The sequence below is a fragment of the Micromonospora sp. CA-248212 genome, assembly GCF_050948405.1.
Taxonomy (GTDB): Bacteria; Actinomycetota; Actinomycetes; order Mycobacteriales; family Micromonosporaceae; genus Micromonospora.
Map to the genome: position 1 here is coordinate 5,619,863 of NZ_CP192023.1, position 450,756 is coordinate 6,070,618.

Here is a 450,756-nt window from a genome sequence, read left to right on the forward strand (position 1 = left end):
TCAGGGATGATCAACGTCATGTCGGAACAGGATCTGGCCGGAGTTTGGCGTCGCATCATCCAAGGGGATGGCAAATCCTGGGTCGTGTTCGCCCACGGCACGTGCGTCGTACTACCCACTCCCGGACCCAGCGCCGACCTCGCCGCTCAGGCCATCGAGATCCTGCGCGAGTACGGCCCTGTTCACGTCGGCTCATCTGCCGGAGACTTCAGCACCATCACTCTCGATCCCGGTCCCGGATGGGTGGTCTACGGCCACCACAACGACGTGCTGACCTACGTGGGGCCCGAGGAAGTCCAGGACAGCAGCGACCTGGCCGTTGGTCTCTATGGACGCCACAAGCGCGACCAGGACGGCCATGAGCTCGACGTCGTACACGTCGAGGACAAGCGGCCCCGATAGCTGGCTGACGTCGCTCGACTAGGCACTACAGGTTGCCCTTCGACGGCTGGAGACGGCATGTTCTTGTCCGCGCCGGCGCCGCACCTAAGACGCCCAGGTGGCATGGCCACACGGTTAGGAATTCTCGGCGCCGCAAGGAGAGCAGCCTCGCTACCTGCCGTCACCGCTGGCCAGGCACTCGTCACCGACCGCGAGATCGGGCACGCAACGGGCACGAATGTCACCCGCGGCCGCCTGGCCGGTACCCCCCGTTCGGATGGGACGCAGGTAATCTTCGCCGGGTGGTTCAGGTGCATTGGCGACCACTCCTCCCGGCAACGGCCGACGATCTTCTGGACGGGGTGGAGTTTGGCGACGGTTGCCTCAGAGAGTTGACCTTCAGGTCAAGCTGTGGGGAAGGCGCTCAGCAGTCTGCGGTCGCACTTCTGGACGTCCGGCGGGTCGGTCAGACTCGATGGGTACAGCTCCACATCGAGTTCTCGCGCCTTGCCCGTTGGAAGGTCGTGGACCTCGGCACCTTCTCCTGGGTGCTCGACGACAAACCCCAGCTCGTTCAGGACGAAGCCGGACTCCTCCACCTCGACTTGGACAACCCCGGCGAGGAGCGCACAGTCGATGAGATGGCAGAGCGCTCCCACCTCTACCTCGCCGCTCGTCAGATCCGGTGGGCAATCACCGACACAGGATGATCCTCGGCTCGCGCGTGGAGCGACTCGTCATCCCGACGCTGCGCTACATCGCCCGCGAGACCTACCCTTGCCTGACGCTGACGACCACAGCGAGATCAGGACTACGGGATGCATGATCACGACGAGCTAGCGCCCGGGGTCTGGTCCTGGCTCCAGGCCTGGTACGCGACTCAGTGCGATGGCGAGTGGGAACACGAGTACGGCATTCGGATCGAGACGCTCGACAACCCCGGGTGGTCGGTCCGCATCGACCTGGGCGATACGGCACTGTCGGGAATGGCCTACGAGCGGCAGGAACTCCGTAGAGGCGAGCACGATTGGGTGCTGACCCGGGTCGAGGAAGACCAGTTCAGGGCAGCGTGTGGGCCACTCAACCTCGGCGAGGCGCTACACCTGTTTCGGCAGTGGGTCGAGACTACGACCCGCGTGGCCCGGCCGCAGGCCTGACAGGAATAGGAGCGTCCACTTCGCCGGTAGCCCGGTGTCGGGGGCTCAGGACGTGCGTGACAGATCGGTATCAGAACCTGCATGACGCTCGTGCTGGTCCGCGGGTAGGCAAATCAGTAGCTGTCGGCGCTGATCTCGTGCACCGCTCCGTCTGGTCCCAAGCGGTACCTCCGAGGCGGTCCCATGGCCTGTAGTACCCCCGCGTATGCGGCCTCACGGGCTGCCTGGTCCTCGTTGGACGGGTCGGTCACGCGAAAGCCGTGCAGATGAACGGCGTCAGCGTCGATGTCGTCGGGGGAAGGATGGCCCTCGATGATGAAACCGAACAGCGCGCGTAACGCTTCCTCGCCGAGGTCGAGGGGATGGAACGGCAGCGGGTAGGGGTCCTGGTTGTGCCAGCCTGGCACGGGCTCGACGGGATGTTCGCCGGCCCAGTACGGCAACTCGAAGTCGTAGGGCTTGCCGATGTCCTCCTGGATGCCACTATCGGGCGACAGGCTCAGCGATCGGATCAGCACGCCGTCCTCCCACACCGCGAAGCCGAGCCAGTCCACGACCGAGTGCATCCCGTGGACGATGATTCGACGGCCTGCTCCAGTTCGGCGCAGGTGCTCCGGTAGCTCAGACGGGCGATCGAGCATGAGCCGCCGGTCGCAGTACAACTCTGCCCCGGCCACAACCGTGGCGTACATGAAGTCATCTGGCGGGTAGGTGCCCTCGAGCAAGGTGTTGTCATCAGCGGGTTCGACCACGTAGCCGGGGTGGACTTGACGTACCAACGCCTCGGTCTCGGCTCGCTCCGACCGCGTCGCGCCGCGCAGCGCCGGACGGATGTCGCCGTCGGCGAACGCCAGAAGGGCTGTCTTCGCGCCCACGTCGCTTCCTCCAGTTCTGTGGCAGGCCACCTTTCGCACGCCACCTGGCGGACATGATCATCTAGCCAAAGGGGTCACCGACGTCCTGGAGACCGATCTGCAACCAAGGTCGCCGGGCCGTGATCCGGGCGGTTTTGGCTGTTGGTGATGGGTGGGCGCGGCAGGTTTCGAACCTGCGACCCCTCGCTTGTAAGGCGAGTGCTCTCCCGCTGAGCTACGCGCCCCGGAACGCCCCGTGTGCGGCGGGCCGGTGGCTGGCAAGCCTACCTGTTCGCCGCCGGCCCGACCGCATCAGGCCGTCAGGTCGGCGATGGCTTTGCGCCAGCCCTGCTGGTCGCGGGCCTCGCCGGGGCCGTTCATCTCGGCGAAGCGGACCACGCCGGCCTTGTCGATGACGAAGGTGCCCCGGTTGGCGATGCCGGCCACGTCGTTGAAGACCCCGTACGCCGCAGCGACGCCACCGTGCGGCCAGAAGTCGGCCAGCAGCGGGAACTGGTAGCCCTCCCGGTCGGCCCAGATCTTGTGGCTGTAGACCGAGTCGACGCTGACCGTCAGCACCTGGACGTCGTCGTTGGCGTACTCGTCGAGGTTGTCCCGCACCTCGGCCAGCTCGCCCTGGCAGGTGCCGGTGAACGCGAGCGGGTAGAAGACCAGCAGCACGGCGCGCTTGCCGCGGAAGTCCGAGAGCCGGACCTGCTGGTTGTTCTGGTCCTTGAGCGCGAAGTCCGGCGCCTCGGCGCCAACCTCGATCAGCATGCGAACTCCTCGGGTCGACTCGGGGGACGAGGTCAGCCCAGCACGCCCGACGGCGGACCGCCGGGGCGCGAGGGGACGAGGGTGGGTTACTTCTTGCCCTTGGCCCCTCGGCGCAGCACCAGGCGGGCGCCGCTCCAGTCCCGGCCGGCGTTGACGGTCGAGGTCTGCTGGAGGCCGGCGGTGGGCGCGGACTCCGCGACCTCGCTCGGCTCGACGTGCCCCTCGCGCCCCGCCTTCGGGGTGAGCAGCCACACGACCCCGTTGTCGGCCAGCGGCCCGAGGGCGTCGACGAGCAGCTCGAAGAGGTCACCGTCGCCGTCGCGGTACCACACGAGCACCGCGTCGACCACCTCGTCGGTGTCCTCGTCGACCAGATCTCCACAGCGGTCGGTCAGGGCGTCGCGGAGATCCTGGTCGACGTCGTCGTCGTACCCCATCTCCATGACGACCATCCCCGGTTCGATGCCGAACCGGTCCGCCAGGCTGCGTACCCCGTCGGCGGCCTGACCAGCGGTCGCGCTCACTGTCGCGTGCCTCCTCATCTCGTCCCTGCTCGCGGCGTCGGACCGACGCCGTCAGGCAAAGTCCACACAGTTGTGCGTCTGCGCGCAAGTGGCGCACCGGGTGGAACGGAATTTACCGTGCCAGCAGCGTACGGGCACCGTCGGTAATGGCTTCCGGGGAGACCAGAACATGACGTGCCGCCGGACCTAATGGTACAAACGAGTCAACTCCGGCCACCCGCCGCGCTGCGCCCACATATCCGCCGTCAACCAGCGCGGCGATGACGCCCTCGCCAACCCCGCCTGACCGGCGTGTCTCGTCCACCACCAGCACCCGGCCGGTCGCCGAGGACTCCCGGATGATGTCGGCCACGGGCAGGGGCGCCAGCCAGCGCAGGTCCACCACGCGGGTGCCGACGCCCTCCTCGGCCAGCACGGCCGCGGCCCGCAGCGACATCCGCACGCCGTTACCGAAGGTGATGATGGTCAGGTCGTCGGCCGAGCCGACCCGGTAGACCCGGGCCCGGCCGATCGGCACGTGCCCGGCCACCCACGAGCCCGGCTCGGGATAGCCGGCGAGCCACTCACCGTCGCCATCGGCGTACAGGTCGCGGGTGTGGTAGAGCGCGATCGGCTCCAGGAACACGCAGACGCTGCCGTCCACCGCCGCGCTCGCCAGACAGGTCCGCAGCATGGGCGCGGCGTCGTCCGGCCGCGCCGGCACCGCCACCACCAGACCGGGAACATCCCGGAGTACGGCCACCGAGTTGTCGTTGTGGAAGTGCCCGCCGAACCCCTCCTGGTACGCCAACCCGGCCACCCGCACCACCATCGGGTTGCGGAACGCGCCCCGCGAGAAGAACTGCATGGTGGCGGCCTCGCCACGGAGCTGGTCCTCGGCGTTGTGCAGGTACGCCAGGTACTGGATCTCCGGCACCGGCAGCATCCCGGCCAGCCCGGCGCCGAGTCCCAGGCCCAGCACCGACGTCTCGTCCAGCAGGGTGTCGAAGACGCGGGCCGCCCCGAACCGGTCGCGCAGGCCCTTCGTCACGCCGTACACCCCGCCCTTGGCGGCCACGTCCTCGCCGAAGACGGCCATCTGGGGATGGTCGAGCAGCCCGTCGGCGAGCGCGGCGTTGATGCTCTGCGCCAGGGTCATCGGGCCGACCAGCTCGGGCGGCTTGCCGCCGAACGCCTCCTCCCGGGCCGCCGCGCCCGGCCCGCTGGCCCGGGCCGCCGCGTCGGCCACGGCCCGCGCGACCCGCACCGGGCGGCGGGGCGCCAACGCCGACACCACGTCGGCCGCGGAGGCCAGCTTGGGCTCGCCCAGCACCTCCTCGGCGAGCCGGCGTACCTGCCAGCCCGTCTCGTCGTACCGGGCCAGCAGCTCGTCGGCGGTCGCCACGCCGGCGTCGACGAGCAGCCGCGCGGTGGCGACCACCGGGTCCCGGTCCAGGTCCTCGGCCAGCTCGGCCGGGCTGCGGTACGCCGACTCCGCGTCGGCCCCGGCGTGCCCCATCAGCCGGACGGTGCTCAGGTGCAGCACGGCGGGCCGCCGGTACCGCCGCACCCAGGCCGCCGCCTCCCGCGCCACCGCGTACGTGCGCACCGGGTCGGCGCCGTCGGCGCTGAAGTAGCGGATGCCCGGCTTCGCGCGCAGCGTCGCCTCCACCCAGCCCTCCGGCGAGCGGACGCTGATCCCCAGCCCGTTGTCCTCGCAGACGAAGAGCACCGGGATGCGCAGGCCGGCGTGGTCGTACCAGCCGGCGGTGTTGAAGGCGGCGGTGGCGCTGGCGTGGTTGACCGACGCGTCGCCGAACGAGCAGACCACGATGGCGTCCGGCGGCCACGGGACGTGCGCCGCACCGGCGCCGCTGCCGACCCGTACCCCTGTCCCGGTGCGCCGCCCGGCGGTGTCCAGCCGGCGCAGCCGCTCCACGGCCAGTCCCATCCCGACCGCGCGGGGCAGGTGCGAGGCGATGGTGGAGGTGGTCGGCACGACGGCCAGGTCGGCCCGGCCGAACACCTTGTGCCGGCCACCGGCGATCGGCTCCTCGCTGGAGGCGACCATGCCCCGCAGCACGTCCCGGGCCGCCTCCGCGTACCCCACGAACCCACCGGTGGGGGTCGCGGACCCGGCCACCTCGGCGTCGGAGGCCGGCTCCGGGGCCTCGGCGGCGGGCTCCGGATCGTCCACGGCGGGCGTCGGGGTGTCGGCGGCGGACGCCGGAGCGGCGGCGGCGACCTGGGCCGCCCGCAGGCAGTAGAACGCCCCGGAGCGGTAGTGCAGCAGCGCCGGATCGGTGGGGCGCAGCGCGGCGGCGACCGCCGCGTTGCCCTCGTGCCCGGACGAGCCGATGGTGTAGAAGCCCTCCCCGAAGCTGCGCAGCCAGCGCCCGGCCAGGTCGAGCTGCCGGCTGGCCACCTGCGCGTCGAACAGGTCGAGCAGTTGGGCACCGGTCAGCGGGGCGTCGTCGGTGACCGGATCGGCGAGGTCACGCCGTTGCGGTGCGGCGGGCAGCGCCGCCAGCGTCTCGCGGAACCGGTCGTCGAGATCTTGCGGGGTGGTCACGTCCGACAGCATTACCGACGCGGGCCACCGTCGCCCAGTGGGACACGGCCAGCACGGCTCGACTCACTGCGGGTCGCACGGCTCCGGACAACCGCCGTCGGACACCTTCCACACCAGGTCACGCAGGGTGGACAGCTCTTCGTCGCGCAGGCCGGCGAGGAGTCGGGAGTCGGACATCACCTCGGCCACCCGGTCCCGTACGACGCGACCGTCCCCGGTCACCACGAGCGTCTTCTGCCGGCGGTCGGCCGGATCGGTCCGACGCTCGACCAGGCCGGCCTGCTCCAGCTTGTCGACCAACGCGGTCACGTTCGACCGGTCACAGCTCAGCCGGTCGGCGAGGTCACGTGCCGGCAGGGGACGGTCCGGGTCCAGCTCGTGCAACGCCCGCGCCGCCGCCGGGGTGAGCCCCAACTCGGCGAAGGCCGTGCCCTGCCGATGCCGCAGGGACGCCGTCAGGTGCGCCATCCGACGCACCACGTCGGCGGCCAACCCGGCGCGGTCCACCTGCCCGTCCGCTGGCGTCACGGTGACATCGTACGCACCGGGTCCGCCCCGGCCGGCTCAGCGTTCGAGGTCGCTGACCGCGGCCGGCGCGGCGACGGACGATGACCCCGGATCGGTCGCGGCGCACGACGGTCCCGTGGGCTGGCGCAGGGCGCGGGCGCACCGCCCGGCAGCCACCGGGGCGGTCGCCAGCAGGACGGCCGTCACCAGGGCGGCGGCAGGTGTGTCGGGCCGTGCCAGGTGCAGGCCACCGATGACGGCCACGCCGAGCACCGCAGCCAGCAGGGTGCCGGTGGAGATCAACGCGGAGAACGCGGTCGCCGCGCCGGTCGGCAGGGCGGTGGCGAGCCGGTCGACCAGCGGGGTGAACCCGGCGGCGTGTGCGGCGCCGCCCACGAGCAGCAACAGGCTTCCGGGCAGCCAGGGCCAACCATGCCGGGTCAGCATCGCGACCAGCAGCACGACGGCCGCCAGCAGCGGCGGGCCGAGCAGCGGCAGCGCGTCGCGCAGTCGCGCGGGCAGGCGGGACACCGCGAGGCCGCAGAGCGCGAACCCGGCGGCGTAGGGCAGGAAGGCCAGCCCGGCGGCGAGGGCGGTGAATCCGAGCCCCTCCTGCAACCGCAGGGTGAGGGTGAACAGGAAGCCGGCGTAGCAGCCCATCACCAGGCAGGCGGCGAGCAGCCCGGCCGGCACGCCGGCACGGGTCAGCACCGCCACGTCCAACAGTGGGGTGCCACCGCCCCGGATCACGCGGTTCTCGTGGCGCAGGAACACGCCGACGCCGATCACGCCCGCCGCCACCCCCGCCGGCGTCGACCAGTCCGGCCAACCGAGGTCCCGACCGAGCACCGCCGGCGTCACCAGGGCCAGCATCGCGGCGGCCAGCAACAGCACCCCCGGCAGGTCGAGCGCCGCCGGCCGGACGGCCGCCGTCGGCACGGCTGCCAGCGTCCGCCGACCGGCCACCAGCAGCACCGCGCCGACCGGCACGTTGACCAGGAACGCGGTACGCCAGGCCAGCCCGCCGGCATCCAGGGTGACGAGCAGGCCGCCGGCCACCTGCCCGGCCGCGACCCCGAGCGCCAGGATCAGCGAGTACGCCCCGATCGCCCGACCTCGGGCAGCGCCCAGGTACGTGGCCTGGATGAGGGCGAGGACCTGCGGCACCATGAGCGCCGCCATGGCGCCCTGCACGACGCGCGCGCCGACCAGCATCACCGGACCCGGCGCGAGGCCGCAGGCCAGCGACGCCACGGTGAACCCGGTGAGGCCGAGCAGGAAGACCCGGGCCGGCCCGTGCCGGGAGCCGAGCCGGGCGCCGGTGACGACCAGCACGGCGAAGGCCAGGGTGTATCCGGCCAACACCAGCTGGGCCAGTGCCGGCGGCCCAGCCAGGTCGAGCCGGATCGTCGGGGCGGCGACCGCCGCGATCGAGGTGTCCATCGAGGCCATCGCCTGCCCGGTGAGCAGGACGACGAGCGGGGCGCGGCGTCCCTGAGTGGTCGTGGTGGAAGACATGCCGGCCACCCTGCCGACCTGGGCGGGCGGCTGTCTTGACGATCCTTGCGGCCGCCGGATCCGACGTACGACGTCGGGTGTCGTGTCGGCGGGTGGGCCTAGCCTGACGGCATGCGCAGCAGCCACCCCCTCGTGCGCCGGCCCGACTTCGTGGTCCACGCGGTGCGCTGCCGGGACGACCACACCGGCTGGTCGCGCCCGGAGCCCGCCACGGCGCACGGCATCGTGTTGGCCCGCCGGGGCGGCTTCCGGCGGCGCGGTCGGGGCGGGGAGGAGTTCGTCGACCCGACCGTGGGCTACCTGACGGTGCCGGGCGAGGAGGAACGGTTCGCCCACCCGGCCGGCGGCGACGACTGCACCTCCGTGCATCTCTCGCCCCGGCTGTGGCGGGAACTGCTCGCCGGCCGGTCCGCCATGTCGGTGCTGCACCTGGACGCCCGCATCGACCTGGCACACCGGCGACTGCTGCGGGCGGCGCGCCTCGGCGACGCGGGCTTCGCCGCCGCCGAGCGCCTGGTTCGACTGGTCGGCGCCGCCACCGGTCCGGCGGTCGACGCGCCGCCCCGGGACCGGGCGATGGTGGAGGCGGCCCGCTCGGCGCTGCACGACGGTGGGCCGCACACCGACGGCCTCGTCCCGCTGGCCCGCTCGCTCGGCGTGTCGCCGTACCGGCTGAGCCGGTCCTTCCAGGCGCTGGTCGGTGTGCCGCTGACCCGCTACCGCAACCGGCTGCGGGTGGGGCGTGCGCTCGACCGGCTGACCGAAGGGGTGCCGAGCCTCGCCGTACTGGCGGTCGAGCTGGGCTTCGCCGACCAGGCACACCTGACCCGGACGCTGCACGCCCACCTGGGCCACCCGCCAGGGCAGCTACGTCGAATGCTGGCTGAGGTCTGATCCCAGCGGGCCGGACGACGACCGGGCGCGATCTCGGGGGCGGGCCGGGCGTCAGGCGGGCAGGAACGAGAAGCGGACCTGGCGGGTGGGGTTGTCGCCGTTGGTGTCGACGAGGCAGATCGACTGCCAGGTGCCCAGGGCCAGCCGGCCGTCGAGTACCGGCAGCGTGGCGTACGGCGGGACGAACGCCGGCAGGACGTGGTCCCGTCCGTGGCCCGCCGAGCCGTGCCGGTGTCGCCAGCGGTTGTCGGTGGGCAGCAGCGCGTCGATCGCGGTGAGCAGGTCGTCGTCGGAGCCCGACCCGGTCTCGATGATCGCCAGGCCGGCGGTGGCGTGCGGCACGAAGACGTGCAGCAGACCGTCCCCCTCGCCGGAGACGAAGCTCTGGGCCTCGGCGGTGATGTCCCGGACGGCCGGCCGGGACCCGGTCTGGACGGTGATCACGTCACTGCGCATACATCGCATTCTGCCGCAGTCGACGATCAGGAACCGCCGCCACCGCCACCGGAGTCACCACCACCGCCGGAGAAGCCACCGCCGGAGTCCCCGCCGCCGAAGAAGCCGCCACCGGAGTCGCCGCCGAAGAAGCCGCCACCGCCGGAGTCGCCGCCCCCGCCGCCGTCGGACCGGTCCCCGCCGCCCGAGTCGCCGTAGTACATCAGGGGCACGCTGGTGTCGGCGTGCCGTCGGCGCGGACCGGGCACCCGACGGGGCCCCCGTCGGGGCGCCGACGCGCGCAGACCGGCGCGGAGCTGGACCGCGCCGAGCGCCATCGCCACGACGCCGAGAATCGTGATCGGCAGCACGGCGGTCTCCCCGGCCCGGAGCGCCGGCACGGAGAACAGCGCCCCGAGCGCGCCGACCAGGACGATCACGCCGCCGCTCATCACCCGCCGCCCGTTCATATTCGGGACCGTAGCGAGCCGGGGCAAGCGGGCGGGCCCGGCCGCCGTAGCGCTAAGTTACCGGCGAGTACCTGTGTTCAGCATCGCGTCCGGGGGACCTAGACGTGACGACGGGTGCCACCAGGGGGCAGGATGGCGCTAGAGACCTATCCCACACACAACCGAGGGAACGCCTGTGGCTACGGAACGCAAGCGCCCGGTGATCAGCGACGGCCTACCGAGCCAGCTTCCGGACATCGACCCTGAAGAGACCAGCGAATGGGTCGAGTCGCTTGACGGTGTCATCGACGAGCGGGGAGCCAAACGCGCCCGCTACGTCATGCTGCGCCTGCTGGAGCGGGCCCGCGAGCGCCAGGTCGGGGTTCCGCCCCTGACCACCACCGACTACATCAACACCATCCCGTCCGAGCGCGAGCCGTGGTTCCCGGGAGACGAGCACGTCGAGCGGCGCATCCGGGCGTACGTGCGGTGGAACGCCGCGATGCTCGTACACCGGGCGCAGCGCCCGGAGATCGGCGTCGGCGGACACATCTCCACCTTCGCCAGCTCGGCGTCGCTCTACGAGGTGGGCTTCAACCACTTCTTCCGGGGCAAGAACCACCCGGGCGGCGGCGACCAGATCTTCTACCAGGGCCACGCCTCGCCCGGCATGTACGCGCGGGCGTTCCTGGAGGGGCGGCTCAACGAGCACGAACTCGACGGGTTCCGCCAGGAGCTGTCGCACCCGGGCGGCGGTCTCCCGTCGTACCCGCACCCGCGGCTCATGCCGGACTTCTGGGAGTTCCCCACCGTCTCGATGGGTCTCGGCGGCCTGAACGCGATCTACCAGGCGCGGTTCAACCGGTACCTCCAGCACCGCGGCATCAAGGACACCTCGCAGCAGCACGTGTGGGCGTTCCTCGGCGACGGCGAGATGGACGAGCCGGAGACGCTGGGCGCGATCGGTGTGGCCGCCCGCGAGGAGCTGGACAACCTCACCTTCGTGATCAACTGCAACCTGCAGCGGCTGGACGGCCCGGTCCGGGGCAACGGCAAGGTCATGCAGGAGCTGGAGGCGTTCTTCCGGGGCGCCGGCTGGAACGTCATCAAGGTGGTCTGGGGCCGCGAGTGGGACCCGCTGCTCGCCGCGGACACCGACGGCGCGCTGGTCAACCTCATGAACACCACGACCGACGGCGACTACCAGACCTACAAGGCGGAGTCCGGCGCGTACGTGCGGGAGCACTTCTTCGGCCGTGACCCGCGTACCCGCAAGATGGTCGATCCGCTGAGCGACGACGAGATCTGGAACCTCAAGCGGGGTGGGCACGACTACCGCAAGCTCTACGCGGCCTACAAGGCGGCCACCGAGCACACCGGTCAGCCGACGGTCATCCTGGCCAAGACGATCAAGGGCTGGACGCTCGGCTCGCACTTCGAGGGCCGCAACGCGACCCACCAGATGAAGAAGCTGACGCTGGAGGACCTGAAGACCTTCCGCGACCGGCTCTACCTGGACATCCCGGACAAGGCGCTGGAGGACAACCCCTACCTGCCGCCGTACTACCACCCGGGCGAGAAGTCCGAGGAGCTGGCGTACCTGCAGGAGCGTCGGGAGCAGCTCGGCGGCTACCTGCCGTCGCGACGGACCAGCACCAAGCGGCTGACCATCCCCGGTCCGGAGCGGTTCGCCGACGTCAAGCGCGGCTCGGGCAAGCAGAAGGTGGCCACCACGATGGCCTTCGTCCGCCTGCTCAAGGACATCATGAAGGACAAGGAGTTCGGCAAGCGCTGGGTGCCGATCATCCCGGACGAGGCACGCACCTTCGGTCTCGACTCGATCTTCCCGACCGCGAAGATCTACTCCCCGCACGGTCAGCGGTACACCTCCGTCGACCGGGAGCTGTTCCTGTCGTACAAGGAGTCGACGACCGGGCAGATCCTGCACGAGGGCATCAACGAGGCCGGCTCGGTCGCCTCGTTCACCGCCGCGGGCTCGGCGTACGCCACCCACGACGAGCCGATGATCCCGATGTACATCTTCTACTCGATGTTCGGGTTCCAGCGGACCGCCGACGGGCTGTGGGCCGCGGCCGACCAGATGGCGCGGGGCTTCCTGCTCGGCGCGACCGCCGGGCGCACCACGCTCAACGGTGAGGGCCTGCAGCACGAGGACGGGCACTCGATGCTGATCGCCGCCACCAACCCGGCGGTGGTCGCGTACGACCCGGCGTTCTCCTTCGAGATCGCGCACATCATGGAAGCCGGCCTGCACCGGATGTACGGGGACGCGCAGGAGAACGTCTTCTACTACCTGACGGTCTACAACGAGCCGATCCTGCAGCCGGCCGAGCCGGAAGGGGTGGACACCGAGGGCCTGCTCAAGGGCATCTACCGCTACTCGCCGGCGCCGCAGGTCGACGGCCCGAAGGCCAACGTCCTCGCCTCCGGCACGGGCATGCAGTGGGCGCTCAAGGCCCAGCAGCTGCTCGCCCAGGACTGGGGCGTGGCCGCCGACGTCTGGTCGGTGACCTCCTGGACCGAGCTGCGCCGCGACGCGGTGGAGACCGAGGAGTACAACCTGCTCAACCCGGGCGCCGAGGCCAAGGTGCCGTACATCGCGCAGAAGCTGGCCGACGCGGACGGGCCGAAGGTCGCGGTCAGCGACTGGATGCGTGCCGTACCGGACCTGATCGCCCGCTGGGTACCCGGCGACTACACCTCGCTCGGCACCGACGGCTTCGGGATGTCGGACACCCGGCACGCGCTGCGCCGGCACTTCCACGTCGACGCCGAGTCGATCGTGGTCGCCACGCTGCGGCAGCTCGCCCGCAGCGGCGCGGTCGAGGCCACCGTGCCGGCCGAGGCCGCCAAGAAGTACGCGATCGACGACGTCAACGCCGCCCCGGTCGGCGAGACCGGCGGCGACAGCTAGAACCGCACGACCAGAGAAGGGCCCGGCGCGTCGCGCCGGGCCCTTCCGCGTTGTCCCCTCCCCCGCCCGGACCCCGCCCGGACCCCGCCCCGCCCCGCCCCGCCCCGCCCCGCCCCACCCCGCCCCGTCGATCATGGAGTTGTGGTGGGGGACGAAGCGGTGAAGTCGCCTCGTTCCGGGCACCACGAGTTCATGATCGACGGGGCGGGAGCGGGGCGGAGCGGGGGCGGCAGGGATGGGGCGGCGGTGGGCCGACGTTCCTGGTGGGGACGCCGGGCCACCGCCGGGGCGGGTGACGCCGGGAGGACGCGGCTGGTCAGCCGACGGCGGCCAGGTCGGTGAGCCGGGCCAACGAGTCCTCCAGGTCGGCGCCGACCCGGCGCAGGCCCAGGCGCAGCAGAGCCGCCTTGACGGGGCCGGCCGGCCAGCGGACCACGATGAGCCGCACGACCGTCCCGCCCTCCTCCTCGTCCTCGGTGAGCTGGACGTAGATTTCGGTGCGCGCCTCCGCACGGGCACCGGCCCCCTTGGCCCGCTCCCGCCAGCCGATCAGTGTCGGCTCCTGATAGGCGATTACCTCGGCCTCATGCGCCGAGCGCCCCGCCTGGACCAGTTGTCGCCGCCCGAAGCCCTCCCCCGAGAGCACTTCGGCCGCGCGAACCCCCGCCAGCCAGGCCGGCAACTGCTCGGCCCGCTGGACGACGTCCCAGACCACTTCCATCGGCGCCGCCACGTGCGCACTACGTTCCACGAGGATCATTTCCGTCTTGCCTCCAGTGAGGACATCCCACGATATCGGCACTCTATGCGTCAAATCGGACTTACCTGGACGGGTTCGGAAAAAGACACGCCGATCAACCATTGCGGATTACGCCAGCCCGACCTATGGCGCATTCATCGACAGCGTCCTAGAGTCCCGAACACGTTTCACGTTCACCGGGAGAGCGCATGTCGACCGCACCGATGCCCGAGTTCCCCGACGGCTTCCGCTGGGGCGTCTCCACCTCGGCCCACCAGATCGAGGGCGCCACCACGGCCGACGGACGCGGAACGTCCATCTGGGACACCTACGCGCGCGAGCCGGGCCGGATCAGCGACGGCAGCAGCGGCGCGGTCGCCTGCGACCACTACCACCGGTACGCCGAGGACGTCGCGCTGATGGCCGGGCTGGGCGTCGGGGCGTACCGGTTCTCGATCGCCTGGCCCCGCGTGCAGCCGGACGGCAGCGGCGCGACCAACGCCGCCGGCCTGGACTTCTACGACCGGCTGGTCGACGACCTGCTCGCCGCCGGCATCGACCCGGTGGCCACCCTGTACCACTGGGACCTGCCGCAACCCCTCGAGGACGCCGGCGGCTGGCTGCACCGGGACACCGCCGCCCACTTCGCCGAGTACGCCGAGCGGACCGCAGCCCGCCTCGGCGACCGCGTCCGGCTCTGGATCACCCTCAACGAGCCGTTCATCCAGATGAGCCTCGGCTACGGCATGGGCGTGCACGCCCCCGGCCAGATGCTCCTCTTCGGCGCCTTCCCGGTCGCCCATCACCAACTGCTCGGCCACGGGCTCGCGGTACAGGCGCTGCGGGCGCACACCGACAGCCCCGTCGCGATCGCCAACAACTACTCGCCGGTGCGGGTGCTCGGCGACAGCGACGCCGACCGGGCCGCCGGGGCCGCGTACGAGACGTTGCACAACCGGCTCTTCACCGACCCGCTGCTCGGACGCGGGTACCCCGACCTGCCCGGCCTCGACCCGACCGTCATCCGCGCCGGCGACCTGGACACCATCGCCGCGCCCATCGACGTGCTCGGGGTCAACTACTACAACCCCACCGGAGTACGGGCAGCCGAGGAGGGCTCGCCGCTGCCGTTCGACCTGGTGCCGCTGGACGGTTACCCGCGTACCGCCTTCGACTGGCCGGTCGCCCCGGACGGGCTGCACGAGCTGCTCCGCTGGCTACGGAACACGTACGGCGAGGCGCTGCCACCCATCGAGATCACCGAGGGCGGCTGCGCGTACGACGACGAGCCGGACGCGCACGGGCAGGTGGCCGACCCGGAACGGATCGCGTACCTCGACGGGCACCTGCGGGCGGTCCGGGCCGCCATCGACGACGGGGTGGACGTCCGCGGGTACTTCGTCTGGTCGCTGCTGGACAACTGGGAGTGGGCCGAGGGATTCACCAAGCGCTTCGGTCTGGTGCACGTCGACTACGCCACGCAGAGGCGTACGCCGAAGTCGTCGTACACCTGGCTGCGGGACGTGATCGCGGGCAGCGCGCCGGGGGCGGCGCGGTGACCACCGTCGACCCGGCGGCGGCGGCGCTGCCGGCGGCGCTCGCCGAGCCGACCGTGCCGGTCCGGCGCGGCTGGATCGGCCTGGTCTTCGCCGCCAACCTGGGCGTGTGGATGGCGTTCTTCACCCCGATCCAGGTGCTGCTGCCGCAGCAGATCGAGCGGATCGCGCCCGGCGACAAGGAGACCATGCTGGCCGTGGTCACCGGCCTGGGCGCGTTGGCGGCGGTGCTGGCCAACCCCCTGGCCGGCGCGTTGTCCGACCGGACCTGCCTGCGGGTCGGCGGTCGGGAGTTCGGTCGGCGGCACGTCTGGACCGCCGGCGGGGCGGTGCTCGGCGCGGCGGCGCTGGTGCTGCTGGCCCAGCAGCGGACCATTCTCGGGGTCGCCGTCGGCTGGGTCGCCGCGCAGGTCTGCTTCAACGCGATGCTGGCCAGCCTCACCGCCGCCATCCCGGACCGGGTGCCGGTGACGCAGCGCGGCAGCGTCTCGGGCTGGGTGGGCATCCCGCAGGCGCTCGGGCTGGTCCTCGGGGCGGTGCTGGTCACCGCCGTGGTCACCGGGAACGCCGCCGGCTACCTGGCGATCGCGGTGGCCATCCTGCTGCTGTCGCTGCCGTTCGCGCTGCTCACCCCCGACGACCCACTGCCCCGCGCGAACCGCCCGGCACTGCGCGTCCGTACGCTGTTCGCCTCGATGTGGATCAGCCCGCGCCGGCACCCGGACTTCGCCTGGGCGTGGATCACCCGGTTCCTGGTCCAGCTCGGCAACGCGCTGGGCACCCTCTACCTGCTGTACTTCCTCACCGACGGGGTTCACTATCCCGACCCCGAGGGCGGCCTGCTGGTGCTGATCCTGCTCTACACGTTGGGCATGATGCTGACCGCCGTGGTCTCCGGCCGGCTGTCCGACCGCTCCGGGCGGCGCAAGATCTACGTGATCGTCTCCGGGCTGATCATGGCCGTGGCCGCGCTGTTGCTCGCGGTCGCACCCACCTGGCCGATGGCGATCGTCGCCGCGCTGCTGCTGGGCGCGGGTTACGGCGTCTACCTCTCGGTGGATGCCGCGTTGATCACGCAGGTGCTGCCACGCGCCACCGATCGGGCCAAGGACCTTGGCGTGATCAACATCGCCAACTCGGCGCCGCAGGTGCTCGGTCCGGCGCTCTCCGCCCCGCTCGTGGTCCACCTGGGCGGCTATCCGACGCTCTACGCGGTCACCGCCGTGGTCACCGTGGTGGGCAGCGCCCTGGTGGTCAAGATCCGCTCAGTCGCCTGAGGTGTAAGGAAGGGCACCTTGTACAACACGAGGCGATAAGAAGGGGCCCTTCCTTACCGGGTCGACGGCCGCCGTAGGCTGGAGGACGTGACGGTACGTGTGCGCTTCGCCCCCTCCCCGACCGGTATGTTCCACGTCGGCGGCGCCCGCTCGGCGCTGCAGAACTGGATCTACGCCAAGCAGCAGGGCGGGGTGTTCGTGCTCCGCATCGAGGACACGGACGCGGCGCGCAACAAGCCCGAATGGACCGAGGGCATCCTCTCCGCGCTGGACTGGATCGGCATCTCCCGGGGCAGCTACGAGGGGCCGTACTTCCAGTCCGAGAACGCTGGCGAGCACCGGGCCGCCGCCACCCGGCTCTACGAGTCGGGCCGCGCCTACTACTGCGACTGCACCCGCGAGGACGTACAGGCCCGCACCGGCTCGCAGTACCAGGGCTACGACGGCTACCACCGCGACCGTGGCCTCGGGCCGGGGCCGGGCCACGCGCTGCGCTTCCGTACGCCCGACGAGGGCACGACCGTGGTCGTCGACCTGATCCGGGGCGAGCCCACCTTCGAAAACAAGCTCATCGAGGACTTCGTCATCGCCCGGGGCGACGGATCGCCGGTGTTCCTGCTGGCCAACGTCGTGGACGACATGACCATGGGCATCACCCACGTGATCCGTGCCGAGGAGCACCTGCCCAACACGCCCAAGCAGCAGCTCCTGTGGGACGCCCTCGGGGTCAAGCCGCCGGTCTGGGCGCACGTGCCGGTGGTCGTCAACGAAAAGCGGCAGAAGCTCTCCAAGCGCCGCGACAAGGTCGCCCTGGAGGCGTACCGCGACGAGGGCTACCTCGCCGGCGCGATGCGCAACTACCTCATGCTGCTCGGCTGGGCGCCCTCGGGCGACCGGGAGATCGTGCCCTGGTCGGTCATCGAGGACGAGTTCCGCCTGGAGGAGGTCAACCCCTCCCCCGCGTTCTTCGACGAGAAGAAGCTGCGCGCGTTCAACGGCGAGTACATCCGCGCGCTGCCGGTGGCCGAGTTCGTCGACGCCTGCCAGCCGTGGCTGACCGGCACCGGGACCATCGCGCCGCCGCCATGGCAGCCCGAGGAGTTTGACGCCGACGCGTTCGCCGCCGTGGCGTCGCTGGCCCAGACCCGGATCGCGGTGCTCAGCGAGATCGTGCCGAACGTCGACTTCCTCTTCCTGGCCTCGCCCACGATCGACGAGGCCGCCTGGACGAAGACGATGAAGGACGGCTCCGCCGAACTGCTGGACGACGCGGTCGCGGCCTTCGAGGCGCTGGAGTCCTGGGACGCCGAGGCGCTGAAGTCGACACTGGAGGCCGTCGGCGCCGAGCGCGGCCTCAAGCTCGGCAAGACGCAGGCGCCCGTACGCGTCGCGGTCACCGGCCGCACCGTGGGCCTGCCGCTGTTCGAGTCCCTCGAGGTACTAGGCCGCGAACGCACCCTGACCAGAATGCGCGCAGCCCGCCTCCGCCTCCCCTAACCCCCTGCGCCCCGCCGCCGCCTCCGCCGCTTCGCGGCCCCGCCCCGCCCCGCCCCGCCCCGTCGATCATGGAGTTGTGGTGCCGGGTTGGGCACCCTTATAACGACTTTGTCCTCCACCACAAGTCCATGATCGACCCAGACTGGGCGGGCGGCGGGGACGGGGCGGCGGGACGGGGGCGGCGAGGGTCCGGCTCGCTTTGGGCGGTGTCGCGTCTGCGCTCTCCGCCGCGCCGATCTTGCAGTTTCGGTTGTCGATATGAGTGGGTTGCACGCTATGTCGCCACAGAAAGCGCAAGATCGGCGCCGAGACGCAGCGGCTGTCGCCGAGCCACGCCCTGCCTTCGCACCCCGCCGCGCCGATCTTGCAGTTTCGGTTGTTGGTATGGGGTTGGATGCCCGTTACGTCGCCACAGGAAGTGCAAGATCGGCGGACGCGGGGACGCGGGGACGCGGGGCGGTTAGCGGGTTCGGCGGCGGAGCAGCAGGGCGGCCGTCAGGGCGGCTAGCAGTAGCGCGCCGCCGAGTGCCCAGGGCCACCAGCGGCTCCCCGAGTCGGATCGTTCCTCGGCGGCCGGTACGGCGGAAACGGTGTCGGCCGACGGCGACACGGGTCCGGCGGGGGATGCCGTGGGCGAGCCGGGCGCTGACGGGCCGGTGCTGGCCACTGACGGACTGCCGGACGGGCCGAGGGCTGAAGAGGGGCTGGCGGACGGGTCCGCAGCCGTGCCGGTGGTGAGGGTGAACCGCACCTCGCCCTTGATCGGGTGGCCGTCGTTCGACGGCAGCTGGTAGGCGACGGCGTAGAGCCCCGCCGCGCCGGGCGTGAACGGCACGCGTACCCGGGTGCCGTCGAACGTGGGCCGCCCGCCGGCGACCACATTGTCCGGTCCGGTTATTGTGATCTTCGTCGTAGCCGGCGGCGGCTTGGCCAGGAAACGTAGCTCGATCCGGGTGGGCGCGGTGGCCACCCGGGCGCCGTCGGGCGGATCGCTGCCGGTCAGCGAGTTGTGCGCGGCGGCCGGCGTCGCCGGGGCCAGTAACGACACACCGAACGCCACGCCGAGTACCACTGGCACGAGCCGTGCCATCCGTGTAACCCTGCCCCCCATGAACCCCTCCGTAAGGGTACGATCCGCCCGCTGATCAAACAGCTCCTCGTTAGTCGAGCAGAGATCGCAGATAGTTCCAAATACTGTTCCACAAGCTGCAATCCATCGACGTTCTGCGGAGTCTGTGAGAGTGGGACCGACCCGGTCGGTGCCGTCACCGGCCGACCGACCCGGACGTCACGGCGAAGCCATCCATCGAACGGGGCGAGGAGGCGGGATGGTCCGACAGATGAGGCGCCGGCTCGCCGTGCTGGCGGGCACGCTGGCTGCGGCGGTGCTGGTGCTTGGCATGGCCGGCCCGGCGAGCGCGGCGCCCAAGCCTGCGCCCGCCGGTGTGGACGTCACCGGCGAAGGGCTCACCGAGCCGCTGCGGCTACGGTCCGAGACCCAGCCCGCGCACGTCCTCGCGGTCATCGACCAGATCAACTTCTTCGGTCGTACCGGAATGCCGACCGGTCCCAAGGCGGCTGACCTCGGTCCGAAGTACACGGTCGTGGTGCTCGCCGGGGAGACCCCGAAGCAGATCTTCGACCTCTACCCCAAGGCGGCCGGCGGCCCGCGCGTCTACCGCCCGGCCAAACAGCCGGACGGTCGCCGGACCAGCGCTGGCTGGTTCCTGGGACGGCTCAGCATGTCCGAGACGCTGCGTACCGCCGGGGTGCCGCTGGAGCGACAGTTCGACACGGTCAGTGGCGGCGTGGGCGGCGGCGAGCGGGTGCTGCCGGAGGACACCATGGATCCGGTGCGGGACATCGACGAAGCACTCGGTGAGTTGCAGCGGCTGCTGCTGCTCAACGTCGGGGTGATGCTGACCATCACGGTCGGCCTCGCCGGGATCGCCCTGCTGATCCGCCGCCGGACCCGCTGACGCGGCCATCCGCCGGACCCGCTGACGGCCGCCGGAAGGCACGGGTACGCCAGAAGGCACGGGTACGCCAGAAGGCACGGGTTCAGCGGGCCACAGCGCTCGGCCCCCACGGGGTCAGCACCAGCGGCGCGGCGGGCGCTCCCGTCGAGTGCCCCGCTGACGTGGCCGGACCGGGCCGTGCCGGTGGGCACCCGCCCATCCAGGAAGTTCACTGAGGCAACCAGCGGGGTCACCCGGCTCCGGCTCGCCCAGGGCCACCGGCTCGGCGGCCCGCTGGCGCGGGATCTCCTCGTCCGGCCGCCCGGTGGACGCCTCGCTCGGGTGCGCAGCCGCCGGGCCGACGGGCCGGCGAGGCTTGCCTGCCACCTGCGGGTCGTGGTGCCCCAGGCGGCAGGGCTCGCCCTGGGCGCAGCCGTGCTCGGCCTCCCCGTGCGCCATCCCCGGTCTCCTCACGCTCGCACTCACGCGCAGGTGCTCCCCCCGTACGTGCCCTGTCACCGTACTGGCCGGGACCGACGGCCTGTGCACGGCGTACCCCGGGGTCAGCGCTTCGGGCGACCGGGGAACAGGGGCGCCCAGACCGGGAAGGCGACCAGCCAGATGAGGATCACGGTGGTCAGGCTGCGGATCCAGTTGCCCAGTTCACGGGTTCTTTCCGCGTCGTTCACCCAGAGGATCGCCGCACCGAGCTGGCCGCACGCGACGGCCCAGCCGAGGAGTGCCCTGGCCCACTCCCGCCACCCGTGGCGGGCGTGGGCCCAGCCGGCGCGAGGAGGCCGCACGGGCGGCCGGCCACCGGCGAACCGGCGGGCGAAGCGCTGGTCCGGCCACCGGACGATCGAGTTCCCGAAGGCCACCGAGAAGCCGAGGTGGGCGGCGGGGCCGTGACCGAGGTCCGCGGTCGCGCCGCGCGCAGGTCGAGCACCGACGCGGCGAGCAGTGCCAGATCGACAAGCGGTACGCGGACCGGCAGCGCCCCGCCGAGCCGTGGCCGGCGCAGCGGATAGCGGGCCACCAAGCCGGCGGCGATCAGCACCCGGAACGCGATCTCACCACCGATGATCACCGCGACCAGCATGGCCGCTCCCCTCGTCGCCACCAGCATCGCCGGACGGCAGCCTACGAGCCGGGTGCGGGCCGCGATCCTGGCCCCAGGGGCTGGGCCTGTCCGCGCCGCCGCGACCCTGAGTCGGCAGCTCCACAGGGGACACCCCGCCGGACTGCCCTGTCGTACGCTGCCCGCCAGCGGTACCGATGATCACTGCCCGACGGAGACGACATGCGACGCCTGTGGGAAACGACGGTCCTGGTGGCGCTGATCGTGGGGGTGAGCGGCTGTGACAGCGGTCCCACCGAGGCGAAGGGCTCGACCTTCGCCCCCGCGTCGGGAGTGTGCCATGCCACCGCCTCCGACGATCGCAGCCCCGAGACGTACGCGCCGATCCCCTGCTCCTCCAAGCACGAGGCGGAGACGTTCCTGGTCGGCGTCATCCGCGGCACGGACGGTGTCGCGTCGGCGCCTCCGGCGGCGGACACCGACGCGATGTGGCGTCTCCACGATGCCTGCGACAGTGCGGCGGCCCGCTTCCTGGGCGGGGAGTGGCGCGAGTCACGACTGGCGATGCGGACGCTGACCCCGTCGACGGCGCGTTGGCAGGCGGGCGAACGGTGGTACCGCTGTGACCTGGTGGAGATGCTCGCGCTGGACCGGTGGGTGCCGAACCCCCGGGCGAACAGCCTGCGGGCCGGCCTGACGGGTGACTCACCGCTGCGGCTGACGTGCTTCACCGCGCCCGAGGAGAACGCCGACGACCTGGTCGACCTGCCACCGGCCTCCTGCACCGGGCCGCACGGCACCGAGTTCGCCGGCATCTGGCCGGCCGGCCCGGAGGTGGAGGAGCTCACCGAGGAGGTCATGCAGGCGGGATGCCGATCGACGGTCGCCCGGTACGTCGGTGCGCCAGAGGCCGCCCTGGAGGGCCGGCTGGAGGTGTTGGCGTACGTCCTGGAAAGTGAGCCGGAATGGCTCGCTGGCCGACTCAGCGCCATCTGCTTCCTGCACAGCCCGAACCGGCAGCTCGACGGGTCCCTCAGGAATACCGGCCTGCCGCCCCGCTGATCGGTGCCGGCGTTCGTGGCCTGCTCACGACGTGTCAGGCTAGAGGGGTGAGCACGGCCGAGGGTGGGGAGCTGGCGGCCACGCTGCGCCGGATCGAGCGTTCGGCGGGAGCGTTGGCCACTGCCAGCGTGGCCCGGATGGACGAGACGCTGCCGTGGTTCCGGGCTCTGCCGGCCGACCAGCGCTCCTGGGTGATGCTGGTGGCCCAGGCCGGCGCCCGCTCGCTGGTGCAGTGGCTGCGCGAGGGCGGCGGCACGGCGGACAGCACGCAGGAGGTCTCCGACGACGTGTTCGACGCGGCGCCCCAGGCGCTGGCCCGGTCGATCACCCTCCAGCAGACCGTGGCGCTGATCAAGGTGACCATCGACGTCGTCGAGGAACAGGTGTCGCAGCTCGCCGCCGAGGGCGAGGAGCAGTTGCTACGCGAGGCGGTGCTGCGCTTCTCCCGGGAGATCGCGTTCGCCGCCGCCCGGGTGTACGCGCGGGCCGCCGAGTCGCGCGGCGCGTGGGACGCCCGGTTGCAGGCGCTGCTGGTCGACGCGCTGCTGCGGGGTGACTCGCCGGACGTCCTGGCGAGCCGGGCCGCCGCGTTGGGCTGGGCGGACGCGCCACCGGTCGCGGTGGCGGTCGGCCACTCCCCGGGCGGGGAGGTCTCCGCCGTGCTGCACGTGGTGTACCGGCTGGCGCGGCGGATCGGTGTCGAGGTGATCGGCGGGGTGCACGGCGATCGGTTGGTGATCGTGCTGGGTGGCGCGGCGGACCCGCTGAGCGCCACCGGCAAGCTGCTGGACGCGTTCGGTGACGGCCCGGTGGTGGTCGGTCCGGCCGTACCCAGTCTGGACGAGGCGACGGAGTCGGCGCGGTCGGCGCTGTCCGGCTTCCGGGCGGCGCCGGCGTGGCCGGCCGCCCCCCGGCCGGTGGCCGCTGCCGACCTGTTGCCGGAGCGGGCCCTCGCCGGCGACGCGGAGGCCCGCCGGCGGCTGCGGCACGACGTGTACGCGACGCTGGTCCGCGCCGGTGGCGAGCTGCTGGAGACCCTGGACGCGTTCCTGGCCGCCGGTGGCACGCTGGAGAGCGCGGCGCGGGCGCTGTTCGTCCACCCGAACACGGTGCGGTACCGGTTGCGCCGGATCGCGGAGGTGACCGGTTTCTCGCCGCTGTCGCCCCGGGACGCGTTCGCCCTCCAGGTGGCGTTGACTGTCGGTCGGCTGGACCCGGTGGTCCCGGTGGCCTCGGCGGTCCCGACCCAGACATTGACCCCGGCCGCCCGGAAATCCGCCCAAACCAGCGATGATCCCCGCCGATCTTTGTAAGAAACCTCCAAAGGTTCTAGTGCGGTTTGGTCGGCCCCGGCACAGCGCTACCCACGCGTATCCGGGAGAGTCATAGGCGTGCTCGCCGTACTTAGTCCCGGCCAGGGTTCCCAGAAACCCGGCTTTCTGACTCCCTGGCTCGACCTGACCGGCACCGAGGCGCGTCTGCGCTGGTGGTCCGCGCTGGCCGGCGTGGACCTGGTGCACCTGGGCACCGCCGCCGACGCGGACGAGATCAAGGACACCGCCCGTACCCAGCCGCTGCTCGTCGCGGCGGCGCTGCTCGCCGCCGAGCACCTGCCGCTGGACGGCGTGGCGCTCACCGCCGGGCACAGCGTCGGCGAGCTGGGGGCCGCGGCGGTGGCCGGGGTGCTGTCGGCCGAGGCCGCGATCACCCTCGCCGGCATCCGTGGCCGCGAGATGGCCGCCGCCTGCGCGCTGGAGCCGACCGGGATGGCGGCCGTGCTCGGCGGCGACCCGGACGAGGTGCTGGCCGCGATCAGCGCCGCCGGGCTGCACCCCGCCAACCGCAACGGCGCCGGCCAGATCGTCGCCGCCGGCTCGCTGGACGGCCTGGACAAGTTCGCCGCCGCGCCGCCGGCGAAGACCCGGGTCATCCGCCTCCAGGTGGCCGGGGCCTTCCACACCCCGTACATGGCCCCGGCCGAGGCCGCGCTGGCCGCCGTCGCCGCCGGGATCGCCCCCGTCGACCCGGCGCGGATCCTGCTGTCGAACCTTGACGGCACCGCCGTCACCGACGGGCACGAGCTGGTGCGACGCCTGGTCCGCCAGGTCACCGCGCCGGTGCGCTGGGACCTGTGCATGCGCGCCCTTGCCGAGCACGGCGTGACCGGCGTGATCGAGCTGCCCCCGGCCGGCACCCTCGCCGGTCTGGTCAAGCGGGAACTCCGGGGCGAGGGCGCCCCGGAGATCGTCACCCTGAACACCCCGGACGACCTGCCGGCCGCACGGGACCTGATCGCCCGCCACGCCACGCCGGGCCAACCGCTCGCCCCCATCGGAGGACACTCATGACTGGCAGTCGCATCGTCTCGATGGGGCACTACCAGCCCTCCCGGGTGGTGACCAACGACGACATCGCCCAACTGGTGGACACCAACGACGAGTGGATCCGCGACCGGGTGGGCATCGCCACCCGGCGGATCGCCGACAGCGAGACGGTGGCCGACATGGCCGCCGCAGCCGCCGGTAAGGCGCTGGCCAACTCCGGGCTCAGCGCCGCCGACATCGACCTGGTCGTGGTCGCCACCTGCTCCTCGATCGACCGGAGCCCCAACGTGGCCTGCCGGGTCGCCGCCAAGCTGGGCATCGCCGCACCGGGCGCGTTCGACGTCAACACCGCCTGCTCGGGCTTCGCGTACGCGCTGGGCACCGTCGACCACGCCATCCGGGCCGGCGCGTCGCGCAACGCGATCGTGATCGGCGCGGAGAAGCTGTCCGACTTCACCGACTGGACCGACCGCTCCACCTGCATCATCTTCGGCGACGGCGCCGGCGCCGCGGTGGTCACCGCCACCGCCGACGACGAGCCCGCCGGCATCGGCCCGGTGGTGTGGGGCTCGGCGCCGGAGAAGAGCGACGCGGTACGCATCGAGGGCTGGCGCCCGTACATCCAGCAGGAGGGCCAGTCGGTGTTCCGCTGGGCCACCACCGCGCTCGCGCCGCTGGCCCTGCAGGCGTGCGAGCGGGCCGGGGTCGACCCGTCGGAGCTGGCCGCGTTCGTGCCGCACCAGGCCAACGCCCGGATCATCGACGGCATCGCCAAGCGGCTCAACATCCCCAACGCGATCATCGCGAAGGACATCGTCGAGTCCGGCAACACCTCGGCGGCGAGCGTCCCGCTGGCCCTGTCGAAGCTCGTCGAGCGGCGGGAGGTGCCCTCGGGCGCCCCGGTCCTGCTGTTCGGCTTCGGCGGTGGCCTGACCTACGCCGGTCAGGTCGTCCGCTGCCCCTGAAGCCCCCTTGAGGCGCGTACGCGCTCCAGGAGCGGCGCCCGGCGACGCCGGCCGCCAGAGAACCCCCTATGAGAGGAACCAACCGCAATGACCCGTGACGAGATCACCACCGGCCTCGCCGAGATCCTCGAAGAGGTTGCCGGGGTGAACCCGGACGACGTGGCCGAGGGGAAGTCCTTCACCGACGACCTCGATGTCGACTCGCTCTCCATGGTGGAGGTCGTGGTGGCCGCCGAGGAGAAGTTCGGCGTCAAGATCCCGGACAACGAGGTGCAGAACCTCAAGACCGTCGGGGACGCCGTCAGCTTCATCGAGGCGCAGTCCTGATCATGAGTCGTCCTGACGTCGTCGTCACCGGGCTCGGCGCGACGACCCCGCTTGGCGGGGACGTCGCGTCGACCTGGGACGCCATGCTCGCCGGCCGCTCCGGGGTGAGTGCCCTCACCCAGGAGTGGGCCGCGCAACTGCCGGTGCGGATCGCCGCCCAGTTGGCCGTGGAGCCGTCCGAGGTGCTGGACCGGGTGAAGCTGCGCCGCCTGGACCGCTCCGAGGCGATCGCGCTCATCGCGGCGCAGCAGGCCTGGGCGGACGCCGGTCTGGCGGACGCCGGTCTGGACGCCGAGCGGCTCGCCGTCAGCGTCGGCTCCGGCATCGGTGGCGCCACCACCCTGCTCGCCCAGGACGACATCCTGGAGGCGTCCGGGCCGCGGCGGGTGTCCCCGCACACGATCCCGATGTTGATGCCCAACGGGCCGGCCGCCTGGGTCGGGTTGGAGTTGGGTGCCAAGGCCGGCGTGCACACGGTGGCCAGCGCCTGCGCGACCGGCGCGGAGGCGATCGCGCTCGGCCTGGACATCATCCGCGCCGGCCGGGCCGACGTGGTGGTGGCCGGCGGCACCGAGGCCGTGATCCACCCGCTGCCGATCGCCGGCTTCAGCTCGATGCGGGCCATGTCGACCCGCAACGACGACCCGGAACGTGCCTCCCGCCCGTGGGACACCGGCCGCGACGGCTTCGTCCTCGGTGAGGGTGCCGGCATCGTGGTGCTGGAGCGGGCCGACCACGCCGCGGCCCGGGGCGCCCGGGTGTACGCGCGCCTGGCGGGCGCCGGCATCACCTCCGACGCGTACGACATCGTGCAACCGCACGCCGAGGGTGAGGGCGCCATCCGGGCCATCGCCAAGGCGATCGCGGACGCGGACATCGCCAAGCAGGACATCGTGCACGTCAACGCGCACGCGACGTCGACCCCGGTCGGCGACATGCTGGAGATCGGCGCGCTGCACAAGGCGCTCGGCGACCACCCGGTGCTGGCCGCGACGAAGTCGATGACCGGTCACCTGCTGGGCGCGGCCGGAGCGTTGGAGTCGATCGCCACGATCCTGGCGATCCGCGACAGCGTCGTGCCTCCGACGATCAACCTGGACGACCCGGAGCCCGGGCTCAGCCTGGAGGTCGCCGCGCACAAGGCACGCCACATGGACATCCCCGCCGCGCTGAACAACGCGTTCGGCTTCGGCGGTCACAACGTGGCGCTGGTCTTCGCGCGGCCGTGAGACAGCGGCCGTGAGACAGCGGCCGTGAGACAGCGGCCGTGAGACAGCGGCCGTGAGCTGGCCGATCTGCGGATCACCGAAAGGGTCCCCTCTCGCGAGGGGGCCCTTTCGCGTGTTCAGCGTCGGTTGCGGGGGTGTTGCCGGGCGGTGCGCTCGTTGCCGTGGCGGTAGTTGCCGGTCCAGCGGGCCATCACCAGTTGCGGGTCGTCGTCGACCTCGGCGAGGAACTCCGCCGCGCGGGCGCCCCGCAGCGTGCCCGCCACCCGGCCGTGGTGGGTGATCACCACCGTGCCGTCGGCCCGCTGGTCGTACCGGAAGCCCTGCGCCTGACCCATGGGCGACACGCTGCCAGGGTGGCCGTGCCGGCGCGACCGGATTCCCGGGCCCGCGGCCTCTTGCATAGACTGTGAATATAAAAGCGCTATGCTTTTGGCGTGCGTCGTCCAGACACTCCTCCTGGCACGTCCGCCGCCATCGGGGCGGCCCTCTACGGCCTGGCCACCAGGGCCGCGAGACGCCTACCCCGGGACATGAGCCTGACCTCTGCCGCCACCCTGGCGACCCTGGACCGGACGGGTCCGCGGCGCATCACCGATCTGGCCGCGGTCGAGGGCGTCACCCAGCCCGCGATGACCACCCTGGTCCGGGTGATGGAGGAATCCGGCCTGGTCGAGCGGCGGGGCGACGCGTCCGACAAGCGGGTCACGCTGGTGTGCCTGACCGAGGCCGGCGCCTCCTATGTCCGGACGCGCCGCCAGGCGGGGATCCACGCGTTCGAGCGGTTGATCGGCCGGCTCACCGGCGACGAGGTCGAGGCGCTGGCGGCGGCCCTGCCGGCGCTGGAGCATCTGGCAGCGCTCGAAGGACAGGACCGCGAAGGGCCGAGGCGGTGACCGGGCAACCGATCGGCGGGGGCGCGCCGAAGGCGTTTCCGGTGACCCGTTCCGAGACGCGGCTGCTGGTCCCCGCCCTGATGTTCATCGCCCTGGTCGTGGCGGCGGTCGCCAGCCTCGGGACGCCGCTCATCACCAGCGTGGCGACGTCGTTCCACGTCTCGCTCGGCAGCGCGCAGTGGACGCTGACCGTCGCGCTGCTCAGCGGCGCCGTCGCCACGCCGGTCCTGGGCCGGCTCGGAGCCGGTCCACACCGACGGGCCACGATCCTCGCCACGTTGGCCGTCGTCGTCGCCGGCAGCGCGCTCACCGTGCTGCCACTGCCATTCGCGTGGCTACTGACCGGCCGGGCGGCCCAGGGCGTCGGGCTCGGGCTCACGGCGCTGATGATGGGCGTGGCCCGGGACCACCTCCCCGAGGAGCGCGGCGCGGCCGTGATCGCTCTGATCTCGGTGGTCTCGATCATCGGCGCGGGCGTCGGCTACCCGCTGGCCGCCCTGCTCGCCGAGCTCGGCGGAGTACGGGCCGCCTACGGCCTCGGCCTGGTCGTCACCGCCGCCGCCCTCCTGACCGCGTGGCGCGCCATGCCCGAAGCTCCCGAAGGCCGGTCCGCCCACGTGGACGTGGCAGGCGCGGTCGTCCTGAGCGCTGCGCTGCTCCTGGTGCTGTTCCTCGCCGGTGAGCGGAATCTGTGGAGCAGGCACCTCGCCGTGGCGGCGGGCCTCGCCGTCGTCGCGGTGGTGCTGCTCTGCGTCTGGGCCGTCATCGAGCTGCGCAGCCCGACGCCCCTGGTCGATGTGCGGGCGGTACGGCACCCGGCGGTCGCCGGGGCGAACCTCGCCATGTTCGTCGCCGGGATCGGCATGTACCTCCTGCTCACGCTCATCACCCGGTACGCGCAGACGCCGCCCGGCGTCGGCTACGGCTTCGGGCTGACGACCTTCGTCGCCGGGCTGGTCCTGATCCCGTTCTCGGTGCTGGGGTTCGTCGCCGGCAAGCTCACGCCGCGGATCCGCACGCGGGTCGCCGACCCCCTGCTCCTGGCCGGCAGCGCTGTCGTGGTCGGCGTCGGGTTCGCCCTGTTCGCGGCGGCCCGGTCGGACCTGGCCGAACTGTTCGCGGCGATGGGCGTGCTCGGCTTCGGCGTCGGCGGCTTCTCGGCCGCGATGCCCGGTGTCATCCTGGCCGCCACTGTCAGGAGCGAGACGTCGAGCGCCATGAGCTTCAACTACGTCGTCCGCAGCGTCGGGTACTCCCTGGGCAGCGCTGTCGGCGGCCTGGTCCTCGCCGCGGGCACCCGCCCCGGCCACCTCTTTCCCGACGACCGCGCCTACCGCACCGCGGCGATGGTCGGGATCGGCGCCATGGCGATCGCGACGCTGACGAGCCTCGCTCTCGCCCGGCGACGCTCGGCCACGACCAACACGTGAGTCGGACGCACTCCCCCACCACAGGAGGTTCCATGCTTAAGGGCTACTGGGTCAGCGCCTACCGCACCGTTTCCGACCCCGAGAAGCTGGCCGCCTACAACGAGCTGGCCGGTCCCGCTGTCCGGGCCGGGGGCGGTCGGGTCCTCGTCCGTGGCGGTCGGATCGCCGCGTACGACGCCGGAATCGCCGAGCGTACGGTCCTGATCGAGTTCGACAGCTTCGAGCAGGCCGTCGCGGCGCACGAGAGTGCGGCCTACCAGGAGGCGCTGGCCGCACTCTCCGACGGCGTCGAGCGCGACTTCCGCATCGTCGAGGGCATCGACTGACCGAGTCGCGGTCGGATCTCCTGCCGGTGCCGTCAGCTCTTGCAGGTGGTGGCCGGCAGTCCGGGCACCACCACCGGTGACCGGCCACCCGGGCGGGCCTTGCCGGCCAGTACGGCGGCGAGCGCGGTCATCGACGCCCGGCTGGAGGAGTACGTGGCCAGCAGCGTCGGCGACTTGGCCTTGGCCAGCACGTACGGCGTGTCCATGGCGACGGTGACCGCCGCACTGGCGCTCAGGTCCTTCTCCCCGTCGCCGTAGCCGACCAGGTGCACCACCGTCCCGCCGCTCGGCTTCACCGTCACGCCGGCCGCGGTCAGCGCGGCGGTGAGCGCCGCCCGGGTGCCGTCCCGGCCGCCGGAGGAGGTGACGGTGACGGGGCCGCGCACCGCGCCGCCGCAGGCACCGCGCAGCACGGTGACCGCTCCGGCGGCCAGCGCGTCCGCCGCCGCCCGGTGCGCCGGGGTGTTGAGCGTGGACATCGGCTCGGCGGGTCCCGCCGCCAGCCGGAACTTCATGGTCAGGATCCGGGTGACCGCGTCGACGAGCCGGGCCCGGGGCAGCGACCCGCCACGCAGGGCGGCGAGCAGCCCGTCGTACGCCTGACCGACGTTCGGGGTCATGAGGATCAGGTCGTTGCCGGCGTTCAGCGCGCGGACGGCGGCCTCGCCGGGCGCCCACCGCTTCGCCGGTGGCATGTTCATCCCGTCGGTGATCACCACGCCCTTGAAGCCGAGCTGACCGCGCAGCACGTCGGTGAGCAGCTTGTGGGAGAAGGTCGCCGGGGTGCCGGGGTCGATGGCCTGCACGTCCAGGTGGCCGGACATCACGGCCATCGCGCCCGCGTCAAACCCGGCGCTGAACGGCGGCCACGCGCCGCTCTGCAGCGCCGCCGCGGACTGGGTGAGCACCGGCAGGTCCTTGTGCGAGTCGTCCGCGCTGTGGCCGTGCCCCGGGAAGTGCTTCAGGGTGGCCGCGACGCCGCTGGCCTGTAGGCCCCGGACCGCGCCGCCGACCTGCGCGGCGGCGATCTTCGGGTCGGCGCCGAACGACCGGGAGCCGATGACCGTGCTGCGGGTGGCCAGCACGTCGGCGACCGGGGCGAAGTCGATGTTGATGCCCATCGCGGCGAGTTCGGCGCCGGCGGCCTGCCAGGCGGCCTCGGTCAGCTTCGGGTCACCGGCGGCACCCGCCGCGAGGGCGCTGGGCAGGATGGTGACGCCGTCGGTGACGCGGGTGACCACGCCGTACTCCTGGTCGGTGCCGATCAGGAAGGGCGCCGGGCCGGCGGCCAGCCGTCCGGCGGCCCCCCGCAGTCCGGTGGTCAGGTCGTGGACCTGCTTCGGGTTGTCGACGTTTGTCGTCTCCTGATTGCCCTTGGTCGGGTCGTCGGCGCTGAAGCCGACCAGGATGAGCCCGCCGAGCCGGTACTTGGCGATCATCTCGGCGGGGGTGTCGACGCCGGCGAGCGCCTGGTTGCCGGCCGCCGAGCCGGTGGAGACCTTGGTGGCCGAGTCGCCGTACGCGTAGGGCATCAGCACCTGCCCGACCAGGTCCTCGTCGGAGAGCGTCGCGACCAGCGCGGCGGCCCGCGCGGCCGGGTCGTCGTTCGGCGGCGAGGCGGGTGCGCTCGGGGCCGCCGACGCGCCGGTCGGGCCGGGCGTCGGGTCGGGACGATCCGGGGTACCCGAGCAGCCGGAGACGATCAGGGCGGTCAGGGCGGCGACGGCGACACCTGCGTGTCGCGGGCGAATCGGCACGCCGACCATCCCACCAGTTCCCCCTTATCGGGGCAACTTGACCTTACCGGTCGCCAGCGTGAGGGTGACGCAACACCCAGGTCCGCAGCGCGTGCGGCCCCGCCGTCAGCCGACCCGGGTGAGCAACGTCACCGGTGCGCCGTCACCGGCGTACCGGTAGGGCTCCAGGTCCGCGTCCCACGCGGTGCCGAGCGCCTTGTCAAGGGCGTGCGACAACGCCTCCGGGGCACGGGCGGAGGCCATCAGGGTCCGCAGCCGGTCCTCGCCGAGCTGGATGTCACCGGCCGCCCCGACGGTGGCCCGGAACAGGCCACGGGCCGGCACGTACATGAAACGCTCACCGTCGACGCCGGGACTCGGCTCCTCGGTGACCTCGAAACGGATCATGGGCCACTGCCGGAGGGCAGCAGCCAGCTCGGCGCCCGTTCCCGGACGGCCGGTCCACCCACACTCGGCCCGGCGGGCGCCGGGGTCGACGGGCTGAGCCGTCCACTGCAGGTTGACCGGCGCGGCTAGGACGCGCGCGATCGCCCACTCGACGTGCGAGCACACGGCGAGCGGGGTCGAGTGGACGTATACGACGCCACGCGTTGGCACGGTGACCTCCCGGAGAGCGAGGTGCGTCTTCCCCTACGACCTCGTCCACCCGAGTGGTTGCTGCAACACATGATGACTCGTGTGACGGATGGTGCGCCAGAGAATCGGAAAAAACGCCACCCGGAATAGCCGGACGGGTGGTCTCCGTTGCCTCTCAGGACACCGCGACGACCAGCCTGATGTCGTGGTCATGTACAGTTCCATCGGCGGCTTCTGCCGCGTTCCACCTCTGCGGGCCGACGCAGTGTCACCCGCACACAGCCCCCGGACGTCCAGTCCTCCCGTACGTCTTGCAAGGAGTACCTCCGTGGCGAGCAACACCTCTAAGACCGCGCGCGCGTCCGTCCGGGCCGGCCAGGCTGGCCAGGGTGGCGCCCTCAGCGTGCTGGGCGAGTTCAAGTACCTCATCCCGCTCAACGGCGGCAAGCACGCCTACGTGCGTAACCTGACCAACGGCAAGACCGCGCACCTGCGTACCGACTCCGACGCGTTCGTCGAGGAGATCCGGGCGCTGGCCGCCGCCGGCCACGCCGCCAAGATCCGGGCGGAGATCAACAACCTGGCCACCGTTCACCCGAACGACGGCTGGGAGGCCACCGAGAAGCGTCTGGTCGCGGCCGGCGTCTTCGAGGGCTGAGCCCTCCCCCACCGCACCACCGACCGCCCGCCGGGAGTTCCCGGCGGGCGGTCGTTCGTTTGTCAGGACGCCTCGAGCAGAGCAACCTCGCCGGTGCTCAGGTCGTAGAGGCCGCCCACCACGGCCACCCGGCCGGTGGCCACCGGCCCGGCCAACAGGTCGTCGACGCGCAGCGCGTCCACGGTGCGCCGGACGTGTCGGCGGACCGTGAGCGCGAGCACCGCCGGATCGTCGAGCCCCACCTCGACGACCGCCGGGGCGATCTCGTCGACCAGGTGGGCCAGCGACCCACCGGGGCGCTCGCCGGTGCGCAGGGCGTCCACGGTCGCGCCGACCGCACCGCAGCGCTCGTGCCCGAGCACCATGACCAACGGCACGCCGAGCTGCCCCACCACGTACTCGATGGAGCCGCACACCGCCCGGTCGAGCACGTGCCCGCCGGTGCGGATCACGCAGATCGCCCCGAAGGTCTGGTCGAAGATCGCCTCCAGCGGCACCCGCGAGTCGATGCAGCCGAGGACCACCGCGTACGGCTGCTGGTCTCCGGAGGCGGCCGCCGCGGCGGCGGTGACGTCGTGCCCGTGGATCGGCTGGCCGCTGACGAACCTCCGGTTGCCGCCGAGCAGGTCGGCCAACGCGGCCCGGGGCGTGCCGCCGGCCTGCCGTCCCCGCCCCCCGGACCCGCCCGTCGGCGGAACCGGCGTCGCCCGCGCCGACTCCATGCCGTTCAGCTTGGCCCGCCGGCGCACGGCCAGGGGCGGGGTCGGGAATGTTCGCCCGACCGCGATTGGCGTGGCGTCCCGACGGGTAGCCGGTGTTACCGCCGGGTATCGGAGGTACGGGTGATGCCGGGGCGAGCCTGGGAGGTGGCGATGCCGGAGCGACTCGAAGTCGGTATGCCCGACGGCGTACGGCTGCACGTCGAGACCACCGGTCCCGTGCACGCCCCGGTGACGGCGGTCCTCCTGCACGGCTGGACGCTGGACGGGCGCAGCTGGCACCGGCAGCTCGACGCGCTCACGTCGTCCTTCGGCGACTCGGTGCGGGTGGTCACCTACGACGCGCGGGGTCACGGCCGGTCGAGCTGCATGGCGCTGCCCACGGCCACCCTGGCCCAGCTCGGCGACGACCTGGCCGCCGTCCTCGACGCGGTCGCGCCGAGCGGTCGGGTGGTTCTGGTCGGGCACTCGATGGGCGGAATGACGATCATGGAGTACGCGCACCGCCACCGGGAGCACTTCGCCGCGCGTACGGCCGGACTGGTCTTCGTCTCGACCACCGCCGAGGGGCACACGCACACCGTGTACGGGCTCTCGCCACGCATCGCCCGGCTGATCCGGCTCGCCGAGACGACCGGCGCCGGCGTGCTGGCCCGCTGCGGCTCGTGGCGAGCGCCCCGGGCGCTGCTCAACGCGCTGCAGCCGAGCATCCGGTGGATGCTCTTCGGCGACCGCTGCGATCCCTCCGACATCCGGTTGGTCACGTCGGCGGTGGCCCGCGCCTCGCTGCGCTCGATCGGCGGTTTCCGCGCCTCGATCGGCGCTCAGCGCCGGCTGGACACCCTCGCCGCCCTGGCGCACCTGCCGGCCGCCGCCCTGGTCGGTGACCGGGACCGGCTGACCCCGCCGCCGTGCGCCGAGTCGATCGCCGCCGTCCTGCCGGCCACCGAGCTGACCGTCTGCCCGGGCGCCGGCCACATGCTGATGATGGAGCGTCCGATTGAGGTGAACGCGGCCCTGACCGGCGTCCTGGGCCGGGTGCTCGCCGCACCCTCGCCGCACGGGCCCGGCCCCAGCGCCGCACCCTCGCCGCACGGGCCCGGCCCGAACGGCGCACCCCCGCCGCACGGGCCGGTCGTGAGCGCCGTCGCGGCGGGTCGCTGAGCACGTTCGCGCACCTCGGGCGCGGCGGGTCGGGTCGGGGGCCGTACCCTTCTGCGGTTGGCCCGCGCGGTTCGCGCCGCTTGCCGGCGACATCGAAGGAGCGTGCGTTGACCGACCAGACCGCCCTGGAGCAGGAGATCGCCGTCGAGCAACGGCACCTCGACCGGGTGTACGCCCGACTGGCCGAGCTACGGCAGTCGGCGGTGCGCGCCGAGCGGGACGGCTACCGGATGGCGCGGGTGGGCACGTTCGGCGCGCTCGTCGAACGCGACGCGATGGTCTTCCACGCGGCTCAGCGGCGGCACACCCTCGACGCCGAACACGAGGGCCTGGTCTTCGGCCGGCTGGACCTGCGCGACCGGCAGGTGCTGCACGTCGGGCGGCTCGGCATCCGTGACGAGGACGCCAGCACCCTCGTCGTCGACTGGCGGGCGCCGGCCGCGTCGGCGTTCTACCAGGCCACCCCCGCGCAGCCGCTGGGCGTGGTGCGTCGCCGCACCATCCAGTCCCAGCGGGAGCGGGTCACCCGCATCGAGGACGACCTGCTCGATCCGGAGGCGGCCCCGGAGGGGATGACGGTCGTCGGTGACGGCGCGCTGCTGGCCACCCTCTCCCGGGCCACCGGTCGCGGCATGCGCGACATCGTCGCGACGATTCAGCGGGAGCAGGACGAGGCGATCCGGTCGCCCGGCTCCGGGGTGACGATCGTCGCGGGCGGCCCGGGGACCGGCAAGACGGCGGTCGCCCTGCACCGGGCGGCCTTCCTGCTCTATTCCGACCGCAGCCGGTACGCCGGTGGCGGCATCCTGGTGGTCGGGCCGTCGACCGTCTTCGTCGAGTACATCGCCTCGGTGCTGCCGTCGCTCGGCGAGGACACCGCGACCCTGCACTCGCTGGGCACCCTGTTCCCGGGGATGACGGCCACCCGAACCGACCCGCCCGAGGTGGCGGCGGTGAAGGGCTCGCTGCGCATGCGCCGGGTGCTGGAACGGGCGGCCCGCGACGCGGTGCCGGGGGCTCCTGGCGAGCTGCGCCTGCTCTACCGGGGCGGGCTGCTGCGGTTGGACCGCCGCGAGCTGGACGCGATCCGGGACCGCGCGCTGCACCGGGGCGCCCGGCGCAACGAGGTTCGCCGCGCCGGCTTCGACGGTGTCTTCGCCGCGCTGTGGGCGCAGGCCCGGCGCGTGAACATCGGCCGGCTGCCCGAGCAGCGGGCCTTCGAGGACGAGATCGCGGAGCGGCCGGAGTTCCGGGAGTTCCTCAAGGCCTGGTGGCCGCGCCTGCACCCCCGGCACGTGCTGGGCTGGCTGGCTCGACCGGATCGGCTGCGCCGGTACGCCGGCGGGATCCTCTCCGGCGCGGAGATCCGGCTGCTCGGCACGGCGTACCAGAGTCTGGACAGTGCGGGCCTGACCATCGCGGACGTGGCGCTGCTCGACGAGCTGGACGCGCTGCTCGGCAAGCCGGTGAAACCGGCGCGGGCCCGGCGCGACCCGTTCCAGCTCGCGGGCGGCGTTCGTGAGCTGAGCACCGCGGCCGACCGGCAGCGGGCCGCCCGCGCGGCGGCCCGGGAGCGGCCGGAGGACTACCGGGAGTACGCGCACGTGGTCGTCGACGAGGCGCAGGACGTCTCGCCGATGCAGTGGCGGATGATCGGTCGGCGTGGGCGGTTGGCCTCGTGGACGGTGGTGGGCGACCCGGCGCAGACCGCCTGGACCGGTGACCCCGAGGAGCTGACCCGCTCCCGCGACCAGGCGCTGGGCCGGCGCAAACGGCACGAGTTCACGCTCACCACCAACTACCGCAACTCGGCGGAGATCTTCGCGGTGGCGGCGGCGGAGATCCGCCGGCTCTATCCGGACCTGCCCCTGCCGAGGGCCGTCCGCTCCACCGGCGTCGACCCGGTCGAGCTGGTGGTGCCGCCCGCCGGGCTCCAGGCCGCGGCCGTACAGGCGGCCACCGGCCTGCTGGGCGAGGTCGACGGCACGGTCGGGGTGATCACGCCGGTCACCCGCCGCGACGAGGTCGCCGGCTGGCTCGACGCGCTCGGCGCGACGCGCCTGCAGGTGGTGACCAGCCTGGAGGCCAAGGGCATGGAGTACGACGGAGTCGTGCTGGTCGCCCCCAGCGAGATCCGGGCCGATCCGGGCTCGGGTGTACGCACGCTCTACGTGGCGCTCTCCCGGGCAACCCAGCGGCTCACCACCGTCGACCCGACCGGCTGACCGTCGGGTTGGCGCGCCCAGGGGCCGGCCCTCGCCCTACACTTGCACACATAGCGATGTGAGCATACATTTGACCGGGTCCCGGGCGACGTCGGAGGGTGGGTCTCGTGGGAGCAGGACATGACCACCACCACGGGTCGGTCGCCAACGCCGCCCACCAGCATCGCGGACGGCTCTGGGCGGCCTTCGGACTGCTCGCTGCCCTGATGGTGGTCGAGGCGGTGACCGCCTTCCACACCGGCTCGCTGGCGCTGCTCTCCGACGCCGGGCACATGTTCACCGACGTACTCGGCATCGGGATGGCGCTCGCCGCGATCACCGCCACGCGGCGGGCCACCGGCGACCCGCAACGCACCTTCGGGCTCTACCGCCTCGAAGTTCTCGCCGCGCTGGCCAACGCCGTCCTGCTCTCCGGCGTGGCGGTCTACGTGGTGATCGAGGCGATCGGCCGGTTCGGCGACCCGCACCGGGTGCTCAGCGGTCCGATGCTCACGGTGGCCATCCTCGGCCTGCTCGCGAACGTGGTCGCCTTCGGGCTGCTGCGCGCCGGCGCCCGGGAGAGCATCAACCTCCAGGGCGCCTACCTGGAGGTGCTGGGCGACCTGCTCGGCTCGCTCGGCGTGATCGGCGCTGCGCTGCTCATCGCCGTCACCGACTGGTGGTGGGCCGATCCGCTGGTCGCGGTCGCGATCGGCGTGTTCATCCTGCCGCGCACCTGGCGGCTGGGGCGGGCCGCCGTACGCATCCTCGTGCAGGCCGCCCCGGAACACCTCCAGGTCACCGCCGTGCACGACCGTCTGGCCGCGGTGCCCGGCGTGGTCGAGGTGCACGACCTGCACGTCTGGACGCTCACCTCGGGCATGGAGGTGGCCTCCGCGCACCTGACCATGGCGCCCGGCGCGGAGGTCGGCGCGGTGCTCACTGCGGCGCGTACCGCCCTGCGGGACGACTTCCGCATCGAGCACGCCACGCTGCAGACCGAACCCGGTGCCGCCCCGGGCGCCTGCGGTTCCGTCGAGTGGTGACCGTCATCCTTCGCGATGGTGCCGGCACCTTCCGTCACATCGGCTGCACAGACCCCACCAGCACCGGTAGGCTCTGTCCCGGCCACCACCCGGCGGCGCCTCCCGGCGCCGGTGGCGGCCGTCGCCTAATCGCCCGACAGGGCGAACCGGGGAACCATGTTCCTGGGGTGCATCCGCGTCAGCGGTAGGGATCTTCCGTCCCGAACCCGTCAGCTAACCCGGTCGGCGGCTGACGGAAGGACATGCGTAGTGGCACCAGCACGACCACCCGCCGCCCGGCTTGCGGCACTGATCGTCATGATGGTCACCCTCGGCGTCGCGCTTCCGGTCGGCGCCGCCACCGCCGCTCCCCCCGCCGGCCTGCGGGCCGCCGCCGCGCCCGACGGCGACGAGGAGGGCGGCACCCCGGCGCTACGGGCCCAGCTCGAGGCGGCCAGCAAGGGCTACCTGGACGCGAAGCGCGCGCTGGACACCTCCATCCAGCGGCAACAGCAGCTCGCGGTCAAGCTGAAGGACACCGAGGCCGAGATGACCGTACGCAACGGCAAGGTCGGCGAGATCGCCGGCGTCGCGTACCGCACCGGCCGACTCAGCACCGTCTCGGCCCTGCTCAACAGCAACACCCCCGAGGGCTTCATGGACCGGGCGGCCGCCCTCGACGTGGTGGCCGCCAACGAGGACCGGGTGCTGCGCGACCTGCACGCCACCCGGGACGAGGCGAACCGCACCCGCGTCGCCCTCGACGGCGAGATCCGGGAGCAGCGTAAGCAGGTCGAGGTGATGGCCAAGCGCAAGGAGCAGGCCGAGCGGGCCCTGACGGTCGCCAACAACAAGGCACGCGCCAGCGCCGCCGCCGACACCGACACCGGCTCCAACCGTGGCACCTCCACCGCCAACGCCCAGCCCGCACCGCGCAACTCCGACGGCTCCTGGCCATCCGAGTCGTGCAGCATCAACGACCCCACCCCGGCCAGCGGCTGCATCACCCCCCGCACCCTGCACGCGCTCAACCAGGCCAAGGCCGCCGGCTTCACCCGGTACGTCTCCTGTCACCGCAACGGCGGCTCGGGCGAGCACCCCAAGGGCCGGGCCTGCGACTTCGCCGCGCAGAAGGGTGGCTTCGGCGGCATCGCCACCGGCGGCGACAAGACGTACGGCAACAACCTGGCCGCGTACTTCATCCGCAACGCCGACCGGCTCGCGGTGCTCTACGTGATCTGGTTCAAGCAGATCTGGCTGCCCAGCAGCGGCTGGAAGTCGTACAGCGGGGGGAACGGCGACCCCTCCAGCGACCACACCAACCACGTGCACCTGTCGGTGTACTGACCACCGACGCCGTCCGGGGTACGTCAGCGGGCGTACCCCGGACGTCGTCGCTGGTCGGACGACCACGCGGGGTCGGGCCGGGAGCATTCGGGTATGCCGCGAATCGCGCCCCGCACGCGCAAGGCCCTGCTCACCCTGCACCTGGTCACCTCCCTCGGCTGGCTCGGGGCCGACCTGGTGCTACTCACCCTCGGCATCGCGGCACAGCGCGGCGCCGACCCGGCCGTGGTCTACCCGGTCGCCGGGCTCGTCGGCACCGTGCTCTTCGCGCCGCTGAGCGTGCTCGTGTGGCTCGTCGGTGTCGCCAGCGCGCTGCTCACCCCCTGGGGCCTGCTGCGCTACCGCTGGGTGGTGATCAAGCTCGTGATCACCACAGTGATGGTCGGGCTGGTGCTGTTCCTGCTCACCCCGAACCTGCGGCACGCCGCCGCGCTGGGCGCCGCGCTACCGGCGCGGGACCGCGCCGACCTGGTGATCGCGCCCGCGGTGTCGACCAGCCTCATGATCATCGCGACGGTCCTGTCGACGTACAAGCCCTGGGGACGCCGACCCGCCGGCGGCACGACGCGGGATCGCCCTGCGCGCCCCGTGGCGCCACGTCACGCACCAATAAGGAAGTAGTGGGCGCGGGACCGAGGGCTCACGGCGCGGGGTCGTCGAGGGCCGCGCCGAGGCGCGCGGCCAGGGCGAGGTGGGCGGCGCGGGCCTGACCGAAGGCGTACCGGAACAGGGGTGTCGGCGCGCGCAGGGTGATGTCGACGTCGATGCGGACCAGACCGTCCGGCTCGGCGCGCAGCCGGGTGTGGTTGCGAACCGTGGTGGCGGGCCACTGGCGGGCCACGGTGACGATCTCGTCGGGCTCGCTGACCAGCACGTCCGCGTGGTACGTGGTGCGAAAGCGCAGCGGGCCGGCGACCAGCCTGTCGTTGATCGTGTAGCTGGCGCGGGCCCCCGGGCGGGGCGGCACCTCGCGGACCCGCACGATCAGGGGATGCAGTTCACCCTGACGGGTCAGGTCGCTCAACAGCGCCGCCGCCTCGGCGACTGAGCAGCGGGCCTGGACGGTGTAGCTGAAGGTATCGCTGCCGAACACACCGTCTCCCGACGTCGCTGGTCGCACGATCGTCCCGTGCGCCGCCCTGGGCTGGCAACGGCCGGACGGACTGGTGCTGTCCCTCGGGGTCGACGTGGTGCTCTGCGCCGCCTCGTTGCAGGAGCCCGGGCAGGCCGCGCAGCCCGGCACCGACGTGGCGTTGCTGGCCGCCGGGTACGCGTCGGTCACGGCGATCCGGGCAGTCACCGAGGTGACCGACGTGGACCTGACCGGTCCGGACGCGCAGGCCTGACGGTGGCCGCCCGCGCCTCAGGCGCCGGGAAGCACCTCGGGGGTGGCGGCCCCGGCGAAGTAGGGCTCCGGTGCGCCGAAGAGACCGAGCAGGCCGGTCACCCAGAGCTGACGGTGCACGAACCGGCTCGGCTCGGTGACGACCAGCTTGACGCCACTGACCTCGGCGGTCTGGAAGCCGGCGACCATGGCGCTGATGCCCACGGAGTCGATGAAGGTGACCAGCCTCATGTTCAGCTCGATGCGCAGCGGACGGCTCTTGGCCAGCACCTCCGCAATCGCCTCTCGCACCTCGTACGCTGTGTCGACGTCGATCTCACCCCGCGGGGCGATCTCGACGACACCACCGGACAGGACCGACTTCACGATCGACAGGCTCACGCGAGCACCTCCACCCGCCCGTCCCCCGGGCGCCTCATCAGTACGCGGGCCGCGACCGAGAGTATTCCTCCAACGGCCTCGGTCGCCACCCCTCGGGATGAGCAATTCACGGATCCGAGCGGACAAAGTCGCCCATATCCCCACTTTTCGGCATCTGATCATTCAATACTTTTCGTTATCTGATCAGTCGACGATCGGTCGGAACCGACGCGTCGCCGGACCAGGGTAGCGGTCGCGGTCCGGCAGGCCCGACATCCGTGCCGTCCCGTACGCCCGCCCCGCGTGGGACCGGCGTGTCGCGCCAGCGGTCCCGGCCCGACCCGCCAGCGTGGTTGCCGACGCTTCCTAGCATCGGCCCGGAACACCCACCGTGACGGAGAGGACCTTCGATGATCAAGCGACTGGCCGGGTTGGCCGGCGTCGGTCTGCTGCTCGCCCTCGTACTGGCCTGCGGTTTCGGCGGCGGAGACGACGACGATGACGATGACGACGATTTCGCACGCGGCGTGGCCGCGGTGGCGGTGCGCTGACCCCCGACGGGTGCGCCACTCGGGGCCGGGTTTGCGCGCCACCGGCCCGGGGCACTGCGCAGTCAGCGAACCGTGTCGCGCTGGACGGACGCCGAGGTCCGAAGTGGCCGGCGGCTTCGGCACCTGAGGAGGTAACCACGATGTTCGGAACCAACCTACTGGACCGGCGAAGTAAGCCGGAGCGGATCGCGGACCAGGCGTGGGAGCAGCTGCTCTCCGCCGTCAGCTCCGCGGGCGACAGCGTCCGGGACACCGCGCGGTCGGCCCGTCGCAGCAGCGGCGACCTCGCCGACGGCGCCGGTGACCTGGTGGGCTCGGCGGCGGAGGAGGCACGGCGTCGCGCGGCGCGCGCCTTCGACGCGCTCGCCGGACGCCAGCCGGCGCTGCCGTGGACGCTGCTGATCGGCGCCGCGCTGGTCGGCGCGGCGGTCGGCTGGGCCGTCGGCTCCGCCGCTCGCGCCGCCGGCAGTCGAGACGACCGCGCGGTGGACGACGTCGAGTTCGTCGACGTCGACCGCCCCAACTCCCCCGTCGGCCTGGACGACTAGCCACCGGTACACCGAGCGGGCCCCGTCGACATCGCGTCGGCGGGGCCCGCTCGCGTACCGGTGGCGGTGCTGGGCGGAATGTGCGCCCGGTCCGCCGGGGTGCCGGACCCCTCAGGCAACCCCGGCGGACCGGTGTTCTCGGGTGGCCCGGACGACGCCGGGCCACCGGGTCAGCGACTCGTGCAGCTCACCGAGGCCGGCGGCGAGTTGGTGCCGGTCCAGGAACCGAGGAAGCCGATCGTGGTGCTGGCCCCGGGGGCGAGCGCGCCGTTCCAGCCGCTGTCCACAACCGAGACGACCGCCCCGGTCTGGGTGTGGGTGCCGCCCCAGAGCTGGCTGACGCGCTGGCCGTTGGGGAACGTCCAGCCGAGCGTCCAGCCCGCGATGGGCCTGGTGCCGGGGTTGCTGACCACGACCTCGGCCTGGAAACCGCCCGTCCACGAGCCGGTCACCCGGTAGGTCGCCGCGCACCCACCAACCGGAGGCGGCGTCGTCGGAGGGGGCGTGGTCGGAGGGGGCGTGGTCGGAGGGGGCGTGGTGGGAGGGGGCGTGGTCGGAGGGGGCGTGGTCGGAGGCGGCGTGGTCGGAGGCGGCGTGGTGGGAGGCGGCGTCGTCGGCGTGCCGCCGGTGCGGTCGGCCACCAGGATGCCGCGACCGTTGGTGCCCAGGTAGACCCGCCCGTAGACCCGGGGATCGCCGGTCAGCGCCTCGGTCGGGTTGCCGTACTGGTGACGGTCGTCGTTGATGCGTACCCACGTCGTGCCGCCGTCGTCGGAGCGGTGTACACCGGGCTGGCCGTCCACCGTGCCGTAGAGGAAGACGGCGGGGTTGGTCCGCCCCGGCGCGGCCTTGCCGAACCCGACGTTGCCGGAGGCGCTGACGCCGCCCAGCTTGGTGAAGCTGGCCCCGGAGTCGGTGGACCGCCAGAGCCCGCCCGGACCGGCCAGCCACAGCTCGCCCGACTTGCCGGGCAACGCCTTGAAGCGCACGTCGGAGGTGGGCAGGCCGGTCGCCGCCGTCGCGGTGAAGCTCGCGCCGCCGTTGGTGCTCAGGTAGAGCCGGCCGCCGCTGAAGCCGTAGAACCGGTTGGGGTCGACCCGGTCGGATTCGATCGTCGCGTTCGCCGGGATGCCCGTGGACGGCGCCCACGAGTTGCCGAAGCCGACCGCGTAGACGACGCGTTGGCCCGCGTCGCCGGGCGACCAGACGAACCGGCTGCCGTCGGCCGCCGCGGCGACCGTGCCGCCGGCGTTGACGCCGGACGGCTCGGTGCCCTGGAACCAGGTGGCCCCGCCGTCGGTGGAGAAGGCGACGTGGCTGTCGTTGGGCCGGTCGGAGTCGGTGAAGTTGCCGGCCCGCACCAGCACGGCGGGCTTGCTCTCGGCGTAGTCCAGGCTCGTGGTGCTGGTGAAGACCGGCTGGGTGAAGAGCATCGACGGAATGGTGTCCAGGTCGGTGTGCCGGAAGCCGCCGACGTCGCCGAGCGCGCTGATCAGGGGTGCGCCGCTGGGTGGGCTGACCAGGTCGAGGACGGCCGTCTCCTCCAGGCCCCGGACCATCGGCCGGATCGTGAACTGACCGCCGGTGTCCCACTTGGTGAGGTCGGTGGTGCCGTAGATGGTGGCCCCGGTGCCGTACATCATGCGGTTGGAGTCGTGCGGGTCGATCTCCACCGACTCGTTCATCCAGCCCAGCTTGGGGGTCTCCTCGGGGGGCGCCGGGTTGGTGCCGAAGGTCAGCCAGGGCACCGAGCTGATGTCCATGGTGTAGCGCTTGGACCGCTGCGGGTAGCTGGTGAAGTCCCAGATGCGGGTCCAGCTCGCCCCGCCGTCAGTGCTGCGGAAGAAGATCGCGTCCGGCCACCAGGAGACCTGGGTGGCCACCATCAGCGTGTTCGGGTGCTGCCGGTCGATGGTCAGCCCGCTGTAGCCGAAGTAGTCGTCGCCGCTGGTGGAGGGGATCGGGCTGATCCGCGTCCAGGCCCCGGTGGACCGGGTGAACTTCCAGACGTCGCCCTTGCCGCCGTCGTACGGGCCGCCGGTGTCGCTGGTGGCGATGTAGAGGTGACCGCCGACCGGGTCGACGACGCCCTTGTGCGCCAGGTAGCCGGTGGGTTGCCCGGGAATCCGCGCCCAGGTGACACCACCGTCGGTGCTGCGGTAGACCGGGTTGTCCTTGTCCGCCACACCCACGTAGATCGTCTGCGTGGTGGTGCCGGCGGCGCCGGTGCTCTTGTCGAAGCTGACCCAGGTGAGGCCCTGGTTCTGCCCGTTGTAGCCGTTCGGGTCGCTGGGGTCGGCCCGGTAGTTGCCGACGTTCGGGAAGGCGGTGACCTTGGCCCAGGTCGCCCCGAAGTCGGTGCTGCGCCACAGCCCGTTCCCGCCCTCGGCGGCGTAGTAGAGGGTGCTGTTCCGGTTGGGGTCCACGGCCAGCCGCTCGCCCATGCCCCGGCCCGGCATGTTGCCGCCGTTCTTGAACGGCAGCTCGGTGACCTGCCAGGTGGCGCCCTTGTCGGCCGAGCGCAGGATCGCGCCGTTGTTCGGGTCCCAGCCGTTGGTGTACATGCCGACCGCCGCGTACACCCGGTTGGTCTGCACCGGGTCGGTGGCGATGCTGACCACGCCGTTGTAGCCCCAGCGGTCCGCGCCGACCCAGTCGAGCAGCGGCGTCCACGACTGGCTGGACTGCTCCCAGCGGTAGGCCCCGCCGATGTCGGTCCGGGCGTAGATCAGGTTCTTCTCGGTCGGGTTGAAGACGATGCCGGGCACGAAGCCACCGCCGCCGACCGGGACGTTGCGCCAGGTGTACGCCTCGGCGGCGGCCGGTGCCGGCGCCGATCCCGCGGCGGTGATCGGGACCGCCACGACGGCCGTGGCGACGGTCAGCGCCGCCACGACCACGCTGGTCAGTGATCTGGGCATCTGCGTTCCTCTCCGGGGGTGGGGGCCCGGGAGTCGGGATCGACCGGGGTGGCGTCGCGGCCCGGGGGACGAGCACGGCGGCGCGGGGACGGGTCGACCAGAAGTGGCGCGTCGGGGCCCGGGGGACGGACGACGACGCGGGGGGACGGATCGGAGCTGCCCTGGCTCCAACCACCCGACGCGAGGCTCCCGCGATCGAGGAACGCACTCACCCTAACCGATCCGACGCCGCTATGGAAGCGCTCCCAACACTGCTGGCGAGCCCGCCACGCACGCAGGTCCGCAGGGTGGCCCCACCCGCATCGGGTGAGGACGGGTAACCCGCCCGGCCGGCAGGATCGGACCTCGGCGGGCCGGTCACGGCCAACACCCGGTCCGCCAGGCACGCGAGCGGATGGGAGGGGCAGATGGCCATCGCGACGATCACGCGCACCGACCAGGACATCCAGTCCGCCGTCCTCGACGAGTTGACCTGGGAACCCCGGGTGCAGCCACACGAGATCGGCGTGACCGTGGCCGAAGGCGTCGTCACGCTGAGCGGACGGGTGGACAGCTACGCGAAGAAGTGGGCCGGCGAACGGGCCGCGCACCGCGTCGCCGGTGTCCGGGCGGTCGCCAACGACCTGACCGTGCAACTGGCCGGCAGCGACGAACGCGCCGACCCGGACCTGGCCGGCGCGGCCAGCGACGCCCTGGAGTGGGACGCGTTCGTACCCATCGAGAAGCTCCAGGTCACCGTCTCAGCCGGGTGGGTGACGCTGCACGGTGAGGTCGAGTGGGAGTACCAGCGCCGGGCCGCCGAACGAGCGGTGTGCCGGCTGACCGGCGTCCGTGGGGTCAGCAACGGCATCACCGTCCAGCCGAACGCGACGCCGGACGGCGTGAACCTGGCCGGGAAGATCGTGGACGCGCTGGCCCGGGCCGGCGCCACCGAGGCCGAGCGGATCACCGTCCGGGTGCACGGCGACACGGCGGTGCTCGCCGGGTTGGTGCACTCCATGCCCGAACGCGCCGAGGTCGAGCAGGTGGCCTGGTCCGCGCCGGGCATCCGGGAGGTCCAGAACCACATCGCGGTCGCGCCGGTGCTGCGCTGAGCGCGGGTACCACCCGGGACGGGTGAGTCCGTCTCACCCGTCCCGGCGGCAGGCTGGTGGCATGAGTGATCCGAACGGGCTGATCCAACCCGGGCACCCCGCCCCCGGCTTCACCCTGGCAAGCACTCCGGACGGGCGTCAGACCGGCCCCGAGCAGTTCCGGGGTCGGCCGGTAGTCCTGGTCTTCTATCCCGCCGACTGGAGCCCCGTCTGCGGTGACCAGATGTCGCTCTACCAGGCGGCGGCGCCGGTGTTCGAGCAGTACCAGGCCATGGTGCTGGGCATCTCGGTGGACAGCATCTGGTCGCACCGGGCGTTCGCCGAGAACCAGGGCATCACCTTCCCGCTGCTGTCCGACTTCGAGCCCAAGGGTGAGGTGTCCCGCCGGTACGGCGCGTACACCCCGCGGGGCGAGTCGGCCCGCGCGCTGGTGGTGCTCGACCAGGCCGGGACGGTGGCGTGGAGCTACCTGTCGGCCCCCGACGTCAACCCGGGCGCGGACGGGATCTTCGACGCGCTGGACAACCTGACCAACGAGCGGAAGGTGATGGCCCGATGACCACGCCACTGCAGGTCACCGCGCGGCTGCGCGAGCCGCTGACCGTCGAGGACCACGTCCGCGGGCCGTCCGACGCCGCGGTGACCATCATCGAGTACGGCGACTTCCAGTGCCGGTTCTGCGGTGCCGCGTACCCGAACCTGCACGAGCTGCTGCGCCAGCGCGCCGACACGGTACGGCTGGTCTACCGCTACTTCCCCATCGCCAATGTCCACCCGTACGCCGAGCGGGCCGCCGAGACGGCGGAGGCCGCCGCGGCGCGCGGCAAGTTCTGGGAGATGCACGACTGGCTGTACGAGCACCAGGACCAGTTGGACCCGGTGCACCTCTCGCTCGGCGTCGAGCAGCTCGGGCTGCCGACGGACGAGGTGAACGGCGAGGTGGACCGCCGGACGTACGCCGACCGGGTACGCCGGGACTTCGTGGGCGGGATCCGCAGCGGGGTCAACGGCACGCCGACCCTGTTCGTCAACGACGTCCGGCACGACGGCGGGTACGACCTGCCCGACCTGCTGGCCGCCGTGGACGCGGCGGCGAACGCCTGACCCGCTCCGCCGCTCAGATCAGCCGCAGCTCGCGCGCCCGCCGGACCGCCTCGCGCCGGCGGGTCGCGCCGAGTTTGCGGTAGATGTTGCGCACGTGCGTCTTGACCGTGTTGACCGACAGCGACAGCTCGCCGGCGATCTCCACGTTGGACAGGATGCTCTGCAGGTACCGCAGGATGGTCAGCTCCCGCTCGGTGAGCGGCTCGTCGAGCAGGCCGCCCGGCTCGACCGCCGGCCGGGCGGCGCCCTCCTCGACGCCCCGGACCAGGTCGCCGACCAGCGGGAAGTGCGCGGTGCCCGCGTCGAGGTGGGCGGCCAGCAGGTCCCGGACCGACGGTTGTGCCCGGGTGAACGCCCGACGGGAGCCCTGCGGGCCGGCCAGGTCGAGCACCTGTTCGAGGACCCGCCTGGCCCGTCGTCCGTCCCCGGCCCGTTCGGCGAGCACCGCCTCCAGCAGCCCGGCGTCCAGGCGTACCGACAGGGGCCAGGCTGCGGCCGGCGGCCCCTGCCAGTCCGGTAGGGCCCGCCCGGCGGCGCCGAGGTCGCCGGCCCGCAGCTCGACCCGGGCCAGGGCCACGTCGAGCGCCGGGGTGGCCGGGTCGCCGGCGACGTCCGCGAGCAGGTCCCGGGCGGCGTCCAGGTCGCCCCGCTCGGCGCGGGCGTCGGCCTCGGCGGCCCGGAGCAGACTCGACAGTTCGGCGGCGGCCGGCTCGTCGGGCAGTGCCTCGCGCGCGCCCACGAGCAGCCGCTGGGCGGCGGCCGGGTCACCGGCGTCCCGGGCCAGACTCGCGCGGCACAGCGCGAGGACCGCCGCCGCCACCGGCTCGTCGCCGGGCTCGTCGGTGGCCGGTGCGGCCAGCGCGAGGTTCGCGGCGACCTCCTCGGGCTGGTCGCGGTGCAGGGCCACCACCGCCAGGGCCAGGTACGCGTAGCCGCAGTCAAGCCGGCAGGACCAGCCCCGGCAGGGCGGCATGCCCAGCGCGTCGTGCGCCGCCTGCTCCGCCGCACGCAGGTCACCGCGCACGGCGAGCAGTAGCGCGGTGCGGCTGGCGGCGACCAGCTCGGTACGCGGCCGGCCGGCCTCCCGGGCCGCCGCCCGGGCCCGGACGAACCGGGCGTCGGGCAGCCCGCCGGCGGACATCCCGACCAGGCCCAGCGCGGTCCCGGTGAACGCCCGCAGGTCGGCGTCCCCGGGCCCCGAGGCGTCGGTCAGCGGCCCGGCGGGCGGGCCGTCGGGTGAGCCGGCGGTCGGGGCGGCCCTCGGGCGGGTGCGCAGCAGTCGGGCTGCGGCCGCACGGGTCTGCGGCAGGTCACCGGCGAGCCGGGCCAGGGTCAGCTCCAGCGCGGTCGCCAACCGCAGGAACCGGTCCCGCCGTGGCGTCGGCAGCGCGTCCGCGTACGACGCGGCGGTGCACAGGTGGCCGGTGGCGGCGCTCAGGTCGCCGGCGTACGCCCGCTCGGCGGCACTGGCGAGGGCCACCTCCGGATCGGCCTGGACCGCCTCCGGGGGCGCAGCGGGCGGCGTCGGGCCACCGACCGGATCGTGGTCGTAGCGGGTCAGCTCCGGCCAGTGCGCGACGAACAGCTCGGCGGCCAGGTCCCAGCGGCCGGCGGCGAGGGCGTGCCGGAGGCCGTCGGCGGGTCGGCCCGCGCCGGCGTACCAGTCGGACGCCCGCGCGTGCAGCTCCCGCACCTCGTCGCCGGGCAGCCGGGCCAGCTCGGCGCGGAGCAGGTCGGCGAGCAGCGGGTCGCAGCGGTACCAGGGTGGTCGGCTGTCCTCCCGGCGTAACAGGCCGCCCGCCCCGGCCAGGTTTGCCAGCGCCTGCTCGGCGTCCGCGCGGCCGGTCAACGCCTCGGCCAGCTCGGCGCAGACGCTCTCGGCGAGGACCGTACGACGCAGCAGGTCCCGATCGGCCGGGTCGATCGCGTTCAGCACCTCCTCCTGCAGGTAGCCGGCGATCTCCGGCTGGTCGCCGCCGAACTGCCCCACCCACCGTTCCGGGTCGGGCTGGCCGCGCAACGCCAGCGCGGCGATCCGCAGCGCGGCCGGCCAGCCTCCGGCGCGCTCGCGAAGCCGGTGTACGGCGGCGGCCGGCAGCGGCGCACCGTGCGCGGTCAGCAGGTCGGCCACCTCGTCGTCGGTGAAGGCCAGCTCGTCCGTGCCGACCTCGGTCAGCTCGCCGGCGAGGCGGAGGCGGTGCAGGGCCAGTGGCAGCCCGGCCCGCGCGCCGACCACCAGGCGCAGCCGCTGCTCGGAGTGCCGCAGCAGGAACTCCAACCCGCTCAGCGCGGCCGGGTCGGTGATCCGGTGCAGATCGTCCAGGACCAGCAGTACGGGTCGTTCGGCCGCGGTCAGCCCGGCCGCCAGCAGTTCCAGCTGGTCGGGGCGCGGCGGGCCGGTCGGCAGGGGGGCGACCAGGTCGTCGTCCACCGCGCCGGTGGCCGTGCGCAGGGCCGCCGCCAGGTACGCCCACAGCCGGTCGCCGTCGTCGCCGACCTCCACCGAGACCCACGCCGGCGATGGCGCGTCCTCGGGTTCGGTCAGCCGTACCCAGGAGGCGAGCAGGGTCGTCTTGCCCCACCCGGCGGGCGCGACAACCAGGGTGACCGGCCCGGCGCTGCCCTCGTCGAGGCGGCGCAGCAGGCGCGGCCGGGCCACCACCGGCTCGGGCGGCACGGTCGGCGTCAGCCGCGACGACAGCAGCGGACGCTGCTCCCCCGGCCGCACCGCCGCCGTGCCGACCCGTGCGGAATCCTGCTGTTCCGGCACCCGGCCCCCACCCCCACCGCCCGCGTTCCGCCCCCCGGTCGGCGAGCGGTTACCCGGCGGGGGCCGGTTCACCCCTTCCGGGCGAGCCCGCTTCACCCGGGCCCGACCGACGATCGGGGGACGTGGACCGGGAGGACCGATGGGACGCAGGAGACGGCTGGCACGGGCGGGATCGGCCCTCGGCGGTGGCGCGTTGGCCGGGGCGGCACGGCTGCTGCGCGTACCCCGGTGGCGTGGCCGGTCCGGCGCGGACCGCGACCTCACCGCGGCCGGGTGGGAGGTCGTGACCGTGGATCGACCCCCGGGGCAGGTGCTTCCCGACGGCCGGTGGCCGGAGCCGTTGCGCCGCCTGGACGGCGTGGTGGAGGTGCGGGTGCGACCGGCGCCGGGGGACCGGGGCACCGAGTTGGCCGCCCGGCCACTGGCCCGTGCCGCCGCGACGGCCGGCCTGGCCGCCCACCTCGTCGGCGACGATCCGCGCCTGCTGGTGCGGCGGACCCTGCGCCAGGTGAAGCAGCGCGCCGAGGCCGGCGAGGTGCTGCGTGCGGACCGTTCGGCGCTGGACCGCCCGAGGGCCCCCGGGTGAGGGCGCTGTGCTGGGTGGCCGCCGACGAGCTGGCGGTACGCGAGGTGCCCGACCCGGAGTTGCGCAACGAGCGGGACGTCATCCTCCGCGTCCGCCGCAGCGCCACCTGCGGGGGTGACCTGCCTCTGCTGGCGGGACGGGACCCGCTGCTGCGCACCGGTGACGTGCTGGGGGCCGAGTTCGTGGGCGAGGTGGTCGAGGCCGGGCCGGCGATCCGGCGGCACCGGATCGGCGACCGGGTGGTGGTCGGCGCGGGCGTGGCGTGCGGCGGCTGCTGGTACTGCCGCCAGGGGCGGCACTCGTGCTGCGACAACGCCGCCGTCGACGTGCCGAGCGTCGATCCGGGCTGGGAACGTCCGGACGCCGGCTGCTTCGGTCGGCCCCGGGCGGCGGGCGGCTTCGCCGGTGGGCACGCCGAGTACGTGCGGGTGCCGTACGCCGACGTCGGCGCGTTCCGGGTGCCGGACGCGGTCGACGACGACCGGGCGCTCTTCGCCGCCGACGCGGCGCCGACCGGTTGGCTCGCGGCCGAACTGGGTGAGGTACGACCCGGCGACGTGGTGGCGGTCTGGGGGCCGGCGCGGTGGGCCAGTTGACCGCCCACGCCGCCGTGCTGCGGGGCGCGGCCCGGGTGCTCGTCGTCGACCGGTACGCGGAGCGCCTGCGGATGGCCGAACGGCACGCCGGGGCGGAGCCGCTGGACTACCGCCGGGCCGATGTGACGGCCGAGCTGCGCGAGCGCAGCGGTGGGCGGGGCCCGGACGTGTGCGTGGTCGCGGTCGGTCCGCCGCCGCCCCGCTCGGTCGTCGACCGGTTGGCCGGCGGCGGCCGCCCGGACCCGGTGCGCGAGGCGGTGCACGCCTGCCGCAAGGACGGCGTGGTGGTGGTGCTCGGCGGCACCGACGGGTCCGTCGACGGGTTCGCCCTGGGCACGGTCACCGACAAGCGGCTCACAGTGCGCGGGGCCCGCCGGCCGGACCTGCGGGACGTACCGATGCTGCTGCACCGGATGGCCCGCGACGAGCTGCGGACCGAGCACCTGGCCACCCACCGGTTGCCGCTCGCGGACGGCCCCTCGGGGTACGCGCTGTTCGCCGACCGCGCCGACGGCTGCGTCCGGGTCGTGTTCACGCCGTGACCCGCCCTCGCCGGATCGGCGCGCGACGATGACCGGTGGCAGACTCGGAGGATGACTGGCGAGCGGGCGTACGACGTGGTGCTGTTCGGCGCGACCGGCTTCACGGGCGGGCTGACGGCCGAGTACCTGGCCCGGCACGCGCCGCCCGGGTTGCGCTGGGCCCTGGCCGGGCGGGACCCCGGTCGCCTGGCCGCCGTGCGGGACCGGCTCGCCGCGATCGAACCCGCGCTGGTCGACCTGCCGCTGCTGCACGCCGACGTGGGCGACGCCGGGTCGCTGCGGGTGGTGGCCGAGAGCGCCCGGGTGGTCGCCAGCACCGTCGGGCCGTACGTCCACCACGGCGAGCCGCTGGTCGCGGCCTGCGCCCGCGCCGGCACCGACTACCTGGACATCACCGGCGAGCCGGAGTTCGTCGACCTGATGTACGTCCGCCACCACGCCGAGGCGACCCGCACGGGCGCCCGCCTGGTGCACGCCTGCGGGTTCGACTCGGTCCCGCACGACCTGGGCGTCTGGTTCACCGTCAAGCACCTGCCGGCCGGCGAACCGATCACCGTGGACGGTTACGTGCGCGCCGGCGCCCGGTTCTCCGGTGGCACGTACCATTCCGCGCTCACCGCCTTCGCCCGGACCGGGCAGGCCAGCCGGGCCGCCCGCGCCCGCCGGGCGGTCGAGCCGCGTCCCACCGACCGCCGGGTCCGCGCGGTGCCCGGCCGGCTGGCCCGCTCGGCGGAGCTGGGCAGCTGGACCGTGCCGCTGCCCACCATCGATCCGCAGGTGGTCCGCCGGTCGGCCGCGGCCCGCCCGGAGTACGGGCCGGACTTCCGCTACCGGCACTTCGCGGCGCTGAAGCGGCTGCCGACGGTGCTCGTCGGCGCGGTGGGGCTCGGCGCGCTGATCGGCCTGGTGAAGGTGCCGCCCACCCGGCGGTGGCTGCTCGGGCGGCTCGCCTCCGGGCAGGGGCCCAGCGCGCAGCAGCGGGCGTCGTCCTGGTTCCGGGTCCGGTTCGTCGGCACCGGGGGCGGGCAGCGCGTGGTCACCGAGGTCGCCGGCGGCGACCCGGGCTACGACGAGACAGCCAAGATGCTCGCCGAGTCGGCGCTCTGTCTGGCGCTCGACGACCTGCCGCCGACCGCCGGCCAGCTCACCCCGGTCACCGCGATGGGCGACGCGCTGCTCGACCGGCTGGTCCGCGCCGGGCTCACCTTCCGGGTGCTGAAACGGGACGAGGTCGCAGCCGGCTCGTCGGCGGCGGGAGCGACGCGCGATGCGGCGGCCGGAGCGACGCGCGACACGGCGGCGCGTGGGACCGGGCCGGCCGCTTGACCCTCGACCAGGTCGAGGGGGCAGGATGCCCGACGTGGTGAGCGACCTGCACAGCATCGGCGAGTTGGCCCGCGCCAGCGGCCTGACCGTCAGCGCGCTGCGCTTCTACGACTCGGCGGGCGTGCTGACGCCGGCCCTGGTCGACCCGGTGACCGGCTACCGCTGGTACACCGACGCGCAGGTCGCCCCGGCCCGGCTGGTCGCCGGGCTGCGCCGGGTCGGTATGCCGGTGCCCGACATCGCCGCCGCCGTCCGCGCCGAGCCGGCCGAGGTGCACCGGCTGCTCGACGCGCACCTGCGCCGGCTGACCGACGGGCTCGCCGACGCACGCCGTGAGATCACGCGGCTGCGTACCCTGGTCGATCCGGGCCCGGCCGTGGTGACCACGCTGCTGCTCTCCCCCGCCGAGCTCACCGCCGCGCTCGACGCGGTGCGCTTCGCCGTCGGCGTCGACCCGGAGCTGCCGGCCCTGTCCGGGGTGCTGCTCGACGTCGAGCCGGACGCGGTGCGGTTGGTCGCCACCGACCGGCACCGCCTCGCGCTGGCCCGGGCCGGGGCCGCCGTCGACGGGCCGCCGGTGCGGGTGCTGCTGCCGGTGGACCTCGTCGACCGGCTGCGCCGGCTGCTGGACACCGACGACGGGCCGGTACGAATGACGGTGGCCGGGCCTGAGCTGCGGGTCATGGCGGCCGGCCGGACGCTCACGGGCGTCGCCCTGCCGTACGACTTCCCGGACTACCGGCGGCTGCTGCGCGAGGCGGTCGGCGCGCGGCCGGCCGCGTACCGCATCCCGGTGGACGTGGTGGCCCTGCGCGCCGCGCTGCGCGACCCGGCCGCACCCACGCTCGCCCGCGAGTACGCGGGCACGCCGCTGGCGGTCTCCGTCCTGGGCCTCGACGAGGCGGGTGGCCTGCGGCTGCTGCACCCCACCGAGCTGACCGGGCTGCCCGCCGATCCGAACGGCGAGCTGCGGTTCGGGGTGAACGGCGCGTACCTGCTCGACGCGCTGGACGCGGCCGGCGGCCCGCAACTGGTGCTGGAGCTGGACGGGCCGATCGCCCCGCTGGCCGTACGCCGCCCGGACGACGAGGACACCTTCTCCGTCCTGATGCCGATCCGGTTGTAGAAACCCCTCGCGCTCCCCGTCCCCGGGTGGAAACGTGCGCGACGGTAACATCTGATGGTTCACCAGTGAACCCCGGACGGAGGCGTACGGAGCAGCATGCTCGACATGGAGTTGATCCGGAAGGATCGCGAGGCGGTGGCGACCGCGCTGGCGAAGCGACTGGATCCCGCCGAGGTCACCCGATCCCTGGACGAGATCCAGCGGCTCGACCAGGAACGCCGCGCCCTGATCACGGAGATCGACGCCGAGCGGCAACGCCGCAAGGCCGAGGCCCGGGCGTACGCGCAGGCCAAGCGCGCCGGCACCGAGCCGCAGGTCTCCGCCCCCGAGGCGGAGCGCAAGCAGCTCGCCGACCTGGAGTCCCAGTTGGACGAGGTGCAGGCCCGGCTGCGCGACGCGATGAGCGAGCTGCCGAACCTGCCCGCCGACGACATCCTCCCCGGCGGCAAGGAGGCCAACCGGGTCGTCAAGACCTTCGGTGAGCCACCGGTGATCGAGAAGGTCCGCGACCACGTGGAGCTGTCCCGGGCGCTCGGTCTGGTCGACTACGAGCGCGGCGTCAAGCTCGGCGGCTCCGGCTTCTGGATCTACACGGGTGTCGGTGCCCGGCTGGAGTGGGCGCTGCTCAACTACTTCGTCGACCAGCACATCAAAGCCGGGTACGAGTTCCTGCTCCCGCCGCACCTGCTGCTCGACTCGGCCGGGTTCGCCGCCGGCCAGTTCCCCAAGTTCTACGACGACGTCTATCACCTGGACGCCGCCTCCGCGCCGCGTGGGCAGTTCCTGCTGCCCACCTCGGAGACGGCGATCCTGGGCGCGTACCAGGACGAGATCCTGGAGACCACGAAGCTGCCGTTGAAGGCGTTCGCGTACACGCCGTGCTACCGCCGCGAGTCGGCCGGGTCGCACTCGGACGAGCGCGGCACGGTGCGCGGGCACCAGTTCAACAAGGTGGAGATCTTCCAGTTCACCCTGCCAGAGCAGGCGGACTCGGCGCTGGAGGAGATGCTCGCCCACGCCGAGAGCCTGGTTGAAGGGCTGGGCCTGCACTACCAGCGCACGCTGCTCTCGGCCGGCGACGCCAGCGCCTCGATGAAGAAGACCCTCGACATCGAGGTGTGGATGCCGAGCACGGGCAAGTACAAGGAGGTCTCGTCGGTCTCCTGGGCCGGCGACTACCAGGCGCGTCGGGCGGCCATCCGCTACCGCGAGCCGGGTGGCAAGCAGACCCGCTTCGTGCACACCCTCAACGGCTCCGCCCTGGCCACGAGCCGCCTCTTCCCGGCCATCCTGGAGCAGTACCAGCAGGCCGACGGCAGCGTCCTGGTCCCCAAGGTCCTCCAGGACCGTCTGGGCACCGACCGGCTGACCCCCCTGCGCTGAGTCAGTCGGCGGCGGGGCTGGTGCGATCCGCACCAGCCCCGCCGTCGTTTGTTCGAACTTTCAGGCGGCGAACACCTCCACGGAGGTCAGCCGGGCGTCACCGGGCTGCCAGTCGGCGACCGCGACCGCCAGGTACCGCGCGGAGGACGTGGTCGTGACGGTGGTCTCGGGCTTCGGCTTCGGCACCGAGGCGACCGTCTTGTAGCCGAGTCCGTCGGCCGAGGTGGCCACGGTGATCGGCCGCCGCCGACCGGGCGTCCAGGTCAGGCGGACCGAGGCCAGTTCCCGCGACGATCCGAGGTCGATCACCATTCGGCCGTTCGGGCCCGGTTGCCAGGCGGTCCCCGGGTCGCCGTCGACGGCGGCCGACGGGTCGGTCATGCCGGCCGGCAGCGGTGACGTCGGGTAGGTCGTCCGAGACCGGGCCAGGTCGCTGGTCGGCGTCACCGTTGCGCCCGCGAACGCGACGTCCTTGCTGTGTCCGGCGGGAACCGTCAGCCGCTGGCGGGCGCCGCCGGCCGCGGACTCCACCTGCACCTTCACGATGTGCCCGGCGGGCGCGGTGACTCGGACCTGGTGCGAGTCGGTGACGTCGAACCGGGTACCGGCGGGAATCGCCTTCTCCGGCTGTGCCGCGGTCACGGTGAAGCGGGGCGGCTCGACGCGTGCGGTCGCGGCGGCAAGGTCGACCTGGTAGGTCGTGGTCCCCGATCCGGTGACCTGGCTTCCGTGGTACAGCCGCAGCGTGGCGGGCTGCGAAAGCGTGACGGCCGCCGCCGTGATGGCGCTGTCGGACAGGTTGAACAGGCTCAGGTATCCGTCCGCGTCACTCACCCGCAATGCCTCCGGACCGCCGCCGGGCAGGGTTCGCGACGCCGCGGCGGCCAGGGCCGGCCGGCTCGCGCCCGCGTACCCCTCGATGATCAGCCGGGTGCTGCCGGTGGCCGGCCCGCTGGACAGGGTGACGGTGGTGGCGGTCACGGTGATCGGGTTCTGCGCGTTGTGGACCACCAGACCCGCTCGTCCGTCGATGTCCAGCCAGGAGCCGGCGATGGTGGGGCTGTCCGGCACCGCCGCCGCGTCGCTCCAGTCGGAGCCGTCGAGAGAGGTCTGGATGACGTAGCGGGTGCCGTACGCGGACTCCCAGTCCAGGCGTACGCCGCTGATGTCGATCGGCTCGCCGAGGTCGACGGCGAGCCAACTGTCCACGCGGGCGCGTTCCTCCCGGGCGACCGCCCAGCGGGTGCCGGGATTGCCGTCGGTCGCCCGCGCCGCGGGGTAGGCGGGGTCGGCGGACGAGGCCGTGGCGGTCCGGCCGGCGGCGCGGTCGACCCCACCGGCGTCGAGCACGGCGAAGGTGAACAGCGAGTAGCCGTACTGGGTGGCGGGGGAACGGCCGAGCATCCGCACGTACCGGGCGGAACGAGACGCGAAGCTGATCTGGTCGGTTCCACCGTCGCCGACGCCCGATTGTCCGGCCAGGGTGACGGATCCCTGTTCGCCGGTGAAGGTACGGGTGCCGGTGAGCCCGGGTACGCCGGGCATGTCCAGGTTGAACAGGGTGAGCGTGCCCTCGTCGGCACTGATGCCGGTGGTGGCGTACACGACCGTACCGGTGGGTAGCGTGACGTATCCGGCGGTGCCGTCGGCGACGCGCAGAACGGTCGCCGTGGCGTCGACACCGTCCCGGGCCACGGTGTACGCGGCGGAGGTACGGCCGAGGACCGGCGCGGACTGCCTCGGCAGCAGCGAGGCGGCCCGGGTGTCGAACAACCAGTTGTCGTGGGCGGGCGCCCACTGGAACGAGACGAATCCGGTCTTGCTGACCGCCGCGGCGAACGCGGCCGGGGTTTGTTGGGCGGTCAGCCCGGCCTGCTCCCCGAAGTCCCGGGTGCCCGCAGCCGCCGCGAAGAACGTGGTGCTGGCGACCGGCTGGACCACGCCGCCGTTGGCTGCCCGCCAGGAGTGGAACAGGTAACTGATCGCGATCTCGGCCCGGGCCTCGGGCTCGTACTTCGGCTCGCCGCTGAACTTGGTGAGCCGATTCTCGGGTGGGTAGTTCAGGTAGGGCATGAGCCGGTCGGCGAGGTCCGCCTCGGCCCGGGCGGCGTGTCGGTCGCCCTGAACCTGCGCGAGGAAGGCCAGCGGTAGGACATCACGGCCGTACAGGTGGTAGCGGTCCGCGACCATCGGCATGAAGGGTTCGCCGGCGTCGCTGGCCAGCAGCCGCATGGTCCGCCACAGTTGGTCGCCGCTGGGCTGCCGGGTGAGTGCCTCGGGAAGCGGTTGGCCGGCGGTCAGGAAGTGCGCCGCGGTACGACCCCCGGTGCGCCACAGTTCTTCCTGGTAGTGCGGGCCGAAGGAGCCGTGGTTCTCGACGAGGAACGTGTCGTGGATGTTGTGGGCGGTGTTCCAGTCCGCGATCGCCCGCCCGTCGACGACGGCGGGGTTGGCGCGGTCGGCTGCCGGTAGTCCGGTCGCGTTGAGCGTCCACATCGAGAACCGCTCGCGCCACGCCGCGGCTGCGGGGTCGTCCGGCGCCCAGGCCAGGCCGGGAGCGATCGCCTGTGCGTAGACCCCCATCTCCTCGAGCTTGGTGTCACCGATCCAGCCACCGGTGCGGCCGTTCGGCGTCCAACTGCCACTCAGTGGGTCGTTACCGGTGCCGAGGGAGTGGGCGTACGCGGCCTGTCCCCGGGCGATGCGGTCGACGTTGGTGCGGGTCACCTCGTCCAGGTCGGACCAGAGCAGTCGGGCGGCCAGGACGAAGTACAGCTCGAAGGTGCTGTCCCAGAAGAGCTGTCGGCCCCACTCGGTGCCGCCGGCGAGCCGGTTGGTGGCCGCGAACCGGCGGATGGTGGCGATGGTACGGGCGTGCAGCGTGTCCCGGTCGACGCCGGCCGCCGCCGGGTCGTACCCGGGCGAGATGAGCAGAACGGCGTTACCGAGGACGACCGCGAACCTGAAGTCCGCGAGGCGGTACGCGTTGATCGCCGGATCCCACTGCTCCTCGGCCCACCGGGTGTGGGCGAGCAGCAGCGAGTGGTAGGTGTGGGCAACCGGGCCGGTGGCCGCGGCCGGTGGCGTGGGGGCGGCCGACGCGGCCTGGGCGGCGGCGGGTCGGGCGATGGCGAGTCCAGCGCCGATGGCGCCGCCGAGGATGAGCAGCCGCCGCCTGCTCAGCTCGAATTCGGAGATACGCATGGTGGCCCTTCGGTGGTGACAACGTTGTCAGCCAGGCTCCGACGATCGCTTCCGGATGTCAAGACCCATACCCCCCCGCGCGCTAGACCAGCTCACCCCGCCGATCTTGCACTTGCTGTCGTCTCGATGCCCCGATCCGCGTCTTTTGGGGCGACAGAAAGTGCAAGATCGCGGGCATGACGGCGGGAGCGCGCGGTGCGGGCTGCCAGGAGGAGCAGCGCTGCCAGGGTGGCCAGGAGCACCGCCGGGCCCAGGGTGTCGACGGTGTTCGACAGGGCGTGCTGCACCTGCGCGGCTGCTTGGATGACCGGGTCTTCGAGGGCTTCTCGCCGGCCGGCGGCCAGCCGTAGCTCGTACCAGCCGTACCAGGCGACGTAGCCGCCCGCCAGCAGCAGAACCAGGCCGCTGAGCCGGGGCACCAGCGCGCCCGCGACGCGCAGCCGGGCCACCAGCGAATCGCGCAGCAGCGCCACCCCGACCGCGGCGACCGCGACCACCAGACCCATCCCGAGGGCGTACGCGCCGAACAGCGCCAGCCCACGCCCGGTCGAGCCGGCCTGGAGGCTCGTCACCACGATGGCCAGAAAGGGCGCGATGGCGCACCCCAGCGAGGCCAGCGCGTACGCCGCCCCGAACAGCGCCATCGACGGCCACGACCTGGTCAGCCGGGGCGCCCGAGCGGTCCAGCCCGGCGCGGGCAGTCGCCGGCCGGCGAGCAGCCAGCAACCGGCCGCCACCAGCAGCAGCCCGAGCACCACCGTCAGCCACGGCAGCCGGGGTCGCAGCCAGCCGGCCAGCGGCGCGAGCGCCAGACCGAAGGCGCCGAAGACCACCACGTACCCCAGGGTGAGCCCGGCCGCCGCGGTGAGCGCGCGGCCGACCGCGCCGCGGGCGTCCGACGCTCCGGCGACCAACAGTGAGAGGTACGCGGGCAGCAACGCGAATCCGCACGGGTTGACCGCGCCGAGCATGCCGGCGGTCAGCGCGAGCAGCAGCGGGCCGGTCACGCCCCGGCCAACGCGCTAACCCGGGCGGTGAGTGACTCACCGTCAAGGAAGCCCTGGTGGACGACCTTGCCGTCGCGGTCGATGATCACGAAGATGCTCTGTTCGGTGACCTTGAACCGCTTCCAGAGCACGCCCTTGCGGTCGTCGATCTGGGGCATGTCGCCGAGGTCGAACTCGGTGACGAAGTTCTTCATGTCGCGCTGCTCGCCCAGCCCGGCGACGCCGACGATCGGCACGGTGTCCCGATACTTCGGGGCGATCTCGGCCACCGTCCAGGCCTGGCTGGCGCAGGTGGCGCACCACGGCGCCCAGAACCAGAGCACCACCGGTCGGCCGGCCAGTCGCGTCGCGTCGAAGGCGCTGCCGGCGAGGGTCGTGCCGGTGAAGCGCAGGGTGTCCGGGACCGGGGCCGCCGGGGCCGACGACGCCCCGGCCGAGGGGGTCGGGGAACTGGTCGGGGCCGGCGCGGTCCCGGCGGCGGCAGCGTCGGGCGGCACCGTGCCGGTACAGGCCGTCGTGGCGAGCAGGGCGGCGACGAGTACTGCTGCCGCCGCCGGCCCGATCCGCTTGCGCATCCGTGCTCCTCCACAGTCGTAAGGAAGGGCCCCTTGCTATACACGAGGCGGTAAAAAGGTGCCGTTCCTTACTCGGCCTTGGCGAGGCGCAGGGCGAGTTCCGGGCAGACCTTGACCGCCTTGAGGGCGCCCTCGCGCAGCCACGTCGGCACGGGCGTGGCGGGGAAGGCGGGGTAGCCGTTGGCGTCGAGCCGGATGAAGTCCGGCACCACGTGCGCGCAGAGGCCGTGCCCGTCGCAGCGGGACCAGTCCAGGGTGAGCTTCTGCGGGTTCGGGTCGGGTGCGCCGGGCAGCCCCATGACGCCCTTGACCCGCCGACCGCAGCCGTCGCCGGTGCTGTGCAGCCGCAGGTCCTCGGCGAAGACCTCGATCGCCGAGAGCGCGAACCGGGCCGTACCGTCGGGGTGGCTGCATGCTCCCCGGCCCTTGACCTCGCCCGCGGCCGCGCGGACGACGTCGGCCGGTTGGCTGCCGGCAACGGCCAGGTCGACCGCGCGGGCCAGGTCCGGCAGGCCCATCTTGCACGGGCCGCACTGGCCGGCGGACTCGCCGGCCAGGTAGCGCACCACCTGCGCGGCCTCCCCGAGCGGGCAGGTGTCCACGCCGATCGGAATGATGATGCCCGCGCCCAGGGTGCCGCCGACCGCGGCCAGGCCCTGGCGGGAGACCTCGGCCTTCTCGGCCGCCTCGGCGGTGATCCACTTGCCGTGGTAGCCGCCCATCAGGATGCCCTGAACGTCCGGGACCTCGCACAGGTCGAGGACGTCGCGCAGCGGCATGCCGGCGGTGCACTCCACCACGGCCGGCCGGGCCGCCGCGCCGGTCACCGTGAGCAGCACGGTGCCCGGCTCGTCGTCGGTGCCGAGGGCCGCGTACTCGTACGGGCCGAGTCGCGCGCCGACCGCGAGCTGGGCGTACGTCTCGGCGTTGGACAGCAGGGTGGGCAGGCCACTGACCCCGGAGTCGCTGGAGCGCTTCTTGGTGCCGGGCGGAATGTGCGGCAGCCCGTTGATCCCGTTGACCAGGGCGCCGCCCTCGCCGGAGATGAACCGGTGCGGCACGGTGACGATGGTGGTCGGCACCGGCATCCGGCGCTCGTCGAGGGCCTCCATCAGCGAGTCCCGGCCGACCCCGTCGTCCGCCACGCCGATGACGATCTCGTCGGCGTCCAGCGCGTACGCGGCCAGCGCCGCGCCGTCGAGGACCAGGTGCGGGGCGCGGGTCAGCAGCACCTTGTCCTTCCAGCTCGCCGGCTCGCCCTCGGTGGCGTTTACCACCACCACCGCGGAGAGGTCCTGCCGCTCGCACGACTCCAGCACGGCGCGCATCTTGCGGGCGAACGGGAAGCCCGCGCCGCCCTTGCCCTTGAGCTGCATGCCCTCGGCGAGCCGGAGCAGTTGCGCCGGCTCCATCGGGCCGATCGGTCCGTGCACCTCCTCGTGCGCGGCCAGGTCGAGGCGTCCGAACTCGGCGAACCCGGCGGTCAGTCGAGGCTCACCGACACAGGCCACCGGAGGCACGGTCGTCCGCATCACTTGGCCTCACCCCGCAGACCCGCCCAGTACGCCCCGTCCACGGCGTCCGCGCTGGCCTTGCGGCGCTTGGCGGACCGGCCCTCGGCCCGCCGCGCGCGACGAGATGCCAGGTCGACCAGGGTCGGGGTGTCGTCGACGGGCGGCGGAACCTCGTCGGGGACGTACCGGGCCGGCGGGCGCCAGTAGTCCGGCTCCTCCGGCAGGTCGTCCTCCGCGCTGTGCCGGCCGCTGCCGCTGCGCGGCGCCGCCGAGATCGGACCGGCCGAGATCGGGCTGCTCGAGATCGGGCCGGCCGAGATCGGCTCGACCGAGACCGGACCGGCCGAGATCGGCTCGGCGGCCTGCCAACGGCGCGGGCTGTCCCACGGCTCTTCCGGCTCGTCGGTGGCCCGCCGGGGCGGGGCGGAGTACCGGGTGCCCTCGTCCTCGGTGCGGGACCGTCGTCCGCTCCGCTCGGCCGCCGGCTCCTCGGCCCGCCGCCGCCGGGTGGGGGCGGTCTCCTCGTCCCGGTCGCGGCTGCGCGACGCGCGCCGCCGGGTCACGGGCTCCATCTCCTCCTCGTCGTTGCGGCGGGCGGAGCGGCGGGTCGCCGTCGTCTCCATCTCTTCGCGGCGGTCCTGCCGGGCGGCGGGCTCCTCGTCGCGGCGACGGCGACTCGGCCGGACCGGCTCGACCAGCGAACCGGGCTCGGGCACCACCGGAACGGTGAACCGCTCGGGGTCCCGCCGCCGCGGACCGGTCGGCGCCGTCCACGTGGCGGTGGTGGCCTCCGCCCAGGCCGGACGCTTGTCCTCGCTCTTCTCGCGGCGGCGACCCAGGCCGGCCAGCAGCGAGCGTCCACGGCCCTCGTCGGTGGCCCGTCCGGCCATCGCCGCGTTGCGCACGGCGGCCTGCTGCTGCTCGCGACTGCGCCGGCCGATGGTGACCGAGAGCCGCACCAGCAGCGCCAACACGACGAGCAGGACGCACGCGAAGTAGCTGAGGACCACCCAGGACGCCGCGGCCCGACCGGCGTTGAGGCCGTGGAAGATCGCGAACGGCCAGGCGAGGTAGGCGGCGGAGTGCAGCGTGCGCCACAGCCACTTCGGACCGACGCCGGCGAAGCGGGCCCGGATGATGCCGGTCCAGATCACGCTGACCATGAGCAGGGCGGCCACGGTGCCGAGGCCGACGTAGAGCCCTCGGCCACCGATGAACGGCACGAGTGAGTCGGTCGCCGCGGCCCGACCGGTGGCGATCTTGGTGAGCACGTGGAAGACCAGTCCGGCCGTACCCAGGACGCCGGTGGCGCGGTGCGCGGACTGCATCAGCACGCGGTGCGAGATGTTCAGCACCAGCCGGTCGGTGGCGAGCAGTCCCAGCATCACGGTGAGACTCAGCGACACCAGGGCGATCACGCCCGCGAAGAACTCGGTGAAGAAGAAGCCGTACGCGTACGCCATCTGACCGGCGCCGGTCAGCATGGTCGCCGCCCAGAAGGCGGCGAGCAACGAGGCGATCAGCATCGTCGTCGCCGAGCGGGACCGCGTCCGCACCCCCCGACTGCTGGTGCTGGTCCGGACCTCGGCGGCCTTCTGGTTCTGCTTTGCCCGGGCCATCTGCTCCTCGATCGTCTCGCGGCGGCGTACCACCGGCCGACCCCTGCTCCCCCATCCAGTACGGACCGGCGGCGCGCGCGGATCACCCGGGGGGAAAAAAATTCTGGGCCGCCATCGAACCAAGTGACGTCCCGGTGCGTTGTGCACGCTCCCCGCACGTGGCAGGCAGTGACGCAGGTCCATGCATTGACAGTCCTTGCAACACGCTTGTAACCTTTCGGCAAATTTTCAGCACGTATTGCAAGATCCGAGCAGCCCTGTGCTCCCCCGGCACCACCACCCCCACCCCCGCTCCCGTCAGGAGTCCCGATGCGCCAACGTCGACGCGGCTCGGCGATCCTCGCCCTCGGCCTGGTCGCCAGCCTGTTGGTTCCCCTCACCGCGACGGCGTCCCCGGCCGCCGCCAGCCCGTCCGGCGCCAAGAAGGTCATCGTCCAGCTCTTCGAGTGGAACTGGCCGTCGGTCGCCAGCGAGTGCCAGAGCACCCTTGGCCCCAAGGGCTACGGCTACGTGCAGGTCTCGCCCCCGCAAGAGCACGTGCGGGGCAACCAGTGGTACATGGCGTACCAGCCGGTCAGCTACCGGATCGAGTCCCGCAAGGGCACCCGGGCGCAGTTCCAGTCGATGGTGAACACCTGCCACGCGGCCGGCGTCAAGGTGATCGTCGACGCCGTCATCAACCACATGTCCGGCCAGGACAACGGCGGCACCGGTTGGGCCGGCTCGTCGTACGCGCACTACGACTACCCGGGCATCTACCAGACCCAGGACTTCCACCACTGCGGACGCAACGGCGGCGACGACATCGCCAACTACAACGACCGGTACGAGGTGCAGAACTGCGAGCTGGTCAACCTGTCCGACCTCAAGACCGAGTCGGACTACGTCCGTACGAAGATCGCGTCGTACCTCAACGACCTGCTGTCCCTCGGTGTGGACGGCTTCCGGATGGACGCCAGCAAGCACATGCCGGCCGCCGACATCGCCGCCATCAGGAGCAAGCTGTCCCGCTCGGCGTACGTCGTGCAGGAGGTCATCTACGGTGCCGGCGAGCCGGTCCAGCCGACCGAGTACACCGGCAACGGCGACGTGCACGAGTTCCGCTACGGCAAGGACCTGGCCCGGGTGTTCCGCTCCGAGCGGCTCGCCTACCTGAAGAACTTCGGCGAGGGCTGGGGGCACCTGCCCTCCGGCTCGGCCTCGGTGTTCGTGGACAACCACGACACCCAGCGCGACTCCAGCGGCGTGCTGACCTACCGCGACCGGGGGATCTACGCCCTCGCGAACGCCTTCATGCTGGCCTGGCCGTACGGGTCGCCGACCGTCATGTCCAGCTACACCTTCAGCGACCGGGACGCCGGCCCGCCCTCGGACGGCAGCAACAAGACTCTCAACACCACCTGCTACTCGGGCTGGGAGTGCGAGCACCGTTGGCCGGTGATCGCCAACATGGTCGGCTTCCGCAACGCCACCGAGGGCGCCGGCGTGGCCAACTGGTACGACAACGGCAACAACCACATCGCGTTCAGCCGCAGCGGTAAGGGCTACGTCACCGTCAACGACGAGGACGCCGCGGTGAACGGCCGCTCGTACTACACCGGACTACCCGCCGGCCGGTACTGCGACGTCATCCACGGCACGTACGCGAACGGATCGTGCAGCGGCCCGGTGATCACCGTGGACGGCAACGGTTGGTTCGCCGCGAACGTGCCGGCGCACGACGCGGTGGCCATCCACATCGGCGCGCGGCTCTGACCGACTCCCGGGGCCTCCAGGCGGCGGGTATCGCCGAACCGGGGGCCCCGGACCGTTCACCGCCCTAGAGTGGTTTAGTGCCGTTTGACCGAATGTCCCCGTACCGTCGTCGCGCCGGCTGGATCGTCGGCGCGGTCGCCGTACCCGTGCTGCTGGTCGCCGCGCTGCTGACCGGCCAGGCTCTCACCCCACGCTCGACGGCCCCCGACGACCAGAACGCGGCGATCGCCGACCCGACGCCGAGCAGCGTCGAGCAGAGCCTCCAGGAGTCGGTCCCGCCGGCCGCGCCCGCTCCGGACGGGCTGCCGGTGCTCGACTACGACCCCGCGCCCAGGGGCTTCCCCGCCGACCCGGCCACGATGGACACCACGCCACTGGCCGAGGGCGTGCACCCGACCCGGCGGATCGCCGCGTACGACGCTCCCGGTGGCCGGCCGCTGGCCTTCGTCGAGCCGACGCTCGCGGGGGCCGAGCTGACCGTGCCGATCGCCCAGCGGCGGGCCGGCTGGACGGCCGTCCTGCTGCCGTCGGCGAACCGGCAGCTCGCCTGGCTGCCGCCGGGCGGGTTCGACACCGTGGCGCTGCGCGACCAGATCGTGGTGGAGCGCAGGGCACACCGGCTGACCTGGTACCGGGCCGGCAAGGCGGTGCGCTCCTGGAAGACGAGCCTCGGCCAATCGGGGCAGGAGACGCCGCTCGGGCGCACCTTCATCCTGGGCCGCACCCCGCCACCCGAGGAGGTCTACGGCGGCGTGGACATCTACGCCCTCGGCTCGGTGCCGGACGACCCGGAGGCGGTGCCGACCGGGCTCAGGGGCGCGCACATCGGCCTGCACACCTGGCAGAACGACGACGAACTGGGCGAGAACACCACCAACGGCTGCATCCGGGTGACCCGCAGCGGTCAGCGGGAACTGCTCGCCGAGGTTCGGCCCGGCAGCAGCCTGGTGGTCGTCGACCAGCTCCCCACCCCGCCGTCGACCGCCTGAGCCGGGCCGCTCAGTCGCCGAGCAGCCACCCGTTCTGCTCGGCGATGTGCACGGCCGCGGCGCGGTTGCGGGCACCGGTCTTGCCGATCGCCGCCGACAGGTGGTTACGCACCGTCCCCTCGGACAGGTGCAGCGTCTTCGCCAGTTCGGCGACCGCGCCGCCGCCCCGCGCCGCGCGCAGCACCTCGGTCTCGCGCTCGGTCAACGGGCTCGTCCCGGTGGCCAGGGTCTCCGCGGCCAGCGTCGGATCCACCACCCGCAGTCCGGCGTGCACCCGGCGGACGGCGTCGGCGAGCTGCCGGGCCGGGGTGTCCTTGACCACGAAGCCGTTCGCGCCGGCCTCCATGGCGCGACGCAGGTAGCCGGGCCGACCGAACGTGGTCACCACCAGCACCCGGCAGGCCGGCAGAGCGGCCCGCAACGCGGCGGTGGCGGCGATCCCGTCCAGGCCGGGCATCTCCACGTCCAGCAGGGCCACGTCGGGCGTGTGCCGCAGGGCCTCGGACACCACCTCGTCGCCCCGGCCCACCTCGGCCACGACGGTCAGGTCCGGCTCCAGCGACAGCAGCGCGGCCAGCGCGCCACGCACGAGCGCCTGGTCGTCGGCGAGCAGCAGCCGGATCGGCGTGGACGGGCCGCTCACCGGGCCTCCGCCGGGGCGTGCACCCGCAGCAGGAAACCGGTGCCGTCCCGCCGCCGACCCACGGTCACCACGGCATCCAACCGGCGGGCCCGCTCCCGCAGGCCCACCAGCCCGTACCCGGCGGCGTCGACGTCCGGCGTGGACGGTCCCCGACCGTCGTCGCTCACCTCGACCCCGTCCGGGCGGACCCGGATCGTGCAACACCGCGCCCCGCTGTGCCGGACCACATTTGTCACCCCTTCGCGTACCGTCCACCCGAACAGCCGGTCCCACTCGGGCGGCAGCTCCGGCATCTCGGCCGGCAACTCCGCCGCGATGCCCGCCGCGGCGAGGGCGGATCGCGCGCCGGCCAACTCCCCGGCGAAGGTGACCTCCCGGTACGCCCCGACGGTCTGCCGCACGTCGGCCAGCGCCGCCCGCGCCAGCTTCTCCACCTCGGCGATCTCGGCGGCCGCCCGGACGGTGTCGACCTCGATCAGCCGCCCGGCCAGCTCGGCCTTGATCGCCACCACGGTCAGCGAGTGCCCGAGGATGTCGTGCAGGTCGCGCGCGGCGCGGGCCCGCTCCTCGGCGACCGCGAGCCGGCCGATCTCCTGCTGCGCGGCCTGCAACTCGCTGTTGCGCTGGGCCAGCCCGGACACGCCGAACATTGCGAACGAGGCGAGCAGCACCGCGAAGACGATGCCGTTCTCCGCCTCCCACCCCGGCACCAGCCGGGACGCCAGCGCGGGGGTCACGGCGCAGAGCGCCACGGTGGCCAGCGCCTCCGACAGCGGCAGCAGGAACACCCCCGCCGCGGCCACGTAGACCAGGGTCGCCAGCCAGTCGCCGCCGGTGCCCGGGATGCTGGCCAGGCCCACCCCGAGCAGCACCAGCAGGCCCAGACGTGCTCGCCCCGCCGGAATCGGCAGCAGCAGCCGACGCAGCCGACGGGCCCACTGGAACAGCAGCACGTAACCCAGTCCGAAGACGACGAGGGCGGTCACTCCGACGAACCGCCGCCACGGCTCCGACTGGTGCAGCGCGGTGGAGATCGGCACGTTGAGGAAGAACAGCCACACGGCGGCCAGCAGCCAGCCGATGTACCGCCAGTGGCGGTTCATCGGCTGGGGCTGCCCCGTCGGGAGGTCCATCGGGTTCACGCTAGCGGTCGGACCGGTCAGACCCGAGCGGTGTCCCGGCGGAACAGCCGGGTCGCGCCGACACCGAAGGCCAGGGTCCAGATGACGATGTTGGCCACCGCCGCCATGCTCACGCCGTCGCCGGTCAGTGGCGAGCGGGCCAGCTCACCCATGCCGTACACCGGGGTGAACTTCGCGACCTGCTGGAGCACGTGCGGCAGCACGTCGACCGGCACGAACAGCCCGCCGAACATGGCCAGCACCGCCAGGATCGGCCCGATGAACTGCATGACGTTCTCGGCCGGCACCAGGTAGCCGATGAACAGGCCGAACGCGGCGAACACCAGTGAGCCGACCCAGGCGGCCAGCCCGGACAGCAGCCAGACGTCCAGCGGGAGGCGGACGCCGGCCGCGGCGCCCACCACGAACTCGATGACGACCGCGATCAGGCCGAGCGTCATCGCGGTGGCCAGCTTCGTCGCCACGTACGCGGTCGGCCGCAGCGGAGTGAGCCGTAGCTGCCGGCTCCACCCCAACGCCCGCTCGGTGGCGACCGCGCCACCCGCGCTGGTCGTCGCCACCATCGCCGCGTACACGGCGAGGCTGATCATGACGTACGCCGTGACGGGCCGGCCGTTGTCGAGCGTCTGCCCCCGCTGCGGCAGACCGAAGATGAGGAAGAAGACGCCCGGCATGATCAGCGTGAAGGCGAGGGTGCGGCGGTTGCGCAGCACCCGGCGCAGCTCGATGCCGAGGACAGCCGGTGCGGGCAGGGTGGTCATGGGTCAGGCTCCGATACGTTCGGTGGTCAGGGCGAGGAAGGCGTCCTCGAGGTTGCGGGAGGTGATCTCCACGTCCCGGGCGGCGGTCCGGGTGAGCAGGTGCCGGGCGATCGCGTCCGAGTCGCCGGTACGCACCAGCACGCTGTCGCCGCGTACCTCCACGGCGTCGACGCCGGGCAGCGCGGCGAGCGCGGCCTGGTCCGCGCCGGGCAGGGTGGCCCGCACCGTACGGCCGGCGGCCAGGTTCTTGATCTCGGCGGTGGTGCCGTCCGCGACGACGCGGCCCTGGCGGACCAGCACGATCCGGTCGGCGTACGCGTCCGCCTCGTCCAGGTAGTGGGTGGCGAAGATGACGGTCCTGCCGTCGCGGGCGTCGCGGCGCAGGGCCTGCCAGAAGTCCCGCCGACCCTCGACGTCCATGCCGGTGGTCGGCTCGTCGAGGACCATCAGGTCCGGGTCCGGCAGCAGCGCCAACGCGAAGCGCAGCCGCTGCTGCTGACCGCCCGAGCACCGCCCGACGAGCCGGTCGGCGATGTCGGCGATACCGGCGCGCGCCAGCACCTCGGCCGCCGGTCGGGTGCGCCGGTAGAAGTGCGCGGTCATCCGTACCGTCTCGCCCACGGTGAGGTCCTTGAGCAGGCCGCCGGTCTGGAGCACGGCGGCGATCCGCCCCCGGGCAACCGCCTCGTCGGCGGTGCCGCCGAGAACGCGCACGGTGCCCGCGTCCGGGCGGGCCAGGCCGAGCAGCATGTCGATCGTGGTGGTCTTACCCGCCCCGTTGGGGCCGAGGAACGCCACCACCTCGCCGGGCTGCACCCGCAGGCTCAGTCCGTCGACCGCGGTGACCGTACCGAAGGTCTTGGTGAGGCCGTTCAGCTCGACGGCCGGATGCGTACTCGTCATGGCATTGATCCTGGGGTGTCGCGGACCTCGACTCCTGAAGCGGCCGTCACGTTCCGACCGTGACATTTGTCAGGGCCGGACGGCACGGCTCAGGGCCCGGCGGGCACGCAGCGTGACGGGCCGGCGGGCGAGGACCCCGACGAGCGTGATGCCACCCAGTCATCAAGATGCCCCTGAGTCATCACGCCCACCGGCACATCCGCCCCCGACACAGGCATTCCGGGTCCGGCAGCGGGTAAGCGCGCCGCCGGACGCCGCGACACCGGGAGGACGCGATGGGTGCCACACCGCAGGGCCAGGTCGACACGATCGTGCTGATCCACGGGCTCTGGATGACCCCACGGAGCTGGGAGGGGTGGGCCCAACGATTCACCGAGCGCGGCATGCACGTCATCGCTCCCGCGTGGCCCGGCATGGACCGCTCCGTCGAGCAGTTGCGCGACGACCCCAGCCCGATCGCCGAGCAGAGCATGGCGACGATCGTCGCCCACTACGACCGGATCATCCGGGCGCTCCCGCGTCCGCCGATCATCATGGGCCACTCGTTCGGTGGGCTGTTCGCCCAGGTCCTCGCCGACCGGGGACTCGGCGCGGCGGTGGTGGGGGTACATCCGGCGGCGATCAAGGGGGTGCTCAAGGTGCCGTTGAGCCAGTTGCGCTCCGGCTTTCCGATCCTGCGCAGCCCCGCCAACCGGAGCAAGGCCGTCCCGTTCACCCCGGACGACTTCGCCTACACCTTCGGCAACACCTTGAGCCGTGAGGAGTCCGACCGGGCCTGGCAGCGGTACGCGGTCCCCGGAGCGGGCCGGGTGTTCTTCGAGGGCGCGTTCGCCAACGTCGACCCGCGCTCGCCCGCCCGCGTCGACACCGGACGCGTCGACCGGGCGCCGCTGCTGCTGATGGCCGGCGGGCAGGACCACGTGGTGCCGGCGTCGGTGGTCCGCGCCAACGCGGGGCTCTACCAGAAGTCCCGCGCGCTCACCGCGTACGAGGAGTTTCCCGGCCGGTCGCACTTCACCGTCGGAGCGCCCGGCTGGGAGGAGATCGCCGACTACGCGCTGGACTGGGCGATGCGGGCGGCGGCGCTGCCCCGCGAGGCGACCATCGCCAGCGAGACCCCCCGCCGCTGACGCCCGGCCAGAGGTAATCCGCTCGCCGGCATCTACGTCCGGGGCTGCGAACGGCGCGTGATGTCGGTTAGTGTTCGTCCCTCCACGGAACGTACGAAGATGGCTCGCGTCGCGCGTGGTCGAGCGGGGAGGACAGCATGGCCAGCATCGAACAGGCATTGGTCCGGCTGCGCGCCGTCGCCGCCGGCACCGGCCACCCGACGCTCGCCGAAGCCATCGCTCGCGCCGAGCAGAGCAAACAGCGGCTGGTCGAAGCGGCAACCACCCTGCAGGGCAGCAGTCAAGCAGCGCGACAGAAAATGAGCGTGCTGGGCTGACCGTGAGCATCGGCGAGATCAAAGCGATCCTCTACGAAGCCGACCGCTCGCTCAGCGAAGCCGCCGCCACAGTCAGGGAAATCGGCACTCAGCTCGACGAGGCGACCGGCCTCGCCCTCGCCACCCTGCATGACAGCCAGCACGCCGAGGCCAACAAGGTCCGTGCTGACCTCATTTCGGCCCAACACGAGGTGGAACTGACCCTCCGCGTGATCACAGTGGTCAAGGACAACGCCGACAGCTATCGGGAGTCACTCGGATGACTGGGCTTCTGGCCCAGGTCGTGGCGCAGCTTAACGCCGCGATCGACAAGTTGGACGCCCTCGCCGTTAAAGCGGGCCACGCCCAGCAGGACGTCGCCGAGGCTCGGCGAAATCTCCACCAACTCGCTAGCGGAAGCGAGAATCCGAAGCTCGGCCTGGCGATCAGCAAGAGCGGCAGCGCTGTCGACAAGGCCGGCCGGCTCGGCCGACTGAGTAGCAACGCCGCACAACATCTCGCCAACTACGTCAACGTGATCGCCCCTGGATCTGCCCCCACCCGCCTCGACGAAGACCGCGGATCACCAACGGGTGAACGGGTGGTCGCAGAGGCAGAAGCCAGGGGCAACCGAGCCGAAGCCTTCCTCCGGCGTCACGTGAAGAAGGCGGACGAGACCGAGGGCAACCTTCAGGACGCCGAGCAGGCCACCACGGCCGGGCTTCGTGAGTTGATGCATCAGATCAAGAGCGGCCCCGGCGGCACCGCGACCTCCACCACCGGTCGGTGACGCCGACAGCCTGATCGACCTTCTGTCACCAAGGCGCATCCGCGCCCGATCTCAGCTGCTGCACCTTCCGCAGCGACGACCTGAGCGCCGCGTGTCGCATGGCTCGGCTGACCGTGGGTATGAGCCCGGGATGAGGGCGAGTTTCCGGATCGGTCGGATCGCGGGAGTGCCGGTCGGCGTCAACTGGAGCGTGCTGGTCATCTTCGCGCTGATCGCGTGGGGGCTGGCCGCCAACCAGTTTCCCCGCTCGTACCCGGATCGCTCCGCCGTGGCGTACACCCTCGCCGGCCTGGCCGCGGCGGTGGTCTTCTTCGTCGGCCTGCTCGCCCACGAGGTGTCGCACGCGGTGGTGGCCAAACGCAACGGGCTGGAGGTCGACGGCATCACGCTGTGGCTGTTCGGCGGCGTGGCCGAGCTGAAGGGCGAGCCGCGTGACCCGGGCGCGGAGTTGCGCATCGCGGGCGTCGGCCCGCTGGTCAGTCTGCTGCTCGGGGCGTTCTTCGGCGTCATCGCGCTGCTGTTCGCGCTGGCCGGGCAGGGCGGGCTGCTCTTCGGGGCGATCGCCTGGCTGGCCGGCATCAACGTGCTGCTGGCGATCTTCAACGTGCTGCCGGCCGCGCCGCTGGACGGCGGTCGGCTGCTACGTGCGGCGGTGTGGAAGGCCACCGGCGACCGCACCCGGGCGTCAGTGGTCGCCGCGCGGGCCGGCTGGGTGCTCGGCGCGCTGCTCATCGGCCTCGGGCTGTGGCAGTTCCTGTCCGGCGTCGGCTTCGGCGGGCTGTGGCTGGCGCTGATCGGCTGGTTCCTGATCGGGGCCGCCGGGGTGGAGGAGCGACAGGCCCGCACCGGAACCGCGCTGCGCGGAATCCGGGTCGGCGACGTGATGACACCGCAGCCGCAGACCGCGTCGGCGGACATGACGGTCGCCGACTTCGTCGACCACTACCTCTTCGCGTACCGGCACTCGGCGCTGCCGCTGACCGACCAGGGGCGGCCGACCGGCCTGGTCACCGTGGACCGGGTGCGGGGCGTACCGGCCGAGCGGCGCGCGTCGACCACGCTGGCCGAGGTGGCCTGCCGGGCCGACGAGCTGGTGCTCGCCCAGCCGGGTGAACAGCTCAACGACCTGCTCCCCCGGCTCACCGAGTGCGCCGACGGCCGAGCCCTGGTGGTAGCCGAGGACGGCCGCCTGACCGGAATAGTCTCCCCCAGCGACATCAGCCGCGCAGTCCAACGCGCCACCCTACGCACCCCCACCCCCACCCCCACCCCTTCCCGCTAACGCCCCTCTCCCGCCCGCCCACGCCGCGTCGATCATGGAGTTGCGGTGGGATCAAAACGTCTTCGAAGCCCCCTGAACGGGCACCACAACTCCATGATCGACGTGGGTAGGGCGGCGCGGGGAGCTAGCGGGGGAAGTAGTGGTTCAGCTGGTCGGTTCCGAACTTGTTTTTGGGGTCCAGCTTCGTCAGCAGGGACGTGAAGTCGGCGTACCTCGGGTAGCGGCCCGACAGGTCCTCCGGGTCGGTGACGAAGACCTTGCCCCAGTGCGGGCGCGGAGCGAACGGGGCCAGTCGCGCCTCCACCTCGGCCAGCACGGGTAGCACCGCGTCGGTGTCGTCGACCCAGGTGAAGTGGACGACGAAGCTGTCCCGCTGGTGGTTGGGGCTCAGCCACAGCTCGTCGGCCGCCACCGTCCGCAGCTCGCACACGTGCAGGACCGGGGCGATCAGGTGCGCCACGTCGGCCAGGGCGGCGAGCGCGTCGGCGACGGCGGTACGTGGCAGGTGGTACTCGGACTGCAACTCGTCACCGCTGCTCGGGGTGAAGCCGAGCTTGAAGTGCGGCAGGCGCTCGTGCCACGGGCCCGGCTCGCCGAGTTGCGGGGTGCAGTTCTCCGGCGGCATGCCGAGCACCGGGTGCCGTGGCTGGTCGGCCGGGGTGGTGCCGAGCCAGTCCGCCTCCGGCGGCGGCTGGTCCGCGAGCTGCTTGCGCCACACCTCCCGCAGTCGCGGCCTACGCCAGTCGGTGAAGACACTCACGCTGTACGCCGAGTCGAGCGCCTCGTCCAGCGCGGCCGGGTCGAGGTCGAGCCGTACGTACTGGCGCAGCTCGAAGGCCGGCACCAGGTCCAGGGTGACCCGGGTGACCAGGCCGAGCGCGCCGAGCCCCACCACCATGCCGGCGAACGTGTCGTCGTCGCGGTCGACCCGCAGCAGGTCGCCGTCGGCGGTGACCAGCTCCAGGCCGGCGACGGCGCTGGCCAGGTTGCCGTGGGTGGGGCCGGAGCCGTGGGTTGCGGTGGCCACCGCGCCGGCGACCGAGATGTGCGGCAGCGAGGCCATGTTGGCCAGCGCGTACCCCTGGGTGTGCAGGTGTCCGGCGAGGTCGCCGTAGCGCATCGCGCCGCTCACGGTGACCTGGCCCCGTTCGCGGTCCACCTCGACGGTCGGCGGCAGACCGGCCAGGCTCACGAGGTCGCCGGCGGTGTCGCCGAAGCGGTTGAAGGAGTGCCCCGTGCCGAGGGCGCGGACGCGCCGACTGCCGGCGACGAGGCGACGCACCTCGTCGAGGGAGGTCGGTCGGTGGAACGCCCGCGCCGCGTACCGGACGTTGCCGGCCCAGTTGCGGCGTGGCACCTCGGAAGCTGCGGTCGACGTGGCGTTCGGTCCCGGGGTGGTCACGTGGCGGTCTCCCGATCGGTGGACTGCTGGTCGCTCAGAGCGGCGATGAGGGCGTCTAGAACCGTATCCACCTGGAACGTGTGGTAACCACGCTGGGCGCGCGGCAGACCGGCCGCGCTGGCGCGTTCGATCTCGACGCGGGCTGCCTCCCGGGCCGCCGCGTCGCGGGAAAGCAGGGCGTCCTGGCCGCGCCGGATCAGCCGATCGACCCGGTCCATGGCGTAGCCGCGCAGGCCCACCGCGATGTCCGGGACGGCGAAGGCGGCGCGCCGCAGAGCGAGCAGGTCGACGAAGCGGTCTCCGGCATGCCGGGTGAGCGCTTCGGACACCTGCTCGGGTTGCTCGCGGACCTGGTCGAGAACGAGTAGCTCGATGGCCGGCCGGCCGTCGAGCGGGTGGCGGGAGGTCACCAGCTCACGCGGCATACCCTGCACAGGCACCAGCAACAGCCTCGGCGGGGTCGGGTAGCCATCCTGTCGAGGCGGCTCGTCGAGGACCACCGTGTCGACCTCGGCCCACCGGAACTCCCGGCGCAGGCCCGGCCGCCGGATGCTCAGCCCGTCCGCGTGGATCCCGAACCGGAACGGCCGCAACGCGCTGACCAGCGCCACCGCGCCGAGCGCGATGACACCCACCGCGATGATCGTCCGTAGCAGGGCGCGGTCGCTGGGATAGGCCAGCAGGATCACCCCACCGAGTACGCAGGCCAGGGCGAGCGCACGGGCCCCCCGATTCCGGCGCAATTCCACCCGTGGACCCCCGTTTCATGACCGTGGCGTCGGTCCCGACATCTTCCGCCAGACCGGGCACCGAGGACACCGGACGATCGGGCACGGTTGTTCTCGCCGTCGGCGGGGAACCCTACGCCCATGAGCAGCTACCGTGATCCGGCCGCGCGAGGCGACGTCTTCCCGTCGGAGGAGGAGCTGGACCCGACCGGCAGCGCGGTCGAGCCGGCCAGTGCGCCGCCAAACGTCCGGTTGCCGAACCACCCGGCGCCCACACCCGGTCCCCGGCCGACGCCCGCTCCCGCTCCCGCGCCGACGCCCGTACCGTCGCCGGGGCCACCGCCCCGCGAGCCCGCCGGCGAGTCGCGGTCGATCGTGACGCGCCATCTGGACGGGTCGGTCGAGATCGTCACCGACCTCAACGGTGACGGCGTGGCCGACGTCGTCCAGATCGACGTGGACGGTGACGGCGTACCGGACATCACCTATGTGGACAGCGACCGTGACGGCCGGTTGGACACGGTGCTGCGCGAGCCGGGCCGGCACGCGCAGCACCGCGCCTGACGGGTCACAGGTTCGCCAGCACCTCGCTCGCGACCAGGTCGAGGTGGTCGAGGTCGGCCAGGTCCAGCACCTGGAGGTAGATCCGCTGGCTGCCGATCTTGGCGTACCGGTCGATGGTGTTCAGGACCTCGTCGGGCGTGCCGGCGATGCCGTTGGCCCGCAGCTCGTCCGGGTCCCGGCCGATGGCGGCGGCCCGGCGGGCCACCTCGGCGTCGTCGCGTCCGCAGCAGAGCACCAGGGCGTTGGACCAGACCAGTTCCGCCGGGTCGCGGCCGATCTCGGCGCACACCGCGCGGACGCGCTCGAACTGCGCCGCCGAGTCCGTCGGCGAGGCGAACGGCAGGTTGAACTCGTCGGCGTAGCGGGCGGCCAGCCGGGGCGTCCGCTTCGGCCCCATCCCGCCGAGCAGGATCGGCGGGCGGGGCTGCTGCACCGGCTTGGGCAGGGCGGGCGAGTCGGTGACCGGGTAGTACCGGCCCGGGTGGCTGAACGTCTCGCCCGCCGGGGTGGACCAGAGGCCGGTGATGACCGCGAGCTGCTCCTCCAGTCGGTCGAACCGCTCGCCCAGGGCCGGGAACGGGATGCCGTACGCGGTGTGCTCGTCGCCGTACCAACCGGTGCCGATGCCCAGCTCCACCCGACCGCCGCTCATCTGGTCGACCTGCGCCACCGTGATCGCCAGCGGGCCGGGCAGCCGGAACGTGGCGGCGGTCATCAGCGTGCCCAGCCGGATGCTGCTGGTGTCGCGGGCCAGACCGGCCAGCGTCGTCCACGCGTCGGTGGGGCCCGGGTCGCCGCTCACCGAGCCCATCTTCAGGTAGTGGTCGGAGCGGAAGAACGCGCCGAAGCCGGCGTCCTCGGCGCGGCGGGCGACCGCGAGCAACTGGTCGTAGGTGGCACCCTGCTGGGGTTCGGTGAAGATCCGCAGTTCCATGCTCCGAGCATAGGTAGCCGTCCCCGATGCCGCTCCGGGACGGCCGCCACCGTCGTATACTTTGACAGACATATGACGGCAGGGGCATATTGAGCGGGTGTCCAGCGACGCCTTCACCGTCCTCGCCGAGCCCACCCGACGCCGGATCCTCGACGCCCTCCGCGACGCCGACCGCAGCGTGAACGAGCTGGTCGACGGGCTCGGTGTCAGCCAGCCGGCCGTCTCCAAACACCTGCGGGTGTTGCGCGAGGCCGGCTTCGTCTCCTGCCGGGTCGCCGCCCGGCGGCGGATCTACCGCCTCGACCCGGGTCCGCTGCGAGCGGTCGACGGCTGGCTCGACCCGTACCGCCAGCTGTGGAGTCGTCACCTGGACGCCCTACAACGGCACCTCGACAGTCAGGAGCAGTGACATGGACCGCGACACGTTCCGCCCGAGCCCACCCGCCGAGGCGCGCGCCGAACACGCCGACGGCGGTGCGACCCTGGTGTTCGTCCGCGACCTGCGGCACCCACCCGGCGCGGTCTGGGCGGCGCTGACCGATCCGGCACAGCTCGCGCAGTGGGCGCCGTTCCTCGCCGACCGGGACCTCGGCAGCCCCGGCGCCGCCGTGCTCACCCTCGTCGACGGCGAGACGTCGGTGCAGCAGACCGCGGCCGTACGCCGAGCCGAGCCGCCTCACCTGCTCGAGTACACCTGGGGCGACGACCTGCTGCGGTGGGAGCTGACGGCCTCGGGTAGCGGCACCCGGCTCACCCTGCGACACACCGTCGCCGAGCCGGGCGCGCTGCCGATGGTCGCCGCGGGCTGGCACCTCTGCCTCGACGTGGCCGACCGGCTGCTCGACGGAGACCCGGTCGGCCCGATCCGCGGCGCCGAGGCCAAGGACTTCGGCTGGCCCGCACTGCGCGACGCGTACGCCGAGCGGCTCGAAGCGGAGTGACCGCGTCGATCAGACGTACGGTCGGGTGGCGTACGCGGTGCGCAGCGCGGCCAGCCCGGCCGCCTTCGGCGACAGGGTGCCCCACCCGGAGTTGAAGTAGTTGGTCCGCGCGATGAGGGGACCCCGCTCGGCGTTGAGCTGGGCGATCGCCGCCGGAACGGTGGCGATCCAGGCGGCCTGGTCGGGGATCTCGGCGGACCGCACCCCGTACTCCGCGATGATCACCGGCCGGGACAGCGCCACCGGGCCGAGGTCCGCCACCGCCCAGTCCTTGGTCCGGCGGAAGCGGGCCAGCGCGGTCTGGCCGGAGGCGGTCGCGTAGGCGTTCCACTGGAGGTAGTCCAGTCGGGACATCAGCGCCTCGGTGTGGGTGCGCTGGAAGCACGCCCGGTCGAAGCCGCCCACCCCCACGGAGAAGGTCGTGCCGGTGGGCAAGGTCCGGGCCTTGAACCAGGTGACGATGTACGACACAGCCTGCACCGCCCGCGCGTCGGACTCGGCCCAGGTGTACGCCTTGCCGGCCTCGGTCGTACCGAACTCGTGGTCGGTGTCCAACTCGGACGCGAGTTGGATGTTCACCCCGAAGCCGAGCGTCCGGTACTGGGACAGGGCCCGCGCGAACAACCCGTCGCACTGGCCGTTGAGCACCTGGGTGTAGCCGTACGCCTTCGGCCAACTGGTGCCCGGACGCTGCTGGATCGTCATCGACGGCGCGGGCACGGTGTAGGTGACGCCGTCCACGGTGAAGGTCTGCGGCCCGGCGTCGCCGGCGCCGTAGTGCTTCAGCTCCAGGACCATGTTCATCTGCACGCCGGCCTTGCCCAGGTTGACCAGCCACGGCCGGTTGTAGCCGGGAAAGATGTACCCGTCGGCGAAGCTGCGGTACTGGGTCAACGAGCGGAAGTTGCCGCCGGCCATGTCGGCGGTGGGGTCGGCCCCGCCGGACAGGTAGTAGCCGCCGAGCACCGGTTGGCGCACGGTGTAGTCGACCCCGGCCGTCGCCGTGTGTCCGGCGGCGTCGCGGACCTGGACGGTGACCCGGGGCATCACGCCACCGCCCGGTACACGGCGACGGAGCCGTTGTCGGAGACCCGGGTCCAGGTACGCCCGGAGTTGTCGGAGACGGTCACGGTGAGCGGGTCGATGACCGCGGTGACCTTGACCGGCGCGCTGCTGTTGCCCTGCGCGTCGGTGACCACGATGGTGACGGTCAGCGGTTTGGTGTCGGCGTCGGAGTACGTGACGGTCAGCAGCATCTGGTCACCCGGCGAGAAGACGGATGCGTTCAGGGCTGCGGTCGCGGTGGGAGCCGCCATGACAGGGCCTCTCTGATTCGGTCGCCCGGCCCGGCGCGCGGGTGAGCGACGCCGAACAGGGCGGGATCCACGATGCGTGTGGTCGACAGGGCACGTGGGCGACGTGCCGGTGGGCGACGTCGCCGGCGGTGGACGGTGACACCGCTGCGGGCGCCTCCAGCGGTGTGGGACGGCCGAGCCGTGCGCCTCGTCGGGGCCGGCGGCGGTGCCGGGCCCGCACCGGCGGGGCCGGGCCGGCGAGGGCGGCACCGGAGCGGACGATGCTGTCCGTACCGGGCCCGCGGGTGGGGATGTGGCCCGACATCCCTCGCCCTCTCGCCTGCCTTAAGGGTCCTCTACCAGGGGCTTTACCGTCTTGTCCGGTTAGCGACATCTGTCCTCGACGGACGGATTGCTCACCTGCGCCGCCGCTGGCCACCGCGGCGCGGCGCACGCCGCGAGCGCTGACACATTCGTAAACTTGGACGGCAACTCGGCGTAAATGTGGTGGTTTCTACTGCGGATACCATGCGGTCGTCTCCGTCAGGTGCGACCGAAAAGGTGCCGAGTGCTCAGGACGGCGAGAAGAGTCAGCACGACGATGAGCATCTGGCGGCAGGGCCTGTGGCGGTACCGCCTGACCGCCGCCGGCGTCGGCCTGGCGATCCTGAGCGCGGCGACCGCCACCCAGAGCCCACCGCTGGCGCTCAGCGTCGCGGCGGCCACGGCGGGTCTCCTGGTCTCGACCCTGGAGATCCTCGCCAACCGTCGACGGACTCGACAGTTCCGCTTCCATCCCCGCGACGGCGACGACTATCGGGACATCGTCGAACAGGTCCGGTACCCGAGGCGGGTCCTCACCAGTGCCCACAGCACCGGCATCATCCCCACCGACGAGAGTTCCCGGCTGCGGGGCCAGCGCATCCGCTGCGCCGTCTCGCCGACGAGCTACGTCCTCGGCCGGGACCTGCGGCGCTGGTCGTTCGACTTCCTGGCCCGGCACGCCCGGACGGCCGCCATGTACAACGGAGCGGTGTTGGGCCTCGCCGACGACCTGCCGACCGGTGCCGACGACCCGGTCGTCACGCTGCGGCCGGCGCACTACTTCGACTTCTTCTGCAGCAACCTGCTCGCGCCGTACGACGTCTACGAGGCAGGTCGGGACACCCGACCGATGCGTGGCCGTGACCTGATCCTCGACCACCGGGACCGGCTGCGACGGTTCGCCGACAGTCGGCTGGCAAACGTGGTGGGCATCTCCACCCTGGCGTTCACCCTCGACGGACGGCTGCTGCTCGTCGCACAGACCCGGGACAACGTGGGCAGCCCCGGGCTCATCGCACCCTCCGGATCCGGTTCGTTGGAGCCCGGGGACGCGGCGGCGACGGTTACCGCGCCCAGCCTTCAGGAGGTCATCGTCGCTGGCGCGCTGCGCGAACTGCGCGAGGAGTGCCACCTCGAACCACACGAGATAGCCGAGAGCGTGGTCCTCGGCTTCGGGCGGTGGATCAGTCGGGGCGGCGTGCCGGAGTTCTGCACGGTCACCCTGCTCAAGGTCACTGCCGACGAGGTGCTGCGGCGGGCCGTCCTCTGGACGGAACGGCCGTACGTGGGTGAGGTGCTCGCCGTACCCGTTCCGACCACCGCACAGTGGGATCCCGACGACCCTCTCGCGCTGCTGCCCGCCGAGAATCGGCACAGCGCCTCGTGGCCGCTTGCCTTCGGTCTCTCCTGCCTCACCGACTGCATGACCGACGAGGCCTGGCCACAACGCGCGGCCCTGACGGCGCTCGTCGACCAGTAGGGACGTGTGTCAGAGGCTCTGGTCGAGGTGGTCGGCGGGGACCGACTGGAGCAGCCACGCCAACGGCATCTTCGCGTGCTCCTCGTACGGCCCGTTTCCACCCAGCCGGTAGAGGGTGACCGTCTGCGCCCCGTCGCGGTCCACGACCCAGTACTGCGAGATGCCGGCCGACGCGTACTCACGGACCTTGGTCACCGAGTCCATCGCCTCCGAACCCGGCGAGACGATCTCCACTACAAGCGCGATTTCGGTCACCGACGCCCAGACACTGCGGCCCGGCGGCTTGCGCCAGACGCTGAGATCGGGAATTCGGCCACCGTCACCACCCGGGCCGGAGATCCGCACACCGACGGCTTGAAGCACCTGCTCGGCGGGCCAACCAGCCATAATCAGCCAGGCAAAGAGCCGACTCGCGATCGTGGCGTGCTCCGAATCGGGCGGCGGCATGACCGACAGGACCCCCTCGGGGCTGGTCTCGTAGCGGTGGCCATTCGGATCGGCGGAGTTCATCGCCGCGACGTCGTCGAGCGTCACGACGGCGGGCATGTACATGCCTACGGCCTCGGCGCTCATGGCCCACATCCTAATGGCCAGTAGTGGGATCTGCGGCCGCTGACGTCCCGGTTTGCGCCTACCGAGCGCGCCGAATCACCGCGCAACCGGCTCGCCGAGCCGCGCGACAGGCGCGGTTACTGTCGAGCCATGCCACTGCGTTCCGACGAGATCGAGGTGTTCGAGCGCTCCCGGCCCCGCCTGGAGGCGATCGCCTATCGACTGCTGGGCTCGGCCAGCGACGCCGAGGACGCGGTCCAGGACACGTTCCTGCGCTGGCAGGCCACCGACCGGGAGCGCGTCGAGACGCCCGAGGCCTGGCTGACGAGGGTACTCACCAACCTGTGCCTCAACCAGCTCACCTCGGCGCGCGCCCGGCGCGAGACCTACGTGGGCACCTGGCTGCCCGAGCCCGTCCTCGCCGGGGACCGGATGCTCGGGCCGGTCGACACCGTCGAGCAGCGCGAATCGGTCTCGATGGCGGTGCTCACCCTCATGGAGCGGCTGTCGCCCAACGAGCGCGCGGTGTACGTGCTGCGCGAGGCCTTCGGCTACCCGCACAGCGAGATCGCCGAGATCCTCGACCTCACCGAGTCGAACTGCCAGCAGATCTACCGGCGTGCCAAGCAGCACGTCGCCGCCGGCCGGGCGCGCGGCGAGGTGGACGACGCCGCCGCCCGGCAGATCGTCAGCGAGTTCCTCACGGCGGCCAACAGCGGCCAGATCCAGCGGCTGGTGGAGTTGTTGACCGGGGACGTGACGAGCGTCGGTGACGGCGGCGGCAAGATCCCGGCCCGCACCACGCCGGTCGTCGGCGCGCTGGCGGTGGCGAAGTTCCTGCGCGGCCTCTTCCGGCCCAGCGACGTGAAACGGAACCTGGTGGGCGGCAGCAGCCCCGCCCTCTACGCCGAGGTCGTCAACGGCGGGCCCGCGGTCGTCGTCGTGACCGGCGAGCAGGTCGTCGGTGTCATGTCCCTGGAGATGACCCCCGAGGGAGTCGCGGCGATCCGCGTCCAGGTCAACCCCGACAAGCTCGAACGCGTCACCCGCCAGTGGTCCGTCACCGCACACTCGGAGCCGCTCCTGCACGTCTGGTGACCCAGGTCATAGCCGCCTCCTGTCAGCAACGGCGTCGCTGCCCGGTTCAGGTAGCGACCATCGCCGAGACAGGAGCGCCGCCATGAAGCACCGCATCGTCGTCCTCGGAGCCGGCTACGCCGGAGCGACCGCCGCCGGCCGCCTCGCCCGCCGGTTGCACCCCGACGACATCGAGATCACCGTTGTCAACGCCGAGGCCGACTTCGTCGAGCGGGTCCGCATGCACCAGCTCGCCGCCGGCCAGGACCTCACGCGCCGCGAGCTGAGCCGGGTGTACGCGGGCACCGGCGTGCGGGTCCGCGTCGCCCGGGTCACCGCCGTCGACGTCGACCGCCGCACCGTCGCGCTCACCGACGCGCACGGCAACGACGAGATCGCGTACGACACGCTCGTCTACGCCCTCGGCAGCGCCTCGGCCGACCACGGCGTTCCCGGCGTCGCCGAGCACGCGTACGACCTCGCGGGCCGACCGTCGGCGCTGCGGCTGCGGGACCGTCTCGCCCACCTCGCCGCCGGGCAGCGGGTGCTCGTGGTCGGCGGGGGTCTCACCGGCCTCGAGGCCGTCACCGAGATCGCCGAGGCCCGGCCCGACCTCGACGTCGCGATCGCCGTCCGCGGCGGTCTCGGTGACTGGCTGAACGGCAGGGCGCGACAGCACCTGCGGGGCGTCACGAACCGGCTCGGCATCTCGGTGCACGAGCACACCGACGTCGTTCGGGTCGAGCCGGCCGGCGTGGTCAACGCCGACGGTGGCACGATCCCGGCCACGGTGACCGTGTGGACGGCCGGCTTCGCCGTCCACCCCATCGCCGCCGCCACCGGTCTGACCGTCGCGGCCACCGGGCAGATCGTCGTCGACGACACCATGCGGTCCGTCTCGCACCCGGACGTGTACGCGGTCGGCGACGCCGGACTCGCCGCCGGGCCGGGCGGCAAGCCGCTACGGATGTCCTGCGCCTCGGGAACTCCGATGGCCTGGCAGGCGGCCGACGCCATCGCCGCGCGCCTGACCGGCCGGACGAAGATGCCGAATGCCCCGCTGCGCTACTTCAACCAGTGCATCAGTCTCGGCCGCCGCGACGGCATCATTCAGTACGTGACCGCCGACGACCGGGCCAAGCCGTCCCAGCTGACCGGGCGGCTGGCGGCCCGCTACAAGGAGGTCGTCTGCAAGGGCGCCGCCTGGGGGATCTCCCACCCGATCCCGTACCCGGTGCGCCGCCGCCGGGTCGTCGCGACCCGGACGCGGGCCACCGCCTCGATGTGACCCCTCAGGAGAATGTGCGGCGTGCCCACGTCCGGAAGTCGGTCGTGGGCAGGCCGAGCGCCCGGGTGATCTCGGGACGGGCGGGACTGCCGTTCTCGTTGATCCGCTCGACCGAATTGACCATGGCGGGAAGCAGTCCGCGTTCGACGGCTTCCCGCGGAGTGAGCACGGGCGCGGAGATCGTCCGGCCGGTGACCTCGCTGAGGATCGCGGCCACCTCGGTCATGGTGAGCAGGTCGCCGGCGAGTTCGACGTCCAGGCCGTCGAGCCGTCCCGGGTCCGTGAACGCGATCGCCGCGGCCTCTCCGATGTCGTCGACGGCGACCCAGGGAAGCTGGGCGTCCGCCGCGAAGCCGGTGATGATCGTGCCGCTGGACCAGTCACCGAAGAGGTACGACCAGCCGACCAGGTTCTCCATGAACGTCGAGGGCGCCAGGACGGTCCAGTGCGCGAAGCCACCGGTGCGGACCATCTCGTCGATCGCCGCCTTGCTCTCCCAGTAGTGCCGGTCCCAGCGGCCCTCGGCCCAGCCGGGCTGGCTGCGGTGGAAGTCGCCCGCGCCGGACACGCTGCTGTGTACGACGTGTGCCACGCCGGCCCGGCGGGCGGCCTCGACGACGTTCCGACCGCGAGTCAGCTCGGCGTCGCCCTGCAGGTTCGCCACGTCGGGAAACGGGATCGAGAAGAGGCCGTCCATCCCCTGGGCCGCGGCGAGCAGGGAACCGTACGCGCGGATGTCGTCATGGCGGACGTGATGACCCTCGCCAACGCCATCTCACTCGCCGCCCAGCCGGCCGACGCCACGAAGGCGGAACGACTCCTGGCCCTCTCCCTGGCGGGAATCCAGCCCCCCGCACGGTGACCGACCTCAATCCACGATGGAGTGTTCGGGGCTGGCGAGCTTGACTCGATCGTCATGCTGGAACCCGATGCCCGCGCCCGTACCGTCGTTGGAGGACCCGTGCGCAAGCCAGCCAGGACCGCAGCCGTCCTCGTCGGGCTCGGCGTCGGCGGCGCGGTCGGTCCGGCCCTCGGGCCGGCCGCCGTCTGGTCCGGTGTCGCGGTCGCCGCGATCGGAGTCGCGCTCTCCCTGATCGGCACCGGCGAGTCCCACCTCGTCGAGGACGGCCTGGCCGACCGGGGGGAGGACGACCAGGCCGCCGCCGCTCCGCGACGGCGCAAGCGGGAGACGCCGACCCTCAGCGGCCTGGGCACCCGGGTGGAGCAGATCCTCGACCTCGCCGAGAAGCAGGCCGAGGACCACCGCGCCGTCGCGCGACTCGAGGCGGAGAGCATCGTGACCGCCGCGCGGCGGGAGGCGGAGTCGATCCTGAACCGCGCGCACGAACAGGCGGCCGGGATTACCGGTACCCGCTGGGAGCCGCCTTCCTACGGCGTCGGCTCGCCGTAGCGGCCGGAAGGTAGCCGCGCAGGTCCGCGTGCGATGTCACCGGGCCGACGATGCTCGGTGGTCGGTGCCGCACAGCGCCGTCTCGACGCTCTCGTTCACCTCGGCGAGCATCTGCTCACCGGTCGGCAGGCCGGTCACGGCGACCACGGCGCCGCGGCCGTCGCGGGTGACCAGGTTGCGGGTCTCGAACCCCTGGATGTCCCCGCCGTGACCCCAGGCTTCGACGCCGCAGGGCAACTCGTGGCTGGCGATGCCGAGCCCGTACGCGTACTCGCCGGTCGGCTCGAAGCCGGGCGCGGGCACGGTGGTCATCATCGCCTTCTGCTGCGCGGGCTTGAGCAGCCGGCCGTCGACGAGCGCCTGGAAGAAGGTCCGCAGCTCGTCCGGGGTGGAGACCAGTTGGCCGGCGGCCCAGCCCAGCGACGGGTCCATGTCGGTGACGTCCACCCACGGTGCGCCGGGGCCCACTGCGACGTAGCCGTGCGGGTGCGTACCCCGAAGAGACTGCTCCCCCACTCCCGGCCAGTAGGTGTCGCGCAGGCCGAGCGGCCTGATGATCCGGTTGGTGATCTCCTCGCCGATGGGACGCTCGGTGACCTGCTCGACGATGAGCCCGGCGAGGACGTAGTTCGTGTTGCTGTACTCCCACCTCGCGCCGGGCGCGAAGTGCGGCGCGTTCGTCAGCGCGGCATCCACCAGCCGCCTCGGCTGGTAGTACGAGTGGCTCTTGTCGATGAGGTCCTGCGCCTTGGTGAAGAGCACGTCGTCGTAGTCCGCCAGGCCGCTCGTCTGCTGCAACAGCTGACGTACGGTGATCGCGTTGCCGTCGTTGCCGTGACCTCGCACGACTCCGGGCAGGTAGTGCTCGACCGTGGCATCCAGGTCGATGCGTCCCTCCCCCACCAACTGCAGGACGACCACCGCGGTGAAGGTCTTGGTGTTGCTGCCGATGCGGACCTGGCCGTCCCGGTGAACCGGGCGACGCGTCTGGAGGTCGCCGACCCCGGCGGTGTAGTCGCGGACCCGGCCGTCGGCCCCCCGTACGGAGGCGAGGACGCCGGGGAAGCCACTCTCGCTGACCAGGCCGTCCAGTTGCCGCTGCACGGCATCGGGTGGCCCGGCCGGGCGACCACTGTCGGTGGCGGCGAACGCGGCGGACCCGGTCAGGATGGTGGCGGCGGCCAGTGTCGCGGCGACCGCCCGCAGGGCTGGGCGGCGCGTGGACGTAACGGCGTGCGGCGGCATGACTGCTCCCTGGAGTCTCGGAAACGCTTGACGCCATCAAGGGTTCAAGAATTCCGATCCGGGGACGATCCCCGCAGCTGCCCTCCTGCTGGTACAGCCTGCGCTACCCGGCCGGCCGGGTCTGCTCGACCAACCACAGCGGCGGTGGTGAGCGGTATACCTCAGTGGAATGTTCATACCTCTGAGGCATACCGCACTTCAGCACACCTAGAACCACCCGCTTCAGGGGCGGGACGAGCACCTCCATGTCGTGCCGTCGTGGTGCGAGACGCAGACCACCAGGATCTTCCCGATGAAGGTCACCCTCGACGGTCGGCGCGGCGGAGCATCTCCTCCATCTCGGGGTCGGCCATGATCTCCCGGACCTCCTGGGCGCAGCGGCAGCCGGCGGCGAACTTGGCAGCCCATCCGAGCGCCTCCTCGCGGGTGGTCACGTCGACGACCACGAACCCGCCGATGACCTCCTTGGTCTCCGGGTAGAGGCCGTCGGTGACCGACCCGTCCGTGGCCACGATGTTGGCCCGCTGCCGTTGAAGGCCGCCGCCGAACACCCAGACGCCCGCGTCGACGGCCTCCTGGAGCACGGCGTGCGCCGCCTTGCCCACCTCGGGCAACTCCTCGGCGGGGATGTGGTCCATCGCGCCGTCGTTGAACGAGATCAGGTACCGCGCCATCTCAGAACTCCTCGTCTCCCGGGCGGCCTTCGCCGACCGCCTCCACCCGTACCACGAACGAGCAGCCCTCGATTCGACGCCAGGCCGGAAAAAGTCCCGCCGCCCGCCGATCTGCTGTTCGTGGCGTGGTGTTCGTGGTGTGGTGTGGTGTGACAGCAACTTCGGGGATGTTGCTGTCTCCGGCGCGGCTGAGGCAGCAACATCGGGGATGTTGTGCAGATCTTGGCGTCGATCCGACCCCGTCAGCCGGTCTCCCGCACGAGGCGGTACAGGTCCTGGCGCACCGCCAGCCACTCCTCGCCGAGCGCGTGCCGCGCGGCGCCCAGCGCGTCGACGCCGGCCATTCCCGCACCCAGCGCCGCGTGCAGGGCATGCACGGCATCGGCGCCGGCCCGGACATCACCGCCCTGCGCCGTGAGGCGGACGATCCTCCACCGGGTCTCCTCGTCCACGGTCAGCCCCCGCTCGACGGCCTCGACCGCCTGCCTCGCCAGCTCGTCGTCGCTGAACCGGAGCCGCATGATCACCGCCCGTACGGCGTGCGCCACCGCCGCCCGCCGTACCTCATCCGGCGCGGACCGCAGCCGAGCGTCCAGGTCGGGCTCGTAGTGACCGAAGTTCGACGGCGGCCTCGGGTCGGCCGGGATGTGCGGCAGCCGCACCGTCACCCACGGCCCGGCCTGCGGGTCGACCCCCTCGTCGCTCATCCACTCGGCCGGCAGCCGCACCCCGGTCCGCCGTTCGACGAACGCCATCGCCGCCGACCGCACGTACCCGGTTCCGCGCGCGGCGCGTACGTCGTCCAGGTCGTCGGCGAACGCGGACGGGTCGTCGCCGTGCCGCCGCTCCGGGTCGTTCAGGTCCATCCAGGCGAGCACCCGGCCGTACACCGCGTACGTGAGGCCGCCGTTGCCGTTCACAGTCCACTCGACGGTGTGCACCCGCGTGCCGTCGCTGAGCCAGCGCAGCACCTCGGGCCGGCTCAACGCGCAGCCATTGTCCTGGAACACCAGCACGTCCGGGCCGATCTGGGCCAGGTCGGCAAGCTCGCCCGACTGGTCGTCACCCGGCTCGACACGCCTGGCCCGCAGCCGCTTGATGATCCCGTCGACGGTGGCCTCGGTACTCGCCGGCTGCACCACAGCCCAGCTCAACCCCTCGGCGAGCCAGTCCCGCCCGGTGAGGAAGTCGTCGTAGTACCGCACCGCGTCCGAGACCATCGGAACACGGTACGACGTTCATCGACGCCTAGGACTGCCTGATCCACTCGGGTTCCTGGAAGTCGGTCCGAAAACGGCGTCCTGATACCCCGATTTCCCGGAGGCCGAGTCGATCAATCGTCCGCCGCGGCGACGGGGCGTGGTGTGTGTCGATCCGGTTGTATCGTCTCGCTGATGGGGCGGCTCATGGACCGGCGCCGCGATCTTGCCGGATGGTTGGTGACGCCACTGTTCACCCTCGTGGCGGCACCGGTGCTGGCTGGCATCGTCGGAGTGTTGGGAAACATCGGAGACAGCAACGGCCCGCCGACGCTGTGCAAAGAGGCAATCGCCGACAACAGTTGCGAGGAAACCAGCCTCAGAGTGATCGGCGTGCATGTGGCGATCGCGGGCACCATGTGGCTGCTGCTATGGATCATCCCGTGGTGGCGAGGTCTTCGCACCGTGCGCGTGCTGCTCGCCGTCGCCGCGACCGTCGTCCTCGTACTCCTGCCGGTACGCATGTTCGACTGGTCCATCCGGTACTTCTGATGTCCACAGTGATGCGAGGCCCTCGCCGTCGCCGGCGCACGCCCCCGGGGGACGGCGGGCGACGGCGTTGTCTTCTAAAATCTCGTGGGCAGCACTGAACGCAGATCCGGGGGGGGCTGAGGTGACATCGACGAACCCCAACGGGATCGACAAAGTGCTCACCGACACGCTGCGTGCGCTGTCCGCACAGCAGTCCGGCGGGGCGGACGGAGCGGACGTGCCCCAGCCTGAGGGTCACGGCGAGGCGGCGGACGGGATGGTGCGGGCCACCGCTGCGCCGCCGGGCCGGCTGACCGCACTGGAGGTCGACCCAGGCCTCCGGCGGCTCGACCTCACGACCCTGACCGAGCACATCCTCACCGCCGTCAACGACGCCATGGCAGACCTGCAGCAGGCGACGACGTCCACCACGGAACAGGTTGACCTGAGTGACCTCGGGCGGCAGTTGACCGAGATTCAGCGGGATGCCGCCCGGCAGTTCACCACGTTCCTCGACGGGCTCGCCGACGCGCAGGACCGGCTGGGCCGCCGAGGCGGGTGACGGCGCCGTGCAGATCGACCCGGAGGGCATCTCGGCTGCCGGCACCACCATGCGGTCGTTGGCGGACGGTTTCGCCGACAAGCTGACCGCCTTCCAGGCCCGACTGGCATCGATCGGTCCCGCGTTCGGCGACGACGAGACCGGGTCACTGCTCGGCGTGGCATACGACGAAGCGGCGGCGTACGTCTTCGAGTCACTGCTCGAGGCGCTCGATGAGGTCGGTTTCGCTGGCGACGACCTGACCGGGATGGCTCGTGCCCACGAAGCCAACGAGGCCGACACCGGCGACCTGTTTCGCGTGCTGCTCAAACGAATGGAAGGCTGACGGGTGGGTCTGCAGATTCCGGGCGAGCTGCGCAGCCTGCTCGACATCCTGGGCTACACCTGGCCAGCTTCTGACGAGCAGAAGCTCTTTGAGCTCGGCCAGGCCTGGTGCGAATTCAGCAGTGACGTGGCCGAGTTCATTCAGCAGGCGGAGACGGCCGCCAAAGCCGCGCTGAGCGGCAACGAGGGTGCCGATATCGAGGCATTCCGTGCCTGGTGGGGCCAACAGGAGAGCCCGGTCGACAGCCTTCAGAGCAACAGCACCGGCGCGCTGGTCGGCGGTGCCGGACTCATGATCGCTGCCGCGATCGTACTGGCCCTGAAGATCGCGGTCATTGTGCAACTGGTCCTGCTGGCGATCCAGATCGCGCAGGCAATCGCCACCGCTGGCCCGACGTTCGGCGCCTCGCTGCTGGAGATTCCGGTGTTCCAGACGCTGACCCGCACCATCGTCGGCAACCTGATGCAGGAAGCCCTCTGGCGGTTGGCCGATGGTTAGGAACCGCACCGGCAAGATCGCCGCCAAGTTCGCCCGGGAATGGGTCAGAGACCTCAAGAAGGTCAAGCGGCGACGCCGCGGAAATCCGGACGCACGGCCGACCAGAAACGCGTCTCCCTCGCGGCAGGCCTCGTACCGTGCCCGTCAGGAGGCCGACCGCCAGCAGCGCAACGGACGGGTCAATGGCACCGCCGAGGCCGTGACCACGGCTGATGGGCGGCACACCGCCGTCTCGGTGAGCGACGGCCCCGACCGGATCTATCCGCACAACCGCGAGGTGGCCGGTGCGCTCGACCGGGTGCCGCAGAACCTTCGCGCGCCGTGGCACGGCAACTGCGCGTTACCGCAGTCGTTGTCAAAGCTGCTGGACCGGGGCATCGACCCGCGCGGTGGCGCGATTGGGGCCGCACGGATTCGCGCTCCGGGTAACCCCGGACACGGCGCGCACAACCCGTGCTGCAACAGTTGTAAGTCGTTGCGCAACGAGTTCGACCTGAGAGAGGTGCTGTGATGCGGGGAGACGACCGCGCACTGCCGGACCGTGCGGCGCAAGCCCTCAGGATGGCGGGTTGGTCACCACGCCGCCGGATGGACGTCGGCGAGTGGGAGTCGGCGCTTGCCCCGGAGGGCTTTGCCATGCACGCTCCCGCGCGAGCCTTCCTCACCGAGTTCGGTGGACTGGTCGTGCCGGTGAGCGGTCCCGGTCGGGACTCGGCCCGCATCGGTGTACGGCTCGACCCACTGTTGTGCCTCGGTCAGAAGGTCTGGTTCGACAGCCTCTCCGGATCCACGGCCGGTCTGCTCTACCCGCTCGGCGAGGAACACGACGGGCACGCCAGCCTGGCCATGGACGAGGACGGCACGATCTATCTGCTCTTCAACGACCAGATCAAGAGGATCGGCCCCGGCCTGACCGGCCTGGGCCGACTGCTCGAGGGCGAAGAGGCCCCGGCCGGGCGGTAACGGGCCGCAGTCAGCGAGGCTGCTTGGCGCTGCTGATGAGCGCCGCCCAGGCGGCCGGCGCGAAGCTCAACATCCCAGCATCCGGTGCCGTGGAATCGCGAACGTCGACCCCGGCAACAGCCGACGTGGCCCGCTTGGCCGCCGCCATCGGACTGACCCGGCGCTGGCGCGCTGTTCGGGTCGGTGTACGGAACATCGACGACCGTAGACTGCCCGCCGTGGGATATTCCGTGTGGCCTTCCGGTCGTCTGCACCTACCGGAGTCGGACGACGCCGCCGCAACGGCCGCCGCCAAGGCAGCCATGGCCGAACAGAGTCGTTGGTACGAGCCCGACATGACTGACGTGAGTGACCGGATCGTCGACATAGCGAGCGAGGCCAGGGCCTCGATCACCCGCGACGGGGACTGGATCGAGTTCGATCACGACGACGCGGGCGACCCCAAGTGGTCGCACCAGGCCATCGCCTTCTACGTCGCGATCGCGCCGTTCGTTCGCTCCGGCGTCGTCCACTTCGACGGTGAGGACGGTGCCCACTGGTCCTACACCTACGCCGACGGACGGATGACCCAGCAGGGTTGGCTCGGCTGGGACGGATCGGTCGAGCCGTTCGGCGAGTACGTGGATCCCCCGTCCCTGGAGTAGGGAGGGGCAGAGCCTTGAGGTCTTGCTGCCCTAGCCTGGCCGCTCGCAGAAACCACCGCCTGCCGCAAGCATGGATCCGAGGCGTTCGCTGCCAAGCCAGCGGCGCACGGAAGATCGAATAAGCTGCCCGCGTGACGCGACACGTCCGTGACGCACCGTCCAACCTGAGTGTCCGGGCTCGCCGCTTCGTGGCGGTCCATGGAGTTTGGCTCGACGTGCCCTCTGTCAGTGACTGGCGCGAGCAGTGGGAGGCCAACGGCATTCCGTCGGAAGTCGTCGACCGGGCGGAGAGCTATCAGGCTCGCTGGGGCGGACTCGCCCTACCTCCGTCGTTCAGCTACGACGGAGGGCCGCGAATGCTGCGTGCCGACACACCGGAGTGGGAGAACGACCTCCCCGAGCCGGACTGGTGGTTCGAGGCAGGACCGCAACGAACGGCGTTGCCGTACTCCTTCCTGATCGGACCTGACGGAAGCTTCGGCATCGCCATGGACAGTTGGGTGCCTCTGCACGTCCGCATCGAAGGCTGGGTCGAGTCACTGGCACTCGCCCAGTCGGCAGAGCAGATCGCACAGACGGTTACCAGGGTTTCTGGCGACGCGGTTGCCGACCTTGACCTCTCCGATATGCGACCCGTGCCAGAGACGGCCGGCATTGTCGACACCTGGTGGCATGGGGCAGGCTCTCTGATCGCGATCTACAACGGCGAAGCGGAGCTGTTCGGACGTCCCGACTATCGGGTTGCGCGCGTCTACTCCGGCAACATCGACATGGAGTGGCTGTAGGAGGCATGGATCCGAGGCGTCTGAGGAGGCTGTCGCCCGTGGCAGAGCGGGATGAGCTCGATGTGGCCCGACGTCGCTTGCCCGTGGGTGAACACGTCACGGGCCAGGTCGTCCGTGTACCGAGGCCCGGAGCGATCGGGCTGCTCGTGGACCTGGGCCAGGAGCTGGAGGGCTTCGTTGACGTCCTCGTCCTGCCTCATGACCCGGCCGAGTGGCCTTCGGTCGGCGCAGTGATGACGTTCGAGGTTCTCCAGCACCGGCCAGGCCAGGTGCGTCTCTTCCCACTCGACGCGTCGCTCCGCTCCCGGACCTACCTCCCCGCCAGCCTGAGCAACAAGGAGTGGCTGATCCTCAAGATGCGCTTCCCGATCGGCTCTGCGGTCACCGCCACCGTCACCCACGTCTTCACCTCGAACAGGGAGTACGTGGTGCGGTTCGAAGACTGCTCATCAGCCCTGGAATGGACCGGCGAGGCCCCGATGGTTGGCGCCACCGGCAGGTACACGATCACGCGCCACCTGGATCACACCCGACGCGTCGTACTCACGCCGGCCGATCCAATCTAGGATTGATCTGGACCGGCATCCTTGCCAACCGCCCGCTCATCATCGGCTCGACGCGATCGGCTCAGGGCCCGTCCGCGACCGCACTGCATTGCACTGCACCGGTGGAGATCTGGAACGGACGCTCGATGTGAGCCTTGCTCGGCGTTGCTAGCGTCGTGGCTAGGTCTGAGGGCGAACAGGCAGGACGGACGCCATGGCCAGCAGCGGAAGTACAGCTAGCTCGGCGAATCGGCGGGCTCGCGCGCCGATGTTCGTGATCGGCAGCGTCGTGGCGTTGGTCGCCCTCATCGCGCTGGGGTACCGGCTGAGCACCGACCCGCGGGTCGGGCACGAAGCGGGCGTCATCCGCGTGGCGCTGGCTCCGGGAGCCTTTCTGGTGCTGACCTGGCTCGTCCGCCTGGTGCAGTGGTGGGGCGCCGCTCGTGCTCCCGCGCGGCGCGTCATGGTGACCGCGCATCTGGCGCAGGGGAAGCAGCCGAGAAGCGCGGGGCTGGCCACAGCTGCGGCGCACACCGTAAGCTCCGCCGGCGGGATCAACACCAGCCCCAAGGGATACTCCGTGTGGCTGACGGTGGGCGGCCGGGGCAGGGGCGTCGTCCTGCACCAACGTGTCGTCTGGGAACCGTGGTTGCGCGAGCTGACCAGGTCGCGTCCGGCTACGATCCGGCACGGGCCCGGCGTCAGCGTGGTCGACGTGGCCGGGTACGGGCGGCTCTGGCCCGCGAGTTTCACGCTGCTCCGTCGTCCCTACGGGGTCAGCCTCATTCCGTTCCGCAAGGCCCATGAGTTGCCGAAGAGCGGGAGCCTCTCGTACGGCCGTCTGGCCTACCTTTTTCTCGTGTTCCTCGCGCTCGGCCTGGCCGACCTCGTCGGCCACGGTATGTGGGCGCTGCTCGGGTGGTGGGCGGCGTACCTCGTCGCCTCGATGGCCGCCATCGGAGCCTGGTTCGGCCTCGTTCCGCCCGGCGTGCGTTGGGAAGCAGCCCCTCGGGGCCACATCGCGACGACCTCCTGACCACGGACGCGATCGAGCGAACAGGCGGCGCCCTCGGCCAGAGCCTCGTCTCCCCATCAGAAACGGTCGCCTGCTCCTGCGGCCACACTGCGGGCCTTGGAGCCATCTCCGCCATGAGTCCGGGGCCGTGCCGGCGCGACCCGCCTTGCGGTGCTCACTCGGGAGTGGTCAGGGGAACTGGCTGCCCTTGCCTCGCTTCGAGGACTACCCGTTGGCGCAGAGGCTGAGCCAAGTTCAGATTGGCAGTTCGTCGGTAGCCGACAAGTGTGCATACCTCGTTGGCGGCGTGAGGCTGGGCGATAACGATGACGACGACGGCGTTGGCAGACTCGACCGCCTCGGCGTGGTAGTCGGCACCGCACGGTCTGGTTGCCGGCTCCCGAGTGCCAGTGAAGGTGACAGTCAACCGGGTGCTGGCCCTGGTACTGGTGGCTGATTCGATGGAGATGCCGGGTGGGGAGTTCCATGGCGGCGGCGTCACGGTGACGGTGGCTGCACCATCAGCGTTGATAACCGCCTGCTCATAGCGGGCCAGGGCCTCACCCGCTTGCTGGCGCATCTCCCCCAAGCTTTCCCCCTTGGGTAGTGCACCCTCATGCGGGTCGTTCACCTCCGAGCTGCAACCAGCCAGCACTACCACGGCCGCACCCCAGAACAGCCAGCGCCGGCGAACCACCGTCAAGCACCTCCGCATCGCCTGAGCACACCGGCCGGATCCGCAGGGTCGACCGGTGTGCGGCCTTCGGCAGCCATCAGGGGGTCGATGGCGACCAAGAGTATCGACGGAGGGCTGGCTGTCCAGACCAACCGTCAAGCATCAGGTGAGACTAGACAAAGCCGTCGATGGCTGCCCTCCGTCGGCTGTCGTGCGACAGTCGTCCGCCAACCGAACCGCGACGTCAGCGCGGATGGCGGCAGGAGACAAACTTCTGGGCCAGCCCGGTAGGCGCCGATCGCGTACCTTGCACCCATGGCAGTGCCATTCCCCGACACGATGCAGGAGGCGGCCGCCCCTACTCCACCACATCGCCGCCTCCCCACGGTTGCGTTCTCTCTGGCGCTGGTCGCCGTAGGGCTGATCGGCGGCTTCGGGGCCGCCAAGCTCGGCGACGAACCGCACACTGCCAAGGCGGAGCTGCTCGTCGGGACGGTCACCTGGTCGAACGACGAGACCAGGTCCATCGCGTTTGCCGAAGACGGGGCGCTCCGGAACCCTCTCGATGGCGACACGATCTACTCCGTGATCGCCGAAAGCTGGCAGGACGCGCGCGGGACACTGCACAACGACGGCACGTATCCCACCTGCCTGGTCGGCGAGGAGAACGAGCCCGCCTCAGCGGACCAGCGCCGTGTCGAACTTGAAGTCCTACACCGAGACACGGGCGGCGCTCAGCCACAGCACATCGCCGTTCACGTCCACTGCCTCGATTGATGGCATCGGACCTCGATGCGGCTCGCCTGGTTCGTCGGAACCATGGCCGACCAGAGGTAAGTGGTGGGGCGGGCGGGACTCGAACCCGCGACCGAGGGATTATGAGTCCCCTGCTCTAACCGGCTGAGCTACCGCCCCGGAACCGCGCGGATCTTATCCCGCCCGGTGGATCACGGGCCAGCGCCGATGCGGCCCCGTCCCATCACCGCCGCCGTCGCCACAGCAGCACGATGGGCAACGCGAGGATAACAGTGAGCAGCCAGCCTGCCACGACGACGCCCCAGAGCCACTCTTCGCCCGGCTCGGTGCCGGCGGCGACCATGACGTACGTCACCAGCAGGCTCACGGCGCCCGCCACGAGAACGGCGACGCCGCTGACCACGATCATCGCGACCTCCCACCAGGGGCGGTCGCCGGGCGCGCGGGCCGGCTTCTCCGGCGCGGAGGGCTGCGGGATCTCGTCCGGCGTACGTGCCGGCATGCTGATGTGCCGGTCGGCCGGCACCTGGGCGTCGATGACCGGGAGCGCCGCCGGGTGCAGGTGGAACATCGTCGGCTCGATGTGCAGCACGATGGCGTCCGCGCCGATCAGTTGCCGTGCTCCGTCGGGCCAGGTGAGCATGGCGGCGCAGTCGGCGTAGCGGACGGTCAGCGGCTTGTCGCTCTGGAGCAGGGTCACCCCGTCGACGCCGATCCGCAGGGCGGCGTTGCCCTCCTTCGCCGAGTAGCCGGTGCCTTCCAGGATCTCCGTCGAGTGGGTGGGCGCGGCGACGAAGCCGGCCCAGTCGGCGGTGAGCCCTCGCGGCACCATGAGCAGCGCGGAGCCCATCACCTCGCCGGCGACCTCGTGCAGGTCGGCGAGGTTGATGGCCTTCAACTCGGCCCGGTGCTCGTCGATGGTGAGGTTGGGTTCCCCGGTGAGCACGTTCAGGGCGTACCCGGGAAGTCGCGCGGCATCGACCTCGGCGGTGCCGAGCAGGTCCTCGCGCTTGGCCACGGTGGCGTCCAGGTCGGCCTGCTCGATCCGGCCTACCCGCAGCTTGGCGAGCACGTCGACGAAGCCGCCGAGAACGGCGTCCTGCTTCTCCGCCAGCGCGTCGGCGAGCGCCCGCAGCGTGGCGTTGCCGTCGCCGCGCGGGTCGTACCCGGTGGTGGCGGTCCGCTCCACTTCGGGCAGAGCTGCTGAAGCAGCGTCGCCTGGGCGGGCGCGTGGTGGGGGTAGTGCTGGGCGAGTCGGTCGTAGCGGCGACGCGCCTCGTTCTGGCCCAGTTGCAGACCTCGGGCGATGGTGATGCGCTGGGTCCAGGCGGCCGCGTCGTCGGGGTGCCGGGCGGTGACGTCGATGAGCACCCGCTCGGCGCGACGCAGATGGTCGTGGAACTGGTCGAACTGCTCCCGGCTGACGTACCGGGCCCGGTAGCCGCTGCGGATCCGCCAGCCGGCGCGGATGAGGTGGTTGCCGAGCAGGGTCCCGGCGAGCGGGTCGGTGGGGTCCGCGTCGTACACCTGGCGTAGGAACGGCTCGGTCCCGGGCTTGTCGCCGGCCGCGGCGACGAGCAGCGTGCGGCCGTCCGGGTCGCGGTCCGCGAACACCGCCCGCACCGCGGGCCAGTCGGCGGCGTCGAGCGCCTTGTGCAGGTCGCTGACCTCGGGGTACGCGTCGGCGACGTCGAAGGTGGGCGCCGGGAGGGTGGCGGGCATGGCGGCGATCATAGGTGATCAACTACGGCTGCGGTGTCCCCTTTCGAGGCGCGAGGTCAGCCGGCGCGCAGGGCCTCGAGGACCGCGCCGGCGGCACGCCAACCGCTGGCGAGAGCGCCCTGGATCGACGGGCTGTCCCGGTGGTCACCGGCCACGAACAGCCCCTGCCCGAGCGCGACCGGCTTGCGCAGCCGTCCCTGCGGGGGTGGGGCGGCGGGCAGCGCGTCCGGTACGGACACGGTGGTGAGGTGCGTCCAGTCGGCGGTGGATCGTCCGTACAGCCGGGTCAACTCGGCCCGGATGGTCGGTTCGGGCGGGGCCGTCGGGCCGACCACCGAGGTGGCCACGAGGTGCCGGCCGGCCGGGGCGTAGGTCGGCACGGCGTTGCTGAGCACCACCGTGTTCGCCACGATCTCCCGACGGTCACCGTCGACAAGCAGGATCGGCTCGCGAAGCGGCGGTTCGGGAGCGCTGTGGTAGTACGTCGTGTAGCTGTGCATCCGTACCCTCGTCAGAGCCGGCAGCAGCGCGGCCGCGGCGGGCGGGTCGACGGCGACCACGACGGCCCGGCAGCTGATGTCGCCGGCCTGCGTGCGGACCAGGCCGGGCGCGACCTGCGCTACCGGCGTGTCCAGGTCGAGCAGGTCGACCGGGAGCGGCTCGGCGATGGCCCGGGGCAGCGCGGCCATCCCCTCGGCGGGCAGGCCGATGCGCCCCCGGGCGAACGAGCGCAGCACCATCGCGAACACGTGGCTGGAGGTCGCCAACTCCCGGTCGATGAACACACCGGACAGGAACGGCCGCAGCAACTCCTCGATGATCGCGTCGGAGAGACCGGCCCGGCGCAGCGCCGTCTCCGTGGTGGTCTCCGACGCGGCGAGCAGGCGGGACGCCGGCAGGGTGGCGGCGCCGGTGGCGAGCGCGGCGAAGCGGATCCGGTCGAGCAACGAACCGACGCCGGCGAGGGCGGTACGCGGGCCGCCGGTCGGCTCGCGCAGCGGGTTGACCAGCCGCAGCAGGTCGTCGCCCCGACGGACCAGCACGCCGGAGGTGAAGTATCCGAGGTTCAGGCGGTCCGTGTCGAGCAGCGTGCCGAGCTTCGGGTAGGCGGTGTTGAGCACCTGGAAACCGCGGTCGATCAGGTACCCGTCGACGACGTCGGTGGCGACCCGACCCCCCAGCCGGCCACCCGCCTCCAGCAGCCGCCAGGGCACGCCCGCGCGGTGCAGCCGGCGGGCGGCGGCGAGACCCGCCAGGCCACCGCCGACGACCACCACGTCGGTCTCAGCCAGCATCGCGCGCCTCCCGCTCGCCGTTCGTCCGGGACAACCGGCCCGGCCACCAGATCTTCGGCCCGATGTCGTACGCGAGCGCGGGCACCAGCAGCGACCGGACGATGATCGTGTCGATCAGTACCCCGATCGCGACCGCCGTACCCAACTCGACGAGCACCACCAGCGGCAGGACGGCGAGGGCGGAGAACGTCGCCGCGAGCACGATGCCGGCGGACGTGATCACCCCGCCGGTGACCGAGAGACCGGCGAGCACACCGGCCCGGGTACCCCGCTTGACCGACTCCTCGCGCACCCGGCTCGTCAGGAAGATGTTGTAGTCGATGCCGAGCGCGACCAGGAAGACGAACGCGAACAGCGGAAACGACGAGTCCACGCCAGGAAAGCCGAAGACGTGGCGGAACAGCAGCGCGCACAGGCCGAGGGTGGCCGCGAAGCTGAGCAGCACCGTGCCGATGAGCAGCAGCGGCGCGAGGAGGGCACGCAGCAGCAGGGCCAGGATCACCGCGATGACCACCAGCACCACCGGGATGATGACGTTCTGGTCGCGCTTCGCGGCGTCCGAGGTGTCCACGTTGATCGCGGTGAAGCCGCCCACCACGGCGTCCGCGTCGGGCACCCGGTGTACGGCCTCCCGCAGGTCACGGATGGTCCGCTCGGCACCGTCACTGTCCGGTGGGTCGGTCAGGGTCGCCTCCAGTTGCACCCGACCGTCGACGACCTTCGGGGCGGCGTTGCCGTCCGGCGGCCCGCCCTGCTGGCCGCCGCTGAACGGGCGGACGGCAGCCACCCCGGGCACACCCTGCGCTACTGCGGCCACCCGCTGCGCGGACTGCTCGGTGGTGAAGATGGCCGCCGGGCTGCCGGTACCGGCCGGGTAGTGCCGGGCGATCACCTCCTGACCGTCCACCGAGTCGGTGCGCTGAGTGAACAGGTCGGACTGACCGAGAATGGTCGCGCCGAGCTGGGTGAGGCCGAGCGTGAGCACCGCCAGCACGACAGCCGTGCTCAACCAGATCGGGCGGGCGTGCCGGGCCACGAAGCCGGCGATCCGGCTCCAGATGCCATGCTCGGCCTGCGGGTCGGCCTGGTCCACCCGGGGACGCCGGGGCCAGAACGCCCACCGACCGCCCAGCACCAGCAGCGCGGGCAGGAAGGTGAGCATCACCAGCAGCGTGGCGGCGATGCCGATGGCGGCGACCGGGCCGAGCGCCCGGTTGGAGTTCAGGCTGGACAGCAGCAGGCACAGCAGGCTGACGATGACCGTGCCGCCGGACGCGATGATGGCCGGCGCGGCACCCCGCCACGCGGCACGCATCGCGCCCCACGGCCGGTCGTGCCGGTGCAACTCCTCCCGATAACGGGCGATCAGCAGCAGCGCGTAGTCGGTGCCCGCGCCGAAGACCAGCACGGTGAGGATGCCCTGCGCCTGCCCGTTGAGCTTGACGATGTCGGCGTCGGCGAGCAGGTAGACGAAGACCGCGGCGAGGGCGTACGACATCCCCGCGGCGAGCAGGGGGAAGACCCACAGGACCGGGCTGCGGTAGACGATCAGCAGGATAACCAGCACCACGACAAGCGTGACGAGCAGCAGCGGCCCGTCGATGGCGGAGAACACCTCGATCAGGTCGGCGAGCAGACCGGCCGGGCCCGCGACGTCCACGGTGAGCCCGTCCCGGTCGCCCCCGGCGATGTCGCGCACCTGTCGGACGACCGCGCCGATCTGCTCACCCTCGGCATCGTCCACCGGCACGACGACCTGTAATGCCTGACCGTCCTCGCTGGGAATCGGCGGCGGCAGCGGAGTGACGACGCCCGGCACCCGGGCGAAGCGGGCCGCGTCGGCGGCGACCCGCTGCCGGTCGGCGTCGGTGATCCCCGACGACCGCTCGTAGACGACCAGCGCCGGAGTGGTCTGCCGGTCGACGAACCCACCGGCGAGATCCTGGGCGCGGGTCGCCTCGGCGTCGGTGGGCAGGAAGGCGGCATTGTCGTTGGTGGAGACCTCACCAAGCCGCCCGGCGTACGGGCCGGCCACCGCGCCGATCACCAACCAGGCCAGCACGACCACCACCGCGACCAGCGTGGCCCGGCCGAAGCCCCGTCGTCCGGACATTCGCGCTCACTCCAAGAATCGACGCATAAATCGACGCAGCGGGAGTCTAAGTCGACATCGCCATCCTGCCGGGCCCACGAGCCCCAAGCGGGCCGAACCTCTCATTCCGTGCTCTCGTGCTCTCGTGCCCCGCGCCCCCGCGCCCCGCGCCGTCGTGCCCCGCGCCGTCGTGCCCCGCGCCGTCGTGCCCCGCGCCCCGCGCCCCGCGCCCCGCGCCCCGCGCCCAAGATCCTCACAACTTCCCCGATGCTGCTGCCTCCGCCACGCGGGAAACAGCAACATCGGTGAAGTTGCTGCCCCGAACGCCGACCTCCTGCCCCACACACCCGCGCGCCTCCGCGCTTGCCGGCATGATCACGTCGATCTTGCGCTTTCGGTTGTCGAAAGGCGCCTACATCCCGATATGCCACCGCACCAAGTGCAAGATCGGCGCGCAGGGGTGGGCCGCGAGGCCGAGGCAGAGGTTGGGCCGGGGCAAGGCGAGGCCGAGGCAGTGCCCAGGGTGGGGTCGGAGCAGGGCCGAGGGTGGGGAGGGGCCCCGGGGCGGGAGCGCCTTCAGGGACCAGGGCCGGGAGAGCCGGGGCCGGGAGAGCCGGGGCCGGGGACGGCCCGGGGGCAGGGACGGCCGAGGGGCTGGGAGGATCTGGATACGGGAACGCCCGTCGGCGTGGGCCGACGGGCGTTTGGGTGGAGAAGCTCCCCCGATTGGACTCGAACCAATAACCTGCCGGTTAACAGCCGGCTGCTCTGCCAATTGAGCTACAGGGGATCGTGCACCGCTTGGTAACCGGATCTCGCCGGCACCGTGCGACGGGGACAAGAGTACAGGACATCCCCGGGTGGTGGTCCAGTGGGTTCCACCCGCAGCACACCCACAGCACACCCGCAGCCCGCCCGTAACCCACCATGATCCAGATTCGCAGGTCAGGGCTGGGAGGGCGTTCACAATCAGGGCAAATCGCCATCCGGGCACAAGCAGGCTTGAGCGGAGAGCAGGATGGGTAGTTAGCTGCGGACAGAGGACGCAGGCGCGAATTGGTCGCGTCCGGCGGGGCGACCCGACGGGGCGACGGCGCGTCAGGTACGGAAGGAGCCGCCATGCGCGGAAAGATCATGTTTCTTGGCGGGCTGGCTGCGGGATTCGTCCTGGGCGCCCGTGCCGGCCGGGAGAAGTACGAAGAGCTCGTGGTCCGGGGCCGCAAGGTGCTCGACCACCCGACCGTCCAGGAGGCGGCCGGGGTCGCGCAGGCCCAGGCCAACCGGCTCTACAGCGAGGGCAAGGACAAGCTCGGCCAGACCAAGCTGGGCGAGAAGCTGGGCAACGGCAGCACCGGCAAGCAGGAGCTGACCGCCGCCGACGACGCGTTCGCTGGCACGCCCGCCACCGTGGGCGCCAAGGCGGGCAGCAGCCCGGTCGGCACGACCTCCGGGTCGCCGTCGGCCACCACCCCCCGCACCAAGCCGTCCGGCTCGGGCACCAACGCAAGCACGCTCTGACCCACCCGTACGTCGACGGGCCGGCCGCCGCGAGGCGACCGGCCCGTGGTCTGTCCAGACCGTGCTCCGGCCGACCAGCCACCGGGCGACTGAGCCATCCGGCCGCCGGACCACCTAGCCACCCGCTAACCGAGCCACCTAGCTGCCCCGCCACCAGACCACCTAGCCGCCGGCACCGGGGCACCGGGGCACCGGGCCACCAGGCCACCAGGCCACCAGGCCACCAGGCCACCAGGCCACCAGGCCACCAGGCCACCAGGCCAGACGAACCCGGCCCGGCCCGGCGGTGGTCGTCGGGCCGGGCGGTGGCTCGTCAGTCCTTGCTGCTGAACGCGGCGTCGAAGGCGGCGCTCGGCGCGTCGAAGGCGAGCCGGCGGACGAACTGCAGCGCCTCGGGGGCACCGACCAGGCGGTCCATGCCGGCGTCCTCCCACTCGACCGAGATCGGGCCGTCGTAGCCGATCGCGTTCAACGCCCGGAAGCAGTCCTCCCAGGGCACGTCGCCGTGGCCGGTGGAGACGAAGTCCCAGCCGCGGCGCAGGTCGGCCCAGGGCAGGTGCGAGGCGAGCCGGCCGCGACGGCCGTCGCCGGTACGCACCTTCGCGTCCTTGCAGTCGACGTGGTAGATGCGGTCGGCGAAGTCGAAGATGAAGTTCACCGGGTCCAGCTCCTGCCAGACGAAGTGCGACGGGTCCCAGTTGAGCCCGAACGCGGGCCGGTTGCCGATCGCCTCAAGCGTCCGCTTCGTCGTCCAGTAGTCGTACGCGATCTCGCTGGGGTGCACCTCGTGCGCGAACCGCACGCCCACCTCGTCGAAGACGTCGAGGATCGGGTTCCACCGGTCGGCGAAGTCCTGGTAGCCGCGCTCGATCATCGCCGGCGGCACCGGCGGGAACATCGCGAGGGTGTGCCAGATGGACGAGCCGGTGAAGCCGACGACGGTGTTCACACCGAGCTTCGCCGCCGCCCGCGCGGTGTCCTTGATCTCCTCGGCGGCCCGCTGGCGTACGCCCTCGGGCTCCCCGTCACCCCAGATGCGGCCGGGCAGGATGTCCTGGTGCCGCTCGTCGATCGGGTGGTCGCAGACCGCCTGACCGACCAGGTGGTTGGAGATCGTGAAGACCTGGAGGTTGTGCTTGGCCAGGGTCTCCTTCTTGCGCTCGATGTACGAGTCGTCGGCGAGCGCCTTGTCGACCTCGAAGTGGTCGCCCCAGCAGGCGATCTCCAGACCGTCGTAGCCCCACTCGGAGGCGAGCCGGCAGACCTCTTCGAACGGCAGGTCGGCCCACTGGCCGGTGAAGAGCGTGATGGGTCGCGCCATTGTCCTTCTCCCCTGATGTGATGGGGATTCCGTTGTGCGGACCGGGGCGAGGGTGACCGGTCAGATCGGTACGTGGCATCGGGGCGGAACGCCGGTGGGTGCCGAGCGCACCTGAACCCGGCGGGTTGCGCCTCCCACCGGGCCACCGGCAACCGTCACGGTCGCCGCCCCCACCCTATTTCCGCCGGGCGCATCGCGAAAGCCCCGGATCGTCACCCGGCCATTTCTTCGGGGGCCGGCAGGACCGCCCGGACGGTGAAGCCACCGCCCGGGTTCGGGCCGGCGCTCAGGGTGCCGCCGACCCGCTCGACCCGGCGGCGTACCGCGACCAGGCCGCCACCGACCCGCGCCGGGCTGCGCACCGCTGGCGCGCCGTCGTCGCGTACCTCGATGGTGATGCCCTCGTCGTCGTAGCGCAGGCGGACCGCGACGGCCGCGCCCGGCGCGTGCCGGCACGCGTTGGTCAGGGCCTCTTCGATGACCCGGTACGCCGCCACGTCCACCGCCTCGGGCAGTGGCCGGGGCGCCCCGGCCAGGCTCCAGCGCACGGGCTGGCCTGCGGCGAAGCCCTCGACCAGGGCATCGAGGCGGTTCAGGCTGGGCGCCGGCCCGGTCAGCGGGTCGGGCTCGTCGGCCGGGCGCAGCGCGTTGTGCAGCCGGCGTCCCTGCGCCTGGACCATCCGGCGCCATCGCGCGTAACGCCCCATGCCGGTCAAGGTACGGCAGCCGACTGGCAGTCGATCCGCGGCATCGGTCCGACGCGCGGGACGCCGTCGGCGCGGCGGCGGTGAGGTACCGCCGCGCCGACGGCGTCATCGGGTGGTACGCCGGGGCCGCCGGTCATGTCCGACGGCCCCAGCGGGCTCGGTGGGTCAGGGCAGGGTCCACTTCTGGTTGGCCGCGCCGTTGCAGGTCCAGAGGTGGACGACGGTGCTGTCGGCGGAGTTGTTGCCGGACACGTCGAGGCACTTGCTCGAGGACGTGTTGCGCAGGCTGCCGTCGGACTGGGCCGCCCAGTTCTGCGCGCCGCTGCCGTTGCAGGTCCAGAGCTGGATCTTGGTGCCGTCGGCGGTGCCGCCGCCGGAGACGTCGAGGCACTTGCCGAGCGCCTTGATGGTCGAGTTCGGCGTCACGGTCCAGGTCTGCGCCGTACTGCCGTTGCAGGTGTAGATCTGGATCTGGGTACCGTCGGCGGTGGCGCCGCTGCGGACGTCCAGGCACTTGCCGGCGAGCCCCTTGACCGGCCCGACGCCGGAACCGCCGCCGGTGCCCTTGACGAGGGTGAAGTCGTCCACGTCGAAGAGGCCGGTGCCGCTGCCGTTGAACGTGAGGTACAGGTTCTGGGCGCCGGACGGGACGTTCGACAGCGTCGTGGTGACGTTGGCGTACGTGCTCCAGCTACCGGTGTTCGGCACCGTGACCGTGCCCAGCAGCGGCCCGGTGGCCGAGCCGGTACGGACTCCGATGGTGCCGCCCGTGCCACCCGAGACGACCCGGGAGGTGAACGAGGTGACGCCGGTCAGGTCCACGCCGTTGTACGCGGCCCAGTCGCCCGGTTCGATGTAGCCGAGCGTCTGCCCGCCGTTGGCGCCGGCCTTGGTGAACGCGCTGACGCCGTTGGCCGAGCTGAACGCCTCCGCCTGGACCGTGGTGTTGCCGGTCGGCGGGTTGCTGCCGCCCAGCTCCTTGATCCGGATGTTGCGGAAGTAGGCGTCGTCGCCCGTACCGTGGTTCTGGATGCCGATGTGGCCGGCCAGCGACCGTACCGGATCGGTGTTGGTGAAGTCGTTGATCTTCACTCCGTTGAGGAAGACCTGCAACCGCTCCCCCTCGACCAGCAGCTCGTAGGTGTTCCACTCCCCCGGCGCGTTCAGCGCCGCGTCCCGGGCGGCGATGTCGGCGGCCTTGTACGTGTAGACCGCGCCGGTGGTGCGGTCGACCGCGTCGGTGGCGTCGATCTGGACCTCGTAGCCGTTGTCGATCGCCGACTGCGGGCTACTCGACGGCGGGAAGCCGATGAAGATGCCGGAGTTGTCGTCGCCGGCCAGCTTCCAGTCCAGCTTCAGCGAGTAGTTGGTGAACTGCTTCGCGCTGTACCAGTACAGGCCCATGCCGCCGACCGAGGTGAGGGTGGCGTCGGAGTTGGTGAAGTTGCCCGGCCCGGCCTGCGACCAGCCGGTGGTGGAGCCGTTGTAGAGCGGGGTGTAGCCGGTCTCGGGCCGGCAGTCGGCCTTGCTCCGGCCGGCCGCGTACCGGATGCCGCCGAGCAGGTGGTTGCGGAACGCCGGCTCGGCGTACGACGCCTGGGTGTGCCCGCTTCCGGTGTAGAAGGAGCGGCCCCCGCTGTAGCTCTTGCACCAGGAGTGCGGGTGATCGGCGCCCATCCCGCCGCCGGAGTACGACGACTCGTCCAGCGTGGCGAGCACGTGCGCGGTGGACCGGGCGTTGGTGCGGTAGTTGTACCACTCGTCGGTGCGGGTCCAGGTCTGCGGCAGGTGCCCGGTCGCGGCGTGCCCCCGGTCCTCCACCTTGACGTTGGCCTGTTGGATGGCCGGGTGCGAGGCGAACCACGCGCCGACCAGGTTGCCGTAGAACGGCCAGTCGTACTCGGTGTCGGCGGCGGCGTGCACACCCACGTACCCGCGGCCCGAGCCGATGTACGACTCGAAGGCGGTCTGCTGGGTGGCGTTGAGCACGTCGCCGGTGGTGTTGAGAAAGACGACCGCCTCGTACTGGGCGAGGTTGCTGGTGGTGAACGCGGCGGCGTCCTCGGTGGCGGTGACCGTGAAGTTGTTGGCCGCGCCCAGGTCACGGATGGTCTGGATGCCGACCGGGATCGCGTCGTGCCGGAAGCCGGCGGTCTTGGAGAAGACCAGCACGTCGTACGGGGCGTCGGCGGCGCTGGCCGGGGTGGCCGGGGTGGTGCAGGCGATGACGGCGAGGACGGCGGCGCTCAGGCCGACCGTGGATCGCAGGAGTCTGCGCATGTCGCTCTCCTAAAACCTGTTAGGAAGGGCCCCTTGTACAACACTAGGCGGTAACAAGGGGCCCTTCCTTTCAACTCAGGGCAGGGTCCACTTTTGGTTCGCGGCGGCGGTGCAGGTCCAGAGGTTCACCACGGTGCTGTCCGCGGAGCTGCTTCCGGAGACGTTCAGGCACTTGCCGGACGCCACGTTGCGCAGCGTGCCGTCGGCCTGCGCGGCCCAGTTCTGCGCCCCGGTGCCGTTGCAGGTGTAGAGCTGGATCTTGGTGCCGTCGGCGGTGCCGGCACCGGAGACGTCGAGACACTTGCCCAACGACTTGATGGTGGAGTTCGGCGTGACCGCCCAGGTCTGGGCCGCGCTGCCGTTGCAGGTGTAGATCTGGATCTGCGTGCCGTCGGCGGTGGCGGCGCTACGGACGTCCAGGCACTTGCCGCCCAGGCCCGTGATGGGGCCGGTCCCACCGGTCGGGGCCGAGCCGGTGACGAAGGTGAACGCGTCCAGGTCGTAGAGCGCGCCGGTGCCCGTACCCGCGAAGGTCAGGTAGAGCGTGGTGGTGCCGGTCGGCGGGTTGGTGATCGCCCCCGTGACGGTGGTGAACGTCTCCCAGCCGCCGGTCACCGGTACGGTCGCGGAGCCGAGGACCGTGCCGGTGGCCGAGCCGGCCCGCACCTGGAGGGTGCCGCCGCTGCCCGCCGAGGAGACCCGGGCGGTGAACGAGGTGACGTTGCCGAGCCGGTACGGCTGGAACGCGATCCAGTCGCCGTTGTTGATGTCGCCGACGGTCTTGCCGCCCTCGGCCGGGGTCTTGCTGAACACGTTGATCCCGGAGGAGCTGCCGAAGAACTCGGCCTGGCGGTGCCGCGGCGGCAGGGTGTGCTGGGTGTGCGTGGTCAGGCCACCGGCGTCGGTGTACTCGGCGTCGAAGATGGCGAAGATGTTCGCCGCGTCGTCGTGCTCGCCGTCGACCGGGATGGTGATCGAGCCGGAGCAGCCGTTCTTCGAGGTGATCTGGTGCCCGTGCTGGTCGTGACCGAGCACGTAGGTCATCTTGACCTTGGTGCAGTCGATCGTGCCGTCCTCGGGGTCGGTCACCGTGATGCTGTACGGCACGGTGTCACCGAAGCTGAAAAGCTGCCCGTTGCCGGGGTTGTTGATGGTCACCGTGGGCGCGGTGTTGCCGACGTTGATCTGCACGCTGGCGCTGCCGGTGGCGCCCTGCGGGTCCCGTACGGTCAGCGTCGCCGTGTACGTGCCGTTGGTGCTGTAGGTCTTCGTCGGGTTCGCCGCCGTGGAGGTGGTGCCGTCGCCGAAGCTCCACGAGTAGGTGAGCGTCCCGCCCTCGGGGTCGGACGAGCCGGCCGAGGAGAACGTCACGGCCAGCGGGGCAGCGCCGGACGTCTTGTTGGCGCTCGCCGCGGCGCTGGGCGCGCGGTTGCCACCGGCGACGTAGTCGAAGCGGTACAGCGCCGAGTTGGCGTCACCGTTGAAGTAGCCGGTGCCGTAGTCGAGCACGTAGTACGAGCCGTCCGGGCCGAAGGCCGAGTCCATCACCTGCTTGCCGACCCACGGGAACGTGTCGATGGTGCCCCGGGAGCCGTCGGAGTTGACGTGGATGGGCTTGATCCAGCCGCGGCCGAACTCGGTGGCGAAGAACTGCCCGTCGAAGGACTGCGGGAACTTCGTGGTGGAGGTCGACGAGGCGTTGTACCGGTAGACCGGGCCGCCCATCGGCGACTCGGAGCCGCCGCCGAACTCGGTCGGGGTGCCGGCGTCACCGGCGTACCGGATCCAGGCCGGCTGGGCCGGCGGCAGGGTGGTCAGGCCGGTGTTGCGGAACGAGTTGTTGGTCGGCCCGCCGGTGCAGTTGTACTTCGCGCCGCTGGCGTTGGTGGCGAAGTCCCACTCGTTGTACGTCTCGGTGCTGGTGTTGGTGCCGGTGCAGTACGGCCAGCCGTAGTTGCCCGGAGCCGCGACCCGGTTGAACTCCACCTGGCCGGACGGGCCACGGGTGGCGCTGGTGGAGCCGGCGTCCGGCCCGTAGTCGCCGACGTAGACGACCCCGGTTCCCTTGTCGACGCTGATCCGGAACGGGTTGCGGAACCCCATCGCGTAGATCTCCGGCCGCGTCTTTGCGGTGCCGGGCGCGAACAGGTTGCCCGACGGGATGGAGTACGTCCCGTTGGTGTTCACCTTGATCCGCAGGATCTTGCCCCGCAGGTCGTTGGTGTTGCCGGCGCTGCGCTGCGCGTCGTACGCCGGGTTGCGGTTGGTCCGCTCGTCCAGCGGCGAGTAGCCGGCGGACTCGAACGGGTTGGTGTCGTCGCCGGTGGACAGGTAGAGGTTGCCGGCGGCGTCGAAGTCGATGTCACCACCGACGTGGCAGCACAGGCCGCGATCGGCCGGTACGTCGAGGACGTCGACCTTGCTGGCCTGGTTGACGGTGAAGTCGCTGTTGAGGGTGAACCGGGAGAGGCGGTTCACTCCCTGCCAGGCCGAGAAGTCGGTGCCGGTCGCCGGGGCGTCGCCGGCGGGGGTGGACAGCGGCGGCGCGTAGTAGAGGAAGATCTGCCGGTTGCTGGCGAAGTTCGGGTCGACGCCGACGCCCTGTAGGCCCTCCTCGTCGTGGTTGTAGACCGACAGGGTGCCGATCACCGAGGTGGTGCCGTTCGCGTCGGTGCGGCGCAGGGTGCCGTTGCGGGCGGTGTGCAGGACCGAACGGTCCGGCAGGACGGCCAGCGACATCGGCTCGCCCATGTCGGTTACGCCGCGGGCGAGTTCGACCTGCTGGAAGTCGCTGGCGTTGATGGTGTGCGCCTGGGCCGGTGTCGCGCTGGCCGTGAGGGTGACCGTGCCGGCCGCGGCCACGAGGAGCAGGGCCGATCCGGCGGAGAACCATCGTCGGGACCGTTGGTTGGGTCTGTCCTTCATGGACATCTGTGCTGTCCCTTCCTGACGAGAGGCCAGGGCGGGGCGCGCGCCGTCGCGCCGGATGCCGTAGCGGGTGGTGGGGTCGATGGGTTACCGCGCCGCCGGTTCACCTCGACGAAACATTGTCGTGTTGGCCCCGACACTAAGTCGCAGGTGTCGATGTGTCCATACCTTCCGGTGAACCGGCATGAACTTTCGTCGATTTGATCGAAAGTCGGAGGTCAGGCGCGGCGGTCGATGGCCTGCGCGGCCAACGCGACAAGCGCGGCCCGGGCCTCCTCGTTCACCGCCGCGCTCCGCAACGCGGTCAGCGCGGCCTCGGTGCGGACGCGGATCATCTGCTCGATCCGGTCCCGCGCGCCGGTGGCCTGGATGATCTCGCGCAGCTCCGCCGCGCCGTCGGCGTCCAGCGTGGGGTTGCCGAACAGCTCCTTCAGCCGCGCGGTCTGCGACCGGTCCGCAGAGCTGCGGGCCAGCGCCATCATCACCGTCGGCTTGCCCTCGCGCAGGTCGTCCAGGATCGACTTGCCGGTGACCGCCGGATCACCGAAGACGCCCAACACGTCGTCGCGGAGCTGGAACGCGTCCCCCAACGGGTCGCCGAACTCGCCGAGAGCGGCGATCAGCTCCGGTCCCCCACCGGCGAGCGCCGCGCCGATCTGCAACGGCCGGGTGACCGTGTACCGGGCCGCCTTCATCCGTATCACGGTGAGCGCGCTGGCGACCGAGCCGTCGCCCACGCCGGACACCAGGTCCAGGTACTCCCCCGCGATCACCTCGGTACGCATCAGCGCGAACACCGCGTACCCCCGGTGCACCTGCTCGGTCCCGAGCCCACACTCGTGGAACATCTGATCCGACCAGGCCGCGCAGAGGTCGCCGCAGAGCAGGGCGGTGTTGCGCCCGTACGCCTCCGGGTCGCCGCGCCACGACGACCGGGCGTGCAGGTCGGCGAAGAGCCGGTGCACCGACGGCTCACCCCGGCGGCGGTCGCTGCCGTCCAGGATGTCGTCGTGGATCAGCGCGAACGCGTGGAACAGCTCCAACGCCGCCGCGGCCACCACGATCGGGGTGGCGTCGGCCGCCCCGGCGCCGCGCCAGCCCCAGTAGCAGAACAGTGGCCGCAGCCGCTTCCCCCCGGCCAGCACGAACCGTTGCAGCGCGGTGAACACCCCCCGGGGCGCGCCGTCGGGCCAGTCCGGCCCCTGCCGGTCGAGGAAGGCGGCCAGCTCCGCGTCGAAGCGCGCCCGCAGACCGCTGGTGTCGGTGGGCGCGACGGTGACGGTCACGTCCGATCTCCCGGACCCTGCGCACCAGCGGCGCTTAACCCGGCCAGCTCCAGTAACAAGCCCTTGACCTCGGTGGCGGCGATCCGGTCCCGGGCCGCGGACGCGTCGGAGCAGAGCAGCACCGGGGCGTCCGCCGGGTCGGTGGGAAGCCGCCCGTGCGAGCCGCGGATCGCCCGCGCGCCGGCGTCCAGGCCGACGGCGCTCATCAGGTAGCGCATGCCGAGCTTCTTGCGGGCCAGCGCCACGCCGGCGCGGGCCTTGGCGGCACCGGGATTGGCCGGGTCGAAGAACAGCTCGGCGGGGTCGTACCCGGGCTTGCGGTGGATCTCGACCAGCCGGGCGAAATCGGGCGCGTTGGCGTCGTCGAGCCAGTAGTAGTAGGTGAACCAGGAGTCCGGCTCGGCCACCAGCACCAGTTCCCCGGCGCGCGGGTGGTCCAGCCCGTGCGCGGCCTTGCCGTCGGCGTCGAGCACCTCGGCCACCCCGGGCAGGCCGGCGCAGAGCTTCGCCACCGCCGGCACGTCGGCCGGGTCCTTGACGTAGACGTGCGCGATCTGGTGGTCGGCGACGGCGAACGCCTTCGACGTCCAGGGGTCGAGGTACTCCATGCCGGCCTGGGTGTGCACCCGCAGCAAACCCTCACTGCGCAGCAGCCGGTTGACGTCGACCGGCCGGGACACGTCGGTGATGCCGTACTCCGACAGCACCACCACGGTGGCGTCCCGGGCGCGGGCGGCGTCCAGCAGCGGCCCGAGAACGGCGTCCAGCTCGGCCGCCGCCGTGGCGGCCTGCGGCGACGAGGGGCCGTACCGTTGCAGGTCGTAGTCGAGGTGGGGCACGTAGACCAGGGTCAGATCGGGTGACACGTCGGCCAGGATCTGCTCGGCCGCCTGGCAGATCCACTTCGACGACGGCAGCGCGGCCGTCGGCCCCCAGTAGGTGAACAGCGGGAAGGTGCCGAGCCGCCCGGTCAGCGCGTCGTGCAGCTCCGGCGGGTCGGTGTAGCAGTCCGGCTCCTTGCGGCCGTCGGCGTAGTAGACCGGGCGGGGCGTGACGGTCCAGTTGACGTCGGCGCCCATGGCGTACCACCAGCAGACGTTGGCGACGGTGTAGCCCGGCTCGGCCCGGCGGGCCGCGTGCCAGAGCTTGTCCCCACCGACCAGCGCGTTGTGCTGCCGCCACAGCAGCACCTCGCCCAGCTCCCGGAAGTACCACCCGTTGCCGACGATGCCGTGCCCGCTGGGCTGCTCGCCGGTGAGGAACGTGGACTGCACCGAGCAGGTCACCGCCGGCAGCACCGTGCCCAGCTCGGCCCGGAAGCCACCGTCGGCGACGCCGCGCAGTCGGGGCATGTGCTTCAGCAGTCGCGGGGTCAACCCCACCACGTCGAGGACCACCAGTCGCCGGCTCATCGCGTCACCTCCATGCTCACGGTTCGGTCTGCGGTCAGCCCGAGGCCGACCAGTTCGTCGCGGGCGAAGGCCAACTCGGCGGCGATGCCGGCGGCCAGCTCCGCGTCGGTGCCGGGCCGCCGTGCGGCCGGCAGGACACCCCAGGTGTACGTCTCGACGTCGAGGTGGTCGCAGCCGGCGACCGGCCCCTCGAAGAGCGCTCTCAGGGCCGCGCGGAGAACCGGCAGGGTCGAGCCGAGCGGTTCCTCGGGCGGGGCGTGCAGGGGCACGTGGTAGTGCACCCGCCACGGGCCGGGAAGCTCCCGGTCCAGGGCCTCGTCGAGATCGTCGGCGGCGTACGCCTCGTCGGCCGGGTCGGCCACGCCCGCGCAGCCGGCGCTGCGGGTCTGGTGCAGGAAGCGCGGCTCCACCCAGCGGCGCAGCGCGTCGGCCCCACCGGCCGGGTCAGCCGCCTCGACGGCGGCGGAGACCTGCACCTTCACCACGGGCAGTCCGGCCGCCCGCAGCCGGTCCAGCGCCGCCGCCGGCTCCTCCCACGCGCAGGCCAGGTGCGCGAGGTCGAGGCAGACCCCCATCCGGTCGGTGTCCATGCCGGACAGCAGCGCGGCGGCCTGCCCGGTGCTCTCCACCACGCAACCGGGCTCCGGCTCGAACGCCACCCGCACCTCACGGCCGGTGTCCCGCTGCACGTCGGCCAGGCCGGCCGCGAGCGCATCGAGCCGCCGCCGGGCGGCGTCGGCCAGGTCGGTGCTCCACGGCCGCCGCCAGGCCAACGGCAGGGTGGAGATCGAGCCCCGGGCCGCGTCGTCGGGCAGCAGGTCGGCGAGCACCCGGGCCAGATCCAGGGTGTACGTCAGTCGTTGCTCGGTGGTCCAGTCCGGGTGGTACACGTCCTGCTTCACGACGGGGGCCTGGAAGGCCGCGTACGGGAAGCCGTTGAGGGTGACCACCTCCAGACCGCGCGCGTCCAGTTCGGCGCGGAGCCGGCGGCGCAGCGCCGGGTCGGCGGCCAGTTCGGCGGCGACCGGGGCGGCCAGCCACAGGCCGAGCCCGAGCAGGTCGCTGCCGAGCGCCTGACGCACCGGCACGGCGTAGGTGTCCAGTTGGGCGAGGATGCCGGCCAGGTCCTCGGCGGGGTGCACGTTGGTGCAGTAGCCGAGGTGGACCGTCTCGCCGCCGGAATGTCGCAGCCGCATCAGCTACCACCGCGCAGGATCGAGTTGCCGGTCTGCGGGTCCACGGCGGCGGGCGCCTCCACGTCGCCAAGGTCGAGCCGACCCGACTGCCCATAGAACTCCACCGGGTTGCGCCACAGCACCTTGTCGACGTCGTCGTCGCTGAAGCCGGCCGCACGCATCGCCTCGCCGGTGGCCCGGGTCAGCAGCGGATCGGAGCGTCCCCAGTCGGCGGCCGAGTTGACCAGCATCCGTTCGGTGCCGTACTCGCGCAGCAGCTCGACCATCCGCGACGGGGTCATCTTGGTGTCCGGGTAGATGGAGAAGCCCAGCCAGCAGCCGCTGTCCTTGACGAGCTTGACGGTCACCTCGTTGAGGTGGTCGACCACCACGCGACCCGCGTCGATGCCGGACTCGGCGACCACGGCGAGGGTGCGTTCGCAGCCCCGGGCCTTGTCCCGGTGCGGGGTGTGCACCAGCGCCGGCAGGTCGTACGCCACGGCGAGGGCGAGTTGCGCGGCGAACGCCTCGTCCTCCTCGGGGGTCATCGAGTCGTACCCGATCTCGCCGACCGCCACGACCGCGTCCTTGTCCAGGTAGCGGGGCAACAGGTCGAGCACCGGGCGGCAGCGCGGGTCGTTGGCCTCCTTCGGGTTGAGCGCGATGGTGGCGAAGTGGCGCACCCCGAACTGCCCGGCCCGGAACGGCTCCCAGCCGATCAGCGAGTCGAAGTAGTCGACGAACGACGCGGCGCTGGTGCGCGGCTGGCCCAGCCAGAACGCCGGCTCGACCACCGCGAGGACGCCGGCGCCGGCCATCCGTTCGTAGTCGTCGGTGGTGCGCGAGGTCATGTGGATGTGCGGGTCGAAGATGCGCATGTCACGCCTCCCGGGGCAGTGCGGCGGTGAGCCGGTGGAGCAGGTCGGTGGCGTCGGCGGGCAGGTCCCGGCCGGCGGCATGCCGTTCGGCGGCGAGCGCGGCGAGCATCGCGGCCAGCTCGCCGTCGGCCCGGCCGTCCAGGTCGGCCACCGCGACGAGGGGCACTCCGCTGAACACGCACTTGAGCACCGCCTGCCGCCAGGCGGCCGCGTCGAAGTGCCGGGCGTACGGGCCGAGCGCGGCGGCGACCAGCCGGGTGTCGTTGGTCCGGATCGCGTCGTGCAGCAGCGGCACCGCCTCGGCGCCGATCGGCAGCAGCGGCAGAGCCCGCAGCACGGCCCGCCGTTCGGCGGCGTCGCCGTGCCGGTAGAGGCTCTCGGCGTACGCGGCGTGCTCGCCGGGCAGGCTGGTGAGCAGCAGCACCCGGGCCGCGTCGTCGGCGGTCCAGCCGGGTGCGTCCGGCAGCGCGGCCCGACCGCAGCGCCGGCCGGCGGCCGGAAACAGCCGGGCGATCGCGGTGGGCTCGGCCGCGACCCGGCGCAGCGCCGTGTCCAGCCAGTCGGGATCGGGTACGCCCCGCAGCGCGGCCCGCAGTGAATCCGGTGTCATTCCGTCTCCTCCCCTTGCTGCTACGCCGGCACCCCAGGTGTGCCGGTGGGCACCTCGTCTCCCGTACGGCCGGCCGGTGCGGCGGCGCGTAGGAACTCGATCGACCGGGCGGCCACGGCGGGTGCGGCGTGCGAGTCGCGGGGTAGCTCCACCGCGACCAGGCCGCGGTAGCCGGCAGCGGCCAGGGCGGCCAGCACCGGCGGGAAGTCGATCTCGCCGGCGCCGAACTCCAGGTGCTCGTGCACGCCCCGGCGCATGTCGTCGATCTGCACGTTGACCAGGTGCTCGGCGACCTCGGCGACGCACTGCGGCACCGGCTGAGGCTCCAGGCAGCGGCAGTGGCCGATGTCGAGGGTGATGCCGAGGCGGGCCGGGGCGCCGAGCGCCGCGTGCAGACGACGCCAGTCGGCGATGTCCTGCACCAGCATCCCCGGTTCCGGTTCGAAGCCGAGGGTCACGCCCGCGCTGTCGGCGGCGTCGACCACGGTGGCGCAGCGGGACACGAGCCGGTCCCAGGCGCACTGCGGCGACACCGCCTCCGGCCGTACGCCGGCCCAGAACGAGACGGCCTCCGCGCCCAGGTCGGCGCCGATCCGTACCGCCCGGCGCAGAAACTCGATCCGCCGGGTGGGGTCGTCGTGCAGCAGCGTCGGGGCGTGCTTGTGCCACGGGTCCAACAGGTAGCGGGCCCCGGTCTCGATCACCACTGCGAGACCCAGCTCGGACAGCCGGCGGCCCACCGCGGCGATCCGGCGGGTGAGGCCGGGCGCGAACGGGTCCAGATGATCGTGGTCCAGGGTGAGCGCCACCCCCTCGTAGCCGAGATCGGCGATGACGGCGAGCGCGTCGTCGAGCCGGTGGTTGGCGAAGCCGTTCGTGCCGTACCCGAGACGCACCGTCGTCGCGTCGGCCCGGACCGCATCGGCCTGCGCGATGTCCGGCTGGGCGGTGTCGCGCCGGGCCCGGCGCGACTGGGGCACGGTCATGTCGGGGAGACCTTCCGGGCCAGCCGGCGGCCCAGTGGCGCGGCCGCCGCGACGGCCAGCCCGAGCAGGCCCGCGCCGCCACGGGCGGTGAGCGCTCCCTGGAGGGCGGGCAGGCCGGTGATCCCGGCGCCCACCGCCGCGCGGACCTTCCCGGCCGACGGATCCCGGACCACCTGCACCTGGGCCGCGCCGTAGCGGGCGGCGTACCACCCGGCCAGCACGGCGGGCAGCGCGGCGGCGATCCCAGCGCGCCGGGGTACGGCGACGGCGGCGCTCGCGGCGACCACGGCGGTGCCGGCCAGGGTACGCATCGGCAGGGCGGTGTCCGCGCCGCTGACCTCGCGACGGGACAGCGCGGTGACCGTCCAGGTGTGCGCCGCCACGGTGGCCGCCGAGGGCAGCGCCCGCGCCAGCCGGCCGCCGGATGCGCCCAGCAGCACGTCCAGCCCTCGGCAGGCGGCCATCACGGCGGGGCCGGCGGCGGTGTTCTTGGCCAGCAGGTCGTACCCCCAGATGCTGGCGGCCAGCGGCACCGCGAGCGCGGCGGCGCGGCGACCGCCCACGGCGGCGGCCAGGCCCACGCCGGCGGCGGTGAGGCCGGCGGCGAGACCCAGCGCGGCGTTCGGGGTGACCCGGCCGCTGGGGATCGGCCGCTCGGGGCGTTCGACGGCGTCGAGCCGCCGGTCGGACCAGTCGTTGGCGGCCATGCCGGCCCAGTAGAGCAGCACCGACGCGCCCGCCAGGGCAGGAGTACGTGGGCTCAGCGCACCGGCCGCCGCCGCGCCGGCCACGACGTCCCCGGGGACCGAGAGCGCGGCCGGCGCGCGGACCAGCTCGGCCAGGTCAGCCAGCGTGGTCATGGCCACCGTCCGGGCCGGCGTGCAGTCGCTGGGCGAAGCCGGTCAGCCGGGCCCACTGCTCGGCCAGCGAGTGGGTCGGCGTGCCGAGCGGGTCCTTGAAGAAGAAGCCGAGGTCGGCCAGCGGCCCGACGTGCCCGGCGGCGTGCGCGGCGGCGGTGAGGCGGGCCAGGTCGAGCACCAGCGGCGCGGCCAGCGCCGAGTCGCAGCCGTGCCAGGTGAACTCCATCCGCATGCCGGTGCCGAGGAAGCCGGCGAACGTGATCAGATCCCAGGCGGTCTTGAAGTCGCCCAGCTCCTCGACGTACTCGATGCGGGTGTTGCCCTGCGGCACGTAGCCGAGCGTCTCGCCGAGCACGCGTTGCTTGCTCTGCACCTTGGCCGCGTTGGCGGCCGGGTCGGCGAGGGTGGCGCCGTCGCCGCCGCCGAGCAGGTTCATCCCCGACCAGGAGCGGACGGCGAGGTTGCGCATCGCGAACATCGGCGCGAGTACCGACTTGACCAGGGTCTCGCCGGTCTTGCCGTCGTGCCCGGCGTACGGCAGCCGGCGCTCCTGCGCCAGCGCGGCCAGCGCCGGCAGCCGCAGGCCGGTGGACGGCGTGAAGTCGACGTAGGGGCAGCCGGCCAGCAGCGCCGCGTACGCGTACAGCGAGCTGGGCGGGAGCACCTCGTCGGGACCGTCGAGGGCGGCGCGCAACGCGGCCGGGTCGGCGTGCCCGGGGTGCGGTCGGGGCACGGCCTCGGTGGCGGAGACGTTGACCACGACCACCCGGTCCAGCTCGTGGCGCTCCCGGAAGCTGGTCAGGTCGCGGACCACGGCCGCGGCCCGGTCGGCCTGGGTGTCGCCGACCGGCGCGGGGCGCAACTCCTGCTCGACCACGCCCAACTCGTCGCGGAGCGCGGCGACCAGCCGCCCGGGAATGACACCGGCGTCGGCGAGCGCTTCGGCGCGCTTGCACAGCGGGGTGGTGGCCACGTCGTGCCCGCCGAAGACCAGGTCCGCGAAGGACGGCAGGGCGGGACCGCGCAGGTCGGGCAGCTCGGTCACACAGCCGGTGGGCCCGGCCAGGCCGGCTCGCAGCGCGAGCCCCCCGACGATGCTGGTGGTCGCGACGGAACCGCGCGCCCCTACCAGCCAGACACCTGTTCGCATGGTGCTCCTTCCCCATTTCCGAGGAACCGTCGGTACCGCTAAATATAGGAATATCAGAATATGTTTCGGAAAGATACGGCCCGGTTTCGGAAAAGTTTCGGGCCGGATGGATGGGCCCCGCCCGCCCGACCCGTACCGGTACGACGCCGGCCCGGCGTCGGCGTCGGCGGCGACGACGACGGACCGGATCTCGGCACGGGTACGGGCAGACGGGGCTGGCAGGCAGGGTCGGTCGGCGTCTCGACCCTGCCTCCCCCGCATCCGCCGGCCGGGGCGTTGGCATGCCCCGACCGGACGTCTCAGGTTGCCGCGCCCACCGGATCCTCGACCGGGGTGCGGTCCGCCGTGCGGTGGCAGGCGGAAGTGGTACGGGTGGGGGCAGCGGCGGGCGATGTCATCGGGTCCTCCGGATCGCCGGGGGTGGTGGTGGCGGTCCTCCGGTGCGGCCGGGGAATCCCGGTCCGGTCGCACCGGACGACCGTCCTATCCGTGCGCCACCGGGCCGTTAGGGCCCGGCTGCACACTCTCCGGAGCCGACCTCGTCCCGGCCGCGGGGCGCAAACCGCGGCCGGTCCCTCGCCGGTCGGCTCCGGAAAGCCGGTCGGGCGACGGCGGCGCGAGCACCGCCGTCGCGGATGGTCAGGGGTCAGACGGCGACCACGGTCAGCGCCGGTTCCACGTCGGTCCACGAGGAACCGGTCTCCGCCGAACGGGTCACCGCGTCCAGCACGAGCTGGACCTGCAACGCGTCGGCGAACGAGGGCGCCGGGTCGGTGCCGGTGGCGATCGCCTCGATGAGATCGCGCATCTGGTGGGTGAAGGAGTGCTCGTAGCCGATGATGTGACCCGGAGGCCACCACGCCGACATGTACGGGTGGTCGCCCTCGGTCACCAGGATCCGGCTGAAGCCCTGCTCCAGCGTCGGCCGGGTGGCGTCGTAGAACTCCAACTCGTTGAGCCGCTCCAGGTCGAAGACCACGCTGCCCAGCGAGCCGTTGATCTCGACACGCAGGGCGTTCTTGCGGCCCGTGGCGAACCGGCTCGCCTCGTACGTGGCCAGGGCGCCGCCGTCGAGCCGGGCCACGAAGACCGCGGCGTCGTCGACGGTGACCGGACCGGTGGCCGGACCGCTGCCGTCGACCGACTCGCCGTCGACGGTGGCCGCCAGCCCGCTCGACTCGGCCGGCAACGGCCGCTCCTTGACGAACGTCTCGGTGATCGCGCTGACGCCGGTGATCTGCTGGCCGACGACGAACTGCGTCAGGTCGATGATGTGCGCACCGATGTCACCGAGCGCGCCGGAGCCCGCCCTGTCCTTCTGCAACCGCCAGACCAGCGGGAACTGCGGATCCACGATCCAGTCCTGCAGGTACGACGCTCGGACGTGACGGATCACCCCGAGTCGTCCCTCGGCGACCATCTGGCGCATCATCGTGACCGCGGGGACCCGGCGGTAGTTGAACCCGCACATCGACCGCACCCCGGCGGCGCGTGCGGTGTCCGCCGCGGCGGTCATCGCCCGTGCCTCGGCCACCGTGTTGGCCAGCGGCTTCTCGCACAGCACGTGCTTGCCGGCGGCCAACGCGGCGAGGGCGATCTCGGCGTGACTGTCGCCCGGGGTGCAGACATCGACAACGTCGATGTCGTCCCGGTTGACGAGGTCACGCCAGTCGGTCGTGTACGCGTCCCAGCCGAGCCGGTCGGCGGCCTCGGACACCGCTGTGGTGTCCCGGCCGCAGACCAGCGCCATCCGGGCCCGCGCCGGCAGGTCGTACACGCGGTTCACGGTGCGCCACGCCTGTGAGTGCGCGGCGCCCATGAACGCGTAACCGACCATGCCGATCCGCAGTTCTCTGTCTGTCGTGGACAAGGTGGGTCTCCCCCCGGTATGTCAGAACCCGAGCTTGTCGTAGCTGCTCGCGTTCTCCTTGGTGATCGTCTCGGAGGCGAGGGTCACTTCCTTGGGCACCTGCAGCTCCGTCAGGTCGCCCAGGCCCCGGCCCTGCGCGATGAGCCGCGCGAGCGAGATCGCCGAGGACGCCATCGACGGGTTGTAGGTGACCGTCGCCTTGAGCACCGAGTTGTCGGCCTTGATCGCGTCGATCGCGAGCTTGGAGCCCGCGCCGCCGACCATGAAGAACTCCGACCGGTTGGCCTGCTTGACGGCCGCGAGCACACCGATGCCCTGGTCGTCGTCGTGGTTCCAGATCGCGTCGATCTTCGGCAGCGCCTGGAGGAGCTGGGCCGCCTCGCGCTGGCCGCTGTCCGAGGTGAACTCGGCCGAACGCCGGTTGCTCACCTTGAACCCGTAGGTCGCCAGGGCGGCCTTGAAGCCCTCGCTGCGCTCGACCGTCAGCGGGATCTCCAGGCCGGCGATCTCACCGATGACCGGGTTGGCGACGCCCTTGTCCTTGAGCATCTTGCCGATGAAGTGGCCGGCGGAGACGCCCATGCCGTAGTTGTCACCCTTGATCACCAGCCGCGAGGCCAGCGCGTCGGGGAACGCCCGGTCGAGGTTGACGATCGGGATGCCGGCCTGCATGGCCTGGAGGGCAACGGCGTTGACCTCCTTGCCGTCGTGCGGCAGCACGACGATGATGTCCGGCTTCTGGGCGATCAGGGTGCCGAGCGTGGAGCGCTGGGCCTCCGAGTTCGACCCGCCGTCGACCTCCTTGAACTCCACGTCCGAGTACGCCGCGGCCTGCGCCTTGGCGTTGGCGTGGATCGCGCCCATCCAGCCGTGGTCGGCGGCCGGGGCCGAGAAGCCGATGACGACCTTCTTGCCCGGAGCGTTGTTGCCCTCGGCGTTGCCGGCGGCCTTGGTCTGCGTGCTGGCGGCCGGGGTCTCGTTACTGGTGCAGGCGGTCAGCAGGGTGGCGGCGCCAACCGCGGCACCACCGAAGAGCAACCGGCGGCGCGACAGGTCGCGACTGTTCTGGGTCATGAACGACCTCCTGGGAGCGGGTTTTCATCTGGGTGAGGGTGTGCGAGGTCCGGCCACCGTCGAAGATCTCGACGTCGCCAGGACAACGGTGCGGTGCGTCAGGTTGTGGTGGTGACCCTGTTCCGCGCGAGGAGCCGGGTGACTGACTTGAACTTGAACTGCTGGATCAGGACGGCGGCGACGATAATGCCGCCCTTGACCATGTTCTGCGCCTCGATGGAGAGGCCGTTGATGGCGAAGAGGTTCGTGATCGTGGCGAAGATGATGACGCCGAGCAGCGAGCCGACGATCGTGCCCCGACCACCGCTGAGCAGCGTCCCGCCGATGATCGCGGCGGCGATCGCGTCCAACTCGTACAGGTTGGCCATCGCCGCCTGCGCCGAGGTGGCCTGCGAGGTGAGCATGATGGCCGCGATGCCGCAGCACAGACCGGAGAGCGCGTAGAGCAGCATCGTGTGCCGGCGGACGTTGATGCCGGCCAGTCGGGCCGCCTCCGGGTTACCGCCGACGGCGATGGTCCGCCGGCCGAAGGTCGTCCGGTTGAGCAGGACCCATCCGGCCAGCACGACCGCGCCGAGGATGTAGACCAGGATCGGGACACCGATGATCTTGCGGGCGGCGATGTCGTTGATGAACGTGCTGCTCGACACCTGCGTCTGCTTGTTGGAGATCGAGGCCGCCAGGCCGCGCGCGGCCACCAGCATCGCCAGGGTCGCGATGAAGGGCACCAATTTGCCGTACGAGATGAGAACGCCGTTGACCAGGCCGACGCAGATGCCCACCACGAGGGCGGTGAAGATCATGCCGCCGGCGCCATAGCTCTGGGTGGCCACCGTGGTGCACCAGACCCCGGCCAGCGCGACGATCGCTCCCACCGACAGGTCGATGCCACCGCCGATGATCACGAAGGTCATGCCGACCGTGACCACGCCGACGACCGAGGCGAGTTGGAGGATCGCCAGGACGTTGTTCCAGACCCAGGTCGGGTCGCCGTACAGGTCCGGCTTGGTGATCGCGCCGACCACGACGAGCGCGGCCAGCACGCCGATCAGGCCGAGGTTGCGCTTCGCACCGTCGCCGCCGTCGCCCCGCCACCAGGAGAGCTTGCCGGTGGAGGCCGTCTTTTCGCTGGCCACCGCCGTCTCCGCCGGGTCCACCGGCGGCGACTGGGCCGGAAGCTGCGGGCGCTCCGGTGTCGCGGTGGGTGTGGGAGTCGCGTCGCTCATGCCGGTGCGCCTTCCATCAAGGACCCCGCCATCACGAGGTCAAGCACAGTGTTCTCGTCAAGTTCGCCGGCCGCGGCCTCGCGGACGACCCGGCCTTCGCGCATCACCAGCACCCGGTCGGCCAGGCCCAGCACCTCGGGTACCTCGCTGGAGACCAGCAGCACGCCGACGCCCTGCGCGGCCAGTGAGCGGATGACCTGGTACAGCTCGGCCCGAGCGCCCACGTCCACACCCCGGGTGGGCTCGTCGAGCAGCAGCAGCTTGGTGCCGCCGAGCAACCACCGGCCGACCACGACCTTCTGCTGGTTGCCGCCGGACAGGGTGCGTACCGGCCGGTCGACGTCCCGGGGACGCAGCTCCAGGGTCTCGGCGATCCGGTCCGCCTCGGCGCGTTCCGCCGCCGCGTTGGTGAAGCCGAGCCGCGCGTACCGGCCGAAGGTGGCCAGCGTGACGTTGCGGTAGATCGGCTCGCCCAACAGCAGCGCCTGACTCTTGCGCTCCTCCGGGGCCATGCCCATGCCGGCCCGTACCGCCGCCCCGACGCCGGGGCGCAGCGCCTTGCCGTCCATCCGCACCGTGCCGGCCTCCGCCAGCCGGGCGCCGTAGATCGTCTCCAGCAGCTCGGAGCGGCCGGAGCCAACCAGACCGGCGATGCCGACGATCTCTCCGGCCCGCACGTTCAGCGACACGTCGGCGAACTCGCCGGTGCGGGTCAACCCCTCGACCTGGAGCAGCTCGTTGCCGGCGGTGTCGTCGGTCGGCCGGTCCGGGAAGACGTACTCGATGGTCCGGCCGGTCATCCGGCTGACCAGGTCGCGGGTCGGGGTGTCGCGCGCCGGCAGGTTCGCCGCCGTGGTCCGGCCGTCCTTGAGTACGGTGACCCGGTCGCCGATCTCGCGGATCTCCTCCATGCGGTGGGAGATATAGATGACGGCGATGCCCTGCGCGGTCAGCTCGCGGATGATCCGGAACAGGTTGCCGACCTCGTCGTGGGCCAGCACCGCGCTCGGCTCGTCCATGATGATCAGTCGCGCCTCGTGCGACAGCGCCCGCGCCATGCTGACGATCTGCTTGCCGGCCGCCGGCAGGGAGCGGACCATCCGACCGGGCGGGATCTCGCCGTGCCCGAGCCGGCTGAGGATCTGCCGGGTGTGCCGGGCCATCCGGCCGCGCCGGACGAAGCCGAAACTGCGGTACTCGTGCCCGAGGAACGCGTTCTCCGCGACCGAGAGGTCTTCGACGAGGTCGAGTTCCTGGTAGATGGTGGCGATGCCGGACTTCATGGCGGCCTGCGGGTTGGCGAAGGTGACCGGTTCGCCGCGCCACTCCACCAGCCCGGAATCCGGCTGGTGCACGCCGGCCAGCACCTTGATGAGCGTGGACTTGCCAGCGCCGTTCTGCCCCAGCAGGCAGTGCACCTCTCCGGCGCGTACCTCGAGCTGGACCCCGTCCAGGGCGCGTACGCCGGGGAAGGTCTTGACCACGTCGGTGAGGCGCAGGACCACCTCGCCCGCGACGGTGTCGGGCGGAGCTTCGACCAGCGGCGCGGCGGCGTCGGCGTCGGCCGACCCGGTGGTGGCGGTCTCGTCGGACAGGGCCACGGTCTCCTCCTCGCTCATGATGCTTCCCCGAAGGCGACGTCGCTGGCGAGCACGGCCGCGCCGGCGACACCGGCCCGGCCACCCAACTCGGACAGCACGACGGGCAGGTTGCCGGTAGCCAGGGGCAGTGACCGGCGGTAGACCACACTGCGGATCTCGGCGAGCAGGATGTGCCCGAGCTGGGCCAACCCGCCGCCGATCACGATCATCGACGGGTTGGTGAAGCTGACCAGGCCGGCGAGCACGCCGCCGACCCGGCGTCCGCCGTCGCGGATCAACTGGATGCAGGTCACGTCGCCCTCGACGGCGCCCTCGGCGACGTCCAGCGCGGTCACCGTGCCCCGCGTGCTCAACCGCTCGGCCAGGGCCGGCGACGCTCCGCTGCGGGCCGCGACGAACGCGTCCTTGGCCAGCGCCGCGCCGCTGAACAGGGCCTCCAGGCAGCCCGCGTTGCCGCAGGAGCACATCGGACCGTGCGCGTCGACCTGGATGTGGCCGATGTCCCCGGCGCAGCCGTCGGTGCCCCGGTAGACCTCGCCGGAGAGGTAGATGCCGCAGCCGACACCGGTGCCGATCTTCACGAAGAGGAAGTCGTCCACCGAGTGGGCGACTCCGCCGTGACGTTCCCCGATGGCCATGATGTTGACGTCGTTGTCGACCACCGCCGGGCAGGCGTGCTCCCGGCTGAGCAGCTCGCGGACGGGGAACCGGTCCCAGCCCGGCATGATCGGCGGCGACACCGGCACGCCGTCGCGGAAGCTGACCGGCCCGGGTACGCCGATGCCCACCGCGTCCAGCCGCTCGTACGCCCCGTCGACCCGGGCCTTGTGCAGCAGCTCGTTGACCCGTTGCAGGGTGACCTTCGGGCCGCTGCGGATGTCGGCCGGCTCGGCGTAGTGGGCCACCGGTTCGAGGCGACCGTTGACCACCTCGACGTCCATCGAGCTGGCGCCCAGGTCGACGGCGGCGAAGCGCAGCTTCGGGTTCAGCTCGACGAGCGTCGAGCGACGCCCGCCCCGGGAGGCGGCGAAACCGGCCTCGGCGACGTACCCGAGCGCGACCAGCCGGTCCAGCTCGGCCAGCAGTCGCGGGCGCGGCATCTGGAGCCGGTCGCCCAGCTCGGCCCGGGACACGGCCCCCTCGTCGCGGAGTAACCGCAACAGCCGGACGTGCAGGGGGTCGACGGTCCGCACGCGCGGTTCACCTCTTCATCGGACTCGTTCACATCGACGCAATGTCGATGTGTTGTGTCCGACACAGTAGGAGCGCTCCGCGCCGCGTGTCCAGAGCTTCAGCCGTTCCGTTCCCAACTTTTGTCCGAAGGAACAAAAGCTAAAAGTGGATCAAGAAAAGGATAACGGCGTGCCCGCAGGCGCTCGCGTGCAGTTTCATCGACCGACACGAACCCGCCCCGCCAGCGGGTCTGTGCTGGCGGGGCGGGTTCGTGTCGGTGCGCGCTCGATCCACTCCAGGTCGGCGATGTGGTGCCATCCGGTGCGGGGGATGCCGCCAGGTCGGCGATGTGGTGCCGATCAGGCGGTGCGGTCCTTCTTGCGGAGCTTGCGGTCGTCGCGCAGCTCGACGTACGGCTCTTCGTCGACGGGATGCCCGGCCGAGATCGCCCGACCGCGCTCCAACTCCGCGTCGAACTCGGCGCCCAGCAGGATCGCGATGTTGCTCAGCCACAGCCAGACCAGGAAGATGATCACACCGGCCAACGCCCCGTACGTCTTGTTGTACGAGCCGAAGTTGCCCACGTAGAAGGCGAACAGACCCGAGATCACCAGCCAGATCACCACGGCCAGCACGCCACCCGGGCTGATCCAGCGGAACCCGCCGTGGCGGGCGTTCGGCGAGGCCCAGTAGAGGATGGCGAACATCAGGCTGACCAGGAGCAGCAGCACCGGCCACTTGGCCACGTTCCACACCGCGACCGCCTCCGAGCCCACGCCGATGGCGTCGCCGACCACCTCCGCGAGGCGGCCCGTGAAGACCACGATCACCGCACTGACCAGCAGGAGTACGCCGATCACCGCCGTCACGCCGACCCGGATCGGCAGGGTCTTCCAGATCGGCCGGCCCTCCGGCACGTCGTAGATGGTGTTCGAGGCGCGCATGAACGCGGCGATGTAGCCCGACGCCGACCAGAAGGCCGCCAGCAGACCGATGATCGCCGCGACGCTGGCCAGCCCACCGTTGCCCTGCGCCTGCTTGATGGCCTCCTCGATGATCTTCTGGATGCTGTCGTTCGGCACCGCCTGGTTGACCGTGTCCTTGACACCCTCGGTGGCGCTGGTGCCCAGCAGGCCGAGGATCGAGATCAGCACCAGCAGCCCGGGGAAGATCGACAGCACGCCGTAGTAGGTCAGCGCCGCCGCCCAGTCGGTCAGGCTGTCGTCCTGAAATTCGCGGACCGTACGACGCAGCGCCGCCTTCCAGCCGCTGCCGGGCAGGTCGGTGGGGCTGTCCGGGCCCGCGTCCGGCCCGACCGCCCCGACCGGCGCGCTGGCCCGGTCCCGCTCGGTGCGGGCGCGCGTGCGGGGGTCATGCTCGCTCCGGCCGTGCTTGCGATCGCGCGCCGTGCGGTCGCCCGGGGTGCTGTCGTGGGCGGGGCTGTCGTGGGCGGGGCTGTCGTGGGCGGTGTCGTCACGGGCGCTGTGCTGGCGCTCGCGCTGGGCGGAAGACTCGTCCGAGGCCATCGCCCCTCCTCGTCGTCGGCGGTGTCACCTGCGGACATGCCCCGTCGACGGCCGCGGATAACCCCCTACTTGTAGAGCATCCTGCCCATCCGGCGCGAGGCCACCAGCAGACCGACCGCCATCATCGCCAGCAGGTAGAGCACGTCGAGCAGCCAGAGCCAGCCACCGGTGCCCACCGTGAGCCCGCGGAGCAGGTGCACCGCCCGGTACAGCGGAGTGACCTCGACCAGCCAGCGCAGCAGGGTCGGGTAGGCCTGCGCCGGCACGAACGTGCCCGAGAAGAAGAACAGGGTGAACTGGACCGACCCCACCAGGTCGAAATCCTGCCAACTGCGCATGACGGTGGCGACCGCCATGCCGAGCCCACCGAACGCGAATCCGACCAGCACCGCCGCCGGCAGCGCGGTGACGGCCCGGGTCACGGTGGTCAGGTCGAGCGCGACCATGACCCCGAGGAACGCCGCCGAGTACGCACTGCCGCGCAGCATCGCCCAGCCCAGCTCACCGAGGGCGATCTCGAACGGGCGGATCGGGGTGGCGATCATCCCGTCGTACAGCTTCATGTACTTCATTTTGCCGAAGAGATTGAATGTGGTCTCCGAGATTGCCCCGGTCATCGCGGAGGAGGCCAGCATCGCCGGGGCCACGAACTCGGGGTACGACACCAGCCGTCCGTCGGGCAACGGCAGGTCCCCGACCAGCGTCCCCACACCCAGGCCGATGGAGAGCAGGTAGAGCAGCGGCTCCACGAAGCCGGAGAGCAACAGCAGCCAGTAGACCGCCTTCAGGGCCGTGACGTTGCGCCCGATCACCGACGCCGACCGGCGGGACGCGCCGGAGACGTCGACCAGCCGGGGCAGGACCAGCGTGACCACGGGTTCCCCCTAGACGACGAGCTTGCGGCGGAAGGTGCGCAGCGCGAGCAGCCACCCGGCGACCGCCCAGGCGGCCAGGTAGAGCAGGTGCCCGACGATCGACCACTGTGGAGCGACACCGAGCGTGGCGGCCCGGCACAGATCGACGGCGTGCCACAGTGGCGTGGCGTACGCCAGCCAGCGCAGCGCCTCGGGCAGCGACTCGACCGGGAAGAACACCCCGGCGAACAGGCTCATCGGGATGACCGCGAACCGGAACAGCATGGCCAACCAGTTGTCGCTGGACACCGCCGCGGCGTACGCGAAGGTGGGCGCGGCCACGGCCAGACCGAGCAACGCCACCACCGGCAGGGTGACCACCGCCCACGGCGACCGCAGCGCCCCGAACAACCCGGTGACCAGCAGGAACACCGCGATCGTGGTGACCACCCGGAACAGCACGAAGGCCAGGTGCCCGGCCAGGATGTCGCCCACGCGCAGCGGCGACGCGCTCTGCGCCTGGTAGCTCTTGACCCACTGGAAGTTGCTGAACACCGGCCACGTCGAGTCACCCACGGTCACCTGGAGCGCGGTCGAGGCGATCAGCCCGGGAACCAGCCACTCCAGGTAGGGCACCCCGCCGACACCCTGGTCGATGTAGCCCCCGACGCCCACGCCGAACCCGAGCACGGTCAGCAGCGGCAGCAGGAACGACGAGAACACCCCGGCCCGCCAGGTGCGCCGCAGCCCGACCAGGTAGTAGCCGAACACCGCGGACGCCGGCGCCCACGGCGGTCCCGGTCTCGCCCGCGTCCGTTCCGCCACGCTCACCGCGCCACCTCCACCCGCGTCGACCACGACCTGTCTACCCAAGGGGTACGACAGACCGCGAGCCGTTACGCCGTGCCCGTCGCCGCGATTGCGTGATCGACTCGACTTCCTGGAAGTCGCGGTGTCGGCGGCCACGGAAAGCCCCGACATCCGGGAAATCGAGGGGATCACCCCCAGCGGGGGCCGCTCGCGTGATGGATCATGCTCGACGGGCAGCGGCGGACGCGATGAAGGCGCGCCACCTGTCGGGCTCGAAGACGAGCACCGGGCCGTCCGGGTCCTTCGAGTCACGCACCTGGGCCAGAGCCCGATGGTCGTTGGCTGCTCAGCAGCACGACACGCCGGCAGGTTTGTTGCTGAGCAGCCACCGATCGCCCCCGGGCCCACCCCGCACCGCCACCGATCGGCCGGCGGCGGCAACCGGCACCAGGGTCAGTCGACGAGGGTGCGGCCGGTCAGGTGCAGGAAGACGTCCTCCAGGCTGCTGCGGCGCACCAGCACATTCGCCGGCTGCAAACCCGACGCGGTCACCTCGGCGACCGCCGCGTCGCCGTCGGGCACATAGAGCAGAACGCGGTCGGGCAGCACCTCGACCCGCTCCCCCACCCCGGCCAGCTTGTCGGCGAACGGCGCCTGCGACTCGGCCGCGAAGCGCAGCTCGACCACCTCGCGGGTGGAGTATCGCTCGATCAGCGCCCGGGGCGAACCCTCGGCGACGATCCGACCGCCGTCCATCACCACCAGCCGGTCGCAGAGCTGCTCGGCCTCGTCCATGTAGTGAGTGGTGAGCACCAGCGTGACGCCCTGCTGCTTCAGCCGGAACAGGCGCTCCCACACCAGGTGCCGCGCCTGCGGGTCGAGCCCGGTGGTCGGCTCGTCGAGCAGCACGATGTCCGGGTCGTTGACCAGAGCACGGGCGATGGTCAGGCGTCGTTTCATCCCGCCGGAGAGCGGATCGACCTTGCTGTCGGCCCGCTCGGTGAGCTGGACGAAGTCGAGCAACTCGGCGGCCCGCGCCCGTGCCGCCCGGCGCGAGATGCCGAAGTAGCGGGCGTAGACGGTCAGGTTCTCCCGGACGGTCAGCTCCGGATCGAGATTGTCGAGCTGCGGGCACACCCCGAGGCGGGCGCGGATCGCCGGCCCGTCGGCCACCGGATCCAGGCCGAGGATGCGCAGCTCACCGGCGCTCGGCGGCGAGGTGCAACCGACCATGCGCATGGTGGAGGACTTGCCCGCGCCGTTCGGTCCCAGAAAGCCGAACGCCTCACCCGACTGCACCTCGACGTCGATGCCGTCCACGGCGGTGAAGTCACCGAACCGCTTCACCAGCCCACGAGCCTGAATCAGTGGTCGCCCGGTAGTCACCGCCCGACCCTAACCGCCGGGTCCGACATCCCTGCAGGCAAATACCCGCGCGCCCTGACCCGCCGGAAGCGAAACGCCGATCAATGCCCCACGCCATCGGCCGATCGACAGGTATCGTCCCCCTGTGTCGCCCGCCAGCTCGCCCGATGGTCCGCCGTCACCCGCCCGACCAGCCAACTCGCCCGCCGACCGGCCCGACACGCGCCCCGCCGACCGGCCCGACACGCGCCCCGCCGACCGGCCCGACACGCGCCCCGCCGACCGGCCCGACACGCGCCCCGCCGACGAGCCCGTCACGACTGCGGCCGACAGGCCGCCTCGACCGCGCCCAGCGGCCGAGGCCGCGGAACCAGCCGACACGGCAGAGCCGACCGCCGAGACCCCAGAACCGACCGACACCGCGAAACCGCCCGAGACCGCGAAACCGACCCGGACCGCGAAACTGACCCAGACCGCAGAGCCGACCCGCACCGCAGAGCCAACCGAGACCGCACAACCGACCGGGCCGGGCGGCGCCGCCGAGCGGGCCACAAGGGACGTGGCGGCCCAGTTCGAGGACGAGAGGCCCGGCCGGGTGTTGGCCGGTCCGGCGGCCCTCCTGCTCGGCACAGTGGCGCTGGCGGTCGGCACGCTCGCTCTCTGGCAGGTGTTCCGCCCGCTCGCACAGGGCAGCAAGTACTACCTGATCATCTTCTTGGCCGGTGTGCTCCCGCTGGTCTTCCTCGCCTACCCGGCCGACCTGCCGCGCTGGACCCGCCCGCGCCGGCGGCGACAAGCCACCGCCAGCACCCGGCCCGCAGACAGCACGGCACGCCCCGACCACACCGACAGCACCCGGCCCACCCTCGTCGACTGGCTGCTGGCCGCGCTGACCGTGGCGGCCTGCCTCTATCCCGTCCTGCCGATCACGATCGGTACGGGTGGCGGCGGCTACAACGCGTTCCTCGACCGGCAGGGCCTGCTCGCGCCGACCGACCTGGTGCTCGGCACCGTGCTGCTGCTCCTGCTGCTGGAGGCGTGCCGGCGTACGACCGGTTGGATCCTGCCGGCGGTCGGCCTGCTGTTCCTCGGGTACGGCTACTACGGCGGGTTGCTGCCGCAGTCGTGGCCGGTCGCGCACGCCGGGCTCGACTTCCGTCAACTCATCGACGCGTTCTACAACTCCGACAGCGGTTTCTACGGCACCCCGTTGGACGTGGCCGCCTCGTACATCGTGTTGTTCACCATCTACGGCGCGGTGTTGGAGCTGTCCGGGGCCGGGCGGTTCTTCGTCGACCTGTCGAGCGCCGCGTTCCGCCGCTCCCGGACCGCCGCCGGTCGGACGGCGGTGGCCTCGGGCTTTCTGCTCGGCACCGTCTCCGGCTCGGGTGCGGCGACGACGGTGAGCATCGGCGCGGTCACCTGGCCGCTGCTGCGTCGCGCCGGCTATCCACCGGAGCGGGCCGGCGGCATGCTGGCGGCGGCCGGGGTGGGCGCGATCCTGTCCCCGCCCACCCTCGGGGCGGCGGCGTTCATCATCGCTGAGTACCTGGGCGTTTCGTACCTTCAGGTGCTGGGTTGGGCGACGGTGCCGACGGTGCTCTACTACCTGGGCATCCTGCTCTCCGTGGAGATCGACGCCCGCCGCTCCGGCGTACGTCCGGTCGTGCTCGACGTCGGCTCACCGTGGCGGCTGCTGGGCCGCTTCGGCTACCACTTCGCCTCGCTGATCGCGATCATCGTGTTCCTCGCGGTCGGCGTCTCCGCGACGAGGGCCGTGGTGTTCGCCATCGTCCTCACCGCCGTGCTGTCGTGGCTGGACCGCGCCCACCGGCTCACCCCGGCCCGGCTGGTGACCGCCCTGGTCACCGGCGTACGCGGGGTGCTCGCCGTCACCGCCGTGTGTGCCGCCGCCGGCATCATCACGGCGACCACCACGAAGACCGGGCTCGGGCCGCAGACGGCGGCGTTGCTGATCGGCGGGGCGAAGGCGGTCACCGCCGACCCGACGCTGGTCCTGGTGCTCACGGCGCTGCTCGCGGCCGTCGCGCTCAGCCTGCTGGGCCTGGCCGTGCCGGTCACCGCCTCGTTCGTGATCGGGTGGGTGATCGTCGGCCCGGCCCTGCTCGACCTGGGCGTGGCCGCGCCCGCCGCGGCGATGTTCGTCTTCTACTTCGCCGTGCTGTCCGAGGTGTCCCCGCCGACCGCGCTCGCCGCCGTGGCCGCGGCCGCCGTCACCGGGGGCCGGCTGGTGCCGACCATGTGGCAGACCCTGCGGTACGCGCTGCCGGCGTACCTCACCCCGATCGCGTTCGTCATCACCCCGACCGGGCTGGGCCTGCTCGGCATCGGCGGCGTGCCGCGGATCGCCGTCGCGGCCGTGGTGACGGCGCTCAGCGTGGCGGTGCTCGCTGTCGCCGCCGGTGGCTGGCTGCCCGGGGTGGGTCCCGCCGGCGCACCGGAACGGGTGCTCGGCGCCGTCGCCGGAGTCACCCTGCTCTGGCTCGAACCCGTGCCGGTCGCGGTGGGCGTGGCGCTGGCCGCCATCGCGGCAGCGGGAGTGCTCGTCCGACGCGGATCCACGGGCCGACCGCGCACCCCAACAGCGGGCCGACCGCGAACACCAACAGAGGAGAGACTGTGAGACGAACCGACGTACGGCTCGCGGCGGGCGTGGGCGCGCTCGCCCTCGTCCTGGCGGGCGTCACCGGCTGCGGAGGCCAGCAGGGCGGCGCGGCCACGGACGACACGGCCAGTGCGGTCACCTGCGAGGTGACCCGGGAGACCCGCGTGGGCATCGCCACCGGCAACTCGACGGGCGTCTACTACTCGGTCGGCAACGCCCTGGCCGGGCAGTTGTCCGGGGCGACCGGCGGCAAGCTCACCGGCACCGCCGCCGAGACCGGCGCGTCGGTGCAGAACGTGGAGCAGTTGGTCGGCGGCCAGTACGACGTGGCGTTCTCGCTGTTCGACACGGCGGTCAACGCGGTCGAGGGCAAGGGCAGCTTCACTGCCCCACAGCCGGTGCGGGCCTTGGCCCGTCTCTACGACAACTACACGCAGGTGGTGGTCCGCAAGGACGCCGGAATCACCTCGGTCGCCGGCATGCGCGGTAAGCGGATCTCCACGGGCTCCCCGAAGTCCGGCACGGAGGTGATCGCGAACCGGCTGCTGGAGGCCGCCGGACTCGACCCGGCCAAGGACGTCCGGGCGCAGCGACTCGACCTCGCCAAGACGGTCGACGGCGTCAAGGACGGCAGCATCGACGGCTTCTTCTGGTCCGGTGGCCTGCCCACCAGTGGCCTGACGGACCTGTTCACCACCGCCGGTGACACGGTGACGTTCGTCGACATCTCGACGCTGCTGCCGAAGCTGACCGCGCTTGGCCCCGGCTATCAGGCCGGCACGATCGGTCGGGACGTGTACCGGACGGCGAGCGACACCCCGACCATCGTCGTGCCGAACGTGCTGCTGGTTCGCGAGGACCTGGACGCCAACGTCGCCTGCGTGATCACCCGGACGGTGTTCGACAAGCGCGACGCCCTGGCCCAGGCCAACCCGGCGGCCAAGGGGATCACGCTGGAGAGGGCCCGCCGGACCCTGCCGGTGCCGCTGCACCGGGGCGCCGAGAAGGCGCTGAACGACCTGGGAGCGAGGTGACCGTCGGTCAGAGGTCGGTCGGCGCGGTGGCGGCGCGGGCCACGCCGACCAGGCGGTCGGTCTCGGCGAGCAGCGCCTCGTCGTCCGCCGGTGTGCCGGGGTCGAGTCGGACCGTCCAGGTCAGACCGTCGGCCCCGGCCGCGCGACGGGCCGCGACGCGCGCCGCGCCGCCGGGCACCGGGTGGTGTTCGGTGTACGCGACGGAGCGGGTCACCCGGGCGCGCACCTGGTGTGGCAGCTCACCGGGGTCGAGCAGCAGGTACGTCTCCGCCGGCCCGTCGGCGACCACGAGGTAGCCGTCACGCTCGACGACGGTCTCGGCGGGCGTGACGGTCAGCTCCCGACCGGACCAGACCGCCTTGATCAGGTCGTGCCAGCCGATGCGGTGCCCCCGACCGGGCAGCCACAGCCCGAGGTTGCTGGCCACGATCACGCCGTCGCCCTCGCCGTTGCCCACCGCCGCCCAGGCGAGTACCCGCTCGTCGGCGGCCAACGGCGGCCGGTCGGCCGGGGGCAGCTTCGGCTTGCGGCTGAACAGTCCCATCTAGAGCCCTCCCGCGGCCTGCTCGCGCAGCGCCCGGGCGTGCTGTTCCAGCGACAGCAGCTCCCCGAAGGCGGCGAAGTACTCGTCCTTGTTGTTGACCGGGTTGATCCGCTGGATCCGCGACTTGAGGTCGCGGATGCGGGCCGTCACCGACCCGAACTGCACCCGGGCCATGGTGATCGACACGTAGCGCGGGTCGGGCTCGCCGTCGATACGGAGCGGCTCCACGGCCAGCTCGCCGACCAGCGCGGCGGCGGCCAGATCCTCGCTGGCGTCGCGGACCTTCTCGATCCAGACCGCGCCGCCGGTCGCCGACGCGGCCCCGCCGGCCGCCGCCACGGCCGCGCGCACGGCCACGTGCAACGGGTGGCGGTACTCGCTGGCCTCGACCGCGTCGAACATGGGCCCGGCCAGCACGGGCTGTTGCAGGGCGAGTTTCAACGCCTCGCGCTCGACCATCGACTGTGGGCTGTCCACCGCCGGCTCGGGGTGGGCCGGGGCGGGCCGTGCAGCGGGCGCGGCGTCCCGGCCGCCGGACGGCGGAGTGTTGGCGGCGGCGAGCACGGCCCGCTGCACCGGCTCGATCTCCATCCCGAGGTCCATGGCGAGCTTGCGGACGTACTCTGGGCGTTTTTCCCGGTCTTTGAGTTGCGCGACCAGCGGCGCGGCCCGGCGCATGGCCTCCACCCGGCCATCGACGGTGTCCAGGTCGAAGCGGCTGATCTCGTGCCGCAGCGCGAAGTCGACGAGCGGTTCACGGCGGGCGACCAGGTCCCGCACGGCCAGGTCACCCTTGGCCAGGCGCAGCTCACACGGGTCCATGTTGTCGGGGCTGACCGCGATGAACGTCCGCCCGACGAAGCGCTGGTCGTCGCCGAACGCGCGCAGCGCCGCCTTCTGACCGGCGGCGTCCCCGTCGAAGGTGAAGATGATCTCGCCGGCCACCGAGTCGGTGTCCAGCAGGAGCCGGCGCAGCACCCCGATGTGGTCCGCGCCGAACGCCGTGCCGCAGGTCGCCACCGCCGTCGGCACGTCGGCCAGGTGACAGGCCATCACGTCGGTGTAGCCCTCGACGACGACCACCCGGCCCTGCTTGGCGATCTCCCGCTTGGCCTGGTCGAGGCCGTAGAGCACGTGCGACTTCTTGTAGATCGGCGTCTCGGGGGTGTTCAGGTACTTCGGGCCGTCGTCGTCGTCGAAGAGCTTGCGCGCCCCGAAGCCGATCACGTCGCCGGCCAGGTCGCGGATCGGCCAGAGCAGCCGACGACGGAACCGGTCGATCAGCGTGCCCGAGCGGGACTCCCGGGACAGCCCGGCGGTGACCAGCTCCTGGTGGGTGAAGCCCTGCTGACGCAGGTGCTTGGTGAGCAGGTCCCAGCCCTCCGGCGCGAACCCGCACCCGTAGCGCTCGGCGGCGGCCCGGTCGAATCCACGTTGGGCCAGGAACTCGCGCGCCGGTCGGGCCCCGGCGGTGCTGAGCTGCGCCCGGTAGAAATCGACGGCGGCGGCGTGCGCGGCGACCAGTCGCTGGCGCTGGCCCTGCTGCGGGCGCGGACGCGGGGCGCCCCGGTCGTCCTCGACGTAGCGGAGCTGGATGCCGGCGCGCCCGGCCAGCCGCTCGACGGACTCGACGAAGCTCAGGTGCTCCGCGTCCATCAGGAACTTGATCGCGTCGCCGCCGGCCCCGCAGCCGAAGCAGTACCAGACGTTGCGGGCCGGCGAGACGTTGAACGACGGGCTCTTCTCGTCGTGGAACGGGCACAGGCCCTTGAGGTTGCCGCCCCCGGCGGACTTCAGGGTGACCGTCTCGGAGATCACATCCCCGATCGAGGTGCGTTCCCGGACCAGCGCGATGTCCTCGTCCCGGATCCGCCCAGCCATGCGCCACCCCCTCGCCGTACATCCTGCCCTGCCGGGCCGACGAGACGCCGTCCGGGGGACGCCGGTGTGGCGGGGGCCGCCATCGGACTCGCCCGTTCCGGCCCGGCCGGCGGGTCCGCGCGGGGACCATGACCAGATGCGCAGGGTACGCGCCAACACGCCCCGGCCGCCGGATTGGGTGGCCGGCCGGCTGCGGATACGGGGGTCCGGCCCGCGCGCGAGTGAGACCGGCGAACGGCACGCCACCTGGCTGGAGCTTTTCCTCGACCTCATCTTCGTGTACGCGCTGGCGGCGGTGACACGCCGGTTGGGCGACGACCCCACACCGTCGCCGAGCGCCGTGCTGGCCGTGCTGGGGCTCTTCGTCGTGGTCCAGTGGGCCTGGTTGGGCCAGGTGTTCTACGACACCCGCTTCGACCCGGACGACGTACCGCACCGGATCCTGGTGCTGGTCGCGCTGGTCGGCGCGGGAACGATCACGCTCGGAGTGGACGAGGTGCCGGAGAGCGTGCTCCTGCCGGTCGGCTACCTGATCGTGCGGGGTGTGCTGCTCCTGCTGTATCTGCGGGCCCGCCCGACCAGCCCGATGGCCCGTACGGTGACCACGATCTACCTGTGCGGCTTCGGGTCGAGCTGGCTGATCTGGCTGGCCTCGCTGGCCGTACCCACCGACACGCGCCCGACGTTGTGGATCGTCGCGATGCTCATCGAGCTGGCCACCCCGTGGGTCGGCAAGCGCTGGCTGAACCGGTTTCCGGTCGACGACCAGCACCTGCCGGAACGGATCGGGCAGTTCACCATCATCGTGCTGGGCAGCGCGCTGGCCAGCCTCCTCTTCGCGGTGCCCGACCATCCGCGGCCACACATGATCGTCACGGCGGGACTGGCCTTCCTGGTGCCGGCGGCCGTCTGGTGGGTCTACACCACCTTCGTCACCACCCGCGAGTCACAGCGCCGGCTGCGCGGCGGCCAGACGTACGCCTACCTGCATATTCCGCTCGGCGGCGCGCTACTGCTGCTCGGCTGGGCACTCGGGCAGATGGTCCGGCTGGCCGACGACGAGGTGGTCCGGCTGCCGATGGAGCTGCGGCTCCTGCTGGCGGCCACGCTCACCGTCTGGGTGCTCTGCGGGCTGGCGTTGCACTGGGTGTGGAACCGGCCGAGCATCGGTCGGCTGGGCATCGCCGGCTACGGCGTGGGCTCGGCCATCCTGATCACCGCGGCGGTGCACGGACCGAAGCTGATGCTGTCCCTGCTCTCGGTGGCGGTCGTCGGGTACGCGGTGCTGCTCACCCGACGACTCACCACGACGGCCGAGGACTGAGCTGGCCGGCGCTCAGGCGGTGGCCGGCTCCTCGGCGGCGACCTGCCGGTTCCACTCCTGCTTCGACGAGCGCCAGCCCTCGTCGTCCATGCCCCGCCGCCAGTAGCCGGAGATGGAGAGCCGGTCCAGCGGCACACCGCGCTCACCGCGCAGCAGCCGGCGCAGCTCCCGGACGAAGGCCGCCTCGCCGTGCACGAAGGCGTGCACCTGGCCGGCCGGGAACTCCAGTGAGCGCACCGCGTCGACCAGCGCCTCGCCCACCGGGCGTTCGCCACGGTGCAGCCAGCTGAGCGTGACCGCTCCGGGGCTGAGCAACTTCTGCTCGTCCGCCGGGTCGGCGATCTCCACGAAGACGTGTGCCGGGGCGCCCACCGGCAGCCGTTCCAGCGCGGCGGCGATCGCCGGCAGGGCGCTCTCGTCGCCGACCAGCAGGTGCCAGTCCGCGTCCGGGTCCGGCGCGTACGCCCCGCCGGGGCCGACGAAGTGCACCGGGTCACCGGGGCGCAGCGCGGCGGCCCACGGCCCGGCCAGGCCCTCGTCGCCGTGGTGCACCACGTCGACGGTCAGCTCGCCGGCGCGCGGGTCCCACCGGCGCACGGTGTACGCGCGCAGCCGGGGCCACTGCTCGCGGGGCATGTCCCGGCGGATCGCGACGAGGTCGAGCGGCTCGGGGTACGCGACACCGGGCTGCGGGAAGACCAGCTTGATGTAGTGGTCGGTGAACTCGCCCACCGGCAGGCCGACCAGTTCGTCCCCACCGAGGACGAGCCGGATCAGGTGCGGGGTGGGTCGTTCGGTGCGCAGCACCCGGACCGAGGTGACGTTCCTGGGGCGTTCCGTCATGCAGTTAGGCTAACCTAAGTAGTCGAGCTGTCCACCAGACGGGTGTGCCAGCTCACCGCCGCCGGATCGGTGAGCGAGGCGACCTGGTCAATCACGACGCGCAGCCGGGCGTCGTCGTCGGGCGCGGCCCGCCACAGCGGGGCGAAGATCGGATCAAGCCCGTCCGGCGCCCGCCGCACCAGCGCGGCCACCAGTTCGGCCAACATCGTCCGCTGCCGCTCGTAGCGACCCCGGAACCCGGTGCGCCGCATCACGTACCGCAGGGCGATGCCCTTGAGCAGCGCACACTGCGCCCGGACCCGCCTCGGCACCACCAGGTCGGCGGCGTACCGGCGGTGCGGGCCGGGGCCGTACCGCTGCTCGGTGGCCTCCACCGCCGCCGACACGAACCGGCCGGTCAGCCCGCTCGTGGTCGCCTTCAGCGCGACCTGGGCACGATGGCTGCCGTCGTACGCGGCGAGGGGGGCGAGCAGCGGGTCGGCCAGCAACGCGACCAGCACCTCGGCCAGATCGGCCGAGGACTCCCCCGAGTACGTGGCGGCCACGTCGGCACAGAGCGCGGCCCGTTCGTCGGCGTCGGCGAGCAGCGGACGCAGCGTGACGTACCCGCCGTGGATGCCGTCCTCGACGTCGTGCACCGAGTACGCGACGTCGTCGGCCCAGTCCATCACCTGCGCCTCCAGGCAGCGCCGGTCTCCCGGCGCACCGGCCCGGAGCCACTCGAACACCGCCGTGTCGTCGGCGTACACCCCGAATTTGCGCTGCCCCGGGCGGCGCGGCCACGGGTACTTGCCGATCGCGTCGAGCGACGCCCGGGTCAGGTTCAGCCCGGCGGACGACCCGTCCGGGGCGAGCACCTTCGCCTCCAACCGGGTCAGCACCCGCAGCGTCTGCGCGTTGCCCTCGAAGCCGCCGCAGGGCGACGCGAGCAGGTCCAGCGCGGCCTCGCCGTTGTGCCCGAACGGCGGGTGCCCCAGGTCGTGGGCGAGCCCGGCGACGTCGACGACGTCCGGGTCACAGCCCAGCCGGGCGCCCATCTCCCGGGCGATCTGGGCCACCTCCAACGAGTGCGTCAGCCGCGTACGCAGGAAGTCGTCGGTGCCGGCGGTGTGCACCTGCGTCTTGGTGGCCAACCGGCGGAACGCGGCCGAGTGCAGCACCCGGGCACGATCACGCTCGTACGGCGACCGGCGGTGGCCGGTGTCCTTGGGCGGCTCCGCCACCAACCGGTCGGCCGGATCAACGCTCACTTTCACTCAGCCGCTGTTGTTCGCGACTGCGGGGCTCGCAAAACCGGCTCACTCCTCGCGCTCAGGCAGCACGCAGAACTCGTTGCCCTCCGGGTCGGCGAGCACCGTCCACTCCACGTCGCCCTGACCGATGTCGACGTGCCGGGCGCCCATGTCGACCAGTCGCTCGACCTCGGCCTCCCGGTCGGCGGGACGCAGGTCGAGGTGGAGCCGGTTCTTTCGTACCTTGCCCTCGGCGACCGGGCCGAAGAAGATCGCGGGGGACCGATCCGGCGACTGGCGGATCTCCACGCCACTCGGCTTGTCGGAAATGATCTGATAGCCGAGCGCCTCGGCCCACCAGCGGGCCAGCCGTGCCGGATCACGGGCATCGACGGTGAGGCTCTCCCAGACGCTTGTCATTCAGTCACCCTTCCCGTTCGACGGCGTAGACAATCGGCCGTTGCGAGCGAGCCAAGGTTACGCCCGTCACGGCTCCTTGACGTGCCCCCGACGCGGCGACGGGTGGTGGGGCGCCGTGGCGGCCCGGTCGCCCGGGTCCGCCACGGCGTCACGCGTCAGCGACTGTCCGAGCCGTCGGTCTGCACTGCCGCGCGGCCAGCCTCCAGGCGTGCGACCGGCACCCGGAACGGCGAGCAGGACACGTAGTCCAGGCCGACCTCGTGGAAGAAGTGCACCGAGTCGGGGTCGCCGCCGTGCTCGCCACAGACGCCGAGCTTCAGCCCGGCGCGGGCGGCCCGCCCCTCCTCGGCGGCGATCCGCACCAGCCGGCCGACGCCGTCACGGTCGATCGACTCGAACGGCGAGATGCCGAAGATGCCCAGCTCCAGGTACCGCCAGAAGAACGCGCCCTCGACGTCGTCCCGGGAGAAGCCCCAGCCCATCTGCGTCAGGTCGTTGGTGCCGAACGAGAAGAACTCGGCGGCCTCGGCGATCTGACCGGCGGTCAGCGCCGCCCGGGGCACCTCGATCATGGTGCCGATCAGCACCTCGACGCCGCTGTCCCCGACCACCTCGGCGATGATCTTCTCGGCCTCGGCGCGTACCGTCTCCAACTCCTGCACGGCCCCGACCAGCGGCACCATGATCTCGGGGCAGGCTTTGCCACCGGCGCGGACGACCGCGACGGCGGCCTCGGCGATGGCCCGGACCTGCATCGCGAACAGGCCGGGGATGACCAGGCCGAGGCGTACGCCCCGCAGCCCGAGCATCGGGTTCTCCTCGTGCATCCGCCGGACGGCCGCGAGCAGCGCCTCCTCCTTGGCCACGTCCTCGCCGCGCTCCTGGGCGACCGCCACGTTGACCGCGAGCTGTTCCAGCGGCGGTAGGAACTCGTGCAGCGGCGGGTCGATCAGCCGGACGGTGACCGGCAGGCCGTCCATCTCGCGGAAGATCTCCTCGAAGTCGGCCCGCTGCATCGGCAGCAGCGCGGCCAGCGCCTCGCCGCGCTCACCCTCGGCGCGGGCCAGGATCAGCCGCTCCACCAGCTCGCGCCGGTCACCGAGGAACATGTGCTCGGTGCGGCACAGCCCGATGCCCTCGGCGCCGAAGCGCCGGGCGCGGGCCGCGTCCGCGCCGGTGTCGGCGTTCGTGCGGACCGCCAGCCGCCGCTTCCCGTCGGCGTGCGTCATGATCCGGTGTACGGCCCGGACGAGCGGGTTGTCGACGTGTTCGTCGTCGAGGCTGCCCTCGAAGTACTGCACCACCTCCGACGGCATGACCGGCACCTCGCCCAGGTACACCTTGCCGGTGGTGCCGTCGATGGAGACGACGTCGCCCTCGTCGACGGTCTGCCCGGCCACGGTGAACCGCTTCGCGGGCACGTTGACGTCGATCTCGTCCGCGCCGGAGACGCAGGTCTTGCCCATGCCCCGGGCCACCACCGCGGCGTGGCTGGTCTTGCCGCCGCGCGAGGTGAGGATGCCCTTCGCGGCGATCATGCCGTTCAGGTCGTCCGGGTTGGTCTCCCGGCGGACCAGGATCACCGACTCACCCTCGGCGGCCAGCTCGACGGCCCGCGCGGAGGTGAAGACCACCTTGCCGGACGCCGCGCCGGGTGACGCGCCGATGCCCGTGGCGACCGCCTCGAACTCGTGGTCGAGCTGGAAGCGGGGGAACATGAGCTGGGCGAGCTGCGCGCCGTTGACCCGGTGCAGGGCCTCGTCCTCGTCGATCAGGCCCTCGTCGACGAGCTGCCCGGCGATGACGAACGCGGCGGCGGCCGTCCGCTTGCCGACCCTCGTCTGCAACATCCACAGCTTGCCGCGCTCGATGGTGAACTCGATGTCGCACAGGTCCCGGTAGTGCTCCTCCAACCGGGCCATGATCGACAACAGCTCGTCGTAGGAGGACTTGTCCAGCCGCTCCAACTCCTGCAACGGCACCGTGTTGCGGATGCCGGCCACCACGTCCTCGCCCTGGGCGTTGGCCAGGTAGTCGCCGTAGATGCCCTGCGCGCCGCTGCCCGGGTCCCGGGTGAACGCGACCCCGGTGCCCGAGTCCGGGCCGAGGTTGCCGAAGACCATGGTCACCACGTTGACGGCGGTGCCGAGGTCGGCCGGGATGCGCTCCTGGCGGCGGTAGAGCACCGCGCGCTCGGCGTTCCACGACTCGAAGACGGCGCGGATGGCCAGGTCGAGCTGCTCACGCGGCTGCTGTGGGAACTCCCGGCCGGTGTGCTTGGCGAAGATCTTCTTGTACGCGTCGACGAGCCCTCGCAGATCGTCCGCGTCCAGGTCCAGGTCGTTGTGCGTACCCTTGGCGCTCTTGATCTCGTCGAGGGCGTGCTCGAACTCCTCGCCCGGCACCTCGCAGACGGTCTTGCCGAACATCTGGATGAGTCGGCGGTACGAGTCCCAGGCGAAGCGGTCGTTCTGGCCCGCCTGCGCGGCGAGCCCCACCACGCTCTGGTCGTTGAGGCCGACGTTGAGGACGGTCTCCATCATGCCGGGCATGGAGAACTTCGCGCCGGAACGGACGGACACCAGCAGCGGGTCGCCCGGGTCGCCGAGACGCTTGCCCATCTCGCGCTCCAGCGCCTGCAGGTGCGCCTCGATCTGACCGGCGAGGCCGTCGGGCTCCCGGCCGGTCGCGAGGTACGCCTGGCACGCCTCGGTGGTGATGGTGAAGCCGGGCGGCACGGGCAGGCCGAGGTTGGTCATCTCGGCGAGGTTGGCGCCCTTGCCTCCGAGCAGGTCCTTCAGGTCCTTGTTGCCCTCGGAGAAGTCGTAGACGTACTTGTGTTCGTCGGTCTCTTGCGCTGCCACCAGAGCCTCCCACGCGCGCCGGATTGACACTTAACGAAGGTTCAGGGCGAAGGTTAAGCGAAGATCGGGTGGCCTGGGACCGTTCGGTGACAATAGGCACAGCTATCACGACTATCCGCGTTCGTACCGGTTTTTGGGAACGCTTCCACGCGCACAATCACGCAATATCCCCGGTCCTCGTATTGTTGACGCCACTGGATCTGCCGAAGCTCGCTTTTGCCATATCCGACGCGAAATAACCCCTTCCGGAGCCGTCGTCGTGTCCTCCCTCCCGATCTCCTCCCCCACCCCGGACCCGAGCACCGCCGCTCACCCCGCCGCCGCCGACGGGATCGCGCTGCCCGCGCACCAGCCGGAGGCCGGTGACCTGGCGGCGCTCGCCGCTCGGGCGGCCGGTGACGACCTGCTCGCCCCGCCGGTCGGCCTCGACAACGTCGTGCCGGCACCGGAACTCCTCGACGCGGACCCGGGGGTGACGTTCGTGCTCGACGGGGACACCGCCATCCGGGTCACCGCCCACCCGGGCGCCCGGGAGGTGGCCGACCACCTGGCCCAGCTGCTGCGCCCGGCGACCGGTTTCCCGCTGCCCGTCGCCGACACCCTCGCGGCGGACCCGGCCGGCACGCTGACGCTCACCCTGGCCGGCACGACCCCGACGACGCCCCCCACCCCCGGCGAGAGCGCCGACCTCGGGGCGGAGGGCTACCGGCTCGACGTGACCACCACCGGGGTACGCGTCATCGCCGCGACCGCCACCGGTCTCTTCTACGGCGTCCAGACGCTCCGGCAGCTCCTCCCGGCCGCCGTGGAGAGCCCGACGCCGGTGGCTGCCCGCTGGGCGTTGCCCGGCGGCACGATCCTGGACCGCCCCCGCTTCCCGTACCGGGGCGCGATGCTCGACGTAGCCCGACACTTCTTCGCCGTCGAGGACGTCCTGCGGGTGATCGACCACCTGGCCCGCTACAAGCTCAACCACCTGCACCTGCACCTCACCGACGATCAGGGCTGGCGCATCGCCGTCGACTCCTGGCCGAGGCTCGCCACCGTCGGCGGGGCGAGCGAGGTCGGCGGCGGCCCCGGCGGGCACTACACCAAGGACGACTACCGGCGGATCGTCTCGTACGCGTCCGCCCGGCACGTCACCGTCGTCCCGGAGATCGACCTTCCGGGCCACACCAACGCGGCGCTCGTCGCGTACCCGCGCCTCGCGCCGGACAAGGTCGCGCCCGCGCCGTACACCGGCACCGAGGTCGGCTTCAGCTACGTCGACCCGGCCGACGAGCAGACGTACGACTTCATCGCCGACGTACTCGGCGAGGTCGCCGCCCTCACCCCGGGGCCGTGGCTGCACATCGGCGGCGACGAGGCGTTCAAGGTCAAGGGCGCGGTCTACACCGGTTTCGTGCAGAGGGCGCAGCGACTCGTCGCCGACACCGGCAAGACCGTGGTGGGCTGGCATCAGCTCGCCCCGGCCGCCCACGTCGACGGGCGGGTCCTGCAGTGGTGGGGTACGGACACCGACGACCCCACCACCGCCGACGCCGTCCGCCGGGGCGCCCGACTGATCGTCTCCCCCGGCAACCACGCGTACCTGGACATGAAGTACGCCGACGAGACCCCGATCGGGCACGACTGGGCCGGCCTCATCGACGTACGCCGCGCGTACGACTGGGATCCGGGCACACACGTCGACGGCGTGCCCAGCACGGCCGTCCTCGGCGTGGAGGCCCCGCTGTGGACCGAATCGGTCACCTCGCTGGCCGACATCGAGTTCCTGCTGCTCCCCCGGCTCCCCGCCATCGCCGAGCTGGGCTGGTCGCCCCGGGCGACGCACGACTGGGCCGGCTTCCGGGACCGGCTGGCCGGACACGGCCCGCGCTGGTCCACCGCAGGGATCACCTTCCACCGCAGCCCCGAGATCCCCTGGCCGGCCATTCCGACCATCCCGGGCCAGCGCCCCGCCGCCAAGGCAGACACCGCCGAACGCTGACGACACGGCACCCCCGAGGTTGTCAACCGACCATGATCGACTCGGGTTGACCGATATCGGGGTGTCCCGCGCGCCCGGATACCCCGACATCGCTGACGTCGAGTCGATCACCCCGATTGGCGGGTGAGGTCCGGTCCGGGTGGGTGATTTGGGCGGCCGTGGTGTGATCGTCCCGTGGCGGACGGCCCCGGGCGGCGGAATCGCGGGTCGGGCGGGGTCGTTATACGGACCGAGCCGCCGCGACCTACAGGCCGCAGCGCCCGTCCGGCCCCCGGGGAACACCCACCGGGTCGGCGTCGTTACATCCCCCGCACCACCGAGCAGCACCGGCCCAGGCCGGCAGCCGCCGCCGGGAACACCCGCCGGGTCGGCGTCGTTACACCCCCCGCACCACCGAGCACCACCACGCCGGCTCGCGGCAACCGCCGCCGGGAACACCCGCCAGGTCGGCGTCGTTACATCCCCGCACGGCCGAGCACCACCGGCCGTACCCGGTTCCCCGGCGGGAATGATCCGCTGGCCCGGACCGTTGCACCACCCTCCGGGACACCCCCGAGCAGGCCCCGCCGGGTCGCCGGGCCGATCCCCAAGAACTTCCGTCCGGCACACCCCCGTGTGCCGAGTGCGTATCCCCCGATGAAGCAGAGGAGCACGCCATCATGCGTACCGATCTGATTCGCAAGACCGCCCTGACCGCCGCTGGCCTCGCCTTCACCGGTGGAGCGATCGCCGGTCCGGTGACCGCCGCTTACGCCATGTCCGACGCCAAGCCCAGCACCCAGACCCAGTCGGACCGCAAGGGTCACGGTGAGCGGGAGCTCGGCGTGCGCTACGAGGCGCAGCCGAACTTCTACTACTGCGGCCCCGCCGCTACCCGTAACGCGCTGAGCGTGCAGGGTAAGAACATCGACGTGGACGCCATGGCCAAGGAGATGGGCACCACCGAGGCCGGCACCAACAGCATCAACGACATCACCCCGGTGCTGAACAAGGAGACCGGCAAGGCCGACGCCTACCGGTCGGTGGAGATCAGCAGCCCCGACGCCGACGCCAAGCAGACCGACACGCTGCGCGCCGACGTGGTCAAGACCGTGGACGACGGTCGGGCCGTGGTCGCCAACATCGCCGGCACCAGCACCGACACCGACGGCAACACCCACTCCTACGAGGGCGGGCACTACATCAGCGTGACCGGCTACCGCGACAACGGCAACGTCGTCACGATCGCCGACTCCGCCAACCCGGACACCGCCTCGTACCAGATCACCATCGAGCACCTCGCCGACTGGATCGCCACCCGCGGCTACGCCACCAGCTGACCCGCGACCCGCACCACCGACAAGGGCCGGACCCCGCACCCGGGGTCCGGCCCTTGTTCGCATGTCGTCAGGTCTGGTCGCGGAGCGCGCCTCCGCCGCCGGCCGTCAGCCGCCGGAGTCGTCCATCTCGGCGCCCTCGGGGACGGTGTCGTCGTCCCGGCTGGCCAGCCAGCCGTCCGGCAGGGCGACCTTGCCCGGCGAGTTGGTACGCCCGCGCGGCTGACCCAGCGCGGTCAGCGGGAAGGGCTCTGCCGGGTCGAGCTTGCCGAGCAGGTCGTCGAGCTGGGCCAGGCTCTCGATCATCGCCAGCGAGCGGCGCAGGTCGCCGCCGACCGGGAAACCCTTCAGGTACCAGGCGACGTGCTTGCGGAAGTCGGTGCAGCCGTCCCGCTCACCCCGGGCCGGGTTGCGAGCGCCCGCCACGAACTGGTCGACCAGCAGCTCGGCGTGCCGGCGCATGGTCACCGCCACCTCGCCGAGGGTGGGCAGCCGCCGCTCCGGCCGACCGGTGAAGGCGGCCTCCAGGTCGGCGAAGAGCCACGGCCGTCCCAGGCAGCCGCGACCCACGACCACGCCGTCGACGCCGGTGTGGGCGACCATCCGCAGCGCGTCGTCGGCCTCCCAGATGTCGCCGTTGCCGAGCACCGGCACGTCCAGGGCCTGCTTGAGGGTGGCAATCGCGTCCCAGTCGGCGGTGCCCGAGTAGCGCTGCGAGGCCGTACGCCCGTGCAGGGCCACCGCGGCGACGCCGGCCTCCTGCGCGGCGAGCCCGGCCTCGACGTACGTCAGGTGGTCGTCGTCGATGCCCTTGCGCATCTTGACCGTGACCGGCACGCCGGAGGGTGCGGCGGCGTCCACCGCGGCCTTCACCAGGCGGGCGAAGAGCCGGCGCCGCCACGGCAGCGCCGCGCCACCGCCCCGCCGGGTGACCTTGGGTACGGGGCAGCCGAAGTTGAGGTCGATGTGGTCGGCCAGGTTCCGCTCGACGACGATCCGCACGGCGGCGGCGGTGATCTCCGGGTCGGTGCCGTAGAGCTGGAGGCTGCGTGGCTGCTCGTCGTCGCCGAAGGCGATCATGCGCAGCGTCTTCGGGTTCCGCTCGACCAGCGCCCGGGTCGTGATCATCTCGCAGACGTAGATGCCGCCGCCCTGCTCACGGCAGAGCCGGCGGAAGCCGATGTTGGTGATCCCGGCCATCGGCGCGAGCACCACCGGCGGTGACACCTGGTACGGCCCGAGGGTCAGCGGGCGCAGCGCGGGCACGGTCACCGCACAAGTGTAAGGAACGGCCCCTCCTTACCGCCTAGCGCATAGGAAGGGCCCCTTCCTCACACGACGCATATCACACCGCCGCATGATCAACGGAGTTATCCACACCCCGCCGGAGTTTCCACAGGCCGTACGGCAGGGCATGACGCGGGCTGCTTCCCGCAGTCAGGCTGCCCCTCATGCGTGAACATCCACCCGAGCTGGCGGCAGTGGTCGAGCGGCAGCAGCAGATCGCCACCCGGGCTCAGTTGCTCGCCGCCGGCTACAACGACATGTACCTCTACCGCCAGGCCCGGCGCGGCCAGTGGCAACGCGTCCTGCCAGCGACGTACGCCCTGTTCACGGGCATGCTGACCGATGAACAACGGCGGATCTCCGCCGCGCTCTACGCCGGGCCGCAGGCGCAGCTGACCAGCTTGGCCGCGCTCACCTGGTATGGGTTCCGGCAGATTCCGCGTAACACCGACGTACACCTGGTCGTGCCGCACTACGCGCGGCGTCGGTCGGCGGGCTACGCCGTTGTTCGGCGAGCCTTGGCACTGGACAGCCGGCCGCGTTCGAGCGCGCCCTACCCCGTTTGTTCGCCAGCGCGGGCGGTGGTGGACGCGGCCCGTGACCTTGGGCAGCTTCGCCCTGTGCGGGCCGTCGTCGCCGAGTCCATCCAGCGCGGGTTCACCGACCTACGCAGGTTGGACGAGGAGATCCGCCGGGCGCGGCGCAGTCGCACCGCGCTGGTCAGGATGGCGTACGCGGAGGTCGTGGCCGGCACCCGGTCAGCTCCGGAGGCGGAGCTGCGTGAGTGCCTGGCAGACAGCCCGATCCTGCCGCGGATTCGCTGGAATCCTCGCCTTCGCACACTCGACGGGGCGGTATTGCCGACGCCGGACGGGTACCTGCCCGATTCGGCGGTGGCGCTGGAGGTCGATTCACAGGAGTACCACTTCAGCCCGAGTGACTGGGCTCGGACGCTGGAGCGGCACAACGAGCTGAGCCGGCACGGTGTCCTAGTTCTGCACGTGACGCCAGCGCAGCTCCGACGTCATCCGGACCGCATTCGACGAACTGTCGAGGACGCGTACGAGTCCCGGCAGGGCGTCGGAGCCACGCTCCGGGTCCGGGTCGATCCGGCCGACCCGGAAAATGCCAGGACCTGATCGAGTACGACGGCCGACACGACTCCGCTCGGTTCAGCTCGCAGCAGCAGAGTTAGGAAGGGGCCCCTCCTATACCTGAGGCGTTAAGAAGGGGCCCTTCCTTACACGTCAGCAGCCGGGGAGGCGCTCGATGAGGTACCGCTCGACCTGGTCCAGGGAGACGCGCTCCTGACCCATGGTGTCCCGGTTCCGGACCGTCACGGCGTTGTCGTCCAGGGTGTCGAAGTCGACGGTCACGCAGAACGGGGTGCCGATCTCGTCCTGCCGGCGGTAGCGGCGGCCGATGGCCTGCGAGTCGTCGAACTCCACCACCCAACGCTTGCGCAGCAGCGCGGCGAGGTCCTTCGCCTTGGGCGACAGCGCCTCGTTACGCGACAGCGGCAGCACCGCCACCTTGACCGGGGCCAGGCGCGGGTCGAACCGCATCACCGTGCGCTTGTCCACGCCACCCTTGGTGTTCGGGGCCTCGTCCTCGTCGTACGCCTCGAGCAGGAAGGCGAGCACCGCCCGGGTCAGACCGGCGGCCGGCTCGATGACGTACGGCATCCAGCGCTCGCTCTTGGTCTGGTCGAAGTACGACAGGTCGACGCCGGAGTGCTTGCTGTGCGTGGAGAGGTCGAAGTCGGTGCGGTTGGCGACACCCTCCAGCTCGGCGAACTCGGTCCCGCCGAACTGGAACCGGTACTCGATGTCGACGGTGCGCTTCGAGTAGTGCGACAGCTTCTCGGCGGGGTGCTCGTACAGGCGCAGATTGTCCGCCGACAGGCCGAGGTCGAGGTACCAGTTCCAGCGCTCCTGGAGCCAGTACTCGTGCCACTGCTCGTCGGTGCCCGGCTCGACGAAGAACTCCATCTCCATCTGCTCGAACTCGCGGGTCCGGAAGATGAAGTTGCCCGGGGTGATCTCGTTGCGGAACGACTTGCCGGTCTGCGCGATGCCGAACGGGGGCTTCTTGCGGGCGACCGTCTCGACGTTCTTGTAGTTGACGAAGATGCCCTGCGCGGTCTCCGGGCGCAGGTAGTGCATCCCCTCGTCGCTCTCCACCGGGCCCAGGTACGTCTTCATGAGGCCGTTGAACATCTTCGGCTCGGTGAAGGTGCCCTTGTTGCCGCAGTTGGGGCAGTTGACCTCGGCGAGCGAGGTGGGCGCGTGGCCGTGCTTGGCCTCGTACGCCTCCTCGATGTGGTCCGCCCGGAACCGCTTGTGGCAGAACTGGCACTCGGTGAGCGGGTCGACGAACTCGGCGATGTGGCCGGACGCCTCCCATACCTTGCGGGCCAGGATCACCGCGGAGTCGAGGCCGACGACGTCGTCGCGCTGCTGGACCATGGTCTTCCACCACTGCCGGCGGACGTTCTCCTTCAGCTCCACGCCGAGCGGACCGTAGTCCCACGCCGACCGGGTGCCTCCGTAGATCTCGCTGGAGGGGAAGACGAAGCCTCGGCGCTTGGCGAGGCTGACGACGGCGTCGATACGGTCGGCTGGCATGTTTCCTCCTACGCCGGCTGGCGGTCGGCGGGGGCGAGATGTGGATGGAACGGTCGGTTCGGAACAACGGTACGACCACCGTCGCCCCGAGCCCAGCAGAATACCGGGGGCGGGTCAGCTCACCCCGCAGACCTCCATGCCACCGGTCTGACCGTCCTGACCCAGGCTGACCTGCTGACGCTCCCGGTCGCCGCCGTCCAGGGTCACGTCCACCGGCACGGTGAGGTTGGTGGTGTCCACCTCACCCACCCGGAACGCGGTGACCTGCGGCTCGGCGGCCGCCCGCCGCTCGAACTCGGGGCGGGACTCGCGCCGCTGCGCGTCGTCGCAGAGCTGGTCGTACGCCCGGCCGTAGTTGCGCTCGACGAGCGCCTGGTAGTAGTCGCCGGTCACCGTGCGGCCCTGCTCGCGTACCGCCTGCACGCCGCTCACGGCCAGGCCCACGATGGCCGTGCCACCCCCGCCGCAGCAGAGCAGCACGGCGAGGGCGCCGACGCCGAGTCCGATCCAGAGCCGGGTACGACGCCCCTCGGTGGGAGGCGCGGCGAAGGGCGGAGCCACACCGGGACCGGGCGGCGGGGCGGGTGCGGTCATAGGAGCAGGGTAGTGCCCGAGTCTCAGCGGTAAGGACCTGCGGCCCGATCACTCTCGGCGACCACCACGGCTCCGCCCGGCGCGGCGCTGGCCAGCGCCTCGTACGCGGACGGCTCGTCGACCGACTCGGCGAGCAACGGCACCGCGCTCACCTTGACCTCGAAGGCGCCCAGCGCCCGCCGGTAGGTGCCGACCGACTCCCACTCGGTGACCAGGGACCAGTAGCGGGGGTCGTCCAGGGCCCGGACCAGTTGGCCGCGCAGGTAGCCGGGGCAGGCGGCCAGCGCGGTGAGGGCGGCGTGCGCCCGTTCGGTGAAGCCGTCGGCGACATCGACGTCGACCACGAACCGGTTGGTCACCAGCACCGGGGGTTCCTCCTCGTAGAGTCTGTGGGATGCAGCGTACGCAGCGCCCTCTGCTGGCCCGGTTGGCCGGGGCGAACCCGACGTCGGTGTTCCTGCTCACCCTGGTGGTGGTGCTGGTGGCGTTCTTCACGCCGGGGGTGGTCGGCGGCCTGCTGACGCTGGCCCTCGCCGCCGCCCTGATCGTCCTGTTGGCGACCACGTGGTCGGTTCAGGCGCCGCAGACGAGGGTGGTCCGACTGCTGATGCTGACTCTGCTGGTGACGGTGGGCCTGGCGAAGCTGCTCTGACATGCAAGCATGCGTTTTTGACAATCATTGTCGTTACCACGGACAGTTGGCGGCATGAGCAACCGCACCACGTCCCGTGTCCTGGCCGCCGCCGCGACCGCCCTGATCGCCCTGGGCGCCGCCGCCGGCTGCTCCACCGCCGGCCCGGCCGGCGCCGATCCCCAACGGGTCGACGTGGTGGCCGCGTTCTACCCACTCCAGTTCGTCGCCGAGCGCGTCGGCGGCGACGCCGTCCGCGTCACCAACCTGGCCAAGCCCGGCGCCGAGCCGCACGACCTGGAGCTGAGCCCACGCCAGGTCGGTGATATCACCGAGGCCGAGCTGATCGTCTACCTCAAGGGCTTCCAGCCCGCGGTGGACGAGGCGATCGCGCAGGACGACGACGCACCCGTGTTCGACGTGGCCAGCGTGCAGCCGCTGATGGACGCGAGCGCCGGCGGCCACAACCACGAGGGCGACGAGGAGGGGGAGGAGGGGCACGGGCACGCCAAGGACCCGCACGTCTGGCTCGACCCGATCCGGCTCGCCACCATCGGCGACAAGCTCGCCCAACAGCTCGGCACGGTCGATGAGAAGCACGCCGCCGACTACACCGCCCGCGCCGCGGCCCTGCGCGCCGACCTGACCACCCTCGACGGCGAGTTCACCAAGGGCCTGGCGACCTGCCAGCGACGCGAGATCGTGACCAGCCACACCGCGTTCGGCTACCTCGCCGACCGCTACCGCCTCGACCAGGTCGGCATCACCGGGCTCAGCCCCGACGTCGAGCCCTCGCCACAGCGGCTCGCCCAGGTCATCGAGGAGGCGAAGGAGCACCACGCCACCACGATCTTCTTCGAGGCGCTGGTCAGCCCGAAGGTCGCCGAGACCATCGCCGGTCAGGTCGGCGCGAAGACCGCGGTGCTCGATCCGATCGAAGGACTCGCAGCGGGCAGCGACGCCGACTACTTTTCGGTGATGCGTACCAACCTGCGGACCCTGCGGACGGCGTTGAGCTGCTCATGAGCACCCCTGTCATCACCGTCGAACACGGCGCGGTCGGCTACGACGGCCGCACCGTGCTCCGGGACGTCTCGTTCACCGTGACCGCCGGGGAGGTGGTCGCGGTGCTCGGCGCCAACGGCTCCGGCAAGTCCACGCTGATCCGCACGATCCTCGGCCTGGTGCCGCTCAGCTCCGGCTCGATCACCCTCTTCGACCGGCCGTTGCGCCAGTTCCGCCAGTGGCAGCGCATCGGGTACGTCCCGCAGCGCCTCGGCGCCGGGTCGGGCGTGCCCGCCACCGTCCGTGAGGTGGTGGCCTCCGGCCGGCTGGCCCGCCGGGGCATCCTGCGCCCGCCCGGCGCCGCCGACCGGGCCGCCGTCGACGCGGCGCTGCGGGCGGTCGGGCTCGCCGACCGGGCCACCGATCCGGTGTCCACCCTCTCCGGCGGTCAACAGCAGCGCACCCTGATCGCCCGCGCGCTGGCCGGTAAGCCGGAGTTGCTGATCCTCGACGAGCCCACCGCCGGGGTGGACGCGGCCAGCCAGGAGGCGTTCGCGGGCGCGTTGCGCGACTTCGTCTCCGACGGCGGGACGGTGCTGCTGGTGGCCCACGAGCTGGGCCCGTTGCGACCGGTGATCAGCCGGGCGGTCGTCGTCCACCAGGGCGGCATCTGTCACGACGGCCCGGTCCCGGACCCGGCCGGCCACCACGCCGAGCCCGACCACGACCACGTGCACCCGCACGGTCCCGACGAGCCCGCCGGGCTGTGGAGCAACTAACGATGGAACTCTTCCAGTACCCCTACATGCAGCGTGCCCTGATCGGCGCGCTGGTGATCGGCCTGGCCGCTCCGGCGCTCGGCATCTACCTGGTGCAGCGCCGACTGACGCTGATCGGCGACGGCATCGGCCACGTGGCGTTGACGGGTGTCGGCGCAGGCCTGCTCCTGAACCGCTCACCGGTGCTGGTGGCGGTGATCGTCGCCACCGTCGGCGCGATCACCATCGAGCTGGTCCGCGCCCGCGGGCGTACCTCCGGCGATCTGGCCCTGGCCCTGCTCTTCTACGGCGGCATCGCCGGTGGCGTCCTGCTGGTCGGCCTCTCGGACGCGACGAGCGCCAACCTCAACGCCTACCTGTTCGGATCGTTGCTCTCCACCTCGACCAACGACCTGATCACCGTCGGAGTGCTCGGTGCGGCGATCCTGATCACCATGATCGCCCTGCGACCGGCGCTCTTCGCGATCAGCCACGACGAGGAGTACGCCCGCGTCTCCGGCCTCCCGGTGCGCACGCTCAACCTGCTGATCGCGGTCACCACCGCGGTCACGGTCACCATCGCGATGCGGGCCGTCGGCGTGTTGCTGATCAGCGCGCTGATGGTGGTTCCGGTGGCCGCCGCCCAGCAGGTCACCCGGGGCTTCCGCAGCACGATGACCGCCGCCATGGCGCTCGGGTTCCTCGCCGCCGGCTCGGGTGTCTGGGTGGCCGCCAGCGCCGACACCCCGCCCGGGGCCTCGGTGGTACTGCTGGCGATCGCCTCCTTCCTGGTGATGGCCGTCGCCGGGACGATCTGGCGTAGGCGGCACCGCCGCACCGCGCCGGCGCTCGTACCAGCCCTGGAGCCGCACGAGGTCGTGCTGGACTAGCCGTGCCGGATCGGCGGATGTCGGTGGTATTGGTTACCGTTGCAAGATGACCAGCGCAACGGGCTACGAGGGTTTCGACGGAGCCAGCGAACTGCTCCGAGCCTTGTCCGCGCCCATCCGGCTGGCCATCGTCAGCGAACTCGCCGACGGCGAGCGGTGCGTGCACGAGCTGGTGGAGAAGCTGGGCGCCGCGCAGCCGCTGGTCTCCCAGCACCTGCGGGTGCTGCGCGGGGCGGGCGTGGTGCGGGGCTCGCGGCGCGGTCGGGAGATCGCCTACAGCCTGGTCGACGAGCACGTCGCGCACATCGTGGCGGACGCGGTCAGTCACGCGGGGGAGGGATCATGAGCGAGAGCAACGCCGCCGTACGCAACACCCGGCAGCGCTCGGCGGTGAGCGCGCTGCTGGGCGAGATGGAGGGCTTCCACAGCGCCCAGGATCTGCACGCGATGCTCCGGCAGCGCGGCGAGCGGGTCGGCCTGACCACCGTCTACCGCACCCTCCAGGGGCTGGCCGACGCGGGCGAGATCGACGTGATGCGCCCGCCCGGTGGCGAGCACCTCTACCGCCGGTGCAGCGAGGGCCACCACCACCACCTGGTCTGCCGGGCCTGCGGGCGGACGGTCGAGGTCGCCGGCCCGGCGGTGGAGAGCTGGGCGGACCGAGTCGCCGCCGAGCACGGGTACGCCGACGTCAGCCACACCCTGGAGATCTTCGGCACCTGCCCGACCTGTGTCCGATGACGGGCCTTCGGTTCACGCCGGTCCAGTCCGCGGGCGCTGAGACGGCGCTGCGCGACTGGCAGCACATCCACAACTCGATCATCCCGACGGCGCCCCTGTCGGCCGACGAGATCGCCGCTCGCGCCCAGCGCCACATCCTTGAGGTCGCGTACGCCGACGGGGTCGCCGTGGGCTGCTCGACCGTACGTCCCCCGGCACCCGACGCCGCGACCGTGATCGCCCGGGTGCTACCCGAGAGCCGCCGGCACGGCTACGGGGAGCAGATCTACCAGCGCGGGCTGGCCCGGGCCCGTGAGCTGGGCGCGCAGACCATCGAAACCGTCGTGCTGGCGTCCAACGACGAGGGCCTGCGGTTCGCCCGCCACCACGGCTTCGTCGAGACCGAACGGTACGTCCTACCGGGCGACACCATCGCGTTCGTGGACCTGCGGCTCGCCTGATCGACGCCTGGTTCCCGCCCTCCGGTCCGGCCACCGAATCGACGGGTGCCGGGCCGTCGTCGTTCGTGGCACGCTGTCCGACGTGAAGATCTACGCCGATCGGTTTCCGACCGCCGTCCGTCAGTTGCTCACCGACCTGCTCGTCGTCATCTGGGTGTACGCCGCGATCCGCGCCGCCCTCTGGCTGCACGACCTGGTGCAGAAGCTCGCCGTACCCGGGCAGAAGCTGGAGGGCGCGGGCAGTGGCCTCGCCGACAACCTCGCCGACGCCGGCGGCAAGGTACGCCGGGTACCGCTGGTCGGTGACGAGCTGACCGCGCCCTTCCAGCGCGCCGCCGACGCCGCCCGAGGGCTCGCCGACGCCGGCCGGGAGCAGCAGCACCTCGTCGACCAACTCGCCCTCGCCCTCGCCGTCGCGGTGCTGATCTTCCCGCTCGGTCTGGTGCTCTTCGGTTGGCTGCCGCTGCGGCTGCGCTGGATGCGCCGCGCCGGCTCGGCCGCCAAGCTCGCCGCCGTACCCGCCGGACGGGACCTGCTCGCGCTGCGCGCGCTGGCCACCCAACCGCTGGGCCGCCTCACCCGGATCGCGCCCGACGTCGCCGAGGCGTGGCGACGCGGCGACGACGACACCGTCGACGCCCTGGCCGCCCTGGAACTACGCCACCTAGGCCTCCGCCACAAATCCCGCTAACCCCAGCCCTCACCTCACGCCCGCACGCCCACCTTCGCGCTCGCCACGCGCCCTCGACGCACCCTCGACGCGCCCACCCGGGCCCACCCGGGCCCACGCCCTCGCCCCCGCCACGCGCCCACGCCCCCGCCACGCGCCCACCCGCGCCCACGCTCTCACCCTCCCCACGCACCCTCCCCCCGCGCCCTCCCCCCGCGCCCTCCCCACGCGCCCACGCCCTCGCCCCCGCCACGTGCCCTCACGCCGAGACCGTCACCCTCACCCCCGCCACACGCCCTCACGCCGACCGTCACCCTCACCCAGCCGCGCCCAAGCCCCCGCCCACGGGCGCGCCCTCACCCCCACCCCCACGTCCGCCCCACCCCGCCCGCACCCTCGCCCGTCGATCATGGAGTTCTGGTGGGCGACAAAGCACCCGTCAACCCCCATAACAGGCACCACAACTCCATGATCGACGAGGTCGGGCGGTGACCACCTCGCGATCTTGCACTTTCTGTGGTGACTAAAGGGGCATACCGTGCCGAGTTGACGACCGAAAGTGCAAGATCGGCGCGGACACCGGACCCGGGCCGCGGGGGCGGGGGGCGCGGGGGCGGGGGGCGCGGGGGCGGGGGTGTGGCGGCGGCTCGGAGGGGCGGGTGCAGGCCGTTAAGGTCGTCGGGTGTTCTACTTCCTGATCGTCATCGCCGTCCTGCTGCTCGGCTACGCCGCCGTGCTGGTCTCCTTCGTCCGCCGGGGCAAGAAGATCCCGCCCGCCGCGTACCTCGCGCTGGCCGTGCTCAACGGTCTGATCCTGGCCGGGGTGTTGGCCTGGGCGGTCGCCCGCTGACGTGCCCCGCCCCGACCCGACCCGCGCCCCGCGCCGCCCCGACCCGCGCCGCCCCGACCCGCGCCGCGCCGCGCCGCGCCGCGCCGAGCCGAGCCGAGCCGAGCCGCGCCGAGCCGAGCCGCGCCGAGCCGAGCCGCGATCGTGCTCGAACCAGGAAGTAGTGGCCTCGGGGTCGGAGGGATGCCACTGGATCCAGGATCGAGCACGATCTCCCTGCCAACGCCGCGATCGTCCCCGCCGATGGGGCGGGGGACCTGTCGCGAGCGTTACGGTTTCGGGGGGATACGGCGGCGGACGTCCTCGGCGGTGGACGGGCCGGGCTCCCAGCGGGCCACCCAGGGCAGTTCGGCGGACGGGGTGACGACGCCCTCCTCCACGCTCGCGTAGCGGCCTGCGAGGATCCGCTTGGCGGCGGCGGTGTCGACCGAGTCGGTGTTGTCCCAGAGGGCGGCGAACAGCGCGTCCACCCGGACGCGGGCCTGCCGGCAGAACAGGTCGGCCAGCTCGACGTTCTCCGGGTGGGAGTCACGTTCGGCGGACGCGCGGACGCAGACGGCGGACATCGCGAACAGCTCCGCGCCGATGTCCACGATGCGCCCGAGGAACGCCTGCTTGCGCTCCATCTTTCCCTGCCAACGGGACATCGCGTAGAACGTCGAACGGGCCAGCTTGCGCGAGGAGCGTTCCACTTGACGCAGGTGGCCGGCGAGGGGGCCGAACTCGGCGTACGCCGATGGGCTCTGGCCCTTGCCGACCGTGAGGGTCGGCAGCCACCGCGCGTAGAACGCTCCCGCTCGGGCGCCGGCGCGGGCCTTGCGGCCGAGCCCCGCCTCCGGGTCGATGATGTCGCCGGCCACCGACAGGTGGGCGTCGACGGCCTCCCGGGCGATCAGCAGGTGCATGATCTCGGTGGAGCCCTCGAAGATCCGGTTGATGCGCAGGTCGCGGAGCACCTGTTCAACGTTGGCCGGGCGTTCGCCGCGGGCGGCCAGCGAGTCGGCGGTCTCGTAGCCGCGCCCGCCCCGGATCTGGACCAGCTCGTCGGCGATCTTCCAGGCCATCTCACTGGCGTAGAGCTTGACCAGCGCCGCCTCGATCCGGATGTCGTTGCGGTCGTCGTCGGCGAGCAGGCAGCACAGGTCGAGCATGGTCTCCATGCCGTACGTGGTCGCGGCGATGAAGGAGAGCTTCTGGGCGACGGCCTCGTGCTCGCCCACCGGTCGTCCCCACTGGACGCGGTCGGCGGCCCATCCCCGGGCCACGTGCAGCGCCCACTTGCCGGCGCCCACGCACATGGCCGGTAGGGAGAGCCGGCCGGTGTTCAGCGTGGTCAGGGCGATCTTGAGGCCCTTGCCCTCGCCGCCGATGACGTTCTCGGCGGGCACGAAGACGTCGTGGAAACGGGTCAGGCTGTTTTCCAGGCCGCGCAGGCCGACGAACTCGTTGCGCCGTTCCACGGTGATGCCGGCGCTGTCGCCGTCCACCACGAACGCGGTGATGCCGCCGCGTCGACCTTCGGTGGCGGGCACCCGGGCCATCACCACCAGCAGGGTGGCCACGGTGCCGTTGGTGGCCCAGAGTTTCACGCCGTTGAGCCGGTAACCGGTGCCGTCGTCGGTCGGTTCGGCGGTGGTGGCGAGGCGCGCCGGGTCGGAGCCGACGTCCGGCTCGGTGAGCAGGAACGCGGAGACCTCCCCTGCGGCGAGTCGGGGCAGGAAACGCTGCTTCTGCTCGGCGGTGCCGAACATCTTCAGCGGTTGCGGCACGCCGATCGACTGGTGGGCCGAGAGCAGCGCGCCGATCGCCGGGCTGGCCGAGCCGGCCAGCATCAGGGCCCGGCAGTAGTGCAGGTTGCTGAGCCCAAGGCCGCCGTACTTCCGGTCGATCTTCATGCCGAACGCGCCGAGGTCGGCGAGGCCGTGGAAGACGGAGTCGGGGATGGAGGCGTCCCGCTCGATGGCCGCGCCGTCCACCTCGGAGGTGACGAAGGAGCGCAGCTGGCCGAGGAACTCCTCAGCGCGGGCCACGTCGTCCGGGTCGGAGCGCGGCCACGGGTCGATGAGGTCGAGCCGGAACCGGCCGAGGAACAGTTCCTTGCCGAAGCTGGGACGGTCCCAGGTGGACTCGCGGGCGGCCTCGGCGACTCGGCGGGCCTCCTTCTCCGAGACCTGGCCCGCCTCGGCGGGCAGCGGCGCGGCGGTGCCGGCCGAGGCACCGGGTTCGGGGGCAGGACCGGATTCGGGGCCGTCCGGTGCCGGTCGGCCGTCCTGTGTCGTGGTCACGGCTGCCCCCTCGAAGCTCGGTGCGGCTGCTCGACGTGTGCGACTAACGCCACGCTACCCCCGGTTGTTACCCAGGGGTAGCGTGGCGGGAACATCGACGAAGATCAGCCCACGCTGAGCGTGTCCGGGTCGTCGTCCTCGTCGTCGATGTCGTCGTCACCCCAGTTGCGGCGGGCGAACGGCAGGATCACCCAGAAGACGAGGAACCAGAGCCCGGCCAGCGCGCTCAACACGAAGGCGATCGGCCGGTCCAGCACGAAGTCGGTGATCAGCAGCACCGCGCTGACCATGGCGATCAGCATGAAGGCGAGGCCGCCGGTCGCCATGAGGTGCGCGAACCGCACCAGTTCCGGCTTGCGCCCCTGGCGGAACAGCGCCCGGTGGAACGCCACCGGCGAAATGATCATCGCGGTGGCGGCGGCCGCGGCGAGCAGGGCGACGATGTAGACGTCGCGCTGGAACTCGCTGGTCCGGGTGAACCCGTTGCTGAACGGCAGGGTGAGCAGGAAGGCGAAGAGGATCTGCACGCCGGTCTGGGCGACCCGCAACTCCTGGAGCAGGTCGGCGAAGTTGCGCTGCCAGCGTTGCTTCTCGGTCTCCTTGGACACGCGCTACCTCCGGTGAGACGGTACTGCCGGCGGTCCCGGCCGCCGGCAGCAACGCCAATGCCCCACACGACCGAGCGTGAAACAGGCTCACGACACCTGCCGTTCATCGTGCGGCAATGTCAGGACCCGCGACGGATCCGACCCACGTACCGGGCCTCCAGCGCATTGTTGTGCGCGTCCCCGTCCGGGATGTTCGCCGACAGGTAGACCGGAGGCCGCTCACCCGCCGCGAGCAGCCGGGCCACCACCTCCACGGTGACCTGCTGGGCCAGCAGCGCGGCCGTGATCGAGGAGACCGCGCCGACCGCGCCCCCGTCGGGCAGCGGCAGCGTCGCGTCGCCGTACGGGGCGCCGTTGTCGAGCACCACGTCGGCGAGGTCGGCCAGCTTGCGCCCGGACGGGTGGCGGGAGGTCATCCGGCCGGAATGCTGTGCGGAGGTGATCGCCACCAGCTGGTGACCCCGCTCCTTGAGCAGCGTGGCGAACTCGACCATCGCGCCGTTGACCCCGGAGTTCGAGGCGAGCACGAAGATGTCGGCGGGCCGTACGGGAGCCAACGCCCAGAGCCGGTGCGCCACCGCCGGGTCCCGTTCCAGCAGCGGCCCGAGCACGTCGGCCGGCTCGCCGCCGAGCAGCACCAGGTCCCGCAGGGCGATCCGGTTGGTGGGTACCAGCCCGCCGGCCCGGCCGGCGATCTCCATGGCGAGGGCCTCCGAGTGCCCGGTGCCGAAGGCGTGCACCACCCCGTCGGCGCGTACCGCCTCGGCGATCAGGTCGGCGGCCCGGCCCACGGCCTCGGCCTGGCTGGCGGCCACCCGGGACATCGTCTCGGTCACCACCCTCAGGTAGTCCCCGGCGCTCACCGTCATATGTCCTCCGTCCGTCTGTTGCGGGCGAACCACCGCACCGCGAAGTCGACCGTCGCCCGCTGGCGTACCAGCCTCGCCGTCCCGGCGCCCACCGGGCCGACGCGGACCACCGTCGTGGCGTCGAGGTCCCGGCCCAGCGCGCCGAAGTCGCTTCCGTCGAGCCGGACGTCCTGCCACCACACCCATTCCCGGCCGCCGTCGGCAGTCCGCACCGCCGCGCCCAGTCGCTCGCGGACCAGGGCGGGACGGCGGTACTCGGCCAGGTGCAGCGAGGTGTTGACGCTGTGGTCGACTCCGAGCAGCAGCACGTCGGCGTCCAGGTCGTAGAGCCGGGCCAGCGGCGAGCCCTCGCCGAGCATGTCGGCCAGTTCGTGCCCCGCCACCACCTGCTCGGCCGTCGGCCCGAGCGCGGTGAACGACACGTGGGGATGCGTGCTACGCATCGCCGAGGGCCAGCAGCGGACCGTCTCGGCGAACACGCCCATGTGCCGGCTCGGCGTGACCGCCGGGTCGAAGCCGGGCATCTCGGCGCGGATCAGCGGCCACCAGTCCACCGGCACCGGCGGGTTGCGCCACTGCGCGGGGTCGCTGTTGTCGGGGGTGTGGGTGGGTACCACGATCGTGCCGTCCGGGCCGAGCGCGTCACGCAGCGCCAGCGCCAGCGCCTGCGGTCCGCCGCAGACGTAGCCCAGCGGGCGCATCCCGGCGTGCACCAGCACCGTCGATCCGGGGCGTACGCCCAGCAGGCGGAGCTGCGCGGCGATCGACCGACGGGTGCCCGGCCCGCCGACGGGCACGGTCACAGCTCTCCCCCGCCCGGCACGGCTCAGGCCGTCCCGGCGACCCGCGCCAGGACCGCCTCGGCCAGCGCGGCGGGCGCGGCGTCCGGGATCCAGTGGGTCACCCCGGCCAGGGGTACGAAGCGATAGTCGCCGGTGACGTTGGCGGCGCACGCCTCGGCGGCGGTCCGGCCGATCGCGACGTCCCGGTCGCTCCACACGTAGGTGGTCGGTACGGCGACCGGGGCCACGGCGGCCAGGTCGGCGCGGGACATCGCCCGGTACCAGTTCAGGGCGGCGGTGAGCGCGCCCGGCTCGCGCATCGGGTCGGCGTAGCGGTTCACCCGGGTGGCGTCGCCCACCCCGCCCAGCAGCTTGCGCAGCGCCGTCGCGTGCCACGCGAGCAGCACCTTCTCGGCCTTGCCCGGCTTGCGGAACAGCGCGATGTACGACGACCGGGCCTTCTGCTGGCCGTCCGTGGCGAGTGCGTGTGCCATGGCCGCCGGGTGCGGCACCGACACCGCCGTCAACGTACGGACCCGCTGCGGGTGCGCGGCGGCCACCGCCCAGGCCACGACCGCGCCCCAGTCGTGGCCGACGAGGTGCACGGCGTCCAGGCCGAGCGCGTCGAGCACCGCGACCGCGTCGGCGACCAGTTCGGGAATCCGGTACCCCGCCACCTCGGCGGGGCGCGCGCCCGGCGAGTAGCCCCGCTGGTCGAGGGCGTACGTGCGCAGTCCGGCGGCGTGCAACGGCGGCACGACCTCGTCCCACTCGCCGCTGTGCTGCGGAAACCCGTGCAGCAGCAGGACGGGGACGCCGTCGGACGGGCCGCCGGTGCGTACCTCGAATGTCAGACCCCGCGCGTCGACCTGCATGATCGTCAGCCTACCCAGCCGTCGTCGCGCCGACCCGGATGCGCCGGCCGCGGGAACGCCCTGCTGGGCTGTTACCCCTGGTCGGTGCTAGCGTCAGCGAGACAACTTCACATCCGACAGGGGAGCGCACAGCGCTGAGAGTGCGGGCACGCCCGCAGACCCTCGAACCTGATCTGGGTAATGCCAGCGCAGGGAGTTCGGTCGACCTCCAGCCGCGCCGTGGGTCCGGTGCCACCGGACGCGCGGCGTGCGTCTTCTCCTGGTTCGTTTCACTGAACTGGGAGCACAGCATGGACAACACCACCAACCGTTGGCGCACGATCGACATCGTGGTCGCCTCGGTGATCGCGGTCGCCTTCGGCGTCATCTTCTGGGCCTGGGGCCTGGTCTGGAGCGCCACCGAGGGCGCGTTCGCCTTCTTCCCGCCGGCGCAGACGCTGATCTACGGCGTCTGGCTGATGCCGGCCGTGGTCGGCGGGCTGGTCATCCGCAAGCCCGGCGCGGCGCTCTACTGCGAGACGGTGGCCGCCGTCGTCTCCGCGCTGCTGGGCAGCCAGTGGGCCGGCACGGTCATCCCGCAGGGCATCGTGCAGGGCATCGGGGCCGAACTGGCGTTCGCCGCCTTCCGCTACCGCTCGTACCGGCTGCCGACCGCGGTGCTGGCCGGCGCGCTGACCGGCCTCAGCGCGGCCCTGTTCGACTTCTTCGTCTGGAACGCCGAGTACGCGCTGGGCGACTACCGCATCCCGTACGCGCTGCTCACCATCGTCAGCGCCACGATCATCGCAGGTGTCGGCGGCTGGGCGCTCACCCGCGCCCTGGCCAACACCGGCGCCCTGGACCGCCTCCCATCAGGCCGAACCCGCGCGCTGGTCTGACGCTGTCCCGTCCGACCCTGTCCCGTCCGACCCGGCCTCGTCCGACCCGGCCTCGTCCGACCCGGCCTCGTTGATCAAGAGGTTCGCGTCACCACGAGGCGGAATTCTGACGCGAACCTCTTGATCAACAGCGTGTGGGGAACCGGGAGGAGGGGTTGTGGGGGTATTGCTGCGGGGTTTTGGGTGGCGGCACGCCGGGCGGCGGGCCTGGGCGCTGCGCGGGGTGGATCTCCGGGTGGAGGACGGCGAGCGGGTGCTGCTGCTCGGGCCCTCGGGAGCCGGCAAGAGCACCCTGCTCAGCGCACTGGCCGGGCTGCTGCCGGACGATTCCGGTGAGCAGGAGGGTACCGTCGAGATCGACGGGCTCGACCCGCGCAAGGGCCGGGAGCGGGTCGGCATCGTCTTTCAGGACCCGCAGTCCCAGTTGGTCATGGCACGCAGCGGCGACGACGTCGCGTTCGGGTTGGAGAACCGGGGCGTACCCGCGGACGAGATCTGGCCGCGCGTCGACGAGGCGCTGCGGCGCGTCGGCTTCCCGTACCCCCGCGACCGCAACACGGCCGCCCTCTCCGGCGGCGAACAGCAGCGCCTCGCCCTGGCCGGCGCGTTGGCGCTGCGGCCCAGCCTGCTGCTGCTCGACGAGCCGACCGCCAACCTCGATCCGGACGGCGCCACCCTGGTCCGGGGCGCCGTGTCGGGCGCGCTGGACGCCGACACCACCCTGATCCTCGTCGAACACCGGGTGGCTGAGGCGTTGCCCCTGGTCGACCGGGTGGTCGTCCTGGAGCCCGGCGGCGGCATCCGCGCGGACGGGCCACCCGACGCGGTCTTCGCCACGCACGGCGACGCCCTCGCCGCCGAGGGCGTCTGGGTGCCCGGCCACCCCATCGCGCCGCGCCGGGCCACCACCGCCGCCGGCGACGCGCTGCTCACCGCCGACCGGCTCGGCCTGCCGTCGCGGCTGGGCCCCACCGATCTGACGGTACGCGCCGGAGAGGCCCTCGCCGTACGAGGACCGAACGGCGCCGGCAAGTCCACCCTGGCGCTGCTGCTCGGCGGGCTGCTCAAACCGGGTACCGGCCGGGTCACCGCCTCGGCCGAGCTGGCCGACGCCGACCATCGCACTCCCCCGCACCGCTGGCGCGCCCCCACGCTGGCGCGGCGCATCGGGTCGGTCTTTCAGGACCCGGAGCACCAGTTCGTCACCGGCACCGTCTTCGACGAGCTGGCGCTCGGCCCACGCCGGACGGGTCAACCCGAGGCAGCGGTCAAGGCGACGGTGGCCGGGCTACTCGAGCGGTTACGACTGACCCGGCTCGCGGCGGCCAACCCGTACACCCTCTCCGGTGGGGAGGCGCGACGCCTCAGCGTGGCGACGGCCCTGGCCACCGCGCCACGCCTGCTGATCTGCGACGAACCCACCTTCGGCCAGGACCGGCGGACCTGGGGCGAGCTGGTCGACCTCTTCGCCGACCTGCGCGACGCCGGGCACGGCGTCGTCAGCGTCACCCACGACCCGGACTTCGTCGCCGCGCTCGCCGACCGCACCGTCACCCTGGAGCGGTCGTGAGCGCGGCGGCGCGCAACCGTCACCTCGGAGCGATCGTGAACGCGGCGACGCGCCGCTACCGACGCCGCAGCGCCGAACAGGAGCCACGCCGATGATCAGCATCGAGCCGGTCGCCCGGCCCGGAGCGCCGTTGGCCCGCCGCAATCCGGTGGCGAAGCTCGCCGCCGCGTTGGTCTTCTCGTTCACCCTGCTGGCCACGCTCGACCCGGTGGCACCCGCGGTCGCCATCGCCGTCGAACTCGCCGTGCTGCCGCTGTTCGGCCTGCGCTACCGGGTCCTGGCCCGGCGGGCCCTGCCGCTGCTGCTCAGCGCCGTCGGCATCCTGGTCACCCTGGTGCTCTTCGCCGCCGACCAGTCCGGTCGCGTCCTGCTGGACGCCGGGCCGGTGCTGGTGAGCACCGGGGTGCTGCTCACCGCGCTCGGCCTGGTGCTGCGGATCTTCGCGGTGGCCCTGCCCGGGGTGATCGTCTTCGCCACCACCGACCCGACCGACCTGGCGGACGCGTTGATCCAGAACGCGAAGGCGCCGGCGCGGTTCGCCATCGGGGCGCTGGCCGCGTTCCGGCTCGTGCCGCTGCTCGGACAGGAGTGGCAGATGATCAGCATGGCCCGCCGGGCCCGCGGCGTCGACGCGGGGCGCAACCCGGTAGCCAAGCTACGACTCTTCGCGTCCACGGCGTTCGCGCTGCTGGTCGGGGCGATCCGCCGAGGTACCCGGCTGGCCGTCGCGATGGACGCGCGCGGGTTCGACGCCGGCACACCCCGTACCGTGGCCCGCCGGCAGCGCTTCCGGCTCGCCGACACGCTGCTGGTCGTCGGTGCGGCGGCGCTGGCCGGCGCGGCCCTGACGACGAGCATCCTGGCCGGAACCTTCCGCCCCCTACTCGGCTGACACCGGCCCACGCCGGCCGGCCGCGCGCCAGGCCGGTCGCACGCCAGGCCGGTCGCACGCCAAGCCCTCGCGCGCTGCGCCCCCGCGCGCCGGGCCCCGCGCCGGCGTGCCGGGCCGGTGTGCCGGGCCGGCGGCAAGATCCGCGCAACTTCAGGGATGTAGTGGCCTCCCACACCGACGAGGCCACTACATCCCTGAAGTTGCTATCACCGAATCGTGGGCCCGCGCGGGCGGAACGGCTCGGTCAGCTACGCCGGAAGGCGTAGCGGCGGGTCTGCCCGGCCGGCTGGCTTCGGCCGCCGGCCGAGCGGTTGCCCCCGCCCGTGGGCGGCCCGGCGGTCGGCGCCGAGGGTCGGCTGGCCGGCGTGCGCAGATCCTCCACCGCTGGCGCGTCGACAGCCGCCGGCACATCGACGGGCAGCGCCGCGTCGGCCGGGACAGCTCCGGGCCGGAGCGGCTCGCCGGTAGCCGCCGGGTCGACCAGCGCCGCCAGCGGCAGCGGCTCGCCGGTAGCCGCCGGGCCGACCAGCGCCGCCAGCGGCAGCGGCTCGCCGGTAGCCGCCGCGTCGGCCAGCGCCGCCAGCGGCAGCGGCTCGCCGGTAGCCGCCGGGCCGACCAGCGCCGCCAGCCGCACGGGCTCGACCAGGGCCGCCGGCAGCGTCGGGTCGACCGCGACATCGGGGCGGGTCGACAGGATCGGGCCGCGACCAGCCGCCGGGCCATGGTCCGCCAACAGGCCGCGACCAGCCGCCGGGCCATCCCCGGCCGCTGGACCGTGGTCGGCCGCCGGGCCGTGGTCGGCCGCCGGGATCTTTCCGGGCGGGGTCGTCTTCGGGGTACGGGACTTTCTCGGGTTACGCCTGGCGGGCATCCGGGCCTCCTTCGGTGCCGACCGTCCCGGCCGTTCCCGCGCTGGCGGTCGGTCGGATCGGCTGGTGACCGCCGCGGCGCGACGGTTCAGTGGGAAGGGACTGCTCACCGGGGGTCAGGCAGGCTCGAGGCCGCCGAACGGCGGGAATGGAGACGCGCGACGCCCGGGAGCGCACGGGCCGCGACGCGGGGCGGCGGTCCGGCTCGGAAGTGGGGCGTCAGTTACGCATGCCGGAACCCTAACCACCGACTGGGGAGACGCGCATCCGAATTTACTGGCACGATCGGCAGATGCTGATCGCGTTCTCGATCACCCCGCTGGGCGGCGGCGACTCCGTGGGCGACCTCGTGGCAGAGGCGGTACGGGTGGTCCGCGAGTCCGGGCTGCCGAACCGGACCGACGCCATGTTCACCACCGTCGAGGGCGAGTGGGACGAGGTGATGGCGGTGGTCAAGCGAGCCGTCGACGTGGTGGCCGCGCAGGCGCCCCGGGTGAGCGTCGTCCTCAAGGCCGACGTCCGGCCCGGAGTCACCGACGCGCTCACCGCGAAGGTGGCGCGTGTGGAGGAACGACTGGCCCAGGGGTGAGCGGGTACCTCGGTCGGCCGGTGGACGCGGTGGACGGACGGGCCGCGACCAGGTAGTGACCCGCCGTGGGACGACCTGCCCGTGAGGCCGGATGCCGCGATACCGTCGCAGGGACAGTTCGACGGCGAGAGGTGGCGGCACGAATGGCTCAGCAGGCGACAGCGCAGATCGGCGTGACCGGGCTGGCGGTGATGGGCCGGAACCTGGCCCGCAACCTGGCCCGTAACGGCTTCACCGTGGCGGTGCACAACCGGTCCCCGGAACGCACCCGCAGCCTCGTCGCGGAGCACGGCGACGAGGGCACCTTCGTGCCCGGTGAGTCGATGGCCGACTTCGTGGCGTCGCTGGAACGACCCCGCGCGGTGATCGTGATGGTCAAGGCCGGTGCGCCCACCGACGCGGTCATCGACGAGTTGGTGCCGCTGCTGGATGAGGGCGACATCATCGTCGACTGTGGCAACGCCCACTTCGCCGACACCCGCCGGCGCGAGGAGTCGCTGCGCGCGCAGGGGCTGCACTTCAGCGGCACCGGCGTCTCCGGCGGCGAGGAGGGCGCGCTGCTCGGCCCGAGCATCATGCCGGGTGGCTCGACCGAGTCGTACGCGAAGCTCGGGCCGATGTTCGAGAAGATCGCCGCCCAGGTGGACGGTGTGCCGTGCTGCACGCACGTCGGGCCGGACGGCGCCGGGCACTTCGTCAAGATGGTGCACAACGGCATCGAGTACGCCGACATGCAGCTCATCGCCGAGGCGTACGACCTGCTGCGGGCCGGGCTGGACGTGACCCCGGCGGAGATCGCCGAGATCTTCCGCGAGTGGAACAACGGCGAGCTGGAGTCGTTCCTCATCGAGATCACCGCCGACGTGTTGGCGCACACCGACGCGGCGACCGGCCGGGCGTTCGTCGACATCGTGCAGGACCGGGCCGAGCAGAAGGGCACCGGCCGGTGGACCGTGCAGAGCGCCCTGGACCTGGGCATTCCGATCACCGGGATCGCCGAGGCGACGTTCGCGCGCTCGCTGTCCGGGCACGTCGACCAGCGCGAGGCGGCCCGCCGGGCCTTCCCGGACGCCGGTGAGAAGTGGCAGGTCGCCGACCGGGACGCGTTCGTCGAGGACGTCCGCCGGGCGCTGCTCGCTTCCAAGATCGTCGCGTACGCCCAGGGTTTCGACCACATCCGGGCCGGCAGCAGCGAGTTCAACTGGGACATCGACCTGGGCGGTACGGCGACCATCTGGCGGGGTGGCTGCATCATCCGGGCCCGCTTCCTGAACCGGATCCGCGAGGCGTACGACGAGCAGCCCGACCTGCCGACGCTGCTGGTGGCGCCGTACTTCGCCGAGGCGGTCAGCGCGGGCGTGCCGAGCTGGCGGCGGGTGGTGGCCGACGCGGCGCAGGCGGGTGTGCCGACGCCTGCGTTCTCGTCGTCGCTCGCGTACTTCGACGCGCTGCGGGCCGAGCGGCTGCCCGCCGCGCTGATCCAGGGCCTGCGGGACAACTTCGGCGCGCACACCTACCAGCGTGTGGACCGCGACGGCTCGTTCCACACCACCTGGGCCGGCGACAAGACGGAGTCCCCGGCCTGACGACGCGGGCATGATCGCGCTCCATCCATGATGTAGTGGCCTCCCGCCGCCGGGAGGCCACTACATCCATGTTCAGGCGTGATCATGCGAGGCATCGCGAGCGCTCAGGCGACGGTGGCGTGCATCTCCCACACGAGGATCTCCGCCGGCTCGTCGGCGGTGACCCGTCGACCGCCGGTCATGGTGAGCCTCGCCGCGTCGCCGGTGCCGAGTGGACCGCTGTCCTCCAGGGTGACCGTGCCGTCGGGCACGTACACGTGCACGAAGGGCGCGTCCGGAATGGTGACCTCGTCGCCGGGGCGGAGGCGGGCGGCGTGCAGGGTCGCGTACCGGTTGCGGATCCGGATGGACGCGCCGTCGTAGCGGTCCATTCCGGAGGCGATCGGCACCAGGCCGCCGCGCAGCAACTCGTCCTCGATCTCCAACTGCTCGTAGCCGGGGTCGACACCCTGCTCGTCGGGGAGCACCCACATCTGCACGAAGTGCACGGGGTCGCTGTGCGGCTCCTGGTCGTTGAGCCGCCAGGCGTCGTTCTTCTCCGAGTGCAGGATGCCGGTGCCGGCGCTCATCCGCTGCGCCAGGCCCGGATAGATCACCCCGGAGTGGCCGGTGGAGTCCTGGTGCACGAGTGAGCCCCGCAGCACCCAGGTGACGATCTCCATGTCCTGGTGCGGGTGGGTCTCGAAGCCGGCGCCCGGCCGGACCACGTCGTCGTTGTTGACCAGCAGCAGACCATGGTGGGTGTTGGCCGGGTCGTAGTGCCGGGAGAACGAGAAGGAGTGCTTCGAGTCCAGCCAGGAGATCCGGGTGGCGAAGCGGTCCTCGGCGCGGCGTACGTCGACCGCCGGGGCGGCTGCGGTCACCAGGCACGCTGCCCGGCGTCAGGGATCGACGGCGCCCAGGTCAGGGCCGGCTCTCCGGTGGCCAGTTCGGCGATCTCACCGGTGCGCAGCGCGGGCGTGTGACCGAACTCGGCGCAGTGCTGCTCGGCGATCTCGGCGCAGATCTCGGCGACCTGCTCGCAGATCGGATCGCCCAGGTCGGCCGCGTTCAATGCCATGATCATCTTGTACCGCAGATCCCGCACACCCACCCCCACCCGTAGTTCCGCTCCCCCTCCCGAACCCTACCGACCCCCACCCCGCCAAGCCCCAAAACCCACAACCCACCAAACCCCCGCCCGACCCACCCCCGCCCCGCGCTCACCCCGCCCCGCCCCGATCCACCCCGACCCGACCCACCCCGACCCGACCCGACCCGACCCGACCCGACCCGACCCGACCCGACCCCGTCGATCATGGAGTCGTGGTGCTGAACGAAAGTCGTGAATACGATCAAACCGGACACCACAACTCCATGATCGACGGGGCGAGGCGAGCGACGGGGTGACGCGATCGGCGGGGCGAGGCGAGCGGCGGGGCGAGGCGAGCGGCGGGGCGAGGCGAGCGGCGGGGTGACGCGAGCGGCGGGGTGAGGCGAGCGACAGAGCTAGACGCACGCGCCGCCCCGCACGTTGTGCGGGGCGGCGCGTCAGGACTGTGTTGCGTTACCAGAACCGGCGACGCTTGGCTTTCTGCGGGCGGATCAGGTCCGCGCCCCTCGTCAGCAGCCGGGTCGCCCCGGAGGGGCCACGACGGGCCTCCAGGGTGTGGCTGAGTCGACGCGCGCCGGCCGCGGCCAGTGGCGCCGCGACGGCCATCACCGCCCACTGGGCAATGCGCTTCTGGATCATGTGGGTTCACCTCCGTCAGTGGCTCCTGACGTTCCTGATACCCAGCGTGACGTATGGGTAAGCCTCGCTCAGGCCGTCGGAGCCACCGGATTGGGCAGCGCGCCCCCGAAGCGCCGGTCCCGCTGGGCGTACAGCTCGCACGCGTACCAGAGGTGGCGGCGGTCGAAGTCCGGCCACAGCGTGTCGAGGAAGACCAACTCGGCGTACGCGGTCTGCCAGAGCAGGAAGTTGGAGATCCGTTCCTCGCCGGAGGGCCGCAGGAACAGGTCAACCTCTGGGATCTCCGGGTGGTAGAGGTACTTCGCGACGGTCTTCTCGGTGACCTTCGCCGGGTCCAGTCGACCGGCCGCGACGTCCCGGGCGATCGCGGCGGCGGCGTCACCGATCTCGGCGTGCCCGCCGTAGTTGACGCAGAACTGCAGGGTGAGCGTCGAGTTGTCACGGGACATCTCCTCGGCGGTCTGCAGCTCGGAGATGACGCTCTTCCACAACCGCCCCGGACGCCCCGACCAGACCACCCGGACGCCCAGGTCGACCAACTGGTCGCGGCGTCGACGGATAACGTCCCGGTTGAACCCCATGAGGAAGCGGACCTCGTCGGGCGAGCGCCGCCAGTTCTCGGTGGAGAAGGCGTACGCCGAGAGGTAGGGGATGCCCATCTCGATGGCCCCCTCGATCGTGTCGAAGAGGCTGTGCTCGCCGGCCTCGTGCCCCTTGGTGCGGGGCAGCCCGCGGTCCTTGGCCCACCGGCCGTTGCCGTCCATCACGATGGCCACGTGCTTCGGCACCGCCCCCGCGGGCAGCGCCGGCGGCCGGGCGCCGGACGGGTGGGGCGTCGGTGGCGTCGGCTCGCGCCGACCGGACCTCGTCGATCGGATCACTCGGCTCTCTCCTTGCTCGTGCCGTCCGCTCCGGAACCGACGTCACCGCCCGGCCGGAGCATCCCGGCCCCGGACCCGACGTCACCGCCCGGCCGGAGCATCCCAGCCCCACCGCCACCCGGCGGCGGGACCGTACCGGCGACCGGGGTGGTGCTCCGGTCGACCAGCGGCAGCGAGCGTAACGCGCGTTCCAGGTGCCACTGGAGGTGCGCCGCCACCAGGCCGCTGCACTCCCGTCGTACCCCGGTGTCGGTGGCATCGGCGACCACCCAGTCGCCGGTGGTCAGCGCGGACATCAGGTCGATGGTGGCCGGCGCGGGGTGAGCCGCGCCCGGCGGCCGGCAGTCCGGGCAGACCGCGCCGCCGGCCGGCACGGAGAACGCGCGGTGCCGCCCGGGGGTGCCGCAGACGGCACAGGCGGTCAGCGCCGGCGCCCAGCCGGCGAGGGCCATCCCCCGCAGCAGGTACGCGTCGAGCACGAGGGTGGTGTCGTGCTCGCCCCGGGACAGCGCCTTCAACGCCCCCACGGTGAGCTGGAACAGCCGCAGCGATGGTTCCCGCTCGACGGGTGTCAGCCGCTCGGCGGTCTCGGCGATCGCGCTGGCCGCCGTGTAGCGGGGGTAGTCGCCCAGGAACCGCTTGCCGTACAGGTCGATGCCCTCGACCTGGCTGACCGTGTGCAGCGAGCTGCCGTGGTTGCCCTTGGGGTCACCGGCGAGTTGCAGGTCGACGTGACCGAACGGTTCCAGGCGGGCGCCGAACTTGCTCATGGTGCGCCGGACTCCACGGGCGACCGCCCGCAGTCGGCCGTGCCGGCGGGTCAGCAGGGTGATGATCCGGTCGGACTCGCCGAGCTTCTGCACGCGCAGCACCACCGCGTCGTCGCGGTAGAGCTGTCGGCGGTACCCGGCCATCGGACCATTCTCCCTCGGGGTGTGAAATCAGGGTCGCTTCGGGGTGGACGCGAGGATGAACCCCGATGCGCCGGGCCGACGACCGCCGTTAGCGTGCTGCCATGGCACCGCACCAGAGCACCGCCGTCCGCCGTCGCCGCGCCGCCGCGCCCGTCGCGTTGGGGTTGTCCACCGCCCTCATCCTGCTGGCCGGGTGCGACAACCTGTCGTTTCGTCGGCTCGACTACGACGACACCGAGCCGGTGAAAATCACCACCATCCGGGTGGACGGGGGCTCCGGGGACGTGATCATCCGAGGCACCGGCGCGGCGGGCGAGGCGCGGATCAAGCGGGTGGTGCGCTACCAGGGCGGCGAACCCAAGGCGCGGTACGAGATCAAGGACAGCGAGTTGGTGTTGAACACCGACTGCGGTGACCGGTGCAGCGTCTCGTACGAGGTGACCGTGCCGGCGGGCGTGAGCGTGCAGGGCGACAACGGCTCGGGCGACGTCGAGCTGACCAAGGTGGGCGCGGTGAAGCTGCGGCTGGGCTCGGGTGACGTACGGATCACCGAGGTCACGGGCTCGCTCGACGTGGAGACCGGCTCGGGCAACATCGACCTGAGCGAGGCCGGTTCGACGGTACGGCTGCGGGCCGGCTCCGGCGACGTCAGCGCCCGCCGGGTGGCCGGCGCGACGGACGCCGAGGCCGGCTCGGGCAACGTGACCATCGAGTTGGAGACGCCGACCTCGGCGCGGGCGCACGCCTCCAGCGGAGACGTCAGCCTGCTCGTACCGGCGGGCAGCTACCGGGTCCGCTCCAGCACCGGCTCCGGCGACGCGCGGATCACCGTGGCGGACGACCCGGTGGCGTCCCTGGTGCTCGACGGCTCGGCGGGCAGCGGCGACGTCACCATCAGCGAGCGTTGATCTCGACCGTCGCCGCCTCGGCGGGCAGCCGCTGCGCCGGCACGGTGGCCCGCCCCACGGTCTCGCCGATCGCAGGCCGATCTGTCCGGCCGTTGCCGGGGACGGCCGGCGAGCCGACGGGGACCAGTTCCGGGCGGCGGCGGGCGGCGACGTCCTCGACCCAGCCGACGGCCAGCGTGACCAGACCGACCAGCGCGAAGACCAGCAGCACCCGTACCGCCAGTCCCACCGGGTCCTGGTGGGACCAGCCGACCACGTCGACGAGCGGGGTGAGCGCCACCACGAACGGCAGGTGCCAGAGGTAGATGGTGAGCGCCCGCCGGTTGACCACGGTCACCGCCCGGTCGGCGAGCCGGCTGCGCGACAGCCAGGCCACCCCGGCCGGCGCCCGGCCCAGGACGACCAGGATGAACGCGGCCGACCAGAGGGCGTTGCCCAGGTGGTTGTCGTTGAGGTCGTACCCCCGGGGGCCGGGATGCGTGACGATCCAGGCCCCGCCGACGACGGCGAGGGCCAGCGCGAGCGGGTACAGCACCCGGCCGGTGAGGCGGCGCAGCATCCCGGCGTGGTGGGCGAAGCCCAGCACCCACGCGCCGAAGTACAGCCCGAACTCGCGCACCACCGGCGGCGCCGGGTAGATGCCCACCTCGATGGTCACCAGCAGCAGGTACGGGGCGAGCAGGGTGGCAAGCGGGGCCCGCCGGAACAGCCAGAACGCGACCGGTGAGGCGAACACGAACCAGAGGTAGTCGCGCAGGTACCAGATGACGCTCAGCGCCAGGGCGCCCCAGTTGTTGGCCGGCGGGTCGGCGATCGGGAACAGCCACAGCAGCACCCGTGGGGACAGCGGCAACCCGGTGAACAACATGGCCGGCACGAAGACCACCGCCACCACCCACAGCGACGGCAGCAGACGGCGCAGCCGACGGCCGACCGCCGCCGGGCCGGACCGGGCGAGCGAGGCGGCCATCAGCGAGCCGGCCAGCGCGAACATCACCGACATGGCGGGGAACACCAGAGTGAGGGTCGCCCACCCGGTGACGTGGTAGACGACGACTCGAACGATGGCCAGGAAACGGAGCAGATCGAGATATCTGTTGCGCATCAGCCTGCATCTGGATCGGGGGCGCGGGGGTTGCCCTCTCCCCTACCCGGCCCGACCCACGAGCCAAACGACGCCTCAGAAACCCAGCTTGCGCAACTGCCGTGGGTCGCGCTGCCAGTCCTTCGCGACCCGGACGTGCAGGTCGAGGTAGACCCGCGAGCCGAGCAGCTCCTCGATCTGCCGACGGGCGGTGGTGCCGACCTCCTTGAGCCGGCTGGCCCGGTGGCCGAGCACGATCGCCTTCTGGCTGGGACGCTCCACGTACACGTCGGCGTAGATCTTCATGAGCTGGCCCTCGGGGATCATCTCCTCCACCACCACGGCGATGGAGTGCGGCAGCTCGTCGCGGACCCCCTCCAGGGCCGCCTCCCGGATCAGCTCCGCGACCAGCACCTGCTCCGGGTCGTCGGTCAGCATGTCGTCGGGGTAGAGCTGCGGCGACGGCGGCAGGTACTTCGTCATCACGTCGACGAGGGTGCCCACCTGGTGCCCGGAGACCGCGCTCACCGGCACGATCTCGGCGAACTCCCCCAGCTCGCTGACCGCGAGCAACTGCTCGGCCAACCGACGCTTGTCCACCAGGTCGGTCTTGGTGACAACCGCCAGCACGGTCGCCTTCAGCTCGGCCAGCTCGCCCGTGATGAACCGGTCACCGCGCCCGACCGGCTCGTCCGCCGGGATGCACAGGCCGATGACGTCCACCTCGGTCCAGGTGGAGCGGACCAGGTCGTTGAGGCGCTCGCCGAGCAGCGTACGAGGTCGGTGCAGGCCGGGCGTGTCCACCAGGACCAGCTGCGACTCCGGGCGGTGCAGCACCGCCCGGATGACGTGCCGGGTGGTCTGCGGCTTGTTCGACGTGATCGCGATCTTGGTGCCGACGATCGCGTTGGTCAGGGTGGACTTCCCCGCGTTGGGACGGCCGACGAAACAGCCGAACCCGGCCCGGTACGGGCGGGCCTCCGGGTCGCGCACCGGGCTCACTCGGTCACCGTGCCGAGGACCGTGCCGTCCGGGGCGGCGACGTGGATCGGCGCGTCCGGGGCGAGGTCACGCACCACCGCGTGCCCCGCGCCGTCCAGCGTCGACGCCTCGGTCACCACCGCCGCCGCCTCCAGCCGACTCGCCCCGGCGGCGACCGCCGAGGCGACCGCCAACTGCAGCGCGGTGAGGGTCAGCGAGGGCAGCGCCACGCTCGCCGCCGCGTACGTCCGACCGTCCTGATCCCGGACCGCGGCGCCCTCCACGGCACCGACCCGCGCACGGGCGCCCCGGGCCAGGACGACGAGCTTGCCGTCCTCGGCGCTCAGCGGCGCCGGTGCGCCAGGGGTGGGCCGGGCGGTGGGCGCGGCGGGTGTCTCAGGCATCGGCGGCTTGCCTCTCGTCGTCTCGGTAGTGGTTCGGGTCGCTGCCGGGGCCGGCGTGCTCGCCGCGCCCGGTGGCGTCCTGCGTGTCGCCCGACTCCACCCTGCTCACCAGGACGGTGTCGATCCGGTTGCGCCGACCGGTGGTGCCCTCGGCGACCAGCCGGAGACCGGCCACCTCGACCTCCGCTCCGGGGATCGGCACCCGCCCCAGCGACTGGGCGAGCAGGCCACCGACCGTCTCCACCTCGTCGGTGGGCAGGTCGGTGTCGAACAGCTCGCCCAGGTTCTCCACCGGCAGGCGGGCCGTGACCCGCACCGAGGAGTCCGCGAGGCGCTCGACCGGCGGGCGTTCGACATCGTACTCGTCGGTGATCTCACCGACGATTTCCTCCAGGATGTCCTCGATGGTGACGAGGCCACCGGTGCCGCCGTACTCGTCGACCACGATGACCAGGTGGTTGCGTGCCGCCTGCATCTCCGACAGCAGGTCGTCGACCGGCTTGGACTCCGGCACGAAGGTCGCCGGGCGCATCAGCTCGGCCACCGGCACCTGCTCGGCGCCCGGGTCGCCGCCGCGCGACCGGCGGATCAGGTCCTTGAGGTAGAGCACCCCGAGTACGTCGTCGACGCTCTCGCCGATGACCGGGATGCGGGAGAAACCCGAGCGCAGAAAGAGCACCAGCGCCTGGGCCAGGGTCTTGCCCTCCTCGATCCACACCATCTCGGTGCGCGGCACCATCACCTCGCGGGCGATGGTGTCGCCGAGCGCGAAGACCGAGTGGATCATCTGGCGCTCGCCGTGCTCCACGACGCCACGCTGCTCGGCCAGGTCGACCAGCTCACGCAGCTCCACCTGGCTGGCGAACGGCCCCTCCCGGAAGCCGCGGCCCGGGGTGACCGCGTTGCCGATCAGGATGAGCAGCGACGCGAGCGGGTTGAGCGCGCGACCCAGCCAGCGGACCAGCGGCGCGACCGCCCGGCCCACGGCGTACGCGTGCTGCCGGCCGATGGTGCGCGGGGCGACACCGACCACCACGAAGCTGACCACTGTCATCGCGCCCGCGGTGACCAGCGCTGCCCGCCAACCCGCGCCGAAGCTGTCCACCGCGACCAGCGCCACCAGCGTGGTGGCGGTCAGCTCGGCGAGCAGCCGCAACAGCAGCAGCAGGTTGAGGTGCCGGACGACGTCCCCGGCCACGACCTGGAGGGTACGGGCACCGCGCACGCCGTCCCGGGCCAGTTCGGCGGCCCGGGCCGGCGAGACCGCGGCGAGCGCCGCCTCGGTCATCGCGATCACGCCGGCCAGCACCACCAGGCCGGCCGCGAAGACGATCAGTTGCAGGTCGGGAAGGCCGGCCGTGGGGCCGACCGCGAGTAACACAGGAGTGGACATCACGGGGTGCGGGTCGACCGCCAGCTCGCCAGCAGTCGGGCCTGGAGGCCGAACATCTCCCGTTCCTCCTCCGGCTCCGCGTGGTCGTACCCGAGCAGGTGCAGCACGCCGTGCACGGTGAGCAGGTGCAGCTCGTCGGCCGGGGCGTGCCCGGCGGCCGCGGCCTGCTTGGCCGCCACCTCGGGGCAGAGCACAATGTCGCCGAGCAGGGCCGGTTCGCCGCCGGCCGGTGCGGTCTCGCCCGGACCGTGGTCGACGCTTCCCTCGTCCATCGGGAAGGCGAGCACGTCGGTGGGGCCGTCCCCGCCCATCCAGCGGTGGTTCAGCTCGGTCATGTAGTCGATGTCGACCAGCAGCACGGACAGCTCGGCGAGGGGGTTTACCCCCATCTCGTCGAGGGCGTGCCGGGCGACGGCGAGCACGGCGTCGGTGTCGACGTCGACACCGGACTCGTTGGCGATCTCGATGGACAACTGCTTTCCTCTGCTTTAGCGGCGGCGGCCGGCCCGGCCGCCCTGGGCGGGTCGCCCGGGTACGGCATGGACGCCCTGCGCCTGCTGGTTCTCCCGCTCGGCGTCCCAGCGGGCGTACGCGTCGACGATCTCCCCGACCAGCCGGTGACGCACCACGTCGGAGCTGGACAACTGGGCGAAGTGCACGTCGTCGACGTTTCCCAGGATCTCCCGGACGACGCGCAGCCCGCTGCTCGTCCCGCCGGGAAGGTCCACCTGGGTGATGTCACCCGTCACGACAATCTTGGAGTTGAAGCCGAGCCGGGTGAGGAACATCTTCATCTGCTCGGGCGTGGTGTTCTGCGCCTCGTCCAGGATGATGAACGCGTCATTGAGGGTCCTACCGCGCATGTACGCCAGCGGGGCGACCTCGATCGTGCCGGCGGCCATCAGCTTCGGGATCGACTCCGGGTCGATCATGTCGTGCAGCGCGTCGTAGAGCGGGCGCAGGTACGGGTCGATCTTCTCGTTGAGCGTGCCAGGCAGGAAGCCCAGCCGCTCGCCGGCCTCGACCGCCGGCCGGGTCAGGATGATCCGGTTGACCTGCTTCGCCTGCAACGCCTGGACGGCCTTCGCCATGGCCAGGTACGTCTTGCCGGTACCGGCCGGGCCGATGCCGAAGACGATGGTGTGCGAGTCGATCGCGTCGACGTACCGCTTCTGCCCGAGCGTCTTCGGGCGGATGGTGCGCCCGCGGCGGGAGAGAATGTCGAGGGTCAGGACCTCGGCGGGCCGCTCGGCGCTGCCCTGCTCGAGCATGCCGACGGTACGCCGGACGGCGTCAGTGGTCAGGGTCTCGCCTTTCTCGATGAGTTCGAGCAGCTCACTGAAGACCCGCTCGGCGAGGGCGTTGTCGGCGGGAGCGCCGGTGATGGTGATCTCGTTGCCGCGGACGTGCACGTCACTGGCGACCGAGCGTTCGACGAGGCGCAGGATCTCGTCACCCGCGCCCAGCAGATTGACCATGATCTTGGGGTCGGGCACGGTGATCCTGGTCTGCACCCGGGGCGGGCCGGGAGGTGGGGTGCCAGTCATAGGTTGGGCCGAGGGGCCCTGCGCACCTGCTCTCAATCTCGGCGCCGGCCCAGCTGGCACGGCGTGCGGACGTTACACCCATCGTATCGGTTCAACGCGGGCCGCATCGCGCCCATTTCCGCTGGCCGCGATCAACTCGCGACCTGCGGTGGAGAAGCGTCAGGGGCGGTGATTCAGGGGTTCATCTTCCGCGTCCTCGCCCCGGGCCGAGGCCCACGCGTGGGACCAGCGCACGAGCGGGCGCAATGCCTGGTAGGCGCCGCGCCCCAGCTCCGTGAGCGTGTAGGCGGTGTCCGGCTGCTGGGCGACGAGGTGGGCGTCAAGTAGTTCGGTGAGCCGTTGCCGCAGGACGCTGGAGGACATGTTGTCGCAGCGCTGCTGCAGCGCGCGGAAACCGAGCGGCCCGTGCTGCAACTCCCAGACGATGCGCAGGTTCCAGCGGCGGCCAAACAGGTCGAGGGCGGCCATGAGGGGTCGTCCGGTACTCGATCCGCGTACCGGCTGGCCTGGCCTGGGTACCGTCATCGCCGTTGCGCCCCTCTTGATGCTCGATGTCCGATACAGCAGTGTCCAGTGCGTTGATTCGTCGCCTCAGTCTCCGTCGCGGACGACCGCCAACCCGCCGACCCGGGTCGTGATGCCCGCCGGCCCACGTCGGGCCGAAGCGAGCACGCTGGCGGGTCGACCGAGGGTGTCACCCTGCTCCACCTCGATCGCGACGGTCTGCGCCCCGGTCGAGTCGAGCAGGTGGGCGGCGAGGCAGCCGGTGCTGTTGGCGTTGGCGACGTCCTCGTCGACGCCGATGGCCGGCGCGAACATCCGCGCCGCACCCGGTCGGTCGCCCAGCGGCGGCACGTACACGAAACAGCCGAGGAGCCCGTACCGCCGACACGCCGCAGCCAGCCTGCCGGGGTGTGGGCAGACTCGGACCAGCGCCGACCGGTCGCGGACCGGTACCAGCATGCGCGGTGCGCCGGGCGCAGCGATCCGTGGCCCGTCCTGAGGATGCGGATCGTCCGCCCTGAGCCCGAGCGCGTCGACGATCGCGGCCCACTCGTTCGGCGCCGGGTGACGCAGTGCGACGAGTCCCTGGTCGAACCACACCTCGATGCCGCCGGGGCGGCGGATCGCGACGGTGTCGAAGGTGCGCCCGCCGGTGTGTTGGCGATCCTTGAGCTCAGCGCGCCCGGTACGCATCAACCGGACGGCCTGCGCGGCAACGGTGCCGTGGCCGCAGCCGGACAGCTCGCCGGTGGCGGTGAAGAAGCGGACCGGCCAGCCGCCGTCCCGCGTCCGACCCGGGCCGACGAACGCCGCGTGCGAGGTGCCGGCCGCGGCAGCCACCGCACACCGGTCGGGGTCCGTCGCCGCCGGGTCGTCGTCGGTGACGGCAGTGGGGCTGCCACCCCGACCGTCGCGCCGCACGCACGCACGCACGCATCGACAACCGTAATCTCCGGCCAGACTACGTCGTTCACCGGTGCGCCCTGTCCAGCCAGTCGGTGATGAGGGGGATGGTGTCGCCGAGGGTGTCGACGCGGTGGTGTGCGCCGACGAGTTCGTCGTCGGGATGGGTGGTGCGTACGGCGATCACTGTCATGCCTGCGGCTCGGGCTGCTTCGATGCCTGCGGGGGCGTCCTCGATCACCAAGCAGTCGGACGCCGGGAGGTCGAGTAACTGCGCGGCTTGCAGGTAGCCCTCGGGATCGGGTTTGCCCAGCCGGACGTGGCCGCTGTCGACCAGCACGGGAGGATCGGGTAAACCGCCTGCGAGCAGACGGTGCAGCACCGTCGGAGCTCGGCCGGAGGTGACGACGCCCCACCGCCGGCCGGTCAGCAGACGCAACACCTCGGCGGCATCGGGATACACGGGAAAAGCGTCACCCTCATCGGCCATGAGCTCGCGGACCAGCAGGTATTCGGCTTCCGCATCGAGCTGTGGCGCTACGACCGCGATGGTGTCGACGGGCCGGCGACCATGGGTGTGTGACCAGACCAGGTCAGGGTCGAGGTTGCGTTGCGTCGCCCATTGGCTCCAGATCCGGCGGTAGGCAGGGTACGAATCGATGAGCACACCGTCGACGTCGAACAACACTGCCTTGTCAGCAGCGCCCGCGCCGATGTCGTGCAGGCGATGTGACCCTTGATCCATCACGCAGCCAGGTCGTGCAGGGCGCCGACCGTGGTGGCCGCCTGTACGGCCATGTCGTGGATCAGCCGGGCGGCGGGGAGGACCTCGTGCACAAGGTGCACCGACTGACCCGCGTACAGCGCCATGTCTTCCAGGTCCCCGGTCATGTCGGGCAGCGGTATCAGATCCCCGTACCGATAGTGGTCCTCGTCGGCCGCGTCCACCGCCACGACATCGCCCTCGCCGGGCCGATGCGGTGCCTGCGGCGAGCCGGCGGCCTCCCACCGTCGGAGGGTCCCGTTGCGCAACGCCCGGTGCGGCGCGTGCGGCCAGCCGCCGTCGAAGCACCGGGTGTACACGGCGTCCACGCCGGCGGCGGTGATCAGATGCCGCCGATACACCTCATGCGTGGCAGCCTCGGCGGCAGCCAGGAAACGGGTGCCCAGCATGACGCCCTGGGCGCCGAGCGCCAGCGCCGCCGCGACCCCCCGGCCGTCCGCGATCCCACCCGCGGCAACCACGGGTACGGGGCCGACCGCGTCGACGACGGCGGGCACCAGGGCCATCGTGGACGTGCTGCCGCGGACATGACCGCCGGCCTCCCAGCCCTGTGCCACGACGACGTCCACGCCGTCGGCGACCGCGTGGACCGCTTCGGCGACCTCGCCGACCGTGTGCAGATGCAGCGCGGCCGCCTTGCGGATGCGGGCATTCGCCGGCGACGGGTCTCCCCAGAAGGTGGAGATGGTCGGCACTCCCTCTTCCAGGCACACCGTCAGTAGGTCGTCCACCGGAAAATCGAGAACCAGGTTCGCGCCGAACGGCCTCGTGGTGAGTTGGCGAGTTCGCCGGATGGTGCGCCGTGCCTCTTCGGGACTCTGCCAGGTCAAGGCCAACATGCCGAGGCCACCGGCCTCGGATACGGCTGCGGCCAGGTCCGGTCCCGCAGCCGAACCCACCGGCGCCTGGATGATCGGCAGCCCGATGCCCAGCCGTTCGCACAGGGCGGTGCGCAATCCCCTCACGAGCCCCCCCGAGTGCTTCGAAAATCGAATCGGTCGGCTCGGACGTTACTGCTTCGGATACCGAAGCGTCAACAGGGCGTGACGGGCCGTCAGCGGTAGTACTGGACCAGGCAGAATTCGTGGTCCTCCGGGTCGGCCATAACGACAACCACGCCCTCGTCGTAGTCGTGCCGCTCGCCGGTGTACCGACCACCGAGATCGATGACCAGGGCCATGGCCTCGTCGATCCGGTCAACGGAGATGTCGAGGTGAATCCGTACCTTGCCGGTCCTGGCTTCCGACACCGGCTGGAACACCAACCGTGGCTGAGGTTCACCACGTTCACCGAGGTAGACCCAACCCTGCTGCGACGGACCGGGCTCGCGACCGAGCAGACCGCTCCAGAATCGGGCTACCCGCTCGGGGTCGAGGCAATCAATCGTCACACCGGACCAGACGTTGGCCATGCGCCGATCCTGGCAGAGCGTCGGGCCGGCCGTCAGGTCAGGTCTCGGGCGAGCATCGGGCCCAGTGGCGCGCCGCCGAGCAGGTGGGCGTGCACGTGGAACACCTCCTGCCCGCCGTACGCCCCGGTGTTGAACATCAGCCGGAACCCGTCGCCGAGCAGCCCCTCGTCCTCGGCGACCGCGGCAGCCGTGGCCAGCACCGCCCCGGCCAGCGCCGGGTCACCCTCGGCGAGGGTGGCGACGTCGGCGTAGTGCTCCTTCGGAATGACCAGGACGTGCACGGGGGCCTTCGGGCCAATGTCGCGGAAGGCGAGCGTGGTGTCGGTCTCGCGGACGACGGTGGCCGGGATCTCCCCGGCGACGATGCGGCAGAACAGGCAGTCGGATCCCATCGGGGCAGTGTAAGGAAGGGCACCTTGCTAACGCCTGAGGTATAGGAAGGGGCCCTTCCTTACAACTGGGGGTGCTCAGGCAGGATGGCCGGCATGACGGATCGGGCGGTTCTGGTGACGGGGTCCTCGCGCGGCATCGGCCGGGCGGTGGTGGAGGCGTTCGCCGCCAGTGGGGACCGGGTGGCCATCCACCACCGCGACTCCGCCGAGGCGGCCGAGGAACTTCGCGCCGGGCTGCCCGGGTCGGGGCACGTGGTGGTCCGCGCCGACCTCACCGACCCGGCCGCGGTCCGCACCATGGTCGACCGGGCCGCCGATCAGCTCGGTGGCCTGGACGTGCTGGTCAACAACGCCGGCACGTACGGCGACCGGGACGTCCCGCACCCGGTCTTCGGCACCTCGTACGAGGAGTGGCAGGCGCGCTGGCGGCAGGTGCTGGAGACCAACCTGACCGGTGCGGGGAACGTGATCTGGTGCGCCGCCCAGCACCTGCGCCAGCGGGGTGGCCGGATCGTCAACGTGTCCTCCCGGGGCGCGTTCCGGGGCGAGCCGGAGCAGCCGGCGTACGGCGCCAGCAAGGCGGGGCTGAACGCGCTCGGTCAGTCCCTCGCCGTGGCGCTCGCGCCGTACGGCATCACGGTCGCCACGGTGGCGCCGGGTTTCGTGGCGACCGACATGACGACCGAGCACCTGCGCGGCGAGCGGGGCGCGGCGATCCGGGCGCAGAGCCCGTTCGACCGGGTGGCCCGGCCGGAGGAGATCGCGGCAGCGGTGCACTGGCTGGCCTCGCCCGAGGCCGAGTGGGCCTCCGGCACGATCGTCGACCTCAACGGCGCTTCGTACCTACGCAGCTGACCTCGCGATTCACGCTCGGCGCGGCGTTCACCGACCGACCGGCGGTGCGCTGCGCCTCCTGCGGGCGGACGGCGGACAACACTGTGAGCGTGATGCCTGTCAGTCATCTTGATGACTGACAGGCATCACGCTCAATGGAGTGCGCGGCTCCGATCCGCCCGCATCACCGGCCCGCGAGCCGCAGGCACCAGCGGCCGAAGCGAACGCGGGCCCAGGCTGGCGGCCGAAGCCAGCGGCGGCAGGGTGGCGGCCGAAGCCAGCGGCGGCAGGGTGGCGGCCGAAGCCAGCGGCGGCAGGGTGGCGGCCGAAGCCAGCGGCGGCAGGGTGGCGGCCGAAGCCAGCGGCGGCAGGGTGGCGGCCGAAGCCAGCGGCGGCAGGGTGGCGGCGAGTCGGGGGTGGGCGACTACCAGCGGCCGAGGCGGGTGGCGAGCACGCTGAGCGCGGCCACGCCGGCCGTGGAGGTACGCAGCACCTCCGGCCCGAGGCGTACCGGCCGGCCACCGGCCTCACGGAAGGCCGTCAGTTCGGCCCGGTCGATGCCGCCCTCGGGGCCGACCACCAGGACGATCTCCCCGGCCGACGGCAGGTCGACGCCGGTCAGCGGCTCGTCGGCCTCCTCGTGCAGGACGAACCCGGCGGCGGCGCCGGCGATCCGGCGGGCGACCGTGGCGGTGGACTCGTCCGGCGCGCCGGCCACGACGGGCAGCCAGGGCCGGCGGGCCTGTTTCGCCGCCTCGCGGGCGGTGGCCACCCATTTCTCGCGTGCGCGTACGCCCCGGTCGCCGCGCCACTGGGCCACCGAGCGCGACGCCGCCCAGGGCACGATCTCGTCCACCCCGACCTCGGTCATCGCCTGCACGGCCAGCTCGCCCCGGTCACCCTTGGCGATGCCCTGCACGGTGACGATCCGGGGTACGGGCGCGTCCGCGTACCCCCGGGAGGTGACCGCGACCTCCAGGCTGCCCCGGCCGACGGTGGTGACCACGGCGGCGGCCGTGCCGCCCCGACCGTCGGCGAGCAGCAGCTCCTCGCCGACGCGCAGCCGCTGCACGGTTGCGGCGTGGTGCCCCTCCGGGCCGTCCAGGGTCAGCGCGTCACCGGTGGGCAGCGCCTCCACCAGGAACAGCGGCGCCGACACCTCAGGCGTGCCCGTTGAACGCGTCGCGCATCCGGGAGAAGAAGCCGCCCTGCTTGGTCAGCTCGGCGACCTCCTCGCCCCGGGTCTTGGCGAAGTCGCGCAGCATCTTCTCCTGGTCGGGGTCGAGCTTGGTGGGCGTCCGGACGTCCAGGTGCACGTAGAGGTCGCCCCGGCCGGTGCCGCGCAGGTGCGGTACGCCCCGGGCGCGCAGTCGCAGCGTGCTGGCCGGCTGGGTGCCGGCCTTGACGTCGACGGTCTCCTCGCTGTCCAGCGTCTTGATGGTGAGCCGGGTGCCCAGCGCGGCGGCGGTCATCGGCACGGTGACGCGGCAGTGCAGGTCGTCACCCTTGCGGGAGTAGACGTCGTGCGGACGCTCGTGGATCTCCACGTAGAGGTCGCCGGCGGTGCCACCGCCCGGGCCCACCTCACCCTGCTGGGCCAGCCGGATCCGCATGCCGTCCTCGACGCCGGCCGGGATCTTGACGGTGAGCGATCGGCGGGTGCGTACCCGGCCGTCGCCGGCGCAGGTCGGGCAGGGGTGCGGGATGGTGGTGCCGTAGCCCTGGCAGACGGTGCACGGCCGGGCCGAGACCACCTGGCCGAGGAAGGTGCGCTGCACGGACTGCACCTCGCCCCGGCCGGCGCACGCCTCGCAGGTGGCCAGGTGGGTACCGGCCGCGGTGCCGGCGCCCGAGCAGGTGGTGCAGAGCACGGCGGTGTCCACGGTGATCGGGGCCTCCACGCCGAACGCCGTCTCGTGCAGGTCCAGTTCGAGGCGCAGGATCGCGTCCGCGCCCGGACGGGTCCGTGGACGCGGCCCGCGGCCGGCGCCGCCCGCGGCGCCACCGAAGAACGCGTCCATGATGTCCTGGAAACCGACGAACGGGCCGGCTCCCCCCGGACCACCCGGGCCGCCCGCGCCCCCGCCGCCGGGGGCGAGCGGGTCGCCACCCAGGTCGACGATCTGCCGCTTCCGGTCGTCCGAGAGGACCTCGTACGCGGCGTTGATGTCCTTGAACTTCTCCTGGGCCTCCGGGTCCGGATTGACGTCCGGGTGGAACTGGCGTGCCAGCTTGCGGTAGGCACGCTTGATCTCGTCATCGGAGGCTTCCCGGCTGACACCGAGGATGCCGTAGTAGTCCCTGGCCACTGCGTTCCGTGTCCTCATGTTCGTCTCGCGTTGCGCCGACCGGCGGCCGCAGCCGGCCGTCGGCCCTGACTGGTCAGTTCTGGGCCAGCAGCTCGCCCACGTAGCGTGCCACGGCGCGCACCATGGCGATATTGCCGGGGTAGTCCATCCGGGTGGGCCCCAGCACCCCCAGGCCGCCCACGATGGTGGCCCCCGGGCCGTACCCGGTGCTGACCACCGAGGCGGCACGCAGGTTGTCGAACTCGTTCTCGTCGCCGATCAGCACCCGGGTCGTGCTGGGCTCGGTCTCGCCGATGAGCTTGAGGAGCACGACCTCCTCCTCCAACGCCTCCAGGATGGGCCGCAGCGAACCCTGGAAGTCGAGCAGACCACCCCGGGTCAGGTTGGCGGTGCCGGCCAGGGCGATGCGTTCCTCGTGCCGCTCGACGAGCGTCTCCAGCAGGACGGTGGAGAGCGTGGTCATGGCCGGGCGCAGCTGCACCGGCGCCTCTTCCACCAGCGCCTGCACCAGCGGTGGGGTGTCCGACATGCGCTCACCGGCGAGTTTCTCGTTGACCAGGCGACGCAGGTCGGTGACGTCGTCGGCGGGCACCGGTCCGGGCAGCTCCACCAGCCGCTGCTCCACCCGGCCGGTGTCCGCGATCATCACGAGCATCAGCCGGGTGGTGGAGATCGGCACCAGCTCCAGGTGGCGGACCGAGGAGCGGGCGAGGCTCGGGTACTGCACCACGGCCACCTGCCGGGTCAACTGGGCGAGCAGCCGTACGGTGCGGTGGACCACGTCGTCGAGGTCGACGGCCCCGACGAGGAAGCGCTCGATGGCCCGGCGTTCGGCCGGACTGAGCGGCTTGACCCGGGACAGCCGGTCGACGAAGAGCCGGTAGCCACGGTCGGTGGGCACCCGGCCGGCGCTGGTGTGCGGCTGCCGGATGTAGCCCTCCTCCTCCAGCACGGCCATGTCGTTGCGGACCGTCGCCGGGGAGACCCCGAGCTGGTGCCGCTCGACCAGCGCCTTGCTGCCGACCGGCTCCTGGGTCGAGACGTAGTCCTCGACGATGGCGCGGAGCACGGCGAGCTTCCGGTCGTCCAGACCCATCCTCCGCACCTCCTGTCGCACGTCGGCCGCCGGCCCACCCGGGCCGACGGACCGTCCTGGCACTCGACTGTAACGAGTGCCAGTCTACGTCGGCGTGCCCGCCGACGCGATGATCAACGACGGCCCGTGACATCCCGCGGGCCGATCGGCCCGGACGACAGGGCGATGTCGCTCTGGTGCGGCGTTGCTCACGGCACCTACCGTGACAACCATGACTGAACCACCTCGCCCTCCCGGCGCGGGAGACCCCGGCAACTACCCGCCGGAGCCGAATCTCCCCGGCTCGTCCTCGTCGGCCGAGCCGCCCACCGCACCACTGTCCGGGGCGCCCGGCCCGGGCGGCTATCCCCCAGCCGGTGGCTATCCGTCGCCCACCGGTGACCAACCGCCGTCGGGCGGCTACCCTCCGCCGGGCGGCTACCCCCCACCAGGGGGTTACCCCCCGCCGGGTGGCACGACTGGCGGGTATCCGACCGGCGGCGCGTACGGCGGCCCCGGCGGCGGTTACGCCAACAACGAGGACAAGACCTGGGCGCTCGTCGCCCACTTCGGCGGCGCGGCCGGGATGATCATCAGCGCGGGCGTGCTCGGCTGGATCGCCCCGCTGGTGGCGTTGCTGGCCCGGGGCAGCCAGTCCCCGACCGTCCGGGCGCACGCCGTGTCGGCGCTCAACTTCCAGCTCGTCTGGTCGATCGTCGGCCTGGTCGGCTGGGTGCTGTCCTGCATCTTCATCGGCTTCATCGGCGTCGTGGCGGCCGTCGTGCTCGGAGCCGTGTGCGGCATCCTCGCCGGCATCAAGGCCAACGAGGGGCAGCTCTACCGCTACCCGCTCTCCGCCAACCTCATCAAGTGATCCGGGCCGGCCGCTCCCCCGGCCGGTCCGGCACACCGCCGCCGGCCGGGCGGGCGTCCGGCTCAGGGCAGCAGGTCCCGCACGACCGCGTCGGCGAGCAGCCGGCCGCGCAGGGTGAGGACCGCCCGTCCGGCGGCGTACCTCTCGGCGTCCAGCAGACCGTCGGCGAGGGCCCGCGCGGCACCGGCCCGGCCGGCGTCGTCGAGCACCCCCAGCGGCAGTCCGCTGGCGAGCCGCAGCCGGAGCATCACGTCCTCCATGTGCGCCTCGTCCGTGGTCAGCACCTCGCGGGCCAGGCCGGGTGACGCGCCGGCCGCCAGCCGCTGGGCGTACGTGGTGGGGTGCTTCACGTTCCACCAGCGCACCCCGCCGACGTGGCTGTGCGCGCCCGGGCCCAGGCCCCACCAGTCGGCGCCGGTCCAGTAGAGCAGGTTGTGCCGGCACCGGGCCTCGTCGGCGCGCGCCCAGTTGGACACCTCGTACCAGGAGAGGCCGGCCGCGTCGAGGGCGGCCTCCGCGGCCAGGTAGCGGTCCGCCGCCACGTCGTCACTGGGGTACGGCACCTCGCCGCGCTTCATCCGCGCGGCGAGCCGGGTGCCGTCCTCCACGATGAGGGCGTACGCGCTGACGTGGTCGACCCCGGCGTCGACGACCTGCTCCAGCGTGCCGGCGAAGTCCTCGGCCCGTTCCCCCGGCGTGCCGTAGATCAGGTCCAGGTTGACGTGGTCGAACCCGGCCTCGCGCGCCTCGCGGGCGGCGGCGGTGGCCCGGCCGGCGCTGTGTTTACGGTCCAGGATCGCCAGCACACCGGGCGACGCGGACTGCATGCCCAGCGAGATCCGGGTGTAGCCGGCCGTGCGCAGGAGCTTCAGCGACTCCGGTGTGACCGACTCCGGATTCGCCTCGGTGGTCACCTCGGCGTCGGCGGCGAGCCCCCAGGTGCGGTCGATGCCCTCGAGGATGCGGGCCAGGTCGTCGGCGGGGAGCAGGGTGGGCGTGCCGCCACCGACGAAGACGGTGTCGACGCGGGGTGGCGGGTTGTCGCCGAGCACCCGGGCGGCGAGCGCCAGCTCGGCCAGCACGGTGTCGGCGTACGCCTCGCGGCTCGCGCCCCCACCCAGCTCGGCGGCCGTGTACGTGTTGAAGTCGCAGTAGCCGCAGCGACTGGCGCAGAACGGGACGTGGACGTACACGCCGAAGCCGCGCGCGCCGACCGCCGTGGTGGCGGTGGCGGGCAACGATCCGTCGCCGGGGACGGTCTCACCATCTGGAAGGACGCCGGGCATGGCCACTAGTGTGCCCGGCATGACCTCTCCCGACGTGCTCGTGCGGGTCGCCACGGCCCGTGGGGTGACCACCCTCACCCTGGACAGCCCGCACAACCGCAACGCGCTCTCCACCGCCCTGATGACCCAGTTGCTGGCGGGGCTGACGGACGCGGTGGCCGACGACGCAGTCCGGGTGATCGTGCTCGACCACACCGGGCCGGTCTTCTGCTCCGGCGCGGACCTGAAGGAGACCGCCGCGGCGTACGCCAGCGGAACCGTGCCCGCCGGCATGCTGGGCGACGTGCTGGCGGCGCTCTGGGAGTGCCCGAAGCCGATCCTGGCCCGGGTCGCCGGGCCCGCGCGGGCCGGCGGACTCGGCCTCATCGCCGCCGCCGATCTCGCGGTCTGCGCCGACGAGGCGACGTTCGCGTTCACCGAGGTCCGCATCGGGGTGATCCCGGCGGTGATCTCGGCGACCGTGCTGCCCCGGCTGCACCCCCGCGCCGCCGCCGAGCTGTACCTGACCGGGAACACCTTCGACGGGCGGCGTGCCGTCGAGGTCGGCCTGGTGACGGCCTCGGTGCCGGCCCAGGAGCTGGACGACGTGGTGCGGGGCTACTGCGACTCCCTGGTCCGCGGCGCGCCCGGCGCGCTGGCCGGCGCGAAGGATCTGCTGCGCCGGCCGGGCACCGCCGAGCTGCGCGGTGACCTGGCCCGTCTCGCCGCGCTCTCGACCGGCTACTTCCTCTCCGACGAGGGCCGCGAGGGGGTCACGGCGTTCCGGGAGAAGAGGTCGCCGCGATGGGTGGCCGCTCTGGACGCCGAACGCGGTGACCAGGCCGGGTAGGACCGCGGACGTCGGCCGGCTGCGGCGGCGCCCCGAAGGGTCACCACGCCGTCGCGCCACCGTCGACCGCGTAGTTGGCGCCGGTGATGTACGACGCCCGGTCCGAGGCGAGGAAGACCACCAGCTCGGCGACCTCCTCGGGGCGGGCGAAGCGCTTGAGCAGCGTCTTCGCCGTGATCGCGTCCCGGGCCTCCTGGTCGTCCCCCAGGTCGCGTTCACTGGCCGGGGTGAGGATGGGTCCGGGGCTGACCGCCACCGCCCGGATGCCGTGCGGTGCCCCTTCGAGCGCGAGCTGGCGGGTCATGCCGATGATGCCGGCGTTCGCCGCCGTGTGGCCGACCATCGGCGGGACGTGACCTGCGATCATCCCGGCCATCGAGGCCGCGTTGATGATGACGCCGCCCCCGCGCCGGACGAGGTACGGCCAGGCGAACTTCGACACCAGGTACGGAATGTCGAGTTCACCGGCGATCGTGTACCGCCAGTCGTCGACCGAGAAGTCCGGCAGGGGGCCGAAGCGCAGCGCGGCCGCGTTGTTGTAGACGACGTCGAGCCCCCCGTACGCGGCCACGGCGTCCTCGACGAGCTGACGGACCTGTTCCGGGTCGGTCAGGTCGACGGGCGCGACGCTCGTCATCTCCCCACCGGCGGCCCGGACGAGGTCGACCGTCTCGTTGTTGCCGTCCACCTGGATGTCGGCCCCGACGACCTTCGCGCCCTCGCGGGCGAAGGTCAGCGCCGCGACGCGCCCCAGACCACCGCCCGTGCCGGTCACGAGTACCACCTTGCCGTCCAGCGTTCCCATCGAATTCCTCCTCGGCGCTGGCACGTCCGATTGACGTGTCAACCGGGAAAGGTCCTGGCCAGGCATTCTCTTCCGGCTGTTGACGACGGGTGACGCGGCAGACACGATCTCCCTCCGCAGGTGAGTTCCGCGCGTCAGGGGGAACGTCCCGATCGGCGCGCGACGGCTGAGCGAAGCCCGAACCGGTCGAACGGCCCGGATGACGCCGGCGGGGACGTACGCTTGTCGAACTGTCGATCAGGAGGTGTGGGTGCGAACTCGGGCTGCCGTGGCGGGCGGAGTGGTGCTCATCCTCGTCGCCGTGATCGCGATCTGGCTCGTCCTGAAGCGGGTTGGGGACGAACTGCGGCTGCCACTGGCGGGACGCACCTGCACGGTCCAGGCCGACGGCAGGGTGGTCCTGGACGTGGAGCAGATGGCGAACGCGGCCACCATCGCGGCGATCGGCGTCCAGCGCGGCATGCCCGAGCGCGCCGTGGTGGTCGCGCTGGCCACCGCGTACCAGGAGTCGGGGCTGCGCAACCTCGACCACGGTGACCGCGACTCGCTCGGGCTGTTCCAGCAGCGCCCGAGCAAGGGGTGGGGCACGCCGGAGCAGATCCGTGACCCCCGGTACGCGGCGAACAGGTTCTACAAGGCGCTCAAGAAGGTGCGCGGCTGGGAGAAGATGCGGGTCACCGATGCCGCCCAGCGGGTGCAGCGCTCGGCGTTCCCCGAGGCGTACCAGAAGTGGGCCGACGATTCCGAGGTGCTCACCAAGGCCCTGCTCGGCGACGCGACCGAGGCGGTGGCCTGCACGGTGGGGCGTACCCCGGTGATGCACGGCGCGGCGGCGGCCGCGCAGCTGACCCGCAACCTGGCGCTGGACTGGGGTGTGTCGAGCGCCGAAGAGGCCAGCCAGACAGGGCTGGCGGTGACCGCGCAGGGCCAGCGCGACGGCTGGCGGTACGCGCACTGGCTGGTCTCGCACGCCCAGGACCACGGGGTGAAGCGGGTCCGTTTCGGCAACCTGGAGTGGACCGCTCGCAACGGCACCTGGGGCCAGGTGACCGGCGAACAGGGCCCCGCCGGCCAGGTGGTGGCCGAGGTATTCGCCGAGGGCTGACCGAGCCCGGATCTCTTAACCGGCAGTGACCGCACAATCGGACAAACAGCCGCAGAATCACCCGATGATCACGTAAATGTGACTCGCCGCACCGGTCCCGCTGCACGCGGTCCGACCCCGGGCCGTACCGTCGCCGCTCGCCCTCCCACCGCCCCGGCACTCGCGTTACGATCGGCGGCCTGTGCCAGAAATGGTTTCACCTCATGGGGAGGGGTACGACGCGGTGTTCGATTACGGCGACCGGACCGGCTACGAACCGATCAGCGACACTGACCGCAAGGAGTTCCACGAGCAGGGCTTCCTCCTGCTGCGCAACGTCCTGACGGAGGACCACCGGGCGGCGCTGGAGGCGGCTGTCGACCGCGTCTACGCGGAGGAGCAGGCCAAGGGCACCACCAAGAAGGACGGCACCCTGCACCTGCTGGGCTTCCTGGAGCGCGACGAGCTCTTCGGTGAGCTGCTGACCCACCCGATCGCCTTCCCGTACATGTGGGGGCTGGCCGGCTGGAACATCTACACCCACCACAACCACCTGGACGTCACCCCGCCGGCCGCCGAGCCGGAGAAGCCGTACTGGGGTTGGCACCAGGACGGGTACCGGCAGAACTCCGACCCGGAGACGATGGACCCGAATCTGCCCCGCCCGATGTTCTCGCTGAAGGTCGCGTACGTGCTGTCCGACCTGTCGGAGACCGGCCGCGGCGCCACCAAGGTCATCCCGGGCAGCCACCTGAAGAACTCGCTGTCCCGGCCGGCGGACCTCACGGTGCAGAACCCCGACCCGGAGGGCACGGTGGAGATCACCGCCAACCCGGGCGACGCGTTCATCTTCGACCGCCGGCAGTGGCACTCGCGCTCGACGAACCTGTCGACCATCACCCGCAAGATGCTCTTCGTCGGCTACACCTACCGGTGGATCCGTCCGCTGGACGAGCTGCACCCCGACGTGAACGGCGAGTGGTACCGCAACCGCACGCCCGTGCAGCGCCAGCTGATCGGTGAGGGCACCCACACCGCCAACTACTGGGGCATCAACTGGGACGGGTACGTCGACGACGAGATCCCGCTGCGCAAGGAGCTCAAGGAGCGCGGTCTGCTCGACCGCAACATCCCCTGGCTGCGCTGATCGCCCGCTGCTGAGAACGGCCCCCCGCCACTGTCGGCGGGGGGCCGTCGCCGTATCCGCTTCCGGGCCACCAGGTGCCGCGCTGTCGGTAGCGTGAGGGGTAGGCAGAGCCGGGGCGCGGCGCTCGGGCGGGCGCGGGGTGGCACAGGAGGCAGCCGCGATGACGTCCGCTCCCCTCCCCCGGATCCTTCGCCGTCGGGGCGAGCCGGAATATCCGACCTTCCTGGAACTCTTCTTCGACCTGGTCTACATCTTCCTGCTCTCCCGACTCTCCGCCAGCCTGGGTGATGACCTCAGCATCCGGAACGCGGCGCAGACCGCCGTCCTGCTGCTGGCCGCCTGGTGGGTCTGGGTGCTCACGGCCTGGCTCACCGACCTGTTCAACCCCCGGCTGCCGATCATCCAGGCGACCGTCCTGCTGGTCATGCTCGGCGCCCTGCTGATGGCCATCGCGACACCACACGCCTTCGGCCGGTACGGGTGGCTCTTCGTCGCCGCGTACTTCGGCATCCACCTGGTCCGTGACGCCGTCCTGATCCCCGGCACCCGGATCAACCGCCCGATCCAGGCCCGGAGCATCCGGGTCTTCTTCTGGTTCGGCGTCACCGTGACCCCGTGGGTGGCCGGGGTGTTCGTGGACGGGACGGCCCGGCTGGCGCTGTGGTCGCTCGCGGTGGCGGTCGACCTCGGCTCGGCCCGGTTCGGCTGGCCGACGCCGGGGCTGGGGCGTACCGAACTCGCCAGCCAGATCTTCACCGGGGTGCACCTCTCCGAGCGGCACCGGGCGATCTTCATCGTCGCGCTCGGCGAGTTGATCCTGAGCATCGGCACGGGGCTGGCCGGCAGCGGGTTCACCGCCGGTCAGGTGACCGCCAGCGCGGTCGCGTTCGTCAGCGCGGTGCTGGTGTTCCAGCTCTACTTCCAGCGCGTCCGGCGAATCCTGGCCCCACCAAGCGTCACGACGGTGGAGCGGGTCCGCTCCGGCACCTCCACCTCGTACACCCACCTGGTGATGGTGGCCGGGGTGGTGCTGGTCTCGACCGGCACCTCGATGGTCATCGCCCGGCCGGCCGGTCACGCCCCGGCGGACGTGATGGCCGCCATTCTCGGCGGACCGGCGTTGTTCCTGCTCGGCAGCGTGCTGTTCGACGCCGTGGTGACGGCGCGGATCCTCTGGTCCCGGGTGCTGGCGATCGTGCTGCTGGCGGTCGTGCTGCTGTGCGCGCTTGTCGCGCCCGGCACGTTCCGGCTGCCGCCGTTGGCCGTCCTGGTGGTGGCGAACCTGGTCCTGCTGCTCACCCTGGCCGGGGAGGGGCTGGCCGCCCGTCGCAGACGGGCCGAGGTCACCGCGCCGGCCCGGTGAGGGATCGCCCCACCCACCGCGCGGAGTCTCACCCCAGCATCGGCGGCGCCGGCGCACGCGTGTGTCGTCGGGTGCTGGCCAGGTTCGCCACGGCGATCAGGGCCAGCACGATCATGGCGAGCAGCGCGACCAGGATCGGCGGAAGCACGGGCGTGGCCGGCGCCAGGCACCCCAGCAGCAGCACGCCGGCCAGCCGGGACCGCGAGATGCGTCCGAACACGGTGAAGTCGAGCAGGCCCCGGCCGATCAGGTACAACGCGGGGCTGCCGAGGATGACCGCGGCCCACGACGGCGGGGTCTCGCCCAACGGTCGATTCACCACAAGGTCGCTGGTTACCGCCGCCCCGGCGATGCCGGCCACCATGATCAGATGGGTGATCGCGGCGGACTGGGTGAGCAACGCCGGGTCGGTCGACCTGACGATCGCCTCGGTCAGCAGCTCACCGGCGCGGTAGATGTAGATCCGCCACATCAGCACCACAGTGCTGAACACCACGAGCAGCGCCCAGGCCCTCGCCAGCGTGTAATCGCTCCGGCTGAAGGTCGTCCCGGTCACGAAGATCGACACCCCGAGCGCGATGATGACGAACTGCCGGTAGCGCTCGGCCACCCGCGCGTGGACCAGCCGCCAGTCCCCCGGTCGTGAGCGACCGATCCGGGGCAGCGGCCAGCCGCACACCGCCCCGACGTATTCGACGACGATCGCGAGCGCCCAGATCGACAGCTGGCCCGAGCCGCCGACGAGCGCTCCGGCGATCCAGCCGACGCCGGTGACGCACTTCCAGGTCTGGATCCGGATGCTCGACCGCCGCAGGGGCCGGCCCCTCGAGACGACAACTGCGTAGTAGGCGGTCGTGCTGAGGGGGATGAACACGAAGGTGATCGCGAAGAGCAGCGCGCGATCGCCGTACGCCTCGGCTGCGGCCGCCGCCAACAGCAGGCTGGCCGCCGCCACCGAGGTGAGATGCCCCTGCCCGGATGGACTGGTCAGGTCGATGGTGTCCGCGGTCCACACGCTCAGCGCCCAGACCATCGCGAACGCGAGCAGCAGCACCAACACCTTGGCGACGCCGGTCCAGGTCAGGTCGTTGGCCAGGATCGTCGCCAAGGTGACCAGCGCGAAGACGTAGACGAGGTCGAAGAAGAGCTCCAGGAACGCCGGACGCTCCAGCGCCGGATCGGGCGCCGCTGCCATGGCGCCGCCGTCCGTAGCCATCGACATCGCGCTTCACCCGGCCTCCACCGCATGCCCTCAAGGGGGACGATACGGGCAACGGCAGGCCCTCAGCCCCGTCATCCGGTTCTTGGCGACCGCGGGCCACCCCAACGCTGGCCCGTCGCCCCGGCAACACGGTCAGCCCCGTCGCCTTCAGCCGGTCACGTGACGTCTCGACGCAGGGGCAGCAACAGGGCGATCGCCGAGGCGGCCACCGCGTACGCGGTGAGCAGGAGAGCGCCGGCCGCCGGTGGGAGCAGGTTGACGGTGCCGCTGCCGACTTCCGTGGAGATGGCGTCGGCGACGTAGGTGAAATCGGTCAGCGCGGCGGTGGCTCCGCCGGGCAGGATCGGGTAGAGCGTGTTGACGCCCGGGATCATCATCAGCACCGGCTCCCCCACGTACAGATAGCCGATCACGACGCACAGCGCCGCGATCTGGTGGTGGATGAGGGCGCCCATCCCGGCCCCGAGGAGCAGGTAGACCACCATCGCGACGGCGATACGGCCGAGCAGCGCCAGCACCGTGGAGGCTGGCAGACCGAGTGGGACGTCGCGGGCGGCGGCGACAGCGAACAGCGCCACCGCGGCGGTGCCCGCGAGAACGAGCCCGTACGCGAGGCCGACGACCGCGTACGTGGCGAGTTTGGCGGCGAGCACCCGCCCACGGCGCGGAGCGAAGAGAAAGGTGACCGCGGCGGTGCGGTGTCGGTACTCGGAGGTGACCGCCAGGGCCCCGGCGGCGGCCGGCACGAACGCGGTGTAGCCGAGAATGCCGAGGATCGCGCGGAGGCCGGCCTCGGTGTCCAGACCGGGCTGCCCGTGGAGAATCCTCGGGTGCGACGGTGCGCGGCCTCGGCGAGGCCGAGAAGGTCGAGCAGGGTGGTGACCCGGCTGTCCGGATATCCGCCCATCGCGGCGTAGACGCGCAGGTGGTCGCGGGCGGTGTGTCCAGGGTGGAACGCGTTGGCGTCGAACACGGCGCCGACAGTGCGCGAGGGCCGGGCCAGTTGGCCGTACGGCAGCCCGCCGATCGTGGCGGTGCCACTGGTCGGCGACACCAGCCCGGTCATCATGCGCATCGTGGTGGTCTTGCCGGCGCCGTTCGGGCCGAGGAATCCGGTGACCACACCGGGCTGCACGGTGAAGCTCAGATCCTGCACGGCGGTCACGTCACCGTAGCGCTTTGTCAGGCACGACACCTCGATCGCGAGGTGGTCGCCGGTCACGCGCGGGCCGCCATGGCACGCGTGATCGTCTCCACGAGGCCTGGCGCGGCCGGGCTGGAGAGCACCACCTGGTCGAACTCGCCGCCTGCCGACGCCCGGTCCAGAACGAGGTGCAGTCCCGGTTCCGCCCGGCGGGCTGCCACGAGCTGCCGAGGACCGCCGTACAGGCCCCATACTCCGATCTTGGCGAAGCCGGACACCACGTATCCGCGGCGGGCACCACGGGCCAGACGGAGCGGGTTGTCCACCAGGGCGACGTGCCGCACCGCGGTGAGGGGCAGTGCGAACTGCTCCCGCCCGACCCAGACCCGCTCCCATCCGGTGAACCGAATGTCGATCACATCGTTGGTCACCATGACCGATGCCATCAGTCATCCCCTTTCGTCGTGTCGGAGTCGTCCGTCGGCGCAGGCGTACGCCTGTCGGTCGTCGGCAGATCGGTGGGCAGCAGAACGGTCGCCAACAGTCGCGGGATCCGTTCACCGCCGGGCTGGTTGCCGAGCAACGGGCCAACCAGTGCGTTGAGACCGGCGGCGAACTCGCCCAGTTCGGCGTCGGTCAGGTGCAGCACGAGTTGCTGGTAGCCCACACCGTCGGCGGCGAAGTCGATCCGCTCCCGGGCGAGATAGCGGGAGAACTCCGACAGCAGGCTCGACATGAACGCCGTGAAGTAACGCGCGTGGTCCTCCCGCGTAGCCGTGGCGAGGGCCGCCGGGTCGAGCGTCGCGCCGTGCGCGGGCAACGCGTACACCCGCTCGACGGTGCCGCGAACCCTGCGTTCGTCAACCACCTCGACCAGCCCTGCCCTGACCAGGATCGCCAGGTGCCGGTACATCGTGGCCTGCGGGACATCGGGCAGCAGCTCAAGCAGCCCTTGGGTGGTCAGGCGCGTGCCCGCGACCGCACGCAGGATCCGGATCCGCACCGGATGCAGCGCCAGGTCCGCCCAGCGCTCTCTCGACATCTCCACGACCGAACGGTATCACTATCGATAATGAGAATGGAAGACCGCGTTCAGAACGACGGATGGGCGCTCGCGCCCTCGACGTCGGCTAACGGGCGGCGAGGCGGCGGCGGACGTTGTCCCGGATCGGCTCCGGCAGGTCGTCCGCGTCGAGCAGGCGGGGCAGCAGCTCCGGCTCCAGGCTGGTCGCCCGGAACACCTCGCCGATGGTCACCCCGTGCGCGGGCCGTTCCACCACCTCGACCGGATCGCCGGCGCCCACCTCGCCCTCGCGCAGCACCCGCAGGTACGCCCCCGGGGTGGCCCGGACCGTGAACCGCTTGATCAGATCCGGTACGCCCCAGAAGCCGGCGAACGTGGTGCACGGGGTGCGCGGCATGGTCACCTGGAGCACCGCCGTGCCCACCGCCCACTGTTCACCGATGACCGCGCCGGTCACGTCGACGGCGTAGGTGGTCAGGTTCTCCCCGAAGCCGCCCGGACGGATCGACCGGCCCATCTCGGCCGACCACCACGCGGCGTCCTCCTCGGCGTACGCGTAGACGGCCTTGTCCGGCCCGCCGTGGTGGGCCCGCTCGCCGATGAAGTCACCGGCCAGGCCGCCGGTCAGCAGCGACACCGGCCCGTCGACAGGCCGCTTGTCGATGCCGCTGCGACCGCTCGCGTCGCCGGCCCACTCCGCCTCGGTCACGATGCCGAGGTTCACCGCTGCCACCCTGCCTGCCATGACGGCCAGCCTAGGGTCTGCCTCGCAGGGGGGTCGAGCCGATTCACCGGGCGGTCGAGCCGATTCACCGGGCGGTCGAGCCGAGGCGGGGTCCGGACGACGACCGGCGGCGGCGCGGCCCTCGACCGGCCCTGCGCTCAGCCCTTGACCGCTCCGGCCACCAGGCCGGAGACCATCTTCCGCTGCACCAGCAGGAAGAAGATGATGACCGGCAGGGTGAACAGCGTGGAGGCGGCCATCACCGGCCCCCAGTTGGTGTCGTCACGGCCGAAGAAGAAGGTCATCGCCACCGGCAGGGTGTAGCGCCCCTGGTCGTTGATGAACGTCAACGCGAAGATCAGCTCATTCCACGCCGTGATGAACGAGAAGATGCTGGTCGCGACCAGGCCGGGCGCGACGAGCGGGAACAGCACCCGCCGGAACGTCTGGGCCCGGCTCGCGCCGTCGATGGCCGCCGCCTCCTCCAGTTCCTTGGGCACGGCCGCGACGAAACCGCGCAGCATCCACACCGCGAACGGCAGCGAGAAGCCGAGGTACGTGAGGATCAGGCTGGGCAGGGTGTTGTAGAGCCCGAGCCGCTGGATCATCAGGAACAGCGGGATGACCAGCGCCTCCAACGGGATCATCTGCACGATCAGCAGCATGATCAGGAAGCTGGTCCGGAGCTTGAAGCGGAACCGGGCCACCGCCGTCGCCGCGAGCAGGGCGACGAGCCCACTGAGCACCACCGTGGACACCGCGACGATCGCGCTGTTCACGAAGAAGTCGAGGAAGGTCACCCCGGGGATCAGGTTGCCGGTGAGGATCTCCCGGTAGTGCGCCAGCGTCGGATGGGTCGGCACCGGCTGCGGGGTGGCCGAGAAGATCTCGTTGCTGGGCTTCAGCGACGTCGAGATCATCCAGTAGACCGGGAAGGCCGCGAAGAGCGCGACCAGCAGCCCGGCGGCGTTGAGGGCGACCTTCTTCACGACTCGTCCTCCTGCTTGAGCACCATCCGTACGTAGAAGCCGGTGACCACGAGCAGGATCAGCGTGAGGATCACCGCGATGGCCGCGCCGAGCCCGTACTTCGGCGGCGGCGAGAAGGCCTCGGCGTACGAGTAGATCGAGAGCATGAACGTCGGCCGGTCCTGGGTGCCACCGGCCAGCACGAACTGCTGGGTGAAGACCTTGAAGTCCCAGATGGTGGAGAGCACGATCAGGATCCCGAAGACCGGGCGCAGCAGCGGGAAGGTGATCTTCCAGAAGACCCGCCACGGGCTCGCGCCGTCCACCCGGGCCGCCTCGTGCAACTCACTCGGCACACTCTTGAGGCCGGCGAGCACGCTCACCGCGATGAACGGGAACGAGTGCCACACGACCACCAGCGTGAGGATCGCGAAGAACAGCAGCGGCGAGTTGAACCAGCCGTAACCGGTCCAGTCGCTACGACCGAACAGGGCGTTCGAGAGTCCGTCCGGCAGAGCGTTGAACAGCCAGGTGACCAGGCCACTCGTGTCGTCGAAGATCCACTTCCAGACGATCGTGCCGGTCAGCGCGGGGGTGGCCCAGGCGAGCATCACGCAACTGGCCACGAAGGTCGCCATCTTGCGACCGAGCCGGTTGAGCAGCAGTCCGACCAGGGTGCCCAGCACCATTGTGAGCAACACGTTCGCCGCGGCGAACAGCACGGTGTTGCGCAGGACGGTCAGGAAGAACGGATCCGTGAGAATGTCGGTGTAGTTACCGAGCCCCACCCACGGCCACTCCCGGTCGCCCCGCAACTGCCGGACGCTGTTGAGCCGGTAGAAGGACATCGCCACCACCTGGCCGAGCGGCCAGAGCAGCAGCACCCCGATGATGACGAGGGCGGGCAGGAGCAGCAGGTAGGGCAGGCGGTCGACCCGGCGACGCCGCCGCGCAGGGTTCTCCCGCGCGGCGGACGTCTCCGGCACCTCGGTCAGCGTGGTCACTTGGAGTTGAGGATGCTTTCCATCTCACCGGCCGCGTCGGCGGTAGCCTTCTCGACCGTCTTCTGACCCTTCATGACCGAGCTGTTCATCGCCTGGGTCACCGTCTTCGTCCGGCTGACCTCCACCCACTTCGGGGTGAGCGGCGTGAGCTTGGTGTTCTGCATGGTGGTGGCGAACGCCGCCATCACCTTGTCGTTGGCGTACGTGTCGCTGGCGACCAGGTCCTTGTAGACGGGGAAGAACCCGAGGCTGCTCGCGAAGCTCTGCGCGTTCTTCTTGTTCAGCAGCACGGTCAGGTAGTCCCAGGCGAGGTCCTGCCGCTCGCTGTCCTTCCAGATCGCCACGTCGGAGCCACCGGCGAAACCGGGCGCGGCCTTGCCGTCCGGGCCGGGGATCGGGAACGTACCCCAGACCTTCTCGATCTCGGGGTTGTCCTTCTTGATGGCGGCCTGCTGCCAGCTACCGGCGAACGCCATCGCGGCCTTGCCGGTGGCGAACTGCGTCCGCGCGTCGATCTCGTTCCAGCCGGCGGCGGCCGGTGGGGCGACCTTGTGGACCGTGACCAGGTCGGTCCAGTACTTGACGGCCCGCTGCGCCTCCGGCGTCGAGTAGCCGGACTTCCACGCACCGCCCTGGTTGGTGGCGATCTCCGCGCCCGCGCCCCAGAGGAACGAGTAGAAGGGCAGCTCGGAGTTGCCCGGCAGCGCGATGCCGTAGGTGCCCTTCTTCTTGGCCTGCACCGCCTTGGCGACGGTCACCAACTCGTCCCACGTCTTCGGCGGCTGCACGCCCGCCTCGGCGAACCAGTCGGTGCGGTAGTAGATGGCCCGCACGCCCGCGTACCAGGGGACGCCGTACTGCTTGCCGTCGAGCTGCGCGTTGCGTACCAGGTCGGGCAGCAGGTCCTTGCCGTCCGCCCAGCCACCCATCCGACCGCTGACGTCGGCGAGCGCCTCCTGCGCGGCCCAGCCCTGGGTCTCGGTGTTGCCCAGTTCGGTGATGTCCGGGCCCTCACCGCCGGCCAGCGCGGCCTGGAACTTCTTCGGCGCCTCCAGCCAGGGGATGTACTGCACCACCACATCGGTGTCGGGGTGCTTCTGCCGGAACTCGGTCTCCACGCCGTCGAGGAAGGCGTTCTGGGCGTCGCCACCCTCGCCCATCATCCAGACCGTGAGCTTGCTGTCGTCGGTCGCTTCCTCGCCGGAGCCCCCACAGCCGCCCAACACCATGGCGACCGAGGCCACCACGGCAGTGACCGGGGCCAACCGCTTCCACCTGTTCACGCCACTTCTCCCCTCGCGTCGCCTGGCACTAACCTTCTCCGCCGCACCTTAGTACGAAGAAATCCTTTACGACAGTGGGCGGGCAGGCCGAAGCGTGGCGACCGTACCGCAGGTGGACGGTGCCGCTGCTCGTGGAACCGGGCCGAACCCGGGCATTGACGTCACGAAAGAGCGCCCAGCCGTTTGGCCGGGCGCTCTTTCGAGTGGTGCGGTGATGCCAGGTTGTTACCGGGTGACGCGGCGGCGGCCACCCACACCAGCCACCAGCGCGACCGCGATAGCGGCCACCACGACCTGCACCAGCAGCTCGGTCCAGTCGATACCAGCGGTCTCGGTCGCGATACCCATCGCCCGCGCCAGCACCGTGCCCAGCAGAGCCGCGCCGACACCGATCAGCAGGTGCAGCCAGATCGGCATGTTCTGGCGGCCCGGAACAACCAGGCGGCCGAGCGCCCCGACGATGAGACCAACAACGATGGCAGTGATGATGCCCCACACGGTGAGCTCCACGGTCGCCCTCCTTCTAAGAATGTCTGACACACAATGTGTGCTTCCTGTCGTGACCGTTAAGTTCCCGACCCACCAAAAATCCAAACCGACTTGATCGCCCAGACGGTCACGACTTGGTGAACACAGGCACGGACCACCAGGACCTCCCGCGCCCCGCCCCGCGATCTTGCACTTTCGGTCGTCGATAGGGGGTGGGATGCCCGGGATGTCGCAGCAGAAAGTGCAAGATCGGCGCGGGCGCCGTGGCCGGCGTGACTCCGCGGTACTGCTCGAACGGCGTCTTGCCCCCCACGCTCCAGTGGGCCCGTCCTGTAGCGCACCCAAGATCGTGCTCCATCCATGAAGTAGTGGCATCCGGGCTGACGAAGACCACTACATCCAGGATCGAGCACGATGTTGGCGCGGGACGCGGTCGGCACTCGCCCTCGGGCGCGGGCGACACTGCGGCCGCCTCGGACATGGCGCTTCCGGAGCGGGCGACCTGTCCGGGCACGACAGCGAGGGGCGCTCGGCCTGATGGCCGAGCGCCCCTCGAAAGTGTTGCGGTACTACGGGTGTGCGGTGTTACCGGGTGACGCGGCGGCGGCCACCCACACCGGCCACCAGCGCGACCGCGATCGCCGCCACCACGACCTGCACCAGCAGCTCGGTCCAGTCGATACCAGCGGTCTCGGTCGCGATACCCATCGCCCGCGCCAGCACCGTGCCCAGCAGAGCCGCACCGACACCGATCAGCAGGTGCAGCCAGATCGGCATGTTCTGGCGGCCCGGAACAACCAGGCGGCCGAGCGCCCCGACGATGAGACCAACAACGATGGCAGTGATGATGCCCCACACGGTGAGCTCCACGGTCGCCCTCCTTCTAAGAATGTCTGACACACAATGTGTGCTTCCTGTCGTGACCGCTAAGTTCCCGACCCACCAAAAATCCAAACCGACTCACCCGCACAAGAAGTTGCCGGCGTCGATGTCGGTCGGCTGCGTCGGTTGGCACCGAAACACGTCCACACAGCTCAGGCAACATGTTGCCCAGGGCGACCACCCCAGACCTCAACCCCAAAAAAAATCCGCCCCACCCCCCGACCGCCCCCGGTGATCAAGAGGTTCGCGTCAGGATCCGGGCTTCGGATGACGCGAACCTCTTGATCACCGCGAGGAAGGGGTGGGGGGTGGGAGGGGGTGGGGGGTGGGGGGTGGGGGGCTACTTCTTGCCGGTGGGTTTGGCGTCGCCGGAGTCGGAGGAGAGGGCGGCGATGAAGGCCTCCTGGGGCACCTCGACGCGGCCGACCATCTTCATCCGCTTCTTGCCTTCCTTCTGCTTCTCCAGCAGCTTGCGCTTACGGCTGATGTCACCGCCGTAGCACTTGGCGAGCACGTCCTTGCGGATGGCGCGGATGGTCTCCCGGGCGATCACCCGGCTGCCGATGGCCGCCTGGATGGGCACCTCGAACTGCTGGCGCGGGATGAGCGTACGGAGCTTCGCGGCGATGGTGACGCCGTAGTTGTACGCCTTGTCCTTGTGCACGATGGCGCTGAACGCGTCCACCGGCTCGCCGTGCAGCAGGATGTCCACCTTCACCAGGTCGGACGCCTGCTCGCCGGAGGGCTCGTAGTCCAGCGAGGCGTACCCCTTGGTACGACTCTTCAACTGGTCGAAGAAGTCGTAGATGATCTCGGCGAGGGGCAGCGTGTAGCGCAGCTCCACCCGGTCGGCGGAGAGGTAGTCCATGCCGAGCAGGCTGCCGCGCCGGCCCTGGCACAGCTCCATGACCGCGCCCACGTAGTCGTTGGGCGTCAGCACGGTGGCCCGCACCACCGGCTCGTACACCTCGGCGATCTTGCCGGTCGGGTACTCGCTCGGGTTGGTGACGACGATCTCCTCGCCGTCGTCCGTGATCGCCCGGTAGACGACGTTGGGCGCGGTGGAGATGAGGTCGAGGTTGTACTCGCGCTCCAACCGCTCCCGGATGATCTCCAGGTGGAGCAGGCCGAGGAAGCCGCAGCGGAAGCCGAAGCCGAGCGCGCCGGAGGTCTCCGGCTCGTAGTCCAGGGCGGCGTCGTTGAGCTTGAGCTTGTCCAGGGCCTCGCGCAGGTTCGGGTAGTCGGACCCGTCGATCGGGTAGAGGCCGGAGTAGACCATCGGCTTCGGGTCCTTGTAGCCACCCAGCGGCTCGGCCGCCGGCCGGGCGTTGATGGTGACCGTGTCACCGACCCGGGACTGCCGGACGTCCTTCACACCGGTGATCAGGTAGCCGACCTCGCCGACCCCGAGCGCCTCGGCCTTGACCATCTCGGGTGAGATGACGCCGATCTCGAGCAGCTCGTGCACGGCGCCGGTGGACATCATCTTGATCCGGTCGCGGGCGCTGATCCGGCCGTCGATGACCCGGACGTACGTGACGACGCCGCGGTACACGTCGTACACCGAATCGAAGATCATCGCCCGGGCGGGCGATTCGGCCTCGCCGACCGGCGGGACGAACTGCCGGACGATCTCGTCGAGCAGGTGCGGTACGCCCTCGCCGGTCTTGCCGGAGACTCGGATGCAGTCGGCGGGGTCACCGCCGATGAGGTGGGCCAGCTCCTCGGCGTACTTCTCCGGCTGGGCGGCCGGCAGGTCGATCTTGTTGAGCACCGGGATGATGCGCAGGTCGTTCTCGAGGGCCAGGTAGAGGTTGGCCAGGGTCTGCGCCTCGATGCCCTGGGCGGCGTCGACCAGCAGCACGGCGCCCTCGCAGGCGGCCAGCGACCGGGACACCTCGTACGTGAAGTCGACGTGCCCCGGGGTGTCGATCATGTTGAGCACGGCCTGCTCGCCGGTCCGCTCGCCCTCGCGGATGGTCCACGGCATGCGCACGGCCTGGCTCTTGATGGTGATGCCGCGTTCGCGCTCGATGTCCATCCGGTCCAGGTACTGCGCGCGCATCTGCCGGGGGTCGACCACGCCGGTGAGCTGCAACATCCGGTCGGCCAGGGTCGACTTCCCGTGGTCGATGTGGGCGATGATGCCGAAGTTCCGGATGCGACCGGGGTCGGTGGCACCAGGGGCGTTCGCGCCGGGATCGAGCTTCGGTGGCACAGCGGTCCGTTCTAGTCGGCTGACGTGAACAGGCCGGCGCGCCGCCGACCCCCTCCATGTTCCCACGCCGCCGGGGTACGCCCACTGCGCGGGCGACGGATCGGCCCCCGGGACGCCTCACTCCATCGGCGGCTCCACGAAGAGCGCGGCCAGCCGGGGCAGCCGGCGGCGGGCCTCGGACTCGTCGTCGAAGTCCCAGAAGTCGTTGAGGTTCGGCGTCCGGACCGGCTCGCGGTCCGTCGGCAGCTCCGACGCGGTGGCCCTGCGGTACGCGTCCCACGGCACCGCCAGCATCTGCTCGGCGGAGAACTCCTCCCCGCTGAGCGACGCGGCCCGCACCTGGGGCAGCTCGGCCAGCGAGTCGGGGTCGCCGACCGCGCGGGCGAACACCGCCCGACCCTGGGTCATCAGCCAGCCCCGGAAGTGCTCGAAACCCTCCGCCGACGCCCCACCGTTGATCAGGTACGCCGCGCCCCACAGGTCCGCCTTGTGCGAGGCGGCCAGCACTCTGGCCTGGTGCTGGGCGTACCCGACGATGTCCTGCGGATCGCGCTCGGCGAGCAGCGCCACGGCCCGCGCGGCGACCGGCCCGGGCTCACCCCCGCCCCCGGCGCGGGCCTGGTCGATCAGCTGCCAGAAGTCCTCGGTCCTCATGGGTTGGCAGTCTGGCAGTGTCGCCGCGCGCCGCGCATGTACCCCGGGGGAGCATGGTGGGGTGTCCTCCCCGCCACCGCCAGTGCCGTACCACGCGAGCGCGTCGCGCCCGTCGTGGCCGGAGCTGCCGGCGGCGCTGCGGGCCGCGATCGCCGACCGGCTCGGCGCGCCGGTGGTCACCGCCCAGGTTGCCACCGCCGGCTTCACCCGGGGCTTCGCCGCCGTGCTGCACACCGCCGACGGCGGTCGGGCTTTCGTCAAGGCGGCACCCGCCGCCGTGCAGCCGGGCCTGGTTCAGGGGTACGCCCGGGAGGCGGCGATCCTCGACCGGCTGCCGACCGACCTGCCCGCGCCCCGCCTGCGGTGGACGCTGGACGAGGCCGGCTGGTTCGTGCTCTGCGCCGAAGCGGTCGACGGCCACCTCCCACGCCTGCCCTGGGCGCGGGCCGAGCTGGACGCCACCCTCGCCGCGTACGCCGAGGTCGCCGCCGTGCTCGCCGATCCACCGACCGGCCTGACCGCGCTCGGCCTCCCCCGCCTGGCCGACCTGGCCCGCTCGGACATCCTCTGGTGGGAGGAGGTCGCCGCGGGCCGGGAGCCGCTCCCCGCGCTGCCCGCCGCCGCCCGGGGCAGACTCCCCGAGCTGGTGGCGCTGGAGTCCCGCCTCCCCGCGTACGCGGACGGGGCGACCGGCGTGATCCACGGCGACCTGCGGGTGGACAACGTGCTCATCGGCCGGGACGGCCGGGCCTGGATCTGCGACTGGACCTGGGCCTGCACCGGACCGGCCTGGTTCGACCTGGTCACGCTGCTGCTCACCGCATCCGACGGCGGCCTGGACGTCGATCGGATCTTCGCCGCGCACCCGGCGAGCGCGGGCGCTCCCCCGGACGCGCTGGACGCCACCCTCGCCGCGTTGGCCGGCTACTACCTCACCGGGGCGGACGCGACATCGGTGACGGCCTCACCGCACCGGTCCACGCACCAGCGGTCCAGCGGAAGACAGGCCCTCGACTGGCTCGCCCGCCGGCAGGGCTGGCGGTGACCGCGCCGGCGTCCTCGCGCGGGCCGTCCCGTGGTCCACCCCGGCTTTCCGGAAATCGGGCGGTCAGCGGCCGGCGGATACCCTGGTTCGCAGGAAGCCGGGTGGATCACGGCTCCCGCACCCACTGGGCGCGGGAGTCGAGCAGGCGCGGTCGGGTGGAGCCGTTTTGGCTTGTCCCCGGGCGACCTGGTAACCTGGCTTTTCGCGCGGCGATGACTCATGTCGTCATGCCGTGCGCAAGCTGACCAACCCGAGCTATCAAGACGAGGCTGTCGCGTGGCGAACATCAAGTCCCAGATCAAGCGCAACCGGCAGAACGAGAAGGCCCGGCTGCGCAACAAGTCGGTCAAGTCGTCGCTGAAGACCGCCGTCCGGAAGTTCCACGAGGCCGCCGAGGCCGGTGACGTCGAGAAGGCCACCGCTCTCATGCAGGATGCCTCGCGCAAGCTGGACAAGGCCGTCAGCAAGGGCGTGATCCACGCCAACCAGGCCGCGAACCGCAAGTCGGCGATCGCGAAGCGCGTGGTGACGCTCTCCGCCTGACGCTTCGTCGTCAGACTGATTCGGAAAGCCCCGGACCGAGGTCCGGGGCTTCCGTGTGTCCACGAACCGGCGCGCGCCTGCGCTTCGGCGGCCGTCAGTCCAGCGGGTCCCTGCGGCGTCTGGGCCGCACCGGGTCGGGTCGGACCACCACCGGAGTCACGGCGCTCCACTCGACCCGGGCCCGGCCGACCACCGGCTCCATCTGCCGGCGGAAGCGGTCCCGCTCCTGTTCGGGTACGAGCGCGGCGGAACGGACCACCACCGCGGCCACCATGTCGTTGAGCTTGACCATCGCCGCCACCACCACGGGTAGCACCAGCACCGCCCACCAGGTGACCAGCTCCGCGAGGGCGAGCAGCACGGCCAGGGCGATGGCGCCCTCGAAGAACAGGAAGCAGAGCACCCCACCGGGGTTGACGAACCGCAGGCCGAGGAGCCGGGCGTAGAGCGGCCGGTACCGCTCCTCGTCGGCGGACACGGTGGCCCACGCCGTACGGTTCGGCCCCGTCACCGACTGCTGCCCTGCCGGGCCGCCGCCACCGAGAAGACCGCCCGTTCCAGGGCGTACGCCCGGTCGTCCGAGCCGCCCTTGACGGCCGCGTTGCACTCCGCGGCGACCTGCATGGCGCGGACCAGTCCTTCCGGGGTCCAGCCGCGCCCCTGTCGCTGCGCCCGTTCGATCTTCCACGCCGGCATGCCGAGGCTGCTGGCGAGCTGGTACGCGTTGCCCCGTCCGGCCGACGCCACCCGGGCCACCGTCCGCACCCCGTCGGCCAGGGCGTCGGCGATGGGCACCGGGTCGACACCGACGTGCAGGGCCCAGCGCAGCGCTTCCAGGGCGGCCGGCACGTCGCCGACCATGGTGGCGTCCGCCACGGTGAAGCCGGTCACCTCGACCCGTCCCCGGTAGTAACGGGACACCGTCTCGGCGCTGATCCGCCCGTCGGTGTCGGCCATGAGCTGGGAACAGGCGGCGGCCAGTTCGCGCAGGTCGTTGCCGACCGCCGCGATCAGCGCCTCGGCGGCGTCGTCGGGGCACCGGCCGCCGGCCCGGCGGATCTCGTCGCGGACGAAGGCGACCCGGTCGCGGTGGCCCTTGAGCTTGGCCGCCGGAACCACCGTCGCGCCGGCCGACCGCAGCCCGTCGGCGAACGCCTTGCCCTTGGCGCCGCCCAGGTGCAGCACCAGGAGCTGCACCTCCGGGTCGGGATTCTTCGCGTACGCCAGCAGCGCGGCGACCAGGTCCTTGCGGGCGTCCTGGCCGGAGCGCAGGACGAGCAGCCGCCGGCCGCCGAACAGCGACGGGCTGAGCATCTCGGCTATCTCGCCGACGGTGAGCGCACCCGCCTGGTACTCGCGGACGTCCACCTCGGGGTCGGTGGCGCGGGCCCGTTCGACAGCTTCGGAGACCGCGCGCGTGGCGAGCAGCTCCTCGTCGCCGAGGACGAGCACAATGGGGGCGAGGCTGGCGGGGGTCACGTCGCCCATATTCGCACGGCCCACGGCGGGTACGGGCCTGCTCAATCGCCACCCGGTCGGCGCAGCCCGCACTTAGCGCAAATCCAGACATTTATCTCGGTTCACCACCTAATCCGCAAATGGCCCGGATTCTGGGTCGAGTGCGCGCAATTTCCACGCGACCGGCGGTCCCCCTCACGGTGGCCGTCCCGGCGGTACCCCTCGACGGGCCACCGCCAGGCCGTCGGCAGTCCGGATCGCCGCCACGTCGCCGTCGGTGTCGGTCCGCAGGACCCGGGCGCCGTGCCGGCTCAACCGGGACAGGAGCGCCGGGTTCGGATGCCCGTACGTGTTGCCCGTGCCGACCGGCACCAGCGCCACGGCCGGCCGCACGGCGGCGAGGAAGCTCTCGTCCTGGTACGCCGAGCCGTGGTGCGCGACCTTCAGCACGTCCGCCCGTAGCTGGCCGGGCGGCGTCCGGACCAGGACGGCGTGCTGCTCCTCGGTCTCGGCGTCGCCGGGCAGCAGGACCGAGACGCCGGCGACCGTGGCGCGCAGCACCAGCGAGTTGTTGTTCGGGTCCGAGCGGGTGCCGGCCAGCGGATACGGCGGTCCGAGCACCAGCAGCTCGACACCGCCGACCCGGTGACGTGCCCCGGCGGTGGTGTCCCGCATCGTGGCCCGGCCGCCGGTCGCCGCCGCGCGGACGGCCGCCCGACCGCTCGCCGGGTCCGTCGACGGCGGGGTCAGCACGGCGGCCACCCGTCGCCCCCGGAACACCCCGGCCACCCCGCCCACGTGGTCGAGATGGAAGTGGCTGACTACCAGCAGCGACACCTCCCGGATGCCGAGCCGTCGCAGACACGCGTCCACCGCGCCCGGCTCCGGCCCGGTGTCGACCAGCACCGCCCGGCCGGGCGCGACGCGCAGCACGAGGGCGTCCCCCTGCCCCACGGCGCAGGCCACCACCACCCAGCCGGGCGGCGGCCAGCCGCTGGCGAGCAACCGGACCCCGAGAGCGCCCACCAGGACGGCGACCGCGACCACCGCCACCAACCGGCGCACCAGCGGGCGGCGCGCGGCCACCAGAAACGCGACGGTCAGCCCGGCCAGCAGCAGGGCACCGGCCGCCCCACCCGGCCACGCCAGGGTGCCGGCCGGCAGGCGGGCGCCGTGGCGGGCGATGACGACCAGCCACCAGGCCGGCCAGCTCGCCAGCCACGCGACGAACCCGGCCCCGGCCGGCCAGACCGGCGACAGCAGCGCGGCCGTCACCCCCAGCACCGTCGCCGGCGCGATGGCCGGCACCGCCAGCAGGTTGGCCGGCACCGCCACCAGGCTGACCGTGCCGGAGATTCCGGCGACGACCGGCCCGCAGGCCACCTGGGCGGCCGCCGGTACCGCCAACGCCTCGGCCAACCCGGCCGGTACGCCCCGACGGCGCAGCCCGTCGCGCCAACGCGGCGCGAGCAGCAGCAGACCCGCGGTGGCCAGGACGGACAGCGCGAACCCGGCGTCGCCCGCCAACTCGGGGTCGACGAGCACCAGCACGGTGACGGCGGCGGCCAGCGCGGGCAGCGCGGCCCGGGGTCGACCGGCGGCCAGCGCGACGAGCCCGATCGCCCCCATCGTGGCGGCCCGTACGACGCTCGGTGACGGACGCACCAGGATGACGAAGCCCACCAGCGCCACCCCACAGAGCACCCCGGCGAGCCACGGACCGGCGCGTGCCCAGCGCGCCACCAGCAGCACCGCACCCACCACGATCGCGACGTTGCTGCCCGAGACGGCATTGAGGTGCGTCATGCCGGTCGCCCGGAAGTCCTCCTCGACGGCGGGCGGCAGGCGGCTGGTGTCCCCCACCACCAGTCCCGGCAGCAGACCACCCGGGTCGTCGGGCAGCGGCGCGCAGGCCCGTTGCAGACCCGCGCGCAGGGTGCCGGCGGCGCGCTGCGCCCACGACGGCGTACCGCGCCGCTGGGGTGGACCGGTGGTCGCGAGGACCGCCGCGGTGAGGTCACCGCCGCGCGGCAGGCCGAGCCGCCCGTCGGCGGTCAGCCGCTGCCCCGGCAACAGCCCTCGCCAGCCGGGGTCGGTGGCGAGGACCAGCACCCGTACCGACGCTCGGAGCGGCTGGCCGTCGGGACCGGTCAGCCGGATCAGCTCGCCCGACACCAGCAGCATGCCGGGACGCCCGGCGGAGCGGATGGGGCGCGGATCGTCCCGCACGACGAGGTCGGCGGTGACCGGGGCGCGCTTCTCGGCAAGGGCGCGGACCGGCGGCGCGTCCCGCACGACCAGCCGGGCCGAGGTCGCCGCCGCGCCGCAGAGGACGCCGAGACCGACCGCGACGACGATCCAGCCGAAACGGCGGGCGAGAGCCCCTGGGCGACCGAGCCGACCGAGCAGGTGCAGGGTGCTCAGCGCGGTCGACACGGCTGCTCCGCCGGCCACCAGCAGCAGCGGTCGGGGGCCGAGGTGCAGTCCGGCGAGCGCGGTGAGCCAGGCGGCCACGGCCAGCCCGGCGAGCCGGAGGTCCGGTGGCGGCGGGTCGCCGACGACGGGTGCGACGTTCACACTGTCACCAGGTCCTTGAGCTGCTCATAGCGCGCGTCGCCGATGCCCTCGACCTGGCGCAGGTCACCGACGGCCGTGAACCCGCCGTGCTGGTCCCGGTAGGCGAGGATGCGCTGGGCCAGCACCGGCCCCACCCCGGGCAGCGCGTCGAGCTGGGCAGGTGTCGCGGTGTTCAGGTTCAGCGCCGCGCCGGGGGCCGGCGCACCGGCGGGGGCCGGACCGGCGGCGGGTCCGGGTGCCGGCGGGGGCGTCACCCCGACGACGATCAACTCACCGTCGGCCAGCTTGCGAGCGGGATTGAGCAGCGCCACGTCGACGCCGGGCAGCGGGCCACCGGCCTCGGAGAGGGCGTCGGCGAGTCGGGCCCCGGCCGGAACCCGCACCAGCCCGGGTTTGCGCACCTTGCCCGCGACCGTCACCACCAGCTCGCCGGACGCCGAGGCGCTGGCCTGCCCGGCCACGACGGCCGAGGGGGCCTCGCCCACCGGTGGGGTGACCGGTTCCGCGTGTGGTCGGGACCGCCAGGCCCAACCGGCCGCGGCCAGCACCACCACGAGGGCCACGGCGGCCAGCGCCCGTACTCCGCGCCTGCCCGGGTCGAACGCTCCGGGGCCGGGCAGCCGCGCCATACCGCCGGGCTGATCGCCATCTGGAAGACATCCCCGCTGTGGGTCGGCGGGCACGTCCGTTGCCGACGCGTCGGCCCCCGACGGAAGCGGCGCCGCGTCGCCCGTCGCGGCGGTCAACCGGCGCAGACGCTGACGTACCGCTGTCTCCTCGTCCTCTGCCACGCCGCGACGCTAGGACGCCGGACGCCCCGACGGCCGCCTCGCTGGCCCGACCTGTGGACAACCGGGGCCTCTGTGGACAACGCCCTGATCATGCTCGCGTCTGCTACGGGAGCACGGGCCACCGACCCGCCCGGAGGTAGCGCGCGTTCATGGATGAGGATTAATGTTAACGCTATCATCACCCCCCACCACCACCGCCACCTGAGGGGAACCATGGACGTGAAGAGAAGGCTGCACCGCCTGCTGGCCGCAGCGGGGACCCTGCTGGTCCTCGTCGCCGGGGCCGGCGTCTACCTGGTCACGGAGACGCCCGGCGTCGCCCGGGCGGCCGGCACCGGCCCGTGCGACATCTACGCCTCCGGCGGGACGCCGTGCGTCGCCGCGCACAGCACCACCCGGGCCCTGTACGGCGCGTACAACGGAGCGCTCTACCAGGTGCGCAGATCATCGGACAACACCACCCGCGACGTCGGCGTGCTCAGCGCCGGTGGCGTCGCCAACGCCGCCACCCAGGACACGTTCTGCGCCAACACGAGCTGCGTGATCACGATCATCTACGACCAGTCCGGCCGCAACAACCGGCTCACGCAGGCGCCTCCCGGCGGCTTCACCGGCCCGGCCCCCGGCGGGTACGACAACCTCGCCGACGCCAAGGCGGCACCGGTCACCATCGGCGGCCAGAACGCGTACGGCGTCTACATCGCCCCCGGCACCGGCTACCGCAACAACAACACCAACGGCGTCGCGACCGGCGACCAGCCCGAGGGCATCTACGCCGTCGTCGACGGCACGCACTACAACCAGTGGTGCTGCTTCGACTACGGCAACGCGCAGACCAACGTCCAGGCCGACGAGCGCGCGATCATGGAGACGGTCTACTTCGGCGCGAACAAGCAGTGGGGCTACGGAGCGGGCGCGGGTCCCTGGATCATGGCCGACCTGGAGTGGGGCCTGTTCTCCGGGGTTAACGCGGGCTACAACAACATCGCGTCCATCAACCACCGCTTCGTCACGGCCATGGTCAAGGGCGAGCCGAACCACTGGGCGATCCGCGGCGGGAACTCGCAGTCGGGTGGCCTGACCACCTACTTCGACGGTCGGCGGCCCAACGGCTACAACCCGATGAAGAAGGAGGGGGCCATCCTCCTGGGCATCGGTGGTGACAACAGCATCACCGGTCGCGGCACCTTCTTCGAGGGCGTGCTGACCTCCGGCTACCCGACGGCCGCCACCGAGGACGCCGTGCAGGCGAACATCGCCGCTGCCGCCTACACCCCCGCGAGCGGCGGCAACCCGCAGCAGAACGCCCAGATCGTGGGCGCGCAGTCCGGTCGCTGCGTCGACGTGCCGAACGGCGCCACCACCAACGGCACCCAGCTGCAACTGTGGGACTGCATCAGCAACAGCGCCGCGCAACGCTGGACCTACACGGCCGGCAAGCAGATCCAGGTGTACGGCAACAAGTGCCTCGACGCCAACGGCCAGGGCACCGCGAACGGCACCCAGGTGATCATCTGGGACTGCCACGGCGGCGCGAACCAGCAGTGGAACGTCAACGCCAACGGCACCCTCACCGGCGTCCAGTCCGGGCTCTGCCTGGACGCCAACGGCGCCGCCACCGCCAACGGCACCAAACTGATCCTCTGGGCCTGCAACGGTGGACAGAACCAGCAGTGGTCCCTGCGAAGCTGAGCGGACAGCAGTCGGGCCGTCTCCGGAGGGAGGCGGCCCGAGTGCACCGGATCAGCGGGCCTCCGGGTCGAGGCCGAGCGCCGCCCGTCCCCCGTCCACCGGCAGGGTCACCCCGTTGACGAAGCTGGCCGCCGGCGACAGCAGGAACGCGACCGCCTCGGCCACCTCGTCGGCACGCCCGATCCGGCCCACCGGGTGCAGCCGGGTCAACTCGGCGTCGATCCACTCGGCCCGGGTGGGCTCCTGCGCGGCGAGGTACTCGGCGTGCCGCTCGGTGGCGATCGAGCCGAGCGCGACGGCGTTGGCGCGGATGCCGTGCCGTCCGTACTCGACGGCCAGCGCCCGGGTCAGCCCCTCCACGGCGGCCTTCGCCGTGGCGTACGGCAGAGCGCCCGGCACCGGCCGGCGGGCCTGGTGCGACGAGACATTCACGATCGCGCCGCCCGTGCCGGCGGCCAGGAAGCGGCGCACCGCCACGGCGGCGCCCACCACGGCCGGACGCAGGTTCAGCCCGATCAGGTCCAGCACGATGTCGGCCGACGCCGTGTGCAGGGCGGCGTCCCGGGAGATCGCCGCGTTGTTCACCCAGCCGGTCAGCGGGGCGACGCGTTCGGCCACCTCGGCGGCGTGTTCGGCCACCCGCTCGTCACCGGCGTCGCCGACCACCGCGAGCAGGCGATCGGCGGCCGGGTGCCCGGCGAGCCAGTCCACCGCCTCGGCGTCGCGCTCCACGACGACGACGGTCACGCCGGCAGTCACCAGCCGTCGCGTCACGGCCCGACCGACGCCACGGCCACCACCGGTCACCACGCACGTGCCGGCCACGATCTCAGCTCCCGGGCCGACGGTGCACGACGACACAGGCCAGACCCGGCCCGGCGTGTGCGGCGACCACCGCGCCCGCCTCGGAGACGTACGTGTCGTGCACCCGTTCGCCCAGGCGCGCGGTGAGCGCGGCGAGCAGCGCCTCGGCGCGCTGCGGCGCGGCCAGGTGGTGTACGCCCAGGTCGACGTCGTCGTCGCCGGCCGCCTCGACGGCCAGGTCGACGAGCCGGGCGACTCCCCGACTGGCGGTACGCACCTTCTCCCGCAGCACGATCGCGCCGTCCGGCATGTGCATGATCGGCTTGACCGACAGGGCGGTGCCGAGCAGCGCCTCGGCGGCGTTGATCCGGCCGCCCCGGCGGAGGAACTCCAACGTGTCGACGTAGAACCAGACGGTGGTCCGGGCCACCGCGGCGAGCGCCGCGTCGCGTACGCCGGCCAGGTCCGCTCCGGCTTCGGCGGCGATGGCGGCGGCGATGGCCGGGAAGCCGAGGCCCATGCCGGCGGAGCGGCTGTCGACGACCTCGACCCGACCGCCGAGGTCGACGGCGGCCAGGCGGGCGGCCTCGACGGTGCCGGACAGGCCGGCGGAGATGTGCACCGAGACGACGCCGTCGGCGCCGTCGTCGAGGAGACGGCGGTACGTCCGGGCGAACTGTTCGGGCGCCGGCCGGGACGTGCTGGCCGACACCCGCCGCTCACCCAGCGCGCGGGTGGCGTCGGCGGGTTGGGTCTCCACCCCCTCCAATCCCTCCGCGCCGTTGAGCACGACGGTCAGCGGGACGACGGTCAGCCGGTGCCGCAGCACCAGCTCGGGTGGGAGGTAGGCGGTGGAGTCGATGACGACCGCGACGGGCATGCCCGGCACGCTAGCCGATCACGACCCGCCGCGCCGAGGTGCGAGCGCCGACCCGGGCCGGATCGGCGCTCAGACCGCGTCGACGACGGCCGGGGCGGTGACGAGGCCGACGTTGTGGCCACGGAGCTGCCAGCCCCGGACGTCGTCGTGTCGCAGCTCGGTCCAGTGGCAGTTGGCCAGGGAGCCGATGGTGCGCAGCACCTCGGGAGGCCAGCCGAGCAGGTGGCCAACGCCCTGGCGGGAGGCGCCGCCGTGGGTGGCGAGGACCACCGTCCCGCCGGGCGTCGCGTCGGCCGCCGTCAGGAACGCGGCGGCGACCCGCTCACCGAGTTCGTGCAGCGGCTCCAGATCCGCGCCCGGCGCCGGGTCGCCGGCCCGCCAGCGCGCGTACTCGCCGGGGAAGCGCTCGGCGACCTCGGTGAGGTGCAGGCCCTGCCACCGGCCGAAGTGCCGCTCGCGCAGCCGGGCGTCGGTGCGTACCCCGAGGCCGGTGAGCGCGGCCAGCGCCGCGGCGGTCTCCGCGGCGCGGCCCAGGTCGCTGGAGACGATGGCGTCCGGACGCAGCGACGCGAGCAGCGGCGCGGCGGCGCGGGCCTGGTCGCGGCCCAGCTCGTTGAGGGGTACGTCGGTCTGCCCCTGGACGCGGTTGGCGGCGTTCCAGTCGGTGTTGCCGTGCCGCCAGACGATCAGCCGGGTCATTCGGCCGCGGCGGACCCGCTGGCGTCGGCCTCGACCAGGTCGCGGTCGACGAACGGGATGGTGGGGCAGTCCTTCCAGAGGCGGTCGAGCCCGTAGAACTCGCGCTCCTCGGTGTGCTGGACGTGTACCACGATGTCGACGTAGTCGAGCAGCACCCAGCGGCCACCCCGCTCGCCTTCGCGCCGGATCGGCTTGGCCTTCTCCGGAAGCTCCAGCAGGCGCTCCTCGATGGCGTCGACGATGGCGAGCACCTGGCGCTCGTTGGGGGCGGCGGCGAGCAGGAACGCGTCCGTGATGGCGAGCTGGTCGCCGACGTCGATGATCGCGATGTCCTGCGCCTTCTTGTCGGCGGCTGCCTGGGCGGCGGCGATCGCCAGCTCGTGCGCGCGTTCGGAAACTGTCACCGTTCTCCTTCGATCAGGCGTGCGATCCTCCAAGCGTCTCACACCCGGCGAGGTCCCGACCCGTCAGTTCTGGTCGGTTAGACGCACCAACCAGCACATACCGGACGCGATCAGGACTGATAGAGGCGTCGCTTGGCGATGTACTGCACCACACCGTCAGGCACCAGGTACCAGACCGGCTCACCCCGGGCGACCCGGGCACGACAGTCGGTCGACGAGATGGACATCGCGGGCACCTGGATCAGGCTGACCGTGTCCGCCGGGAGGTGCTTGTCGGTCAGCGCGAAACCGGGCCGGGTCACACCGACGAAGTGGGCCAGCTCGAAGATCTCGTCCAGGTCCTTCCAGGACAGGATGCGTTGCAGCGCGTCCGCTCCGGTGATGAAGAAGAGCTGGACCTTGGCGCCGTACTCGGCCTGGAGGTCGCGCAACGTGTCGACCGTGTAGGTCGGGCCGCTGCGGTCGATGTCGACGCGACTGACCTGGAAGCGGGGGTTGGAGGCGGTGGCGATGACCGTCATGAGGTACCGGTCCTCGGCGGGGCTGACCGGCTCGTCGGCCTTCTGCCACGGCTGCCCGGTGGGGACGAAGACCACCTCGTCCAGGCCGAACCGGTCCGCCACCTCGCTGGCCGCGACGAGGTGCCCGTGGTGGATCGGGTCGAAGGTGCCACCCATGATCCCGATCCGCCGGATATCTTCCTCCACCCGTTGATCGTAGGCCGGGCGTCGGAACCGCCCGTATCGGCCCGAGGGACTGGCGACACGGATACTCGCGTGCGTATACTCGTCCACGAGTATTTGGGAGGTGCGTCATGCCGAAGCGGCGCAAGGTCGGCAACCTGCTGGCGCTGGCCGTGCTCTCCGCCCTCGTCCAGCGGCCCATGCACCCCTACGAGATGGCCAGCACGCTGCGCGCCTGGGGCAAGGACCAGGACATGGAGTTCAAGTGGGGCTCCTTCTACACGGTGATCCGCAACCTGGACAAACACCAGTTGATCGCCGCCGTGGAGAGCGTGCGCGAGGGCCGACGCCCGGAACGCACCGTCTACCGGATCACCGACGCGGGCCGGGCCGAGCTGGTCGACTGGGCGCGGGAGCTGGTCGGCATGCCCATGGCGGAGCATCCCCGCTTCCGGGCCGGCCTCTCCGTGCTCGCCGCCCTGCACCCCGACGAGGCGATCGACCTGCTCCGGCAGCGACTCGACCGACTGGACGACGCGCTCCGCCGGGACCGCGAGACGCTCGACGCCCACCTGCGGGACGTCCCGCGACTGTTCCTGGTCGAGAACGAGTACGACCTCGCCATCCGGGACGCCGAGGCCACCTGGCTGCGGGCCCTGCTGGCGGAGTTGACCTCGGGAAGCTACCCGGGGCTGGACACCTGGCGGGCCTTCCACGAGACCGGCGAGATGCCGGCCGAGCTGGCCGAGCTGGCCGCAAGGACCAGCAGCGACCCCGACACCGCCGACTGACAAGACAGCTCCGGCGGGGTGCGCCAACACCCCGCCGGAGCCCTACCCCGAACCGACACCTGAGCAGGCACCCGGCCCGAAGCGGCAACCACGAGGATAACCGGGTCCCCTCCCAGGACGGTTCGTCCGCACCCACGCGACGACACCAGGGAGAAAGAGCATGACAACGGTACGAACCGCACTCGTCATCGGCGGCGGCATCGCGGGGCCCGTGGCGGCCCTCGCCCTCCACCGCGCCGGCATCACCGCCACCGTCGCCGAGGCGTACCCGGCGACCGCCAGCGGAGCCGGTGGCATCGGTGGCACCCTCGCGCTCGCGCCCAACGGCGTGGCAGCCCTGCGGGCCGTCGGCGCGGACGAGGCGGTGACGGCGATCGCCACCGGGATCCACCGCAGCGTCATGGCCGTTGGCGCCCGACGGATCGACCTGCCGATGCTGGCCGGAGTGCCGCCGCTGCGCGTGGTACACCGGGCCGAGCTGCATCGGGTGCTGCACGACCGGGCCGTCGCCGAGGGCATCACCTTCGCGTACGGCAGGCGACTGGTCGACGTCACGCAGACCGACGACGGCGTGACCGCGCGTTTCGAGGACGGCACCACGGCGACCGCCGACGTCCTGGTCGGCGCGGACGGCATCCGTTCCACGGTCCGTGACCTCATCGACCCGGCCGCGCCCGGCCCCCGATTCACCGGACTGCTCGGCTTAGAGGCGGTCGCCCGGCACGAGGTGGACGCCGAGGCGGGCACGATGACGTTCGCCTTCGGACGGCGCGGCTACTACCTGTACTGGCCCGAGCCGGGTGGCGGCACCCGCTGGGGGGCCAACCTGCCGGGGCAGCGGCCGATGAGCCTCGTCGAGGCCCGTACGGTGCCCGCGCGGCAGTGGCTGGACACGTTGCGCGCCACCTACGGCGACGACGACCCGGGCCGGGAGCTGATGGCCACCAGCTCCGCCGACGACCTCCAGGTGGCCGGCGCGTTGCAGATCATGCCGCCCGTGCCGCACTGGCACCGGGGTCGCCTGGTGCTGGTCGGCGACGCCGCGCACGCGCCGTCGAACAGCTCCGGGCAGGGCGCCTCGCTCGCCATCGAGAGCGCGGTGCAGCTCGCCCGCTGCCTGCGGGACCTACCCGACGTGACGTCGGCCTTCGAGGCGTACGTGCGGCTGCGTCGCACCCGGGTCGAGAAGGTCGCCGCCCGCGCCGCGCGGATCAACCACACGAAGGCGCCCGGCCCGGTCGCCCGGACGCTGATGCCGCTGCTCATACCGCTGCTGGTGCGCACGGCGATGGACCCGGAACGCACCATCGCCCACGAGCAGCGCTACGTCATCGACTTCGACGCCCCGGTCACGGCCGAACCCGCCCTGCGGTGAGCACGGGCGCGGGGTGGCCGCTCGGCCACCCCGCGCTCCGACCATCGCAACCCGGGCCGCCCACCACGGCGGCCGGCCGACCTCAGGCCGAGGCGGCGGCCACCGCCGTGCGCGCCACGAGCGCCCGCCGCAGGTCGTCGTCGGCGTCGGTGACGACCCGCCGCAGGCCCGCCGTCAGGTCGTCGCGGGCCAGCAACGCCGCGGCCGCCTCCCGGGTCGGCTGCGCGACGGCGTAGCGGGGAAACGCCAGCTTCGCCACCCGGTCGGCCGTCCAGGGGGTACGACGACGAGCGGCGGCCGGCATCTCGGCGAAGTACCACCCGACGTACGCGGCGGTCAGCTCGGGCTGCTCGGGCTGCCAGAACCCCTCCGCGGTGGCCTCGAGCAGCCGGTTGGACAGCTCGGTGTCCCGCATGAGGATCTCCCATGCCGCCTGCTTCGCCGCCGGGTCGGGCCGGGCGGCCCGGCAGTACGCGGCCTGTTCCGCGCCGGCGGAGCTGACGTCGGCCCGCGCCTCCTCGGCGATCTCCGCCTCGCCCGCCGCGCCCAGCACCACGAGCCGGCGCAGCACCGCCCACCGCAGCTCCGCGTCGACGGCCAGCCCGGCCGGTACGTCCCGGCCGGCGAGCCAGCCGACGAGCAGGTCGCTGTCGGTGGTCGCGGCGATCCAGCCCCGGGCGGCGGCGAGCTGCAACGACTCCCCCGCCGGCGCGCCATCGAGCAGACGCCGGCACGCCTCGGCGACCCGGGCCAGCGCCGCCGAACGGGCCAGCGGGTCGAGGTAACGGTCCACCAGCGACCGGCTGATGACGAGCACGTCCTCCGCGATGATCACCTCGGTCTCGACGGGCAGCGCCGCGACCATCAGGTCGACCAGGCCGGCGACGGGCCGTTCGCCGTCGGTCGCCGCGTCCAGCGCCTCGCCCCAGAGCACCGCCCGGGCGAGCGGATCGGTCAGAGAAGGCAGCACCACCGCGACCGCGTCCGCCGACGCCTCGTCGAGGCGTACCTTGGCGAAGGTCAGGTCACCGTCGTTGAGCAGCAGCACCTGGGCCGCCGGCTCGCCCGTCAACGCGCCGAGCACGGTACGACCGCCGTCGACGGCCGGATCGAGATCCACCTCCGCGCGCTGGACGACGCCGTCCGCCGCGTACCGACCCACCCCGATGCGGTGCGGACGCAGCACGGGGTGCGACGCGGGGGCGGTCTGCACCACGGCGACCTCGGTGTAACGCCCGTCGGCGTCGACGTGGACCTCGGCGCGCAACGTGTTGACCTGCGGCCGGCGCAACCACAGCTCGGCCCAACCGGACAGGTCCCGGCCGCTGGCGGCGGAGAGGCTGGTGAGCAGGTCGGCGAGGGTGGCGTTGCCGAAGCGGTGCGCGGCGAAGTGCGCGTTCAGGCCGGCGAGGAAGGCCTCGTCGCCGAGCCACGCGACCAGTTGCCGCAGCACGGCGGCGCCCTTGGCGTACGAGATGCCGTCGAAGTTGAGCAGACCCTCGTCGGCGTCGGCCACCTCCGGCGGCGCGACCGGGTGGGTGGAGGGACGTTGGTCGGCCGCGTATCCCCAGGCCTTGCGGCGCATGGCGAACGTCGTCCACGCCTGGTCGAAGCGGGTGGCCTCGGCGGTGACCCGGGTGCCCAGGTACTCGGCGAAGGACTCGTTGAGCCACAGGTCGTCCCACCAGCGCATGGTGACCAGGTCACCGAACCACATGTGCGCCATCTCGTGGGCGATGGTGGTGGCCCGAACCTCGCGCTGGGTGTCGGTGACCGCCGAACGGAACACGTAGTCGTCGCGGAAGGTGACGATGCCCGGATTCTCCATCGCGCCGGCGTTGAACTCGGGCACGAACGCCTGGTCGTACTTGCCGAACGGGTAGCGCTCGGCGAAGAGCTGGTGGAACCGGTCCAGGCACCGCCCGGTGATGTCGAAGATCTCCTCGGCGTCGGCGTCCAGGTGCTCGGCGAGCGAGCGTCGACAGTAGATCGCCAGCGGTATGCCGTCGTGCTCGGCACGGCGGACGTGGTACGGCCCCGCGATCAGCGAGAAGAAGTACGTCGCCAGCGGCGCGGTCGGGGCGAACTCCCAGCGCCCCGGGGCCGGGGTGGCGACCACCTCGGCGTTGCCGGAGACCGTCCACCGCGGCGGCGCGGTGACCGAGAGGGTGAACGGGGCCTTGAGGTCGGGCTGGTCGAACGCGGCGAAGATGCGCTGGGCATTGTCGAGGAACGACATCGCGTAGAGGTAGGTCTCGCCGTCCGCCGGATCGACGAAGCGGTGCAGCCCCTCCCCGGCGTTGGAGTACGTCATCTCCGCCTCGACGACGAGGGTGTTCGTCGTGTCGAGATCGACCAGCGGCAGCCGGTTGTCGGTCAGCGTGGCGGGGTCGACGGCCCGGTCGTTGAGGCGTACCGCGAGGAGGTTCGCCGGCCTGACCTCGGCGAAGGTCGCGGCCCCGGCGGTCGCCCGGAACCGGATCTCGACGCGGGACCGGAACAGATCGCCGTCGCCGGTCAGGTCGAGGTCCACCTGATAGGACTCGACAGTAATCGCCGCGCCACGCGCGGTCGCCTCTACACGGGTCAGGCTCGGCATCCGCTTATCCTGCCCGATGGGGATCGGCAGGCGGTCCCCACCTGGCCCCCTGCAGTGGAGGAAAGAACCATGGCGCAGCACCCCAAGGGCGATTTCGACCTCTCCCGCGCGGTCTGGCAACGGGCCGAGGGGGACACCTCCGAGAGCGCTGTCGAGGTCGCCTTCGTCGACGACCTGATCGGGATGCGCAACTCCGCCGAGCCGCAGGGCCCGGTGCTGGTCTTCACCCAGGCCGAGTGGGACGCGTTCGTGGCCGGCGCGCAGGACGGCGAGTTCGACCTCGACTGATCCGCAGTGGCACGTGCCGGTGTCCTCTTCGAGGGGGACACCGGCACCGGTCGCGCGGTGGGGGTTTCTCAGCAGGGTTAGGGCGGGTGTCAAAGCCCGTGGCTAGTCGCCGTCGCCCCAGCCCAGACCGCCCGGGCCCGGCGCGTGGTGGAAGCCGGGATGGTCGGCGACGTCGACGCAGCGCTCCCCGTCCGGGCCGACCGCGCCGCAGAACAGCCGTTCGGCCCGGTGCCAGGCATCGGCCGGCGACAGGGCCGCCGCACCGAGCGCCAACTCCGGGCGGAGCAGGCTCAGCGCCTCCGCGTACGCCACCGCCTGTTCGAGCGCGTCGGCCGCGCCCGGCGCGGTGAAGCCCAGGTGCACGGTGAAGAACCGGCGCGGTCGGGCCGGCCGGCCCGGCGGGCCGATCAGCGGCCGCCCGGCCCGGCCCGCACCCAGCGTCTCGACCGCCCGCCGCTGCCGCCAGCGCGGCGGCCTGTTGTCGTTCATACGTCCTCCCCGTGGTCGTGGACACCTCGGCCCGACGGGGTCGTCACCGTCGTCCGACGATGCCGGCCGACGACGGCCCCACCGGCAAGCCAACCAGGTTCCGCCGCCCGTGGGAGGGGCCAGCGGACGCGCTGTCGACGCGGGGATTGCGCGGCGGCCACGAGGGTAGACGTGCCCCGGCGGCGACGCGGGCCGCCGCCGGAACCTCGAGGAGGCCCGATGGCGACCATGCCGGCCGACCGCGGCCCGGACAGCACCCTCGCCCTGCTGCGCGCCGGCTACCGGTTCATCGGAGAACGCTGCGACCGCCTGGGCAGCGACGTCTTCTCAACCCGGATCCTGCTCACGCCGACCATCTGCCTGCGGGGTCGACCAGCCGCCACCCTGTTCTACGACAACGAGCGCTTCCAGCGCGAGAGCGCCATGCCGCTGCGGATTCAGCGGACCCTCACCGGTCGGGGCGGCGTGCAGGGGCTGGACGGCGCCGCGCACACCGACCGCAAGGCCATGTTCATGTCGATCATGACGCCGACGGCGATCGCGCGACTCGGGCACCTCTTCGACGCCGAGTGGCGGGCCCGGATTCCCGCCTGGGAGGCGGCCGGCGCGGTGCCGCTCTACGACGAGCTGGGCCGGCTGCTGACCCGGGTGGTCTGCGCCTGGGCCGGCGTGCCGCTGGCCACGTCGCAGGTCGACCGCCGCGCCGTCGACCTGCACGCCATGATCGAGGGCCCGGCGGTCGTCGGCCCACGGCACTGGCGGGGCCTGCTCGCCCGCCGCCGCGCCGAACGCTGGATCGGCGACCTCGTCGAACGGACCCGGGTCGGCATCCACCCGGCCCCGGCCGACAGCCCGCTACGGGTCGTCGCCGAGCACCGCGACACGCGCGGGGCGCTGCTCCCCCGCCGGATCGCCGCCGTCGAACTGCTCAACCTGCTGCGTCCGACGGTCGCCGTGGACCGGTACATCGTCTTCGCCGCGCTCGCCCTGCGCGACCACCCCGCGTGGCGACAGCGGGTCCACGGCGACGACGGGGCCACCGAGCAGTTCGTCCAGGAGGTACGCCGTTACTACCCGTTCTTCCCGATGGCCGCGGCCCGGGTCCGGCGCTCCTTCGACTGGCAGGGCCACCACTTCCCACAGGGGCGGCGGGTGCTGCTCGACCTCTACGGCACGAACCACCACCCGGCGCTCTGGCCCGAACCGGAACTGTTCCGCCCCGAGCGGTTCGCCGACCGGCGCGTGGACCCGTTCGCGCTGATCGCGCAGGGCGGCGGCGACCACAGCACCGGACACCGCTGCGCCGGCGAGTGGATCACCATCGACCTCATGAAGCGGGCGGTCACCCACCTGACCGGCGGCATGCGCTACGACGTGCCGCCGCAGGATCTGCGCCTGGACCTGCACCGGATGCCCGTCCTGCCACCCGGCCGCATGACCGTCACCAACGTCCGCCGCGCCTGAGGTCGTCGTTGTCCCGGGGGTCGGTGCTTCGCACCGGTTTGGGCGGCCGCCGTGCGGGCAGGCGCAGCGGGCGGCACACCCGCCGCGCAGCACCGCCCAGGAGGCGCGATGCCCTCTCCGGCCACCGGTGACGCCCGGCGCGCCGCGCGTCACGACACCGGCGGAACGGCCCTGCCGATGGCGTACGTCCTGCCGCTGCGCTGGCACACCGACGCCGGCCTGGACGAGCTGACCGGCTACCTGCGCCGGCTGAGCGGTCTCGTCGACGTGATCGTGGTCGACGGGTCGCCTCCGGAGCTGTTCGCCCGGCACGCGGCGGCCTGGCGGGCGCTGGTGCGGCACCTGCCACCCGACCGCGCCCGGCGCGGGCTCAACGGCAAGGTGGCTGGGGTGCACACCGGCGTCGGCGCGGCACGCCACGAGCACGTGGTGATCGCCGACGACGACGTCCGGTACGACGAGGCCGGGCTCCACGCGGTGCACCGACTGCTGGACCGGGTCGACCTGGTCCGGCCGCAGAACTACTTCGACCCCCTGCCCTGGCACGCCTGGTGGGACACCGGGCGGACGCTGCTCAACCGCGCTCTCGGAAACGACTACCCCGGCACCCTCGCGGTACGCCGCAGCACGTTCCTCGCCATGGGCGGGTACGACCCCGACGTGCTCTTCGAGAACCTGGAGCTGATCCGTACGGTGCGGGCTTACGGCGGCGTCGAGGTCGCGCCGCCCTGGCTGTACGTACGGCGGCTGCCGCCGGACGCGGCGCACTTCCGGGGCCAGCGGGTCCGCCAGGCGTACGACGACCTGGCCCAGCCGGTCCGCCTGCTGACCGCGCTCGCGGTCGTGCCCGCGCTGGCCGCGGCGGTCGCGTCCCGCCGGCCCCGGCTGCTGCTCGGCATGACGGCCAGCGTCGTCGCCCTGGCCGAGGCGGGTCGCCGCCGCGCCGCCGGTGCCACCGTCTTCCCACCGACCACCACGCTGGCCGCCCCGCTCTGGCTGCTCGAACGCGGCATCTGCAGCTGGCTTGCGATAACCCAGCGCCTGCTGAAAGGCGGCGTCAGCTACGGCGACACCAGAATCCGCACCCCAGCCCACCGCCACGAAGTCCCCGCGATCTTGCACTTTCTGCTGGGACAAAAGCCGCGTTAGTCGACAGGTCAGCAACAGGAAGTGCAAGATCGCGGGGAGATACGGCGACGGCTCGCAGCCACCGGGGTGGCCGCGAGCCGTCGTCGACGTCGGTGGCTTCAGGAACTGACCTGCTGGCGGGCCTGCTGTGCCTGGTCCTTGACGTCCTGGGCGGCCGAGCGGCCGTCGTCCTTGACCGCATGCACCGCGTCCTGGGCGGTGGACCTCACCGACTCGGCGGCGTGCTGGGCCGGCTCACGCAGCTCGTCCTTGAGTTCGCTGGCAACCTCGCCCAGCTTCTCCTTGACGACTCCGCTGTGCTCGCCGACCTTCTCCTTGACCTGCGCGGCCGCCTGCTGCTCCCGGCGGGACGCCGGAATCAGCGAGGAGGCCAGCCAGCCCACGCCGAAGGCGATCAGACCGGCGGCGAGCGGGTTGCCCTGCGACTTCTCCCGGATCACGCGGGGCGCGCTGTGGGCCGCGTCGCTCACCGAGGAGGCCGCCGACTGCGCGGCGTCGCTGACGCTGGACGCCGCCGACGACGCGCGGTCACCCACCGAGTGGGCGGCGTGGCCGGTGCCCTGGCCGAGGTCGGAAGCGGTTCCCATGACCTTGTCCCTCACATTCTGCAGCGCGGAGCGGGCCCGCTGCTTACGGTCGTCGACGATGCGGCTGGGGCTGACCTTGTACGCCAACGCGTCCACGTCGGAGCTGAGGCTGTTGCGGGTGGCTTCGATCTCCCGGCGGATCTGGTCGGGGTCGGTGCTCATCGGGTGACTCCCTCCGGGTGGGGCTTGAGCGCGTCGGGGATCCGCTGCACGCTGTCGTTGGTCTGCTTGAGCCCGCGTACGTGCTGGGCGTTTTTCTTCGCCGCCGAGTAGAGGACGGCGGCGACCACGGCCCAGAGCACGGCCACGATCAGCGCGGCGAGCCCGGAGTCCATGACGTTGTCCAAGAACTGCCAGATGGCGATCGAAACGAAGAGGGCCACCATGTAGCCGCCGAAGCCGGCACCGCCGAATAGGCCCGCAGCCTTGCCGGCCTTCTTGCCCTCCTGGCGGATCTCGGCCTTGGCCAGCTCGACCTCCTGGCGCATCAGCGTCGACAGGTCGGTGGTGACCTGACGCATCAGATCACCGAGCGAACTGCCCTTCACCTCGGCCGCGGTGTGCGGGGCACCCGCGTCGGGGTGGTAACCGGAGTCCAGTCCGGACCCCTGCGTCGGCATGCTCATGCCGCCGCCTCCCTTCGGATGACTCGACACCTCACGGGCGGGGGCTGCCGCTGGACGGCACGCCCGGCAGCGGGTCGGTCTGGGTCACCGGCGGCAGCGGCTGACCGGTGCTCGCCGGCTCGGTGTAGCCGCCCTCGCGGGCCGGATCGCGGTAGCCGCCCGGCGTCGGGTCGGCGTAACCGCCGGAGGTCGGCTCGGTGTAGGTGCCCGGGGTCGGGTCGAGGTAACCGCCGGCCGGGGTGGCGTCCGCGGCCGTGCGGGGCGTCGGCGGCGGGGTGGGGATCACGGCGGTGCGCTCCGGGTCGTACGCGCCCGCGCCGCGGTAACCCGCGGAACCGTTGCCGGAGTCGTCACCGGAGGCCGAGATGCCCTTGGTCAGGCGGCCGGCCAGCACACCGAGCACCGCCGCGCCGACCAGGAAGGTGCCCGGATTACGCCGCGCGTAGTCGCGTACCTCATTGATCAGGTCGCCGGGCTGGCGCTCCTCGAGCCAGCCGGCCACGCCGTGCACCCGGTCGGCGGCCTGGCGGGCCAGCTCGCTCACCGGACCGGCCTGGCCACCCTGCTCGGCCATCGAGCGCATCTCGTCGGCGATCGACCGCAGTCCGCCGGCCGCGCGGCGCTGCTGCTCACCGGTCTGGCTGGCGAGCTGGCTGCGGGCCTCGCCGTAGAGGTTGCGGGCCTGCCGGACGGCCTCACGGCCGACCTCGGTGCCCTGCTCCTTGGCGGTCTGGGCGACCGCGCCACCGGCGTGCGCCGCCTCGGACCCGACGTGCCGGGCCTGCTCGCGGACGCCGCCGCCGTTGGTGGACTCCTGGCCGTACGTGGTGGAGGTGGGTGACAGATCGTAAGTCATGATTTCCCTTCCGCTCGGAAGTGTCGTCGCGGTTGTTCTGGGGGAGGCGGCCGTGTCGCCGTGGCCGCTGACAACTCACCTACCCGGCGTTTTGGCTTCCATACCTGTTCGTGCATTTCTCTGCGCGAGCGTCGGGAGGGACTTCAAAATGGAGGATCGCGGGGCTGCGTCACGTCGCCGCTGCGGACAGCGACGTTCGCGGGACCGGGAGATCCACGAAAGGGGCACCGATGGCACGAGACGCGCGGGGTGGCCGACCTGCCGCGCCCCGACCGCGGGTGCAGGTCGCCGCGCTGGCCGTGGCCGGGGTCTTCCTGCTGATCGGTGTCCTCGGCTACATCCCCGGCATTACCACCGACTACGGCGATCTGGCCTTCGCCGGGCACCACTCGGACGCCAAACTGCTCGGCGTGTTCCAGGTCTCGATCCTGCACAACGCCGTACACCTGCTGTTCGGGCTGGTGGGTCTGGTGTTGGCCCGCAGCGTCGCCGGCGCGCGGGTCTTCCTGGCCGGGGGCGGCGCGATCTACCTCGCCCTGTGGCTGTACGGCCTGGCGATCGAGGCGATCGACGAGGAGGGTGGCGCGAACATCCTGCCGGTCAACGGCGCTGACAACTGGCTGCACCTCGCCCTCGGCTTCGGCATGCTGGCCCTCGGCCTGCTGCTGTCGAACGAAGCCGGGACCGGCGGACGCCTCGACACCCCGATCGACCGCCCCTGAGCTGCTACTTCGCGCGGATGCTCACCGGTACCTGGTGCAGCGCGGCTCGACCGGAGTCCAAGCCGGTCACCGTCGCGCACGCCGAGGCCGGGGCCTGACGCCGCCCGCGCGCCCATTAGCCGTTAGGAAGGGCCCCTTTCTATACACCAGGCGTTAGAAAGGTGCCCTTCCTTACGTCAGGCAGCGACCGGGAGCCGTTTGGCGAAGCAGACGCTGTACGGGTTGCCCACGTACTCGCCGTACACCGGGATCGGTTCGTAGCCGCACGAGGTGTACAGCCCGACGGCCGCCGGCAGGTACGTGCCGGTCTCCAGGCAGACCACGGTGTGCCCCTGCTGGAACGCGCACTCCTCCAGGGCGGCGAGCAGTTGCCGAGCGATGCCCCTGCCCCGGTACGCCGGCCGCACGTACATCCGCTTGACCTCGCCGGTGACGGCGTCGAGCGACTGGAGTCCGCCACAGGCGACCGCCCGACCGCGCATCACCACGGCCAGGTAGCGGATGTCGTCGTGGGTGACGGTGACCTGCCCGTCCAAACCGCCGTCAGCGACGCGCAGCTCACGCTGCTGGGCGACGACCAGGGCGGCGATTTCGGGATCGATGGCGGGCCGCGACTCGATCAGCATCACCCGACGCTAAGCGGGATTGATTTCGCGGAGGTTTCCGGCAATCAACCCGATCACGGAGCGCAACCGGCTACTCGGCGTCATCCTCGATGTCGTCGTCGCCCATGTCGGCGCCGATCTCGTCCGCGTCGATCTCGTCCTCCGGGCGCACCCGGCGGGCCTTGCGCGCGGCGAGCCGCTCCGCCGCCGACGCCCGGTTCGACTTCTCCTCCAGGCGGACGTCGGTGCCCCGGTTACCGGGCACGAACTCCACGCCCGCGTAGAGCGTCGGCTGCCAGTCGAACTCGCGCTCACCGATCCGGACCAGGTCACCGGGTTCGGCGCCGGCCTTGGCCAGCTTGTCCTCGACACCGAGGCGGGCCAGCCGGTCGGCGAGGTAGCCGACCGCCTCGTCGTTGTCGAAGTTGGTCTGCTTGACCCACCGCTCAGGGCGTACGCCCCGGACGGTGAACGAGCCGTCGGCCTCGGCCGTGATGGTGAACCCGGCGTCGTCCACCGCCATCGGCCGGATCACGATCCGGGTCGGCTCGGCCGGCGGGGCCGCCTTGCGCTCCGCCTCGACCAGCTCGGCCATCGCGTACGTCAGCTCCTTGAGCCCCTCGCGGGTGGCCGCGGAGACCTCGAACACGCGGTAGCCGCGCTCCTCCAGGTCCGGGCGGACGATCTCGGCGAGGTCCCGGCCGTCCGGCACGTCGACCTTGTTCACGGCCACCAGCCGGGGGCGGTCGGTCAGGCCGCCGTACTGGCTCAGCTCGGCCTCGATGGCGTCGATGTCGGCGACCGGGTCGCGGCCGGGCTCCAGGGTCGCCGAGTCGATGACGTGCACCAGCACCGCGCAGCGCTCGATGTGCCGCAGGAACTCCAGACCCAGGCCCTTGCCGGTGGCCGCGCCCGGGATCAGGCCCGGCACGTCGGCGACGGTGAAGGTGTGGTTGTCCATCCGGACCACACCGAGGTTGGGCACGAGGGTGGTGAACGGGTAGTCGGCGATCTTCGGCTTCGCGGCGGAGATCACCGAGATCAGCGACGACTTACCGGCCGACGGGAAGCCCACCAGGCCCACGTCGGCAACGCTCTTCAGCTCCAGCACGATGTCCAGCTGGTCACCGGGCTCGCCCAGCTCGGCGAAGCCGGGCGCCTTGCGCTTGGCGTTGGCCAGCGACGCGTTGCCGCGCCCGCCGCGCCCGCCCCGGGCCACCTCGAAGGTGGTGCCGGCGCCGACCATGTCGGCCAGCACGGTGCCGTCGGTGGTCTGCACGACCGTTCCGTTGGGCACCTTGAGCACCAGGTTGTGGCCGTTGGCCCCGTCCCGGTTCGACCCGGCGCCGCCCTTGCCGTTGTCGGCCTTGACGTGCGGGTGGAAGTGGAAGTCGAGCAGCGTGGTCACCTGCGGGTCGACCACCAGCGACACGCTGCCGCCGTGGCCGCCGTTGCCGCCGTCCGGCCCCCCGAAGGGCTTGAACTTCTCGCGGTGGATCGAGACACAACCGTGCCCACCATCGCCGGCCTGCAGATGCAGGACGACCCGGTCAACGAACGTCGCCACGGCGTCAATCCTTCCAGCGAGGGTCGACCCCGCACGTCGAAAAAGCCGAGCGGGCCGGGACCCGGAGGTCCGCGGCCCGCTCAGCGAAGAGAACTACTGCTGCGGAACGATGCTGACGGTCTTGCGACCGCGCTTGGTGCCGAACAGGACCGAGCCGGCGGCCAGGGCGAACAGCGTGTCGTCGCCGCCACGGCCGACCAGGTCACCGGGGTGGAACTTGGTGCCACGCTGCCGGATGAGGATCTCACCGGCGCTGACGACCTGACCACCGAAGCGCTTCACGCCAAGTCGCTGGGCCGCGGAGTCACGACCGTTACGCGAGCTGGACGCACCCTTTTTGTGAGCCATTGGAGGACGACCTACTTCCCGCTGGAGATGCCGGTCACCTTGACCTGGGTCAACGGCTGGCGGTGACCCTGGCGCTTGTGGTAGCCGGTCTTGTTCTTGAACTTGTGGATCCGGATCTTCGGGCCCTTGGTGTGCGCGGCGATCTCGCCGGACACCGCGACCTCGGCAAGCTTCGCCGCGTCGGTCACCAGGTCGTCACCGTCGACGAGGAGCACCGCGGTGAGCTTCACCGCGTCACCGGGGGCACCGGTGAGCTTCTCGACCTCGATCACGTCGCCCTCGGCGACCTTGTACTGCTTGCCGCCGGTCTTGACGATCGCGTACATCGGAGGCGGACTCCCTGTCGTTGAGGCTGCTGACTGGTCGTCCCCGCGGCGGCTCGCCGGGTAGCAGTGCACGGCGGCGCGGGCACGCGGGAACTCGGCACACCAAAGGTGGGCCGTAGGCAAGAGTACGCCATCGCTGGCATGGACCCCAAACCGGCCCGCCCTGGTTACCGGGCGCAGAGCTGATCGAGACGCTGCTGGAGCCGGTCCAGCTCGGTCTCGTCGATCGACTCGACGTCGACGCCGAGGGCGGCGACCTCCGTGCCGAGGTCACTGAGCAACGTCCTGAGCTGCGCGTCGGTGGCCTGAGCCCTCTGCTCCCGCAGCGCGGTCCGCCAGCCGGCCAGGGCCGCCTGCGCCCGGGTCCGGGCCGCGTCGGCCGTCACGGTGTCACCCGCGCCCACCGCGGCGACCATCTGGCCCAGCTCCTCGACGTATTCCCGGACGGCGGTGGTCCCGGCCCGCCGCGCCTCGGCACAGACCCGGGCGTCACCGCCCGTCGCGCCACCGCCCAGCGGCGTAGCAGCCGGACCCGTCGGCGCGGAACCCCCGGTCGGGCCCGCACCACCCGAGCGGTCGTCGGAGCAGCCCGCCGAAGCCAGGAGTACGGCTACCAGCAGGGTACGAGCGAGCAGGCGACGCATCTTCTTCTCCTGACCGGGGCCGAGCGTTCCCGCGTCGGGGTGACCCGAGCGGCGAGGTCCCTCCCCGTCACATTGCCGGGAAAGGGACCTCGTCAAACACCGGGCCGGTCAGCCGTCAGAGACGGGCGGGCCGGTCAGCCGTTCAGGGACGGCGGGCCGGTCAGCCGTTCAGGGACGGCGGGCCGGTCAGCCGTCAGAGACAGGCGGGCCGGTCAGCCGTTCAGGGGCGGGTCCGTCGGCGGGCGCCACCCCGACGGGAACGACGACGTCCGGTGCCACCCTCGGCGGCCTCCTCGTCGCCGTCGGCGTCGGCGAGAGCGTCCGGGTCGTCCGCCGCGGCCAGCCGGGCCGACTCACCCCGCTGGCTGTCGGACACCGCCGGAGCGGCCTCCGTCTCCGTCTCGTACCGGGACAGGTCGTACCCCATGGTGTCCTGGTAGTCGGCGTGCGGTTCGGCGTGGTTGTCGGTGTCGACGACCTCGATGACGGCGCGCTCGGCCGGGGCGCTCTTGCGCGCCCGGCGGCGGGAGGACGGCGTGCCGTTCTCCGCGGCCGGGGCGGCCGCGGCGGCCGGCGCCGACGACGCGACGGCCTTGACCTTCTCCGCGGCCCCGCCGGTGCGCGGCTTCTCCGGCACCGGCTCGGTGTGGATGATGACGCCCCGGCCCTTGCAGCAGTCGCACGTCTCGCTGAACGCCTCGAGGAGGCCCGCGCCGATCCGCTTGCGGGTCATCTGCACCAGACCGAGCGAGGTGATCTCGGTGACCTGGTGCTTGGTGCGGTCCCGACCCAGGCACTCGGTGAGCCGGCGCAGCACCAGCTCCCGGTTCGACTCGAGCACCATGTCGATGAAGTCGATCACCACGATGCCGCCGATGTCCCGCAGCCGGAGCTGGCGGACGATCTCCTCCGCCGCCTCCAGGTTGTTGCGGGTGACCGTCTCCTCCAGGTTGCCGCCGGAGCCGGTGTACTTGCCGGTGTTCACGTCGACGACCGTCATGGCCTCGGTCTTGTCGATCACCAGCGAACCGCCGGACGGCAGGAACACCTTGCGGTCCAGACCCTTGATGATCTGCTCGTCGATCCGGTACTCGGCGAACACGTCGTTGGTGCCGACGTGTCGGCGGACCCGGTCGACCAGGTCCGGGGAGACGTGCGACAGGTACGACTCGACCATGCCGTACGACTGCTCGCCCTCGATGACCAGCTCGCGGAAGTCCTCGTTGAACAGGTCCCGGACCACCCGGATGACCAGGTCGGGCTCCTCGTAGAGCAGCACCGGGGCGCCACCCTCGGCGGCCTTGGCCTGGATGTCCTCCCACTGCGCCTGCAACCGCTTGACGTCGCGGGCCAGCTCGTCCTCGCTGGCGCCCTCCGCGGCGGTACGGACGATCACGCCGGCGCCGTCCGGGACCAGCTTCTTGAGCACGTCGCGCAGCCGCTTGCGCTCGGTGTCCGGCAGCTTGCGGCTGATCCCGGACGCGTTGCCGTTGGGCACGTAGACCAGGTGCCGACCGGAGAGCGCGATGTGGCTGGTCAGCCGCGCGCCCTTGTGCCCGATCGGGTCCTTGGTGACCTGGACCAGCACCGAGTCGCCGGAGCGTAGCGCCTGCTCGATCGAGCGGGCCCGCCCCTCCAGCCCGGAGGTGTCCCAGTTGACCTCGCCCGCGTAGAGCACCGCGTTGCGGCCCCGGCCGACGTCGACGAACGCCGCCTCCATGCTGGGCAGCACGTTCTGGACCTTGCCCAGGTAGACGTTGCCGGCCATGGTGCCGGAGGAGTTGCGGGTGACGTAGTGCTCGACCAGCACCCCGTCCTCCAGGACGGCGATCTGGGTACGGTCGCCGCGCTGCCGGACCGCCATCACCCGGTCCACCGCCTCCCGGCGGGCCAGGAACTCCGACTCGCTGAGGATCGGCGGCCGCGTACGGCGCTGCTCCCGGCCGTCCCGGCGACGCTGGCGCTTGGCCTCCAGCCGGGTCGAGCCGGACACGCCCTGGACCTCGTCGACCGTACGACGGGGTTCGCGGATCTTGACCACGGTCGGCACGCCGTCGTCGGCGGCCGCCCCCTCGGTGTCACCCGCGCCCCGGCGACGACGGCGACGGCGACGGCGGGTCATCCCGTCCCCGCCCTCGGACTCCTCGTCCTCGTCGCCCTCGCCCTCGGCCTCGACCTCGGCGGTCTCCTCCTCGGCCTGCGCCGCCTCGTCGGACTCTTCGTCCTCGGCGTCGTCGGCGCCACCCTTGCCCCGGCCCCGACCACGGCGACCACGGCGGCGGCGACGGCGCGCGGCGGCGCTGTCCTCGTCGTCCTCGTCCGCCTCGGTGGCCTCGTCGGCCTCCTCGGTCGGCTCCTCCTCGGCCTCGACGGCCTCGATCGGCTCCACCGGCTCCGCGTCGCGGCGGCCGCGCCGCCGACGACGGGAGGGCTCGGCCTCGACGGCCGGCTCCTCGGCGACCGGCTCGGGCTCGGCCGGGCGGGTCACCGGCACGGCGTCCGGCTGAGGCGCCATGAACAGCACGGTGGGCGCGGAGAGCGCTGCGCGACGACGGCGGGTCTTCGGCGGCTCGGCCTCGATGGCCTCGGCCGGCTCGATCGGCTCGTCCGTCACGTTGGCCACGGCGACACCGGGCGGGACATCCCCGAACGCCTGCTCGGCCGCGCCCGGCGGGGTCTGCGCCTCGTCCAGCTCGGCTTCGGCCTCCCGCAGGTCGGACTCGGCCGGCGTCTCGTCGGCCGGGACGGGCTCGGGCTCGGTGACGGCGGCCGGCTCCGACTCGACGGCCGGCTCCGACTCGACGGCAGCGGCGGGCTCCGGCTCGGTGACGGCGGGCGTCGCCTTCTTCCGCCGGGTGCGGGTCACCTTGACCGGGGGAACGACCTCGGGGGACGACAGCTCCGCGCTGGCCGCGACCAGCGGCTCCTCGGCGGTCGTCTCGACCGGAGCGGCCTTGCGACGGCGGCGGGGGGTTTTCGGAGGGACGTCCAGGTCACCGGAGATCGGGGCGAAGACCTCCGCCTGCGGCGACTCGACGGCGCCGATCCCACCGGTGGACGCCTCGACGGGCGCCTCGGCCTGCTCCGGCTGGTTGAGCGGGGCGGCCCGACGCCGGGTGACCCGGGCCCGTCGCGGCTTCGCGGCGGGCTCGGCGCTCTCGGCCCCGGTCTGCTGCGCGCCGGTGGCTTGCTCGGTGCCGGCGGTGCTGTCGGTGTTGCTCTGGTCAGCGGTATCCCCGGCCGGCTGTGAACCGGTCCGTTCGCCGCCCTCGGGCTCGTTCTCGAGCATGGACGTTCTCCAGTTCTGGCTGCCCCGGGCGCGGGTGAGCGCTGCCACGCAGGGTCGCCGCAAAAGTGTTTCCGCCGGGCGCGCGTGGTGCGCGACCGCCGAAGTCTGCCTGCAAGAGCGCTGACCGTCGGTCAGTGCCCAACGATGGCTGCCCCGCCGCGGTCCGCATCCAACGGATCCACGATCGCACCCTGCGCGGTCAGCGTGCCCTGAGCCAGCCGGGTCACCCTCGGCGAGACCGGCGGCTCCAGGTCGGCCACCACGCGGAGGCCGGAAAGGACGTCATCGGGCCGTACGGACGGAGTGACCTGCCGTACGACCAGTTCGAGTATCGCACACGGTACGGCCGGCGCCCCGGAAGGCGTCTGCGTCGGGGGTAGGACATCGATTGATATGACTGCCGCGCGGGCGTCGAAGGTGCGTCGCCCCTGCTTGGTCATCCGCTCGACCAGAACCTCGTCGGCGGCGGTGAACGCGTCCACGGCGGTGCGCAGGGTCGCCGTGTCGACCTCGGGCAGCTCGATGTGCCAGTGCGACGCCTCGATACGGTCGGCCAGGCTGCCACCCTCGGCGATCACCACCTCCAACACGTCCAGCCCGGGCGAGAGCGCGGCGTCGAGCGCGGCGCGCAGCGCCTCCGGGTCGACCGGGGCCTGAAGGCCGATCTCCAGGTACTCCGCCTCGCTGGCGACCCCGGTCGGAGCGGCGCTGGCGTAGGAGATCTTCGGGTGCGGGGTGAAGCCCTGGGAGAACGCGATCGGTACGGCGGCGCGACGCAGCGCGCGCTCGAAGGCCCGGGCGAAGTCCCGGTGCGAGGTGAACCGCAGCGGCCCGCGCTTGGCGTACCGGATGCGGGCGCGCTGGACGACCGGCGCCTGCCCACCCTCCGGCTGGTTTCTCTTACTGATCGTCTCGCTCCTCGAAACTCAGCACCTCGTTGATCATGAAGTTATTGTCGACGACACGCCGTGGTGCGGGCAACAACTTCATGATCGACGCGAGCGACCCACTGGGGTCGGTCAGGGGGCGGGGGTCTTCAGGGGGGTGATCGGCGTCAGGGGGAGGAGTTTCTTGCCCGTCGGGCCGATCTGGATCTCGGTGTCCATGGAGGGGCAGACGCCGCAGTCGAAGCACGGGGTCCACCGACAGTCGTCCTGCTCGAACCCGCTGACCGAGTCCTGCCAGTCCTGCCAGAGCCAGTCCTTGTCCAGGCCCGAGTCAAGGTGGTCCCAGGGCAGGACCTCCAGCTCGTCGCGCTGGCGGGTGGTGTACCAGTCGAGGTCCACCCCGAACGCGGGCAGCGTCTCGGCCGCCGCGTCCACCCAGCGCTGGTACGAGAAGTGCTCGCTCCACCCGTCGAACCGGCCGCCGTTCTCCCAGACCCGGCGGATCACCGCGCCGACGCGGCGGTCACCCCGGGAGAGCAGGCCCTCGATCAGCGACGGCTCGCCGTCGTGGTAGCGGTAGCCGATCGCCCGGCCCAGCGAACGGTCGGCGTTGATGGCCTGCTTGAGGATCTTGAGCCGGTGGTCGATGACCTCCGGACGGTCCATCGAGGCCCACTGGAACGGGGTGTGCGGCTTCGGCACGAACCCGCCGATCGAGACCGTGCAGCGGATGTCCTTGGAGCCGGTCGCGGCCCGCCCGGCCCTGATCACCTCGTGGGCCATCTCGGCGATCTCGAGGACGTCCTCGTCGGTCTCGGTGGGCAGGCCGCACATGAAGTAGAGCTTCACCTGCCGCCAACCGTTGCTGTACGCGGTGACGACCGTGCGGATCAGGTCTTCCTTCGACACCATCTTGTTGATGACCTTGCGGATCCGCTCCGACCCGCCCTCTGGGGCGAAGGTCAGACCGGTACGCCGCCCGTTGCGGGACAGCTCCTGCGCGAGGTCGATGTTGAAGGCGTCCACCCGGGTCGACGGCAGCGACAGCGACACGTTCGTGCCCTCGTACTGCTGGGCCAGGCCCGAGCACATGTCGCCGATCTCGGAGTGGTCGGCCGAGGAGAGCGACAGCAGGCCCACCTCGTTGAAGCCGGAGAACTCCAGGCCCTCACGCACCATCTGCCCCACGGTGGTGATCGACCGCTCCCGCACCGGGCGGGTGATCATGCCGGCCTGGCAGAAGCGGCAGCCCCGGGTGCAGCCCCGGAAGATCTCCACGGCGTACCGCTCGTGCACCGTCTCGGCGAGCGGCACGAGGGGCTTCTTCGGGTACGGCCACGCGTCCAGGTCCATCGTCGTGCGCTTGTGCACCCGGAACGGCACGTCCGCCCGGTTCGGCACGACCCGCTGGATCCGCCCGTCCGGCAGGTAGTCGACGTCGTAGAAGCGCGGCACGTAGACGCTCTCGGTGCGGGCCAGCCGCAGCAGCAGTTCGTCGCGGCCACCCGGGGAGCCCTCGGCCTTCCACTCCCGGACGATCGCGGTGATCTCCAGGACGGCCTCCTCGCCGTCGCCGAGCACCGCGGCGTCGATGAAGTCGGCGATCGGCTCCGGGTTGAACGCGGCGTGCCCACCAGCCACGATCACCGGGTCGGCGTCGGTACGGTCGGCGGCCAGCAGCGGAATGCCGGCCAGGTCGATCGCCGTCAGCATGTTGGTGTAGCCCAGCTCGGTGGAGAAGGAGATGCCGAACACGTCGAACTTGCGCACCGGCCGGTGCGCGTCGACGGTGAACTGCGGCACGCCGTGCGTGCGCATCAGGCTCTCCAGGTCGGGCCAGACCGCGTACGTCCGCTCGGCGAGGGTGTCGGGCAGCTCGTTGAGCACCTCGTAGAGGATCTGCACACCCTGGTTGGGCAGGCCCACCTCGTACGCGTCGGGATACATCAGCGCCCAGCGCACCGTCGCGGCGTCCCAGTCCTTGACGACCGCGCCCAGCTCACCGCCGACGTACTGGATCGGCTTGGAGATCTGCGGGAGCAACGGCTCGAGCCGGGGCCAGATCGACGGCTCCGAGCTGGAGTCGTCGCCCGAATTGGTCGCGGCCGCGCGCGGCGTCGTGGACGGGGCACTCATGATGCCCAAGGGTACGCGCCCGCTCGACGGTGACCGCGCGCACGCCACGATGCCGGCCGACCGGCCGACCCGAGCCCCGCGCCGGCCGACCCGAGCCCCGCGCCCGGTGCCCGGGCGGCGGTGGTGGCGGCACGGTACTAACCTCGGACCGGCGCGAGAGGAGATTGCCGCGATGCCGGAGCCCCAGCCGGGAGCACGGCCGGCCGACGGGCGCACCCCTGGCCCGAGGCCGGACGACGCTCCGGCGGTCGCCGACGAGTCGACCTCCCCACCCGTACCCCCGAATCAGCCGGCCGCCCCCGACGGCCCGGAACCCCTGGTCGAACCGACCGCCGCCGCCCCGGCGGAGGCGGCGACGCCCGAGCCCGCGGCGAAGCCGGACCCGACGCTGTCCGAGCCCGCGGCGAAGCCGGACCCGACGCTGTCCGAGCCGGCGGCCGAGCCGGACCCGACGGCACAGCAGCCGGCGGCCGAGCCGGACCCGACGGCGCAGAAGCCGGCAGCCGGGCCGGACCCGACGGCGAAGGAGCCGGCGGCCGAGCCCGAGCCGGCCGACAAGCCCGAGCCGCACCCGACTTCCCCGGAGCCCGCGGCCGAGGCCAGGCCGGCTGCCGGGCCCGAACCCACGGCCCGCGAGCGCGTGGGTGAGGGCCCCGACTCCCCCGCCGCGCCGCCCGCGCCCCGGTGGAGCGGATCCGCGCCGGTTCCGCCTGCGCTGCCGCGTCGGCGCGCCTGGGGGAGTCGGCCGAGCCGACCCCGCCGCCGCCGTTGCCGGAGCAGCCGCTCGAGCACCGCACCCCGGTCGACCCGTGGGCCGGGGTGGACACCGGCGGCTGGGACCTGCCGTCCGCCGAACTGCCTCCGCTGCCGCCGACGCTGGGCTACCCGGTCCCGCCGGCCACCCGGCAGTGGTCCGGGCCGCCGGTCGGCGCGCATCCCGTCTCACCGCCGCCGGTCGGGACGCACCCCGTCTCGCCGCCGCTCCACCACCAACCCGCCGCCCACCCACCGCCGGCCTACCTGCCGCCGGTCGCCTACCCGCCACCGCACGCCCGACCTGCCCCGCCGCATCCACCCACCGCCGCCGGGCCCGCCGCGCCGGTCCGCCCGGCGCCGCCGGCCCGGGTGCCGAAGCAGCGCCGGGGGCGGGGTCCGACCGCGCCGCCGCCGCTCGGGGAGGCCGCCAAGGGGTACCCGCCCCCTCGACCACGGCGCCGCCGGCGTCGCTGGCCGTGGCTGCTGCTGCTCAGCCTGGCCTGCTGCTGTGGCTGCCCCGCCTACTACGGCCTGCCGATCTCGTCCCAGTACCCGGCCAGCGCCGCGCTGCCCGAGCAGGTCGCCGACCTGAGCCTGCGGCAGGACGACGGCAGCTCCGAGACGGCCAAGCAGTTGGAGAAAGAGGTACGCCAGGAGCACCTGCTGGCCGAGGACACCTTCGCGGGCGTCTACCGGACGGCGGACGGCAAGCAGGTGACGGTATTCGGCGGCACCGGCTTCCGGCTGACCCCCGAGGCGGACGCGGACGAGGAGATCACGCGGCTCGGTGAGCGCTACGCGCTGGAGGCCCCCGAGACGGTGCGGACCGGCGTACGGGGTCGGTACGAGCGCTGCGCGATCGGTCGACCAGCCGGGGGCGACGTGGTGGTGTGCACCTCGGTCGACCACGGCAGCATCGCCACCGGGGTGTTCACCCGGCTCTCCGTCTCGGACAGCGCGACGTTGCTCGACACCCTGCGCACGCAGATCGTCCAGCCCAAGCAGGGCTGAGTCGCATCCGGGCCGCCGCTCGCGGGCATCCGGACGGCCTGGGCGGGGTCAGACCTCGCTGGCCGGGTCGGTGTCGGCGCGCTTCGGCGCGTACCGGGGGATGTACTCCTGGCCGGTGAGCTTCTGGATCTCGCTCATCACCTCGTCGGTCATCTGCCGCAGCGAGGTGCGATCGTCCGGGCGGCCGGTGAAGTCCAGCGGCTTGCCGAACTTCACGGTGATCTTGGCAGTGCCGGGGCGGGGTACCCGCGCCCCGATCGGCTGCGCCTTGTCGGTGCCGACCGTGCCCACCGGGATGATCGGCACACCGGCGGCGACCGCCAGCCGGGCCGCCCCGGTCCGACCCCGGTAGAGCTTGCCGTCCGGGGAACGGGTGCCCTCCGGGTAGACCACCACCAGGTCACCGCCCCGCAACGCCGGGATGGCGGCGTCGAAGGCGGACAGCGCGGCGCGCCCACCGGCCCGTTCGACCGGGATGGCGCCCAGACCGGTGAGGACGAACTTCGAGAACGCGCCCTTCGCGCCGGTGCCGGTGAAGTACTCGGACTTGGCCCAGAACGCCAGGTGCCGGGGCACCACCGTGCCGAGGAACAGCTCGTCCGCCACCGAGAGGTGGTTGCCGGCGAAGATCGCGCCGCCGGTCTCCGGCACGTGTTCCAGACCCTCCACGGTCGGGCGGAACGCCAACCGCAGCGCGGGCGCCACGGTGAGCTTGCCGATGGTGTAGAGCAGGGGCACTGGTCCTCCGGCAGATGAGGTGCGAGCAGGCGGTGTCACGGTAGCGGACGCCCCCACACCCCACCGACGGAGGTGGGAGGCGTCCGCGTCCCGACAGTGCTGGGTGTAAGGAAGGGGCCCTTCCTATACACCAGGCGTTAGAAAGGGGCCCTTCCTTACACCCGACGGACAGTGACCGTCACCCGCTCGCCCTCGCCGACCTCACCGGCGAAACCGTCGAGGCCCTCGGCGAAGTCGACCGAGTCGGCCAGCACCTCACCCGACACGAACTCCAGGTACGCCCCGACCGCGGCGCGCACCTCGTCGGACGCCGACACCGCCACCACGATCCGGTCCGAGACGTCCAGGTCGGCGTCGCGGCGGGCCTGCTGCACCACCCGCACCACGTCGCGGGCCAGGCCCTCGGCGGCCAGCTCGGGGGTGACCTCGGTGTCGAGCACCACCACGCCCTCGCCACCGGGCAGCGGCGCGGAGTGCTCGGCGTCGGCGGCCACGAGACGCAGCTCGTACTCGCCCTCGGCCAGGGTGATGCCGGCCGCCACCGGCGCGCCCTCGACCAGCTCCCAGTCACCCGCCTTGACCGCCTTGATCACCTGCTGGACCTGCTTGCCGACGCGCGGGCCGAGCGCCCGGGGCACCACGGTCAACACCTGCTCGCAGTACGCGGACAGCTCGGCGCTGAACTCCACCGCCTTCACGTTGACCTCGTCGGCGATCAGGTCGGCGAACGGGCGCAGTTGCTCGGCCACCGGGGACGCCACGGTCAACGTCGACAGCGGCAGCCGTACGCGCAGCCCCTTGGCCTTGCGCAGCGACAGCGCCGCCGAGGCGACCGCCCGCACGTTGTCCATGGCCGCCACCAGGTCGTGGTCGGCCGGGAACTCCTCGGCGGACGGCCAGTCGGTCAGGTGCACCGACCGCTCGCCCGTCAGGCCACGCCAGATCTCCTCCGCGGTCAGCGGCGCGAGCGGCGCCACCACCCGGCAGAGCGTCTCCAGCACGGTCGACAGCGTGTCGAAGGCGTTGGCGTCACCCGACCAGAACCGGTCCCGGGACCGGCGCACGTACCAGTTGGTCAGCGCGTCCAGGTAGGACCGGACGGTGGCGCACGCGCCGGAGATGTCGTACGCGTCCATCTGCGCGCCGACCGTCGACACCAGCTCGTTGGTCTTGGCCAGGATGTACCGGTCGAGCAGGTGCGTCGAGTCGGTGCGCCGCCGCGCCTGGTACCCGTCCGCGTTGGCGTAGAGCGAGAAAAAGTACCAGACGTTCCACAGCGGCAGCAGCACCTGGCGTACCGCGTCGCGGATCAGCGTCTCGGTGACCGCCATGTCCCCGCCGCGCAGCACCGGCGAGGACATCAGCATCCAGCGCATCGCGTCCGACCCGTACGAGTCGAAGACGTGGTAGACGTCCGGGTAGTTGCGCAGGCTCTTGGACATCTTGCGCCCGTCCGAGCCGAGCAGGATGCCGTGGCTCAGGCAGTTGCGGAACGCCGGCCGGTCGAACAGCGCGGTGGCCAGCACGTGCATGGTGTAGAACCAGCCGCGGGTCTGCCCGATGTACTCGACGATGAAGTCACCCGGGTAGTGGTGCTCGAACCAGTCCGCGTTCTCGAACGGGTAGTGCACCTGGGCGAACGGCATCGACCCGGACTCGAACCAGCAGTCCAGCACCTCCGGCACCCGGCGCATCATCGACTGACCGGTCGGGTCGTCCGGGTTGGGGCGGACCAGGTCGTCCACCGCCGGCCGGTGCAGGTCGGTCAGGCGTACGCCGAAGTCCCGCTCGATGTCGGCGAGCGATCCGTAGACGTCCAGGCGCGGGTAGTTCGGGTCGTCGGACTTCCACGCCGGGATGGGCGAGCCCCAGAACCGGTTCCGGCTGATCGACCAGTCCCGGGCGTTGGCCAGCCACTTGCCGAACGAGCCGTCCTTGATGTGGCCGGGCGTCCAGTTGATCTCCTGGTTCAGCTCGACCATCCGGTCCCGGAACTGGGTCACCGCCACGAACCACGACGACACCGCCTTGTAGACCAGCGGGGTGTCGCACCGCCAGCAGTGCGGGTACGAGTGGGTGTAGGTGTCCTGCCGCAGCACCACCCCCCGCTCCTTCAGCTCCCGGATCACCGGCTTGTTGACGTCGAAGACCTGCTCACCCTGGTACGGCGGGACCAGCGCGGTGAACCGCGTGTGGTCGTCCACGGTGACGATGGTGGGGATGCCGGCGGCGTTGCAGACGTTCTGGTCGTCCTCGCCGAACGCCGGGGCGAGGTGCACGATCCCGGTGCCGTCCTCGGTGGTGACGAACTCCGCCCCGAGCACCTGGTACGCGTTGTCGCCCGCCTGCTCGACGAGGAAGTCGAACAGCGGTGTGTAACGGCGTCCGACCAGGTCCCGGCCGTACACCGTGCCGACCTGCTCGTACCCGTCCAGCTCCTTGGCGTACGCGCCGAGCCGTGCCGCCCCCACGACGAACCGCTCCCCGTCGCGTTCGAGCACGGCGTACTCGATGTCCGGGCCGACGGCGAGTGCCAGGTTCGACGGCAGGGTCCACGGCGTGGTGGTCCAGACACCCAGCTTGACCGGCCCGCGCAGCAGCTCCGGGGCGGAGTCGTTGGCGGTCAGCCCGAACCACACGGTCAGCGTCGGGTCGTGCCGGTCCCGGTAGACGTCGTCCATCCGGGTCTCGGTGTTCGACAGCGGCGTCTCACAGCGCCAGCAGTACGCCAGCACCCGGAAACCCTCGTAGATCAGACCCTTGTCGTGCAGGGTCTTGAAGGCCCACATGACGCTTTCCATGTAGTCCAGGTCGAGGGTCTTGTAGTCGTTGGTGAAGTCGACCCAGCGGGCCTGCCGGTTGATGTACCGCTCCCAGTCCTGGGTGAACTCCAGCACCGACGTACGGCAGGCCTCGTTGAACCGGGCCACGCCCAGGTCGATGATCTCGGCCTTGCTGGTGATGCCGAGCTGCTTCTCGGCCACCACCTCGGCGGGCAGGCCGTGGCAGTCCCAGCCGAAGCGCCGCTCCACGTGCCGCCCGCGCATGGTCTGGTAGCGCGGCACCACGTCCTTGACGTACCCGGTGAACAGGTGGCCGTAGTGCGGCAGGCCGTTGGCGAACGGCGGGCCGTCGTAGAAGACGTACTCGTTCTTGCCGTCGGTACCGGCGGGGCGGGCCTCGATGCTGGCCTCGAAGGTCTTGTCGGCCGTCCAGTGCTCCAGCACCCGGCGCTCGACCGCGGGCAGGTCCGGGCTCGCCGGGACACCGGCGGCGGGGTCGTGCAGTGGATAGGCCATCGCCTGTCGCTCTCCTCGCAGCTCACTCAACGTGGGTCTGCGAGGACGAACCGTCCGGGGTACGCCGACAACGACGCTCCCCGGGTGGCCCGCGGTACCACCCCGCTTGGCGGTCAGGATCGACCGCCCGCTCATTGGCCGGCTGTGACGGGCCGGACCCGTCCGGTTCTACTGGGCCGGTCACCCGGCTGTTCTTCCGGAGGCTCACCGGTGATGGCCGGGTCATCGCCTTACGGCCTCCAACGATACAAGACCCACCCAGCCCCCCGCCCCCGACTAATCCCCCACCCCACCCCACCCCACCCCACCCCCACCCCACCCCACCCCACCCCACCCCCACCCCACCCCACCCCCACCCCCGCCCACCCCCGGTGATCAAGAGGTTTGCGTCAAATTCGCGCCGGATCCTGACGCGAATCTCTTGATCACCAGGGCGAGGCTCCCGGGGGTGGGGGTGGGGGGTGGGTGGGGTCAGGGGGTTGGGAGGGTGGTGGTCCAGAGGGAGGCGCCGTCGCGGTCGCGTAGGTGCACCGTCAGGGCCCCGGATTCGCCGTCGATCTGGACCTCGCCGAAGTGCTGGAAGCCCTCGGCCGGGGAGGTGTTCGCGCGCGGCGGGGCGTGCACGAAGACCGCCTGCGGTCCGAACGTGCCGTCGAGGGCGTTCGGGCCGAACGCGCCGGCGTGCGCCGGGCCGGAGACGAACTCCCAGAACGGCGTGAAGTCACCGACCGCCGAACGGGACGGGTCGTAGTGGTGCGCGGCGGAGTAGTGCACGTCGGCGGTGAGGAAGACCATGCCGGTCACCCCGGCCCGGTGGGTCGCCCGCAGCACCTCGGCGAACTCCAGCTCACGCCCGACCGGCGCGCCCGGATCGCCCTGCGCGACACCCTCCTGCGCGCCCGGACCGTCTGGCACCACGACCCCGATCGGCAGGTCGTTGGCGATCACCTTCCAGGTCGCCGTGGAGCGCTTCAGCTCCCGGATCAGCCACTCCCGCTGCTCGCGGCCGAGCAGACCGCGCTTCGGGTCGGCGTACGTGTTGCCGTCGTTGGGGTCCTTGTGCGTCCGCATGTCCAGCACGAAGACGTCCAGCAGCGGCCCGTACGAGATCCGCCGGTACAGCGGCCCGTTGTCCGGCACCGGCAGCCACTCGTGGAACGCCTGGCTGGCCCGCGCTGCGAGCACGTCGACCCGCTGCTCGGTGTAGCGCGGGTCGTCCAGGATCTCCCCGGGATACCAGTTGTTGAGCACCTCGTGGTCGTCCCACTGGTTGATCTGCGGCACCGCCGCCGCGAACTCCCGCAGGTGCTCGTCGAGCAGGTTGTAGGCGAACTGCCCCCGGTACTCGGTCAGCGTCTCGGCGACCTTGCTCTTCTCCGGGGTGATGAGGTTGCGCCAGATCCGCCCGTCGGGCAGCGTCACCGACTCCACGAGCGGGCCGTCCGCGTAGACCGTGTCGCCGCTGCACAGGTAGAAGTCCGGACGGACCGCGCGCATCGCCCGGAAGATCGACAGCCCGCCGAAGTTCGGATCGATCCCCCAGCCCTGCCCGACGATGTCCCCGGTCCAGACGAACCGCACGTCCCGGCGGCGGTGCCGGCCCGGCGCGGTGGTGAACGAACCGGTCAACGGCTCGCTGACCACCCCGTGCCGGTCCAGGCTCTCCACCCGCACCCGGTAGTGCAGCCGCTCGGCGTCCGGCAGGCCCCGCAGCCGGACCTTGCCGGTGAAGTCCGCGTTCGGGCCCAGCACCGGGCCACGGAGCTGCCGCGCGCCACGGAAGTCGGGGCGGCGGCTCAGTTCGACAAGCATCCGGCCCGGACGGTCGGCCCGCGTCCAGACCAGCGCCGAATCCGCGGTCACGTCGCCGCTCTGCACCCCGTGGGTGAGCACGGGGCGTCCGGCCGGACGCCAGGCCGGAGCGGCGTTCGCGCCGGCACCGCCCAACAGGGCGCCGCCGGCGACTCCGGCCCCGGCCACCAGGCCAGCCCGCAGCAGGGTACGTCGATCAAGCTCGGTCATGCTTCCTCCCGGTGATGGGTTGACCCCGTGGGTGTACCGGGCGCAGATGACCGCGGCCGGCGGTCCGGGTGACCGGCGACCGAACGCCTGTTGTCCGAAGGGCACGACCCGGCGGCCAGCGCGGCTTGACCCCGGCGAGAGGCTCGCGCAGACTTCGCCGGTGCGTCCGCTCAGCCATGACGAATTTCAGGCCATGCGTCGATTCCCCGCGCTCGACGGCCTGCGGGCCGTGGCGGCCGTGATGGTCTTCGCCTTCCACTTCGGCGGTCCGTCCTGGGCCTGGTTGACCGGCTGGATCGGCGTACACCTCTTCTTCGTGCTCTCCGGCTTCCTGATCACGACGCTGCTGTTGCGGGAGGAACACCGCTACGGTCGGGTCTCGCTGCGCGCCTTCTACCTGCGGCGGTTCTTCCGGATCATGCCGATGTACCTGCTCGTGCTGTTCCTGACCTGGGGGCTGGCCCGGCTCAACGGCACCGCCGACGCGGTCGAACGCTCGATGCGCTACTACCTGCTGCTGCTCAACGAACTCCTGCCGGCGAACACCCCTTACCTGCACTCCTGGACGATCGGGATCGAGCAGAAGTTCTACCTGCTCTGGCCGGCGATCGCCTTCGTGCTGGTGACCGGCGCCTTCCGGCGCCGGCTCGCGGTGACCCTCGCGCTCCTCGTGCTCCTCGTCGCGCTGATCCCGCCGCAGATCGGCTGGCTGAGCTGGCCCATCCACTACGTGGCGATCCTGCTCGGCTGCCTCACGGCCGTGCTCATGCACCACCCACGCGGCTTCGCCCTGTTCCGGCCGCTGACCCACCCGGTCACCGCCAGCGTGGTGATCGTGGCCTTCGCCGCGGTGCAGGTGGCCGTGCGGTACTGGCCGGCCCGCTTCGGCCAGGAGGCGCTGATCGGCTGCTACGCGGCGGCGGCCGCGCTGCTGCTGCCGGCGCTGCTGTCGCGCAGCGTCCTGGCCCGTGTGCTGGGGCTGCGGCCGCTGGTGTTCGTGGGCGAACGGTCGTACTCGATGTACCTGGTCCAGTCCATCGCGGCGTGGGCGGCGGTCGGGCTGCTGCCCGCGGTGGGTCGGCACAACACCACCATCTTCGTGGCCGCCGTGGTGGTGGCGTTGGTCCTCGCGGACGTGCTCTACCGCTGGGTGGAGCTACCGATGATCAAGGTGGGCCGCGACCTGGCCGCCCGGGTGTCGCGACCCGTACCCCGCGACCAGGACCGCCCGTCCGGTGACGTCGACGGCGTCGTCCGGATCCCCCGCCCCCGCGAGGTGCTCCCGGACACCGTCCCCGCGACCCGCGGCTGACCCCCTCGACGTGACCGGGCTCATAGCCCCGGTTGTCACAGCGCGACCGGTCGGACCGTCGTAGCGGTGTCGAACCGATCAAGGAGGTTGCCGTGCAACGGATGAAGCTTTTCGAGGTCGCGCCGCAGGGATACCAGGCCGTGTCAGGTCTGGAGAAGTACGTCCAGGCGAACGTCGACCACACCGTGCTGGAGCTGGTCAAGCTGCGGGCGTCGATACTGAACGGCTGCGCGTACTGCGTGGACATGCACAGCCGCGACGCCCTCGCCGCCGGCGAGTCGAGCCGGCGGCTGTTCGCGGTGGCCGCCTGGCGGGAGGCGCTGTCGTTCTTCGACGAGCGGGAGCAGACCGCGCTGGCGCTCACCGACGCGGTGACCCGGCTCGGCGAGCACGGGGTGTCGGACGAGGTGTGGGACGCCGCCGCGAAAATCTGGTCGGAGAAGGAGTTGGCCGATCTGGTCCTCGCGATCGCCACAATCAACGTGTGGAATCGCATCGCCGTGACGACGCACACGGAGCCCCCGGCACAGGTGTGACGACCGAGGCGGCAGAGGCGGCCGGTGCGCTCCAGGCGCACCGGCCGATGCTGCTCGGGCTCGCCTACCGGCTGCTCGGCAGCCGGCACGACGCGGAGGACGTGCTCCAGGAGGCGTACCTGCGCTGGCTGGGCGTGGACCGGTCGACGGTGGCCGAGCCCCGCCGCTACCTGTCCCGGGTGGTGACCCGGCTCGCGCTGGACCGGCTGCGGTCCCGGCAGGCGGCCCGCGAGACGTACGTCGGACCGTGGCTGCCCGAGCCGGTGCCGACCGAGCCCTCGCCGTTCGGCCCGCTGGACCGCGCGGAGCTGCGGGACTCGCTGTCCACCGCGCTGCTGCACGTGCTGGAACGGCTCACGCCGCCGGAGCGTGCCGTGTACGTCCTGCGCACCGCGTTCGACCTGCCGTACGCCGAGATCGCGGAGATCCTGGACCGGACCCCGCAGGACTGCCGGCAGTTGCACCACCGGGCAACCACGCACGTACGCCAGGAGGACCGCCGCTTCACCGCCAGCCGGTCCGAGCGTGAGCGGTTGCTGGAGGCGTTCCTCGCCGCCGCCCGGAACGGGGACCTGGCGACGCTCACCCGTCTGATGGCCGCGGACGTCACGGCGTGGAACGACGGTGGCGGTCGCGTCCGCTCCGCGCGCAACCCGGTGCGGGGTGCGGACCGGGTCGCCCGGTACTACGCCGGGATCTACGGCCCACGCCGCGAGTGGACGGCGCGGCGGGTCGAGTTGAACGGCGAACCCGCCATCCTGCTCACCCGCGGCGACGGCGGCCGCTACACGATGACCGTCACCGCCGCCGCCGGTCGGATCACCGGGATCTACGTGGTGGGCAATCCGGAGAAGCTACCCCCGGCCGCCTGAAATCGTGAGGTCGTCAGCCCAGCTCGGGGAACCAGAGCGCGATCTCGCGCTTGGCGCTGTCCGGCGAGTCGGAGGCGTGCACCAGGTTCTCCCGGTTGGAGAGCGACAGGTCGCCCCGGATGGTGCCGGCGGCGGCCTTGCGGCCGTCGGTCGCGCCGACCAGCCCCCGGACCACGTCGATGACCTGGTCGCCGGAGAGGACCAGGGCGACCAGCGGACCGCCGGTCATGAAGTCCTTCAGCGGCGGGTAGAACGCCTTGTCGACGTGCTCGGCGTAGTGCGCGTCCGCGAGCGCGGCGTCCATGGTCCGGTGCACCATCGCGTCGATCCGCAGCCCTTTGCGCTCGAAGCGGGAGAGGAGCTCGCCGACCAGGCCGCGGCGGACCGCGTCGGGCTTGATCAGCACGAGGCTGCGCTCTTCCGGGCTGTCGTTGGACACGCTGGGTTCCTCCTGTACGCGCAGAACGCTTGGGCTCGGTACGGTCAGCGTAGCGACCCGGTCCCGGCGCCGGCGCGGCGGCCGGTCTTTCCACCGGTGGCCGATCCGGCCTAGCCTGGCCCTGACCCCCGGGAGGTCCACTGTGGCGAATGGCGGGAACCGGCCCATCGCGCCGGTACGCAAGCTGGTCGGCACGGTGCTCGGCACCGTGGCCACCTTCGTCGTCCTCTTCGGGCTGGGCATGACCAGCTGGGCCATCGTCGCGCTCGGCGTCGCCCTGCTGGTGCTGGCGATCGCGCTGGCCACCGTGAAGGGCGGCGGGCGCACCTGGGTGGTCGGCGTGGCGCACGTGCACAGCGCCTCCGAACCACCCACCCAGTACGCGTTCGGCCGGTGCGAGCTGCAACTGGTCATCGACGCGCCCGGCCTGCCGCCCCGATCCAAGAAGATCATCGAGCCGCGGGTGCCGGTCTCCAAGTGGCCGTCGTTGGGCCAGACCCTGCCCATCCGGGTCGCGCTCGACGACCAGCGGCACGTCAAGGTCCTCTGGGACGAGGTGCCCACCCACGCCGAGACCGCCGCGGCCGTCGCGGACCTGCCGCCCGAGTTCGGCGACCTCGACCCCGGCGACGAGGTGCTGATCGAGCAGGACGCCCCGCCCTGGGCGGACCGCGCGCCCGACGACGACTTCCGGGACGCGCGCGGCGGCGACCCGTTCGGCCCCGACCCGTTCGGCGACCCGCGCGGCCCCGATCCGTTCCGCGACCCGCGCGGCGGCGACCCGTTCCGCGACCAGCGCGGTCCCGACCCCCTGCGCGACGACCGGTCCGTCGTATCCGACGAGCGCGAGCCGGTGGTGGTGAGCCAGGCCCCGGGCGGCCCGGTGGTCCTCGAAGGCGTCGTCGTCGAGCAACAGCCCGGCGCGGGACTGCCCCGCCGGGCCACGCCCGCACCCCGGCCCCCGGCCGAGGAGCACTTCGACCAGCCCGGCGTCGACCCGGACGACCCGGACGACGTCCGTGCCGCCGAGTCCGACGACGACCCCGTGGACGCGGAAGCGCAGGCCCGGTCCGCACCGAGCGCGGACCGGCCGACCGACGCCCCGCCGACGCAGCGGACCGGCCCGCTCGCTACCGACCCGCTGGACCCGCTGGACCTGCCGCTGGACGACCCGACCCCGGCGGGAGCGGCCCGCGAGACCGTCACCGCCGAGGCCCTGGACGAGGCGATCTTCGGGTACGACGGAGCGTCGGCGGCGGACCCGGCCGGTCCCATCAGCGGCGTCGGACTGACCCTGCTGGTCACCGACCTGGCCCGATCGCTCGGTTTCTACCGGGACATGCTCGGCTTCTCCGAGGTCGACCAGGGCACCGGCAACGCGGTGCTCGCCTTCGGCTCGACCCGGCTGGTGCTGCGCGAGGTGACCGGGGCGGCGCCCATCAGTCGCCGGCTCGTGCACGTCAACCTCGAGGTGGACGACATCGAGGCGGCGTACGGACGGCTGCGCGGATCCGGTGTCCGCTTCACGTACGCCCCACGCGTGGTCAACCGGGGCAGCAGGCTGGAGGTGTGGGCGGCGGCCTTCCGGGACCCGGACGGCCACGGCATCGCCCTGACCCAGTGGCGCGAACGCGCCGACGCCTGACCCGACCCTCGGGGGTCAGCCGAGGATGACCCGGCGGACGTGCAACGCGTACGCCCAGACCAGCGCGAAGATGATGCCCAGCACGAGCAGCGACCAGTGCAGCAGCCCGGCCAGCATCAGCAGGCCCTGCAACACGGTGCCGGCGTGCCAGGCCCAGGGACGCCGCATCATGCCGGCCAGCAGGATGGCGGCCACCGCCAGGGCCACCACCACGGCGATCGCCGCGCCGCCCAGGTCACCGCCGACCACCCGGATCGGTTGGATGGCCAGCAGCAGCACCAGCGCCTCCAGGCCGAGCGTTCCCGCGCCGAGACCCCGTACGGCCGCCTGCGGGTTCCGCAGGCCGGAGCGCCGTACCTGCCCGGCCTCCGGCTCCCCCGCCGTCGATGCGGCCGTGTCCTGGTCCGGAGCGCTCCGACCGCGGTCCGGACCGGTCGCGTCGTCGGTGGCGCGCGGGTCGCGGTCCAGGTCGGTGGCGCGCGGGTCGCGGTCCAGGTCGGTCGCGTCGGTGGCGCGGGGGTCGCGCTCGGGGCCGGTCATCGCTTCAGCAGCCGGCGGGCGTCGGCGACCGTGACCACCGAACCCGTCACCAGGACACCGACGCCGCTGAGCTCACCGGGTACGTCCTCCTCGGCCAGCGCGACCGCCAGTTCGATCGCGTCCGGCACCTCCTCGGCCACCTCGACGCGCTCCTCGCCGAAGATCTCGACGGCAAGCGCGGCGAGCTCCTTCGTCGGCATCGCCCGTGGCGAGCTGTTGCGGGTGACCACCACGACGTCGGCCACCGGCTCCAGCAGCTCCAGCAGGCTGCTCGCGTCCTTGTCGGCGAGGACGCCCACCAGCGCCACCAGCTTGCTGAACGCGAACTCCTCCTGCAGCGCGGTCACCGTCGCGGCCATACCGTGCGGGTTGTGCGCGCCGTCCAGCAGGACGGTCGGAGCGCTGCGGACCCGCTCCAGCCGGCCCGGGGAGCTGGCCGTCGCGAACCCCTCCCGGACGGCCTCGACGTCCAACTGACGGCGGGCCCCGGCACCGAGGAACGCCTCCACGGCGGCGAGCGCCACCGCCGCGTTCTGCGCCTGGTGCGCGCCGTGCAGGGGGATGAACACGTCGTCGTAGACGCCACCGAGGCCCTGCAGCTTGAGCACCTGCCCGCCGACGGCGACCGCCCGGCTCAGCACGCCGAACTCGGCGCCCTCACGGGCGATGGTGGCGCCCACCTCGGAGCAGCGTTCGAGCAGGGGACGCGCGGCCTCCTCCTCCTGCGCCGCCGAGATCACGGTGGCGCCCGGGTGGATGATGCCGGCCTTGGCCAGCGCGATGTCCTGGAGCGTGTCGCCGAGCCACTCGGTGTGGTCCAGGCCGATCGGCGTGATCACGCAGACGCCGGCCTGGATGACGTTGGTGGCGTCCTCGGCGCCGCCGAGACCCACCTCGACCACGGCGATGTCGACGGGCGCGTCGGCGAACGTGGCGAACGCCAACGCGGTCGTCATGTCGAAGTACGTCAGCGGCTCGTCCGAGCGCGCGTCGACCAGCTCGGCCAGCGGCTTGATCTCCCCGTACACCGCGGCGAAGCGCTCCTCGCTCACCGGCTCCCCGTCCAGGCTGATCCGCTCCCGGACGGTCTCCAGGTGCGGACTCGTGTACCGGCCGGTGTGCAGCCCGAACGCCCGCAGCAGCGAGTCGATCATCCGTGCGGTGGACGTCTTGCCGTTGGTGCCGGTGAGGTGGATCGACGGGTACGCCCGCTGCGGACTCCCGAGCAGGTCGAGCAGCGACTCGATGCGGTCCAGCTCGAACACCATGCGGGTGAAACCGCGGGCGTTCAGCTCGGCTTCGGCGGCGGCGAAATCGGTACGGTCGGTCACGAGGTAAGCGTCTCCAGAGCGGCGTCGATCCGGACCAGGTCGGCCTCGGCGGTGGCGAGCCGGTCGCGGATCTTCGCGACGACCGGCTCGGGGGCCTTGCCGATGAAGGCCGGGTTGTCGAGCTTCGCCCGGGCCTGCGCGACCTCCTTCTGGGCGGCCGCGCGGTCCTTGGTCAGCCGGGCCCGCTCGGCGGCCACGTCGATCGACCCCCGGGTGTCCAACGCGACACCTACCGCGCCGGGCATGGCCAACGTCGCGCTGGCCTGGAAGTCGTCACCGGCGGGGTCCAGCCGAACCAGCGACCGGATCAGCGGCTCGTGGGCCGCGATGCCGGCCCCGGCCAGCCCGTCCAGGCGGGCCGCGACCCGCTGCGTCGGGCGTAGCCCCTGGTCGGAACGGAACCGGCGGATCTCGGTGACCACCCGCTGCACGGCGGCCAGCTCGACCTCGGCGGCGTCGTCGATGAGCGACCGGTCGGCCACCGGCCAGGCGACGGCCTGCACCGTCTCGCCGCCGGTCAGCGCGAGCCACAACTCCTCGGTGACGAACGGGATGACCGGGTGCAGCAGCCGCAGCAGCTGGTCCAGGACGTGGCCGAGAACCCGGCGGGTCACGTCGGCCCGCTCACCGCCCTCGGCGAGCACCGGCTTGCTCAGCTCGACGTACCAGTCGCAGACGTCGTCCCAGGCGAAGTGGTAGAGCAGGTCACACACCTTGGCGAACTCGTACGCCTCGAACTGCTCGTCGACCTCGGCGGTGACGTGCGCCAGCCGGGACAGGACCCACCGGTCGACGGTGGAGAGCTGCTCGACGGGCGGCAGGTCGCCGGTCGTGTGCGCGCCGTTCATCAACGCGAACCGGGTGGCGTTCCAGAGCTTGTTGCAGAAGTTACGCGAGCCCTGGCACCACTCCTCGCTGACCGGCACGTCCTGGCCGGGGTTCGCGCCCCGGGCCAGGGTGAACCGGGTCGCGTCGGCGCCGTACCTGTCGATCCAGTCCAGCGGGTCGACCACGTTGCCGAACGACTTCGACATCTTCTTGCCGAACTGGTCGCGCACCATGCCGTGCAACGCGACCACGTCGAAGGGCGGCCGGCCGTCCATCGCGTAGAGGCCGAACATCATCATCCGGGCGACCCAGAAGAACAGGATGTCGTACCCGGTGACCAGCACGCTGGTCGGATAGAACTTCGCCAGGTCCGGGGTCTCTTCCGGCCAACCCAGGGTGGAGAACGGCCACAGGCCGCTGGAGAACCAGGTGTCGAGGACGTCCTCGTCCTGGTGCCAACCCTCGCCGGTCGGCGGCGTCTCGTCGGGGCCGACGCAGACGATCTCGCCGGCCGGGCCGTACCAGACCGGGATGCGGTGCCCCCACCAGAGCTGGCGGGAGATGCACCAGTCGTGCATGTTGTCGACCCAGGCGAAGTAGCGCTTCGCCAGCTCGGCCGGCTCGATACGGACCCGACCGTCGCGCACCGCGTCACCGGCGGCCTGCGCGAGCGGGGCGGTGTTGACGAACCACTGCAGCGACAGCCGCGGCTCGACCGTCGTCTTGCAACGCGAACAGTGACCGACGGCGTGCACGTACGGGCGCTTCTCGGCGACGATCCGGCGCTGTTCGCGCAGCGCCGCGACGATCGCCGGCCGCGCCTCGAACCGGTCCAGCCCTTCGAACGGGCCGGGCACGGTGATCACGCCGCGCTCGTCCATGACGGTCAGCGCGGGCAGGTCGTGTCGCTGGCCGATCTCGAAGTCGTTCGGGTCGTGGGCGGGGGTCACCTTGACCATGCCGGTGCCGAAGGACGGGTCGACGTGCGCGTCGGCGACGATCGGGATCCGTCGGCCGGTGAGCGGCAGCTCGACCTCGGTGCCGATCAGGTGCTGGTAGCGCTCGTCGTCGGGGTGCACCGCCACGGCGGTGTCGCCGAGCATCGTCTCGGCCCGCGTGGTGGCCACCACGACCTCGTCGCTGTAGCGGATCGAGATCAGCTCACCGTCGTCGTCGGTGTGCTCGACCTCGATGTCCGACAGTGCGGTCAGGCAGCGCGGACACCAGTTGATGATCCGGTTGGCCCGGTAGATGAGGCCGTCGTCGAAGAGCTTCTTGAAGATCGTCTGGACCGCGCGACTCAGGCCGGCGTCCATGGTGAAGCGCTCCCGCTCCCAGTCGACGGAGTCGCCGAGGCGGCGCATCTGGCCGAGGATCTTGCCACCGGACTCGGCCTTCCACTGCCAGACCCGCTCGACGAACTTCTCCCGACCGAGGTCGTGCCGCGACAGCCCTTCGGCGGCGAGCTGACGCTCGACCAGGTTCTGGGTGGCGATGCCGGCGTGGTCCATGCCGGGCAGCCACAGCGCCTCGAAGCCCTGCATCCGCTTGCGCCGGGTCAGGGCGTCCATGAGCGTGTGCTCGAACGCGTGGCCCATGTGCAGGGAGCCGGTGACGTTCGGCGGCGGAATGACGATGGTGAAGGGGGGCTTGTCGCTGTCGGCGGAGGCCCGGAAGTGCCCAGCGGCTACCCACTGCTCGTACCGCCGCTGCTCTACCTCGCCAGGCTGGTACTGGCCGGCAAGGGTCGGGGCGTCGGGGCGTCGGGCATCCAGTCTCTCGGTCACCCGACAAGTCTACGAAGGGCTTCTGCGGACCTGACGTGCGCCACCTGTCGTTCGCGTACGGTGTCGGCTATGTCCGACGCACATCTCACCGAGCGGTCACTCGACCACGGCCGCGAGCCGGTCGAACTGACCGAGGAGCCGATCCAGCTGAGCACTCGGGACACCGGCGGCGATCCCGACGAGCGGTCCGGTGGCTGGTCCCGCCGCCGCCGGATCGGCTGGACGGTCGCCCTGGTTGTCGGCCTCGCGGGCGCGGGTGTGCTGGGGGTCGGCGGGTGGCGTGTGGCGCAGCAGAAGGACACCCGGCTGACCTCGCCCGAGCGGGTGGCGGGGTTGACGCGGGACGACAGCGAGCGCGCCAAGAGCACGGCGGACTACCTGCGCAGCGGCCTGGCCGCCGACATCGACCTGGACCGGAGCTTTGGCACCGTCTACCGCGACCCCGCCGACGACAAGCGCGCGGTCCTGGTCTTCGGCGGCACGACGCTGCTCTGGCAACCCGAGCGCGACCTGGACAGCCTCTTCGGCCTGATGTCCGACGAGACCGGGGCGGTGACGGGGCTGCGTAAGGTGCCTGCGGGCAAGCTGGGTGGAGTGATGAAGTGCGGCAGCACGAGCGGTGAGGGCGGCGACTTCGCGGTGTGCGGTTGGGCCGACCACGGCAGCGTCGTGATGGCGATGTTCCCCGGCAGGTCGGTGACCGACGCGGGCGCCCTCCTGGGCGACCTCCGCAACGAAATGCAATCCCGAACCTAACCCCTCCGCACCCTCCCGCCAGCCCTCTCCAGACCCCCCTTCGCGGCGTGTTGATCATGAAGTTGTTGCCACTGTCATCGGCGTGTCATCGCAAAAACTTCATGATCACCAGTGCCGAATGGGGGCCGGGGGCGCGGGACAAGGGGTGGGGTTCTTCTTGGGGGAATGCAGGAATGGCCACCCCGATAGGGGTGGCCATTCCTGAAAGATTGTCCGGCGGTGTCCTACTCTCCCACACCCTCACGAGTGCAGTACCATCGGCGCTGGAGGGCTTAGCTTCCGGGTTCGGAATGTGACCGGGCGTTTCCCCTCCGCCATGACCGCCGTAACTCTATGAACATATCAACCATCACCAACACGGGTGGGTGTTTGTTCAGAGTTGCACAGTGGACGCGTAGCAGCTTAGTAGTCAAGTCCTCGGCCTATTAGTACCGGTCAACTGAACCCGTTACCGGGCTTACATTTCCGGCCTATCAACCCAGTCGTCTAGCTGGGGGCCTTACCCCACCAAAGGTGGGTGGGATACCTCATCTTGAAGCAGGCTTCCCGCTTAGATGCTTTCAGCGGTTATCCCTTCCGAACGTAGCTAACCAGCCGTGCCCTTGGCAGGACAACTGGCACACCAGAGGTTCGTCCGTCCCGGTCCTCTCGTACTAGGGACAGCCCTTCTCAAGTATCCTACGCGCACGGCGGATAGGGACCGAACTGTCTCACGACGTTCTAAACCCAGCTCGCGTACCGCTTTAATGGGCGAACAGCCCAACCCTTGGGACCTGCTACAGCCCCAGGATGCGACGAGCCGACATCGAGGTGCCAAACCATCCCGTCGATATGGACTCTTGGGGAAGATCAGCCTGTTATCCCCGGGGTACCTTTTATCCGTTGAGCGACACCGCTTCCACTCGCAAGTGCCGGATCACTAGTCCCGACTTTCGTCCCTGCTCGACCTGTCAGTCTCACAGTCAAGCTCCCTTGTGTACTTGCACTCAACACCTGATTGCCAACCAGGCTGAGGGAACCTTTGGGCGCCTCCGTTACCTTTTAGGAGGCAACCGCCCCAGTTAAACTACCCACCAGACACTGTCCCTGAACCGGATAACGGTCCGAAGTTAGATACCCAAATCAACCAGAGTGGTATTTCAAGATTGCCTCCACCCATACTGGCGTATGGACTTCACCGGCTCCCACCTATCCTACACAAGCTAACTCAAGTACCAATGTCAAGCTATAGTAAAGGTCCCGGGGTCTTTCCGTCCTGCCGCGCGTAACGAGCATCTTTACTCGTACTGCAATTTCGCCGGGCCTGTGGTTGAGACAGTGGGGAAGTCGTTACGCCATTCGTGCAGGTCGGAACTTACCCGACAAGGAATTTCGCTACCTTAGGATGGTTATAGTTACCACCGCCGTTTACTGGCGCTTAAGTTCTCCGCTTCGCCCCGAAGAGCTAACAGGTCCCCTTAACGTTCCAGCACCGGGCAGGCGTCAGTCCATATACATCGAATTACTTCTTCGCATGGACCTGTGTTTTTAGTAAACAGTCGCTTCCCCCTGCTCTCTGCGGCCATACAACGCTCCACCCGCGCGGGGCTTCACGTCTCCGGCCCCCCTTCTCCCTAAGTTACGGGGGCAATTTGCCGAGTTCCTTAACCACAGTTCGCCCGATCGCCTCGGTATTCTCTACCTGACCACCTGTGTCGGTTTGGGGTACGGGCCGCTAAGAACTCGCTAGAGGCTTTTCTCGGCAGCATAGGATCACTGACTTCACCTGAATCGGCTCGGCATCACGTCTCAGCCTTCATGCGTCGCGGATTTGCCTACGACACGGCCTACACGCTTACCCCGGCACAACCACCGGCCGGGCTCAGCTACCTTCCTGCGTCACCCCATCGCTTGACTACTACCCGCCAGGTTCCCACGCTCCCTCAGATCAGTCCGAAGACCTCACCAAGTTCGGGTGGTTAGCACAACGAGGTTCATCAGGGACGCTCTTTCGCGGGTACGGGAATATCAACCCGTTGTCCATCGACTACGCCTCTCGGCCTCGCCTTAGGTCCCGACTCACCCAGGGCGGATTAGCCTGGCCCTGGAACCCTTGGTCATCCGGCGGAAGGGTTTCTCACCCTTCTTTCGCTACTCATGCCTGCATTCTCACTCGTGCCGCGTCCACAACTGGGTCACCCCGCTGCTTCACTCGCGGCACGACGCTCCCCTACCCATCCACACACCTGCACAAGGAATCAAGTCCAAGCGAGGTTAAAATGTGAATGCCACAGCTTCGGCGGTGTGCTTGAGCCCCGCTACATTGTCGGCGCGGAACCACTTGACCAGTGAGCTATTACGCACTCTTTAAAGGGTGGCTGCTTCTAAGCCAACCTCCTGGTTGTCTATGCGACCCCACATCCTTTTCCACTTAGCACACGCTTAGGGGCCTTAGCTGGTGATCTGGGCTGTTTCCCTCTCGACTACGAAGCTTATCCCCCGCAGTCTCACTGCCGCGCTCTCACTTACCGGCATTCGGAGTTTGGCTGATTTCGGTAAGCTTGTGGGCCCCCTAGACCATCCAGTGCTCTACCTCCGGCAAGAAACACGCGACGCTGCACCTAAATGCATTTCGGGGAGAACCAGCTATCACGGAGTTTGATTGGCCTTTCACCCCTAACCACAGGTCATCCCCCAACTTTTCAACGTTGGTGGGTTCGGCCCTCCACGCGGTCTTACCCGCGCTTCAGCCTGCCCATGGCTAGATCACTCCGCTTCGGGTCTAGAGCATGCGACTAAAGCGCCCTATTCAGACTCGCTTTCGCTACGGCTCCCCCACACGGGTTAACCTCGCCACATGCCACTAACTCGCAGGCTCATTCTTCAAAAGGCACGCCGTCACCCCGCAAGGCTCCGACGGATTGTAGGCGAACGGTTTCAGGTACTATTTCACTCCCCTCCCGGGGTACTTTTCACCATTCCCTCACGGTACTCGTCCGCTATCGGTCACCAGGAAGTATTTAGGCTTACCAGGTGGTCCTGGCAGATTCACGGCAGATTTCAGGGGTCCGCCGCTACTCGGGAACACCCACAGAAGGTCAACAGCTTTCACCTACCGGACTCTCACCGTCTACGGTCAGCCATTCCAGACTGTTCGACTAGCCATCAACTTTGTAACTTCTCCAACAGATGTCAGTCTGTTGAGCAGGGTCCCACAACCCCGACCACGCAACCCCTGACAGGTATCACACGCAGCCGGTTTAGCCTCAATCCGCTTTCGCTCGCCACTACTCACGGAATCACTAAATTGTTTTCTCTTCCTACGGGTACTGAGATGTTTCACTTCCCCGCGTTCCCTCCACACACCCTATGTGTTCAGGTGTGGGTGACACCACATGACTGGTGCCAGGTTTCCCCATTCGGACACCCTGGGATCACAGCTTGGTTGACAGCTCCCCCAGGCCTATCGCGGCCTCCCACGTCCTTCATCGGCTCCTGGTGCCAAGGCATTCACCGTTCGCCCTTGACAACTTGACCACAAAGATGCTCGCGTCCACTGTGCAATTCTCAACAAACAACCAACCCACAACCCAACAGCCCCACACCAGCAACCACACCCCACAGGGCGCCATCCGGTATGCGAGGCCAGGCCATGCCTGGCAGACCCCCAGCCCCCACCAAGGAGGGCTGGCCAAGTCTCCGAAAGAAACAACCAGAGGTTGTTCTTTCAGGACCCAACAGGGTGCTTACATTCTTTCTCAGCCGCACCAGAACATTCCCGTTCCCACCACCGAAGTGGCTGTACTAGGTGTCCCGGCCGTTGCCAAGCAAAAACTTGCCAGTGTCTCCGCCATCTGAGCACCCCGGTCCAACATTCGTGGACCGCGGGCTCCTTGCCACCTTTCGGTGGAAGGTGCTCCTTAGAAAGGAGGTGATCCAGCCGCACCTTCCGGTACGGCTACCTTGTTACGACTTCGTCCCAATCGCCAGCCCCACCTTCGACGGCTCCCTCCACAAGGGTTGGGCCACCGGCTTCGGGTGTTGCCGACTTTCGTGACGTGACGGGCGGTGTGTACAAGGCCCGGGAACGTATTCACCGCAGCGTTGCTGATCTGCGATTACTAGCGACTCCGACTTCACGGGGTCGAGTTGCAGACCCCGATCCGAACTGAGACCGGCTTTTTGGGATTCGCTCCACCTCACGGTATCGCAGCCCATTGTACCGGCCATTGTAGCATGCGTGAAGCCCTGGACATAAGGGGCATGATGACTTGACGTCATCCCCACCTTCCTCCGAGTTGACCCCGGCAGTCTTCGATGAGTCCCCGCCATAACGCGCTGGCAACATCGAACGAGGGTTGCGCTCGTTGCGGGACTTAACCCAACATCTCACGACACGAGCTGACGACAGCCATGCACCACCTGTGACCGCCCCCGAAGGACCCCCCATCTCTGGAGGTTTTGCGGCCATGTCAAACCCAGGTAAGGTTCTTCGCGTTGCATCGAATTAATCCGCATGCTCCGCCGCTTGTGCGGGCCCCCGTCAATTCCTTTGAGTTTTAGCCTTGCGGCCGTACTCCCCAGGCGGGGCGCTTAATGCGTTAGCTGCGGCACAGGGAACCGGAGAGGCCCCCCACACCTAGCGCCCAACGTTTACAGCGTGGACTACCAGGGTATCTAATCCTGTTCGCTCCCCACGCTTTCGCTCCTCAGCGTCAGTATCGGCCCAGAGACCCGCCTTCGCCACCGGTGTTCCTCCTGATATCTGCGCATTTCACCGCTACACCAGGAATTCCAGTCTCCCCTACCGAACTCTAGCCTGCCCGTATCGACCGCAGGCTTGGGGTTGAGCCCCAAGTTTTCACGGTCGACGCGACAAGCCGCCTACGAGCTCTTTACGCCCAATAAATCCGGACAACGCTCGCGCCCTACGTCTTACCGCGGCTGCTGGCACGTAGTTGGCCGGCGCTTCTTCTGCAGGTACCGTCACTTTCGCTTCGTCCCTGCTGAAAGAGGTTTACAACCCGAAGGCCGTCATCCCTCACGCGGCGTCGCTGCATCAGGCTTCCGCCCATTGTGCAATATTCCCCACTGCTGCCTCCCGTAGGAGTCTGGGCCGTGTCTCAGTCCCAGTGTGGCCGGTCGCCCTCTCAGGCCGGCTACCCGTCGTCGCCTTGGTAGGCCATCACCCCACCAACAAGCTGATAGGCCGCGAGCCCATCCCAAGCCGAAAAACTTTCCACCACCAGCCATGCGGCCAGAAGTAATATTCGGTATTAGCCCCCGTTTCCGAGGGTTATCCCAAAGCTTGGGGCAGGTTGCTCACGTGTTACTCACCCGTTCGCCGCTCGAGTACCCCGAAGGGCCTTTCCGCTCGACTTGCATGTGTTAAGCACGCCGCCAGCGTTCGTCCTGAGCCAGGATCAAACTCTCCAACAAAAAATTAGTTGAACAGCTATCCCGGCAACAAACAAATGTTGCCAAAGGAATCCCAACCAACAACCCACCAAAAGCAGGCTGCCAGTCCGGGGTATAAATCATAATTGGCACTGGCTTTACAAGCACCCTGTTGAGTTCTCAAAGAACAACCACACACCGATCAGCAGCTCCACATCCGTGGAACCCCGTTTCGGGGCAACCGCTCAAACCTACTTGGTCGAACTTTCATTGTCAACCTCGTATTTGAGGCGATCAATCTGGTTCGTCCGGACCCACGTTGACGCACGCCGTATCCGGCGGTCGTTACTCTCGTGGGAAGCCGCAGACCGGCCGATCGCCGCTGCGCGGCTCTCCGCCCGGCTCCTGCCGGCTTCAGAACTCTACCCGGTCGGCTTCGCGTCCGCAACCCCGTCTCCGAGGTGTTTCGCACCGCCCGATCTCAGTCTCGCTCGGCGTCTCCGCCACGAGCCTGGCGCCCGTTCTCGGCCGGTTTGTCCGGCCTCCCTCGTGCAGAGAGAAAGTTACGCGGCCGGCCGGGAGAAGGCAAATCAGGGTTCATCACTGGTTCGGGTCACGTCGACCGGCGCGCTCTCCACCGTGGTCGGCGACGCGGCACGTGTCGGCGTGCCAGAGTGTCAGTCATGGATGAGTCCGGGCTGAAAACCGCGGTGTTCGCCGAGGAAGCACTGCTCGGCATCCTCCTGCCGTTCTGGCAACTGGTGATCGGCGCGGTCGTACTGGTGGTCCTGGTCTTCTCGGTCGGACGACTGGCCCGCCGCGGCAGGTCCCGGATGACCACGGCCCTGCTGGTCACCGCCGCGGTGATCGCCGGGCTTGCGACGATCGGCGTCCTGCTCGAGGGCTGAGTCTCAGAGCCGGCGGTTGGCGAGGCTCGGCAGCTCGGCCCGGATCATCGAGAGCCGGTCAAGGTCCAGATCGGCGACGGCGACCCCCGGCCCGTCGGGCAGCTGGGTCAGGACCGTCCCCCACGGGTCGACCACCATGCTGCGCCCGAAGCAGGTGCGGCCCGGCTCGTGGTCACCGGTCTGACCCGCCGCCGCCACGAAGCACTGGTTCTCGATCGCCCTGGCCCGGAGCAGGATCTCCCAGTGGTCCCGCCCGGTGTGCATCATGAACGCCGCCGGCACCACCAGGAGCTGGGCGCCGCCCTCGGTGGCGAGCCGTCGGTACAGCTCCGGGAAGCGCAGGTCGTAGCAGATCGAGAGCCCGACCCGGAGGCCTTCCACGTCCACCACGACAGGTTGGGCACCGGGCGCGACGGTCTCCGACTCCCGGTAGGAGACCCGACCGGGGATCTCCACGTCGTACAGGTGGATTTTGCGGTAGCTCGCGGCCAGGCTGCCGGCGCGGTCGAAGACCAGCGAGGTGTTCCAGGTGTGCGCGGGGTCCGGGCCGGCTTCGTGGAACGACCCGGCCAGCACCCACATCCCCAGCCGCCGTGCCACCCCGGCGAAGAAGCTGCCCACCTCGCCGTCGACCGGCTCCGGCTCCGGCAGACCGGCCTCCGGGCCGAGATAGTCGACGTACTCGGGAAGGATGGCGAGGTCCGCGCCGCCGTCGGCGGCGCGTTCCAGCAGCAGCTCCGCGGCGGCCAGGTTGGCCTTGCGGTCGTCCCGGGCGTTGAGCTGGCAGACGGCGACGCGCATGAGAGAAGAGTACGACCGGACCGGCCGGTGTGGACAGCCTCAGATGCTGGCCAGCACGAGAGCCCCCGCCGCGAACCCGAGGCCGGCGATCTGAACCGGCCGCAGCCGTTCGCGGTCGACGGCGAGCGCCAGCAGTACCGTGCTGGCGGGGTAGAGCGCGGCGATCGCCGCCACGATGCTGAGGTGCCCTCGCGCGGCAGCGGCCAGGAAGAGCGCGTTGGCGGCGCTGTCGAGCAGACCGGCGACGGCCGCCCAGCCCAGCGACCGCCGTCCGACTCGCAGTCGCACACCCGTGCCGGCGGCGAGGAGCAGGCCGAACGCGATCGAACTGGCCCGTACCGCCGCCACCGGCCACATGCCCGCGCTCTCGCTGGCCTGACCGAGCAGGGTGAAGAAGACGCCGAAGAGCGCGCCGGCCGCGAGGGCGAGCCCCACCAGTCGGGCCGGGACCGTCGGGCGGCCACCGCCCTCGCCGAGGCTGACCAGGGCGATCGCCACCACCGCGAGGCCGGCGCCGGTGAGCGCCGGGGCGCCGGGGAAGGTGGTGGTGAACAGGCCGGCGACGATCGGCACCACGGCGGCGGTGATCGCGGTGACCGGTGCCACCACGGCCATCATCCCGCCGGCGAGCGCTCGGTAGAGCAGCACGACGCCGCCCGCGCCCGCCGTCCCCGCGAGCAGTCCCCAGGCGATGTCGGCGACCGTCGGTGACCCCGGCACCAGGAGCACCAGAGCGACCAGCAGCGGGACGCTCAGCAGCTGGGAGACCACGGTCACCGCGATGGGGTCGGCGCGGCGGGACGCCTTGCCGCCGGAGAAGTCGGCGGTGCCGAACGCGACTGCGGACACCGCTGCCAGGAGAATGGGGAACATGCCACTGTCGTACCACAATAGTAACCGTGAAGGATAGTTTGATGACCGACGCAGGTGGCCGTGTCAGTGCGGTGACGGCCGCGGTGGCCCGGCAGGTACGGGAGCTGCGCGCCGCACGGGGCTGGTCGTTCGAGGAGTTGGCCGGCCGGTCCGGCGTGAGCAAGGCGATGCTCGTACAGATCGAGAGCGCACGCACCAACCCCAGCGTCGGCACGCTGTGCCGGGTCGCCGACGCGTTCGGCGTCAACATCGCGCGGCTGCTCGAGCCCGACGAGGAGCAGACCGTGCGGATCAGCTCCACGGTCGAGGCGCCAGTACTCTGGCGGGGCGAGCACGGCGGCACCGCCCACCTGCTCAGCGGGCTCGGCGAACCCGACCTCGTCGAGCTGTGGGACTGGCGGCTCGAACCCGGAGAACGACACCGCTCCGCCGACCATCCCCGGGGCACCCGGGAGGTCCTGCACGTGCTCGCCGGGGCGGTGGTCGTCCGGGTGGACGGGCAGGATCACGCCGTACGGGCCGGGGACACGATCGAGTTCCACGCCGACCGGGAGCACGGCTACCGCAACGACGCCGACGAACCGGCTCGGCTGATGATGGTGACGGTCACCCCGTCGGGTGAGTGGGACCGCCGGACACGGTCACGCCGACCGCGTCAGTGACGGACGGCCGGCGTGACGCGGGGAGGATCAGGCCGACTTCTCCTCGCGGTCCCGCCGGGCCCGACGCCCGGTGAACTCACGCGGAACGATCGTCGGGTTGACGTTCTCCAGGACGACCTCGCGGGTGATCAACACCCGGGCGGCGTCCGGGTTGCTCGGCACCTCGTACATCGCGGAGAGCAGGACCTCCTCGATGATGGCCCGCAGACCGCGGGCGCCGGTGCCCCGCAGCATCGCCTGGTCGGCGATGGCCTCCAGCGCCGGCTCGTCGAACTCCAGCTCGACGCCGTCCAGCTCGAACAGGCGCTGGTACTGCCGGACGAGAGCGTTGCGCGGCTCGGTGAGGATGCGCACCAGGGCGCTGCGGTCCAGGCTGCGCACGTTGGTGATCACGGGAAGCCGCCCGACGAACTCGGGGATGAGCCCGAACTTGAGCATGTCCTCCGGCATGACCTGGCTGAAGATGTCGTCGGTCGACCGCTCGGACACCGACCGCAGCCGGGCGCCGAAGCCGGTGCCACCCTGCCCGGTGCGGGACTCGATGATCTGGTCGAGGCCGGCGAACGCGCCACCGCAGATGAACAGCACGTTCGTGGTGTCGATCTGGATGAACTCCTGGTGCGGGTGCTTGCGACCGCCCTGCGGCGGGACGTTGGCGACCGTGCCCTCCAACATCTTGAGCAGGGCCTGCTGCACACCCTCGCCGGAGACGTCGCGGGTGATCGACGGGTTCTCCGACTTACGGGCGATCTTGTCGACCTCGTCGATGTAGATGATGCCGGTCTCGGCGCGCTTGATGTCGTAGTCGGCGGCCTGGATCAGCTTGAGGAGGATGTTCTCCACGTCCTCGCCCACGTAGCCCGCCTCGGTCAGCGCCGTGGCGTCGGCGATGGCGAACGGGACGTTCAGCATCCGGGCGAGGGTCTGCGCCAGGTGGGTCTTGCCGCACCCCGTCGGGCCGAGCAGCAGGATGTTGGACTTGGCCAGCTCGACGGCGTCACTGCCGGAGCCCGGCGCGTTGGCCGCCTCTGCCTGGATGCGCTTGTAGTGGTTGTAGACCGCGACGGCGAGCGCCTTCTTGGCCTGGTCCTGCCCCACGACGTAGTTGTCGAGGAACTGGCAGATCTCCATCGGCTTGGGAAGCTCTTCCCACTTCACCTCGCCGGACTCGGCCAGCTCCTCTTCGATGATCTCGTTACAGAGATCGATGCACTCGTCGCAGATGTAGACCCCTGGGCCCGCGATGAGCTTCTTGACCTGCTTCTGCGACTTACCGCAGAAGGAGCATTTCAGTAGGTCGCCGCCGTCACCGATCCGTGCCACCTACGTTCTCCCTGCACTCATCGGCCGGAGACCCGGCCCTGACCTGCGGACGCTGCGCGCCGCCCGGCTTGGTTCGCTTCGCTGGCCCGACCGGCGAAGCGGTACGGACCCGACGTTACCCGCTGGCGGGGCATTCTCCGACCCCCAAAACGGGTGTGTCAGAGGCCGGCCGGGAACTTCACGCCCCGGCCAACCTCTGACCCGGTACAGCTCAGCTGGCGGAGTGGGTCGCCAGCAGACCCTTCTTGCGGCTGGTCAGAATCGTGTCCACCAGCCCGTACTCCTTGGACTCCTCGGCCGTCATGATCTTGTCACGGTCGATGTCCTTGCGGACCTGCTCGATCGGGCGGTTGCAGTGGCGGGACAACATGTCCTCCAACTGCGTCCGCATCCGCAGGATCTCCCGGGCCTGGATCTCGATGTCCGAGCCCTGCCCGTAGCCGCCCTCGGTGGCCGGCTGGTGGATGATGATCCGCGAGTTCGGCAGCGCCATCCGCTTACCCGGGGTGCCCGCCGACAGCAGCACGGCCGCGGCGCTGGCCGCCTGCCCGAGGCAGACCGTCTGGATGTCGGGGCGGACGTACTGCATGGTGTCGTAGATCGCCGTCATCGCGGTGAAGGAGCCACCCGGCGAGTTGATGTACATGATGATGTCGCGGTCCGGGTCGGTGCCCTCCAGCGTGAGCAGCTGGGCCATCACGTCGTTGGCCGACGCGTCGTCCACCTGGACACCGAGGAAGATGATCCGGTCCTCGAAGAGCTTGTTGTACGGGTTCGACTCCTTGACCCCGTACGACGTGCGCTCGACGAACGACGGCAGCACGTAACGGTTGTGCACGGCCGCGAACTGGGGCGGCAGGCTCAGGTCGGTCATCGTCAGCTCCTCAGCTCAGGGTCCCGGCGCCATCCGGAACCTGAGCGGCCCCGATGATCACCTTGTCGATGAAGCCGTAGTCCATGGCCTCCTGGGCGGTGAACCAACGGTCCCGGTCCGAGTCCGCCTCGATCTGCGACTGGTCTTGGCCGGTGTGGTGCGCGACCCGCTCCTGGAACATCCGCTTCGTGTAGAGCATCTGCTCCGCCTGGATGGCGATGTCGGACGCCGTGCCGCCCAGGCCACCGGACGGCTGGTGCATCATGATCCGGGCGTGCGGCAGGGCGTAACGCTTGCCCTTGGTGCCCGCGCAGAGCAGCAGCTGACCCATCGAGGCAGCCATGCCCATCGCCACGGTCGACACGTCGTTGTCGATGAACTGCATGGTGTCGTAGATCGCCATGCCCGAGTAGACCGAGCCACCCGGCGAGTTGATCCACAGGTTGATGTCGCGGTCCGGGTCCTCCGCGGCGAGCAGCAGCAGCTGCGCGCAGATGCGGTTGGCGACCTGGTCGGTCACCTCACTGCCCAGGAAGATGATGCGTTCCTTGAGCAACCGGTTGTAGACCGAGTCGTCGAGGTTGCCAATGGAGTCGCCACCGCGCGCGTCAATCGCCCGGAGCGACTTCTTGGGGATGTGCATGTCGGTCATGGCAGCCCTTCGCTCTCCGTACCGTCTTTCCCGACACTAACCGCTGTGCGGGGCGGCAGAGTCCCGGTCGGGGCACTGTTCGCTCTCAGCGCAGCTGTGTCGGGCACCCGCGGCGCGGGCCTTCCGGGCGTACCCCGGCAGCGCTCAACTCCGGGCGTACCCGGCAGCGCTCAACTCCGGGTGTCCCCGGAAAGGGTTTGGCCGCCGTGCACCGCGCAGCGGCGGACGGCGGCCGCACCCGACGATCAGTGCTCGTGGTTGTGCTCGGCCTCGTTGGCGGCGCGCAGCGCGTCCAGGGTGACCGGGTTGCCGGCCGAGTCCTTGATCGTGATGCGCTCCATGACGGCCGCGAGCGCCTTGCCGCGCCGGACGTCACCGAAGACCGCGGCGGCGGCGCCGGAGCGCACCAACTGGTCGTAGTACTGCTGCGGGGCCATCCCGGCGCGCTGCGCCCGGTGCACGATCTCGTGCCCGAACTCGTCGTCGGAGACCTGCACGTCCTCCGCGTCGGCCAGCGTGTCGAGCAGGAGCTGCACCTTGACGCCCTCGGTGGCCGCCTCGGTCAGCTCGGCGTCGATCTGCTCCTCGGTCTTCTCCTCGGCCGCCAGGTATTCCTCCAGGGAGGCGCCGATCCGCTCGAGCTGGTCGACCATCGCCTGCTTGCGGCTGGCGACCTCCTCGCGCACGACGCCCTCCGGCGCCGGCACCTCGGCGGTCTCGACCAGCTGCGCCAGCGCCTTGTCGCGGGCGGCGTAGATCTGCTCGACCTGCTTGCCCTGGGTGACCCGGGACCGCAGGTCGCCGCGCAGCTCCTCGATCGTGTCGAACTCGCTGGCCATCTGCGCGAACTCGTCGTTCAGCTCCGGCAGCTCCTTCTCCTTGACCGTGCGCACGGTCACCGCCACGTCGGCGTCGCGGCCGGCGAAGTCGCCGCCCACGAGCTGGGTGGTGAAGGTGGTGCTGTCGCCGGCGGCGAGGCCGACGACGGCCTCGTCCAGGCCCGGCAGGAGCTGCTTGCTGCCCACCTCGTGGGAGATGTTGCTGGCCTGACCGCCCGGCACGTCCTCGCCGTCGACGGTCGCGTTCAGGTCGATCTGCACGTAGTCGCCCTCGGCGGCGGCCCGCTCGACCGTCTTGAGGGTGGCGAACCGCTCCCGCAGGTTCTTGACCTGCTCGTCGATCTCGCTGTCGTCGATCTGCAGCTCGTCGACGGTCACCTCGATGGTGGACGCGTCCGGGATGGTGATCTCCGGACGGACGTCGACCTCGGCGGTGAAGTTCAGCGAGTCACCGTCGTTGAACTCGGTGATCTCGACCTCGGGACGCCCCAGCGTCTTCAGGTCGTGCTCGCGTACCGCCGCCATGATGTTCTCCGGGATGGCCTCCTGGACCGCCTCGTTGAGGACGGTGCCCCGGCCCACCCGCTGGTCGATCACCGCGGTCGGCACCTTGCCCCGGCGGAAGCCCGGGACCTGGACCTGCGAACCGATCTCCCGGTACGCCTTCTTGAGGCTCGGCTCGAGCTCGACGAACGGCACCTCGATGGCGAGCCGCACGCGCGTCGGGCTCAGAGTCTCGACGGTGCTCTTCACAGGCGTACTCCTTGACGGATCTGGGTTTGATTCTGGGCCTTCGATTGGCCCATCGAGTGTAGGCGAGCCGGCGGGGCCGGCTCGCAGCGCCCGGGGAGACCGGACGCGGACGACAGTCGGGGTGGCGGGATTTGAACCCACGGCCCCTCGCTCCCAAAGCGAGTGCGCTACCAAGCTGCGCCACACCCCGTGGCGACGTGCAGTCTATGCCGTCGCCGCGCCTCCGGCAGTGCCGGGGCGTCCGCCACCCGGACAGATCTGCCCATCTCACCCCTTAGACCCTTCAAGATCCGCGCGACTTTGGGGCCCGCCGCCCGCCGCGCCCGCCGCAGGATCCGCGCAACATCGGGGAAACTGCGGCTTCCCGGGGTGCGGATGCCACGACTTCGGTGATGTTGTGCGGATCTTGGAAGGCGCCACGCGGCGTCGCGACGACCCGACGCCACGGGGGCGGTGGCGCGGTCGCGCGCCCAGGACCGGCATTGGGTACGCTGTCGGCGCGCCCCGTTGCGGCGGGGCCGAGCGCGGGCGTAGCTCAATGGCAGAGCTTCAGTCTTCCAAACTGACGGTGCGGGTTCGATTCCCGTCGCCCGCTCCACCCACGAAGCCCAGGCTCAGCGGCACCTTCGCTGAGCCTGGGCTTTTCCCCGTTCAGTCTTCGACGCGTTCCAGGACGACCACGGGAATCTCGCGGGTGATCCCCTGCTGGTAGGTGGCGTACTCCGACCTGGCCGACACCATCAGACGCCACAGGCGCGGACGCTCCCGCGTGGTGGCGGTGCGCGCCCGGGCGGTGAAGGTCTCCGTACCGACCTGCACGGTGACGTACGGGTCGGCGAGCAGGTTGAAATACCACGCCGGGTGGTGCTCCGCGCCACGGTTCGAGGCGGCCAGCACGTAGCCGTCGCCATCGCGTTCGTACACGAGCGCGGTGCGGCGCAGCTCGCCGGTTCTTCGGCCACGGGTCGTCAGGAGCAGGTCGCGCACGCCTGGCCGTGGTCTGCCTCCGGTCTCCTCGAAACGGCGGATGTGCTCGGCGACCCAGGTGTTCGGGCTGTCGTGGACCTCGGGCATCACACCTCCCGGACACTCAGGGCGGACCGGTGGTGGCGGGGCGCCTCGATTTCGTCGACCAGCGCTATCGCGAAGTCCGGGTAGCTGATCCGGCTGGCCGGGTCACCGTGCTCGGCGACCCGATAGCCGCCGGTACGGGTGCCGTCGTGGTCAAAGTCGCCGGCCGGGGCCACGTACGCCCAGTCGAGATCGCAGGTCCGCAGCTCGTCGAGGCCCGCCGCGTGGCCCAGGTAGAAGGAGCGGTACCCGTCGGGGTAGCCGGGCTCGTCCATCAGGGCGACGCCGGACGCCCCGGGCATGATCGACGCGAGGCCCACCACCACCAGGCGACGTACGCCCGCCTCGGCCAGGCCGGCGGCCAGGGCGCGGGACGACGTCGTGAAGAAGTCGCGCGGTGGCCGGGACAGGTCCACGGCGGCACTGATCGCGGCGTCCTGCCCGGCGGCGGCGCGCGCGATGCTCGCGGCGTCCGTGACGTCGCCCGCCACCACGTGCGCCTCGCCCAGGTCGCCGTGGGCCGCCGGGTCACGCACCACGGCGGTGACCCGATGGCCGCGTCGACGTGCCTCGGCGACGGCCCGCCGCCCGGCCCGGCCACCCGCGCCGAAGATCACGATGTTCATGGCGGACGCCTCTCACCAGGGCCGGAGCCCGTACGCCCGGCCGGTTCGCCGACGCTATCGCCGGGCCTGGTTACCGCCGGGATACCAGCTATCGTCAGGCCATGAGGCAACCCCTGCCCGCCGACATGTTCGACGAGCTGTGCCCCTCCTCGCTCAATCCGATCCGGTTCGGTGACAAGTGGGCGGCGCTCATCATCCGCTGCCTGGAAGACGGGCCTCGCCGGTTCTCCGAGCTGCGCGTGCCGCTGCGCCGCGTCACACCCAAGGTCCTCACCCAGTCGCTGCGCTCCCTCGAACGGGACGGGCTGGTCAGCCGCACCGTCCACGCCGGAGCGGCCGCGCACGTCGAGTACGAGCTGACGCCGGTGGGCCGCAGCATGCTCGAACCGATCGCGGTCGCCTGCGCCTGGGTGGCGCAGCACTGGGACGAGCTGCTCGACGCCCGCGAGTCGTACGACAACGGCACAGCGGCGCGGTGACCGGCGCCCGTCCCGCGCGGGCAGGACAGGCGCCGGTCGCCCCGGTCGCGGGTCAGCTCGTCGGCACCAGGAGGTAGGCCCGGCGCGCGCGATCACCGCCCTCGGCGCAGTCGACGGGGCAGGCGAGACCCACGATGACGCCGTCGTCGTTGATGTCCTCGGCGGAGCGCAGCGTCACCGTCGGAGGAAGGTTCCGCACCCGGGTGTTCAGGTCGACCATCCGGCCGCCCTGCCACAGGAACGCCCGCTCGTTGTAGAAGTCGGGGCTGCTGGTCCGGGCGATGCCCACCACCTGGCCGGTCTCGTTCACGGCCCGCGCCTCGGAGTAGTTGCCACCGAGGGAACCGAGGTCGCGGATGGTGCCGTTACGCCAGAGCGTCGCCCGCAGCTCGCCGGTGGTGTTTTGCGAGATACCGACGACCTGACCCCGGTCGTTGATGTCCCGGGCGTACGTGGACTCCGTGACACCGCCCAGGGTGCCGAGGTCCGTCAGCGCCCCACCGGAGTAGAGGAAGGCGTGCAGGCCGCCGCTCGGGACAGCGGCGCCGCCGACGACATGCCCGGACGAGTTCACGCCGTAGGCGATGCTGTCCGTCCCCCACGGGCCGGCCTGGCCGCCGAGCGTGCCCAGGTCGATGACCGTGCCGTTGCGCCAGACGACCGCCCGGGTGGGCGCTCCCTGCTTCTCGAACCGGCTGCCCACCACCAGGCCGTCGTCGTTGACGTCGTTCGCCGAGCTTCCGCTGCCCGCGCCGTGACCGGTGCCGAGGTCGGTCATCACCCCGTCGGCGTACCGGAAGGCGTGCGGAGGCTCCGTCGCGTTGACGTGGGTGGCCCCGACGACGACGCCCCGCTCGTTGATGCCCGTCGCGGAACTCGCGCCGTACGGTCCGGTGTACAGGGCGCCCAGGTCGCTCATCACCCCGCCGGCCGAGGCGAACGCGTGGAAGTTGTAGACACCGTCGATCGTGGAGACGCCCACCACGGTACGGGCGTCGTTGAGGGCGTAGCCGTCGCTGGTGGGCGGCTCCCCCGTGCTCGGCACACCGAGCGTTCCCAGGTCCACGAACGTGTACGTGGGCAGCGCCGTGGCTGCCGACGCGACGCCCGGCGCGGTCGTCAGACCGGTGGTCAGCACGATCAGGAAGGCCAGACTTCTCCGTAGTCGACTCATCGACGGTCCCCTCGTTGGCAACGGATCAGGGAATGATGTCCGTCGACGTGGCCGGATGACCTTACGTCGCCCTTACCGATCAGAGACCTTGACATGTGTCGATCGTTGCACTGGTGTAAGGACCACACGCATCGACGTCCGTCACAGGAGGGCACATGATCGTCCGACGACGGTGGACGGCTGCCGCCACCACAGCGATCCTGATCAGCGCGGCGCTGTCCCATCCCGGCACCGCGACGGCGGCACCCGTCGCCGACACCGCCCCGATCACCCTGGCCGCCACCGAGACCGCTCTGGTCCGGGTGCAGTTGCGCGATCAGGCCCAGCTCGACAGGTTGGTCGCCAGCGGCGTCGACCTCGCCAACCGGCCCCGGGCACGGGACGGCCGGATCATCGCCGACCTGGTGTTGACCGGCGCGCAGCTCGCCGACCTCACCGCGCGGGGCGCCACCGCCACCCAGGTCGTGCAGCGGGCCGGCGACGGCAGCCGGCACTTCGCCGACAGTGTCCGCGCGGCGCGGGCGCGTACCGCCGCCGGGCTCGGCGCACCGGCCGCCGGCCAGCGGACGACCGCCGCCGTCGGGGTCGACACCCTCGCGGTCCAGCAGGCGTACTGGTGGACCACCGGCGGGCAGACGTTCCTGCAGGCGCAGGTGGCCACCACCGCCACCGACGACCCGGACGTGGAGATCACCGTCAGCTGGCGGACCGCGGACGGCGTCACCGGTTCGTTCCCGCTCTACCGGTTCGAGGACTCGGGGGAATACCAGTACCACTACAACGTCCCCCAGTCGGTGCCGAGCCGACCGGTCCAGCTGACCGCCACGTCCAGCCTCGGCGGCGTCAGTCGGGCCGTCACCCCGACGCTGTGGCCGAACGCCACCCCGCCGCCGCTGCCGGCCGGCTACCAGAAGGACTTCATCGACGCGTACCTGACGCCGGTGGACATCCAGGCGCGGATCAAGCGACTGGCCCGCCAGTACCGGGACCTGGTCGACGTCATCGACCTGCCGAACAAGACCCAGGGGTACCGCCGGAACGCCGTCGCGTACCTGGGCGACCCGGCGGTCGCCGCCGTGGTCGTGGAGTCGGTCCGCTTCGGCGACCAGGGCCTGAACGGCGTGCAGGTGCGCACCGTCGACCCGGGCCGACCCAACCGACCGCTGACCGTCGGCTACCGCGACCGTGTCCTCACGGTCACGCTCGCCACCGACGCCGCGGGCAAGACGGTGAGCACCACCGACGACGTCGCGGCGGCCGTGAACGCCCGCCAGGCGAACCGGTTCCGGGCCACCGTCGAGGACGGCTCGACCGGGCTGCCGATGCCCGTCGCCGGTCCGGCCCGCCTCGACGACGGGCTCCAGGGCACCGAGGTGCCGGCGAAGCCCTGGACGGTGCAGGCCCTGCGTCTCGGCGTACACCGGGACGGGTCCCGGATCGGCGTGCTGGCGTACTCCCAGGAACACGCCCGGGAGTGGGCCACGCCGCTGGTGACGCTGGAGTTCGCCGAGCGCATGCTGGCGAACGCGCGTACCGACCCGGCGACCCGTGAGCTGCTGGAGCAGGTCGACGTGTTCGTCATCCCGACGGTCAACCCGGACGGCGCGAACTACTCGTTCAACGACTACAACTTCCAGCGCAAGAACCTGGTCAACCACTGCGAGGGACCGGCACGGGACCCGAAGTACCGCACCTCCTGGGGCGTCGACGTGAACCGGAACTACACCGTCGGGTCGTACTTCGACGGGTACGTGGGCGCAAGCGCGAACTGCCTCTCCGGCAACTACGCCGGTACGGCGGAGCTGTCCGAGGCGGAGAGCGGCAACGTCATCGCGCTGGCCAAGGCCCATCCCAACATCAGGTTCGCGATGAACGTGCACTCCTACGGCGGGTACTTCATGTGGCCGCCGGGCGCGTACCGGGCCGACGGGCGGATCACCCTGCCCCGGCCGTCGATCGACGAGTCGACGCTGTTCCTCGACAGCGCCCGGCGGATCGTCGGCGCGATCGCGCAGGAGCGTGGCACGGTCACCTGGCCGTCGCAGACCGGCCCGGTCGCCGACGTGCTCTACTCCGCCGCCGGCAACTCGGCCGACCAGCTCTACTACGAGCTGGGCATCTTCGCCTGGGACTTCGAGGTCGGCAACGACCGCTGGAACCCGGCCACCGGCGAGTGGGAGGGCGTCGGTTTCCAGCCGCCGTTCGACGAGGCGCACGGCGAGTCCCAGGAGTATGCGGGCGGCCTGGTCGAACTGGTCCGGGTGGCCCGCGACCACGCCGCCGCCGAGGCCGCCACCGGCTGACCCGCTCCCGGTTGACCCGAACGACGGACGCTCCGGCCGGCCACGGATGAACCGTGGCCGGCCGGGTAAGCAGCAACACTGCCTGGTGGGGAGACGACCGGGTGCACGGGCGGGCGGCGCATTGCCGGCCCGTCCGTGCACGCCTCGTCACACGTTCGAGGTGACCCAGTTCCAGGCCGAGACGACCCACTCGGTCTGCTGGAGCCAGGCCACGCCCAGGCCGACGAGGAAGACCGCAGTGGCCAGGTGAGCGCCCCGCGCGCTGCGCCGGACCCGTCCGAGCTGCCGCTCCAGCACCAACCGCCCGACCGCGCGGGCCAGGGCGAACAGGCCGACCGCCACCAGCAGGCTCAACACGAGCACCAGCAGCGGGCCGGACAGGTCGCCACCGCCGGAGAGCGCCCAGATCCCCCAGCACACGAAGGCGAACAGGCCACCCGCCGCGCTCCACTCGCCGCCGCGACGCAACTGCGCCAGCCGCCAGCTCAACGGCCGGCGCGGGACGGGTTCGCCCGGCCAACCCGTACCGGTCGGCTCCTCGACCACGGGGAACGGTTCGGTGCGCGGGGTACGCGGTTGACCCACCGGCGCGACACCTCGGCGGAAGCCGTCCCGCTGCGCCGGCACATCGACGCCTGCCTGCGGTGGGACCTCCACGGTGCGTTCCGCCCACGGCTGCGTCTGGTCTGCCATCTCGTTCCTCCCCCTGACGGACGGCCTCAGCACCGCCCGAACCCGAGGGTAGCCAGCCGGCAAATCGGTCGCAGACCGCCGTCCGGCGCGACCAAGATCCGCACAACATCAGGGATGTTGCTGCCTCCGACGCTCGGGAAGCAGCAACATCCCTGATGTTGTGGGGATCTTGATGGCGTGGGGAGGTACGGTCGGCTGATGGGTGACCCGGACCGACGCCGGCGACGGCTGCGCCACCATCCCGACTCCGACGCGGCCCCTCGCAGCGCCGACGGCTCGACGGCCAGCACGGCCGGCGTCCACGACGGTGGAGATCCGCCACCGCGACGTCGAGGGGCCGGCGGCGACGACCGCGACGGCGAGCGGGGGCTACGCGGGCTGGTCGGCTCCGGCTCGTCCCAGGTGGGGCTGAGCGCGGCGCTGCGGGCCCGCGACGCCGCCCGGCCGAGCGACGACGACCTCGCCGCCGCGGAGGCCCGGGTGGTGGTCGTGCGCCGCAACTGGGTACCCCGCGAGGACCTGCCCCGCCCGCCGCGCTGACGGCGGGCGACGCGGGTCGGCAGGGTCAGGGCAGGTCGGGCAGTTCCCGGGTCTGCTCGTACTCGGCGACCTGGGTGATCCGGCGGGCGTGCCGCTCATTTCCGGAGAACGGCGTGTTCAGGAACGCCTCGACGATGCCCGTGGCCTCGTCCAGCGTGTGCTGACGGGCGCCCACCGCGACGACGTTCGCGTCGTTGTGCTGCCGGGCGAGCTGAGCCGTCTCGACACTCCAGGCCAGGGCGGCACGAACCCCGGCGACCTTGTTCGCGGCGATCTGCTCACCGTTGCCGGACCCGCCGATGACGACCCCGAGGGAGGTCTCATCGGCGACCACCCGGTCACCGGTGTGCAGGCAGAACGTCGGGTAGTCGTCGTCCGGGTCGTAGCTGTGCGGGCCGACGTCGACCACGTCGTACCCCTGCTTGGCCAGGTGGTTGGCCAGGTGCACCTTCAACTCGAAACCGGCGTGGTCGGATCCCAGGTAGACGCGCATACCGGGCAGTCTGTCAGGCCGCGCTCCAGAGCGACGCAGGGGCGGCGCTCTGGAGGCGGGTACGTCACACGGTCGGGCGGTACGCGCTCAGCGGGGCAGCTCGGCGACCACCAGGCCACCGCGCGCCTTCGGGGTGAACCAGGTGCTCTTGCGGGGCATCTTCTCCCGGGCCAGATTCACCGCGACGAAGTCCGCCACGGTCACCGGCGCGATGAGGACGGCCAGCTCGGCACGCCCGGCGTCGACCTCTCCGGTGAGCCAGCTCGCCGGGTAGTCCCCGCCCACGTAGGTGATCCGCTTGTCGCCCGGGTCCAGACCCAGGGCGTCGCGCAGCAGCAGCCGCTCGACCAGGGCGTGATCCAGGTTTTCCAGGCGGGCGTCGGCGGTGGCGGGCAGGCGCACCGCGTACCCCTGGTCGGCCAGCCGGAGGTGGACGGTGCCGCCGGCCGTCGGGACCTCGACCGGGCCGTCGATCGGCTCGACCTCGGCCCCCGCCGCGCGCAACCGGTCGAGCAGCTCGGCCGGCGTGGTGGTCAGCTCGCTGACCAGCCGGTTGTACGGCTGGATGGCCACCGACGCCGGGGTGGTCACCACGGCCAGGAAGCGCGACAGCCCACCGCTCTGGGCGGCCAAGCTGCGGTGGTTGCCGTCGGCGACGACCAGCTCACCGCCGCCCGCCAGGGCGGTCAGCGCGTCCTGCTCCGGGCCGGGGCCGAGCAGCCAGATGGCGTGGGTGCGGCCCGCCTGGTCGGTGTCGGTCGCGGCCGGCGCCCCGGCCGCGTCGGTCGCCGCCGCGAGCGCGGCGTGCAGCTCGTCGCCACTTCCGGTCTGCAGCAGGAGTACGGGTGAGAGCAGGTGACCCAACGCCTCGGCCAGCGCCACGCGCTCGCGCACCTTGGCGATGAACACGTCCTCGTTGCGGATGACCAGGCCCGGCTCGTCGGCGCTGGTGGAGATCTGGTCGGTGTCCACCATCGCGAACAGCCCGTACGCCGGTTCCTCGCCCGGGGCGCTGATCCGGTACAGCACGACCACCTGCTCGGCGGGTGTGTAGCTGCCGTCGGCCTTGGCCTCGGCGAGTCGGGCCACCGAGGCCGGCAGCGCGTCGAGGAACGACGTCCCCAGGCTGTCCGGAGCGCGGTGCGGCATCTCGATGCCGAGGGCACTGTGCGGGTTCGCCTCGATGATCGCGGTGATCTCCGCGTCGTCGGCGAACTCGTCGTAGTTCTGCGCGCCGGTGCCGCCAGTGGTGATCCAGGCCCGGGTGATCGGATGCACGACCGTCATGCCCACTGACGCTACCGGCGTCGCCGGACCGGACGACGGGGACCCGCGCGGCGTCCACCAGATGAAAGCGCCCATCCGCCGGCGTGCGGTCAGCCGGCGCGGCCGGACGCGCCGTTGTGCCGGCGGTGTCGCCCCGCGACGACCGGTCCGGCGTTGCCGCGCCGACCGCCCCCGACCGGACCGGTGACCGCGTTGCGGCGAGGCGAGGCGGGCGGCCCCGGCACGGGACGCTCGGGCGGCGGCGCCGGAACGGGCCGCGGGTTCAGCGGCGGAGTGGGCACGGGGCGCGGCGCGGTGGGCGCCGGCGGGGGCGGAGCCGGTTCGGCCGGCGCGGCCGCCACCACAGCGACCGGTTCCAACGCCGCCACGACCGGTTCCAACGACGCGACGACCGGTTCCAACGTCGAGGGCGCCGGGTCCACCGGTGCGGGCGTCGCCAGCGCGGCCCGCGCGGGTGTCAGGCGCGAGGTGACCGGCACCCGGGCCACGCCGACCACGATGGGCGGCGCGAGCAGGTCCGCCACGTCGGCGGGAAGGTCGGGGCGGACCGTCGGCCAGCGGGAACCGTCGACCGACCAGTACGCCGCGCCGGGAGTCTCGATCACCCCCTGCCGGGTCAGCTGATCGTCACCGGACGCACGGTGCTTGGCCATCGGGACTGCCTCCACGAGCTGCGGTGTGCGGCCCTGCGGGGCCACTGCGCGGACACCGAGGGAAACGACGTCCCCCGCCCAGCGGTGACGCTGTGAGCGTTTCCGGCCCCCGCAGCCGCACCGGGCCTCCGGCGCGACGAACCCCCGCCCGGACAACCGAAGGAGTCCGGACGGGGGCAGGTGACGGTCGTGGTCAGTCGAAGATCGGGGACTGCTCGCGGGTGCGCTTGAGCTCGTAGAAGCCCGGGGTGCCGGCGACCAGGAGGACGCCGTCCCAGAGCCGACCGGCGGCCTCGCCCTTGGGACGCGGCGTGATCACCGGGCCGAAGAACGCGACCGGACTGCCGTCCGGGCCGGGCGCGTGGACGACCGGGGTGCCGACGTCCTGCCCGACGGGGCGCATGCCAGCCTCGTGGCTGGCCCGCAGCGCCTCGTCGTACTCGGTGCTGTCGGCGGCGGCGGCCAGCGCCGGGTCCAGGCCGGCCTCGGTCAGCGCGGCGACGAACAACTCCGGCCCGAGCTGCTCCTTACCGAGGTGGATGCGGGTGCCCAGCGCGGTGTAGAGCTTGCGCAGCACGTCCGAGCCGTAGCGCTGCTCGGCGGCGATGCACACCCGCACGGGGCCCCAGCCGTTGTCCATCAGTTCCCGGTACTGCTCGGACAGGTCCCGGCCCTCGTTCAGCACCGAAAGGCTCATCACGTGGTAGCGGATGTCCACTTCGCGGACCTGCTCGACCTCCAGCAGCCAGCGGGAGGTGATCCACGCCCACGGACAGATTGGGTCGAACCACATGTCGGCGGTGACACGATCGGTCACGGTGAGGTCCCTTCGCGACGGGTGGCGCCGGCAGTCCGGCGTCTCGCCTCGATACTCACCCCGCGAAGCATGGACCGGCACCCGAATGAGAGCGTGACCTCGACCACCGATGGCAGGCCGTACGTGGAAGACTCGGACCGGGCCGAACGTCACGAGCGGTCGGCAGACGGGCGCCGCCGGGCGTACGGCGAGACGTGGGATGGAGACGAACAGTGCCGGGAGTGCGTAACCTGACGCAGGTCGAGGCGACCGAGCGGGCCCGCCTGCTTGAGGTGACCGGGTACGACATCAGGCTGGACCTGGCGACCGCCGTGCTGGCCGCCGACGGCCGCACCTTCCGGTCGACGACCGAGGTCAGGTTCCGTTGCGCCGAGCCGGGGGCGAGCACGTTCATCGAGTTGGCCGCCGAGTCGGTGCGGTCCGCCACGCTGAACGGCGACCCGGTGGACCTGTCCGACTGGTCGGCCGAGAAGGGCCTGACCCTGACCGGGCTGGCCGGCGACAACACCCTGGTCGTCGACGCGGACTTCGCCTACTCCAACAGCGGGCAGGGGCTGCACCGCACGGTCGACCCGGTCGACGGCGAGACGTACCTCTACAGCCAGTTCGAGACGGCCGACGCGCAGCGGGTGTTCGCCTGCTTCGACCAGCCCGACCTCAAGAGCGTCTACACCTGGCACGCGACGGTCCCGGCGCACTGGCGGGTCGTGTCCAACATGCCGGTGCAGAGCGAGGAGCCGGCCGGCGAGGACCTCAAGACCCTCCACTTCACCGAGTCGCCCCGGATGAGCACGTACATCACCGCGCTGTGCGCCGGCCCGTACCACGAGGTGCGCGACAGCCACGACGGCATCGACCTGGGCGTGTTCTGCCGGGCGTCCATGTCGCGCTACCTGGACTCCGACGACCTGTTCCTCATCACCAAGCAGGGCTTCGACTTCTTCCACGAGAAGTTCGGCGTGCGCTACCCGCTGCCGAAGTACGACCAGCTGTGGGTGCCCGACTTCAACGCCGGCGCGATGGAGAACTTCGGCTGCGTCACGCACGCCGAGTCGCACTACCTGTACCGCTCGCAGGTCACCGACTACGAGTACGAGCAGCGGGCCAACACGATCCTGCACGAGCTGGCGCACATGTGGTTCGGTGACCTGGTCACCATGCGCTGGTGGAACGACCTGTGGCTGAACGAGTCGTTCGCCGAGTGGGCCAGCCACTGGTGCAACACCAACGCCACCCGGTTCACCGAGGCGTGGACGACGTTCCTGTCGATCCGCAAGAACTGGGGTTACCGACAGGACCAGCTCTCCTCCACCCACCCGGTCTACACCGAGATGCCCGACATGGAGGCCGTCGAGGTCAACTTCGACGGCATCACCTACGCCAAGGGCGCGAGCGTGCTCAAGCAGCTCGTCGCGTACGTGGGCGAGGAGCCGTTCGTGGCCGGGCTGCGGGCGTACTTCGGCAAGCACGCGTGGGGCAACGCCACCTTCGACGACCTGCTCACCGAGTTGGAGGCGGCCTCGGGCCGGGAGCTGCGCAAGTTCGCGGCACAGTGGCTGGAGACCGCGCAGGTGAACACGCTGCGCCCGGAGGTGACCATCGGCGCCGACGGCACGTACGAGCAGGTAATCGTCCGGCAGGAGGCGCCGACGGCGTACCCGACGCTGCGCACCCACCGGATCGGCGTGGGCCTGTACGACCTGGCCGACGGCCGGTTGGTCCGCCGCGAACGGTACGAGGTGGACGTGACCGGTGAGCGGACCGACCTCGCCGAGCTGCGTGGCCTCCGGGCGGCCGACGTGCTGCTGCTCAACGACGATGACCTGAGCTACACCAAGCTGCGCCTGGACGACCGGTCGATGGCCACGGTGGTGCAGCACATCGGCGGCTTCGACTCGTCGCTGGCCCGCGCGCTGTGCTGGACGGCCGCGTGGGACATGACCCGCGACGCCGAGCTGGCGACCCGCGACTACGTGGCGCTGGTGCTGGCCGGGCTACCCGCCGAGACCGACATCAACCTGGTCACCGCCACCCTGCGCCAGGCCACCACCGCGCTGACCCTCTACGCCGACCCCGCGTGGGCGGCCACCGGCTGGGCGGGACTGGCCCGCACGGCGAAGGACGCGCTCGCCGCCGCCGAGCCGGGCAGCGGCTTCCAGCTCGCCTGGGCCCGGGCGTTCACCTCGGCCGCCCGCTCCGACGAGGACCTGGCCACGTTGCGCGGCTGGCTGGACGGCACCGGAGCGCCGGAAGGTCTGACCGTGGACACCGAGCTGCGCTGGACGGTGCTCGGCGCGCTGGTGGCCAACGGCGCGGCCGGCGCGGCGGAGGTCGAGGCGGAGCTGGCCGGCGACCGTACGGCCAGCGGCGAGCGGGAGGCCGCGTACGCGCACGCGCTGGTGCCGACGGCGGAGAACAAGGCGGCCGTGTGGGCGCTGCTGACCGGCCCGGACGCGCTGCCGAACTGGCGGAACCGGGCGCTGTTGCAGGGCCTGGCCCACCCGGCGCAGGTGGAGCTGGTCACCCCGTACCGGGAGCGGTACTTCGCCGCGGTCGGGCAGGTGTGGGCCAGCCGGGACAGCGAGCCGGCGCAGGAGTTCGCCCAGCTCGCGTACCCGACGTACCTGGTGGACGACGACACGGTGGCGGCCACCGACGCGTGGCTGGCCGGGGACGGCAACCCGGGCCCGCTGCGTCGCCTGGTCGCCGAGGGTCGTGACGGCGTGCTGCGGGCGCTCAAGGCCCGCGCGAAGGACGCCCAGCAGAGCTGACCCAGCGAGTACGCGGCCCGGGCCGGCGTGGGTGCGAACCCGCGCCGGCCCGGACCCGTCCTCCTGGCCGCGCTGAGACAACCCGCGACACGTCGAAGCCCGACCCACCGTGCGGCGGGTCGGGCTTCGTCGTACGAGGGAGGGATCAGCCCTTGCCGGCGTGGCTGGCGAGCTGGTCGAGCCCGTTGATGATGCCGCCGGCCAGGTCGCCGCCGCTGAACGCGCCGACCATCGAGAGCGCGGCCAGCTTGGCGTACGTGTCGGGGATGCGCTTACGCGCGTGCCGCCCGGTGACGATCTCCAGCTGCCGCTGGTTGGGCGACAGGGCGATCAGCACCGACTTGTCCGGGTCGGCGAGCTGGCGGTGCAGCCGCTGGGCGTGCTCGCGGATCGGCTCGTCGAGGCCGCCGACGAACACCGAGAAGACCAGGCCGGTGCCCTTGTCGGCCAGGCGCAGGGCCTCGTCGATGCGCAGCAGCTGACGGGTCGAGAAGGGCCCGTCGAGCACCTCGGGCGGATTTTCCGTCCCGGTCTGCTTCTCACCAACGGTCACTTGCGCCTCCGGTTCCACCGGCCGGCGCCTCGACGCTGGCCTGCTCTAGCTTGTGGCTGGTCAGCGCGGGCGCCTGCGCGCCCGCCGTCAGCGCGGTGCCGGCCGAGTCGGCCAGCTGCTCCGGGCGGCCCAGGAACCAGACCGGAGTGAAGTCGAAGGGCCGGCCCGGCCGGTAGCGCTTGGCGCCACCACCACCGCCGGTGGCACCCCCACGGCTACCGGCGTACGACAGGCCGGCGATCACCAGCACTGCCGCCAACGGGATGCCGGCGAAGATCAGCACCGTCTCGGTAACAGACAATCCCAACGCCCCCAGGCGGAAGAAGGACCTCGAACAAGCGGGTCGGATGGACGATCATGATGGCAACCGGCCAACTCCGTCGCCATTCACGTTAGCGGAGTCGACGGCCCGCCAGATTGCGGGGTGCCGATCCCACCCGTCACTGGCGTGCTCCAGTTGCGCAGCGGTAGCGATGAGCCGCGCGTCGTCGCCGTACCGGCCGGTGAGCAGCACCCCGACGGGCAGCCCGTCGGTGGTCGTGGTGCCCAGGGGCAGGGAGACCGAGGGGGTGCCGGTGACGTTGAAGATGGCGCAGTAGGGCGAGAAGCGGCGCTGCCGGTCGAAATCGGCCGCCGGATCGCCGTCGGCGGTGAACCAGCCGACGGGCGCCTGCGGGGCGGCCAGGGTGGGGCAGAGCAGGAGGTCGCAGTCGGCGGTTCGGGCCGCGCCGAGGCGTACCTGCGCCTGTAGTTCGCCGAGGGTCGCGGACAGTGTCCCCGCGGACACCTCGGCGCCCCGGGCGCGGAGCAGCCGGGTCAGCGGCAGCAGCTCCGACTCGCGGTGCGCCGGGACTGGGGCGAGCGCCAGGACGTACCAGATGATCTCGAACAGCGGCCACACCGCCGGCGTGAGCGGCGGCGGCACCTCGACCACCTCGTGGCCGGCGGCGGCGAGCAGCGCGGCGGCGGAGTCGACGGCCGCGACGCAGTCGGGGTGCACCGGCTCGTCGGCGAGCATCGGCGTGGTGAACCGGCCGATCCGCAGGCGGCCGGGCTCGGCCCGACGGGCGGCGGCCAGGTATCCGCCGGGCGGCGCGGGCGGCGACAGGTACGGCTCGCCGGGCACCGGGACGGCCATGACGTCGAGCAGCGCGGCGATGTCGGCCACCGTCCGCCCGATCGGCCCGCTGGTGGGCAGACCGAACGCGCCGGAGCCGAGCGGCCCGCCGGAGACCAGGCCACGGCTGGGCTTGTAGCCGACCAGGCCGCAGAGCGACGCCGGGATGCGCAGCGAGCCGCCGCCGTCGGAACCCTGGGCCACCGGCACGAGGCCGGCCGCGACCGCCGCCGCCGCGCCGCCACTGGAACCACCGGCGGTGTACGCCAACTGCCACGGATTGCGGGCCGGTGGCGCGACGCGGCCCTCCGAGTAGAGCGAGCAGCCCAGCTCCGAGGTGGTCGTCTTACCGAGACTGACGAGGCCGGCGGCCTTGATGAACCGGACCACGTCGGCGTCGACCGGCGGGACGAAGTCGGCGAAGGCGGCCGAGCCGAAGGTGGTGCGTACCCCGGCGGTGAGGGTGAGGTCCTTGATGGCGGTCGGTACGCCGTGCAGCGGGCCGCGCGCCTCGATGGGCACCGCGTCGGCGGCGCGCGCGGCCTGCCGGGCGAGGTCCGGCGTGACGGTGACGAACGCGCCCACGGTGTCGCCGAGCGCAGCCACCCGGCGCAGGGAGTGCTCGACCAGCTCGACGCTGGACAACTCGCCGCGGGCGATGGCGGCGGCCTGTTCCAGCGCGGTCAGGTCGTGCGGCTCGGCCATTACGCCATCCTGCCGCCCGTCAGCACTTCGCGCAGCCGACACGCGCGGGCGACCATCGGACGCCCCACCGACGAATGGCGTGTCGAGCCGGCGGCGTGAGCCGTGCTCAGCCGTGCAGGAAGCGCAGGGCGTTGGTGGACCGGAGCTTGTAGCGCTGGGCATCGGTGAGGAAGTCGGCCGCGTCGACCACCGCGCCGACGGGCCGCTCCCCCAGCGGGTACGGGTAGTCGCTGCCGACCAGCACCCGGTCCTCCCCCAGCGTGTCGACCAGCAGCCGCAGCGCCGGCGGCGCGAAGACCACCGAGTCGACGCTGAACCGATCGACGTAGCTGCTCGGCGGGGCTGCGGACGCGCCCCGGACCAGGTCGCCACGGCGGTGCCAGGCGTTGTCGGCGCGGCCGAGCCAGAACGGGAAGCTGCCCCCGCCGTGCGCGAAGCAGATCCGCAGCGCCTCCGGCACCCGGTCGAAGACGCCGCCCAGGATCATCGCGAGCACCGACAGGTGCGTCTCGGCGGGCATCCCGGTGAGCCAGCGGGCCATCCAGCGGTCCAGCCGGGGGCTGCCCGGCATGTCCCAGGGGTGGACGAAGACCGGGGCGCCCACCTCGGCGCAGTGCTGCAGGAAGGTGACCACCCCGGCGTCGTCCAGGTCCCGGTCGCCCACGTGGTTGCCGATCTCCACGCCCACGTGCCCGGCGGCCAGGCTGCGGTCCAGCTCGGCGCAGGCGGCGTCCGGGTCCTGAAGGGGCACCTGACAGAACGGCACCAGCCGGTCGCCGCCGGCCGCGGTGACCTCCAGGGTCAGGTCGTTGAAGATCCGGGCGACCTTCACCGCCTGGTCGGCCGGGCGGTCGTAGCTGAAGAAGACCGGCGTCGGCGACACCACCTGCACGGCGACGCCATCGGCGTCCATGTCGGCGAGTCGGCGCGACGCGTCCCAGCACTCGGCGCCGATCGGGCGGAACTCCGTCTCCCCCACCATGATCATGGCGGCGCGCTCGGAGTCCACCCGCAACCAGGGCCAGCCGGACCCGCCGCACGCCGCGCCGAGGTCCGGCCACCCCTTCGGTACGACGTGCGTGTGCACGTCGACCACACCAGCGGGCATCAGCCCTTGCCCGGGTGCAGGGTGCCGCAGTTCGCGCAGGTACGCGCCGACTCGTCCGCGTAGAACGCCTGGAACACCGGCGGCAGGTCGGCCGCGATGTCGCGCACCTGCAACTCCACCTCGTGCACCTTGTGCCCGCACTCCGGGCAGTACCACTGGAACGTCTCCAGCGTGCCCTCCTCGCGGACCCGCTCCACGACCACACCGATCGAGCCGGCCTCCGGCCGCTGCGGCGAGTGCGGGGTGTTGCGCGGCAGCATCCACATCTGACCTTCGCGCACGTGCACCGTACGCGGCCCCTGCGGGGTCATCAGGTTGATGTGCATGTTGCCCTTGACCTGGTAGAAGAACTCCTCGTACGGGTCCACGTGAAAGTCGGTGCGCTGATTGGGCCCGCCCACCACCATCACGATGAAGTCGTCCCCGCCGGGGAACATCTCCTTGTTGCCCACCGGCGGCTTCAACAGGTGCTGGTTGTCGGCGATCCAGCCCGGAAAGCTGAACGGCTCGGCGATCTCACTCACGACTGACCTCCCGAGGGAAGAAGGGCCACGGCCTGGATCTCGATGAGCAGGTGCGGGTGCGGCAACTGGTGCACCGCAACAGTGGTGCGGGTCGGGCCGGACGCGTCGAAGAACTCCGCCCACACCTCGTTGTAGCCACCGAAGTCGTTCATGTTGACCAGGTACGACGTCACCTGGACGAGGTCGGTGAGGTCCGCGCCGACCGATCGCAGCAGGTCGCCGATGTTCTCGATGACCGCCCGGGTCTGCACCCGGATGTCGAGGCTCGTGGTGCCGAACTCGTCCACCTCGACACCGGCGAAGCTGTTGTCCGGCCGTCGGGACGACGTACCGGAGACGAAGACGAACCCACGGGCGACCTTGACGTGCGGAAAGGCCCCCCGCGGAACGGCCTTGCCGGCGACGACGACCCCGCTCACGACGACGCCCGCAGAGACGCGGTGCCGAGCTTCTCGACGACCGCGCGGACGTGCGCGCCCGGGCGCAGCGGGACGGCGGCGGTGGCCGCGCCGGCCAGGAACACCCAGCCCGACTCCAGTCGCACCCCGTGCCGGCCCGCCAGTCGGATGCCCTCGTCGAGCGCGCGGCGCGGATCGCCGAGGATCGCCGCCGTCGAGCCGACCTGGGCCACCCGGCCGTCGACCTCCAGCAGCACGCCCAGGTTGTCCAGGCCGGCCGGCACCGGGGACCACGGGCCGATCACGAACGCGGCGGCCGAGGTGTTGTCCGCGATGACGTCCGGCAGCGAGAAGCGGAAGTCCGCGTACCGGGAGTCGATCAGCTCGATGGCCGGAGCGACCGCGCGCACCGCCGTGGCGAAGTCGCCGACCGGCTCCCCCGGCTCGGGCAGCCGGTCCAGCAGGAACGCCACCTCCGGTTCGACCCGGGGATGGATGTACGCGGTCGGGTCGACCGCGCCGCCGTCGGGCACCCGCATCGCGTCGGTGAGCCGTCCCCAGATCACCTCGTCCACGCCGACCTGGGCCATCTTCGCCTTGCTGGTGAGCCCCATCTTCAGCCCGACCAGCCGCTCGCCGGCGTCGATCCGGCGCTGCGCGAGCGCGGCCTGCACGGCGTACGCGGCGTCCACGTCGAGGCCGGTCTCGGCGGCGAGCTGCGGGATCGGGGTGGCGGTGGTCGCTGCCGCGCCCAACTTCTCGGCGATCCCGGCGATGTCCGGTCCGATCATGATTGCTGCTCCTTGCCGGCCAGGTCGAGTGCCACGTCGACGATCATGTCCTCCTGGCCGCCGACCATCCGACGCCGGCCCAACTCGACCAGGATCGAGCGCACGTCCACGCCGTACTTCGCCGAGGCCCGCTCGGCGTGCCGCAGGAAGCTGGAGTAGACCCCGGCGTACCCGAGGGAGAGCGTCTCCCGGTCCACCTGCACGGGCCGGTCCTGCAACGGGCGGACGATGTCGTCGGCGGCGTCCATCAACGCGAACACGTCACAGCCGTGCTTCCAGCCGTGCAGTTCGGCGACCGCGACGAAGACCTCCAGCGGCGCGTTGCCGGCGCCCGCGCCCATCCCGGCCAGGGAGGCGTCGACGCGGACGGTCCGACCCGACGGCGACCCGAGTGGACCGTCACCGAGGATCCGGCCGTGCTCCACGGCGAGCACGCTGTTCGCCACCCCGAGGGACAGGTTGTGGTGCGCGTGGATGCCGATCTGCGTCTCCGGGTCGAGGACCTGCCGGTACGCGTCGACCCGCTGCGCCACGTCGGACATCAGCAGCCGACCGCCGGAGTCGGTGACGTAGACGCAGTGCGCCCCGTACGACTCCATGAGTTTGGCCTGCCCGGCCAGCCCGGCCGGATCGTTCATGTGCGACATCATCAGGAACCCGGCCACGTCCATGCCGTTCTCCCGGGCCCAGGAGATGTGCTGGGCGGAGATGTCCGCCTCGGTGCAGTGGGTGGCGATCCGGACGCTCGTCACCCCGAGCGCCTGGGCGGCCTTCAGGTCGGCGATGGTGCCGATGCCGGGCAGCAGCAGGGTGGTCAGCTTCGCGGTGGTCAGCACCTCGGCGGCCGCGGAGATCCACTCGGCGTCGCTGGCCGCGCCGTGGCCGTAGTTGACGCTGGACCCGGCGAGCCCGTCGCCGTGCGCGACCTCGATGGCGGCCACCCCGGCGGCGTCCAGCGCGGCGGCGATCGTGCGCACCTGCTCGACGGTGTAGCGGTGGGCGATGGCGTGCATGCCGTCGCGCAGGGTCACGTCCTGGATGTACAGGTCGGTCATGCCACCGCTCCCGTCGCGCGCAGGGCCACCAGCCGCTCGGCGGTCCGCAGCGCGGCCGACGTCATGATGTCCAGGTTCCCGGCGTACCCCGGGAGGTAGTGGCCCGCGCCGGAAACCTCCAGGAAGACCGACACCTGCAGGGCGGTGAGCTGTCGTCCGAGCGACGGCAGGTACGCCCGCACCCGGTCGAACTGCACGTCCTGCTTGAGCCGGTAGCCGGGGACGTACTCCTGCACCGTCGCCACCATGTCGCTGATCGAGGCGGCGATGGCGGCGCGGTCGGCGTCCGCGTCCGGGCAGAGGCAGTAGACGGTGTCCCGCATCAGCAGCGGCGGGTCCGCCGGGTTCAGCACGATGATGGCCTTGCCCCGCTCGGCGCCGCCGACCACCTCGATGGCTCGCGCCGTGGTCTCGGTGAACTCGTCGATGTTGGCGCGGGTGCCCGGCCCCGCGGACTTCGAGGCGATCGACGCGACGATCTCGCCGTACGCCACCGGGGTGACCCGACCGACGGCGGCGACGATCGGCACGGTCGCCTGGCCGCCGCAGGTCACCATGTTGACGTTCGGCTCGTGCAGGTGCTCGTCGAGGTTGACCGGCGGCACCACGTACGGGCCGATCGCGGCCGGGGTCAGGTCGACCACCGTGCGGCCGTGCGACCGCAGCACCTCGTCGTGGCGGCGGTGCGCGCCGGCCGAGGTGGCGTCGAAGACCAGTTCGACGTCGGCGAACTCGGGCATCGCGACGAGGCCGTCCACGCCGTCGGCGGTGGTGGCGACGCCGAGGCGGCGGGCCCGCGCCAGGCCGTCGGAGGCCGGGTCGATGCCCGCCATCGCCACCATCCGCAGCTCGCTACTGAGCCGAAGAACCTTGATCATCAGGTCGGTGCCGATGTTTCCCGATCCCAGCACCGCCACTCCGGTGGTCATGCGGCAGCCTCCTTGCTGAAGCAGGTGCGTACCGAGCCGAGCCCGGAGATCCGGGCCTCGTACGCGGCCCCGGGGGTGACCGGGACCATCGGGCCGAGCGCCCCGGAGAGCACCACGTCCCCGGCCCGCAGCGGGTCACCGGCCCGAGCGAGGGTGGTGGCCAGCCAGTGCAGGGCGTGCAGCGGGTTCCCCAGGCAGGCCGCGCCCGCGCCCACCGAGACCGGCTCACCGGCGTGCTCCAGCACCATCCCGCACAGTCGCAGGTCGACGTCGGCGAGCCGCCGGGGCGTGGTGCCCAGCACGAACAGCCCGCTGGAGGCGTTGTCGGCGATCGTGTCCACGATGGAGATGTCCCAGCCGGCGACCCGTGAGTCGACAATCTCGATGGCGGGCAGCAGGTGATCGACCGCGCGGATCAGGTCGACCGTGGTGATCCGCTCGTCGGTGAGGTCCCCGCCGAGCACGAACGCGACCTCCGCCTCGACCCGCGGCTGGAGCAGCCGGTCGATGGGCACCTCGACCCCGTCGCCGACGGCCATCTCGTCGGTCAGCATCCCGAAGTCCGGCTGGAACACCCCGAAGGTCTCCTGCACCGCCCGGGACGTCAGCCCGATCTTCGCGCCCACGCGGCGCTCGCCCCGGCCCTGCCAGGCCCGCGTCTGGAGCTGCTGCACGCGGTACGCGGACTCCACGTCCCCCTCCGGCAGCAACCGGCCGCGCAGCGGCGGGCACGGCTTGCCGCTGCTACGGGCCTCGGCCAGTTCCCGGTTGGCGGCCTCAATGTCGGCTTCCACGTTCACTCCCCCGGTCACGACAGGTCCACGCAGACGTTTGTGAGTTCGGAGTAGAAGTCCAGCGAGTGCACGCCGCCCTCCCGACCGATGCCGGACGCCTTCACCCCGCCGAACGGGGTTCGCAGATCCCGCAGGAACCAGGTGTTGACCCAGACGATGCCGGCGTCCAGCCGCGCCCCGGCCCGGTGCGCGACACCGACGTCCCGGGTCCACACCGTCGCCGCCAGGCCATAGTCGGTGCCGTTGGCCAGGGCGTACGCCTCGTCCTCGGTGTCGAACGGCGCGACGTGCACCACCGGGCCGAAGATCTCCTCCCGGTTGGTGCGGGCGTCCGCGCCCAGCCCGGCGAGCACCGTCGGCTGCACGTACGAGCCGCCGTCGCGGGCGTCGCCGAAGGTGGGCGTACCGCCGCCGGTCAGCACCTCGGCGCCCTCGGACCGGGCCAGTTCGTACGCGCCGAGCACCTTGGCCCGGTGCTGCGGGGAGATGAGCGGCATGGTGGCGGTGGCCTCGTCGGTCGGCCAGCCGTACGCCAGCTCGCCGGCCCGCTTCGCCAGCCGGGCGGTGAACTCCTCGAAGACCGGCCGCTGCACGTAGAGGCGCTCGGTGCAGAGGCACACCTGACCGCCGTTGGTGAAGCTGGACCGCACCGACCCGGCGACCGCCGCGTCCAGGTCGGCGTCGGCGAAGACCAGGCCGGCGTTCTTGCCGCCCAACTCGAAGCTGACGGCCTTCACCCCGTCGGCGGCGGCCCGCATGATCGCGCCGCCGGTGGCCGACTCGCCCGTGAAGGTGATCGCGTCCACGCCCGGGTGGCGGGTCAGGAACTCCCCCGCCGAGTCCGGACCGAAGCCGTGCACGAGGTTGAACACGCCCTCGGGCACACCGGCGGCGGCCATCACCTCGGCCAGCACCGTCGCCGAGGCGGGTGTCTCCTCGCTGGGCTTGACCACCACGGCGTTGCCGCAGGCCAGCGCCGGGGCGACCTTCCAGGTGAGCAGCAGCAGCGGCAGGTTCCACGGCACGATGACCGCGACCACGCCGACCGGCTTGCGGACCGCGTAGTTGAGGGCCCGGCCACCGGTCGGGGTGACCGTGGTGAACGACTCGGTGGGTGCGGTCGCCACGATCTCGGCGAACGCCCGGAAGTTCGCCGCGCCGCGCGGAATGTCCAGCGTACGGGCCTGGGCGATGGACTTTCCGGTGTCGGCGACCTCGGCGGTGACCAGGTCGTCGAAGCGGCGTTCCAGCTCGTCGGCGACCCGCCGGAGCACCTCGGCGCGCTCGCGCTCGCCCATCCGGCCCCACGGCCCGCGCAGCGCCGCACGGGCGGCGGCCACCGCGTCGTCCACGGTGGACCGCGACGCCTCCGCCACCTCGAAGACCGGCTCCCCGGTCACCGGGCTGACCTTGGTGAACGTCGACCCCGCGTCGACGAACTCACCGCCCACGAAGTTGCGCAGGCGCGGCGGCCCGGCCGGCGCGTGGCCGGTCATCAACGTCAGGTCCCAGAGGTTCGTCACGCGCGCCTCCCTCGGTTGAGCACCGCCGTGATCGTCCCGGCCAGCAGCAGCGCCGCCCCACCGGCGACCGCGCCGAGCACCCGGTGCTGCCGGCGCACCCGGCGGCGCACCTCGGCGTACGGGGTGGTGGAGAAGGACACCAGCTCGTACTGCGAAACGTACCGGCCGGGCAGGGCCCGTTCCAGCGCGTGCTCCACCCGCCTGCGGGTCTGGAACACCGGTGACGCCACCTTGTCGCGCATCTCCACGAAGTTGGTCAACGCCATCTGCGCGATGGCCTCCGCGTTCTCCTGCCGGCGACGTTGGAACAGCGGCAGCGCCGCCGACCACTCGTCGGCGCACTCGTCGAGGCAGCGGTCCAGCTCGACGACGTCCTCGAAGGCGCAGTTCGCGCCCTGGCCGTAGAACGGCACGATGGCGTGCGCGGCGTCGCCGATCAGACCGACGGTGCCGTTGACCTGCCAGGGCGTGCTGCGGACCGTGCCCAGCACCCCCACCGGATTGTGCTGGTAGTCGTCCACCAGGGCCGGGGCCAGGGGAACCACGTCCGGGTACCGCTCGGCGAAGTGCGCCCGGATGGCGGCCGGGTTGTCCAGGGCCGCGAAGCTGCCGACGCCCTCGTTGGGCCAGAACAGCGTGCAGGTGAAGGAGCGGTCCGGGTTCGGCAACGCGATCATCATCGACGTGCCGCGCGGCCAGATGTGCAGGGCGTCCGGGTCGAGGGCGAAGTCCCCGCCCAGCGGCGGGATCGTCAGCTCCTTGTAGCCGTAGTCGAGGAAGTCCACGCTTTCGCTCAGCAGCCCGTGCGCCAGGAGCTGCCCGCGTACGGCGGAGCCCGCGCCGTCCGCGCCCAGCACCACGGAAGCCTTGGCCGCGACCGGGCCCTGCGGGGTCTCGAAGCTCAACGAGCCGTCGGTCGGGTCGAGTCCGACGAGACGGTGGTCGAAGACGACCCGTACCCCGGGCAGCGCGGTCGCGGCGTCCAGCAGGGCGTTGTTCAGCGCGCCCCGGCTGATCGAGTTGATCGCCCGGTCGCCGGCCGCGCTGTACGACTGGAACTGCGGCTCCCCCTCGACCGGGTGGATCATCCGGCCGCGCATCGGCAGCGCGTCGGCCATCACCTGCTCGGCCAGGCCGATCCGGCGCAGCGCGTCCAGCCCGCGCTCGGAGAGCGCCAGGTTGATCGAGCGTCCCCGCTCGGCCGTTCCGGTGCGCGGGTCCGGCCGCCGCTCGTACAGGGCCACCGGGTAGCCCCGCCGGGCCAGGAAGCAGGCGGCCAGGCACCCGGCCAGGCCGGCGCCGATGATCGCGACCTCGTCCCGCCGGGCGGTCATGGGTTCACCCGTCCCACCGTGGCCTCCAGTGCGGCGGCGGCTCGCCAACAGTCGAGGTACGTCGAGTAGAGCGGCACCGGGGCGAAGCGGACCACATCCGGCTCCCGGGCATCGGCGATGACGCCGTGTTCGTACCGTAGGCGTTTGGTCAGCTCGGCGGCGTTGCCGGCGCCGACGCGGACCGAGAGCTGGCAGCCCCGGCGGGCCTCCTCGCGCGGGGTGACCACCCGCAGCGGCCGGTCGGCGGTGACCTCGTCGAGCAGCGACTCCAGCCAGCCGGTGAGGCGCAGGCTGCGGGCGCGCAGCGCCGGCATGCCGACCGCGTCGAACAGCTCCAGCGAGGTACGCACCGGACCCATCGCGAAGATCGGCGGGTTGGAGATCTGCCACGCCTCCACGGTGGACGGTGGGCGGGACACCGGCGTCATCTCGAACCGGGTGGCCGCCGCGGTGCTCCACCAGCCCTCGAAGCGCGGCAGGTCCGCATCGCCGAGGTGCCGCTCGTGCACGAAGACGCCGGCCAACGCCCCGGGACCGGAGTTCAGGTACTTGTACGAGCACCAGGCCGCGAAGTCGACATCCCAGTCGTGCAGCGCGAGGGGCACGTTACCGACCGCGTGGGCGAGATCCCAGCCGACCACCGCGCCGGCCGCGCGGCCAGCGGCCGTGATCGCCGGGATGTCCAGCAGCTCACCGGTCAGGTAGTTGACGCCGCCGAGCAGCACCAACGCCACCCGGTCGCCCTCGGCGGCCAGGTAGTCGGCGATGTCCTCGGTGCGCAGCGCGTCCTCGCCGGGGCGGGGGCGCAGCCGGACCACCGTGTCGTCCGGGTCCAGGCCGTGGAACCGGGCCTGGCTGCGCACCGCGTAGCTGTCCGAGGGGAAGGCGCTGTCCTCGATGACGATGCGGGTACGCGCGCCGGCCGGGCGGTAGAAGCTGACCATCAGCAGGTGCAGGTTGACGGTGAGCGAGTTCATCACCACGGCCTCCGCGGGCCGGGCGCCGACCAGTCGCGCGGCCGGGCCGGTCAACAGCTCGTGGTACGGCAACCAGGCGCGCTCGGCCTCCAGGTGCCCCTCGACGCCGAGCCGCCCCCAGGCGTCCAGGTCGGCGAGGAGCTCGTCGCGGGTGGCCCGGGGCTGCAGACCGAGCGAGTTGCCGGCCAGGTACGCCGATTCGGGGTGGAGACCGCCGTCGGCGGGCGGCACGTGGAAGAGGCGCCGGTGACCCGGGTCGGCCTCGTCGAGGCGGTGCGCCTCGTCAACAGGAATGTGCATGTCTCGCTCTCCGGTCACATCGCGGTGCGGGCCGACCACAGCTCCGGGAAGACCACCCGGGCCATGCTCCGTTGCAGCCACGCCAGGCCGGCGGAACCGCCGCTGCCGACCTTCGCGCCCATCGTCCGCTGCACCGCCTTGACGTGGTTCCAGCGCCAGTCGCCGAACTCCTCGGCGACACCGCTGAGCGCCTCGCCGAGCAGCCGCAGGTGATTGTCGGGGCCGTTGTCGGCGTAGATCCGCACCCAGGCGGCCTCGACCTGCGGCTGCGGGTCGTGTTCGACCGCCACGTCGCGGTCCAACAACTCGGTTGGGATGTCGAATCCACGCCGGGCCAACAGCGCGACGACATCGTCCCAGAGGCTCGGGGCGGCCATCGCCGCGCTGAGCGCGGCGTGCACCTCGGCCTGCCGACGGAACGGGCGGATCAGCGCCGGGTCGCGCAGCCCGAGCAGGAACTCGAGGTGCCGGTACATCGCGGACTGGAAGCCGCTGCCCTCGCCGAGCAGGTTGCGGAACCGGTTGAAGTCGGCCGGGGTCATCCAGCGCAGGCCCTGCCAGGCGGCGTTCAACCCCTCCAGGTGCAGGGTGGCCCGGCGCAGCGGGGCCAGCGCGTCCCAGATCTGGTCGGCGCGCACCAGGCGCTGGGTCTCGCGCAGTTCGTGGCAGGTCAGTCCGAAGTACAGCTCCATGATCTGGCTGACCATGAGGAACGACATCTCGCCGGGGTCGTCGCTGAGAGGTTGCTGCAACTGGTGCAGCGCGCTGGCCCGCACGTAGGCGTCGTACGGCACCAGGTCGGCGAACTCGAGAGTCGGCTCACCGCCGTTGCGTGCGGCGCGGGCCGCCCGTTGTCGCGGGGTCACCGGTCGCACCGTGGCGACGCGGTTCGAGGCCCGCCGCTCCGTCGATTCCACCAGTCGTCTCCCTTCCCCGAACTGCCGACGTCATGATCTCGCGGTGGGATCGGCGTACGGAATGCCGGATCAACGGGACTTGCCGTCCTGACCTGACGAACGGAAGGCAGCTAGGCGAATCTGGTTCACGAAAGTAAGGTTCGAGCGTGGACGACATGGACTGGGCGCTGCTGCGCGAGTTGCAGGCCGACTCCCGACTCTCCTTCAGCGAGTTGTCCCGCCGGGTGCACCTGTCCCCACCGGCGGTCGCCGAGCGGGTCCGCCGGCTCGAGGAGACCGGCGTGATCACCGGCTACCACGCCCACGTCGACCTGACCCGGGCCGGTCGTACGGTGGTCGCCCTGATCCGGATGTCCTGCTACGGGGCGCGCTGCATCCTGCACGACCCCGAGGTGTCCAACTGGCCGGAGATCCTGGAGATCCACCGGATCACCGGTGACGCGTGCAGCATGCTCAAGGTGGCCGCCGGCTCGATCGGGGACTTCGAGGCCGTCATCGACCGCCTGGCCCCGTACGGCCAACCATCGAGCACCATGGTCCTGTCCTCCCCCCTACCCTGGCACCCCATAACCCCCCACCCCTAACCCCCCGCCCCCTCCCCACCCCCGCCCCCTCGTTCGCGATCTTGCACTTTCTGTCGTCGAAATACGAGGAATGCCCGGGTATGCGGCGACAGAAGGTGCAAGATCGCGGGACTCTCGGCGCATTCCCGGGTCGATCATGGAGTTGCGGTGGGTAGATGGTGATCAGATGCACCTTTTGCGGGGCACCACAACTCCATGATCGACGCGCGGGAGGGGGCGGGGCGGGGCGGGCGCGTGGGGGGGTGGGGGGCGGGGTGGGGGTGGGGTGGGTTTGCCTTTGGGGTGGGGGGAAAGCAGCGCGCGTGCCCAGGGGAGGGTTCCGGCGGTCGTCGCCGGTTGGGGGGAAATCATGCAGGGTCTTCGCACGATCAACCGCGCGCTCTCGTCCGCTCTGACACTGGTCGGACTCATCGGGGCGTTCGTCCTGCTGTCGGTCGCGCCGGCCCACGCGGGCGAGAACACCTTCGTCGAAGTGACACCGAACAGCGTCCCGGCGGGCAGCCGGGTCACGATCCGCGCGAGCTGCGACAACAACAACGATCGGCAGGCGAACGTACGCTCCGACGCGTTCGGGCACGTCATGCTCAGGCCGGACAACGGCTTCCTCAAGGGGGAGGTCACCGTTCCGGGCAACAAGGAGCCCGGTGACTACCAGGTCGACCTGCGCTGCCAGAACAACCAGACCGCGCAGACGATGCTGACCGTGCTCAACATGGCCTCGCCCAGCAAGGGGCCGGCGACCGGGGGCGGCGGGACCGCCGGCGGCCGGGGAACCGGCTCGGTCCTGGTCCTCGGCGGCGTGGCACTGGTGGCCGCCGCGGTCGCGCTCGGCATGATGGGCGGCCGGCGTCGGCCCGGAGCCGGCTCCTGACCCGGAGCTGCCATGACCCGCAGATCCGCGCGTACGCGGCCGGATGGCCCTGCCCGCTCCGCGCGTACGCGGCCGGATGGCCCTGCCCGCTCCGCGCGGTCGGACCGCACGGCCCGCGTCCGGGCCGCGAGGACGCTGCGCGCCGCCGGCCGGCTGGTGGCCCGGGCCTCGGGCCGGCTGCGGCGGGTCGCCGGGCAGGCGGTCTCCGCCAGTGTCGCCACCACCGACCCGGACGCGCGGCCGCTGCCGCCGCGCCGTCCCGGCGGGTCACCGTTGGCCCGGCGTCGGCTGGGCGGTACCGGTCCGGGGGTGCCGGTCCTGGTCATCGCCACGCTGATGGTGCTGATCGTGGCGATGCTCGGCGTCGAACGGGTGACCGGGGTGAGTCTGCTGCCGGACCGGATCAGCGCGGGCCTGCGGCCTCCGCCGAAGAAGTTCCCGGTGCTGCCGGCCAGCCCACCGACCGCCCTCGCCATCGACACGATCGACCTGCGGGCGCCGCTGCACGACGTGGGCATCGCCCCGGACGGCACCATCGCCGTGCCCGACGTGGCCCGCGCGCAGGAGGCCGGCTGGTACGACCAGGGCCCCACCCCGGGGCAGTACGGGCCGGCGGTGATCGTCGGGCACGTGGACACGACCACCGGGCCGGCCGTCTTCCACCGGCTACGGGAACTGCGCTCCGGCGACCGGGTCGACATCACCCGCGCCGACGGGCGGGTGGCGGTCTTCGAGGTGGATTCGGTGGAGCGGTTCAGCAAGGAACGGCTACCGGTGGACGAGGTGTACGGCGACTTCAGCCGTCCCAGCCTGCGACTGATCACCTGCGGCGGCCGGTGGGTGGGCGGTGAGACCGGCTACTCGGACAACCTGGTGGTCTTCGCCTCGCTGGTCGAGGCACGTGGCGGGTGACCTCCCGCGCCGTCGTCGAGGTACGCGGCGAGCCGGGCGGCCCCGGTGAGCATGGCCCGGCCGCGCTCGGTGAGTCGTCCGCGCCACTGGGTCAGTGACGCGGCCAGTGGTTCGGCGCCGCCGGCGTCCCGTACGCGACGCAGCACGTCGGCGATGTGGCTCAGCCGGTACCCGCCCCGGCGCAGCAGGTGCGCGAGTTCGGCGTCCCGGACGTCGTCGGGCGAGTAGACGCGGTGGCGGGTGGCCCGGTCGCGCTCCGGTCGCAGGATTCCGGCCGACTCCCACTTGCGCAGCGTCGCCGGTCGTACGCCGAGCCGGTGCGCGAGCACGCTGATCGGTACGGCCCGCCGGGTCTGCGGCGCGGGCTTCGTGGCGGTGAGCGTGCCGACCGCCACCTCGACCGCGTCCAGGGTCTCCCGGTCGCGTCGCAGCAGGCCGTGGCCGTCATCGATCGCCCGCAACGCGGTGTCGAGCTCGCCCCGGTTGACGGCGCGCATGATGTCACCGCCGGCCGCGTGACCGTGGCCCGCGACGAGGGCGAGGTAGGCGTCAAGTGCCCGGGCGTGCGTCTCGGTGAACCGACGGTACCCGCTGACGGTGCGCTCGGCCGGCGGCAGCACACCGTCGCGTTCGTAGTTGCGGACGGCCTGCGCCGACAGCCCGTGCCGCCGGGCGAGGTCGACCGGCCGGCGTACCCCTGGGTTTGAGGGTTTTGGGGTGACCACCGTGCTCTCCTGCTCTGAAGTCTCAACCGCTGGTTCAACGATACGGTCGATGCAATGACCACTGTTCTCGACCTGCTCGCCGGCTCACCGACCCTGCTCGCGATCGGCGAGCCGACGCACGGTGAATCCGCCTTCCTCCAGATCCGCAACGACACCTTCCTGACGCTGGCCGAGCACGGTTACCGCTCCATCGCCCTGGAGAGCGACCGGGCCGCCGGGCTGCTCGCCGACGAGTTCGTGGACGGCGGGCCCGTGCCGCTCGACCGCGCGCTCGCCGAGGGGTTCAGTCACGGCTTCGGCGCCGCCCCGGCCAACCGTGACCTGCTGCTGCGGATGCGGGAGTGGAACGCCGGACGACCCGCCGCGCAGCGCCTGCGGTTCCACGGTTTCGACGCGCCGCTGGAGATCGAGGGCGCCCCGAGCCCGCGCCGGCACCTGACGTTCGTCTGCGACTTTCTCGGCCTGGACCGGTCGGCGGAGATCGACGACCTGGTCGGGGACGAGGCCCGGTGGAGCGACACGGCCGCGGTGTGGGAGCCGGGCCGGTCCGTCGGACGCTCGACGGACGCCCACCGGCTGCGGGTCCTCGCCGACGACCTGCTGACCGAGCTGTTTCTCCAGGCGCACCGCCGGCCCGCGGGCTGGCGGGAGGCCCACGTGCACGCCATGTCCGCGGTCGCGTTGCTGCGGTACCACGCCGCCGCGGCGACCGACCTCGCGCCGGAGGAACGGTTCGCGCGCCTGGCCGGGGTCCGGGACGCGCTGATGGCCGAGAACCTGCTCGCGATCCGGGCGGTCGAGGCCGACCGGGGACCGACGCTGGTCTTCGCGCACAACACGCACCTGCGACGCCATCCGGCCACCATGACGATCGGTGGCGCGACGGTGTCGTGGGCCGGCGCTGGCGCGATCGTCGGAGCGCTGCTGGGCGAGCGGTACGCGGTGGTGGTCGGCGCCCTCGGCGCGAGCCCCGCGCTCGGCATCGACGCGCCCGCCGCGTCGACCTACGAGGGTCGGCTCCAGCGTCTGGGCGACCTCCCCGGGTACGTCCCGACGGCCGACATCGAGCCGGCCGAGCGCAGGACGCACGACTACCGCTACTTCCCGCTGGACCAGGCGACCATCGACAACGCCGAGGCGGTGCTGCATATCCCGACCGGCGTCGACGCGGCCGTGCTCGCCGAGCGGATCGGCGCGCTGCCCGGCGTCGAACAGGTGGTGGCGGGCGCGGAGAACGGATCACCGGAGGCCGCGTGGGGCGATCGCTTCTTCCACGTCGGGCCGGACCGCCGCCAACCGTTCGCCACCATCGTCGAGCACGACGTGCCCGGCTTCGACGAGGCCGGGCAGCTCGACCGCCCCGGCGTCTTCCGCCTCAACCTGGAGCTGGGCCGGGCCGAGTTCGAAAAGGCGTTCGGCTTCGCGCCGGCTGCCTTCGAGGAGCACCGGGAGGACTTCGACTACGCCCGGCTGGACACTCTCACGCCGCACCCGGGCTACGCGCTGTACGGCTTCGCCAGCATCGTGATGCCGGGTCCGCAGATGCTGCCCGAGGTCGACCGGCTTCTCGCCATCGCGCACCGGCGGGCGGTCGACCGGCACGAGCGCGCGACGCGCCGGGCCGCCGGCCAGCGGGACTGAGCCCGACGCCGGCCTGCCGTCCTGCACGGCGGGGCCCGCGGGTGCAGCCGGGCCCGCACGGGTACGGGTCAGGCCGCTGCTTCGGGCTCGCGCAGGTCGAGCCAGTCGGCCCAGCGCGGGTCCGGAGCGCGGTGCCCGAGGACCCGCCACGCGGTGCCCTTCGGCGCGGCCGGCAGGGCGTGCAGCCGCCAACCCAGCTCGGCCGGAGTCTTGTCGCCCTTGGTGTGGTTGCACCGCGCGCACGCGGCGACCACGTTCTCCCATGCGTGCCGGCCGCCCCGGCTGCGCGGGAAGACGTGGTCGATGGTCTCGGCCGGGCCCCGGCAGTAGGCGCACCGCCAACCGTCCCGGGCGAAGATCGCCCGGCGGGACAGCCCGACGTGGGTGCGGTAGGGCACCCGGACGAAGCGGGTCAGCCGCACGACCGATGGCACCGGCAGCGCGTCCCGGGCGCTGTGCAGGATGCCGTCGCCGTCGGCGACGCAGACGGCCTTGGAGGAGAGGACGAGGATCGCGGCGCGACGCACCGACACGACACACAGCGGCTCGTAGGTGGCGTTGAGAACCAGCGCGCCGGAGCCCACCGCGGGTCGTATGTCAGGCATCGCGATCACCCTCCCGGTTCAGCGGCTGCTGCGAACCTGCCGCCGACCGGAGTTGGGCACGAGGGCCCGCACCGTCGACGCCCGTTCGATCACCGACGTCCGTTGCGCCAATAGTCCCTGATCGGACCCCGGATTGCACGTACTAATCCGGGGTCGGATGTGAAGCTCTTTTCCGCACCTGTCACGATGGCCGGTTCGCCCCGGTCCGACCCGGCGCTCCGGCGCATCTCACCCGGCTGGTGGGTCGGCGGCGACCGGTCCGAGGTGTTGCGGTACGAAGACAGGGTGAGTGCCGCCAGCGTGACGCCCCTTGCCCTGCCCGACGTCGTGTCGGTGAACTGTCAGGGCAGCACCTCCTGCGAATGGATCTACGGGATCACCCGCTCGGCGTGGTTCGCCGAGGGCAGCTACTGGATCCTGCTCAAGCCACTGCGGGTCCTGCTGATCCTGGCGCTGGCGATGGTGGCGCGCTGGGCGCTGCACCGGACGATCAACCGGCTGGTCCGGACGACCACCGACGGCGCGGTGCCGACGATGCTGCGGCCGCTGCGCGAGCGGGTGCCGACCGCGGCGGTCGACCCGACCGAGTTCGTGCCGGAGCGGCGGCGGCAGCGGGCCGAGGCGATCGGCTCGGTGCTGCGCAGCCTGACCACGGCGTTCGTCTTCGGCATCGCGCTGTTGATGATCCTGCGCGAGTTCAGCTTCGACCTGGCGCCGCTGCTGGCCAGCGCCGGCATCGCCGGCGTCGCACTGGGCTTCGGCGCGCAGAGCCTGGTCAAGGACCTGATCGCCGGTCTCTTCATGCTCATCGAGGACCAGTACGGCGTGGGCGACAACGTCGACCTCGGCGAGGCGTCGGGCGTCGTGGAGTCGGTCGGGCTGCGCGTCACCACGGTCCGGGACGGACGTGGCGTGCTGTGGTACATCCGCAACGGCGAGATCATCCGGGTCGGCAACAAGAGCCAGGGCTGGGCGCTGGTGGTGGTGGACCTGCCGATCGGCTTCAGCGGCACGGAGGAGGCCAACGCGGTGCTGCGGACGGCCGCCGCGTCGGTGGCGGTGGACCCGGACCTGTCGCCGGAGATCGTGGAGGCGCCGGAGGTGCTGGGCGTCGAGCAGATGACGGTGGAGGGCGCCGTGATCCGAACGGTGGTCAAGACGACTGCCGACGGCCAGTTCGCGGTGGGCCGGGAACTGCGGCGCAGGTTGGCGGAGGCGCTGGAGAACTCGGGCATCACCGCGCAGATCGCCGCTGCCCGCAGCTATCCCGGCGTGCCGAGCCGGCCCTTGCCGGACGGTGAGACCGGTCAGGGCGGCGCCACCTGACCCGGTGAGAATGGCCGGCAATCCAGGGGTCGCGGTCCAGCCGGCCCCTGGAGTATCGTCCGTTCGTTCAGTCGGGGATGCGACGAACGATCCGTTCACCCTAGCTAGTCGTCGGACGATCGGGCAGAATCCCGAAGCACGCGTTCCCGCTGGAGCGCGGTCACATCCTCGCTGATCCGACAGATCTGACGAGTGTTCCCGGCCCGGCGGCCACAAGCAGCCGTGCCCGGGGGCCGATGGAGGCGACGGTGCCCGACGAGCGACCTTCCGCGGAAGGTCCGGCCACTTTTCGCGAAGTGTTTGCCCAACGTGAGTTCCGGGCTGTCTTCACCGCCGGGTCGCTGTCCTGGGTCGGTGACTACGTCGCCAGGGCCGCCGTGACCCTCCTCGTCTACCAGCAGACCAGGTCCGTCGCGCTCTCCGCCGCCGCGTTCGCGGTGAGCTACCTGCCGTGGCTGCTCGGTGGTCCGCTGCTCGCCGCGCTGGCCGAGCGGCACCCGTACCGGCGGGTGATGGTGGCGTGTGACGTCATCCGGATGGTGCTGATGGTGCTCATCGCCCTCCCTGGTCTGCCGGTCCCGGTGGTGCTGGTGCTCCTCTTCACCACCACGCTGGCCAACCCGCCCAGCCAGGCGGCGAAGTCGGCGCTGATGCCGCAGATCCTCACCGGAGACCGCCTGGTGGTCGGACTGTCGCTGAACGGCAGTATCGGGCAGGCCGCACAGGTCGTCGGGTACCTGTTCGGCGCCGCCGTCGCCTCGATCGACCCGACCGTCGCGCTGCTGTTCAACGCCGCGACCTTCGGCGTCTCGGCGCTGCTGCTGCGCTTCGGCGTCCGGAATCACGCCGCCGCGATAGCCACCGCCCACCGGGGCCACCTGCTGCGGGAGACCGCCGAGGGCTTCGGGATCGTCTTCCGTACGCCGGTGTTGCGGGCCATCGCGGTGCTGGTGTTCAGCGCGATGCTCTTCTCGATCGTCCCGGAAGGGCTGGCCGCCGCCTGGGCCAACGACGATGCCAGGAGCGGCATGGCCGCCGGTACCGCGCAGGCCGTCATCATGGTCGCCAGTCCGGTGGGCTTCATCCTCGGCGGGCTGCTGGTGAGCCGGTTGTGCGGCCCGGCCCGCCGGTTGGCCATGATGCGCCCGCTCGCGGTGCTCGCCCCGCTGGCGCTGGTGCCCGCGCTCTTCGATCCGCCACCGCTGGTGGTGGCGCTGCTGGCCGCCCTGTGTGGATTCGCGGTCGCCGGCATGCTCCCGATGGCCAACGGGCTGTTCGTCCGGGCCCTGCCGGCCGGGTTCCGGGCTCGCGCGTTCGGCGTGATGGCCACCGGTGTGCAGGTCATCCAGGGGATCGCCGTGCTGGTTACCGGGTTGCTCGCCGAACGGTTCCCCATCCCGGTGGTGGTCGGCCTCTGGAGCGCCGCCGGAGTGCTGCTGATGACTGTCGCCACCCTGCGCTGGCCGAGCCGGCAGACGATGGAGGAGGCGGTGGCGGCAGCCACGGCCGCCAACGTCGCGCAGGCCCGCGCGGCGGGCGACGTCGCCGTCAGCGGGACGACGGGGCTCACCGACCCCCGGGCAGCCGGAGGCCACCGTCGGCACGCGGTCACGTGATCCACGGGGTGAGCCGACGCACGGCCTCCGGGTCGGGTCCACGGCCGACGCACCTGGCAGGATGGAATGGTGAACCCCGCAGGTGAATCCGACCGTCCCGACGCGTCGATGACGCTCTTCGAAGCGGTCGGCGGCGAACCCACCTTCCGCCGGCTGGTGGACGAGTTCTACGTCGGCGTCGCCAGCGATCCGCTGCTGCGACCGATGTACCCGGAGGAGGACCTGGGCCCGGCGGCCGACCGGTTGACCCTGTTCCTGATGCAGTACTGGGGTGGGCCGAACACGTACTCCGCGCAGCGCGGTCACCCACGGCTGCGGATGCGGCACGCCCCGTTCCGGATCGGGGTGGCCGAGCGGGACGCCTGGCTGCGGCACATGCGCCAGGCGGTGGACCGGCTCGACCTGGAACCGCAGCTCGCCGTCGCCCTCTGGGACTACCTGGAGCGGGCCGCGTACTTCATGGTCAACGCCATGGAGGACCCGGCCGAGCGCGCCTGACGGCGCGCGCACCGGGCACCCGGGCCGCGGCCCGTCTCAGAGCAGCGCGCCCTCGTCGTGCAGCCAGTCCACGAAGCTGGTGGCCACGGCCGCGCCGCAGTCGAGCATCTCGACCAGCAGCGCGTCGTGCGTACCGGCGCCGAGGGGGACCTGCAGCTCGGCGTAGATCGGTAGCTGGCCGCGCTCGGTCGGATCACCGATGTACGCCTTGCAGAAGCGGCGGGTGTGGTTCCACTCGTTGACCACCCGGTAGGCCCGGTCGGCCCAGTCGGGCGGGACCGTGGCGTGCGGGCGGGCCCGCATCACCAGGATCTCGTCCTCCGGACCCTCAAGGGTCACCAGCACGGCGTGGCGCTCCCACATGGCCAGCAGGTTGCCGTCACCGTCGGCCAGGTAACGCACGTCGAGCAGGTCGAGTGCGTCACAGACCCGGCGCAGGCTCACCGGCTCGATGCTGGCCGCCATTTCGGCCAGTACGGGTCGGTCGCTGCCCGGGCAGTCGTCCCCCGGCTGGCGAGGACTCGGCGGCCCGACCCGGACCGCGCTCTCCACTGTGATCCCGCTTCGGGTTTCCGGATCACCGCCGTCGGCGGGACCGGGGCGCCATGACCACCACGGCATCGCTCGTCGCACCTCACTCCCCAGCGGATCCAGCCGCCTACGGTGCGTTGGATCCGAGGATGGACGGTACCCGGACAGCCGGGTTGAAGCACCCCCCCAACGACCCCACCGGCCCAGAAGAATGAAGGGGGGTCATCCGTTCGGACGAGTAGTGAGCGGAGTCACGGCGAGATCGGTGGCCTTCTGCAACCAGGCCGCTCCGTACGGTCCCACCAGGCCCACCCAACGGCCGGCGACCCTTACCCGCACCGCGGCGCGCGCCGCAGGGACGGCCGGCTCGTCGACCGCGCCGAGGAAGCCCATCCGGACCAGTCCCTGCACCAGTCGCTGCGGCACCTCGACCGGCGGGCCCGGCGGATCGTCCGGCGTGACCACCACCGCCACGTGGTCGAGCAGCGCGTCGCGCAGGACCCGCTGACCCACCGCGCGGCCCGCCACCCCTCGGCGCTCGCCGTACGCAGGGTGCCCGCCGCCGCGGCCGCGATCCGGCGCACCTCGACGCCGGGCAGCACCTCGACCGGCTCGCTGCGCGCCGGCGGCAGGGGCCAGCGCCACTGCGCGTCCCGGCGCTCCGGCAACGCGGTACCGCCGCGTCCCAGCTCGGCCAGCAGGTCGGCCGCGCCCACGGTGACGTCCCCGGCGGCGTCGCCGGCCACCGTGGAGGCGACCAGCACCTGCCACGGCAGCCGGGCCCACAGGACGACCCGCCCGGAAGCGCCGGCCGGCCGCAGCCGCACCGGCGCCGCCGGGTCCAGCCGGACCAGCCGGGCCAGGAAGGCGCCCGCGTCGGCCACGCCGGCCAGGCCGTGGCTGGACGCCGACGACGCCACCCGTTCCGGCCGCGTCACGATCCGCCGCCCTGCGGGGCGTACGTCAGCAGGAAGTCCCGCTCCTCGACGGTGATCCGCCGGGGCACCTGACGCGTCAGGTCGAACGGCACCAGCACCGAGCGGGCGCGACTGGCCAGCACCTCACCGTCGTACAGCTCGTAGGCGACGGTGAACCGGGACGCCCTGATCTCCTCCACCCACAGCTCGATGCGGACCGTGGGCGCGGACTCCGCGGTGGCCCGTCCGAGCGCGTAGTCGACCGGGCGCAGGTAGTCGACCTCGTGCCGGCGGATCACCACCCCGTCGGCGAACGAGCCCACTCCCCAGGCCCGGCCGCCGGCGAACATCAACGCCACCCGCGCCTCCTCGTACAGCGTGAGGAAGCGCGAGTTGTTGACGTGTCCGTACGCGTCCAGGTCGGACCAGCGCAGCGTGCAGTGGTAGACGAACCGGTCAGTCACGGGTCAGCTTGCGGTAGGTCACCCGGTGCGGTCGGGCGGCCTCCGCGCCGAGGCGGTCGATCTTGTTCTTCTCGTACGCCTCGAAGTTGCCCTCGAACCAGAACCACCTGGACGGGTCCTGGTCGTCGCCCTCCCAGGCCAGGATGTGCGTGGCGACCCGGTCCAGGAACATCCGGTCGTGAGAGATGACCACGGCGCAGCCGGGGAACTCCAGCAGGGCGTTCTCCAGGCTGGACAGCGTCTCCACGTCCAGGTCGTTCGTCGGCTCGTCGAGCAGGATGACGTTGCCGCCGATCTTGAGGGTCAGCGCCAGGTTGAGCCGGTTGCGCTCACCGCCGGAGAGCACCTTCGTCGGCTTCTGCTGATCCGGCCCCTTGAAGCCGAACGCCGCGATGTACGCCCGCGACGGCATCTCGACCTTGCCCACCATCAGGTAGTCCAGCCCGTCGGAGACGACCTCCCAGACGGTCTTGTCGCCGTTGAGGCCCTCGCGGTTCTGGTCGACGTACGACAGCGAGACCGTCTCGCCGACGCGCACCGAGCCGGCGGTCGGCTCCTCCAGCCCGACGATGGTCTTGAACAGCGTGGTCTTGCCGACGCCGTTGGGGCCGATGATGCCGACGATGCCGTTGCGCGGCAGCGAGAACGACAGGTTGTCGATCAGCAGCCGGTCACCGAAGCCCTTGCTGAGGTTCTGCGCCTCGATCACGGTGCTGCCCAGGCGCGGGCCCGGCGGGATCTGGATCTCTTCGAAGTCCAGCTTGCGGGTCTTCTCCGCCTCGGTGGCCATCTCGTCGTACCGGTCCAGGCGGGCCTTGGACTTGGTCTGCCGGGCCTTGGCGTTGGAGCGGACCCACTCCAACTCCTCGGTGAGGCGCTTCTTCATCTTGGCGTCGCGGCGGCCCTCGACGGCCAGCCGGGCGGCCTTCTTCTCCAGGTAGGTGGAGTAGTTGCCCTCGTACGGGTACGTCCGGCCACGGTCCAGCTCAAGGATCCAGTTGGCCACGTTGTCCAGGAAGTACCGGTCGTGCGTGATCGCCATGACGGTGCCGGCGTACTTCGCCAGGTGCTGCTCCAGCCAGGAGACGCTCTCCGCGTCCAGGTGGTTGGTGGGCTCGTCCAGCAGCAGCAGGTCGGGCGCCTCCAGCAGCAGCTTGCAGAGCGCGACCCGGCGGCGCTCACCACCGGAGAGCTGGGTCACGTCGGCGTCCGGCGGCGGGCAGCGCAGCGCGTCCATGGCCAGTTCGAGCTTGGAGTCGACGTCCCAGGCGTCGAGGTGATCAAGCTCTTCCTGGAGCTTGCCCATCTCCTCCATCAGCTCGTCGGAGTAGTCGGTCGCCATCTGCTCGGCGATCTTGTTGAACCGCTCCAGCTTGGCCTTGGTCTCGGCGACCGCCTCCTCGACGTTGCCGAGCACGGTCTTGGCCTCGTTGAGCGGGGGCTCCTGGGCGAGCATGCCGACGGTGTAGCCGGGCATGAGCCGGGCCTCGCCGTTGCTCGGCTTGTCCAGCCCTGCCATGATCTTGAGGAGGCTGGACTTACCGGCGCCGTTGGGGCCGAGCACACCGATCTTGGCCCCCGGCAGGAAGCTCAACGTGACGTTGTCGAGCACGACCTTGTCGCCGTGCGCCTTGCGCGCCTTTTCCAGGACGTAGATGTACTGGGCCACGGTGCGGGCTACCTCCGTCGGTTTGCTGTCGCCTGAGTGGGCGGCGCGGCGCGAGCTGAGACCTCCGCCCGCCGCCGCCGGCCGGGAGCCGGCCGCGCGCACGCCATCGTCAATCCTGACAGGTACGACGCGCTTCGCCCACATCACCCCGCCCCAGGAGTACGCCGGCGAGCGCGTCGACCTCTGACCGTCGGGCTGTCGACAAGATCACCTTCAGGATTCACCGCACACTGGGCGGGTAGGAGACTCCGGCACGGGGGCCCAGACACCGCAGCTACGCTCAGTACGCTCATCGCGGTGGACCCGTCAGTACCCGGAGGTGGCCGATCGTGACCGTCCGTAGCTCCTTTGTCGTAGTGGCGAACCGTCTGCCGGTCGACGAGGTGAGCACACCCGAGGGCCGGCAGTGGCGACGCAGCCCCGGCGGGCTCGTCACCGCGTTGCATCCCGTACTCGCCGAGCACCAGGGCACCTGGGTGGGCTGGGCCGGCGGCACCGGTGCCGCTCCCGAGCCGTTCGACCTGGAGGGCATCCGGCTGCACCCGGTCCCGTTGAGCGCAGAGGAGTTGGAGCGCTACTACGAGGGCCAGTCCAACGCGACGATCTGGCCGCTCTATCACGACGCGGTGGAGACACCGGCGTACAAGCGTCGCTGGCGTGAGGCGTACCGGCTGGTCAACGCCCGGTTCGCGGAGGCCGCAGCCGACGTCGCGGCCGAGGGCGCGACGGTCTGGGTGCAGGACTACCAGCTCCAACTGGTGCCGGCCATGCTCCGCGAGCTGCGCCCCGACCTGCGGATCGGCTTCTTCCTGCACATCCCGTTCCCGCCGATCGAGCTGTTCATGCAGATGCCGTTCCGTACCGAGCTGCTGCGCGGTCTGCTCGGCGCGGACCTGGTGGGCTTCCAGCAGCGGTTGGCCGCGCAGAACTTCGTCCGGCTGGCCCGGCACCTGCTCGGGCTCCGGTACGAGGGTCAGATGATCCAGGTCGACGGTCGGCAGGTGAAGGCGGGCGCCTTCCCCATCTCCATCGACACGCAGGAGATGGAGCGGATGGCGGCCGACCCGGCGATCCAGGCGCGGGCCAAGCAGATCCGCGCCGAACTGGGCGACCCGAAGACGATAATCCTGGGCGTGGACCGGCTCGACTACACCAAGGGCATCGAGTTGCGCCTGAAGGCGTTCCGCGAGTTGCTTGCTGACGGAAAGTTGACAGTTCCGGACGCCGTTATGGTGCAGGTGGCCACGCCGAGTCGCGAGCGCGTCGAGCACTACCAGGCACTTCGGGTCAAGGTGGAGCGCGAAGTTGGTCGGATTAATGGCGAATTCGGCCGAGTCGGCGTGCCGGCCGTGCATTACCTCCATCAGTCGTACAGTCGCAGTGAACTGGCCGCGATGTACGTTGCTGCGGACGTGATGATGGTGACCCCGCTGCGAGACGGCATGAATCTCGTGGCCAAGGAGTACGTCGCATCCCGTGCCGACCAGGGCGGTGCGCTCGTGCTCAGCGAGTTCGCTGGCGCCGCAACGGAGCTGCGCCAGGCATTCCTATGTAACCCGCACGACCCGGACGCGGTGAAGGACGCCCTGCTCCGGGCCGTGCACGTGGAGAAAACCGAGGCACGCCGCCGGATGCGGACAATGCAACGTCACCTGCGTACCCACGACGTGGGGCACTGGGCCAAGTCTTTCCTCTCCGAACTGGGAGTTTCCGAGGCGGAGGCCGCGTGAACACGGCCGTCAACGACGGAACGGCGATCGCCACCGGGGTGATGGACCCCGAACTGCGATCCGCCATCGGCCGGATCGCCCGGGTTCCGCAGCTCCTGATCGCCTGTGACTACGACGGCACACTCGCGCCGATCGTCGAGGATCCCAGCACCGCCGTACCGCTGCCCGAGTCGGTGGCCGCGATCCGCGCGCTCGCGGCGCTGCCGCAGACGAGCGTGGCCGTGGTCTCCGGTCGCGCCCTGCGCGACCTGGCCGCGCTCTCCCGGCTGCCCAGCGAGGTACACCTCGTCGGCAGTCACGGCTCCGAATTCGACATCGGCTTCGTCGAGCGCCTCTCCCCCGAGCTGGTCGCGGTCCGCACCCAGGTGCGCAACGCGCTGCGCGAGATCGCCGCCGAACACCCGGGCATCCGGCTCGAACGCAAGCCGGCCAGCGTCGCGGTGCACACCCGGGGCGTCGACCCGCAGGTCGCCGCCGCCGCCATCGAGGCCGTCCGCAACGGCCCGGCCGCCTTCGACGGCGTCACCGTGACGCAGGGCAAGGAGGTCATCGAGCTGTCCGTGGTGGCCACCCACAAGGGCACGGCCGTCGACCAGCTACGGACCCAGCTCTCGGCGAGCGCGGTGCTCTTCATCGGCGACGACGTCACCGATGAGAACGCCTTCGGCAACCTGCATGGGCCGGACCTCGGTATCAAGATCGGCCCAGGCGACACCAAGGCCAACTTCCGGGTGGCCGAGCCCATCGAGGCCGCCCGCGCGCTCGGGCTGCTGCTGGAGACCCGCCGGCACTGGCTGTTCGGCGAGCGGGCGGTGCCCATCGAGCGGCACTCGATGCTGGCCAACGGTCGTACCGTCGCCCTGCTCACCCCCGAGGCGAAGGTGAGCTGGCTCTGCCACCCCAAGCCGGACTCGGCGGCGATCTTCGCCGACCTGGTCGGCGGCAGCCCGGCCGGTCACTTCAGCATCGCCCCGGAGCGCGGCGGCATCCCGCTGGGCCAGCGCTACCGCTCCGGCACGATGACCGTCGAGACCCGGTGGTCCGGGCTCACCGTCACCGACTGGCTGGACAAGCCGGCCCGCGAGACGACGCCCGACGGTCCCGCCGTGGTCACCGGCGACTCGACCCTCGTCCGGGTCCTCAGCGGCAACGGGCGGGTCCGGGTGGAGTTCGCGCCGCGCCCCGAGTTCGGCCAGGTGGCCGTGCAGTTGCAGCCCGTCGGCGACGGCCTGCTGGTGCTCGGCTCGAACGAACCGGTCGCCCTCTACTCCCCCGGGGTCGAGTGGCAGGTCAACAACGACGGTGGGTACGAGACCGCCAAGGCGGTCGTCGACCTCTCCGCCGCTGGTGGGCAGGTCGTGCTGGAGCTGCGCTTCGGCACGCACAGCCTGGAGCACCACCGGGTGCCGATCCACGAGCGGCAGGCCGCTGCCGAGCAGCCGTGGAAGGACTGGGTGGCCTCGCTGCGGCTGCCGTCCACCTCCCGTGACCTGGTCGCGCGCAGCGCCCTCACCCTGCGCGGGCTCTGCCACGAGACGACCGGCTCGATCCTCGCCGCGGCCACCACCTCCCTGCCGGAGGAGCTGGGCGGCGTCCGCAACTGGGACTACCGCTACTGCTGGCTGCGCGACGCCGCGCTGACCGCCCGCGCGCTCGTCGACCTCGGCTCCATCGACGAGGCCGAGGCGTTCCTGCGCTGGGTGGACGGCTGCATCGAGCGCACCGGCGGCCACCCGGAGCGGCTGCACCCGCTCTACACCATCGACGGGTACGAGCTGGGCGCCGAGGCGGTCATCGACACGCTGCCCGGGTACGCCGGCTCCCGGCCGGTCCGGGTCGGCAACCTCGCCAACCACCAGCTCCAGCTCGACGTGTTCGGCCCCATCGCCGACCTGATCGCGGCCGTCGCCGACGCGCGCGGCTCGGTCCGCGACGACGAGTGGCGGGTCCTGGAGAACATGGTCGAGGCGGTCCGCCGCCGCTGGCACGAGCCCGACCACGGCATCTGGGAGGCGCGGCTGCCACCCCGGCACCACGTCTTCTCGAAGGTGATGTGCTGGATGACCGTCGACCGGGCGCTGCACGTGATGCGTCAGCACGGCGGCGAAGACCGGCCCGAGTGGACGGACCTGCGCGACCGGATCGGCGCGAACGTGCTGGAGCACGGCTGGCACGACGACGTCGAGGCGTACAGCGTCGCGTACGGGGACGAGGACATGGACGCCTCGTCGCTCTGGATCGGCCTCTCCGGCCTGCTCCCGGGTGACGACCCGCGCTTCCTGTCCACGGTCCTGAAGATCGAGGCGGACCTGCGCAGCGGCCCGGTCGTCTACCGGTACCACTGGGACGACGGCCTGCCCGGCCGCGAGGGCGGCTTCCACATCTGCACGGCGTGGCTGATCGAGGCGTACCTGCGCACCGGCCGCCGCACCGACGCGGAGGAGCTGTTCGCGCAGATGGTGCTGACCGCCGGCCCGACCGGCCTGCTCCCCGAGCAGTACGACCCGCTCGCCGAGCGCGGCCTGGGCAACCACCCGCAGGCGTACAGCCACCTCGGGCTGATCCGCTGTGCCCTGCTGCTGGACAACATGCTCAAGCAGTAACGACAGCACGTACGACGGGGCCGGGAGCGCTGACGCTCCCGGCCCCGTCGTCACGTGGCACCACCTCGCCGATCATGGCGCCGTGGTGGGCAACAAAACGCCGGTAAGGCACCAACCCGGGCACCACAACTCCATGATCGCCGCATCCGGACTACCCTGCTCGCCGATCTTGCACTTCCTGTCCCGACACAAGGGACATATCACGCATGTTGCCCGCCGAAACCGCAAGATCGGTGGGCACCCGTTGCTCAGGCGTCGAGGGCACCCACCACGTCGCCCACGACGACCACGGCGGGTGGGCGCACCTCGGCTGTGTGCACGTCGGCGGCGACCGCTTCGAGCGTGGACCGCAGCACCCGCTGAGTGCCCGTGGTGGCTTCCTGGACCACGGCGGCCGGTGTCTGCGGCGACCGGCCATGCGCGATCAACGTCTCGGCGATAGCGGCGAGGTTCTTCAGCCCCATCAGGATCACCAGGGTGCCGCGCAGGCCGGCCAGGGCGTCCCAGCGCACCAGCGACGCCGGCGAGTCGGGCGCCACGTGCCCGGAGACCACGGTGAACTCGTGCGCCACCCCCCGGTGGGTGACCGGGATGCCGGCCGCAGCCGGCGCGGCGATCGAGCTGGTCACCCCCGGCACGACGGTCACCGGCACACCGGCCGCCGCGCAGGCCAGCAACTCCTCGCCGCCCCGGCCGAAGACGTACGGGTCGCCGCCCTTGAGCCGCACCACGGCAGCACCGGCCAGCGCCCGGTCGACCAGGATCTGGTTGATCTCCTCCTGGGCGCGCGACGGGCCATAGGGGATCTTCGAGGCGTCGACCAGCTCGACGTCGGGGCGCAGCTCGTCCAGGAGCAGGCCGGGTACCAGCCGGTCGGCGACCACCACATCCGCCTCGGTGAGCAGCCGCCAGCCCTTCACGGTGATCAGCTCCGGGTCACCCGGCCCGGACCCGACGAGAGCCACCCGCCCGCCGGTCGAGTTAGGAAGGGCCCCTTCCTCTACCCCAGGCGTTAAGAGGGGGCCCTTCCTTGCAGCGAGCAGGTCGCGGATGGCGTCGCGGACGCTCATCGCCCGTCGGGGGTCACCACCGCCGAGCACCGCCACGGTGACCGGTCCCTGCCGGGTCACCGCCGGAGTCCAGGCGGTGGCGGCCGCCCGGTCGTCGGCGCGTACGCAGAAGATCCGCCGCTCGTCCGCGACGGCACTGACCGCGGCAGCCGCGGTCGGATCGTCGATCGCCACCTGGACCAGCCAGGCCCCGTCCAGGTCCTCGGGCACGAAGCGGCGCGGCACCCAGCGCAACCGCCCCGCGTCGACCCGGGCCTGCAACGCCGGGGTCAGCTCCGGCGCCACCAGCAGGACATCCGCGCCGGCGTCCAGCAGCGCCGGCACGCGCCGGGTGGCGACCGCGCCGCCACCCACCACGACCACCCGCCGTCCGTCGAGCCGCAGACCAAGGGGGTACGGGTTCGCGCTCATCCGGCACCACCGGACCGCTCGCTGGACGTGGTCACTTCTCGGCCACGCCGGCCGAGTCGAACGTGGCGACCTCGTGCAGCACCCGGACCGCGCCGGTGACCACCGGCAGCGCCAGCAGCGCGCCGGTGCCCTCGCCGAGGCGCAGCCCCAGATCGATGAGCGGGTCGAGGCCGAGGTGTCGCAACGCCACCGTCGCGCCGGGCTCCGCCGAGCGGTGTCCGGCGATCATGGCGGCGACCGCGTCCGGCGCGAACGCGGCGGCGGCGAGCGCGGCGGACACCGCGATCACCCCGTCCAGCAGGACCGGCGTACGACGGGCGGCGGCACCGAGGATCAGCCCGGCCAGGGCGGCGTGCTCCAAACCGCCGACGGCGGCGAGGACACCCAGCGGGTCGGCCGGGTCGGGTGTGTGCCGGGCCAGCGCGGCCCGCACCACGGCCACCTTGTGGGCGTACGTCGCATCGTCCACTCCGGTGCCCCGACCCGTGGAGTCGAGCGGGTCGACGCCGGTGAACGCGGCGATCAGCGCGGCGGCCGGGGTGGTGTTGCCGATGCCCATGTCCCCGGTGAGCAGGATGCCGGCGCCGGCGTCGATCAGCTCGTCGGCGACCCGGACGCCGGTCAGGACCGCCGCCAGCGCCTCGTCCCGGGTGAGCGCTGCGGTCACCGACAGGTCGCGGGTACCGCGGCGTACGGACGCGTCGATCAGCCGCGGCGCGGCCAGGTCCGACACGGGCGCGGAGCCCGTGGGCGCGGCCAGGTCCGACACGGGCGCGGCCGAGCCCGTGGGCGCGGCCAGGTCCGACGCGGGCGCGGCCGACCCGGTGGGCGCGGGCAGCGGGTGGGCCACCCCGACGTCGATCACGGTGACCGACGCGCCGGCCTGCCGGGCGAACGCGTTGACGACCGCGCCACCGGCCAGGAAGTTGCCGATCATCTGCGCGGTGACCTCCTGCGGCCACGGGGTGACTCCCTGGGCGTGCACCCCGTGGTCGCCCGCGAAGATCGCCACGGCGGCGGGCTCGGGCACCGGCGGCGGGCAGATCCCGGCCAGTCCGGCGAGGCGTACCGACAGGTTCTCCAGCAGGCCCAGCGAGCCCGCCGGCTTGGTCAGCCGGCCGTGCAGCTCGCGGGCGGCGGCCATCGCCGCCTCGTCCGGGGGCCGGATCGCCGACGTCGTGGTCTCCAGCATCATGCCTCCATGATCTCGCGCAGCACCGCGATGAACGCGTCGGTGGTGTCTCGGTCGCGTACCGCCACGCGCAGCCAGTCCGGGCCGAGCCCGGGGAAGGTGTCGCCCCGGCGGACCGCCCAGCCCCGGTCGCGCAGGGCGGCCCGTACCCGGGTCGCGTCGGGCAGGCGCAGCAGGACGAACGCGCTGGCGGGGCGGCCGGCGACGCGTACGCCCGGCAGGTCGGACAGGCAGGCGACCAGGTGGTCGCGGTCGGCGGCGAGTTCGGCGGCGATCGCGCGTTCGGCCTGGACCGCGACGGGCGTGGCGCAGGCCTCGGCGGCGGCCAGCGCGGGCGTGGAGACGGCCCAGAGCGGCTGGACGGCGGCCAGCCGGGACAGCAGGGCCGCGTCGCCGAGCAGGTAGCCGATCCGCAGGCCGGCCAGGCCCCAGGTCTTGGTGAGGCTACGCAGGACGAGCAACCCGGGCAGGTCGCGCCGCTCGGCGAGCGACTCGGGTTCGCCGGTGTCCGCGCCGCCCGTGGTGTCGGCGAACGCCTCGTCGACGACCAGCACCCGGCCGGGACGGGCGAGCGCGGCGATGGTCCGGGCGGGGTGCAGCACCGAGGTGGGGTTCGTCGGGTTGCCGATCATGACCAGGTCCGCGTCGGCGGGCACGAGGGATTCGTCGAGGCGGAAGCCGTCGGCCGGGTCCAGCAGGACCCGCTCGACCGTGTGCCCGGCGGCCCGCAGCGCCGCCTCCGGCTCGGTGAACTGCGGGTGCACCACCACGGGCCGGCGCACGCCGCGCAGCGCCTGGGCGATGAGCACGAAGCCCTCGGCGGCCCCGGCGGTGAGCAGTACCTCGTCCGGGTGACGCCGGTGCCGGGCGGCGACGGCGGCGCGGGCCGGGGCCGGGTCCGGATAGCGGGCCAGGTCGGTGAGGGTGGCGGCGATCGGATCGGCCAGCCAGGCCGGTAGCGGCGCCCGGCGGACGTTGACGGCGAGGTCGACCAGACCGGCGCTGGCCTCGGCGTCGCCGTGGTGCGCCAGGTCGGGCTCGGCGTCGACGAACGGCGACACCCCGCACGGCTGATCACGCATGTCCGCGATCCTGCCGGGAAGGTGGCCGGCGGGACAGTCGATGTCGACGTAAGCCATGTCACCACCTCGCGGGTTTATGAGTTCTTCTCATGTACGAATCGGAAATGTCATAACTTTGCGACGTGAGCAACCGACCCCTTGCTGCCGCTGGTCGTCTCGTTCCTCTCCTGCGCGCCGGGCTCATCGCCGGCATCGTGATCGCCGCCGCCGCCTACCCGCTGGTCGCCCTCACCGGGCTCGGCGCGAAGGCCACCGCGCACGCCACGGAGCAGAAGACCCGGCTGCTGACCAAAGCCCTGCCCGCCGAAACCTCCTACCTGTACGCCCCGGACGGCAAGACCGTGCTGACCATGTTCTACGAGGAGTACCGCCAGTACACGAAGCTGTCGGACATGTCGCCGAACATCCAGCAGGCGATCGTCGCCGCCGAGGACTCCCGCTTCTACCAGCACCACGGCGTCGACCCGAAGGGCGTGGCCCGCGCCTTCGTGGCCAACGCCCACTCCAGCGGGGTGTCCCAGGGCGCGTCGACGCTGACCATGCAGTACGTCCGGATGGCCCTGCGGGACAGCGCCACCACCCCCAAGGAGGTCCAGGAGGCCACCCAGCAGACCAGCCTGCGCAAGGTCAAGGAGATGCGCATGGCGCTGGACCTGGAGAAGGAGATGAGCAAGGAAGACATCATGGAGCGCTACCTGAACTCGGCGTACTTCGGTCACCGGGCGTACGGCATCTACGCGGCCAGCGAGATCTTCTTCTCCAAGACCCCGAAGGACCTCACCCCGGTCGAGGCGGCCACCCTCGCCGGGCTCGTCAAGTCCCCCTCCGAGTACGACCCGGCCGACTCCGACCAGAAGGAGGCCACCGGGCGGCGCAACTACGTCCTGGACCGGATGAGCCAGCTCGGCTACCTGTCCCCCGACTCGGCCGCCGCCGCGAAGTCCGAGCCGATCCGGCTGAAGCTCACCACCCCACCGAGCGACTGCGCCTCGATCATCGAGAAGTACCAGAGCTGGGGCTTCGCCTGCGACTACGTGAAGAACTGGTGGAGCGCGCAACCGGCGTTCGGCAGCAACCGCCTCGAACGGATGGACAAGCTGCGCCGGGGCGGCTACCGGATCGTGCTCAGCCTCGACCAGAAGGTCCAGGAGGCGGCTGAGAAGAACGTCGGCGCGAAGGAGGGCACCGGCAGCCCGTTCGCCAACGGCATCGTGGTCTCCGAACCGGGCACCGGGCGGGTCAAGGCGATGGCGGTCAACCGGAACTACTCCCTGGATCTGGCCGACAATCCACCCAGCTCCAATCCCGAGGCCGGGCCGAAGGTGAAGGCCAACTACCCCAACACGGTGGCGCCGCTGCTCGGCGGCGGAGACCTGCCCGGCTACCAGGCCGGATCGACGTTCAAGATGTTCCCGATGCTGGCCGCGCTGGACTCCGGGATGACGTTGTCCACCTCGTTCAACGCCCCGTACCGCTACAAGTCGTCCGTCTACGACGGCTGGGCGCCGTCGAACGCCAGCGGCGCGATGACCGGCCAGCAGACCATGTGGTCGGGCTTCGGCAAATCCGTCAACACGTACTTCGTGTGGCTGGAGGAGAAGGTGGGCGCGGAGAAGGCGGTCCGACTCGCCGAACAGCTCGGCCTGCGCTGGCGTACCGACGTCGACCGGGAGCAGGCGTCACCGGGCAAGGCCAACAAGTGGGGCGCGTTCACCCTCGGCGTCTCCGACGCCACCCCGCTGGAGATGGCGAACGCCTACGCGGCCATCGCGGCCGACGGCCGCTACTGCGAGGCGATACCCGTGCAGGCGATCATGAACCGGGACGGCACACCGGCCACGTACACCACGCCGGGCGGCATCCAGCGCGAGGTGGCGAAGCCCCGCTGCCGCCAGGTGGTCAGCGCCGACGCCGCCCGCGCGGCCACCGACGCCGCCCGCTGCCCGACCGGGGACACCCCGGCACGCGGGGGCTGCGGCGGCTGGTCGACGGCCGACAGCGTCCGGGGTACGGTCGGCCGCCCGGTCGCCGGCAAGACGGGTACCACCGACAGCACCCGGTCCGCCTGGTTCGTCGGGTTCACACCGGAACTGGCTGCGGCGAGCTTCATCTCCGACCCGGACAATCCGTTCAACGCGGTCGGTGACGGACAGTCCCAGATCCCGATCGCGGCGGTGGCACAGACCCTGCGCGACGGCCTCAAGGGCACACCGACCCGCCAGTTCACGCCGCCCTCGGACGCCATCGTCGGGTGACGGCGGGGGTCGGCGAAAGGTCCGCCGGGCGGCGGGGCTCAGCGCAGGTCCGCCGCCACGAACGACCAGACTTCGAGGTCGACCCGGCCACCGCCGACGAAGCCGGCGTTGCGCAACAGGCCCTCGTAGCTGAAGCCGGCCTTCTCGGCGACCCGGCGGGACGCCAGGTTGCCGGGCGCGACCCGCAGCTCGACCCGCTGGAAACCGTGCTCCAGGATCAACGCGATGGCCACCGCGTCCACCGCCTCGGCGGCCAGGCCGAAGCCCCGGGCGTGCGGGGCCATCGCGTAGGAGACCTCGGTGAGGCGGGCACCCCAGTCGGTACGCCGGGTCCAGAGGGAGCCGACCACCTGGTCGTCCTCCCGGCGGATCACTCCGTAGTGGTCGCCCTCGCCGCTGTCGCGTCGCTGCCGGGCCAGGTCGGTGCACCAGGCGTGCCCGTCGATCGGACCGGAGTCGCCGGGCAGCGGCAGCCAACGCCGGGTCAGCTTGTCGGCGAAGATCTCGCCGGCCGCCGCCGCGTCGGCCGCGGTGAGCCGGCGCACCTCCGTACGCGGGGTGGAGACGGTCAACACCGGAAACCGGCGGACCGCCACCTGACCGATCACGCCGGCACCACCGGCTGTGACACCGCCTCGGCTGCTGGCTCGCCCACCGCCGCGGCCACCACCCGGGCGGCGGTCGCCGGATGACCGGCCCAGTGCAGGGTGAGCTGCGAGGCGTGCACGTTGCGCCAGACGAACCCCTCCGGCGTGCCACCTTCCCACCGCCACGCCGGCCGCTGACCGGCGCGCGGGGTGAGCACCGCCCGGTGCTCCTTGTGCCCGACAACCACCGTGCCGCTCGCGGCGACCACGCTGTCGGTCTCGGCGGTCGCCTCCCGGTAGCCCACCACCAGACCGTCGCGGCTCGCGCCCACCGCGTCCAGCACACCGCACATCGGCAGCCCGTCCAGCTCCCGGGCCAGCCAGAGCAGACCGGCGCCCTCGGCGACCACCGGCCGGCCGGTACGCGCCAACTCGGCCACCGCGATGCAGAGCCGACGGTTGGCCGACAGTTGCTCGGCGTACGCCTCGGGCAGCGCTCCCCCGACGACCAGCGCCCGCGTGCCGACGGGCAACGCCTCGTCGCGCAGCGGGTCGACCGTGACCACCTCGGCGCCGGCCGCCGTCAGCAGCTCCGCGGCCTCCGGGTGGCTGAAGCTGCCACCCGGACCACCGGCCACCGCGACCAGCGGACGCTGCGCGGGCACGACCAGCTCACCGAGCGCGTCCCCCGGCGACCAGGCCACCGCCGGCAGGGGCGGAGCGGAACGGGCCAGCCCGAGCAGACGTTCCAGGTCGACAGTGGCGGCGACGGCCTCACCCAGGCGACGCACCGCGCGGACGGCGTCGGCCGAGGAGTCGACGACCGGCGCGACCCCGTGCCGGCGGGACGGCAGCACGGCCGGCAGATCCTGGCGGCGCAGCGCGCCGTAGACGGGCACACCCACGTCGTCCAACGCCTCGCGCAGCATGCTCTCGTGCCGCGACGACGCCACCCGGTTGAGGATCACCCCGCCCAACCACAACTGCTCGTCGTACGAGCGGAACCCGTGCACCAGCGCGGCCACCGACTGACCCATCGCGGCCACGTCGACCACCAGCACCACCGGGCTGCGCAGCGCCGCCGCGGCGGCGGCCGTGGACTCCTGCTCGGGCCGGCCGCCCACCGAGTCGTACAGGCCCATGCTGCCCTGCACGACCGCGAGACCGGCACCGGCGGCGCCGTGCGCGACCAGCGGGGCGAGCCGGTCGACGCCGACCAGCCGGGGATCGATCACCCGGCCCGGTCGGCCGGCGGCGAGACCGAGGTACGCGGCGTCGACGTGGTCCGGGCCGAGCTTGAACCCGGCGACGTCGACACCCCGCTCGGCCAGGGCGGCGAGCAGCCCGATCGCCAACGCGTTCTTTCCGTGCCCGGAGGACGGCGCGCTGAGCACCAGGCGCGGCACGACGGTCATCATCGACTCCTCGCGGGCGGCGGCGGGTACGCGACGGACAACCGAGGGGGTCGATCCGTCGGCGTGACGATACTCGCCCGCACCGACGGGCGAGCACCGCCAACCGGGGGTCGGCGGACCGTCCCGGCCCGGTCGCGGTGAGTGGCCCCGGTCATACGGGTAGCCTCGGTGCCGTGTACCGGTTCCTGCTGAGCCCACGCTGGTTGGGCGCCCTCGCGCTGACGCTGGTCGCCGCCGCCGTCATGGTGTGGCTCGGCAACTGGCAGCTGGACCGCTACCGGGGTCGTACCGAGATCAACGAGCGGATCGACGCGGGCGAGCGGATGGCCCCGGCGCCCCTGGCCGACGCGTTCCGCCCGCCGGCCGGCGGGCCCGGCACCGCCGGTCCGGCTCCCGCGAAGGACCGGGTCTGGACCCGCGTCACCGCCACCGGCCGGTACGACACGTCGAACACCGTCCTGGTCCGGGGCCGGACGGTCGACAGCCGGGTCGGCTTCGAGGTGCTCACCCCACTCGTGCTCGCCGACGGCACCGCGCTGCTGGTGGACCGGGGCTGGATCCCGCCGGCTCCGGGCGGCGCGACCGCCCAACCGTCGGTGCCCACCCCGCCGGGCGGCGACGTCACGGTCAGCGGCCGGGTGCACGAGACCGAGAGCGGCGCCGGCGTGGTGGACCGCCGCGACGGACGGCTGGAGACCCGGCGGATCGCCGTGCCGCGGCTGGCCCGCGAGCTGCCCTACCCGGTCTACGGCGGCTACCTGCTGCTGGACGAGCAGACCCCGGCCGCCGACCCGCTCTTCAAGGCCGTCCCGGTCGGGCACACCAACAACTGGCAGAACTTCGGCTACGTCGTGCAGTGGTGGCTCTTCGCCGCGATGGCGATCTTCGGCTACGGCTGGGTGGCCCGCCGCGAGGCACGCCGGGCCGCCGGCCTCGGTGGCGCGCCGGCACCGCTGGACCGGGCGGCCGAGCCGACGCCCAGCGCCTCCGCCTGACCCCGCCCTGACAGCCTGAACCGGCGTCAGCCGGTGGGCTGGCCCCGACCGCCGTCAGCCGGTGACCCGGCCCGCGTGGATGGCGCGGACGGCGTCGATGGTGTCGGCCTCGGCGGCGGACTTGTCGTCCCGGTAGCGCACCACGCGGGCGAACCGCAGCGCCATTCCACCGGGATAGCGGGTGCTCGTCTGCACCCCGTCGAACGCGATCTCCACGACCTGCTCGGGACGCACCCGGACCACCCCGTCGCCGCGCTCGACGGCGAGGCCGAGGAACCGCTCGGTCTGCCACCGCAGCAGCTCGTCGGTGAGCCCCTTGAACGTCTTGCCGAGCATCACGAAGTCGCCGGTGCGCGGGTCACGGGCGCCGAGGTGCAGGTTGGAGAGCCAGCCCTTGCGCCGGCCGCTGCCCCACTCCACGGCGAGCACCACCAGGTCGAGGGTGTGTCGGGGTTTGACCTTGACCCAGGCCGCCCCACGACGGCCGGCGTCGTAGGGGGCGTCCGGCGCCTTGACCACCACGCCCTCCTGGCCCGCGTCGAGGGCGGCGGCGAACGCCGCCCCGGCCTGCTCCGGACCGTCGACCTCCATCCGACCGACCAGCAGTGACGCGTCCACCGCGCCGGCGAGCGCGGCCCACCGCTGGTGGCCGGGCAGGTCGATCAGATCCTCACCGTCGAGGTGCAGCAGGTCGAAGAAGTACGGGGTGAGCACCGTCGTGCCGGTGCTGGCGGCGGCCGCGAGCACCGCCGGGGCGACCGGCGTACGGCCGGTGGTGCTCGGGGTGGTGCGCCGGGCGGCCCGGCTGGAGGTCTGCTGGAACGGCAGCGGGCGGCCCGTCTCGTCCAGGCCGATCGCCTCGCCGTCGAGCACCAGCTCGCGGCCGGGCAGGGCGCGCACCGCCGCGACGACCTCGGGCACCCGGCTGGTGATCTCGTCGAGGCTGCGGGTGAACACGGCGATGTCGGCGCCGGAGCGGTGCACCTGGATGCGGATGCCGTCGAGTTTCACGTCGACCACGGCCGGCGTGCCGGTCGCGGCCAGCGCCTCGTCAACCGAGGGGGCGCTCTGGGCGAGCATCGGCGCGAGCGGCCGGCCGACCCGCAGGCCGAAACCAGCCAACTCGGCGGCCCCTCCGCGCAGCGCGGCCACCGCCACGGCCCGCAGGTCACCGGCGAGCAGCAGGGCACGGCGGACGGTGGCGGCCGGCACCTCGGCGGCCCGGGCCACGGCATCGGCGAGCAGCCCGGCCTGCGCGCCCTGGCGCAGTTCACCACCGAACAGGCCGGTCAGCAGCCGTTGCTCGTCGGCGGTGGCCGCCGCGTAGAGGGCGCCGAGCAGAGCGCGGCGGCGGGCCTGCGCCCCGAGCCGTGCACAGCGGCGATCTGGGCGATGGCCGCGTCGACGGCGGCCACGGTCAGCGTCGGCTCGACGGCCGGCGCGGGCAGGTCACGCAGACTGGCGTAGCCCACGCCGGTCTGGCGTTGCCGCAACTCACCGGCGAGATAGCCGGCGCCGGGCTCCACCTCGGCCGGGTCGAGCCGGCGCAGCGCGTCGGCGAGCAGCTCCACCTTGGCCCGCCGGCCGCTGGTGGCGCCCACGGCGGCGGAGGTGGCCGCCAGGTCGATGAACCGCACGACGCTCATCCTGCCAGTCACCTCCGACACCGCCCGGGCATTGCCGTGCCCGGGCGGTGTCGGCGCGGTGCCGCAGCCCGCTGGCCCTGGTTCTCAAGGCACTCAAGGGGCGGCGGGAATCAGGCGGAGACGGGCTCCTCGATGCGCAACCCTCGGGCGCGGACCTCACCGGCCACCCGGGAGAGCACCGAGTCGAGGGCGACCAGGGCGGCGGAGAGCTCACCGAGCTGTTCGTTGAGCGTGTCCTCGGACCACGCGGAGACGTCGACGTCCCCCAGTGCGCTGACGGCGGCCCCCAACCGGGCCATCACCTCGTTCGTACTCATGTTCGAAAGCCTATAACAACCCCATCGACGACACGCCGTAAACACGCAGTTCAGGCGCAAACTTGCCGTTATCACTCCGCCGCAGCGGCCACCTTGCCCAACAGCAGCGCCTCGGCGAGGCAGACCTTGGCGAACTCGCCGAGGTGCAGGCTCTCGTTCGGACCGTGCGCGCGGGCGTGCGGGTCCTCCACGCCGGTCACCAGGATCGCCGCCTGCGGGAACATCTCCTGGAAGGTGGCGATGAACGGGATCGAGCCGCCGACGCCGATGTCCACCGGCTCGGTGCCGTCCCAGGCGGCCTGGAACGCCGAGCGGGCGGCGTCGAACATCGGCCCGGACGCGTCGATCACGCACGGGTTGCCGTCGTGCTCGAAGGTGACCGTGACCTGAGCGCCCCACGGCGCGTGCTTCTCCAGGTGGGCGCGCACCGCCGCGTACGCCCGCTTGGGGTCGTCGCCTGGGGCGAGACGGACGCTGAGCTTCGCCTTCGCGGCGGGCACCAGGGCGTTCGGGGCCTCACCGGTGGCCGGGGCGTCGATGCCGAGCACCGCCAGCGCCGGCTTGGTCCAGAGCCGGTCGGTGAGCCGGCCGGTACCGATGAACTGCACACCCTCGACCAGCCCGGCCTCGGCGCGTACCCGGTCCTCCGGGTAGTCGACAGCGGCGCCCACCCGGCCGACCAGCCCGTCCACCGCCACGTCACCGGCGTCGTCGTGCAGGGTCGCCAGCAGCCGGACCAGCGCGGTCAACGCGTCCGGGATGGCGCCGCCGAACATGCCGCTGTGCACGGCGTGGTCCAGCGTGCGCACCTCGACGAAGCAGTTGACGATGCCGCGCAGCGAGGTGGTCAGCGCCGGTACGCCGATGTCCCAGTTGCCCGAGTCAGCGATCACGATGACGTCCGAGGCGATCTCGTCGCGGTGCTCGACGAGCAGCCGCTCCAACGAGTCGGAGCCGAACTCCTCCTCGCCCTCGATGAACAGCACCACACCGACCGGCAGCGCGTCCCCGTACGCCCGCAGGGCCGCGACGTGCGCCATGATGCCGGCCTTGTCGTCGGCCGCGCCCCGGCCGTACAGGCGGCCGTCGCGCTCCACCGGCTCGAACGGGTCGGACTCCCACAGCGACCGGTCGCCGACCGGCTGCACGTCGTGGTGGGCGTAGAGCAGCACGGTGGGCGCGCCGGGCGGTGCCGCGCGACGGCCGATCACGGCCGGCTGCCCGCCGGAACGCACGATGTCGACGTCCAGGCCGCAGCCGCGCAGCAACTCGGCGACCGCCTCGGCGGAACGCTCGACGTGCGAGTGGTCGAAGCCGTCGAAGGCGATGCCGGGGATACGGACGAGGCGTTCGAGGTCGGCCCGGACGCCGGGCATCTCCCGCTCGACGGCGGCCCGCACCTCGGACTCGGACATGATCGGTGAGGTCATGACCGGCATCGTATGCCGGCCTTACCCAGGCCGGCCGGCCGAGCCCGCACCCGCAGCGGGGACCCGCACGAAGTAGCGCGACGCGTCGAGCGGCAGCGTCGACGCTCCGTCGACCACCAGGTCGGCGTGCGCGGCGGTGTCGTCGGCGCTGAAGTGCGCCCGCTCACCGACATGCCAGCGGCGCAGCTCCGGCAGGATCTCCGCCCCGTCCCGTTCGACCGCGCGGGCCAGCCGCAGCGGCGCGGGCGCGGTCACGAAGACGGCGAGAGTCAGCTCCGGCCGGACGACGGCACGCGCGGCGCTGACCCCCTCCACGATCAGCACCGGCGTCACCGGCACCGGCACCGGGCGGGGCAGGAAGGACCGCCGTACCCAGTTGTACCGCCGGTACGCGCCCGGCTTCCCCTGGCGCAGCCGGGCCAGCACCTCGCCGTCGAGCCGGGGCCAGAAGGTCAACTGGTCGCCCCAGCCGTCGAGCAGGTCGTCGGTGTGCACCACGGGCGGCCGCCCGCCGGGCAGCGCCGCCAGGGCGTCCGCGAGGTGCGCCGCGAACCGGCTCTTGCCCGCGCCGCTCGGCCCGTCGACGGCGACCAGCCGGGTCCGTCCCAACCGCGCCGGGCCCGCGAGCACCCGGCGCGCCACCTCGGCGTACGCCTCGACGACTGCCACCGGTGCCACCTGCGCGGCGGAACCCTCGGTCGGCCCATCGGCGTCGTTTCGGTGTCGAAGGGTGCCGGGCTCACGCAGCGGCGGCCCCGTGCGTCCGAGCGGTCCCCTGGCGAAGAGTCGGTGCACGAGCGCAGTATGCCCCTCCCCTGGTCCGCGCTCGCCAGGCTCGGCGGTCTGGCCGTGATCGACTCGGTTTCACGGATGTCGCTCTCTCCCGCCCGCCACGACACCCCGACCTCACGGAAATCGAGTCGATCATGCCGATCCCGGCCGGGTGACACGTCTGGCTGAGCCTGTTGGGGCGGCCATTCTCACGTCCGGGGGAATTGGGGTGGCGAGGGGTGACGGGCGATCGGTTCGCCGCGCGGGCCGGTAGCCGAGTCGGCATGATTCGGTGGTGCTCCGAGACGTGATGAGCCCCGGCATCGACGCCCTGCTCGAACAGGCCCGCGCCGGGCTGCACCGACTGACTCCACAGCAGACCGTCGAGGCGGTCCGCGGTGGCGCTCTGCTTGTCGACACCCGTACCGACACGCAGCGCCGCGAACAGGGTGACCTCCCGGGGGCGGTCGTCATCGACCGCACGGTGCTGGAGTGGCGGCTCGACCCGGCCAGCGCCTGGCGCATCCCGGAGGCCACCGCGTACGACCGGGAGATCATCGTGGTGTGCCGCCAGGGCTACAGCTCCAGCCTGGCCGCCGCGAGCCTCCAGACCCTCGGGCTGCGCCGGGCCACCGACATGATCGGCGGCGTCGACGCGTGGCTGGCCGCCGGTCTGCCCACCACCGACCGCCCCGCCGACATCCGCCTCTGACCAGCCCGCTATCCCACCTCGCCGATCATGACGTTGTGGTGGCGGACGCAGAGGGCCATCAGCGACATATCAGGCACCACGACTCCATGATCGACGCCGGAGGCGGTGGTCCGGCGCGGGGTGGCGCTGTCGGCGCTGGAGGCGACGGTCCGTGGCGGGGGTAGCGCTGTCAGCGCTGGAGGCGGTGGTCCGTCGTGGGGGTGGCGCTCAGGTGGGCGGGGCGCCGGGCGGGATGAAGGGAAGAGCCTCGGGTGCGCCGGTCTCGATGAGACGCCAGAGGGCGTCGGTGTCGAGGTGCTCCTCGACGAGGTCGCCGAGCAGGTCGAGCGAGCGTTCCCGGGCGGCGGCGAAGCTGGTGGCCGGCGCGACCCGGAAGCCGGTACGCCCGGCCAGCCGCGCCGCCTCGGTGAGGAACCAGCGGCGGAACCCGTCGGACTCGAACGCGCCGTGCCAGTGCGTGCCGTGCACCGCGCCGAGCACCGCTCCCTCGCCCGCGCCGTCGGCCCCGGTCAGCAGCGGGGGCAGGTCCGGGTCGGACTGCGAGACGTACCCGTGGTGGATCTCGTAGCCGCGGACCGTCACGTCGCCGGGGCCGGCGCCCACCGACTGCCGGACGGTCTTGCGGGGATCGAAGGTGATCTCGATGGGCAGCAGACCGAGCCCGGCTACGCTGCCCTGCCGACTCTCGACCGGGTCGTGGATGGCTCGGCCGAGCATCTGGAACCCGCCGCAGAGGCCGAGCAGCGGCTTGCCGGCTGCCGCGTGGGCGGCGACCGCGTCGGCGAGGCCGGTCTCGCGTAGCCAGGCCAGGTCCGCGACGGTCGACTTCGAGCCGGGCAGGACGATCACATCGGCGGAGGCCAGTTCGGCCGGCTCGACGGTGAGACGCACGCGGACACCCGGCTCGGTGGCGAGCGCCTCCACGTCGGTGGCGTTGCTGATGCGAGGCAGCCGGACGACGGCCACGTCCAGCCATTCGGTGCCGTGTGGGGCGGCGGGACGGCCGAGTATCCGGCCGTAGGCGAGGGAGTCCTCCGCGTCCAGCCACAGGTCGAGCGACCACGGCAGCACCCCGTACGTGGGACGGCCGGTCACGCGACGCAGCATGTCCAGCCCCGGCTGGAGCAGGCCGAGGTCCCCCCGGAACTTGTTGATCACGAAGCCGGCGACGAGAGCCTGGTCGGCCGGGTCGAGCAGGGCCACCGTGCCGAACATCGACGCGAAGACGCCGCCCCGGTCGATGTCGCCGACCACGATGGCGGGCAGGTTGGCGTGCCGGGCGAGCCCCATGTTGACGTAGTCCCCGGCCCGCAGGTTGATCTCCGCCGGACTGCCCGCGCCCTCGCAGATCACCACGTCGTACGCGGCGCGCAGCTCGGCCAACGCCGCGTACGCGGTCTCGGCGAGGCGGGGTCGCAGCTGCCGGAAGGTGCCGGCGGTGATCGTGTCGACCGCTTCGCCGAGGAGCACCACCTGACTGGCGAGGTCACTGCCCGGCTTGAGCAGCACCGGGTTGAAGCGCAGGTCCGGTGCGAGCCCGCACGCCGCGGCCTGCATGGCCTGGGCGCGGCCGATCTCCCCACCCCGCCCGTCCGGCCCGACCACGACGGCCGAGTTGTTCGACATGTTCTGCGCCTTGAACGGCGCCACTTTCACGCCCCGCCGGTGCAGCCAGCGGCAGATGCCGGCGGTGAGCACGCTCTTGCCGGCGTCCGAGGTGGTGCCGGCGACCAGCAGCCCGCCGCTCATCGCCCGCTCCCCCACCCCGGGACGCCGCCGACCCGACTCGGCTCCGACCGGACGGCCGGCGGGCCGCCTGCCCACCGGCCCCGCGAAAACGCCTCCCGGCCCAGCACCGGGCCGGTGCCCCGACCCGTCGCGACGCGCAGGCCCCGCCGCGCGACCGCGCCGGCGAGGCGACCGACGGTCAGCGGGTAGGCGGCGGCCAGCCCGAGGGCTGCCAGGCCGACAGCGCCGGAGATGCGCGCGGCCCGCTTGAGGTGCCGCGCCTCGGGACGGGGGCCGTCGCCCAGGAACGGGCGGACCTCGGAGCGTCCGAAGTACCTGTTGCGGCCACCGAGGCGGACGCCGAGCGCGCCGGCCATCGCCGCCTCGCACTGGCCGGCGTTGGGGCTCGGGTGGTCGTTGCGGTCCCGCCGCCACACCCGCCAGGCGCGCTCCCGGTCGCCGTGCGCCACCGGAGCGACGGCGATGGTGAGGAGCCCGGTCAGCCGGGATGGCACGAGGTTGAGCAGGTCGTCCAGCCGGGCGGAGGGGGTGCCGAACCGCGCGTAGCGCTCGGACCGGTGCCCGACCATCGCGTCCAGGGTGTTCGCGGCGCGGTAACCCAGCAAACCGGGCAGGCCGGCGACCGCGCCCCAGAGCAGCGGGGCGACCACCGCGTCGGAGGTGTTCTCCGCGACCGACTCGACGGTGGCGCGGGCCAACTCCGACTCGTCCAGGGTCGACGGGTCCCGCCCGCAGAGGTTGCCGAGGCGTTCCCGCGCGGCGGGCAGGTCGCCGTCGCGCAGCGTCCGACCCATGATCGCGGCCTCGCGCCGCAGGGTACGGCCGCCCAGCACGGTCCAGGTGCCGGCGGCGACGAGGACCGCGCGGCTCACCGGCCGGTGCCGGGTGGCCAGCGCGGCGGCCACCCCGAGCGCCACGGGCCCGCCGACCGCCAATGCCGTGAACACCGCCCCGGCGGTCCGGTCCGGGCGGTGCAGGCGACGCTCCAGAGCGCCGGCCACCTGGCCGAACCCGGCGACCGGGTGCCACCGGCGGGGGTCGCCGAGCAACCGGTCCAGGGCGTAACCGGCCACCAGGCCCACCGCGTTCGCCACCGGTGCTGTCCGTCGCACGCTCACCACCCCCGGCCGGCCAGCCTAGACGAGCACCGCATCAGCCAGCCGCGCCTGCCGTACTCCACCGAAGTCTCCTCCACCCGCTCTGCTCACGCGGGGTGACGACGCGAGCCGCGCCGCCACCCCGCCCCCGTCGTGCCCCCGGCGCGTACGGCGTCGGGACCTCACACGGCCGCGCTGCCGCCCCGGGACCCGACACTCATGCCGGCTGCGGCACCCGGCCTCGGCCCCGCCGGCCCCGACCGGACGACGGGACATCCGGCTGACCCTCGTCGGGTACCGGCCCCAACTCGTCGTCGGGGTCGTCCTCCGGGTCGGCGTCGTCCGCCGCCGCCGCGAGGGTGCGGCCGTCGTCGTCCAGGGCGACGTCGAGCGGGCCGTGGCCCAGGGGGCTGGTACGCGGTGCGGCGTACTCGGGCAGCTCGAAGTCGTCGTCGAGCGGACCGTCGTCGGGCAGCGCCGGGGCCTCCTCGGCGGGTACCGGCTCGGTGGGCTCGCCGTGCACGCGGCTCTCGGTGGCGGCGTCCTCGACGATGCTGGTGGTCATGGTCGGCCGGTTACGCAGGAAGCGGGCGCGTCCCCGGGAGAGGTCGTGGCCGACGGCGACCGCCTCCAGCTCGTAGAGGGTGCGGTGGGTGCCGGCCTCGTCGATCCAGTCGCGGGTGTAGAGCCGACCGCAGACCACCACCGGGTCGCCGACCATCACCGACGCGGCGACGCCCTCGGCGAGCTTGCGCCAGCAGTTGACGCGGACACGCAGCGAATTCCCGTCGACCCAACGGCCGCTGTCGCGGTCGAGGCGGCGTGCTGTGGAGGCGACCTTGAAATTGGCCACCAGCGTGTTGCTCTCCTTGGTCCGGCGCCACTCGGGCGCCGTCAGAATATTGCCGACAATCGTGACGTACGTGTCGAACATCGTCCCTCCAGGGGATCGGGGGTGTGCCAGCGCGAGTCGACTCGGCATCGAGCCTGTGCGATGTCGACGGCCACCGCCAGCGCCGCCACCCGGACCTGTGGACAACGGGCCACCTGTGGACAACGCCCTGATCAAGCCCCTGCTGTAGTACGGCCGACCCACCCGAACGGCCAAGGGCGGTTCCGGAGCCGACCGAACTGGGTATGGATTTGATCAACGCACCACCGACAAGCTCCACGTCGACGAGAGGTCAGCACCATGACGATCACTACTTTCGGCTCCGCGACCGTTTCCGAGGTGCGGCGATGAGCGCCGTAACGAACCCGGCGACCGTGGGCGAGTGCCTGCGGGTCGGCGCGGGGTTCTCGCAGGGCGACCGCAACTGGATCGCCGAGCAGTTCGCCACCCTCGACGCCCGGCTGGCCGGTTTCCACGCCGACGCCACCGAGCTGGAGGTGTCGGTGAAGGACCGGGAGGCGCGGGGTCAGAAGGTCACGCTGGAGTGCTGGATCGCCGGCCGGCAGAAGATCGTCACCACCTCCACCGAGGAGGACCTGCACGCCGCCCTCAACGACGTCCGCGACGACCTGCGTCGCAAGCTCAACGACGCCAAGACCAAGCAGGAGCCGCGCAACAACAAGCACCTGCGCGACATCCCGCAGCCCCAGGGCGAGATCGACCCGATCGACGAGGACCCGGCCCGCGCCGACGCGGAAACGGTCTGACCCACGACCCGCCCGCCGCGCCCGCCCCCGCCCCGCGATCTTGCACTTTCGGACGCCGATATGCGGCTTTCCAGTGGTTATGCCGCAACAGAAAGTGCAAGATCGCGGGCAGGGGCGGGGCGGGCGAGGGCGGAGGCCGGGCAGGGGCGAGGGCGAGGGCCGGGCGGGGGCCGGGCAGGGCGAGAGCGCCAGGCGGGGCGGGGCTACCGTTGGGTAGGGCTGCGGGCGTAGCGTCGCGGTTGTGGAACCGGACGTGTTGGGGCTGCCCTACGAGCGGCGGACGATCGACCTGGGCGCCGACGACGAAGGTCCCGTTGTCGCGACCCTGGTCCGGCGGCGGGCCGAGCGGCCCACCGGGCGGGCGGTGCTCTACGTGCACGGGTTCGTCGACTACTTCTTCCAGACCCACCTGGCCGACTTCTTCGCCGAGCGTGGTTGGGACTTCTACGCGCTCGACCTGCGCAAGTACGGTCGTAGTCTGCTCGCGCACCAGACGCCGAACTTCTGCCGCGACATCAGCGACTACTTTCCCGAGCTGGACGCCGCCGCCGACATCATCCGCGGCGAGGACGAGCACGACACCCTGCTGGTGATGGGCCACTCCACCGGCGGCCTGATCATCTCGCTCTGGGCCGACGCCCGCCGCGACGCCGGCATCGTCGACGGCCTGGTCCTGAACAGCCCTTTCTTCGACCTCAACGCTCCCTGGGTGGTCCGTCGACCCCTCGCGGCCGCCGTCGCCCGGCTGGGCCGCAGGGCGCCGCACCGCGTGCTGCCGCTGGGCCTGGGCACGGTGTACGGCGAGAGCCTGCACGCCGACCACCGCGGCGAGTGGACCTATGACCTGGCCTGGAAGCCGCTGGCCGGGTTCCCGGTGCGGGCCGGCTGGCTGAACGCGATCCGCACCGGCCAGCGTCGGCTGCGCGCCGGCCTGGACATCCCGGTGCCGGTGCTGCTGGCCTGCTCGACCCGCTCCTTCCGGGGCAAGAAGTGGCACGACAACGCCACCCTGGCCGACGCGGTGCTGGACGTCGGGCACATGGTGAAGTACGCGCCCCGCCTCGGCCAGCACGTGACCCTGGCCCGCTTCGACGGCGGGTTGCACGACCTCACGCTCTCCGGCCCGGTCGTACGGGCGAAGGTCTTCGACGAGGTCGGTCGCTGGGCCGAGGCGTTCCTGGCCGCCGGCCCCACCGCCCCGGCCGACGACGATGCCGACACCGACGCGCCCACGCTGCCGCAGAGCCGCCGCCCGTCGACCGACACCGCCGAGGCAACAGCGGTCGGCGACTGATCCGACCCAGCTCGGACGACCGCCCGCGCCCAAGCTGTGGTCAGCGACCTGTCCGCCGGCCCGAACGAGCTGACCGCCCCGGGGCGACGGCGCTCAGCGACCGAGCAGCCTCGGAAACGTCGGCGCGCTCGTGCGACTGACCGGTCCCGCTCGGCGGGCCAGCAGCGTCGAAGGAAGGTGGGCGGTGACTGAGCGGTCGAGCCGGGTTCAGGCGTCGCCGCGCGCGGCCGAGAGGACCGCGCCGATCCGGTCGAAGGTCGCCACCGGGTGCCCGCCGACGCCGGGCAGCACCAGGCCGAGGCAGTACAGCGACACGTCGCCCGTGGCGTCGGCCTGCACGACGAAGACGGGCGCACCCACGTACCCCGGTGGCAGTTCGGTGGTGATCCGCACGTCGTCCCCGTCGCGGACCACGCGCTCGATCGCCACCTCCAGGGGGCGGGAGCCGTCTTCGCGTACCCCATGGGCCAGCACGAAAGCGGAACTGGCGTCGGCGCCGAGGTCGGCGACGGCCTCGGGCCCGGCGGCGATCTCCGCCGGTACCGGCTGCACGCGCCACCGCCAGCCGCCGTCGCCGGCGTAGCGGTGCAGGCCAGCGGTCGGCAGTACCGCGACCCCGTCACCCGGAAAGCTGGACCAACCGGGCACGATCTCGCCCTGGGCGACAGCGTCCGGCGCGACGCCCGCCGGCTCGGTGACGCTCGTCCGCAGGCCCAGCTCACCGCCGGCCGCGCCGACGAGGTCGGCCGCCGTCAGCAGCGCCTCCCCCACCGGGTCGTCGCCGCCCTGGAAGAAGAAGGCGGTGCCGTAGGCGTCGGCTGCCCGGTAGGGCAGGATCGCCCGACCGACGACCTGGCACAGCTCATAGGCGACGCTGCTCTCGGCGTCGGGGTCCAGCAACACCAGCCGAGGGTACGGGGAGACGACCGGCCTCCTCGCGGGAACCCGGATGCCGACCGGAGCCGCCTCGTGAGACTCTGCACGGCAACGTGGAGGCGGCACCCATCGACCCGACACGCGGTGGGTCGGCGGTACCCTTCTGGCGCGACTTCCACGCCGCGCGCCCGTAGCTCAGCGGATAGAGCAGGGGACTTCTAATCCCAAGGCCGCAGGTTCGAATCCTGCCGGGCGCACAGGTAGTTCCGGCCATGCCGGACGCTGGCGCGGCGGTCACGTCATCCGCGTTGGCCCCAACGACCGAGGCGACCGCTCCGTCTTCTGGGTAGCACACCACGACGCGTGACACCCGAGAAATGCATCTACACATCTCCGCGCGACGGGCAACTAGCAGGGAAACAGGTTGCGGAGGCCAGGCCATCAGGAGCCACCGTTCTCCTCATCTTCGGAAGTCTTCACCAAGCTCACTGCCTGCCTGTGGAGATACCGAGATGGTTCAGCCCCTGCCCGATGGTTGGGTGCGTCGTCAACCGTTCGACCAATCCGAAGGGTGTTGCTCAGTAGCGCCAGGCCGACTATCGTTACTCGGCAATATTTGCCAGAGCGCCCAACGCATTCCTGAGGATACTGATGGAAGTTTTTATTAGCTGGTCGGGATCGAGAAGCAATCAGTTGGCCCGGTCTCTTCGTGATTGGCTGCCGGAAGTTATCCAGCAGGTGACCCCGTGGATGTCCACTGAAGACATAGCCAAAGGCCAACGCTGGCTAGCCGAAGTTGGCGCGAGGTTGCAAAAGGGAAGCCAGGGAATAATCTGCGTTACCGCCGAGAACGTCAGCTCTCCATGGCTCAACTTCGAGGCGGGCGCTCTGGCCAAATCTCTCACCGAAGCTCGGGTCCGCCCAGTGCTTCTCAACGTCAAACCAGCCGATGTCACTGGGCCTATCGCCCAGTTTCAGGCCACCATGGCCACCGATAGCGAAGATATGCTCAGGCTTGTCTCGTCCATAAACGAGACATGCTCCGCACCGCTCAGCACCACTCGGCTTCAGAAGGCGTTCGATCGCAGCTGGGCCGATTTCTCGAATGCTGTAGGCGCAATATCCAAGAGCCCGGAGTCGCAGGTCGCCCCGGAGGTGCGCGACACTGGTGACGTGCTGCGAGAAGTTCTTGAAGGAGTGCGGGAACTACTGAGAGTTCGCCCGCAGGACGGCTATTCGGTCGTTCTGATGAGCTACGGAAAGAACGGGATCATTCAGGCAATCAAAGCAGTTCGCCAGACGACCGGAATCGGCCTCAAAGAGGCCAAAGACTTGGTTGAGTCAGCTCCGGCGACTGTTCTACAGAACATCAGCCGCGAAGAGGCAGGACGTGTGGCGGCCATTCTAGAAGCCGAAGGCTGCACAGTTGACATCCGGTGATTCATCCGTCGTCCAGGCGCGCCCGCCCCCACCGGAAGAGGTGTTTCCCGGCCGCCAGGCGGGACGATCGATGTCGGGGTTGCTCCAGGGGCCCGGATCCGCGCCTACGTCGATGCCGTCGCGGAACGCTGCACGATCCCCTTCAACCGGGCCGACGAGGTATCAGCGGCAGCAGCGCAACTAGCGGCCGATCATGGGCTTGTCTGCTACGACCCGCAACGGGAACACCTGCGCCCCACTGCCGCTCACCAAACCTGACCCTGCGCCTGGGTCCGCTGATAGCGTCGCCGCGTGTCGATGTTCCGAACTCCTCAGGTGATTCTCTTCAGCGAGGACGTCCCTCGCGCCGCCGAGTTCTACGGCGGTCTCGGCTTCACCGAGACCTTCCGGGTGCCGACCGAGGGCGAGCCGATCCACATCGACCTGACGCTCGACGGCTACAAGATCGGTATCGCCTCGGTCGCCTCCACGCGCGAGGACCACGGACTCGATCCCGTGCCGCAGGGTCAGCGGGCGGCGGTGATCCTCTGGACCGACGACACCGCCGGCGCGTACGCGGCCCTCACGGCGAACGGCGCCCCCGCCCTGGCCGCACCGCACCGCTGGCTCGACCGCCTGCTGATCGCGTGGACAGCCGACCCGGACGGCAATCCGATCCAGATCGTCCAGCAGCTCTGACGACTCCATTCGTCTACGGCGCAGGCCGTAGCGGCTACTCGTAGAAGCAGCCGGCGCGCAGGGCGTCCGCGAGGAGTTGCCAGGTCGGTTGCGCCGGGAGAGGTTGGCCGGCACGCCTCTGCAGGCGGCTTCGGTCCTGTAGGAACGCCGCGCACGCCTCCAGGTAGCGGTCTGTGGTCATGTTCTCGACCGCGTCTGGATCGCGAGCGACATCATCAGCTAGCCACCGCAGCCAGGTGACCAGGTCGTCCAGGCTGTCGACCCGCTTCAGCGGACGGTTGTCGTCCTCGGTCATTGCCGCCTCATCAGATGCATCGGACGGCCTTACGTGATCGTGAAGAGCTGCTTGAGCCGGGCCTGGATCAGCGGTAGACCGGCGGTGGAGACGTCGTAGTGGCCCGCCCCTTCCAGGACGGCGAGGTTGACGTCGTTGTCGTTGATCAGCATCTTGTTGACGACGTTCCAGGTGACCGTGGCGGGGCTGGTGATGTCGTCGGTCCCGTACAGCCAGAGGATCGAGCCCGGCAGCGTCGCGTTCTCCAACCTGCCCTGGTTCTCCGCGTAGAACCGCCTGTTCTCGGGCAACGAGTTCGGTGTGTCGCCACGGATGCCGGGATAGGTGGTCAGCCGGTTCGCCGGGGACGCGGCCAGGTAGTTCTGGATGTCCTGCTTGACCAGGCGGTTGAGGTCGTCCAGGCAGGTGCGCCAGTTCTCGCGGTAGAACTTCAGCATGTTCGGGCCGTAGATGACGGTCGGGTCGATGTCGTAGCCGGCGTAGCGTTCGGTCCTGGTGAAGTAGATCGTTTCCGCGTTGGCGAAGACGAGCTGTTCGATCTGGTGTTCCGTCGGCGGGAGACCGGAGCGCGCGGCCCGCTCGATGTCGTTCCACAGGACCCGGTTCATGGCGGGCACGTCCGGTACCGGGGCGAGGGTGATGGTGCCGCGGTACTCCAGGTCGGGATCCGCCATGGCGGCCCGGCCGGAGTAGTACGCCGCGGCCAGGGCGGCGAAGCCGCCTTCCGACCATCCGGCCGGCACCCACTGACCCGACAGCCGGTCGCCGAGGAGTCGCTGCGCGGCCACCGCCGCGTAGACCATCGAATTTCCCTCGCTGGCCAGGTTGTAGTAGCCGTGCCCCTCCGGAACACCGTCGGCCACCGGGCCGAGTCCTTCGTAGTCCGGGGCGACCACGGCGATGTTCATTTTCAGGATGGCCGCCAACAGGGCGGCGTTCGGTCCGTCGGCCCACTTGCCGTGCTCCTGGAGTTGCACGCTGGGTGCGCACTCCGGGGCCCACCCGACGGTGCCGTGCCCCCAGACCACGAGTGGCCACCCGCCGGCCGGGGGTGCCTGCGTGGGCAGGAACAGCATCGCGGTGGCGTTGATCTGGTCTCCCTGAATGCCGGGCATGCGGTAGACGATGAGTTCGCCGTCGGCCACCTCGGCGATCACCGAGGGGACGTTGCGCAGGGGTGTGGGGGCACCGACCACGTCCCCGTCGGAGGCCACCTCGACGGTGCTGGTCGGACCGCCGTCGGCACCCCACGCCGGCGTGGCGGCGTTCAGCAGCCCGGCCAGCAGAAGCACCACCGCGACCCCGGGCCGGAAGCGGCCCCGGCGGGCGCGTTGTGCGATGGGGTAGCTGATCATCGTGCCCCCGTCGTGGTGAGAGAGCGGTGCCGTCGGGCGTGACGGGGACCCGGATCGGAGCGCCAGGTCGGCGTGGCAGACCGCGCGATCTCGCCAGCACGCCTTCGTACCTTTTCAGGTGTCTTTCCCACCCGTGGCAGGAAGCGAGGATCCTCCGGATCCGGTGCCTACCGAATGAGAATAAGCAGGTGCGGGCGGTGGGGCGGGGGTTTTCCTGGGCTGGCCCCGAGCGTCATGACGAATCGACCCCCGGCGTGGCCGCACCGACGAATCTCGCGCGATGTGCTGGTCTGTAGGCGATAGCGGCTTACGGAAGACTGGCACGATGCGGAAACTGACCTTCGGTATGAGCGTGAGCCTGGACGGCTACGTCGCCGCGCCCGGTGACGACCTCGGGTGGGGTGTGCCGAGCGACGAGCTGTTCCAGTTCTGGTCCGACCGGGTGGCGGCGACCGGCACGGCGCTGTACGGGCGCAGACTGTGGGAGGCGATGAGTTCCCACTGGCCGACCGCCGACCAGCAGCCGGGTGCCACACCGGCATCGATCGAGTTCTCCGGCCGCTGGCGGGACATGCCGAAAGTGGTCTTCTCCTCGACGATCGACACGGTCGACTGGAACGCCCGCCTGCACACCGGCGACGCGGTCGCTGAGATCACCCGACTCAAGGACGGGGACGGCGGTCCGCTGGACATCGCCGGCGCCACTCTCGCGGCGACGGCGATGCGAGAGGGGCTGATCGACGAGTACGTGCTGGTCACCCACCCGGTCCTGATCGGCGGCGGCAAACCGTTCTTCACCGCCCTCGACAAGTGGGTGAACCTGAGCCTGGTGGAGACCCGGACGTTCCCTGGCGGCGTGCTCCTGACCAGGTACGAGGTCAAACGCTGAACACAGCTCCCGGCCCAGATTGGCGGCCGACGTCCAGGATCTACTCGTCGCGCCCTGTTGAGGACGTGTGATCCTCCTGGAATGGAGGTCTGGGATCACGATGGCAAGCTGTACGAGGTCAACTCCTACTACAGCCTGCCCGACCACGCGTGGCAGTACGAGCTGGTTGGACTGACCGGAGCACCCCGGGACCGGCCCGTACATCACCGTCACGATTCCCGACGCGACGCCGGACGGCAGGCCGTTCACACCACGTCCGGCGAGCGACGTGACGTTCATTGCCGATGGCGGCGACGTCCCCTGGCCCATCCTGCGCCGCTTCGTCGAACTGGTGGAGTCGTCTGGCGACATCGTCCGAGGCCCGGCAGACAGTCCATCGCCGATCACCGAGCCTTCGCAAGATCGCGTTCACCCACCAACCGGTCAGGAAAGTGACGCAGGCCGTGTGTACGTTTTGCCGGTCGCCCAGCAGTGGTGACATGACAGCCGATCGGGAGGTCTCTGTGGGTGTTCTGTACGACTACTTCCGCGCTCGTGACGACGAAGCTGTCGTGAAGCTGATGGCCTCCACCGACGGCGGCCCGGTGGTGCGCGACGAAGGTTCTGCCGTCGAGGATGCCGTGGACGGCAAAGGGATCGATCCGGCCGTCGTCCTCGGCCAGGTCGTCTCGTTCGCCCTCGACGTGCCCTGGAAGGCCGACCTTGTCGGAGAACGACTTGTCTGGCCGGAGGGCGCCGGTGAGGACCGTGAGTACGAAGGGCCGTGGGTCGTCGTACTGAGCGATCGCACCCGCGACGTGCTTGCTGAGATCCCCGACGACCGCCTGCCGGGCCTGGCCGAGCAGTGGTCACACATCGAGGAGTTGTCCCGCTACAGCGACGTGCGGCCGGAGGTCATGCTGTCTCGCTTGCGAGAGTTCGTTGGACTGGCCCGCCGAGCGCGCACGAACGAGGAAAGCATCTACTGCTGGATCTGCCTCTAGTCGCCTGCACCCAGGGCGGCCGGTATCCGGAGATCCGCTTCGTGGTCCGTCGCTACCACACGAGCACGAGTCGGACGATCAGCTGTTAGCCCGCTTTAGCCAGCGGAGACCGCAGCCGACTCACCTCGTCGGACACCACCGCGCCAGGTGCGGGTCAGCCTTGCTCGGCGACGAAGGTGCCTCGCGCGTGCACCGTGACGACCAGGCCGCGTTCGCGCAACTCGCGCATCGCCATCCGGACGGTTCCGCGCGCCACGCCGTACGTCTGCTGCAAGTGAAGTTCGCTCGGCAAGGGCTGTCCAGGTCGGAGCTTGCCCTCCTCGATCTGCTTGGCGAGCAGGTCAGCCAACTGCCGGTAGAGCGGCATGTTGCTGAGCGGGCTCGTCATGGGCGGCAGCCTAGACCCGCCCAGTCGGAAAAGATGGACCCATGCGATTGCTGGTGCTCGGCGGGACCTGGTTCGTGGGGCATGCCGTCGTTACGGCTGCCATCGGTGCCGGCTGGGAGGTGACGACTTTCAATCGCGGCACGTCAGATCCCTTTCTGGAAGCCGTAAGGAACATCCGAGGCGACCGGACCCGGACTGAGGACGTCGCCGCTCTGGCGTCGGCCGGGCCATGGGATGCCGTTGTCGACACCTCGGGCTACGTGCCGAGGAATGTTCTCGACGTCGCTCGCGCGCTCGCGCCTGTCGCCGATCGCTACGTCTTCGTGTCGACACTCAGCGTCTACCGGGACTGGCCGGTCAAGCCGCTGGGCGAGCGAGCCGAGCTGCTCAGCTGCCCGCCGGACGCCGGCCCGGAGTACGGCACCGACACCGAGGACGGACCGAGTCGCTACGGCTACCAGAAGGCCGGCTGTGAGGCAGCGGCACTCGTCGCGTTCGGAGCGGACCGAACCACAATCTTGCGCGCCGGTGTCGTACTCGGCCCGCGCGAGTACATCGGTCGCCTGCCGTGGTGGCTACGCCGTGTGGCCGCTGGTGGCCAGGTATTGGCACCAGGCGCACCCGACCGGGCGATCCAGCCGATCGACGTACGAGACCTGGCGGCCTTCGCACTACGCGCCATCACCGACGACGTGGCCGGCTCGTTCAACGTCTGCGCTCCGGTGGCCAGCGCGACCTTCGGGGACCTACTCGCGCACTGCGCCCACTCGACGCGGGCCGATGTCTCCTTTACCTGGCTGCCCGACGAATTTCTGCTCGCCCAGGGTGTCCGGCAGTGGTCCGAGCTGCCGCTCTGGCGCACCTTCGACGGCGTGTGGAACGTCGACACCGCTGCCGCACAGACCGCCGGCCTCCGCACCCGACCTCTCGAATTGACCGTGCGGGACACCTGGCGGTGGTTGGTCGACAGCGAGGACACCGGCAACCACGAGCGGGCCGCCGAAATCGGGATCAGCCGAGAGAAGGAAGCACAGGTGTTGGCCGCCTGGCACCGCTCACACGACCGGTCGAGCTGACGGCCGAGCGCTCGCACCGCGCTGAAGATGACGACGGGATACAAGCCGTGATGCCGACGCTGCGCACGTAGACCTCCCGCTTGTCGGTGGCCGTGCCCTTCGCGTCGAGGACGTAGCCGGTCAACCACACCCACCCGTGGTATGCGTCGACCGCGCCGATCGACACGAGCCGTACGCGGAGCACGCGGTCTCCGCTGAACTGCACCGAACACGCCGCACCGATCAGCACGACATCACCCGCCTTGAACGCGGTCACGGCACCCACCCGAGGAAGCGGAGCCGAAGGGCCTCCGGTGGCGCGCAGCTCATGTCCTGGCGGGCAGAGGCGAAGCACATGCCCAGGTAGAGCTTCAGCGCGCACGAAGCTTCCGCGTACTCGCCCCGCAGTTCCTCTCGTCGCGCGACGCACGGCCAGGGCCGGTCGCACGTCTCGCAGAGCCAGAGCGGCAGGGTCGGCCCGTGCCGCGTCATTGGTCCTCGCCCGGCCAGAGGCCCCGATTGATGGGGATGCGGTGGCGAGAGTGGCAGGGCAGCTCCACACCACAGCGGCACACGTAACGCCAACGTTCCCAACTCCAGGCCGGACGGTGACGGCGGGCGAGGGTCAGTGCCGTCGACAGCAGATAGTCATCGAAATTGACCCTTCGCATCCGGCCTCCTACCGACTGTCAACCTCTCTGCCGTCACCGCAGCGCTGTACGTATGTGTACGTCCATAGACGTACTGGAGGTCTAGACGTCCATGGACGTGCCCTAAGTTGCGTTCATGATCGATCCGCTGTCTCCGACGCCGATGTACGTGCAGCTCGCAGACGTGATCGCCAAACGGATCGAGACCGGCGAGCTGCCACCGAAGCGACCGATCCCCAGCGAGTCCACGCTTCAGCAGGAGTACGGCGTCGCCCGCGGCACGGTCCGGGCGGCAGTGCGCCTGCTGCGCGAGCGCGGACTGGTCATGACCGTGCCGCAGCGCGGGACCTACGTGAGCGACAAGTAGTCGGAACGGGTGTCTACGGGCGACCCGGCCCGCGGCGTTAATAGGGCGTGACGTTCGAGGAATACGCGTTCGCCCGCACCTCGGCGCTGGTGCGGCTCGCGCGGCTGCTGACCGGCGACGAGCATCGGGCCGAGGACCTGGTTCAGGATGTCCTGGCCCGGGCGTACGCCCGCTGGGGGCGTATCTCGCGGACGGATCAGCCGGATGCCTACGTCCGGCGCATGCTCGTCAACGCCCACCACTCGTGGTGGCGTCGTCGTAGCAGCCGGGAGGTCACCGTCGCCGCCGTACTCGATCGGGCGGGTGACGTGGACGAGGCCGCCGGCGTCGCCGAGCGCGACGCGCTGTGGCGGCTCGTGTCCGACCTGCCGGCGCGTCAGCGCACCGTGATCGTCCTGCGCTACTACGAGGATCTCGACGACATGACGATCGCCGGGATCCTCGCCTGCTCGACCGGCACGGTACGCACCCACGCGAAGCGCGCCCTGACGACGCTGCGCAGACGGCAGGAAGCACCAACCCCCGCACGGGCAGGAGACCTCTGATGGTCAGCGACCTCGATCGGCGGCTCGCCGCCACGCTCGCGCATCGCGCCGGTGGCGACATCGATCCGACGCCCATCGTCGAGCACGCCCGCCAGAACGGCCGTCGTCTGCGGCGACGTCGCCGTGGGCTGCTCGCCGCGAGCGCGGCGGCGGCGTGTGTGGCCCTCGCCGCGGTGGGCCTGACCATCCCCAGCGCCGACGACCCGATACCGCCAGCCACAACGCTCCTGCTGCCGGAGGCAACCGTGCAGAACGGGCTGGCCGTCGGCGCCGACCCCACCACCGTGCACTTCTCGGCGGACGCGCTGGTCGGTGGTGCCGAATACGCGACGTGGCGGGCGGGGCGCGGCTCCGAGAGCGTCGAGTTCCGGGGCCCGGACGGCGCGGCGCGTTTCGCGCTGGCGCGCAGCGTCGCGGCGCTGGACGCGTTGCCGCAGACCCTGTCCTCGTCCGGCCGGCCGCAGCCCCGGACCGACGTACGGGTCGGCGACCGGCCAGGGGTCGCCTGGTTCGATCCGTCCGGCGACCAGAAGCTGTGGTTCGTCCGCTGGCAGCCCGCCGACGGGCTCTGGGCGCAGTTGGACACGTACGCGCCCACCAGCGACGAGGCCATCGCCACGGCGGGCCGGGTGCGGTTCGACGGTGCCCGCCGCTGTGTGGTGCCGTTCCGCCTGGAGTCGCTGCCGGCCGGCGCACGGCTGCTCGAATGCTCGGTCACCCTCGGCCGGTCGGAGAAGGCCGCCTTCGTCGAGGGTTCGCTCGTCGTCGGCGACGACGCCGGCCGCTGGCTGACGGTCCGGGCGCAGCCCGCTCCGGGCCAGCAGGTCAGGTCCGCCGACCTCGTCGCGGGCCCGTACCGGGCCCGTCGCCAGGGCAGCGACGTCCTGGAGATGACCGTCGAACCCTGCTTCGTCGAGGCGTTCCGCAAGGGCTGGGGAAACGGTTACACCGAGGCGGACGGCCTGGCGATCCTCGGCGGGTACCGGCCGACTGGCGACCTGGCCCGCCCCGACACCTGGCGGTAAGGCCAACCAGGCCGCACCGGAAGACGGTGCCGGTCCGTCGTGGCGGTGCCATATGCTGCGCGCGTTCGACACGGGGGCACGGGGAGAAACACATGCGACGGTACGGCTGGGCGGCGCTCACGGCTGCGTTCCTCACGTTGGTGCTAACGGGCTGCGGCACGCCGGCCGGCACGGATGGTGACCTGGCCGACGACTGGCGGCCGATGGCGGCGGCGCAGCAGTTCGTCCCGAAGGCCGACGAGTGTCACCCCACCGCCGAAACCACGTCGTACCTGAGCAGCTACTCCCCCGTCGACTGCGCGACGACCCACAAGGTGGAAACCTTCCACGTCGGCACCTTCACCGGCGCTCTGGCCACCCGCACCGCGCCACCCAAGACGGAGTCGGCGACGTTGCGGTCGACCTTCGCCGACTGCGACAAGCGCGCGAAGCAGTTCGTGGGCGGCGACTGGCGCGACGCCCGACTCTCGGTGCAGGTCACGGTGGCGTCGCCGGCCGCCTGGTCGGGTGGCGCGCGCTGGTACCGGTGCGACATCTTCGAGCTGGACGAGGTCAACGGCCCGAACGGCGAGAGCGACGCGGCGATCCAGCGGGGCGGATCGCTGCGCAACGCCCTGGCCAGCCGCTCCCCGCTGCACTACGGGTGCATGAACGAGGACAAGTGGCACATGCTGCGGCCGGTCGCCTGCACCGCCGGACATCAGTTCGAGTACGCCGGCACCTGGATGGCGCCGGATCGCTCCTGGTTTGACTCGACCCGGGACGAGGACTCCATCCACGCCGCCTGCCGCAAGGTCATCGCCCGGTACGCGAAATTGCCGGTGGACGGCGACCTGATCTACCGCACCGGCACCTCGTACCGCTTTCCGAACCGCTCGCTGTGGGAGCGCGGTGATCGCGGCGTGCGCTGCTACTACTGGTCCGGCGGCACCAACGTCAAGCGTTCGATCGCCGGCGGCGGCAAGAAGGCGCTGCCGATCCAGTACCAGTAAGGCGGCTCAGCTCGGCCCCAGCAGCGCCGCCAGCGCGGCGTCGCCCTGCCCGAGCTGCGACCCGCCGGGCGGTGCCACCACCAGGAAGCGCCGGCAGGCGTCGAGTTCGACGTACCACTCCGGCCCGTTGTCGTCGACGGCCCGGAGCACCGCGAAGCGGGACGCCGGGGTCGCGCAGTCGGCCGCCGGTCGCGTGCCGGCCAACGCCCGCAGCACGGCCGCCTGCCGCTCGGGCGGCAGCGGCCGGCCGTACACGAAGTCACCGGCCGGTTTGCCGCCACCGCGCTCGGACGGGGGCACCTGGTAGACGCAGAGCCGCAGCGGCCCGGTCTTCGGCGCGGTGCCGGGCGCGACGCGGGCGGGACCACCGATGGTGGCCTCTACCCACACCATGTCCGCCCACCGCTGCGCGCATCCGGCGGCCTCGGCCGCCGCAGATTCGACAACTCCGAGGGTACGGCTGTCGACGGTGGTCAACCGCAGCCCGTCCAGCGCCGCGCGGACCTCCGGGCGCGGCTTGCCGCAGACATCCATCGGCAGGTACGGGCGCAACCCGCGGCCCCGGTCGTCGAGCAGCGCCAGCCAGGGCGGGACGAGCATGTCGGCGGTGCAGGCGACCTCCCCGCGGCCGCGTGCCTCGTCGGCCAGGCCCAGGGCGGCGACCACTTCACCGATGTCGTCGGCGCGGCGCTCGGTGGCCACCTGCTCCCGGCCGCCAGCGGCCCCCCGCACGATGTCCCGACCGCACAGCACGGCGGCGACCGGCGTGAACGCCGGGTCGATCCGTCCGACGCGCGGCTCGACCCCGGCCGGCGGCGACGTCGCCGATCCTGGGGGTACGGGCAGCATGACGCCCGCCTGCGGGGCGATCTCGGCGCAGGAGGTCCACTTCTCGGCGATCTCGGCCGGGCCGGGGCCCTTCGGCGTGTCGACCCCTCTGGCGCAGCCGGTCAGTACCAGGCCGCACAACCCCAGGCCGAGCAGCGTCCCCACCAGTTTCGTTCCACCCGGGCGCATCCCGCTCACCACCTCTCCACCGCCGGATGAGACGGCCGGGCGGCCGGCGGGGTTCCCGCGTGACGCCGCCAACCACGGGTGACACCGCCCGCCGCCGTCGGAGCTTCCCTCGGCAGAATGGGCGGATGGCACATCTGGGACTGGTCGCGCTGCTCGTGAACGAGTACGACGAGGCGATCGACTTCTACGTCGGCGGGCTCGGCTTCGAGTTGGTGGAGGACACGCCTCGCCCGGACGGCTCACGCTGGGTGGTCGTCCGGCCTCCCGGGGCTCGGGAGACGGCCCTGCTGCTGGCTCGGGCGGGCAACGCCGAACAACGGGCACGGGTGGGCGACCAGACCGGCGGCCGGGTCGGCCTGTTCCTGCACACCGAGGACTTCGTCGCAGCTCACGCCCGGATGGTCGGGGCCGGCGTGCGGTTCCTCGAGGAGCCGCGGCACGAGGCGTACGGGTCGGTGGCGGTCTTCGTCGACCTCTACGGCAACCGCTGGGACCTGATCCAACCCCGCAGCGCAGAGTGACGACAAGGCGACACCACGCGCACGGTGGGTGAACGCTCACCGTCCGCCATGCTATTCTCCGATGTCGATCTCCGCCGCGCGGACCCGGGACCGGGTCGTTGTCGGAAGGACACCTCCCGATGCCGGCGACTGCCGCCCCGACCGTGCCACCGCCCACCCTGGACAATCCTGCCGGCGGGGCGTTCAGTTTCATCTTCACCACCCTGCCGGCCCTGCTGCGGCTGACGTGCGGGCTGGTCGGCGCCGCCGTGGCGCTGTCGGTGCGTACCCCGCCGGTGGACGCGGCCCTGCTGCTGCCCGGCGTGGCCGCGCTGACCGGGTGGTCGCTCTGGTACGCGGTCCGCGCGCTGCGCCACGGGATCACGCCAGCGCTGGTCGCCGGTGACGTCGCGATCACCGCAGTGGCCTGCCTGCTCATCCCCCGCCTGGTGGCGCCCGAGGTGTTGCCCGGCGAGGGCAGTTGGATCGCGGTGCTCGCCAGCACCACGGTTATCAACGCGCAGGCCACCGCCAAGGTCCGCTGGTCGATCCCGGCCGGACTGCTGGTGACCGCGGCCTACGTGACGGGCGCGCAGGCGGCCGGCGACGTCACCGAGGCCCGCGCACACGCCGCCACCCTGCTCGTGCAGACGGCCTGCACCGCGATGATGACGGGGGTGATGCGCCGCCGGATCGGCCGGGCCGACGACGCGTTCGCCGAGCACCAGCGGCTGACCCGGGAGGCGCTGGTCGCCCGGACCGCCCGGGAGGCGGAGCGCCAGCAGAACCGGGACCTGCACGACACGGTGCTCGGCACCCTGACCATGGTGGGGCTGGGCGCGGTACCCGGCCCGTCGGCCACGTTCCGTGAGCGGTGCGCCGCCGACCTGCGTACCCTCGTCGCGTTGACCGACCGCGGCCCGACGCCCGGCGACGGCCCGGTGCCGCTCGACGAGCGGCTGCGCACGGTGCCCGACCGGCTGCCCGAGCTGCCGGTGAGCCTGCAGCTGACCGCCTGCGCGGTGCCCGCCGGGGTGGCCGACGCGATCACCGAGAGTGCCTACGCGGCGCTGTCCAACGTGGTCCGGCACGCCCCGGGCGCGCGGACCACACTGCGGCTGAGCCGCGACGCGGTCGCCATCGTGGCCGAGGTGGTCGACGACGGCCCCGGCTTCGACCCGGCCACCGTCCCCGCGCACCGGTACGGTCTGCGCGAGTCGATCCAGGGGCGGATGGCGGCGGTCGGCGGGCGGGCCGAGGTGTGTTCCGCGCCCGGCGCCGGCACCCGGATTCGACTGGAGTGGCCCGGTGGCGGCTGACCTCGGCGCGACGGCGGACCGCGCCGGCATTCGTGCCCTACCGGTGCCTCGACCCGGCCCGGTCGACGGGCCCGAGCAGTCGGTGCTCGCCGCGCCCGCCGCCGTGGCCCAGGCCTCCGACCGGGGTGCCCGGATCGTCGCCGTCGCCATCGCGCTGGCCTGGCACGTCGCGATCGGACTGCCGGCGGTGCTGGCGACCCGCGCGCAGTTCTCCGCACCGACGGTCGTGCTCGGCGGCTGGGTGCTGGTCGCCGTGACCGGGGCGGTGGCCGGCGTCCGGCTGCTGCGCGGCACGCCACTGCCGCCGTGGCCGCTCGCCGGGGTGCTGGTCGCCGTCGACGCGGCGGTCTTCGCGGCGGTCGGCGAGCCACACCTGTTCACCGCCGCCAACTGGGTGTGGGGCACGCTCGGCTGGTTCTTCGTGCTCGCCGTGTGGGGGCGGCGGGTCGGCGGTCTCGTCGCGCTGCTGACCACGCACGCGATGATCGCGCTCACCGCCGTCCTCGCGTACGCGCCGAGCGCGGCCGATCTGGCCCGCTACACGATGTACGTCTACGGCACGTTCACGCTGCCGGTGGCGGTCTTCGCCGGCAGCGCGGTGATCGTCGGTCTGGCCCGGGACCGGGCCGCCGCAGCCGCGGCGATGCACACGATCGCCGCCGAACGGGCCGCCGCCGAGCAGGGCCGGCAGGAACGTCGTGACCGGCTCGCCCTGGTGGGCGCGGCGGCCGGGCGGGTGCTCGGCGAGCTGGCCGCCGGGGAGGCGGACCCGGCCGACCCGGAGGTGCAGAGCCGGTGCGTACTGGCCGCGGCCCGGCTGCGTCGCCTGATCGCCGAATCCGACGACGTGCCCGACCCGCTCCTGCACGAGCTACGGGCCGCCGTGGACCTGGCCGAACGCAACGGGTTGCCGATCGACCTGGTCGCCATCGGCAACCCGCCGCCACTGCCGGTGGAGATCCGTCGCCGGCTGGCCGACCCGCTCACCAGCCTGCTCGCCGACGCCCGGGAGTGGGCCCGCCTGACCGTGGTGTCCGGCCCGGACGAGGTGGTGGTCAGCCTCGTCACGCCGGACCGGGAGGGGCCGGACGCGACCGGCCCGCCCACCGAACACCAGGACGGGCCGGTGCAGCACCTTTACGAACGGGACGGGGACATCAGATGGGCGCAGACCCGGTGGTCGGGATGACCGGTGACCGGCCGGTCGGGGTGGCGATCGTCGACGACCATCCGGTGGTCGTCGACGGGGTACGCGCCTGGCTCGCCAGCGAACCGCGACTGACCGTGCTGGCCACCGGGGACGACCCGGACGAGGTACTGCGCGCCGCGCCGGACGCCGACGTCGTCCTGCTCGATCTGCGGCTGCACGGCCGGATGGCGCTGGACAAGCTGGCCGAGTTGAGCGCCACCGGGCGGCGGGTGGTGGTCTACTCGGAGCACACCGACCCGGAGACCATGCTCGCCGCGTTGGACGCCGGGGCGGTGGCGTTCCTGGCCAAGCACGAGGGCCGCGAACACTGCGTGGCGACCGTGCTGGCCGCGGCGAGTGACCGCCCGTACGTGCCTCCGGCGCTGGCCGGCGCGATGGTCGGCGACCCGAGACCGGACCGACCGGCACTGTCCGACAAGGAGCGGGAGGCCCTGCTGCTCTGGTTCCAGTCGATGTCCAAGGCGTCGGTGGCGCGTCGGATGCAGATCAGCGAGCACACCGTGAAGCAGTACGTTGACCGCGCGCGGATCAAGTACACCCGGGCGGGGCGACCGGCAGCCACAAAGGCGGCGCTGCTCGCCCGTGCGATCGAGGACGGCCTCGTCCGCCCGGAGGAGATCGGCATCTACCGGTCACAGGCGACGCACGACCGGCCGACCCCCTAACGGGCGTCATGACAGTGGCCGACGGATCGGCGAAGCTCAACGCACAGCCAGTTCACCGGGAGGTCGTGACGATGCAGGCCGACGCGTCCCCCTTCTTCATCGGCCCGCACCGGTTCGACGCGCCGGACGACGACGCCGGCCCCACCCTCGACCGGCGGTACGACATGCGCCCGCTGCCCGGCGAGAAGGTGCTCGGGCGGCACCGGCTGCTCGTGGCGGGCTACCTGCTCGGGCCGACGGAGACACGATGTGCCTGGCAGCTCCCCGGGCCCGTCTCGGTGACCGTCACCGACCAGCGGATCTGCTGGGTGGGCACCGGCTCGCAGCTCTCGCTGGTCGCCGACGACGCTCCCCGGCCCCGGCCGACCGGCCGCGTGACCGGCCTGATGACCGGCCAGATCCGCTGGCAGTGGCCGTCCCGGCTGGAGCTGCCCGCCGAGCCGCCACAACTGATGATCGTCTGCGACGCGTTGCGGACGATCCAGCAGCCGGCGCTGGCCCTGGGTGGGTCACCGGGTGAGGTCGTCGCGCTGGCCCAGCAGGTCCGCCGGGCGGTGGCCATGTTCCGCCTGACCCGCCCGCAACTGGTGGACCTCTCCGCCCAGGAGCGCGACGTCCTGCTGCTGCGGGCCGGCCCCGCGCTGCTCGCCGGGGACACCCGGATCACCCTGCCCGGCTCGCTGCCGGTGGAGTTCCGCTCCCGCGACGACTACTACCGCTCGGGGCCGGAACCCAGCTCCTGGGACGGCTTCGCCGACGGCACGTCCGGGCGTAACTGACGCGAACGCCGGCCGTCCTCAGAGGCTGGGGGCGCGCTCCTCCCCTTCGGCGTCCAGCGCGGCAGCCTCCTGTGGCGTCGGCGCGCTCCCACCGAGGTGCGCCGGCAGCCACCAGGTGTCCTCCGGGCCGGCCGGCGCGTCCGGGTACTCGCGCTGGGCCCGCTCCACGAGCGCGCTCAGCCGGGTGGTCAACTCGGCGGCCAGCACGTTCGGGTCCGGAAAGTCCGCCGGCAGGATCGGCTCGCCGATGAGGATCGTGATGGGCGTGTGCCGGCGGGTGAGGGTGCGGGGACGGCCCTTGGTCCAGAGTCGCTGGGTGCCCCACAGCGCGACCGGCAGCACCGGCACCTTCGCCGAACGGGCCATCCGGACGGTGCCGCTCTTGAGTTCCTTGACGGTGAACGACCGGCTGATCGTGGCCTCGGGGAAGACGCCCACCACCTCCCCGCGCTTGAGCGCGTCGACGGCCGTACGGAACGAGGCCGCGCCCGCCTGCCGGTCCACCGGGATGTGGCGCATGCCGCGCATCAGCGGACCGGAGATCCGGTGCGCGAACACCGACTGCTTGGCCATGAACCGGACGAGCCGACCGGAGGCGTTCGCGCCCAACCCGGCGAAGATGAAGTCGAGGTAGCTGACGTGGTTGCTGGCCAGCACCGCCCCGCCCGTGCGGGGTACGTGGTGGGCGCCCTCGATGGTGATCTTCAGGTCGAGGACCCGGAACAACGTCTTGGCAGCGGCGATAACGGGCGGGTACACGAGCTCCGGCATCCGCAGAATCTACCGTGCCCGGCTGGGGATCGCCTGGGTGGCGGCCCGGCGGCGACGCGGGTGGCGCGCCTGGGTGGCGGCCCGGCGGCGACGCGGGTGGCGCGCCGCCGCCGGTGTGCCGGGCGCGGCTCAGTCGGAGAGACTGTGCAGATCGAGCCGACCTCGGGCGAAGGCGTCCACCCGCCCCCAACGGCCCGGAATGTCCAGGACTTCGATCCGGCCCATCCCGACCGGGAGACGCGGCTCGACCGCCAGGTGCCCGTCGTGCGGTTCGAGACCGAGCATGGTGCGCAACAGCAGCAGCGGCGTACCCGTCGACCAGGCCTGCGGACTGCATGCCGTGGGGTACTCGACCGGGAACTTGGTCAGCTCCCGCGGGTAGCCGCCGAACGCCTCCGGTAGCCGCCCGTCGAAGTAGGTGGCCGCGTCGAGGATGCCGTTGGCGATGGTGGCGGCCTCCTCGGCGAACCCGTAGCGACGCAGGCCCCAGGCGATGAACGAGTTGTCGAACGGCCAGATCGTGCCGTTGTGGTAGCCGATCGGGTTGTACCGGGCCTCCCCCTCGGCGAGCGTGCGCACCCCCCAGCCGGAGAACAGTCGCGGCCCGACCAGGTGCGCCGCCAGCTTTTCGGCCCGCGCCGGATCGACGATCCCGCTCCACAGCAGGTGACCGATGTTGGAGCTGAGGATGTCGCACTGGCGACCGTCCGGGTCCAGGGCCAGCGCGTAGTACTCGCCGTCGGCCACCCACCAGTCCCGGTTGAACCGCTCCTTCAGCTCCGCCGCCTCCCGCTCCAACTGGTCGGCGAACTCCGGGTCGTCCCAGAACTGACGGGCCATCCGCGCCGCGCGGACCTTCGCGTCGTACGCGTACCCCTGCACCTCGCAGGTGGCCCGGGGAAACGGCGGCAGGGTGCCGTCGGAGTAGGAGATCGAATCCCAGGAATCCTTCCAGCACTGGTTCTCCAGGCCGGTCTCGGTGTTGCGGCGCTCGTACCAGATGTAGCCGTTGCCGACCAGGTCGGCGTAACTGTCGATCCACTTGAGCGCGGCCCGGGACTCCTGCTCCAACTCCTTGACCAGCGCCACGTCCCCGCTCCACCGCTCGTACTCGTCGAGCAGCACGAGGAACAGCGGAGTCGCGTCCACCGAGCCGTAGTACGGCGAGTGTGGCTGCTCCTCGAAGGCGGCGGTCTCGCCGTACCGCATCTCGTGCAGGATCCGTCCCGGGTCCTCGTCCCGGAAGTCGTCGAACCGGCTGCCCTGGAGGGACGCGAGGATGCGCAGCGTCGTCTTCGACAACTGCGGCGTGAACGGCAGCGTCTGGAGGCAGGTGAGGATGCTGTCCCGGCCGAACATGGTCATGAACCAGGGCAGACCGGCCGCGGGCAGGGTCGCGCCCCCGAGCGACAGCGGCGAGAAGCGCAGCGCGGCGAGGTCGATCAGGCTGCGCCGGTACGTGCTGGCAACCCGTCCGTACTGACTGTTGACCTTCGGCGCGTCCGCGATCCACTGCTCCAGGTCGTGTTGCAGGGCCAGCCGCTCGCCGCCGTGCACGCGCAGACCCATCCGCAGGTCCCGGTCCCCTGGGCCGACCGCGCGCGTCTGCACGTCGATCTGCGCCTCCCACTGCTCATTCGGTTCCAGGCGGACGGTGTACGCGAAACCCCGGTTGTCGTAGCGCGGCGACATCGACGAGGAGATGATCGTTTCGCGCCGGAAGTTGCCCCGGCGGTAGCCCAGGCGCAGCTTGTCGGCCTCGACCTCGGTATAGATCTCGCCCTTCTTGTTCAGGATCTCGTCCTTGACCTGGAACAGGTCGGCGAAGTCGGCCGCGGCGTCCATCCGGATCTCCAGATCGACCGCCTTCTCGTCGTGGTTGAGGATGGTGAGCCGCTCGCAGAAGCTGCCGCCGACCGCGCGCTCGCGGATGATCGACAACTTCGCGTCCACGTAGTGGGTGGCCATCCCCGGCACGAGGAAGAACCGGGACTCGAAGTACTGCAGGTCGTCGTACGAGAGCGAGTTGAGGCGTTCACCGTTGACGCTCAACACCCACGTCGACAGGAATCGGGTGTCGAGGGAGAAGAGCCCGGTCGGTTCGCTCGGCGTCGCCTCGATGTCGCCGGTGTCCTCGCAGACGACGAATGTGCTGCCGTCCAGGATCCGGATCGTGTTGCTCTGCCCCATCACCGCACCTCCCCCGCGAATCGGCGACGCGGCCCACGGGCGTCCGGCGACCCGGGGAAGATCCGCTCCACCTGCACCACCAGCCGGGCGTCCCCCGACACCGTCATGTCCCCACGCAACAGCGCCGCCAGGCCGTGCTCACGGCCGGCCGCTATCTCGTCGAACAGCATCGGGCTGGCGCCGATCACCGTGTCGGCCTCGCTGTCCTCCTGGCTCACGTTGAGCCGCCCACGGTCGATTTTCAGCAGCCAGTGCCGGGTCTGTGCCCCCTCGTGCAGGTCGATCCGCAGTGTCCCGGAGGTCTTCGCCAGCAGAGGCTCGTACCCCCGCCGGTCCAGCTCCTCGAAGAACCTCGTGGTCGCGTCCACCATCGGGTCCACTCCTCCCAGTCGGCCGGGCCCCGGCGATCACACCCCGCGCGCCACGCGTCGCGCGATGCACGTCCCCGCACGGGTCCCCCGACCCCAGCAACCCAACCTCGCCCAAATAGGGTGACCGCCCCCACTCCCCCTCCCCTCCTCCCCTCCCCACCCCTCTGCCCTTCCGCCCCGGTGATCAAGAGGTTCGCGTCACCGTTCTCGGCGTGTCGTGACGCGAACCTCTTGATCACCGGGGCGAGGCGGACCGAGGGCGGGCTGGGGGCCGGCCGGGGGCGGGCTGAGGGCGGGGAGGGGGCGGGTGGGGGTGGGGGGTAGGGGGCGCCGGCCCTTCCGGGATGGGAGGGCCGGCGCTCTTGTGCTGCGTGCGTCAGTTGTTCGGCTCGTCGGCGCTGATGTCGGCCAGCACCGACTGCGGCTCACGCTCGACCGCGAGGTCGCCCATCGAGACCAGGCCGATCAGGCGGCCCTCGTCGACCACCGGCAGCCGGCGTACGGCGTAGGTACGCATCAGGTCGGCGGCGGACACCGCGTCGTCGTACTGGCTCACCGTGATCACATCGCGGCTGGTGATCTGGTTCAGCCGGGTCGAGCCCGGGTCCATGTTCTCCGCGACACCCCGGACCGTGATGTCCCGGTCCGTGACGATACCGACGACACTGTCGCCATCGGTCACCACCACGTCACCAATGGCGCTGTCGCGCATCTCCTGCGCGGCGGCGATCAGCGTGTCGTTGCCGTCCATCGTCACCAACCGGGTCGTCATGAACTCTCCGACCGTTGTCATGGTGCTCCCCTCTCGGTGTCGGCACGGCCCGTCTACCCGCCGCTCCGCAGGGGGTAACACCATCGGTCGACCGGCTATCCGGGTGGCCGACGCAGGCGGCACAGTTAGCAGAGACCACTGCTGGTCAGGGTGTAGAACATCGGCAGCAGCGGGAAGGTGCCGCGGGGCAGCGAGCCTCGGCGCCGCCGCCTACCGTGGACGAGGTGCTGACGGGTGAGCGTGAGCTGCGGGAGCTGATCGGCGGCAACGCCTGGCTGACCCGGGCACTGACCGTGGTCCGCGACTCCGGCCTACCCGACGCCTGGATCGGCGCGGGCGCCCTGCGCGACCTGGTCTGGGGCGAGCGGTACGGCGACGGGTTCGACCCGACGACCGTCCGTGACGTGGACGTGGTCTTCTTCGACCCGGCGAGGTTGTCCCGCGAGGACGACCAACGGGCCACCGACCGTCTGGTCGCCGCCTGGTCGGCTGCACCGTGGCAGGCGCGCAACCAGGCGGCGGTACACACCTGGTACGCCTCGAAGTTCGGCGGTGACCCGATCGCGCCGTACCGGAGCGTCGCCGAGGCGGTGGCCACCTGGCCGGAGTACGCCACAGCCGTGGCCGTGCGCCTGGCAGCGGGTGGTGAGCTGGAGGTCTGCGCCCCGTACGGCCTCGCGGACCTGCTCGGCGGGGTGTGGCGGCACAACCCGGCCCGGGTGGACGTCGCGCGGTCCCGACAGCGGCTGGCCCGTCACCGGCCCGCGCATCGCTGGCCCGGGGTGACCGTGGTCGAGCCGGGCTGAGCCGGCAGCCGCCGGCGATCCCTCAGGAGCGGGGCGGTATCCCGTACATCCGCTCCACGTGCAGGCGCAGCACCAGCCGCTGCTCGGCAACCATGGCGCTGCGGTATTCGGCCCAGTCCGGGTGCTCGCCGCGCAACGACCGGTAGAGCCCGACCAGTTCCTCGACCGTGGCGTCCTCGACGTCGGCCGCCGTGGCGGTCAGCTCGGCACGCCCCTCGACGACCGTGTACGCCCAGCCGTCCTCGCTGCTGACGTGGAAGCTGGCGCGCGGGTCCCGACGGAGGTTGGCGGTCTTGGCCCGGCCGTCGGTGACGGATACCCGGATCAGGCCGGCAGCGGGATCGAACGAGTAGACCACCGTGGACAGCTGCGGTCGCCCGTCACGTTTGATGGTGGCGAGGACGCCCATCGAACGACCGGCGACCAGGTCGGTCAACGCCTGCTGGTTGGGATTCTCCGGCACAACTTCCTCCAGGTGGCGCGGTCGGCTTCGTCCATCCAAACACGACCGGCGCGGTCCCGCTCCCGATGTGCCGGCGCTCATCACCGACTGCGGGCCCGGACCGTGACCGGCCGGGCCCGCAGGGGACGGTGATCCTCAGCGCCGTTCGGCGGCGACCAACTCGGCGAGCTGTACGGCGTTGAGCGCCGCGCCCTTGCGCAGGTTGTCGTTGGAGCAGAACAGCGCCAGCCCGTACTCGACGGTCTCGTCGGCGCGGATGCGACCCACGTAGGTCGGGTCCTGCCCGGCGGCCTGCAACGGCGTCGGCACGGCGGTGAGCGCGACGCCGGGCGCGTCGGCCAGCAGCTCGTGGGCCCGCTGCGGCGTGATCGGCCGCGCGAAGCGGGCGTTGATCTGCAGCGAGTGGCCGGTGAAGACCGGCACCCGGACGCAGGTGCCGGACACCTTGAGGTCGGGGATCTCCAGGATCTTGCGACTCTCGTTGCGGAGCTTCTGCTCCTCGTCGGTCTCGAACGAGCCGTCGTCGACGATCGAGCCGGCCAGCGGCAGCACGTTGAAGGCGATCGGCTCGGCGAACGAGCGCGGCGCGGGGAACTCCACGGCCGACCCGTCGAAGGCCAGAGCCGAGGCGTGCTCGGCGACCTTGCGGACCTGCTCGTCCAGTTCGGCGACGCCGGCCAGCCCGGCGCCGGAGACCGCCTGGTACGTCGAGATGACCAGGCCGATCAGACCGGCCTCGGCGTGCAGCGGGCGCAGCACCGGCATCGCGGCCATCGTCGTGCAGTTGGGGTTAGCGATGATGCCCTTCGGGCGGTCGGCCGCGGCGTGTGGGTTGACCTCGGCTACCACCAGTGGCACCAGCGGGTCCATCCGGAACGCCGACGAGTTGTCGATCACCACGGCGCCGGCCTCGGCGACCCGGGGAGCCAACTCCCTGGCCGTGCCCTTACCGGCCGAGAAGAGCACGATGTCCAGCCCGGAGTAGTCCGCCGTCGCGGCGTCCTCGACGGTCACCTCCTCGTCGCGCCACGGCAACGTACGCCCCGCGGACCGCGCCGAGGCGAACAATCGCACCTGCTCCGCGGGGAACTCCCGCTCCGCCAGCACCTGCCGCATCACGCCACCGACCTGGCCGGTGGCCCCCACAATGCCGATCCTCATGCCCCGGAGGCTACCCACCCCACCCCCGAAACCGGGACCCCTTTCCCACCTCCCGGGTCCCACCTCACACCGGACCGCGCCCGGCATGTTGATCAAGAGGTTTGCGTCAGGAAGCGCGTGCAATCCGACGCAAACCTCTTGATCAACGCGTCTACAGCAGGTGTAGGTCTCCTAGGGCTGCGGACTCCAGGTCTTCTCGGATCACTGCCGCGTCGCCCTCGACCACCAGGGTCAGCGCGTCGGTGTGCAGGTGAGTGGCCGCTGCCGCCGACACCTGGTCCACGTCGGCGTTGAGCAGTTCCTCGCGCAGCCGGGCGTGGTAGTCGTCCGGCAGGTCGTGCACCACGAGCGTGGTCAGCGCCGACGCGATCGCCCGAGGGCTCTGCAACTCGACCGAGAGCTGCCCGGCCCGCCAGGAACGGGCCACCGCCAGCTCGTCCTCGGTCACGCCGTCCGCCTGCGTACGGGCGATCTCGCCCACCGCCTCGACCAGGGCCGGCGTGGTGACCGCGGTCTGCACGCCCGAGCTGACCGCGAACCGGCCGAACCGGCGGGACGAGGCGAACTCGCCCCGGATGCCGTACGTGTATCCGCGCACCTCGCGGATGAGGTGGTTGAGCCGGGAGGTGAACGCCCCGCCGAGGACCGTGCCGGCGAGGGTCATCGGTACGTGGTCGGGGTGCGCCCGGTGCGGCGACGGGTGACCGAGCCGCAGCGTGGACTGCACCGAGCCCGGCCGGTCCACCAGGATGATCCGCCGGCCGGCGCGCAGCGGCACCTCGACCGGACCGCCGCGCTCGGCCGGACCGCCTCCGGTGCCGGCGAACGCCGCGGCCGCCAGCGCGTCCAGGTCGATCCGGTCCAGGTCACCGGCGACGACCAGGGTGCCGGGCCGCAGGAACCACTCGGAGTGGAAGACGGTGATGTCCTCCACGTCCAGGGCGGCCACCGCGTCCGGGTCGCCGTACATCGGTCGTCCCCACCGCGTGTCGGCGCCGAACAGGTCGGCGCGCAGCGCGGCGTCGGCGCGCGGACCGGGGTTGGCCCAGTCCATGCGCAGCGCGTTCGCCTCGTCGTCGCGGACCCGCCGCACGTCGGCCGGGTCGAGCCGGGGCGTCCGGACGGCCTCGGCGAGCAGTTCCACGGCGGCGGTCAACCGGTCCACCGGGACCTGCACGCTGACCTGGAACGAGTCCCAGTCCAGCCCGGTCACCAGTTCGGTGCCCAACGCCTCGATGGCCAGCGCGTACGCGGTGGCGTCCCGCTGCGCGGTGCCCTCCTCCATGGCCTTGGCGAGGACGCCGCCCAGGCCCTCCTTACCGGCCAGCTCGCGGCCGGCGCCCGCGTCGAGCAACAGCAGCGCGACGGCGAGGTTCTGCCCGGGCAGGTGCGCGGCGACCACCTGCCCGCCGCCTACCGCGCGGCGGACCACCGGCGGGAACCGGTACGGGCGAGCGGCACCCGGGCCGGGACGGTCGGTGATCAGCGTCATGCGGTCTCCTCGGGCACGTAGGTCAGGGTCACCCGGTCGGCGGCGCCGAGCACCTCGGCGGCCGTCTCGGCGATCTGCTCGGCGGTCACGGCGAGCCAGGCGGGCAGCCGGTCGGCGGCCCGGGCAGGGTCGCCGAACTGGGTGGCGTACCGGCCGAGCGTGTCCGCGCGGCCGTCCACCGTCGACATCTGCCGCCACCACGCGGTGCTCAGCAGCGCCTTGGCCCGGTCCAGTTCGGCGGCGGTGACCGGCACGGTGGCCAGCTCGTCGACGACCTCGGCGAGCCCTTCGGTCAGCCGTTCGGCGCTCACCCCGGGCCGGGCCGTGGCGGTGGCGATCAGCGGCGCGGGCGCGTGCGCGAGGTCCACCCCGTACGCGCCGACCAGGTCAGGTTGGGCGATCCGCTCGCCGTCGGCGAGCCGCTGGTAGAGCCGACTGCCCCGACCACTGCCGAGGACCGTGGCGAGGACGGTGAGCACGTCGTACCCGGGGGTGCCAAACGGGTGGCCGCGGTGCGCGACGTAGACGCGCGGCGCGGGCACGTCGGCGCTCACCGTCTCCACGGCGGGCTGCCCGGTCGCCGGGACGCTGCGGCCGTCCGGGGCGGCGGGGATGTCGTAGCGGGCGGGCAACGCGCCGAAGTACTTGTCGGCCAGCGCGAACACCTCGGCGGCCGTGGCGTCGCCGACGACGGTGAGCACCGCGTTGTTCGGCGCGTAGTACATCTCGTGGAACGCCTGGAAGGTCGCGAGGTCGGCGGCGTTCAGGTCGGCCATGGAACCGATCGTCGAGTGGTGGTACGGGTGCCCCGGCGGGTAGAGCAGCGGCAGCAGCCGCAGCCAGGCGTCCCCGTACGGGACGTTCTCGTAGCGCTGCCGGCGCTCGTTCTTGACCACCTCGCGCTGGTTGTCCAGCGTCTCCTGGGTGAGCGCCGGGACGAGCCCGCCCATCCGGTCGGCCTCCAGCCAGAGCGCCAACTCCAGGTGTTCGGCCGGGACCGTCTCGAAGTAGTTCGTCCGGTCCGGGTTGGTGGTGGCGTTCAGCGAGCCGCCGGAGCCCTGGATCAGCTTCATGTGTTCGGTCTTCGCCACGTTCACCGAGCCCTCGAACATGAGGTGTTCGAAGAGATGGGCGAAGCCGGTCTGCCCGGCCGGCTCGTGCCGGGATCCGACGTCGTACCAGAGGTTGACGGCCACCGCGGGCGCGGTGCGATCCTCGCTCACCACCACACGCAGGCCGTTGTCCAGTCGGGACGTCTCGATGGGCCAGGGGTAACCACTGTCGGGCATGGCACGACGCTATCCGATCTCGCGGACGGAAAGGTGACGTGCGGTGCGTCGGCGAGCCGACCCACCCGCCCGCATCGAGTCCGCCGCTCGGGGTACCGCAGGGGGTATGACCCGACCGACCCCACGCCGCGCCGCCCGCGCCGTCGAACGCGCGAGCGCCGCGCTCGGCCGCCTGCGCCGCGGCCGGTTGCTGCATCCGGCGGGCGCGTCGTTCTCCGCCCTGGTGACGATCTGGGGTACGCCCGGACCGCCCGTCGGGGTCGGCCTCCTGGACGACCCCGGTGAGTACGCGGGCACGGTCCGCCTGTCCCGGGGGACGCCGACGCCGGGCGGGTGGCCGGACGTGCTGGGTTTGGCCCTGCGCGTGCACTCCGGCCAGGGGCGTCCGTTCGACCTGCTGGTCAGCTCCAGCGGGGCGGCTCCGGTGCTGCGGAACCTGCCACTGCCCCGCCGGGGGTTCTCCGGGACGTACAGCACGATCATGGGCTATCGCGCGGGTCGTCGCCGACTCTGGTTGGCCGCGTTGGCCGACCCGGAGGCGGTCGACCTCGGTCGTACCCTGTCCGCCGTCACGGCCGCGGCCCGGACGGACGCGCCGCGCCTGGTGCTCGCGGTCGCGTCCGCCGTGGGGCCGTGGCGGCCGGTCGGCCAGGTCGGCATCGGCGTCCCGCTGGACGCCCGCCAGGACGCCGCGCTCGCGTTCGACCCGGTGCGCAACCTGCCGGCCGGCCTGCGGGCGGCCGGTCCGCTCGGCTGGCTGCGCGAGCAGACCTACCGGGGGTCACGCCGGGCCCGCGGCGCGACGGTTCAGTCCGGCGGCTCGACGGCCACCACGGTCTGACCCGAGGTACGCCGTTCCAGCACCGTGTCGGGGGCCGCGTTCTGGTCCGCCTCGCGCAGGTCCGATTCGGCGAGGATGGCCTCCGCCTGCGCCTGCGGATCGTCACTGCCCGCGGCGACCTCCTCGGGAAGGAGGTGGTGGGCGCGGGACTCCGCCCGCTCCTGATCGCTCTGCTCGTCAGTCATGGCACCCCTGTTACCCCGGGCCCGACCTTCGCACGCGGTGTTCACGCCGCATCCTGGGACGAGGGACGGGCGAGCCCGGCCCGGTCGGGTAGGCTGGCCCGGTGATGAGGACGTATCCATGGTTTAGGCAGCCGGCTGGCACGCCGGTGACTTCACCATGATCTGACGTCACCACGGACCGAGCCGGCCGGGCAGGAGCTGTCGTTCCCGCCCCTCTGCGTACGAGCAGCCGGCTCGTCCCGGGCACCGGCCCCGGGCACGGTCGGCGAAAGGATGCCCACCGTGACGACCCCGGAGACCGATCGGGTCAGCGACCAGCGGATCGACCGCGTCGTGCCGCTGACCACACCCGCCCTGCTGCACCACGAGTTGCCCCTGGACGCCCCGCTCGCCGCGGCCGTGTTGAACGACCGCCGCGCGGTGAGCCGCGTTCTCGACCGCGAGGACGACCGCCTGCTGGTGGTGGTCGGCCCGTGCTCGGTGCACGACCCGGCCGCCGCGCTGGAGTACGCCGAGCGCCTGCGCGCCGCCGCCGACCGGCTCGCCGACGACCTGCTCATCGTCATGCGGGTCTACTTCGAGAAACCCCGCTCGACGGTCGGCTGGAAGGGCCTGATCAACGACCCCGGGCTGGACGGCAGCGGCGACGTCAACACCGGCCTGCGTCGGGCCCGTGCGCTGCTGCTCGACGTCCTGCGCCTCGGCCTGCCGGTGGGCTGCGAGTTCCTCGACCCGATCACACCGCAGTACATCGCCGACACGGTGGGCTGGGGCGCGATCGGCGCCCGCACCGTGGAGAGCCAGGTGCACCGGCAGCTCGCCTCCGGCCTGTCCATGCCGATCGGCATGAAGAACCGCCCCGACGGCAGCATCGGCACGGCCGTGGACGCGATCCGCGCCGCGGGAGTGCCGCACGTGTTCCCGGGCATCGACTTCTCGGGCACCCCCGCGATCATGCACACGCGGGGGAACACCGACGGTCACCTGGTGCTCCGTGGCGGCGGCGGTCGACCCAACTACGACGCGGCGTCGGTGGCGGGGGCGCTCGACCTGCTCCGGGCCGCCGGGCTGCCCGAGCGTCTGGTGATCGACGCCAGCCACGCCAACAGCGGCAAGGACCACCGCAACCAACCACTGGTCGCCGCCGACGTGGCCGCCCAACTGGCCGCCGGCCAGCGCGGAATCACCGGCGTGATGCTGGAGTCGTTCCTCCTGCCCGGCCGGCAGGACCTCGATCCCACCCGCGAGCTGGTGTACGGCCGTTCGGTGACGGACGCCTGCCTCGGCTGGGACGACACCGCCGAGGTGCTCGCCGCACTGGCCACCGCCGTGCGCGCGCGCCGGGCCACCCTGCCCACCGCCGCCTGAGGGTGTGACGGCCGGCACTGCGGTGCGCGGAACACGAGTGGGTGCGGCCTGGTTAACTGAGGTGTCGGTGTGCTCAGTGTCCCCGGGCCTCACCTAAATAGCCCTCGCGGAATACCGTTCGGCTGGAGCCGCGTCGCGCCACTCGCCGAGAGGCGACCTACACACCGACACCAGCGCCGCCCCCGGCTCACGAGGCCGGGGGCGGCGCTGTCGGTAGGCACGGGGCAGGCGCAGGGCGTGACGTTTGACCGATTCCGGCCCGGGTAGCTGACCAACGTGACCGACGACGCATCCGTGGCCGACGAGCCGGACACCCGGGCCCTCGACGACCTGCTGGACGACATCTTCCGGGGCCAGGAGCGCATCCAGCAGGCGGAGATCTACCGCCAGGCGGTCGCCGCCGAACTCCCGCCGGACCTGCTCGCCCGCATCGACGCGTTGCCCGAGGGCGAGTACGCGGTGGACGAGGCCAGCGACCTGCTGGGTGGCAGCGTCGCCTGAGCGGAACGAGCGCAGCCAGCGAGCCCAGCGACGCGAAGGGACGACACCATGACGCACCACGAGGACCACGAGGAGAAGGTCCCGGCGCTGGGCCAGCCGCCGGAGGGCACGGACACCACGCCCGAGCCGGACTTCGCCAACGAGCACGACCGCACGGCGGTGGACCGCGACATCATCACGGGCGCGGACGAGGACGAGCGCGAGCCGGAGTCGCCGCACGGCTGGTCCGGCATGCAGCGGTGACGCGTACGACAGGATGGGGCCGGCAGATGCCGGCCCCCTCCTCGCGTCTGCTCGTCAGTCGTCGTGTCCGCCCTCGGCGGCCTGCTGGGCCGAGGCGTACGCCATCTGGAGGAAGTCGGAGGCTGCCACGGCGGTGAGCGCGGTCGCCACCAGACGCGTCAGCCGGGGGGCGAGCACCAGTCCCCCGGTGAGCCCCGTCGCCACCCAGACCGCCAGGCAGAACGGGCAGCTCAGCAACTCGCCGATGGCGTGCCGGGTGGAGCTGCCCGAGTCGCGGACCTGCTCCATCACCTCGCCGCTGCCGATCGGCCGGTCGTATCGGGTGAACGGGGCCCGCAGCGGGCTGGTCACCGCGTCCTTGGACAGCAGCCGGCTGAGCTTGTGCGTGGCGATGGAGAGGAGCACCACATCGGCGACGGCGGGACGCTCGGGTACCGGCCGCCCGGTCACCTTGACCAGGCCGGCGAGCGCTCCGGTGACGCCCGCGTAGGTGCCCATCGCCGCCAGGTAGCCGCCGAGCGGTCGATGCTCGTGCGGCGCGTACGCCCGGCGCAGCCGCGCCACCCTCTGTCGCAGGCCAGTGTCAGTCACCGGTCTCCTTCCATGTCGTCGTGGTACGAAAGTTCCGAACGGTCGGCGTGTCTCAACCGGCCTGCAGGTTGTCGGCGACCTCGCGGGCGAGGTTGGCCAGCGCCTCGTCGGCCAACTGGTCCGGGTCGGCACCGGAGCCGTCGGTCAGGTCGAGCTGGATCCGCGCGCCGCCGGAGTCGGCCGGATCCACCCGGATCTCGGCTGCCCAGTCGGCGTCACCCCAGCGGGCCCGCAGCTCCTCCCCGCTGACCTCGGCCGGAGGGCTCCCGTCGGATCGCAGTGGCGCGGGCAACCAGGCCGAGGCTCGGGCCGGGTCGGTGGCCGTGTTGAAGACCACCTCGGGCGGCGCGGACATGCCACGCACGGCTCGGGCCGCCATCAGGCGTCCCGCAGACGGCTCGGGTCGACCTCCCGGCCCGGGTGGCGCGCCAGGTACTCGGTCTCCAGATCCGCCGTGCGCCGCAGATGGTTCGCGAGCGCGGAATCCGCCGCGTGCCGCAGCGTGTCCAGCCGGGTGCGGTGCAGGCTGTGCATCTCGCGGATCAGATCGTCGTCGGTCAGCTCCGTCGGGTCGACGCCGACCGCGTCGCCGTCGAGTTCGGCGCCCCCGGGGTCGGCGAAGTGGTCGCCGTCCCACTCGGGCACCCGCTGCTCCGGGCTCATCTCCGTACCGCCGCTGGACGCAAACCCGTCCTCGCGTACCGATCCGGTCATCATCGCCCCCCTGGTCTCGTTTGGGCTGGCGCCTAGACGGATGCCCACCCCGGGTGACACCAAACCATCCCGTCCGCGCGCCAGCTACGACACCGTGTCGGAGAGCGCCGCCGTCCCCGGTACCCTCGACGCCATGAGGTGGCTCTGGACCCCGGCGTGGATCGCACGTCACGTGGCCATGGTCGTGCTGGTCGGGAGCTTCCTCGGGCTGGGCTGGTGGCAGATCAGCCGGGCCACCGCCGGCAACAACCTCAGCTGGGGGTACGCCGTCGAGTGGCCGATCTTCGCCGGCTTCGTGGTGTACGTCTGGTGGCGCGAGGTGCGGCTGGCCCGGCGCGGCGCGCAGGGCGGCACGGTGTCTCCCGGCGCTCCGGCCGACGAGCCGGCCCCGGCCGCGAGCGCCGACTCCCGACCGGCGGTACGCCGACCGGTGCGGGTGACCAGGGCACCGGTCGACGCGACGCTCGGTGACGACGCGGCGCTGGCCGCGTACAACGACTACCTGTCATGGTTGAACGCCAATCCGGGCGCCCGGCCCGGTGACTATCCCGGCTGAGCCGGGCCTGAAGAAGGACGGACGAAGTGGGCGCAGCCCTTACTCGGTACCGCGTGATCGCCTGGATCGTGGGCGTGGTGCTGATCCTGCTGGTCGTGATCGGGATGCCGCTGAAGTACGCGTTCGACAACCCGACGGTGGTGGAGACCGTCGGCCCGGCGCACGGCTTCCTCTACATGATCTATCTGGTGGCCGCGTTCGACCTGAGTCGGCGGGCCGACTGGCCGCTGAAGCGGATGCTCCTGGTGATGCTGGCCGGCACCGTGCCGTTCGTCTCGTTCTACGCCGAGCGTCGCGTCACCGCCTGGCTCGACCGGCCGGCCACCCGTACGCCGGAGCCGGTCGCCGGCTGACCGGGGGCCCTGAGGGCTGTCCGGTCAGCGGTTCGGCCGCCAGGGGTCGGCCGAGGCGACCGGGTCGACCCAACCGCCGTACCGGTTGACCTCCCGGGCGCGCAGCAGCGCCCGGGTGACCTGACCGAACTGCCGCTCGTCGTCGGCGCTGAAGAGCAGCACCTCCGCGCCCCGGTGCCATCCCCACAGCTCGTACGGCGGTGGCCGCCAGCGGTCACCGACGAGGGCGAGGGTGGCCGGCAGCAGAAGGACCGCTCCGAGGATGAGGTACGCCCCGGCGGTCAACCGCTGTAGGCCGCCACTGAAGCCGAGGAGCAGGCCGACCACGCCGATCATGGAGGCGGTGGTCACGACGGCCCGGACGGCGATCCGGTCGTGCGGCCCTCGGGTGGTACGCAGGTTGGTCAGGTCGGGGATGCGGTAGCTGGTGCGTCCGACGGTGAACCGGTCGACGGTGACGATGATGCCGGGTCGCGCGTAGAGCAGCGTGGACCTGGCACTGGGCACCGTTCGTTGCGGTCGCGTCGTTGCGCCTTCACGATTCACGGATCCTCCCGCGGGTGCGGTCTGTCGGGTCGGATCCCGTGACCACCGGCGTGAGCCGCCGATGACGGGATTCCCGGCCCCGGGCTCCATTGTGTTGGGGCACCGCCACTGCACCTGGGCATTTACGGCAGCGGACGGCTCACCCGTCCGGGCGACATCGTCGCGAAACAGCATCCATTTCACCTTTTATCGGGTATGGCGCGCTGTTAACCGACGGCATGCGCCGGGAACGACGAAAGTCGCATATCGGTCAAAATCGCAAGCAAAAGCGCCGCAGAAGCCTTCACCCCCGTGCCGGCGGCCCCGTTGACGCTGTGGTTCCGCAGTGGCACTTCCTGCCACTTGGTCAACATTCGCCCCTGCTTCAACTGCGCAGCACAACCGTCCCGGGTTAGGTTGGGCGAGCCGGTCCGGCCCAGTGTCGTCCACCCGGACGACCCCGGCCGGTGTCGCCGAGGGCGTCAGCAGCCCCGTCGGCGGCCGTGGGAGAGGAGCCTCTCGCTCTTGTCATCCCTGAGAACCCTGCTGCGTACCGTGGCGCTGGTCGGCCTGTCGGCCGCCCTGATCGCCCCGACGGCGGCGGCGCACGCCGAGCCGTCCCCCGCCGACCTGACCCGCCGGATCGAGACGTCCTCGGCCGAGCTGGAGCGGGTCGTGGAGTCGTACAACAAGCTCACCGAGGACATCAAGGTCAACAAAGCCGCGGTGGCCCGATTACAGGCCCGCATCGGCCCGCTCGAACAGCAGGCCGAGCAGAGCCGGGCGGACGTCGCCGCACTCGCCAACACCGCGTACCGAAGCGGCGGTCTGCGTACCGCCGACGCGCTGCTCCGGCCCGGCGGCGCCGCCGCCATGCTGGACCGGCTCGGCACCCTCGACCAGCTGACCCGACAGCGTCAGGAGCGCATCTCCGGCTTCACCGACAACCAGCGGCGACTGCTCGACGAGAAGAATCGGCTGGACGCCACCCTGGCCCGGCAGGCCGCCCAGGCCCACGAGTTGGCGGCGGGCAAGACGCGCATCGAGAAGGACCTGGCCGAGTTGTACGAGCTGCGCCGACAGGCGTACGGGGCGGCCACCGAGCGGCCCGCGCCCAAGGCGACCGAGGCCGAGGCCCGAAACGTACCGGCGGTCGCCGGAGATGCCGGCGCGGCGGTGCGCTACGCCTTCGGCGCGATCGGCAAGCCGTACGTCTGGGCAGGTGAGGGGCCGGGCGGCTACGACTGCTCCGGGCTCACCCTGGCCGCCTGGCGGGCGGCCGGACGATCGCTGCCACACAGCGCGCGGATGCAGTGGGGGGCGGTCGCACACATCGGCCGAGGCGATCTGCGACCCGGAGACCTCATCTTCTACAGCGGTCTGGGGCACGTCGCGCTCTACGTGGGCGACGGGCAGGTGATCGACGCGCCGAGCGCCGGTCGCAACGTGCTCAAGCGCGGCATGAACATGATGTCGATCCACGGGTACGGCAGGGTCCGCTAGACGGTGAACGGCCGGCGTCCCCCTATCGGACGCCGGCCGTTCGCCGTCATTACTACCAGGTCAGGCTGCCTGCAGCCCCTCGGCCCGAGCCAGCTCGCGGAGCCGGCCGAGGGCCTGGATCTCGAGCTGCCGGATCCGCTCGCGGGACAGCGAGAAGCGGGACGCGACCTCGGTCAGCGAGTGCTCGCGGCCGTCCTCCAGGCCGTAGCGGGCCCGCATGATGCCGGCGGACCGGTCGTCGAGGTGGTTGAGCAGCCCCTCGATGCGCTGCCGCTCGAGGCCGCTCAGGACGATGTCCTCCGGGGACGGCGCGTCGCTGTCGGCGACCAGGTCACCGAGGTTGGTGTCGCCGTCGTCGCCGACCGGGGTGTCCAGCGAGACCGTGTCCTGCGACCAGCGGCGCAGCTCGTTGACCCGCTCGACGGTGACCCCGAGCGATGCCGCGATCTGCTCCGGCTCCGGGTCGCTGCCCAGCTCACGGGTGAGTTGCCGGGTCACGTTGCGCATCCGGTTGACGTCCTCCACCAGGTGCACCGGCAGCCGGACGGTGCGCTCCTGCTGGGCGATCGCCCGGCTGATGGCCTGGCGGATCCACCACGTGGCGTAGGTGGAGAACTTGTAGCCACGCTCGTAGTCGAACTTCTCGACCGCTCGGACGAGGCCGGTGTTGCCCTCCTGGATCAGGTCCAGCATGGGCATCCCCGAGCGTACGTAACGACGCGCGATCGACACGACCAGTCGCAGGTTGGCGCGGATGAAGAGGTCCTTCGCGCGCTCACCCTCGGCGACCAGCCGATCCAGGTCGGCCCGGTCGACACCGTCGGGAACGGCATCCTCGCCGAGCAGGTGCTCGGCGTAGAGGCCCGCCTCGATCGCCTTGGAGAGATCGACCTCCTTGGCGGCGTCCAGCAGTGGCGTCCGGGAGATCTCGTGCAGGTAGACGCCGACCAGGTCACGCTCCTCGGCGACCTCGTCGGTTCGCATGCCAATGTTCTTGTCCACGTTGCCCACGGTCCCCTCGCTCGCGCCGGTTGCCCGGTTCCTTGCCATTCCCCACGTCCGGTCAGCCCTGGTAACTTCTGCTGTGCCCACCGGTGCTGACACCTACACAACAGATGAGACGTGTCGGGTGTTCCATTTCGTGAGTCGAAAGTGTCACGAATGCCTGAGTAGTTGCTGAGAGCACGGTCCATGTTTGCTGTCAGCACCCGCCGGGTGGCGCGCCGCTGGGCACCTCGGACGGGTTGGCGGATCGACGAATCGCCGATTGCCCGCACCATAGGCAACACCGCCCGCCGCGCTGACACAGCGACCCGGGTCACCACCGCGCTGCGATCCTGGTCACTGCCAGATACGCAGCGGTGGACCGGTCGGTTCATCCACGAGGTGTTATTACCCTCCGCCCCGATGAACAATCCGGAGCCCCGTTCGCTTCCCGGGTGGGGCGCGCTCAGGAGGCGAGCAGCGCGAGGGCCCCGCGTACCTGGTCGGCGGAGCGGGCGAGGGCGGCCCGCGCGGCGGTCACCTCGGCCCCGGAGACCAGGGTGACGAGCGCCGTCTTCAGGTCGCCGTCGGCCTCGCCGAGGGCCCGCCGGGAGACCTCCTCGGAACACCCGGTCGCCTCGACCAGGATCGAGATCATTCGGCCCCGGAGCTTGGCGTTGGTGGCAACCATATCGATCATGAGGTTCGAGTAGACCCGCCCCAGGCGCACCATGACGGCGGTCGAGAACGCGTTCAGCACCAACTTCTGCGCCGTGCCCGCCTTCATCCGGGTCGACCCGGTGACCACCTCGGGTCCGGTGTCCACCCCGATGAACACGTCGACCGACCGGGCGGCCTCCGCCTCCGGATTGGCGCAGAGCAGCACCGTCGAGGCGCCCGTGGAGCGGGATGCGGCGAGCGCCCCCAGGACGTACGGGGTGCGTCCGCTGGCCGCCAGACCGACCACGAGGTCACCGGCTCGCACACAGCCGGCCGCCTCGATCGCGCCGCCCCGGTCGTCGTCCTCGGCGTCCTCGACGGCGCGCAGCATGGCGTCCGGGCCGCCGGCGAGGTGGGCGCAGAACCAGTCCCGGGGCGAGTTGAAGGTGGGCGCAAGTTCGGCCGCGTCGAGCACGCCCAGCCGGCCGGAGGTGCCGGCCCCGAAGTAGTGCACCCGGTGGCCGCCGCGCAGCGCCGCGACGGCCAGGTCGACCGTGGCGGCGATCTCGTCGAGCACCGCGGCGACCGCCGCCGGCACCCGTCGGTCGGCGTCGTTGATCACGGTGAGGACGTCCCGGGTCGACATCAGGTCGAGGTCGACGCTGAGCGGGTTACGCCGCTCGGTGGGCGCGGCCACCCGGACCGTGGGGCGGGTGGGTGGTGCTGCCTTGTCCTTGTCCGGCTCGACCGAGCCGGGCGTCATCCCCGCCTCCGGCTCGCGCCCACCCGGTGCGACTGGACCGCCTCGGCGGTCGCCTCGAGGGCCTTGCGGGCCCGGGACCGGTTGCGGGCGGCCACCCCGACGAAGAGGCAGTCGACGACGGTGAGCTGCGCCAGACGGCTGGCCGTGGCACCCGAGCGGTAGGTCGTCTCGCGGGCCGCGGTGGTCAGGACGAAGTCGGCGACCTCGGTGATCGGCGAGCGCGGGAAGTTGGTCAGCGCCACGGTGCTCGCGCCACGCGTCCGGGCCTGTTCCAGCACCTCGATCACGTCCGAGGTGGTGCCGGTGTGCGAGATGCCGATTGCCACGTCGCCGCGACCGAGCAGGGCGGCCGAGGTCAGCGCGGTGTGCACGTCCGGGAAGTAGAAGGCGATCCGGCCGATGCGGTGCAGCTTCTGCTGGAAGTCCGAGGCGACGAACCCACTGGCCCCGGCGCCGTAGATGTCGATCCGGCCAGCGCCGGCGATCGCCTCGACGACCTGCTCGCAGACGGCCGGGTCGAGCTGTTCGGCGGTCTCCTCGACAGCTCGTGCGTCGTTGAACGCGATGGTGGCGATGATCTGGGCGAGATCCGCGCCGGGCGGGATGTCACCACCGACGACCCGGGCGTCCGGAGGTTCGACGCGACGGGCGGCCTCGGCGGCGAGCCGGATGCGCAGTTGCGGGTAGCCGTCCATCCCGACCGACCGGCAGAACCGGATGACGGTCGCCTCCGATGTCTCCGCTGCGGTGGCGAGGTCGGTGATGGTCCTCCGCGCGGCGGCGGCCGGGTCGGACACGACAAGTCGGGCGACCCGCTGCTCGGCGGGCGACAACGACGGCAGAAGCCCGCTGATGTGGACGATCAGTCCACCAGGCTCGTGACTCGCAGAAATCTTCGGACTCTTCGCCACGGGTGAAACTTACTTTCACCAAGCGTGAGCGTCAACCATCACCGTACGTGGTGGGAAAGTGTCGACGATCCGGATCACGCCATTCGCACAGCGTGCCACGCACCCAGGACCGCCGCCTCATCCGCCGGGTCGAGTCCACCCTGCGGTACGTCACCCGGGTCGGCCCTCATCCAGGCGGCCGTCACCCGAACGGTGTCGGCGAGCGGACGGACGACCAACCCGGCGGCCAGCGCCGCGGAGACGTCCCGGTCCATCAGGCCGGCGAACTCCGGCAGCCGTACCCACAGGGGCAGTGCCCGCTCCCCCCACCACTCGCGTACGTCGTGCTCGCGCAGGAAGTCCTGATCCACCCAGGTGAGACGGGGATCCTCCACGCCCAGCCCGGCGGCCACCCCGGCCAGCAGTTCCGCCCGGGACATCGTCGGCCCGTTCCCGTCGTACGTGCCGCTGAGCCGGGTGTCGCCGGCGTGCAGCAGCCAGCCGGCGAGGTCCTCGACGTCCACGAACTGCACCCGGTCGGTCGGCTCCCCCGGCGCGAGAATTTCGCCGCCACGGGCCAGCCGTCGCACCCAGTACGGGAAGCGGTTACTCGAATCCTCGGCTCCGACGATCAGCCCGGCCCGGCAGATGAACGACCTGTCCACGCCCATCCGCTCGCGGACGAGCTGCTCGATGGCGACCTTGCACTCGCCGTACCAGCGGAAGTCCGGGCCCGGTCCGTCCACGTCCGACGGCGGAGGCGGCAACACCGGCGCGTTCGCCGCGGAGAGACCCGGGGTCGTGTTGTCCGCGTACACCGACATCGTCGACACGAACGACCAGTGGCCGACGTGGTCGGCCAGCGCGGCGAGCGCGTACCGGGCGTGGCTGATCTGGCGCGTCACGTCCACCACGGCGTCGAAACCCTGACCGGCGAGCGGCGTCAGCGCCGCCGGGTCGTCGCGGTCCACCGACACGAACCGCGCCCCCTCCGGTACGGCGCCGGACACGCCCCGCGCCGCGCAGGTCACCTCATGCCCCCGCGCGACGGCGAGCCGAGCCACCGCCCGACCTAGAAACCGGGTACCCCCAAGAACCAGAATTCGCGCCATGCCCCGATCCTGCGCCGCCCCACCCCGAAAAACCCACCCCCTCTGCTCTCAGCAGACACCCCACCCGGGGTGGGGTGGGGGTTAGCGTTTGGGGATGGTGGGGCGGAGTGTGGTGGTGACCGGTGGGGGCGGCGGGTTGGGCGGCGCGGTCGTTGCCTCCTTTGTCGAGGCGGGCTGGCGGGTGGTCGTACCACGAAGGGGTGGGCCCGCCGGGTCGGAGCCGGCGGCGGACGGGCTGGTCTCGCTCGGCGCGGACCTGACCGAGCCGGCGGACGTGGCGCGGGTGGTCGAGGCCGCCGCGGCCGATCCGGCGGCGCCGCTGCGGGCGGTGGTGAACCTGGTCGGCGGGTACGCGAGCGGCGGCCTGGTGCACGAGACACCGGTCGAGCAGTTCGAGCGGATGCTCACCGTCAACCTGCGCCCCACGTACCTGGTCACGCAGGCCGCGCTGCCGCACCTGGTGGCGGCCGGAGGCGGCGCGGTGGTGTGCGTCTCCGCCCGCGCGGCGGTCAGCCCGTTCGCCGGGGCGGCCGGTTACGTCACGGCCAAGGCCGCGGTGCTGGCCTTCGCCAACGCCGTCGCGGTGGAGTACCGCTCGCGCGGGGTCCGCTGCAACACCGTGCTGCCCAGCGTCATCGACACCCCGACGAACCGGGCCGCGCAGCCCGACGCCGACCACGCGCGGTGGGTCAGCCCGGCCGAGATCGCGCCGGTGATCCGTTTCCTCGCCTCGGCGGACTCGGCGCCGACCAGCGGGGCCACCGTTCCGGTCTACGGACGCGCCTGAACCAGCAGCGGCACGTCGCCGGGCCCGGCCTGATCCGGTGTCGGTGGCGTCCCGGTCGACGGCCGCGCCGGGTCGGGTCGGATGTCCGACGGCAGCCAGGACGACAGGTGGGCCTGGATCTGCTCGGTCACCTCCTCGGCGGGCCGGCCCGCGTCGACGAGTACGAAGCTCGGGTACTCGGGCAGGGTTCGGTAGGCGGTGTCCGCCGCGGTCAACCAGCCCATCGACTCGTGGTCGGTGCCGCGCTCCTCGATGCGCCGGTAGGCCTCCGCTGGGTCGACGGCGAGCAGGAAGGTCACCTGCGGCGTCGGGAACAGCCGGTAGCCGGCCCGCGCCAGTCGTTCCCAGCGGTGCCCGCCGTGGGCGCGGATGCTGGCGTACTGGCAGGCCGAGTAGCGGTCCATGACGGCCGTCCGACCGGTGAACAGGCAACCGAGCAGGGCTGCGGCGATGGCCAGCCAGCGCAGTACGGACTCCACCGCGAGGACGCCGTCGCGCCCGACGAGGCGTTGCGCGTCCGGTAGGCCGAGACGGTGGGCGAGCCGCCCGAGCCAGCGACGCCCGCTGGCGTTGCGGCGGTACGTCGCGGGGCGGCCGGCCGCGTTGAGCGCGTCCGCCAGTCGGTGTGCCTGAGTGGTCTTGCCCGAGCCGTCGATGCCGATCAGAGCGACGGTGCGCAACCGGGCCTTGCGGCGTCGCGTCCCCGATGGTCTGGCCACCCTCGACAGGTTATCCGACCGATGCCCGCCTCCTGCGATCTTTGTTCCCGTTTGCTCCGGTTGGCACCCGCCCGCGACCAGAGCAGGTGTGGGCGACCGGAATGCCGGGTACGGGAGTTCGAATCCAACCGCCTGTCCACCACGACACGACCGACGGGAGATCCAGATGGCTGAGCGCGGGGACGAGAGTCTGGTGCACACCCTGAAGAAGGTCGCCGCCGTGCTCAAGCAGTCCGAGATCCCGTTCGCCCTGGGCGGCAGCTTCGCCGTCTATGCCCACGGCGGCCACTCCAGCGACCACGACGTCGACTTCCTCATTCGCGAGGCCGACGTCGAACGGTCGCTGGAGGCGCTGGTCGCCGCCGGCTTCCGCGCCGAGCGACCGCCGGAGGACTGGCTCGTCAAGGTCTTCGACGAGGAGCGGATGGTGGACCTGATCCACCGGCCCATCGAGACGCCGGTGACCGAGGAGACGTTCGCCGACACCGTCGTACGGCCGGTGGACGCCATCCACATGCCGGTCCTGTCCGCCACCCAGCTCATGGTGCACAAGCTGCTCAGCTTCTCGCAGCACTACTGCGACTTCGCCCGCGGCCTGCCGCTGGCCCGGTCGCTACGGGAGCAGATCGACTGGGAACGGGTACGCAAGGAGACGCAGCACTCGCCGTACGCCGAGGCGTTCCTGGTGTTGCTGGACCGGCTGGAGGTGGTGCCGGAGCCCGGCACCCCGGCAGGAGAGGAGACACCGTGACGAACGATCAGGCCGGTGGCGCGGCGCCACCCGACGAGTACGTCGAAGCGGAGATCCAACGGTCGCTCACCGAGGATCCGGCCGTCGCCGAACAGGGGATCACCGTCATCCGACGCGATGACGTCCTGGTGCTTTACGGCGAGGTGGAGAGCCCGCACCGGCGGGAGGAGATCCTGCGTCTCGTGGCGGAGCGTTTCCCGGACGTGCCGATCACCAGCGACATCGGGGTGATCCGCGTCCAGGCGCCCACGGAGATCGAGCAACTGCCCTGAGGGAGGTTTCATGGTGATCCGGATCGCCGCCGTGGGCGACGTGCATCTGGACGAGGACGTGGTCGGCCGGTTCCGCCCGGCGCTGGAGGAGCTGCCGGAGTGCGCCGACGTGCTGCTGCTGGCCGGCGACCTGACCCGGCACGGCACCGAGGCCGAGGCGCGCTGCGTCGCGCAGGAGTTCGGTGGGCTCGCCGTACCGGTGGTCACCGTGCTGGGCAACCACGACCACCAGTGTGATCAGGTGCCGCAGGTGGTGAAGGTGCTCGAGGACGCGGGCATCACCGTACTGGAGGGCAACGGCGTCGTCCTGGACTGTGCGGGCGGTCGGCTCGGCATCGCGGGGGTCAAGGGCTTCGGCGGGGGTTTCGCCGGCCGGTGCGCGAGCGACTTCGGCGAGCCGGAGATGAAGGCGTTCGTCCGGACCACCAACGAGAGCGCGGACCGCCTGGGAGAGGCCCTGCGCTCGCTGGAGTGCGACATGCTGGTCGCGCTCACGCACTACGCCCCGGTCCCGGACACGCTGGTCGGCGAGCCGCTGGAGATCTACCCGTTCCTGGGGTCGTACCAGTTGGGGCAGGCGATCGACTCGGCGCCGACCGCCCTGGCCCTGCACGGGCACGCGCACGCCGGAACCGAGCGCGGCATGACCCCGGGCGGGGTACGCGTCCGCAACGTGGCGCACCCGGTGATCAAGCAGGCGTACAGCGTCTTTCATGTTGGGGATCAACTCGACACGGAGCAGGTTTCCCCGATCGGAGGGTCGGGTATTCAGAGGTCATGGAGCTGATTCTCTGGATTCTCGCAGTCGTACTCGTGGTCGCCGGCATCCTCGCGCTGTTCCGCCGGCAGATCCTGTGGGGCATCGTCCTCATCGTCGTCGGGCTGCTCGTCGGCCCGGGTGGTGTCAGCATCTTCAATTGACGCTCGTACCCCATAACCACATCCTCACGAACACCGGGACCCGTCGGGGTCGCCGCGACCGGAGCTTCGTCCTCCCGACAGAAGCACCGGCCGCAGCGGCCCCGGCGCTTTTTTTTGGGTTTGACCGGACGCCGGGGGGAAACATCTCGACGATGGAGATATCTCGCGAGGCAGGGCCGGCCTCCGGTCGGCGGTCGCGCTGGGCGCTCGCCGCCTTCGCGGCGGCGGTCTTCGTCGCGGCCGCGATCGGCGGGCTCGGTGTGCGGGGCACCACCGACGAGTACGCGAGCCTGCGCCAGCCGGACTGGGCGCCGCCGTCGTGGCTCTTCGGCCCGGTCTGGACGGTCCTCTACGCGCTGATCGCGGTCGCCGGTTGGCTGGTCTGGCGTCGGGTCGGCTTCTCCCCCGCCCTGTGGGCCTGGTCCGCCCAACTCGTGCTCAACGCCATCTGGACGCCGCTGTTCTTCGGCGCGGGTCGGTACGGGCTGGCGTTCGCCGAGATCGTGGTGATGTGGCTGGCGATCGGCCTCACCGTGGTGCTCTTCGCCCGGGTGTCCCGGGTCGCGGCCGCGCTGCTGCTGCCGTACTGGGCGTGGGTCACCTTCGCCGCCGCGCTGAATCTGTCGATCTGGCGGCTCAACGCCTGACCGCCCGACCGGTCTCCGGCGGGTCACCCCGCCGGAGACCACCAGAGGTCAGCAGCGGGGCACGTTCGGGATGTATCCGTCGTAACCGGTGTAGACGTACGCGTCGGCGATGTAGCGGCCGCTACCGATGCGGTCCCAGATCGAGCTGGTGCCGTAGGTACCGGTGACGGTGGTGCCGCTGGTCTGGCAGGAGATGGTCACCCGGGTGCCGTCGGCGACGGTGCCCACCGAGGCGTACCCGGTGCCGGGGCCGGAGCGGACGGTCAGCGGCGTGCCACTGGTGTCGACCGTGCCGTTACCGCTGCCCGACGAGCAACCGTTGTCGCTGGTGTAGGTCTTGGTCCCCCAGTACAGGCCGAGGGCGCCGTTGAACCGGACCTGCACGTCGTTGCCGTTGAGGCGCTGCTCGTAGTGCAGGTGCGGGCCGGTGGACCCGCCGGTGCTGCCGACCCAGCCGATCACCTTGCCGTACCCGACAGTCTGCCCGACCGAGACGTTGAAGCCGTTGAGGTGGGCGTAGTAGGTCGTGTAACCGCCACCGTGGTCGATCCGGACGTACTTGCCGTAACTGGTGCCGCCGAGGTCGGTGACCCGGTCGACCGTGCCGGGCGCGCTCGCCACCACCGGGTCGCCCAGGTCGTCGGTGCGATTGAAGTCCACGGCGTACGCCGGGCTGTGGTCCGACCGGGTCTGTCCCGACCAGGCTTGACCGCACGGGAACGGCACCTTGAAGCTCGGCGCGGCCAGGGCCGGGCTCGCCGGCGCGACGGCTCCTCCGACGAGCAGGCCGGTCACCAGCAGGCTGATCCACCGCTTACGCATCCAGCTCCTCCTATGTGCAAAACCTTCGATGAGGTGCCTCCAGCCTGACAGAAATCGCCAGTCTCCGGAAGAGGCCGGATCTGCGCCCGGGAACGCGCCCAGCCGGCGGACACGAGGTTTCGGGATTGTTACTCGCTCGTGTCTGACAGGGGGTGGACCAGACCTGATGCAAGCGCTTACATGTGTGCACGCCCAATCGGACCGGCGCGGGTCACCAGCGGAGACCACGCCGGCTAGGAAGGAGGACGGCATGGCGGTCTTTACCAGACCACGCCAGGCCTTCGTGATCGCCGGTGTACTCGGGCTGGCGTTCAGCGCCACCGCTTGCGGTACCGGCAATGACAAGAAGAGCGACAAGGCGGGTTCCGCCGAATGTGCCCCGTACGAGAAGTATCAGGGCAACGACGGCAAGAAGGTCTCGATCTACGCGTCCATCCGTGACGCCGAGGCCGACCTGCTCGAGCGTTCCTGGTCGCAGTTCACCGACTGCACCGGCATCGAGATCGCCTACGAGGGCAGCGGCGAGTTCGAGGCGCAGCTCCCCGTCCGGGTCGACGGCGGTAACGCCCCCGACATCGCGTTCGTGCCCCAGCCGGGCCTCGTGAAGCGGTTCGCGGACGCCGGCAAGCTGAAGTCCCTCGGCGCCGACACCAAGACCATGGCCGAGCAGAACATGCCGGCCGACTGGCTGAAGTACGGCACCGTCAACGGAACGCTCTACGGCGTGCCGCTCGGCGCGAACGTCAAGTCCTTCGTCTGGTACTCCCCCAAGACCTTCAAGGAGAAGGGCTGGGAGGTTCCGACCACCTGGGACCAGCTCATCGCGCTGAGCGACAAGATCGCCGCCAGCGGCATGAAGCCGTGGTGCGTGGGCGTCGAGTCCGGTGACGCCACCGGCTGGCCGGCCACCGACTGGATCGAGGACGTGATCCTGCGGACGCAGGGCCCCGAGGTCTACGACCAGTGGACCACCCACGCCATCCCGTTCAACGACCCGAGGATCGTCGACGCGGTCGACCGCGCCGGCAGCATCCTCAAGAACGAGAAGTACGTCAACGGCGGCTTCGGCGGCGTCAAGAGCATCACCACCACCGCCTTCCAGGAGGCGGGTCTGCCGGTGACCACCGGCAAGTGCGCGATGCACCGGCAGGCGTCGTTCTACGCCAACCAGTTCCCCGAGGGCACCAAGGTGGACGAGAACGGGGACGCGTTCGCGTTCTACTTCCCGACCATCGACCCGGCCAAGGGCAAGCCGGTCCTGGGCGCTGGCGAGTTCGTCGTCGCGTACGCCGACCGTCCCGAGGTGCAGGCGGTGCAGACCTACCTCGCCTCCGGCGAGTACGTGAACAGCCGCGCGAAGCTCGGCAACTGGGTCACGGCGAACAACAAGCTGGACATCGCCAACGTGGCCAGCCCGATCGACAAGCTGTCCGTCCAGATCCTGCAGGACAAGACGGGCACCTTCCGCTTCGACGGATCCGACCTGATGCCGGCCGCCGTCGGCGCGGGGACGTTCTGGAAGGGCATGATCGACTGGCTGAACGGCAAGCCGACCGCCCCGGTGCTCCAGGGCATCGAGAGCAGCTGGCCGAAGTGATCACGGCGGTGGCCCGGCTCGCGTACGCGAGCCGGGCCACCGGCCGATCCGGACCCGAGAGGGAGGGTTGATGGAGTTCGACTTCGCCGACGAGCAGCCGAAGCTCCTCATGCTGATGTACGGGCTGGTCGCCTTCGTGGTGGTGGTGGGCGGTCTGCTCCTGCTGCTCGACGTGGTGCCTGCCTGGTTCGCCCGACGGCGGGAGGCCCAGCTCGTCGCCGCCTCCATCAGCGGCACGCCGCTGACCCGGCGACCCAAGCAGCGGGAAGGGCTCTTCGCCCTGTTCTTCCTGCTGCCGACGCTGCTGCTGCTCACCATCGGTCTTGTCGTACCGGCCATCCGCACCGTACTGCTCTCGCTGATGAACGGGGGCAGCACCGAATGGGTGGGGCTGCGCAACTACAGCTGGATGTTCTCCGACAACTCCATGTTCCGGGTCCTGATCAACACCCTGGTCTGGGTGCTCCTGGTCCCGCTGGTGGCCACCGCGTTCGGCCTCATCTACGCCGTACTCGTGGACAAGGCCCGCTTCGAGGCGATCGCCAAGTCACTGATCTTCCTGCCGATGGCCATCTCGTTCGTCGGCGCGAGCATCATCTGGAAGTTCGTCTACGCGTACCGCGGCGACGGCGACCAGATCGGTCTGCTCAACCAGATCGTCGTCAGCCTCGGCGGTGAGCCGAAGCAGTGGCTGCTCGAGTCACCGCTGAACACGCTGCTGCTGATCGTCATCATGGTCTGGATCCAGGCCGGCTTCGCCATGGTGGTGCTCTCCGCCGCGATCAAGGCCATCCCCGGCGACATCGTCGAAGCCGCCCGGCTCGACGGCGTCAGCCCGTGGCAGATGTTCTGGCAGATCACCATGCCGAGCATCCGGCCGGCGCTGATCGTCGTGGCGGTGACGCTCACGATCGCCACGCTCAAGGTCTTCGACATCGTCCGGACCTCGACCAACGGCAACTACGACACCAGCGTGATCGCCAGCGAGATGTACAACCAGGCCTTCCGGTACGGCCAGAACGGGCAGGGCTCCGCGCTCGCGGTCTTCCTCTTCATCCTGGTCATCCCGGTCGTGATCTACCAGATCCGCAACCTCCGTCGTCAGCGGGAGGGCTGAGATGACCACCGCAACGCCCACCGTCGCCGCCGGCGCCCAGAAGACCGCCGACGGGACGTCCAGCACCGCCGGCCGGGTCCGCAGGCGGCTGAACAGCCGTACCGCGACGCTGGTCTCGATCGTCATCGCGGTGGTCTGGACCATCCCGACCTTCGGCCTGCTCGTCTCCTCCCTCCGGCCGGAGGACGAGATCAAGACGACCGGCTGGTGGACGGCGTTCACCAACCCGCAGTTCACCTTCGAGAACTACCAACAGGTCCTCTTCGGGCGGTCCGCGTCGTCGGGGCAGCTCGCCAGCTACTTCATCAACTCGCTGGCGATCACCATCCCGTCGGTGCTCTTCCCGCTGGCCTTCGCCTCCCTGGCCGCGTACGCGCTGGCGTGGATCAACTTCCGTGGGCGGGACTGGCTCTACATCGCGATCTTCGCGTTGCAGATCGTCCCGCTGCAGATGGCCCTGGTGCCGCTGCTGAAGTTCTTCTCCACCGGCGTCACCCTCGGCGGCGTCACCCTGATGCCGGCGTGGAACCTGGTGGACGAACAGAAGTTCGCCCAGGTGTGGTTCGCGCACACCTGTTTCGCGCTTCCGTTCGCGGTCTTCCTGCTGCACAACTTCATCTCGCAGCTCCCCGGAGACCTGATGGAGGCGGCCCGGGTCGACGGGGCCACGCACCCGAAGATCTTCCGCACCATCGTGCTGCCGCTGATCACCCCGGCGCTGGCCGCGTTCGGCATCTTCCAGTTCCTCTGGGTCTGGAACGACCTGCTGGTCGCGCTGATCTTCGCCGGTGGCGGCAACGAGACCGCGCCGCTCACGGTCCGGTTGGCGGAGATGGCCGGCACCCGGGGCAACGAGTGGCAACGGCTCACCGCTGGCGCGTTCGTCTCGATCGTTGTACCGCTCGTTGTATTCCTGTCCCTACAGCGCTTCTTCGTGCGAGGTCTGCTCGCCGGCAGCGTCAAGGGCTGACCCGCTTGCCCGCCGTCGCCCGGCCTCTGAGGGCGGCGGCGGGCGACGGGTACCGAGCGGGGGAACCGTGACGAAGATAGATGATGTCGCCCGGCTGGCCGGGGTCTCCACGGCCACCGTCTCGCGGGCCCTGCGCGGGCTGCCGACGGTCTCGGCCGCCACCCGACGCCGCGTGCTGGCCGCCGCCGAGCAGCTCGACTACGCGGTGTCGCCGAGCGCATCCCGGCTCGCCGGTGGTCGCACCGGCACGGTCGCGGTGGTCGTGCCCCGGATCACCCGCTGGTTCTTCAGCACCGTCGTCGAGGCCGTCGAGGAGCACCTCCACCATTCCGGCTACGACCTGCTGCTCTACAACCTCGGCGGTCGGGAGCAGATCCGCCAGCGGGTGCTGCGTACCGCCAACCTGCACAAGCGGGTGGATGCCATCATGCTGGTCGCCACGCCGCTGCGCCCGGCCGACCTGACCGCCCTGGCCGCCCTGGACCTGCCCGGAGTGACCATCAGCTCGGGGAGCCGGGTCCCCAACTGGCCCTGCGTACGCATCGACGACGTGGCCGCCTCCCGGATGGCCACCCGGCACCTGCTCGACCTCGGCCACCGCCGGATCGCGCACATCTCGGGCGACCCCGACGACGAACTGGCCTACACCACCCACCTCGACCGACGGCGGGGCTACCAGGCCGAACTGCGGTCCGCCGGCCTGCGACCCGATCCGAGCCTCGACGTCGAGTCGTCGTTCACCATCGACGGTGGCAACCGGGCCGCCGCCGAACTACTGGCCCGCGGTGAGCCGCCGACGGCGATCGTCGCGGCCTGCGACGAGATGGCGATGGGCGCGATGACCGCGCTGCGCGACGCCGGTCTGCGGGTACCGCAGGACGTCAGCGTGGTCGGCATCGACGACCACGACCTCGCCGGCGTGCTGGGCCTCAGCACCGTGGCCCAGCCGGCCGCGGAACAGGGCCGGCTGGCCGCCCGGATACTGCTCGATCCGCTCGGGGCCCGCACTCTGGGCCCGATCGTCGGTCAACGGACCGCCGAGGGCGACTCGCCGGTGATCCTGCCCACTCGGCTGGTCGTCCGGGAGTCCACCGCACCGCCCCGGGCACACTGAACCATCAACCACGGCACGACACGGGAGACGACCCTGAACACCGACCCGACGCAGCAGACCGCCACCGGCTGGTGGACCGAGGCCGCCATCTACCAGATCTACCCGCGCTCGTTCGCCGACTCCAACGGCGACGGGATCGGTGACCTGCCGGGCATCACCGCCCGCCTCGACCACCTGGTCGAGCTGGGGGTGGACGCGGTGTGGCTGTCCCCGTTCTACCCGTCGCCGCAGGCCGACGCGGGCTACGACGTGGCCGACTACCGGGACGTCGACCCGCTGTTCGGCACTCTCGCCGACGCGGACAAGTTGATCGCCGAGGCCCGCTCGCGCGGCCTTCGGGTGATCGTCGACCTGGTGCCCAACCACACCTCCTCGGCGCACCGCTGGTTCCAAGAGGCCCTGGCCGCCGCCCCGGGCAGCGCTCAGCGGTCCCGGTACATCTTCCGGGACGGCCTCGGCCCGGCCGGGGAGCAGCCGCCGAACGACTGGCAGAGCGTCTTCGGCGGTCCGGCGTGGACCCGCACGGTCGACCCGGACGGCCAGCCCGGCCAGTGGTACCTGCACCTGTTCGACACCGGCCAGCCGGACCTCAACTGGGACAACCCGGAGGTGCACGAGGAGTTCCTGGGCGTCCTGCGGTTCTGGCTGGACCGGGGGGTGGACGGTTTCCGGGTCGACGTGGCGCACGGCCTCATCAAGCAGGCGAACCTGCCCGACTGGCAGGAGCCCCAGGAGATCCTCTCCGGCAACGAGATCGACAAGCCACGGCCGCCGATGTGGGACCAGGAGGGCGTGCACGAGGTCTACCGGCAGTGGCGGCAGGTCCTGGACAGCTACCCCGGCGAACGGGTGCTGGTCGCCGAGGCGTGGGTCGAGCCGGCCGAGCGGCTGGCCCGCTACGTTCGCCCGGACGAGATGCACCAGGCGTTCAACTTCGAGTACCTGCTCGCCGCGTGGACCGCGCCGGCCCAGTACGCGGTGATCACCCGGTCCCTGGAAGCGACCGATTCGGTGGGCGCGCCGACGACCTGGGTGCTGTCCAACCACGACGTGGTGCGGCACGCTTCCCGGCTCGGCCTGGCGATCGGTGGCGGCCGGCCCAACGGCATCGGCATCGGTGACCCGCAGCCGGACGCCGCGCTCGGCCTGCGTCGGGCTCGGGCGGCCACCCTGCTGATGCTCGCCCTGCCCGGCTCCGCGTACCTCTTCCAGGGCGAGGAGCTGGGCCTGCCCGAGCACACCACCATGCCGGACGAGGCCCGCCAGGACCCGACCTGGGCGCGCAGCGGCCACACCCAGCGGGGCCGGGACGGCTGCCGGGTGCCGATCCCGTGGGAGGCCGACGCCCCGTCGTACGGCTTCGGGCCCACCGACGCCAGTTGGCTGCCGCAGCCGCCGTCCTGGGCGGAGTACGCGCTGGACCGGCAGCGCGACGTGCCCGGCTCGACGTACGAGCTGTACCGCGCGGCGCTGCGGCTACGCCGCGCCCACGGTCTGGGCCGGGGCACGCTCGAGTGGCTGTCCTCCGGTGACGAGACGCTGGTGTTCCGCAACGGCGACCTGACCGTGCTGACCAACTTCGGTGACGCCCCCGTGCCTCTCCCGCCCAACGCCGAGGTCCTAGCCACCAGCGCCGCCCCCCTGAACGACGACACCATCCCCACCGACGTAACAGTCTGGCTCCGCTAACCCACCCGCCCCACCCGCGCCCACCCCCGCCCACCGAACCCACGCACCGAACCCGCGCACCGGGCCCGCGCCGATCTTGCACTTTTGGTTGTCGACTTGAGGGGCTATGCCCCTTCTGTCGCCACCGAAAGTGCAAGATCGCGTGGGCGGGGGGGGCGTGGGGGTGGGGGTGGGGGTTAGAGGCGGTTGGCGCGGGTTTGTAGGAGACCGTGGACGTTTTTGATGTCCTCGGGGGCTGTGCGGGAGGCTCGCCAGTACATGACGCCGGTGGGGATGAAGAAGAGTTGGAACGCGGCCAGGCCGACGGCGAAGTTCAGTGGCGGCGGGAACGCCGTTCGCAGCCCCTGGAAGGCTCCCCAGACCAGCCCGTTGCCCGCCGCCCGACCGACACCGTTGACCAGGTTGCCGAGGCTGTAGACGGTCCCCCGGTGCTCCGGCGGGTTCACGTCGGCGATCAGCGCGAACCAGTTCGGTGAGTTGGCCGACGTCAACGCGAGCGCCACCACGGCGGTGAGCAGACTCAGCCCCACCGACGGCTCGGTGAACACGCTGGCCAGCACCGCGCCGACGACCGCGCCGCCGCTCCCGCCGTCCGGCACGTCGATGGTCACCGGCACGAAGAACAACACCAGGTAGAACGGGAGCGCGGCGAGGATGCCGACCGCCGCGACCACTGCCCGACCCCGGGGGGTACGCCGCTGCGCCGCGTCGCCGACGAGGCCGCCCACGATGGAGAGGACCCCGCCGAGTTGGAACAGGGTGGCGAAGACGCTGCCGACCACCACGGCGGTCGACTCCGAGTAGCCCTGCGCCTCGGCCCGCTCGGCGAAGAGCCTCGGCAGCCACACCAGTGACCCGAAGGCGGCCTGCGCGGTCAGCCCCTGCAGGATCAGCCACCGGTTGGTCCGCCGGTCGAGGATGCGCGGCAGGTCGGCGCGGCTGATCCGGTAGTCGTACTCGGCACCGGAGTCCAGGGCGTCCACCAGTTCCGGTTGGCTCTGGCCGCGACGGATGTCGTACGTGAAGAGGTACGCCACGGTGGCGGTGAGCCCCACCCCGGTCAGCAGCAGGAACGGCCGCCGCCAGTCGGTCGCGCCGAGCAGCCCACCGACAAGCGTGCCGGCGAGCGTGCCGACGCCCTGGGAGAGCCCCCAGAAGCTCATCACCAACCCACGGCGGGCCGGTGAGATCAGGTCGGTGACCACCGAGAAGCCCACCGAGCCGACCGCGCCGAGGCCGACCGCCGCGACGAACTGGGCGGCCAGGAACGCGAGGTACCCGCCGGCGAGCGCGCTGCCGCCGGTGCCCGCCGCCCAGAGCAGCGTGCCCACCATGAGCAGCGGCTTACGGTTGCCGTGGTCCCCGACGTACGCCCAGCCGACCGCGGCCACCGCGCTGACCAGGAAGCTGACGGCGGTCACCACGCCCAGCAGCCCGGTCGACACGTCGAACGTCCGGGCGATCGGCCCGTACAGCGGTGGGACCAGTCCGATCGCCACGTTGTCCAACGAGGCGAGCACCACGAACACCACGACGCTGTACAGCCGGTGCGCCGGGCCACCGCCCCGGCCGCGCGCGCGTTGCTCCCGCCCGCCACTGGTCACCGTCATGACCCGCAGCCAATCAGACCCGGCCGAGCAGGTTGGCACGCGGGTGGGCGTCGATCACCGTTGACCGACGCCCACCCGGTCGACCCGACGCTCAGCGCCGGTCGAGCACCAGTGACCGAGCCGCCGCGTACTGGTCACGGACGGCGGGGACGGGCTCCGCCGCGTACTCCTCGGTGCCCTTGACGTCCCACTGCGGTGGCGTCGGACCGCCCAGGGCGACCCAGGCGGCCTGGCGGGCGGCCCCGTCGGCGACGTACTCCCCGGCGGGTGGCACGACGACCGGGCAGCCGAAGACCTGCGGCGCGATCCGGCGGACCGCGGCCGACCGTGCCCCGCCGCCGACCAGGATGACCCGGCGGACGGTGGCCCCCTGCGCGGTCAGCGCGTCCAGGCCGTCGGCGAGGGCGCAGAGCATGCCCTCCACGGCGGCCCGAGCCAGGTGCGCGGGGGTCGAGGTGCGCAGGGTCAGGCCGTGTACGGCACCGGTGGCCAGCGGACGGTTGGGCGTCCGCTCGCCCTCCAGGTAGGGCACCATGACCAGCCCGTCCGCACCGGCCGGGGCGGAGAGGGCCAGCTCGGCGAGCTCGTCCAGGCTGACGCCGAGCATCGTGGCGGCGGCGTCCAGCACGCGCGCGGCGTTGAGCGTGCACACCAGCGGCAGGAAGCGACCGGACGCGTCGGCGAAGCCGGCCACGGCACCGCTGTCGTCGGCGGCCGGAACGTCGGCGACGCTGAAGACGGTGCCGGAGGTGCCGATCGAGACGACCACGTCGCCAGGGCCGGCGCCGACGCCGAACGCGGCGGCGGCGTTGTCGCCCGTGCCCGCCCCCAGCAGGGCGTCACCCCACTCCCCGGTCAGCCGACCGGCCGACTCGGCCGGGCCGAGCACCTCGGGCACCACGAGCTGCCGGCCGAACGCCCGTTCCAGCAGGTCCGGACGGTAGGTGCCGGTGGCTGGGGACCAGTAGCCGGTGCCGCTGGCATCCCCCCGGTCGGTCCGCAGCGCCGACAGGCCGGGCGCGCCGGCCAGCCGCCAGGTCAGCCAGTCGTGCGGCAGGCACACGGCGGCCACCCGGGCGGCCTGCTCCGGCTCGTGCCGGGCCAGCCACCGCAGCTTGGTGATGGTGAAGCTCGCCACCGGCACGCTGCCGGTGGCGTCGGCCCAGAAGCGACGCCCCGCCGCGCCGCCGCCGGCCTCCTCGACGAGGTCGGCGGCGGCGTCGGCGGAGCGGGTGTCGTTCCACAGCAGGGCCGGACGGACCACCTGGCCGCCCTCGTCGAGGCAGACCATGCCGTGCTGCTGGCCGGCGACCGAGACCGCCGCGACGTCGGCCAGCCCACCGGCCTCGTCGACGGCGCCGCGCAGCGCCTGCCACCAGGCTTCCGGGTCGACCTCGGTGCCGTCCGGGTGCGGCGCCCGGCCCTGCCGGAGCAGGGCGCCGGTCTCCGCGTCCCGGATGACCACCTTGCAGGACTGTGTGGACGAGTCAACGCCCGCGACCAGCGGCATGGCGGGGCCTCAGCGGGCGCCGAGCAGGTGCTCGACGGCGAGCTGGTTGAGCCGGACGAAGCCGAAGCCCCGGGCGGCCACCGCGTCCACGTCGACGTCCTCGAACGCGGAGCGGTCGGCCAGGAACTCCTCGTAGCCCTCGCCGTCGCCCAGCGTCGGCGTGCTCAGCTCGCCAACCTTGCTGGCGGCCAGCGCCTCGACGACCTCCGGGTCGGCGCGGAACGCCGCGGCACGCTCCTTGAGCAGCAGGTACGTGCTCATGTTCGCCGCCGCCGACGCCCACACACCGTCCATGTCCTCGGTACGCGACGGCTTGTAGTCGAAGTGCCGGGGACCGTCGTAGGTCGGACCGCCGTTGGGGCCGCCGTTCTCCAGGAGGTCCACCAGGGCGAACGCGTTCATCAGGTCACCGTGACCGAAGACCAGGTCCTGGTCGTACTTGATGCCACGCTGGCCGTTGAGGTCCAGGTGGAACAGCTTGCCCTGCCAGAGCGCCTGGGCGATGCCGTGGGCGTAGTTCAGCCCGGCCATCTGCTCGTGCCCGACCTCCGGGTTGAGGCCGACCAGCTCCGGGTGCTCCAGCTGGGAGATGAAGCCGAGCGCGTGCCCGATGGTCGGCAGCAGGATGTCACCGCGCGGCTCGTTCGGCTTGGGCTCCAGCGCGAAGCGCAGGTTGTAGCCCTTGTCGATGGAGTACTGGGTGAGCAGGTTGACGGCCTCGCGGTAGCGGTCCAGGGCGGCCTGGACGTCCTTGGCGAGGTCGTACTCGGAGCCCTCGCGGCCACCCCACATGACGAAGGTGCTCGCGCCCAGCTCGGCGGCCAGGTCGACCTGGCGCAGCACCTTGCGCAGCGCGAAGCGGCGGACGTCGCGGTCGTTGCTGGTGAAGCCGCCGTCCTTGAAGATCGGGTGGGTGAAGAGGTTGGTGGTGACCATGGGCACCACCAGGCCGGTCTCGTCGAGGGCCTTGCGGAACCGCGCGATGTGCTGGTCGCGGGTCGCGGCGTCCGCGCCGAACGGGATCAGGTCGTCGTCGTGGAAGGTGATGCCGTACGCGCCCAGCTCGGCGAGCCGGTGCACCGCCTCGACGGCGTCCAGCTCGGGGCGGGTCGCGTCGCCGAACGGGTCGCGGGCCTGCCAGCCCACGGTCCAGAGCCCGAAGGAGAACTTGTCGGCGGGGGTGGGACGAGGTGCCATGGTTGACCTCCGGGATGGTGGTGTCAGGTATTTGTTCAGCGATTGAATTATTTGCCCGCCCTATGGCAGTGTCAAGGGGTGAGCCCCACCCACGCCCCGGTCGGCGCGGCCCGTCAGGGCAGCCTGCGCGAACTCAACCTCGCCCTGGTCCTCGGCCGGATCGCCGCCGCCGACCGACCCCCGTCCCGCGCCGACCTGGCCACCGCCACCGGGCTGACCCGGGCCACCGTCTCCGCGGTCGTCGAGGACCTGCTCGCGGGCCAACTGGTCAGCGAGGCCGAGCCGGCGCCCCGGGCCGGCGCCGGCCGCCCGGCACGCGGACTGGTCCTGGCCGACACGGGTCCGGCCGGGCTCGGGCTCGAGGTCAACGTCGACTATCTGACGGTATGCGTCGTCGACCTCGCCGGCCAGGTCCGCCACCGCACCGTGCACCGCGCCGATCTGCGCCCCGTCGCGCCCGAGGACGCCCTGGCCCGCCTCGTCGACCTGGCCCGGCAGGCCCGCGCCGACGCGGCCCGGCAGGGCCTCACGCTCGCCGGGGCCGCGCTCGCCGTACCCGGCCTGATCGACGACTCCGGACAGGTCCGGCTCGCGCCGAACCTCGGCTGGCGGGACGTCCCGGTGCCCGAGCTGCTGAGCGCGCACCCACCCCTCACCGATCGGGTACCGGACGTACCGGCCCTGGTGGTGGACAACGAGGCCAACCTCGCCGCGCTCGGCGAGCTGCACTCCCGACCGCCCGGCCCGGCCAGCTTCCTGCACATCTCCGGCGAGGTCGGCATCGGCGCGGGGATCGTCCTGGACGGCGCGCTGTTCCGGGGCGTACGCGGCTGGAGCGGTGAGATCGGGCACCTGCCGGTGCACCCGCAGGGGCGGCCCTGCCGCTGCGGTGGGCGCGGCTGCCTGGAGCAGTACGCCGGTCAGGAGGCGATCGTGGCCGCTGCCGGACTGGTGCGGGCGGAGCTACCCGCCGACACCGCGACGGCCCGCCTGGCCGAGTTGGCCGAGGCCGGCGAGCCGGCCGCGCTGCGCGCCCTGAACGACGCCGGCACCGCCCTCGGGGTGGCGGTCGCCGGTGTGGTGAACCTGCTGGACCTGGACACCGTGGTCCTCGGCGGCGGGTACGCCCCGCTCGCCCCCTGGCTCTGCCCACCGGTGCTCGCCGAGATCAAGGCCCGGGTGCTCACCGCCGCCTGGTCACCGGTCACCGTCCGACCGTCGACCCTCGGGCCGGAGGCCGCCGCCGTGGGCGCGGCCGGATCGGTGGTACGGCGGATCGTCGCCCGCCCCGCCGGCTGGCTGAACCGCGCCGGCTGACCACCGACGACGCGGTCTGGGCGTGCGTCGGTGCCGCTCGGTATCCTTGCCGTCGAGCAACGATCGGCGGACGAGGAGCCCGGGAGCAGTATGCGTACAGGTCGTCGGACGCAGGTCGGCGTCGGGCGGTGACCACGACCAAACGGGGCGGCTCGGCCGGTCCGGTCGGCGGAGACGGGCAGACGTCGCGCCGTCCGACCCGGCACGGCGGCAGGGGGCTGCCCGCCGACCCACCGCTGGCCCGCGAGCTGCTCGACGGGCTCGCCGAGGCGGTGCTGACGACCGACGCGGCCGGCCGGGTGACCCTGGTCAACGCCCGGACGGTCGAGCTGCTCCCGGAGATCGTCGCGGGCGTCGAGCTGTCCGGCTGCGCGGTGGCGGCGCTGGCCCGAGCCGTCCGCGACGGCACGGCCGTGTTCGAGGCCCAGCACCACGGCCGCCACCTGCGGGGCGCCCGGCGGCAGCTCGCCGGCAACCGGTACGCCTGGTACGTCCGCGACGTCACCGAGGAGCACGCCCGCACCGACGCCCTGCTGGCCGAACGCTCCCGCACCGCCTTCCTCGCCCAGGCCGGCAGCCGGCTCGGACTCTCGCTGCACCGGGACCAGACACTCCGTACCACCGTGACCCTCGCCGTGCCGTACCTGGCCGACGCCGCCGTGGCGCTGCTCCGCCCGCCCGCGCCGGCCGAGCCGCACCCCCGCTTCACGCGGTACGCCGACGACGAGCCGGCCCCGGTGACCGGGGTGGCCGATGAGGAGCTGACCGATTTCGTCCCCGATCTCGGCGCGGCGTTCGACGGCGACCTCGGCGAGCCGACCCCCTGGCCGGACGCCGACGTCGCCGGGCTGACCGCCCTGCTTCCGCCCAGCTTCGGCCGGCCCGGCGCGGCGCTGGTCAGCACGATGCGCGGCCCCGGCGGCCCGGCCGGCGCCCTGCTGCTCGTCCGCCGTGCCGGGCGGGCCGACTTCGACTCCCGCGACCGGGAGCTGGCCCGTGAATTCGCCACGCGGGCCGGCGCGGCGCTGGCCGCCGCCGAGCTGTACGGCGAGCAGGCCCACCTGGCCCGGGTGTTGCAGACCAGCCTGCTCCCGCCGGAGCTGCCGGTGGTGCCCGGCGTACGCATGGCCGGCGGCTACCGGTCCGCGGGCGACACACTGCGCATCGGTGGGGACTTCTACGAGGTGTTCCCGCACCCGCGCGGCGCGCTGTTCGCGCTGGGCGACGTGTCCGGCAAGGGCGTCGGCGCGGCCGTGCTGACCGGGCGGGTCCGTCAGTCGCTACAGACGCTACGGCTCGTCGAGCAGCGCCCTTTGGAGCTGATCCACCTGCTCAACCGCACCCTGTTCGACGCGCCCGACGCGGCACGGCGCAGCCAGCTCACCACCCTGTTGCTCGGGTGGATGGAGCACGGACCAACGGGGGTGGATCTCCGCATCGCCGGCGGCGGCCACCCCGCGCCGCTGCTGGTCACCGCCGCCGGTTCCGTCACGGACGTCCCGGTCGGCGGTATGCCGGTCGGCGCGCTGACCGACGCCCGGTTCACCGAGGTACGGGTGCACCTCGATCCGGGCGATCTGCTCCTCGCGTACACCGACGGGGTGACCGAGGCGAGCGGCGGCCCGGCCCACGCGGAGAAGTTCGGCGAACGCCGGCTGCGCGGCGCACTCGCCGCGGCGGCCGGTCTGCCTCCGGCGGCCCTGGTCGACAGGCTGCTCCAGGTGGTCGACGAGTGGGTGGGCGGGCAGGCCCCTGACGACATCGCCATGCTGGCGGTGTGCGCGTCGACACCGGCCTGAACCCTGCGTTCGACCGTCAGGCGGTCCGCGCCACCGGTGGCTCGCCGGCGGACCAGTCGCGGGGCGGGCCCACCGTCCGCTCCGGTCCTGCCGCCCCGCCCTGCCACACCCCTCGGCTGGGCCGGTCCGGGTGCTCCGACGACTTGCGCGCCGGGCCGTCGGGCCGGTCCGGGTCCTGCGGCCATTCGTCTCGCCCACCCGGCGAGTCCCCGTCGTCCGGCCCGCTCCGCGCCCGCTGCCGGCGGGCGACCTCGTCGAACTCCCGCACCCCGCTCACCAGCGCGGCGCGACCCGCCGGGCTCATCGCGGCCAACACGGCGGCCAGCCGCTCCTGACGGTCGTTACGCAGCTCCGCGAGGAGCCGATGGGCCTCCGGGGTGAGGTGCAGGGAGATTTCCCGTCGGTCGAAGCGCCCCGGCTCACGCTCGAGCATGCCCGCCGCGACCAACCTGTCGCACAGGCGGCTGGCGGAACTCAGCAACATGTCCAGATGGGTGGCGAGCCGGCGTAGGTTGATCCCGTCGTACTGCTCGACCACCATCACCGCCCGTAGTTGGGCGCCGGACACCCGGCTGGCGGTCGCCTCGCGGGCGGAATCCCAGACGCCCAGCAGGGCACCCGCCGCCGCGTCCAATGCGGCAGCCATACTCGTCGCAGGGTCCGGTGGACCGTTGTGTTCGGCCATGGTGGCCCGAGACTACTCCGAACCCAGAGGTGGTCGAGCTCGGATGAAAGAGGCCTGATGAGCGAACCGGTCAATCGGGCACGGCGTACCCTGAACGAGACACCCGCCGACCGTCTCGTGGGTGGGATCCGCACGGTTCTCGACGAGGCGTACGGGATTTCCGAGGCGGAGCTGTACCAGGTCGACTACCGCCTCGCGGAGCTGCTGCCCCTCACCGAAGGTGACTCTCTCCGGGGCGCCGGCCACCCCGCCTGGCGTGCCTTCGACCACCAGTCGCCCGTCCTGGTCGACGGCGTCGCCTGGTTTCCGGTCACCATGCGCGGCGAACGCCGGGGCGTCCTGCGCCTGGCGCCGGTGGTCGACGACCCGGCGGTGCTCGCCGCGCTGGCCGACATCGCCACCTCGCTCGCGCACGAGGTGGCCGCCGTCTCCCCCGGAACCGACGTCTACAGCGTGGCCCGACGCAGCCAGCGGCTCACCCTGGCCGCCGAGATGCAGTGGGACCTGCTGCCCGGCCGGAGCCGGGTCCGCCCCTCGTTCAGCCTGGCCGGGCAGCTCGAACCGGCGTACGCCGTGCGGGGTGACAGCTTCGACTGGTCCGACGACGGGGAACGGCTCTGGCTCTCCACGGTCAACGGCAGCGGTGAGGGTGTCGCGGCATCGCTGCTCACGTCGCTGGCCACCCACGCGCTGCGCAACGCCCGCCGGGCCGGCCTCGGCCTGGGCGATCAGGCCGCCCTCGCCGACCAGGCCATCTACGACGAGTACCGGGGCAAGCGGCACCTCTCCGCGCTGCTGATGGAGCTGGACCTGCGCTCCGGGACGATGACCGTGGTGGACGCCGGCTCGCCACGGCTCGTCCTCCTGCGTCGGGGTGAGGTCACCGAACAGCCGCTGGAGGCGCAGTTCCCGCTCGGCATGTTCGAGGCGACCGACTACCACGAGCAGACGTTCACGCTGGAACGCGGTGACCGGCTGTTCGTCGTCAGCGACGGCGTCGTGGACGCCACCGGGCAGAGCATCCGCTACGGCGAGTCGGCGCTGGACCGGTTCCTGCGGCGGACGGGCCCGATGGAGCCGCTGGACGCCGTCCGGTCGCTCCTCGGCGACCTGCGCGCCTTCGTGGCCGGCGACCTCGTCGACGACGCCGTGGTGGTCTGCCTGGACTGGACCGGCCCGCAGCCGTGAGCGTGACGGTCAGTACGCGCCGCGACTGTTCAGCACCGCCCCGGCGGTCTTCCAGAGGATGGTGAGGTCGGCGGCGAGCGACCAGTTCTCCACGTAGTAGAGATCGAGCCGGATGCCGTCCTCCCAACTGAGGTCGGACCGGCCACTGACCTGCCACAGCCCGGTCATGCCGGGCTTGACCAGCAGTCGCCGGGCCACATCGCCGTCGTAGCGGGCCACCTCGGACGGGAGCGGCGGACGCGGCCCGACGAGGCTCATCTGGCCCAGCAGGACGTTGACCAGCTGTGGCAGCTCGTCCAGCGACCACTTGCGCAGCAGCCGGCCGACCCGGGTCACCCGAGGGTCGTCGCGCATCTTGAACATCAGGCCGTCGGTCTCGTTCCGGGCCACCAACTCGGCGAGCAGCGCGTCGGCGTTGATCACCATCGTCCGGAACTTGAACACCCCGAACTCCTGCCCGCCCCGCCCCACCCGGACCTGCCGGAACAACACCGGCCCCCGGCTGTCCAGCTTGATGGCCAACGCGATGACCGCGATCAGCGGCAGGAGCAGCGCCAGGGCGACCGACGACATCGACCGGTCGACGAAACCCTTGACCAGCTTGCGCGCGCCACGGAACTCCGGCGCCTCGACGTGGATCAGGGGCAGCCCGGCGACCGGGCGGGTGTGGATCCGCGGACCCGCCACGTCGGTGAGCGCGGGGGCCACGACGAGGTCGACGCCGGTCCCCTCCAACTGCCAGCCGAGTCGACGCAGTCGGGCCGCGGTCAGCTCACCGGAGGCGGTCACCGCCACGGTGTCCGCGCCGATCGCGGTCGCGGCCTCCGGGATGCCCCGGAACGACCCCACCACCGGTACGTCACCGAGCCGCTGCGCCACCGGCGCCAGCAGCGCGTCGGGGATGCACGCGCCGACCACCTGGTAGCCCGCGTACGGCTCGCGGCGCAGGGTGTGCACCAGTTCCAGGACGTGTGCGGTGTCGCCGACGACGAGCACCCGGCGGGACCAGCCGGCGCCCTTCGAGCGGGCCCGGTGCAGCCGTTTGCGCGCCGCGAACCGGGTCACCTCCAAACCGACCGTACCGACCGCGAAGGAGATGCCGAGGAAACCCCGGGAGACGCCGACGTCGGCGATGTAGCCGGCGATGGCGATCGCGCCGGCCAGTCGCAGGCTCGCCGAGCTGACCCGTCGGTACTCGTCCGCCCCGTAGCCGACGACGCGGTCGTCGTAGCAGCCGAGCGCCTTGAGGGAGATCAGCCAGGCCAGGACCAGGCCGGGAGCCACCAGCACGTACGGGATCTTGGAGCCGACCGGCTCCTCGTCACCGAACCTGCCGACGTACCCCACGAGCAGCGCGATGATGAGGACGGTGGTGTCCAGCACCACCAGGACCCGGATGTAGGAACGTTCGTCGGCACGGGCCACCAATCCGCTCGGACGGTCCCTCGGCGGCGCCGAGGTGTCCGCGGGGGTCAACAGTGTCGCGGTCGTCACCGGCCCTCCCACTCTGCTCAGGACGGCCCCGGCCGACGGGTCGGGCCGAAGGCGGACCGATATTGCCGGAACACGTCGACATCCTGCCCTGACAACTATGACTGCCGATTGCTTCCGACGTATTGCCGTCACTTTTCTTCAATCCCCTGGCCACAAAAGGAACCCGCCGTACCGGTGAGCCGGTACGGCGGGTTCCATTTGCTCAGTGGCGGCTCAGCGCGGGGCTGGCGGACGCCGCGCGATGGCGGTGAGGAAGATGCTGCCGATCTCGCTCGGGTCCTTGGTGACGAAGACGTCCCCGCCGGTCACCTTCGTGATCGACTCCAGTTCGGCCTTGCTGACGCCCTCTCCGATACCGATCATGATGACCTGCACCGGCCGCTCCGGATCGGCGATCTGCTTGAGCTTGGCGAGCAGCTGCTGCTGGTTGATGCCGTTGTCGTCCTCGTTCTTGCCGTCGGTGAACAGCACGATCGAGTTGACCCGGCCGGGCTGCCAGTCCTCCTGCACCGCCTGGTACGCGGCCAGCATCGTGTCGTACAGGCCGGTGTCACCGTTGGACGGCTTGACGGTGGCGAGCGCCCCCTCCAACTGGGCCCGCTGGCCGGAGAGCGGTCCGATCGGCACCAGTTCCCGGTAGTCGCGGTTGCCGACCAGCTTCGTGGAGAAGGTCCACAGACCGATGGACCAGGAGTCGTCGAAGAGCCCGAGGCCGCGCCGGGCCGCGTCGACGGTGACCTCCTCCCGGCTGCGGTTGTTGGCGCTGGGCACCTCGTCCTTCATCGAGCCGGAGACGTCGATGACGGCGAGCATCCGGCCGGACTGGGTGGCGATCGACCAACTGGACACAACGCGCTGTATCGCGGCCGGGTCCAACCCGCCCGCCGCGGTGCCGCCGGCCGCCGGGGCGGTCGACGCGCCACCGGCCGGGCTCGGCGCGCCCTGCGGGGCGTTGAAGCCGGCACCCCAGTTGCCGTCCGGCCCGCGCAGCGACTGCGCCGCCAGGCGGTCCCGGAACTTCGGCGCGGTGAGCAGCTCGTACAGCACCTTCGCCGCCGCCGCCTTGGTCGGCTCGATGCCGGGCAGCACCGCGTACGGGTAGTCCAGCGGCATCGGCGCCGGCTCCATGTAGAGCGCGGCGAGCGGCACCGGAGGCTTCTTGCTGTTGTACGCGATCACGTCTTCCTCGGACAGCGCCGCCGCACCGAGAGCGCTCGCGATGGAGGTCGGGTCCGTGGCGGTCGGGAAGCGGGCGAGGAGGTCGTTGCGGAGCGAGGAGCGACCGGTGGCCAGCGCCCGCAGCGCGCCCACGGTGTTGCGCTGGGCGTCGCCGCCCGCGCCACTGGCGGCCGTGGTCAGCGAGAGCAGGCCGGACAGCCCGGCCGCGTCCCGGGTCGGCTCGACGATCCCGGTCCGCAACGGCTTGCTGCTGTTGACCTGCTTGAGCAGATCGGCCCAGGTGAACTTGGCGTTGGGCCAGCCGAGCCGCGTCGCCACCGGCTCGGGCATCGCCACGACGACGGGGCTGCGCGCGATGGAGGCGCCGTTGGTCGGCGCGAACGCCGTGGCGTCCTTCTTGAGACGCAGCAGCCAGGTCGAGGAGTCCGGCACCCAGACGTCCGGGGTGACGGCCGTGCCGCTGGCCTGGCCGACGCCGGCGAGTACGGCACCGTGCTTGGCGGCCACCACGGCGGCCACGTCAACCGGGTCGGATGCCGAGACATCGACGCGGATGCAGGTGGGGCCGACCGCGGCGCCGTCCTTCACCCACTGCGAGGCGGCGGCGTCCACCGCGGGCGCGAGCTCGGTGGCGACCGCCACGGCGAGTCGGATCTCCCCTGAACAGCTTGGCTGGATCAGCTCCTTGTAACCGAACCAGACGCCGGTGGTGACGACGAGAACCGTCGCCGTCGCGGCGGCGGCTGCTAGATGGAGTTTCGAACGCATTCGATGGCGACCTGCAGACACGCTGACCATCTTGCGTATTAGGTGCCGTCTCTGCCACATCCGTTCGGACTAAAGTTACGCAGGAGAAACAGTTGATCACCATTTAGCAACAGAGAGTGATGAATCGGCCCCACGGCGTTGCCAAACCTGTCGCGCTCTCGCATTCGCTTCCGTCATTCCGTCCGCTCACGGCAGGACGCACGTCGGGCTCGCCAGCGGTACGGGCTCACCCACCGGAGCCGGTACGCCCGTGCTCGGGTCACGTCGCAACACCCGCACCAGGTCCGCCCGCTCGTCGGCGACGTAGAGATGCTCGCCGATCAGCGCGAAGTGTCGCGGCCACTCCCCGCCGGTGTCCACCTCGGACACCAGCGCGGGCAGCTCACCGGTCAGGTCGAAGACGGCGATGGTGCCGATACCGCGGTTCGCGACGTAGAGCAGACGCCCGTCCGGGTCGACAGCGACCTCCGAGGGCTGCACGTGACCGGTCCGCCCGCTGGCGTCGACCCGGCCACGCTGGTGCAGTGACCCGTCCTCGGACAGCTCGTACGCGGTGACCGTGGCATCCAACTCGCCGACCAGGTAGCAGCGCCGGCCGTCGGGGTGACGGGCCAGGTGCCGGGGCCCGACGCCCGGCGCCGTACGCATCCGCGGTCCGCGCGGCACCAGCCGCCCGCTCGCGTTGTCCAGGTCGTACCGGTAGACCGAGTCGGTGCCGAGGTCCACCGCCAGCAGGGGCTCCCGGTCACGGCCCGGAGAGACCATGTGGGCGTGCGCCCGCTCCTGGCGTTCCGGGTCGGCGCCGTGGCCCTCGTGCACCACGAGATCGGTGCGCTCGCTGGGCACGCCCTGCTCGTCGAGCGGGAAGACCGCGACGCTTCCGCTGCCGTAGTTGGCCGCCACCAGGTGCCCACCGTCGGGCAGCACCGCCAGGTGGCAGGGCTCGGCGCCGCCGGTCGAGAAGCTGCCGAGCGCGTCCAACGCGCCGTCCGAGGAGACCTGCCAGGCGCTGACCAGACCGTCGGTCAACTCGTTGACCGCGTAGAGCACCGGCCGCGTGGGGTGCCGCGCGAGGAACGACGGCGACGGCGTGACCGCCACCGTGCCGAGCGGGGTCAGTGCTCCGGTGGCCGGGTCACGGCGTGCGGCGACGATGCCGTCCGCCCGCCCGCCGCTCTGCGCGGTGTAACCCCCGATGTGGACGATCTCGCCCGGACCAGTCACGCTGCACCCCTTTGCCGACATCCTGGAGTAGATCCAACCAGAGCTGCCCAGGAAGCCGACCGGCTAACCGGCTTTTCGACGCCGGCGCGGTCCGCCGGACCCGCGGTGACGGTTCAGGAGGCCGCCACCGGCTCGCCGCGCTGCCGGGCCACGTGCTCGACCAAGGAGATCAACACCAGCTTGCCGGACTGCCGGTCCCGGGCGTCGCAGAGCACCATCGGCACGTCCGGGTCCAGGTCGAGCGCTCGGCGTACGGTCTCCAGGTCGAAGCGACGGGTGTCCTCGAAACAGTTCACCCCCACCACGAACGGGATGCCACGCTGCTCGAAGTAGTCGATCGACGGGAAGCAGTCGGCCAGCCGCCGGGTGTCGGCGAGCACCACCGCGCCGAGCGCGCCGAAGGCCAGCTCGTCCCAGAGGAACCAGAACCGGTCCTGGCCGGGGGTGCCGAACAGGTACACCTGGAGGTCGTCGTTGATGGTGATCCGGCCGAAGTCCATGGCCACGGTGGTGGTCGTCTTGCCCTCCACCCCCGAGAGGTCGTCGGTGCCGATGCCGGCGTCGGTCAGCACCTCCTCGGTCTGCAACGGCCGGACCTCGCTCAACGCGCTCACCAGCGTCGTCTTGCCGGCGCCGAAGCCCCCCGCGATGAGGATCTTCAGTGCCAGCGGAACGGTGAGGGCTGAGCCCGCCTGGTCATAGCGCACGGAGTCCACTGACCACCGCCTTGAGGATGTCGTCGTTGGGAAGATCGCGGCTGGCCGGCGGCTCGTGCACCGCGACCAGGCCCTGCGCGAGGAGGTCGCCCAGCAGCACCCGGATCACGCCGACCGCGAGGTCCAGCTCGGCCGCCAGCTCGGCCACCGACACCGGGTGACCGGCCAACGCGACCAACCGCCGGTGCTCCGGCGGCAACTGCGGCTGGGCCGCCGGGTCGACGTCCGCGGCGGCCAACACGAACGCGACCAGGTCGAAGCCACCGGCGGCGGAGCGCACCCGGCCGCCGGTGAGCGTGTAAGGGCGGACCACCGGGCCCGCGTCGCCGTCCAGCCACTCGTGCTGGGGGCCGGGCGGCTCAGCCCGCATCACCGGCGTCCGCGGGCGGTCGGGCCGACGCGGTCAGGTTCTCCCCCACCCGAATGACCAGCATCGCCATCTCGTACGCGACCAGGCCGATGTCCGCGTCCGCGTCGCTCACCACGGCCAGGCAGGCGCCCTGGCCGGCGGTGGTGACGAAGAGGTACGCCGATTCCATCTCCACCACGGTCTGCCGGACCGGGCCACCGTCCACGTGGTGGCTCGCGCCCCGAGCCAGGCTGGAGAAGCCGGCGGCGAGCGCGCAGAGGTGCTCGGCGTCGGCGCGTTCCAACTCGGCCGAGGAGCCGAGCAGTAGTCCGTCGGCGGAGAGCACGACCGCCTCCCGGGCGGCCGGCACCCGCTGCACCAGCTCGTCGAGCAACCAGTCGAGGCTGGCGCTCTGCTTCGTCGTTTCCCGCACTAGGCGTCCCTCTCAGTCACTGTCGGTTCGATGGCCTTCGGGGGCGCGGAGGATCCCGAATCGGCGGCGGACCCGGTCTCCGGGGTCGCCACGGATCGCTGAGCCGGGACCGCCGTCGGCGCAGCGGCCGGGATCGCCGGCGCTGCGGAGGGCGGAGGCGCGGGGGCGTGGGTCGGGCCCGCCGGGGCGACCACCGTCGCCCGACCCCGGGCGGTGCCGGCCTGCAGGGACGCCATCACCCGGCGTACCTCCTCCGGCGAGCGGGGCGACGGCGTGTCGGCGGCGGTGGGCCGGGGCAGGGCGTTGGGGGTACGTCGCCGTACCCGCCGGGGCAGCCCCTCCAGGTCGTCCGCCGCCCCGTCGGAGGGCGGCTCGTCCGTGGCGGCCGGCAGATCGGACGCCGGGCCCGTGGGCAGAACGAGGGTGGGCGGGTCACTGGTGACGAGCGGGGCCGAGGTGGTACGACCGGCGCGCGACCGGGGCGCCGTCGTCCGGCGTACGGGTCGGGTCAGTCGCCGGTCACCGGGCGCGGCGTCGAGCGACGCCGGATCGGGGCCGGCCGGTGGCTCGGCGGTGACCAGGTCGGTGGGGATCAGCACCACGGCGGTGACGCCGCCGTCCTCGGGGGACCGCAGTCGCACGCGTACGGAGTGCCGCGCCGCCAGCCGGGCCACCACGAACAGACCGAGGCGGGCGCTCTGCGCCGGATCGAACTCGGGCGAGCTGGTCAGCCGGGTGTTGGCGTTCTCGAGCGCGGTGGCAGACATGCCCAGCCCCTGATCGGTGACCGACAGGACGTACCCGTCGGCGACCTGCTCCCCGGTGATGGTCACCCGCGTGTCCGGCGGGGAGAAGGCGGTGGCGTTCTCGACCAGCTCGGCGAGCAGGTGGATGATGTCGCCCACCGCCCGGCCCAGCACACCGGCCGGCTGTACGACGGTGATGTCCACCCGGTCGTACGCCTCGACCTCGCTGATCGCCCCGCGGACCAGGTCGACCATCGCGACCGGGTTGCGCCACCCCCGGCCCGGCGCGGAGCCGGCCAGGATGACCAGGTCCTCGGCGTGCCGGCGGAGCCGGGTGGCCAGGTGGTCCACCTGGAACAGCTCGGCCAGCTCGTCCGGGTCCTCGGCGCGTCGCTCCATCCGGTCCAGCAGGTGCAACTGCCGGTGCACCAGGCCCTGGCTGCGGCGGGCGATGTTGAGGAACACCTCGTTGAGCCCCCGGCGCAGGGTGACCTCGTCCACGGCCGCCTGGACGGCGGTGCGCTGCACCTCGGTGAAGGCCCGCCCGACCTCGCCGATCTCGTCGTGGCCGTACTCCAGGGGTGGCGCCTCCCGGGCGACGTCGACGTGCTCGCCGCGACGCAGCCGGGCCACCACGTCGGGCAACCGGTGCTCGGCCAGTTCGAGGGCCGCGGTACGGACTCCGCTGAGCCGCCGGACCAGGGTGCGGCCGACCCGCAGCGCCACCAGCACCGAGACCACCACGGCGACGAGACCGAGCACCCCGGCGGCGGCGAGTCGGACCAGGATCCCGACCGCCATCGGCACCGAGCGGTCGGTGAGGTTGTCGGCCTCGGCCAGCTCGAAGTCGCGCAACTCCTGCTGTACGGCGTCGTGGCTGGCCTGCCACGCCGCGGCGTCCACCGGTGGCCGACCGGACCGGTTGGCGCCGATCAGCGCGTCCTGCATGGCCCGCAGGCTGGTGAAGTCGGGACTCTCGGTGAGCCGCTGGTACGCGGCGCGCGCGGTTTCGGGCAGGTCGGCCACCGCGCTCTCGGTGAGCCATCGCTGGTTGCCGATGGTCTGCACGAGCAGCGCGTGCTCCCCGTTGCCGAACTTCCCGGCGGTCAGCACACCGGCCAGCATCGCGTCCGTCTGGCCCAGCAGCTCGCGGGACCGGCCCAGCGTGGTGAGGGCCAGCGCCTGCCGGTTGATGCCGGGGTCACTCAGGCTCGCCAGGGCGGAGAACGCCTGGAAGGCCGCCGAGACCATGCCGCTGTAGAGGCCGATCGCGCCCGCGCGGTCCATCATCCCGTCGTCGATGAAGTCCCGCCCGGTCGGCAGCGCCGCCAGGGCGGTGACCAGCCGGTCGACGCGGTCCTCCAGCAGGTCGTCGGCGGCGGAGCGCAGCGCCTCCCCGTCGACCCGGCGACGCAGCTCGGCGACCGCCCGGTCGGTACGCAGGCGCTGCTCGGCCAACGCGGGCAGTTCGGTGTCGCCGGCGAGCTGCACCACCGAGAGACGACGCTCGCGTTGCAGCTCGGTCACCACCACCTCGCCGGGGCGGCCCAGGTCGTAGAGGAGGGTCCGCGCGGAGAGCAGGTTCAGGGCGGGCCCGAAGGTCAACGTCGTCGCGAAGATCCACAGCGCGAGGAGCGCGGACACCGGCGCGACGACCAATGCGGTCAGCTTCGAGCGGATAGGCCAGTCGCGGGTTCTCATCAGACCTCGCCCGTCAAGGGTGGCAGGAGGGGCGCCGGCACCGCCGGGCAGCGCGCTCGCCGGTCGCGTACCCGGTCGTCGGGCCGGGCACCGGCGCGCGCGCCTTGGGCAGGATACGTAATCACGCCCGGTTGCACTACCGCCGTCGGACGGCATCCGGGCTGCGGAGCGCGCCCTCGCGAGTACGGGAAGCGCCCCGCTGTCGCGCTCCCCCGGGCGCTGGTGCTGGGCCGGAAAGGATCAGACGTCGGGGGCGATGCCGTACGACGGGGGCCAGTCCACCCACTCGGACTATCTGGAATGAGTCAGGTTTCTGTCAGCTACCGCCACGGTCGGACCGCGATCGGCGAGGAAAGTCCCCCGGATCGGGATTGGCGATCAGTACGCGGAGGGAATACCAGATGACGAAGGAGGAGCCCATGTCGCCCACGCAGATAGTCGTCATCGTGCTCGTCGTGCTGGTGATCATCGCGGCGATCGCCGTGGCCGTCCGGACGATCGGTCGCCGCCGCGCGCTGCAGAGCCGGTTCGGACCGGAGTACGACCGGGTGGTGCAGGAGCAGGAGAGCCGGTCCGCCGCGGAGCGTGAGCTACGCGACCGGGAGCGCCGGCACGCCGATCTCACGCTCACCCCGCTCAGCCCGGAGTCGCGGGCGCGGTACGCCGCCGCCTGGGAGGAGCTCCAGATCCGCTTCATCGACTCGCCGGGTGAGACCGTGGGCGACGCGGACGAACTGGTCACCCGACTCATCGAGGAGCAGGGCTACCCGACCGGAGACTTCTCCGACCAGATCGCCCACCTCTCCGTCGAGCACGCCCGCACCCTGACCAACTACCGGGACGCGCACGAGATCCACCTGCGCAACTCGCGGGGTGAGGCGACCACCGAGGAACTGCGTCAGGCGGTCGTGCACTACCGGGCCCTCTTCGCCGACCTGCTCGGCGAAGAGCCCGTCGGTCAGCGCACGCCCGAACAGCGTTCCCACCCGGACACTCCGCACGACGCCACGAGCCGCTGAGGAGGCCACCGATGCGCCACGAAGAGCAGCAGGTGAGCAACGACCATCCGGAGGCCGTCCGGTCCGCGCCGGTGCCGGTCCCGCCGACCGGTGACCGGGCCGCCCACTCGGACGTACCCGAGGACTCCCTGGACGACCGGGGCACCTTCGACGATCCGACCATCGGCGACGAGCGGAGCGCCGACGACGTCCCGACCACCGACCACGAGCGGGCCAATGGCACCGATCCGAGCGTTCGCCATGACCGGGCCGACGACGAGGGTGACTTCCACGAGCCGGGTCCGCTGCCGACCGCGTTCGGCGCCACCACGGTCGCCGACGCGGTGGCCGCGTCCGCCCTGGCCAGCCCACGCCCACAGGACCAGCCCGACCCGCGGGCCGAGCGGACCGCCGCGCCGGGCGACGGCGCCGAGGACGGCGAGCGGGAGGGCCTGCGCGCCGACCCCACCGCCGAACTGCACCGCCGCGACGGCTTCGCGGAGACCGACGTTGACCCGACACCGGACGCCGACGAGGCGGCCGACGTGGACATCGACGACCGACGGGACGGGACCGACAGCGCGCGAACCGTCGTCGTGCCGGGGAGCACGGAGGGCGCGCCGGAGCGTCGAAGCGACCTGACCGACTGGGCTGGCGATCCGGACGCGGCCACGGCGGGCGCGGCCGGCTACGGCAGCGCGTCGCCGGAGCTGGTGGACCCGGACGCGGACGGCGACCCGGTCGCGACCGAGGGCACCTCGACCTCACTGGAGTCGGCCGGCACCTCGCGACCCGCCGGTTCGACCGTCGCCACCGACGCGGCCACGCTCCTGGACGGGGACACCGCACAGGGTTTCCGGGACCGCTGGCGGGACGTGCAACTACGGTTCGTCGACGATCCTTCCGCCGCGGCGGGCGAGGCGCAGGCCCTGGTCGAGGAGGCCATTCAGGCACTCGCCTCGGCGCTCGCGGCGCAGAAGAACACGCTGGGCGGCTGGCAGGACGCCGGCTCGGCGGACACCGAGCAACTGCGCATGGCGGTCCGTAACTACCGGGACTTCCTGGACCGCGTTCTGGGTCGCTGAAACAACACGATCGCAAGGGGCGCTCCGGCCTACGGGTGGGGGCGCCCCTTCGCGCGCGCCGACATCGCACGAGTGGGGGCGAACACACCGCTGGCGACGCAGAGGCGTGAAACCTCGCGGAGCGGGTAATAGGGCGCGCGCATCGAATGCGGTGCCCACGTCGGACGAGGGGTGACGAGATGGACGGCGGCGGCCTCCGGCTCAACATGAACGGGCTGGACTATCTGATCCTCGCGCTGTACTTCGTCACCGTCCTCGGAGTCGGCTTCGCCGCCCGCCGGGCGATCCGGACCAGCGTCGACTTCTTCCTCTCCGGCCGTTCCCTGCCGGCCTGGGTGACCGGCCTCGCCTTCGTCTCGGCGAACCTCGGGGCACTGGAGATCATCGGTATGGCGGCCAACGGCGCCCAGTACGGCGTCATGACGGTCCACTACTACTGGATCGGCGCGGTGCCGGCGATGGTCTTCCTGGGCATCGTGATGATGCCCTTCTACTACGGCTCCAAGGTCCGCAGCGTCCCCGAGTACCTGCGGTTGCGCTTCAACCGGCCGACCCACCTGCTGAACGCGCTCAGCTTCGCCGTCGCCCAGGTGCTGATCGCCGGTGTGAACCTCTACGCGCTGGCCCTGGTCATGCAGGCGCTGCTCGGCTGGCCGCTCTGGACGGCGATCGTGGTCGGCGCGGCGATCGTGCTGGCGTACATCACCATCGGTGGCCTGTCCGGGGCCATCTACAACGAGGTGCTCCAGTTCTTCGTCATCCTGGCCGGCCTCATCCCGGTCACCGTGATCGGTCTGGTCAAGGTCGGCGGCGTGAGTGGGCTGATGGACGCGGTCCGCGACTCGAAACTCGGCGAGGCGGGTCTACACGCCTGGCAGGACACCGCCAGCACCGACAACCCCCTCGGCGCGCAGTGGATCGGCATCGTCTTCGGCCTCGGTTTCGTGCTCTCGTTCGGCTACTGGACGACGAACTTCGCCGAGGTGCAGCGGGCCCTGTCGGCCAAGAACATGAGCGCCGCCCGACGTACGCCGATCATCGCCGCGTACCCGAAGCTGTTCATCCCGCTGGTCACGATCATCCCGGGCCTGGTCGCCCTGGTGACGGTCAAGGGCCTCGGCGCGGAGAGCGGCGACCTGCAGTACAACAACGCCATCCCGCTGCTGATGCGGGACCTGCTGCCCAACGGCGTGCTCGGGGTGGCGGTCACCGGCCTGCTCGCGTCGTTCATGGCCGGCATGGCGGCCAACGTGAGCGGCTTCAACACCGTCTTCACCTACGACATCTGGCAGTCGTACGTCCGGCGCGGCCGGTCCGACGACTACTACCTGCGGATCGGCCGGTGGGCGACCGTCGCGGCCGTGGTGATCGGCATCGGGACGGCGTTCATCGCCTCCGGGTTCAGCAACATCATGAACTACATCCAGGCGCTCTTCTCCCTGTTCAACGCGCCGCTGTTCGCCACCTTCATCATCGGCATGTTCTGGAAGCGGATGAGCGCCCTCGCGGGCTTCTGGTCGCTGCTGCTCGGCACCCTGGCGTCGCTGGTGACGTACCTGCTCTACAAGGGCGGCGTGATCGGCTTCAACTCCGACCTGGAGGAGAGCTTCTGGGGCGCCGGCATCGCGTTCGTCACCGTGGCGGTGGTTGCCGCCATCCTCACCCCGCTCACCGCGCCCAAGCGCGACGAGGATCTGCGCGGGCTGGTCTACGGGATGGGCGGCGTCGACCTGAAGGGCGACGTGCTCGCCGGGGACGCCGTCTGGTACCGCTCCCCCGTGCTGCTCGGCCTGGTCGCGGTCGCGCTGGCCGCACTCTTCTACATCCCGGTCTTCTAGGAAAGGAGTCGGCAGATGAGCAACGACGGCCAGCCGGCGCAGGACCCGCTGATCGACGAGACGCAGTCGGAGGAGCGCCGCTCCGCCGCCGCCCGTCTGTTCGACATCCGTCGCGTGATCGGTGGGCTCTTCGTGGCGTACGGGATCATCGTGACGCTGATCGGCATCTTCGACAGTCGAGCCGAGATCGACAAGGCCGAGGGTGTCCGCATCAACCTGTGGGCCGGCCTGGTGATGCTCGCCTTCGGGCTGGTCATGCTGCTCTGGCAGTGGCTGCGGCCGGCGGAGGCGCCGTCCGCGAACGAGCCCCGAGCCGACCACTGAACTCCGGTCCGCCGCCGACGCCGTCCACCGGGACGGCGCCGGTGCCGCGCATGGGCACCCGCGCACGGGGTACGCGGCGGGGATCAGGCACCGTGTCGGACACAGGAGGCAGCACCATGACCGATCGCGACCGCCGACCGCTGGAGGAGAGCCCGCAAACGGCCGCTGCGGTGGACGACGACAGCACCGTCCCGGAGCTGCGGACCGGGGGTGGCCCCGACCGCGACACGCCGACCTTCACCGAACCCCGCGAGCGGCAGCCGGACCTTGCCCCGGACACCGACGACCTGATCGGCGACCCGTACGCCGCCGGGACCGGCGCGACCGGGACGGGCACCGGCGCGGGCGGCGACAACATCCGTACCGGCGGCGAGCAGCCCTGGGAACCGGAGGACCTGGTGATGGCCCGTGGGCAGGACCTCACCCCGGAGAACCTGGACAAGGCCCGCCGCGACCTGGCCGAACACGGCCGCGCGGCGATCGAACGCACCGTGCCCTGACCCGGGACAGACGCGGAAAAGGGGGGTCCCCGGCCCGACCGTGATGGTCGGACCGGGGACCCCGGGGAAACCTGCCCCCGGCAGTGCCTCACCTACTGCCGGAGGCGGGTTGGCACGTGAGCTACCCGATCAGAGCGCCGGGTAGGCGTTCTGCATCAGCTCCCGGAACTGGGCCGAGAACCACGCCCCGGAGATCGGCGCGTTCCCCAGCGCCCCGCTCGGGTTGTTGCCGTTGCGGGCGTTACCGCCGTACGTCGGGTCGCACATCCGGTCGAAGCCCTTGCCCTCGTTGTTCGGGATCTCCGAGCTGGAGCCGTCCGACTCGCCCGGAGGCTTCACCCAGACGTAGGCGTCGATGCCCGTAGCCGGGTTCGCCCGCGGCCGCTCGCCGAGACCCGCGCCGGCCTGGTTGCACCAGTTACCGGCGTGCGCCCGACGGTCGATCCGGCCACCGTTGACGTACGTGTCGACGCTGGTCGTCGCGCCCGGGCCGGTGGGCCGGTTGGCGCCGCCCCAGCCGTTGCGGGACGTGTCGATCAGCATGCCGATGTTGGAGTTGAAGCCCAACGACACCAGCTTGGTCCGGAACGCCTGGGCGAAGGACAGCTCGTCGACGTAGTAGTTCCAGTCGATCCACTTGGACTGCCGCACCGTCTGGCCGTTCACGTTGTCGGTGACCTTGAAGTACGGCTCGGTGAGCGCCGAGTAGTTGGCGGTGTTGGTGATGAAGCCGTGCACGTTGTTGACCGTGCTGCCGGAGGCGACAGCGGCGGTCTTCAGGATCTCGGCGGTCGGGCCGAAGTTGGAGTCCCAGCCGAGCCAGCCGTGGTGGCCGGCGTCGATGTAGTTGTAGACGTTACCGATCGCGCCCAGCTTGGCGAGGGCGTAGCCGACACCGTTGACGTACGCGCCGTTGGCCTTGACCGTGTCGCACATGACCGTGCCGCCGGGCTGACCCGAGGTGTTGGTCACGATGTTCGGCAGCGAGTCGATCTCGATGATGTTGATGATCCGGATGTTCCGGTACTTCGAGTCGGACTGGATCGCGGCGATCGGGTCGATGTACTCGGACTTGTACCGGGGCAGCTCGTCCGGGCCCAGCTCACCGTTGGAGGAGAGCGCCGAGCAGTCGCGGCCGGGCAGGTTGTAGATCACGAACTGGATGTAACCGGCGCCCTGGCGCAGCGCCTCGTCCAGGTGGTCCTTCACCCCGAAGGCCCCGTTTGAGCTGCTGTTCGGCGTGCCGTTGATCGCGGCGATCCGGTCCAGCCACACGGCGGTGGGGTTGTTCGAGACGCGGCTACCGCCGGGCTCGGCGTCCGCCTTGGCCTTCCACTCCGGGTTCACGTACCCGGGCACACCGGCGTACGGGTTGTCGACCTTCACACCGGGGGGCGGGGTGGTCGGCGGCGGCCCCGTCGTGGGCGGCGGGGTCGTGGGGGGAGGCGTGGTGGGCGGAGGCGTGGTCGGCGGAGGCGTGGTGGGCGGCGGGGTGGTCGGGTTGCCGGTGCCACCGTTGCAGACCACACCGTTCAGGGTGAACGAGGTCGGCTTCGGGTTGCTGCCGCTCCACGCTCCGTTGAACCCGAGGGTCGTCGACGCGCCGGTCGCGAGGGTGCCGTTGTAGGACATGCTGCGGGCCGTGACCTGGCTGCCGGACTGGGTGTACGTGGCCGACCAGCCCTGCTGCACGCGCTGGCTGGAGTTGGGGAAGGTCCAGCCCAGCGTCCAACCGTTGACCGGGTCGCCGAGGTTCTTGATGGTGATGTTGGCGGTGAAGCCACCCTGCCAGTCATTGGTCGTGTACGCGATGTCGCACTGCGTCGCGGCCTGCGCCGCGGTGACCGGGATCGTCACCAGCCCGCCGGCGACCAGAACGCCCGCGCCGGCGAGCGCGAGGGTCCGGCGGGGGCCGGACAGCCTTCTCCACACATTCATGCCACTGATCTCCTTGGGCGAGACCGGGCCCGCGTTCGGCCCGGCGAGACGGCCCGGCGGGCGTCCTGCACGGACGGCCTCCGGCGCCACGGGATTCTTTGGGGTGCCCGACCCGGACGGGCGGTGGTGGTGGTTGGTGGTGATTGGCCGGCGCGTGGCCGACCGATCGGCGGCCGGTTGTCGTCCGGTGAACCGGATGCCCTCGACGCCCCGCCTGCGCGGTGTGGCTCCCCCGAAACCGCGTGCGCCGATTCTTGCATGGGAGCGCTTCCATGGCAATGGCTCGATGCGCCGCCGCCCTCGACTCGGACGATACCCCCGAGGTGACGCGGGCGGCGCCAGCCGTCCGTTACCGGTCGAGCCTCACTGGTAGCGCGCGGCGGGTCGGGAATGCCGCGACCAACCCGGCCGGGCGGTGAGCGCCCGCCGCGGCACGGCGGGCAAAGAAAGCCGCGTATCACTCCTTCGCCTCTTACCACCAGCAAAGGTCAAAACGCGAATCTTTCACTTCATAAGTCATGAAACGGTCTAACGTCGGTCTTAGCTCGGTTGTCGCCGGGCTCAGGACAACAGGGATGGAGTGACGCAGGTCATGGCTAAGAAGATGCTCGGGAAGGTCGTTGCGGGCGCCGCCCTCGGTGGCGCGTCCCTCCTGGTGTTCGCGCCAGGGATCGCGTTCGCTGACGGTCACCACGACGAGGACGGCAAGGTCTACGCCAAGCCGCACATCGTGAAGGCCGGCGACGAGGTCAAGCTCCTCGAGATCTGCCCGGATCGCCAGGAGCACGCCTACGTGTGGTCCAAGGTCACCGGCAAGGTCAAGCTCAAGCCGGCGCGCGACGACCGGGGCGAGGACCGCGGCGAGTGGAGCGAGGAGGACGACTCCTACGACCACGACGACAAGGGCAAGGACGAGCACGGCAAGGACGACGACAAGGGCAAGGACGAGCACGGCAAGGACGACAAGGGCAAGGACCACGAAGGCAAGGGCGACGAAGGCAAGGACGACAAGGGCAAGGACGACAAGGGCAAGGACGACAAGGGCAAGGGTGAGCACGGCGACGCCCAGCCCGGCGGCCAGGGCGGTGGCGCTGCCGCCGACGCCTATGAGGACGAGGACAGCAAGGACTGGAAGGGCGAGGAGCACGGCCAGGACGCCCAGGACGACGAAGGCAAGAAGGACTGGGACTCCAAGGACGAGGACAAGAAGGACTGGGAGTCCAAGGACGAAGACAAGAAGGACTGGGACTCCAAGGACGAGGACAAGAAGGACTGGGAGTCCAAGGACGAAGACAAGAAGGACTGGGACTCCAAGGACGAAGACAAGAAGGACTGGGACTCCAAGGACGAAGACAAGAAGGACTGGGACTCCAAGGACGAAGACAAGAAGGACTGGGACTCCAAGGACGAAGACAAGAAGGACTGGGAGTCCAAGGACGAAGACAAGAAGGACTGGGAGTCCAAGGACGAAGACAAGAAGGACTGGGAGTCCAAGGACGAAGACAAGAAGGACTGGGAGTCCAAGGGCCACGAGTCCGAGGGCCACGACTACGGCTCCGACGACGAGTACGGCTCCGACAAGAGCTGGGAGTCCAAGGGCCACGAGTCCGAGGGCCACGACTACGGCTCGGACGACGAGTACGGCTCCGACAAGAGCTGGGAGTCCAAGGACGACGAGTCCAAGGGCCACGACTACGGCTCCGACGACGAGTACGGCTCCGACAAGAGCTGGGAGTCCAAGGGCCACGAATCCGAGGGCCACGACTACGGCTCCGACGACGAGTACGGCTCCGACAAGAGCTGGGAGTCCAAGGGCCACGAATCCGAGGACCGCGACTACGGCTCCGACGACGAGTACGGCTCCGACAAGAGCTGGGACAAGGGCGGCCGAGACGACGAGCGCGAGTTCGTCTACTACGGCGAGGCCAAGGTCGACAAGGACGCCAAGCCGGGTCGCTACGAGCTCAAGGGCTCGTGCGGCGAGGGCGAACTGGTCGTCCTGCCGCACGGCGGGGTCGACGGTGGTGACGGCGGCGTCAGCACCGGCACCGACCGTGGCCTGGCCACCGGCGGTGCGAGCCTGCTCGGCGCTGCCGCGCTCGGCGGGATCGTGCTGATGCGTCGTCGGCGGACCGATGGTTCGCTCGCCTGACGTGACGGCGACACCGGCCGGCGGCCGTCACGGGAGACCGTGGCGTGCCGCCGGTGCGGCCGTCGTCGTCACCCTCGCCATGATCGGCGCCGGCATGATCGGCGCCTCGATGCAGACCACGCCCGCTCCCCGACCCCCACAGCCGTTGGCCCAGGCCGGCCCCGAGGTCAGCGGGTCGGCGGTCCCCGACAGCGACATCCCACCCGTCGACGGCGAAGCGGCGCCGACCGCGCTGACCCGGTCCGCTCCGACCACCATCGAGATTCCCCGGATCGGCGTCGACGCGACGATCATGTCGCTGGGCACCAACCCGGACGGCACCGTCCAGGTCCCCCCGCTGGAGCAGGCCGACCGGGCTGGTTGGTACGAGCCGGGGGCCAGCCCCGGCGAGACCGGTAACGCGGTCATCGTCGGGCACGTGGACTCGGCGAAGCTCGGCCCGGCCGTCTTCTTCGATCTCGGCGCGCTCGTGCCCGGTGACACGATCACCGTGCGGCGGGCGGATGGCCGGCCGGCGACGTTCCGGGTCGACTCGGTGAAGTCGTACCCGAAGACGTCCTTCCCCACCGAGTTGGTCTACGGGCCGAACGACCGGCCCGGCCTGCGGGTGGTGACGTGCGGCGGCCAGTTCGACGAGACCGTGCGCAGCTACCCCGACAACGTGGTCGTCTTCGCCACCCTGGCGGCGTGACCAACCCGTACACGAAGCGGTCCGGCCGGTCGGGTCACCCCGACCGGCCGGACCGCGTCCGGCGTAGTGACTCAGGCGGCGGCGGAGGTCCGCACCAGGGTGCGGATCTGGCGCAGCAGCACGGACAGGGCAGCGAGATCCGCCCGCGACTCGTCGAACTCCCCCATCGCCTGGCGGGCCCGGTGGATCGACGTGGCGTTCGACTGCTCCCACTGCTGCACCCGCTCGTGCGGCGGCAACTCGTCCCCGGTCGAGTCGAGCACCTCGGCGGTGAGCGCGGCCAACGCCGCGTACAGGTCGTACCGCAGCGCCATCCGCGCGAGGGTCTGCCAGCGGTCCTCCCGCGGCAGCAGGGAGATCTTCGACAGCAGCGAGTCCACCCGGAACAGGTCGGAGAGCACGAAGTAGACCGAGGCCACCTCGCTGACGTCCCGCCCGCTGGCGTTCGCGGTCTCCACCACGTCCATCAGACCGAAGCTGTACATCAGCCGGGTCGCCCGCTCGGCCAGCTCGCGGGGCAGCCCGCGCTCGGTCATCGAGTCGATGTGCGCCGCGATGGCCTGCCGCTCGCCGCCGTAGAACAGCTCCTCCAGACCCGGCAGCAGCCGGGTGACCCCGTCGCGCAGTCGGGCGATCTCGGCCGGCACGTCGATGGGCGAGCGCCGGTTGGAGACCAGCCAACGCACCGCCCGGTCGAGCAACCGGCGGGTGTCCAGGTAGACGCTGGTCTGCAACTCCGGCGCAACCTTGTTGTCCAGCGCCTCGACCGCGTCCCACAGGTCGCGCAGGCCGAACACCTCACTGACCACCACGTACGCACGGATCACGTCCGCGGCGCTGGCCGCCGTCTCCTCGACCACCCGGAAGATGAACGAGATGCCACCCCGGTTGATCGCCTCGTTGACCAGCACGGTGGTGACGATGTCCCGGCGCAGCCGGTGCCGGCCCATCCGGTCGGCGAACCGCTCACGCATGGGCGTCGGGAAGTAGTTGACCAGAACGTCGGTCGTCCACTCCTCGTCGGCCAGCCCCTCGGTGAGGATCTCCCGCTCAAGGACGATTTTCACGTACGCGAGCAGCACCGCGAACTCCGGCGCGGTCAGGCCGGATTCGCTCCGGACCGCCAACTCCTCGTCCGGCGGCAGCGCCTCCAACGCGCGGTCCAACCCGCCCGAACGTTCCAACTCGTTGATCATCCGGCGGTGCACCGGGAGCAGCGAGGCGGCCTGGGCCTGGGCGTTGTTGATCGCCCGAGCCTGGTCGTAGTTGTCGCGCAGCACCAGCTCGGCGACCTCGTCGGTCATCCCGGCCAACAGCTCGTCCCGCTCGGCGGTGGTCAGCTCGCCGTCGGCCACCGCGGTGTTCAGCAGGATCTTGATGTTCACCTCGTGGTCGGAGGTGTCCACACCGGCCGCGTTGTCGATGAAGTCGGTGTAGATCCGGCCACCGGTCAACGCGTACTCGATCCGGCCGAGCTGGGTCCAGCCCAGGTTGCCGCCCTCGCCCGCCACCCGGCAGCGCAGGCTGCGCCCGTCCACCCGGATCGCGTCGTTGGACTTGTCGCCCACCTCCGCGTTGGTCTGGGTGGAGGCCTTGACGTACGTGCCGATGCCGCCGTTCCAGAACAGGTCCACCGGAGCGGTGACGATCGCCTTCATCAGCTCCTGTGGCGAGATCTGCGTGACGTCGTCGTCGAGGCCGATCGCCGCCCGGACCTGCGGCGTGATCGGAATCGACTTCGCGGTACGCGAGAAGATGCCGCCCCCGGCCGAGATCAGCTCCTCGTTGTAGTCCTCCCAGGAGGAGCGGGGCAGGTCGAACAGCCGCCGACGCTCCGCGTACGAGGTGGCGGCGTCCGGGTCCGGGTCCAGGAAGATGTGCCGGTGGTCGAACGCGGCCACCAGCCGGATGTGCTCGGAGAGCAGCATCCCGTTGCCGAACACGTCGCCGGACATGTCGCCGACGCCGACCACCGTGAAGTCCTGGGTCTGGGTGTCCAGGCCCAGCTCCCGGAAGTGCCGCTTCACGGACTCCCAGGCGCCACGGGCGGTGATGCCCATCTTCTTGTGGTCGTACCCGGCCGAACCGCCGGAGGCGAACGCGTCGCCCATCCAGAAGTTGTGCGCCAGCGAGATCTCGTTGGCGATGTCCGAGAACGTGGCCGTGCCCTTGTCCGCGGCGACCACCAGGTAGGGGTCGTCGCCGTCGTGCCGGACCACGTCGTCCGGCGGCACGATCTGCCCGCTGACGATGTTGTCGGTGACGTCGAGCATCGCGCCGACGAACTCCTGGTAGCAGGCGACCGCCTCGTCCCGGTCCCCCGGCTTCTGCTTCAGCACGAAGCCGCCCTTGGCGCCCACCGGCACGATCACCGTGTTCTTCACCATCTGCGCCTTGACCAGGCCCAGCACCTCGGTGCGGAAGTCCTCCCGACGGTCGGACCAGCGCAACCCGCCCCGGGCCACCGGCCCAAACCGCAGGTGCACACCCTCGAACCGGGGCGAGTACACGAAGATCTCGAACTTCGGCCGGGGCGCCGGCAGGTCCGGAATGGCCTGCGGGTCCAGCTTGAACGCCACGTACGCCTTCGGCCGCCCGCCGACCGGCTTCTGGTAGAAGCTGGTCCGCAGGGTCGCCTCGATCAGCGTCAGGTACGAGCGCAGGATCCGGTCCTGGTCGAGGCTGGCCACGTCGTCCAGCGCGCCCCGGATCGTCTCCACCAGCTCGCCGCTGCGCTGCCGCCGCTGCTCGGCGCTCAGGTCACCCGGCGCGAACCGGGTCTCGAACAGCTCCACCAGCAGGCTGGCGAGCTTCGGGTACGCGATGAAGGTCTGCTCCATGTAGTCCTGCGAGAAGACCGTGCCGGCCTGCCGCAGATACTTCGCGTACGCCCGCAGCACCACCACCTGCCGCCAGGTCAGTCCGGCGCGCAGCACCAGCTCGTTGAACCGGTCCACCTCGGCCTCGCCGCGCCAGGCCGCCGCGAACGCGTTCTCCACGTGCGGACGGACCTCGGCCAGCTCGTGGTGCCCCTCGGGCAGCATCAGGCCGAAGTCGTACAGGTAGACCCGACCGTCGATCCGGTCCACCTCGTACGGGTGCTCGTCGACCACCCGTACGCCGAGCGAGTGCAGCACGGGCAGCACGGCGGAGAGCATCATCGGCTCCCCGTACCGGTAGACCTTGAACCGCACGTTCATGTCGTCGGGCACGTCGGCGCCCGGCACGCGGGTGCCCGGCCGGGGCGCGAGCTGCTTGCGGAACAGGTGCATCTCGAGCTGGCCGGGCTCCTCCAGCAGCTCCAGCTTGGCCAGGTCCTTCATCGCCTCGTACGGCGTGTGCCCGTCCTTGTAGCCCTCCGGGAACGCGTCGGCGTACCGGGCGAACAGGTGCTTGGCCTGCTCGTCGCCGAGCTTGCGCTCCAGCACCAGCCGGTAGTCGTCGTCCCAGAGCCGGGTCGCGTCGGCCAGCTCCTCGGCCAACAGGTCGGCGTCGATCTCGCCGGGCGGCCGGGTCGGATCGGTACGGACGATGAAGTGGATCCGGGCGAGCATCGACTCGGTGACCCGGGTCGTGTAGTCCACCCCGACACCGTTCAGCTCGCGCAGCAGGATGTCCTGCATGCGCAGCCTGTTCTGCGTCGTGAACCGGTCGCGGGGCAGGTAGATCAGACAGGAGATGAACCGCCCGTACGCGTCACGGCGCAGGAACACCCGCAGCTGCCGGCGACCCGCCATCCGCAGCACGCCGATCACCGCGTGGTACAGGTCGTCGGTCTTGATCTGGAACAGCTCGTCGCGCGGGTAGGTCTCCAGGATCTGGAGCAGGTCCTTGCCGGAGTGGCTGCGCCGGCTCAGGCCGGAACGGTCGAGCACCTCGGCGACCTTGCGTCGCACCACCGGCAGCTCCCGGACGCTGGTCCGGTACGCGGCGGTGGAGAACAGCCCCAGGAAACGCCGCTCGCCGATGACCTCGCCGGCCTCGTTGAAGATCTTGAAGCCGATGTAGTCCAGGTACGCCGAGCGGTGCACGGTGGCCCGCGAGTTGGCCTTGGTGATGATGAGGAGGCGCTTCTCCAGCACCTTCTCGTGCGCCTCGGGCGTCATCGAGGCCAGCGACCGGGCGTCCGGGGAGTCCGAGCGCAGGATGCCCAGCCCGGTGCCGAGCACCGCTTCGAGGGCCTTGCCGTCCACCGGGTCCGCGGGGTTTCCGTCGGGGGCGTCGACCAGGCGGTACTCGCGGTAGCCGAGGAACGTGAAGTGGTCGTGCGCGAGCCAGCGCAGCAGCTCCACCGAGTCGGTGATGTCCTTCTCCGGCACCGGCGGGCGGTTGTCCGAGGTACGGGCCGAGGCCAGCTCGTCGGCGAGCGCGAGGGCCCGCTGACGCATCTTCGGCCAGTCCTCCACGGCCTCCCGTACGTCGGTGAGCACCCGTTGCAGCTCGTGCCGCAACCGGTCCCGCTCGGCCGCGTCCCGGACCGGGTCGATCTCGATCCGCATCCAGCTCTCGACGATGTCACCGGCGATCGCGTCGTCCGGCTCCACGTCCGCCGAAACCTCGGTGAGCTGGCCCAGCGGCTCGCGCCGGACCACCACCAGCGGGTGCACCAGCAGGTGTACGTCGAGGTGGTACGAGTTGAGCAGCGCGGTCACCGAGTCGACCAGGAACGGCATGTCGTCGGTGACGATCTCGACGACGGTGTGGTGCTGGTCGGCGTGCGGCTCGTGGATGCGCAGCTTCAACTCGCCGGGCACCCGCTGCTGCGCGAGGTCCCGGTGCGCCCGGGCCGCGTCGAGCATCTCCTCCGCCGTGAAGCCGACCAGCTCCTCGTCCGGGGCGAACCGCCAGAAACGGCCGACCAGGGTCGCCGCGTCATGGTCGTCCCCGGCGAGCGCGACGGCCTGGGCCACCAGCCGCTCCGCGTTGGGTACGGGTTCGTCGAGCTCGGCGTCCTCCACGTCGTCGGCCAACGCCTCGCTCGGCAGACCCAGATCGTAGATGGTGTCGATGCTCGACCCGGTCAGCCCGGTGACGCCGGTGTCGAGCCGGCCGTAGCCGTCCCCGTCGGTCGCCGAATCGAAGCTGTCCTCGTCCCGCCCGGAGTTATCCGGTCGGAGGTCGGGTTCCGGTTTGATCGCCGGACGCCGGTCCATCGGTGCCACTCCCCTCGACCCACCGCGTTGTGGGTCACTCTGCCGCCCAGCCTAGGCCTGCCGTTTGCCGCCTTCGTCGGCGGACCACTGGCAGGGCGTCCGGATCGGGACTTCGTCCTTTCACCCGTTGCGGGTCCGAGGTTGGCCGGTTGCGGGATACCCCGCCGCGCGATGTTCATCACACCGGCTCGGTCCGTCTTTCCGCACGTCGAGGACTTCCCGGGGCGTTGGGGACAGCGTTCGCGTACTACCGTGCAGAGCAGCACGAGATCGGAAGGACCGCTTCATGACCTTGTCCTACCCCCGCCCAAACCGGTCGAACCGCGCGCGCCGGGTGGCCGCGCTCACCGCGTCCCTGCTCACCGCCGGTGTGCTGGCGGCGTGCTCCGGAGACGACGGGCCGGAGCGCAGCGCCGACGCCTTCCTCGCCGGTTGGCGCAGCGGCGACCTGCAGGCAGTCGCCATGGTCGACTCGACCGGCGCGAAGACGCCGGCGGCCGAGGTGAGCAAGGAGATCAAGGAGCTGTCCGGCGAGCTGGCCAGCACCCCGCCCACGCTGACCCGACAGGGCGAGCCGAAGATCACCAAGAACATCGCGACCACCACCATCCGGGTGGACTGGTCGCTGCCGGGCCAGACCCACTGGACGTACGACCGGGAGCTGCGGCTCATCCAGGGCGACGACGACCAGTGGCGGGTGATGTGGGAGCCGCGGGTCCTCCACGAGCAGCTCACCAGGGGCGACCGGCTGGCGCTGCGCCGCGACGCCGGCCCGCGTGCCGGCGTGCTGGACGCGGCGGGCACGCCGATCGTGTCACCGCGCCCGATCGTGCGGGTGGGCGTGCAGCCCAACCAGGTCACCGACATCAAGAAGCTGGTCAAGGATCTCGACGCCGCCTTCAAGGCGATCCGTCCGGCTCTGGTCCCCGGCGTCGACCTGGCCGACCTTCCCAAGCGGGTCGCCGAGGCCGATCCGGGTGCGTTCGTCGAGGTGGTGACCCTGCGCGAGGACGCGTACAAGCAGATCAAACCTCGCATCTACGACCTGCCCGGCACCAAGTTCATCTCCGACAAGCTCGACCTCGCACCCACCCGCGAGTTCGCCCGCGCGCTACTCGGCAGTGTCGACCAGGCGCAGGCCGACGACCTCACTGCCCACCCCGACAGGTACGTCGCCGGCGACCTCGTCGGACACGGTGGCCTGCAGGGCCGCTACGACGAGCGGTTGCGCGGCGCCCCCGGGCTGACCGTCCTGGTCGAACGGCCCACCGAGGACGGCAAGCTCGCGCCCACCGGCACCGAGCTGTTCCGCCGCGATCCCCAGCCGGGCCAGGCGCTGAAGACCACCCTGGACGTGGCCACCCAGAACGCGGCCGACGGGGCACTGCGCGCGGAGCCGCGCCGCTCCGCCCTGGTCGCGGTACGGGTCAGCGACGGCGCGGTACTCGCCGCCGCCAACGGTCCCGGCCCGGCCGGCGAGAACCTGGCGTTCAGCGCACAGGTACCGCCGGGCTCCACCTTCAAGATGGTGAGCGCGCTGGGCCTGCTGGACCGGGGCGCGGTCACTCTGGACGGCCCGGTGGAGTGCAAGAAGACCTTCACCGTCGACGGCCGGTCCTTCAAGAACTCGGACAACTTCGAGTTGGGCTCGGTGCCGTTCCGCACCGACTTCGCGAAGTCCTGCAACACGGCCTTCGCTTCGCTGGCGCCGAAGCTCGGCGGCGACGGGCTGGCCGCCGCCGGCCGGTCCCTGGGGCTGGAGGGGCAGTGGGACCTCGGCGTGGATGTCTTCACCGGCAAGGTCTCCACCGGCGGCAGCCCCGCCGAGCAGGCCGCCGCGTCGTTCGGCCAGGGCACCACGCTGGTCAGCCCCCTGGCCATGGCGGGTGCCACGGCGGCCGTCGCCCGGGGCCGCTTCGAGCAGCCGAAACTGCTGGTCGACCCGGCGCCGGCCAAGCCGGCCCCGCCCGGTGGGCAGCTCAAGCCGGAGTCCGTCACGGCGCTGCGCACGATGATGCGCGAGGTGGTCACCGCCGGCACCGCCAGCGCGCTCAAGGACGTCCCGGGCGGCGAGGTGTACGGCAAGACCGGCACCGCCGAGTTCGACGACAACCCGGCCCACACGCACGCCTGGTTCGTGGGCTGGCGGGGTGACGTCGCATTCGCCGTGTTCGTGGAGAAGGGCGGCGCCAGCACCGCCTCGGCCGTCCCGATCGCCGAACGCTTCCTCCGCGCCCTGCCTACCCCCTGACCCACCCGACCCTTGATCCACTCGGTTTCACTGAAACCGGGGCGTCCAAGCCGTCCGGACACCCCGGTTTCGCTGATACCGAGTGGATCACGAGTCGGGTGGCCGCGAGCGGGTCAGGCGGTGTCGGTCTGGGGCCGTTCGGGTGCGTTCTGGGCCGGCGGGGAGGGCCGCCGCAGCAGACCCGGGCCGGCCGACGCGGGCGGACCGACCGGTTCGCGCTCGACCGTGGCCGCGATCTGCGCCGCGAGCCCCGACGGCTCGACCGTCGCCGCGAGGCCCGACGGCTCGACCGTGGCCGCGATCTGCGCCGCGAGCCCCGACGGCTCGACCGTGGCCGCGATCTGCGCCGCGAGGCCGGAAGGCTCGGACGGGGACCGGTCGCGGATCACGGATGGCTCGGCCTCCGCCGCGACCTCGTCGGCCGCCTCACTCCTCGACACCGGGAGGCGGGAGGAGCCGAGGCCGGGAGAGGCTGCGCCGGACGTGTCGTCCTCGTCGAGGCCCTCGCCGTCGAACTCATCGAACCGGGCAGCGTCGGCGACGGTGCCCGCACCGCGATCAGGGCTGGCAGAGCCCGGCACCCCCGCGGCACGAGCAAGCCCGGCGGGCCCGCCGTGGCGCTCGGCGCGGTCGGACCGGCCGGCGGCCGTCGTCCGTTCGGTGGCACGTCTCGCGGCGGTCGTGGGCCGGGGCGACAGCAGCCGCGGCGGCATCGCCTCCGGGGCACTGACGGGAGCCAGACCGGCGACCACGGTGTTGACGATCTCGGCGGCGTACGAGCCGTCCGGGTCGTAGTCGGGGTCGAAGACGGTCAGTTCAACGCCGAGGCAGTGTGGCGTGTCGACCAGGCCGGCGAGCAGGATCTCCAGCTCGGCGAAGGCGATGCCGCCCGGGTCGGGGGCGTCGACGGCCGGCATCACCGCCGGGTCGAGGACGTCGACGTCGATGTGCACCCAGTAGCCCGCGCAGTCGGCGAGCTGCTCGTGTGCCCACTGGGCGGTCCGGGCGGCGCCCTCGGCGCGCAGCGCGGGGACCGGGCGGGTGGTGATGCCGGCGGCCTGGAGGTCGAGGCGGTACTCGTCCTGCGCACGGATGCCGAGCACCACCACGTCGATGTCGCGGAAGTAGGGCCGGCGACCCTCCAGGGCGGCCAGGTCGGCCTGCCCGCGCCCGGTGACCAGGGCCAGGTCCTCCCCGGCGGCCGCGCCGACGTAGGAGGCGTTGCCGGGGTGCCGGAAGTCGGAGTGCCCGTCGACGAAGACCAGTCCGATCCGCCCGCCGACCGCCTCACCGAGGCGGTGCATGGCGAGCGCGGAACCGAGCAGCACGGAACAGTCGCCACCCAGCACCACCGGGAACTCACCCCGGTCGATGATCGAGCCGATCCGCTCGGCGAGCGCGAGCGAGTAGTCGGCGATCTCCCGGGCGTGGCACACGCCGTCCCCGGGCCGCCAGTCACCGGGGTCGTACCGGGGTGGGGTGAGGCACCCGGCGTCGCGGGCCCGCAGCCGGGCCAGCAGGTCGTGGTCGCGCAGCGCGCCGGGCGCCTTGGCGCAGCCCGGCACGGAGGTGGACGTCGGCGGTCGCAGGCCGAGGTTTGTCGGCGCGTCGAGGACGGCGATCCGGCGCATCATGAGCTCCCGTCCCCGGTGGTCGGGCGGGCCGGCGAACGCCGGCCCGCGCTGGCGTACTACGCACTCACAGTCGTGCTGCGGACTCAGAACAGGGCGCTGGCCAGTGCCCTACGGGCCGAGGCGACCGCCGGATCGTCCGGGCCGGCGATGGAGAAGAGCGACACCAGGTGCTGGCGGACCGTCTCGCGGTCCTCACCGGCGGTGCGCCGGACCAGGCCGACGAGGCGGGCGTACGCCTGCTCGGCCAGCCCGCTGAGCACCTCGATGTCGGCGGCCAGCAGTTGGGCCGCGACGTCGTCGGGGGCGCTCTCGGCGGCGGCCAGCGCGGTGGCCGGGTCGGCGCCCGCCACCCGGCGTGCCACGCCGACCTGGGCGAGGCCCGCCGTGGCCGCGGCGTCCGCGGGGGCGTCGGCGAGAATCTTGCGGTACGCCTGCTCGGCGGCGTCCAGGTCGCCGCTCATGAGCGCGTCGTCCGCCTCGTCGAGGCGCGGGTCCTCCGGCTCGGCGACGGTCACGCCGCCGGCCTTGAGAACGGCCTGGATCCACTGGCGGAGCTGGGCCTCGGGCACCACACCGGAGAAGGCGTCGATCGGCTGGCCGCCGACGACCGCGTAGACCGTCGGGACGCCCTGGACCCGGAACATCTGGGCGATCCGCGGGTTTTCCTGCACGTCGACCCGGGCCAGCAACCAGGCGCCGCCGCCCTCGGCCGCCAGCCGCTCGAGCACCGGGGCGAACTCGTCGCTCTCGGGGAAGCCAGCCGCGCCGAAGAAGACGATGACGGGCATGGCCATCGACTGCTCGAGCACCGCGGACTGGATGGTCGCTTCGGTGACGTCGACGATGGGGGCGTTGTCGGCGGTCGGTGCGCCCGGTGTGCCGGCGGACGGGCCGCCCTGCGGGGGTGCGCCGGGGCGGGTACCGGCTGGTGCGGGGCCACGCAGCGTGCTGAGGTCGACCGCGCCGCGGGTAAAGATCGACGAGGTGATCCGTGGGTCGCTCATGGTTACCTAGTCTCGCACGTGGGCCCGCATTCCCGGCTCACCCACAACTCCAACGTCGCAACTCTCACGCCTATCGGACAACGCGAAACGGCCCCCCGTTCCCAGCCCCGTCGATCTTGCGCTTTCGGTTGCCGCTACGTCACTTTTGCGGCTTATGCCGCCACAGAAACCGCAAGATCGACGGGGCTGAGGGGCCGGGGGGTCAGAAGCGGGCGGGTTCGCGGTAGGTGCCCCACTCGGCTCGCAGGGCGTCGCAGATCTCGCCGAGCGTGGCCTCGGCGCGGACGGCGTCGAGCATGGCGGGGATCATGTTCCCGTCGGTGCGGCTGACCTCGACCATCCGGGTCACCGCCGCGCGCACCGCGGCCTCGTCCCGCGCGCTCTTGCGCTCGGCGAGCACCCGGCGCTGCTCCAGCTCCACCTCGTGCGAGATGCGCAGGATCTCCAGTTCCTTGGCGACCGTGCCGGTGTGGCGGTTGACGCCGACGATCTTCTTGTCGCCCTTCTCCAGGGCCTGCTGGTAGACGAACGCCGACTCGGCGATGTGCCCGGTGAACCAGCCGTCCTCGATGCCACGCAGGATGCCCGAGGTCATCGGACCGATCTGGTGCGGCCCCTCCCCGCCGAGCTGGCGGATGCGGGCGAAGATCTCCTCCGCCTCGGCCTCGATCTTGTCGGTCAGCGCCTCGACGTACCAGGAGCCGCCGAGCGGGTCGGCCACGTTGACCACGCCGGTCTCCTCCATCAGCACCTGCTGCGTCCGCAGGGCGATCTCGGCGGACTCGTCGGTGGGCAGCGCGAGGGTCTCGTCGAGCGCGTTGGTGTGCAGCGAGTTGGTGCCGCCGAGCACCGCGGCGAGCGCCTCGACGGCCGTCCGCACGACGTTGTTGACCGGTTGCTGCGCGGTCAGCGACACGCCGGCGGTCTGGGTGTGAAAGCGCAGCCAGAGCGCCTTCTCGCTGGTCGCGCCGTAGACGTCGCGCAGCCAGCGGGCCCAGATCCGGCGGGCGGCGCGGAACTTGGCGATCTCTTCGAAGAAGTCGAGGTGCGAGTCGAAGAAGAAGCTCAGTCCGGGCGCGAACACGTTCACGTCGAGTCCGCGCGAGAGACCCAGCTCGACGTAGCCGAAGCCGTCGGCGAGGGTGTACGCCAGCTCCTGCGCGGCGGTCGAGCCGGCCTCGCGGATGTGGTAGCCGGAGACCGACAGCGGCTTGTAGCGCGGGATCTCGGCCGCGCAGTACTCCATCAGGTCGCCGATCAGGCGCAGGTGCGGCTCGGGGTCGAACAGCCACTCCTTCTGCGCGATGTACTCCTTGAAGATGTCGGTCTGCAACGTGCCGTCCAGCGTGGACAGGTCGGCGCCCTGCCGCTCGGCGGCGACCAGGTACATGCAGAACACCGGCACGGCCGGGCCGGAGATCGTCATGGAGGTGGTGACGCCGGCCAGGTCGATGCCGTCGAAGAGCGCCTCCATGTCGGTGGCGGTGTCGATGGCGACGCCGCAGTGCCCGACCTCGCCGAGCGACTGCGGGTCGTCCGAGTCGCGGCCCATCAGCGTCGGCATGTCGAACGCGACCGAGAGGCCGCCGCCGCCAGCGCCGAGGATCATCTTGTAACGCTCGTTGGTCTGCCGCGCGTTGCCGAAGCCGGCGAACTGCCGGATCGTCCAGGTCCGACCGCGATAGCCGGTGGGATACAGACCCCGGGTGTACGGGTACTCGCCCGGCCAGCCGATGCGCTCGAAGCCCGGGTAGGGGGTGCCCTCGGGCGGCCCGTAGACCGGGTCGACGGTCATCCCGGAAAGCGTGGTGAAGTCGGCGTCCCGCTTGCGCGCGGAGTCGTACCGGGCCTGCCAGCGTGCCCGTCCGGCGGCGATCTCGTCGGCGTCCATGCGCGGGGCTCCTCCTCGGTTGCTCGACCAGCACACCGAGTGTAGAGCCCTTGCCTGAACGATCGCTAAGTCAGGCCATACCGGCGGGTAACCAGACGAGCCACGATCAACCGGCGGCGCCCGGCTGGTTCAGCTCGATGTCGTCCACCGTGACGTTGACCTGCGTGACCGACAGGCCGTACTTCTCCACCGCCTCGATGACCGCGGCCCGCACCGCCTCGGTCACGTCGGCCACGACGGAACCGGCGTCGATCACCAGAACCACGTTGACGACGGCCGAGGTGCCCTTCACGTCGGCCGAGACGCCCCGGCGGGCGTCGCCCACCTCGTCCAGGCCAACCTTGTCGAGCACGCTGTTGAAGAACCGGGCCACGTCACCGCCGAGGTCGGCGACACCGGGAACCGCGCGAGCGGCCGCACCGGCGATCTTCTCCACCACCTCGTCGGACACCGACGTCACACCCCGGGCCGCGCCCGTCGTCGGCTGCGTCGTGCCGGCGTTCTCCACCGCGTCCGTCATGCTCACGTCTCCCCTGGTCCCGGTGCACTGTGGACCGACCTGATCGTCGGTCCGCCGCGTGGCAGGTCGCTGCCGGCCGCGAGCCTACTAAAACCGGAGGGGGCTTCGCGTCCAGGCGCGCGCATCGCGCGGCCGTTGACGCCGGGTCAGTTCGCGAGTTGGGCGAGCAGCTCGTCCGCAGCCGCGTACGGGTCGAGGTCACCGGCAGCGACGGAGGCGGCGAGCGTGCTCAACTCCGTACCGTCGCGCAGTGAGCCGATCCTGGCGCGGAGGGCGCCGAGCGCGATGGCCTCGATCTCGGCGGCGGCCCGCGCCTCCTGCCGGCGACGCAGCTCGCCGTGCTCGACCAGCCAACCGCGGTGCTTGTCGAGGGCGGCGGCGATGTCGTCGATGCCCTCGCCCCGGGCCGCGACCGAGCGGACCACCTGCGGCCGCCACTGCCCCGGCCCGCGCTCGCCGAGCGCGATCATGCCCTGGATGTCGCGGACCGTGGCGTCGACGCCGTCCCGGTCGGCCTTGTTGACCACGAACACGTCGGCGATCTCCAGGATGCCGGCCTTGACGGCCTGGATCGCGTCGCCCATGCCCGGGGCGAGCAGCACCAGCGTGGTGTCGGCCAGCGAGGCCACCTCCACCTCGGCCTGCCCGACGCCGACGGTCTCCACCAGCACCACGTCGCAGCCGGCGCCCTCCAGCACCCGGACCGCCTGCGGCGTCGCCGCCGCCAGCCCGCCGAGATGCCCCCGACTGGACATCGACCGGATGTAGACACCCGGGTCGGTGGCGTGGTCCTGCATCCGCACCCGGTCGCCGAGGATCGCCCCGCCGGTGAACGGGCTGGACGGATCGACCGCCAACACGCCGACCCGATGGCCCCGCGCCCGCAGCGCGCGGACCAGCTCGTTGGTGGTGGTCGACTTGCCCACCCCGGGCGAGCCGGTCAGCCCGACCACCTGGGCTTGACCGGCGTACGGCGCCAGCGCGGCGGCGATCGCCGGCAGCAGCGCGTCGCCGTTCTCCACGAGGGTGATCAGGCGGGCCACCGCCCGGGGGTCACCGGCGCGGGCCCGCTCGACCAGCAGCGGTACGTCCCGGCTACGGCGCACCGACGTGGCACCCGCCGCCGGAGCGTGCCCGGTCTTCTCGCTCACTGTGCCGGGACGTGGATGATCAGCGCGTCACCCTGGCCACCGCCGCCACACAGCGCCGCCGCGCCGGTGCCACCGCCGCGACGCTTCAGCTCCAGGGCGAGAGTGAGTACGAGACGCGCGCCGGACATGCCGATCGGGTGGCCCAGGGCGATCGCGCCGCCGTTGACGTTGACCTTGTCGGGGCTGATGCCGAGGTCACGCGTGGACTGGATGCCGACCTGCGCGAAGGCCTCGTTGATCTCGATGAGGTCCAGGTCCTCGACGCTCAGGCCGCCCTTCTTGAGGGCGTGGTTGATCGCGTTGGACGGCTGCGAGTGCAGGGAGTTGTCCGGGCCGGCCACGTTGCCGTGCGCGCCGACCTCCGCCAGCCAGGTCAGGCCCAGCTCGGTGGCCTTGGCCTTGCTCATCACGACCACCGCGGCGGCGCCGTCGGAGATCGGCGAGGAACTGCCGGCGGTGATGGTGCCGTCCTTGGCGAAGGCGGGCCGCAGCTTGGCCAGCGACTCCGCGGTGGTGTCCGGCCGGATGCCCTCGTCGTCGCTGATCACCAACGGGTCACCCTTGCGCTGCGGGATCAGCACCGGGGTGATCTCCTCGGCGAAGTGGCCGTTCTTCTGCGCGGCGGCGGCCCGCTGGTGGCTGGTCGCGGCGAACGCGTCCTGCTCCTCGCGGGTGATGCCGTGCCGCGCGCCGAGCCGCTCGGTCGACTCGCCCATCGAACAGCAGTCCCAGGCGTCGCTGAGCCCGTCGTGCGCCATGTGGTCCTTGACCACCACGTCGCCGTACTTGTAGCCGGTGCGCTGACCCATCAGCAGGTGCGGCGCGTTGGTCATCGACTCCATCCCGCCGGCCACCACGATGTCGAACTCGCCGGCCCGGATGAGCTGGTCGGCGAGGGCGATCGCGTCCAGGCCGGACAGGCAGACCTTGTTGATGGTCAACGCCGGCACCGACATCGGCACGCCGGCCTCGACCGCCGCCTGCCGGGCCGGGATCTGACCGGCGCCGGCCTGGAGAACCTGGCCCATGATCACGTACTGGACCTGGTCGGGGCTGACACCCGCCCGCTCCAGGGCCGCCTTGATGGCGATCCCGCCGAGCTTGGTGGCCGGGAGATCCTTGAGGTTGCCCAGCAGCCGGCCCATGGGGGTCCGCGCGCCGCTGACGATCACCGAAGCCATGCCTGCCTCCGAGGGGGGTGCCGAGCTGTACGCCTGAACGATGGTTCGGCCAGACTAGCGCCATGACAGAGAACTCCCCCGTCGAGCCCGGTGCGGACTACGTCACAGACATCGGACTTCGCAAGATCGACCACGTCGGCATCGCCGTCGCCGACCTGGACGCCGCGATCGACTTCTACCAGCGGACCTTCGGGATGCGCTGCGTACACGTCGAGACCAACGCCGAACAGGGCGTACGGGAAGCGATGCTGGCCGTCGGGCCGACCGCCGAGGGCGGCTGCGTGCAGTTGCTCGCCCCGCTCACCGCGGAGTCGACGATCGCGAAGTTCCTGGATCGCAACGGGCCGGGCGTGCAGCAGGTCGCGTACACCGTGGCGGACATCGACGTGGCCTGCGCGGCGCTGCGTGAGCGGGGGATGCGGCTGCTCTACGACGAGCCGCGACGCGGCACCGCGGACAGCCGGATCAACTTCGTCCACCCCAAGGACGCCGGCGGCGTCCTGATCGAACTGGTCCAACCCGCCGCCACGCATTGACGGCTTGAAGGAAGGGCCCTTTGTTAACGCCTCGCGTATAGCAGGGGGCCCTTCCTAACGCCTGGCGAGGGCGCGCTCACACGCACGTCCGTGCGCGCTTCTCGCGCTGGTCGGGCAGCTTCACGCATCGGCGGATGCAGTTTTTCACAGAGGACTTCCGGCTTTAGCTACCGTTCAGTAACGTCCCGCCCCACAGGAGCGCGGCCGGTGCCGGATGTGTCGAATGCCGACATGGCGGTCGCGTCCCACCGGCGCCGACGATGGCAGCACCCGGGCCCGCGCGGGTGTGGGACGAACCGGAGGTCACCGTGCAGGACATCCTCGAAGCGATCATGGCGGCGGAGGAATCGAACGACCCGGACCGGGAACTGGCCGGCGTCGCCGGACTTCCCGTACCGGAGAGTTACCGGGGCGTGGTCGTCCGCGCCGAGGAGTCCCGGATGTTCGACGGCATGTCCACCCGGGACAAGGACCCCCGCAAGGCGCTGCACGTGCAGGAGGTGCCGACGCCGGAACTCGGACCGGGCGAGGCGCTGATCGCCGTGATGGCCAGCGCGATCAACTACAACACGGTGTGGACCAGCATCTTCGAACCCGTATCCACTTTCCGGTTCCTCGAGCGCTACGGCCGGGTCTCCGAGCTGACCCGTCGGCACGACCTGCCGTACCACGTGGTCGGTTCGGACGCGGCCGGCGTGGTGCTGCGTACCGGTCCCGGGGTGACCCGGTGGGTGGCCGGCGACGAGGTCGTCGCGCACTGCCTCTCGGTCGAACTGGAGGACGCCGCCGGGCACGACGACACGATGCTCGACCCGCAGCAGCGGATCTGGGGCTTCGAGACCAACTTCGGCGGGCTGGCCGAACTCGCCGTGGTCAAGGCCAACCAGCTCATGCCCAAGCCGCGCCACCTCAGCTGGGAGGAGGCCGCCAGCCCGGGGCTGGTCAACTCGACCGCGTACCGGCAGTTGGTCTCCCACCACGGCGCCAACATGAAGCAGGGCGACGTGGTGCTGATCTGGGGCGCGTCCGGTGGCCTCGGCGGGTACGCCACCCAGATGGCCCTCAACGGCGGCGCGATCCCGGTCTGCGTCGTCTCCTCGCCCGAGAAGGCCGAGCTGTGCCGCAGCATGGGCGCGGAGCTGGTCATCGACCGGGCCGCCGAGGACTTCCGGTTCTGGAGGGACGACCAGACCCAGGACCCGGACGAGTGGCGGCGGTTCGGTGAGCGGATCCGCGAACTCACCGGTGGAGAGGACCCGGACATCGTCTTTGAGCACCCCGGCCGGGAGACGTTCGGCGCGAGCGTCTACGTGGCCCGGCGCGGCGGCACCATCGTCACCTGCGCGTCCACGAGCGGCTTCCAGCACCAGTACGACAACCGCTACCTCTGGATGCATCTCAAGCGGATCGTGGGCAGCCACTTCGCCAACTACCACGAGGCGTGGCAGGCCAACCGGCTGGTCGCGCTCGGCAAGGTGCACCCGACGGTGTCCCGCACCTACTCCCTCGAACAGACCGGTCAGGCCGCGTACGAGGTGCACCGCAACGCGCACCAGGGCAAGGTCGGCGTGCGCTGCCTCGCGCCGTCGGACGGGCTGGGTGTCCGGGACGGGGAGCTGCGGGCCCGGCACGAAGCGGCGATCAACCGGTTCCGGGGGCACTGAGCGGGACACTTCCGGGGGCACTGAGCGGGACACCGGCCGGACGGATGAGCACCCGATGGCCAATGCGGTGATCGGCCATTGTTCTTCCACCCCCATTAGCCCGAACCCATGCGGGTCGAACAAAGGGTCACGGGAGACACCCCGTGGCCCTTTTTCGCGTCACGCTGCGTGGCGTCCGCCCGGCCCGGGACCTGCCAAGATCGCCGATTGGTCCGGCCCCGGGGGCCAGGGCAGTTGACCATGTAAAGAGGAGACGAAAGCTGCGTACCGCTCTTGCGAAGCACCCTGGGGCGTCTGCCAGTATGTCCCAATGCCCCAGCAGCAGTCCTCCCCTCTCGCGTTCTTCGATAACGCGAACTCGCAGCCAGATTTCACCGTTGGCCTGCGCGGATACAACACTCACCAGGTCGATGACTTCATCGGCCGGATGACCGCCGCGCTGACCCAGTCCGAGCAGGCCCGTGCCGAGGCCGAGCAGCGGATGAACGACGCCCAGCGTCGCCTCCGCCAGGCCGAGCAGCGCATGAGTGCGCTGGAGCAGAAGCTCACCGACACCAACAAGCAGCTCGAAGAGAACAGCCGGCCCACCCTCTCCGGGCTCGGCACCCGCGTCGAGCAGATCCTCCGGCTCGCCGAGGAGCAGGCCAACGACCACCGCAACGAGGCCAAGCGCGAGTCGGAGGGCATCCTCTCCGCCGCCCGCCTCGAGGCGCGGGAGATCACGGACAAGGCCCGCGCCGAGGCCGCCGCGATGAAGGCCACTGCGGAACGCGAGGCGGGCAACCTGCGTACCGCCGCCGAGCGGGAGGCCGCCGAGGTCCGGGTGCAGGCCCGCCGCGAGGCCGACACGCTGCGCGCCGACGCTGACCGCGAGACCAAGCAGCTCCGGACGGTCACGGCACACGAGGTGGCCGAGCTGAAGTCGACCGTGGAGCGGGAGGTGGCCACCCTGCGCGCCACCGCCGAGCGGGAGATCACCCAGCAGCGGGCCAAGGCCGCCCGCGAGGCCGAGGAGAAGCGCGCCGAGGCCACCAAGCTGCTGACCGACGCGCGGGACAAGCGCGACAAGGACCTCCAGGCCCTGGAGCTGCAACTCGCCGAGCGGCGCGAGAAGGCCGAGCGCGAGGAGTCCGAGCGGCACGCCGCCCAGGTGGCGCAGACCCAGAAGATGGTCAGCGAGGCCGAGCAGCGCGCCCGCGCCGCCCAGGAGCGCGCCAAGGAGATCGAGCAGCGCGCCGAGGCCCGTCGCGTCGAGTCGGAGCGCAACGCCGCCGAGACGGTCGACAAGGCCAAGGCCCAGTCCGACAAGATGCTCAACGAGGCCAAGGCCGAGTCGCAGCGTCTACTCACCGAGGCCCGCACCGAGGCCGAGCTGACCACGCAGGCCGCCCGCCGCGAGGTCGAGGACCTCACCCGGCAGAAGGACGCGGTCACCTCGCAGCTCGGGCAGATGCTCTCCGGGCTCGCCGGCATCGTGCCCGGCGTTCCCTCGTCGCCGCCCGCCGCGGCGGCGAAGCCCGAGACGAAGAAGACCGACGGCGCTCAGGAGCGGGTCACCGCGGAGACCGCCGGCTGACGCGAGGCGTCAGGTTGGGGCATCGACGGCGCGAGGTGACACCGGGTAACCGGTGTGACCTCGCGCCGTGTGCGTTTCCCAACCCTTGGTGTGGTGCCCTCGCCACGGAGTGAAGTAGGTCCCACAAGCGGCGTCCGTATCGCCCCAGCCGCGGGCGATGCGTGTGAGGATGGGGGCATGTCGCACGGCGAGGAACTGTTCGCTCTCGGCGGGGACGTGACCACGGAGCCCAGCTTCGAGTCCGCTCTCCGGGGGTACGAGAAGAAACAGGTTGACCGGTACGTCGCACGTGCCGAGCACGAGATCGCGACCCTCGCCGCCGAACGGGAACAGGCCTATACACAGATCCACAAGCTCGCCGGCCAGGTCGAGGTGCTGCAGCGGGATCTGACCCAGGTCCGCAAGCAGATGAACGTGGTCGACCGGGCTTCCTTCCGGCATCTGGGTCCCCGGGTCGAGTCGATCCTCACCCTCGCCGAGGAGCAGGCCGAGCAGATCCTGTCCGCGGCCAACGAGGAGATCGACGCCCGTCGGGCCGCCGCCGAGCACATCATCGAGGAAGCCCGCGAGCAGGCCGCCCGGGCCTTGAAGGACTTCGAGATCGCTCTCGCCGCCCGGCGCCAGGAGGAGGAGCGGCACAGCGCCTCCCGCCGCGCGGAGGCGGACGCGACCCTGCGCTCGGCCAAGGACGAGTCGGCAAAGCTGCGCAAGGCAGCGCAGGACGAGCTGGCCAAGGCCCAGCAGGAGGCCACCCAGCTGCGGGACGCCGCCAAGGAGATTCACACCCGGGCCCAGCAGGAGGCCACCAAGCTGCGCGAGGAGGCCCGCGAGGCGCTGGCCACCGCCCGCCAGGAGGCGGCGGAGCTGCGCGAGGCGGCCAAGGAAGTGCACGTCAAGGCCCAGCAGGAGGCCAAGCGGCTCACCGACACCGCGACCGAGGCGGGCCGGGCGACCCACGCCAAGGCCCAGCAGGAGGCCAAGCAGATCATCGACGACGCGTCGATGGCCGGCCGGGCCACCCGGGCCAAGGCCCAGCAGGAGGCGGAGCGGCTCACCACGCAGGCGTCCGAGGCGTCCAAGCGCAGCCGGGCCGAGACCGAGGCGTACGTGCAGCGCATGCGCGGCGAGACCGAGGCGTACGTGCAGCAGTCCCGGGCGCAGACGCAGCAGGAACTCGGCGCCTGGCGGGCGGGCGTGGAGCAGGAGGTCAACTCGCGGCGCGAGGCGGCCGATCGGGAGCTGGCCCAGCGCCGGTCCACCGCCGAGCAGGAGTTCGCCAAGCGCCGCGACGAGCTGGACAAGCAGCACGAGTCCCGCCAGCAGGAGTTGGAGTCGGGCTGGACCGCGCGCCGCGACGAGCTGGAGACCGAGTACACCAGCCGCAAGAACGAGATCGAGCAGGGCGCGGACGCCATCCGGCAGGCGGCCGAGGCGGACGCGGCGACCCTGCGCCAGCGCGCCGAAACCGAGGCCGCCGAGATGCTGAGCCGCGCCGAGACCGAGGCAGGCGACAAGCGGCGCAAGGCCGACGAGCACGTCGCGGCCTCACGCCGCCAGTTCGAGGAGTACGCGGCCACCACCCAGCAGCATCTCGCGACCACGCAGCAGCACCTGGCGGCGACGCAGCAGGAGGCGGCGGCGGGTCGGCAGCAGCTCGCTCAGGTGATGTTGGAGATCGCGCAGGCCCAGCAGCAGCTCGCCGACCTGCGGCAGGAGACCTGGAAGGCCCGGCAGGAGTCCGACGAGATCGAGCGCCAGATGGCCGAGCTGCGGCTGCGCACCATCACCGGCCCGGTCGACGGTCCGACGTCGCCGGCGACCGGCGACCGCCCCGACGCGCCGGCCAGTGCCGCGACCGTGGCGGCCAACGGCAGTGCCGCGACCGTGACGGCGGGCAGCGGGACCGGTCCGGGCGACGGCGACGCTTCCGCCGTGCCGGCCGAGGCCGCGACCGTGTCGGCCAGCGGGGGCAGCGGCCCGGGCGACAGTGACGACGCCACTGCCGGTGACGGTACGGCCGGTAGCGGAGCGGCGGGTGACGGTGCTGGCGGTAGCGATGCGGCGGGTGGCCTCAAGGCCGCGCCCGCCGACGTCCGGCAGCCGGCGAACGCCAGCGCCGATGAGGCCGGGCAGGCCGGCACTCGACCGGTGGCCGAGCCGATGACGACTGTCGACGGCGGCACGGCCAGCGCCGGGGTGGACGGCGAGCCGACGGTGGCCGCCGTTCCGGGCGAGGGTGGCCGGGGCGCCAAACCAACCAAGATCACCAGTACGGGTGAGAACGGCAAGCGGCCCACCAAGCCGACCACCGACGAGCGCAGCGCCAAGCCCAGCAAGGTCACCATCGAGAAGGACTGACGGGACGCCTCCGACAGATTCGTGATCGACTCGACATCGCTGATGTCGGGCTGTCCCGCTGCCCAAGACACCCCGACATCAGGGATCTGGAGTGGACCATTGCCGTTCACCGGAAAGAGGGTGGGTCGCTGAGCGGCCGACGACACGAGTGGAGCACCATTGACGGTGTTGTGGTCGACAGTGACCACCGCACCGCCACTGCCGTCGCCCGTTCCCACCGCCCGACCGGGAGGTCCTGGTGCCGCAGCACGATCCGTCGGCCGAGGATCCGGACCTGAGCGCATACCGCCCGCCGGCCGAGAGCCCGTCCGGCGACGACCCGGCCATGCCCCCTGGTCCCCCGTCCGCGAAACCGCCACCGCCGGCGGAGACGCCACCAGCGGAGACGCCACCACCAGCGGGGACACCTCCACCGGCGAGAACGCCACCGCCGGCGGAGACGCCACCAGCGGAGACGCCACCAGCGGAGACGCCACCACCAGCGGAGACGCCACCGCCGGTCCCGGTGCCAGCCCCGGGATTCGACCCGGACGAGCCTCCAGCGGTCCCGTCGGGGAAGTTCGGCACGCCGGGGCGTCCGCTACGGCGCAGCAGTTTCCTGATCGGCTTCACCGGCGCGCTGGGCGTGCTGCTGGCGTACACCCTCTATCTGGGGATCCGGAATGCCGGCGGCATTCTGGTGCTGGTGGTGATCGCGCTCTTCCTGGCGGTGGGCCTCAACCCGGCGGTGGTGCGCCTGCGCACCTGGGGTGTGCCCCACGGCTTGGCGGTGGCGGTGGTGGCGCTGACCGTGGTGCTGCTGCTCTGCGGCGGCATCGTGGCGCTGGTCCCGCCGATCGTGACGCAGTCCGGGCAGTTCATCGACCAGATCCCGAGCCTGCTCGACGAGTTGCGTCGCAATCCCACGGTCAACGACCTGGTGGAGCGGTACGACGTGGTGGAGCGGGTGCAGGGCGCGGCCAACGCCGACACCATCGGCCGGGCCCTCGGCGGGGTCCTCGGCGGCGCCCAATTGATCTTCGGCACGGTGTTCCGGACGCTGACCGTGCTGGTGCTGACCATCTACTTCCTGGCCTACTTCAACCGGCTGCGTTCCCTGGGCTACGCGCTGCTGCCCCGGTCCCGCCGCGAACGGGCGGAGTTGATCGGTGACGAGATCCTGGCCAAGGTGGGCGCGTACATGGTCGGCGCGTTGAGCATCGCGGTCCTGGCCGGCGCGACCACGTTCGTCTTCGCGCTGATCGTCGGCCTGCCGTACCCGTTCGCGCTGGCCGTGGTCGTCGCCGTCACCGATCTGATCCCGCAGATCGGCGCGACCCTGGGCGCGGTGATCGTGAGCCTGGTCGGCTTCGCCGCCGACCTACCCACCGGCATCGCCTGCGCGGTGTTCTTCCTTATCTACCAGCAGATCGAGAACTACCTGATCTACCCGAAGGTGATGCGGCGCTCGGTCGAGGTCAACGAGGTCGCCGCCCTGCTGGCGGCACTGCTCGGCGTGGCGCTGCTGGGCGTGGTGGGCGCGCTGATCGCCATTCCCACGGTGGCCGCGCTGCAACTGATCCTGCGTGAGGTGGTGCTCCCCCGCCAGGAGCGCAACTGACGCCGCCGGAACGCAACTGACGCCGCCCGGAGCGGAACGCAACTGACGCCGCCCGAAGCGGGACCGACGCCGCCCGAAGCGGGACCGACGCCGCCCGAAAGCGGAACTGCGCGGAATCAGTCGGCCGGGCGGGGTACGGGCGTGTCGGCGAAGGCGGCCACCGTCCGGTCGGCGTACGCGCTGACGTCGCCGGTCTCCATCGGCCCGTCCCAGGTCGTCGGCAGGGGCACGTCGACCCCGGGGTTGACCCGCTTGACGATCTCGTCGAGCACCGTCTCCGCGTCGCCCACCCAGAGGTGCTTCGCACCGGGCACCCCGACCACCTCGGCCTGCGGCACCGCCGCGAACCGCTCCCGCGCCTCGACCGGACGCAGGTAGTCGTCGAACTCGGGCACCAGCGCCACCAGCGGCCGACCGGACGTGCTCCAGGTCGCCAGGTCGTCCGGCGTCGAGAAGCGCAGCGGCGGGGAGAGCAGGATCGCTCCGGCCACGGCCGGGTCGCAGCCGTACTTGAGGGCCAGGTCGGTGCCGAACGACCACCCGACCAGCCAGATGTTGGGCAGTTCGGCGAACTCCGCGTACTCGATGGCGGCGGCCACGTCGTACCGCTCGCCCACCGCGCCGTCGAAGGCGCCCTCGCTGGTGCCGCGCACGCTGCTGGTGCCCCGGGTGTTGAACCGCAGCACGGCCAGGTCGGCCAGCGCCGGCAGCCGCCAGGCCGCCTTGCGGAACACGTGGCTGTCCATCATCCCGCCGTGCGTGGGCAGCGGGTGCAGGCAGACCAGGGTGCCCACCGGGGGCCGGTCGGCCGGCAGAGCCAGCTCGCCGACCAGCCGCAGCCCGTCGGCGGTGTGTAGCTCGATGTCCTCCCGGCGGCCGGGCAGGATCGACGACGCGCGGATCGCTGTGCTCACCGCCCAAGTCTGTCGCGAAGTCGCCGCCGCCGCCCACCGAGGCACGAACAGGGTGATCCAGATCGCTCAGTAGCGCGGCGTGCCCCGGCCGCGCTGCACCGCCGGCCCGCGCCGTTCCCGGGCACGCCAGCAGCCGCTGTGCCAGTGCCGACGGTCGGTCAGGTCACCCAGGCCGTCGGCCGGCCAGGCCACCAGGTGCGCCACCCCGGGGCGGATCTCCTGGTCACAACCGGGGCAGCGGTACGTCTTGACCGACGCGCCCGCCCCGATCCCGCGTACCTGCCAGGCGCCGTCGGTCCACTGCTGCACCGAGGCGACACCCTGGCGAGCCCGGTCGGCGTCCAGGTTGGCGTTCTCGTCCCGGCGAGGGCGATTGCGACGGGGGCTCACGCACCCAAGGTTACGGTCACTCCCAGCTGGCCGGCTCGCCAAGGTCCTCGGCCACCCGGAGCCCACCGATCACCGTGCTGACCTCCGCGTCCGTGGGGGACCGCTCCCAGCGGTTCTCGTACCCCATCGACAGCAGCGTGTTGGGGATGCCGAGGACGTGCCAGAAGTCGCCCATGTCGAACACCGGCCTGCCGGCGATCTCGCGGTTGGCTTTCCCTCGGTCGCCGGAGGGCGGACGGGGTGAGTAGTACAGCCGTACGGGCAGGGTGGCCTTGCCGTCGAGCTTGACGATCAACGCCACCTCGGTCTGGTCCGAAACGCCTCCCGGCATCTGCGTAGGAGTTGTGGTTCCGGTCACGTTCGCAGTGCGTGGCCAGGCCAGCCGCCGTACCGACACGTCGCACTCGCTGATCCGGGCGCCCTGCGGCAGAGCGGTCAACCGGATGGGCGCGACACAGCGACGGGCCTCGTCGAACCGAAGCGCCGCCGCCGTCCGGCGGATCTCGGCGTCGGTGTCCCCGAGTGCCGAGACCCGGGCGTACAGGCCCGGGGCGGGCTGCCAGCGCAGGACCCAACCCCGCGCGGGCTGGTCCAGCCGACGTATCACCCCGTTGTACCTCGAACCGGGGTCGGACCGGCCGGTCCGGTCAGGATCCGTGTCACTGGTGGAGTCGCCCGTCCGGTCGGGGCCGATGTCATGAAGCTGGCTCGGGTCGCCGATCTCGGCCGACTGCGGGTCGGCGGCCACGATCGCCATGGCCTGCACGCCACCCCCCAGGTCCAGTCGCATGCTCTCGGCCTGGCCCGCCGAGCGCCAGGCAACCGGCTTCGCGATCGTCGGGTCGATGCCGAAGTGCAGCAGCCCCGGGTCCGTGCCAACCAGGTCAGGACGCGTCGCTGCCCCGGGGACCCCCGGCGCCAGCGGTGGCGTCACCACGACGGGACTGGGCGTGACGGTCGGCTGTGGCGGTGCGGCCGAGGGCATGCGTAGTGCCACGCCGGTCCCGAGTACCACCGCGACGCCAAGCCCGGCCCCGATGACGGCACGTCGCCGCCGTCGACGGGCCCGTCCCCCGTTCACCGCCGCCGTCATCAGGCGATCGGTGTCCACGGGCCCGTCGGCGTGCTCCCGCAGTGCCCGTGCGATCCACTCGTCGAGGTCGGTCACGGCCGGCTCCCGTTCGTCGTGGAAACGCCGTGGCGCTCCCGCAGCTGACTGAGCGCCCGCATCGCATGAGTGCGGACGGTGACCGGTGAACAGCCGAGGATCTGGGCGATGGTGAGGTCGTCGAGGTCCTCGTAGTACCGCAGCACGAGCACCGCACGCTGCCGGTCCGGCAGACCGAGGATCAGTCTCCACATCTCGTCCCGGTCGGCCGAGTCGCTGCTGAAGTCGCCGCGCCCCGGCCGGTCGGCGAACTCCGCCGTGGCCATCTCGTGGCTGGATCGGCGACGCCACCAGGAGGTGTTGGCGTTGACCATCATCCGGCGCACGTAGACGTCCGGGCGGTCAGCACGGGAGATCCTCCGCCAGTGCACGTACGCCCGGGACAGCACCTCCTGGGTAAGGTCGTCGGCCCGGTGCTCGTCACCGGTCAGCAGTCGAGCCAGCCGGACGAGCGCTGGCCCGCGACTGCTGACGTACTCCTCGAAGGTCACATCACTCAGACGCCGTCGCCGGTGCCCGGCGTTGACGCGGTCAGCGGTGCGAGTGGTCGCGGAAGCCGCGACGGGTCTTGCGACCCAGGTAGCCGGCGGTGACCAGGTGCTCCAGCAAGGGCGCGGGCGCGAAGCCCGGCTCGCGCAGCTCCAGGTACAGCTCCCGCTGGATCGCCAGCGAGACGTCCAACCCCACCACGTCGAGCAGCTCGAACGGGCCCATCGGGTAGCCGCAGCCCAGCTTCATGGCGTGGTCGATGTCGTCGGCCGTGGAGTAGCTGGCCTCCAGCATCTTGACCGCGTCGTTCAGGTACGGGAAGAGCAGCGCGTTGACGATGAAGCCGGACCGGTCGCCGCAGACCACGCCGGTCTTGCCGAGCGCCGCGCAGACGGCCCGCGCGGTCGCGGTGGTCTCCGGTGAGGTACGGATGGTCCGGACCACCTCGACCAGCGGCATGACCGGCGCCGGGTTGAAGAAGTGCAGGCCCACCACGTCGGCCGGGCGCTGGGTGGCCATCGCCACGTCGATCACGGGCAGGGACGAGGTGGTGGTGGCCAGCACCACGCCCGGCTTGCAGATCTCGTCGAGGCTGGCGAAGAGCGCCTTCTTGACGCTCAGCTCCTCGACGACCGCCTCGACGACCAGGTCGACGTCGGCAAGATGGTCGAGGGTCGCCGTCCAGGTGATGCGGCCCAGCGCCGCGTCCCGGTCGGCCTCGGCGAGCTTGCCCCGGACCACGCCCTTGTTCAGCGACGTCTTCACGGCCTCGCAGACCGACGCGGACTTCTCCGCGCCCCGGGTCACCGAGACGACCTCGTACCCGGCCCTGGCGAACACCTCGACGATCCCGGTGGCCATCGTCCCGGAACCCACGACGCCCACCTTGGTGATGGCGCGCGCGCCGTCGGCGAGCGCGGCGTCCGCCGCCGGCGGCGTCGTTTCATCGGGTACGACCTTCGGCGAACCGGGCCGCTCGTAGGTGTAGAAACCCCGTCCGGACTTGCGGCCCAGCAGCCCCGCCGTGACCATCTGCTTGAGCAGCGGCACCGGGGCGTGTCGGCGGTCCCGGCCGCCCCGCCGGTACATGGTGTCCAGGATTTCGTACGCGGTGTCCAGGCCGATCAGGTCCATCAGCGCCAGTGGGCCCATCGGCAGCCCGCAGCCGAGCTTCATCGCGGCGTCGATGTCCTCCCGGGTCGCGTAGTGCGACTCGAACATCCCGACCGCGTGGTTGAGGTAGCCGAAGAGCAGCGCGTTGGCGATAAAGCCGGCCCGGTCGTTGATGGTGACGTCGACCTTGCCGAGCCGGGCGCACAGCGCCTCGACGTCGGCCACGACCTCGGGGGCGGTGACGACCGTGCGGACCACCTCGACCAGCTTCATCACCGGGGCGGGGTTGAAGAAGTGGATGCCGATCACCTGGTTGGGCCGGCTGGTGGCCACCGAGATCTCGGTGACGCTCAGCGACGAGGTGTTGGTGGCGAGGATGGCCTCCGGCTTGCAGACCCGGTCCAACTCAGCGAAGATCCGCTGCTTGAGGTCCAGGTGCTCGGGCACCGCCTCGATGACCAGGTCCACCGAGTGCAGCGCGTCCAGTCCGACCGCGAAGCGCACCCGCTCGTGTAGGGCGTCGCGGTCCGCCTCGGCGAGCTTGCCCTTGGCGACCGCCCGGTCGGTGGAGCCCTTCAGGGTGGCCCGACCGCGCTCCAACGCCGGCTCGGCGATCTCGACCGCGAGGACGTCGATGCCGTTGCGGGCGAAGACCTCGACGATGCCGGCACCCATGGTGCCCAGCCCCACGACACCGACGGTGCTGAACTCCCGCGCCACGACCGGCCTCCCCAGACACTCCGCACGGCCACTGAACGGCCGCTAAGGTATGCGCGCGAGTCTGCCACGTGCCGCAGGGTTGTCGAGACGCCGTGGGATATTTCACCCACGACGCGGCCCTACCCGGCCTGCCCGTCGGTCAGCGCCAGCAGCTCCGCCACGAACTCCCCCGGGCGCTCCAGGTGCGGGCTGTGCCCGCAGCCGGGCAACACCACCTCACGGTACGCGCCGCCGGCCGCCGCGTACCGCTCCAGCACCGCCCGGGTCTGGCCGACCATCGGTTGCGGCGGGCAGTCCTGCGCCCCCGGCCATCCGGCCACGACACCCAGCGAACCGAGGTACGCCAGGTCCAACAGCGACGTGTCCGAGACGATCACGTCGGCGTCGCCGCGTACCCAGGTGACCGGAGGTTTCTCGGCGACGGCCACCAGCTCGTCGGCGACCCGGAACCAGGTCGGCGCGAGCGCGTTCAGCACGCCCCGCTTCCCGGGCACGGTGCCGGGCCAGTTCTCCGACTCCGCCGACGTGCCCGGGTAGTTGTCCTCGCCGATCGCCGTGGAGAGCACACTGTCGAGCAGCAGCTCCTCGTCGACGCCGAGCGAGGCCGAATCGGCCACGTACGTCGCCCGCAGCACCTCACGCGGACTGGCCGGGCCCTCGGTGCCCCGATCGCCTGCGGCGAGCCGGGCCACGAAGTCCCGGTTGGCGGTGCCGGCACCGGTACCGGCGAAGTCGGGCGTGGTCGGCGTACCGCTCAGGTCGCGCGTGCCACCGAAGCCGTACGGCGACACGGGCGCGGCCAGCAGTAGCGCCCCCACCCGGTGCGGATGGTCGACCAGCAGCCGCATGGCAACTCCCCCACCGAGGGAGTGCCCGACCACGACCGGCCGGACCCCACCGCCGGTGTCAGCGCCGCTGCCGTCGACGCCGCTGCCGTCGACGCCGCTGCCGTCGACGTCGCTGCCGTCAGCGCCGCGGCTGTCAGCGCCGCGGCGGTCAGCGCCGCTGCCGTCGACGTCGGGGAAGAGCGTCGGGTCGTCCAGCAGGGCGGCGACGTCGTCGGCGAAGTCCCGCAGGCCGCGGGTGGCGTCCACCGGGGCGGTCGCCGAGTCGCCGAACCCGCGCAGGTCGGGAGCGACGACCCGCAGCGTCGGTGGCAGCCGTCGGATCAACGGCTCCCAGAACAGCGATGAGGAGCAGTTGCCGTGGACCAGCAGCAACGGAGTTCCGTCCGGCGGACCGGCCACCCGTACCGCCTGGCGTATACCGTTCGCCGTCACGACCCGCTGCTCGGTCTCCATCCGCGGCATGCTGCCACGTCGGTCCACGGGGGTCCAGGTGTCGGACAGCCACCCGGCGGCACCGCCGGAGTGTGGCCGACGGCCAGTGGCCGCCCCGGCGGGGTCAGCGGCGGGCGCCCGGTGGCGAAGCCAGCGGCAGTGGCAGCGTCGGTCGGATATCGCGTCGGGACACCCCGAAGCTGAGCCCAACCGGATCCGTGTGGGCGACCCCCGGATCGAACAGGCGCAGCTCGGTGCGGCCGAGCCGGATCACGTCGCCGTCGCTGAGGCGCTCCACCTCGGTGATCCGGCGGTCGTTGAGCCAGGTGCCGTTGGTCGAGCCCAGGTCGCGCAGCGACGCGCCCTCGGGAGCCAGCCACACCTCGGCGTGCCGGCGACTCAGATGCGGGTCGCTGATGACCACGTCGCCGGTCGGCGCCCGACCGATCACCTGCGGCTCACCCCGCAGGCGAAAGCTTGCTCCGCGCATCGGCCCACCTGCGACCGTCAACAACGGCATCAGTTCCGGATGTTCCTCCATGGACAGTCAGCCCTCCACCCCACACCGTTACTCCGCGCGTCAGCCTGCCATCAGACGGTAATCGTCAATACCGACCGGCCGGTCAGCTCCTCGTCACCTCCCGGTCACCCGCTGTTCGACGATTCGGATGGTCACCCTTCGGCAACCGGGTCCTGACCTGCACTGATCAACGAGCGGGTGGGTGGACGCGACTCCCGCCCCGGCACCCCGAGATCGCGGCCTACCGGTGAGTAATCTTCGGGTCTAGACTTCCGCCATGACGGCTGTGCATGTCCCCGGCACCCCCCTCATCGAGGCGCACCAGCTGGTCTCCACCAGTCCGGCCACCGGCGTCGAGGCCGGCCGCCTCCCCGTCGCCAGCGACGCGGACGTACGGCAGGCCGTCGAGCGCGCGCGTTCCGCCGCCGAGTGGTGGGCCGGTCTGGGCTTCGCCGGCCGTCGCCAGCGGATGCTGCGCTGGCGGGCGCTGCTCGCCAAGCGGGTCGAGCAGCTCGCCGAGTTGATGCACGTCGAGGGCGGCAAACCGGCCGCCGACGCCATCGTCGAGATCGCCAGCGCGATCGAACACGTCGACTGGGCCGCCCGCAACGCGCGCCGGGTGCTCGGCCCACGCCGGGTACGGTCCCGGCTCGTCCTCGCCGAGTTCTCCGCGCACCTGGAATACCAGCCGCACGGCGTGGTGGGTGTGATCGGGCCGTGGAACTATCCGGTCCTCACCCCGCTCGGCTCCGCCGCGTACGCCCTGGCCGCCGGCAACGCCGTCGTGCTCAAGCCCAGCGAGTACACGCCCGTCGTCGGCCAGTGGCTGGTGGACACGTTCGCGGAGGTGGTCCCCGAGCAGCCGGTGTTCACCGCCGTACACGGGCTCGGCGACGTCGGTGCCGCGCTGTGCCGTTCCGGGGTCGACAAGGTGGCCTTCACCGGCTCGACCGCGACCGCCCGCAAGGTGATGTCCGCCTGCGCCGAGACGCTGACGCCGGTGCTGATCGAGGGCGGCGGCAAGGACGCCATGATCGTCGACAGCGACGCCGACCTGGACGCCGCCGCCGAGGCGTGCGTCTGGGGCGCCATGACCAACGCCGGCCAGACCTGCATCGGCATCGAGCGCGTCTACGCCGTCGACACGGTCTTCGACGCCTTCGTCGACAAGGTCGTCGCCCGCGCCGGCCGGCTGACCGTCGGCCCCGACGGCGCGGACATCGGCCCGATCACCATGCCCGGCCAGATCGACGTGATCCGCCGCCACATCGAGGCCGCGGTCAGCTCCGGCGGTCGCGCCCTGGTCGGCGGCCCGGACGCGGTGCAGCCACCGTACGTGCATCCGACCGTGCTGGTGGACGTACCGGAGGAGTCGGCCGCCGTCCGCGAGGAGACCTTCGGTCCGACGGTGACCATCAGCCGGGTCCGCGACGCCGACGAGGCCGTCGCCCGCGCCAACGCGGTGTCGTACGGCCTGGGGGGTTCGGTCTTCGGCCGGCAGCGTGCCGTGAGCATCGCGCGACGCCTGCGCTCGGGGATGACCTCGGTCAACTCCGCGCTGACCTTCGCCGGGATGTCCACGCTGCCGTTCGGCGGCGTCGGCGACTCCGGCTTCGGGCGGATCCACGGCGAGGACGGCCTCCGCGAGTTCGCCCGCGCCAAGGCCATCACCCGGCGTCGAGCGCGCTCACTGCTGCCGTCGATGACGTTCGACCGCACCCCGACCGACGTGGCACGTCTCGTCAAAGCCATCAAGGTGATGTACGGCAGGTGAGTGTCGGATAGCCGATCTGCGCCGTGATCGGCGTATCCACATGTTTATACGTCGTAGGCACGGCGGTACATTGCGTTAAATGGGCCACAATCGATTGCGACACAGCCTTGTCGACAGTGACCAGTCGTGGAGCGCTCGGCAGCGGCGTCGTCGTTCGGAGTGGCTGGCGCGCACCTTCCCCGACATCGGCGACATGCACGTCGTCGACCTCGGCGGCCGGCTCGGCACCTGGCACCGCGCCACCGTCCGGCCGGCCCGCGTCACCGTGGTCAACCTGGAACAGCCGCCCGCAGCCGTACCCGAGTGGGCCCACGTCGAGCAGGCCGACGCCTGCGACCTGCCACCCCGTGTCACCAAGGGCGCCTACGACCTGGTCTTCTCCAACTCCGTGCTGGAACACGTCGGTGGGCACGAGCGCCGACTTCGGTTCGCCGCCGCGGCCCGTTCGCTGGCCGATCGGCACTGGGTGCAGACGCCCTACCGCTACTTTCCCATCGAGCCGCACTGGATCGCGCCCGGCATGCAGTTCCTACCGATCCGGATGCGCACGGCGCTCGCTCGCCGTTGGCCCCTCGGCCACAAACCGACCCGCAGCCACGAAGCCGCCATCCACCAGGTGCTCTGGACCGAACTGCTGGACCGTTCGCAGATGCGCCACTACTTTCCCGACTCGACAATGCTCGTCGAGCGGGTCTTCGGCCTGCCGAAGTCGTTGATCGCCGTACGGACCGGGCGGTGAGCCGGGTCAGAAGAGGGTCAGTTCGTCCTTCTCGATGCCCCGCAGCCGGTCGTAGTTGACGACGACGCACCGGATGCCCCGGTCGGCGGCGAGCACCCGGGCCTGCGGCTTGATCTCCTGCGCGGCGAACACGCCGGTGACCGGGCTGAGCAGCGGGTCACGGTTCATGAGTTCGAGGTAGCGGGTCAACTGCTCCACGCCGTCGATCTCGCCACGCCGCTTGATCTCGACGGCCACGGCGCCGGAGTTCGCGTCCCGGCAGAGCAGGTCCACCGGGCCGATCGCCGTCATGTACTCGCGGCGCACCAACGTGAACCCCTCGCCCAGCACGGTCGGGTTGGCCGCCAGCAACTCCTGCAGGTGTGCCTCCACCCCGTCCTTACGCAGGCCGGGATCGACACCCAGCTCGTACGAGGTGTCCTGGAAGACCTCCTCCAGGGTGATCCGCAACTCCTCGCCGGCCTTGTTGACCACCCGCCACACGCCGGGGGCCTCCTCCAGCCGGCACGGCGGGCTCATCCAGTTCAGCGGCTTGTACGCACGGTCGTCGGCGTGAATCGACACCGACCCGTCCGCCTTCACCATCAACAGCCGAGTCGCCGGCGGCAGGTGAGCCGAGAGCCGTCCGACGTAGTCCACCGAGCACTTCGCAATGACCAACCGCACCCGACGAGGGTAGCCGAGCAGTCCGCCACCGCCACCGAGCGGCACTGGCGCGTCGGTGCGATGCTGAGACCGTGTTCGAAGTTCTCACCGGCACCGGCCTCGCCGCCTCGGCAGGGCTGAACGCCTACATACCCCTGCTCGTCCTCGGCCTGCTCGGCCGCTACACCAACCTGATCGACCTGCCCAGCGGCTGGACGTGGCTCGGCAACGGCTGGGTCATCGTCATCCTTGCCGTCCTGCTCGCCGTCGAGATGGTGGCGGACAAGGTGCCGGTCGTCGACCACGTCAACGACGTGGTGCAGACCGTCGTCCGGCCCACCGCCGGTGGCCTCGCCTTCGGGGCCGGCTCGTCGTCGGAGACCGTGACCGTCAGCGACCCGGGGAGCTTCTTCTCCAGCCACCAGTGGGTGCCGGTCGCCACCGGCGTACTCCTCGCCTTCGGTGTACACCTGCTCAAGTCCGCCGCACGCCCGGTGATCAACGCGACCACCGCCGGGTTCGGCGCCCCGGTGGCCAGCACCGCCGAGGACGCGACGAGCGTGGTCATGTCCCTGGTCGCGGTCATCCTGCCGGTGCTCGTACTCGCCTTCCTGGTGGGGTTGGTCGGCTTCGTCTACTGGTTCCTGCGTCGACGCTCCGAACGCCGCCGAGAACGTCAGGCGGCCCGCGCCGCTGGCTTCCGCGTCTGACCGGCAATCCGAAGGTACGGCGATGGCCGGCACCCGTTGTCGGGGTGCCGGCCATCTGCGTGTTCTTAGCTGTTCCAGTTGTGGGCGACCAGGTCGGTGGCCTGCTGCTCCCACTGGGCGTAGGCGTCGGGGTAGGCGGAGACCTGTACGGTCTGGGCGGCGTCGGTCAGGGGCATGTCCTGCCAGCCGTCAACCTGACGCAGGCCCTTGAGGAACGCGGTGGTGGAGTACTCGGGGTTGGTGATCTGCTCCGGGGTGCCCCAACCGCTGGTCGGGCGCTGCTGGAACAGGCCGAGGGAGTCGTGGTCGTTGGCGTCGCCGAGGTGGCCCAGGTTTTCCAGCTTGGACTCCTGCAGGCTGGTGGCGATGGAGATGACCGCGGCCCGTTCGGGCAGGCCGGCCTTCTTGGTGGCGGCGATGATGGCCTTGGCGTTGGCGGTCTGCTCGCCGTTGAGGTCGATGTGGGACTGGTCGCCCTGCGGCTTGGGTGCGGTGGTCTGCACCGCGGCGGCGGCGGGCTTGGCGTCGACCGGGTTGGCGTGGGCGGCGATGGGGCCGGCGAAGACGCCACCGGCGAACGCGAGACCAGCGATGGACAGCATGCTCTTGCGGAAGATCGTGTTCATGGGGGTTGCTCCTTCGGGGGTAGGAAACATCCACCTGTCACCGTTCGGGGGATCAGGTGACGGGGGTGTCAGCACCTCGTCCGGGCGCTCAAAGTCTGGGGGGCGGCCTGCGAGCGGGGGGGGCTCGTGGCGGCCGGTCCGTGTGTAACGACCCGGGGGGCGGGGCCATTCCCGGGGGCCGACGATCCGCGAGGGCTCGTCGTGCCGGGACCGGGTGTAACGACCCGCGGTCCGGGGCCATTCCCGGGGGCTGACGATCCGCGGGGAGCGGGGCTCGCCGTGCCGGGACCGGGTGTAACGACCTGCGGCCCGGGGCCATTCCCGCAGACCGGCAGGCCCGCGAACGGGCGGGGCCCGTCGCGCCGAGTCCGGGTCCAACGACCTGCGGCCCGGGGTCATTCCCGGGGGGCGATGATCCGGGTCTTGCGCACGAGGCCACCTCGCGCAGAGTCCAAAACGGGACATAACCCCGGCCGGCAGCGCGATCGGCGGGGCGCAGGGGCCAGCGCGATCGGCGCGGCCAGCGATCGCCGCGGCCAGCGGGGGCGGCGGGGCCGACGGGGACCGGCGGGGGCGCATCCGAGCGATGATCGACTCGACATCGCCGAAGTCGGGGTATCCGGGGCCGATTGACACCGCGATATCGGTGATCTCGTGTCGATCATGCCGGCATCGCCGATCACGCCGACCTCGCCGATCACGCCCGCATCGCCGATCACGCCGGGCATCGCCGATCACGCCTGGCATCGCCGATCACACCCGCATCGCCGATCACGCGCCGGGGTGGCCAGACGGGCGTATCGGGGTGAGCGCAGGCCGGCAAATGCCTAATATCGGGGCAGGAGCCTAGAGGAGGTTGGCATGACCACTGCAATGGAGATGCCCCGAGTCCAGGAATGCGTCGTCGCGGCATGCGCGTACAACCAGGGCGGTGACTGCCACGCCTTCGCCATCACCATCGGCAGCATGGACCACGCGCACTGCCACACCTTCGTCGAGTCGCCCGTGCGGGGCGGGGTGGACGGCCTCACCGCGCAGGTGGGCGCCTGCCAGCGTTCCGACTGCCGGCACAACGAGCAGTTGGAGTGCCACGCCTCGTCGATCAAGGTGGGGCCGGACAACGACCTGGCCGACTGCATGACGTACGCCGGTCGCTGACTCCGACGGGACCGGGTCAGGGCAGGTCGTTGGCCCGCCGGATGACCGTCACCAGGTCGTCGATGATCCCGGTGAGGGCGAAGTCCTTCGGGGTGAAGACCCGGGCCACCCCGGCGGCGAGCAGGGTGTCGGCGTCACTGACGGGGATGATGCCGCCCACCACCACGGGCAGGTCCGCCCGGCCGGCGGCCCGCAGCCCGTCGAGCACCGCGGGCACGGCCGCCAGGTGTGAGCCGGACAGCACGGACAGCCCGACCAGGTCGACGTCCTCCTCGACGGCGGCGGCGACGATCTGGCCGGCGGTCAGCCGGATGCCCTGGTAGACGACCTCGAAGCCGGCGTCGCGGGCGCGTACCGCGATCTGCTCGGCGCCGTTCGAGTGCCCGTCCAGGCCGGGCTTGCCGACCAGCAACCGCAGCCGTCCGGTGCCCAGCTCGCGCGCGGTGGCGGCAACCCGCTCGCGGACCGCCGCGAGACCCGCGTCGCCGCCGCTGCCGGTGGCGCCGGACAGGCCGGTCGGCGCCCGGTACTCACCGAAGACGTCGCGCAGCGCGCCGGCCCACTCCCCGGTGGTCACCCCGACCCGTACACACTCCAGGGTCGCCGGCATCAGGTTGGCGGTGGTCGCGGCGTCCGCGCGGAGCCGGGCCAGTGCCGCGTCGACCGCCGCGCCGTCCCGCCCGGCACGCCACTCGCGTACGGAGGCGACGGCGACCGCCTCGACCATGGGATCGACCTGTTCGACGGCCTCGGCGCCCGCCGCCGTCAACGGGGATGGTTCGGTCTCGGCGAAGCGGTTGACGCCGACCACCACGTCGAGTCCGGACTCCATCCGGCGACGGCGCTCGGCCAGCGAGGCGACCAGCGCGCTCTTGAGATAGCCCGTCTCCACGGCGGCCACCACACCGCCCATCTCCAACACGGCGTCCAGCTCCACGCGCGCCCCGCTGACGATCTCGTCGACGAGTGCGGTCATCACGTGCGAACCGGCGAAGAGGTCGGGGTATTCGAGCAGGTCCGACTCGTACGCCAGAACCTGCTGCATCCGGAGCGACCACTGCTGGTCCCAGGGCCGGGGCAGGCCAAGCGCCTCGTTCCAGGCCGGCAGTTGCACGGCACGGGCTCGGGCGTCGCGGGACATCGTCACGCCGAGCATCTCCAGCACGATGCGCTGGATGTTGTTCTCCGGCTGTGCCTCGGTGAGGCCGAGCGAGTTGACCTGTACGCCGTAGCGGAACCGCCGCTGCCGGGCCTCGGTGACGCCGTACCGCTCCCGGGTGATCCCGTCCCACAGCACGCCGAACGCGCGCATCTTGGCGATCTCCTCGACGAAACGCACCCCGGCGTTGACGAAGAACGAGACCCGCTGCACCACGTCACCCATCCGCTCGGCGGGCACCTGACCGGAGTCGCGGACCGCGTCGAGGACGGCGACGGCGGTGGCCAGCGCGAAGCCGACCTCCTGCACGGGTGTCGCGCCAGCTTCCTGAAGGTGGTACGAGCAGATGTTGACCGGGTTCCACCTCGGCATCGTCGTCAGGGTGTGCGCGATGACGTCCGCCGTCAGCCGCAGCGAGGCCGCCGGCGGGAAGATGTACGTCCCCCGGGACAGGTACTCCTTGATGATGTCGTTCTGGGTGGTGCCGGCGAGCAGGTCGGCGCTCGACCCCTGCTCGGTGGCCACGGCCGCGTAGAGGGCGAGCAGCCACATCGCCGGCGCGTTGATGGTCATCGAGGTGTTCGTCCCGGCGAGCGGGATGCCGTCGAAGAGCGCCCGCATGTCGCCGAGGTGGGCCACCGGCACGCCGACCCGGCCCACCTCACCGGCGGCCAGCTCGTGGTCGGGGTCGTAGCCGGTCTGGGTGGGCAGGTCGAAGGCGACCGACAGGCCGGTCTGCCCCTTGGCGAGGTTGCGGCGGAAGAGCGCGTTGGTCGCGGCGGCCGACGAGTGGCCGGCGTACGTGCGCATGACCCACGGGCGGTCCCGCTCGGGCAGCCGGGTCGGCGTCTCATCCATGGCCGGAGTCTAAGTTACCGTTCAGTAGAAGACGTTGTGGAAAACCACACAGGTCCATGTCGAGGACGGCCGGGTGCGAAGCGCCCGCCGTGGCCGGCACCGCCACACCCCGGGCGTCGACCGGTGGCCACCAGGACGCACACTGGACGCATGGATGACGAGCTGGCCATCTCCGTCCGAGGGCTGCGCAAGGCGTACGGCGACAACGTGGCGGTGGCGGGCGTGGACCTCGACGTCCACCGGGGCGAGGTGTTCGCGTTGCTCGGCCCGAACGGCGCGGGCAAGACCACGACCGTGGAGATCCTGGAGGGCTACCGGCACCGGGACGCCGGTGAGGTGTCCGTGCTCGGCGTTGACCCGGCCCGACCGGACGCCGACTGGCGCTCCCGGGTCGGCATCGTGCTCCAGGGCACCGGCGAGTTCGACGAGCTGACCGTGGCCGAGGTGGTCCGGCACTTCTCCGGGTTCTATCCGGACGCGGACGACCCCGCCAAGGTGATCGAACGGGTCGGGCTGGCGGCGAAGGCGAAGGCTCGTACGCACACCCTCTCCGGCGGGCAGAAGCGCCGCCTCGACGTGGCGCTGGGCATCATCGGCCGCCCCGAGCTGCTCTTCCTCGACGAGCCGACCACCGGCTTCGACCCGGAGGCCCGCCGCGAGTTCTGGGAGCTGATCCGCGACCTCGCCGCAGCCGGCACCACGATCGTGCTCACCACCCACTACCTGGACGAGGCGGAGGCGCTCGCCGACCGGGTCGGCGTGATCGCCGGCGGCCGGCTGGTCGAGGTAGCCGCGCCCAACCGGCTGGGCAACCGCCAGGATGCGCTCGCGACGGTCTCCTGGCGTACCCCGGAAGGGACGTGGGAGAGAGCGCAGAGCGCGACGCCGACGGCCCTCGTGGCCGACCTGGCCGCGCGCTACGGCGGCGAGGTCCCCGGGCTCACGGTGACCCGGCCGACCCTGGAGGACGTCTACCTCACGATGATCGGACATTCGCGATGACGACCACGACGAAGCCGGCGACGCCGGTCGCCGCGACCCCGGGCCGACGGCCGGGCGTCGGCACGCTCGCCCTGCGCCAGGGCCGACTGGAGATCACCCAGTTCCTGCGCAGCCGGGAGTCCGTGGTCTTCACGATGGGCTTCCCCATCATCATGATCCTGATCTTCGCGTCGATCTTCCACGGGACGATCGGCGGCGGGGTCCGGTTCACCCAGTACTTCATCACCGGCATGATCGCCACCGGCCTGATGACGGTGAGCTTCCAGAACCTGGGCATCTGGATCCCGATCGAGCGGGACCGGGGGGTGCTCAAGCGCTACCGGGGCACGCCGATGCCGAAGTGGGTCTGGTTCGCCGGCAAGGTGATCATGGTGGTGGCGATCGGGATCGCCGAGACCGCGCTGCTGCTGGCCGTCGCGGTGGCGCTGTTCGACCTGAACCTGCCGGGCACCGCCGGGAAGTGGTTCACCTTCGGCTGGGTCTCCGTGCTCGGGGTGACCGCCTGCACCCTGTGCGGCATCGCCATCTCGTCGCTGGCCCGCACCGCCCGCAGCGGTTCGGCGGTGGTGACTCCGGTCGCGCTGGTGCTCCAGTTCATCTCCGGGGTGTTCTTCGTCTTCACCGACCTGCCCACCTGGATGCAGCAGGTCGCCGCGTTCTTCCCGCTCAAGTGGATGTGCCAGGGCCTGCGGTCGGTGTTCCTGCCGGAGAGCTTCGGGGCGCAGGAGCCGGGCGGCTCGTTCGAGCTGGGGCGGGTCGCGCTGGTCCTGGCCCTGTGGTGTGTGATCGGGCTCGTGCTCTGCCTGACCACCTTCCGCTGGACCACCAAGCGCGACGGCTGAGCGGGCCGACCGGGGCGGGCAGCCCCGCCCCGGTCGTCACCCGCTCAGTACGTGTAGAAGCCCTTGCCGGTCTTGCGGCCCAGGTCACCGGCGGTGACCATGCGCTGGAGCAGCTCCGGCGGGAAGAACTTCTCGTCGGCCGTGTCGGTGTAGATGTTCTTCGAGGCATGCAGCAGCACGTCCACGCCGGTCAGGTCGGTGGTGGCCAGCGGACCCATGGCGTGCCCGAAGCCGAGCCGGCAGGCGGTGTCCAGGTCCTCGGCGGACACCACGCCCGACTCGACCAGCTTGACCGCCTCCATGACCAGGGCGGAGATCAGCCGCGTGGTGACGAAGCCGGCGATGTCGCGGTTGACCACGACGACGGTCTTGCCGATCTCCTCGGCGAAGGCGCGCGCCGTGTCGAGCGTGGCGTCGCTGGTCTTGTAGCCGCGCACCAGCTCGCAGAGCTGCATCATCGGCACCGGGGAGAAGAAGTGGGTGCCGACGACGGCCTCCGGCCGCTCGGTGACCGCCGCGATCTGGGTGACCGGAATGGCCGACGTGTTGGTGGCGAGCACCGCGTCGGACTTGCAGATCTTGTCCAGCGCCCGGAACACCTCGTGCTTGATCTCCAGCCGCTCGAAGACCGCCTCGACCACGATGTCCGCGTCCGCCGCCGCCTCCAGGTCGGTGGTCGGGGTGATCCGCGCGAGGGTCGCCTCGACGTCGGACGCCTCGATCTTGCCCTTCTCGGCGAACTTCTCCAGCGACTTCCGGATGCCGCCGAGCCCCCGGGTGGTGGCCGCGTCGTCCAGGTCGCGCAGCGTCACCTGCCAGCCCGCCTGCGCCGCCACCTGGGCGATGCCGGAGCCCATCAGCCCGGCCCCGACGACCGCGAGTCGACCCGCCATCTGCTTCTCCCTCACTGCGATTGAGTGCCTGCCTGCACCCTAGTCGGCGAGCCTGAACGATGACTAAGGGCAGGTGACGAATTCGCGACTCGCCGGAGCGAACAAACTCCCGAGTGGGTGCATCGAACCCTACGACAACCAACAAGTGGCAACAGCCTGGAGCTCATGATGCGCGCAACGTCCATGGTCGGAACCCTCACCTGCCTCCTGCTCGTCGCGGCGTGCTCGTCGCCCGCACACCAGGACGGCAACGCCGCGCCGGCCGGCTCGCCCGAACCGACGACCAGCGCGGTCACCACCGGCAGCCCCATCCCGCCGCCTATCTCTCCCTCCTCGACCTCTCCCTCCTCGACGCCGTCCGCCCGGCCGTCCAGCACCGCGACCCGCCCCACGTCGCTCGTCCTGGGTCCGAACGGCATCGGTTCACTCAAGCTCGGCATGACCCGCCAGGAGGCCACCGGGACGGGACTGCTGCGGGCGTTCGCCAGCAACACGGGCGGCTGCACGCCGTCGTACCTGCGCGCCGCCCGCAGCGAGGAGGGGGCCGTCCTTCTCTCGTCGACGCTGGGTATCGCGACCATCGACGCGTACGAGGGGATCAAGACGCCCGAGGGAGCACGCATCGGCATGTCGAGCGCCGAGATGCTGCGGATCTACCCGGCCTGGACGGCGGCCGACGGAGACGCGACGAACGGTCGTGGCTTCGCGAAGACCCCCGGCAACAGCAAGGCCGTCTACCGCATCGAGACGATCAAGGGCAAGGTCGTCCAGTTGACCCTCCAGTACGCGAACCAGGACTGCTACGAGTAGACCGACTCGAAACGGCCGGCCTGTGGCGCCAGCGCGCTGGACAACCGCAGGCCGGCCAGGATCTCGTCGGTCAGGTCCGCGTCGTCGACCTGCTTGATCTGCAGGTAGACGCCATAGCGGCGCTGCGGCACCGGGATCACGATTTCGCTGAACGACACCGAGGCGCCGCACGAGGTCCACCGCCGTACCAGCGCCCGGTCCCCGCCCACATCCACGGTCCGGTCGGGCTGCTGGACACAGGAGGCGTGGCTGGGTAACGCCGGCGCCGGGTCGCCGCCGAGCAGTGCCCGGCTCACCCCGACGAACACACCGGGCATCCCACTCGCCGGGTCCGACCAGGCGGCGAGATCCGGGGCGACCACGAGACCCGGCGCCTGGCCGGCCGCGAGGCGCAGCACCGAAGGATCCCAGCCGGCGTCCTTCAGCTGGCCGGCCCAGCTCGCCGGCACCGCGACCGAGAGAGCGCCGGAGGCATCGCGTACCCGAACCCACCCTGGCCGTTCCGACAGTGTGGAGCTGGAACCGGTCGTCGCCAGCAGGGCGCTCAGGGCGACCGCGACGCCGACGACCCTCGCCATCTGCCGCACGAGGCGACCACGGCCCGCCTCCCGCTCCGTCGACGCGATGACCCGCTGGAGTTCCCCGAGCATCACCGCGGCGGACGCCCAGCGTTGCCGCGGGTCGGGATGCAGCGCACGCCGCACCAGGTCGTCCACTTCGGTGGGAACTCCGGGCCGGAGCTGGGACGGACGGGGGAGAGAACGTCCGGCCCGGCCCGATCGGCTGCCAGCGGACCATGCCGGGTCGGGCGGGCGGCCGGTCACCATGTGGTAGGTCGTCGCGCCGATCGCGTACACGTCCGCGCGGATGTCCAGACCGCCACCGGCGGTGGCCTGCTCGGGCGGCATGTAGCCGGGTGTGCCGGCCGCGATCGTGAAGCCGGACGCGTTGGCGAGCGCCTTGGCCAGGCCAAGATCGGCGACGAGCACCCGATCCCGGCCCGCCGCCGGCTGAAACAACACATTGGACGGCTTGAGATCCCGGTGCAGCACGCCGGCCTCGTGCAGCACCATGACGGCGCGGGTGATGTCGGCCGCGACGAGCAGCGCCTCCCGGACCGGCATCGGTCCCGAGGCGAGTCGATCCGCGAGAGTGCCACCGGCCGCGTACGGCATCACCAGGTACGGGCGTCCGTCCGGCAGCTCGCCGACGTCGAGCACACGCACGAGCAGGCTCGAATCCGTCCGTCGCATGATCCGCGCCTCCTGCTCGAACCGCTCCCGCAGATCGGAGTGGTACGACCAGTTGTCGGCCAACACCTTGATCGCGACGGAGGCGTCCAGAGCGTCGTCGGCGCCGAGCCACACGGTGGCGAAAGCTCCGGATCCGATACGCCCCACAACGCGGTATCGGCCGATCTTGCCGGGTACTGACACGCCCGTATTATGGCCGACTAAACGCTGAGGAACGGGGCCCGATCATGCCAGACGATCTTGATGTCGAAGAGCTGGCTGATCGTGCCGCCAAGGGGGACGCCGCCGCCCTCGACGCGTTGCTGATCAGGATCGGTCCGCAGGTCATGCGGCAGTGTCTACGCCTCCTCCCCTGCCGGCAGGACGCCGAGGAGGCGTGCCAGGATGCGCTTCTGCAGGTCGCCCGCAAGATTGACAGCTTCGCTGGCCGGTCGAAGTTCTCCACCTGGCTGCACATCGTCACCGCCAACTGCGCCCGGCAGACGTATCGGAGCCTCAAGCGTCGGGCCGAGGAGCAGTCCACGCCACTGCTCCCGCTCGACACCGCCGACCCCCGCACCACGAGCGTGATCGCCGGTTCCCGGCTCGACCTGCTCGACGCGCTGGAACGGTTGGAGGCGCACCGACCCGAACTGGTCGCCCCGCTCGTACTGCGCGACCTGTGCCAGTTGACCTACGACCAGATCGCCGACCACCTCTCCATCCCGGTCGGCACCCTGAAGTCACGCATCCACGACGCCCGACGGCACGTGCGCGCCTCGCTGCAGGCCACCTGAGACCGCGAGAGGCGCAGCGGGGTCTCAGATCTCCAGCGACGGCTCCTCGGGCGCGGTGCCCCGCTCCACCGCCACGCCGAGCGCGCGCAGGTCGGCCACGAAGTCCGGGTAACCCCGGTCGACGTGGTGCACGTGCGAGACCTCGGTGGGTCCGTCCGCGCAGAGTCCGGCGATGATCAGCCCGGCGCCGGCGCGGATGTCGGTGGCGCGTACCGGCGCCCCGGACAGCCGCTCGCGACCGCGGACCACGGCGTGGTGCCCGTCGGTCTTGATGTCCGCGCCGAGCCGCATCATCTCGTTGGCGAACATGAACCGGCCGTCGAAGATGTTCTCCGTGATCAGGGATGCGCCGTCGCTGACCGAGGCCAGCCCGATCGCCATCGGCAGCAGATCGGTGGCGAAGCCGGGGTACGGCAGGGTCACCACGTCCACCGCGCGGGGCCGGTCGTCCATGCGTACCCGGAAGCCGTCGCCCCGCGTCTCGACCAGGCCGCCGGCCGCGACGACCTTGTCCAGCGCGACCTCCAGGTAGGCCGGGTCCAGGCCGGTGACCGTCACGTCGCCACGCGTCATCGCGGCGCCGAACGCCCAGGTGCCGGCGACGATCCGGTCCCCCACGGTGGCGTGCCGCACCGGCTGCAGGCCGGGCACGCCGGTGATCCGCAGGGTGGACGTGCCGGCGCCGGAGATCCGCGCGCCCATCTGGTTGAGCATCGTGCAGATGTCGACGATCTCCGGCTCCCGGGCCGCGTTGTCGATCGTCGTGGCGCCCTGGGCCAGCACCGCTGCCATGACCAGGTTCTCGGTCGCCCCCACGCTCGGGAAGTCCAGCACGATGTCGGCGCCGCGCAGCCCGTGCGGGGCCTCGGCGATGACGAACCCGTGCTCACCGGAGATCTCCGCGCCCATCCGGGTCAGCCCGGAGATGTGCATGTCCAGGCCACGTGAGCCGATCGCGTCGCCGCCCGGGTGGGCCACCCGCACGTAGCCACGACGGGCCAGCAGGGGGCCGAGCACGCAGATCGACGCGCGCAGCCGCCGGACCAGGTCGTAGTCGGCCTCCGCGCCCGGCTGCTCGGGTACGTCGATGGTGACCGAGCGGGACCGGGCGACGCCGCCCCGCGCCACCATCGGATCGACGGGGTGGTCCGTGTCGAACCGGACGTCACAGCCCAGCCGCCGCAGGACCTCCCCCATGATCGCGATATCGGTGATCCGCGGAACGTTGGTGATCACGCTGCGGCCGGGAGCGAGCAGCGCGGCGGCCATCAACTTCAGTGCCGAGTTCTTGGCGCCGACGACGTGCACGGTGCCCGCCAGCCGGGCCGCACCGCAGACCCGGAT

Annotated in this window: 421 protein-coding genes, 6 tRNA genes, 3 rRNA genes, 13 pseudogenes and 2 riboswitches (1 of these 445 running past the window's edge); of the genes and pseudogenes, 184 read left to right on the top strand and 259 right to left on the bottom strand. The window is 71.7% G+C overall.

Annotated features, from left to right (window positions below; all coding sequences use genetic code 11):
- The first annotated feature begins 6 nt into the window (after positions 1 to 6).
- The 3 genes from ACQP03_RS26285 to ACQP03_RS26295 all read left to right on the top strand — a co-directional run bounded on the left by ACQP03_RS26285 (position 7) and on the right by ACQP03_RS26295 (position 1,538).
- A complete protein-coding gene (locus ACQP03_RS26285) occupies positions 7 to 402 on the top strand; it encodes a hypothetical protein (protein WP_433458856.1) in 396 nt (131 codons plus the stop codon).
- A gap of 281 nt (positions 403 to 683) precedes the next feature.
- Positions 684 to 1,091 carry a hypothetical protein gene (locus ACQP03_RS26290; protein ID WP_357173668.1) on the top strand — a complete coding sequence of 136 codons (408 nt, stop codon included), beginning with the start codon at positions 684 to 686 and terminating at the stop codon, positions 1,089 to 1,091.
- A gap of 108 nt (positions 1,092 to 1,199) precedes the next feature.
- Positions 1,200 to 1,538 (top strand): immunity 53 family protein, encoded by a 339-nt coding sequence (locus ACQP03_RS26295; protein ID WP_357132547.1) that lies wholly within the window; start codon positions 1,200 to 1,202, stop codon positions 1,536 to 1,538.
- A gap of 113 nt (positions 1,539 to 1,651) precedes the next feature.
- Here the strand turns inward: ACQP03_RS26295 and ACQP03_RS26300 are convergent, their stop codons facing one another.
- The 8 genes and pseudogenes from ACQP03_RS26300 to ACQP03_RS26335 all read right to left on the bottom strand — a co-directional run bounded on the left by ACQP03_RS26300 (position 1,652) and on the right by ACQP03_RS26335 (position 8,269).
- Positions 1,652 to 2,413 (bottom strand): DUF6928 family protein, encoded by a 762-nt coding sequence (locus ACQP03_RS26300; protein WP_433458858.1) that lies wholly within the window; start codon positions 2,411 to 2,413, stop codon positions 1,652 to 1,654.
- 152 nt (positions 2,414 to 2,565) lie between these two features.
- Positions 2,566 to 2,637: transfer RNA gene (locus tag ACQP03_RS26305), tRNA-Val, on the bottom strand.
- A gap of 67 nt (positions 2,638 to 2,704) precedes the next feature.
- Complete coding sequence (locus ACQP03_RS26310; protein WP_357132541.1) at positions 2,705 to 3,169, bottom strand: peroxiredoxin; 465 nt, start codon at positions 3,167 to 3,169, stop codon at positions 2,705 to 2,707.
- Positions 3,170 to 3,255: 86 nt separating this feature from the next.
- Positions 3,256 to 3,693 carry a DUF3052 domain-containing protein gene (locus tag ACQP03_RS26315; RefSeq protein WP_132237238.1) on the bottom strand — a complete coding sequence of 146 codons (438 nt, stop codon included), beginning with the start codon at positions 3,691 to 3,693 and terminating at the stop codon, positions 3,256 to 3,258.
- A 112-nt stretch (positions 3,694 to 3,805) separates the two neighbouring features.
- Positions 3,806 to 5,779, bottom strand: a pseudogene (locus ACQP03_RS26320) (thiamine pyrophosphate-dependent enzyme); the annotation flags it as partial.
- A gap of 128 nt (positions 5,780 to 5,907) precedes the next feature.
- Positions 5,908 to 6,256: pseudogene (locus ACQP03_RS26325) on the bottom strand (transketolase); the annotation flags it as partial.
- A gap of 51 nt (positions 6,257 to 6,307) precedes the next feature.
- The gene (locus ACQP03_RS26330) at positions 6,308 to 6,712 is read right to left on the bottom strand and encodes a MarR family winged helix-turn-helix transcriptional regulator (RefSeq protein ID WP_357132744.1); all 405 of its coding nucleotides are present in this window, start codon (positions 6,710 to 6,712) and stop codon (positions 6,308 to 6,310) included.
- Positions 6,713 to 6,808: 96 nt separating this feature from the next.
- The gene (locus tag ACQP03_RS26335) at positions 6,809 to 8,269 is read right to left on the bottom strand and encodes an MFS transporter (protein WP_433458861.1); all 1,461 of its coding nucleotides are present in this window, start codon (positions 8,267 to 8,269) and stop codon (positions 6,809 to 6,811) included.
- A gap of 111 nt (positions 8,270 to 8,380) precedes the next feature.
- Between ACQP03_RS26335 and ACQP03_RS26340 the strand changes: the two genes are divergently transcribed.
- Positions 8,381 to 9,163, top strand: coding sequence for a helix-turn-helix domain-containing protein (locus ACQP03_RS26340; protein WP_433458863.1), 783 nt, complete (start codon positions 8,381 to 8,383; stop codon positions 9,161 to 9,163).
- A gap of 51 nt (positions 9,164 to 9,214) precedes the next feature.
- Here ACQP03_RS26340 and ACQP03_RS26345 read toward each other — a convergent pair whose 3' ends face one another.
- The gene (locus ACQP03_RS26345) at positions 9,215 to 9,619 is read right to left on the bottom strand and encodes a secondary thiamine-phosphate synthase enzyme YjbQ (protein ID WP_355051416.1); all 405 of its coding nucleotides are present in this window, start codon (positions 9,617 to 9,619) and stop codon (positions 9,215 to 9,217) included.
- A 26-nt stretch (positions 9,620 to 9,645) separates the two neighbouring features.
- A complete protein-coding gene (locus ACQP03_RS26350; protein WP_357132527.1) occupies positions 9,646 to 10,068 on the bottom strand; it encodes a hypothetical protein in 423 nt (140 codons plus the stop codon).
- 175 nt (positions 10,069 to 10,243) lie between these two features.
- Between ACQP03_RS26350 and aceE the strand changes: the two genes are divergently transcribed.
- The gene (gene aceE / locus ACQP03_RS26355) at positions 10,244 to 12,982 is read left to right on the top strand and encodes a pyruvate dehydrogenase (acetyl-transferring), homodimeric type (protein ID WP_357173654.1); all 2,739 of its coding nucleotides are present in this window, start codon (positions 10,244 to 10,246) and stop codon (positions 12,980 to 12,982) included.
- Between the two features lie 316 nt (positions 12,983 to 13,298).
- Here aceE and ACQP03_RS26360 read toward each other — a convergent pair whose 3' ends face one another.
- Positions 13,299 to 13,742 carry an SRPBCC family protein gene (locus ACQP03_RS26360; protein WP_355051413.1) on the bottom strand — a complete coding sequence of 148 codons (444 nt, stop codon included), beginning with the start codon at positions 13,740 to 13,742 and terminating at the stop codon, positions 13,299 to 13,301.
- A 188-nt stretch (positions 13,743 to 13,930) separates the two neighbouring features.
- On the opposite strand from ACQP03_RS26360, the gene ACQP03_RS26365 reads away from it, so the two are divergent.
- The 3 genes from ACQP03_RS26365 to gltX all read left to right on the top strand — a co-directional run bounded on the left by ACQP03_RS26365 (position 13,931) and on the right by gltX (position 18,051).
- Positions 13,931 to 15,280, top strand: coding sequence for a GH1 family beta-glucosidase (locus ACQP03_RS26365; RefSeq protein ID WP_357132520.1), 1,350 nt, complete (start codon positions 13,931 to 13,933; stop codon positions 15,278 to 15,280).
- Positions 15,277 to 16,554 carry an MFS transporter gene (locus ACQP03_RS26370; protein ID WP_357132517.1) on the top strand — a complete coding sequence of 426 codons (1,278 nt, stop codon included), beginning with the start codon at positions 15,277 to 15,279 and terminating at the stop codon, positions 16,552 to 16,554. The genes ACQP03_RS26365 and ACQP03_RS26370 overlap by 4 nt, the downstream gene beginning before the upstream one ends.
- A gap of 126 nt (positions 16,555 to 16,680) precedes the next feature.
- Positions 16,681 to 18,051 carry a glutamate--tRNA ligase gene (gltX, locus tag ACQP03_RS26375; RefSeq protein ID WP_433461217.1) on the top strand — a complete coding sequence of 457 codons (1,371 nt, stop codon included), beginning with the start codon at positions 16,681 to 16,683 and terminating at the stop codon, positions 18,049 to 18,051.
- Positions 18,052 to 18,511: 460 nt separating this feature from the next.
- Here gltX and ACQP03_RS26380 read toward each other — a convergent pair whose 3' ends face one another.
- Positions 18,512 to 19,141 (bottom strand): copper resistance CopC family protein, encoded by a 630-nt coding sequence (locus ACQP03_RS26380; protein ID WP_357132511.1) that lies wholly within the window; start codon positions 19,139 to 19,141, stop codon positions 18,512 to 18,514.
- A 238-nt stretch (positions 19,142 to 19,379) separates the two neighbouring features.
- Here ACQP03_RS26380 and ACQP03_RS26385 point away from each other — a divergent pair, with 238 nt between their 5' ends.
- On the top strand, positions 19,380 to 20,030 hold the full coding sequence (locus tag ACQP03_RS26385; RefSeq protein ID WP_357173648.1) for a hypothetical protein: 651 nt from the start codon (positions 19,380 to 19,382) through the stop codon (positions 20,028 to 20,030).
- A gap of 114 nt (positions 20,031 to 20,144) precedes the next feature.
- Here ACQP03_RS26385 and ACQP03_RS26390 read toward each other — a convergent pair whose 3' ends face one another.
- Together ACQP03_RS26390 and ACQP03_RS26395 are read right to left on the bottom strand one after the other, a co-directional pair.
- A complete protein-coding gene (locus ACQP03_RS26390) occupies positions 20,145 to 20,468 on the bottom strand; it encodes a hypothetical protein (protein WP_357173645.1) in 324 nt (107 codons plus the stop codon).
- A gap of 104 nt (positions 20,469 to 20,572) precedes the next feature.
- Positions 20,573 to 21,108 (bottom strand): annotated as a pseudogene (locus tag ACQP03_RS26395) (hypothetical protein).
- Positions 21,109 to 21,309: 201 nt separating this feature from the next.
- Here ACQP03_RS26395 and ACQP03_RS26400 point away from each other — a divergent pair.
- The 6 genes from ACQP03_RS26400 to fabF all read left to right on the top strand — a co-directional run bounded on the left by ACQP03_RS26400 (position 21,310) and on the right by fabF (position 26,994).
- Complete coding sequence (locus ACQP03_RS26400; protein WP_363660273.1) at positions 21,310 to 22,149, top strand: septum formation family protein; 840 nt, start codon at positions 21,310 to 21,312, stop codon at positions 22,147 to 22,149.
- The gene (locus ACQP03_RS26405; protein WP_396833263.1) at positions 22,149 to 23,462 is read left to right on the top strand and encodes a PucR family transcriptional regulator; all 1,314 of its coding nucleotides are present in this window, start codon (positions 22,149 to 22,151) and stop codon (positions 23,460 to 23,462) included. The genes ACQP03_RS26400 and ACQP03_RS26405 overlap by 1 nt, the downstream gene beginning before the upstream one ends.
- A 78-nt stretch (positions 23,463 to 23,540) precedes the next feature.
- Entirely contained in the window at positions 23,541 to 24,497 is a 957-nt protein-coding gene (locus tag ACQP03_RS26410; RefSeq protein ID WP_396833232.1) for an ACP S-malonyltransferase, read from the top strand.
- On the top strand, positions 24,494 to 25,438 hold the full coding sequence (locus tag ACQP03_RS26415) for a beta-ketoacyl-ACP synthase III (RefSeq protein WP_357132499.1): 945 nt from the start codon (positions 24,494 to 24,496) through the stop codon (positions 25,436 to 25,438). The genes ACQP03_RS26410 and ACQP03_RS26415 overlap by 4 nt, the downstream gene beginning before the upstream one ends.
- An 87-nt stretch (positions 25,439 to 25,525) precedes the next feature.
- The gene (locus ACQP03_RS26420; RefSeq protein ID WP_007463517.1) at positions 25,526 to 25,765 is read left to right on the top strand and encodes an acyl carrier protein; all 240 of its coding nucleotides are present in this window, start codon (positions 25,526 to 25,528) and stop codon (positions 25,763 to 25,765) included.
- A 2-nt stretch (positions 25,766 to 25,767) separates the two neighbouring features.
- On the top strand, positions 25,768 to 26,994 hold the full coding sequence (gene fabF, locus ACQP03_RS26425; RefSeq protein ID WP_357132496.1) for a beta-ketoacyl-ACP synthase II: 1,227 nt from the start codon (positions 25,768 to 25,770) through the stop codon (positions 26,992 to 26,994).
- Between the two features lie 116 nt (positions 26,995 to 27,110).
- On the opposite strand, the gene ACQP03_RS26430 is transcribed toward fabF, so the two are convergent.
- A complete protein-coding gene (locus ACQP03_RS26430) occupies positions 27,111 to 27,329 on the bottom strand; it encodes a hypothetical protein (protein ID WP_355051399.1) in 219 nt (72 codons plus the stop codon).
- Positions 27,330 to 27,428: 99 nt separating this feature from the next.
- Between ACQP03_RS26430 and ACQP03_RS26435 the strand changes: the two genes are divergently transcribed.
- From ACQP03_RS26435 to ACQP03_RS26445, 3 genes are read left to right on the top strand one after another with little or no spacing between them, the layout of a single operon-like run.
- Positions 27,429 to 27,887, top strand: coding sequence for a MarR family winged helix-turn-helix transcriptional regulator (locus ACQP03_RS26435; protein ID WP_357393331.1), 459 nt, complete (start codon positions 27,429 to 27,431; stop codon positions 27,885 to 27,887).
- A 41-nt stretch (positions 27,888 to 27,928) separates the two neighbouring features.
- Complete coding sequence (locus ACQP03_RS26440; RefSeq protein WP_357393329.1) at positions 27,929 to 29,317, top strand: MFS transporter; 1,389 nt, start codon at positions 27,929 to 27,931, stop codon at positions 29,315 to 29,317.
- Between the two features lie 32 nt (positions 29,318 to 29,349).
- Positions 29,350 to 29,643 carry a DUF1330 domain-containing protein gene (locus tag ACQP03_RS26445; protein ID WP_357132488.1) on the top strand — a complete coding sequence of 98 codons (294 nt, stop codon included), beginning with the start codon at positions 29,350 to 29,352 and terminating at the stop codon, positions 29,641 to 29,643.
- 32 nt (positions 29,644 to 29,675) lie between these two features.
- Here the strand turns inward: ACQP03_RS26445 and ACQP03_RS26450 are convergent, their stop codons facing one another.
- Together ACQP03_RS26450 and ACQP03_RS26455 are read right to left on the bottom strand one after the other, a co-directional pair.
- On the bottom strand, positions 29,676 to 31,409 hold the full coding sequence (locus ACQP03_RS26450; RefSeq protein ID WP_363660272.1) for a glycoside hydrolase family 3 protein: 1,734 nt from the start codon (positions 31,407 to 31,409) through the stop codon (positions 29,676 to 29,678).
- A 96-nt stretch (positions 31,410 to 31,505) separates the two neighbouring features.
- Positions 31,506 to 31,997 carry a DUF3145 domain-containing protein gene (locus tag ACQP03_RS26455; RefSeq protein ID WP_357132482.1) on the bottom strand — a complete coding sequence of 164 codons (492 nt, stop codon included), beginning with the start codon at positions 31,995 to 31,997 and terminating at the stop codon, positions 31,506 to 31,508.
- 307 nt (positions 31,998 to 32,304) lie between these two features.
- On the opposite strand from ACQP03_RS26455, the gene ACQP03_RS26460 reads away from it, so the two are divergent.
- Positions 32,305 to 32,634, top strand: coding sequence for a hypothetical protein (locus tag ACQP03_RS26460; RefSeq protein ID WP_355051393.1), 330 nt, complete (start codon positions 32,305 to 32,307; stop codon positions 32,632 to 32,634).
- 62 nt (positions 32,635 to 32,696) lie between these two features.
- Here ACQP03_RS26460 and ACQP03_RS26465 read toward each other — a convergent pair whose 3' ends face one another.
- Positions 32,697 to 33,356: a carbonic anhydrase gene (locus tag ACQP03_RS26465; protein ID WP_357132478.1), complete on the bottom strand. Its 660-nt coding sequence runs from the start codon at positions 33,354 to 33,356 to the stop codon at positions 32,697 to 32,699.
- Positions 33,357 to 33,506: 150 nt separating this feature from the next.
- On the opposite strand from ACQP03_RS26465, the pseudogene ACQP03_RS26470 reads away from it, so the two are divergent.
- The 5 genes and pseudogenes from ACQP03_RS26470 to ACQP03_RS26490 form a co-directional block, all read left to right on the top strand.
- Positions 33,507 to 34,412, top strand: a pseudogene (locus tag ACQP03_RS26470) (alpha/beta fold hydrolase); the annotation flags it as partial.
- Between the two features lie 212 nt (positions 34,413 to 34,624).
- Positions 34,625 to 36,742, top strand: a complete 2,118-nt coding sequence (locus ACQP03_RS26475) for a HelD family protein (protein WP_357173628.1) — start codon at positions 34,625 to 34,627, stop codon at positions 36,740 to 36,742.
- 107 nt (positions 36,743 to 36,849) lie between these two features.
- Entirely contained in the window at positions 36,850 to 37,767 is a 918-nt protein-coding gene (locus ACQP03_RS26480; RefSeq protein ID WP_357132469.1) for a cation diffusion facilitator family transporter, read from the top strand.
- A 112-nt stretch (positions 37,768 to 37,879) separates the two neighbouring features.
- Positions 37,880 to 38,011, top strand: a riboswitch (cyclic di-AMP (ydaO/yuaA leader).
- A 5-nt stretch (positions 38,012 to 38,016) separates the two neighbouring features.
- Positions 38,017 to 39,093, top strand: coding sequence for a coiled-coil domain-containing protein (locus tag ACQP03_RS26485; protein WP_433458873.1), 1,077 nt, complete (start codon positions 38,017 to 38,019; stop codon positions 39,091 to 39,093).
- A gap of 93 nt (positions 39,094 to 39,186) precedes the next feature.
- A complete protein-coding gene (locus tag ACQP03_RS26490; protein WP_363660271.1) occupies positions 39,187 to 39,714 on the top strand; it encodes a hypothetical protein in 528 nt (175 codons plus the stop codon).
- Positions 39,715 to 39,733: 19 nt separating this feature from the next.
- Here ACQP03_RS26490 and ACQP03_RS26495 read toward each other — a convergent pair whose 3' ends face one another.
- On the bottom strand, positions 39,734 to 40,186 hold the full coding sequence (locus tag ACQP03_RS26495) for an SRPBCC family protein (protein ID WP_357132463.1): 453 nt from the start codon (positions 40,184 to 40,186) through the stop codon (positions 39,734 to 39,736).
- Positions 40,187 to 40,259: 73 nt separating this feature from the next.
- On the opposite strand from ACQP03_RS26495, the gene ACQP03_RS26500 reads away from it, so the two are divergent.
- Entirely contained in the window at positions 40,260 to 40,439 is a 180-nt protein-coding gene (locus ACQP03_RS26500) for a hypothetical protein (protein WP_357132460.1), read from the top strand.
- A 17-nt stretch (positions 40,440 to 40,456) separates the two neighbouring features.
- Here ACQP03_RS26500 and ACQP03_RS26505 read toward each other — a convergent pair whose 3' ends face one another.
- A complete protein-coding gene (locus ACQP03_RS26505; protein WP_007463546.1) occupies positions 40,457 to 40,819 on the bottom strand; it encodes an STAS domain-containing protein in 363 nt (120 codons plus the stop codon).
- A gap of 389 nt (positions 40,820 to 41,208) precedes the next feature.
- On the opposite strand from ACQP03_RS26505, the gene ACQP03_RS26510 reads away from it, so the two are divergent.
- Positions 41,209 to 41,349, top strand: coding sequence for a hypothetical protein (locus tag ACQP03_RS26510; protein ID WP_355051383.1), 141 nt, complete (start codon positions 41,209 to 41,211; stop codon positions 41,347 to 41,349).
- A 140-nt stretch (positions 41,350 to 41,489) separates the two neighbouring features.
- Positions 41,490 to 41,897: a hypothetical protein gene (locus tag ACQP03_RS26515; RefSeq protein WP_357132455.1), complete on the top strand. Its 408-nt coding sequence runs from the start codon at positions 41,490 to 41,492 to the stop codon at positions 41,895 to 41,897.
- A 170-nt stretch (positions 41,898 to 42,067) separates the two neighbouring features.
- On the opposite strand, the gene ACQP03_RS26520 is transcribed toward ACQP03_RS26515, so the two are convergent.
- Positions 42,068 to 44,818: a cellulose binding domain-containing protein gene (locus tag ACQP03_RS26520; RefSeq protein ID WP_433458877.1), complete on the bottom strand. Its 2,751-nt coding sequence runs from the start codon at positions 44,816 to 44,818 to the stop codon at positions 42,068 to 42,070.
- Between the two features lie 407 nt (positions 44,819 to 45,225).
- On the opposite strand from ACQP03_RS26520, the gene ACQP03_RS26525 reads away from it, so the two are divergent.
- From ACQP03_RS26525 to ACQP03_RS26535, 3 genes are all read left to right on the top strand, one after another.
- Entirely contained in the window at positions 45,226 to 45,912 is a 687-nt protein-coding gene (locus tag ACQP03_RS26525) for a BON domain-containing protein (RefSeq protein ID WP_357132449.1), read from the top strand.
- Positions 45,913 to 45,973: 61 nt separating this feature from the next.
- Positions 45,974 to 46,471: a redoxin domain-containing protein gene (locus tag ACQP03_RS26530; RefSeq protein WP_433458879.1), complete on the top strand. Its 498-nt coding sequence runs from the start codon at positions 45,974 to 45,976 to the stop codon at positions 46,469 to 46,471.
- A complete protein-coding gene (locus tag ACQP03_RS26535) occupies positions 46,468 to 47,016 on the top strand; it encodes a DsbA family protein (protein ID WP_355051378.1) in 549 nt (182 codons plus the stop codon). The genes ACQP03_RS26530 and ACQP03_RS26535 overlap by 4 nt, the downstream gene beginning before the upstream one ends.
- Before the next feature lie 13 nt (positions 47,017 to 47,029).
- Here the strand turns inward: ACQP03_RS26535 and ACQP03_RS26540 are convergent, their stop codons facing one another.
- Positions 47,030 to 49,858, bottom strand: a complete 2,829-nt coding sequence (locus ACQP03_RS26540) for a LuxR C-terminal-related transcriptional regulator (protein WP_433458882.1) — start codon at positions 49,856 to 49,858, stop codon at positions 47,030 to 47,032.
- Positions 49,859 to 49,925: 67 nt separating this feature from the next.
- On the opposite strand from ACQP03_RS26540, the gene ACQP03_RS26545 reads away from it, so the two are divergent.
- The 5 genes and pseudogenes from ACQP03_RS26545 to serS all read left to right on the top strand — a co-directional run bounded on the left by ACQP03_RS26545 (position 49,926) and on the right by serS (position 55,345).
- Complete coding sequence (locus ACQP03_RS26545) at positions 49,926 to 50,372, top strand: hypothetical protein (protein ID WP_433458884.1); 447 nt, start codon at positions 49,926 to 49,928, stop codon at positions 50,370 to 50,372.
- A pseudogene (locus tag ACQP03_RS26550) lies at positions 50,369 to 51,510 on the top strand (alcohol dehydrogenase catalytic domain-containing protein). Before ACQP03_RS26545 ends, ACQP03_RS26550 begins: the two are co-directional and overlap by 4 nt.
- Positions 51,511 to 51,561: 51 nt before the next feature.
- Positions 51,562 to 52,836 (top strand): saccharopine dehydrogenase family protein, encoded by a 1,275-nt coding sequence (locus tag ACQP03_RS26555; RefSeq protein WP_357393302.1) that lies wholly within the window; start codon positions 51,562 to 51,564, stop codon positions 52,834 to 52,836.
- Positions 52,837 to 52,861: 25 nt separating this feature from the next.
- Positions 52,862 to 53,962: a MerR family transcriptional regulator gene (locus ACQP03_RS26560; RefSeq protein ID WP_357393300.1), complete on the top strand. Its 1,101-nt coding sequence runs from the start codon at positions 52,862 to 52,864 to the stop codon at positions 53,960 to 53,962.
- Between the two features lie 96 nt (positions 53,963 to 54,058).
- A complete protein-coding gene (serS, locus tag ACQP03_RS26565; protein WP_357132430.1) occupies positions 54,059 to 55,345 on the top strand; it encodes a serine--tRNA ligase in 1,287 nt (428 codons plus the stop codon).
- A gap of 60 nt (positions 55,346 to 55,405) precedes the next feature.
- Here serS and ACQP03_RS26570 read toward each other — a convergent pair whose 3' ends face one another.
- The 5 genes from ACQP03_RS26570 to ACQP03_RS26590 all read right to left on the bottom strand — a co-directional run bounded on the left by ACQP03_RS26570 (position 55,406) and on the right by ACQP03_RS26590 (position 63,297).
- Complete coding sequence (locus ACQP03_RS26570) at positions 55,406 to 58,549, bottom strand: discoidin domain-containing protein (RefSeq protein WP_433458887.1); 3,144 nt, start codon at positions 58,547 to 58,549, stop codon at positions 55,406 to 55,408.
- A 92-nt stretch (positions 58,550 to 58,641) separates the two neighbouring features.
- Positions 58,642 to 59,556 (bottom strand): cytochrome c biogenesis CcdA family protein, encoded by a 915-nt coding sequence (locus tag ACQP03_RS26575; RefSeq protein WP_357132424.1) that lies wholly within the window; start codon positions 59,554 to 59,556, stop codon positions 58,642 to 58,644.
- Positions 59,553 to 60,131: a thioredoxin-like domain-containing protein gene (locus tag ACQP03_RS26580; RefSeq protein ID WP_357132421.1), complete on the bottom strand. Its 579-nt coding sequence runs from the start codon at positions 60,129 to 60,131 to the stop codon at positions 59,553 to 59,555. The genes ACQP03_RS26575 and ACQP03_RS26580 overlap by 4 nt, the downstream gene beginning before the upstream one ends.
- Before the next feature lie 68 nt (positions 60,132 to 60,199).
- Positions 60,200 to 61,666, bottom strand: a complete 1,467-nt coding sequence (locus tag ACQP03_RS26585; protein WP_433458889.1) for an NADH-ubiquinone oxidoreductase-F iron-sulfur binding region domain-containing protein — start codon at positions 61,664 to 61,666, stop codon at positions 60,200 to 60,202.
- Entirely contained in the window at positions 61,663 to 63,297 is a 1,635-nt protein-coding gene (locus tag ACQP03_RS26590; protein ID WP_357132414.1) for a hypothetical protein, read from the bottom strand. The genes ACQP03_RS26585 and ACQP03_RS26590 overlap by 4 nt, the downstream gene beginning before the upstream one ends.
- Positions 63,298 to 63,573: 276 nt before the next feature.
- On the opposite strand from ACQP03_RS26590, the gene ACQP03_RS26595 reads away from it, so the two are divergent.
- Positions 63,574 to 65,019 carry an alpha-amylase gene (locus ACQP03_RS26595; RefSeq protein WP_357393292.1) on the top strand — a complete coding sequence of 482 codons (1,446 nt, stop codon included), beginning with the start codon at positions 63,574 to 63,576 and terminating at the stop codon, positions 65,017 to 65,019.
- A 77-nt stretch (positions 65,020 to 65,096) separates the two neighbouring features.
- Positions 65,097 to 66,008, top strand: coding sequence for a L,D-transpeptidase (locus ACQP03_RS26600; RefSeq protein WP_357132408.1), 912 nt, complete (start codon positions 65,097 to 65,099; stop codon positions 66,006 to 66,008).
- Between the two features lie 10 nt (positions 66,009 to 66,018).
- Here the strand turns inward: ACQP03_RS26600 and ACQP03_RS26605 are convergent, their stop codons facing one another.
- Genes ACQP03_RS26605 through ACQP03_RS26620 form a run of 4 tightly spaced genes read right to left on the bottom strand, consistent with a single transcriptional unit; the run spans position 66,019 to position 69,457 of the window.
- On the bottom strand, positions 66,019 to 66,651 hold the full coding sequence (locus ACQP03_RS26605; protein WP_357132405.1) for a response regulator transcription factor: 633 nt from the start codon (positions 66,649 to 66,651) through the stop codon (positions 66,019 to 66,021).
- Entirely contained in the window at positions 66,648 to 67,784 is a 1,137-nt protein-coding gene (locus tag ACQP03_RS26610; RefSeq protein WP_357132402.1) for a sensor histidine kinase, read from the bottom strand. The genes ACQP03_RS26605 and ACQP03_RS26610 overlap by 4 nt, the downstream gene beginning before the upstream one ends.
- Positions 67,785 to 67,810: 26 nt before the next feature.
- On the bottom strand, positions 67,811 to 68,554 hold the full coding sequence (locus tag ACQP03_RS26615; RefSeq protein ID WP_357393290.1) for an ABC transporter permease: 744 nt from the start codon (positions 68,552 to 68,554) through the stop codon (positions 67,811 to 67,813).
- A 3-nt stretch (positions 68,555 to 68,557) separates the two neighbouring features.
- Positions 68,558 to 69,457 carry an ABC transporter ATP-binding protein gene (locus tag ACQP03_RS26620; RefSeq protein WP_357173598.1) on the bottom strand — a complete coding sequence of 300 codons (900 nt, stop codon included), beginning with the start codon at positions 69,455 to 69,457 and terminating at the stop codon, positions 68,558 to 68,560.
- A gap of 275 nt (positions 69,458 to 69,732) precedes the next feature.
- On the opposite strand from ACQP03_RS26620, the gene ACQP03_RS26625 reads away from it, so the two are divergent.
- The 5 genes and pseudogenes from ACQP03_RS26625 (at position 69,733) to ACQP03_RS26645 (ending at position 72,955) form a co-directional block, all read left to right on the top strand.
- Positions 69,733 to 70,587 carry an alpha/beta hydrolase gene (locus ACQP03_RS26625; RefSeq protein WP_357132393.1) on the top strand — a complete coding sequence of 285 codons (855 nt, stop codon included), beginning with the start codon at positions 69,733 to 69,735 and terminating at the stop codon, positions 70,585 to 70,587.
- A 137-nt stretch (positions 70,588 to 70,724) separates the two neighbouring features.
- Positions 70,725 to 70,904, top strand: a complete 180-nt coding sequence (locus ACQP03_RS26630; protein WP_433458894.1) for a hypothetical protein — start codon at positions 70,725 to 70,727, stop codon at positions 70,902 to 70,904.
- Positions 70,905 to 70,906: 2 nt separating this feature from the next.
- Positions 70,907 to 71,167, top strand: a complete 261-nt coding sequence (locus tag ACQP03_RS26635) for a hypothetical protein (protein WP_357173589.1) — start codon at positions 70,907 to 70,909, stop codon at positions 71,165 to 71,167.
- A pseudogene (locus ACQP03_RS26640) lies at positions 71,164 to 71,446 on the top strand (hypothetical protein); the annotation flags it as partial. The gene ACQP03_RS26635 and the pseudogene ACQP03_RS26640, both read left to right, overlap by 4 nt.
- Positions 71,447 to 71,803: 357 nt before the next feature.
- Complete coding sequence (locus ACQP03_RS26645) at positions 71,804 to 72,955, top strand: site-2 protease family protein (protein WP_433458896.1); 1,152 nt, start codon at positions 71,804 to 71,806, stop codon at positions 72,953 to 72,955.
- 124 nt (positions 72,956 to 73,079) lie between these two features.
- Here the strand turns inward: ACQP03_RS26645 and ACQP03_RS26650 are convergent, their stop codons facing one another.
- Positions 73,080 to 74,312, bottom strand: coding sequence for an FAD-binding protein (locus ACQP03_RS26650; protein ID WP_433461218.1), 1,233 nt, complete (start codon positions 74,310 to 74,312; stop codon positions 73,080 to 73,082).
- Positions 74,313 to 74,353: 41 nt separating this feature from the next.
- Positions 74,354 to 75,106: a hypothetical protein gene (locus ACQP03_RS26655; protein WP_433458898.1), complete on the bottom strand. Its 753-nt coding sequence runs from the start codon at positions 75,104 to 75,106 to the stop codon at positions 74,354 to 74,356.
- Positions 75,107 to 75,226: 120 nt separating this feature from the next.
- On the opposite strand from ACQP03_RS26655, the gene ACQP03_RS26660 reads away from it, so the two are divergent.
- Positions 75,227 to 75,649: a hypothetical protein gene (locus ACQP03_RS26660; protein WP_357132374.1), complete on the top strand. Its 423-nt coding sequence runs from the start codon at positions 75,227 to 75,229 to the stop codon at positions 75,647 to 75,649.
- A 4-nt stretch (positions 75,650 to 75,653) separates the two neighbouring features.
- Here ACQP03_RS26660 and ACQP03_RS26665 read toward each other — a convergent pair whose 3' ends face one another.
- The gene (locus tag ACQP03_RS26665) at positions 75,654 to 76,583 is read right to left on the bottom strand and encodes an LLM class F420-dependent oxidoreductase (RefSeq protein ID WP_363660260.1); all 930 of its coding nucleotides are present in this window, start codon (positions 76,581 to 76,583) and stop codon (positions 75,654 to 75,656) included.
- Positions 76,584 to 76,680: 97 nt separating this feature from the next.
- Between ACQP03_RS26665 and ACQP03_RS26670 the strand changes: the two genes are divergently transcribed.
- Together ACQP03_RS26670 and ACQP03_RS26675 are read left to right on the top strand one after the other, a co-directional pair.
- Entirely contained in the window at positions 76,681 to 76,992 is a 312-nt protein-coding gene (locus tag ACQP03_RS26670; protein ID WP_357132369.1) for an ArsR/SmtB family transcription factor, read from the top strand.
- A gap of 1 nt (position 76,993) precedes the next feature.
- Positions 76,994 to 77,524 (top strand): SRPBCC family protein, encoded by a 531-nt coding sequence (locus tag ACQP03_RS26675; protein ID WP_357132366.1) that lies wholly within the window; start codon positions 76,994 to 76,996, stop codon positions 77,522 to 77,524.
- Positions 77,525 to 77,533: 9 nt separating this feature from the next.
- Here the strand turns inward: ACQP03_RS26675 and ACQP03_RS26680 are convergent, their stop codons facing one another.
- Together ACQP03_RS26680 and ACQP03_RS26685 are read right to left on the bottom strand one after the other, a co-directional pair.
- Complete coding sequence (locus tag ACQP03_RS26680) at positions 77,534 to 78,571, bottom strand: hypothetical protein (RefSeq protein ID WP_357132362.1); 1,038 nt, start codon at positions 78,569 to 78,571, stop codon at positions 77,534 to 77,536.
- Positions 78,571 to 78,840 carry a hypothetical protein gene (locus tag ACQP03_RS26685; protein WP_355051350.1) on the bottom strand — a complete coding sequence of 90 codons (270 nt, stop codon included), beginning with the start codon at positions 78,838 to 78,840 and terminating at the stop codon, positions 78,571 to 78,573. The genes ACQP03_RS26680 and ACQP03_RS26685 overlap by 1 nt, the downstream gene beginning before the upstream one ends.
- Positions 78,841 to 79,420: 580 nt before the next feature.
- Between ACQP03_RS26685 and ACQP03_RS26690 the strand changes: the two genes are divergently transcribed.
- The gene (locus tag ACQP03_RS26690; RefSeq protein ID WP_357132359.1) at positions 79,421 to 80,623 is read left to right on the top strand and encodes a hypothetical protein; all 1,203 of its coding nucleotides are present in this window, start codon (positions 79,421 to 79,423) and stop codon (positions 80,621 to 80,623) included.
- Between the two features lie 9 nt (positions 80,624 to 80,632).
- Here the strand turns inward: ACQP03_RS26690 and ACQP03_RS26695 are convergent, their stop codons facing one another.
- Positions 80,633 to 81,196 carry a Uma2 family endonuclease gene (locus ACQP03_RS26695; protein ID WP_357393282.1) on the bottom strand — a complete coding sequence of 188 codons (564 nt, stop codon included), beginning with the start codon at positions 81,194 to 81,196 and terminating at the stop codon, positions 80,633 to 80,635.
- A 129-nt stretch (positions 81,197 to 81,325) separates the two neighbouring features.
- Here ACQP03_RS26695 and ACQP03_RS26700 point away from each other — a divergent pair, with 129 nt between their 5' ends.
- Together ACQP03_RS26700 and ACQP03_RS26705 are read left to right on the top strand one after the other, a co-directional pair.
- Complete coding sequence (locus ACQP03_RS26700) at positions 81,326 to 82,273, top strand: RNA polymerase sigma-70 factor (protein ID WP_357132353.1); 948 nt, start codon at positions 81,326 to 81,328, stop codon at positions 82,271 to 82,273.
- Between the two features lie 82 nt (positions 82,274 to 82,355).
- Positions 82,356 to 83,540 carry an NAD(P)/FAD-dependent oxidoreductase gene (locus ACQP03_RS26705; protein ID WP_363660259.1) on the top strand — a complete coding sequence of 395 codons (1,185 nt, stop codon included), beginning with the start codon at positions 82,356 to 82,358 and terminating at the stop codon, positions 83,538 to 83,540.
- A gap of 4 nt (positions 83,541 to 83,544) precedes the next feature.
- Here ACQP03_RS26705 and ACQP03_RS26710 read toward each other — a convergent pair whose 3' ends face one another.
- Positions 83,545 to 84,237 carry an NmrA family NAD(P)-binding protein gene (locus ACQP03_RS26710; RefSeq protein WP_433458903.1) on the bottom strand — a complete coding sequence of 231 codons (693 nt, stop codon included), beginning with the start codon at positions 84,235 to 84,237 and terminating at the stop codon, positions 83,545 to 83,547.
- 45 nt (positions 84,238 to 84,282) lie between these two features.
- Here ACQP03_RS26710 and ACQP03_RS26715 point away from each other — a divergent pair, with 45 nt between their 5' ends.
- Both ACQP03_RS26715 and ACQP03_RS26720 read left to right on the top strand, forming a co-directional pair.
- Positions 84,283 to 84,402: a hypothetical protein gene (locus ACQP03_RS26715; protein WP_433458905.1), complete on the top strand. Its 120-nt coding sequence runs from the start codon at positions 84,283 to 84,285 to the stop codon at positions 84,400 to 84,402.
- Between the two features lie 99 nt (positions 84,403 to 84,501).
- Complete coding sequence (locus ACQP03_RS26720; protein WP_357173569.1) at positions 84,502 to 84,951, top strand: DivIVA domain-containing protein; 450 nt, start codon at positions 84,502 to 84,504, stop codon at positions 84,949 to 84,951.
- Between the two features lie 36 nt (positions 84,952 to 84,987).
- On the opposite strand, the gene ACQP03_RS26725 is transcribed toward ACQP03_RS26720, so the two are convergent.
- From ACQP03_RS26725 to ACQP03_RS26735, 3 genes are all read right to left on the bottom strand, one after another.
- Positions 84,988 to 86,196, bottom strand: a complete 1,209-nt coding sequence (locus ACQP03_RS26725) for a serine hydrolase domain-containing protein (protein WP_357393275.1) — start codon at positions 86,194 to 86,196, stop codon at positions 84,988 to 84,990.
- A gap of 299 nt (positions 86,197 to 86,495) precedes the next feature.
- Positions 86,496 to 86,870, bottom strand: a complete 375-nt coding sequence (locus ACQP03_RS26730) for a YciI family protein (RefSeq protein ID WP_357132338.1) — start codon at positions 86,868 to 86,870, stop codon at positions 86,496 to 86,498.
- A gap of 242 nt (positions 86,871 to 87,112) precedes the next feature.
- Positions 87,113 to 88,090: a DUF6461 domain-containing protein gene (locus ACQP03_RS26735; RefSeq protein ID WP_357393273.1), complete on the bottom strand. Its 978-nt coding sequence runs from the start codon at positions 88,088 to 88,090 to the stop codon at positions 87,113 to 87,115.
- 174 nt (positions 88,091 to 88,264) lie between these two features.
- Between ACQP03_RS26735 and ACQP03_RS26740 the strand changes: the two genes are divergently transcribed.
- The 6 genes from ACQP03_RS26740 (at position 88,265) to ACQP03_RS26765 (ending at position 90,948) form a co-directional block, all read left to right on the top strand.
- Positions 88,265 to 88,621: a hypothetical protein gene (locus ACQP03_RS26740; protein WP_357173561.1), complete on the top strand. Its 357-nt coding sequence runs from the start codon at positions 88,265 to 88,267 to the stop codon at positions 88,619 to 88,621.
- Positions 88,622 to 88,742: 121 nt separating this feature from the next.
- Entirely contained in the window at positions 88,743 to 89,162 is a 420-nt protein-coding gene (locus ACQP03_RS26745; RefSeq protein ID WP_357132329.1) for a YbaB/EbfC family nucleoid-associated protein, read from the top strand.
- Positions 89,163 to 89,220: 58 nt separating this feature from the next.
- On the top strand, positions 89,221 to 89,487 hold the full coding sequence (locus ACQP03_RS26750) for a hypothetical protein (RefSeq protein WP_357173555.1): 267 nt from the start codon (positions 89,221 to 89,223) through the stop codon (positions 89,485 to 89,487).
- Positions 89,488 to 89,490: 3 nt separating this feature from the next.
- Positions 89,491 to 89,985, top strand: a complete 495-nt coding sequence (locus tag ACQP03_RS26755) for a hypothetical protein (protein ID WP_357173552.1) — start codon at positions 89,491 to 89,493, stop codon at positions 89,983 to 89,985.
- Positions 89,978 to 90,496, top strand: a complete 519-nt coding sequence (locus ACQP03_RS26760) for a hypothetical protein (RefSeq protein WP_357132323.1) — start codon at positions 89,978 to 89,980, stop codon at positions 90,494 to 90,496. Before ACQP03_RS26755 ends, ACQP03_RS26760 begins: the two co-directional genes overlap by 8 nt.
- Complete coding sequence (locus ACQP03_RS26765) at positions 90,496 to 90,948, top strand: SUKH-3 domain-containing protein (protein ID WP_357173546.1); 453 nt, start codon at positions 90,496 to 90,498, stop codon at positions 90,946 to 90,948. Before ACQP03_RS26760 ends, ACQP03_RS26765 begins: the two co-directional genes overlap by 1 nt.
- A 10-nt stretch (positions 90,949 to 90,958) precedes the next feature.
- Here the strand turns inward: ACQP03_RS26765 and ACQP03_RS26770 are convergent, their stop codons facing one another.
- Positions 90,959 to 91,285, bottom strand: a complete 327-nt coding sequence (locus tag ACQP03_RS26770) for a DUF397 domain-containing protein (RefSeq protein WP_433458910.1) — start codon at positions 91,283 to 91,285, stop codon at positions 90,959 to 90,961.
- Between ACQP03_RS26770 and ACQP03_RS26775 the strand changes: the two genes are divergently transcribed.
- The 4 genes from ACQP03_RS26775 to ACQP03_RS26790 all read left to right on the top strand — a co-directional run bounded on the left by ACQP03_RS26775 (position 91,167) and on the right by ACQP03_RS26790 (position 93,958).
- On the top strand, positions 91,167 to 91,592 hold the full coding sequence (locus ACQP03_RS26775) for a hypothetical protein (protein ID WP_357132314.1): 426 nt from the start codon (positions 91,167 to 91,169) through the stop codon (positions 91,590 to 91,592). The two genes, ACQP03_RS26770 and ACQP03_RS26775, sit on opposite strands and share 119 nt — an antisense overlap.
- A gap of 131 nt (positions 91,593 to 91,723) precedes the next feature.
- Positions 91,724 to 92,377, top strand: a complete 654-nt coding sequence (locus ACQP03_RS26780; RefSeq protein WP_433458912.1) for a hypothetical protein — start codon at positions 91,724 to 91,726, stop codon at positions 92,375 to 92,377.
- A gap of 5 nt (positions 92,378 to 92,382) precedes the next feature.
- Positions 92,383 to 92,943: a hypothetical protein gene (locus ACQP03_RS26785; protein ID WP_433458914.1), complete on the top strand. Its 561-nt coding sequence runs from the start codon at positions 92,383 to 92,385 to the stop codon at positions 92,941 to 92,943.
- A gap of 193 nt (positions 92,944 to 93,136) precedes the next feature.
- Entirely contained in the window at positions 93,137 to 93,958 is an 822-nt protein-coding gene (locus tag ACQP03_RS26790) for a hypothetical protein (protein WP_433458915.1), read from the top strand.
- 154 nt (positions 93,959 to 94,112) lie between these two features.
- Here the strand turns inward: ACQP03_RS26790 and ACQP03_RS26795 are convergent, their stop codons facing one another.
- Positions 94,113 to 94,598 carry a hypothetical protein gene (locus ACQP03_RS26795; protein ID WP_433458917.1) on the bottom strand — a complete coding sequence of 162 codons (486 nt, stop codon included), beginning with the start codon at positions 94,596 to 94,598 and terminating at the stop codon, positions 94,113 to 94,115.
- Positions 94,599 to 94,928: 330 nt separating this feature from the next.
- On the opposite strand from ACQP03_RS26795, the gene ACQP03_RS26800 reads away from it, so the two are divergent.
- On the top strand, positions 94,929 to 95,390 hold the full coding sequence (locus tag ACQP03_RS26800; RefSeq protein WP_357132299.1) for a hypothetical protein: 462 nt from the start codon (positions 94,929 to 94,931) through the stop codon (positions 95,388 to 95,390).
- Positions 95,391 to 95,451: 61 nt separating this feature from the next.
- Here the strand turns inward: ACQP03_RS26800 and ACQP03_RS26805 are convergent.
- From ACQP03_RS26805 to ACQP03_RS26825, 5 genes are all read right to left on the bottom strand, one after another.
- Positions 95,452 to 95,528: transfer RNA gene (locus tag ACQP03_RS26805), tRNA-Ile, on the bottom strand.
- A 64-nt stretch (positions 95,529 to 95,592) separates the two neighbouring features.
- Entirely contained in the window at positions 95,593 to 96,558 is a 966-nt protein-coding gene (locus ACQP03_RS26810; protein ID WP_433458919.1) for a hypothetical protein, read from the bottom strand.
- A 589-nt stretch (positions 96,559 to 97,147) separates the two neighbouring features.
- A complete protein-coding gene (locus ACQP03_RS26815) occupies positions 97,148 to 98,386 on the bottom strand; it encodes an FAD-dependent oxidoreductase (RefSeq protein WP_357132289.1) in 1,239 nt (412 codons plus the stop codon).
- A complete protein-coding gene (locus tag ACQP03_RS26820) occupies positions 98,376 to 100,499 on the bottom strand; it encodes an MMPL family transporter (RefSeq protein WP_357132286.1) in 2,124 nt (707 codons plus the stop codon). The genes ACQP03_RS26815 and ACQP03_RS26820 overlap by 11 nt, the downstream gene beginning before the upstream one ends.
- A gap of 696 nt (positions 100,500 to 101,195) precedes the next feature.
- Positions 101,196 to 101,268 (bottom strand) — tRNA-Asn (locus tag ACQP03_RS26825).
- Between the two features lie 329 nt (positions 101,269 to 101,597).
- Between ACQP03_RS26825 and ACQP03_RS26830 the strand changes: the two genes are divergently transcribed.
- Positions 101,598 to 101,996: a hypothetical protein gene (locus tag ACQP03_RS26830; RefSeq protein WP_355051320.1), complete on the top strand. Its 399-nt coding sequence runs from the start codon at positions 101,598 to 101,600 to the stop codon at positions 101,994 to 101,996.
- A 313-nt stretch (positions 101,997 to 102,309) separates the two neighbouring features.
- On the opposite strand, the gene ACQP03_RS26835 is transcribed toward ACQP03_RS26830, so the two are convergent.
- The 22 genes from ACQP03_RS26835 to ACQP03_RS26940 all read right to left on the bottom strand — a co-directional run bounded on the left by ACQP03_RS26835 (position 102,310) and on the right by ACQP03_RS26940 (position 129,109).
- Complete coding sequence (locus ACQP03_RS26835; RefSeq protein ID WP_355051319.1) at positions 102,310 to 103,317, bottom strand: sugar phosphate isomerase/epimerase family protein; 1,008 nt, start codon at positions 103,315 to 103,317, stop codon at positions 102,310 to 102,312.
- Positions 103,318 to 103,529: 212 nt separating this feature from the next.
- Complete coding sequence (locus tag ACQP03_RS26840) at positions 103,530 to 104,024, bottom strand: sensor histidine kinase (RefSeq protein ID WP_357398852.1); 495 nt, start codon at positions 104,022 to 104,024, stop codon at positions 103,530 to 103,532.
- Positions 104,025 to 104,189: 165 nt separating this feature from the next.
- Positions 104,190 to 106,304, bottom strand: coding sequence for a ThuA domain-containing protein (locus ACQP03_RS26845; protein WP_357398854.1), 2,115 nt, complete (start codon positions 106,302 to 106,304; stop codon positions 104,190 to 104,192).
- Between the two features lie 75 nt (positions 106,305 to 106,379).
- Positions 106,380 to 109,235, bottom strand: a complete 2,856-nt coding sequence (locus ACQP03_RS26850) for a PQQ-dependent sugar dehydrogenase (protein ID WP_357398858.1) — start codon at positions 109,233 to 109,235, stop codon at positions 106,380 to 106,382.
- A gap of 215 nt (positions 109,236 to 109,450) precedes the next feature.
- The gene (locus tag ACQP03_RS26855) at positions 109,451 to 110,518 is read right to left on the bottom strand and encodes a polyprenyl synthetase family protein (RefSeq protein WP_357133357.1); all 1,068 of its coding nucleotides are present in this window, start codon (positions 110,516 to 110,518) and stop codon (positions 109,451 to 109,453) included.
- The gene (locus ACQP03_RS26860) at positions 110,515 to 111,930 is read right to left on the bottom strand and encodes an alkaline phosphatase family protein (RefSeq protein ID WP_357133355.1); all 1,416 of its coding nucleotides are present in this window, start codon (positions 111,928 to 111,930) and stop codon (positions 110,515 to 110,517) included. The genes ACQP03_RS26855 and ACQP03_RS26860 overlap by 4 nt, the downstream gene beginning before the upstream one ends.
- Complete coding sequence (gene eboE, locus ACQP03_RS26865) at positions 111,927 to 113,126, bottom strand: metabolite traffic protein EboE (protein WP_433458924.1); 1,200 nt, start codon at positions 113,124 to 113,126, stop codon at positions 111,927 to 111,929. The genes ACQP03_RS26860 and eboE overlap by 4 nt, the downstream gene beginning before the upstream one ends.
- On the bottom strand, positions 113,126 to 113,983 hold the full coding sequence (locus ACQP03_RS26870; protein ID WP_357133351.1) for a TatD family hydrolase: 858 nt from the start codon (positions 113,981 to 113,983) through the stop codon (positions 113,126 to 113,128). The genes eboE and ACQP03_RS26870 overlap by 1 nt, the downstream gene beginning before the upstream one ends.
- A 1-nt stretch (position 113,984) precedes the next feature.
- Positions 113,985 to 114,593, bottom strand: coding sequence for an EboA domain-containing protein (locus ACQP03_RS26875; protein ID WP_433458926.1), 609 nt, complete (start codon positions 114,591 to 114,593; stop codon positions 113,985 to 113,987).
- Positions 114,594 to 114,613: 20 nt separating this feature from the next.
- The gene (locus tag ACQP03_RS26880; protein WP_357398864.1) at positions 114,614 to 115,579 is read right to left on the bottom strand and encodes a sugar phosphate isomerase/epimerase family protein; all 966 of its coding nucleotides are present in this window, start codon (positions 115,577 to 115,579) and stop codon (positions 114,614 to 114,616) included.
- Positions 115,576 to 116,439 (bottom strand): SCO3242 family prenyltransferase, encoded by an 864-nt coding sequence (locus ACQP03_RS26885; protein ID WP_357133345.1) that lies wholly within the window; start codon positions 116,437 to 116,439, stop codon positions 115,576 to 115,578. Before ACQP03_RS26885 ends, ACQP03_RS26880 begins: the two co-directional genes overlap by 4 nt.
- A complete protein-coding gene (locus ACQP03_RS26890) occupies positions 116,423 to 117,589 on the bottom strand; it encodes an inositol-3-phosphate synthase (RefSeq protein WP_357133343.1) in 1,167 nt (388 codons plus the stop codon). The genes ACQP03_RS26885 and ACQP03_RS26890 overlap by 17 nt, the downstream gene beginning before the upstream one ends.
- A gap of 646 nt (positions 117,590 to 118,235) precedes the next feature.
- Entirely contained in the window at positions 118,236 to 119,426 is a 1,191-nt protein-coding gene (locus ACQP03_RS26895; RefSeq protein WP_357175794.1) for a Gfo/Idh/MocA family protein, read from the bottom strand.
- Between the two features lie 54 nt (positions 119,427 to 119,480).
- On the bottom strand, positions 119,481 to 120,533 hold the full coding sequence (locus tag ACQP03_RS26900) for a substrate-binding domain-containing protein (RefSeq protein ID WP_357175797.1): 1,053 nt from the start codon (positions 120,531 to 120,533) through the stop codon (positions 119,481 to 119,483).
- 98 nt (positions 120,534 to 120,631) lie between these two features.
- A complete protein-coding gene (locus ACQP03_RS26905; protein ID WP_357397184.1) occupies positions 120,632 to 121,759 on the bottom strand; it encodes an ABC transporter permease in 1,128 nt (375 codons plus the stop codon).
- Positions 121,756 to 123,378 (bottom strand): sugar ABC transporter ATP-binding protein, encoded by a 1,623-nt coding sequence (locus tag ACQP03_RS26910; RefSeq protein WP_357133335.1) that lies wholly within the window; start codon positions 123,376 to 123,378, stop codon positions 121,756 to 121,758. The genes ACQP03_RS26905 and ACQP03_RS26910 overlap by 4 nt, the downstream gene beginning before the upstream one ends.
- Entirely contained in the window at positions 123,375 to 124,553 is a 1,179-nt protein-coding gene (locus ACQP03_RS26915) for an ROK family protein (protein ID WP_355051303.1), read from the bottom strand. Before ACQP03_RS26915 ends, ACQP03_RS26910 begins: the two co-directional genes overlap by 4 nt.
- Positions 124,554 to 124,892: 339 nt before the next feature.
- Positions 124,893 to 126,059 (bottom strand): YhjD/YihY/BrkB family envelope integrity protein, encoded by a 1,167-nt coding sequence (locus ACQP03_RS26920; protein WP_357397179.1) that lies wholly within the window; start codon positions 126,057 to 126,059, stop codon positions 124,893 to 124,895.
- A gap of 65 nt (positions 126,060 to 126,124) precedes the next feature.
- Positions 126,125 to 126,934 carry an ABC transporter permease gene (locus tag ACQP03_RS26925; RefSeq protein WP_357397176.1) on the bottom strand — a complete coding sequence of 270 codons (810 nt, stop codon included), beginning with the start codon at positions 126,932 to 126,934 and terminating at the stop codon, positions 126,125 to 126,127.
- A gap of 9 nt (positions 126,935 to 126,943) precedes the next feature.
- Positions 126,944 to 127,744: an ABC transporter permease gene (locus ACQP03_RS26930; RefSeq protein ID WP_357397174.1), complete on the bottom strand. Its 801-nt coding sequence runs from the start codon at positions 127,742 to 127,744 to the stop codon at positions 126,944 to 126,946.
- A gap of 199 nt (positions 127,745 to 127,943) precedes the next feature.
- Positions 127,944 to 128,039: a DUF397 domain-containing protein gene (locus ACQP03_RS26935; RefSeq protein WP_433458932.1), complete on the bottom strand. Its 96-nt coding sequence runs from the start codon at positions 128,037 to 128,039 to the stop codon at positions 127,944 to 127,946.
- A 137-nt stretch (positions 128,040 to 128,176) separates the two neighbouring features.
- The gene (locus ACQP03_RS26940; RefSeq protein WP_357133326.1) at positions 128,177 to 129,109 is read right to left on the bottom strand and encodes an ABC transporter ATP-binding protein; all 933 of its coding nucleotides are present in this window, start codon (positions 129,107 to 129,109) and stop codon (positions 128,177 to 128,179) included.
- Positions 129,110 to 129,647: 538 nt separating this feature from the next.
- Between ACQP03_RS26940 and ACQP03_RS26945 the strand changes: the two genes are divergently transcribed.
- Both ACQP03_RS26945 and ACQP03_RS26950 read left to right on the top strand, forming a co-directional pair.
- Positions 129,648 to 131,732: a TRAP transporter permease gene (locus ACQP03_RS26945; protein ID WP_357397171.1), complete on the top strand. Its 2,085-nt coding sequence runs from the start codon at positions 129,648 to 129,650 to the stop codon at positions 131,730 to 131,732.
- Complete coding sequence (locus ACQP03_RS26950; protein ID WP_357175815.1) at positions 131,729 to 132,748, top strand: TAXI family TRAP transporter solute-binding subunit; 1,020 nt, start codon at positions 131,729 to 131,731, stop codon at positions 132,746 to 132,748. Before ACQP03_RS26945 ends, ACQP03_RS26950 begins: the two co-directional genes overlap by 4 nt.
- A gap of 7 nt (positions 132,749 to 132,755) precedes the next feature.
- Here ACQP03_RS26950 and ACQP03_RS26955 read toward each other — a convergent pair whose 3' ends face one another.
- Together ACQP03_RS26955 and dnaG are read right to left on the bottom strand one after the other, a co-directional pair.
- Positions 132,756 to 133,292, bottom strand: coding sequence for a hypothetical protein (locus ACQP03_RS26955; protein ID WP_357397168.1), 537 nt, complete (start codon positions 133,290 to 133,292; stop codon positions 132,756 to 132,758).
- Positions 133,293 to 135,195: pseudogene (gene dnaG / locus ACQP03_RS26960) on the bottom strand (DNA primase).
- Positions 135,196 to 135,309: 114 nt separating this feature from the next.
- Here dnaG and ACQP03_RS26965 point away from each other — a divergent pair.
- Positions 135,310 to 136,497, top strand: coding sequence for a low temperature requirement protein A (locus ACQP03_RS26965; RefSeq protein WP_357397166.1), 1,188 nt, complete (start codon positions 135,310 to 135,312; stop codon positions 136,495 to 136,497).
- 12 nt (positions 136,498 to 136,509) lie between these two features.
- Here the strand turns inward: ACQP03_RS26965 and ACQP03_RS26970 are convergent, their stop codons facing one another.
- The 4 genes from ACQP03_RS26970 to ppdK all read right to left on the bottom strand — a co-directional run bounded on the left by ACQP03_RS26970 (position 136,510) and on the right by ppdK (position 141,856).
- The gene (locus tag ACQP03_RS26970) at positions 136,510 to 137,340 is read right to left on the bottom strand and encodes a siderophore-interacting protein (RefSeq protein ID WP_357133315.1); all 831 of its coding nucleotides are present in this window, start codon (positions 137,338 to 137,340) and stop codon (positions 136,510 to 136,512) included.
- 14 nt (positions 137,341 to 137,354) lie between these two features.
- Positions 137,355 to 138,596 carry a deoxyguanosinetriphosphate triphosphohydrolase gene (locus ACQP03_RS26975; RefSeq protein ID WP_396833296.1) on the bottom strand — a complete coding sequence of 414 codons (1,242 nt, stop codon included), beginning with the start codon at positions 138,594 to 138,596 and terminating at the stop codon, positions 137,355 to 137,357.
- A gap of 42 nt (positions 138,597 to 138,638) precedes the next feature.
- Positions 138,639 to 138,992, bottom strand: coding sequence for a VOC family protein (locus ACQP03_RS26980; protein ID WP_357133311.1), 354 nt, complete (start codon positions 138,990 to 138,992; stop codon positions 138,639 to 138,641).
- 155 nt (positions 138,993 to 139,147) lie between these two features.
- Entirely contained in the window at positions 139,148 to 141,856 is a 2,709-nt protein-coding gene (gene ppdK / locus ACQP03_RS26985; RefSeq protein ID WP_433458937.1) for a pyruvate, phosphate dikinase, read from the bottom strand.
- 259 nt (positions 141,857 to 142,115) lie between these two features.
- Between ppdK and ACQP03_RS26990 the strand changes: the two genes are divergently transcribed.
- Together ACQP03_RS26990 and ACQP03_RS26995 are read left to right on the top strand one after the other, a co-directional pair.
- Positions 142,116 to 143,846 (top strand): beta-N-acetylhexosaminidase, encoded by a 1,731-nt coding sequence (locus ACQP03_RS26990; protein ID WP_433458939.1) that lies wholly within the window; start codon positions 142,116 to 142,118, stop codon positions 143,844 to 143,846.
- Between the two features lie 659 nt (positions 143,847 to 144,505).
- Positions 144,506 to 145,165 carry a C39 family peptidase gene (locus ACQP03_RS26995; protein WP_357397158.1) on the top strand — a complete coding sequence of 220 codons (660 nt, stop codon included), beginning with the start codon at positions 144,506 to 144,508 and terminating at the stop codon, positions 145,163 to 145,165.
- A gap of 105 nt (positions 145,166 to 145,270) precedes the next feature.
- Here the strand turns inward: ACQP03_RS26995 and dusB are convergent, their stop codons facing one another.
- Complete coding sequence (dusB, locus tag ACQP03_RS27000; RefSeq protein ID WP_433461219.1) at positions 145,271 to 146,362, bottom strand: tRNA dihydrouridine synthase DusB; 1,092 nt, start codon at positions 146,360 to 146,362, stop codon at positions 145,271 to 145,273.
- Positions 146,363 to 146,613: 251 nt separating this feature from the next.
- Between dusB and ACQP03_RS27005 the strand changes: the two genes are divergently transcribed.
- Positions 146,614 to 147,588, top strand: coding sequence for a type IV toxin-antitoxin system AbiEi family antitoxin domain-containing protein (locus ACQP03_RS27005; RefSeq protein ID WP_357133303.1), 975 nt, complete (start codon positions 146,614 to 146,616; stop codon positions 147,586 to 147,588).
- Positions 147,589 to 147,696: 108 nt separating this feature from the next.
- On the opposite strand, the gene ACQP03_RS27010 is transcribed toward ACQP03_RS27005, so the two are convergent.
- The 3 genes from ACQP03_RS27010 to ACQP03_RS27020 form a co-directional block, all read right to left on the bottom strand.
- Entirely contained in the window at positions 147,697 to 149,076 is a 1,380-nt protein-coding gene (locus tag ACQP03_RS27010; RefSeq protein ID WP_357133301.1) for a glycine--tRNA ligase, read from the bottom strand.
- A 114-nt stretch (positions 149,077 to 149,190) separates the two neighbouring features.
- Positions 149,191 to 149,670 (bottom strand): hypothetical protein, encoded by a 480-nt coding sequence (locus ACQP03_RS27015; RefSeq protein WP_357133299.1) that lies wholly within the window; start codon positions 149,668 to 149,670, stop codon positions 149,191 to 149,193.
- A gap of 23 nt (positions 149,671 to 149,693) precedes the next feature.
- Entirely contained in the window at positions 149,694 to 150,035 is a 342-nt protein-coding gene (locus ACQP03_RS27020) for an antibiotic biosynthesis monooxygenase family protein (RefSeq protein WP_007463893.1), read from the bottom strand.
- 29 nt (positions 150,036 to 150,064) lie between these two features.
- Between ACQP03_RS27020 and ACQP03_RS27025 the strand changes: the two genes are divergently transcribed.
- The 9 genes from ACQP03_RS27025 (at position 150,065) to ACQP03_RS27065 (ending at position 155,655) form a co-directional block, all read left to right on the top strand.
- Positions 150,065 to 150,322: a hypothetical protein gene (locus ACQP03_RS27025; protein WP_357133295.1), complete on the top strand. Its 258-nt coding sequence runs from the start codon at positions 150,065 to 150,067 to the stop codon at positions 150,320 to 150,322.
- A gap of 54 nt (positions 150,323 to 150,376) precedes the next feature.
- The gene (locus ACQP03_RS27030; protein ID WP_357133293.1) at positions 150,377 to 151,327 is read left to right on the top strand and encodes a metal ABC transporter substrate-binding protein; all 951 of its coding nucleotides are present in this window, start codon (positions 150,377 to 150,379) and stop codon (positions 151,325 to 151,327) included.
- Positions 151,324 to 152,085, top strand: a complete 762-nt coding sequence (locus ACQP03_RS27035; protein WP_357133291.1) for a metal ABC transporter ATP-binding protein — start codon at positions 151,324 to 151,326, stop codon at positions 152,083 to 152,085. The genes ACQP03_RS27030 and ACQP03_RS27035 overlap by 4 nt, the downstream gene beginning before the upstream one ends.
- A 2-nt stretch (positions 152,086 to 152,087) precedes the next feature.
- Positions 152,088 to 152,954, top strand: coding sequence for a metal ABC transporter permease (locus tag ACQP03_RS27040; RefSeq protein ID WP_357133289.1), 867 nt, complete (start codon positions 152,088 to 152,090; stop codon positions 152,952 to 152,954).
- Between the two features lie 46 nt (positions 152,955 to 153,000).
- Positions 153,001 to 153,300, top strand: coding sequence for an ArsR/SmtB family transcription factor (locus ACQP03_RS27045; protein WP_282257156.1), 300 nt, complete (start codon positions 153,001 to 153,003; stop codon positions 153,298 to 153,300).
- Complete coding sequence (locus tag ACQP03_RS27050) at positions 153,297 to 153,695, top strand: Fur family transcriptional regulator (protein ID WP_357133286.1); 399 nt, start codon at positions 153,297 to 153,299, stop codon at positions 153,693 to 153,695. The genes ACQP03_RS27045 and ACQP03_RS27050 overlap by 4 nt, the downstream gene beginning before the upstream one ends.
- On the top strand, positions 153,692 to 154,135 hold the full coding sequence (locus tag ACQP03_RS27055; RefSeq protein ID WP_357133284.1) for a GNAT family N-acetyltransferase: 444 nt from the start codon (positions 153,692 to 153,694) through the stop codon (positions 154,133 to 154,135). The genes ACQP03_RS27050 and ACQP03_RS27055 overlap by 4 nt, the downstream gene beginning before the upstream one ends.
- Before the next feature lie 82 nt (positions 154,136 to 154,217).
- Entirely contained in the window at positions 154,218 to 154,826 is a 609-nt protein-coding gene (locus ACQP03_RS27060) for a hypothetical protein (RefSeq protein WP_357133282.1), read from the top strand.
- 661 nt (positions 154,827 to 155,487) lie between these two features.
- Positions 155,488 to 155,655 (top strand): hypothetical protein, encoded by a 168-nt coding sequence (locus ACQP03_RS27065; protein ID WP_357133280.1) that lies wholly within the window; start codon positions 155,488 to 155,490, stop codon positions 155,653 to 155,655.
- Between the two features lie 266 nt (positions 155,656 to 155,921).
- Here ACQP03_RS27065 and ACQP03_RS27070 read toward each other — a convergent pair whose 3' ends face one another.
- From ACQP03_RS27070 to ACQP03_RS27090, 5 genes are all read right to left on the bottom strand, one after another.
- Positions 155,922 to 157,937, bottom strand: coding sequence for an acyl-CoA dehydrogenase family protein (locus ACQP03_RS27070; protein ID WP_433458946.1), 2,016 nt, complete (start codon positions 157,935 to 157,937; stop codon positions 155,922 to 155,924).
- 104 nt (positions 157,938 to 158,041) lie between these two features.
- A complete protein-coding gene (locus tag ACQP03_RS27075) occupies positions 158,042 to 158,545 on the bottom strand; it encodes a DUF6328 family protein (protein ID WP_357133278.1) in 504 nt (167 codons plus the stop codon).
- 119 nt (positions 158,546 to 158,664) lie between these two features.
- On the bottom strand, positions 158,665 to 159,414 hold the full coding sequence (locus ACQP03_RS27080; RefSeq protein WP_357133276.1) for an SIS domain-containing protein: 750 nt from the start codon (positions 159,412 to 159,414) through the stop codon (positions 158,665 to 158,667).
- Positions 159,411 to 160,217 (bottom strand): aminoglycoside N(3)-acetyltransferase, encoded by an 807-nt coding sequence (locus ACQP03_RS27085; protein WP_433458948.1) that lies wholly within the window; start codon positions 160,215 to 160,217, stop codon positions 159,411 to 159,413. Before ACQP03_RS27085 ends, ACQP03_RS27080 begins: the two co-directional genes overlap by 4 nt.
- A 23-nt stretch (positions 160,218 to 160,240) precedes the next feature.
- Complete coding sequence (locus tag ACQP03_RS27090; protein WP_396833287.1) at positions 160,241 to 161,071, bottom strand: alpha/beta fold hydrolase; 831 nt, start codon at positions 161,069 to 161,071, stop codon at positions 160,241 to 160,243.
- A 108-nt stretch (positions 161,072 to 161,179) separates the two neighbouring features.
- A riboswitch (TPP riboswitch) is annotated at positions 161,180 to 161,284 on the top strand.
- A gap of 77 nt (positions 161,285 to 161,361) precedes the next feature.
- Here ACQP03_RS27090 and ACQP03_RS27095 point away from each other — a divergent pair.
- The 3 genes from ACQP03_RS27095 to ACQP03_RS27105 all read left to right on the top strand — a co-directional run bounded on the left by ACQP03_RS27095 (position 161,362) and on the right by ACQP03_RS27105 (position 164,411).
- Positions 161,362 to 161,949, top strand: a complete 588-nt coding sequence (locus ACQP03_RS27095) for an ECF transporter S component (RefSeq protein WP_357133270.1) — start codon at positions 161,362 to 161,364, stop codon at positions 161,947 to 161,949.
- A gap of 157 nt (positions 161,950 to 162,106) precedes the next feature.
- The gene (locus ACQP03_RS27100; protein WP_433458951.1) at positions 162,107 to 163,519 is read left to right on the top strand and encodes an ABC transporter ATP-binding protein; all 1,413 of its coding nucleotides are present in this window, start codon (positions 162,107 to 162,109) and stop codon (positions 163,517 to 163,519) included.
- A 91-nt stretch (positions 163,520 to 163,610) separates the two neighbouring features.
- Positions 163,611 to 164,411: an energy-coupling factor transporter transmembrane component T family protein gene (locus ACQP03_RS27105; RefSeq protein WP_357175827.1), complete on the top strand. Its 801-nt coding sequence runs from the start codon at positions 163,611 to 163,613 to the stop codon at positions 164,409 to 164,411.
- A 244-nt stretch (positions 164,412 to 164,655) separates the two neighbouring features.
- Here ACQP03_RS27105 and ACQP03_RS27110 read toward each other — a convergent pair whose 3' ends face one another.
- A complete protein-coding gene (locus tag ACQP03_RS27110; protein ID WP_433458953.1) occupies positions 164,656 to 165,282 on the bottom strand; it encodes a hypothetical protein in 627 nt (208 codons plus the stop codon).
- Positions 165,283 to 165,572: 290 nt separating this feature from the next.
- Between ACQP03_RS27110 and ACQP03_RS27115 the strand changes: the two genes are divergently transcribed.
- Together ACQP03_RS27115 and gndA are read left to right on the top strand one after the other, a co-directional pair.
- On the top strand, positions 165,573 to 165,869 hold the full coding sequence (locus ACQP03_RS27115) for an MTH1187 family thiamine-binding protein (protein WP_357133265.1): 297 nt from the start codon (positions 165,573 to 165,575) through the stop codon (positions 165,867 to 165,869).
- A 143-nt stretch (positions 165,870 to 166,012) separates the two neighbouring features.
- The gene (gene gndA, locus ACQP03_RS27120; RefSeq protein ID WP_357133263.1) at positions 166,013 to 167,455 is read left to right on the top strand and encodes an NADP-dependent phosphogluconate dehydrogenase; all 1,443 of its coding nucleotides are present in this window, start codon (positions 166,013 to 166,015) and stop codon (positions 167,453 to 167,455) included.
- A 104-nt stretch (positions 167,456 to 167,559) separates the two neighbouring features.
- On the opposite strand, the gene ACQP03_RS27125 is transcribed toward gndA, so the two are convergent.
- From ACQP03_RS27125 to recO, 5 genes are all read right to left on the bottom strand, one after another.
- A complete protein-coding gene (locus tag ACQP03_RS27125; protein ID WP_396833284.1) occupies positions 167,560 to 168,318 on the bottom strand; it encodes a pirin family protein in 759 nt (252 codons plus the stop codon).
- The gene (locus tag ACQP03_RS27130; RefSeq protein WP_357133259.1) at positions 168,315 to 168,515 is read right to left on the bottom strand and encodes a thioredoxin reductase; all 201 of its coding nucleotides are present in this window, start codon (positions 168,513 to 168,515) and stop codon (positions 168,315 to 168,317) included. Before ACQP03_RS27130 ends, ACQP03_RS27125 begins: the two co-directional genes overlap by 4 nt.
- 486 nt (positions 168,516 to 169,001) lie before the next feature.
- A complete protein-coding gene (locus tag ACQP03_RS27135) occupies positions 169,002 to 169,187 on the bottom strand; it encodes a hypothetical protein (RefSeq protein ID WP_357133257.1) in 186 nt (61 codons plus the stop codon).
- Positions 169,188 to 169,255: 68 nt separating this feature from the next.
- The gene (locus tag ACQP03_RS27140; RefSeq protein WP_357133255.1) at positions 169,256 to 170,068 is read right to left on the bottom strand and encodes an isoprenyl transferase; all 813 of its coding nucleotides are present in this window, start codon (positions 170,066 to 170,068) and stop codon (positions 169,256 to 169,258) included.
- Complete coding sequence (gene recO / locus ACQP03_RS27145) at positions 170,065 to 170,982, bottom strand: DNA repair protein RecO (RefSeq protein ID WP_357133253.1); 918 nt, start codon at positions 170,980 to 170,982, stop codon at positions 170,065 to 170,067. The genes ACQP03_RS27140 and recO overlap by 4 nt, the downstream gene beginning before the upstream one ends.
- 101 nt (positions 170,983 to 171,083) lie before the next feature.
- Between recO and ACQP03_RS27150 the strand changes: the two genes are divergently transcribed.
- The gene (locus ACQP03_RS27150; RefSeq protein ID WP_357133251.1) at positions 171,084 to 171,890 is read left to right on the top strand and encodes a DUF4097 family beta strand repeat-containing protein; all 807 of its coding nucleotides are present in this window, start codon (positions 171,084 to 171,086) and stop codon (positions 171,888 to 171,890) included.
- Here the strand turns inward: ACQP03_RS27150 and ACQP03_RS27155 are convergent.
- The 12 genes from ACQP03_RS27155 to ACQP03_RS27210 form a co-directional block, all read right to left on the bottom strand.
- Complete coding sequence (locus ACQP03_RS27155; RefSeq protein ID WP_357175635.1) at positions 171,877 to 172,995, bottom strand: acyltransferase family protein; 1,119 nt, start codon at positions 172,993 to 172,995, stop codon at positions 171,877 to 171,879. The genes ACQP03_RS27150 and ACQP03_RS27155 overlap by 14 nt on opposite strands.
- Before the next feature lie 75 nt (positions 172,996 to 173,070).
- A complete protein-coding gene (gene era, locus ACQP03_RS27160; protein ID WP_396833302.1) occupies positions 173,071 to 173,967 on the bottom strand; it encodes a GTPase Era in 897 nt (298 codons plus the stop codon).
- A gap of 5 nt (positions 173,968 to 173,972) precedes the next feature.
- Complete coding sequence (locus ACQP03_RS27165) at positions 173,973 to 174,359, bottom strand: cytidine deaminase (RefSeq protein WP_357175640.1); 387 nt, start codon at positions 174,357 to 174,359, stop codon at positions 173,973 to 173,975.
- Positions 174,352 to 175,776 carry a hemolysin family protein gene (locus ACQP03_RS27170; RefSeq protein WP_357133373.1) on the bottom strand — a complete coding sequence of 475 codons (1,425 nt, stop codon included), beginning with the start codon at positions 175,774 to 175,776 and terminating at the stop codon, positions 174,352 to 174,354. The genes ACQP03_RS27165 and ACQP03_RS27170 overlap by 8 nt, the downstream gene beginning before the upstream one ends.
- Positions 175,752 to 176,225 carry an rRNA maturation RNase YbeY gene (gene ybeY / locus ACQP03_RS27175; protein WP_357133243.1) on the bottom strand — a complete coding sequence of 158 codons (474 nt, stop codon included), beginning with the start codon at positions 176,223 to 176,225 and terminating at the stop codon, positions 175,752 to 175,754. Before ybeY ends, ACQP03_RS27170 begins: the two co-directional genes overlap by 25 nt.
- A gap of 15 nt (positions 176,226 to 176,240) precedes the next feature.
- On the bottom strand, positions 176,241 to 177,299 hold the full coding sequence (locus ACQP03_RS27180; RefSeq protein ID WP_355053214.1) for a PhoH family protein: 1,059 nt from the start codon (positions 177,297 to 177,299) through the stop codon (positions 176,241 to 176,243).
- Positions 177,300 to 177,458: 159 nt separating this feature from the next.
- A complete protein-coding gene (locus ACQP03_RS27185; RefSeq protein WP_357133241.1) occupies positions 177,459 to 177,767 on the bottom strand; it encodes a winged helix-turn-helix transcriptional regulator in 309 nt (102 codons plus the stop codon).
- Between the two features lie 123 nt (positions 177,768 to 177,890).
- Complete coding sequence (locus tag ACQP03_RS27190; RefSeq protein WP_433458959.1) at positions 177,891 to 178,736, bottom strand: PhzF family phenazine biosynthesis protein; 846 nt, start codon at positions 178,734 to 178,736, stop codon at positions 177,891 to 177,893.
- A 37-nt stretch (positions 178,737 to 178,773) separates the two neighbouring features.
- Positions 178,774 to 179,451 carry an HAD-IA family hydrolase gene (locus ACQP03_RS27195; RefSeq protein ID WP_357398845.1) on the bottom strand — a complete coding sequence of 226 codons (678 nt, stop codon included), beginning with the start codon at positions 179,449 to 179,451 and terminating at the stop codon, positions 178,774 to 178,776.
- Entirely contained in the window at positions 179,451 to 180,455 is a 1,005-nt protein-coding gene (locus tag ACQP03_RS27200; protein ID WP_357175645.1) for an NAD(P)H-dependent flavin oxidoreductase, read from the bottom strand. Before ACQP03_RS27200 ends, ACQP03_RS27195 begins: the two co-directional genes overlap by 1 nt.
- 89 nt (positions 180,456 to 180,544) lie before the next feature.
- The gene (locus ACQP03_RS27205; protein ID WP_357133235.1) at positions 180,545 to 180,901 is read right to left on the bottom strand and encodes a VOC family protein; all 357 of its coding nucleotides are present in this window, start codon (positions 180,899 to 180,901) and stop codon (positions 180,545 to 180,547) included.
- A 32-nt stretch (positions 180,902 to 180,933) separates the two neighbouring features.
- A complete protein-coding gene (locus tag ACQP03_RS27210; RefSeq protein ID WP_357133233.1) occupies positions 180,934 to 181,293 on the bottom strand; it encodes a histidine triad nucleotide-binding protein in 360 nt (119 codons plus the stop codon).
- Positions 181,294 to 181,386: 93 nt separating this feature from the next.
- Here ACQP03_RS27210 and ACQP03_RS27215 point away from each other — a divergent pair, with 93 nt between their 5' ends.
- Positions 181,387 to 182,148 (top strand): SDR family NAD(P)-dependent oxidoreductase, encoded by a 762-nt coding sequence (locus ACQP03_RS27215; RefSeq protein WP_357175648.1) that lies wholly within the window; start codon positions 181,387 to 181,389, stop codon positions 182,146 to 182,148.
- 403 nt (positions 182,149 to 182,551) lie between these two features.
- On the opposite strand, the gene ACQP03_RS27220 is transcribed toward ACQP03_RS27215, so the two are convergent.
- The 3 genes from ACQP03_RS27220 to hrcA form a co-directional block, all read right to left on the bottom strand.
- A complete protein-coding gene (locus ACQP03_RS27220) occupies positions 182,552 to 183,286 on the bottom strand; it encodes a 16S rRNA (uracil(1498)-N(3))-methyltransferase (protein WP_357133229.1) in 735 nt (244 codons plus the stop codon).
- Between the two features lies 1 nt (position 183,287).
- Positions 183,288 to 184,436, bottom strand: a complete 1,149-nt coding sequence (gene dnaJ, locus ACQP03_RS27225) for a molecular chaperone DnaJ (protein ID WP_355053230.1) — start codon at positions 184,434 to 184,436, stop codon at positions 183,288 to 183,290.
- Between the two features lie 73 nt (positions 184,437 to 184,509).
- A complete protein-coding gene (hrcA, locus tag ACQP03_RS27230; RefSeq protein WP_355053206.1) occupies positions 184,510 to 185,532 on the bottom strand; it encodes a heat-inducible transcriptional repressor HrcA in 1,023 nt (340 codons plus the stop codon).
- A 211-nt stretch (positions 185,533 to 185,743) separates the two neighbouring features.
- On the opposite strand from hrcA, the gene ACQP03_RS27235 reads away from it, so the two are divergent.
- Positions 185,744 to 186,385, top strand: coding sequence for a DUF4870 domain-containing protein (locus tag ACQP03_RS27235; RefSeq protein WP_433458963.1), 642 nt, complete (start codon positions 185,744 to 185,746; stop codon positions 186,383 to 186,385).
- A gap of 62 nt (positions 186,386 to 186,447) precedes the next feature.
- On the opposite strand, the gene hemW is transcribed toward ACQP03_RS27235, so the two are convergent.
- Positions 186,448 to 187,671 carry a radical SAM family heme chaperone HemW gene (gene hemW / locus ACQP03_RS27240; protein ID WP_357133368.1) on the bottom strand — a complete coding sequence of 408 codons (1,224 nt, stop codon included), beginning with the start codon at positions 187,669 to 187,671 and terminating at the stop codon, positions 186,448 to 186,450.
- 19 nt (positions 187,672 to 187,690) lie between these two features.
- Between hemW and ACQP03_RS27245 the strand changes: the two genes are divergently transcribed.
- On the top strand, positions 187,691 to 188,500 hold the full coding sequence (locus tag ACQP03_RS27245) for an enoyl-CoA hydratase-related protein (RefSeq protein ID WP_357133224.1): 810 nt from the start codon (positions 187,691 to 187,693) through the stop codon (positions 188,498 to 188,500).
- 40 nt (positions 188,501 to 188,540) lie between these two features.
- On the opposite strand, the gene ACQP03_RS27250 is transcribed toward ACQP03_RS27245, so the two are convergent.
- Complete coding sequence (locus tag ACQP03_RS27250; RefSeq protein ID WP_357133222.1) at positions 188,541 to 189,305, bottom strand: SDR family NAD(P)-dependent oxidoreductase; 765 nt, start codon at positions 189,303 to 189,305, stop codon at positions 188,541 to 188,543.
- A gap of 199 nt (positions 189,306 to 189,504) precedes the next feature.
- On the opposite strand from ACQP03_RS27250, the gene ACQP03_RS27255 reads away from it, so the two are divergent.
- From ACQP03_RS27255 to ACQP03_RS27265, 3 genes are all read left to right on the top strand, one after another.
- Entirely contained in the window at positions 189,505 to 190,410 is a 906-nt protein-coding gene (locus ACQP03_RS27255) for a hypothetical protein (RefSeq protein WP_433458965.1), read from the top strand.
- A gap of 223 nt (positions 190,411 to 190,633) precedes the next feature.
- Positions 190,634 to 191,536: a phytanoyl-CoA dioxygenase family protein gene (locus ACQP03_RS27260; protein ID WP_238649186.1), complete on the top strand. Its 903-nt coding sequence runs from the start codon at positions 190,634 to 190,636 to the stop codon at positions 191,534 to 191,536.
- A gap of 160 nt (positions 191,537 to 191,696) precedes the next feature.
- Positions 191,697 to 192,899 carry a low temperature requirement protein A gene (locus ACQP03_RS27265; RefSeq protein WP_433458968.1) on the top strand — a complete coding sequence of 401 codons (1,203 nt, stop codon included), beginning with the start codon at positions 191,697 to 191,699 and terminating at the stop codon, positions 192,897 to 192,899.
- A gap of 28 nt (positions 192,900 to 192,927) precedes the next feature.
- Here ACQP03_RS27265 and ACQP03_RS27270 read toward each other — a convergent pair whose 3' ends face one another.
- The 13 genes and pseudogenes from ACQP03_RS27270 to ACQP03_RS27330 form a co-directional block, all read right to left on the bottom strand.
- Entirely contained in the window at positions 192,928 to 194,121 is a 1,194-nt protein-coding gene (locus ACQP03_RS27270) for a low temperature requirement protein A (RefSeq protein WP_357133215.1), read from the bottom strand.
- Positions 194,122 to 194,276: 155 nt separating this feature from the next.
- On the bottom strand, positions 194,277 to 194,867 hold the full coding sequence (locus tag ACQP03_RS27275; protein ID WP_357133383.1) for an ABC transporter permease: 591 nt from the start codon (positions 194,865 to 194,867) through the stop codon (positions 194,277 to 194,279).
- A 125-nt stretch (positions 194,868 to 194,992) separates the two neighbouring features.
- Positions 194,993 to 195,343, bottom strand: a pseudogene (locus tag ACQP03_RS27280) (ATP-binding cassette domain-containing protein); the annotation flags it as partial.
- Positions 195,340 to 195,711, bottom strand: coding sequence for a hypothetical protein (locus ACQP03_RS27285; RefSeq protein ID WP_179780533.1), 372 nt, complete (start codon positions 195,709 to 195,711; stop codon positions 195,340 to 195,342). The gene ACQP03_RS27285 and the pseudogene ACQP03_RS27280, both read right to left, overlap by 4 nt.
- Positions 195,711 to 196,307, bottom strand: a complete 597-nt coding sequence (locus ACQP03_RS27290) for a helix-turn-helix domain-containing protein (RefSeq protein WP_357133366.1) — start codon at positions 196,305 to 196,307, stop codon at positions 195,711 to 195,713. The genes ACQP03_RS27285 and ACQP03_RS27290 overlap by 1 nt, the downstream gene beginning before the upstream one ends.
- 88 nt (positions 196,308 to 196,395) lie before the next feature.
- Positions 196,396 to 197,034, bottom strand: a complete 639-nt coding sequence (locus ACQP03_RS27295; protein WP_357133211.1) for an MOSC domain-containing protein — start codon at positions 197,032 to 197,034, stop codon at positions 196,396 to 196,398.
- Positions 197,035 to 197,171: 137 nt separating this feature from the next.
- Positions 197,172 to 198,002: a carbohydrate ABC transporter permease gene (locus tag ACQP03_RS27300; protein WP_357133209.1), complete on the bottom strand. Its 831-nt coding sequence runs from the start codon at positions 198,000 to 198,002 to the stop codon at positions 197,172 to 197,174.
- On the bottom strand, positions 197,999 to 198,985 hold the full coding sequence (locus tag ACQP03_RS27305) for a carbohydrate ABC transporter permease (RefSeq protein WP_357133207.1): 987 nt from the start codon (positions 198,983 to 198,985) through the stop codon (positions 197,999 to 198,001). Before ACQP03_RS27305 ends, ACQP03_RS27300 begins: the two co-directional genes overlap by 4 nt.
- A complete protein-coding gene (locus ACQP03_RS27310) occupies positions 198,982 to 200,268 on the bottom strand; it encodes a sugar ABC transporter substrate-binding protein (RefSeq protein ID WP_355053196.1) in 1,287 nt (428 codons plus the stop codon). The genes ACQP03_RS27305 and ACQP03_RS27310 overlap by 4 nt, the downstream gene beginning before the upstream one ends.
- 225 nt (positions 200,269 to 200,493) lie before the next feature.
- Complete coding sequence (locus ACQP03_RS27315) at positions 200,494 to 200,778, bottom strand: GlsB/YeaQ/YmgE family stress response membrane protein (protein ID WP_053656080.1); 285 nt, start codon at positions 200,776 to 200,778, stop codon at positions 200,494 to 200,496.
- A 564-nt stretch (positions 200,779 to 201,342) separates the two neighbouring features.
- Positions 201,343 to 201,627: a GlsB/YeaQ/YmgE family stress response membrane protein gene (locus ACQP03_RS27320; RefSeq protein ID WP_053656080.1), complete on the bottom strand. Its 285-nt coding sequence runs from the start codon at positions 201,625 to 201,627 to the stop codon at positions 201,343 to 201,345.
- Between the two features lie 352 nt (positions 201,628 to 201,979).
- Positions 201,980 to 203,857 (bottom strand): translation elongation factor 4, encoded by a 1,878-nt coding sequence (gene lepA, locus ACQP03_RS27325; protein ID WP_357134533.1) that lies wholly within the window; start codon positions 203,855 to 203,857, stop codon positions 201,980 to 201,982.
- 117 nt (positions 203,858 to 203,974) lie between these two features.
- A complete protein-coding gene (locus ACQP03_RS27330; protein ID WP_357134531.1) occupies positions 203,975 to 204,511 on the bottom strand; it encodes a DUF4240 domain-containing protein in 537 nt (178 codons plus the stop codon).
- Between ACQP03_RS27330 and ACQP03_RS27335 the strand changes: the two genes are divergently transcribed.
- Together ACQP03_RS27335 and rpsT are read left to right on the top strand one after the other, a co-directional pair.
- Positions 204,510 to 205,556 carry a phosphotransferase family protein gene (locus ACQP03_RS27335; RefSeq protein ID WP_357134530.1) on the top strand — a complete coding sequence of 349 codons (1,047 nt, stop codon included), beginning with the start codon at positions 204,510 to 204,512 and terminating at the stop codon, positions 205,554 to 205,556. The two genes, ACQP03_RS27330 and ACQP03_RS27335, sit on opposite strands and share 2 nt — an antisense overlap.
- Positions 205,557 to 205,832: 276 nt before the next feature.
- Positions 205,833 to 206,099 (top strand): 30S ribosomal protein S20, encoded by a 267-nt coding sequence (gene rpsT / locus ACQP03_RS27340; RefSeq protein WP_355053192.1) that lies wholly within the window; start codon positions 205,833 to 205,835, stop codon positions 206,097 to 206,099.
- 94 nt (positions 206,100 to 206,193) lie between these two features.
- Here the strand turns inward: rpsT and ACQP03_RS27345 are convergent, their stop codons facing one another.
- From ACQP03_RS27345 to ACQP03_RS27360, 4 genes are all read right to left on the bottom strand, one after another.
- Positions 206,194 to 206,610, bottom strand: coding sequence for a hypothetical protein (locus ACQP03_RS27345; RefSeq protein ID WP_357134528.1), 417 nt, complete (start codon positions 206,608 to 206,610; stop codon positions 206,194 to 206,196).
- Complete coding sequence (gene holA, locus ACQP03_RS27350) at positions 206,607 to 207,587, bottom strand: DNA polymerase III subunit delta (RefSeq protein ID WP_357134527.1); 981 nt, start codon at positions 207,585 to 207,587, stop codon at positions 206,607 to 206,609. Before holA ends, ACQP03_RS27345 begins: the two co-directional genes overlap by 4 nt.
- A 165-nt stretch (positions 207,588 to 207,752) precedes the next feature.
- Positions 207,753 to 210,134, bottom strand: coding sequence for a ComEC/Rec2 family competence protein (locus ACQP03_RS27355; protein ID WP_433458975.1), 2,382 nt, complete (start codon positions 210,132 to 210,134; stop codon positions 207,753 to 207,755).
- Positions 210,131 to 210,925: a ComEA family DNA-binding protein gene (locus ACQP03_RS27360; RefSeq protein ID WP_357398954.1), complete on the bottom strand. Its 795-nt coding sequence runs from the start codon at positions 210,923 to 210,925 to the stop codon at positions 210,131 to 210,133. Before ACQP03_RS27360 ends, ACQP03_RS27355 begins: the two co-directional genes overlap by 4 nt.
- Positions 210,926 to 211,138: 213 nt before the next feature.
- Between ACQP03_RS27360 and ACQP03_RS27365 the strand changes: the two genes are divergently transcribed.
- Positions 211,139 to 212,617 (top strand): arabinofuranosidase catalytic domain-containing protein, encoded by a 1,479-nt coding sequence (locus tag ACQP03_RS27365; protein ID WP_357175671.1) that lies wholly within the window; start codon positions 211,139 to 211,141, stop codon positions 212,615 to 212,617.
- 51 nt (positions 212,618 to 212,668) lie between these two features.
- Here the strand turns inward: ACQP03_RS27365 and ACQP03_RS27370 are convergent, their stop codons facing one another.
- From ACQP03_RS27370 to nadD, 5 genes are all read right to left on the bottom strand, one after another.
- Positions 212,669 to 213,442 (bottom strand): SDR family NAD(P)-dependent oxidoreductase, encoded by a 774-nt coding sequence (locus ACQP03_RS27370; RefSeq protein ID WP_357175674.1) that lies wholly within the window; start codon positions 213,440 to 213,442, stop codon positions 212,669 to 212,671.
- Positions 213,443 to 213,446: 4 nt separating this feature from the next.
- Complete coding sequence (locus ACQP03_RS27375) at positions 213,447 to 214,301, bottom strand: DegV family protein (RefSeq protein WP_357175677.1); 855 nt, start codon at positions 214,299 to 214,301, stop codon at positions 213,447 to 213,449.
- A 69-nt stretch (positions 214,302 to 214,370) separates the two neighbouring features.
- Positions 214,371 to 215,000: a histidine phosphatase family protein gene (locus tag ACQP03_RS27380; RefSeq protein WP_357175680.1), complete on the bottom strand. Its 630-nt coding sequence runs from the start codon at positions 214,998 to 215,000 to the stop codon at positions 214,371 to 214,373.
- A complete protein-coding gene (rsfS, locus tag ACQP03_RS27385) occupies positions 214,997 to 215,404 on the bottom strand; it encodes a ribosome silencing factor (RefSeq protein WP_355053184.1) in 408 nt (135 codons plus the stop codon). The genes ACQP03_RS27380 and rsfS overlap by 4 nt, the downstream gene beginning before the upstream one ends.
- A gap of 110 nt (positions 215,405 to 215,514) precedes the next feature.
- Positions 215,515 to 216,111: a nicotinate-nucleotide adenylyltransferase gene (gene nadD, locus ACQP03_RS27390; protein ID WP_357134515.1), complete on the bottom strand. Its 597-nt coding sequence runs from the start codon at positions 216,109 to 216,111 to the stop codon at positions 215,515 to 215,517.
- Positions 216,112 to 216,218: 107 nt separating this feature from the next.
- Here nadD and ACQP03_RS27395 point away from each other — a divergent pair, with 107 nt between their 5' ends.
- Complete coding sequence (locus ACQP03_RS27395; RefSeq protein WP_357175683.1) at positions 216,219 to 216,878, top strand: PadR family transcriptional regulator; 660 nt, start codon at positions 216,219 to 216,221, stop codon at positions 216,876 to 216,878.
- Positions 216,879 to 217,038: 160 nt separating this feature from the next.
- The gene (locus tag ACQP03_RS27400; RefSeq protein ID WP_357134511.1) at positions 217,039 to 218,253 is read left to right on the top strand and encodes an FAD-dependent monooxygenase; all 1,215 of its coding nucleotides are present in this window, start codon (positions 217,039 to 217,041) and stop codon (positions 218,251 to 218,253) included.
- An 82-nt stretch (positions 218,254 to 218,335) separates the two neighbouring features.
- Here ACQP03_RS27400 and pepN (ACQP03_RS27405) read toward each other — a convergent pair whose 3' ends face one another.
- Positions 218,336 to 220,852, bottom strand: coding sequence for an aminopeptidase N (gene pepN, locus ACQP03_RS27405; protein WP_357175685.1), 2,517 nt, complete (start codon positions 220,850 to 220,852; stop codon positions 218,336 to 218,338).
- A 69-nt stretch (positions 220,853 to 220,921) separates the two neighbouring features.
- Here pepN (ACQP03_RS27405) and ACQP03_RS27410 point away from each other — a divergent pair, with 69 nt between their 5' ends.
- Positions 220,922 to 221,140: a DUF397 domain-containing protein gene (locus tag ACQP03_RS27410; protein WP_355053179.1), complete on the top strand. Its 219-nt coding sequence runs from the start codon at positions 220,922 to 220,924 to the stop codon at positions 221,138 to 221,140.
- 102 nt (positions 221,141 to 221,242) lie between these two features.
- Here ACQP03_RS27410 and ACQP03_RS27415 read toward each other — a convergent pair whose 3' ends face one another.
- On the bottom strand, positions 221,243 to 221,629 hold the full coding sequence (locus tag ACQP03_RS27415; RefSeq protein WP_357134506.1) for a hypothetical protein: 387 nt from the start codon (positions 221,627 to 221,629) through the stop codon (positions 221,243 to 221,245).
- Positions 221,630 to 221,848: 219 nt separating this feature from the next.
- Here ACQP03_RS27415 and ACQP03_RS27420 point away from each other — a divergent pair, with 219 nt between their 5' ends.
- Both ACQP03_RS27420 and ACQP03_RS27425 read left to right on the top strand, forming a co-directional pair.
- Positions 221,849 to 223,093 carry a cytochrome P450 gene (locus ACQP03_RS27420; protein WP_357134504.1) on the top strand — a complete coding sequence of 415 codons (1,245 nt, stop codon included), beginning with the start codon at positions 221,849 to 221,851 and terminating at the stop codon, positions 223,091 to 223,093.
- Positions 223,094 to 223,201: 108 nt separating this feature from the next.
- Positions 223,202 to 224,242, top strand: a complete 1,041-nt coding sequence (locus ACQP03_RS27425; protein ID WP_357134502.1) for a glycosyltransferase — start codon at positions 223,202 to 223,204, stop codon at positions 224,240 to 224,242.
- Positions 224,243 to 224,340: 98 nt separating this feature from the next.
- Here ACQP03_RS27425 and ACQP03_RS27430 read toward each other — a convergent pair whose 3' ends face one another.
- From ACQP03_RS27430 to ACQP03_RS27440, 3 genes are read right to left on the bottom strand one after another with little or no spacing between them, the layout of a single operon-like run.
- A complete protein-coding gene (locus tag ACQP03_RS27430; RefSeq protein ID WP_357175688.1) occupies positions 224,341 to 224,991 on the bottom strand; it encodes a DUF3618 domain-containing protein in 651 nt (216 codons plus the stop codon).
- Positions 224,988 to 225,455: a phage holin family protein gene (locus tag ACQP03_RS27435; RefSeq protein ID WP_357134500.1), complete on the bottom strand. Its 468-nt coding sequence runs from the start codon at positions 225,453 to 225,455 to the stop codon at positions 224,988 to 224,990. The genes ACQP03_RS27430 and ACQP03_RS27435 overlap by 4 nt, the downstream gene beginning before the upstream one ends.
- A 31-nt stretch (positions 225,456 to 225,486) precedes the next feature.
- Complete coding sequence (locus tag ACQP03_RS27440; protein WP_433458980.1) at positions 225,487 to 226,311, bottom strand: hypothetical protein; 825 nt, start codon at positions 226,309 to 226,311, stop codon at positions 225,487 to 225,489.
- Between the two features lie 230 nt (positions 226,312 to 226,541).
- On the opposite strand from ACQP03_RS27440, the gene ACQP03_RS27445 reads away from it, so the two are divergent.
- The gene (locus ACQP03_RS27445; RefSeq protein ID WP_433458982.1) at positions 226,542 to 227,033 is read left to right on the top strand and encodes a DUF4383 domain-containing protein; all 492 of its coding nucleotides are present in this window, start codon (positions 226,542 to 226,544) and stop codon (positions 227,031 to 227,033) included.
- Positions 227,034 to 227,209: 176 nt separating this feature from the next.
- On the opposite strand, the gene ACQP03_RS27450 is transcribed toward ACQP03_RS27445, so the two are convergent.
- The 9 genes from ACQP03_RS27450 to ACQP03_RS27490 all read right to left on the bottom strand — a co-directional run bounded on the left by ACQP03_RS27450 (position 227,210) and on the right by ACQP03_RS27490 (position 237,393).
- Positions 227,210 to 227,659: a GNAT family N-acetyltransferase gene (locus ACQP03_RS27450; RefSeq protein WP_433458984.1), complete on the bottom strand. Its 450-nt coding sequence runs from the start codon at positions 227,657 to 227,659 to the stop codon at positions 227,210 to 227,212.
- Between the two features lie 70 nt (positions 227,660 to 227,729).
- Positions 227,730 to 229,205, bottom strand: a complete 1,476-nt coding sequence (obgE, locus tag ACQP03_RS27455) for a GTPase ObgE (RefSeq protein WP_357397631.1) — start codon at positions 229,203 to 229,205, stop codon at positions 227,730 to 227,732.
- 93 nt (positions 229,206 to 229,298) lie between these two features.
- Complete coding sequence (gene rpmA, locus ACQP03_RS27460; RefSeq protein ID WP_043966727.1) at positions 229,299 to 229,553, bottom strand: 50S ribosomal protein L27; 255 nt, start codon at positions 229,551 to 229,553, stop codon at positions 229,299 to 229,301.
- 11 nt (positions 229,554 to 229,564) lie between these two features.
- A complete protein-coding gene (gene rplU / locus ACQP03_RS27465; RefSeq protein WP_007464063.1) occupies positions 229,565 to 229,879 on the bottom strand; it encodes a 50S ribosomal protein L21 in 315 nt (104 codons plus the stop codon).
- Between the two features lie 167 nt (positions 229,880 to 230,046).
- Positions 230,047 to 230,523, bottom strand: a complete 477-nt coding sequence (locus tag ACQP03_RS27470; protein ID WP_357134492.1) for a hypothetical protein — start codon at positions 230,521 to 230,523, stop codon at positions 230,047 to 230,049.
- Between the two features lie 220 nt (positions 230,524 to 230,743).
- Positions 230,744 to 233,812 (bottom strand): Rne/Rng family ribonuclease, encoded by a 3,069-nt coding sequence (locus tag ACQP03_RS27475; RefSeq protein WP_357397638.1) that lies wholly within the window; start codon positions 233,810 to 233,812, stop codon positions 230,744 to 230,746.
- 131 nt (positions 233,813 to 233,943) lie between these two features.
- Entirely contained in the window at positions 233,944 to 234,639 is a 696-nt protein-coding gene (locus ACQP03_RS27480; protein WP_433461220.1) for a TIGR03936 family radical SAM-associated protein, read from the bottom strand.
- Between the two features lie 192 nt (positions 234,640 to 234,831).
- Positions 234,832 to 236,835, bottom strand: coding sequence for a TIGR03960 family B12-binding radical SAM protein (locus ACQP03_RS27485; RefSeq protein WP_357134489.1), 2,004 nt, complete (start codon positions 236,833 to 236,835; stop codon positions 234,832 to 234,834).
- A gap of 285 nt (positions 236,836 to 237,120) precedes the next feature.
- Positions 237,121 to 237,393, bottom strand: a complete 273-nt coding sequence (locus tag ACQP03_RS27490; protein WP_433458988.1) for a hypothetical protein — start codon at positions 237,391 to 237,393, stop codon at positions 237,121 to 237,123.
- A gap of 126 nt (positions 237,394 to 237,519) precedes the next feature.
- Here ACQP03_RS27490 and ACQP03_RS27495 point away from each other — a divergent pair, with 126 nt between their 5' ends.
- Complete coding sequence (locus tag ACQP03_RS27495; protein ID WP_433458990.1) at positions 237,520 to 238,602, top strand: hypothetical protein; 1,083 nt, start codon at positions 237,520 to 237,522, stop codon at positions 238,600 to 238,602.
- 48 nt (positions 238,603 to 238,650) lie between these two features.
- On the opposite strand, the gene ACQP03_RS27500 is transcribed toward ACQP03_RS27495, so the two are convergent.
- The 3 genes from ACQP03_RS27500 to ACQP03_RS27510 form a co-directional block, all read right to left on the bottom strand.
- Complete coding sequence (locus ACQP03_RS27500; protein ID WP_357134485.1) at positions 238,651 to 239,340, bottom strand: lysophospholipid acyltransferase family protein; 690 nt, start codon at positions 239,338 to 239,340, stop codon at positions 238,651 to 238,653.
- 155 nt (positions 239,341 to 239,495) lie between these two features.
- On the bottom strand, positions 239,496 to 242,639 hold the full coding sequence (gene ileS, locus ACQP03_RS27505) for an isoleucine--tRNA ligase (RefSeq protein ID WP_357175691.1): 3,144 nt from the start codon (positions 242,637 to 242,639) through the stop codon (positions 239,496 to 239,498).
- 471 nt (positions 242,640 to 243,110) lie between these two features.
- Entirely contained in the window at positions 243,111 to 244,661 is a 1,551-nt protein-coding gene (locus ACQP03_RS27510) for an alkaline phosphatase D family protein (protein WP_433458993.1), read from the bottom strand.
- A 193-nt stretch (positions 244,662 to 244,854) separates the two neighbouring features.
- On the opposite strand from ACQP03_RS27510, the gene ACQP03_RS27515 reads away from it, so the two are divergent.
- The 3 genes from ACQP03_RS27515 to sigJ all read left to right on the top strand — a co-directional run bounded on the left by ACQP03_RS27515 (position 244,855) and on the right by sigJ (position 247,381).
- Positions 244,855 to 245,973, top strand: coding sequence for an acyltransferase family protein (locus tag ACQP03_RS27515; RefSeq protein ID WP_357134480.1), 1,119 nt, complete (start codon positions 244,855 to 244,857; stop codon positions 245,971 to 245,973).
- Positions 245,974 to 246,074: 101 nt separating this feature from the next.
- Positions 246,075 to 246,509, top strand: coding sequence for a carboxymuconolactone decarboxylase family protein (locus tag ACQP03_RS27520; protein WP_433458995.1), 435 nt, complete (start codon positions 246,075 to 246,077; stop codon positions 246,507 to 246,509).
- Entirely contained in the window at positions 246,506 to 247,381 is an 876-nt protein-coding gene (gene sigJ / locus ACQP03_RS27525) for an RNA polymerase sigma factor SigJ (protein ID WP_433458997.1), read from the top strand. The genes ACQP03_RS27520 and sigJ overlap by 4 nt, the downstream gene beginning before the upstream one ends.
- Positions 247,382 to 247,394: 13 nt before the next feature.
- Here the strand turns inward: sigJ and ndk are convergent, their stop codons facing one another.
- A complete protein-coding gene (ndk, locus tag ACQP03_RS27530) occupies positions 247,395 to 247,820 on the bottom strand; it encodes a nucleoside-diphosphate kinase (RefSeq protein ID WP_357134476.1) in 426 nt (141 codons plus the stop codon).
- Positions 247,821 to 247,962: 142 nt separating this feature from the next.
- Here ndk and ACQP03_RS27535 point away from each other — a divergent pair, with 142 nt between their 5' ends.
- Positions 247,963 to 249,465 carry a VOC family protein gene (locus ACQP03_RS27535; RefSeq protein WP_357134474.1) on the top strand — a complete coding sequence of 501 codons (1,503 nt, stop codon included), beginning with the start codon at positions 247,963 to 247,965 and terminating at the stop codon, positions 249,463 to 249,465.
- A 15-nt stretch (positions 249,466 to 249,480) separates the two neighbouring features.
- On the opposite strand, the gene ACQP03_RS27540 is transcribed toward ACQP03_RS27535, so the two are convergent.
- From ACQP03_RS27540 to ACQP03_RS27550, 3 genes are read right to left on the bottom strand one after another with little or no spacing between them, the layout of a single operon-like run.
- Positions 249,481 to 250,005 carry a DUF4233 domain-containing protein gene (locus ACQP03_RS27540; protein WP_357134472.1) on the bottom strand — a complete coding sequence of 175 codons (525 nt, stop codon included), beginning with the start codon at positions 250,003 to 250,005 and terminating at the stop codon, positions 249,481 to 249,483.
- On the bottom strand, positions 250,002 to 251,336 hold the full coding sequence (locus ACQP03_RS27545) for a bifunctional folylpolyglutamate synthase/dihydrofolate synthase (RefSeq protein ID WP_355053152.1): 1,335 nt from the start codon (positions 251,334 to 251,336) through the stop codon (positions 250,002 to 250,004). The genes ACQP03_RS27540 and ACQP03_RS27545 overlap by 4 nt, the downstream gene beginning before the upstream one ends.
- The gene (locus tag ACQP03_RS27550; protein ID WP_433459001.1) at positions 251,333 to 253,951 is read right to left on the bottom strand and encodes a valine--tRNA ligase; all 2,619 of its coding nucleotides are present in this window, start codon (positions 253,949 to 253,951) and stop codon (positions 251,333 to 251,335) included. The genes ACQP03_RS27545 and ACQP03_RS27550 overlap by 4 nt, the downstream gene beginning before the upstream one ends.
- Positions 253,952 to 254,020: 69 nt before the next feature.
- On the opposite strand from ACQP03_RS27550, the gene ACQP03_RS27555 reads away from it, so the two are divergent.
- Positions 254,021 to 254,707 (top strand): hypothetical protein, encoded by a 687-nt coding sequence (locus ACQP03_RS27555; protein WP_357134468.1) that lies wholly within the window; start codon positions 254,021 to 254,023, stop codon positions 254,705 to 254,707.
- A gap of 211 nt (positions 254,708 to 254,918) precedes the next feature.
- On the opposite strand, the gene rrf is transcribed toward ACQP03_RS27555, so the two are convergent.
- The 3 genes from rrf to ACQP03_RS27570 form a co-directional block, all read right to left on the bottom strand.
- A 5S ribosomal RNA gene (gene rrf, locus ACQP03_RS27560) occupies positions 254,919 to 255,035 on the bottom strand.
- Between the two features lie 77 nt (positions 255,036 to 255,112).
- Positions 255,113 to 258,223: ribosomal RNA gene (locus ACQP03_RS27565) — 23S ribosomal RNA — on the bottom strand.
- 387 nt (positions 258,224 to 258,610) lie between these two features.
- Positions 258,611 to 260,125 (bottom strand): 16S ribosomal RNA (locus tag ACQP03_RS27570).
- Together the 16S, 23S and 5S rRNA genes form the textbook arrangement of a ribosomal RNA operon.
- Before the next feature lie 641 nt (positions 260,126 to 260,766).
- Between ACQP03_RS27570 and ACQP03_RS27575 the strand changes: the two genes are divergently transcribed.
- On the top strand, positions 260,767 to 260,991 hold the full coding sequence (locus tag ACQP03_RS27575; protein ID WP_357133531.1) for a hypothetical protein: 225 nt from the start codon (positions 260,767 to 260,769) through the stop codon (positions 260,989 to 260,991).
- A 3-nt stretch (positions 260,992 to 260,994) separates the two neighbouring features.
- On the opposite strand, the gene ACQP03_RS27580 is transcribed toward ACQP03_RS27575, so the two are convergent.
- Together ACQP03_RS27580 and ACQP03_RS27585 are read right to left on the bottom strand one after the other, a co-directional pair.
- Positions 260,995 to 261,792: a carbon-nitrogen hydrolase family protein gene (locus tag ACQP03_RS27580; RefSeq protein ID WP_357133533.1), complete on the bottom strand. Its 798-nt coding sequence runs from the start codon at positions 261,790 to 261,792 to the stop codon at positions 260,995 to 260,997.
- 39 nt (positions 261,793 to 261,831) lie between these two features.
- Positions 261,832 to 262,665: a DMT family transporter gene (locus ACQP03_RS27585; RefSeq protein WP_357133535.1), complete on the bottom strand. Its 834-nt coding sequence runs from the start codon at positions 262,663 to 262,665 to the stop codon at positions 261,832 to 261,834.
- A 41-nt stretch (positions 262,666 to 262,706) separates the two neighbouring features.
- Between ACQP03_RS27585 and ACQP03_RS27590 the strand changes: the two genes are divergently transcribed.
- Entirely contained in the window at positions 262,707 to 263,327 is a 621-nt protein-coding gene (locus tag ACQP03_RS27590) for a helix-turn-helix domain-containing protein (RefSeq protein ID WP_357133537.1), read from the top strand.
- Positions 263,328 to 263,354: 27 nt separating this feature from the next.
- On the opposite strand, the gene clpX is transcribed toward ACQP03_RS27590, so the two are convergent.
- The 5 genes from clpX to ACQP03_RS27615 all read right to left on the bottom strand — a co-directional run bounded on the left by clpX (position 263,355) and on the right by ACQP03_RS27615 (position 267,958).
- On the bottom strand, positions 263,355 to 264,650 hold the full coding sequence (gene clpX / locus ACQP03_RS27595) for an ATP-dependent Clp protease ATP-binding subunit ClpX (RefSeq protein WP_145779357.1): 1,296 nt from the start codon (positions 264,648 to 264,650) through the stop codon (positions 263,355 to 263,357).
- Positions 264,651 to 264,861: 211 nt separating this feature from the next.
- The gene (locus tag ACQP03_RS27600) at positions 264,862 to 265,524 is read right to left on the bottom strand and encodes an ATP-dependent Clp protease proteolytic subunit (RefSeq protein WP_357133539.1); all 663 of its coding nucleotides are present in this window, start codon (positions 265,522 to 265,524) and stop codon (positions 264,862 to 264,864) included.
- 10 nt (positions 265,525 to 265,534) lie between these two features.
- A complete protein-coding gene (locus ACQP03_RS27605) occupies positions 265,535 to 266,176 on the bottom strand; it encodes an ATP-dependent Clp protease proteolytic subunit (protein WP_088988027.1) in 642 nt (213 codons plus the stop codon).
- 245 nt (positions 266,177 to 266,421) lie between these two features.
- A complete protein-coding gene (gene tig, locus ACQP03_RS27610) occupies positions 266,422 to 267,768 on the bottom strand; it encodes a trigger factor (RefSeq protein WP_355052307.1) in 1,347 nt (448 codons plus the stop codon).
- Positions 267,769 to 267,884: 116 nt separating this feature from the next.
- Positions 267,885 to 267,958: transfer RNA gene (locus ACQP03_RS27615), tRNA-Pro, on the bottom strand.
- 334 nt (positions 267,959 to 268,292) lie between these two features.
- On the opposite strand from ACQP03_RS27615, the gene ACQP03_RS27620 reads away from it, so the two are divergent.
- Positions 268,293 to 268,366: transfer RNA gene (locus ACQP03_RS27620), tRNA-Gly, on the top strand.
- A 53-nt stretch (positions 268,367 to 268,419) separates the two neighbouring features.
- On the opposite strand, the gene ACQP03_RS27625 is transcribed toward ACQP03_RS27620, so the two are convergent.
- Both ACQP03_RS27625 and ACQP03_RS27630 read right to left on the bottom strand, forming a co-directional pair.
- A complete protein-coding gene (locus tag ACQP03_RS27625) occupies positions 268,420 to 268,842 on the bottom strand; it encodes a nitroreductase family deazaflavin-dependent oxidoreductase (protein ID WP_357395189.1) in 423 nt (140 codons plus the stop codon).
- Complete coding sequence (locus ACQP03_RS27630) at positions 268,842 to 269,465, bottom strand: NAD(P)-dependent oxidoreductase (protein ID WP_357133544.1); 624 nt, start codon at positions 269,463 to 269,465, stop codon at positions 268,842 to 268,844. The genes ACQP03_RS27625 and ACQP03_RS27630 overlap by 1 nt, the downstream gene beginning before the upstream one ends.
- 101 nt (positions 269,466 to 269,566) lie before the next feature.
- Here ACQP03_RS27630 and ACQP03_RS27635 point away from each other — a divergent pair, with 101 nt between their 5' ends.
- Positions 269,567 to 269,944, top strand: a complete 378-nt coding sequence (locus ACQP03_RS27635) for a winged helix-turn-helix transcriptional regulator (RefSeq protein WP_357395193.1) — start codon at positions 269,567 to 269,569, stop codon at positions 269,942 to 269,944.
- 52 nt (positions 269,945 to 269,996) lie between these two features.
- Here the strand turns inward: ACQP03_RS27635 and ACQP03_RS27640 are convergent, their stop codons facing one another.
- A complete protein-coding gene (locus ACQP03_RS27640; RefSeq protein ID WP_357174798.1) occupies positions 269,997 to 271,118 on the bottom strand; it encodes a hypothetical protein in 1,122 nt (373 codons plus the stop codon).
- Positions 271,119 to 271,273: 155 nt separating this feature from the next.
- Here ACQP03_RS27640 and ACQP03_RS27645 point away from each other — a divergent pair, with 155 nt between their 5' ends.
- Entirely contained in the window at positions 271,274 to 273,421 is a 2,148-nt protein-coding gene (locus ACQP03_RS27645) for a M14 family zinc carboxypeptidase (RefSeq protein ID WP_357395198.1), read from the top strand.
- A 147-nt stretch (positions 273,422 to 273,568) separates the two neighbouring features.
- Here ACQP03_RS27645 and ACQP03_RS27650 read toward each other — a convergent pair whose 3' ends face one another.
- Positions 273,569 to 274,114: a hypothetical protein gene (locus ACQP03_RS27650; RefSeq protein WP_363661353.1), complete on the bottom strand. Its 546-nt coding sequence runs from the start codon at positions 274,112 to 274,114 to the stop codon at positions 273,569 to 273,571.
- Positions 274,115 to 274,312: 198 nt separating this feature from the next.
- Between ACQP03_RS27650 and ACQP03_RS27655 the strand changes: the two genes are divergently transcribed.
- Positions 274,313 to 274,654 carry a hypothetical protein gene (locus tag ACQP03_RS27655; RefSeq protein WP_357133554.1) on the top strand — a complete coding sequence of 114 codons (342 nt, stop codon included), beginning with the start codon at positions 274,313 to 274,315 and terminating at the stop codon, positions 274,652 to 274,654.
- Between the two features lie 25 nt (positions 274,655 to 274,679).
- Here the strand turns inward: ACQP03_RS27655 and ACQP03_RS27660 are convergent, their stop codons facing one another.
- The 4 genes from ACQP03_RS27660 to ACQP03_RS27675 all read right to left on the bottom strand — a co-directional run bounded on the left by ACQP03_RS27660 (position 274,680) and on the right by ACQP03_RS27675 (position 277,904).
- Complete coding sequence (locus ACQP03_RS27660; RefSeq protein WP_357133556.1) at positions 274,680 to 275,147, bottom strand: ribose-5-phosphate isomerase; 468 nt, start codon at positions 275,145 to 275,147, stop codon at positions 274,680 to 274,682.
- Between the two features lie 87 nt (positions 275,148 to 275,234).
- On the bottom strand, positions 275,235 to 276,434 hold the full coding sequence (locus ACQP03_RS27665; RefSeq protein WP_357133558.1) for a DUF1015 family protein: 1,200 nt from the start codon (positions 276,432 to 276,434) through the stop codon (positions 275,235 to 275,237).
- Positions 276,435 to 276,523: 89 nt separating this feature from the next.
- The gene (locus ACQP03_RS27670; protein ID WP_433459009.1) at positions 276,524 to 277,087 is read right to left on the bottom strand and encodes a hypothetical protein; all 564 of its coding nucleotides are present in this window, start codon (positions 277,085 to 277,087) and stop codon (positions 276,524 to 276,526) included.
- Positions 277,088 to 277,280: 193 nt separating this feature from the next.
- Positions 277,281 to 277,904: a mycothiol-dependent nitroreductase Rv2466c family protein gene (locus tag ACQP03_RS27675; RefSeq protein WP_357133562.1), complete on the bottom strand. Its 624-nt coding sequence runs from the start codon at positions 277,902 to 277,904 to the stop codon at positions 277,281 to 277,283.
- Between the two features lie 221 nt (positions 277,905 to 278,125).
- Between ACQP03_RS27675 and pepN (ACQP03_RS27680) the strand changes: the two genes are divergently transcribed.
- Positions 278,126 to 280,675: an aminopeptidase N gene (pepN, locus tag ACQP03_RS27680; RefSeq protein ID WP_357133564.1), complete on the top strand. Its 2,550-nt coding sequence runs from the start codon at positions 278,126 to 278,128 to the stop codon at positions 280,673 to 280,675.
- Between the two features lie 145 nt (positions 280,676 to 280,820).
- Here the strand turns inward: pepN (ACQP03_RS27680) and ACQP03_RS27685 are convergent, their stop codons facing one another.
- The 14 genes from ACQP03_RS27685 to ACQP03_RS27750 all read right to left on the bottom strand — a co-directional run bounded on the left by ACQP03_RS27685 (position 280,821) and on the right by ACQP03_RS27750 (position 293,700).
- The gene (locus ACQP03_RS27685; RefSeq protein WP_357133566.1) at positions 280,821 to 281,228 is read right to left on the bottom strand and encodes a DUF5130 family protein; all 408 of its coding nucleotides are present in this window, start codon (positions 281,226 to 281,228) and stop codon (positions 280,821 to 280,823) included.
- Positions 281,215 to 281,535 carry an aa3-type cytochrome oxidase subunit CtaJ gene (ctaJ, locus tag ACQP03_RS27690; protein ID WP_433459012.1) on the bottom strand — a complete coding sequence of 107 codons (321 nt, stop codon included), beginning with the start codon at positions 281,533 to 281,535 and terminating at the stop codon, positions 281,215 to 281,217. Before ctaJ ends, ACQP03_RS27685 begins: the two co-directional genes overlap by 14 nt.
- A 48-nt stretch (positions 281,536 to 281,583) precedes the next feature.
- Positions 281,584 to 283,050, bottom strand: coding sequence for an amidase (locus ACQP03_RS27695; RefSeq protein ID WP_433459014.1), 1,467 nt, complete (start codon positions 283,048 to 283,050; stop codon positions 281,584 to 281,586).
- 106 nt (positions 283,051 to 283,156) lie between these two features.
- Complete coding sequence (locus tag ACQP03_RS27700) at positions 283,157 to 284,158, bottom strand: amidohydrolase family protein (RefSeq protein ID WP_433459016.1); 1,002 nt, start codon at positions 284,156 to 284,158, stop codon at positions 283,157 to 283,159.
- Positions 284,158 to 284,682 carry a 3-hydroxyanthranilate 3,4-dioxygenase gene (locus ACQP03_RS27705; RefSeq protein ID WP_357133572.1) on the bottom strand — a complete coding sequence of 175 codons (525 nt, stop codon included), beginning with the start codon at positions 284,680 to 284,682 and terminating at the stop codon, positions 284,158 to 284,160. The genes ACQP03_RS27700 and ACQP03_RS27705 overlap by 1 nt, the downstream gene beginning before the upstream one ends.
- Positions 284,679 to 285,101 carry a RidA family protein gene (locus tag ACQP03_RS27710; protein WP_357174779.1) on the bottom strand — a complete coding sequence of 141 codons (423 nt, stop codon included), beginning with the start codon at positions 285,099 to 285,101 and terminating at the stop codon, positions 284,679 to 284,681. Before ACQP03_RS27710 ends, ACQP03_RS27705 begins: the two co-directional genes overlap by 4 nt.
- Positions 285,098 to 285,871 (bottom strand): 2-keto-4-pentenoate hydratase, encoded by a 774-nt coding sequence (locus tag ACQP03_RS27715; RefSeq protein ID WP_357133576.1) that lies wholly within the window; start codon positions 285,869 to 285,871, stop codon positions 285,098 to 285,100. The genes ACQP03_RS27710 and ACQP03_RS27715 overlap by 4 nt, the downstream gene beginning before the upstream one ends.
- A complete protein-coding gene (gene dmpG / locus ACQP03_RS27720; protein ID WP_396833065.1) occupies positions 285,868 to 286,926 on the bottom strand; it encodes a 4-hydroxy-2-oxovalerate aldolase in 1,059 nt (352 codons plus the stop codon). The genes ACQP03_RS27715 and dmpG overlap by 4 nt, the downstream gene beginning before the upstream one ends.
- Entirely contained in the window at positions 286,923 to 287,855 is a 933-nt protein-coding gene (locus ACQP03_RS27725) for an acetaldehyde dehydrogenase (acetylating) (RefSeq protein ID WP_357395234.1), read from the bottom strand. The genes dmpG and ACQP03_RS27725 overlap by 4 nt, the downstream gene beginning before the upstream one ends.
- Complete coding sequence (locus ACQP03_RS27730; RefSeq protein WP_433459019.1) at positions 287,852 to 288,649, bottom strand: 2-keto-4-pentenoate hydratase; 798 nt, start codon at positions 288,647 to 288,649, stop codon at positions 287,852 to 287,854. The genes ACQP03_RS27725 and ACQP03_RS27730 overlap by 4 nt, the downstream gene beginning before the upstream one ends.
- Before the next feature lie 14 nt (positions 288,650 to 288,663).
- Positions 288,664 to 290,145: a 2-hydroxymuconic semialdehyde dehydrogenase gene (locus tag ACQP03_RS27735; protein WP_433461221.1), complete on the bottom strand. Its 1,482-nt coding sequence runs from the start codon at positions 290,143 to 290,145 to the stop codon at positions 288,664 to 288,666.
- 23 nt (positions 290,146 to 290,168) lie between these two features.
- On the bottom strand, positions 290,169 to 291,506 hold the full coding sequence (locus tag ACQP03_RS27740) for an FAD-dependent oxidoreductase (protein ID WP_357174764.1): 1,338 nt from the start codon (positions 291,504 to 291,506) through the stop codon (positions 290,169 to 290,171).
- Positions 291,503 to 292,783 (bottom strand): kynureninase, encoded by a 1,281-nt coding sequence (gene kynU / locus ACQP03_RS27745; RefSeq protein WP_433459022.1) that lies wholly within the window; start codon positions 292,781 to 292,783, stop codon positions 291,503 to 291,505. The genes ACQP03_RS27740 and kynU overlap by 4 nt, the downstream gene beginning before the upstream one ends.
- Positions 292,784 to 292,797: 14 nt before the next feature.
- The gene (locus ACQP03_RS27750) at positions 292,798 to 293,700 is read right to left on the bottom strand and encodes a tryptophan 2,3-dioxygenase (RefSeq protein WP_357133588.1); all 903 of its coding nucleotides are present in this window, start codon (positions 293,698 to 293,700) and stop codon (positions 292,798 to 292,800) included.
- 146 nt (positions 293,701 to 293,846) lie between these two features.
- Here ACQP03_RS27750 and ACQP03_RS27755 point away from each other — a divergent pair, with 146 nt between their 5' ends.
- The 3 genes from ACQP03_RS27755 to ACQP03_RS27765 all read left to right on the top strand — a co-directional run bounded on the left by ACQP03_RS27755 (position 293,847) and on the right by ACQP03_RS27765 (position 296,067).
- A complete protein-coding gene (locus tag ACQP03_RS27755; RefSeq protein ID WP_357174755.1) occupies positions 293,847 to 294,284 on the top strand; it encodes an Lrp/AsnC family transcriptional regulator in 438 nt (145 codons plus the stop codon).
- Between the two features lie 397 nt (positions 294,285 to 294,681).
- Complete coding sequence (locus ACQP03_RS27760) at positions 294,682 to 295,155, top strand: hypothetical protein (protein WP_357174817.1); 474 nt, start codon at positions 294,682 to 294,684, stop codon at positions 295,153 to 295,155.
- A gap of 135 nt (positions 295,156 to 295,290) precedes the next feature.
- A complete protein-coding gene (locus tag ACQP03_RS27765) occupies positions 295,291 to 296,067 on the top strand; it encodes a class F sortase (protein WP_396833078.1) in 777 nt (258 codons plus the stop codon).
- Here the strand turns inward: ACQP03_RS27765 and ACQP03_RS27770 are convergent.
- Positions 296,013 to 296,792: a TioE family transcriptional regulator gene (locus ACQP03_RS27770; RefSeq protein WP_357133592.1), complete on the bottom strand. Its 780-nt coding sequence runs from the start codon at positions 296,790 to 296,792 to the stop codon at positions 296,013 to 296,015. The two genes, ACQP03_RS27765 and ACQP03_RS27770, sit on opposite strands and share 55 nt — an antisense overlap.
- 54 nt (positions 296,793 to 296,846) lie before the next feature.
- Between ACQP03_RS27770 and ACQP03_RS27775 the strand changes: the two genes are divergently transcribed.
- Entirely contained in the window at positions 296,847 to 298,433 is a 1,587-nt protein-coding gene (locus ACQP03_RS27775) for a DUF6194 family protein (RefSeq protein WP_433459025.1), read from the top strand.
- A 68-nt stretch (positions 298,434 to 298,501) separates the two neighbouring features.
- On the opposite strand, the gene ACQP03_RS27780 is transcribed toward ACQP03_RS27775, so the two are convergent.
- Entirely contained in the window at positions 298,502 to 299,038 is a 537-nt protein-coding gene (locus ACQP03_RS27780) for an HNH endonuclease (protein ID WP_357133596.1), read from the bottom strand.
- A gap of 267 nt (positions 299,039 to 299,305) precedes the next feature.
- Between ACQP03_RS27780 and ACQP03_RS27785 the strand changes: the two genes are divergently transcribed.
- From ACQP03_RS27785 to ACQP03_RS27795, 3 genes are all read left to right on the top strand, one after another.
- Positions 299,306 to 300,364: a mechanosensitive ion channel family protein gene (locus ACQP03_RS27785; RefSeq protein WP_396833077.1), complete on the top strand. Its 1,059-nt coding sequence runs from the start codon at positions 299,306 to 299,308 to the stop codon at positions 300,362 to 300,364.
- Positions 300,365 to 300,600: 236 nt separating this feature from the next.
- Positions 300,601 to 301,980 (top strand): MFS transporter, encoded by a 1,380-nt coding sequence (locus ACQP03_RS27790; RefSeq protein WP_357133600.1) that lies wholly within the window; start codon positions 300,601 to 300,603, stop codon positions 301,978 to 301,980.
- A 66-nt stretch (positions 301,981 to 302,046) separates the two neighbouring features.
- On the top strand, positions 302,047 to 302,478 hold the full coding sequence (locus ACQP03_RS27795; protein WP_357133602.1) for a globin: 432 nt from the start codon (positions 302,047 to 302,049) through the stop codon (positions 302,476 to 302,478).
- Positions 302,479 to 302,514: 36 nt separating this feature from the next.
- Here ACQP03_RS27795 and ACQP03_RS27800 read toward each other — a convergent pair whose 3' ends face one another.
- From ACQP03_RS27800 to ettA, 4 genes and pseudogenes are all read right to left on the bottom strand, one after another.
- Positions 302,515 to 303,099: a YbjN domain-containing protein gene (locus tag ACQP03_RS27800; RefSeq protein WP_357133604.1), complete on the bottom strand. Its 585-nt coding sequence runs from the start codon at positions 303,097 to 303,099 to the stop codon at positions 302,515 to 302,517.
- Between the two features lie 132 nt (positions 303,100 to 303,231).
- A pseudogene (locus tag ACQP03_RS27805) lies at positions 303,232 to 303,947 on the bottom strand (hypothetical protein).
- Positions 303,944 to 304,390 (bottom strand): acyl-CoA thioesterase, encoded by a 447-nt coding sequence (locus ACQP03_RS27810; RefSeq protein ID WP_357395260.1) that lies wholly within the window; start codon positions 304,388 to 304,390, stop codon positions 303,944 to 303,946. Before ACQP03_RS27810 ends, ACQP03_RS27805 begins: the two are co-directional and overlap by 4 nt.
- Positions 304,383 to 306,059, bottom strand: a complete 1,677-nt coding sequence (gene ettA / locus ACQP03_RS27815) for an energy-dependent translational throttle protein EttA (RefSeq protein WP_357133610.1) — start codon at positions 306,057 to 306,059, stop codon at positions 304,383 to 304,385. Before ettA ends, ACQP03_RS27810 begins: the two co-directional genes overlap by 8 nt.
- Positions 306,060 to 306,388: 329 nt before the next feature.
- Between ettA and ACQP03_RS27820 the strand changes: the two genes are divergently transcribed.
- Both ACQP03_RS27820 and otsB read left to right on the top strand, forming a co-directional pair.
- Positions 306,389 to 307,789, top strand: coding sequence for an alpha,alpha-trehalose-phosphate synthase (UDP-forming) (locus tag ACQP03_RS27820; protein WP_355052272.1), 1,401 nt, complete (start codon positions 306,389 to 306,391; stop codon positions 307,787 to 307,789).
- A 41-nt stretch (positions 307,790 to 307,830) separates the two neighbouring features.
- Positions 307,831 to 310,392 carry a trehalose-phosphatase gene (otsB, locus tag ACQP03_RS27825; RefSeq protein WP_357133688.1) on the top strand — a complete coding sequence of 854 codons (2,562 nt, stop codon included), beginning with the start codon at positions 307,831 to 307,833 and terminating at the stop codon, positions 310,390 to 310,392.
- Positions 310,393 to 310,640: 248 nt separating this feature from the next.
- Here the strand turns inward: otsB and cobA are convergent, their stop codons facing one another.
- The 3 genes from cobA to cobC are packed head-to-tail and all read right to left on the bottom strand — an operon-like array spanning position 310,641 to position 314,147.
- Positions 310,641 to 311,873 carry a uroporphyrinogen-III C-methyltransferase gene (gene cobA, locus ACQP03_RS27830; protein WP_357133613.1) on the bottom strand — a complete coding sequence of 411 codons (1,233 nt, stop codon included), beginning with the start codon at positions 311,871 to 311,873 and terminating at the stop codon, positions 310,641 to 310,643.
- A gap of 31 nt (positions 311,874 to 311,904) precedes the next feature.
- Positions 311,905 to 313,068: a nicotinate-nucleotide--dimethylbenzimidazole phosphoribosyltransferase gene (locus ACQP03_RS27835; RefSeq protein WP_433459030.1), complete on the bottom strand. Its 1,164-nt coding sequence runs from the start codon at positions 313,066 to 313,068 to the stop codon at positions 311,905 to 311,907.
- A complete protein-coding gene (gene cobC / locus ACQP03_RS27840; protein WP_357133615.1) occupies positions 313,065 to 314,147 on the bottom strand; it encodes an Rv2231c family pyridoxal phosphate-dependent protein CobC in 1,083 nt (360 codons plus the stop codon). The genes ACQP03_RS27835 and cobC overlap by 4 nt, the downstream gene beginning before the upstream one ends.
- A gap of 122 nt (positions 314,148 to 314,269) precedes the next feature.
- Between cobC and ACQP03_RS27845 the strand changes: the two genes are divergently transcribed.
- Entirely contained in the window at positions 314,270 to 316,402 is a 2,133-nt protein-coding gene (locus ACQP03_RS27845) for a transglycosylase domain-containing protein (protein WP_357133617.1), read from the top strand.
- Positions 316,403 to 316,440: 38 nt separating this feature from the next.
- Here the strand turns inward: ACQP03_RS27845 and ACQP03_RS27850 are convergent, their stop codons facing one another.
- Positions 316,441 to 317,010, bottom strand: coding sequence for a GNAT family N-acetyltransferase (locus ACQP03_RS27850; RefSeq protein WP_357133619.1), 570 nt, complete (start codon positions 317,008 to 317,010; stop codon positions 316,441 to 316,443).
- Entirely contained in the window at positions 317,007 to 318,404 is a 1,398-nt protein-coding gene (locus ACQP03_RS27855; protein WP_357174740.1) for a cobyrinate a,c-diamide synthase, read from the bottom strand. The genes ACQP03_RS27850 and ACQP03_RS27855 overlap by 4 nt, the downstream gene beginning before the upstream one ends.
- A gap of 173 nt (positions 318,405 to 318,577) precedes the next feature.
- On the opposite strand from ACQP03_RS27855, the gene ACQP03_RS27860 reads away from it, so the two are divergent.
- Positions 318,578 to 319,399, top strand: coding sequence for an SURF1 family cytochrome oxidase biogenesis protein (locus tag ACQP03_RS27860; protein ID WP_357133623.1), 822 nt, complete (start codon positions 318,578 to 318,580; stop codon positions 319,397 to 319,399).
- Between the two features lie 54 nt (positions 319,400 to 319,453).
- On the opposite strand, the pseudogene ACQP03_RS27865 reads toward ACQP03_RS27860, so the two are convergent.
- The 4 genes and pseudogenes from ACQP03_RS27865 to ACQP03_RS27880 form a co-directional block, all read right to left on the bottom strand.
- Positions 319,454 to 321,045: pseudogene (locus tag ACQP03_RS27865) on the bottom strand (ATP-dependent DNA ligase).
- Between the two features lie 110 nt (positions 321,046 to 321,155).
- The gene (locus ACQP03_RS27870) at positions 321,156 to 321,362 is read right to left on the bottom strand and encodes a hypothetical protein (protein WP_030333429.1); all 207 of its coding nucleotides are present in this window, start codon (positions 321,360 to 321,362) and stop codon (positions 321,156 to 321,158) included.
- A 71-nt stretch (positions 321,363 to 321,433) separates the two neighbouring features.
- Positions 321,434 to 322,777 carry a dipeptidase gene (locus ACQP03_RS27875; RefSeq protein ID WP_357174811.1) on the bottom strand — a complete coding sequence of 448 codons (1,344 nt, stop codon included), beginning with the start codon at positions 322,775 to 322,777 and terminating at the stop codon, positions 321,434 to 321,436.
- A pseudogene (locus ACQP03_RS27880) lies at positions 322,770 to 323,464 on the bottom strand (uridine kinase family protein); the annotation flags it as partial. The gene ACQP03_RS27875 and the pseudogene ACQP03_RS27880, both read right to left, overlap by 8 nt.
- A gap of 409 nt (positions 323,465 to 323,873) precedes the next feature.
- On the opposite strand from ACQP03_RS27880, the gene ACQP03_RS27885 reads away from it, so the two are divergent.
- Positions 323,874 to 324,275: a rhodanese-like domain-containing protein gene (locus ACQP03_RS27885; RefSeq protein ID WP_355052319.1), complete on the top strand. Its 402-nt coding sequence runs from the start codon at positions 323,874 to 323,876 to the stop codon at positions 324,273 to 324,275.
- A 207-nt stretch (positions 324,276 to 324,482) separates the two neighbouring features.
- Here ACQP03_RS27885 and ACQP03_RS27890 read toward each other — a convergent pair whose 3' ends face one another.
- The 3 genes and pseudogenes from ACQP03_RS27890 to ACQP03_RS27900 form a co-directional block, all read right to left on the bottom strand.
- On the bottom strand, positions 324,483 to 326,024 hold the full coding sequence (locus ACQP03_RS27890; RefSeq protein WP_357133628.1) for a cobyric acid synthase: 1,542 nt from the start codon (positions 326,022 to 326,024) through the stop codon (positions 324,483 to 324,485).
- 119 nt (positions 326,025 to 326,143) lie between these two features.
- Positions 326,144 to 327,136, bottom strand: a pseudogene (locus ACQP03_RS27895) (cobalamin biosynthesis protein); the annotation flags it as partial.
- A 202-nt stretch (positions 327,137 to 327,338) separates the two neighbouring features.
- Positions 327,339 to 328,055, bottom strand: coding sequence for a single-stranded DNA-binding protein (locus ACQP03_RS27900; protein ID WP_357133632.1), 717 nt, complete (start codon positions 328,053 to 328,055; stop codon positions 327,339 to 327,341).
- Between the two features lie 305 nt (positions 328,056 to 328,360).
- Here ACQP03_RS27900 and ACQP03_RS27905 point away from each other — a divergent pair, with 305 nt between their 5' ends.
- Positions 328,361 to 328,780, top strand: a complete 420-nt coding sequence (locus ACQP03_RS27905; protein WP_357133634.1) for an HPF/RaiA family ribosome-associated protein — start codon at positions 328,361 to 328,363, stop codon at positions 328,778 to 328,780.
- A gap of 241 nt (positions 328,781 to 329,021) precedes the next feature.
- Positions 329,022 to 330,074 carry an alpha/beta hydrolase gene (locus ACQP03_RS27910; RefSeq protein WP_357133636.1) on the top strand — a complete coding sequence of 351 codons (1,053 nt, stop codon included), beginning with the start codon at positions 329,022 to 329,024 and terminating at the stop codon, positions 330,072 to 330,074.
- A 207-nt stretch (positions 330,075 to 330,281) separates the two neighbouring features.
- Here the strand turns inward: ACQP03_RS27910 and ACQP03_RS27915 are convergent, their stop codons facing one another.
- Complete coding sequence (locus ACQP03_RS27915; protein WP_357133638.1) at positions 330,282 to 330,977, bottom strand: hypothetical protein; 696 nt, start codon at positions 330,975 to 330,977, stop codon at positions 330,282 to 330,284.
- A 157-nt stretch (positions 330,978 to 331,134) separates the two neighbouring features.
- On the opposite strand from ACQP03_RS27915, the gene ACQP03_RS27920 reads away from it, so the two are divergent.
- From ACQP03_RS27920 to ACQP03_RS27930, 3 genes are all read left to right on the top strand, one after another.
- Positions 331,135 to 331,207 (top strand) — tRNA-Arg (locus ACQP03_RS27920).
- A gap of 394 nt (positions 331,208 to 331,601) precedes the next feature.
- Positions 331,602 to 332,390, top strand: coding sequence for a ribosomal protein L7/L12 (locus ACQP03_RS27925; RefSeq protein WP_357133640.1), 789 nt, complete (start codon positions 331,602 to 331,604; stop codon positions 332,388 to 332,390).
- Between the two features lie 297 nt (positions 332,391 to 332,687).
- Positions 332,688 to 333,068 carry a VOC family protein gene (locus ACQP03_RS27930; protein WP_357133695.1) on the top strand — a complete coding sequence of 127 codons (381 nt, stop codon included), beginning with the start codon at positions 332,688 to 332,690 and terminating at the stop codon, positions 333,066 to 333,068.
- 34 nt (positions 333,069 to 333,102) lie between these two features.
- Here ACQP03_RS27930 and ACQP03_RS27935 read toward each other — a convergent pair whose 3' ends face one another.
- The gene (locus ACQP03_RS27935) at positions 333,103 to 333,363 is read right to left on the bottom strand and encodes a DUF7660 family protein (protein ID WP_357133642.1); all 261 of its coding nucleotides are present in this window, start codon (positions 333,361 to 333,363) and stop codon (positions 333,103 to 333,105) included.
- 29 nt (positions 333,364 to 333,392) lie between these two features.
- The gene (locus tag ACQP03_RS27940; RefSeq protein WP_357398604.1) at positions 333,393 to 334,718 is read right to left on the bottom strand and encodes a hypothetical protein; all 1,326 of its coding nucleotides are present in this window, start codon (positions 334,716 to 334,718) and stop codon (positions 333,393 to 333,395) included.
- Positions 334,719 to 335,043: 325 nt separating this feature from the next.
- Between ACQP03_RS27940 and ACQP03_RS27945 the strand changes: the two genes are divergently transcribed.
- The 3 genes from ACQP03_RS27945 (at position 335,044) to ACQP03_RS27955 (ending at position 336,590) form a co-directional block, all read left to right on the top strand.
- Positions 335,044 to 335,607, top strand: coding sequence for a dihydrofolate reductase family protein (locus ACQP03_RS27945; RefSeq protein ID WP_357133646.1), 564 nt, complete (start codon positions 335,044 to 335,046; stop codon positions 335,605 to 335,607).
- A 268-nt stretch (positions 335,608 to 335,875) separates the two neighbouring features.
- Positions 335,876 to 336,085, top strand: coding sequence for a hypothetical protein (locus ACQP03_RS27950; RefSeq protein ID WP_357174719.1), 210 nt, complete (start codon positions 335,876 to 335,878; stop codon positions 336,083 to 336,085).
- A gap of 25 nt (positions 336,086 to 336,110) precedes the next feature.
- The gene (locus ACQP03_RS27955) at positions 336,111 to 336,590 is read left to right on the top strand and encodes a hypothetical protein (RefSeq protein WP_357174716.1); all 480 of its coding nucleotides are present in this window, start codon (positions 336,111 to 336,113) and stop codon (positions 336,588 to 336,590) included.
- A 154-nt stretch (positions 336,591 to 336,744) separates the two neighbouring features.
- On the opposite strand, the gene ACQP03_RS27960 is transcribed toward ACQP03_RS27955, so the two are convergent.
- Positions 336,745 to 336,978: a GntR family transcriptional regulator gene (locus ACQP03_RS27960; RefSeq protein WP_357174712.1), complete on the bottom strand. Its 234-nt coding sequence runs from the start codon at positions 336,976 to 336,978 to the stop codon at positions 336,745 to 336,747.
- A 41-nt stretch (positions 336,979 to 337,019) separates the two neighbouring features.
- Between ACQP03_RS27960 and ACQP03_RS27965 the strand changes: the two genes are divergently transcribed.
- A complete protein-coding gene (locus ACQP03_RS27965; protein WP_357174709.1) occupies positions 337,020 to 338,054 on the top strand; it encodes an NAD-dependent epimerase/dehydratase family protein in 1,035 nt (344 codons plus the stop codon).
- Here the strand turns inward: ACQP03_RS27965 and ACQP03_RS27970 are convergent.
- Together ACQP03_RS27970 and ACQP03_RS27975 are read right to left on the bottom strand one after the other, a co-directional pair.
- A complete protein-coding gene (locus tag ACQP03_RS27970; protein WP_363661195.1) occupies positions 337,990 to 338,310 on the bottom strand; it encodes a hypothetical protein in 321 nt (106 codons plus the stop codon). The genes ACQP03_RS27965 and ACQP03_RS27970 overlap by 65 nt on opposite strands.
- Positions 338,307 to 338,525 (bottom strand): hypothetical protein, encoded by a 219-nt coding sequence (locus ACQP03_RS27975; RefSeq protein ID WP_357398611.1) that lies wholly within the window; start codon positions 338,523 to 338,525, stop codon positions 338,307 to 338,309. Before ACQP03_RS27975 ends, ACQP03_RS27970 begins: the two co-directional genes overlap by 4 nt.
- A gap of 294 nt (positions 338,526 to 338,819) precedes the next feature.
- On the opposite strand from ACQP03_RS27975, the gene ACQP03_RS27980 reads away from it, so the two are divergent.
- The 4 genes from ACQP03_RS27980 to ACQP03_RS27995 all read left to right on the top strand — a co-directional run bounded on the left by ACQP03_RS27980 (position 338,820) and on the right by ACQP03_RS27995 (position 341,612).
- Entirely contained in the window at positions 338,820 to 339,050 is a 231-nt protein-coding gene (locus tag ACQP03_RS27980) for a GntR family transcriptional regulator (RefSeq protein WP_357133660.1), read from the top strand.
- Positions 339,051 to 339,097: 47 nt separating this feature from the next.
- Positions 339,098 to 339,595, top strand: a complete 498-nt coding sequence (locus tag ACQP03_RS27985; RefSeq protein ID WP_357398614.1) for a SigE family RNA polymerase sigma factor — start codon at positions 339,098 to 339,100, stop codon at positions 339,593 to 339,595.
- On the top strand, positions 339,595 to 340,620 hold the full coding sequence (locus tag ACQP03_RS27990) for a hypothetical protein (protein ID WP_357133664.1): 1,026 nt from the start codon (positions 339,595 to 339,597) through the stop codon (positions 340,618 to 340,620). Before ACQP03_RS27985 ends, ACQP03_RS27990 begins: the two co-directional genes overlap by 1 nt.
- 92 nt (positions 340,621 to 340,712) lie before the next feature.
- Entirely contained in the window at positions 340,713 to 341,612 is a 900-nt protein-coding gene (locus ACQP03_RS27995; protein WP_357133666.1) for a septum formation family protein, read from the top strand.
- A gap of 6 nt (positions 341,613 to 341,618) precedes the next feature.
- Here ACQP03_RS27995 and ACQP03_RS28000 read toward each other — a convergent pair whose 3' ends face one another.
- Positions 341,619 to 342,638 carry a hypothetical protein gene (locus tag ACQP03_RS28000; RefSeq protein ID WP_433459041.1) on the bottom strand — a complete coding sequence of 340 codons (1,020 nt, stop codon included), beginning with the start codon at positions 342,636 to 342,638 and terminating at the stop codon, positions 341,619 to 341,621.
- A gap of 116 nt (positions 342,639 to 342,754) precedes the next feature.
- Here ACQP03_RS28000 and ACQP03_RS28005 point away from each other — a divergent pair, with 116 nt between their 5' ends.
- From ACQP03_RS28005 to ACQP03_RS28025, 5 genes are all read left to right on the top strand, one after another.
- On the top strand, positions 342,755 to 343,150 hold the full coding sequence (locus tag ACQP03_RS28005) for a VOC family protein (RefSeq protein WP_363661197.1): 396 nt from the start codon (positions 342,755 to 342,757) through the stop codon (positions 343,148 to 343,150).
- A 119-nt stretch (positions 343,151 to 343,269) separates the two neighbouring features.
- Positions 343,270 to 344,448: a sensor histidine kinase gene (locus ACQP03_RS28010; RefSeq protein ID WP_357133670.1), complete on the top strand. Its 1,179-nt coding sequence runs from the start codon at positions 343,270 to 343,272 to the stop codon at positions 344,446 to 344,448.
- Complete coding sequence (locus tag ACQP03_RS28015) at positions 344,438 to 345,637, top strand: hypothetical protein (RefSeq protein WP_396833056.1); 1,200 nt, start codon at positions 344,438 to 344,440, stop codon at positions 345,635 to 345,637. Before ACQP03_RS28010 ends, ACQP03_RS28015 begins: the two co-directional genes overlap by 11 nt.
- Complete coding sequence (locus tag ACQP03_RS28020) at positions 345,610 to 346,323, top strand: response regulator transcription factor (RefSeq protein ID WP_357133672.1); 714 nt, start codon at positions 345,610 to 345,612, stop codon at positions 346,321 to 346,323. The genes ACQP03_RS28015 and ACQP03_RS28020 overlap by 28 nt, the downstream gene beginning before the upstream one ends.
- Before the next feature lie 71 nt (positions 346,324 to 346,394).
- Positions 346,395 to 347,102 carry a hypothetical protein gene (locus tag ACQP03_RS28025; protein WP_357133674.1) on the top strand — a complete coding sequence of 236 codons (708 nt, stop codon included), beginning with the start codon at positions 346,395 to 346,397 and terminating at the stop codon, positions 347,100 to 347,102.
- Positions 347,103 to 347,120: 18 nt separating this feature from the next.
- Here ACQP03_RS28025 and ACQP03_RS28030 read toward each other — a convergent pair whose 3' ends face one another.
- The 4 genes from ACQP03_RS28030 to ACQP03_RS28045 form a co-directional block, all read right to left on the bottom strand.
- Positions 347,121 to 347,873 (bottom strand): lysophospholipid acyltransferase family protein, encoded by a 753-nt coding sequence (locus ACQP03_RS28030; RefSeq protein ID WP_357133676.1) that lies wholly within the window; start codon positions 347,871 to 347,873, stop codon positions 347,121 to 347,123.
- 129 nt (positions 347,874 to 348,002) lie between these two features.
- Positions 348,003 to 350,063 (bottom strand): amylo-alpha-1,6-glucosidase, encoded by a 2,061-nt coding sequence (locus tag ACQP03_RS28035; protein ID WP_357133678.1) that lies wholly within the window; start codon positions 350,061 to 350,063, stop codon positions 348,003 to 348,005.
- On the bottom strand, positions 350,063 to 350,434 hold the full coding sequence (locus ACQP03_RS28040; RefSeq protein WP_355052240.1) for an SCP2 sterol-binding domain-containing protein: 372 nt from the start codon (positions 350,432 to 350,434) through the stop codon (positions 350,063 to 350,065). The genes ACQP03_RS28035 and ACQP03_RS28040 overlap by 1 nt, the downstream gene beginning before the upstream one ends.
- A 376-nt stretch (positions 350,435 to 350,810) precedes the next feature.
- The gene (locus ACQP03_RS28045; protein ID WP_355052239.1) at positions 350,811 to 351,227 is read right to left on the bottom strand and encodes a CBS domain-containing protein; all 417 of its coding nucleotides are present in this window, start codon (positions 351,225 to 351,227) and stop codon (positions 350,811 to 350,813) included.
- Positions 351,228 to 351,430: 203 nt separating this feature from the next.
- Here ACQP03_RS28045 and ACQP03_RS28050 point away from each other — a divergent pair, with 203 nt between their 5' ends.
- On the top strand, positions 351,431 to 352,012 hold the full coding sequence (locus ACQP03_RS28050; protein ID WP_357134802.1) for a nucleotidyltransferase family protein: 582 nt from the start codon (positions 351,431 to 351,433) through the stop codon (positions 352,010 to 352,012).
- A 22-nt stretch (positions 352,013 to 352,034) separates the two neighbouring features.
- On the opposite strand, the gene ACQP03_RS28055 is transcribed toward ACQP03_RS28050, so the two are convergent.
- The 4 genes from ACQP03_RS28055 to ACQP03_RS28070 form a co-directional block, all read right to left on the bottom strand.
- Positions 352,035 to 352,421: a PPOX class F420-dependent oxidoreductase gene (locus ACQP03_RS28055; protein ID WP_433461222.1), complete on the bottom strand. Its 387-nt coding sequence runs from the start codon at positions 352,419 to 352,421 to the stop codon at positions 352,035 to 352,037.
- 189 nt (positions 352,422 to 352,610) lie between these two features.
- Positions 352,611 to 353,636 carry an aspartate-semialdehyde dehydrogenase gene (locus ACQP03_RS28060; protein WP_357174697.1) on the bottom strand — a complete coding sequence of 342 codons (1,026 nt, stop codon included), beginning with the start codon at positions 353,634 to 353,636 and terminating at the stop codon, positions 352,611 to 352,613.
- A gap of 151 nt (positions 353,637 to 353,787) precedes the next feature.
- Positions 353,788 to 355,128: a M16 family metallopeptidase gene (locus ACQP03_RS28065; RefSeq protein ID WP_433459047.1), complete on the bottom strand. Its 1,341-nt coding sequence runs from the start codon at positions 355,126 to 355,128 to the stop codon at positions 353,788 to 353,790.
- Positions 355,125 to 356,417, bottom strand: a complete 1,293-nt coding sequence (locus tag ACQP03_RS28070) for a M16 family metallopeptidase (protein ID WP_433459049.1) — start codon at positions 356,415 to 356,417, stop codon at positions 355,125 to 355,127. Before ACQP03_RS28070 ends, ACQP03_RS28065 begins: the two co-directional genes overlap by 4 nt.
- A 106-nt stretch (positions 356,418 to 356,523) precedes the next feature.
- On the opposite strand from ACQP03_RS28070, the gene ACQP03_RS28075 reads away from it, so the two are divergent.
- On the top strand, positions 356,524 to 357,258 hold the full coding sequence (locus tag ACQP03_RS28075) for a phosphodiesterase (RefSeq protein WP_357134794.1): 735 nt from the start codon (positions 356,524 to 356,526) through the stop codon (positions 357,256 to 357,258).
- On the opposite strand, the gene ACQP03_RS28080 is transcribed toward ACQP03_RS28075, so the two are convergent.
- A complete protein-coding gene (locus ACQP03_RS28080) occupies positions 357,225 to 357,443 on the bottom strand; it encodes a hypothetical protein (protein WP_363661573.1) in 219 nt (72 codons plus the stop codon). The genes ACQP03_RS28075 and ACQP03_RS28080 overlap by 34 nt on opposite strands.
- A 273-nt stretch (positions 357,444 to 357,716) precedes the next feature.
- Between ACQP03_RS28080 and ACQP03_RS28085 the strand changes: the two genes are divergently transcribed.
- From ACQP03_RS28085 to ACQP03_RS28095, 3 genes are all read left to right on the top strand, one after another.
- Positions 357,717 to 358,811 carry a 3-deoxy-7-phosphoheptulonate synthase gene (locus ACQP03_RS28085; protein ID WP_357174688.1) on the top strand — a complete coding sequence of 365 codons (1,095 nt, stop codon included), beginning with the start codon at positions 357,717 to 357,719 and terminating at the stop codon, positions 358,809 to 358,811.
- 267 nt (positions 358,812 to 359,078) lie between these two features.
- Positions 359,079 to 359,312 (top strand): hypothetical protein, encoded by a 234-nt coding sequence (locus tag ACQP03_RS28090; RefSeq protein ID WP_396833075.1) that lies wholly within the window; start codon positions 359,079 to 359,081, stop codon positions 359,310 to 359,312.
- A gap of 48 nt (positions 359,313 to 359,360) precedes the next feature.
- A complete protein-coding gene (locus tag ACQP03_RS28095) occupies positions 359,361 to 359,555 on the top strand; it encodes a hypothetical protein (protein ID WP_357134788.1) in 195 nt (64 codons plus the stop codon).
- Between the two features lie 54 nt (positions 359,556 to 359,609).
- On the opposite strand, the gene ACQP03_RS28100 is transcribed toward ACQP03_RS28095, so the two are convergent.
- Genes ACQP03_RS28100 through ACQP03_RS28110 form a run of 3 tightly spaced genes read right to left on the bottom strand, consistent with a single transcriptional unit; the run spans position 359,610 to position 360,863 of the window.
- Positions 359,610 to 360,146, bottom strand: coding sequence for a DUF1360 domain-containing protein (locus tag ACQP03_RS28100; RefSeq protein WP_357134787.1), 537 nt, complete (start codon positions 360,144 to 360,146; stop codon positions 359,610 to 359,612).
- 52 nt (positions 360,147 to 360,198) lie between these two features.
- Positions 360,199 to 360,525, bottom strand: coding sequence for a hypothetical protein (locus ACQP03_RS28105; protein ID WP_357134786.1), 327 nt, complete (start codon positions 360,523 to 360,525; stop codon positions 360,199 to 360,201).
- Complete coding sequence (locus ACQP03_RS28110) at positions 360,525 to 360,863, bottom strand: DUF6158 family protein (RefSeq protein WP_357134784.1); 339 nt, start codon at positions 360,861 to 360,863, stop codon at positions 360,525 to 360,527. Before ACQP03_RS28110 ends, ACQP03_RS28105 begins: the two co-directional genes overlap by 1 nt.
- A gap of 130 nt (positions 360,864 to 360,993) precedes the next feature.
- Here ACQP03_RS28110 and ACQP03_RS28115 point away from each other — a divergent pair, with 130 nt between their 5' ends.
- Together ACQP03_RS28115 and ACQP03_RS28120 are read left to right on the top strand one after the other, a co-directional pair.
- Positions 360,994 to 361,416 carry a hypothetical protein gene (locus ACQP03_RS28115; RefSeq protein WP_357174682.1) on the top strand — a complete coding sequence of 141 codons (423 nt, stop codon included), beginning with the start codon at positions 360,994 to 360,996 and terminating at the stop codon, positions 361,414 to 361,416.
- A 26-nt stretch (positions 361,417 to 361,442) separates the two neighbouring features.
- Positions 361,443 to 361,769, top strand: a complete 327-nt coding sequence (locus ACQP03_RS28120; protein ID WP_355052224.1) for a DUF3817 domain-containing protein — start codon at positions 361,443 to 361,445, stop codon at positions 361,767 to 361,769.
- Positions 361,770 to 361,793: 24 nt separating this feature from the next.
- On the opposite strand, the gene ACQP03_RS28125 is transcribed toward ACQP03_RS28120, so the two are convergent.
- Positions 361,794 to 362,276, bottom strand: a complete 483-nt coding sequence (locus ACQP03_RS28125; protein ID WP_357134781.1) for a DUF6232 family protein — start codon at positions 362,274 to 362,276, stop codon at positions 361,794 to 361,796.
- Positions 362,277 to 362,819: 543 nt separating this feature from the next.
- On the opposite strand from ACQP03_RS28125, the gene ACQP03_RS28130 reads away from it, so the two are divergent.
- Positions 362,820 to 363,797 (top strand): C40 family peptidase, encoded by a 978-nt coding sequence (locus tag ACQP03_RS28130; RefSeq protein ID WP_357174679.1) that lies wholly within the window; start codon positions 362,820 to 362,822, stop codon positions 363,795 to 363,797.
- A 60-nt stretch (positions 363,798 to 363,857) separates the two neighbouring features.
- Here the strand turns inward: ACQP03_RS28130 and ACQP03_RS28135 are convergent, their stop codons facing one another.
- From ACQP03_RS28135 to ACQP03_RS28150, 4 genes are all read right to left on the bottom strand, one after another.
- On the bottom strand, positions 363,858 to 364,847 hold the full coding sequence (locus ACQP03_RS28135; RefSeq protein WP_355052221.1) for a sigma-70 family RNA polymerase sigma factor: 990 nt from the start codon (positions 364,845 to 364,847) through the stop codon (positions 363,858 to 363,860).
- 400 nt (positions 364,848 to 365,247) lie between these two features.
- A complete protein-coding gene (murQ, locus tag ACQP03_RS28140; RefSeq protein WP_357134777.1) occupies positions 365,248 to 366,204 on the bottom strand; it encodes an N-acetylmuramic acid 6-phosphate etherase in 957 nt (318 codons plus the stop codon).
- Complete coding sequence (locus ACQP03_RS28145; protein WP_357134775.1) at positions 366,201 to 367,115, bottom strand: MurR/RpiR family transcriptional regulator; 915 nt, start codon at positions 367,113 to 367,115, stop codon at positions 366,201 to 366,203. Before ACQP03_RS28145 ends, murQ begins: the two co-directional genes overlap by 4 nt.
- Positions 367,116 to 367,189: 74 nt before the next feature.
- On the bottom strand, positions 367,190 to 368,206 hold the full coding sequence (locus tag ACQP03_RS28150; RefSeq protein ID WP_357134773.1) for an NAD-dependent epimerase/dehydratase family protein: 1,017 nt from the start codon (positions 368,204 to 368,206) through the stop codon (positions 367,190 to 367,192).
- Between the two features lie 94 nt (positions 368,207 to 368,300).
- Between ACQP03_RS28150 and ACQP03_RS28155 the strand changes: the two genes are divergently transcribed.
- Positions 368,301 to 368,993 (top strand): SDR family NAD(P)-dependent oxidoreductase, encoded by a 693-nt coding sequence (locus ACQP03_RS28155; protein ID WP_433459056.1) that lies wholly within the window; start codon positions 368,301 to 368,303, stop codon positions 368,991 to 368,993.
- Here ACQP03_RS28155 and ACQP03_RS28160 read toward each other — a convergent pair.
- A complete protein-coding gene (locus tag ACQP03_RS28160) occupies positions 368,978 to 369,712 on the bottom strand; it encodes a dTMP kinase (protein WP_357134771.1) in 735 nt (244 codons plus the stop codon). The genes ACQP03_RS28155 and ACQP03_RS28160 overlap by 16 nt on opposite strands.
- 166 nt (positions 369,713 to 369,878) lie before the next feature.
- Between ACQP03_RS28160 and ACQP03_RS28165 the strand changes: the two genes are divergently transcribed.
- The 5 genes from ACQP03_RS28165 (at position 369,879) to ACQP03_RS28185 (ending at position 372,303) form a co-directional block, all read left to right on the top strand.
- On the top strand, positions 369,879 to 370,463 hold the full coding sequence (locus ACQP03_RS28165; RefSeq protein ID WP_433459059.1) for a nucleotidyltransferase: 585 nt from the start codon (positions 369,879 to 369,881) through the stop codon (positions 370,461 to 370,463).
- Positions 370,460 to 370,735, top strand: coding sequence for a hypothetical protein (locus ACQP03_RS28170; protein WP_357134767.1), 276 nt, complete (start codon positions 370,460 to 370,462; stop codon positions 370,733 to 370,735). The genes ACQP03_RS28165 and ACQP03_RS28170 overlap by 4 nt, the downstream gene beginning before the upstream one ends.
- A gap of 10 nt (positions 370,736 to 370,745) precedes the next feature.
- Positions 370,746 to 371,522 carry a metallophosphoesterase family protein gene (locus tag ACQP03_RS28175; RefSeq protein ID WP_357174670.1) on the top strand — a complete coding sequence of 259 codons (777 nt, stop codon included), beginning with the start codon at positions 370,746 to 370,748 and terminating at the stop codon, positions 371,520 to 371,522.
- On the top strand, positions 371,513 to 371,656 hold the full coding sequence (locus ACQP03_RS28180; RefSeq protein ID WP_007464364.1) for a GPGG-motif small membrane protein: 144 nt from the start codon (positions 371,513 to 371,515) through the stop codon (positions 371,654 to 371,656). Before ACQP03_RS28175 ends, ACQP03_RS28180 begins: the two co-directional genes overlap by 10 nt.
- A gap of 152 nt (positions 371,657 to 371,808) precedes the next feature.
- Positions 371,809 to 372,303 carry a TspO/MBR family protein gene (locus ACQP03_RS28185; RefSeq protein ID WP_357174668.1) on the top strand — a complete coding sequence of 165 codons (495 nt, stop codon included), beginning with the start codon at positions 371,809 to 371,811 and terminating at the stop codon, positions 372,301 to 372,303.
- A 48-nt stretch (positions 372,304 to 372,351) separates the two neighbouring features.
- Here ACQP03_RS28185 and ACQP03_RS28190 read toward each other — a convergent pair whose 3' ends face one another.
- Positions 372,352 to 373,125, bottom strand: a complete 774-nt coding sequence (locus ACQP03_RS28190; RefSeq protein WP_357134763.1) for a peptidoglycan DD-metalloendopeptidase family protein — start codon at positions 373,123 to 373,125, stop codon at positions 372,352 to 372,354.
- 250 nt (positions 373,126 to 373,375) lie between these two features.
- On the opposite strand from ACQP03_RS28190, the gene ACQP03_RS28195 reads away from it, so the two are divergent.
- From ACQP03_RS28195 to ACQP03_RS28215, 5 genes are all read left to right on the top strand, one after another.
- Positions 373,376 to 374,722, top strand: a complete 1,347-nt coding sequence (locus ACQP03_RS28195) for an ABC transporter substrate-binding protein (RefSeq protein WP_357134762.1) — start codon at positions 373,376 to 373,378, stop codon at positions 374,720 to 374,722.
- Between the two features lie 70 nt (positions 374,723 to 374,792).
- Positions 374,793 to 375,839, top strand: coding sequence for a carbohydrate ABC transporter permease (locus tag ACQP03_RS28200; RefSeq protein WP_357134255.1), 1,047 nt, complete (start codon positions 374,793 to 374,795; stop codon positions 375,837 to 375,839).
- Position 375,840: 1 nt separating this feature from the next.
- Positions 375,841 to 376,809 (top strand): carbohydrate ABC transporter permease, encoded by a 969-nt coding sequence (locus ACQP03_RS28205; protein WP_357134253.1) that lies wholly within the window; start codon positions 375,841 to 375,843, stop codon positions 376,807 to 376,809.
- A gap of 67 nt (positions 376,810 to 376,876) precedes the next feature.
- Positions 376,877 to 377,923 (top strand): LacI family DNA-binding transcriptional regulator, encoded by a 1,047-nt coding sequence (locus ACQP03_RS28210; protein ID WP_357134251.1) that lies wholly within the window; start codon positions 376,877 to 376,879, stop codon positions 377,921 to 377,923.
- Positions 377,924 to 377,956: 33 nt separating this feature from the next.
- A complete protein-coding gene (locus tag ACQP03_RS28215) occupies positions 377,957 to 379,612 on the top strand; it encodes a glycoside hydrolase family 13 protein (protein WP_433461224.1) in 1,656 nt (551 codons plus the stop codon).
- Between the two features lie 176 nt (positions 379,613 to 379,788).
- Here ACQP03_RS28215 and ACQP03_RS28220 read toward each other — a convergent pair whose 3' ends face one another.
- From ACQP03_RS28220 to xylA, 3 genes are all read right to left on the bottom strand, one after another.
- Positions 379,789 to 381,222, bottom strand: a complete 1,434-nt coding sequence (locus tag ACQP03_RS28220) for an MFS transporter (RefSeq protein ID WP_363660961.1) — start codon at positions 381,220 to 381,222, stop codon at positions 379,789 to 379,791.
- 91 nt (positions 381,223 to 381,313) lie between these two features.
- Positions 381,314 to 382,732 (bottom strand): xylulokinase, encoded by a 1,419-nt coding sequence (gene xylB, locus ACQP03_RS28225; RefSeq protein WP_357174662.1) that lies wholly within the window; start codon positions 382,730 to 382,732, stop codon positions 381,314 to 381,316.
- A 9-nt stretch (positions 382,733 to 382,741) separates the two neighbouring features.
- Positions 382,742 to 383,929 (bottom strand): xylose isomerase, encoded by a 1,188-nt coding sequence (gene xylA / locus ACQP03_RS28230; protein ID WP_357134245.1) that lies wholly within the window; start codon positions 383,927 to 383,929, stop codon positions 382,742 to 382,744.
- 78 nt (positions 383,930 to 384,007) lie between these two features.
- On the opposite strand from xylA, the gene ACQP03_RS28235 reads away from it, so the two are divergent.
- Both ACQP03_RS28235 and ACQP03_RS28240 read left to right on the top strand, forming a co-directional pair.
- Positions 384,008 to 385,246 (top strand): ROK family transcriptional regulator, encoded by a 1,239-nt coding sequence (locus tag ACQP03_RS28235; protein ID WP_357134243.1) that lies wholly within the window; start codon positions 384,008 to 384,010, stop codon positions 385,244 to 385,246.
- 128 nt (positions 385,247 to 385,374) lie between these two features.
- Positions 385,375 to 387,045: a PP2C family protein-serine/threonine phosphatase gene (locus ACQP03_RS28240; protein ID WP_433459065.1), complete on the top strand. Its 1,671-nt coding sequence runs from the start codon at positions 385,375 to 385,377 to the stop codon at positions 387,043 to 387,045.
- Positions 387,046 to 387,061: 16 nt separating this feature from the next.
- Here the strand turns inward: ACQP03_RS28240 and ACQP03_RS28245 are convergent, their stop codons facing one another.
- The gene (locus tag ACQP03_RS28245) at positions 387,062 to 387,691 is read right to left on the bottom strand and encodes a MarR family winged helix-turn-helix transcriptional regulator (RefSeq protein WP_357134239.1); all 630 of its coding nucleotides are present in this window, start codon (positions 387,689 to 387,691) and stop codon (positions 387,062 to 387,064) included.
- Positions 387,692 to 387,787: 96 nt separating this feature from the next.
- Here ACQP03_RS28245 and ACQP03_RS28250 point away from each other — a divergent pair, with 96 nt between their 5' ends.
- Positions 387,788 to 388,918 (top strand): PP2C family protein-serine/threonine phosphatase, encoded by a 1,131-nt coding sequence (locus tag ACQP03_RS28250; protein ID WP_357174653.1) that lies wholly within the window; start codon positions 387,788 to 387,790, stop codon positions 388,916 to 388,918.
- A gap of 9 nt (positions 388,919 to 388,927) precedes the next feature.
- On the opposite strand, the gene ACQP03_RS28255 is transcribed toward ACQP03_RS28250, so the two are convergent.
- The 7 genes from ACQP03_RS28255 to ACQP03_RS28285 form a co-directional block, all read right to left on the bottom strand.
- On the bottom strand, positions 388,928 to 390,412 hold the full coding sequence (locus tag ACQP03_RS28255) for a sugar transferase (RefSeq protein ID WP_357134235.1): 1,485 nt from the start codon (positions 390,410 to 390,412) through the stop codon (positions 388,928 to 388,930).
- 213 nt (positions 390,413 to 390,625) lie between these two features.
- Positions 390,626 to 392,380 carry a substrate-binding domain-containing protein gene (locus ACQP03_RS28260; RefSeq protein WP_357134233.1) on the bottom strand — a complete coding sequence of 585 codons (1,755 nt, stop codon included), beginning with the start codon at positions 392,378 to 392,380 and terminating at the stop codon, positions 390,626 to 390,628.
- A 165-nt stretch (positions 392,381 to 392,545) separates the two neighbouring features.
- Positions 392,546 to 393,583, bottom strand: a complete 1,038-nt coding sequence (locus ACQP03_RS28265) for a lactonase family protein (protein WP_357134231.1) — start codon at positions 393,581 to 393,583, stop codon at positions 392,546 to 392,548.
- A 113-nt stretch (positions 393,584 to 393,696) separates the two neighbouring features.
- Positions 393,697 to 394,299, bottom strand: a complete 603-nt coding sequence (locus ACQP03_RS28270) for a GTP-binding protein (protein ID WP_357134229.1) — start codon at positions 394,297 to 394,299, stop codon at positions 393,697 to 393,699.
- Positions 394,280 to 394,669 (bottom strand): DUF742 domain-containing protein, encoded by a 390-nt coding sequence (locus ACQP03_RS28275; protein WP_357134227.1) that lies wholly within the window; start codon positions 394,667 to 394,669, stop codon positions 394,280 to 394,282. Before ACQP03_RS28275 ends, ACQP03_RS28270 begins: the two co-directional genes overlap by 20 nt.
- Positions 394,659 to 395,081 (bottom strand): roadblock/LC7 domain-containing protein, encoded by a 423-nt coding sequence (locus tag ACQP03_RS28280; protein ID WP_357134225.1) that lies wholly within the window; start codon positions 395,079 to 395,081, stop codon positions 394,659 to 394,661. The genes ACQP03_RS28275 and ACQP03_RS28280 overlap by 11 nt, the downstream gene beginning before the upstream one ends.
- Positions 395,081 to 397,528, bottom strand: a complete 2,448-nt coding sequence (locus ACQP03_RS28285) for a sensor histidine kinase (protein ID WP_433459070.1) — start codon at positions 397,526 to 397,528, stop codon at positions 395,081 to 395,083. The genes ACQP03_RS28280 and ACQP03_RS28285 overlap by 1 nt, the downstream gene beginning before the upstream one ends.
- Positions 397,529 to 397,947: 419 nt before the next feature.
- Here ACQP03_RS28285 and ACQP03_RS28290 point away from each other — a divergent pair, with 419 nt between their 5' ends.
- From ACQP03_RS28290 to ACQP03_RS28310, 5 genes are all read left to right on the top strand, one after another.
- On the top strand, positions 397,948 to 398,547 hold the full coding sequence (locus ACQP03_RS28290) for a hypothetical protein (RefSeq protein WP_357134259.1): 600 nt from the start codon (positions 397,948 to 397,950) through the stop codon (positions 398,545 to 398,547).
- 11 nt (positions 398,548 to 398,558) lie between these two features.
- Complete coding sequence (locus ACQP03_RS28295; RefSeq protein WP_357174644.1) at positions 398,559 to 399,611, top strand: hypothetical protein; 1,053 nt, start codon at positions 398,559 to 398,561, stop codon at positions 399,609 to 399,611.
- A 179-nt stretch (positions 399,612 to 399,790) separates the two neighbouring features.
- Positions 399,791 to 401,449: a sodium:solute symporter family protein gene (locus ACQP03_RS28300; RefSeq protein WP_357134219.1), complete on the top strand. Its 1,659-nt coding sequence runs from the start codon at positions 399,791 to 399,793 to the stop codon at positions 401,447 to 401,449.
- A 15-nt stretch (positions 401,450 to 401,464) separates the two neighbouring features.
- Positions 401,465 to 401,773 (top strand): hypothetical protein, encoded by a 309-nt coding sequence (locus tag ACQP03_RS28305; RefSeq protein WP_357174639.1) that lies wholly within the window; start codon positions 401,465 to 401,467, stop codon positions 401,771 to 401,773.
- 116 nt (positions 401,774 to 401,889) lie between these two features.
- A complete protein-coding gene (locus tag ACQP03_RS28310) occupies positions 401,890 to 402,273 on the top strand; it encodes a hypothetical protein (protein ID WP_357134215.1) in 384 nt (127 codons plus the stop codon).
- Positions 402,274 to 402,402: 129 nt separating this feature from the next.
- Here ACQP03_RS28310 and ACQP03_RS28315 read toward each other — a convergent pair whose 3' ends face one another.
- Complete coding sequence (locus tag ACQP03_RS28315; protein WP_357134213.1) at positions 402,403 to 404,211, bottom strand: glycoside hydrolase family 6 protein; 1,809 nt, start codon at positions 404,209 to 404,211, stop codon at positions 402,403 to 402,405.
- A 592-nt stretch (positions 404,212 to 404,803) separates the two neighbouring features.
- Here ACQP03_RS28315 and ACQP03_RS28320 point away from each other — a divergent pair.
- Both ACQP03_RS28320 and ACQP03_RS28325 read left to right on the top strand, forming a co-directional pair.
- Positions 404,804 to 406,363: a hypothetical protein gene (locus tag ACQP03_RS28320; protein ID WP_433459074.1), complete on the top strand. Its 1,560-nt coding sequence runs from the start codon at positions 404,804 to 404,806 to the stop codon at positions 406,361 to 406,363.
- A gap of 1 nt (position 406,364) precedes the next feature.
- Positions 406,365 to 407,054: a class F sortase gene (locus ACQP03_RS28325; protein WP_433459076.1), complete on the top strand. Its 690-nt coding sequence runs from the start codon at positions 406,365 to 406,367 to the stop codon at positions 407,052 to 407,054.
- Positions 407,055 to 407,125: 71 nt separating this feature from the next.
- Here the strand turns inward: ACQP03_RS28325 and ACQP03_RS28330 are convergent, their stop codons facing one another.
- A complete protein-coding gene (locus ACQP03_RS28330) occupies positions 407,126 to 412,207 on the bottom strand; it encodes an NAD-glutamate dehydrogenase (protein WP_433459078.1) in 5,082 nt (1,693 codons plus the stop codon).
- 286 nt (positions 412,208 to 412,493) lie between these two features.
- Here ACQP03_RS28330 and ACQP03_RS28335 point away from each other — a divergent pair, with 286 nt between their 5' ends.
- Positions 412,494 to 414,458 carry a penicillin-binding transpeptidase domain-containing protein gene (locus ACQP03_RS28335; RefSeq protein WP_433459080.1) on the top strand — a complete coding sequence of 655 codons (1,965 nt, stop codon included), beginning with the start codon at positions 412,494 to 412,496 and terminating at the stop codon, positions 414,456 to 414,458.
- A 464-nt stretch (positions 414,459 to 414,922) separates the two neighbouring features.
- Here the strand turns inward: ACQP03_RS28335 and ACQP03_RS28340 are convergent.
- The 6 genes and pseudogenes from ACQP03_RS28340 to ACQP03_RS28365 form a co-directional block, all read right to left on the bottom strand.
- A pseudogene (locus tag ACQP03_RS28340) lies at positions 414,923 to 416,092 on the bottom strand (arginase family protein); the annotation flags it as partial.
- An 83-nt stretch (positions 416,093 to 416,175) separates the two neighbouring features.
- Positions 416,176 to 417,096: a tetratricopeptide repeat protein gene (locus ACQP03_RS28345; protein WP_357134205.1), complete on the bottom strand. Its 921-nt coding sequence runs from the start codon at positions 417,094 to 417,096 to the stop codon at positions 416,176 to 416,178.
- Between the two features lie 202 nt (positions 417,097 to 417,298).
- Positions 417,299 to 418,987 (bottom strand): acyl-CoA mutase large subunit family protein, encoded by a 1,689-nt coding sequence (locus ACQP03_RS28350; RefSeq protein WP_433459082.1) that lies wholly within the window; start codon positions 418,985 to 418,987, stop codon positions 417,299 to 417,301.
- A 106-nt stretch (positions 418,988 to 419,093) separates the two neighbouring features.
- On the bottom strand, positions 419,094 to 419,507 hold the full coding sequence (locus ACQP03_RS28355; RefSeq protein WP_357134201.1) for an Asp23/Gls24 family envelope stress response protein: 414 nt from the start codon (positions 419,505 to 419,507) through the stop codon (positions 419,094 to 419,096).
- Between the two features lie 146 nt (positions 419,508 to 419,653).
- Positions 419,654 to 420,658, bottom strand: coding sequence for a methylmalonyl Co-A mutase-associated GTPase MeaB (gene meaB / locus ACQP03_RS28360; RefSeq protein WP_433459085.1), 1,005 nt, complete (start codon positions 420,656 to 420,658; stop codon positions 419,654 to 419,656).
- Positions 420,655 to 421,839 (bottom strand): acetyl-CoA C-acetyltransferase, encoded by a 1,185-nt coding sequence (locus tag ACQP03_RS28365; protein ID WP_357134198.1) that lies wholly within the window; start codon positions 421,837 to 421,839, stop codon positions 420,655 to 420,657. The genes meaB and ACQP03_RS28365 overlap by 4 nt, the downstream gene beginning before the upstream one ends.
- Positions 421,840 to 421,901: 62 nt before the next feature.
- On the opposite strand from ACQP03_RS28365, the gene mce reads away from it, so the two are divergent.
- From mce to ACQP03_RS28390, 5 genes are all read left to right on the top strand, one after another.
- Complete coding sequence (gene mce, locus ACQP03_RS28370) at positions 421,902 to 422,375, top strand: methylmalonyl-CoA epimerase (RefSeq protein ID WP_357134195.1); 474 nt, start codon at positions 421,902 to 421,904, stop codon at positions 422,373 to 422,375.
- Between the two features lie 308 nt (positions 422,376 to 422,683).
- On the top strand, positions 422,684 to 424,039 hold the full coding sequence (ccrA, locus tag ACQP03_RS28375; protein WP_357134257.1) for a crotonyl-CoA carboxylase/reductase: 1,356 nt from the start codon (positions 422,684 to 422,686) through the stop codon (positions 424,037 to 424,039).
- A gap of 310 nt (positions 424,040 to 424,349) precedes the next feature.
- Positions 424,350 to 425,615, top strand: coding sequence for a cell division protein DivIVA (locus ACQP03_RS28380; protein ID WP_357134193.1), 1,266 nt, complete (start codon positions 424,350 to 424,352; stop codon positions 425,613 to 425,615).
- A gap of 177 nt (positions 425,616 to 425,792) precedes the next feature.
- The gene (locus tag ACQP03_RS28385; RefSeq protein WP_396833049.1) at positions 425,793 to 427,973 is read left to right on the top strand and encodes a hypothetical protein; all 2,181 of its coding nucleotides are present in this window, start codon (positions 425,793 to 425,795) and stop codon (positions 427,971 to 427,973) included.
- A gap of 505 nt (positions 427,974 to 428,478) precedes the next feature.
- Positions 428,479 to 429,573, top strand: a complete 1,095-nt coding sequence (locus tag ACQP03_RS28390) for an AI-2E family transporter (protein WP_433459088.1) — start codon at positions 428,479 to 428,481, stop codon at positions 429,571 to 429,573.
- 116 nt (positions 429,574 to 429,689) lie between these two features.
- Here the strand turns inward: ACQP03_RS28390 and ACQP03_RS28395 are convergent, their stop codons facing one another.
- From ACQP03_RS28395 to ACQP03_RS28425, 7 genes are all read right to left on the bottom strand, one after another.
- Positions 429,690 to 430,487, bottom strand: coding sequence for an alpha/beta hydrolase (locus tag ACQP03_RS28395; protein ID WP_357134187.1), 798 nt, complete (start codon positions 430,485 to 430,487; stop codon positions 429,690 to 429,692).
- Between the two features lie 66 nt (positions 430,488 to 430,553).
- Entirely contained in the window at positions 430,554 to 430,877 is a 324-nt protein-coding gene (locus tag ACQP03_RS28400) for a hypothetical protein (RefSeq protein WP_237747203.1), read from the bottom strand.
- 16 nt (positions 430,878 to 430,893) lie between these two features.
- The gene (locus ACQP03_RS28405) at positions 430,894 to 432,045 is read right to left on the bottom strand and encodes a hypothetical protein (protein WP_357394045.1); all 1,152 of its coding nucleotides are present in this window, start codon (positions 432,043 to 432,045) and stop codon (positions 430,894 to 430,896) included.
- Positions 432,042 to 432,536, bottom strand: a complete 495-nt coding sequence (locus tag ACQP03_RS28410) for a SigE family RNA polymerase sigma factor (protein WP_357134182.1) — start codon at positions 432,534 to 432,536, stop codon at positions 432,042 to 432,044. Before ACQP03_RS28410 ends, ACQP03_RS28405 begins: the two co-directional genes overlap by 4 nt.
- Positions 432,537 to 432,576: 40 nt before the next feature.
- On the bottom strand, positions 432,577 to 434,367 hold the full coding sequence (locus ACQP03_RS28415) for a 3-hydroxyacyl-CoA dehydrogenase family protein (protein ID WP_357134179.1): 1,791 nt from the start codon (positions 434,365 to 434,367) through the stop codon (positions 432,577 to 432,579).
- 119 nt (positions 434,368 to 434,486) lie between these two features.
- Positions 434,487 to 435,677 carry an alpha/beta fold hydrolase gene (locus ACQP03_RS28420; protein ID WP_433459092.1) on the bottom strand — a complete coding sequence of 397 codons (1,191 nt, stop codon included), beginning with the start codon at positions 435,675 to 435,677 and terminating at the stop codon, positions 434,487 to 434,489.
- A gap of 94 nt (positions 435,678 to 435,771) precedes the next feature.
- Positions 435,772 to 436,137 carry an FHA domain-containing protein gene (locus ACQP03_RS28425; RefSeq protein ID WP_357134175.1) on the bottom strand — a complete coding sequence of 122 codons (366 nt, stop codon included), beginning with the start codon at positions 436,135 to 436,137 and terminating at the stop codon, positions 435,772 to 435,774.
- A gap of 307 nt (positions 436,138 to 436,444) precedes the next feature.
- On the opposite strand from ACQP03_RS28425, the gene ACQP03_RS28430 reads away from it, so the two are divergent.
- Together ACQP03_RS28430 and ACQP03_RS28435 are read left to right on the top strand one after the other, a co-directional pair.
- Positions 436,445 to 437,941: an aldehyde dehydrogenase family protein gene (locus tag ACQP03_RS28430; protein ID WP_357394049.1), complete on the top strand. Its 1,497-nt coding sequence runs from the start codon at positions 436,445 to 436,447 to the stop codon at positions 437,939 to 437,941.
- Positions 437,942 to 438,020: 79 nt separating this feature from the next.
- Positions 438,021 to 438,680, top strand: coding sequence for a class I SAM-dependent methyltransferase (locus ACQP03_RS28435; RefSeq protein WP_357134171.1), 660 nt, complete (start codon positions 438,021 to 438,023; stop codon positions 438,678 to 438,680).
- 6 nt (positions 438,681 to 438,686) lie between these two features.
- Here ACQP03_RS28435 and nucS read toward each other — a convergent pair whose 3' ends face one another.
- Entirely contained in the window at positions 438,687 to 439,346 is a 660-nt protein-coding gene (gene nucS, locus ACQP03_RS28440; protein ID WP_357134169.1) for an endonuclease NucS, read from the bottom strand.
- 71 nt (positions 439,347 to 439,417) lie between these two features.
- Between nucS and ACQP03_RS28445 the strand changes: the two genes are divergently transcribed.
- Positions 439,418 to 440,035, top strand: coding sequence for a DUF4126 domain-containing protein (locus tag ACQP03_RS28445; RefSeq protein WP_357134167.1), 618 nt, complete (start codon positions 439,418 to 439,420; stop codon positions 440,033 to 440,035).
- A 65-nt stretch (positions 440,036 to 440,100) separates the two neighbouring features.
- Here ACQP03_RS28445 and ACQP03_RS28450 read toward each other — a convergent pair whose 3' ends face one another.
- On the bottom strand, positions 440,101 to 440,661 hold the full coding sequence (locus ACQP03_RS28450) for a hypothetical protein (protein WP_357421824.1): 561 nt from the start codon (positions 440,659 to 440,661) through the stop codon (positions 440,101 to 440,103).
- Between the two features lie 861 nt (positions 440,662 to 441,522).
- On the opposite strand from ACQP03_RS28450, the gene ACQP03_RS28455 reads away from it, so the two are divergent.
- Complete coding sequence (locus ACQP03_RS28455; RefSeq protein WP_355052875.1) at positions 441,523 to 441,819, top strand: DUF1540 domain-containing protein; 297 nt, start codon at positions 441,523 to 441,525, stop codon at positions 441,817 to 441,819.
- A 16-nt stretch (positions 441,820 to 441,835) separates the two neighbouring features.
- On the opposite strand, the gene ACQP03_RS28460 is transcribed toward ACQP03_RS28455, so the two are convergent.
- Positions 441,836 to 443,836, bottom strand: coding sequence for a protein meaA (locus ACQP03_RS28460; protein ID WP_433459096.1), 2,001 nt, complete (start codon positions 443,834 to 443,836; stop codon positions 441,836 to 441,838).
- A 150-nt stretch (positions 443,837 to 443,986) separates the two neighbouring features.
- Here ACQP03_RS28460 and ACQP03_RS28465 point away from each other — a divergent pair, with 150 nt between their 5' ends.
- Together ACQP03_RS28465 and ACQP03_RS28470 are read left to right on the top strand one after the other, a co-directional pair.
- Positions 443,987 to 444,838 carry an ABC transporter ATP-binding protein gene (locus ACQP03_RS28465; protein ID WP_357134022.1) on the top strand — a complete coding sequence of 284 codons (852 nt, stop codon included), beginning with the start codon at positions 443,987 to 443,989 and terminating at the stop codon, positions 444,836 to 444,838.
- On the top strand, positions 444,835 to 445,680 hold the full coding sequence (locus ACQP03_RS28470; RefSeq protein WP_357134019.1) for an ABC transporter permease: 846 nt from the start codon (positions 444,835 to 444,837) through the stop codon (positions 445,678 to 445,680). The genes ACQP03_RS28465 and ACQP03_RS28470 overlap by 4 nt, the downstream gene beginning before the upstream one ends.
- Positions 445,681 to 445,724: 44 nt before the next feature.
- Here ACQP03_RS28470 and ACQP03_RS28475 read toward each other — a convergent pair whose 3' ends face one another.
- Entirely contained in the window at positions 445,725 to 446,573 is an 849-nt protein-coding gene (locus tag ACQP03_RS28475; RefSeq protein ID WP_357134017.1) for a 3-hydroxyacyl-CoA dehydrogenase family protein, read from the bottom strand.
- A 165-nt stretch (positions 446,574 to 446,738) separates the two neighbouring features.
- On the opposite strand from ACQP03_RS28475, the gene ACQP03_RS28480 reads away from it, so the two are divergent.
- Positions 446,739 to 447,383 carry a hypothetical protein gene (locus ACQP03_RS28480; protein ID WP_433459099.1) on the top strand — a complete coding sequence of 215 codons (645 nt, stop codon included), beginning with the start codon at positions 446,739 to 446,741 and terminating at the stop codon, positions 447,381 to 447,383.
- On the opposite strand, the gene ACQP03_RS28485 is transcribed toward ACQP03_RS28480, so the two are convergent.
- Positions 447,374 to 448,819, bottom strand: coding sequence for a serine/threonine-protein kinase (locus ACQP03_RS28485; protein WP_433459101.1), 1,446 nt, complete (start codon positions 448,817 to 448,819; stop codon positions 447,374 to 447,376). The genes ACQP03_RS28480 and ACQP03_RS28485 overlap by 10 nt on opposite strands.
- Before the next feature lie 44 nt (positions 448,820 to 448,863).
- Here ACQP03_RS28485 and ACQP03_RS28490 point away from each other — a divergent pair, with 44 nt between their 5' ends.
- Positions 448,864 to 449,412, top strand: coding sequence for an RNA polymerase sigma factor (locus ACQP03_RS28490; protein WP_357398123.1), 549 nt, complete (start codon positions 448,864 to 448,866; stop codon positions 449,410 to 449,412).
- A gap of 24 nt (positions 449,413 to 449,436) precedes the next feature.
- Here the strand turns inward: ACQP03_RS28490 and murA are convergent, their stop codons facing one another.
- Positions 449,437 to 450,756: the 3' portion of a UDP-N-acetylglucosamine 1-carboxyvinyltransferase gene (gene murA / locus ACQP03_RS28495; protein ID WP_357134005.1), read on the bottom strand. Its footprint extends 123 nt past the window's final position; 1,320 of the gene's 1,443 nt are visible here — the last part of the coding sequence; its start codon lies beyond the right edge, outside the window — the gene reads right to left on this strand; its stop codon occupies positions 449,437 to 449,439.

Bases quoted from the DNA above. Each gene is read 5' to 3' on its own strand.
- ACQP03_RS26285 (WP_433458856.1), top strand. From the start codon at position 7: ATGATCAACGTCATGTCGGAACAGGATCTGGCCGGAGTTTGGCGTCGC.
- ACQP03_RS26295 (WP_357132547.1), top strand. From the start codon at position 1,200: ATGCATGATCACGACGAGCTAGCGCCCGGGGTCTGGTCCTGGCTCCAG.
- ACQP03_RS26310 (WP_357132541.1), bottom strand. From the start codon at position 3,169: ATGCTGATCGAGGTTGGCGCCGAGGCGCCGGACTTCGCGCTCAAGGAC.
- ACQP03_RS26330 (WP_357132744.1), bottom strand. From the start codon at position 6,712: ATGGCGCACCTGACGGCGTCCCTGCGGCATCGGCAGGGCACGGCCTTC.
- ACQP03_RS26335 (WP_433458861.1), bottom strand. From the start codon at position 8,269: ATGTCTTCCACCACGACCACTCAGGGACGCCGCGCCCCGCTCGTCGTC.
- ACQP03_RS26340 (WP_433458863.1), top strand. From the start codon at position 8,381: ATGCGCAGCAGCCACCCCCTCGTGCGCCGGCCCGACTTCGTGGTCCAC.
- ACQP03_RS26345 (WP_355051416.1), bottom strand. From the start codon at position 9,619: ATGCGCAGTGACGTGATCACCGTCCAGACCGGGTCCCGGCCGGCCGTC.
- ACQP03_RS26350 (WP_357132527.1), bottom strand. From the start codon at position 10,068: ATGAACGGGCGGCGGGTGATGAGCGGCGGCGTGATCGTCCTGGTCGGC.
- ACQP03_RS26360 (WP_355051413.1), bottom strand. From the start codon at position 13,742: ATGATCCTCGTGGAACGTAGTGCGCACGTGGCGGCGCCGATGGAAGTG.
- ACQP03_RS26365 (WP_357132520.1), top strand. From the start codon at position 13,931: ATGTCGACCGCACCGATGCCCGAGTTCCCCGACGGCTTCCGCTGGGGC.
- gltX (WP_433461217.1), top strand. From the start codon at position 16,681: ATGTTCCACGTCGGCGGCGCCCGCTCGGCGCTGCAGAACTGGATCTAC.
- ACQP03_RS26380 (WP_357132511.1), bottom strand. From the start codon at position 19,141: ATGGCACGGCTCGTGCCAGTGGTACTCGGCGTGGCGTTCGGTGTGTCG.
- ACQP03_RS26385 (WP_357173648.1), top strand. From the start codon at position 19,380: ATGGTCCGACAGATGAGGCGCCGGCTCGCCGTGCTGGCGGGCACGCTG.
- ACQP03_RS26390 (WP_357173645.1), bottom strand. From the start codon at position 20,468: ATGGCGCACGGGGAGGCCGAGCACGGCTGCGCCCAGGGCGAGCCCTGC.
- ACQP03_RS26400 (WP_363660273.1), top strand. From the start codon at position 21,310: ATGCGACGCCTGTGGGAAACGACGGTCCTGGTGGCGCTGATCGTGGGG.
- ACQP03_RS26415 (WP_357132499.1), top strand. From the start codon at position 24,494: ATGACTGGCAGTCGCATCGTCTCGATGGGGCACTACCAGCCCTCCCGG.
- ACQP03_RS26420 (WP_007463517.1), top strand. From the start codon at position 25,526: ATGACCCGTGACGAGATCACCACCGGCCTCGCCGAGATCCTCGAAGAG.
- fabF (WP_357132496.1), top strand. From the start codon at position 25,768: ATGAGTCGTCCTGACGTCGTCGTCACCGGGCTCGGCGCGACGACCCCG.
- ACQP03_RS26430 (WP_355051399.1), bottom strand. From the start codon at position 27,329: ATGGGTCAGGCGCAGGGCTTCCGGTACGACCAGCGGGCCGACGGCACG.
- ACQP03_RS26445 (WP_357132488.1), top strand. From the start codon at position 29,350: ATGCTTAAGGGCTACTGGGTCAGCGCCTACCGCACCGTTTCCGACCCC.
- ACQP03_RS26450 (WP_363660272.1), bottom strand. From the start codon at position 31,409: ATGGTCGGCGTGCCGATTCGCCCGCGACACGCAGGTGTCGCCGTCGCC.
- ACQP03_RS26465 (WP_357132478.1), bottom strand. From the start codon at position 33,356: ATGGAGTCGGCGCGGGCGACGCCGGTTCCGCCGACGGGCGGGTCCGGG.
- ACQP03_RS26490 (WP_363660271.1), top strand. From the start codon at position 39,187: ATGCCGCGAATCGCGCCCCGCACGCGCAAGGCCCTGCTCACCCTGCAC.
- ACQP03_RS26510 (WP_355051383.1), top strand. From the start codon at position 41,209: ATGATCAAGCGACTGGCCGGGTTGGCCGGCGTCGGTCTGCTGCTCGCC.
- ACQP03_RS26515 (WP_357132455.1), top strand. From the start codon at position 41,490: ATGTTCGGAACCAACCTACTGGACCGGCGAAGTAAGCCGGAGCGGATC.
- ACQP03_RS26520 (WP_433458877.1), bottom strand. From the start codon at position 44,818: ATGCCCAGATCACTGACCAGCGTGGTCGTGGCGGCGCTGACCGTCGCC.
- ACQP03_RS26525 (WP_357132449.1), top strand. From the start codon at position 45,226: ATGGCCATCGCGACGATCACGCGCACCGACCAGGACATCCAGTCCGCC.
- ACQP03_RS26530 (WP_433458879.1), top strand. From the start codon at position 45,974: ATGAGTGATCCGAACGGGCTGATCCAACCCGGGCACCCCGCCCCCGGC.
- ACQP03_RS26535 (WP_355051378.1), top strand. From the start codon at position 46,468: ATGACCACGCCACTGCAGGTCACCGCGCGGCTGCGCGAGCCGCTGACC.
- ACQP03_RS26545 (WP_433458884.1), top strand. From the start codon at position 49,926: ATGGGACGCAGGAGACGGCTGGCACGGGCGGGATCGGCCCTCGGCGGT.
- ACQP03_RS26555 (WP_357393302.1), top strand. From the start codon at position 51,562: ATGACTGGCGAGCGGGCGTACGACGTGGTGCTGTTCGGCGCGACCGGC.
- ACQP03_RS26560 (WP_357393300.1), top strand. From the start codon at position 52,862: ATGCCCGACGTGGTGAGCGACCTGCACAGCATCGGCGAGTTGGCCCGC.
- serS (WP_357132430.1), top strand. From the start codon at position 54,059: ATGCTCGACATGGAGTTGATCCGGAAGGATCGCGAGGCGGTGGCGACC.
- ACQP03_RS26570 (WP_433458887.1), bottom strand. From the start codon at position 58,549: ATGCGTATCTCCGAATTCGAGCTGAGCAGGCGGCGGCTGCTCATCCTC.
- ACQP03_RS26580 (WP_357132421.1), bottom strand. From the start codon at position 60,131: ATGCGCAAGCGGATCGGGCCGGCGGCGGCAGCAGTACTCGTCGCCGCC.
- ACQP03_RS26595 (WP_357393292.1), top strand. From the start codon at position 63,574: ATGCGCCAACGTCGACGCGGCTCGGCGATCCTCGCCCTCGGCCTGGTC.
- ACQP03_RS26610 (WP_357132402.1), bottom strand. From the start codon at position 67,784: ATGGACCTCCCGACGGGGCAGCCCCAGCCGATGAACCGCCACTGGCGG.
- ACQP03_RS26615 (WP_357393290.1), bottom strand. From the start codon at position 68,554: ATGACCACCCTGCCCGCACCGGCTGTCCTCGGCATCGAGCTGCGCCGG.
- ACQP03_RS26620 (WP_357173598.1), bottom strand. From the start codon at position 69,457: ATGACGAGTACGCATCCGGCCGTCGAGCTGAACGGCCTCACCAAGACC.
- ACQP03_RS26625 (WP_357132393.1), top strand. From the start codon at position 69,733: ATGGGTGCCACACCGCAGGGCCAGGTCGACACGATCGTGCTGATCCAC.
- ACQP03_RS26630 (WP_433458894.1), top strand. From the start codon at position 70,725: ATGGCCAGCATCGAACAGGCATTGGTCCGGCTGCGCGCCGTCGCCGCC.
- ACQP03_RS26645 (WP_433458896.1), top strand. From the start codon at position 71,804: ATGAGGGCGAGTTTCCGGATCGGTCGGATCGCGGGAGTGCCGGTCGGC.
- ACQP03_RS26660 (WP_357132374.1), top strand. From the start codon at position 75,227: ATGAGCAGCTACCGTGATCCGGCCGCGCGAGGCGACGTCTTCCCGTCG.
- ACQP03_RS26665 (WP_363660260.1), bottom strand. From the start codon at position 76,583: ATGGAACTGCGGATCTTCACCGAACCCCAGCAGGGTGCCACCTACGAC.
- ACQP03_RS26675 (WP_357132366.1), top strand. From the start codon at position 76,994: ATGGACCGCGACACGTTCCGCCCGAGCCCACCCGCCGAGGCGCGCGCC.
- ACQP03_RS26680 (WP_357132362.1), bottom strand. From the start codon at position 78,571: ATGCCCCGGGTCACCGTCCAGGTCCGCGACGCCGCCGGACACACGGCG.
- ACQP03_RS26685 (WP_355051350.1), bottom strand. From the start codon at position 78,840: ATGGCGGCTCCCACCGCGACCGCAGCCCTGAACGCATCCGTCTTCTCG.
- ACQP03_RS26690 (WP_357132359.1), top strand. From the start codon at position 79,421: ATGAGCATCTGGCGGCAGGGCCTGTGGCGGTACCGCCTGACCGCCGCC.
- ACQP03_RS26695 (WP_357393282.1), bottom strand. From the start codon at position 81,196: ATGAGCGCCGAGGCCGTAGGCATGTACATGCCCGCCGTCGTGACGCTC.
- ACQP03_RS26700 (WP_357132353.1), top strand. From the start codon at position 81,326: ATGCCACTGCGTTCCGACGAGATCGAGGTGTTCGAGCGCTCCCGGCCC.
- ACQP03_RS26705 (WP_363660259.1), top strand. From the start codon at position 82,356: ATGAAGCACCGCATCGTCGTCCTCGGAGCCGGCTACGCCGGAGCGACC.
- ACQP03_RS26710 (WP_433458903.1), bottom strand. From the start codon at position 84,237: ATGGACGGCCTCTTCTCGATCCCGTTTCCCGACGTGGCGAACCTGCAG.
- ACQP03_RS26715 (WP_433458905.1), top strand. From the start codon at position 84,283: ATGGCGGACGTGATGACCCTCGCCAACGCCATCTCACTCGCCGCCCAG.
- ACQP03_RS26725 (WP_357393275.1), bottom strand. From the start codon at position 86,196: ATGCCGCCGCACGCCGTTACGTCCACGCGCCGCCCAGCCCTGCGGGCG.
- ACQP03_RS26730 (WP_357132338.1), bottom strand. From the start codon at position 86,870: ATGGCGCGGTACCTGATCTCGTTCAACGACGGCGCGATGGACCACATC.
- ACQP03_RS26735 (WP_357393273.1), bottom strand. From the start codon at position 88,090: ATGGTCTCGGACGCGGTGCGGTACTACGACGACTTCCTCACCGGGCGG.
- ACQP03_RS26740 (WP_357173561.1), top strand. From the start codon at position 88,265: ATGGGGCGGCTCATGGACCGGCGCCGCGATCTTGCCGGATGGTTGGTG.
- ACQP03_RS26760 (WP_357132323.1), top strand. From the start codon at position 89,978: ATGGTTAGGAACCGCACCGGCAAGATCGCCGCCAAGTTCGCCCGGGAA.
- ACQP03_RS26765 (WP_357173546.1), top strand. From the start codon at position 90,496: ATGCGGGGAGACGACCGCGCACTGCCGGACCGTGCGGCGCAAGCCCTC.
- ACQP03_RS26770 (WP_433458910.1), bottom strand. From the start codon at position 91,285: ATGTCGGGCTCGTACCAACGACTCTGTTCGGCCATGGCTGCCTTGGCG.
- ACQP03_RS26785 (WP_433458914.1), top strand. From the start codon at position 92,383: ATGGATCCGAGGCGTCTGAGGAGGCTGTCGCCCGTGGCAGAGCGGGAT.
- ACQP03_RS26790 (WP_433458915.1), top strand. From the start codon at position 93,137: ATGGCCAGCAGCGGAAGTACAGCTAGCTCGGCGAATCGGCGGGCTCGC.
- ACQP03_RS26800 (WP_357132299.1), top strand. From the start codon at position 94,929: ATGGCAGTGCCATTCCCCGACACGATGCAGGAGGCGGCCGCCCCTACT.
- ACQP03_RS26815 (WP_357132289.1), bottom strand. From the start codon at position 98,386: ATGCTGGCTGAGACCGACGTGGTGGTCGTCGGCGGTGGCCTGGCGGGT.
- ACQP03_RS26820 (WP_357132286.1), bottom strand. From the start codon at position 100,499: ATGTCCGGACGACGGGGCTTCGGCCGGGCCACGCTGGTCGCGGTGGTG.
- ACQP03_RS26830 (WP_355051320.1), top strand. From the start codon at position 101,598: ATGCGCGGAAAGATCATGTTTCTTGGCGGGCTGGCTGCGGGATTCGTC.
- ACQP03_RS26835 (WP_355051319.1), bottom strand. From the start codon at position 103,317: ATGGCGCGACCCATCACGCTCTTCACCGGCCAGTGGGCCGACCTGCCG.
- ACQP03_RS26840 (WP_357398852.1), bottom strand. From the start codon at position 104,024: ATGGGGCGTTACGCGCGATGGCGCCGGATGGTCCAGGCGCAGGGACGC.
- ACQP03_RS26845 (WP_357398854.1), bottom strand. From the start codon at position 106,304: ATGCGCAGACTCCTGCGATCCACGGTCGGCCTGAGCGCCGCCGTCCTC.
- ACQP03_RS26850 (WP_357398858.1), bottom strand. From the start codon at position 109,235: ATGTCCATGAAGGACAGACCCAACCAACGGTCCCGACGATGGTTCTCC.
- ACQP03_RS26860 (WP_357133355.1), bottom strand. From the start codon at position 111,930: ATGAGCCGGCGACTGGTGGTCCTCGACGTGGTGGGGTTGACCCCGCGA.
- eboE (WP_433458924.1), bottom strand. From the start codon at position 113,126: ATGCGGCTGCGACATTCCGGCGGCGAGACGGTCCACCTCGGCTACTGC.
- ACQP03_RS26870 (WP_357133351.1), bottom strand. From the start codon at position 113,983: ATGCGCATCTTCGACCCGCACATCCACATGACCTCGCGCACCACCGAC.
- ACQP03_RS26875 (WP_433458926.1), bottom strand. From the start codon at position 114,593: ATGACACCGGATTCACTGCGGGCCGCGCTGCGGGGCGTACCCGATCCC.
- ACQP03_RS26880 (WP_357398864.1), bottom strand. From the start codon at position 115,579: ATGACCGTGCCCCAGTCGCGCCGGGCCCGGCGCGACACCGCCCAGCCG.
- ACQP03_RS26885 (WP_357133345.1), bottom strand. From the start codon at position 116,439: ATGACCACGCTGGCTGACCTGGCCGAGCTGGTCCGCGCGCCGGCCGCG.
- ACQP03_RS26890 (WP_357133343.1), bottom strand. From the start codon at position 117,589: ATGCGAACAGGTGTCTGGCTGGTAGGGGCGCGCGGTTCCGTCGCGACC.
- ACQP03_RS26895 (WP_357175794.1), bottom strand. From the start codon at position 119,426: ATGGTCGGTTACGCGTTCATGGGCGCCGCGCACTCACAGGCGTGGCGC.
- ACQP03_RS26900 (WP_357175797.1), bottom strand. From the start codon at position 120,533: ATGACCCAGAACAGTCGCGACCTGTCGCGCCGCCGGTTGCTCTTCGGT.
- ACQP03_RS26905 (WP_357397184.1), bottom strand. From the start codon at position 121,759: ATGAGCGACGCGACTCCCACACCCACCGCGACACCGGAGCGCCCGCAG.
- ACQP03_RS26910 (WP_357133335.1), bottom strand. From the start codon at position 123,378: ATGAGCGAGGAGGAGACCGTGGCCCTGTCCGACGAGACCGCCACCACC.
- ACQP03_RS26920 (WP_357397179.1), bottom strand. From the start codon at position 126,059: ATGGCCTCGGACGAGTCTTCCGCCCAGCGCGAGCGCCAGCACAGCGCC.
- ACQP03_RS26955 (WP_357397168.1), bottom strand. From the start codon at position 133,292: ATGGGACTGTTCAGCCGCAAGCCGAAGCTGCCCCCGGCCGACCGGCCG.
- ACQP03_RS26965 (WP_357397166.1), top strand. From the start codon at position 135,310: ATGCGCAGGGTACGCGCCAACACGCCCCGGCCGCCGGATTGGGTGGCC.
- ACQP03_RS26970 (WP_357133315.1), bottom strand. From the start codon at position 137,340: ATGACGGAACGCCCCAGGAACGTCACCTCGGTCCGGGTGCTGCGCACC.
- ACQP03_RS26980 (WP_357133311.1), bottom strand. From the start codon at position 138,992: ATGACAAGCGTCTGGGAGAGCCTCACCGTCGATGCCCGTGATCCGGCA.
- ACQP03_RS26995 (WP_357397158.1), top strand. From the start codon at position 144,506: ATGCGTACCGATCTGATTCGCAAGACCGCCCTGACCGCCGCTGGCCTC.
- dusB (WP_433461219.1), bottom strand. From the start codon at position 146,362: ATGGCCGGGATCACCAACATCGGCTTCCGCCGGCTCTGCCGTGAGCAG.
- ACQP03_RS27005 (WP_357133303.1), top strand. From the start codon at position 146,614: ATGCGTGAACATCCACCCGAGCTGGCGGCAGTGGTCGAGCGGCAGCAG.
- ACQP03_RS27010 (WP_357133301.1), bottom strand. From the start codon at position 149,076: ATGCCAGCCGACCGTATCGACGCCGTCGTCAGCCTCGCCAAGCGCCGA.
- ACQP03_RS27015 (WP_357133299.1), bottom strand. From the start codon at position 149,670: ATGACCGCACCCGCCCCGCCGCCCGGTCCCGGTGTGGCTCCGCCCTTC.
- ACQP03_RS27025 (WP_357133295.1), top strand. From the start codon at position 150,065: ATGCAGCGTACGCAGCGCCCTCTGCTGGCCCGGTTGGCCGGGGCGAAC.
- ACQP03_RS27030 (WP_357133293.1), top strand. From the start codon at position 150,377: ATGAGCAACCGCACCACGTCCCGTGTCCTGGCCGCCGCCGCGACCGCC.
- ACQP03_RS27035 (WP_357133291.1), top strand. From the start codon at position 151,324: ATGAGCACCCCTGTCATCACCGTCGAACACGGCGCGGTCGGCTACGAC.
- ACQP03_RS27040 (WP_357133289.1), top strand. From the start codon at position 152,088: ATGGAACTCTTCCAGTACCCCTACATGCAGCGTGCCCTGATCGGCGCG.
- ACQP03_RS27045 (WP_282257156.1), top strand. From the start codon at position 153,001: ATGACCAGCGCAACGGGCTACGAGGGTTTCGACGGAGCCAGCGAACTG.
- ACQP03_RS27050 (WP_357133286.1), top strand. From the start codon at position 153,297: ATGAGCGAGAGCAACGCCGCCGTACGCAACACCCGGCAGCGCTCGGCG.
- ACQP03_RS27055 (WP_357133284.1), top strand. From the start codon at position 153,692: ATGACGGGCCTTCGGTTCACGCCGGTCCAGTCCGCGGGCGCTGAGACG.
- ACQP03_RS27080 (WP_357133276.1), bottom strand. From the start codon at position 159,414: ATGACGGTGAGCGCCGGGGACTACCTGAGGGTGGTGACCGAGACGATG.
- ACQP03_RS27090 (WP_396833287.1), bottom strand. From the start codon at position 161,071: ATGCAGGTCGACGCGCGGGGTCTGACATTCGAGGTACGCACCGGCGGC.
- ACQP03_RS27095 (WP_357133270.1), top strand. From the start codon at position 161,362: ATGGACAACACCACCAACCGTTGGCGCACGATCGACATCGTGGTCGCC.
- ACQP03_RS27105 (WP_357175827.1), top strand. From the start codon at position 163,611: ATGATCAGCATCGAGCCGGTCGCCCGGCCCGGAGCGCCGTTGGCCCGC.
- ACQP03_RS27110 (WP_433458953.1), bottom strand. From the start codon at position 165,282: ATGCCCGCCAGGCGTAACCCGAGAAAGTCCCGTACCCCGAAGACGACC.
- ACQP03_RS27115 (WP_357133265.1), top strand. From the start codon at position 165,573: ATGCTGATCGCGTTCTCGATCACCCCGCTGGGCGGCGGCGACTCCGTG.
- gndA (WP_357133263.1), top strand. From the start codon at position 166,013: ATGGCTCAGCAGGCGACAGCGCAGATCGGCGTGACCGGGCTGGCGGTG.
- ACQP03_RS27130 (WP_357133259.1), bottom strand. From the start codon at position 168,515: ATGGCATTGAACGCGGCCGACCTGGGCGATCCGATCTGCGAGCAGGTC.
- ACQP03_RS27135 (WP_357133257.1), bottom strand. From the start codon at position 169,187: ATGATCCAGAAGCGCATTGCCCAGTGGGCGGTGATGGCCGTCGCGGCG.
- recO (WP_357133253.1), bottom strand. From the start codon at position 170,982: ATGGCCGGGTACCGCCGACAGCTCTACCGCGACGACGCGGTGGTGCTG.
- ACQP03_RS27150 (WP_357133251.1), top strand. From the start codon at position 171,084: ATGGCACCGCACCAGAGCACCGCCGTCCGCCGTCGCCGCGCCGCCGCG.
- ACQP03_RS27155 (WP_357175635.1), bottom strand. From the start codon at position 172,995: ATGCGCAACAGATATCTCGATCTGCTCCGTTTCCTGGCCATCGTTCGA.
- ACQP03_RS27165 (WP_357175640.1), bottom strand. From the start codon at position 174,359: ATGCCTGAGACACCCGCCGCGCCCACCGCCCGGCCCACCCCTGGCGCA.
- ACQP03_RS27180 (WP_355053214.1), bottom strand. From the start codon at position 177,299: ATGACTGGCACCCCACCTCCCGGCCCGCCCCGGGTGCAGACCAGGATC.
- ACQP03_RS27185 (WP_357133241.1), bottom strand. From the start codon at position 177,767: ATGGCCGCCCTCGACCTGTTTGGCCGCCGCTGGAACCTGCGCATCGTC.
- ACQP03_RS27195 (WP_357398845.1), bottom strand. From the start codon at position 179,451: ATGGATCAAGGGTCACATCGCCTGCACGACATCGGCGCGGGCGCTGCT.
- ACQP03_RS27205 (WP_357133235.1), bottom strand. From the start codon at position 180,901: ATGGCCAACGTCTGGTCCGGTGTGACGATTGATTGCCTCGACCCCGAG.
- ACQP03_RS27210 (WP_357133233.1), bottom strand. From the start codon at position 181,293: ATGGGATCCGACTGCCTGTTCTGCCGCATCGTCGCCGGGGAGATCCCG.
- ACQP03_RS27215 (WP_357175648.1), top strand. From the start codon at position 181,387: ATGACGGATCGGGCGGTTCTGGTGACGGGGTCCTCGCGCGGCATCGGC.
- hrcA (WP_355053206.1), bottom strand. From the start codon at position 185,532: ATGGGTCTGGACGACCGGAAGCTCGCCGTGCTCCGCGCCATCGTCGAG.
- ACQP03_RS27235 (WP_433458963.1), top strand. From the start codon at position 185,744: ATGACTGAACCACCTCGCCCTCCCGGCGCGGGAGACCCCGGCAACTAC.
- hemW (WP_357133368.1), bottom strand. From the start codon at position 187,671: ATGCCCGGCGTCCTTCCAGATGGTGAGACCGTCCCCGGCGACGGATCG.
- ACQP03_RS27245 (WP_357133224.1), top strand. From the start codon at position 187,691: ATGACCTCTCCCGACGTGCTCGTGCGGGTCGCCACGGCCCGTGGGGTG.
- ACQP03_RS27250 (WP_357133222.1), bottom strand. From the start codon at position 189,305: ATGGGAACGCTGGACGGCAAGGTGGTACTCGTGACCGGCACGGGCGGT.
- ACQP03_RS27255 (WP_433458965.1), top strand. From the start codon at position 189,505: ATGACGCCGGCGGGGACGTACGCTTGTCGAACTGTCGATCAGGAGGTG.
- ACQP03_RS27265 (WP_433458968.1), top strand. From the start codon at position 191,697: ATGACGTCCGCTCCCCTCCCCCGGATCCTTCGCCGTCGGGGCGAGCCG.
- ACQP03_RS27270 (WP_357133215.1), bottom strand. From the start codon at position 194,121: ATGTCGATGGCTACGGACGGCGGCGCCATGGCAGCGGCGCCCGATCCG.
- ACQP03_RS27285 (WP_179780533.1), bottom strand. From the start codon at position 195,711: ATGGCATCGGTCATGGTGACCAACGATGTGATCGACATTCGGTTCACC.
- ACQP03_RS27290 (WP_357133366.1), bottom strand. From the start codon at position 196,307: ATGTCGAGAGAGCGCTGGGCGGACCTGGCGCTGCATCCGGTGCGGATC.
- ACQP03_RS27295 (WP_357133211.1), bottom strand. From the start codon at position 197,034: ATGGCAGGCAGGGTGGCAGCGGTGAACCTCGGCATCGTGACCGAGGCG.
- ACQP03_RS27335 (WP_357134530.1), top strand. From the start codon at position 204,510: ATGGGTTGGCAGTCTGGCAGTGTCGCCGCGCGCCGCGCATGTACCCCG.
- ACQP03_RS27330 (WP_357134531.1), bottom strand. From the start codon at position 204,511: ATGAGGACCGAGGACTTCTGGCAGCTGATCGACCAGGCCCGCGCCGGG.
- holA (WP_357134527.1), bottom strand. From the start codon at position 207,587: ATGGGCGACGTGACCCCCGCCAGCCTCGCCCCCATTGTGCTCGTCCTC.
- ACQP03_RS27365 (WP_357175671.1), top strand. From the start codon at position 211,139: ATGGACGTGAAGAGAAGGCTGCACCGCCTGCTGGCCGCAGCGGGGACC.
- ACQP03_RS27375 (WP_357175677.1), bottom strand. From the start codon at position 214,301: ATGCCCGTCGCGGTCGTCATCGACTCCACCGCCTACCTCCCACCCGAG.
- ACQP03_RS27380 (WP_357175680.1), bottom strand. From the start codon at position 215,000: ATGACCCGGCTGATCGTCTGGCGGCACGGCAACACCGACTGGAACGCC.
- ACQP03_RS27395 (WP_357175683.1), top strand. From the start codon at position 216,219: ATGCCGAAGCGGCGCAAGGTCGGCAACCTGCTGGCGCTGGCCGTGCTC.
- ACQP03_RS27400 (WP_357134511.1), top strand. From the start codon at position 217,039: ATGACAACGGTACGAACCGCACTCGTCATCGGCGGCGGCATCGCGGGG.
- pepN (WP_357175685.1), bottom strand. From the start codon at position 220,852: ATGCCGAGCCTGACCCGTGTAGAGGCGACCGCGCGTGGCGCGGCGATT.
- ACQP03_RS27410 (WP_355053179.1), top strand. From the start codon at position 220,922: ATGGCGCAGCACCCCAAGGGCGATTTCGACCTCTCCCGCGCGGTCTGG.
- ACQP03_RS27415 (WP_357134506.1), bottom strand. From the start codon at position 221,629: ATGAACGACAACAGGCCGCCGCGCTGGCGGCAGCGGCGGGCGGTCGAG.
- ACQP03_RS27420 (WP_357134504.1), top strand. From the start codon at position 221,849: ATGGCGACCATGCCGGCCGACCGCGGCCCGGACAGCACCCTCGCCCTG.
- ACQP03_RS27425 (WP_357134502.1), top strand. From the start codon at position 223,202: ATGCCCTCTCCGGCCACCGGTGACGCCCGGCGCGCCGCGCGTCACGAC.
- ACQP03_RS27430 (WP_357175688.1), bottom strand. From the start codon at position 224,991: ATGAGCACCGACCCCGACCAGATCCGCCGGGAGATCGAAGCCACCCGC.
- ACQP03_RS27435 (WP_357134500.1), bottom strand. From the start codon at position 225,455: ATGAGCATGCCGACGCAGGGGTCCGGACTGGACTCCGGTTACCACCCC.
- ACQP03_RS27440 (WP_433458980.1), bottom strand. From the start codon at position 226,311: ATGACTTACGATCTGTCACCCACCTCCACCACGTACGGCCAGGAGTCC.
- ACQP03_RS27445 (WP_433458982.1), top strand. From the start codon at position 226,542: ATGGCACGAGACGCGCGGGGTGGCCGACCTGCCGCGCCCCGACCGCGG.
- ACQP03_RS27450 (WP_433458984.1), bottom strand. From the start codon at position 227,659: ATGCTGATCGAGTCGCGGCCCGCCATCGATCCCGAAATCGCCGCCCTG.
- rpmA (WP_043966727.1), bottom strand. From the start codon at position 229,553: ATGGCTCACAAAAAGGGTGCGTCCAGCTCGCGTAACGGTCGTGACTCC.
- rplU (WP_007464063.1), bottom strand. From the start codon at position 229,879: ATGTACGCGATCGTCAAGACCGGCGGCAAGCAGTACAAGGTCGCCGAG.
- ACQP03_RS27470 (WP_357134492.1), bottom strand. From the start codon at position 230,523: ATGCGTCGCCTGCTCGCTCGTACCCTGCTGGTAGCCGTACTCCTGGCT.
- ACQP03_RS27475 (WP_357397638.1), bottom strand. From the start codon at position 233,812: ATGCTCGAGAACGAGCCCGAGGGCGGCGAACGGACCGGTTCACAGCCG.
- ACQP03_RS27485 (WP_357134489.1), bottom strand. From the start codon at position 236,835: ATGAGTGCCCCGTCCACGACGCCGCGCGCGGCCGCGACCAATTCGGGC.
- ileS (WP_357175691.1), bottom strand. From the start codon at position 242,639: ATGGCCTATCCACTGCACGACCCCGCCGCCGGTGTCCCGGCGAGCCCG.
- ACQP03_RS27510 (WP_433458993.1), bottom strand. From the start codon at position 244,661: ATGACCGAGCTTGATCGACGTACCCTGCTGCGGGCTGGCCTGGTGGCC.
- ACQP03_RS27515 (WP_357134480.1), top strand. From the start codon at position 244,855: ATGCGTCGATTCCCCGCGCTCGACGGCCTGCGGGCCGTGGCGGCCGTG.
- ACQP03_RS27520 (WP_433458995.1), top strand. From the start codon at position 246,075: ATGAAGCTTTTCGAGGTCGCGCCGCAGGGATACCAGGCCGTGTCAGGT.
- ACQP03_RS27540 (WP_357134472.1), bottom strand. From the start codon at position 250,005: ATGACCGGCCCCGAGCGCGACCCCCGCGCCACCGACGCGACCGACCTG.
- ACQP03_RS27555 (WP_357134468.1), top strand. From the start codon at position 254,021: ATGTCCGACGCACATCTCACCGAGCGGTCACTCGACCACGGCCGCGAG.
- ACQP03_RS27575 (WP_357133531.1), top strand. From the start codon at position 260,767: ATGGATGAGTCCGGGCTGAAAACCGCGGTGTTCGCCGAGGAAGCACTG.
- ACQP03_RS27580 (WP_357133533.1), bottom strand. From the start codon at position 261,792: ATGCGCGTCGCCGTCTGCCAGCTCAACGCCCGGGACGACCGCAAGGCC.
- ACQP03_RS27585 (WP_357133535.1), bottom strand. From the start codon at position 262,665: ATGTTCCCCATTCTCCTGGCAGCGGTGTCCGCAGTCGCGTTCGGCACC.
- ACQP03_RS27590 (WP_357133537.1), top strand. From the start codon at position 262,707: ATGACCGACGCAGGTGGCCGTGTCAGTGCGGTGACGGCCGCGGTGGCC.
- ACQP03_RS27600 (WP_357133539.1), bottom strand. From the start codon at position 265,524: ATGACCGACCTGAGCCTGCCGCCCCAGTTCGCGGCCGTGCACAACCGT.
- ACQP03_RS27605 (WP_088988027.1), bottom strand. From the start codon at position 266,176: ATGACCGACATGCACATCCCCAAGAAGTCGCTCCGGGCGATTGACGCG.
- ACQP03_RS27625 (WP_357395189.1), bottom strand. From the start codon at position 268,842: ATGCCCGAGGTCCACGACAGCCCGAACACCTGGGTCGCCGAGCACATC.
- ACQP03_RS27630 (WP_357133544.1), bottom strand. From the start codon at position 269,465: ATGAACATCGTGATCTTCGGCGCGGGTGGCCGGGCCGGGCGGCGGGCC.
- ACQP03_RS27635 (WP_357395193.1), top strand. From the start codon at position 269,567: ATGAGGCAACCCCTGCCCGCCGACATGTTCGACGAGCTGTGCCCCTCC.
- ACQP03_RS27640 (WP_357174798.1), bottom strand. From the start codon at position 271,118: ATGAGTCGACTACGGAGAAGTCTGGCCTTCCTGATCGTGCTGACCACC.
- ACQP03_RS27645 (WP_357395198.1), top strand. From the start codon at position 271,274: ATGATCGTCCGACGACGGTGGACGGCTGCCGCCACCACAGCGATCCTG.
- ACQP03_RS27650 (WP_363661353.1), bottom strand. From the start codon at position 274,114: ATGGCAGACCAGACGCAGCCGTGGGCGGAACGCACCGTGGAGGTCCCA.
- ACQP03_RS27655 (WP_357133554.1), top strand. From the start codon at position 274,313: ATGGGTGACCCGGACCGACGCCGGCGACGGCTGCGCCACCATCCCGAC.
- ACQP03_RS27660 (WP_357133556.1), bottom strand. From the start codon at position 275,147: ATGCGCGTCTACCTGGGATCCGACCACGCCGGTTTCGAGTTGAAGGTG.
- ACQP03_RS27665 (WP_357133558.1), bottom strand. From the start codon at position 276,434: ATGACGGTCGTGCATCCGATCACCCGGGCCTGGATCACCACTGGCGGC.
- ACQP03_RS27670 (WP_433459009.1), bottom strand. From the start codon at position 277,087: ATGGCCAAGCACCGTGCGTCCGGTGACGATCAGCTGACCCGGCAGGGG.
- ACQP03_RS27695 (WP_433459014.1), bottom strand. From the start codon at position 283,050: ATGGCCGAGCCGCACGACCTGACCGCGCTGGAACAGGCCGCCGCCATC.
- ACQP03_RS27700 (WP_433459016.1), bottom strand. From the start codon at position 284,158: ATGCCCGCTGGTGTGGTCGACGTGCACACGCACGTCGTACCGAAGGGG.
- ACQP03_RS27715 (WP_357133576.1), bottom strand. From the start codon at position 285,871: ATGATCGGACCGGACATCGCCGGGATCGCCGAGAAGTTGGGCGCGGCA.
- dmpG (WP_396833065.1), bottom strand. From the start codon at position 286,926: ATGACCGACCTGTACATCCAGGACGTGACCCTGCGCGACGGCATGCAC.
- ACQP03_RS27725 (WP_357395234.1), bottom strand. From the start codon at position 287,855: ATGACCACCGGAGTGGCGGTGCTGGGATCGGGAAACATCGGCACCGAC.
- ACQP03_RS27735 (WP_433461221.1), bottom strand. From the start codon at position 290,145: ATGACCGGCCACGCGCCGGCCGGGCCGCCGCGCCTGCGCAACTTCGTG.
- ACQP03_RS27740 (WP_357174764.1), bottom strand. From the start codon at position 291,506: ATGACCGCCCGGCGGGACGAGGTCGCGATCATCGGCGCCGGCCTGGCC.
- kynU (WP_433459022.1), bottom strand. From the start codon at position 292,783: ATGCACATTCCTGTTGACGAGGCGCACCGCCTCGACGAGGCCGACCCG.
- ACQP03_RS27775 (WP_433459025.1), top strand. From the start codon at position 296,847: ATGACCACTGTTCTCGACCTGCTCGCCGGCTCACCGACCCTGCTCGCG.
- ACQP03_RS27780 (WP_357133596.1), bottom strand. From the start codon at position 299,038: ATGCCTGACATACGACCCGCGGTGGGCTCCGGCGCGCTGGTTCTCAAC.
- ACQP03_RS27790 (WP_357133600.1), top strand. From the start codon at position 300,601: ATGGAGGCGACGGTGCCCGACGAGCGACCTTCCGCGGAAGGTCCGGCC.
- ACQP03_RS27795 (WP_357133602.1), top strand. From the start codon at position 302,047: ATGGTGAACCCCGCAGGTGAATCCGACCGTCCCGACGCGTCGATGACG.
- ACQP03_RS27800 (WP_357133604.1), bottom strand. From the start codon at position 303,099: ATGCCGTGGTGGTCATGGCGCCCCGGTCCCGCCGACGGCGGTGATCCG.
- otsB (WP_357133688.1), top strand. From the start codon at position 307,831: ATGGACCCCGAACTGCGATCCGCCATCGGCCGGATCGCCCGGGTTCCG.
- cobA (WP_357133613.1), bottom strand. From the start codon at position 311,873: ATGAGCGCGAACCCGTACCCCCTTGGTCTGCGGCTCGACGGACGGCGG.
- ACQP03_RS27835 (WP_433459030.1), bottom strand. From the start codon at position 313,068: ATGATGCTGGAGACCACGACGTCGGCGATCCGGCCCCCGGACGAGGCG.
- cobC (WP_357133615.1), bottom strand. From the start codon at position 314,147: ATGCGTGATCAGCCGTGCGGGGTGTCGCCGTTCGTCGACGCCGAGCCC.
- ACQP03_RS27855 (WP_357174740.1), bottom strand. From the start codon at position 318,404: ATGACCGTCGTGCCGCGCCTGGTGCTCAGCGCGCCGTCCTCCGGGCAC.
- ACQP03_RS27870 (WP_030333429.1), bottom strand. From the start codon at position 321,362: ATGAGTACGAACGAGGTGATGGCCCGGTTGGGGGCCGCCGTCAGCGCA.
- ACQP03_RS27875 (WP_357174811.1), bottom strand. From the start codon at position 322,777: ATGTCCGAGTCCGAGGTGCGGGCCGCCGTCGAGCGGGAGATGCCCGGC.
- ACQP03_RS27885 (WP_355052319.1), top strand. From the start codon at position 323,874: ATGAGCCCCGGCATCGACGCCCTGCTCGAACAGGCCCGCGCCGGGCTG.
- ACQP03_RS27890 (WP_357133628.1), bottom strand. From the start codon at position 326,024: ATGAGCGGCGGGCTGCTGGTCGCCGGCACCACCTCGGACGCCGGCAAG.
- ACQP03_RS27900 (WP_357133632.1), bottom strand. From the start codon at position 328,055: ATGTTCGACACGTACGTCACGATTGTCGGCAATATTCTGACGGCGCCC.
- ACQP03_RS27905 (WP_357133634.1), top strand. From the start codon at position 328,361: ATGAGCGCCGTAACGAACCCGGCGACCGTGGGCGAGTGCCTGCGGGTC.
- ACQP03_RS27925 (WP_357133640.1), top strand. From the start codon at position 331,602: ATGGAAGTTTTTATTAGCTGGTCGGGATCGAGAAGCAATCAGTTGGCC.
- ACQP03_RS27930 (WP_357133695.1), top strand. From the start codon at position 332,688: ATGTTCCGAACTCCTCAGGTGATTCTCTTCAGCGAGGACGTCCCTCGC.
- ACQP03_RS27935 (WP_357133642.1), bottom strand. From the start codon at position 333,363: ATGACCGAGGACGACAACCGTCCGCTGAAGCGGGTCGACAGCCTGGAC.
- ACQP03_RS27940 (WP_357398604.1), bottom strand. From the start codon at position 334,718: ATGATCAGCTACCCCATCGCACAACGCGCCCGCCGGGGCCGCTTCCGG.
- ACQP03_RS27945 (WP_357133646.1), top strand. From the start codon at position 335,044: ATGCGGAAACTGACCTTCGGTATGAGCGTGAGCCTGGACGGCTACGTC.
- ACQP03_RS27960 (WP_357174712.1), bottom strand. From the start codon at position 336,978: ATGACGAGCCCGCTCAGCAACATGCCGCTCTACCGGCAGTTGGCTGAC.
- ACQP03_RS27965 (WP_357174709.1), top strand. From the start codon at position 337,020: ATGCGATTGCTGGTGCTCGGCGGGACCTGGTTCGTGGGGCATGCCGTC.
- ACQP03_RS27975 (WP_357398611.1), bottom strand. From the start codon at position 338,525: ATGACGCGGCACGGGCCGACCCTGCCGCTCTGGCTCTGCGAGACGTGC.
- ACQP03_RS27980 (WP_357133660.1), top strand. From the start codon at position 338,820: ATGATCGATCCGCTGTCTCCGACGCCGATGTACGTGCAGCTCGCAGAC.
- ACQP03_RS27990 (WP_357133664.1), top strand. From the start codon at position 339,595: ATGGTCAGCGACCTCGATCGGCGGCTCGCCGCCACGCTCGCGCATCGC.
- ACQP03_RS27995 (WP_357133666.1), top strand. From the start codon at position 340,713: ATGCGACGGTACGGCTGGGCGGCGCTCACGGCTGCGTTCCTCACGTTG.
- ACQP03_RS28005 (WP_363661197.1), top strand. From the start codon at position 342,755: ATGGCACATCTGGGACTGGTCGCGCTGCTCGTGAACGAGTACGACGAG.
- ACQP03_RS28010 (WP_357133670.1), top strand. From the start codon at position 343,270: ATGCCGGCGACTGCCGCCCCGACCGTGCCACCGCCCACCCTGGACAAT.
- ACQP03_RS28020 (WP_357133672.1), top strand. From the start codon at position 345,610: ATGGGCGCAGACCCGGTGGTCGGGATGACCGGTGACCGGCCGGTCGGG.
- ACQP03_RS28025 (WP_357133674.1), top strand. From the start codon at position 346,395: ATGCAGGCCGACGCGTCCCCCTTCTTCATCGGCCCGCACCGGTTCGAC.
- ACQP03_RS28030 (WP_357133676.1), bottom strand. From the start codon at position 347,873: ATGCCGGAGCTCGTGTACCCGCCCGTTATCGCCGCTGCCAAGACGTTG.
- ACQP03_RS28035 (WP_357133678.1), bottom strand. From the start codon at position 350,063: ATGGGGCAGAGCAACACGATCCGGATCCTGGACGGCAGCACATTCGTC.
- ACQP03_RS28040 (WP_355052240.1), bottom strand. From the start codon at position 350,434: ATGGTGGACGCGACCACGAGGTTCTTCGAGGAGCTGGACCGGCGGGGG.
- ACQP03_RS28045 (WP_355052239.1), bottom strand. From the start codon at position 351,227: ATGACAACGGTCGGAGAGTTCATGACGACCCGGTTGGTGACGATGGAC.
- ACQP03_RS28055 (WP_433461222.1), bottom strand. From the start codon at position 352,421: ATGGGCGTCCTCGCCACCATCAAACGTGACGGGCGACCGCAGCTGTCC.
- ACQP03_RS28060 (WP_357174697.1), bottom strand. From the start codon at position 353,636: ATGAGGATCGGCATTGTGGGGGCCACCGGCCAGGTCGGTGGCGTGATG.
- ACQP03_RS28065 (WP_433459047.1), bottom strand. From the start codon at position 355,128: ATGACGCTGATCACCGACCGTCCCGGCCCGGGTGCCGCTCGCCCGTAC.
- ACQP03_RS28070 (WP_433459049.1), bottom strand. From the start codon at position 356,417: ATGCCCGACAGTGGTTACCCCTGGCCCATCGAGACGTCCCGACTGGAC.
- ACQP03_RS28075 (WP_357134794.1), top strand. From the start codon at position 356,524: ATGACCCGACCGACCCCACGCCGCGCCGCCCGCGCCGTCGAACGCGCG.
- ACQP03_RS28080 (WP_363661573.1), bottom strand. From the start codon at position 357,443: ATGACTGACGAGCAGAGCGATCAGGAGCGGGCGGAGTCCCGCGCCCAC.
- ACQP03_RS28085 (WP_357174688.1), top strand. From the start codon at position 357,717: ATGCCCACCGTGACGACCCCGGAGACCGATCGGGTCAGCGACCAGCGG.
- ACQP03_RS28095 (WP_357134788.1), top strand. From the start codon at position 359,361: ATGACGCACCACGAGGACCACGAGGAGAAGGTCCCGGCGCTGGGCCAG.
- ACQP03_RS28105 (WP_357134786.1), bottom strand. From the start codon at position 360,525: ATGGCGGCCCGAGCCGTGCGTGGCATGTCCGCGCCGCCCGAGGTGGTC.
- ACQP03_RS28110 (WP_357134784.1), bottom strand. From the start codon at position 360,863: ATGATGACCGGATCGGTACGCGAGGACGGGTTTGCGTCCAGCGGCGGT.
- ACQP03_RS28115 (WP_357174682.1), top strand. From the start codon at position 360,994: ATGAGGTGGCTCTGGACCCCGGCGTGGATCGCACGTCACGTGGCCATG.
- ACQP03_RS28135 (WP_355052221.1), bottom strand. From the start codon at position 364,847: ATGGCAAGGAACCGGGCAACCGGCGCGAGCGAGGGGACCGTGGGCAAC.
- murQ (WP_357134777.1), bottom strand. From the start codon at position 366,204: ATGACGCCCGGCTCGGTCGAGCCGGACAAGGACAAGGCAGCACCACCC.
- ACQP03_RS28150 (WP_357134773.1), bottom strand. From the start codon at position 368,206: ATGGCGCGAATTCTGGTTCTTGGGGGTACCCGGTTTCTAGGTCGGGCG.
- ACQP03_RS28155 (WP_433459056.1), top strand. From the start codon at position 368,301: ATGGTGGGGCGGAGTGTGGTGGTGACCGGTGGGGGCGGCGGGTTGGGC.
- ACQP03_RS28165 (WP_433459059.1), top strand. From the start codon at position 369,879: ATGGCTGAGCGCGGGGACGAGAGTCTGGTGCACACCCTGAAGAAGGTC.
- ACQP03_RS28175 (WP_357174670.1), top strand. From the start codon at position 370,746: ATGGTGATCCGGATCGCCGCCGTGGGCGACGTGCATCTGGACGAGGAC.
- ACQP03_RS28180 (WP_007464364.1), top strand. From the start codon at position 371,513: ATGGAGCTGATTCTCTGGATTCTCGCAGTCGTACTCGTGGTCGCCGGC.
- ACQP03_RS28185 (WP_357174668.1), top strand. From the start codon at position 371,809: ATGGAGATATCTCGCGAGGCAGGGCCGGCCTCCGGTCGGCGGTCGCGC.
- ACQP03_RS28190 (WP_357134763.1), bottom strand. From the start codon at position 373,125: ATGCGTAAGCGGTGGATCAGCCTGCTGGTGACCGGCCTGCTCGTCGGA.
- ACQP03_RS28195 (WP_357134762.1), top strand. From the start codon at position 373,376: ATGGCGGTCTTTACCAGACCACGCCAGGCCTTCGTGATCGCCGGTGTA.
- ACQP03_RS28200 (WP_357134255.1), top strand. From the start codon at position 374,793: ATGGAGTTCGACTTCGCCGACGAGCAGCCGAAGCTCCTCATGCTGATG.
- ACQP03_RS28205 (WP_357134253.1), top strand. From the start codon at position 375,841: ATGACCACCGCAACGCCCACCGTCGCCGCCGGCGCCCAGAAGACCGCC.
- ACQP03_RS28220 (WP_363660961.1), bottom strand. From the start codon at position 381,222: ATGACGGTGACCAGTGGCGGGCGGGAGCAACGCGCGCGCGGCCGGGGC.
- xylB (WP_357174662.1), bottom strand. From the start codon at position 382,732: ATGCCGCTGGTCGCGGGCGTTGACTCGTCCACACAGTCCTGCAAGGTG.
- xylA (WP_357134245.1), bottom strand. From the start codon at position 383,929: ATGGCACCTCGTCCCACCCCCGCCGACAAGTTCTCCTTCGGGCTCTGG.
- ACQP03_RS28245 (WP_357134239.1), bottom strand. From the start codon at position 387,691: ATGGCTGCCGCATTGGACGCGGCGGCGGGTGCCCTGCTGGGCGTCTGG.
- ACQP03_RS28250 (WP_357174653.1), top strand. From the start codon at position 387,788: ATGAGCGAACCGGTCAATCGGGCACGGCGTACCCTGAACGAGACACCC.
- ACQP03_RS28275 (WP_357134227.1), bottom strand. From the start codon at position 394,669: ATGCGGGCTGAGCCGCCCGGCCCCCAGCACGAGTGGCTGGACGGCGAC.
- ACQP03_RS28285 (WP_433459070.1), bottom strand. From the start codon at position 397,528: ATGAGAACCCGCGACTGGCCTATCCGCTCGAAGCTGACCGCATTGGTC.
- ACQP03_RS28290 (WP_357134259.1), top strand. From the start codon at position 397,948: ATGTCGCCCACGCAGATAGTCGTCATCGTGCTCGTCGTGCTGGTGATC.
- ACQP03_RS28295 (WP_357174644.1), top strand. From the start codon at position 398,559: ATGCGCCACGAAGAGCAGCAGGTGAGCAACGACCATCCGGAGGCCGTC.
- ACQP03_RS28300 (WP_357134219.1), top strand. From the start codon at position 399,791: ATGGACGGCGGCGGCCTCCGGCTCAACATGAACGGGCTGGACTATCTG.
- ACQP03_RS28305 (WP_357174639.1), top strand. From the start codon at position 401,465: ATGAGCAACGACGGCCAGCCGGCGCAGGACCCGCTGATCGACGAGACG.
- ACQP03_RS28310 (WP_357134215.1), top strand. From the start codon at position 401,890: ATGACCGATCGCGACCGCCGACCGCTGGAGGAGAGCCCGCAAACGGCC.
- ACQP03_RS28315 (WP_357134213.1), bottom strand. From the start codon at position 404,211: ATGAATGTGTGGAGAAGGCTGTCCGGCCCCCGCCGGACCCTCGCGCTC.
- ACQP03_RS28320 (WP_433459074.1), top strand. From the start codon at position 404,804: ATGGCTAAGAAGATGCTCGGGAAGGTCGTTGCGGGCGCCGCCCTCGGT.
- ACQP03_RS28330 (WP_433459078.1), bottom strand. From the start codon at position 412,207: ATGGACCGGCGTCCGGCGATCAAACCGGAACCCGACCTCCGACCGGAT.
- ACQP03_RS28335 (WP_433459080.1), top strand. From the start codon at position 412,494: ATGACCTTGTCCTACCCCCGCCCAAACCGGTCGAACCGCGCGCGCCGG.
- ACQP03_RS28345 (WP_357134205.1), bottom strand. From the start codon at position 417,096: ATGAGCGACCCACGGATCACCTCGTCGATCTTTACCCGCGGCGCGGTC.
- ACQP03_RS28350 (WP_433459082.1), bottom strand. From the start codon at position 418,987: ATGGACGCCGACGAGATCGCCGCCGGACGGGCACGCTGGCAGGCCCGG.
- ACQP03_RS28355 (WP_357134201.1), bottom strand. From the start codon at position 419,507: ATGACGGACGCGGTGGAGAACGCCGGCACGACGCAGCCGACGACGGGC.
- ACQP03_RS28365 (WP_357134198.1), bottom strand. From the start codon at position 421,839: ATGGCTTCGGTGATCGTCAGCGGCGCGCGGACCCCCATGGGCCGGCTG.
- mce (WP_357134195.1), top strand. From the start codon at position 421,902: ATGACAGAGAACTCCCCCGTCGAGCCCGGTGCGGACTACGTCACAGAC.
- ACQP03_RS28380 (WP_357134193.1), top strand. From the start codon at position 424,350: ATGCCCCAGCAGCAGTCCTCCCCTCTCGCGTTCTTCGATAACGCGAAC.
- ACQP03_RS28385 (WP_396833049.1), top strand. From the start codon at position 425,793: ATGTCGCACGGCGAGGAACTGTTCGCTCTCGGCGGGGACGTGACCACG.
- ACQP03_RS28420 (WP_433459092.1), bottom strand. From the start codon at position 435,677: ATGCCGCGGATGGAGACCGAGCAGCGGGTCGTGACGGCGAACGGTATA.
- ACQP03_RS28425 (WP_357134175.1), bottom strand. From the start codon at position 436,137: ATGCGCGGAGCAAGCTTTCGCCTGCGGGGTGAGCCGCAGGTGATCGGT.
- ACQP03_RS28430 (WP_357394049.1), top strand. From the start codon at position 436,445: ATGACGGCTGTGCATGTCCCCGGCACCCCCCTCATCGAGGCGCACCAG.
- ACQP03_RS28435 (WP_357134171.1), top strand. From the start codon at position 438,021: ATGGGCCACAATCGATTGCGACACAGCCTTGTCGACAGTGACCAGTCG.
- ACQP03_RS28450 (WP_357421824.1), bottom strand. From the start codon at position 440,661: ATGAACACGATCTTCCGCAAGAGCATGCTGTCCATCGCTGGTCTCGCG.
- ACQP03_RS28455 (WP_355052875.1), top strand. From the start codon at position 441,523: ATGACCACTGCAATGGAGATGCCCCGAGTCCAGGAATGCGTCGTCGCG.
- ACQP03_RS28460 (WP_433459096.1), bottom strand. From the start codon at position 443,836: ATGGATGAGACGCCGACCCGGCTGCCCGAGCGGGACCGCCCGTGGGTC.
- ACQP03_RS28465 (WP_357134022.1), top strand. From the start codon at position 443,987: ATGGATGACGAGCTGGCCATCTCCGTCCGAGGGCTGCGCAAGGCGTAC.
- ACQP03_RS28470 (WP_357134019.1), top strand. From the start codon at position 444,835: ATGACGACCACGACGAAGCCGGCGACGCCGGTCGCCGCGACCCCGGGC.
- ACQP03_RS28475 (WP_357134017.1), bottom strand. From the start codon at position 446,573: ATGGCGGGTCGACTCGCGGTCGTCGGGGCCGGGCTGATGGGCTCCGGC.
- ACQP03_RS28480 (WP_433459099.1), top strand. From the start codon at position 446,739: ATGATGCGCGCAACGTCCATGGTCGGAACCCTCACCTGCCTCCTGCTC.
- ACQP03_RS28490 (WP_357398123.1), top strand. From the start codon at position 448,864: ATGCCAGACGATCTTGATGTCGAAGAGCTGGCTGATCGTGCCGCCAAG.